This window comes from Streptomyces sp. NBC_01255 (genome assembly GCF_036226445.1).
Taxonomy (GTDB): domain Bacteria; phylum Actinomycetota; class Actinomycetes; order Streptomycetales; family Streptomycetaceae; genus Streptomyces.
In genome coordinates, this window is sequence record NZ_CP108474.1 from 6,605,714 (window position 1) to 7,059,826 (window position 454,113).

Annotated in this window: 408 protein-coding genes, 1 tRNA gene, 3 rRNA genes, 2 pseudogenes and 1 riboswitch (2 of these 415 only partly in view); of the genes and pseudogenes, 244 read left to right on the forward strand and 170 right to left on the reverse strand. The window is 72.1% G+C overall.

What is annotated here, in order from left to right:
* Positions 1-965 carry the 5' portion of a pseudouridine-5'-phosphate glycosidase gene (locus tag OG357_RS29895; RefSeq protein ID WP_329624092.1) on the reverse strand. The gene continues 25 nt to the left of window position 1, outside the view, so the window shows 965 of its 990 coding nt (coding positions 1-965); it begins with the start codon at positions 963-965; its stop codon lies beyond the left edge, outside the window.
* A 283-nt stretch (positions 966-1,248) separates the two neighbouring features.
* Between OG357_RS29895 and OG357_RS29900 the strand changes: the two genes are divergently transcribed.
* From OG357_RS29900 to OG357_RS29915, 4 genes are all read left to right on the forward strand, one after another.
* The gene (locus OG357_RS29900; protein ID WP_329624093.1) at positions 1,249-1,605 is read left to right on the forward strand and encodes a cupin domain-containing protein; all 357 of its coding nucleotides are present in this window, start codon (positions 1,249-1,251) and stop codon (positions 1,603-1,605) included.
* 270 nt (positions 1,606-1,875) lie between these two features.
* Positions 1,876-3,234: a discoidin domain-containing protein gene (locus OG357_RS29905; RefSeq protein WP_329624094.1), complete on the forward strand. Its 1,359-nt coding sequence runs from the start codon at positions 1,876-1,878 to the stop codon at positions 3,232-3,234.
* Entirely contained in the window at positions 3,234-4,556 is a 1,323-nt protein-coding gene (locus OG357_RS29910; RefSeq protein ID WP_329624095.1) for an MFS transporter, read from the forward strand. Before OG357_RS29905 ends, OG357_RS29910 begins: the two co-directional genes overlap by 1 nt.
* Positions 4,557-4,559: 3 nt before the next feature.
* Positions 4,560-5,558, forward strand: coding sequence for a hypothetical protein (locus tag OG357_RS29915; RefSeq protein ID WP_329624096.1), 999 nt, complete (start codon positions 4,560-4,562; stop codon positions 5,556-5,558).
* Positions 5,559-5,635: 77 nt separating this feature from the next.
* Here OG357_RS29915 and OG357_RS29920 read toward each other — a convergent pair whose 3' ends face one another.
* Positions 5,636-6,967, reverse strand: coding sequence for an MFS transporter (locus OG357_RS29920; protein ID WP_443066755.1), 1,332 nt, complete (start codon positions 6,965-6,967; stop codon positions 5,636-5,638).
* Between the two features lie 44 nt (positions 6,968-7,011).
* Positions 7,012-7,578 (reverse strand): methylated-DNA--[protein]-cysteine S-methyltransferase, encoded by a 567-nt coding sequence (locus tag OG357_RS29925; RefSeq protein ID WP_329624097.1) that lies wholly within the window; start codon positions 7,576-7,578, stop codon positions 7,012-7,014.
* Positions 7,579-7,820: 242 nt separating this feature from the next.
* Between OG357_RS29925 and OG357_RS29930 the strand changes: the two genes are divergently transcribed.
* From OG357_RS29930 to OG357_RS29950, 5 genes are all read left to right on the forward strand, one after another.
* Positions 7,821-8,720, forward strand: coding sequence for an MHYT domain-containing protein (locus OG357_RS29930; protein ID WP_329624098.1), 900 nt, complete (start codon positions 7,821-7,823; stop codon positions 8,718-8,720).
* A 117-nt stretch (positions 8,721-8,837) separates the two neighbouring features.
* Positions 8,838-10,976, forward strand: coding sequence for an excinuclease ABC subunit UvrB (gene uvrB / locus OG357_RS29935; protein ID WP_329624099.1), 2,139 nt, complete (start codon positions 8,838-8,840; stop codon positions 10,974-10,976).
* 139 nt (positions 10,977-11,115) lie between these two features.
* Positions 11,116-11,694, forward strand: a complete 579-nt coding sequence (locus OG357_RS29940; protein WP_329624100.1) for a TerD family protein — start codon at positions 11,116-11,118, stop codon at positions 11,692-11,694.
* A gap of 144 nt (positions 11,695-11,838) precedes the next feature.
* A complete protein-coding gene (locus OG357_RS29945) occupies positions 11,839-13,722 on the forward strand; it encodes a TerD family protein (RefSeq protein ID WP_329624101.1) in 1,884 nt (627 codons plus the stop codon).
* Between the two features lie 232 nt (positions 13,723-13,954).
* Entirely contained in the window at positions 13,955-14,980 is a 1,026-nt protein-coding gene (locus OG357_RS29950) for a TerC family protein (protein ID WP_329624102.1), read from the forward strand.
* Between the two features lie 69 nt (positions 14,981-15,049).
* Here the strand turns inward: OG357_RS29950 and OG357_RS29955 are convergent, their stop codons facing one another.
* The 3 genes from OG357_RS29955 to OG357_RS29965 all read right to left on the reverse strand — a co-directional run bounded on the left by OG357_RS29955 (position 15,050) and on the right by OG357_RS29965 (position 17,883).
* Complete coding sequence (locus OG357_RS29955; RefSeq protein WP_329624103.1) at positions 15,050-16,348, reverse strand: MFS transporter; 1,299 nt, start codon at positions 16,346-16,348, stop codon at positions 15,050-15,052.
* Positions 16,349-16,498: 150 nt separating this feature from the next.
* Positions 16,499-17,155, reverse strand: coding sequence for an MBL fold metallo-hydrolase (locus OG357_RS29960; protein WP_329624104.1), 657 nt, complete (start codon positions 17,153-17,155; stop codon positions 16,499-16,501).
* A 38-nt stretch (positions 17,156-17,193) separates the two neighbouring features.
* Complete coding sequence (locus OG357_RS29965; protein WP_329624105.1) at positions 17,194-17,883, reverse strand: maleylpyruvate isomerase family mycothiol-dependent enzyme; 690 nt, start codon at positions 17,881-17,883, stop codon at positions 17,194-17,196.
* Positions 17,884-18,039: 156 nt separating this feature from the next.
* Here OG357_RS29965 and uvrA point away from each other — a divergent pair, with 156 nt between their 5' ends.
* Both uvrA and OG357_RS29975 read left to right on the forward strand, forming a co-directional pair.
* Entirely contained in the window at positions 18,040-21,111 is a 3,072-nt protein-coding gene (uvrA, locus tag OG357_RS29970; RefSeq protein ID WP_329624106.1) for an excinuclease ABC subunit UvrA, read from the forward strand.
* 120 nt (positions 21,112-21,231) lie between these two features.
* Positions 21,232-21,657 carry a Rieske (2Fe-2S) protein gene (locus OG357_RS29975; RefSeq protein ID WP_329624107.1) on the forward strand — a complete coding sequence of 142 codons (426 nt, stop codon included), beginning with the start codon at positions 21,232-21,234 and terminating at the stop codon, positions 21,655-21,657.
* Between the two features lie 18 nt (positions 21,658-21,675).
* Here the strand turns inward: OG357_RS29975 and OG357_RS29980 are convergent, their stop codons facing one another.
* Positions 21,676-22,605 carry a hypothetical protein gene (locus tag OG357_RS29980; RefSeq protein WP_329624108.1) on the reverse strand — a complete coding sequence of 310 codons (930 nt, stop codon included), beginning with the start codon at positions 22,603-22,605 and terminating at the stop codon, positions 21,676-21,678.
* 235 nt (positions 22,606-22,840) lie between these two features.
* Between OG357_RS29980 and OG357_RS29985 the strand changes: the two genes are divergently transcribed.
* A complete protein-coding gene (locus OG357_RS29985; protein ID WP_329624109.1) occupies positions 22,841-23,428 on the forward strand; it encodes a papain-like cysteine protease family protein in 588 nt (195 codons plus the stop codon).
* A gap of 5 nt (positions 23,429-23,433) precedes the next feature.
* Positions 23,434-24,210, forward strand: a complete 777-nt coding sequence (locus OG357_RS29990; RefSeq protein WP_329625740.1) for a hypothetical protein — start codon at positions 23,434-23,436, stop codon at positions 24,208-24,210.
* A gap of 605 nt (positions 24,211-24,815) precedes the next feature.
* Here OG357_RS29990 and OG357_RS29995 read toward each other — a convergent pair.
* Positions 24,816-25,616, reverse strand: a pseudogene (locus OG357_RS29995) (SDR family NAD(P)-dependent oxidoreductase).
* Here OG357_RS29995 and uvrC point away from each other — a divergent pair.
* From uvrC to OG357_RS30045, 10 genes are all read left to right on the forward strand, one after another.
* On the forward strand, positions 25,615-27,600 hold the full coding sequence (gene uvrC / locus OG357_RS30000; protein ID WP_329624110.1) for an excinuclease ABC subunit UvrC: 1,986 nt from the start codon (positions 25,615-25,617) through the stop codon (positions 27,598-27,600). The pseudogene OG357_RS29995 and the gene uvrC sit on opposite strands and share 2 nt — an antisense overlap.
* Entirely contained in the window at positions 27,597-28,631 is a 1,035-nt protein-coding gene (gene rapZ / locus OG357_RS30005; protein ID WP_329624111.1) for an RNase adapter RapZ, read from the forward strand. The genes uvrC and rapZ overlap by 4 nt, the downstream gene beginning before the upstream one ends.
* Positions 28,628-29,653 carry a gluconeogenesis factor YvcK family protein gene (locus tag OG357_RS30010; RefSeq protein ID WP_329624112.1) on the forward strand — a complete coding sequence of 342 codons (1,026 nt, stop codon included), beginning with the start codon at positions 28,628-28,630 and terminating at the stop codon, positions 29,651-29,653. The genes rapZ and OG357_RS30010 overlap by 4 nt, the downstream gene beginning before the upstream one ends.
* The gene (whiA, locus tag OG357_RS30015) at positions 29,644-30,633 is read left to right on the forward strand and encodes a DNA-binding protein WhiA (protein WP_017238652.1); all 990 of its coding nucleotides are present in this window, start codon (positions 29,644-29,646) and stop codon (positions 30,631-30,633) included. Before OG357_RS30010 ends, whiA begins: the two co-directional genes overlap by 10 nt.
* Before the next feature lie 164 nt (positions 30,634-30,797).
* A complete protein-coding gene (locus tag OG357_RS30020; protein WP_329624113.1) occupies positions 30,798-33,749 on the forward strand; it encodes a M14 family metallopeptidase in 2,952 nt (983 codons plus the stop codon).
* 218 nt (positions 33,750-33,967) lie between these two features.
* Complete coding sequence (gap, locus tag OG357_RS30025; protein WP_024758017.1) at positions 33,968-34,978, forward strand: type I glyceraldehyde-3-phosphate dehydrogenase; 1,011 nt, start codon at positions 33,968-33,970, stop codon at positions 34,976-34,978.
* 105 nt (positions 34,979-35,083) lie between these two features.
* Positions 35,084-36,295 carry a phosphoglycerate kinase gene (locus tag OG357_RS30030; protein WP_329624114.1) on the forward strand — a complete coding sequence of 404 codons (1,212 nt, stop codon included), beginning with the start codon at positions 35,084-35,086 and terminating at the stop codon, positions 36,293-36,295.
* A gap of 7 nt (positions 36,296-36,302) precedes the next feature.
* Positions 36,303-37,079, forward strand: a complete 777-nt coding sequence (tpiA, locus tag OG357_RS30035; protein WP_329624115.1) for a triose-phosphate isomerase — start codon at positions 36,303-36,305, stop codon at positions 37,077-37,079.
* Positions 37,080-37,176: 97 nt separating this feature from the next.
* Positions 37,177-37,407, forward strand: a complete 231-nt coding sequence (gene secG, locus OG357_RS30040) for a preprotein translocase subunit SecG (protein WP_024758014.1) — start codon at positions 37,177-37,179, stop codon at positions 37,405-37,407.
* Between the two features lie 77 nt (positions 37,408-37,484).
* The gene (locus OG357_RS30045; RefSeq protein WP_071891222.1) at positions 37,485-37,820 is read left to right on the forward strand and encodes an RNA polymerase-binding protein RbpA; all 336 of its coding nucleotides are present in this window, start codon (positions 37,485-37,487) and stop codon (positions 37,818-37,820) included.
* Between the two features lie 103 nt (positions 37,821-37,923).
* Here OG357_RS30045 and OG357_RS30050 read toward each other — a convergent pair whose 3' ends face one another.
* Complete coding sequence (locus OG357_RS30050) at positions 37,924-38,775, reverse strand: MurR/RpiR family transcriptional regulator (protein WP_329624116.1); 852 nt, start codon at positions 38,773-38,775, stop codon at positions 37,924-37,926.
* A gap of 80 nt (positions 38,776-38,855) precedes the next feature.
* Between OG357_RS30050 and OG357_RS30055 the strand changes: the two genes are divergently transcribed.
* The 6 genes from OG357_RS30055 (at position 38,856) to OG357_RS30080 (ending at position 45,787) form a co-directional block, all read left to right on the forward strand.
* The gene (locus OG357_RS30055) at positions 38,856-39,806 is read left to right on the forward strand and encodes an N-acetylglucosamine kinase (RefSeq protein ID WP_329624117.1); all 951 of its coding nucleotides are present in this window, start codon (positions 38,856-38,858) and stop codon (positions 39,804-39,806) included.
* A 62-nt stretch (positions 39,807-39,868) separates the two neighbouring features.
* The gene (locus OG357_RS30060) at positions 39,869-40,645 is read left to right on the forward strand and encodes an SIS domain-containing protein (RefSeq protein ID WP_329624118.1); all 777 of its coding nucleotides are present in this window, start codon (positions 39,869-39,871) and stop codon (positions 40,643-40,645) included.
* A gap of 87 nt (positions 40,646-40,732) precedes the next feature.
* Positions 40,733-41,956: an MFS transporter gene (locus OG357_RS30065; RefSeq protein WP_329624119.1), complete on the forward strand. Its 1,224-nt coding sequence runs from the start codon at positions 40,733-40,735 to the stop codon at positions 41,954-41,956.
* Positions 41,957-42,007: 51 nt separating this feature from the next.
* Positions 42,008-43,663, forward strand: a complete 1,656-nt coding sequence (gene pgi / locus OG357_RS30070) for a glucose-6-phosphate isomerase (protein ID WP_329625741.1) — start codon at positions 42,008-42,010, stop codon at positions 43,661-43,663.
* Positions 43,664-43,667: 4 nt separating this feature from the next.
* A complete protein-coding gene (locus OG357_RS30075; protein ID WP_329624120.1) occupies positions 43,668-44,168 on the forward strand; it encodes a PH domain-containing protein in 501 nt (166 codons plus the stop codon).
* Positions 44,169-44,296: 128 nt separating this feature from the next.
* Entirely contained in the window at positions 44,297-45,787 is a 1,491-nt protein-coding gene (locus OG357_RS30080) for a PH domain-containing protein (RefSeq protein WP_329625742.1), read from the forward strand.
* Between the two features lie 22 nt (positions 45,788-45,809).
* On the opposite strand, the gene pgl is transcribed toward OG357_RS30080, so the two are convergent.
* From pgl to tkt, 5 genes are read right to left on the reverse strand one after another with little or no spacing between them, the layout of a single operon-like run.
* A complete protein-coding gene (gene pgl / locus OG357_RS30085) occupies positions 45,810-46,592 on the reverse strand; it encodes a 6-phosphogluconolactonase (RefSeq protein WP_317594176.1) in 783 nt (260 codons plus the stop codon).
* The gene (opcA, locus tag OG357_RS30090) at positions 46,589-47,647 is read right to left on the reverse strand and encodes a glucose-6-phosphate dehydrogenase assembly protein OpcA (RefSeq protein ID WP_329624121.1); all 1,059 of its coding nucleotides are present in this window, start codon (positions 47,645-47,647) and stop codon (positions 46,589-46,591) included. The genes pgl and opcA overlap by 4 nt, the downstream gene beginning before the upstream one ends.
* A complete protein-coding gene (gene zwf, locus OG357_RS30095; protein WP_329624122.1) occupies positions 47,644-49,176 on the reverse strand; it encodes a glucose-6-phosphate dehydrogenase in 1,533 nt (510 codons plus the stop codon). Before zwf ends, opcA begins: the two co-directional genes overlap by 4 nt.
* Positions 49,177-49,181: 5 nt before the next feature.
* Positions 49,182-50,300 (reverse strand): transaldolase, encoded by a 1,119-nt coding sequence (gene tal / locus OG357_RS30100; RefSeq protein WP_329624123.1) that lies wholly within the window; start codon positions 50,298-50,300, stop codon positions 49,182-49,184.
* A gap of 36 nt (positions 50,301-50,336) precedes the next feature.
* Positions 50,337-52,424: a transketolase gene (gene tkt, locus OG357_RS30105; RefSeq protein ID WP_329624124.1), complete on the reverse strand. Its 2,088-nt coding sequence runs from the start codon at positions 52,422-52,424 to the stop codon at positions 50,337-50,339.
* A 314-nt stretch (positions 52,425-52,738) separates the two neighbouring features.
* Between tkt and OG357_RS30110 the strand changes: the two genes are divergently transcribed.
* The 4 genes from OG357_RS30110 (at position 52,739) to OG357_RS30125 (ending at position 56,278) form a co-directional block, all read left to right on the forward strand.
* Entirely contained in the window at positions 52,739-53,686 is a 948-nt protein-coding gene (locus tag OG357_RS30110) for a heme o synthase (RefSeq protein ID WP_329624125.1), read from the forward strand.
* Between the two features lie 113 nt (positions 53,687-53,799).
* Positions 53,800-54,120: a hypothetical protein gene (locus OG357_RS30115; RefSeq protein ID WP_329624126.1), complete on the forward strand. Its 321-nt coding sequence runs from the start codon at positions 53,800-53,802 to the stop codon at positions 54,118-54,120.
* 70 nt (positions 54,121-54,190) lie between these two features.
* A complete protein-coding gene (locus OG357_RS30120) occupies positions 54,191-55,315 on the forward strand; it encodes an amidohydrolase (RefSeq protein ID WP_329624127.1) in 1,125 nt (374 codons plus the stop codon).
* A 42-nt stretch (positions 55,316-55,357) separates the two neighbouring features.
* A complete protein-coding gene (locus tag OG357_RS30125; protein ID WP_329624128.1) occupies positions 55,358-56,278 on the forward strand; it encodes an immunity 49 family protein in 921 nt (306 codons plus the stop codon).
* A gap of 56 nt (positions 56,279-56,334) precedes the next feature.
* On the opposite strand, the gene OG357_RS30130 is transcribed toward OG357_RS30125, so the two are convergent.
* The 3 genes from OG357_RS30130 to OG357_RS30140 form a co-directional block, all read right to left on the reverse strand.
* Positions 56,335-57,303 carry a COX15/CtaA family protein gene (locus tag OG357_RS30130; RefSeq protein ID WP_329624129.1) on the reverse strand — a complete coding sequence of 323 codons (969 nt, stop codon included), beginning with the start codon at positions 57,301-57,303 and terminating at the stop codon, positions 56,335-56,337.
* A gap of 75 nt (positions 57,304-57,378) precedes the next feature.
* Positions 57,379-58,146, reverse strand: coding sequence for an ABC transporter permease (locus OG357_RS30135; protein WP_329624130.1), 768 nt, complete (start codon positions 58,144-58,146; stop codon positions 57,379-57,381).
* Positions 58,143-59,069, reverse strand: coding sequence for an ABC transporter ATP-binding protein (locus OG357_RS30140; protein WP_329624131.1), 927 nt, complete (start codon positions 59,067-59,069; stop codon positions 58,143-58,145). Before OG357_RS30140 ends, OG357_RS30135 begins: the two co-directional genes overlap by 4 nt.
* 234 nt (positions 59,070-59,303) lie before the next feature.
* Here OG357_RS30140 and OG357_RS30145 point away from each other — a divergent pair, with 234 nt between their 5' ends.
* The 8 genes from OG357_RS30145 to OG357_RS30180 all read left to right on the forward strand — a co-directional run bounded on the left by OG357_RS30145 (position 59,304) and on the right by OG357_RS30180 (position 65,848).
* Positions 59,304-60,029, forward strand: a complete 726-nt coding sequence (locus OG357_RS30145) for a helix-turn-helix transcriptional regulator (RefSeq protein ID WP_329624132.1) — start codon at positions 59,304-59,306, stop codon at positions 60,027-60,029.
* Entirely contained in the window at positions 60,026-61,441 is a 1,416-nt protein-coding gene (gene sufB, locus OG357_RS30150; protein WP_317594164.1) for a Fe-S cluster assembly protein SufB, read from the forward strand. Before OG357_RS30145 ends, sufB begins: the two co-directional genes overlap by 4 nt.
* A 61-nt stretch (positions 61,442-61,502) precedes the next feature.
* Complete coding sequence (gene sufD / locus OG357_RS30155) at positions 61,503-62,684, forward strand: Fe-S cluster assembly protein SufD (protein ID WP_329624133.1); 1,182 nt, start codon at positions 61,503-61,505, stop codon at positions 62,682-62,684.
* A complete protein-coding gene (locus OG357_RS30160; RefSeq protein WP_030322524.1) occupies positions 62,684-63,001 on the forward strand; it encodes a bifunctional 3-phenylpropionate/cinnamic acid dioxygenase ferredoxin subunit in 318 nt (105 codons plus the stop codon). Before sufD ends, OG357_RS30160 begins: the two co-directional genes overlap by 1 nt.
* A 7-nt stretch (positions 63,002-63,008) precedes the next feature.
* Positions 63,009-63,776 (forward strand): Fe-S cluster assembly ATPase SufC, encoded by a 768-nt coding sequence (gene sufC / locus OG357_RS30165; protein WP_024757174.1) that lies wholly within the window; start codon positions 63,009-63,011, stop codon positions 63,774-63,776.
* A complete protein-coding gene (locus OG357_RS30170; protein ID WP_056646030.1) occupies positions 63,773-65,041 on the forward strand; it encodes a cysteine desulfurase in 1,269 nt (422 codons plus the stop codon). The genes sufC and OG357_RS30170 overlap by 4 nt, the downstream gene beginning before the upstream one ends.
* A gap of 10 nt (positions 65,042-65,051) precedes the next feature.
* On the forward strand, positions 65,052-65,513 hold the full coding sequence (gene sufU, locus OG357_RS30175) for a Fe-S cluster assembly sulfur transfer protein SufU (protein ID WP_329624134.1): 462 nt from the start codon (positions 65,052-65,054) through the stop codon (positions 65,511-65,513).
* Complete coding sequence (locus OG357_RS30180) at positions 65,510-65,848, forward strand: metal-sulfur cluster assembly factor (RefSeq protein WP_024757177.1); 339 nt, start codon at positions 65,510-65,512, stop codon at positions 65,846-65,848. Before sufU ends, OG357_RS30180 begins: the two co-directional genes overlap by 4 nt.
* Before the next feature lie 68 nt (positions 65,849-65,916).
* Here OG357_RS30180 and OG357_RS30185 read toward each other — a convergent pair whose 3' ends face one another.
* Positions 65,917-67,032: an oxidoreductase gene (locus tag OG357_RS30185; RefSeq protein WP_329624135.1), complete on the reverse strand. Its 1,116-nt coding sequence runs from the start codon at positions 67,030-67,032 to the stop codon at positions 65,917-65,919.
* 84 nt (positions 67,033-67,116) lie between these two features.
* On the opposite strand from OG357_RS30185, the gene OG357_RS30190 reads away from it, so the two are divergent.
* The gene (locus OG357_RS30190) at positions 67,117-67,437 is read left to right on the forward strand and encodes a DMT family transporter (protein WP_329624136.1); all 321 of its coding nucleotides are present in this window, start codon (positions 67,117-67,119) and stop codon (positions 67,435-67,437) included.
* A complete protein-coding gene (locus OG357_RS30195) occupies positions 67,437-68,000 on the forward strand; it encodes a TetR/AcrR family transcriptional regulator (RefSeq protein WP_329624137.1) in 564 nt (187 codons plus the stop codon). The genes OG357_RS30190 and OG357_RS30195 overlap by 1 nt, the downstream gene beginning before the upstream one ends.
* Positions 68,001-68,037: 37 nt before the next feature.
* Here the strand turns inward: OG357_RS30195 and OG357_RS30200 are convergent, their stop codons facing one another.
* The gene (locus OG357_RS30200) at positions 68,038-69,723 is read right to left on the reverse strand and encodes an alpha/beta fold hydrolase (RefSeq protein WP_329624138.1); all 1,686 of its coding nucleotides are present in this window, start codon (positions 69,721-69,723) and stop codon (positions 68,038-68,040) included.
* 74 nt (positions 69,724-69,797) lie between these two features.
* The gene (locus OG357_RS30205) at positions 69,798-70,364 is read right to left on the reverse strand and encodes a TetR/AcrR family transcriptional regulator (RefSeq protein WP_329624139.1); all 567 of its coding nucleotides are present in this window, start codon (positions 70,362-70,364) and stop codon (positions 69,798-69,800) included.
* Positions 70,365-70,539: 175 nt separating this feature from the next.
* Here OG357_RS30205 and dapD point away from each other — a divergent pair, with 175 nt between their 5' ends.
* Both dapD and OG357_RS30215 read left to right on the forward strand, forming a co-directional pair.
* Complete coding sequence (dapD, locus tag OG357_RS30210) at positions 70,540-71,523, forward strand: 2,3,4,5-tetrahydropyridine-2,6-dicarboxylate N-succinyltransferase (RefSeq protein ID WP_329624140.1); 984 nt, start codon at positions 70,540-70,542, stop codon at positions 71,521-71,523.
* 75 nt (positions 71,524-71,598) lie between these two features.
* On the forward strand, positions 71,599-71,817 hold the full coding sequence (locus OG357_RS30215) for a hypothetical protein (protein ID WP_329624141.1): 219 nt from the start codon (positions 71,599-71,601) through the stop codon (positions 71,815-71,817).
* Here the strand turns inward: OG357_RS30215 and dapA are convergent.
* On the reverse strand, positions 71,796-72,680 hold the full coding sequence (gene dapA / locus OG357_RS30220; RefSeq protein WP_329624142.1) for a 4-hydroxy-tetrahydrodipicolinate synthase: 885 nt from the start codon (positions 72,678-72,680) through the stop codon (positions 71,796-71,798). The genes OG357_RS30215 and dapA overlap by 22 nt on opposite strands.
* A gap of 135 nt (positions 72,681-72,815) precedes the next feature.
* Between dapA and OG357_RS30225 the strand changes: the two genes are divergently transcribed.
* The gene (locus tag OG357_RS30225; RefSeq protein WP_329624143.1) at positions 72,816-73,568 is read left to right on the forward strand and encodes an SDR family NAD(P)-dependent oxidoreductase; all 753 of its coding nucleotides are present in this window, start codon (positions 72,816-72,818) and stop codon (positions 73,566-73,568) included.
* A 5-nt stretch (positions 73,569-73,573) separates the two neighbouring features.
* Here OG357_RS30225 and OG357_RS30230 read toward each other — a convergent pair whose 3' ends face one another.
* Entirely contained in the window at positions 73,574-74,017 is a 444-nt protein-coding gene (locus OG357_RS30230; RefSeq protein ID WP_329624144.1) for a GNAT family N-acetyltransferase, read from the reverse strand.
* Between the two features lie 86 nt (positions 74,018-74,103).
* On the opposite strand from OG357_RS30230, the gene OG357_RS30235 reads away from it, so the two are divergent.
* Positions 74,104-74,823, forward strand: a complete 720-nt coding sequence (locus OG357_RS30235; RefSeq protein ID WP_329624145.1) for an antibiotic biosynthesis monooxygenase — start codon at positions 74,104-74,106, stop codon at positions 74,821-74,823.
* 15 nt (positions 74,824-74,838) lie between these two features.
* Here the strand turns inward: OG357_RS30235 and OG357_RS30240 are convergent, their stop codons facing one another.
* Positions 74,839-76,677 (reverse strand): endonuclease/exonuclease/phosphatase family protein, encoded by a 1,839-nt coding sequence (locus tag OG357_RS30240; RefSeq protein WP_329624146.1) that lies wholly within the window; start codon positions 76,675-76,677, stop codon positions 74,839-74,841.
* A 217-nt stretch (positions 76,678-76,894) separates the two neighbouring features.
* Between OG357_RS30240 and OG357_RS30245 the strand changes: the two genes are divergently transcribed.
* The 4 genes from OG357_RS30245 to OG357_RS30260 all read left to right on the forward strand — a co-directional run bounded on the left by OG357_RS30245 (position 76,895) and on the right by OG357_RS30260 (position 81,881).
* Positions 76,895-78,394, forward strand: a complete 1,500-nt coding sequence (locus OG357_RS30245; RefSeq protein WP_329624147.1) for a hypothetical protein — start codon at positions 76,895-76,897, stop codon at positions 78,392-78,394.
* A gap of 133 nt (positions 78,395-78,527) precedes the next feature.
* Positions 78,528-79,973, forward strand: a complete 1,446-nt coding sequence (locus OG357_RS30250; RefSeq protein WP_329624148.1) for an alkaline phosphatase PhoX — start codon at positions 78,528-78,530, stop codon at positions 79,971-79,973.
* A gap of 121 nt (positions 79,974-80,094) precedes the next feature.
* On the forward strand, positions 80,095-80,799 hold the full coding sequence (locus OG357_RS30255; protein ID WP_329624149.1) for a GntR family transcriptional regulator: 705 nt from the start codon (positions 80,095-80,097) through the stop codon (positions 80,797-80,799).
* 62 nt (positions 80,800-80,861) lie between these two features.
* A complete protein-coding gene (locus OG357_RS30260) occupies positions 80,862-81,881 on the forward strand; it encodes a 1-aminocyclopropane-1-carboxylate deaminase (protein WP_329624150.1) in 1,020 nt (339 codons plus the stop codon).
* Between the two features lie 22 nt (positions 81,882-81,903).
* Here the strand turns inward: OG357_RS30260 and OG357_RS30265 are convergent, their stop codons facing one another.
* Entirely contained in the window at positions 81,904-83,148 is a 1,245-nt protein-coding gene (locus OG357_RS30265; RefSeq protein WP_329624151.1) for a TerD family protein, read from the reverse strand.
* 36 nt (positions 83,149-83,184) lie between these two features.
* Positions 83,185-83,424, reverse strand: a complete 240-nt coding sequence (locus OG357_RS30270; RefSeq protein ID WP_329624152.1) for a hypothetical protein — start codon at positions 83,422-83,424, stop codon at positions 83,185-83,187.
* Positions 83,425-83,479: 55 nt separating this feature from the next.
* Here OG357_RS30270 and OG357_RS30275 point away from each other — a divergent pair, with 55 nt between their 5' ends.
* On the forward strand, positions 83,480-84,454 hold the full coding sequence (locus OG357_RS30275) for an AraC family transcriptional regulator (protein WP_329624153.1): 975 nt from the start codon (positions 83,480-83,482) through the stop codon (positions 84,452-84,454).
* 252 nt (positions 84,455-84,706) lie between these two features.
* Here OG357_RS30275 and OG357_RS30280 read toward each other — a convergent pair whose 3' ends face one another.
* Entirely contained in the window at positions 84,707-85,516 is an 810-nt protein-coding gene (locus tag OG357_RS30280; protein WP_329624154.1) for an NAD-dependent epimerase/dehydratase family protein, read from the reverse strand.
* A 256-nt stretch (positions 85,517-85,772) separates the two neighbouring features.
* On the opposite strand from OG357_RS30280, the gene OG357_RS30285 reads away from it, so the two are divergent.
* Complete coding sequence (locus OG357_RS30285; protein WP_329624155.1) at positions 85,773-86,705, forward strand: 5-dehydro-4-deoxyglucarate dehydratase; 933 nt, start codon at positions 85,773-85,775, stop codon at positions 86,703-86,705.
* A gap of 17 nt (positions 86,706-86,722) precedes the next feature.
* Positions 86,723-87,856 carry a hypothetical protein gene (locus OG357_RS30290; protein ID WP_329625743.1) on the forward strand — a complete coding sequence of 378 codons (1,134 nt, stop codon included), beginning with the start codon at positions 86,723-86,725 and terminating at the stop codon, positions 87,854-87,856.
* Positions 87,857-87,959: 103 nt separating this feature from the next.
* Here the strand turns inward: OG357_RS30290 and OG357_RS30295 are convergent, their stop codons facing one another.
* The 9 genes from OG357_RS30295 to OG357_RS30335 form a co-directional block, all read right to left on the reverse strand.
* Entirely contained in the window at positions 87,960-88,658 is a 699-nt protein-coding gene (locus OG357_RS30295; protein WP_329624156.1) for a GntR family transcriptional regulator, read from the reverse strand.
* A 109-nt stretch (positions 88,659-88,767) separates the two neighbouring features.
* Positions 88,768-91,563, reverse strand: coding sequence for a SpoIIE family protein phosphatase (locus tag OG357_RS30300; RefSeq protein ID WP_329624157.1), 2,796 nt, complete (start codon positions 91,561-91,563; stop codon positions 88,768-88,770).
* Positions 91,560-93,626, reverse strand: a complete 2,067-nt coding sequence (locus OG357_RS30305; protein ID WP_329624158.1) for a SpoIIE family protein phosphatase — start codon at positions 93,624-93,626, stop codon at positions 91,560-91,562. The genes OG357_RS30300 and OG357_RS30305 overlap by 4 nt, the downstream gene beginning before the upstream one ends.
* 20 nt (positions 93,627-93,646) lie before the next feature.
* Positions 93,647-94,921: an MFS transporter gene (locus OG357_RS30310; protein ID WP_329624159.1), complete on the reverse strand. Its 1,275-nt coding sequence runs from the start codon at positions 94,919-94,921 to the stop codon at positions 93,647-93,649.
* Between the two features lie 48 nt (positions 94,922-94,969).
* Positions 94,970-95,386 carry a hypothetical protein gene (locus OG357_RS30315; RefSeq protein ID WP_329625744.1) on the reverse strand — a complete coding sequence of 139 codons (417 nt, stop codon included), beginning with the start codon at positions 95,384-95,386 and terminating at the stop codon, positions 94,970-94,972.
* 161 nt (positions 95,387-95,547) lie between these two features.
* Positions 95,548-96,996, reverse strand: coding sequence for a peptidoglycan D,D-transpeptidase FtsI family protein (locus OG357_RS30320; RefSeq protein WP_329624160.1), 1,449 nt, complete (start codon positions 96,994-96,996; stop codon positions 95,548-95,550).
* 112 nt (positions 96,997-97,108) lie between these two features.
* Positions 97,109-97,726 (reverse strand): response regulator, encoded by a 618-nt coding sequence (locus tag OG357_RS30325; RefSeq protein WP_443066830.1) that lies wholly within the window; start codon positions 97,724-97,726, stop codon positions 97,109-97,111.
* Between the two features lie 38 nt (positions 97,727-97,764).
* Positions 97,765-99,006: a sensor histidine kinase gene (locus OG357_RS30330; protein WP_329624162.1), complete on the reverse strand. Its 1,242-nt coding sequence runs from the start codon at positions 99,004-99,006 to the stop codon at positions 97,765-97,767.
* Positions 99,003-99,998, reverse strand: a complete 996-nt coding sequence (locus OG357_RS30335; protein WP_329624163.1) for a hypothetical protein — start codon at positions 99,996-99,998, stop codon at positions 99,003-99,005. The genes OG357_RS30330 and OG357_RS30335 overlap by 4 nt, the downstream gene beginning before the upstream one ends.
* Before the next feature lie 188 nt (positions 99,999-100,186).
* On the opposite strand from OG357_RS30335, the gene OG357_RS30340 reads away from it, so the two are divergent.
* Complete coding sequence (locus tag OG357_RS30340; protein ID WP_267042929.1) at positions 100,187-100,684, forward strand: cupin domain-containing protein; 498 nt, start codon at positions 100,187-100,189, stop codon at positions 100,682-100,684.
* Between the two features lie 24 nt (positions 100,685-100,708).
* Here OG357_RS30340 and OG357_RS30345 read toward each other — a convergent pair whose 3' ends face one another.
* Positions 100,709-101,479 (reverse strand): IclR family transcriptional regulator, encoded by a 771-nt coding sequence (locus tag OG357_RS30345; RefSeq protein ID WP_024761148.1) that lies wholly within the window; start codon positions 101,477-101,479, stop codon positions 100,709-100,711.
* Positions 101,480-101,650: 171 nt separating this feature from the next.
* On the opposite strand from OG357_RS30345, the gene OG357_RS30350 reads away from it, so the two are divergent.
* Positions 101,651-103,144 (forward strand): aldehyde dehydrogenase (NADP(+)), encoded by a 1,494-nt coding sequence (locus tag OG357_RS30350; RefSeq protein WP_329624164.1) that lies wholly within the window; start codon positions 101,651-101,653, stop codon positions 103,142-103,144.
* Positions 103,145-103,147: 3 nt separating this feature from the next.
* Here the strand turns inward: OG357_RS30350 and OG357_RS30355 are convergent, their stop codons facing one another.
* Entirely contained in the window at positions 103,148-104,167 is a 1,020-nt protein-coding gene (locus OG357_RS30355; RefSeq protein ID WP_329624165.1) for a zinc-dependent alcohol dehydrogenase family protein, read from the reverse strand.
* A 100-nt stretch (positions 104,168-104,267) separates the two neighbouring features.
* Between OG357_RS30355 and OG357_RS30360 the strand changes: the two genes are divergently transcribed.
* The gene (locus OG357_RS30360) at positions 104,268-105,182 is read left to right on the forward strand and encodes an AraC family transcriptional regulator (protein WP_329624166.1); all 915 of its coding nucleotides are present in this window, start codon (positions 104,268-104,270) and stop codon (positions 105,180-105,182) included.
* Between the two features lie 6 nt (positions 105,183-105,188).
* Here OG357_RS30360 and OG357_RS30365 read toward each other — a convergent pair whose 3' ends face one another.
* Positions 105,189-106,577 (reverse strand): MFS transporter, encoded by a 1,389-nt coding sequence (locus OG357_RS30365; protein ID WP_329624167.1) that lies wholly within the window; start codon positions 106,575-106,577, stop codon positions 105,189-105,191.
* Between the two features lie 70 nt (positions 106,578-106,647).
* Between OG357_RS30365 and OG357_RS30370 the strand changes: the two genes are divergently transcribed.
* The 4 genes from OG357_RS30370 (at position 106,648) to OG357_RS30385 (ending at position 110,096) form a co-directional block, all read left to right on the forward strand.
* The gene (locus tag OG357_RS30370; RefSeq protein ID WP_329624168.1) at positions 106,648-107,664 is read left to right on the forward strand and encodes a GlxA family transcriptional regulator; all 1,017 of its coding nucleotides are present in this window, start codon (positions 106,648-106,650) and stop codon (positions 107,662-107,664) included.
* A gap of 6 nt (positions 107,665-107,670) precedes the next feature.
* Positions 107,671-108,147 (forward strand): GNAT family N-acetyltransferase, encoded by a 477-nt coding sequence (locus OG357_RS30375; protein WP_329624169.1) that lies wholly within the window; start codon positions 107,671-107,673, stop codon positions 108,145-108,147.
* Positions 108,148-108,213: 66 nt separating this feature from the next.
* Positions 108,214-108,930, forward strand: a complete 717-nt coding sequence (locus tag OG357_RS30380) for a DsbA family oxidoreductase (RefSeq protein ID WP_329624170.1) — start codon at positions 108,214-108,216, stop codon at positions 108,928-108,930.
* 107 nt (positions 108,931-109,037) lie between these two features.
* Positions 109,038-110,096 (forward strand): aminotransferase class V-fold PLP-dependent enzyme, encoded by a 1,059-nt coding sequence (locus tag OG357_RS30385; protein WP_329624171.1) that lies wholly within the window; start codon positions 109,038-109,040, stop codon positions 110,094-110,096.
* Positions 110,097-110,130: 34 nt separating this feature from the next.
* On the opposite strand, the gene OG357_RS30390 is transcribed toward OG357_RS30385, so the two are convergent.
* Entirely contained in the window at positions 110,131-110,691 is a 561-nt protein-coding gene (locus OG357_RS30390) for a MarR family winged helix-turn-helix transcriptional regulator (RefSeq protein ID WP_329624172.1), read from the reverse strand.
* A gap of 114 nt (positions 110,692-110,805) precedes the next feature.
* Between OG357_RS30390 and OG357_RS30395 the strand changes: the two genes are divergently transcribed.
* A complete protein-coding gene (locus OG357_RS30395) occupies positions 110,806-111,873 on the forward strand; it encodes an alkene reductase (RefSeq protein WP_329624173.1) in 1,068 nt (355 codons plus the stop codon).
* Between the two features lie 70 nt (positions 111,874-111,943).
* Here OG357_RS30395 and OG357_RS30400 read toward each other — a convergent pair whose 3' ends face one another.
* Positions 111,944-113,044: a pyridoxal-phosphate-dependent aminotransferase family protein gene (locus OG357_RS30400; protein WP_329625745.1), complete on the reverse strand. Its 1,101-nt coding sequence runs from the start codon at positions 113,042-113,044 to the stop codon at positions 111,944-111,946.
* 193 nt (positions 113,045-113,237) lie between these two features.
* On the opposite strand from OG357_RS30400, the gene OG357_RS30405 reads away from it, so the two are divergent.
* Positions 113,238-114,323, forward strand: coding sequence for an amidohydrolase family protein (locus OG357_RS30405; protein ID WP_329624174.1), 1,086 nt, complete (start codon positions 113,238-113,240; stop codon positions 114,321-114,323).
* 19 nt (positions 114,324-114,342) lie between these two features.
* Here OG357_RS30405 and OG357_RS30410 read toward each other — a convergent pair whose 3' ends face one another.
* Together OG357_RS30410 and OG357_RS30415 are read right to left on the reverse strand one after the other, a co-directional pair.
* Entirely contained in the window at positions 114,343-114,903 is a 561-nt protein-coding gene (locus OG357_RS30410; RefSeq protein WP_329624175.1) for a GNAT family N-acetyltransferase, read from the reverse strand.
* The gene (locus OG357_RS30415) at positions 114,900-116,981 is read right to left on the reverse strand and encodes a penicillin acylase family protein (RefSeq protein ID WP_329624176.1); all 2,082 of its coding nucleotides are present in this window, start codon (positions 116,979-116,981) and stop codon (positions 114,900-114,902) included. Before OG357_RS30415 ends, OG357_RS30410 begins: the two co-directional genes overlap by 4 nt.
* Positions 116,982-117,071: 90 nt before the next feature.
* On the opposite strand from OG357_RS30415, the gene OG357_RS30420 reads away from it, so the two are divergent.
* Together OG357_RS30420 and OG357_RS30425 are read left to right on the forward strand one after the other, a co-directional pair.
* Entirely contained in the window at positions 117,072-117,791 is a 720-nt protein-coding gene (locus OG357_RS30420) for a siderophore-interacting protein (protein WP_329624177.1), read from the forward strand.
* Positions 117,792-118,122: 331 nt separating this feature from the next.
* Entirely contained in the window at positions 118,123-119,145 is a 1,023-nt protein-coding gene (locus tag OG357_RS30425; protein ID WP_329624178.1) for an SCO1860 family LAETG-anchored protein, read from the forward strand.
* Positions 119,146-119,273: 128 nt separating this feature from the next.
* On the opposite strand, the gene cobC is transcribed toward OG357_RS30425, so the two are convergent.
* On the reverse strand, positions 119,274-120,851 hold the full coding sequence (cobC, locus tag OG357_RS30430) for an Rv2231c family pyridoxal phosphate-dependent protein CobC (protein ID WP_443066831.1): 1,578 nt from the start codon (positions 120,849-120,851) through the stop codon (positions 119,274-119,276).
* Positions 120,852-120,926: 75 nt separating this feature from the next.
* Here cobC and OG357_RS30435 point away from each other — a divergent pair, with 75 nt between their 5' ends.
* A complete protein-coding gene (locus OG357_RS30435; RefSeq protein ID WP_329624180.1) occupies positions 120,927-121,655 on the forward strand; it encodes a ZIP family metal transporter in 729 nt (242 codons plus the stop codon).
* Positions 121,656-121,657: 2 nt separating this feature from the next.
* Here the strand turns inward: OG357_RS30435 and OG357_RS30440 are convergent, their stop codons facing one another.
* From OG357_RS30440 to OG357_RS30470, 7 genes are all read right to left on the reverse strand, one after another.
* Positions 121,658-123,076, reverse strand: coding sequence for a cobyrinate a,c-diamide synthase (locus OG357_RS30440; RefSeq protein ID WP_329624181.1), 1,419 nt, complete (start codon positions 123,074-123,076; stop codon positions 121,658-121,660).
* Positions 123,070-123,678, reverse strand: a complete 609-nt coding sequence (gene cobO, locus OG357_RS30445; protein WP_329624182.1) for a cob(I)yrinic acid a,c-diamide adenosyltransferase — start codon at positions 123,676-123,678, stop codon at positions 123,070-123,072. Before cobO ends, OG357_RS30440 begins: the two co-directional genes overlap by 7 nt.
* Positions 123,678-125,735 carry a putative cobaltochelatase gene (locus OG357_RS30450; RefSeq protein ID WP_329624183.1) on the reverse strand — a complete coding sequence of 686 codons (2,058 nt, stop codon included), beginning with the start codon at positions 125,733-125,735 and terminating at the stop codon, positions 123,678-123,680. The genes cobO and OG357_RS30450 overlap by 1 nt, the downstream gene beginning before the upstream one ends.
* Before the next feature lie 169 nt (positions 125,736-125,904).
* Positions 125,905-127,413 (reverse strand): cobyric acid synthase, encoded by a 1,509-nt coding sequence (locus OG357_RS30455; protein WP_329624184.1) that lies wholly within the window; start codon positions 127,411-127,413, stop codon positions 125,905-125,907.
* Positions 127,410-128,393 (reverse strand): cobalamin biosynthesis protein, encoded by a 984-nt coding sequence (locus OG357_RS30460; RefSeq protein WP_329624185.1) that lies wholly within the window; start codon positions 128,391-128,393, stop codon positions 127,410-127,412. Before OG357_RS30460 ends, OG357_RS30455 begins: the two co-directional genes overlap by 4 nt.
* Before the next feature lie 34 nt (positions 128,394-128,427).
* Positions 128,428-128,567: riboswitch (cobalamin riboswitch) on the reverse strand.
* Positions 128,568-128,715: 148 nt separating this feature from the next.
* Positions 128,716-128,937, reverse strand: coding sequence for a hypothetical protein (locus tag OG357_RS30465; protein WP_329624186.1), 222 nt, complete (start codon positions 128,935-128,937; stop codon positions 128,716-128,718).
* A gap of 12 nt (positions 128,938-128,949) precedes the next feature.
* Complete coding sequence (locus tag OG357_RS30470) at positions 128,950-130,221, reverse strand: inorganic phosphate transporter (protein ID WP_329624187.1); 1,272 nt, start codon at positions 130,219-130,221, stop codon at positions 128,950-128,952.
* A gap of 441 nt (positions 130,222-130,662) precedes the next feature.
* On the opposite strand from OG357_RS30470, the gene OG357_RS30475 reads away from it, so the two are divergent.
* A complete protein-coding gene (locus OG357_RS30475; protein ID WP_329624188.1) occupies positions 130,663-131,790 on the forward strand; it encodes an alpha/beta hydrolase in 1,128 nt (375 codons plus the stop codon).
* Between the two features lie 88 nt (positions 131,791-131,878).
* Positions 131,879-133,312 carry a hypothetical protein gene (locus OG357_RS30480; RefSeq protein WP_443066756.1) on the forward strand — a complete coding sequence of 478 codons (1,434 nt, stop codon included), beginning with the start codon at positions 131,879-131,881 and terminating at the stop codon, positions 133,310-133,312.
* Between the two features lie 37 nt (positions 133,313-133,349).
* Here the strand turns inward: OG357_RS30480 and OG357_RS30485 are convergent, their stop codons facing one another.
* Entirely contained in the window at positions 133,350-133,751 is a 402-nt protein-coding gene (locus tag OG357_RS30485; RefSeq protein ID WP_329624190.1) for a VOC family protein, read from the reverse strand.
* Between the two features lie 68 nt (positions 133,752-133,819).
* Positions 133,820-134,710, reverse strand: a complete 891-nt coding sequence (ypfJ, locus tag OG357_RS30490) for a KPN_02809 family neutral zinc metallopeptidase (protein ID WP_329624191.1) — start codon at positions 134,708-134,710, stop codon at positions 133,820-133,822.
* Between the two features lie 275 nt (positions 134,711-134,985).
* On the opposite strand from ypfJ, the gene OG357_RS30495 reads away from it, so the two are divergent.
* The 3 genes from OG357_RS30495 (at position 134,986) to OG357_RS30505 (ending at position 138,113) form a co-directional block, all read left to right on the forward strand.
* Entirely contained in the window at positions 134,986-136,584 is a 1,599-nt protein-coding gene (locus OG357_RS30495; RefSeq protein WP_024756250.1) for an ABC-F family ATP-binding cassette domain-containing protein, read from the forward strand.
* Positions 136,585-136,959: 375 nt separating this feature from the next.
* Entirely contained in the window at positions 136,960-137,181 is a 222-nt protein-coding gene (locus OG357_RS30500; protein WP_024756249.1) for a helix-turn-helix domain-containing protein, read from the forward strand.
* Positions 137,182-137,312: 131 nt separating this feature from the next.
* Positions 137,313-138,113, forward strand: a complete 801-nt coding sequence (locus OG357_RS30505) for an enoyl-CoA hydratase/isomerase family protein (RefSeq protein WP_329624192.1) — start codon at positions 137,313-137,315, stop codon at positions 138,111-138,113.
* A gap of 96 nt (positions 138,114-138,209) precedes the next feature.
* Here OG357_RS30505 and OG357_RS30510 read toward each other — a convergent pair whose 3' ends face one another.
* Positions 138,210-138,899 (reverse strand): hypothetical protein, encoded by a 690-nt coding sequence (locus OG357_RS30510; protein WP_329624193.1) that lies wholly within the window; start codon positions 138,897-138,899, stop codon positions 138,210-138,212.
* 93 nt (positions 138,900-138,992) lie between these two features.
* Between OG357_RS30510 and OG357_RS30515 the strand changes: the two genes are divergently transcribed.
* The 5 genes from OG357_RS30515 to amaP are packed head-to-tail and all read left to right on the forward strand — an operon-like array spanning position 138,993 to position 141,340.
* Positions 138,993-139,469 carry an Asp23/Gls24 family envelope stress response protein gene (locus tag OG357_RS30515; RefSeq protein WP_329624194.1) on the forward strand — a complete coding sequence of 159 codons (477 nt, stop codon included), beginning with the start codon at positions 138,993-138,995 and terminating at the stop codon, positions 139,467-139,469.
* A 45-nt stretch (positions 139,470-139,514) separates the two neighbouring features.
* Positions 139,515-139,706 (forward strand): hypothetical protein, encoded by a 192-nt coding sequence (locus tag OG357_RS30520; protein WP_116161682.1) that lies wholly within the window; start codon positions 139,515-139,517, stop codon positions 139,704-139,706.
* A gap of 6 nt (positions 139,707-139,712) precedes the next feature.
* A complete protein-coding gene (locus OG357_RS30525) occupies positions 139,713-140,054 on the forward strand; it encodes an Asp23/Gls24 family envelope stress response protein (protein WP_329624195.1) in 342 nt (113 codons plus the stop codon).
* Complete coding sequence (locus OG357_RS30530; RefSeq protein WP_329624196.1) at positions 140,051-140,746, forward strand: DUF6286 domain-containing protein; 696 nt, start codon at positions 140,051-140,053, stop codon at positions 140,744-140,746. The genes OG357_RS30525 and OG357_RS30530 overlap by 4 nt, the downstream gene beginning before the upstream one ends.
* Before the next feature lie 6 nt (positions 140,747-140,752).
* On the forward strand, positions 140,753-141,340 hold the full coding sequence (gene amaP, locus OG357_RS30535) for an alkaline shock response membrane anchor protein AmaP (protein ID WP_329624197.1): 588 nt from the start codon (positions 140,753-140,755) through the stop codon (positions 141,338-141,340).
* 22 nt (positions 141,341-141,362) lie between these two features.
* Here amaP and OG357_RS30540 read toward each other — a convergent pair whose 3' ends face one another.
* The 6 genes from OG357_RS30540 to OG357_RS30565 all read right to left on the reverse strand — a co-directional run bounded on the left by OG357_RS30540 (position 141,363) and on the right by OG357_RS30565 (position 146,959).
* Positions 141,363-142,151, reverse strand: coding sequence for an SDR family oxidoreductase (locus OG357_RS30540; protein ID WP_329624198.1), 789 nt, complete (start codon positions 142,149-142,151; stop codon positions 141,363-141,365).
* Positions 142,152-142,155: 4 nt separating this feature from the next.
* A complete protein-coding gene (locus OG357_RS30545) occupies positions 142,156-143,946 on the reverse strand; it encodes a glycoside hydrolase family 15 protein (RefSeq protein WP_329624199.1) in 1,791 nt (596 codons plus the stop codon).
* Between the two features lie 34 nt (positions 143,947-143,980).
* Complete coding sequence (locus tag OG357_RS30550) at positions 143,981-144,865, reverse strand: SURF1 family cytochrome oxidase biogenesis protein (protein ID WP_329624200.1); 885 nt, start codon at positions 144,863-144,865, stop codon at positions 143,981-143,983.
* 82 nt (positions 144,866-144,947) lie between these two features.
* The gene (locus OG357_RS30555) at positions 144,948-145,181 is read right to left on the reverse strand and encodes a hypothetical protein (RefSeq protein ID WP_189505659.1); all 234 of its coding nucleotides are present in this window, start codon (positions 145,179-145,181) and stop codon (positions 144,948-144,950) included.
* Positions 145,182-145,244: 63 nt separating this feature from the next.
* Complete coding sequence (locus OG357_RS30560) at positions 145,245-146,246, reverse strand: DEDDh family exonuclease (RefSeq protein WP_329624201.1); 1,002 nt, start codon at positions 146,244-146,246, stop codon at positions 145,245-145,247.
* Positions 146,243-146,959, reverse strand: coding sequence for a TetR/AcrR family transcriptional regulator (locus OG357_RS30565; RefSeq protein WP_329624202.1), 717 nt, complete (start codon positions 146,957-146,959; stop codon positions 146,243-146,245). The genes OG357_RS30560 and OG357_RS30565 overlap by 4 nt, the downstream gene beginning before the upstream one ends.
* A gap of 108 nt (positions 146,960-147,067) precedes the next feature.
* On the opposite strand from OG357_RS30565, the gene OG357_RS30570 reads away from it, so the two are divergent.
* The 8 genes from OG357_RS30570 to OG357_RS30605 all read left to right on the forward strand — a co-directional run bounded on the left by OG357_RS30570 (position 147,068) and on the right by OG357_RS30605 (position 154,797).
* On the forward strand, positions 147,068-147,865 hold the full coding sequence (locus OG357_RS30570) for an acetoacetate decarboxylase family protein (protein ID WP_329624203.1): 798 nt from the start codon (positions 147,068-147,070) through the stop codon (positions 147,863-147,865).
* Positions 147,865-148,761, forward strand: a complete 897-nt coding sequence (locus tag OG357_RS30575; protein ID WP_329624204.1) for an SDR family NAD(P)-dependent oxidoreductase — start codon at positions 147,865-147,867, stop codon at positions 148,759-148,761. The genes OG357_RS30570 and OG357_RS30575 overlap by 1 nt, the downstream gene beginning before the upstream one ends.
* A gap of 13 nt (positions 148,762-148,774) precedes the next feature.
* On the forward strand, positions 148,775-150,058 hold the full coding sequence (locus OG357_RS30580) for an amidohydrolase family protein (protein WP_329624205.1): 1,284 nt from the start codon (positions 148,775-148,777) through the stop codon (positions 150,056-150,058).
* Positions 150,058-151,281 (forward strand): amidohydrolase family protein, encoded by a 1,224-nt coding sequence (locus OG357_RS30585; protein WP_329624206.1) that lies wholly within the window; start codon positions 150,058-150,060, stop codon positions 151,279-151,281. The genes OG357_RS30580 and OG357_RS30585 overlap by 1 nt, the downstream gene beginning before the upstream one ends.
* Positions 151,282-151,305: 24 nt before the next feature.
* Positions 151,306-152,031 (forward strand): VIT1/CCC1 transporter family protein, encoded by a 726-nt coding sequence (locus OG357_RS30590; protein WP_329624207.1) that lies wholly within the window; start codon positions 151,306-151,308, stop codon positions 152,029-152,031.
* Between the two features lie 136 nt (positions 152,032-152,167).
* Complete coding sequence (locus OG357_RS30595) at positions 152,168-153,049, forward strand: sterol desaturase family protein (RefSeq protein ID WP_329624208.1); 882 nt, start codon at positions 152,168-152,170, stop codon at positions 153,047-153,049.
* 74 nt (positions 153,050-153,123) lie between these two features.
* Positions 153,124-153,735, forward strand: a complete 612-nt coding sequence (locus OG357_RS30600; RefSeq protein WP_329625746.1) for a lysoplasmalogenase — start codon at positions 153,124-153,126, stop codon at positions 153,733-153,735.
* 18 nt (positions 153,736-153,753) lie between these two features.
* Positions 153,754-154,797, forward strand: coding sequence for a zinc-dependent alcohol dehydrogenase family protein (locus OG357_RS30605; protein ID WP_329624209.1), 1,044 nt, complete (start codon positions 153,754-153,756; stop codon positions 154,795-154,797).
* On the opposite strand, the gene OG357_RS30610 is transcribed toward OG357_RS30605, so the two are convergent.
* Positions 154,787-156,085: a CoA transferase gene (locus tag OG357_RS30610; RefSeq protein WP_329624210.1), complete on the reverse strand. Its 1,299-nt coding sequence runs from the start codon at positions 156,083-156,085 to the stop codon at positions 154,787-154,789. The genes OG357_RS30605 and OG357_RS30610 overlap by 11 nt on opposite strands.
* Before the next feature lie 91 nt (positions 156,086-156,176).
* Positions 156,177-157,715 (reverse strand): S8 family peptidase, encoded by a 1,539-nt coding sequence (locus OG357_RS30615; RefSeq protein WP_329624211.1) that lies wholly within the window; start codon positions 157,713-157,715, stop codon positions 156,177-156,179.
* A gap of 272 nt (positions 157,716-157,987) precedes the next feature.
* Between OG357_RS30615 and OG357_RS30620 the strand changes: the two genes are divergently transcribed.
* The 3 genes from OG357_RS30620 (at position 157,988) to moaA (ending at position 161,169) form a co-directional block, all read left to right on the forward strand.
* Positions 157,988-158,362: a DUF485 domain-containing protein gene (locus OG357_RS30620; RefSeq protein WP_329624212.1), complete on the forward strand. Its 375-nt coding sequence runs from the start codon at positions 157,988-157,990 to the stop codon at positions 158,360-158,362.
* Entirely contained in the window at positions 158,359-159,999 is a 1,641-nt protein-coding gene (locus OG357_RS30625; protein WP_329624213.1) for a solute symporter family protein, read from the forward strand. The genes OG357_RS30620 and OG357_RS30625 overlap by 4 nt, the downstream gene beginning before the upstream one ends.
* A 180-nt stretch (positions 160,000-160,179) precedes the next feature.
* Positions 160,180-161,169, forward strand: coding sequence for a GTP 3',8-cyclase MoaA (gene moaA / locus OG357_RS30630; RefSeq protein WP_329624214.1), 990 nt, complete (start codon positions 160,180-160,182; stop codon positions 161,167-161,169).
* A gap of 97 nt (positions 161,170-161,266) precedes the next feature.
* Here moaA and OG357_RS30635 read toward each other — a convergent pair whose 3' ends face one another.
* Positions 161,267-161,482, reverse strand: a complete 216-nt coding sequence (locus OG357_RS30635; protein WP_329624215.1) for a hypothetical protein — start codon at positions 161,480-161,482, stop codon at positions 161,267-161,269.
* Between the two features lie 182 nt (positions 161,483-161,664).
* Complete coding sequence (locus tag OG357_RS30640) at positions 161,665-162,009, reverse strand: DUF3099 domain-containing protein (protein ID WP_329624216.1); 345 nt, start codon at positions 162,007-162,009, stop codon at positions 161,665-161,667.
* 169 nt (positions 162,010-162,178) lie between these two features.
* On the opposite strand from OG357_RS30640, the gene OG357_RS30645 reads away from it, so the two are divergent.
* Positions 162,179-162,454, forward strand: a complete 276-nt coding sequence (locus OG357_RS30645; RefSeq protein ID WP_329624217.1) for a GlsB/YeaQ/YmgE family stress response membrane protein — start codon at positions 162,179-162,181, stop codon at positions 162,452-162,454.
* Between the two features lie 119 nt (positions 162,455-162,573).
* Here the strand turns inward: OG357_RS30645 and tyrS are convergent, their stop codons facing one another.
* Genes tyrS through OG357_RS30660 form a run of 3 tightly spaced genes read right to left on the reverse strand, consistent with a single transcriptional unit; the run spans position 162,574 to position 166,812 of the window.
* Positions 162,574-163,848, reverse strand: a complete 1,275-nt coding sequence (gene tyrS / locus OG357_RS30650; protein ID WP_329624218.1) for a tyrosine--tRNA ligase — start codon at positions 163,846-163,848, stop codon at positions 162,574-162,576.
* 52 nt (positions 163,849-163,900) lie between these two features.
* A complete protein-coding gene (locus OG357_RS30655) occupies positions 163,901-165,292 on the reverse strand; it encodes a metallopeptidase TldD-related protein (protein WP_317594083.1) in 1,392 nt (463 codons plus the stop codon).
* On the reverse strand, positions 165,289-166,812 hold the full coding sequence (locus OG357_RS30660; RefSeq protein ID WP_329624219.1) for a TldD/PmbA family protein: 1,524 nt from the start codon (positions 166,810-166,812) through the stop codon (positions 165,289-165,291). Before OG357_RS30660 ends, OG357_RS30655 begins: the two co-directional genes overlap by 4 nt.
* 270 nt (positions 166,813-167,082) lie before the next feature.
* Here OG357_RS30660 and fabG point away from each other — a divergent pair, with 270 nt between their 5' ends.
* The 3 genes from fabG (at position 167,083) to OG357_RS30675 (ending at position 169,144) form a co-directional block, all read left to right on the forward strand.
* The gene (gene fabG / locus OG357_RS30665; RefSeq protein ID WP_329624220.1) at positions 167,083-167,802 is read left to right on the forward strand and encodes a 3-oxoacyl-[acyl-carrier-protein] reductase; all 720 of its coding nucleotides are present in this window, start codon (positions 167,083-167,085) and stop codon (positions 167,800-167,802) included.
* A 4-nt stretch (positions 167,803-167,806) separates the two neighbouring features.
* A complete protein-coding gene (gene fabI, locus OG357_RS30670) occupies positions 167,807-168,583 on the forward strand; it encodes an enoyl-ACP reductase FabI (protein ID WP_329624221.1) in 777 nt (258 codons plus the stop codon).
* A 150-nt stretch (positions 168,584-168,733) separates the two neighbouring features.
* Positions 168,734-169,144, forward strand: coding sequence for a hypothetical protein (locus OG357_RS30675; RefSeq protein ID WP_329624222.1), 411 nt, complete (start codon positions 168,734-168,736; stop codon positions 169,142-169,144).
* Here OG357_RS30675 and OG357_RS30680 read toward each other — a convergent pair.
* A complete protein-coding gene (locus OG357_RS30680; RefSeq protein WP_329624223.1) occupies positions 169,089-169,802 on the reverse strand; it encodes a FadR/GntR family transcriptional regulator in 714 nt (237 codons plus the stop codon). The two genes, OG357_RS30675 and OG357_RS30680, sit on opposite strands and share 56 nt — an antisense overlap.
* 63 nt (positions 169,803-169,865) lie before the next feature.
* Between OG357_RS30680 and OG357_RS30685 the strand changes: the two genes are divergently transcribed.
* The 4 genes from OG357_RS30685 to OG357_RS30700 all read left to right on the forward strand — a co-directional run bounded on the left by OG357_RS30685 (position 169,866) and on the right by OG357_RS30700 (position 172,225).
* Entirely contained in the window at positions 169,866-171,176 is a 1,311-nt protein-coding gene (locus OG357_RS30685) for a CynX/NimT family MFS transporter (RefSeq protein WP_329624224.1), read from the forward strand.
* 17 nt (positions 171,177-171,193) lie between these two features.
* The gene (locus OG357_RS30690) at positions 171,194-171,310 is read left to right on the forward strand and encodes an SGM_5486 family transporter-associated protein (protein ID WP_317594076.1); all 117 of its coding nucleotides are present in this window, start codon (positions 171,194-171,196) and stop codon (positions 171,308-171,310) included.
* A 157-nt stretch (positions 171,311-171,467) separates the two neighbouring features.
* On the forward strand, positions 171,468-171,671 hold the full coding sequence (locus OG357_RS30695) for a hypothetical protein (RefSeq protein WP_329624225.1): 204 nt from the start codon (positions 171,468-171,470) through the stop codon (positions 171,669-171,671).
* A gap of 35 nt (positions 171,672-171,706) precedes the next feature.
* Positions 171,707-172,225 carry a SixA phosphatase family protein gene (locus OG357_RS30700; RefSeq protein WP_329624226.1) on the forward strand — a complete coding sequence of 173 codons (519 nt, stop codon included), beginning with the start codon at positions 171,707-171,709 and terminating at the stop codon, positions 172,223-172,225.
* Positions 172,226-172,306: 81 nt separating this feature from the next.
* Here the strand turns inward: OG357_RS30700 and serB are convergent, their stop codons facing one another.
* On the reverse strand, positions 172,307-173,521 hold the full coding sequence (gene serB, locus OG357_RS30705) for a phosphoserine phosphatase SerB (protein ID WP_329624227.1): 1,215 nt from the start codon (positions 173,519-173,521) through the stop codon (positions 172,307-172,309).
* A 220-nt stretch (positions 173,522-173,741) separates the two neighbouring features.
* Here serB and OG357_RS30710 point away from each other — a divergent pair, with 220 nt between their 5' ends.
* The gene (locus OG357_RS30710; RefSeq protein WP_329624228.1) at positions 173,742-176,339 is read left to right on the forward strand and encodes an FHA domain-containing protein; all 2,598 of its coding nucleotides are present in this window, start codon (positions 173,742-173,744) and stop codon (positions 176,337-176,339) included.
* A gap of 94 nt (positions 176,340-176,433) precedes the next feature.
* Here the strand turns inward: OG357_RS30710 and OG357_RS30715 are convergent, their stop codons facing one another.
* Positions 176,434-177,225: a transglycosylase SLT domain-containing protein gene (locus tag OG357_RS30715; protein WP_329624229.1), complete on the reverse strand. Its 792-nt coding sequence runs from the start codon at positions 177,223-177,225 to the stop codon at positions 176,434-176,436.
* Positions 177,226-177,769: 544 nt separating this feature from the next.
* Here OG357_RS30715 and OG357_RS30720 point away from each other — a divergent pair.
* From OG357_RS30720 to OG357_RS30730, 3 genes are all read left to right on the forward strand, one after another.
* Positions 177,770-178,915, forward strand: a complete 1,146-nt coding sequence (locus tag OG357_RS30720) for a GAF domain-containing sensor histidine kinase (protein WP_329624230.1) — start codon at positions 177,770-177,772, stop codon at positions 178,913-178,915.
* Positions 178,908-179,552, forward strand: a complete 645-nt coding sequence (locus OG357_RS30725) for a response regulator transcription factor (protein WP_329624231.1) — start codon at positions 178,908-178,910, stop codon at positions 179,550-179,552. The genes OG357_RS30720 and OG357_RS30725 overlap by 8 nt, the downstream gene beginning before the upstream one ends.
* A 164-nt stretch (positions 179,553-179,716) precedes the next feature.
* The gene (locus OG357_RS30730) at positions 179,717-179,959 is read left to right on the forward strand and encodes a chaplin (RefSeq protein ID WP_024756203.1); all 243 of its coding nucleotides are present in this window, start codon (positions 179,717-179,719) and stop codon (positions 179,957-179,959) included.
* A gap of 236 nt (positions 179,960-180,195) precedes the next feature.
* On the opposite strand, the gene OG357_RS30735 is transcribed toward OG357_RS30730, so the two are convergent.
* The gene (locus OG357_RS30735) at positions 180,196-180,999 is read right to left on the reverse strand and encodes a hypothetical protein (protein WP_329624232.1); all 804 of its coding nucleotides are present in this window, start codon (positions 180,997-180,999) and stop codon (positions 180,196-180,198) included.
* Positions 181,000-181,297: 298 nt separating this feature from the next.
* Between OG357_RS30735 and OG357_RS30740 the strand changes: the two genes are divergently transcribed.
* The 4 genes from OG357_RS30740 to OG357_RS30755 all read left to right on the forward strand — a co-directional run bounded on the left by OG357_RS30740 (position 181,298) and on the right by OG357_RS30755 (position 184,522).
* A complete protein-coding gene (locus tag OG357_RS30740) occupies positions 181,298-182,095 on the forward strand; it encodes an ABC transporter ATP-binding protein (protein WP_329624233.1) in 798 nt (265 codons plus the stop codon).
* Between the two features lie 76 nt (positions 182,096-182,171).
* Positions 182,172-182,603 carry an NfeD family protein gene (locus OG357_RS30745; protein WP_329624234.1) on the forward strand — a complete coding sequence of 144 codons (432 nt, stop codon included), beginning with the start codon at positions 182,172-182,174 and terminating at the stop codon, positions 182,601-182,603.
* A 114-nt stretch (positions 182,604-182,717) separates the two neighbouring features.
* The gene (locus OG357_RS30750) at positions 182,718-183,656 is read left to right on the forward strand and encodes an SPFH domain-containing protein (protein WP_329624235.1); all 939 of its coding nucleotides are present in this window, start codon (positions 182,718-182,720) and stop codon (positions 183,654-183,656) included.
* 92 nt (positions 183,657-183,748) lie between these two features.
* Positions 183,749-184,522: a sulfite exporter TauE/SafE family protein gene (locus OG357_RS30755; protein WP_329624236.1), complete on the forward strand. Its 774-nt coding sequence runs from the start codon at positions 183,749-183,751 to the stop codon at positions 184,520-184,522.
* A gap of 70 nt (positions 184,523-184,592) precedes the next feature.
* Here the strand turns inward: OG357_RS30755 and OG357_RS30760 are convergent, their stop codons facing one another.
* From OG357_RS30760 to OG357_RS30770, 3 genes are all read right to left on the reverse strand, one after another.
* Positions 184,593-185,099: an HNH endonuclease gene (locus OG357_RS30760; RefSeq protein WP_024756197.1), complete on the reverse strand. Its 507-nt coding sequence runs from the start codon at positions 185,097-185,099 to the stop codon at positions 184,593-184,595.
* Between the two features lie 167 nt (positions 185,100-185,266).
* Positions 185,267-185,806, reverse strand: coding sequence for a YbhB/YbcL family Raf kinase inhibitor-like protein (locus OG357_RS30765; RefSeq protein WP_329624237.1), 540 nt, complete (start codon positions 185,804-185,806; stop codon positions 185,267-185,269).
* Between the two features lie 42 nt (positions 185,807-185,848).
* Complete coding sequence (locus OG357_RS30770; RefSeq protein WP_329624238.1) at positions 185,849-186,631, reverse strand: sporulation protein; 783 nt, start codon at positions 186,629-186,631, stop codon at positions 185,849-185,851.
* Positions 186,632-186,718: 87 nt separating this feature from the next.
* On the opposite strand from OG357_RS30770, the gene OG357_RS30775 reads away from it, so the two are divergent.
* The 6 genes and pseudogenes from OG357_RS30775 to OG357_RS30800 all read left to right on the forward strand — a co-directional run bounded on the left by OG357_RS30775 (position 186,719) and on the right by OG357_RS30800 (position 195,652).
* Positions 186,719-187,381: a DNA-3-methyladenine glycosylase gene (locus tag OG357_RS30775; RefSeq protein WP_329624239.1), complete on the forward strand. Its 663-nt coding sequence runs from the start codon at positions 186,719-186,721 to the stop codon at positions 187,379-187,381.
* A 517-nt stretch (positions 187,382-187,898) separates the two neighbouring features.
* Positions 187,899-189,424 (forward strand): 16S ribosomal RNA (locus OG357_RS30780).
* Between the two features lie 290 nt (positions 189,425-189,714).
* Positions 189,715-192,834 (forward strand): 23S ribosomal RNA (locus OG357_RS30785).
* A 106-nt stretch (positions 192,835-192,940) separates the two neighbouring features.
* Positions 192,941-193,057: ribosomal RNA gene (rrf, locus tag OG357_RS30790) — 5S ribosomal RNA — on the forward strand.
* The 16S, 23S and 5S rRNA genes sit together here, the layout of an rRNA operon.
* A 135-nt stretch (positions 193,058-193,192) precedes the next feature.
* Positions 193,193-194,542, forward strand: a pseudogene (locus OG357_RS30795) (hypothetical protein); the annotation flags it as partial.
* 300 nt (positions 194,543-194,842) lie between these two features.
* Positions 194,843-195,652: a tetratricopeptide repeat protein gene (locus OG357_RS30800; protein WP_329625747.1), complete on the forward strand. Its 810-nt coding sequence runs from the start codon at positions 194,843-194,845 to the stop codon at positions 195,650-195,652.
* A 62-nt stretch (positions 195,653-195,714) separates the two neighbouring features.
* On the opposite strand, the gene OG357_RS30805 is transcribed toward OG357_RS30800, so the two are convergent.
* The gene (locus OG357_RS30805; protein ID WP_329624240.1) at positions 195,715-197,010 is read right to left on the reverse strand and encodes a DUF1015 domain-containing protein; all 1,296 of its coding nucleotides are present in this window, start codon (positions 197,008-197,010) and stop codon (positions 195,715-195,717) included.
* Positions 197,011-197,093: 83 nt separating this feature from the next.
* Between OG357_RS30805 and OG357_RS30810 the strand changes: the two genes are divergently transcribed.
* The 4 genes from OG357_RS30810 (at position 197,094) to OG357_RS30825 (ending at position 201,171) form a co-directional block, all read left to right on the forward strand.
* On the forward strand, positions 197,094-198,170 hold the full coding sequence (locus OG357_RS30810; protein WP_329624241.1) for an HAD hydrolase-like protein: 1,077 nt from the start codon (positions 197,094-197,096) through the stop codon (positions 198,168-198,170).
* Positions 198,171-198,311: 141 nt separating this feature from the next.
* Positions 198,312-199,271 carry an iron chelate uptake ABC transporter family permease subunit gene (locus OG357_RS30815; protein ID WP_443066832.1) on the forward strand — a complete coding sequence of 320 codons (960 nt, stop codon included), beginning with the start codon at positions 198,312-198,314 and terminating at the stop codon, positions 199,269-199,271.
* Positions 199,268-200,302 carry a FecCD family ABC transporter permease gene (locus OG357_RS30820; RefSeq protein ID WP_329624243.1) on the forward strand — a complete coding sequence of 345 codons (1,035 nt, stop codon included), beginning with the start codon at positions 199,268-199,270 and terminating at the stop codon, positions 200,300-200,302. Before OG357_RS30815 ends, OG357_RS30820 begins: the two co-directional genes overlap by 4 nt.
* Positions 200,303-200,328: 26 nt before the next feature.
* Positions 200,329-201,171, forward strand: coding sequence for an ABC transporter ATP-binding protein (locus OG357_RS30825; protein WP_329624244.1), 843 nt, complete (start codon positions 200,329-200,331; stop codon positions 201,169-201,171).
* Positions 201,172-201,186: 15 nt separating this feature from the next.
* Here the strand turns inward: OG357_RS30825 and OG357_RS30830 are convergent, their stop codons facing one another.
* A complete protein-coding gene (locus OG357_RS30830) occupies positions 201,187-201,534 on the reverse strand; it encodes an SCP2 sterol-binding domain-containing protein (RefSeq protein ID WP_329624245.1) in 348 nt (115 codons plus the stop codon).
* Between the two features lie 42 nt (positions 201,535-201,576).
* Here OG357_RS30830 and OG357_RS30835 point away from each other — a divergent pair, with 42 nt between their 5' ends.
* The 6 genes from OG357_RS30835 (at position 201,577) to OG357_RS30860 (ending at position 207,432) form a co-directional block, all read left to right on the forward strand.
* Complete coding sequence (locus OG357_RS30835; protein WP_329624246.1) at positions 201,577-201,852, forward strand: hypothetical protein; 276 nt, start codon at positions 201,577-201,579, stop codon at positions 201,850-201,852.
* Positions 201,853-201,859: 7 nt separating this feature from the next.
* Positions 201,860-202,675, forward strand: a complete 816-nt coding sequence (locus OG357_RS30840) for a TlyA family RNA methyltransferase (protein ID WP_329624247.1) — start codon at positions 201,860-201,862, stop codon at positions 202,673-202,675.
* Positions 202,672-203,592, forward strand: a complete 921-nt coding sequence (locus OG357_RS30845; protein WP_056650727.1) for an NAD kinase — start codon at positions 202,672-202,674, stop codon at positions 203,590-203,592. Before OG357_RS30840 ends, OG357_RS30845 begins: the two co-directional genes overlap by 4 nt.
* Before the next feature lie 112 nt (positions 203,593-203,704).
* The gene (gene recN, locus OG357_RS30850; protein ID WP_329624248.1) at positions 203,705-205,447 is read left to right on the forward strand and encodes a DNA repair protein RecN; all 1,743 of its coding nucleotides are present in this window, start codon (positions 203,705-203,707) and stop codon (positions 205,445-205,447) included.
* Entirely contained in the window at positions 205,444-206,160 is a 717-nt protein-coding gene (locus tag OG357_RS30855; protein ID WP_329624249.1) for a hypothetical protein, read from the forward strand. Before recN ends, OG357_RS30855 begins: the two co-directional genes overlap by 4 nt.
* Positions 206,161-206,268: 108 nt before the next feature.
* The gene (locus tag OG357_RS30860) at positions 206,269-207,432 is read left to right on the forward strand and encodes a glycosyltransferase family 4 protein (RefSeq protein ID WP_329624250.1); all 1,164 of its coding nucleotides are present in this window, start codon (positions 206,269-206,271) and stop codon (positions 207,430-207,432) included.
* 50 nt (positions 207,433-207,482) lie between these two features.
* Here OG357_RS30860 and OG357_RS30865 read toward each other — a convergent pair whose 3' ends face one another.
* Positions 207,483-209,105, reverse strand: a complete 1,623-nt coding sequence (locus OG357_RS30865; RefSeq protein ID WP_329624251.1) for a PucR family transcriptional regulator — start codon at positions 209,103-209,105, stop codon at positions 207,483-207,485.
* A gap of 162 nt (positions 209,106-209,267) precedes the next feature.
* Here OG357_RS30865 and OG357_RS30870 point away from each other — a divergent pair, with 162 nt between their 5' ends.
* A complete protein-coding gene (locus tag OG357_RS30870) occupies positions 209,268-210,782 on the forward strand; it encodes an APC family permease (protein WP_329624252.1) in 1,515 nt (504 codons plus the stop codon).
* Positions 210,783-210,879: 97 nt separating this feature from the next.
* Positions 210,880-212,532, forward strand: coding sequence for a flavin monoamine oxidase family protein (locus tag OG357_RS30875; RefSeq protein ID WP_329624253.1), 1,653 nt, complete (start codon positions 210,880-210,882; stop codon positions 212,530-212,532).
* Positions 212,533-212,538: 6 nt separating this feature from the next.
* On the opposite strand, the gene OG357_RS30880 is transcribed toward OG357_RS30875, so the two are convergent.
* Together OG357_RS30880 and OG357_RS30885 are read right to left on the reverse strand one after the other, a co-directional pair.
* Entirely contained in the window at positions 212,539-213,921 is a 1,383-nt protein-coding gene (locus tag OG357_RS30880) for an FAD-binding oxidoreductase (protein ID WP_329624254.1), read from the reverse strand.
* Between the two features lie 75 nt (positions 213,922-213,996).
* Positions 213,997-215,799, reverse strand: a complete 1,803-nt coding sequence (locus OG357_RS30885) for a glycoside hydrolase family 15 protein (RefSeq protein ID WP_329624255.1) — start codon at positions 215,797-215,799, stop codon at positions 213,997-213,999.
* 501 nt (positions 215,800-216,300) lie between these two features.
* Here OG357_RS30885 and OG357_RS30890 point away from each other — a divergent pair.
* The 12 genes from OG357_RS30890 to OG357_RS30945 all read left to right on the forward strand — a co-directional run bounded on the left by OG357_RS30890 (position 216,301) and on the right by OG357_RS30945 (position 229,842).
* Positions 216,301-217,974, forward strand: a complete 1,674-nt coding sequence (locus tag OG357_RS30890) for a CTP synthase (protein ID WP_329625748.1) — start codon at positions 216,301-216,303, stop codon at positions 217,972-217,974.
* Positions 217,975-218,051: 77 nt separating this feature from the next.
* Positions 218,052-218,678 carry an NUDIX hydrolase gene (locus OG357_RS30895; RefSeq protein WP_329624256.1) on the forward strand — a complete coding sequence of 209 codons (627 nt, stop codon included), beginning with the start codon at positions 218,052-218,054 and terminating at the stop codon, positions 218,676-218,678.
* Positions 218,679-218,823: 145 nt separating this feature from the next.
* Positions 218,824-220,809: a tetratricopeptide repeat protein gene (locus OG357_RS30900; protein WP_329624257.1), complete on the forward strand. Its 1,986-nt coding sequence runs from the start codon at positions 218,824-218,826 to the stop codon at positions 220,807-220,809.
* A 148-nt stretch (positions 220,810-220,957) separates the two neighbouring features.
* Positions 220,958-222,073, forward strand: a complete 1,116-nt coding sequence (gene ald / locus OG357_RS30905; RefSeq protein WP_329624258.1) for an alanine dehydrogenase — start codon at positions 220,958-220,960, stop codon at positions 222,071-222,073.
* A 448-nt stretch (positions 222,074-222,521) separates the two neighbouring features.
* Positions 222,522-223,547: a ParA family protein gene (locus OG357_RS30910; protein WP_037631020.1), complete on the forward strand. Its 1,026-nt coding sequence runs from the start codon at positions 222,522-222,524 to the stop codon at positions 223,545-223,547.
* Positions 223,544-224,032: a hypothetical protein gene (locus OG357_RS30915; protein WP_329625749.1), complete on the forward strand. Its 489-nt coding sequence runs from the start codon at positions 223,544-223,546 to the stop codon at positions 224,030-224,032. Before OG357_RS30910 ends, OG357_RS30915 begins: the two co-directional genes overlap by 4 nt.
* Positions 224,033-224,077: 45 nt before the next feature.
* Positions 224,078-225,046, forward strand: coding sequence for a segregation and condensation protein A (locus OG357_RS30920; RefSeq protein WP_329624259.1), 969 nt, complete (start codon positions 224,078-224,080; stop codon positions 225,044-225,046).
* Positions 225,043-225,636, forward strand: a complete 594-nt coding sequence (gene scpB, locus OG357_RS30925; RefSeq protein WP_329624260.1) for an SMC-Scp complex subunit ScpB — start codon at positions 225,043-225,045, stop codon at positions 225,634-225,636. The genes OG357_RS30920 and scpB overlap by 4 nt, the downstream gene beginning before the upstream one ends.
* On the forward strand, positions 225,636-226,874 hold the full coding sequence (locus OG357_RS30930; RefSeq protein WP_329624261.1) for a pseudouridine synthase: 1,239 nt from the start codon (positions 225,636-225,638) through the stop codon (positions 226,872-226,874). Before scpB ends, OG357_RS30930 begins: the two co-directional genes overlap by 1 nt.
* A 126-nt stretch (positions 226,875-227,000) precedes the next feature.
* Positions 227,001-228,071: an AAA family ATPase gene (locus tag OG357_RS30935; protein ID WP_329624262.1), complete on the forward strand. Its 1,071-nt coding sequence runs from the start codon at positions 227,001-227,003 to the stop codon at positions 228,069-228,071.
* On the forward strand, positions 228,068-228,808 hold the full coding sequence (locus OG357_RS30940) for an NUDIX hydrolase (protein ID WP_329624263.1): 741 nt from the start codon (positions 228,068-228,070) through the stop codon (positions 228,806-228,808). The genes OG357_RS30935 and OG357_RS30940 overlap by 4 nt, the downstream gene beginning before the upstream one ends.
* Positions 228,805-229,842 (forward strand): ADP-ribosylglycohydrolase family protein, encoded by a 1,038-nt coding sequence (locus OG357_RS30945; protein ID WP_329624264.1) that lies wholly within the window; start codon positions 228,805-228,807, stop codon positions 229,840-229,842. Before OG357_RS30940 ends, OG357_RS30945 begins: the two co-directional genes overlap by 4 nt.
* Before the next feature lie 47 nt (positions 229,843-229,889).
* Here OG357_RS30945 and OG357_RS30950 read toward each other — a convergent pair whose 3' ends face one another.
* Genes OG357_RS30950 through OG357_RS30960 form a run of 3 tightly spaced genes read right to left on the reverse strand, consistent with a single transcriptional unit; the run spans position 229,890 to position 231,452 of the window.
* Positions 229,890-230,567 carry a nucleotidyltransferase domain-containing protein gene (locus tag OG357_RS30950; RefSeq protein WP_329624265.1) on the reverse strand — a complete coding sequence of 226 codons (678 nt, stop codon included), beginning with the start codon at positions 230,565-230,567 and terminating at the stop codon, positions 229,890-229,892.
* A 10-nt stretch (positions 230,568-230,577) separates the two neighbouring features.
* A complete protein-coding gene (locus tag OG357_RS30955) occupies positions 230,578-231,063 on the reverse strand; it encodes a Rieske (2Fe-2S) protein (RefSeq protein WP_329624266.1) in 486 nt (161 codons plus the stop codon).
* 44 nt (positions 231,064-231,107) lie between these two features.
* Positions 231,108-231,452: a DUF952 domain-containing protein gene (locus OG357_RS30960; protein ID WP_329624267.1), complete on the reverse strand. Its 345-nt coding sequence runs from the start codon at positions 231,450-231,452 to the stop codon at positions 231,108-231,110.
* A 122-nt stretch (positions 231,453-231,574) separates the two neighbouring features.
* Here OG357_RS30960 and OG357_RS30965 point away from each other — a divergent pair, with 122 nt between their 5' ends.
* From OG357_RS30965 to der, 6 genes are all read left to right on the forward strand, one after another.
* Complete coding sequence (locus tag OG357_RS30965) at positions 231,575-232,003, forward strand: YidB family protein (RefSeq protein ID WP_329624268.1); 429 nt, start codon at positions 231,575-231,577, stop codon at positions 232,001-232,003.
* 109 nt (positions 232,004-232,112) lie between these two features.
* Complete coding sequence (aroH, locus tag OG357_RS30970) at positions 232,113-232,475, forward strand: chorismate mutase (protein ID WP_329624269.1); 363 nt, start codon at positions 232,113-232,115, stop codon at positions 232,473-232,475.
* Positions 232,472-233,560, forward strand: coding sequence for a prephenate dehydrogenase (locus OG357_RS30975; RefSeq protein ID WP_329624270.1), 1,089 nt, complete (start codon positions 232,472-232,474; stop codon positions 233,558-233,560). Before aroH ends, OG357_RS30975 begins: the two co-directional genes overlap by 4 nt.
* Positions 233,561-233,736: 176 nt before the next feature.
* Positions 233,737-234,411 carry a (d)CMP kinase gene (gene cmk, locus OG357_RS30980; protein WP_329624271.1) on the forward strand — a complete coding sequence of 225 codons (675 nt, stop codon included), beginning with the start codon at positions 233,737-233,739 and terminating at the stop codon, positions 234,409-234,411.
* Positions 234,408-235,052: a lysophospholipid acyltransferase family protein gene (locus OG357_RS30985; RefSeq protein WP_329624272.1), complete on the forward strand. Its 645-nt coding sequence runs from the start codon at positions 234,408-234,410 to the stop codon at positions 235,050-235,052. Before cmk ends, OG357_RS30985 begins: the two co-directional genes overlap by 4 nt.
* Positions 235,053-235,122: 70 nt before the next feature.
* Positions 235,123-236,571: a ribosome biogenesis GTPase Der gene (der, locus tag OG357_RS30990; RefSeq protein ID WP_329624273.1), complete on the forward strand. Its 1,449-nt coding sequence runs from the start codon at positions 235,123-235,125 to the stop codon at positions 236,569-236,571.
* A 97-nt stretch (positions 236,572-236,668) separates the two neighbouring features.
* Here the strand turns inward: der and OG357_RS30995 are convergent, their stop codons facing one another.
* Together OG357_RS30995 and OG357_RS31000 are read right to left on the reverse strand one after the other, a co-directional pair.
* Entirely contained in the window at positions 236,669-236,971 is a 303-nt protein-coding gene (locus tag OG357_RS30995) for a hypothetical protein (RefSeq protein WP_329624274.1), read from the reverse strand.
* A gap of 365 nt (positions 236,972-237,336) precedes the next feature.
* Positions 237,337-238,119, reverse strand: a complete 783-nt coding sequence (locus OG357_RS31000) for a hypothetical protein (protein ID WP_329624275.1) — start codon at positions 238,117-238,119, stop codon at positions 237,337-237,339.
* Positions 238,120-238,336: 217 nt separating this feature from the next.
* Between OG357_RS31000 and OG357_RS31005 the strand changes: the two genes are divergently transcribed.
* Positions 238,337-239,083 carry a LysM peptidoglycan-binding domain-containing protein gene (locus OG357_RS31005; protein ID WP_443066757.1) on the forward strand — a complete coding sequence of 249 codons (747 nt, stop codon included), beginning with the start codon at positions 238,337-238,339 and terminating at the stop codon, positions 239,081-239,083.
* Between the two features lie 2 nt (positions 239,084-239,085).
* On the opposite strand, the gene OG357_RS31010 is transcribed toward OG357_RS31005, so the two are convergent.
* The 3 genes from OG357_RS31010 to OG357_RS31020 are packed head-to-tail and all read right to left on the reverse strand — an operon-like array spanning position 239,086 to position 242,782.
* A complete protein-coding gene (locus tag OG357_RS31010; protein ID WP_329624276.1) occupies positions 239,086-239,742 on the reverse strand; it encodes an ATP-binding cassette domain-containing protein in 657 nt (218 codons plus the stop codon).
* The gene (locus OG357_RS31015) at positions 239,739-242,396 is read right to left on the reverse strand and encodes an ABC transporter permease subunit (protein WP_329624277.1); all 2,658 of its coding nucleotides are present in this window, start codon (positions 242,394-242,396) and stop codon (positions 239,739-239,741) included. The genes OG357_RS31010 and OG357_RS31015 overlap by 4 nt, the downstream gene beginning before the upstream one ends.
* Positions 242,384-242,782, reverse strand: coding sequence for a hypothetical protein (locus tag OG357_RS31020; RefSeq protein ID WP_329624278.1), 399 nt, complete (start codon positions 242,780-242,782; stop codon positions 242,384-242,386). Before OG357_RS31020 ends, OG357_RS31015 begins: the two co-directional genes overlap by 13 nt.
* A 103-nt stretch (positions 242,783-242,885) precedes the next feature.
* Here OG357_RS31020 and OG357_RS31025 point away from each other — a divergent pair, with 103 nt between their 5' ends.
* From OG357_RS31025 to OG357_RS31040, 4 genes are all read left to right on the forward strand, one after another.
* A complete protein-coding gene (locus OG357_RS31025; protein WP_329624279.1) occupies positions 242,886-243,416 on the forward strand; it encodes a hypothetical protein in 531 nt (176 codons plus the stop codon).
* Positions 243,394-244,686 (forward strand): ABC transporter substrate-binding protein, encoded by a 1,293-nt coding sequence (locus OG357_RS31030; RefSeq protein WP_329624280.1) that lies wholly within the window; start codon positions 243,394-243,396, stop codon positions 244,684-244,686. The genes OG357_RS31025 and OG357_RS31030 overlap by 23 nt, the downstream gene beginning before the upstream one ends.
* Before the next feature lie 132 nt (positions 244,687-244,818).
* Complete coding sequence (locus OG357_RS31035) at positions 244,819-246,096, forward strand: glycosyltransferase (protein WP_329624281.1); 1,278 nt, start codon at positions 244,819-244,821, stop codon at positions 246,094-246,096.
* A 109-nt stretch (positions 246,097-246,205) separates the two neighbouring features.
* Positions 246,206-247,216: a helix-turn-helix transcriptional regulator gene (locus OG357_RS31040; protein ID WP_443066758.1), complete on the forward strand. Its 1,011-nt coding sequence runs from the start codon at positions 246,206-246,208 to the stop codon at positions 247,214-247,216.
* On the opposite strand, the gene ctaD is transcribed toward OG357_RS31040, so the two are convergent.
* On the reverse strand, positions 247,131-248,867 hold the full coding sequence (gene ctaD, locus OG357_RS31045; RefSeq protein WP_443066759.1) for an aa3-type cytochrome oxidase subunit I: 1,737 nt from the start codon (positions 248,865-248,867) through the stop codon (positions 247,131-247,133). The two genes, OG357_RS31040 and ctaD, sit on opposite strands and share 86 nt — an antisense overlap.
* A 377-nt stretch (positions 248,868-249,244) precedes the next feature.
* On the opposite strand from ctaD, the gene OG357_RS31050 reads away from it, so the two are divergent.
* Complete coding sequence (locus OG357_RS31050) at positions 249,245-249,460, forward strand: I78 family peptidase inhibitor (protein ID WP_317594017.1); 216 nt, start codon at positions 249,245-249,247, stop codon at positions 249,458-249,460.
* A gap of 75 nt (positions 249,461-249,535) precedes the next feature.
* On the opposite strand, the gene OG357_RS31055 is transcribed toward OG357_RS31050, so the two are convergent.
* Positions 249,536-250,417, reverse strand: coding sequence for a phosphatase PAP2 family protein (locus OG357_RS31055; protein ID WP_329624282.1), 882 nt, complete (start codon positions 250,415-250,417; stop codon positions 249,536-249,538).
* Between the two features lie 406 nt (positions 250,418-250,823).
* Between OG357_RS31055 and OG357_RS31060 the strand changes: the two genes are divergently transcribed.
* A complete protein-coding gene (locus OG357_RS31060) occupies positions 250,824-252,566 on the forward strand; it encodes an MFS transporter (protein ID WP_329624283.1) in 1,743 nt (580 codons plus the stop codon).
* 39 nt (positions 252,567-252,605) lie between these two features.
* Here OG357_RS31060 and OG357_RS31065 read toward each other — a convergent pair whose 3' ends face one another.
* Positions 252,606-253,040, reverse strand: coding sequence for a cell division protein SepF (locus OG357_RS31065; protein ID WP_317594014.1), 435 nt, complete (start codon positions 253,038-253,040; stop codon positions 252,606-252,608).
* A 311-nt stretch (positions 253,041-253,351) separates the two neighbouring features.
* On the opposite strand from OG357_RS31065, the gene OG357_RS31070 reads away from it, so the two are divergent.
* On the forward strand, positions 253,352-254,584 hold the full coding sequence (locus OG357_RS31070; RefSeq protein WP_329624284.1) for a DUF5685 family protein: 1,233 nt from the start codon (positions 253,352-253,354) through the stop codon (positions 254,582-254,584).
* A 39-nt stretch (positions 254,585-254,623) separates the two neighbouring features.
* Here the strand turns inward: OG357_RS31070 and OG357_RS31075 are convergent, their stop codons facing one another.
* Positions 254,624-255,643 (reverse strand): ABC transporter substrate-binding protein, encoded by a 1,020-nt coding sequence (locus OG357_RS31075; RefSeq protein ID WP_329624285.1) that lies wholly within the window; start codon positions 255,641-255,643, stop codon positions 254,624-254,626.
* Positions 255,640-256,119, reverse strand: a complete 480-nt coding sequence (locus OG357_RS31080) for a GNAT family N-acetyltransferase (protein WP_317594011.1) — start codon at positions 256,117-256,119, stop codon at positions 255,640-255,642. The genes OG357_RS31075 and OG357_RS31080 overlap by 4 nt, the downstream gene beginning before the upstream one ends.
* Positions 256,120-256,525: 406 nt before the next feature.
* On the opposite strand from OG357_RS31080, the gene OG357_RS31085 reads away from it, so the two are divergent.
* The 9 genes from OG357_RS31085 to adhE all read left to right on the forward strand — a co-directional run bounded on the left by OG357_RS31085 (position 256,526) and on the right by adhE (position 267,810).
* Entirely contained in the window at positions 256,526-257,374 is an 849-nt protein-coding gene (locus tag OG357_RS31085; RefSeq protein ID WP_329624286.1) for an amino acid ABC transporter permease, read from the forward strand.
* Positions 257,371-259,239: an FAD/NAD(P)-binding protein gene (locus tag OG357_RS31090; protein ID WP_329624287.1), complete on the forward strand. Its 1,869-nt coding sequence runs from the start codon at positions 257,371-257,373 to the stop codon at positions 259,237-259,239. The genes OG357_RS31085 and OG357_RS31090 overlap by 4 nt, the downstream gene beginning before the upstream one ends.
* A gap of 46 nt (positions 259,240-259,285) precedes the next feature.
* Positions 259,286-260,188, forward strand: a complete 903-nt coding sequence (locus OG357_RS31095; RefSeq protein WP_329624288.1) for an amino acid ABC transporter permease — start codon at positions 259,286-259,288, stop codon at positions 260,186-260,188.
* Positions 260,185-260,985, forward strand: a complete 801-nt coding sequence (locus OG357_RS31100) for an amino acid ABC transporter ATP-binding protein (protein ID WP_329624289.1) — start codon at positions 260,185-260,187, stop codon at positions 260,983-260,985. The genes OG357_RS31095 and OG357_RS31100 overlap by 4 nt, the downstream gene beginning before the upstream one ends.
* 65 nt (positions 260,986-261,050) lie before the next feature.
* On the forward strand, positions 261,051-262,025 hold the full coding sequence (locus tag OG357_RS31105; RefSeq protein WP_329624290.1) for an ABC transporter substrate-binding protein: 975 nt from the start codon (positions 261,051-261,053) through the stop codon (positions 262,023-262,025).
* A gap of 50 nt (positions 262,026-262,075) precedes the next feature.
* On the forward strand, positions 262,076-262,864 hold the full coding sequence (locus OG357_RS31110) for a DUF1684 domain-containing protein (RefSeq protein WP_329624291.1): 789 nt from the start codon (positions 262,076-262,078) through the stop codon (positions 262,862-262,864).
* 258 nt (positions 262,865-263,122) lie between these two features.
* Positions 263,123-263,977: a S1 family peptidase gene (locus tag OG357_RS31115; RefSeq protein ID WP_329624292.1), complete on the forward strand. Its 855-nt coding sequence runs from the start codon at positions 263,123-263,125 to the stop codon at positions 263,975-263,977.
* 185 nt (positions 263,978-264,162) lie between these two features.
* Positions 264,163-265,056, forward strand: a complete 894-nt coding sequence (locus OG357_RS31120) for a S1 family peptidase (protein ID WP_443066760.1) — start codon at positions 264,163-264,165, stop codon at positions 265,054-265,056.
* A gap of 159 nt (positions 265,057-265,215) precedes the next feature.
* Complete coding sequence (gene adhE, locus OG357_RS31125; RefSeq protein WP_329624293.1) at positions 265,216-267,810, forward strand: bifunctional acetaldehyde-CoA/alcohol dehydrogenase; 2,595 nt, start codon at positions 265,216-265,218, stop codon at positions 267,808-267,810.
* A gap of 65 nt (positions 267,811-267,875) precedes the next feature.
* Here adhE and OG357_RS31130 read toward each other — a convergent pair whose 3' ends face one another.
* Positions 267,876-268,913: a DUF3533 domain-containing protein gene (locus OG357_RS31130; RefSeq protein WP_329624294.1), complete on the reverse strand. Its 1,038-nt coding sequence runs from the start codon at positions 268,911-268,913 to the stop codon at positions 267,876-267,878.
* 203 nt (positions 268,914-269,116) lie between these two features.
* Between OG357_RS31130 and OG357_RS31135 the strand changes: the two genes are divergently transcribed.
* From OG357_RS31135 to OG357_RS31150, 4 genes are all read left to right on the forward strand, one after another.
* Entirely contained in the window at positions 269,117-272,608 is a 3,492-nt protein-coding gene (locus tag OG357_RS31135) for a DNA polymerase III subunit alpha (RefSeq protein WP_329624295.1), read from the forward strand.
* Positions 272,605-273,564, forward strand: coding sequence for a DNA polymerase Y family protein (locus OG357_RS31140; RefSeq protein WP_329624296.1), 960 nt, complete (start codon positions 272,605-272,607; stop codon positions 273,562-273,564). The genes OG357_RS31135 and OG357_RS31140 overlap by 4 nt, the downstream gene beginning before the upstream one ends.
* Positions 273,565-273,905: 341 nt before the next feature.
* Entirely contained in the window at positions 273,906-274,793 is an 888-nt protein-coding gene (locus OG357_RS31145; RefSeq protein ID WP_329624297.1) for an esterase/lipase family protein, read from the forward strand.
* Between the two features lie 126 nt (positions 274,794-274,919).
* Positions 274,920-275,672 (forward strand): D-Ala-D-Ala carboxypeptidase family metallohydrolase, encoded by a 753-nt coding sequence (locus tag OG357_RS31150; protein ID WP_329624298.1) that lies wholly within the window; start codon positions 274,920-274,922, stop codon positions 275,670-275,672.
* Between the two features lie 21 nt (positions 275,673-275,693).
* On the opposite strand, the gene OG357_RS31155 is transcribed toward OG357_RS31150, so the two are convergent.
* Positions 275,694-276,707, reverse strand: a complete 1,014-nt coding sequence (locus tag OG357_RS31155) for a lytic polysaccharide monooxygenase auxiliary activity family 9 protein (protein ID WP_329624299.1) — start codon at positions 276,705-276,707, stop codon at positions 275,694-275,696.
* Between the two features lie 248 nt (positions 276,708-276,955).
* Between OG357_RS31155 and OG357_RS31160 the strand changes: the two genes are divergently transcribed.
* Together OG357_RS31160 and OG357_RS31165 are read left to right on the forward strand one after the other, a co-directional pair.
* Positions 276,956-277,366, forward strand: coding sequence for a hypothetical protein (locus OG357_RS31160; protein ID WP_329624300.1), 411 nt, complete (start codon positions 276,956-276,958; stop codon positions 277,364-277,366).
* Positions 277,363-279,525 (forward strand): tetratricopeptide repeat protein, encoded by a 2,163-nt coding sequence (locus OG357_RS31165; protein WP_329624301.1) that lies wholly within the window; start codon positions 277,363-277,365, stop codon positions 279,523-279,525. Before OG357_RS31160 ends, OG357_RS31165 begins: the two co-directional genes overlap by 4 nt.
* A gap of 6 nt (positions 279,526-279,531) precedes the next feature.
* Here OG357_RS31165 and OG357_RS31170 read toward each other — a convergent pair whose 3' ends face one another.
* Positions 279,532-280,200: a response regulator gene (locus OG357_RS31170; RefSeq protein ID WP_317593995.1), complete on the reverse strand. Its 669-nt coding sequence runs from the start codon at positions 280,198-280,200 to the stop codon at positions 279,532-279,534.
* Positions 280,201-280,333: 133 nt separating this feature from the next.
* Here OG357_RS31170 and OG357_RS31175 point away from each other — a divergent pair, with 133 nt between their 5' ends.
* The 5 genes from OG357_RS31175 to OG357_RS31195 all read left to right on the forward strand — a co-directional run bounded on the left by OG357_RS31175 (position 280,334) and on the right by OG357_RS31195 (position 284,279).
* The gene (locus OG357_RS31175) at positions 280,334-281,317 is read left to right on the forward strand and encodes a Bug family tripartite tricarboxylate transporter substrate binding protein (RefSeq protein ID WP_329624302.1); all 984 of its coding nucleotides are present in this window, start codon (positions 280,334-280,336) and stop codon (positions 281,315-281,317) included.
* On the forward strand, positions 281,314-281,820 hold the full coding sequence (locus tag OG357_RS31180) for a tripartite tricarboxylate transporter TctB family protein (protein WP_329624303.1): 507 nt from the start codon (positions 281,314-281,316) through the stop codon (positions 281,818-281,820). The genes OG357_RS31175 and OG357_RS31180 overlap by 4 nt, the downstream gene beginning before the upstream one ends.
* Before the next feature lie 3 nt (positions 281,821-281,823).
* Entirely contained in the window at positions 281,824-283,320 is a 1,497-nt protein-coding gene (locus OG357_RS31185) for a tripartite tricarboxylate transporter permease (RefSeq protein WP_329624304.1), read from the forward strand.
* Positions 283,317-283,781, forward strand: a complete 465-nt coding sequence (locus OG357_RS31190) for a GNAT family N-acetyltransferase (protein ID WP_329624305.1) — start codon at positions 283,317-283,319, stop codon at positions 283,779-283,781. The genes OG357_RS31185 and OG357_RS31190 overlap by 4 nt, the downstream gene beginning before the upstream one ends.
* A 78-nt stretch (positions 283,782-283,859) precedes the next feature.
* Positions 283,860-284,279, forward strand: coding sequence for a DUF6299 family protein (locus OG357_RS31195; protein WP_329624306.1), 420 nt, complete (start codon positions 283,860-283,862; stop codon positions 284,277-284,279).
* A 39-nt stretch (positions 284,280-284,318) separates the two neighbouring features.
* On the opposite strand, the gene OG357_RS31200 is transcribed toward OG357_RS31195, so the two are convergent.
* Both OG357_RS31200 and OG357_RS31205 read right to left on the reverse strand, forming a co-directional pair.
* The gene (locus OG357_RS31200) at positions 284,319-284,813 is read right to left on the reverse strand and encodes a DUF402 domain-containing protein (RefSeq protein ID WP_317593989.1); all 495 of its coding nucleotides are present in this window, start codon (positions 284,811-284,813) and stop codon (positions 284,319-284,321) included.
* On the reverse strand, positions 284,794-285,717 hold the full coding sequence (locus tag OG357_RS31205) for a GNAT family N-acetyltransferase (RefSeq protein ID WP_329624307.1): 924 nt from the start codon (positions 285,715-285,717) through the stop codon (positions 284,794-284,796). The genes OG357_RS31200 and OG357_RS31205 overlap by 20 nt, the downstream gene beginning before the upstream one ends.
* A gap of 73 nt (positions 285,718-285,790) precedes the next feature.
* Here OG357_RS31205 and OG357_RS31210 point away from each other — a divergent pair, with 73 nt between their 5' ends.
* Complete coding sequence (locus OG357_RS31210) at positions 285,791-286,165, forward strand: GntR family transcriptional regulator (protein WP_329624308.1); 375 nt, start codon at positions 285,791-285,793, stop codon at positions 286,163-286,165.
* A gap of 38 nt (positions 286,166-286,203) precedes the next feature.
* Here OG357_RS31210 and OG357_RS31215 read toward each other — a convergent pair whose 3' ends face one another.
* From OG357_RS31215 to OG357_RS31230, 4 genes are all read right to left on the reverse strand, one after another.
* Positions 286,204-287,322: a DUF5925 domain-containing protein gene (locus tag OG357_RS31215; RefSeq protein WP_329624309.1), complete on the reverse strand. Its 1,119-nt coding sequence runs from the start codon at positions 287,320-287,322 to the stop codon at positions 286,204-286,206.
* 74 nt (positions 287,323-287,396) lie between these two features.
* Positions 287,397-288,215: a polysaccharide deacetylase family protein gene (locus tag OG357_RS31220; RefSeq protein ID WP_329624310.1), complete on the reverse strand. Its 819-nt coding sequence runs from the start codon at positions 288,213-288,215 to the stop codon at positions 287,397-287,399.
* Positions 288,212-289,303, reverse strand: a complete 1,092-nt coding sequence (locus tag OG357_RS31225; RefSeq protein ID WP_329624311.1) for a glycosyltransferase family 2 protein — start codon at positions 289,301-289,303, stop codon at positions 288,212-288,214. The genes OG357_RS31220 and OG357_RS31225 overlap by 4 nt, the downstream gene beginning before the upstream one ends.
* On the reverse strand, positions 289,300-290,130 hold the full coding sequence (locus OG357_RS31230; protein WP_317601816.1) for a glycosyltransferase family 2 protein: 831 nt from the start codon (positions 290,128-290,130) through the stop codon (positions 289,300-289,302). The genes OG357_RS31225 and OG357_RS31230 overlap by 4 nt, the downstream gene beginning before the upstream one ends.
* Positions 290,131-290,788: 658 nt before the next feature.
* Between OG357_RS31230 and OG357_RS31235 the strand changes: the two genes are divergently transcribed.
* Positions 290,789-291,595 carry an SGNH/GDSL hydrolase family protein gene (locus OG357_RS31235; protein ID WP_329624312.1) on the forward strand — a complete coding sequence of 269 codons (807 nt, stop codon included), beginning with the start codon at positions 290,789-290,791 and terminating at the stop codon, positions 291,593-291,595.
* Here the strand turns inward: OG357_RS31235 and OG357_RS31240 are convergent.
* The gene (locus tag OG357_RS31240) at positions 291,579-292,568 is read right to left on the reverse strand and encodes a protein kinase domain-containing protein (RefSeq protein WP_329624313.1); all 990 of its coding nucleotides are present in this window, start codon (positions 292,566-292,568) and stop codon (positions 291,579-291,581) included. The genes OG357_RS31235 and OG357_RS31240 overlap by 17 nt on opposite strands.
* 313 nt (positions 292,569-292,881) lie before the next feature.
* Here OG357_RS31240 and OG357_RS31245 point away from each other — a divergent pair, with 313 nt between their 5' ends.
* Positions 292,882-293,154 (forward strand): hypothetical protein, encoded by a 273-nt coding sequence (locus tag OG357_RS31245; RefSeq protein WP_317593982.1) that lies wholly within the window; start codon positions 292,882-292,884, stop codon positions 293,152-293,154.
* 206 nt (positions 293,155-293,360) lie between these two features.
* Here OG357_RS31245 and OG357_RS31250 read toward each other — a convergent pair whose 3' ends face one another.
* The 3 genes from OG357_RS31250 to OG357_RS31260 all read right to left on the reverse strand — a co-directional run bounded on the left by OG357_RS31250 (position 293,361) and on the right by OG357_RS31260 (position 296,353).
* On the reverse strand, positions 293,361-294,557 hold the full coding sequence (locus OG357_RS31250; protein ID WP_329624314.1) for a CaiB/BaiF CoA transferase family protein: 1,197 nt from the start codon (positions 294,555-294,557) through the stop codon (positions 293,361-293,363).
* Between the two features lie 84 nt (positions 294,558-294,641).
* Positions 294,642-295,418 (reverse strand): ABC transporter permease, encoded by a 777-nt coding sequence (locus OG357_RS31255; protein ID WP_329624315.1) that lies wholly within the window; start codon positions 295,416-295,418, stop codon positions 294,642-294,644.
* Positions 295,415-296,353 (reverse strand): ATP-binding cassette domain-containing protein, encoded by a 939-nt coding sequence (locus OG357_RS31260; protein ID WP_329624316.1) that lies wholly within the window; start codon positions 296,351-296,353, stop codon positions 295,415-295,417. The genes OG357_RS31255 and OG357_RS31260 overlap by 4 nt, the downstream gene beginning before the upstream one ends.
* A 63-nt stretch (positions 296,354-296,416) precedes the next feature.
* On the opposite strand from OG357_RS31260, the gene OG357_RS31265 reads away from it, so the two are divergent.
* The gene (locus tag OG357_RS31265; RefSeq protein ID WP_329624317.1) at positions 296,417-297,148 is read left to right on the forward strand and encodes a TetR/AcrR family transcriptional regulator; all 732 of its coding nucleotides are present in this window, start codon (positions 296,417-296,419) and stop codon (positions 297,146-297,148) included.
* A 7-nt stretch (positions 297,149-297,155) separates the two neighbouring features.
* Here the strand turns inward: OG357_RS31265 and OG357_RS31270 are convergent, their stop codons facing one another.
* The 3 genes from OG357_RS31270 to hmgA all read right to left on the reverse strand — a co-directional run bounded on the left by OG357_RS31270 (position 297,156) and on the right by hmgA (position 300,514).
* A complete protein-coding gene (locus OG357_RS31270; protein WP_329624318.1) occupies positions 297,156-298,370 on the reverse strand; it encodes a type ISP restriction/modification enzyme in 1,215 nt (404 codons plus the stop codon).
* A 14-nt stretch (positions 298,371-298,384) separates the two neighbouring features.
* Positions 298,385-299,134 (reverse strand): GntR family transcriptional regulator, encoded by a 750-nt coding sequence (locus tag OG357_RS31275; RefSeq protein WP_317593976.1) that lies wholly within the window; start codon positions 299,132-299,134, stop codon positions 298,385-298,387.
* 66 nt (positions 299,135-299,200) lie between these two features.
* A complete protein-coding gene (gene hmgA / locus OG357_RS31280) occupies positions 299,201-300,514 on the reverse strand; it encodes a homogentisate 1,2-dioxygenase (protein ID WP_329624319.1) in 1,314 nt (437 codons plus the stop codon).
* Between the two features lie 152 nt (positions 300,515-300,666).
* On the opposite strand from hmgA, the gene OG357_RS31285 reads away from it, so the two are divergent.
* From OG357_RS31285 to OG357_RS31320, 8 genes are all read left to right on the forward strand, one after another.
* Complete coding sequence (locus tag OG357_RS31285) at positions 300,667-302,844, forward strand: right-handed parallel beta-helix repeat-containing protein (RefSeq protein ID WP_329624320.1); 2,178 nt, start codon at positions 300,667-300,669, stop codon at positions 302,842-302,844.
* On the forward strand, positions 302,841-303,713 hold the full coding sequence (locus tag OG357_RS31290) for a hypothetical protein (RefSeq protein ID WP_443066761.1): 873 nt from the start codon (positions 302,841-302,843) through the stop codon (positions 303,711-303,713). Before OG357_RS31285 ends, OG357_RS31290 begins: the two co-directional genes overlap by 4 nt.
* Positions 303,710-305,029: a hypothetical protein gene (locus OG357_RS31295; RefSeq protein WP_329624321.1), complete on the forward strand. Its 1,320-nt coding sequence runs from the start codon at positions 303,710-303,712 to the stop codon at positions 305,027-305,029. Before OG357_RS31290 ends, OG357_RS31295 begins: the two co-directional genes overlap by 4 nt.
* A 201-nt stretch (positions 305,030-305,230) precedes the next feature.
* Entirely contained in the window at positions 305,231-305,956 is a 726-nt protein-coding gene (locus tag OG357_RS31300) for a TetR family transcriptional regulator (protein WP_329624322.1), read from the forward strand.
* Positions 305,957-306,069: 113 nt separating this feature from the next.
* Positions 306,070-308,271 (forward strand): molybdopterin oxidoreductase family protein, encoded by a 2,202-nt coding sequence (locus tag OG357_RS31305; protein WP_329624323.1) that lies wholly within the window; start codon positions 306,070-306,072, stop codon positions 308,269-308,271.
* A gap of 143 nt (positions 308,272-308,414) precedes the next feature.
* Positions 308,415-309,848 (forward strand): CitMHS family transporter, encoded by a 1,434-nt coding sequence (locus OG357_RS31310; protein ID WP_329624324.1) that lies wholly within the window; start codon positions 308,415-308,417, stop codon positions 309,846-309,848.
* A 173-nt stretch (positions 309,849-310,021) separates the two neighbouring features.
* The gene (locus tag OG357_RS31315) at positions 310,022-310,735 is read left to right on the forward strand and encodes a hypothetical protein (protein ID WP_329624325.1); all 714 of its coding nucleotides are present in this window, start codon (positions 310,022-310,024) and stop codon (positions 310,733-310,735) included.
* Positions 310,736-310,826: 91 nt separating this feature from the next.
* Positions 310,827-311,516 carry a class F sortase gene (locus OG357_RS31320; RefSeq protein WP_329624326.1) on the forward strand — a complete coding sequence of 230 codons (690 nt, stop codon included), beginning with the start codon at positions 310,827-310,829 and terminating at the stop codon, positions 311,514-311,516.
* A gap of 36 nt (positions 311,517-311,552) precedes the next feature.
* Here the strand turns inward: OG357_RS31320 and OG357_RS31325 are convergent, their stop codons facing one another.
* The 3 genes from OG357_RS31325 to OG357_RS31335 form a co-directional block, all read right to left on the reverse strand.
* Positions 311,553-314,882 carry an ATP-binding protein gene (locus OG357_RS31325; RefSeq protein ID WP_329624327.1) on the reverse strand — a complete coding sequence of 1,110 codons (3,330 nt, stop codon included), beginning with the start codon at positions 314,880-314,882 and terminating at the stop codon, positions 311,553-311,555.
* 108 nt (positions 314,883-314,990) lie between these two features.
* Positions 314,991-317,855: a VCBS repeat-containing protein gene (locus OG357_RS31330; protein ID WP_329624328.1), complete on the reverse strand. Its 2,865-nt coding sequence runs from the start codon at positions 317,853-317,855 to the stop codon at positions 314,991-314,993.
* Positions 317,855-320,401 (reverse strand): S8 family serine peptidase, encoded by a 2,547-nt coding sequence (locus OG357_RS31335; RefSeq protein WP_329624329.1) that lies wholly within the window; start codon positions 320,399-320,401, stop codon positions 317,855-317,857. Before OG357_RS31335 ends, OG357_RS31330 begins: the two co-directional genes overlap by 1 nt.
* Before the next feature lie 363 nt (positions 320,402-320,764).
* Between OG357_RS31335 and OG357_RS31340 the strand changes: the two genes are divergently transcribed.
* A complete protein-coding gene (locus tag OG357_RS31340; RefSeq protein WP_329624330.1) occupies positions 320,765-322,156 on the forward strand; it encodes an aldehyde dehydrogenase family protein in 1,392 nt (463 codons plus the stop codon).
* Between the two features lie 44 nt (positions 322,157-322,200).
* Positions 322,201-323,283, forward strand: a complete 1,083-nt coding sequence (locus OG357_RS31345) for a Zn-dependent alcohol dehydrogenase (RefSeq protein ID WP_329624331.1) — start codon at positions 322,201-322,203, stop codon at positions 323,281-323,283.
* A gap of 86 nt (positions 323,284-323,369) precedes the next feature.
* Here the strand turns inward: OG357_RS31345 and OG357_RS31350 are convergent, their stop codons facing one another.
* The 10 genes from OG357_RS31350 to OG357_RS31395 all read right to left on the reverse strand — a co-directional run bounded on the left by OG357_RS31350 (position 323,370) and on the right by OG357_RS31395 (position 332,365).
* Positions 323,370-324,296 (reverse strand): PDR/VanB family oxidoreductase, encoded by a 927-nt coding sequence (locus OG357_RS31350; RefSeq protein ID WP_329624332.1) that lies wholly within the window; start codon positions 324,294-324,296, stop codon positions 323,370-323,372.
* 3 nt (positions 324,297-324,299) lie between these two features.
* Positions 324,300-325,751, reverse strand: coding sequence for a purine-cytosine permease family protein (locus OG357_RS31355; protein WP_329624333.1), 1,452 nt, complete (start codon positions 325,749-325,751; stop codon positions 324,300-324,302).
* Positions 325,748-326,107 carry a Rieske (2Fe-2S) protein gene (locus OG357_RS31360; RefSeq protein ID WP_329624334.1) on the reverse strand — a complete coding sequence of 120 codons (360 nt, stop codon included), beginning with the start codon at positions 326,105-326,107 and terminating at the stop codon, positions 325,748-325,750. Before OG357_RS31360 ends, OG357_RS31355 begins: the two co-directional genes overlap by 4 nt.
* A complete protein-coding gene (locus OG357_RS31365) occupies positions 326,104-326,970 on the reverse strand; it encodes an iron-containing redox enzyme family protein (RefSeq protein ID WP_329624335.1) in 867 nt (288 codons plus the stop codon). The genes OG357_RS31360 and OG357_RS31365 overlap by 4 nt, the downstream gene beginning before the upstream one ends.
* Positions 326,967-327,773, reverse strand: a complete 807-nt coding sequence (locus tag OG357_RS31370; protein WP_329624336.1) for a dihydrodipicolinate synthase family protein — start codon at positions 327,771-327,773, stop codon at positions 326,967-326,969. Before OG357_RS31370 ends, OG357_RS31365 begins: the two co-directional genes overlap by 4 nt.
* Before the next feature lie 44 nt (positions 327,774-327,817).
* Entirely contained in the window at positions 327,818-328,381 is a 564-nt protein-coding gene (locus OG357_RS31375) for a DUF6190 family protein (protein WP_329624337.1), read from the reverse strand.
* Positions 328,371-329,549, reverse strand: coding sequence for an aminotransferase class I/II-fold pyridoxal phosphate-dependent enzyme (locus OG357_RS31380; RefSeq protein ID WP_329624338.1), 1,179 nt, complete (start codon positions 329,547-329,549; stop codon positions 328,371-328,373). The genes OG357_RS31375 and OG357_RS31380 overlap by 11 nt, the downstream gene beginning before the upstream one ends.
* A gap of 219 nt (positions 329,550-329,768) precedes the next feature.
* Positions 329,769-330,515 carry a DsbA family oxidoreductase gene (locus OG357_RS31385; protein WP_329624339.1) on the reverse strand — a complete coding sequence of 249 codons (747 nt, stop codon included), beginning with the start codon at positions 330,513-330,515 and terminating at the stop codon, positions 329,769-329,771.
* 52 nt (positions 330,516-330,567) lie between these two features.
* Positions 330,568-331,368 (reverse strand): MBL fold metallo-hydrolase, encoded by an 801-nt coding sequence (locus tag OG357_RS31390; protein WP_329624340.1) that lies wholly within the window; start codon positions 331,366-331,368, stop codon positions 330,568-330,570.
* Between the two features lie 58 nt (positions 331,369-331,426).
* Positions 331,427-332,365: a DMT family transporter gene (locus OG357_RS31395; RefSeq protein WP_317593952.1), complete on the reverse strand. Its 939-nt coding sequence runs from the start codon at positions 332,363-332,365 to the stop codon at positions 331,427-331,429.
* 122 nt (positions 332,366-332,487) lie between these two features.
* Between OG357_RS31395 and OG357_RS31400 the strand changes: the two genes are divergently transcribed.
* Entirely contained in the window at positions 332,488-333,156 is a 669-nt protein-coding gene (locus OG357_RS31400) for a TetR/AcrR family transcriptional regulator (RefSeq protein ID WP_329624341.1), read from the forward strand.
* Positions 333,157-333,184: 28 nt separating this feature from the next.
* Here OG357_RS31400 and OG357_RS31405 read toward each other — a convergent pair whose 3' ends face one another.
* From OG357_RS31405 to OG357_RS31420, 4 genes are all read right to left on the reverse strand, one after another.
* Positions 333,185-333,964 carry a TetR family transcriptional regulator gene (locus OG357_RS31405; RefSeq protein WP_329624342.1) on the reverse strand — a complete coding sequence of 260 codons (780 nt, stop codon included), beginning with the start codon at positions 333,962-333,964 and terminating at the stop codon, positions 333,185-333,187.
* A 214-nt stretch (positions 333,965-334,178) separates the two neighbouring features.
* Positions 334,179-335,096 carry a DMT family transporter gene (locus OG357_RS31410; RefSeq protein WP_329624343.1) on the reverse strand — a complete coding sequence of 306 codons (918 nt, stop codon included), beginning with the start codon at positions 335,094-335,096 and terminating at the stop codon, positions 334,179-334,181.
* Positions 335,097-335,176: 80 nt separating this feature from the next.
* Positions 335,177-335,872, reverse strand: coding sequence for an ArsR/SmtB family transcription factor (locus OG357_RS31415; RefSeq protein ID WP_329624344.1), 696 nt, complete (start codon positions 335,870-335,872; stop codon positions 335,177-335,179).
* A gap of 18 nt (positions 335,873-335,890) precedes the next feature.
* The gene (locus tag OG357_RS31420) at positions 335,891-336,571 is read right to left on the reverse strand and encodes a TetR/AcrR family transcriptional regulator (RefSeq protein ID WP_329624345.1); all 681 of its coding nucleotides are present in this window, start codon (positions 336,569-336,571) and stop codon (positions 335,891-335,893) included.
* A gap of 70 nt (positions 336,572-336,641) precedes the next feature.
* On the opposite strand from OG357_RS31420, the gene OG357_RS31425 reads away from it, so the two are divergent.
* The 3 genes from OG357_RS31425 to OG357_RS31435 all read left to right on the forward strand — a co-directional run bounded on the left by OG357_RS31425 (position 336,642) and on the right by OG357_RS31435 (position 338,950).
* A complete protein-coding gene (locus OG357_RS31425; RefSeq protein ID WP_329624346.1) occupies positions 336,642-337,793 on the forward strand; it encodes an acyl-CoA dehydrogenase family protein in 1,152 nt (383 codons plus the stop codon).
* Between the two features lie 97 nt (positions 337,794-337,890).
* On the forward strand, positions 337,891-338,178 hold the full coding sequence (locus OG357_RS31430; protein WP_329624347.1) for a YiaA/YiaB family inner membrane protein: 288 nt from the start codon (positions 337,891-337,893) through the stop codon (positions 338,176-338,178).
* Between the two features lie 145 nt (positions 338,179-338,323).
* Positions 338,324-338,950 (forward strand): TetR/AcrR family transcriptional regulator, encoded by a 627-nt coding sequence (locus tag OG357_RS31435; protein ID WP_329624348.1) that lies wholly within the window; start codon positions 338,324-338,326, stop codon positions 338,948-338,950.
* Here the strand turns inward: OG357_RS31435 and OG357_RS31440 are convergent.
* Positions 338,941-339,402 carry a MaoC family dehydratase gene (locus OG357_RS31440; protein ID WP_317593944.1) on the reverse strand — a complete coding sequence of 154 codons (462 nt, stop codon included), beginning with the start codon at positions 339,400-339,402 and terminating at the stop codon, positions 338,941-338,943. The two genes, OG357_RS31435 and OG357_RS31440, sit on opposite strands and share 10 nt — an antisense overlap.
* 154 nt (positions 339,403-339,556) lie before the next feature.
* On the opposite strand from OG357_RS31440, the gene soxR reads away from it, so the two are divergent.
* Positions 339,557-340,030, forward strand: a complete 474-nt coding sequence (soxR, locus tag OG357_RS31445) for a redox-sensitive transcriptional activator SoxR (RefSeq protein ID WP_329624349.1) — start codon at positions 339,557-339,559, stop codon at positions 340,028-340,030.
* Here soxR and OG357_RS31450 read toward each other — a convergent pair.
* From OG357_RS31450 to OG357_RS31470, 5 genes are all read right to left on the reverse strand, one after another.
* On the reverse strand, positions 340,005-340,727 hold the full coding sequence (locus tag OG357_RS31450; RefSeq protein WP_329624350.1) for a 3-keto-5-aminohexanoate cleavage protein: 723 nt from the start codon (positions 340,725-340,727) through the stop codon (positions 340,005-340,007). The two genes, soxR and OG357_RS31450, sit on opposite strands and share 26 nt — an antisense overlap.
* Positions 340,728-340,765: 38 nt before the next feature.
* Positions 340,766-341,389: a hypothetical protein gene (locus tag OG357_RS31455; RefSeq protein ID WP_329624351.1), complete on the reverse strand. Its 624-nt coding sequence runs from the start codon at positions 341,387-341,389 to the stop codon at positions 340,766-340,768.
* 146 nt (positions 341,390-341,535) lie between these two features.
* A complete protein-coding gene (locus tag OG357_RS31460) occupies positions 341,536-342,822 on the reverse strand; it encodes a serine-threonine protein kinase (protein ID WP_443066833.1) in 1,287 nt (428 codons plus the stop codon).
* 70 nt (positions 342,823-342,892) lie between these two features.
* Positions 342,893-344,260 carry an erythromycin esterase family protein gene (locus OG357_RS31465; RefSeq protein ID WP_329624352.1) on the reverse strand — a complete coding sequence of 456 codons (1,368 nt, stop codon included), beginning with the start codon at positions 344,258-344,260 and terminating at the stop codon, positions 342,893-342,895.
* 75 nt (positions 344,261-344,335) lie between these two features.
* Complete coding sequence (locus tag OG357_RS31470) at positions 344,336-345,589, reverse strand: exo-beta-N-acetylmuramidase NamZ family protein (protein ID WP_329624353.1); 1,254 nt, start codon at positions 345,587-345,589, stop codon at positions 344,336-344,338.
* A 139-nt stretch (positions 345,590-345,728) separates the two neighbouring features.
* Between OG357_RS31470 and OG357_RS31475 the strand changes: the two genes are divergently transcribed.
* A complete protein-coding gene (locus OG357_RS31475; RefSeq protein ID WP_329624354.1) occupies positions 345,729-346,523 on the forward strand; it encodes an SDR family oxidoreductase in 795 nt (264 codons plus the stop codon).
* Positions 346,524-346,607: 84 nt separating this feature from the next.
* The gene (locus OG357_RS31480) at positions 346,608-347,201 is read left to right on the forward strand and encodes a TetR/AcrR family transcriptional regulator (RefSeq protein ID WP_317593938.1); all 594 of its coding nucleotides are present in this window, start codon (positions 346,608-346,610) and stop codon (positions 347,199-347,201) included.
* 42 nt (positions 347,202-347,243) lie between these two features.
* Here the strand turns inward: OG357_RS31480 and OG357_RS31485 are convergent, their stop codons facing one another.
* Together OG357_RS31485 and OG357_RS31490 are read right to left on the reverse strand one after the other, a co-directional pair.
* Positions 347,244-348,458, reverse strand: coding sequence for an acyl-CoA dehydrogenase family protein (locus OG357_RS31485; protein ID WP_329624355.1), 1,215 nt, complete (start codon positions 348,456-348,458; stop codon positions 347,244-347,246).
* Between the two features lie 6 nt (positions 348,459-348,464).
* A complete protein-coding gene (locus OG357_RS31490) occupies positions 348,465-349,487 on the reverse strand; it encodes a phosphotransferase (RefSeq protein ID WP_329624356.1) in 1,023 nt (340 codons plus the stop codon).
* A 131-nt stretch (positions 349,488-349,618) separates the two neighbouring features.
* Between OG357_RS31490 and OG357_RS31495 the strand changes: the two genes are divergently transcribed.
* Positions 349,619-350,932 (forward strand): enolase C-terminal domain-like protein, encoded by a 1,314-nt coding sequence (locus OG357_RS31495; RefSeq protein ID WP_329624357.1) that lies wholly within the window; start codon positions 349,619-349,621, stop codon positions 350,930-350,932.
* A gap of 43 nt (positions 350,933-350,975) precedes the next feature.
* Here the strand turns inward: OG357_RS31495 and OG357_RS31500 are convergent, their stop codons facing one another.
* From OG357_RS31500 to OG357_RS31530, 7 genes are all read right to left on the reverse strand, one after another.
* Positions 350,976-351,887, reverse strand: a complete 912-nt coding sequence (locus OG357_RS31500) for an MBL fold metallo-hydrolase (protein ID WP_329624358.1) — start codon at positions 351,885-351,887, stop codon at positions 350,976-350,978.
* 90 nt (positions 351,888-351,977) lie between these two features.
* Positions 351,978-352,274 (reverse strand): hypothetical protein, encoded by a 297-nt coding sequence (locus OG357_RS31505; RefSeq protein WP_329624359.1) that lies wholly within the window; start codon positions 352,272-352,274, stop codon positions 351,978-351,980.
* A 101-nt stretch (positions 352,275-352,375) separates the two neighbouring features.
* On the reverse strand, positions 352,376-352,750 hold the full coding sequence (locus OG357_RS31510; protein WP_329624360.1) for a DUF202 domain-containing protein: 375 nt from the start codon (positions 352,748-352,750) through the stop codon (positions 352,376-352,378).
* On the reverse strand, positions 352,747-353,142 hold the full coding sequence (locus tag OG357_RS31515) for a YidH family protein (RefSeq protein WP_024761968.1): 396 nt from the start codon (positions 353,140-353,142) through the stop codon (positions 352,747-352,749). Before OG357_RS31515 ends, OG357_RS31510 begins: the two co-directional genes overlap by 4 nt.
* 90 nt (positions 353,143-353,232) lie before the next feature.
* Positions 353,233-353,751: an NUDIX domain-containing protein gene (locus OG357_RS31520; protein WP_329624361.1), complete on the reverse strand. Its 519-nt coding sequence runs from the start codon at positions 353,749-353,751 to the stop codon at positions 353,233-353,235.
* A gap of 28 nt (positions 353,752-353,779) precedes the next feature.
* Positions 353,780-354,544, reverse strand: a complete 765-nt coding sequence (locus OG357_RS31525; RefSeq protein WP_329624362.1) for a glucose 1-dehydrogenase — start codon at positions 354,542-354,544, stop codon at positions 353,780-353,782.
* Positions 354,545-354,587: 43 nt separating this feature from the next.
* The gene (locus tag OG357_RS31530) at positions 354,588-355,217 is read right to left on the reverse strand and encodes a TetR/AcrR family transcriptional regulator (protein ID WP_329624363.1); all 630 of its coding nucleotides are present in this window, start codon (positions 355,215-355,217) and stop codon (positions 354,588-354,590) included.
* A gap of 106 nt (positions 355,218-355,323) precedes the next feature.
* On the opposite strand from OG357_RS31530, the gene OG357_RS31535 reads away from it, so the two are divergent.
* The 3 genes from OG357_RS31535 to OG357_RS31545 are packed head-to-tail and all read left to right on the forward strand — an operon-like array spanning position 355,324 to position 360,787.
* Entirely contained in the window at positions 355,324-356,979 is a 1,656-nt protein-coding gene (locus OG357_RS31535) for an FAD-binding dehydrogenase (protein ID WP_329624364.1), read from the forward strand.
* A gap of 32 nt (positions 356,980-357,011) precedes the next feature.
* On the forward strand, positions 357,012-357,428 hold the full coding sequence (locus tag OG357_RS31540) for a hypothetical protein (RefSeq protein ID WP_329624365.1): 417 nt from the start codon (positions 357,012-357,014) through the stop codon (positions 357,426-357,428).
* Positions 357,425-360,787 carry a HEAT repeat domain-containing protein gene (locus OG357_RS31545; protein WP_329624366.1) on the forward strand — a complete coding sequence of 1,121 codons (3,363 nt, stop codon included), beginning with the start codon at positions 357,425-357,427 and terminating at the stop codon, positions 360,785-360,787. Before OG357_RS31540 ends, OG357_RS31545 begins: the two co-directional genes overlap by 4 nt.
* On the opposite strand, the gene OG357_RS31550 is transcribed toward OG357_RS31545, so the two are convergent.
* From OG357_RS31550 to OG357_RS31560, 3 genes are read right to left on the reverse strand one after another with little or no spacing between them, the layout of a single operon-like run.
* Positions 360,775-361,206: an ASCH domain-containing protein gene (locus OG357_RS31550; RefSeq protein WP_329624367.1), complete on the reverse strand. Its 432-nt coding sequence runs from the start codon at positions 361,204-361,206 to the stop codon at positions 360,775-360,777. The two genes, OG357_RS31545 and OG357_RS31550, sit on opposite strands and share 13 nt — an antisense overlap.
* Before the next feature lie 52 nt (positions 361,207-361,258).
* On the reverse strand, positions 361,259-362,656 hold the full coding sequence (locus tag OG357_RS31555; protein ID WP_329624368.1) for a GntT/GntP/DsdX family permease: 1,398 nt from the start codon (positions 362,654-362,656) through the stop codon (positions 361,259-361,261).
* Between the two features lie 17 nt (positions 362,657-362,673).
* A complete protein-coding gene (locus OG357_RS31560; RefSeq protein WP_329624369.1) occupies positions 362,674-363,192 on the reverse strand; it encodes a gluconokinase in 519 nt (172 codons plus the stop codon).
* Positions 363,193-363,339: 147 nt separating this feature from the next.
* On the opposite strand from OG357_RS31560, the gene OG357_RS31565 reads away from it, so the two are divergent.
* The 4 genes from OG357_RS31565 (at position 363,340) to OG357_RS31580 (ending at position 367,513) form a co-directional block, all read left to right on the forward strand.
* Positions 363,340-364,041: a FadR/GntR family transcriptional regulator gene (locus OG357_RS31565; RefSeq protein WP_329624370.1), complete on the forward strand. Its 702-nt coding sequence runs from the start codon at positions 363,340-363,342 to the stop codon at positions 364,039-364,041.
* Positions 364,042-364,215: 174 nt separating this feature from the next.
* On the forward strand, positions 364,216-365,676 hold the full coding sequence (locus OG357_RS31570) for an amino acid permease (RefSeq protein ID WP_329624371.1): 1,461 nt from the start codon (positions 364,216-364,218) through the stop codon (positions 365,674-365,676).
* A gap of 122 nt (positions 365,677-365,798) precedes the next feature.
* Positions 365,799-366,884, forward strand: a complete 1,086-nt coding sequence (locus tag OG357_RS31575) for an S-(hydroxymethyl)mycothiol dehydrogenase (protein WP_329624372.1) — start codon at positions 365,799-365,801, stop codon at positions 366,882-366,884.
* A complete protein-coding gene (locus tag OG357_RS31580; protein WP_329624373.1) occupies positions 366,884-367,513 on the forward strand; it encodes an MBL fold metallo-hydrolase in 630 nt (209 codons plus the stop codon). The genes OG357_RS31575 and OG357_RS31580 overlap by 1 nt, the downstream gene beginning before the upstream one ends.
* Here the strand turns inward: OG357_RS31580 and OG357_RS31585 are convergent.
* Both OG357_RS31585 and OG357_RS31590 read right to left on the reverse strand, forming a co-directional pair.
* Positions 367,497-368,423, reverse strand: coding sequence for an RluA family pseudouridine synthase (locus OG357_RS31585; protein WP_329624374.1), 927 nt, complete (start codon positions 368,421-368,423; stop codon positions 367,497-367,499). The genes OG357_RS31580 and OG357_RS31585 overlap by 17 nt on opposite strands.
* 70 nt (positions 368,424-368,493) lie before the next feature.
* Positions 368,494-368,581, reverse strand: a tRNA-Leu gene (locus tag OG357_RS31590).
* Positions 368,582-368,802: 221 nt separating this feature from the next.
* Between OG357_RS31590 and OG357_RS31595 the strand changes: the two genes are divergently transcribed.
* The 3 genes from OG357_RS31595 (at position 368,803) to OG357_RS31605 (ending at position 371,479) form a co-directional block, all read left to right on the forward strand.
* Positions 368,803-370,128 (forward strand): M20/M25/M40 family metallo-hydrolase, encoded by a 1,326-nt coding sequence (locus OG357_RS31595; RefSeq protein ID WP_329624375.1) that lies wholly within the window; start codon positions 368,803-368,805, stop codon positions 370,126-370,128.
* Between the two features lie 129 nt (positions 370,129-370,257).
* Positions 370,258-370,491, forward strand: a complete 234-nt coding sequence (chpH, locus tag OG357_RS31600; protein WP_015032475.1) for a chaplin ChpH — start codon at positions 370,258-370,260, stop codon at positions 370,489-370,491.
* Positions 370,492-370,645: 154 nt separating this feature from the next.
* Positions 370,646-371,479: a chaplin gene (locus OG357_RS31605; RefSeq protein WP_329624376.1), complete on the forward strand. Its 834-nt coding sequence runs from the start codon at positions 370,646-370,648 to the stop codon at positions 371,477-371,479.
* A gap of 54 nt (positions 371,480-371,533) precedes the next feature.
* On the opposite strand, the gene OG357_RS31610 is transcribed toward OG357_RS31605, so the two are convergent.
* Positions 371,534-371,722, reverse strand: coding sequence for a DUF5703 family protein (locus tag OG357_RS31610; protein ID WP_017241661.1), 189 nt, complete (start codon positions 371,720-371,722; stop codon positions 371,534-371,536).
* Between the two features lie 47 nt (positions 371,723-371,769).
* On the opposite strand from OG357_RS31610, the gene OG357_RS31615 reads away from it, so the two are divergent.
* A complete protein-coding gene (locus tag OG357_RS31615; RefSeq protein WP_329624377.1) occupies positions 371,770-372,480 on the forward strand; it encodes a hypothetical protein in 711 nt (236 codons plus the stop codon).
* A 66-nt stretch (positions 372,481-372,546) separates the two neighbouring features.
* Here OG357_RS31615 and OG357_RS31620 read toward each other — a convergent pair whose 3' ends face one another.
* Together OG357_RS31620 and OG357_RS31625 are read right to left on the reverse strand one after the other, a co-directional pair.
* A complete protein-coding gene (locus OG357_RS31620) occupies positions 372,547-374,763 on the reverse strand; it encodes a helix-hairpin-helix domain-containing protein (RefSeq protein ID WP_329624378.1) in 2,217 nt (738 codons plus the stop codon).
* Complete coding sequence (locus OG357_RS31625; protein ID WP_329624379.1) at positions 374,760-375,737, reverse strand: aldo/keto reductase; 978 nt, start codon at positions 375,735-375,737, stop codon at positions 374,760-374,762. The genes OG357_RS31620 and OG357_RS31625 overlap by 4 nt, the downstream gene beginning before the upstream one ends.
* 129 nt (positions 375,738-375,866) lie before the next feature.
* On the opposite strand from OG357_RS31625, the gene OG357_RS31630 reads away from it, so the two are divergent.
* Together OG357_RS31630 and OG357_RS31635 are read left to right on the forward strand one after the other, a co-directional pair.
* Entirely contained in the window at positions 375,867-376,916 is a 1,050-nt protein-coding gene (locus OG357_RS31630) for an LLM class F420-dependent oxidoreductase (protein ID WP_329624380.1), read from the forward strand.
* Positions 376,917-377,198: 282 nt separating this feature from the next.
* Positions 377,199-377,984: a ferritin-like domain-containing protein gene (locus OG357_RS31635; protein ID WP_329624381.1), complete on the forward strand. Its 786-nt coding sequence runs from the start codon at positions 377,199-377,201 to the stop codon at positions 377,982-377,984.
* Between the two features lie 21 nt (positions 377,985-378,005).
* Here the strand turns inward: OG357_RS31635 and OG357_RS31640 are convergent, their stop codons facing one another.
* Positions 378,006-378,998 (reverse strand): magnesium and cobalt transport protein CorA, encoded by a 993-nt coding sequence (locus OG357_RS31640; protein ID WP_329625754.1) that lies wholly within the window; start codon positions 378,996-378,998, stop codon positions 378,006-378,008.
* Positions 378,999-379,164: 166 nt separating this feature from the next.
* On the opposite strand from OG357_RS31640, the gene OG357_RS31645 reads away from it, so the two are divergent.
* From OG357_RS31645 to OG357_RS31665, 5 genes are all read left to right on the forward strand, one after another.
* Positions 379,165-379,854, forward strand: coding sequence for a histidine phosphatase family protein (locus tag OG357_RS31645; RefSeq protein WP_329624382.1), 690 nt, complete (start codon positions 379,165-379,167; stop codon positions 379,852-379,854).
* A 67-nt stretch (positions 379,855-379,921) separates the two neighbouring features.
* Positions 379,922-380,512 carry a DUF3090 domain-containing protein gene (locus OG357_RS31650; protein WP_329624383.1) on the forward strand — a complete coding sequence of 197 codons (591 nt, stop codon included), beginning with the start codon at positions 379,922-379,924 and terminating at the stop codon, positions 380,510-380,512.
* Complete coding sequence (locus OG357_RS31655; RefSeq protein WP_443066834.1) at positions 380,476-381,315, forward strand: SCO1664 family protein; 840 nt, start codon at positions 380,476-380,478, stop codon at positions 381,313-381,315. The genes OG357_RS31650 and OG357_RS31655 overlap by 37 nt, the downstream gene beginning before the upstream one ends.
* A 169-nt stretch (positions 381,316-381,484) precedes the next feature.
* Complete coding sequence (gene mshC / locus OG357_RS31660; protein ID WP_329624385.1) at positions 381,485-382,714, forward strand: cysteine--1-D-myo-inosityl 2-amino-2-deoxy-alpha-D-glucopyranoside ligase; 1,230 nt, start codon at positions 381,485-381,487, stop codon at positions 382,712-382,714.
* 115 nt (positions 382,715-382,829) lie between these two features.
* On the forward strand, positions 382,830-385,886 hold the full coding sequence (locus OG357_RS31665; RefSeq protein ID WP_329624386.1) for an NPCBM/NEW2 domain-containing protein: 3,057 nt from the start codon (positions 382,830-382,832) through the stop codon (positions 385,884-385,886).
* A 79-nt stretch (positions 385,887-385,965) separates the two neighbouring features.
* Here the strand turns inward: OG357_RS31665 and OG357_RS31670 are convergent, their stop codons facing one another.
* The 6 genes from OG357_RS31670 to OG357_RS31695 all read right to left on the reverse strand — a co-directional run bounded on the left by OG357_RS31670 (position 385,966) and on the right by OG357_RS31695 (position 393,352).
* Positions 385,966-387,048 carry a PAC2 family protein gene (locus tag OG357_RS31670; RefSeq protein WP_329624387.1) on the reverse strand — a complete coding sequence of 361 codons (1,083 nt, stop codon included), beginning with the start codon at positions 387,046-387,048 and terminating at the stop codon, positions 385,966-385,968.
* 141 nt (positions 387,049-387,189) lie between these two features.
* Positions 387,190-388,251 (reverse strand): LLM class flavin-dependent oxidoreductase, encoded by a 1,062-nt coding sequence (locus tag OG357_RS31675; RefSeq protein WP_329624388.1) that lies wholly within the window; start codon positions 388,249-388,251, stop codon positions 387,190-387,192.
* Positions 388,252-388,351: 100 nt separating this feature from the next.
* Entirely contained in the window at positions 388,352-389,956 is a 1,605-nt protein-coding gene (locus OG357_RS31680; RefSeq protein WP_329624389.1) for a glycerol-3-phosphate dehydrogenase/oxidase, read from the reverse strand.
* 5 nt (positions 389,957-389,961) lie between these two features.
* Positions 389,962-391,488: a glycerol kinase GlpK gene (gene glpK / locus OG357_RS31685; protein ID WP_329624390.1), complete on the reverse strand. Its 1,527-nt coding sequence runs from the start codon at positions 391,486-391,488 to the stop codon at positions 389,962-389,964.
* Between the two features lie 35 nt (positions 391,489-391,523).
* Entirely contained in the window at positions 391,524-392,282 is a 759-nt protein-coding gene (locus tag OG357_RS31690) for an MIP/aquaporin family protein (RefSeq protein ID WP_329624391.1), read from the reverse strand.
* Between the two features lie 305 nt (positions 392,283-392,587).
* On the reverse strand, positions 392,588-393,352 hold the full coding sequence (locus OG357_RS31695; protein ID WP_317593903.1) for an IclR family transcriptional regulator: 765 nt from the start codon (positions 393,350-393,352) through the stop codon (positions 392,588-392,590).
* A 243-nt stretch (positions 393,353-393,595) separates the two neighbouring features.
* Here OG357_RS31695 and metH point away from each other — a divergent pair, with 243 nt between their 5' ends.
* The 4 genes from metH to OG357_RS31715 all read left to right on the forward strand — a co-directional run bounded on the left by metH (position 393,596) and on the right by OG357_RS31715 (position 401,673).
* A complete protein-coding gene (gene metH, locus OG357_RS31700) occupies positions 393,596-397,108 on the forward strand; it encodes a methionine synthase (RefSeq protein ID WP_329624392.1) in 3,513 nt (1,170 codons plus the stop codon).
* A gap of 130 nt (positions 397,109-397,238) precedes the next feature.
* The gene (locus OG357_RS31705; RefSeq protein WP_329624393.1) at positions 397,239-397,937 is read left to right on the forward strand and encodes an HAD family hydrolase; all 699 of its coding nucleotides are present in this window, start codon (positions 397,239-397,241) and stop codon (positions 397,935-397,937) included.
* A 463-nt stretch (positions 397,938-398,400) separates the two neighbouring features.
* Positions 398,401-399,990 (forward strand): ABC transporter substrate-binding protein, encoded by a 1,590-nt coding sequence (locus OG357_RS31710; protein ID WP_329624394.1) that lies wholly within the window; start codon positions 398,401-398,403, stop codon positions 399,988-399,990.
* A gap of 102 nt (positions 399,991-400,092) precedes the next feature.
* Complete coding sequence (locus tag OG357_RS31715; RefSeq protein ID WP_329624395.1) at positions 400,093-401,673, forward strand: ABC transporter substrate-binding protein; 1,581 nt, start codon at positions 400,093-400,095, stop codon at positions 401,671-401,673.
* 82 nt (positions 401,674-401,755) lie between these two features.
* On the opposite strand, the gene OG357_RS31720 is transcribed toward OG357_RS31715, so the two are convergent.
* Positions 401,756-402,430: a response regulator transcription factor gene (locus OG357_RS31720; protein ID WP_329624396.1), complete on the reverse strand. Its 675-nt coding sequence runs from the start codon at positions 402,428-402,430 to the stop codon at positions 401,756-401,758.
* Between the two features lie 46 nt (positions 402,431-402,476).
* Positions 402,477-403,379, reverse strand: coding sequence for a RecB family exonuclease (locus tag OG357_RS31725; protein ID WP_329624397.1), 903 nt, complete (start codon positions 403,377-403,379; stop codon positions 402,477-402,479).
* A 94-nt stretch (positions 403,380-403,473) separates the two neighbouring features.
* On the opposite strand from OG357_RS31725, the gene OG357_RS31730 reads away from it, so the two are divergent.
* The 3 genes from OG357_RS31730 (at position 403,474) to OG357_RS31740 (ending at position 406,373) form a co-directional block, all read left to right on the forward strand.
* The gene (locus OG357_RS31730) at positions 403,474-404,694 is read left to right on the forward strand and encodes a site-2 protease family protein (RefSeq protein WP_329624398.1); all 1,221 of its coding nucleotides are present in this window, start codon (positions 403,474-403,476) and stop codon (positions 404,692-404,694) included.
* Positions 404,695-404,720: 26 nt separating this feature from the next.
* Positions 404,721-405,608 carry a tRNA (adenine-N1)-methyltransferase gene (locus OG357_RS31735; RefSeq protein WP_015032448.1) on the forward strand — a complete coding sequence of 296 codons (888 nt, stop codon included), beginning with the start codon at positions 404,721-404,723 and terminating at the stop codon, positions 405,606-405,608.
* A gap of 180 nt (positions 405,609-405,788) precedes the next feature.
* Positions 405,789-406,373: a hypothetical protein gene (locus OG357_RS31740; RefSeq protein WP_329624399.1), complete on the forward strand. Its 585-nt coding sequence runs from the start codon at positions 405,789-405,791 to the stop codon at positions 406,371-406,373.
* Between the two features lie 4 nt (positions 406,374-406,377).
* Here OG357_RS31740 and OG357_RS31745 read toward each other — a convergent pair whose 3' ends face one another.
* Complete coding sequence (locus OG357_RS31745; protein ID WP_024755477.1) at positions 406,378-406,689, reverse strand: ferredoxin; 312 nt, start codon at positions 406,687-406,689, stop codon at positions 406,378-406,380.
* Between the two features lie 242 nt (positions 406,690-406,931).
* Between OG357_RS31745 and arc the strand changes: the two genes are divergently transcribed.
* The 5 genes from arc (at position 406,932) to prcA (ending at position 412,583) form a co-directional block, all read left to right on the forward strand.
* Positions 406,932-408,698, forward strand: coding sequence for a proteasome ATPase (gene arc / locus OG357_RS31750; protein WP_141298694.1), 1,767 nt, complete (start codon positions 406,932-406,934; stop codon positions 408,696-408,698).
* A 200-nt stretch (positions 408,699-408,898) separates the two neighbouring features.
* A complete protein-coding gene (gene dop, locus OG357_RS31755; RefSeq protein WP_329624400.1) occupies positions 408,899-410,410 on the forward strand; it encodes a depupylase/deamidase Dop in 1,512 nt (503 codons plus the stop codon).
* Positions 410,411-410,570: 160 nt separating this feature from the next.
* Positions 410,571-410,783 (forward strand): ubiquitin-like protein Pup, encoded by a 213-nt coding sequence (locus OG357_RS31760; RefSeq protein ID WP_055644448.1) that lies wholly within the window; start codon positions 410,571-410,573, stop codon positions 410,781-410,783.
* Positions 410,784-410,944: 161 nt separating this feature from the next.
* The gene (prcB, locus tag OG357_RS31765) at positions 410,945-411,784 is read left to right on the forward strand and encodes a proteasome subunit beta (protein WP_329624401.1); all 840 of its coding nucleotides are present in this window, start codon (positions 410,945-410,947) and stop codon (positions 411,782-411,784) included.
* A 46-nt stretch (positions 411,785-411,830) separates the two neighbouring features.
* On the forward strand, positions 411,831-412,583 hold the full coding sequence (gene prcA / locus OG357_RS31770; protein ID WP_329624402.1) for a proteasome subunit alpha: 753 nt from the start codon (positions 411,831-411,833) through the stop codon (positions 412,581-412,583).
* A gap of 99 nt (positions 412,584-412,682) precedes the next feature.
* Here the strand turns inward: prcA and OG357_RS31775 are convergent, their stop codons facing one another.
* Complete coding sequence (locus OG357_RS31775) at positions 412,683-413,702, reverse strand: LacI family DNA-binding transcriptional regulator (protein ID WP_329624403.1); 1,020 nt, start codon at positions 413,700-413,702, stop codon at positions 412,683-412,685.
* Between the two features lie 201 nt (positions 413,703-413,903).
* Here OG357_RS31775 and OG357_RS31780 point away from each other — a divergent pair, with 201 nt between their 5' ends.
* From OG357_RS31780 to OG357_RS31840, 13 genes are all read left to right on the forward strand, one after another.
* On the forward strand, positions 413,904-415,196 hold the full coding sequence (locus OG357_RS31780) for an MFS transporter (protein ID WP_329624404.1): 1,293 nt from the start codon (positions 413,904-413,906) through the stop codon (positions 415,194-415,196).
* A gap of 69 nt (positions 415,197-415,265) precedes the next feature.
* Positions 415,266-416,627: a Pup--protein ligase gene (gene pafA / locus OG357_RS31785; RefSeq protein WP_329624405.1), complete on the forward strand. Its 1,362-nt coding sequence runs from the start codon at positions 415,266-415,268 to the stop codon at positions 416,625-416,627.
* Positions 416,628-416,744: 117 nt separating this feature from the next.
* Positions 416,745-417,686 carry an FKBP-type peptidyl-prolyl cis-trans isomerase gene (locus OG357_RS31790; RefSeq protein ID WP_329624406.1) on the forward strand — a complete coding sequence of 314 codons (942 nt, stop codon included), beginning with the start codon at positions 416,745-416,747 and terminating at the stop codon, positions 417,684-417,686.
* Positions 417,687-417,729: 43 nt separating this feature from the next.
* A complete protein-coding gene (locus OG357_RS31795) occupies positions 417,730-418,101 on the forward strand; it encodes an FKBP-type peptidyl-prolyl cis-trans isomerase (protein WP_317593890.1) in 372 nt (123 codons plus the stop codon).
* 140 nt (positions 418,102-418,241) lie between these two features.
* Positions 418,242-419,198, forward strand: a complete 957-nt coding sequence (locus OG357_RS31800) for a helix-turn-helix transcriptional regulator (protein ID WP_329624407.1) — start codon at positions 418,242-418,244, stop codon at positions 419,196-419,198.
* A gap of 16 nt (positions 419,199-419,214) precedes the next feature.
* Entirely contained in the window at positions 419,215-420,168 is a 954-nt protein-coding gene (locus tag OG357_RS31805) for a helix-turn-helix transcriptional regulator (RefSeq protein ID WP_141298678.1), read from the forward strand.
* 126 nt (positions 420,169-420,294) lie between these two features.
* Entirely contained in the window at positions 420,295-420,540 is a 246-nt protein-coding gene (locus OG357_RS31810) for a hypothetical protein (RefSeq protein WP_443066762.1), read from the forward strand.
* Positions 420,541-420,575: 35 nt separating this feature from the next.
* The gene (locus OG357_RS31815) at positions 420,576-420,773 is read left to right on the forward strand and encodes a hypothetical protein (RefSeq protein ID WP_056650224.1); all 198 of its coding nucleotides are present in this window, start codon (positions 420,576-420,578) and stop codon (positions 420,771-420,773) included.
* 185 nt (positions 420,774-420,958) lie between these two features.
* The gene (tatA, locus tag OG357_RS31820) at positions 420,959-421,252 is read left to right on the forward strand and encodes a Sec-independent protein translocase subunit TatA (RefSeq protein WP_024755463.1); all 294 of its coding nucleotides are present in this window, start codon (positions 420,959-420,961) and stop codon (positions 421,250-421,252) included.
* 104 nt (positions 421,253-421,356) lie between these two features.
* Positions 421,357-422,265 carry a twin-arginine translocase subunit TatC gene (gene tatC / locus OG357_RS31825; protein WP_329625755.1) on the forward strand — a complete coding sequence of 303 codons (909 nt, stop codon included), beginning with the start codon at positions 421,357-421,359 and terminating at the stop codon, positions 422,263-422,265.
* A 42-nt stretch (positions 422,266-422,307) separates the two neighbouring features.
* Complete coding sequence (locus OG357_RS31830) at positions 422,308-423,309, forward strand: diacylglycerol kinase (protein WP_329624409.1); 1,002 nt, start codon at positions 422,308-422,310, stop codon at positions 423,307-423,309.
* Positions 423,310-423,353: 44 nt separating this feature from the next.
* The gene (locus OG357_RS31835; protein WP_329624410.1) at positions 423,354-426,179 is read left to right on the forward strand and encodes a DEAD/DEAH box helicase; all 2,826 of its coding nucleotides are present in this window, start codon (positions 423,354-423,356) and stop codon (positions 426,177-426,179) included.
* A 175-nt stretch (positions 426,180-426,354) separates the two neighbouring features.
* Complete coding sequence (locus OG357_RS31840) at positions 426,355-427,764, forward strand: cytochrome P450 (RefSeq protein WP_329624411.1); 1,410 nt, start codon at positions 426,355-426,357, stop codon at positions 427,762-427,764.
* 189 nt (positions 427,765-427,953) lie between these two features.
* Here OG357_RS31840 and OG357_RS31845 read toward each other — a convergent pair whose 3' ends face one another.
* Genes OG357_RS31845 through OG357_RS31855 form a run of 3 tightly spaced genes read right to left on the reverse strand, consistent with a single transcriptional unit; the run spans position 427,954 to position 430,319 of the window.
* Positions 427,954-428,919 (reverse strand): ADP-ribosylglycohydrolase family protein, encoded by a 966-nt coding sequence (locus tag OG357_RS31845; protein ID WP_329624412.1) that lies wholly within the window; start codon positions 428,917-428,919, stop codon positions 427,954-427,956.
* Between the two features lie 9 nt (positions 428,920-428,928).
* On the reverse strand, positions 428,929-429,354 hold the full coding sequence (locus tag OG357_RS31850; protein WP_329624413.1) for an ABA4-like family protein: 426 nt from the start codon (positions 429,352-429,354) through the stop codon (positions 428,929-428,931).
* Positions 429,351-430,319: a hypothetical protein gene (locus OG357_RS31855; protein WP_443066835.1), complete on the reverse strand. Its 969-nt coding sequence runs from the start codon at positions 430,317-430,319 to the stop codon at positions 429,351-429,353. The genes OG357_RS31850 and OG357_RS31855 overlap by 4 nt, the downstream gene beginning before the upstream one ends.
* A gap of 134 nt (positions 430,320-430,453) precedes the next feature.
* On the opposite strand from OG357_RS31855, the gene OG357_RS31860 reads away from it, so the two are divergent.
* A complete protein-coding gene (locus OG357_RS31860) occupies positions 430,454-431,086 on the forward strand; it encodes a MerR family transcriptional regulator (protein WP_329624414.1) in 633 nt (210 codons plus the stop codon).
* A 56-nt stretch (positions 431,087-431,142) separates the two neighbouring features.
* Here the strand turns inward: OG357_RS31860 and OG357_RS31865 are convergent, their stop codons facing one another.
* A complete protein-coding gene (locus tag OG357_RS31865) occupies positions 431,143-431,979 on the reverse strand; it encodes a siderophore-interacting protein (RefSeq protein WP_329624415.1) in 837 nt (278 codons plus the stop codon).
* A 112-nt stretch (positions 431,980-432,091) separates the two neighbouring features.
* A complete protein-coding gene (locus tag OG357_RS31870) occupies positions 432,092-432,997 on the reverse strand; it encodes a 5'-3' exonuclease (protein WP_329625757.1) in 906 nt (301 codons plus the stop codon).
* Between the two features lie 431 nt (positions 432,998-433,428).
* On the opposite strand from OG357_RS31870, the gene OG357_RS31875 reads away from it, so the two are divergent.
* From OG357_RS31875 to OG357_RS31890, 4 genes are all read left to right on the forward strand, one after another.
* Positions 433,429-434,496: a quaternary amine ABC transporter ATP-binding protein gene (locus OG357_RS31875; RefSeq protein ID WP_329624416.1), complete on the forward strand. Its 1,068-nt coding sequence runs from the start codon at positions 433,429-433,431 to the stop codon at positions 434,494-434,496.
* A complete protein-coding gene (locus OG357_RS31880) occupies positions 434,489-436,300 on the forward strand; it encodes an ABC transporter permease/substrate binding protein (protein ID WP_329624417.1) in 1,812 nt (603 codons plus the stop codon). The genes OG357_RS31875 and OG357_RS31880 overlap by 8 nt, the downstream gene beginning before the upstream one ends.
* A 189-nt stretch (positions 436,301-436,489) precedes the next feature.
* A complete protein-coding gene (locus tag OG357_RS31885) occupies positions 436,490-437,041 on the forward strand; it encodes a helix-turn-helix domain-containing protein (protein WP_329624418.1) in 552 nt (183 codons plus the stop codon).
* Positions 437,038-437,793: a helical backbone metal receptor gene (locus OG357_RS31890; protein WP_329624419.1), complete on the forward strand. Its 756-nt coding sequence runs from the start codon at positions 437,038-437,040 to the stop codon at positions 437,791-437,793. Before OG357_RS31885 ends, OG357_RS31890 begins: the two co-directional genes overlap by 4 nt.
* On the opposite strand, the gene OG357_RS31895 is transcribed toward OG357_RS31890, so the two are convergent.
* Positions 437,720-438,940: a TDT family transporter gene (locus OG357_RS31895; protein WP_329624420.1), complete on the reverse strand. Its 1,221-nt coding sequence runs from the start codon at positions 438,938-438,940 to the stop codon at positions 437,720-437,722. The genes OG357_RS31890 and OG357_RS31895 overlap by 74 nt on opposite strands.
* A gap of 70 nt (positions 438,941-439,010) precedes the next feature.
* On the opposite strand from OG357_RS31895, the gene OG357_RS31900 reads away from it, so the two are divergent.
* Positions 439,011-439,973 carry a LysR family transcriptional regulator gene (locus tag OG357_RS31900; protein ID WP_329624421.1) on the forward strand — a complete coding sequence of 321 codons (963 nt, stop codon included), beginning with the start codon at positions 439,011-439,013 and terminating at the stop codon, positions 439,971-439,973.
* Positions 439,974-439,989: 16 nt separating this feature from the next.
* Here OG357_RS31900 and OG357_RS31905 read toward each other — a convergent pair whose 3' ends face one another.
* On the reverse strand, positions 439,990-441,621 hold the full coding sequence (locus OG357_RS31905; protein ID WP_329624422.1) for an amidohydrolase: 1,632 nt from the start codon (positions 441,619-441,621) through the stop codon (positions 439,990-439,992).
* A gap of 95 nt (positions 441,622-441,716) precedes the next feature.
* Complete coding sequence (locus OG357_RS31910; protein WP_329624423.1) at positions 441,717-442,412, reverse strand: TetR/AcrR family transcriptional regulator; 696 nt, start codon at positions 442,410-442,412, stop codon at positions 441,717-441,719.
* Between the two features lie 101 nt (positions 442,413-442,513).
* Here OG357_RS31910 and OG357_RS31915 point away from each other — a divergent pair, with 101 nt between their 5' ends.
* Positions 442,514-443,971 carry a purine-cytosine permease family protein gene (locus tag OG357_RS31915; RefSeq protein WP_329624424.1) on the forward strand — a complete coding sequence of 486 codons (1,458 nt, stop codon included), beginning with the start codon at positions 442,514-442,516 and terminating at the stop codon, positions 443,969-443,971.
* Positions 443,968-445,062, forward strand: coding sequence for a C45 family peptidase (locus tag OG357_RS31920; protein ID WP_329624425.1), 1,095 nt, complete (start codon positions 443,968-443,970; stop codon positions 445,060-445,062). The genes OG357_RS31915 and OG357_RS31920 overlap by 4 nt, the downstream gene beginning before the upstream one ends.
* Before the next feature lie 13 nt (positions 445,063-445,075).
* Here OG357_RS31920 and OG357_RS31925 read toward each other — a convergent pair whose 3' ends face one another.
* From OG357_RS31925 to OG357_RS31935, 3 genes are all read right to left on the reverse strand, one after another.
* The gene (locus OG357_RS31925) at positions 445,076-445,765 is read right to left on the reverse strand and encodes a gamma-glutamyl-gamma-aminobutyrate hydrolase family protein (RefSeq protein WP_329624426.1); all 690 of its coding nucleotides are present in this window, start codon (positions 445,763-445,765) and stop codon (positions 445,076-445,078) included.
* A 33-nt stretch (positions 445,766-445,798) separates the two neighbouring features.
* Positions 445,799-447,256, reverse strand: a complete 1,458-nt coding sequence (eat, locus tag OG357_RS31930) for an ethanolamine permease (RefSeq protein ID WP_329624427.1) — start codon at positions 447,254-447,256, stop codon at positions 445,799-445,801.
* A gap of 111 nt (positions 447,257-447,367) precedes the next feature.
* A complete protein-coding gene (locus OG357_RS31935; RefSeq protein ID WP_329624428.1) occupies positions 447,368-448,096 on the reverse strand; it encodes a FadR/GntR family transcriptional regulator in 729 nt (242 codons plus the stop codon).
* Between the two features lie 90 nt (positions 448,097-448,186).
* On the opposite strand from OG357_RS31935, the gene OG357_RS31940 reads away from it, so the two are divergent.
* The 4 genes from OG357_RS31940 to OG357_RS31955 all read left to right on the forward strand — a co-directional run bounded on the left by OG357_RS31940 (position 448,187) and on the right by OG357_RS31955 (position 453,113).
* On the forward strand, positions 448,187-449,551 hold the full coding sequence (locus tag OG357_RS31940; protein WP_329624429.1) for a glutamine synthetase family protein: 1,365 nt from the start codon (positions 448,187-448,189) through the stop codon (positions 449,549-449,551).
* A gap of 38 nt (positions 449,552-449,589) precedes the next feature.
* Entirely contained in the window at positions 449,590-450,945 is a 1,356-nt protein-coding gene (locus OG357_RS31945; protein WP_329624430.1) for an aldehyde dehydrogenase family protein, read from the forward strand.
* Positions 450,946-450,950: 5 nt separating this feature from the next.
* Complete coding sequence (locus OG357_RS31950; RefSeq protein ID WP_329624431.1) at positions 450,951-451,739, forward strand: 3-oxoacyl-ACP reductase; 789 nt, start codon at positions 450,951-450,953, stop codon at positions 451,737-451,739.
* A gap of 120 nt (positions 451,740-451,859) precedes the next feature.
* Positions 451,860-453,113: an HAD family hydrolase gene (locus tag OG357_RS31955; protein WP_329624432.1), complete on the forward strand. Its 1,254-nt coding sequence runs from the start codon at positions 451,860-451,862 to the stop codon at positions 453,111-453,113.
* Positions 453,114-453,119: 6 nt separating this feature from the next.
* On the opposite strand, the gene OG357_RS31960 is transcribed toward OG357_RS31955, so the two are convergent.
* Positions 453,120-454,113, reverse strand: the 3' portion of a protein-coding gene (locus OG357_RS31960) for an amino acid deaminase/aldolase (RefSeq protein ID WP_329624433.1). It continues 209 nt past the right edge of the window; 994 of the gene's 1,203 nt are visible here — the last part of the coding sequence; the start codon falls outside the window, past its right edge — the gene reads right to left on this strand; it ends in the stop codon at positions 453,120-453,122.

A 454,113-nucleotide genomic window follows, 5' to 3' on the forward strand; every position in this document is an offset into this window, starting at 1 on the left:
CCCGCGCCGGGAGCCCGCGTGCCAGGCGTCCCCGTGCGAGGCGTTCCCGAGCCCCGTGCCCCCGCGCCGTACGCCGTCGCGATCCGGGCCGCGAGCCGGACGTTGCCCCGTACCGCCGCGAGGTTCGCCTCCAGGGACGCCCCTGCCGTGTGCACCGTCAGGTATTCGAGCAGGAACGGCGTCACGGCCTGCCCCGTGATCGCCTTCTCCTTCGCCGCCGCGAGCCCCTGTGCGAGGACCCGGTCGTGGAGCGCGGGGTCCAACTGCTCCGTCTCCGGCACCGGGTTGGCCACGACGAGCGAGGCCTGCCGCCCGCCGAGCGCGTCCTGGGCCCGTATGACCCCCGCCACCTCCTCCGGGCTCCGCAGCGTCCAGTCGACGGGCTCGCCCGAGGAGGACAGGTAGAACCCGGGGAAGTGCTCCGTGCCGTATCCGACGACCGTCACCCCCAGCGTCTCCAGGCGCTGCAGAGTCGCCGGCACGTCGAGGATCGACTTCACCCCGGCGCACACCACTGTGATCCCGACCTCGGCGAGCAGCCGCAGGTCGGCCGACTCGTCCTGGGTCTCGCTCCACTCGCGGTGCACGCCGCCGAGCCCGCCGGTCGCGAACACCCGTATGCCCGCCGCGTCCGCGAGCCACGCCGTCGCCGAGACCGTCGTCGCGCCCGTCGCCCCGGTCGCCAGGGCCGGGGCCAGATCGCGGTGACCCAGCTTCCGCACCGCCGGGTCCTCCGCGATCCGGGTCAGTGCCGCACGGTCCAGGCCCACCCGGGCGGTGCCGTCGACCACGGCGACGGTGGCGGGGACGGCGCCCCCGGCCCGTACGAGCTCCTCCAGCTCCAGGGCCACGGCGAGGTTGCGCGGGCGGGGCAGGCCGTGGGCGATGATCGTCGATTCCAGCGCGACGACGGGCCGGCCCTCGTGGAGCGCCTCCCGTACCTCTTCGGACACCTGTGTGGACATGTCCCATTCCTGGCGCGACCACGGGCCCCGCAAACCTCGGTGGCGACCTCCTGCCACACGCCCCGCCGTCCGCGGGCGCTCCTGCGGATTCCGTGACGGCGTCTCCGCTCCCGTCGCCGCGGACGGCCGAGGAGCCCCGCCGCGCTTCGCCGGGAGCGTGGTGCGGAATTCGTCGCCGTCGTCGCATTCGGGTAAGTCGCCTGGTAGGAGGCGAAGCGGAGCGATCTGTTCCACCCGGTCCCGGTCCCCGGGACGCTCCTGAGCCCCGCTACAGTCACCGCCCATGACGACACATGACGTGCCCTCCTTCGCCGTGCACATTCCCGACGCGGAGCTCGAGGCGGACCCTCTCGACCCCGCCCAGATCGTCTCCGGCACGCCCGAGGTGACGGGCAAGGTGCTGTGGGAGTCCGCCGACGGAAAGCAGGTGCGCGGAATCTGGCAGATCACGCCCGGAGTCGTCACCGACACCGAGGCCAACGAGCTCTTCGTGGTGGTCAGCGGACGGGCGACCGTCGCCGTCGAGGGCGGGGAGACGCTGGAGATCGGCCCCGGCGACGCGTGCGTGCTGCGCGAGGGCGACCGGACGACCTGGACCGTGCACGAGACCCTGCGCAAGGCGTACCACATCAGCCTCTGAGGCCTCCCGGGGTCCGTGCCACTGGCTCCGAAGTCCGTGCGGGCAGGGGGAGTTGAAGGTCTGGTAGGAAACCTTCCTATCGGCTAGCATCCCGGCCAGCGGCTTGGCGCGGCGCCCGACCCCACGGGCGTGACGCGCTCAGCGAGAGCTCTGACCCGGCCGCCGAGCACCACCCCGCCGCGTGGCGCCCCGAATCGCCACGCGGCAGGGTCCTCGTGCTCCGCACCGGTGTCCAGCTCTCGCCGACCCCTCAGGCCAGGGAGCCCAGGTATGCGCCTGTACGCCTCCACACCACCGCGCAGCACCCCCACCACCCCCTTCACCACCACCCGACTGACTCTCGTCCTCACCGCCGTCCTGCTGCTCGTCGGCGGCCTCCTGCTCGCCCACCCGGACCGGGCCGGCGCCGCGGCCGATCCGCTGATCTCCCAGGGCAGGCCGGCCACCTCCTCGTCCGTCGAGGACAGCACGTTCGGCCCGGAGAAGGCCTTCGACGGCGTCTCCACCACCCGCTGGGCCAGCGCCGAAGGCTCCGACCCCCAGTGGATCCGGGTCGACCTCGGCGCCAACGCCACCGTCTCCCGCGTCCGCCTCGTCTGGGAGGCCGCCTACGCCAAGGCCTACCGCGTCGAGATCTCCGAGGACGGCACCACCTGGACCCGCCTCGCCACCGAGACCGCCGGGAACGGCGGCACGGACGACTGGACAGGACTCACCGGCAAGGGCCGCCACCTCCGCGTCTACGGGACGGCACGCGGCACCTCGTACGGCTACTCCCTCTTCGCGGTCGAGGCCTACGGCACGACCGGCACCGCGCCCCCGCCCACCGGCGCCTTCACCGTCGTCGCGGCCGGGGACATCGCCGCCCAGTGCACGGCCTCCAGCAGCTCCTGCGCCCACCCCAAGACCGCCGCGCTGGCACAGCGGATCGCCCCGTCCTTCTACCTGACGATGGGCGACAACCAGTACGACGACGCCCTGCTCTCCGACTTCCGCGCCTACTACGACAAGACCTGGGGCGCCTTCAAGGCGAAGACGCGGCCGGTGCCCGGCAACCACGAGACCTACGACCCCGCGGGCTCGCTCGCCGGCTACAAGGCGTACTTCGGCGCGATCGCCTACCCCCAGGGCAAGCCCTACTACAGCTACGACCAGGGCAACTGGCACTTCGTCGCCCTCGACTCCAACTCCTTCGACGACCCCGCCCAGATCCAGTGGCTGAAGGACGACCTCGCCCGCAACACCAAGGGCTGCCTCGCCGCCTACTTCCACCACCCCCTGTACTCCTCCGGCGGCCACGGCAACGACCCCGTCTCCCGGCCGGTCTGGCAGATCCTGTACGGGGCCAAGGCCGACCTCGTCCTCAACGGACACGACCACCACTACGAGCGGTTCGCCCCGCAGGACCCGAACGGGCGCGCCACCGCCGACGGCATCGTCGAGATCGTCGGGGGCATGGGCGGCGCCGACCCCTACGACATCGAGACGGTCCAGCCGAACAGCCAGAAGCGGATCAGCGGCCCGTACGGCGTCCTGAAACTGGACCTCACCGACACCACCTACACCTGGCAGTACGTCGGCACCGACGACCAGGTGAAGGACTCCGGCCCGACCTACACCTGCCACTGATGTACCTCGCGACCACCGGTCGCCGCGGCGCGCCGCCCGCCCCCTCGCGGGGCAGGCGGCGCGTCCCGGGCACCGTCCCCGGCACCGTCCTCTCGCTCGGCGCGGTCAGCCTGGTCACCGACATCTCCTCCGAGATGGTGACCGCCGTGCTGCCGCTCTACCTCGTCGTCGGACTCGGCCTCTCCCCGCTCCAGTTCGGCCTGCTCGACGGGCTCTCCACCGGCGCCACCGCGCTCGTACGGATCCTCGGCGGCGCCACCGCCGACCGCGGAGGACGCCACAAACAGGTCGGGGGGCTCGGCTACGCCCTCTCGGCCTGTTCCCGCCTCGGCCTCCTCCTCGCGGGCGGCTCGGCCGGCGGGATCGCCGCCGCGCTCGCCGCCGACCGGCTCGGCAAGGGCGTCCGCACGGCCCCGCGCGACGCGCTCATCACCCTGCACAGCCCGCCGGACGAGCTGGGCCGCGCCTTCGGCACCCACCGTGCCATGGACACCACCGGAGCCCTCCTGGGCCCCCTGGCCGCCTTCGCCCTGCTGTGGGCCACGGCCGAGGCGTACGAGGCGGTCTTCGCCGTCAGCTTCTGCGTCGGGGTGTTCGGCGTCCTGCTGTGGGTGCTGCTGGTCCCGGGGCGTCGCGACACGGCGGCACGACGGCCCCGGGAGGCGCAGGCCGCCGAAGCGGCGCCACGCGCGCGTGGCGGGGTCTTCGCCGCGCTGCGCTCGCCCGCCTACCGGCGGATCCTCCTCTGCGCCGGGCTGCTCGGCGCCGCCACCGTCGGCGACGCCTTCCTGTACCTGCTGCTCCAGCGACGGCTCGAACTCGACGCCACCTGGTTCCCGTTCCTGCCGCTCGCCGCCGCCGGTGTCTATCTGCTGCTCGCCGTCCCGGCCGGCCGCCTCGCCGACCGCGTCGGGCGCCGCCGGCCCTTCCTGTACGGGCACGGGGCCCTGCTCCTCGCGTACGGACTGCTCCTCGCGCCCGTACCGGACGTCCTTCTCGTCGGGGGCGTCCTGGTGCTGATCGGCACCTTCTATGCGGCCACCGACGGCGTCCTGATGGCCCTGACCGGCCCCTTCCTCACCGAGGGGCGCCAGGCCGGCGGCCTCGCGCTCGTCCAGACCGCGCAGGCGCTGGCCCGGCTCGGCGCCGCCGTCGCGTTCGGCGCCGTCTGGACGGCGAGCGGGCCGGAGGCGGCACTCGTGGCGGCGCTCCTGGCCCTCGCCGCGGCCCTGTGCTGCGCCGCCCGAGTCCTGCCGGCCGCGAGTCCCGTGCCCGGCGGCGCTCTGCCTTCCGCCTCGTCCACGGCCCTCCGAGAGGACTGACCCATGCACGCCGTGACCGATGTCCGCCTGTCCCGCCACGCGCGCGTGTGGATCCTCGTCCTCGCCCTCGTCCTGCTGGGCGGCGGCGCGACCGCCTACACCCTGCGGGCGGCGTCCGGGCGGCAGGCCGGGACCACCGCGGCCCCCGTGGCCGGCTTCACCCTCGACGGGGGCCGCCCCGGCGCGCTCCACGTCAGGGACACCGCGACCGGGCGCGTCGCGCGCGTGGACCCGACCGCGGCCGGCGGCCGGGTGGCCGACGGGCCCGCCTGCGACCGCTTCCACGCGGCCGGCGGCACCGCCCTCTGCCTCGTGCGCCGGCCGGGTGTCCCGGCCCGCTCGTACGCCCTCGTGCTCGACCGCCGGCTGCGCGAAGTGCGCCGTATCGCGCTCCCCGGCATCCCCAGCCGCGCCCGGGTCTCCGCCTCGGGGCGGATGCTCTCCTGGACGATGTTCGCGACCGGCGACTCCTACGCGCGCTCGTCCTTCTCCACCCGCACGTCGATCCTCGACCTGCGCACCGGGTACCTGGTCAAGAACATCGAGCTGATTCCGCTGACCCTCGGCGGACGCCGGTACCACGCCCCCGACGTCAACTACTGGGGCGTCTCCTTCGCCGCCGACGACAACCGCTTCTACGCCACCGTCTCGACGGACGGGCGTACTTATCTCGTCGAGGGCGACATGGCGAACTGGTCGGCCCGGACCCTGCGGGAGAACGTCGAATGCCCGTCGCTCTCCCCGGACGGAACCCGGATCGCCTTCAAGAAGCGGGTCTCCGAAGGCCCGCGCGAGCCGTGGCGGCTGTACGTGTACGACCTGCGCTCCGGGCGCGAGCACCCCGTCGCCGAGCGGCGCGGCATCGACGACCAGGCCCTGTGGACGGACCCGAAGACCCTCGCGTACGGATACGGGGGAGCGGTCTGGTCCGTACCGGCCGACGGCACGGGGGCGCCACGCCGGCTGGCGCGCGGGGCCTCGTCACCCGCCGTACCGCGCTGACCGGCGTGCCCACCGGCCGAGCCCGGCTCAGGGCGGGACCGGTTCAGGGCAGGACCGGGCTCAGGGCGCGACCGGGTTCAGGGCGCGACCGGATCCGACTTCCGGAGGGCGCCGCGGACCGCGAGCGCCGCCATCGGAAGCAGCAGACACGCGGCGATCGCGTTGAGCGGCCCGTAGCCCGCCTGCGAGACGATCAGGCCCGCCGCGAGCCCACCGACCCCGGCGGCGGTGTTCATGACGAAGTCGGAGAGACCCTGGACGGCCGCCCGCGCGGCCTGCGGCACCGAGTCGGTGAGCAGCGCCGAGCCGGACACAAGCCCGGCGGACCAGCCGAGGCCGAGGACGAAGAGACCGAGGGCCGTCTGGCCGTGGCTCGGCCCCGCCGTGCCCGCGATGAGCGCCGCCACGGCGGTCAGCCCGACGGCGAGTCCGATCACCGACAGCCGGCCCAGCCGGTCGGACAGCCAGCCCATCAGCGGCGAGAAGGCGTACATGCCCGCGATGTGCCCGCTGATCACGAGGCCGATCAGCTGGATGCCCGCGCCGTGATGGGTCAGCGCGATCGGGGTCATCGACATGATCGAGACCATCGCGGTGTGCGAGGCGGCGATGGTGACCAGGGCGAGCCGGGCCTGCGGCGACTCCCGTACCGCCCGCATCCCGGCGCGCAGGGAGCGGCCCTCCGGCTGCTCGCCCGCCCCGGGATCCGCGAGCGCGCGGGCGGTGAGGAGGGGGTCCGGGCGCAGCAGGAGCGCGACGACCGCCGCCGAGACGACGAAGACGCCGGCGGCCCAGACGAACGGGCCGGCCGTGGCGGGGATGCCCAGGCCGGACACGGTCTCCCCGGCGGGTGCGGCGATGTTCGGTCCGAGCACCGCCCCGATCGTGGTCGCCCACACCACGGTGGAGATGGCCCGGGCCCTGCGGTCGGGCTCGGCGAGGTCGGCGGCGGCGAACCGGGCGGCCAGGTTGGCCGAGGAGCCGGCGCCGAAGCCGACGAGCCCGACGAGGAGCAGGGGGAAGCTTTCGACGACCGCGCCGAGCACCACCACCACGGCCCCCACTGCCCCGAGCAGGTACGCGAGGACGAGCCCCGCCCGGCGCCCCCGCGAGGCCATCAGCGCGGCCAGCGGCATGGCGAGCAGCGCGGGACCGGCGACCGACGCCGTGGAGGCGAGACCGGACAACGCTTCTGTCCCGCTGACCTCCTTGGCCAGCACGGCGGCGAGCGCGAAGCCGATGGCGATGCCGAGGCCGCCGAGGATCTGGGTGGCGATGAGGACGGCCTGGATCCGTCGGCGCAGCGCGGGCAGTTCGGCGGCGGTGACAGGGGCGGCTGTCTCGTCGGATACCGCGCCGGGTATCCCGCCGGGTGCGGTGACGTCAGGGGCGTCGGGGGTGTTGGTCACTTACGTGAGTGTGCCAGTCGTCCCATCCGATGGGAACGCCCCCCTCAGAACAGCGGCGCGGGCAGCACACCCTCCAGTGCCAGTAGCTGCCGCTTGGTCTCCAGACCGCCCCCGAACCCCCCGAGCCCGCCGTCGCTCTCCACCACACGGTGGCACGGCACCACCACCGGCAGCGGATTGGCGCCCATCGCCGCGCCGACCGCCTGGGCCGCGCCCGGCTGCCCCACGCGCCGCGCCAGCTCCCCGTACCCCACGACCGTGCCGTACGGGACGCCGGTCGCCAGCTCGCGCAGCACCTGCCGGTGGAAGCCTGACGTCAGGCTCCAGTCCAGGGGCAGGTCGAAGGCGCGCGGGTCGCCCGCGAAGTACGCGTCGAACCGGCGTATCGCCTCGGCGAGCAACCCCGAGGCGCTCTCCACCGGCTCCACCCCGAACCGCCCGCCCAAGCGGTCGAGCATCTGCACCCGCCGCGCCGCGTCGGCGTGGAACTCGACCCGCACCAGGCCCCGCCCGGTCGCGGCGAGGAAGAGCGGACCGATGTCGCTCTCCACGACCGTCCACTCCACCGCGACGGCCGGCTCGCCGCCCGTCGGCTCCGCTTCGATGTCCATGCCGCCCACGGTACGACCCGCCACTGACAGCCCGACCGGAACAGGCCCCGCGACGGTCACGAAGAGGCCGCCGAGCCGCCGTCCAGATCACGGACCGGTCTCGCTCCGGTCTCACGAGCAGAAATTCCCCGGTCGCGTGGTCGTGAGGCCCCCGGCGCGCCATAATCTCGCCCCGGTAGTACTACCCAGCGGTACCGACTGTTTTCGGACGACGTGGCACCAGGGGTGGAGGACATACGCTCATGCAGGGCACGGTCGACGGATTCAGCTACGGGCTCGTCACTCCGGTGGCCGCTTTCATCATGGCCTGCCTCGGCGGCGCCCTCGGTCTGAGGTGCACCACCAGGTCGCTCCGCCACCGTGACACCTTCAAGGCCGGATGGCTCGCCCTCGGCGCCACCTCCATAGGCACGGGCATCTGGACGATGCACTTCATCGCCATGATGGGCTTCTCGGTCCAGCAGGCGCCCATCACCTACGACCGCCCCCTCACCTTCGCCAGCCTGGGCGTCGCCGTCCTCATGGTCGGCATCGGGATCTTCATCGTGGGGTACCGCGGGGCGACCGCCCTCACGCTCGTCACCGGCGGCACGATCACCGGCCTCGGCGTCGCCACGATGCACTACCTCGGCATGGCGGGCATGCGCCTCCACGGCCGCGTCGAGTACGACACGGTCACCGTCGCCCTGTCCGTCGTCATCGCCGTCGTGGCCGCCACCGCGGCCCTCTGGGCGGCCGTTTCCGTACATGGGTTTCTGGCCAGCCTCGGTGCGAGCCTGGTGATGGGCGGAGCCGTCAGTGGTATGCACTACACCGCCATGGCGGCCGTCAGCGTCCACCTCCAGGGCGGCCACGTCCCCGCCGGCACCGGTGACACCGCGACCTCGCTCCTCCTGCCGATGCTGATCGGCCCGGCGGTCTTCCTCATCCTTGCCGCCGTGGTCGTCATGTTCGACCCGCTGCTCGTGATGGGCGACCCGGACTGGCAGCGGCCCGCCGCGCAGAGCGTGCACCGCCCCGGCGTGCCCGCCCCGCGCCATGTGCCGTCCTACGGCGAGCCCGCCAACTGGACGGCCCGCCCCGCGGGCCGCGCCGCCCGCAGGAGCGTCCACCGCGGCGGCCACCGCTCCCAGGACTGGTGAGCAGGACACCTTCGGGGCTCCTTCGGGACACCCGTCGGGACACCTTCGGGACGTCTTCGGAGAGGGCGGTGAGCCGATCACCGCCCGAGTGTCAGTGCCGGGTCGTACGGTGGTTCCATGCGGCCCGTTTCCAAGATCGAACGTTCGGTGGCGCCCTTCGAGGTCGTCAGCTCCTACCAGCCCAGCGGCGACCAGCCGACGGCCATCGCCGACCTCGAGCGGCGCATCCGCGCGGGCGAGAAGGACGTCGTGCTCCTCGGCGCCACCGGCACCGGCAAGTCGGCCACCACCGCCTGGATGATCGAGAAGCTCCAGCGCCCCACCCTGGTGATGGCGCCGAACAAGACCCTGGCCGCCCAGCTGGCGAACGAGTTCCGCGAACTCCTGCCGAACAACGCGGTCGAGTACTTCGTCTCGTACTACGACTACTACCAGCCCGAGGCGTACGTCCCCCAGTCGGACACGTACATCGAGAAGGACTCCTCCATCAACGAGGAGGTGGAGCGGCTCCGCCACTCCGCGACGAACTCCCTGCTCACCCGCAGGGACGTCATCGTGGTCGCCTCCGTCTCCTGCATCTACGGCCTCGGCACGCCCCAGGAGTACGTGGACCGGATGGTCCCGCTCAAGGTCGGCGAGGAGATGGACCGCGACCAGCTGCTCCGCCGCTTCGTCGACATCCAGTACACCCGCAACGACCTGGCGTTCACCCGCGGCACCTTCCGGGTCCGCGGCGACACCATCGAGATCTTCCCGGTGTACGAGGAGCTGGCCGTCCGCATCGAGATGTTCGGCGACGAGATCGAGGCGCTCTCCACCCTCCACCCGCTCACCGGCGAGATCATCAGCGAGGACCGCGAGCTGTACGTCTTCCCCGCCAGCCACTACGTCGCGGGCCCCGAGCGGATGGAGCGGGCGGTCAACGACATCGAGCGCGAGCTGGAGATCCGCCTCGCCGAGCTCGACAAGCAGGGCAAGCACCTGGAGTCCCAGCGCCTGCGCATGCGGACCACGTACGACATCGAGATGATGCGGCAGATCGGCTCCTGCTCCGGCATCGAGAACTACTCGATGCACTTCGACGGCCGCGACCCCGGCTCCGCGCCGAACACCCTCATCGACTACTTTCCCGAGGACTTCCTGCTCGTCATCGACGAGTCGCACGTCACCGTGCCGCAGATCGGCGCCATGTACGAGGGCGACGCCTCCCGTAAGCGGACCCTCGTCGACCACGGCTTCCGGCTCCCGTCCGCCCTCGACAACCGCCCGCTGAAGTGGGAGGAGTTCCAGAAGCGGATCGGCCAGACCGTCTACCTCTCGGCGACCCCGGGCACATACGAACTCTCCCGCGGCGACGGCTTCGTCGAGCAGATCATCCGCCCCACCGGGCTCGTCGACCCCGAGGTCGTCGTCAAGCCGACCGAGGGCCAGATCGACGACCTCGTCCACGAGATCCGGCTGCGCACGGAGAAGGACGAGCGGGTCCTCGTCACCACCCTCACCAAGAAGATGGCCGAGGACCTCACCGACTACTTCCTGGAGCTCGGCATCCAGGTGCGCTACCTCCACAGCGACGTCGACACGCTGCGCCGCATCGAGCTGCTGCGCGAGCTGCGCGCCGGCGAGTACGACGTCCTCGTCGGCATCAACCTCCTCCGGGAGGGACTCGACCTTCCCGAGGTCTCCCTCGTCGCCATCCTCGACGCCGACAAGCAGGGCTTCCTGCGCTCCGGGACCTCCCTCATCCAGACCATCGGCCGTGCCGCGCGAAACGTCTCGGGCCAGGTCCACATGTACGCGGACCGGATCACCCCGGCGATGGAGCAGGCCATCGACGAGACCAACCGGCGCCGCGAGAAGCAGGTCGCGTACAACACGGCCCACGGCATCGACCCGCAGCCGCTGCGCAAGAAGATCAACGACATCGTGGCGACGATCGCCCGCGAGGAGGTCGACACCGAGGAGCTCCTCGGCAGCGGCTACCGCCAGGAGAAGGAGGGGAAGGCAGCCAAGGCGCCCGTCCCCTCGCTCGCCGCGCACGGCTCCAAGAGCCGGGGCAAGGGCGGCAAGCCCGGATCCACCGTCGAGCTCGGCGACCGGCCGGCCACCGAACTGGCCGCGATCATCGAGGAGATGACCGACCGGATGCGCGCCGCCGCCGCCGAGCTGCAGTTCGAGGTGGCGGCCCGGCTCCGCGACGAAGTGGGAGAGCTGAAGAAGGAGTTGCGCCAGATGAAGGAGGCGGGTCTCGCCTGACCGGTGGCGGTCCGGTGTGTTGCAAGACCGACACAAATCCGGACCGCGGCGCTGCGGTGTCAGTACCTCTGCGTAGGGTGCTGGACAACCGCACGCACCGGACAGCGGGCGCGGGGAACGCAACGAGAGGGGCAAGCGCGTGACGGTCAACATGACCAAGGGTCAGGCCATCAGCCTGGAGAAGCAGGGCGGAGGCAGCCTCAGCCAGGTGCGGATGGGGCTCGGCTGGCAGGCGGCACCGCGCCGCGGTCTCTTCGGCAAGCGCACGCAGGAGATCGACCTGGACGCCTCGGCCGTCCTCTTCGCGGACAAGCAGCCGGTCGACGTGGTCTTCTTCCGTCACCTGGTCAGCGACGACGGCTCGGTCAAGCACACCGGTGACAACCTCGTCGGCGGCGCGGGCCAGGGCGGGGACGACGAGGCGATCCTCGTCGACCTCCAGCGGGTCCCGGTCCACATCGACACGATCGTCTTCACCGTGAACTCCTTCACCGGTCAGACGTTCCAGGAGGTGCAGAACGCCTTCTGCCGGATCGTCGACGAGACGAACGGCCAGGAGCTCGCGCGCTACACCCTCGACGGCGGTGGCAACTACACCGCGCAGATCATGGCGAAGGTGCACCGGGCCGGCTCCGGCTGGCAGATGACCGCCCTGGGCAACCCGGCCAACGGCCGGACGTTCCAGGACCTGATGCCCGCGATCCTGCCGCACCTGTAGGCAGGGCGGCGCAGGACGGCACCCACAGCTCCCGGAGGCAGCAGGCCGCCGGGAGCTGTCCCGCACCACCGCGCACGGCACCACCGCACCACCGCACGTACGTCCGCACCATTCGTACCGGGAACCGCTGAGGGGACAGAGCCGATGACGGCCGAGCTGGTCCGGGGGCAGAACCACCCCCTGCCCGACACCCGACTGGAGATCAGGGTGTCGGCCGGTCACCCGGTCGTCGCCGGAGCCGCCCTCGGCGACGAGCGGGGCAGGGTCCCGGGCGTGGAGTGGGTCGCCCACCCCGTCGCCCCCTCGCTCCCCGGTGTGGACGTCCCCCGGCAGGCCGCGGCCGACCAGCGCCTCGCCGTCGACCTGGCGGCGGTCCCGGACGCCGTCCACCGTGTCTCCGTCCTCCTGGCGCTGCCCGTGGGCGTCGGCGGACCGACCTCCTTCGGGAAGGCCGCCGCCCCCTTCGTCGCCGTCGCCGGACCCGACGGCACCGAGATCGCCAGCTACACGATCACCGGGCTCGACAGCGAGTCCGCCGTCGTCGCCCTGGAGCTGTACCGCCGCCAGGGCGCCTGGAAGGTCCGCGCCATGGGCCAGGGGTACGAGGGCGGTCTCGCCGCCCTCCTCGGCGACCAGGGCCTGGAGCGCCCCGCCGACCTGGCCGCGTCGATCCTGGAGTCGGAGCGGGCCCGCCACGCACCGCTGCCCGACCCCGCTCCCGCCACGGCCACGCACCCGGAGTCGGCCCCTGCCGCCGAGTCCACCCCGGCCGAGCACCGGACCGCGCCGACAGCCGGCGGCCCGATCAGCTACGCCCACCCCCGGCGCCGGACCACCACCCCGGAGCCCGCACCGGCCCCGGCCCCGCAGGGTTCGCAGGCCCCGCAGGGTCCGGCCGTTCCCGTCGCCGGGGACGCGGCCGGCTGGTCCATGGACGAGCGCCTGTACAACCAGGTGTGGGGGATGTTCGAGGACCTGGCCCGTACCGCCGCCGCCTACCGCAGTGCCTGCGACTTCGCGGAGTCCCGGCTCGACCGGGAGCTCGACGAGGTGCTCTCCGACTACCGCGCCCGTGGCGGGGGCGCGAACGACGCCGCGCGGGCAGCCGCCCGCGCCCGCCACGACGAGCTCGTGGAGCGGGCCCAGGAGGTCCTGGACCGGGACCTCGCCCAGCTCGCCGTCGAGTCCGAGGTCGTCGAACCGGCCCTGCCGCCCGCCTACGCCCGCTGGGACAACCCGGTCTGGCACGGCTACCGCCCGCCGGCGGAGGAGCCGATGGCCGTGCGCCTGGGCGACCTCCACCTCCCCGAGCGCGCCGAGCTGCGGATCCCGATGCTCGTCAGGCTCCCGATGGAGCGCGGGCTCTGGGTGGACAGCGGGCGCGGCCGCTCGGAGGCGGCCGGCCTCCTCGACGAGACCGAGCTGAGACGGCTCGCCCTCGACAGCGCGGTCGCGCACGCGGCCCGGCTGCTCGCCGTCCACCCGGCGGGCGGGTTCGCGGTCCACGTCGTCGACGCGGCGGGTGCCGGCGCAGCCGCGCTCGCGCCGCTCGTGGACACCGGTGTGCTCGCCGCCCCGCCCGCCCGGGGCGCGGCCGGCGTCTCGGCGGTGCTGGAGCAGCTCACGGAGCGGGTCGACCTCCTCCAGATGGCCCTGCGGAACGGCGCCGTCGACGCGCTGCCGCCCGGCCTGGACGCGGCCCGGCAGCTCCTGATCGTGCACGACTTCCCGCACGGCTTCGACGACCGGGCGGTCACCCGGCTCCGGTACCTGGCCGACGAGGGCCCCGGGGTCGGCGTCCATCTGCTGATGGTGGCCGACCGGGCGGACGCCTCCGCGTACGGACCGGTGCTCGACCCCCTCTGGCGTTCGCTGCTGCGGCTCACCCCCGTCCCCGACGACCACCTCGCCGATCCGTGGGTCGGTCACGCGTGGTCGTACGAGCCCCCGATGCTGCCGCCGGGCAGCCGGATCCTCCGGCAGGTCCTCGCGCAGGTCGCGGACGCCCGTCCGGCAAAGCGGCCCTGACCTGGTCTCTTGGCGGCTCTTTACCCTGCGCTTTACCTTCTCTTGGGTTTTCGGGTAGTGTTCATGGCGCGGAGGGGAGTACTCCCCATGCGCGGCGTACCCGTCAATACGGACGGATCCTCAGCGATCCGATCCCGGGGCGTCGGCCCGACCGCGGTGTGAGCCGCTCGGGTGGAAGAGACCTCCGGCAGCGACGACGCTGATCAAGTAGCCGTACGACGCCGGAGGCGCAGTGGACGTTTCAATGACCCTGTGGGTGCTGACCATTCTCGGTCTGGTCGCCCTCATCGGAGCCGACTTCTTCATCGGGCGGAAGCCTCATGACGTCTCGGTCAAGGAAGCCGGAATCTGGACGATCGTCTGGGTCGTGCTCGCCGTGCTCTTCGGAGTCGGCCTGCTCGTGTTCGGCAACAGCCAGGCGTCCGGGGAGTTCTTCGCCGGCTACGTCACCGAGAAATCGCTCAGTGTCGACAACCTCTTCGTCTTCATCCTGATCATGGCGAAGTTCTCGGTCCCCTCCCACCTCCAGCAGCGCGTGCTGCTCGTGGGTGTGGTGATCGCCCTGGTCCTCCGCACGATCTTCATCGTCGCGGGCGCCGCGGTCATCGCGAACTTCTCGTGGGTCTTCTACATCTTCGGCGCGTTCCTGATCTACACCGCCTGGAAGCTCATCCAGGAGGCGCGTGCCGACGAGGAAGAGGACGACTGGGAGGAGAATCGTCTCCTCAAGTCCGTCGAGAAGAAGTTCGGCGTCGCCGACAAGTACCACGGCACCAAGCTCTTCATCCGCGTCAACGGCAAGCGCGTCCTGACCCCGCTGATGGTCGTCATGATCGCCATCGGCACCACGGACATCCTCTTCGCCCTCGACTCCATCCCGGCGATCTTCGGCCTGACCCAGGACCCGTACATCGTCTTCACCGCCAACGCCTTCGCCCTCATGGGCCTGCGGCAGCTGTACTTCCTGATCGGCGGCCTGCTCAAGAAGCTGGTCCACCTCAGCTACGGCCTGTCGGTGATCCTCGGCTTCATCGGCGTGAAGCTCGTCCTGCACGCCCTGCACGAGTCCGGGGTGCACGTCCCGGAGATCTCCATCGGGTTCTCGCTCGCGGTCATCGGCGGCGTCCTGGTCGTCACCACGATCACCAGCCTGATCGCCTCCAAGAAGCAGTCGGAGCGAGAGGCTGCCGAGGGCGTCACCGACACCAAGGGTGTCGAGGACGCGGACGGCGTCGAGAAGGACAGCATCGACGCCTGACGCGTCACGCACGGCGACGGCCGGCCAGGGGCACCCGCCCCCGGCCGGCCGTCGCCGTTTCCCGCGCCGTCAGGCGGTCGCCGCCTCCGCCGCCTCCGCTGCCTCCGCCGCCTCGGACCGGTCCGGAAGGGTCTCCGGGAGGAGCGCGAAGCAGCCCAGGCTGATGAGGGCCACCACGGTCAGATAGGCCGCGACGCCCCAGGGCGGGCCCGAGCCGCCGTCCGAGAGGGTGGTGGCGACGATGGGCGTGAGGGCGCCGCCGAGGACGCCCGCGAGGTTGTAGCCGACGGCCGCGCCGGTGCAGCGGACGCGGGGCTCGTAGAGCTCCGGGAGGTACGCGGCGATCACCGCGAACATCGTGATGAAGGCCAGCAGCGAGCCCAGGAAGCCGAGGAACATCAGGAACGGCTCCGCGGTGTGCAGCAGGGCCACCATCGGGAACATCCAGAGCGCGGAGGCCGCGCACCCCGCGAGGCACATCGGGCGGCGGCCCCAGCGGTCGGCGAGGAGGGCCATGAAGGGAGTGGCCGCGCCCTTGATCGCCACCGCGGCCATCACGCACGTCAGCATGACCGTGCTGCTCACCCCGAGCTGCTCCGTGCCGTAGGCCAGGGCCCAGGTGGAGACCGTGTAGAACACCGCGTACCCGACGGCGAGCGCCCCGGCCGTCAGCAGCACGAGCCGCCAGTGATCGCGGACGATCTCGGCCAGCGGGGCGCTCGCCCGCCGTCCCGACGCGGACAGCTCCTCGAACTGCGGGGTCTCCGCGAGAGAGGACCGCAGCAGCAGCCCGGCCGCCGCGAGGACTCCCGCCGCCCAGAACGGCACCCGCCAGCCCCAGGACCGGAAGTCCGCGTCGCTCAGGCCCGCCGTGAGCGCCAGCATCACCCCGTTCGCGAGGAGGAAGCCGACCGCCGGGCCGATCTGCGGGAAGCTCGCCCACAGCGCGCGCCGGTTCGCCGGCGCGTGCTCGGCGGTGAGCAGGACGGCGCCGCCCCACTCGCCGCCGAGGCCGAGGCCCTGGAGGAACCGGAGGGTCAGCAGGAGCAGCGGCGCGGCGATGCCGAGCGTCTCGTACGTGGGGACGCAGCCGACCGCGACGGTCGCACAGCCGGTCAGGAGCAGCGAGGCGAAGAGGACCGGCCGGCGGCCGTACCGGTCGCCGACGTGCCCGAAGAGGACCGAGCCCAGGGGGCGGGCGACGAAGCCGATGGCGAAGGTGCCGAAGGCGGCCAGGGTCCCGGCGAGCGGGGAGAAGGTCGGGAAGAAGAGCGGCCCGAGGACGAGGGCGGCGGCGGTCCCGTAGACGAAGAAGTCGAAGAACTCGATGGCGGTGCCGACGAGCGAGGCGGTGGCGAGCCGGAGCATCGAAGGAGGAGCGGGCGGAGCCGGGGGAGCGGTCGGCGACGGAGAGTGACTGGGGCGCATGTGGCGCCAACTACCCCGCGGCCGTCCGGGTTACGGGGGCGTACGGAAGCGCGCGGCCGGTGAGCCGCGCGCTGTCGGTGCGGCGGCGGCTCACCAGCCGCGCTCGCGCCACTCCGCGAGGTGCGGGCGCTCGTCACCGAGCGTGGTGTCCTTGCCGTGGCCCGGGTAGACCCAGGACTCGTCCGGCAGGGCGGCGAAGAGCTTGGTCTCCACGTCGTGGATCAGGCTCGCGAAGGCCTCCGGGTCCTTCCAGGTGTTGCCCACCCCGCCGGGGAAGAGGCAGTCGCCGGTGAAGACGTGCGGGTGGCCGTGCGGGTCGTCGTAGACGAGGGCGATCGAGCCGGGGGTGTGCCCGACCAGCCGGCGGGCGGTCAGCTCGACCCGGCCCACCCGGACCGTGTCGCCGTCCTCGACCGGCACGTCGGTGGCGACCGGGATGCCCTCCGCGTCGTACGCCCCGGCGTAGGTCCGGGCACCGGTCGCGGCGACGACCTCCGCGAGGGCCTGCCAGTGGTCGCCGTGCCGGTGGGTGGTGACGACGGCCTTGATGCCGTCGTCACCGATCAGCGTGAGCAGTGTGTCGGCGTCGTTGGCCGCATCGATCAGCAGCTGTTCGCCGGTCGCCCGGCAGCGCAGCAGGTACGCGTTGTTGTCCATCGGGCCGACCGAGACCTTCGAGATCATCAGGTCCGTCAGCTCGTGCACGTCCGCCGGTCCGCCGACCTTCACACTTCCGCTGTACGTCATGGGCTCAGCCTAGCTCCGCCCACCGACAACAGAGGGGGCTACAGCGCCGGGAGCTCCGGGAGCGGGCCGCCCTCGGTCTTGAGGGCGGAGCCGTCGCGGCGGCCGGCGAGCCAGCCGAGGAGCTCGGGGGCGGGGCCGGTCACGGTGACCTCGGCGCCCTCGCCGGAACCGGTGGTCCAGGTGCCCGTGCCCGCCGTCGCCACGATCCGGGTCGGCGGCACGGTCGCGTTGCCCGTGAAGCGCTCCGCGAGGAAGTCGATCTCCCGCTGGACGAACTCCTCGGGCAGGTCCTCCAGCTCGTAGCCGACGCCCAGGTCGACGTGGTGCAGGGCCACCTCCACCCAGCGGCGGAAGGGGATCCGGGAGGCGCTGTCCGTGACGCCGTTGCGGAGCTCGACGGTGCGGCTCCAGTCGGCGGGCTCGGCGCCGGCGGCCTGGAAGCCGTCGCCGCTCTCGCGCAGGTCGGCGAGCTGGACGGCGAGGGGGCGGCCCGCGTCGCGCTCGATGTCGGCGTCGCGGGTCGCGGCGTCCGCGTACATGGGACGGCCCTGGAGGACGTTCACCAGAGCGTCGGCGTTCCGGGCGATGTGGGCCAGTACATGGCCGCGCGTCCAGCCGGGAAGCCGTGACGGCTCGGCCGTCGCCGCGTTGTCCCAGGAGGCGGCTGCGTCCAGCAGCCGGTCGGTCGCTGCTTTGACAGAGGCGAGATCACGTTCGTGGTCGATCATGGCGCCGACCCTAGCGCCGCCACTCGTTCGGGTGAAGCGGTCTCCACGAGGCCGGAAATCGAATGTGCGTGCTATAGGCTCGACGGAAGCATCCGGCATCCTTGGTTGTTGGGTGTGTCAGGCACATCCGCTCTCTCAAGAAAGGTGCGGACCGGCGTGACCGACCGTCTCATCGTTCGTGGCGCTCGCGAGCACAATCTCAAGAACGTCTCGCTCGACCTCCCGCGTGACTCCCTCATCGTCTTCACCGGGCTCTCGGGATCGGGCAAGTCCTCCCTCGCGTTCGACACGATCTTCGCCGAGGGGCAGCGCCGGTACGTCGAGTCGCTCTCCTCCTACGCCCGGCAGTTCCTCGGCCAGATGGACAAGCCGGACGTCGACTTCATCGAAGGTCTGTCGCCCGCCGTCTCCATCGACCAGAAGTCGACCTCGCGCAACCCGCGCTCGACGGTCGGCACCATCACGGAGGTCTACGACTACCTCCGCCTGCTCTTCGCCCGCATCGGCAAGCCGCACTGTCCCGAGTGCCGCCGGCCGATCTCCCGCCAGTCGCCGCAGGCCATCGTCGACAAGGTCCTGGAGCTCCCCGAGGGCAGCCGCTTCCAGGTCCTCTCGCCGCTCGTGCGCGAGCGGAAGGGCGAGTTCGTCGACCTCTTCGCCGACCTCCAGACCAAGGGCTACAGCCGTGCCCGGGTCGACGGCGTGACCATTCAGCTGAGCGAGCCGCCGACGCTGAAGAAGCAGGAGAAGCACACGATCGAGGTGGTCGTCGACCGCCTCACCGTGAAGGACAGTGCCAAGCGCCGGCTCACCGACTCCGTCGAGACCGCGCTCGGACTCTCCGGCGGCATGGTCGTGCTCGACTTCGTCGACCTCCCCGAGGACGACCCCGAGCGCGAGCGGATGTACTCGGAGCACCTCTACTGCCCGTACGACGACCTGTCGTTCGAGGAGCTGGAGCCGCGCTCCTTCTCCTTCAACTCGCCCTTCGGGGCCTGCCCCGACTGCACCGGCATCGGCACGCGCATGGAGGTCGACCCCGAGCTGATCGTCCCGGACGAGGACAAGTCGCTCGACGAGGGGGCCATCCACCCCTGGTCGCACGGCCACACCAAGGAGTACTTCGGCCGGCTCATCGGCGGTCTCGCCCAGGCCCTCGGCTTCCGCACGGACCTCCCGTACGCGGGGCTGCCGCAGCGCGCCAAGAAGGCCCTGATGCACGGCCACAAGACCCAGGTCGAGGTCCGCTACCGCAACCGGTACGGGCGGGAGCGGGCGTACACCACCCCGGCCTTCGAGGGCGCCGTCTCCTTCGTCAAGCGGCGGCACAGCGAGGCCGAGAGCGACTCCAGCCGCGAGCGCTTCGAGGGCTACATGCGCGAGGTGCCCTGCCCCACCTGTGAGGGCACCCGCCTCAAGCCGATCGTCCTCGCGGTCACGGTCATGGACCGGTCCATCGCCGAGGTCTCCGCGATGTCCATCAGCGACTGCGCCGAGTTCCTCTCCCGGCTGACCCTCAACGACCGAGACAAGAAGATCGCCGAGCGGGTCCTCAAGGAGGTCAACGAGCGGCTGCGCTTCCTCGTCGACGTCGGCCTCGACTACCTCTCCCTCAACCGGGCCGCCGGCACGCTCTCCGGCGGCGAGGCCCAGCGCATCCGGCTCGCCACCCAGATCGGCTCCGGCCTCGTCGGCGTGCTGTACGTGCTCGACGAGCCGTCCATCGGCCTGCACCAGCGCGACAACCACCGGCTCATCGAGACCCTGGTCCGGCTCCGCGACATGGGGAACACGCTCATCGTCGTCGAGCACGACGAGGACACCATCAAGGTCGCGGACTGGGTCGTCGACATCGGCCCCGGCGCCGGCGAGCACGGCGGCAAGGTCGTCCACTCCGGTCCCCTGAAGGAGCTCCTCGCCAACGAGGAGTCGATCACCGGGCAGTACCTGTCCGGCCGCAGGGCGATCCCCACCCCGGACATCCGCCGCCCCGTGGACCCGGGCCGACGGCTCACCGTGCACGGTGCCCGCGAGAACAACCTGCAGGACATCGACGTCTCCTTCCCGCTGGGCGTCCTCACGGCCGTCACGGGCGTCTCCGGCTCCGGCAAGTCGACCCTGGTCAACGACATCCTCTACACCCACCTGGCGCGCGAGCTGAACGGCGCCAAGTCGGTGCCCGGCCGTCACACGCGCGTGGACGGCGACGACCTCGTCGACAAGGTCGTGCACGTCGACCAGTCGCCGATCGGCCGCACCCCGCGGTCGAACCCGGCGACCTACACCGGCGTCTTCGACCACGTCCGCAAGCTCTTCGCCGAGACGATGGAGGCCAAGGTCCGGGGCTACCTGCCCGGCCGGTTCTCCTTCAACGTCAAGGGCGGCCGCTGCGAGAACTGCTCCGGCGACGGCACGATCAAGATCGAGATGAACTTCCTCCCGGACGTCTACGTCCCGTGCGAGGTCTGCCACGGCGACCGGTACAACCGGGAGACCCTGGAGGTCCACTACAAGGGCAAGTCCATCGCCGAGGTCCTGAACATGCCGATCGAGGAGGCCCTCGGCTTCTTCGAGGCCGTCCCGACCATCGCCCGCCACCTGCGCACGCTCAACGAGGTCGGCCTCGGGTACGTCCGGCTCGGACAGTCGGCGCCGACGCTCTCGGGCGGCGAGGCGCAGCGCGTGAAGCTCGCCTCCGAGCTCCAGAAGCGCTCGACGGGCCGCACCGTCTACGTCCTGGACGAGCCGACCACGGGTCTGCACTTCGAGGACATCTCGAAGCTGATCACGGTCCTCTCCGGCCTGGTCGACAAGGGGAACTCGGTGATCGTCATCGAGCACAACCTCGATGTCATCAAGACCGCGGACTGGCTCATCGACATGGGTCCCGAGGGTGGCAACGGCGGCGGCCTGGTCGTCGCCGAGGGCACGCCCGAGGAGGTCGCCTCGGTGTCGACCAGCCACACCGGCAAGTTCCTCCGCGAGATCCTCGGCGCGGACCGGATCAGCGACGCGGGCGGGACCGTCCCGGCGGCGCGCGGAGCGAAGAAGGCGGCGGCCAAGAAGGCCCCCGCCAAGAAGTCCGCCGCCCCGGCGAAGAAGACGGCCACCAAGGCGGCGGCGAAGGCCACCGCCACGAAGGCCACCGCCACGAAGGCCACCGCCACGAAGGCCGCGGCCACGAAGGCCACCGCCACGAAGGCGACGGCCCGAGCCCGCAAGGCCTGACGCGGAGGCGGGGCCCCACCCGGGGCCCCGCCTCACGACAGGCCCGGGCGACAGCCCGCGGAAGCCCGCCGGTATCGTCGGTTCGGTCACGCCTTGCCCCGATCGCACCGTGGAGCGCTCATGTCCGGCCAGTCCAGCCGCCGCACCGTACTGAAGAGTGCCGCCCTCGCCGGCGCCGCCGGGCTGGGAGTCGCCGCCTGCTCCACCGAGTCGAAGCTCGGCCACGCCGAGGTCCCGACCCCGACCGCCCCCGTCACCCTCGGGGCCCCGGACGAGATCCCGGTCGGCGGCGCCAAGCTCTACCGCGAGCAGCGGGTCCTGGTGAGCTGCCCGGCCAAGGGCCAGTACAAGGCGTTCAGCGCCCAGTGCACCCACGCCGGCTGCGTCCTCGACAAGATCGAGAACAACGAGGGCAACTGCCCCTGCCACGGCAGCCGCTTCGACGTGACGACCGGCAAGGCACTCCAGGGCCCGGCCACGGTTCCGCTCCCCGCGGTCCCGGTCCGCGTCGAGAACGGCAAGCTGGTCGCCGGACCCGAGGCCTGAGCCTCCGGCTCCCTCCCCTCACGACCAGTCCCAGTCGATCCCCAGGATCCCCGGGCGCACCCCCTGCTCCACGAGGTGCACCGTGCGGTGCCTGCCGCTCAGCGTCAGCTCCGCCCGGCCCCCGCGCGGCGCGCCCGCCGAGGTCTGGGCGAACCTCCGGCACCGCACCGGAAGCGCCGCCTCGTCGAAGTGCACCTGAAGCACGTACTGCCCGCCGGCGAAGCTGAACCCGCGCACGTACTCCCCGCTCGGACCCGCCGTGCCGTCCTCGAACCCGTACGAGAACAGGTGCGTGTCCCCGGCCCGCAGCCGCGCGTCGAAGAGCAGCTCCGCGACCACCACGCCCGTCCCGGCATGCCACCGCACCCGCCCGGTGCGGCAGTTCTCCACGGCCCGCACCACCACCCGGGACGGATCGCACCCCGGATCCCCGTGGTGGATGGCCAGATACCGGTCGACCCCGTCCCGGTGCGCCCGCACGACGTGCTGCGACTCGCGCCCCACCAGCTCCCGCGCCGCCCCGACCCGTACCCGCTCGTGGTGCCCCACCGTGTGCAGCCCGCCGTCCGCCGGCGACTCCAGCTCCGCGAGCAGCTCCTCGACCGACCCGGACGCCTCCACCAGTGAGCGATACGACCGGCCCGCCGGGCGCTCCACCTCGGCCCGGCCGGCCGCGTCCTCCGACAGGAGCCGGAGCAGCGAGTTCCCGGGCAGCTGGAGCACCTCCTCCAGTGCGCGCACGGCCTTCAGGGACTCCGGCCGCTGCGGCCGCCGGGCGCCCTGCTGCCAGTAGCTCAGGCTCGTCACGCCGACCCTGATGCCCCGGTGCGCCAGATGGTGCTGGACCCGCTGGAGCGGCAGCCCGCGCACGGCGAGCGCCGTGCGCAGCGCCAGATGGAAGGGGCCGGTGTGCAGCAGCTGCACCAGATCGGCCTCGGTGTGGCTCACGAGGGCTCCTCAGTGAACGTTCACGACGGGGGAGCGGACCGTCGCGCCGCGAGCGGTGTGCGGGCAGGTGGGCCGAGGGCGTCCGTTCACACCCGGGTCACACCGTTCACAGTCCGATGTCACCCCGCATTGAAGCGTGTTGACCCGCTCCCGACAACGGCCGATGCTCCTGACCAGCGTCCGGACGCGCTCCTCCACTCCCCACATCCCCACCCCCCTCCACGGGAGGAACGCGATGCGCAGCAGGAAACTGTCCCTCGCGGCACTCGCCGCAGCCGCCCTCTTCCTCGTCCCCACCACCTCGGCGTCCGCCGCGCCGGCAGGTGAGGACGTCTCCGCCCTCGGCTCCAAGCAGCTGAACATCACCATGCAGGCACAGCAGAAGACCAACTGGTGCTGGGCCGCCGCCGGCAACACCATCGCCACCTGGTTCGGCCGCAACTACAGCCAGAACCAGTTCTGCAACGCCGCCTTCAACCGCCAGCAGGGCTACGACTGCCCCAACAACCAGGCCACCCTCGGCAACGTCCAGACCGGACTCAGCTGGGCGGGCGTCAACCCCGGCTCGTACGTGACCGGCTGGCTGCGCTACCCGACCGTGCAGACCGAGATCAACGCGAACCGGCCCATCGAGACCCGCATCCAGTGGTCCAGCGGCGGCGGTCACATGCACGTGATCTACGGCTACGACGACGCCAACAGCTGGGTCTACTGGGGCGACCCGTGGCCCTCCAGCGACCGCTACAACTGGGCCTCGCACGCCTGGTACGTCAACAACAACTCCTTCTCCTGGACCCACTCGCTCTACCGGATCGGGGCGTGACGACGATGAACGGACGTGCCATCGGCGCCGGTCTGCTGACCACCGCCGCCCTCGTCGCCCTCGGGGCGCTCCCGGCCGCCGCCGCGGAGAGCCTGCCGGCCGCGCCGACCCCCGAACAGGCCGCCTCCGCGCCGCAGACCCTGGACACCCTGTCTCGGTTCTTCGCCCGGGACGGGGCGCTCGCCCGCTCGGCGGCCGCCCCGCGCGTCGAGGGCGGATCCGTGCCGGTACGGATCCTCTCCCCGGACTTCGTCGCCGGGAAGGCGGGGGCGCCGGTCGCCCGCGTCGAGTTCCGGGCCAGCCGGGCCGTCGCCTCGGACGGCCAGAAGGCCTCGCTGTGGACGGTGAAGCAGCCGGGCGGCTGGCAGGTCGTGAACATCGCCACCGGCGACGACGAGATCCGGTACGCCGAGCAGGGCGGGCGCGTGCTGCCCGGCGGCGTCGTCTTCCGGGAACCGCAGATCGACGCCTGGTACGTCCAGAAGGGGGCGAAGGTGCTGCCGCTGGACGAGGACGCGGTGCGGGCGGTCGGGAAGAACGGGACGAGTCTGGCCTCGTACCGGGAGCGGGTCGCTCGCGACTACGGGGACAAGCTGCCGGGCTCGGCGTACGCGAAGAAGGGCGCGGCGGGCGGGTACGCGCCGGGCGTGGCCGCACCAGTGCCTCACGAGGAGCCCGCCGTCACGGTGGCCTCCACCGCGGCGGGCGCGGGGGCGGTCCTGGCGCTCGCCCTGATCGGCACGACGGCGATACGCCGCCGCCGCGCGCACCAGGAGCCCTGAGCCGCCACCCGGTTGCGGCACGGAGCCCGGGGGAGCCGCCACTCGGTCGCATCGCGCCGCCCGGGAGCGCTGAGCCGCCCCCGCGCCCGGCACGGGCCGCCCCGCCCCCCCCGCCGTGGGAGGTACGGGCGTGCCGCCCCGCCCCCCGTTGTGGGAGGTACGGGCGGTGCCGCCCCGCCCCCCGTTGTGGGAGGTACGGGCGGTGCCGCCCCGCCCCCCGTTGTGGGCATTCGTCCCGCTGGGGCGGGACGGGTGGGCACAACGGGACGGCGCCCCTTGCCGGGCCTAGGCTTCCGGGCCTGGACCCGCACCATGTGCGCGCCGCGCTCGTGGTGCGGGTAGGCGCAGGGAGCGGAGGCGCCCGCGAAGGGCGCCGTCCCGTGTGCCCACCCGTCCCGCCCAGCGGGACGATTGCCCACACGGGGGGTGGGTGCGGCGCACGCGGGGGTGGGTGACGTCCTGCGGGGTGCGGGTCCCCGCGAGGGTGGGAACGTCCTGCGGGCCGCGGGTTTCCGCCGGGGGCCAACGCCCTGCGCGGTGCGGGTCCACGCAGGTGGGCGGAGTGCGGGCAGCCTTCGGGGGCCGCCGGGCGTGGGGGCGGGCGGTCAGCGGGACAGGTAGCCGCCGTCTACCGGGAGGATCGCGCCTGTGATGAAGGACGCTTCGTCCGAGGCCAGGAAGAGGATCGCGGCCGCCACCTCCTCCGGCGTGCCGAAGCGGGCCATCGGGTGGGCCCGGAGGACCTCCGAGAGGTACTCCGGGCCGCCGGGCTCCACGCGGGCGGCCGCGACCCGCTCCGTCTCGATCGTGCCCGGGGCCACCGCGTTCACCCGGATCCCGCGCTCCGCCCACTCCACCGCCAGGTGCTAGGTGAGCCCGCTCGCCACGAACTTCGCCGGGCCGTAGACCGCCTGCCGTGCCTGCCCGGCGACCCCCGAGATCGACGACGTGCACACGATCGCCCCGCCGCCCGAGACGAGCATCGCCTCGATCGCGTACTTGCAGGTCAGGAACATGCCCCGGCCGTCGACGGCCATGACCGCGTCGAAGTCCGCCGGCTCGGCCTCCGTGATGTCGAGGAGCGGGATGACGCCGGCGTTGGCCACGAGCACGTCGAGCCGTCCGAAGCGCTCCACCGCGGTTTCGATCATCCGCCGGGCGTCCTCCACAAGGGAGACGTCGCCGATCACGGGGACGACCCCCTCCAGCGTCGCGAGACCGTCCCCGTCGAGGTCCGCGGCCACGACCCGTGCCCCCTCGGAGAGGAAACGCTTCGTCGTCGCCCGGCCGATCCCGCTCGCCGCGCCCGTGATCACACACACCCGTCCCGCCAGCTGATTCGCCATGCTTCGCCAACGAGCGCGCGAGGCCGGAGTGTCGGTCCCCGCCAGTAGGGTGGGGAGCATGGCAGACCCCTCCAGCTACCGCCCCAAGCCGGGGCAGATCCCCGACTCGCCGGGGGTCTACAAATTCCGCGACGAGCACCGCCGGGTGATCTACGTCGGCAAGGCGAAGTCCCTGCGTCAGCGGCTGGCGAACTACTTCCAGCCGCTCGTGAGCCTGCACCCGCGCACGGCCACCATGGTGACGACCGCCGCCTCCCTGGAGTGGACCGTCGTCTCGACCGAGGTCGAGGCGCTCCAGCTGGAGTACTCCTGGATCAAGGAGTACGACCCCCGGTTCAACGTGAAGTACCGGGACGACAAGAGTTATCCGTACCTCGCGGTCACGCTCGACGAGGAGTTCCCGCGCGTCCAGGTCCTGCGCGGCCACAAGAAGAAGGGCGTGCGCTACTTCGGGCCGTACGCGCACGCGTGGGCGATCCGCGAGACCGTCGACCTGATGCTGCGGGTCTTCCCGGTGCGGACCTGCTCGGCGGGGGTCTTCCGGAACGCCGCTTCGGCCGGCCGCCCCTGTCTCCTCGGCTACATCGGCAAGTGCTCGGCGCCCTGCGTCGGCCGCGTCACACCCGACGAGCACCGCGAACTGGCCGAGGAGTTCTGCGACTTCATGGCCGGCCGCACCGGCACGTACATCCGCCGGCTCGAGAAGCAGATGATGATCGCCGCCGAGGACATGGAGTACGAGAAGGCCGCCCGGCTCCGTGACGACATAGAGGCCCTGCGCCGGGCCATGGAGAAGAGCGCGGTCGTCCTCGCCGATGCCACGGACGCCGACCTGATCGCCCTCGCCGAGGACGAGCTGGAAGCCGCCGTCCAGATCTTCCACGTGCGCGGCGGACGTGTGCGTGGCCAGCGCGGCTGGGTCACCGACAAGGTCGAGGCCGTCGACACGGCCGGGCTCGTCGAGCACGCGATCCAGCAGCTGTACGGGGAGGAGAGCGGCGACACGGTCCCCAAGGAGGTCCTGGTCCCGGCGCTGCCGGAGGACACCGAGGCCGTCACCGCCTGGCTCGCCGGCCGGCGCGGCTCCAACGTCTCGCTGCGGATCCCGCAGCGCGGCGACAAGAAGGACCTGATGGCGATGGTCGCGCGCAACGCGCAGCAGGCGCTCGTCCTGCACAAGACCAAGCGCGCCAGCGACCTGACCACCCGCTCCCGGGCCCTGGAGGAGATCGCCGACGCCCTGGACCTGGACTCGGCGCCGCTGCGGATCGAGTGCTTCGACATCTCGCACCTGCAGGGTGAGGACGTCGTGGCCTCGATGGTCGTCTTCGAGGACGGGCTGCCCCGCAAGAGCGAGTACCGCCGCTTCCAGATCAAGGGCTTCGAGGGCCAGGACGACGTCCGCTCGATGCACGAGGTGATCAGCCGCCGCTTCAAGCGCTATCTCGCCGAGAAGGAGAAGACCGGCGAGTGGGTCGACGGGGACGGGGCCGATGGCGAGGTGCCGGCCGAGGACGACGGGCGGCCCAAGCGCTTCGCGTACCCGCCTCAGCTCCTGGTGGTCGACGGCGGGCAGCCGCAGGTCGCCGCCGCCCGGCGCGCCCTCGACGAGCTCGGCATCACCGACATCGCGGTCTGCGGGCTCGCCAAGCGCCTGGAGGAGGTCTGGCTCCCCGGCGACGACGACCCGGTGGTGCTGCCCCGCTCCAGCGAGGGCCTCTACCTCCTCCAGCGGGTACGTGACACGGCTCACGACTTCGCCATCCGCTACCAGCGCTCCAAGCGGACGAAACGCATCCGGACCAGCCCCCTGGACGCCGTCCCCGGCCTCGGCGACACACGGAAACAGGCGTTGATCAAGCATTTCGGCTCGGTGAAGCGGCTCCGGCAGGCGACAATCGAGCAGATCTGCGAGGTCCCCGGCATGGGCCGGAAGACCGCGGAATCGGTGGTCGTGGCCCTCGCCCAGGCGGCCCCGGCCGCACCCGCCGTGAACACGGCGACAGGAGAGATCATGGAAGACGACGGGGGCGGCACGGCATGACCGCGCAAGAGCAGCACAGCGACCAGCCGGACGAGAACGACCGGAACGATCAGCAGGACCAGCAGGCACAGCAGGACCCGCAGGACCAGAACGACCAGCACGACCGAGACGGAGCAGGACACGTGAGTACGGGCACGAAGGAGACCCCCGGCGACAACGGCGCCGAGGCGGCCATTCCCGAGCTGGTGATCATCTCCGGCATGTCCGGAGCCGGCCGGTCCACCGCGGCGAAGTGCCTGGAGGACCTCGGCTGGTTCGTCGTGGACAATCTGCCGCCCGCGCTGATCCCCACCATGGTGGAGCTCGGCGCCCGCTCCCAGGGCAACGTCGCCCGGATCGCCGTCGTCGTGGACGTCCGCGGCCGGCAGTTCTTCGACAACCTCAGGGAGTCCCTGGCCGACCTCGACTCCAAGCAGGTCACCCGCCGGATCGTCTTCCTGGAGTCGTCCGACGACGCCCTGGTCCGGCGCTTCGAGTCGGTCCGCAGGCCGCACCCCCTCCAGGGCGACGGCCGGATCACCGACGGCATCGCCGCCGAGCGGGACCTGCTGCGCGAGCTGCGCGGCGACGCCGACCTGGTGATCGACACCTCCAGCCTCAACGTCCACGAGCTGCGCGCCAAGATGGACGCCCAGTTCGCCGGGGACGATGAGCCCGAGCTCCGGGCCACCGTCATGTCCTTCGGCTTCAAGTACGGCCTGCCCGTCGACGCCGACCTCGTCGTCGACATGCGCTTCCTGCCGAACCCCCACTGGGTCCCCGAGCTGCGCCCCTTCACCGGCCTCAACGAGGAGGTGTCGAACTACGTCTACAACCAGCCCGGCGCCAAGGAGTTCCTGGACCGCTACACGGAGCTCCTCCAGCTGATCGCCGCGGGCTACCGCCGTGAGGGCAAGCGGTACGTGACCATCGCCGTGGGCTGCACCGGCGGCAAGCACCGCTCCGTCGCCACCGCCGAGCGGCTCGCCGCCCGCATCGCCGCCGAAGGGGTCGAGACCGTCGTCGTGCACCGGGACATGGGGCGCGAGTGAAGCCGTACCGTCGCCGCGCCTCCACCCTCACGCCGCGGCGCGCGCTCCGCAGGCGCGGCGCCCAGCCGAAGGTCGTCGCGCTGGGCGGCGGCATGGGCCTGTCGGCCTCCCTGGCCGCCCTCCGCCGGATCACCGGCGACCTCACCGCCGTCGTCACCGTCGCCGACGACGGGGGCTCCAGCGGCCGGCTCCGGGAGGAGCTCGGCGTGCTGCCCCCTGGCGACCTGCGCAAGGCGCTCGCCGCGCTCTGTGGGGACGACGACTGGGGCCAGACCTGGGCCCGGGTGATCCAGCACCGCTTCCAGTCCAAGGGCGAGATGCACGGTCACGCCGTCGGCAATCTGCTGATCGTCGCCCTCTGGGAGCAGCTCGGCGATCCCGTGCAGGCCCTGGACCTGGTGGGCAGGCTGCTCGGCGCCCAGGGCCGGGTGCTGCCCATGTCCGCCGTACCGCTGGAGCTCCAGGCCCTGGTCAAGGGGCACGACCCGGAGCGGCCGGACGACGTGGACACCGTGTGCGGTCAGGCGACGGTGGCGCTCACCCCGGGTGACGTGCAGTCCGTCCACCTCGTGCCGCACGACCCGCCGGCCGTGCCCGAGGCGGTCGCGGCCGTGCTCGACGCGGACTGGGTGGTCGTGGGTCCGGGCTCCTGGTTCTCCTCCGTGATCCCGCACCTTCTCGTGCCCGAAATCCTCGACGCGCTCGTGGAGACGAAGGCCCGGAAGGTGCTCTCGCTGAACCTCGCTCCGCAACCCGGAGAAACAGAGGGCTTCTCTCCGCAGCGTCATTTGGAGGTTTTGGGACGACACGCCCCTAAACTCGCCCTGGACGTGGTGCTCGCCGACGAGGCTGCCGTGCCCGATCGCGAGTCCCTCGCCGATGCCGCCAAGCGGCTCGGTGCCGCGGTCGAGCTGGCGCCGGTGGCCGGGCCCGACGGCTCCGCGAAGCATGACCCGGAGCTGTTGGCCGCCGCGTACGACCGTATTTTTCGGATGCATGGAAGGATCGGCCCATGGCGATGACGGCAGCGGTGAAGGACGAGATCTCCCGGCTTCCCGTCACCCGGACCTGCTGCAGGAAGGCAGAGGTCTCGTCGATCCTGCGGTTCGCGGGCGGGCTGCACCTGGTGAGCGGCCGCATCGTGATCGAGGCGGAGCTGGACACGGCGATGGCGGCGCGCCGCCTGAAGCGGGACATTCTGGAGATCTTCGGACACAGTTCCGAACTGATCGTGATGGCCCCCGGCGGGCTGCGGCGCGGCTCGCGCTTCGTGGTGCGGGTGGTGGCAGGCGGCGACCAGCTGGCCCGCCAGACGGGCCTCGTGGACGGCAGGGGCCGCCCCATCCGGGGTCTCCCCCCGCAGGTGGTCTCCGGCGCGACCTGTGACGCGGAGGCGGCCTGGCGCGGCGCCTTCCTCGCCCACGGCTCGCTGACCGAGCCCGGCAGGTCCTCCTCGCTGGAGGTCACCTGCCCGGGACCGGAGGCGGCGCTCGCCCTGGTCGGCGCGGCCCGCCGGCTCTCCATCGCGGCGAAGGCCCGCGAGGTGCGGGGCGTGGACCGGGTCGTCGTCCGCGACGGCGACGCGATCGGCGCCCTGCTGACCCGGCTGGGCGCGCACGAGTCGGTGCTGGCCTGGGAGGAGCGGCGGATGCGGCGCGAGGTCCGCGCCACCGCCAACCGCCTGGCCAACTTCGACGACGCCAACCTGCGCCGCTCGGCGCGCGCCGCGGTGGCCGCGGGGGCCCGGGTGCAGCGCGCCCTGGAGATTCTCGCGGAGGAGGTGCCCGAGCACCTCGCCGCCGCGGGCCGGCTCCGCATGGAGCACAAGCAGGCCTCCCTGGAGGAGCTGGGCGCGCTCGCCGACCCGCCGCTGACGAAGGACGCGGTGGCCGGGCGGATCCGCCGGCTGCTCGCGATGGCGGACAAGCGGGCGCAGGACCTGGGCATTCCCGGGACCGAGTCCAACCTGACCGAGGAGCTCGACGACAGCCTCGTCGGCTGACCGGACCGGTCGAGCGTCCGGAATCCCGAACTCCGCGCTGCCGGTGCCTTTCTGAGGCACCGGCAGCTTTTTCGTCCACCCGCGAGGCACCCTTGACAGGCCCATGAGCGCCCATGAGCCTGGCGTCTGTTCACCTTCGTGACAGGCAATAGCAAGGGGGGCTCATGAGACGCAGAGCGAGATCGATCCTCGCCGCGGCTTCACTGCTGATCGCGGGAGTGGCGACGGCACCCGTCGCCGGAGCGCAGCCGAACGACCGGGACGGCGGCGACGCCCTCTCCGTATGGCGGGCCGAGGTCACCCAGGAGCAGGTTCCGCTGCTTCTCGAGGCCGGAGCCGACGCCCACGAGATGACCGAGCAGGTGCCCGACAAGGGCTCCGCGACGGTCGAGCTCTTCCTCACCGACCGGCAGGCCGGGCAGCTGCGCGGTCAGGGCGTCGAGCTCGCCGAGCACACCCTGACCCAGCGGGCCGAGCAGCGGGTCGCCGCCGCCGGCGACGGCGTCTTCCGGCCGTACAGCGGCCCGAACGGCCTGAAGCAGGAGCTCCTCGACACCGCCCGGGCCAACCCCGGCATCACCAAGGTCGTCTCGATCGGCAAGACCCTCAAGGGCCAGGACATCCTCGCCCTCAAGGTCAGCAAGGGCGCCACCCGGGTCAAGGACGGCTCGAAGCCCGCCACTCTGTACCTGTCCAACCAGCACGCGCGCGAGTGGATCACCCCGGAGATGAACCGGAGGCTGCTCCACCACTACCTCGCCGGCTACGGCAAGGACGAGCGGATCACCCGGATCGTCGACACCACCGAGCTGTGGTTCGTGCTCTCCGCCAATCCGGACGGCTACGACTTCACCCACGCCGACCCCGACAACCGGCAGTGGCGCAAGAACCTCCGTGACAACGACGGCGACGGGCGGATCGCGCCGGGCGACGGCGTCGACCTCAACCGCAACTTCGCCTACAAGTGGGGCTACGACAACGAGGGCTCGTCCCCCGACCCGGCCGACGAGACCTTCCGCGGCACCGGCCCCATGTCGGAGCCCGAGACCAAGGCCCTGGACGCCTTCCAGAAGCGGATCGGCTTCTCGTACGGCATCAACTACCACTCGGCCGCCCAGCTCCTGCTGTACGGCGTCGGCTGGCAGGTCGCCACCGACACCCCCGACGACGTGGCACTCAAGGCCCTCGCCGGCACCCCGCAGAACTCCGCCGTGCCCGGCTACCGGCCGCAGGTCTCCTCGGAGCTGTACATCACCAACGGCGAGGCCGACGGACACGCGGCCAACGTCAACGGGATGCAGATGTTCACCCCGGAGATGTCGACCTGCGCCACCGCCTCCCGGGTCGACCCGAACGACGCCTGGAACCCGGCCGACTGCGCCTCCGTCTTCACCTTCCCGGACGACGAGAAGCTGATCCAGGCCGAGTTCGCCAAGAACATCCCCTTCGCGCTCGCCGTCGCCGAGAGCGCGGCCCGCCCGGACCGGCCCGTCTCCCCGGTCGGCATCGAGGCCCCCGACTTCACCCCGGCCGCCTTCACCACCTCCTACGCCCGCGGCGGGGAGCAGGAGGTCGCCGTCACCGCGCGCAAGTCCCTGCGCGGCAAGACCCTGAAGTACCGGATCAACGGCGGCCGCACGCACAGCGAGGAGCTCGACGCCTGGAAGGGCGGCGAGACCTACGGCGGCGAGGACAACCTCTACTTCGACGAGTACCGCGCCGAGGTCGAGGACGCCCGGCCCGGCGACTCCGTCGAGGTCTGGTTCACCGCCCGCACCCGGGAGGGCCGGACCACCGCCTCCGCCCCCTTCACCTACAAGGTGGCCGAGCGCCCGCGCGGCGACGTGCTCGTCCTCGCCGACGAGGGCGGCACCACCGCGGCACGGCACACCGCCGCGTACGTGAAGGCGCTCGCCGCCAACGGCCGCTCCGCCGCCGTCTGGGACGTCGCCACCCAGGGCACTCCTGACGCCCTCGGCGTGCTCTCCCACTTCCGTACCGTCGTCTGGTACACCGGCGCCGAGCAGCCCTCCGGGCCCACCCAGCTCGCGGTCCGCGCCTACCTCAACGAGGGCGGCAAGCTGATCAACGCCGGCGAGAAGTCCGGCGGACTCACCCAGGTCGGCCGGGCCGAGACCAACGACTTCGCCCAGTACTACCTCGGCGCCTACCACCGCGCGGGCCTCGGACAGCCGCCCGCCTTCGCCGGCACCGGCGCCTTCGCGGGCGTCGGCGCGAGCCTCGGCGGCGCCGCCGACAACCCGCTGGACAACGCCGGCGCGTACACCGTCACCTCGGACACCCTGAAGCCGAAGGAGTTCCCGCAGTTCGCGAGCAGCGCCTCCGCCGGTGACTACCCGGGCATCCGCACCCCCTTCGAGCCCGCAGAGGGCGCGACCTTCGCGGCCGTCAAGCACTCCGACGGCACCTGGGCCCGGCTCAGCAGGACCGTCGACCTCACCGGCGTCGCCGCCGCGGCCGCGCCGCGCCTCGACTTCCAGGTCAGCTACGACACCGAGCCCGGCTACGACAACCTCGTCGTGGAGGCCCACACCGTCGGCCAGGACGACTGGACCACGCTGCCCGACGCCAACGGCGGCACGTCCACCGCGCCCCCGGCCGACTGCGGCGAGGGCTACTACGTCCAGGACCACCCCTTCCTCGCCCGCTACCTCACCGTCGGCGAGGACGGCTGCGCGGCCACCGGCACCACCGGCTCCTGGAACGCCTTCACCGGCCCCTCCAACGGCTGGCGGCAGGCGTCCGTCGACCTGAGCGCCTGGGCGGGCAAGCAGGTCGAGCTCTCGATCTCGTACGTCTCCGACCCCGGTACCGGAGAGACCGGCGCCTTCGTCGACGACACCCGGCTCGTCACCGGCACCACCACGGTGGCGGAGGGCTTCGAGACCGGCCTCGGCGCCTGGTCCGTACCGGGCGCACCGGCCGGCAGCCCCGGCAACGGCACGGACTGGACGCGCTCCGCGGCGCTCTTCCACTCCCAGGCCGCGGTCACCACGCGTGACACCGTCCTCCTCGGCTACGGCCTGGAGCACGTGCCGGGTGCGACCGACCGGGGACGGCTCCTGGGCCGCGCCCTCGCGGTGCTCCGGCGCTGACGGAGAGTAGTGGGGACAAAGGTCCCATGACGGCCCGTACCCGTTGGTAGGTACGGGCCGTCGGCCTTGTTCCCTCACTTTCCGGGCACGCGCGGATGCGGTCGATGTCACTCCGCGGCCCCCGGAGAGGTAGGGTCGTAAGCGGTCGGGGACATCCCTAAAAACAAAAATCTCGCCGGCGTCGAGCACACCGGCGTACCTAACGAGGAGATCGGTTCGTGACGATCCGCGTAGGCATCAACGGCTTTGGCCGCATCGGCCGGAACTACTTCCGCGCGCTCCTTGATCAGGGTGCTGACATCGAGATCGTGGCCGTCAACGACCTGGGTGACACCGCGACCACCGCGCACCTTCTGAAGTACGACACCATCCTGGGACGCCTCAAGGCCGAGGTCACCCACACCGCCGACACCATCACCGTCGACGGCCGCACCATCAAGGTGCTCTCCGAGCGCAACCCGGCCGACATCCCGTGGGGCGAGCTGGGCGTCGACATCGTCATCGAGTCGACCGGCATCTTCACCAAGAAGGCCGACGCCGAGAAGCACATCGCCGGTGGCGCCAAGAAGGTCCTCATCTCGGCTCCGGCCAGCGACGAGGACATCACGATCGTCATGGGCGTCAACCAGGACAAGTACGACGCGGCCAAGCACCACGTCATCTCGAACGCGTCCTGCACCACCAACTGTGTCGCGCCGATGGCGAAGGTTCTCGACGAGAACTTCGGCATCGTCAAGGGCCTGATGACCACGGTCCACGCGTACACCAACGACCAGCGCATCCTGGACTTCCCGCACAAGGACCTGCGCCGCGCCCGCGCCGCCGCGGAGAACATCATCCCGACCACGACCGGTGCCGCCAAGGCCACCGCCCTGGTCCTCCCGCAGCTCAAGGGCAAGCTCGACGGCATCGCGATGCGCGTCCCGGTCCCGACCGGTTCCGCCACCGACCTGGTCGTCACCCTGGACCGCGAGGTCACCAAGGACGAGGTCAACGCCGCGTTCAAGAAGGCCGCCGACGACGGCGACCTCAAGGGCATCCTGTACTACACCGAGGACCCGATCGTGTCCTCGGACATCGTGAGCGACCCGGCCTCCTGCACCTTCGACGCCTCCCTGACGATGGTCCAGGACGGCAACACGGTGAAGATCCTGGGTTGGTACGACAACGAGTGGGGTTACTCCAACCGTCTCGTCGACCTCACCGTCTTCGTCGGCGGCCAGCTCTAAACTTCAGGGCAGGCTTTCGATGTGAGCAGGGCTCGGGCAGCGCAACGCCGCGCTGTACGAGCCCTGTCTCGTGTGCTCCACCGCGTACCAAGGAGTCTGTGACAGATGAAGACGATCGACGAGCTTCTCGCCGAAGGCGTCTCCGGCAAGCGGGTGTTCGTCCGCGCCGACCTCAACGTGCCCCTCGACGGCACGACCATCACCGACGACGGCCGCATCCGCGCCGTCGTCCCCACGGTGAAGGCGCTCGCCGACGCGGGTGCCCGCGTCGTGGTCGCCTCGCACCTGGGCCGCCCGAAGGGCGCCCCGGACCCGGCGTTCTCCCTCGCCCCGGCCGCCGCTCGCCTCGGCGAGCTGCTCGGTGCCGAGGTGGCCTTCGCGACCGACACCGTCGGCGAGTCCGCCACCGCGACCGTCGGCGGCCTCGCCGACGGTCAGGTCGCCGTGATCGAGAACCTCCGGTTCAACGCCGGCGAGACCTCGAAGGACGACGCCGAGCGCGGCGCCTTCGCGGACCGGCTGGCCGCGCTGGCCGACGTGTACGTCGGCGACGGCTTCGGCGCCGTGCACCGCAAGCACGCCTCGGTCTTCGACCTGCCGGCGCGCCTCCCGCACGCCGCGGGCTACCTCATCGCCACCGAGGTCGGCGTCCTGAAGAAGCTCACGGACGACGTCCGGCGGCCGTACGTGGTCGCGCTCGGCGGCGCCAAGGTCTCCGACAAGCTCGGGGTCATCGACCACCTCCTGGAGAAGGCCGACCGCATCCTCATCGGCGGCGGCATGGCGTACACCTTCCTCAAGGCCCAGGGCCACGAGGTCGGCATCTCGCTGCTCCAGAAGGACCAGATCCCGGCGGTCCTGGAGTACCTGGAGCGCGCCAAGGCCCGCGGGGTGGAGTTCGTGCTCCCCGTCGACGTCCTGGTCTCGGCCGAGTTCCCGGACCTCAAGACCAAGGCCCCGGCCAACCCGACCACGGTCGCCGCGGACGCCATCCCGGCGGACGAGGAGGGCCTGGACATCGGTCCGGAGACCCGTAAGCTCTACGCCTCGAAGCTCGCCGACGCGGGAACCGTCTTCTGGAACGGTCCGATGGGCGTCTTCGAGCACCCCGACTACGCCGAGGGCACCAAGGCCGTCGCCCAGGCGCTCGTCGACTCCCCGGCGTTCACGGTGGTCGGTGGTGGCGACTCCGCCGCCGCCGTCCGCATCCTGGGCTTCGACGAGAAGGCATTCGGCCACATTTCGACCGGCGGCGGCGCCTCCCTCGAGTACCTCGAGGGCAAGACGCTTCCCGGCCTCGCCGCACTGGAGGACTGACCCCTAAATGAGCACTCGCACTCCGCTGATGGCGGGCAACTGGAAGATGAACCTCAACCACCTTGAGGCCATCGCCCACGTCCAGAAGCTCGCCTTCGCCCTGACCGACAAGGACTACGACGCCTGTGAGGTCGCCGTCCTGGTCCCCTTCACCGACCTGCGGTCCGTCCAGACCCTGATCGACGGCGACAAGCTCAAGATCAAGTACGGCGCCCAGGACCTCTCGGCGCACGACTCCGGTGCCTACACCGGTGAGATCTCGGGCGCGATGCTGGCGAAGTTCAACTGCGCCTACGTGGCCGTCGGCCACTCCGAGCGCCGCCAGTACCACGCCGAGAACGACGAGGTCTGCAACGCGAAGGTGAAGGCCGCCTTCAAGCACGGCGTGACCCCGATCCTCTGCGTCGGCGAGGGCCTGGACATCCGCAAGGCCGGTCAGCAGGTCGAGTACACCCTCGCCCAGCTCGACGGCGGTCTGAAGGACGTCCCGGCCGAGCAGGCCGAGACCATCGTGATCGCGTACGAGCCGGTGTGGGCCATCGGCACCGGCGAGGTCGCCACCCCCGAGGACGCGCAGGAGGTCTGCGGGGCGATCCGCGGCCGTCTCGCGGAGCTGTACTCGCAGGAGCTGGCCGACAAGGTCCGCATCCAGTACGGCGGCTCGGTCAAGGCCGGCAACGTGGCCGCGATCATGGCGCAGCCGGACGTCGACGGCGCCCTGGTGGGCGGTGCGGCGCTGGACGCCGAGGAGTTCGTCAAGATCGCGCGCTTCCGCGACCAGTGAGTATGCGGTAGCGGAGTTACGTCGTACCCTAGCGGGGGTCGGGCAGGTGCCCGGCCCCCGTCCGTATAAGTCCGAGGAAGTTGGTCCAGCCGTGGTTATGGGGTTCTCGATCGCCCTGCTCGTCTTCAGCGGGCTGCTGATGCTGCTCGTACTGATGCACAAGGGAAAGGGCGGCGGTCTCTCCGACATGTTCGGTGGCGGCATGCAGTCGTCCGTCGGCGGCTCCTCGGTCGCCGAGCGCAACCTGGACCGGATCACGGTTGTGGTCGGTCTGCTCTGGTTCGCCTGCATTGTGGTACTTGGTCTGCTGATGAAGTTGGACGGGTAACTCCAATCACTGGACGCGCGTTGGGCCTTACGTAGACTGGGGCATCTTCGAGCACCATCACGCAGGGAGTTACGACCGTGGCAAGTGGCAACGCGATCCGGGGAAGCCGGGTCGGAGCGGGGCCGATGGGCGAGGCCGAGCGGGGCGAATCGGCGCCGCGCGCCCGCATCTCCTTCTGGTGCTCGAACGGGCACGAGACGCAGCCGAGCTTCGCCAGCGACGCGGCGATCCCGGAGACCTGGGACTGCCCCCGCTGCGGCTTTCCGGCAGGTCAGGACCGGGACAACCCGCCGGACCCGCCGCGCACGGAGCCGTACAAGACCCATCTCGCCTATGTGCGGGAGCGGCGCAGCGACGCGGACGGCGAGGCGATCCTCGCCGAGGCGCTGGCCAAGCTGCGCGGCGAGATCTAAGCGTGGTGTGACGATGTGACGAACGGGCCTTGCCTGCGAACTCTGTTCGCGGGCAAGGCCCGTTCGCCGTCTCCCGTCGGTTCCTTCGCCGCGCTTCAGCGCTTCAGCGGTGGCCGTCGGCGATGTGCGCGGTGAGCGCCAGGGACGCCGTCGCCCTGCCGTACGTCAGCTGTGCCACGCGCGCGTAGAGGCAGTCCACGATCAGCAGGACCGAGTGGCGCGTGCCGAAGCCGCCGCGGCGGAAGCCGGTCTCGGCGGAGGTCGAGCCGAGGTGGACGCCGGCCGCGCGGGCGACGGGGGAGCGGGGATCGCCGGTGACCGCGATCGTGGCCGCGCCGCGCTCGGCGGCGAGCCGCAGCGGGCCGAGGACCTCCCGGGTGGCGCCCGAGTGGGAGAAGGCGACGACCGCGTCGGCGGGGGTCAGCAGGGCCGCCGAGGTCTCCGCCGCGTGCACCTCGGTCCGGGCGCGGGCGTCGCAGCCGATGCCGAAGAGCCGGGCCTCGGCCTCCAGGGCGATCACGCCGGAGCCGCCGACCCCGTAGACGTCGATCCGGCGGGCCGCGGCGAGCGTCCGGGCGGCCCGGTCCAGGGCGTCGAGGTCGAGGCTCTCCACGGTCCTGCGCAGCGCCTGGAGGTCGGCCCGCGCGACGACGGAGACGAGCCGGTCGAGCGGGTCGTCGGGGCCGATGTCCGGGCCGAGCGGGCGGGGTTCCGGCTCCTCGGAGCCCACCTGGCCCTGCTCCTTGGCGAGTTCGTACTGCAGGTCCCGGTAGGACGCGAGGCCCAGGGCCTGGCAGAAGCGGGTGACGGTGGCCTGGGACGTCCCGGTCCGCTGCCCCACCTCGGAGGCGGACGACTTCGGGACGTAGTGCGGGCGCTCCAGGACCCAGACGCCGACCTTGCGCAAGGAGCCGGACAGCCTGGGCAGTTCGGAGCGGATCTGTGCGGTGATCATGCGGGCGCGCCTTCGGTCCGTCGTGTCGTTGCGTGGCGGGTCTTGTCGTGCGGTGAATCTATCAACCACCATGCGGGCTGATGAGCGAATCCAGGATTCATGCGGACCGCCCATGGGTGGTCGGGATCGACGCGGGCGGCACGCGGATCAGGGCGCGGCTCGCGGACGCGGCGGGCGGTCCGGTCCTCGGTGAGGGCGCGGGCGGTCCGGGCAACGCGCTGAGCGTCGCGCCCGCGGCGCTGGCCCGTCACCTCACGGACGCCCTGCGGGAGGCGCTGCCCGAGGGCGCGGGGCGGCGCGTCCGGGCCGTCGTGGCCGGTTTCGCCGGCGGGGGAGAGGGTGCGGGGCGGGGGCGGGCCGAGACGGCGCTCGGCCGGGCCCTCGACGCGGTGGGGGCGGCGCCTGGCGCGGTCGAGGTGTACGGGGACGCGGAGGTCGCCTTCGCGGCCGGACCGGGCGCCCCGGCCGACGGGCTCGTCCTGATCGCCGGGACGGGCGCCGCCGCCGCGCGCGTGGAGCGGCGCCGTGCCGTCCGGGTCGCGGACGGCGACGGCTGGCTCCTCGGGGACGCGGGCAGCGGCTTCTGGCTCGGCCGGGAGGCGGTGCGGGCGGTGCTGCGCGCCCTGGACGGCCGCGGGCCGCGGACCGCGCTCGCCGGGCCGGTGGGCGAGGTGTGCGGCGGGCCCGGCAAGGAGGACGTCGTGCGGTACGCGTACGAGGCGCATCCGGTCCGGCTCGCGGCGCTGAGCCCGCTCGTGGTCGGCGCGGCGGCGGCCGGGGACGGCCCGGCGCTGGAGCTCCTCGACCGGGCGGGGGCCGAGCTGTGCGCCACGGTCCGGGCGTTGGATCCGCGGCCCGGTGAGCCGCTGGTGGTCACGGGCGGCCTCGTCGGCCCGGGCGGCCCGCTGCTCGGCCGGCTCGCGGAGGGAGTACGGGAGTGGGGCCTCGTCCCCGTGCCCGTACCGGACGGGGTGGCGGGCGCGGTGGCACTCGCCCGCCTGGCCGGGTCCCTTGACGGCGCGTCACCCTGACTGGTTCATTGATTCATGTAGCTCAGAAGATATGGGTTCACTGAACCAGTGGAGGCCTCGTCATGTCCGCCGCCCTGCCTCGACCCGACCTCGGCGCCGACCGGTTCGCCGACCACGCCCGCGGCGCCGTCGACCGCGCCGTCGCCGCCAACAAGGACACCGTCCCCCTCGCCGCCCGGCTCCTCGCCGACTGCGTCGCCGCCGACGGGGTGATCCACGCCTTCGGAACCGGCCACTCCCAGGCCGCCGCCCTGGAGATCGCGGGCCGGGCCGGGGGCCTCGTCCCCACCAGCCGGATCTCCCTCGCCGACCTCGTCCTGCGCGGCGGCGAGGACCCCGCCGTCCTCGCCGACCCCCTCCTCGAACGCTCCCCGGGCCTCGCCGACCGGCTCTACGCCCTCGCCGGCCCCCGCCCGCAGGACCTGTTCGTCATCATCTCCAACTCCGGCGTCAACAACGCGATCGTCGACCTCGCCCTCAAGGTCACCGCGGCCGGACACCGGCTCGTCGCCCTCACCTCGCTCGAACACACCCACGCCGTCCCCGCCCTCCACCCGAGCGGCAGGCGGCTCGCCGACCTCGCCGACGCCGTCCTCGACAACTGCGCCCCCACCGGCGACGCCGTCCTCCCGCTCCCCGGCGGCGGCGGACTGTGCGGGATCTCCACCCTCACCTCCTCGCTCCTCGTCCAGATGACCGTCGCCGAAGCCGTCGCCCTGCTCCTCGCCGAGGGCCACGAACCGCCCGTGTACGTCTCCGCCAACATCCCCGGCGGCCACGAACGCAACGCGCTCCTCGAAGCCCGCTACGAGGGCCGGCTGCACCGCGGCGGGTACTGAGCGGCACTGAGCGTGCACTGAACCGGCGTTGTCAGTGGCGTCCCATACGGTCGGTCGGGCAGGGGATCACGGACGCAGGGGGGCGCCATGACGGCGACGGAAGCAGTGGCGGCAAGCGCCGTACCCGACTGGCGAGGCGGCTTCGGACGGTTGTGGACGGCCGCGATCGTCTCCCGGTTCGGCGACTCGCTGCGCACCGCCGCCCTGCCCCTGCTCGCCGCCTCGCTCACCGACGACCCCCTCCTCATCGCCTCCGTCACCGCCTGCGGCTTCCTGCCCTGGCTGCTCTTCGGACTCCTCGGCGGAGCCATCGCGGACCGGGTCGACCAGCGGCGGGCCATGTGGGCGGTCGACCTCGTCCGCGGCGCGCTCATGGCCGCGTTCGCCGTGGCCGTCGCGCTCGGACACGCCACGGTCGCCCTGCTGCTCGTCCTCGCCTTCGCCCTCACGACCTTGCAGACCCTCTTCGACAACGCCGCCACGGCCCTGCTCCCCGCCCTCGTCCCCACCGAGGCCCTGGCCGCGGCCAACGCCCGCCTGATGACCGGTCAGCAGTTCGCGGGCGGCCTCCTCGCCGCGCCCCTGGTGCCCGCCCTGCTCCTCGCCGGGGACGCCGTGCCGTACGTGGCCGACGCCGCCACCTACGTCCTCGCCGCGCTCCTCATCGCCTCCCTGCGGACCGGGGCACCCGAGCGGCCTCCCCGCCCGGCCGGGTCCACCCTCCGCAAGGAGATGGCCGAAGGGCTCGCCACGCTCCGCCGGGACCGGCCCCTGCGATGGCTCTGCACGGCCACCACCCTCTGCAACATCGGCATGGGCGCCCTCATCGCCACCCTCGTCGTCCACGTGACGGACGGGCGCCAGGCCGGAAACGCCGGAAACGCCGCATACGCGGCCACCATCACCGCCTACGCGGTCGGCGGCGTCGCCGGCGGCCTCCTCGCCCGCCGCATCGCCGAGCGGACCGGACGCATACGCGCCGTCGCCCTCGCCGGGACGGTCCAGACGGCCTGCCTGGTCCTGATGGGCGCCGTCCCCGCCCTCGCGGTATCGATCGCGGCCATGGCGGTGTTCGGTCTCATGGGGACGGTGTGGAACGTCAACCAGACGACCCTCATGCAGGAGCGCGCCCCCGACGGGATGCTCGGCCGCATCTCCGCGGCCTTCCGCACCCTCGCCGTCGCGGGCGCTCCGCTCGGGGCCCTCCTCGGCGGCGCCGCGGCCGCCGGCTGGGGACCGCACACACCCGCCCTCCTCGCGGCGGCACTGTTCGCGCTCGCCGTAGCGTCGTTGGCTCCCCTGATCAATTAGGTTGGAGGGGCAGCGGGGCAGACATACGAGAAGAAGTGGGCGATGTCCGAGATGAACAACGAAGGCCGCACCAGGCTGAACCGGCTGCCCGAGTGGGCGGCCCTCGGCAAGCACCGTGAGCAGCTGGGCGAGACCCATCTGCGCGAGCTCTTCGCCGCGGACCCGGCGCGCGGCACCGGCCACACCCTGCGGGTCGGCGACCTCTATCTGGACTACTCCAAGCACCTCGTCACCGACGAGACGCTGACCCTGCTGCGCGAACTCGCCGCCGCCACCGGCGTGGCCGAGCTGCGCGACGCCATGTTCCGCGGCGAGAAGATCAACACCACCGAGGACCGCGCGGTCCTCCACACCGCGCTGCGCGCCCCGCGCGAGGCCGTGATCGAGGTCGACGGGGAGAACGTCGTCCCCGGCGTCCACGCCGTCCTCGACAAGATGGGCGCCTTCGCCGACAAGGTCCGCGCGGGCGAGTGGACCGGCCACACCGGCAAGCCGGTCAAGAACATCGTGAACATCGGCATCGGCGGCTCCGACCTCGGCCCCGCCATGGCCTACGAGGTCCTGCGCTCCTTCACCCAGCGGGACCTGACGCTCCGTTTCGTCTCCAACGTGGACGGCGCCGACCTCCACGAGGCCGTCCGCGACCTCGACCCGGCCGAGACCCTCTTCATCGTCGCCTCGAAGACCTTCACCACCATCGAGACGATCACCAACGCCACCTCCGCCCGCAACTGGCTCCTCACCGGCCTGCGCGCCGACCAGGAGGCCGTCGCCAAGCACTTCGTGGCCCTCTCGACCAACGCCGAGAAGGTCGCCGAGTTCGGCATCGACACCGCGAACATGTTCGAGTTCTGGGACTGGGTCGGCGGCCGCTACTCCTACGACTCCGCCATCGGCCTCTCCCTGATGATCGCCATCGGCCCGGACCGCTTCCGCGAGATGCTCGACGGCTTCCACCTCGTCGACGAGCACTTCCGCACCGCCCCGCCCGAGGAGAACGCGCCGCTGCTGCTCGGCCTCCTCGGCGTCTGGTACGGCGCGTTCTTCGACGCCCAGTCGCACGCCGTCCTGCCGTACTCCCACTACCTGTCCAAGTTCACCGCCTACCTCCAGCAGCTCGACATGGAGTCCAACGGCAAGTCGGTGGACCGCGAGGGCAACCCGGTCGACTGGCAGACCGGACCCGTCGTCTGGGGCACCCCCGGCACCAACGGGCAGCACGCCTACTACCAGTTGATCCACCAGGGCACCAAGGTCATCCCGGCCGACTTCATCGGCTTCGCCCGTCCCGTCGACGACCTGCTCCCCGGCCTCGTCGCCCAGCACGACCTGTTGATGGCCAACTTCTTCGCCCAGACCCAGGCGCTCGCCTTCGGCAAGACGCCCGAGGAGGTACGGGCCGAAGGGGTCGCCGAGGAGCTCGTCCCGCACAAGACCTTCCAGGGCAACCACCCGACCACCACGATCCTGGCCGACGCGCTCACCCCGTCCGTCCTCGGCCAGCTGATCGCGCTCTACGAGCACAAGGTCTTCGTCCAGGGCGCGATCTGGAACATCGACTCCTTCGACCAGTGGGGCGTCGAACTCGGCAAGGTCCTCGCCAAGAAGATCGAACCGGTCCTGACCGACGGCGAGGGCGGCGAGCAGCTCGACAGCTCGACCGCCGGGCTCGTCTCGGCCTACCGCGCGCTGCGCGACCGGGGCTGATCGCATGACGGGGGAGAACGCGGTGCGGCTGCGGCCGCCCAGGAACGCCGTGGACGAGCGGGCCGTCGCCTGGTGGCGGAGCCGGCTCCTGGTGACCACCGCCGTGCCGGTGGTGATCCTCGCCGTCCTCGGCGCGCTCATCGGGCCCGCCCGGTTCTGGCTGCTGCTCGCGGCCGGGGCCGTCGCGGCCCTCGGCCTCGGCTGCGCCGCGTTCTTCCCCGCCTGGTGGTTCCGGGTGCACCGCTGGGAGGTCACCGACGAGGCCGTCTACGTCCGCACCGGGGCCCTCTGGCAGGAGTGGCGGATCGCCCCGATGTCCCGGATCCAGACGGTCGACACCGTACGAGGCCCGCTGGAGCAGCTCTTCCGGCTCGGCACCGTCACGGTGACGACCGCCTCCTCGAAGGGCGCCCTGCGGATCGAGGGCCTCGACCACGAGCTCGCCGCCGAGCTCGGCGAACGGCTCACGGCCCTCACCCAGGCCACCCCCGGGGACGCCACATGAACGAGGCCGGACCCGGCGAGGACCTGCGCGACGGCGGCATAGGCGACGCCGACGGGCCGCGCGGGAAGGGCCCCGGCGAGGGCCCGGGCGACGGCCCCGGCGAGGTGTGGCGGCGCCTCGACCGGCGCATGCTCCTGGCCACCGCCGCCGTCCTGTGCGGTGTGGCCGGCGGCGCCGGCCTGCCCACGACCCTCGGCCTCGCCGGATCCAGGCCACTGTGGCAGGCCCTCTCCTGGGTCCTCGCCGGAGCCTTCCTCCTCGTCCTCGGCGGCACCCTCGTCGACTACGTCCGCTTGCGCCGTACCCGCTACCGCATCGGTCCCGAGCGGGTCGAACTCCACACCGGGCTCCTGCTGATCAAACGCCGCTCCCTGGCCCGCGAGCGCATCCGCAGCGTCGACCTCACCGCCAACCCCCTCCAGCGGGTCCTCGGCCTCGTCAAGGTCCGCATCGGCACCGGTGAGAGCACCGGCGGCAGCGAGTCCACGCTCGAACTCGACCTGGTCACCCGCGCCGAGGGCGAGCTCCTCCGCCACGAGCTCCTTGCCCGCGCCGCCACCGACCCCGCCGGCCTGCCCGACGACGGTGCCCTCGCCACCGTCGACCCGCGCTGGATCCGCTACGCCCCGGTCTCCTTCCTCGCCCCGGCCCTCGGCGGCGCGGCGGCCGGATCCGTCATGCAGGTCAGCGAGTGGTTCGGCGCCCAGGCCGAGGTCATCGACTGGATAGGGGACCGCTTCCGGGACGTCTCCCTCACCTGGATGCTCGTCGACCTGGTCCTCATCGCCACCGTCGTTGGAGCCGTCGGTGCCCTCGGGCTCTGGGTCGAGATGTGGTGGAACTACCGCCTGGAGCGCGAGCCCGGCGGCACCCTGCGCGTCCGCCGCGGGCTCCTCACCGCACGCTCGGTCTCCATCGAGGAGCGCCGGCTGCGCGGGATCGAGGTCGTCGAGCCGCTCGGGGTGCGCCTGTGCGGGGCCGCCCGCGTCGACGCCGTCGCCACCGGCCTCGCCAAGGACGACGGGGACAAGCACACCGACCTCAAGACCCTGCTGCCCGCCGTACCCCGGGAGCTCGCCGACCGGGTCGCCGCCCAGGTCCTGCGCGAGCCGGAGCCGCCCACCGGGACGCCGCTCGCCGCCCACCCCCGCGCCGCCCGCACCCGCCGGCTGCGCTGGGCCCTGTGGACCGTAGCGGCCCCGGTCGCCCTCCTCGTCGGCCTCGGGCTCCTCCTCACCCCGGTCCTGCTGTACGTGGCGGCGGGCTGCGCTGTCGTCCTCACCCCGCTCGCCGTGCTCCTCGCCCTCGACGCGTACCGCAGTCTCGGACACGGCGTCAGCGGCGACTATCTGGTGGCCCGTTCGGGCACGGTCCGGCGCGCCACGGTCGCCCTGCAGCGCTCCGGCGTCATCGGCTGGACCGTCAAGCAGTCGTACTTCCAGCGCCGCGCGGGCCTCCTCACCCTGACCGCGACGACAGCTGCCGGCGAGGGCGCGTACGACATCTACGACGCGGGCGAGAGCCAGGGCCTGACCTTCGCCGCCGAGGCCGTACCGGACCTCCTCGCGCCCTTCATCGAGCCCGTACCGACGCCGGAGGCCCGGTCCACCGAGCAGTGAACCGGGCCTCCAGGTAGGGAAATCAGGCGGAAGCCGGCGGATACAGGCTCCGCGGCAGCTCCGAGGCCGCGGCCGCGTCGAGCAGCCACAGCGTGCGCGAGCGGCCGTAGGCGCCCGCCGCCGGGGCCTGCACCTCGCCCGCGCCCGACAGCGCGATCGCCGCGGCCTTCGCCTTGTCCTCGCCGGCCGCGAGCAGCCAGACCTCCTTGGCCGCCCTGATCGCCGGGAGCGTCAGGGAGACCCGGAGCGGCGGGGGCTTGGGAGCGCCGTGCACCCCGACCACCGTCCGCTCGGTCTCGCGGACCCCCGGCAGCTCGGGGAAGAGCGAGGCCACGTGCGTGTCCGGGCCGACGCCCAGCATCAGCACGTCGAAGGTCGGCACCCGCCCGTGGTCACCGGGACCCGTGGCGGCGGCCAGCTCCTCCGCGTACGCGGCCGCGGCGGCGTCGACATCGGCGCCGTACGGTCCGTCCGAGGCCGGCATGGCGTGCACCCGCGCCGGGTCGAGGGGCACCCGGTCGAGCAGCGCCTCACGGGCCTGGGTGACGTTCCGCTCGGGATCGCCCTCGGGCAGGAAGCGCTCGTCGCCCCACCACAGGTCGAGCCGCGACCAGTCGATCGCGTCCCGGGCGGGCGCCGTGCCCAGCGCGGCCAGCAGGCCGTTGCCGTTGCGTCCGCCGGTCAGCACCACCGAGGCGGAGCCGCGGGTGGCCTGGGCGTCCACGATCTTCGTGATCAGCCGGGCTGCCGCCGCCTGCGCCATCAGCTCCTTGTCGCGGTGGACGACCAGCTGAGGGGTGCTCACTTGGCCGCCGCCTTCTTGGCCGGGGCCTTCTTCGCGGCGGGCTTCGCGGAAGCTGGGGCCGCCGACTCCACGACCACGACCGCCTCGGCGACGGGCTCGTCGACCTGCTCGGGAGCGACGGTCGCCGCCTCCTCGTCGAGCCGTTCGAGACCGAACTTGAGCGCCGTCGCGTAGGTGTCGTCCGGGTCGAGCCGGCGCAGCTCCTCCGCGATCAGCTCGGCCGTGTCCCGGCGCTTGAGCGCCACGCCACGGTCCGGCTGACCCTGGATGGAGAGCGTCGCGAGCGAGCCGTCCGGCCGGTCGAGCACGATCGGGCCGGAGCTGGTCTCCATCCGTACGGAGGTGAGACCGGGCCCCGCCGACTTGGAGCGCCGCACCGGCACCTTCAGCCGCTCGGCCAGCCACATCGCGAGCAGCTCGACGCTGGGATTGAACTCCTCGCCCTCGACCTCGGCCGAGGTGACCTCGCACACGACCTGGTCGAGCGCGGCGGCGAGCATCGAGCGCCACGGGGTGATCCGGGTCCACGAGAGGTCCGTGTCGCCCGGGGTGTACGTGTCCGCCCGCGCCGTCAGCTCCTGGATGGGCTGCTCGGCGGCGTACGTGTCGGTCACCCGGCGCTGGGCGAGCGCGCCCAGCGGGTCGTTCGCCGGGTCGGTCGGCGCGTTCACCGGCCACCAGACGACGACGGGGGCGTCCGGGAGGAGCAGCGGAAGCACCACCGACTGGGCGTGGTCGACGACCTCGCCGTACAGCCGGAGGACAACCGTTTCGCCGGTACTGGCGTCGGCGCCGAGGCGGACCTCGGCGTCGAGTCGTGCCTTGGCGCGGTCCCGCGGCGAGCGCGAGACCCGCTTGATGACGACGAGGGTCCGCGAGGGGTGCTCGCGGGACGCCTCGTTTGCCGCCTTCAGCGCGTCGTAGGCGTTCTCCTCGTCGGTGACGATGACGAGGGTGAGCACCATGCCGACGGCCGGCGTGCCGATCGCCCGCCGCCCGAGCACCAGCGCCTTGTTGATCTTGGATGACGTGGTGTCCGTCAGGTCGGTCTTCATGGCCGGCGCCAGCTCCGTCCGTCTCGTGCGAGCATCTCGTCCGCCTCGACCGGACCCCAGGTCCCGGACTGGTACTGCGCGGGCTTGCCGTGCTTGTCCCAGAACTGCTCGATCGGGTCGAGGATCTTCCAGGACAGCTCGACCTCCTCGACCCGCGGGAAGAGGTTCGAGTCGCCGAGCAGGACGTCGAGGATGAGCCGCTCGTACGCCTCGGGGCTGGACTCCGTGAAGGACTCGCCGTACGCGAAGTCCATCGACACGTCCCGGATCTCCATCTGGGTGCCGGGCACCTTGGAGCCGAACCGCACCGTCACGCCCTCGTCCGGCTGGACCCGGATCACGATGGCGTTGCGGCCGAGTTCCTCGGTCGCGGTGTGGTCGAAGGGGGAGTGCGGGGCGCGCTGGAAGACGACCGCGATCTCCGTGACGCGGCGGCCGAGGCGCTTGCCCGTACGGAGGTAGAAGGGGACACCCGCCCAGCGGCGGTTGTCGATCTCCAGCTTCACGGCCGCGTAGGTGTCGGTCTTCGACTGGGGGTCGATGCCGTCTTCCTGGAGGTAGCCGACGGCCTTCTCGCCGCCCTGCCACCCGGCCGCGTACTGGCCGCGGACCGTGGTCTCGCCCAGGTCCTTGGGGAGCTTCACCGCGCCGAGGACCTTGGTCTTCTCGGCGGCGAGCGCGTCGGCGTCGAAGGAGGCGGGCTCCTCCATCGCGGTCAGCGCGAGCAGCTGGAGCAGGTGGTTCTGGATGACGTCACGGGCGGCGCCGATGCCGTCGTAGTACCCGGCCCGGCCGCCGATGCCGATGTCCTCGGCCATCGTGATCTGGACGTGGTCGACGTACGACCTGTTCCAGATCGGCTCGAAGAGGGTGTTGGCGAAGCGGAGCGCCAGGATGTTCTGGACGGTCTCCTTGCCGAGGTAGTGGTCGATCCGGAAGACCGCGTCGGGCGGGAAGACCTCGTGGACGACCTCGTTGAGCTCCTTGGCGGAGACCAGGTCGTGCCCGAAGGGCTTCTCGATGACCGCGCGGCGCCAGGAGCCGTCCTTCTGGTCGGCGAGGCCGTGCTTCTTCAGCTGCTGGACGACCAGCGGGAAGAACTTCGGCGGCACGGAGAGGTAGAAGGCGAAGTTGCCGCCGGTGCCCTGCGCCTTGTCCAGCTCCTCGACGGTGGACTTCAGCTTCTCGAAGGCCTCGTCGTCGTCGAAGTCACCCTGGACGAACCGCATGCCCTGGATCAGCTGCTGCCACACCTCCTCGCGGAACGGGGTGCGCGCGTGCTGCTTGACGGCCTCGTAGACCTCCTGCGCGAAGTCCTCGTCCTGCCACTCACGGCGGGCGAAGCCGACGAGCGAGAAGCCCGGCGGCAGCAGGCCGCGGTTGGCCAGGTCGTAGACGGCGGGCATCAGCTTCTTACGGGACAAATCGCCCGTGACGCCGAAGATCACCAGGCCCGACGGCCCCGCGATACGCGGGAGCCGTCGGTCGGCGGCGTCACGGAGCGGGTTGGCTCCGTCGACTGCGCTCAAAGTGCTTACGCCTCCGCAGGTACGCGGCGCGAGAGCTCCGCCTCGGTGGACTTGAGCAGGTCGTTCCAGGACGCCTCGAACTTCTCGACGCCCTCGTCCTCCAGAAGCTGCACGACCTCGTCGTAGCTGATGCCCAGCTTCTCGATGGCCGCCAGCTCCGCGCGGGACTGGTCGTACGTGCCGCGCACGGTGTCACCGGAGACCTCGCCGTGGTCGGCGGTGGCCTCCAGGGTGGCTTCCGGCATGGTGTTGACCGTGCCCGGGGCGACCAGGTCCACGACGTACAGCGTGTCCTTGTACGCCGGGTCCTTGACACCAGTCGAGGCCCACAGCGGACGCTGCTTGTTGGCCTGCGCCTTGTCGAGGGCCGCCCAGCGGTCGGAGGAGAAGACCTCCTCGTACGCCTCGTAGGCCAGGCGGGCGTTGGCCAGCGCGGCCTTGCCCTTGAGCGCCTTGGCCTCGTCGGTGCCGATGCCGTCCAGGCGCTTGTCGATCTCCGAGTCCACACGGGACACGAAGAAGGACGCCACCGAGTGGATCTTCGACAGGTCGAGGCCGCGCTCGCGGGCCTTCTCCAGACCCGCCAGGTAGGCGTCCATGACCGCGCGGTAGCGCTCCAGCGAGAAGATCAGCGTCACGTTGACGCTGATGCCGAGGCCGATGACCTCGGTGATCGCCGGCAGACCCGCCTTGGTGGCCGGAATCTTGATGAGCGTGTTGGGACGGTCCACCAGCCAGGCCAGCTGCTTGGCCTCGGCGATGGTGGCGACCGTCTCGTGGGCGAGACGGGGGTCGACCTCGATGGAGACCCGGCCGTCCTGGCCGTCGGTCGCCTCGAAGACCGGCCGCAGGATGTCGGCGGCGTCGCGGACGTCCGCCGTCGTGATCATGCGGATGGCCTCGTCGACGGTCACCTTGCGGGCGGCGAGGTCGGCGAGCTGCTGCTCGTAACCGTCACCGTGCGAGATGGCCTTCTGGAAGATCGACGGGTTCGTGGTCACACCGACCACGTGACTCTGGTCGATGAGCTCGGCCAGGTTGCCGGACGTGATCCGCTTGCGCGAGAGATCGTCCAGCCAGATCGCGACGCCTTCGTCGGAGAGGCGCTTGAGAGCGTCTGTCATGAGAATTCCATCTCCATTAAGTCGTACGTATGCGCGTCAGCGCGCGGCGGCGTCGATCGATTCCCGCGCGGCGGCGACGATCGCCTCCGGCGTGAACCCGAACTCGCGGAAGAGAACCTTCGCGTCCGCCGAGGCACCGAAGTGCTCCAGCGAGACGATCCGGCCGGCGTCCCCGACGTACCGGTGCCAGGTGAGACCGATACCGGCCTCGACCGCGACCCGGGCCTTGACCGACGGCGGCAGGACGGAGTCCTTGTACGCCTGGTCCTGCTCCTCGAACCACTCGACGGACGGCATCGAGACCACACGGGTCGGGACACCGGCGGCCTGGAGCTGCTCGCGGGCCTCGACGGCCAGGTGCACCTCGGAGCCGGTCGCGATCAGCACGAGCCGGGCGTCGCCGCCGTCCGCGTCGAAGAGCACGTAGCCGCCCTTGGCCGCGTCCTCGTTCGCCACGTAGGTCGGCACGCCCTGGCGGGTGAGGGCGAGACCGTGCGGGGCGCCCTTGCCGAAGACCTTGGTGTGCCGCTTCATGATCTCGCGCCAGGCGATCGCCGTCTCGTTGGCGTCGGCCGGACGGACCACGTTCAGACCCGGGATCGCGCGCAGCGAGGCCAGGTGCTCCACCGGCTGGTGCGTCGGGCCGTCCTCGCCCAGACCGATCGAGTCGTGCGTCCAGACGTACGTCACCGGCAGGTGCATCAGGGCCGACAGACGCACGGCGTTGCGCATGTAGTCGGAGAACACCAGGAAGGTGCCGCCGTAGACACGGGTGTTGCCGTGCAGCGCGATGCCGTTCATCTCGGCGGCCATCGAGTGCTCGCGGATGCCGAAGTGGATCGTGCGGCCGTACGGGTCGGCCTCCGGCAGCGGGTTGCCCTCGGGCAGGAACGACGAGGTCTTGTCGATCGTCGTGTTGTTCGAGCCGGCCAGGTCGGCCGAGCCGCCCCACAGCTCCGGGATGACCGCGCCGAGCGCCTGGAGGACCTTGCCCGAGGCCGCGCGGGTGGCGACGCCCTTGCCGGGCTCGAAGACGGGGAGCTTCTCCTCCCAGCCGGCCGGCAGCTCGTTCGCCTGGATGCGGTCGAACTGGGCGGCGCGCTCCGGGTTGGCCGTACGCCACTCCGCGAGGGACTTCTCCCACGCGGCGCGGGCCTCACGGCCCCGGTCGCCGAGCGAGCGGGTGTGCGTGATGACCTCGTCGGTGACCTCGAAGGTCTGCTCCGGGTCGAAGCCCAGGACACGCTTGGTGGCCGCGATCTCCTCGTCGCCGAGCGCCGAGCCGTGCGAGGCCTCGGTGTTCTGCGCGTTCGGCGCGGGCCAGGCGATGATCGAGCGCATCGCGATGAACGACGGACGCTCGGTCTCGGCCTCGGCGGCCCTGACCGCCGCGTACAGCGCGGCCGGGTCCAGGTCGCCGTTGGACTTCGACTCGACGCGCTGGACGTGCCAGCCGTACGCCTCGTACCGCTTCATCGTGTCCTCGGACACGGCGGTCTCGGTGTCGCCCTCGATCGAGATGTGGTTGTCGTCCCACAGCAGGATCAGGTTGCCGAGCTTCTGGTGCCCGGCGAGCGAGGACGCCTCCGCGGAGATGCCCTCCTGCAGGCAGCCGTCACCGGCGATCGCGTAGATCCGGTGGTCGAACGGGGAGGTGCCGGGGGCCGCCTCCGGGTCGAACAGACCGCGCTCGTAGCGGGCGGCCATCGCCATGCCCACGGCGTTGGCGACACCCTGGCCCAGCGGGCCCGTCGTCGTCTCGACCGCGGCCGTGTGGCCGTACTCCGGGTGACCGGGGGTCTTCGAGCCCCAGGTACGGAAGGCCTTCAGGTCGTCCAGCTCGAGACCGAAGCCACCCAGGTACAGCTGGGTGTAGAGGGTCAGGGACGAGTGGCCCGCGGAGAGGACGAACCGGTCGCGCCCGACCCACTCGGGATCGGCCGGGTCGTGCCGCATCACCTTCTGGAAGAGGGTGTACGCGGCGGGCGCCAGGCTCATCGCCGTACCGGGATGGCCGTTGCCGACCTTCTGTACGGCGTCCGCTGCCAGGACGCGGGCGGTGTCGACAGCCCGCTGGTCCAATTCGGTCCACTCGAGGTCTGTGGTGGTCGGCTTAGTGCTCACCCTGGGTCAGGGCTCCTCTCCACATGTTCTGAAGCCGGTGACTGAGGGTGTACCGGCGGTGTCGAGCCTACCCCCGACAGAGCCCCCTCTTTTCGTGTGCAGGCCCCTCAAATGAGCGGACAGAGCAAGAGTGCCGGTGGCCGTGTGAGTTCGCCTCCCGAACGGTGTCCACACCGTGGGACACACCCCTCCAACACGACCCCACCCCCGCGAAGATCGGCGTCTGGGCAACGTCTACAGTGGCGTGGTACGCGCAAGCTTTACCCCGTCTTCATCCGGGGCGCTTGCTGGGAATTTCTCTGTCAGGGGTGTGCGTGACGGCCGTCGAGTCCCGACCCGCAGGGGTCGTCTTGACTCCCAGCCCGGGGGGCCATCGGCCGTTCGGGGCCCGCGTCAAGGCATACGTGGCGCTGACCAAGCCGCGGATCATCGAGCTTCTGCTCATCACGACCGTTCCGGTCATGTTCCTCGCCGAGCAGGGCGTGCCGAACCTGTGGCTGGTGCTCGCCACCTGCTTCGGCGGCTACCTGTCGGCGGGCGGCGCCAACGCGCTGAACATGTACATCGACCGCGACATCGACGCCCTGATGGACCGCACCTCCCAGCGCCCGCTGGTCACCGGCGTGCTCACGCCGCGTGAGGGCCTCGTCTTCGGCCTCAGCCTCGCGGTGATCTCCACGCTCTGGTTCGGGCTGCTGGTCAACTGGCTCTCCGCCGCGCTCTCGCTCGGCGCGCTCCTCTTCTACGTGGTCGTCTACACGATGATCCTGAAGCGGCGGACCGCGCAGAACATCGTCTGGGGCGGCATCGCCGGCTGCCTGCCGGTGCTCATCGGCTGGTCGGCCGTGACGAACTCGATGTCGTGGGCCGCGATCATCCTCTTCCTCGTCATCTTCTTCTGGACGCCGCCGCACTACTGGCCGCTGTCGATGAAGGTGAAGGACGACTACGCGCGCGCCGGCGTGCCGATGCTGCCGGTCCTCGCCTCCAACAAGGTCGTGGCCAAGCAGATCGTCGCCTACAGCTGGGTGATGGTCGCGGTCTCGCTGCTGCTGACCCCGCTCGGCTACACCGGCTGGTTCTACACGGCCGTGGCGCTGCTCACCGGCGGCTGGTGGCTGTGGGAGGCGCACGGGCTCCTCAACCGTGCGAAGTCGGGCGCGACCGGCGCGAAGCTCAAGGAGATGCGCCTCTTCCACTGGTCCATCACCTACGTCTCGCTGCTCTTCGTGGCGGTCGCGGTGGACCCCTTCCTCCGGTAAGGCTCCGGCGCGACGCGCTCAGATGATGTGTCCGGTCGACGGCCGGGTCACGTGGGATAGACCACGTGGCCCGGCCGTCGCCAGTCGATCTACCCCTCGGTAGCATCTTTGACATGGCAGAAACGAAGCAGGAAGAGCGCAGGGCGGCCAGGCTCGCGAAGCAGATCCGGGCGTTCTCCGCGGAGCACGGCGGCGCCGAGGGGCAGCTCGCCCACATCGGTCAGGCGGGCACCCGGATCGTCCTCGTCGGCACGGACGGCGGCTGGGGCGACCTGGTGGCGCCCACGTACCCGATCGCGCAGCAGGCCGCCGAGAAGGCCGGGCTGACGCTCCACGACGAGTTCGACGGCGAGTTCGCCGCCAGGGTCGTCACCGGCCCGTACGAGTGGAGCCGGATGGCCGGTATCCAGATCGGCGGCCCCTCCAACAGCTGAGGCAACAACCTCGCGCGGGGCTCACCCGTTAGGACGTGTGGAGACACGTCCACACAGGGAGCCCGCCGAGATGATCGACACGCCGAGCCTCGTGGACCAGTACTGCCACGGAGTGCTCCGTACGGAGCTCGGCCTGGGCACCTTCGAGACCCACCTCGGCGCGCACCTCGGTGACCGGCGCGGTGGTCGGCCCGGACTGCCCGCCGCCGGGACGACCTTCTTCGACACGCAGACCGGTTTCGCGGTACGGCGCTGGTGTCCGCCGCTCCTCGGCCTCGAACCGCACTGCCCGCCCGCCCGCTACCTCGCCCGCCGTCGCGAACTCGGCGTCGTCGAGGCGGGCCGCCGGCTCCTCCGGGCCTCCGGGATCTCCACCTATCTGGTGGACACGGGGCTCCCCGGCGACCTGACCCGGCCCGCGGAGATCGCCGCCGCGGCCGGCGCGGAGGCCCACGAGATCGTCCGCCTCGAACCCCTCGCCGAACAGGTCGCCGACACCTCGGGGACCGTCGACGCGTTCCTGGCCAACCTCGCCGAGGCCGTCCACGGGGCCGCGGTGAACGCCGTGGCCTTCACCTCGGTGGAGGGCGTACGCCGAGGGCTCGCGACGGCGCCCGAACCACCGGGACCGGGGGAGGTACGCGGGGCGGCGGGGCGCTGGCTCGCCGGACGCCCGGCGGGCGGGCGGCTCACCGACCCCGTCCTGCTGAGGCATCTCCTGTGGATCGCCGTCACCGCCGGGCGCCCCCTCCAGCTGCACACCCGGGACCGGGACCCGGCCGTCCTGGGCGGCTTCGCGGCCGCCACGACGGGGCTCGGCACCGACCTCGTCCTGCTGCACGCCTACCCGCACCACCGCGCGGCGGCGCACCTGACGGTCGTCCATCCGCATGTGTACGCGGACCTCGGCCCGGCCCTCGCCCACACCGGGGCCCGGGCGGCGGCCGTCCTCGCCGAGGTCCTGGAACTGGCGCCGTTCGGCAAGCTGCTGTTCTCCAGCGGCGCCCACGGACTGCCCGAGCTCCACGTGGTCGCCGCAGGCGTCTTCCGCTCGGCGCTCACCCGGGTGCTCGGGGAGTGGGTGATGGAGGGCGCCTGGTCCCACGCGGACGCCCAGCGCGTCGCCACGATGATCGCGGCGGGGAACGCCCGCCGCGTCTACCGCCTTGGACCCGCTGTCAGTCCCCGTTGGTAGCGTGCGCAGCAGATGGAAACGATCATGGGGGAGGCGGCAGCCATGGGAGAGACGACCGTGCACGAGGTCGACGGGGCCAGGATCGAGCGGGCGCTCGACGGCTTCAGGGGGCGGATCTTCGGCCGCTGGCACGACCTCCGGTACGGCAGCGGCATGTCGCTGACCGGTCTCGGGGAGACCCGCGACGAAATCCTGGACCACATCGGGGCCCGCACCCTGGAGGACCCCGAGCTCGCCGCGGACCCGTCCCGCGCGGCGCTGCTCACCGCAGCCGAGTGCGCACTCGGCGTGCTGGGCATCGGCTGCTTCCCCGACGGGGACTGGGACGTCCCGCTGCCCCTCACCGGGGAGACCCTGAGCAGCGGCGACCAGCTCTTCGACGAGGGCTGGGACCGGGGACACCGGGTGCCCACCGCGCGGACCTGGGTGGACGCCTTCGTGCTCTGCCTGATCAGCGGGCTCGTCCGGGAGCGCCGACGGGTGATCGGGCCGCTGCTCCACGAGGACTACGCGCCCGCGATCCGCTCCGGCGTGCCGTACTCGCGCTTCGACTCGGTCTCGGAGCCGGCGGACCTCGCCGAGATGGACGCCCTGTGCGCCTACCTGACGGTGGAGCACGGCCCGGTGCCCGGCGCCGTGCCCGGCGAGGTGCCGCTGCGCCGGCCCGGTGCGGAGGAGCTGGCGGCCGCGGCGGCGCGACTCGACGCGGCCGGGGCGCTGAGCCCGGACCAGCGGCTGCTGCGCGTCCTGCTCGACGACGACCGCGAGGCCTTCGAGCGGGCCCTCGTGGAGCGGCTCGACGCGCACCGGTCGGGCGTCGGCGCCGATCCCGAGCCGAGGAGCCTGCTGCCGGTGGGGACCGTCGCCCTGGCCGCCCTCGCCCACCTGGCGCACGGCTGGGAGCCGGCGGTCCGCTCCGGCTACCTGCCCGGGGCGCTGCTCCGCGCGCCGGTGTCCGCATAGCCGGACCGCCCGGACCTTCGCCGGTCGGGGCGGGGTCCGGGCGGTCCGGGGTGTTCTCAGGCGCTCGCGAGCGCGGAGTCGGTCTGGGCCGGGATCTCCGCCGCGGGCACCGGGCGCTCGCGCAGGCTCAGGGCCAGCCGCAGCACCGCGATCCACATCAGGGACGAGCCGAGCATGTGGACGGCGACCAGGAGCTCGGGGACGCCGGTGAAGTACTGGACGTAGCCGATCCCGCCCTGCGCGAGCAGCACGATCAGCAGGTCACGGGCGCGGGCCCGGGTGTCGTCCGGGGCGTCCACGACGCGCAGCACCAGCCACATGGCGACGGCGAGCGCGCAGACGACCCAGGCGGCGATGGCGTGGAGGTGGGCGGCGTCGGTCCAGTCCCACGGCATGCGCGGGACGTCGCTGCTGTCACCGGCGTGCTTGCCGGCGCCGGTCACGGTCGTACCGAGCGCGATGAGCAGACCCGAGGTGATCGTGACCGCCCACGACAGCTTGCGGACCGGGCGCGGCACGCGCGGCCGCGGGTCGGTGTCGCCCTCGCCGGTCCGGTGCCAGGTGATGACGGCCACCGTGAGGAGGGCGTTCGCGGCCAGGAAGTGACCGGCGACCGTCCACGGGTTGAGGCCCATCCACACCGTGATGCCGCCGATGACGGCATTGCTCATCACGATCCAGAACTGCGCCCAGCCCCACCGGGTGAGGTTGCGGCGCCACGGCTTGGTGGACCGGGTGGCGATGATGGCCCAGCCGACGGCCGCCGACAGGACGTACGTCAGCATCCGGTTGCCGAACTCGATCAGGCCGCGGTAGCCCTGCTCGGGCGTGACGATCAGGCTGTCTTCCGTGCACTTCGGCCAGGTGTCGCAGCCGAGACCGGAACCGGTCAGCCGGACCGCGCCACCCGTGACGATGATGAACACGCTCATCACGACGGCGGAGAGCGCGGCGCGCCGGAGCGTCCGGGGGGACGGGGTCCAGCGCTGGGCGATGTAGGCGAGGGGGGTCAGCACGGGCCCCATCGTAGGACGGGGCTTGTGCACGCTTTCACGAGGGGGGTGGCTTGTCGGGAAACGTCACCCTCTGAACCCCTTCCGCTACTCCCAGCGGAAGAACTTCGCCGCCGCGCCGAGGCCGAGGACCGCCCAGACCGCGAGGATCAGGGCGTTGGCCCAGGGCATGGGAGCGCCGTTCTGGAGGACGTCCCGCAGGCCGTCGGAGAGGGCGGAGATCGGGAGGAGCTCCAGGAGGGAGCGGGCCGGTTCGGGGAACTTGTCCAGGGGGACGATGACGCCGCCGCCGACCAGGAGCAGCAGGAAGACCAGGTTGGCGGCGGCCAGGGTGGCCTCCGCCTTGAGCGTGCCCGCCATGAGCAGCCCGAGGCCCGAGAAGGCGGCCGTGCCGAGGACGAGGAGGAGGGCCACGGAGGCGGGGTTGCCGTTCGGGGACCAGCCGAGGGCCAGGGCGATCGCCGTGAGGAGCGCGACCTGGAGCACCTCGGTGACGAGGACGGCGAGCGTCTTGGCGGTCATGAGCGCCCAGCGGGGGAGCGGTGAGGCGCCGAGCCGCTTGAGCACCCCGTACCGCCGCTCGAAACCGGTCGCGATGGCCTGGCCGGTGAAGGCCGTCGAGAGCACGGCGAGCGCGAGGACGCCCGGGGCGAGGAAGTCGACGGCCTTGTCCGCGCCGGTGTCGACGATGTCGATCGTGGAGAAGAGGACGAGGAGCAGCGAGGGGATGATCACCGTGAGGAGGAGCTGCTCGCCGTTGCGGAGCAGCATCCGGGTCTCCAGGGCCGTCTGGGCCGCGATCATCCGGCCGACGGGGGCCGCGCCCGGCTTGGGGGAGTAGGTGCCCGTGCTCATGACCGCAGTTCCTTGCCCGTCAGTTCGAGGAAGACGTCTTCGAGGGTGTGGCGCTCGACGGAGATGCCCCCGGGCATGACGCCGTGCTGGGCGCACCAGGTGGTGACCGTGGCGAGCAGCTGCGGGTCGACGGTCCCGGTGATCCGGTACGTGCCCGGAAGGGGCTCCGCGGCGGCCGTGCCGTCCGGCAGCGCCTTGAGCAGGGAGCCCAGGTCGAGCCCGGGGCGGCCGGTGAAGCGCAGGGTGTTCTCGGCGCCGCCGCGGCAGAGCTGGTCGGGGCTGCCCTGGGCGGCGACCCGGCCGGCGTCGACGATGGCGACGTCGTCGGCCAGCTCCTCGGCCTCCTGCATGAAGTGGGTGGTGAGGACGACCGTCACGCCGTCGGTGCGCAGCTCGCGTACGAGGTCCCAGGTCGCGCGGCGGGCCTGCGGGTCGAGTCCGGCGGTCGGCTCGTCGAGGAAGACGAGCTCGGGGCGGCCGACGACGGCCATGGCGAGCGCGAGGCGCTGCTGCTGGCCGCCGGAGAGCCGGCGGTAGGTGGTGCGGCCGCAGGAGCCGAGGCCGAGCCGCTCGATCAGGGCGTCCACGTCCAGGGGGTGGGCGTGGAGCTTCGCCATGTGGCGGAGCATCTCGTCGGCCCGGGCGCCGGAGTAGACGCCGCCGGACTGGAGCATCACGCCGATCCGGGGGCGCAGGGCGGCCGCGTCGGCGACCGGGTCGAGGCCGAGGACGCGGACGGTGCCGTCGTCGGGCCTGCGGTAGCCCTCGCAGGTCTCGATCGTGGTGGTCTTGCCGGCCCCGTTGGGGCCGAGGACGGCGGTGACGGTGTTCGCCCGCACGTCGAGGTCGAGGCCGTCGACTGCGGTTTTGTTTCCGTACCGCTTGACCAGGCCGCGGACCTGGACGACGGACTCATTTCCCATGACCGGAAGTCTAGAGAGGGAGCGAGGGTCCTCCCGGCGCGGGGCCCGGGAGCGCTTGTGGCCTGCATGTATGGGTCCGCCGGGTGGTCGGATGGCGATGCGGAGCGCGCCGGGATTCATCCTACGAATGATCATTTCCGCAGGTCAGGTAAGCCTTACCTGAGTGACGCACGGCACCGTCGCCGCCGTGGACGCCGCTTGTCAGTCCTCGATTAATTACGCAACAATGGCGTTGTGAAAAACGTTGGCGCGGCTCCGGTGGAGGAACTCGCGACCCGAGAGCGTTCCACGCGCAACCGGGTCGCGCGGTCGATCCTGGATCACGGTCCCTCGACCGTCGCCGATCTTGCCGGGCGGCTCCGCCTCACCCAGGCGGCCGTCCGCCGCCACCTCGACTCGCTGGTCGCGGACAATGTCGTGGAGGCCCGCGAGAAGCGCGTCTACGGCGCCCGCGCCCGCGGTCGCCCCGCGAAGATCTTCGCGCTCACGGACTGCGGCCGGGACGAGTTCGACCAGTCGTACGACTCGCTGGCCGTCGAAGCGCTCCGCTGGATCGAGCGCAACGCCGGTGGGGAGGCGGCCGTGGCCGCCTTCGCCCGCGACCGGATCGAGGCCCAGGGTGCCACGTACCGGGAAGCCGTCGAGGCGGCCGACCCCGCCCGGCGGACCGAGGCGCTTGCCAAGGCCCTGACGGCGGACGGGTACGCTGCCACTGCGCGGAACGCGCCGGTCGGCGAGCAGCTCTGCCAGCACCACTGCCCGGTCGCCCACGTCGCCGAGCAGTATCCGCAGCTGTGCGAGGCGGAGACGGAGTTCTTCTCCCGCCTCTTGGGAACGCACGTCCAGCGTCTGGCCACCATTGCGCATGGTGACGGCGTCTGCACGACGTTCATCCCGCACAGCGCGCCACAGACCAACTCATCAGCATCTGTCAGTACGGCCGGGAGGAACCCCGCATGACCACCGAGATCAGCCACCCCGAGCTTGAGGGCCTGGGTCGGTACGAGTACGGCTGGGCCGACTCCGACGCGGCCGGTGCCACCGCCAAGCGCGGTCTGAACGAGGACGTCGTCCGCGACATCTCCTCGAAGAAGAACGAGCCCGAGTGGATGCTGAACCTGCGTCTCAAGGGTCTGCGGCTCTTCGGCAAGAAGCCCATGCCGACCTGGGGCTCCGACCTCTCCGGCATCGACTTCGACAACATCAAGTACTTCGTGCGGTCCACCGAGAAGCAGGCCGAGTCCTGGGAGGACCTGCCGGAGGACATCAAGAACACGTACGACAAGCTCGGCATCCCGGAGGCGGAGAAGCAGCGCCTCGTCGCCGGTGTCGCCGCCCAGTACGAGTCCGAGGTCGTCTACCACCAGATCCGTGAGGACCTGGAGGAGCAGGGCGTCATCTTCGTCGACACCGACACGGCGCTGAAGGAGCACGCGGAGCTCTTCAAGGAGTACTTCGGCACCGTTATCCCGGTCGGCGACAACAAGTTCGCGTCGCTGAACACGGCCGTGTGGTCCGGCGGCTCGTTCATCTACGTGCCCAAGGGCGTGCAGGTCGAGATCCCGCTCCAGGCCTACTTCCGTATCAACACGGAGAACATGGGCCAGTTCGAGCGGACGCTGATCATCGTCGACGAGGACGCCTACGTCCACTACGTCGAGGGCTGCACCGCCCCGATCTACTCCTCCGACTCGCTGCACAGCGCCGTCGTCGAGATCATCGTGAAGAAGGGCGGCCGCTGCCGCTACACGACGATCCAGAACTGGTCGAACAACGTCTACAACCTGGTGACCAAGCGCGCCGTCGCCTACGAGGGCGCCACCATGGAGTGGGTCGACGGCAACATCGGCTCCAAGGTCACCATGAAGTACCCGGCCGTCTACCTCATGGGCGAGCACGCCAAGGGCGAGACCCTGTCCATCGCCTTCGCGGGCGAGGGCCAGCACCAGGACGCCGGCGCCAAGATGGTGCACATGGCCCCGAACACCTCCTCGAACATCGTCTCCAAGTCGGTGGCGCGAGGCGGCGGCCGCACCTCCTACCGCGGTCTCATCGAGATCGGCGAGGGTGCCCCGGGCTCCAAGTCCAACGTGCTCTGCGACGCGCTGCTCGTCGACACGATCTCCCGCTCGGACACGTACCCCTACGTGGACGTGCGCGAGGACGACGTCTCCATGGGGCACGAGGCCACGGTCTCCAAGGTCTCCGAGGACCAGCTCTTCTACCTGATGAGCCGCGGCATGACCGAGTTCGAGGCCATGGCGATGATCGTGCGCGGCTTCGTCGAGCCGATCGCCAAGGAGCTCCCGATGGAGTACGCCCTGGAGCTGAACCGGCTGATCGAGCTGCAGATGGAAGGCTCGGTCGGTTAAGACCCGGCCGCCATCCGTACCGTCTTTGCGTAGTCACGAGGAAGAGAGCAACACGACAGCCATGGCTGAGGCTCAGAACATCCCGGCGGGTTCCACCACCGCCGGCTCGATCGCGGTGGCCGCCGAGTCCACCGTCGCCACGCGCATGAGCGCGCCCCCGTCCTTCGACGTCGCGGACTTCCCCGTCCCGCACGGCCGCGAGGAGGAGTGGCGGTTCACGCCGCTCGCGCGACTGCGCGGCCTCCACGACGGCACCGCCGTCGCGTCCGGCGAAGGCGTCAAGGTCGTGATCGAGGCCCCCGAGGGCGTCACCGTGGAGACCGTCGGCCGCGAGGACGAGCGGCTCGGCAAGGCCGGCAAGCCCGTCGACCGCGTCGCGGCCCAGGCGTACTCCTCCTTCGAGAAGGCCTCGGTCGTCACCGTCGCCAAGGAGGCCGTCCTCACCGAGCCGATCCGCATCTCGGTACACGGCGAGGGCGGGGTCGCCTTCGGCCACCAGGTGATCGAGCTCGGTGCCTTCGCCGAGGCCGTCGTGGTCATCGACCACACCGGTGACGCGGTGCTCGCCGCCAACGTCGACTACGTGCTCGGCGACGGCGCCAAGCTGACCGTCGTCTCCGTCCAGGACTGGGACGAGAAGGCCGTCCACGTCGCCCAGCACAATGCGCTGGTCGGCCGCGACGCCTCCTTCAAGTCGGTCATCGTCACCTTCGGCGGCGACGTCGTCCGTATCCACCCGCGGGTGGCGTACGCGGCGCCCGGCGGCGAGGCCGAGCTCTTCGGCCTGTACTTCACCGACGCCGGCCAGCACCAGGAGCACCGCCTCCTGGTCGACCACAACACCCCGCACTGCAAGTCCAACGTGGCCTACAAGGGCGCGCTGCAGGGCCAGGACGCGCACGCCGTCTGGATCGGTGACGTGCTCATCCAGGCCGCCGCCGAGGGCACCGACACGTACGAGCTCAACCGGAACCTGGTCCTCACGGACGGTGCCCGGGTCGACTCCGTGCCGAACCTGGAGATCGAGACCGGCGAGATCGCCGGCGCCGGTCACGCCTCGGCCACCGGCCGCTTCGACGACGAGCAGCTCTTCTACCTGATGTCCCGCGGCATCCCGCAGTCCGAGGCCCGCCGCCTCGTCGTCCGCGGCTTCTTCGCGGAGCTCGTCCAGCAGATCGGTCTGCCGGACGTCCAGGAGCGTCTCCTCGCCAAGATCGAGGCCGAGCTGGAGGCCTCCGTCTGATGGCCTTCGTCCGAGTCTGCGCACTGAGCGAGCTGGAGGCCGACACCCCGAAGCGGGTCGAGGTCGACGGCACGCCGGTGTCGGTCGTGCACACCGAGGGCGAGGTGTTCGCGATCAACGACATCTGCTCGCACGCGAACGTCTCCCTCTCGGAGGGCGAGGTCGAGGACTGCGCCATCGAGTGCTGGCTGCACGGGTCGAGCTTCGACCTCCGCACCGGGAAGCCCTCCGGCCTTCCCGCGACGCGCCCCGTGCCCGTTTACCCCGTCAAGATCGAAGGGGACGATGTGCTCGTCTCCGTCACCCAGGAGTCCTGAGTCACCCATGGCAACGCTTGAAATCCGCAACCTGCACGTCTCCGTCGAGGCCGAGAACGGCCCCCGCGAGATCCTCAAGGGTGTCGACCTGACCATCAAGCAGGGCGAGACCCACGCCGTCATGGGCCCCAACGGCTCCGGCAAGTCGACCCTGGCGTACTCGCTCGCCGGCCACCCGAAGTACACGGTCACCGGCGGCACCGTCACCCTCGACGGCGAGGACGTCCTGGAGATGTCGGTCGACGAGCGCGCCCGCGCCGGCGTCTTCCTGGCCATGCAGTACCCGGTCGAGGTCCCCGGTGTCTCGGTCTCCAACTTCCTGCGCACCTCCGCCACCGCCATCCGCGGCGAGGCCCCCAAGCTGCGTACCTGGGTGAAGGAGGTCAAGTCCGCGATGGAGCAGCTCCAGATGGACCCGGCCTTCGCCGAGCGCAACGTCAACGAGGGCTTCTCCGGCGGCGAGAAGAAGCGCCACGAGATCCTCCAGCTGGAGCTCCTCAAGCCGAAGATCGCGATCCTCGACGAGACCGACTCCGGCCTGGACGTCGACGCGCTGCGCCAGGTCTCCGAGGGCGTCAACCGCGTCCGCGAGACCGGCGAGGTCGGCACCCTGCTGATCACGCACTACACGCGCATCCTGCGCTACATCAAGCCCGACTTCGTTCACGTCTTCTCCGAGGGCCGCATCGTCGAGTCCGGCGGCGCCGAGCTCGCCGACAAGCTGGAGAACGAGGGTTACGAGGCCTACAGCACGAAGGGTGGCGCATCCGCGTGACATCTGCCCATCAGGGGCTCTCCGGCCTCCTCGACACCGAGGCGATCCGCAAGGACTTCCCGCTCCTGGATCGCGTGGTCCACGACGGCAAGAAGATCGTGTACCTGGACTCCGCGGCGACCTCGCAGAAGCCGCGCCAGGTCCTCGACGCGCTGAACGAGTACTACGAGCGGCACAACGCCAACGTGCACCGTGGTGTGTACACGGTCGCCGAGGAGGCGACGGCGCTGTACGAGGGCGCCCGCGACAAGGTCGCGGCGTTCATCAACGCGCCGAGCCGCGACGAGGTGATCTTCACCAAGAACGCCTCGGAGTCGCTCAACCTCGTGGCCAACATGCTGGGCTGGGCCGACGAGCCCTACCGTGTGGACCACGAGACCGAGATCGCCATCACGGAGATGGAGCACCACTCCAACATCGTGCCGTGGCAGCTGCTCTCGCAGCGCACGGGCGCGAAGCTGAAGTGGTTCGGCCTCACCGACGACGGCCGTCTCGACCTCTCGAACATCGAAGAGGTCATCACCGAGAAGACCAAGATCGTCTCCTTCACGCTGGTCTCGAACCTGCTGGGCACGATCAACCCGGTCGAGACGATCATCCGCCGCGCCCAGGAGGTCGGTGCGCTCGTCTGCATCGACGCCTCGCAGGCGGCCCCGCACATGGTCCTGGACGTGCAGGCGCTCCAGGCCGACTTCGTGGCCTTCACCGGCCACAAGATGTGCGGCCCGACCGGCATCGGCGTGCTGTGGGGACGGCAGGAGCTCCTGGAGGACCTCCCGCCCTTCCTCGGCGGCGGCGAGATGATCGAGACCGTGTCGATGCACTCCTCGACCTACGCTCCGGCTCCGCACAAGTTCGAGGCGGGTACGCCCCCGATCGCCCAGGCCGTCGGCCTCGGCGCGGCCGTGGACTACCTGTCGGCGATCGGCATGGAGAACATCGCGCGCCACGAGCACGCGATCACCGAGTACGCCGTCCGGCGCCTCCAGGAGGTCCCGGACCTGCGGATCATCGGCCCCACCACGGCCGAGGACCGCGGCGCGGCGATCTCCTTCACGCTCGGCGACATCCACCCGCACGACGTGGGTCAGGTGCTCGACGAGGAGGGCATCGCGGTCCGGGTCGGCCACCACTGCGCGCGGCCGGTCTGCCTGCGGTACGGAATTCCTGCGACCACGCGGGCGTCGTTCTATCTGTACTCCACCCCGGCCGAGGTCGACGCCTTGGTCGCGGGTCTGGAGCACGTACGGAACTTCTTCGGGTAGGGGTTGGGTCGTGAAGCTGGATTCGATGTACCAGGACGTCATCCTGGACCACTACAAGCACCCCCACGGGCGCGGTCTTCGGGACGGCGACGCCGAGGTGCACCACGTCAATCCGACGTGCGGCGACGAGATCACGCTCCGCGTGAAGTACGAGGGCACGCGCATCGCGGACGTCTCGTACGAGGGTCAGGGCTGCTCGATCAGCCAGGCTTCGGCCTCGGTCCTGAACGAGCTGCTCGTCGGCAAGGAGCTGGCCGAGGCGCAGAAGATCCAGGGCACCTTCCTGGAGCTGATGCAGTCGAAGGGCAAGATCGAGCCCGACGACGCGATGGAGGAGGTCCTGGAGGACGCGGTCGCGTTCGCGGGCGTCTCCAAGTACCCGGCCCGTGTGAAGTGCGCGCTGCTCAGCTGGATGGCGTGGAAGGACGCGACGGCCCAGGCACTGGGTGACGCGGAGAGGGAGTCGGCATGACCGAGAACGCTGGGGCCACGATGAAGCCGGCCTCCGAGGAAGAAGTCCGCGAGGCGCTGTACGACGTCGTCGACCCCGAGCTGGGCATCGACGTGGTCAACCTGGGCCTGATCTACGGCATCCACATCGACGACTCGAACGTCGCGACGCTGGACATGACCCTGACGTCGGCGGCCTGCCCGCTGACCGATGTGATCGAGGACCAGGCGAAGTCCGCGACGGACGGCATCGTCAATGAGCTGAAGATCAACTGGGTCTGGATGCCGCCGTGGGGTCCGGACAAGATCACGGACGACGGCCGCGAGCAGCTGCGCGCGCTCGGCTTCAACGTCTGAGACACGGACTCGTGTGAACGGCCGTGCCCTTCGGGGCACGGCCGTTTCGCGTACGCGGGGCCGCTGCGTCAGTGCAGCCTGCCCCAGTCGCCGCGCGGGCCCGCATCGGGGCCGGGGGAGAGGCCGGCGGCCCGGGCGAGGTCCGGGGCCAGGTTCTCCTTGCGGATGCGCAGGTCGACGTAGAGCAGGGCCGTCGCCAGCGGGGGGAAGACGGAGACGATCAGCTGGCTGACCAGCTGCCCGACGAGCAGGAGCGCGATGACCACCGCGAAGGCGGCGATCACCGCGCTCGGGTCGTCGCCGGAGAAGTCGACGGCCGCCAGGGGCGCCGCCGCCACCAGCGAGAGGACCTGCTGGATGAGCCAGCTGACGAAGGCGGTCACGAGAGCGACGAGCAGCAGGATGCCGAAGGAGCGCCACCAGGAGCCGCGGATCAGGGTCGAGGAGCGGCGCATCGAGGCGATCGGGCCCTGGCCCTCCATCACCGCCACCGCCGGGGCGAGGCTGAACTTCACCCAGATCCAGGTCGCGAGCGGGGTGACGAGCAGGGCCAGGAGGACGGCCAGGAAGGGGATGAGGAGCCAGTTGCCGTTCGAGGGAGCGCTGTCCAGGTCGCCCAGGTCCGCGAGGAGGCCCACGAACATGGCGGCGAACCCCACGAGCAGGATCACGACCGGCAGCATCAGGATGAGGCTCGTCAGGAACACGGTGCCAAGAACGGCCGGCATTCGGGCCCAGGCGCGGCGCCAGATCGCGCCGAAGGTCGTCGGGCGGCCGAGGACGGCCTCCTGGATCACGGCGGGGCAGGCCGCCGCCGTCAGGGCGCCGGCGCAGAGGATCGCGATCAGGCCGGCGATCCAGACGCAGACGAAGGCGACGATCAGGGGCCGGACGTCGTCCCACCGGGGCTCCTGGCCCGCGGGCAGGTCGAACACGGCGGGGAAGAGGTCGCCCACGGCCGCGAACGCGATGAGGATCGCCGCTCCCACGAACAGGATCGCCGTGCCGTAGACGGCGGCGGTGACGCCGACCAGCTGCTTCCAGTGGCGTCCGAAGGCGGCGAAGGTGCCGGAGAGGATCGCGCCGAGGTCGAGCGGCGCCAGGGGTATGACCCCGGGTCTCGGGGGTGGAGGCGGCGGCGGATAGCCGTAGCCGTACGGCGGCGGGCCTGGGGGAATCGTCATGCCGGACACCGTATCGGTAGCCGAACATACGCTCGTACCCGCCGATGTGTACGCCCGTACGCAGTGATGTGTACACTCGTACGCATGGGCTACGGACTGCTGGCGGGCGCCATCGTGGCGGAGATCCTCGCCACCACCTCGATGAAGTACAGCGACGGCTTCTCCAAGCTCTGGCCCTCGCTGATCACCGGCGCGGGCTACCTGATCGCCTTCGCGCTCCTCGCGCAGGCCCTCAAGACGCTCCAGGTCGGCACCGCGTACGCCATCTGGTCCGGCGTCGGCACCGCCGCCGTCGCCACGATCGGCATCCTCTTCCTCGGCGAGACCCTCAGCCTCGCCAAGATCGCCGGGATCGTCCTCATCGTCGCCGGGGTCGCCGTCCTCCAGCTCGGCGGCGCGCACTGATGGCCCGCGCCCGCCGCCACGACCCCGAGCGGCGCGAGCGGATCGTCGCCGCGGCCCTCCGGGTCGTCGGGCGGTCCGGCATCGCCGGGCTGAGCCACCGGACCGTGGCCGCCGAGGCCGACGTGCCGCTCGGCTCCACCACGTACCACTTCGCCTCCCTCGACGAACTCCTCGTCGCCGCGCTCCGCGAGGCCAACGAGAGCTTCGGGCGGCAGCTCCGCGAGAGTCTCGCCCTCGCCGATCCGTCCACCGGCCTCGCCGCCGCGCTCGCCCGGCTCATGGGGGAGTGGATGGGTGGTGAACGCACCGGCGTGGAGCTGGAGTACGAGCTCTACCTCGCCGCCCTGCGCCGCCCCGCCCTGCGCCCGGTCGCCGCCGAGTGGGCCGAGGAAGTCGTCGCCGCGCTCTCCTCCCGGACCGACCCCGCCACCGCCCGCGCCCTGGTCGCCCTCGTGGACGGCATCTGCCTCCAGGTCCTGCTCACCGGCGGCACGTACGACGAGGACTACGCGCGCGAGATGCTGGCCCGGATCCTGGTACCGGCGGGGGGTCCGCCCCGGTAGGCGCGCGCGTCCGTGTGGGCAGGGCCCCGCCGTCGGCTCATCCGCCCTCCGGGGCGGAGCCGGTGCCGAGGTGGTGGGCCAGCTGGGAGGGATGCGTCAGCTGGGGGTAGTGGCCGGCGCCGGCGATCTCGGTCACCGGGTGATCGACGGCCGCGACCAGCGGGTCCGTCGAACCCACGACGATCCGGACCGGGACGCCCACCCGATCGAGCAGCGTCCGCGACCGCCGGCGCTCGGCGACGTCCGCGCGCAGCGTGGTGGACACCCGGCGCGCCACCCCACGACGGCGCAGGTCGGCCGCCGCGCTCTCCACCTCCGGCCCCTCGGGGACACCCAGCGTCCGCGCCAGCCGGGCGGCGGGCATACGGCGCAGCATCGGCGCGGCCAGGCCCGAGCGGGCGAGCCGTCCCACGGGTGCCTGGAGGAACGCCGGGGAGACGAGGACGAGCCCGCTGACGCGCTCCGGGTGGTCGACGGCGAAGCGGAGCGCGGGTCCGCAGGCCGCGGAGTGCGCGACCAGCACGGGGCGCGTCGACACCGGGTTCAGCAGGTCGGCCAGCCACGCGTCCACCGGCCGGTCCGTGGCGGCCGAACGACCCAGGCCCGGCAGGTCGGGGGCCAGGACCGGGCCGGGAAGGCGGGCGGCGAGGGGCGCCCAGACGTCGGCGTTCATCGGCAGGCCGTGCAGCAGGACATGGGCGGGGCGGTGCCGGTCCCCGGTCACCCAGGTGCGACTGCCCGCCACGGCGTGGAAGCCGTACGGGCGAAGCCAGGGCGAGGCGCCGCCGAACCGCGCCGCCACCAGGTCGTCGGCCCACGCGCGCAGGGCGTCGGCGGCCGGAGGCATCTCCAGGCCGGCGCTCGCGGCGAAGGCGCGGGCGGACGCCGTCGGGTAGCGGTCGCTCGACAGGAAGGACAGCGTCTCGGGATCGGCGCCGGTCAGTGTGCGCGGCAGGCGCCGCAGCAGGCCGACGGGGACGGTCCGGCGAGGGGCGCGTACGCCGGTGTGCTCGGCGATCGTGCGGATCAGGTCGGGCAGGAGGGGCGTGCTGTCGTCGAGCACCCAGTAGTGCTCACCCGCAGGCGCCGCGGGGACCTCCGCCAGGAACCGCGCGAAGTAGTCGATCGTGGCGATCGGCAGGAACGTGTCGGGGCCACCGGGCAGCGCGGGGAGCCGCCCGCGCCACAGGTCCTCGACGAGGGAGGCGAGGCCGACGTACTGGCCGGGCCCGATCACGGTGGCGGGATTGGCGATCGTCAGCGGGACCCCCAGTTCGCGGGCCCGGGCGCGCACCGCGAGATCGGCCTCGAACTTGGATGCCTCGTAGGCGCCGAGACCGGCGTAGTCGGCCCGGCCGCCGACCGCGCTCACCCGGTAGCCGCTGATGTGCACCAGGCGCCGCAGCCCGGGCAGCGCGGCGGCCCATTCGAGCACGTGGAGCGCCCCGGTGACGTTGGTCGCCCGCGCCTCGTCCACGCCGAGGCCGAAGGCGAAGCGGGCGGCGGCGTTGTAGACGTCCCGTACCTCCGGCAGCCCCGAAAGCGGTCGGGTGATGTCGGCGGTGACGATCTCCAGCCCCGCGGTGTCCACGCCCTGGGAGGCCAGCCAGGGGGTGAGGGTGTCCTTGCGTACGGCTGCCGCCACCCGCCGGCCCCGGGTGAGCAGCTCGGCGACCAGGGAGCGGCCGATGAAGCCGTTCGCGCCGAAGACGATCGCGTCCATGAGACTCCCTAAATAGATCGGTCTACATATTTTTTGGGCAGGAAGAAGGCCCGCCGTCGACCGGCGGGCCTCGGTCAGCCCAGCAGGGTGTGGATTCGGCGGGCGACGCGCTCCAGCGGGTCCCTGCTGCGATGTGCCCGGGCCAGCAGGAGTGCACCCTCCACCAGGGCCAGGACCGTGACGGCGAGGTCGTCGGCGTCCGGCCGGCTCGCCAGCCGTGCGCGCAGAGCTGCCTCCCAGGAGGAGTAGACCTCCGAACACACCTCCTGCAGCGGGTCGTTGACGGCGGCCGTCTCCAGCGCCACGGTCGCCACCGGGCATCCCTTGCGCCAGCCCGACTCCGCGAGCCGGTCGCCCAGGTGGCGCAGCACCCCATCGACGAACTCCGTGAACTCCGCCGGTGAGGGGTCGGTGCCGGCCGGCTCGCTCAGGGCGTCGCCGATCGCCTGTCCCGCCCGCCGGACGGACTCGCCGACCAGCTGGTCCTTGCCGCCGGGGAAGTGGAAGTAGAGAGAGCCGCGGGGTGCGCCGCTGGCCGCGATGACCTGGTTGAGCCCCGTGCCGAAGTACCCCGCTGTGTCCACCAGCTCCTGCGTCGCGTCCAGCAGTCGGTCCCGCGTCTCGGCGCCCTTCTGTCCCATGACGTCAAGGTAGACCGATCTACATATTCTTTCAACCCTCCGCCTCCGGTGTCCGGTGGGAACGTCCGACCGCCTCGCCGTCGCCTTCGGTCGTTCCGCCGGAACCGGCCCGCGACGCGACCGTCACCTGAGACCGGTTGGCCCGGGCGGGGGCCCGACCGTTAGGTTTTCCGTCATGACCACTGCTCCTCGCACCACCGGCGCCGTCGCCGCCGGCCTCGCCACCATCGCCGGTGACGGCTCCGTTCTCGACACCTGGTTCCCCGCCCCCGAGCTGACCGACGCGCCCGGCCCCGCCGGCACCGAGCGGCTCACCCCCGACGAGGCCGTGAACGCCCTCGGCGAAGGGGCCGCCAAGGCCCTCGGCGTGGACGCCCGCCGCGGCGTCGAGGTGGTCGCCGTCCGTACCGTCATCTCCTCGCTCGACGACAAGCCGCTCGACGCGCACGACGCCTACCTGCGCCTGCACCTGCTCAGCCACCGGCTGGTCAAGCCGCACGGCCAGAGCCTGGACGGCGTCTTCGGCCTCCTCACCAACGTCGCCTGGACCTCGCTCGGCCCGGTCGCCGTGGACGACATCGAGAAGGTCCGGCTCAACGCCCGCGCCGAGGGCCTGCACCTCGCCGTGACCAGCATCGACAAGTTCCCGCGCATGACCGACTACGTCGTGCCCGCCGGAGTCCGCATCGCCGACGCCGACCGTGTGCGCCTCGGCGCCCACCTCGCCGCCGGCACCACCGTCATGCACGAGGGATTCGTCAACTTCAACGCCGGCACCCTCGGCACCTCGATGGTCGAGGGCCGGATCTCCGCCGGTGTCGTCGTCGGCAACGGCTCCGACATCGGCGGCGGCGCCTCCACCATGGGCACCCTGTCCGGCGGCGGCAACGTCGTCATCTCGATCGGCGAGCGCTGCCTGATCGGGGCCGAGGCGGGCGTCGGCATCGCCCTCGGTGACGAGTGCGTCGTCGAGGCCGGTCTGTACGTCACGGCCGGCACCCGGGTCACCATGCCCGACGGCCAGATCGTCAAGGCCCGCGAGCTCTCCGGCGCCTCGAACATCCTCTTCCGCCGCAACTCGGTCACCGGCGCCGTCGAGGCCCGCCCGAACAACGCGGTCTGGGGCGGACTGAACGACATCCTCCACAGCCACAACTGATGTGGTGACTCTGCGTTAACAGGACGCGCTCCCGGAGCGCAGAGTCAGTGCAAGCAGACAAGGCGAGGAGTCGACATGAGGACGAAGCCCACGGTCGCCGGCGTGCTCACGGCGGTGGCGGTGCTGCTGCCGGCCGGCACGGCCCAGGCGGACGAGACGCACACGCACCACGGTCCGACCGTCACGAACGGCCCCAGCCTCTCCCTCCACACCGGGCAGATCGACGACCCGCTGGAGGACGTCCTGGAGCACGCCGCGATCCTCGGCAGGACCTACACGACCGACTCCGCCTGAAGCAGCGTCTCGTACGCACCCCGCAGCCCGTCGACCGTCTCCCGGTCGGCGGGCTGCAGCGGTTCGCGCAACGGCCCACCGAGCAGCGCCTTCGCGGTGACCGTGCCGGGCAGCCCCGAGGCCATCATCAGCTCGACGAGCGGCAGCGTACGGGCGTGGAGCCGTGCCGCCCCGGCGGTGTCGCCGGCGTCGAAGGCGTCGAGGACCGCGCGCAGCTGACGGGGGGCCACGTTCGCCACCGTACTGACGTAGCCGGCGCCGCCGACCGCGTACAGCGGCAGGTTCAGCTCCTCGCTGCCCGAGTAGTACGCGAGCCCGGTCTCCTCGATCAGCCGCGCCGAGGCCAGGAAGTCGTACGAGCAGTCCTTCACCGCGACGATCCGCGGGTGCTCCGCGAGCCGGCGCATCGTCGCCGGCTCGACGCGCGTGCCCGTGCGGCCGGGGATGTCGTAGACCATCACCGGCAGTTCCGTCGCGTCCGCGACCTTCAGGAAGTGCGCCTCGACGGCCGCCTGCGGAGGGCGGCTGTAGTAGGGGGTGACGACGAGCAGCCCGTCGGCGCCCGCCTTCTCGGCCTGGCGGGCCAGCTCCGCGGTGTGCCGGGTGTCGGCGGTGCCGACGCCCGTGAGGAGCGGCAGCCCCGGGCCGGTCGCCGCCCGGACGGCGCGGACGAGCGCGGCCTTCTCGGCGTCGGTGGTGGTCGGCGACTCGCCCGTGGTGCCGTTGAGGACCAGCCCGTCACAGCCCTCCGCCACGAGGTGGACGGCCAGCTCGCCCGCCCGGTCGAGGTCGAGCGCGCCGGAGGGCGAGAAGGGCGTGATCATCGCGCAGAGCGCGCGGCCGAAAGGGCGTTCAGTGCTCATCCGGGAAGTCTGTGCGCAATGGACCCTGAAGGTCCACTTAGATCTGCTTGCTCCGAGGGATAAGCACTACTGAAGGGTGGCGCCGTTCTGGCATGATCGGCGGGCGCGACAGGGGGACATGGAGAACAGCACAGCATGAGCTCACCCAGCACGACCGAAGAGCGTGTCGCACTCGTCACCGGCTCGTCCTCGGGCATCGGGGCCGCCGTCGCCCGCCGCCTCGCCGAGGCCGGCATCCGCGTCGTCGTCAACTCCGCCCGTTCCGTCGAGGCCGGGGAACGCATCGCCGCCGAACTGCCCGGCGCCGTCTACCTCCGGGCGGACGTCTCCGACGAGACCCAGGCCAAGGAGCTCGTCGAGCGGACCGTCGAGCGACTCGGCCGCCTCGACATCCTCGTCAACTGCGCGGGCACCACCCGGTTCATCCCGCACGACGACCTCGAAGCCGCCTCGCCCGACGTGTGGCGGCACCTCTACGACGTCAACGTCATCGGCGTCTGGCAGACCGTCGCCGCCGCCGTCCCGCACCTGCGGAAGACCCGCGGCAGCGTCGTGACGATCTCCTCCCAGGCCGGTGTCCGGCCGGGCGGCAGCTCCATCCCGTACGCGGTCTCCAAGGCCGCCGTCAACCACATGACGAAGCTCCTCGCCAAGGCCCTCGGCCCCGACGTACGGGTCAACGCGGTCGCGCCCGGGCTCATCGACACCCCCTGGTTCGACGGGGTCGACGGCGCCGACGAGGCCAAGGCCCATGTCGCGGACGTCGTCCCGCTGCGCCGCGTCGGCCGCCCCGAGGACATCGCGCAGGCGGTCTTCGACCTGGCCCACGCCTCGTACATCACCGGCGAGGTGCTCCTCGTGGACGGCGGCGGTCACCTGCTCGGCTGAGCCGCCTACAGGCTCAGCTTGAAGCCGTCGTGGCTGCGCGCGAAGCCCAGTGACGCGTAGAAGCGATGGGCCTCCGTCCGCCGCTTGTCGCTCGTCAACTGGACCAGCGCGCAGCCCCGCTCGCGGGCCCGCGCGACGGCCCGCTCCATCAGCTCCCGCCCCAGGCCGCCGCCCCGCCGGTCCGCCCTGATCCGGACCGCCTCGATCAGGGCCCGCTCGGCGCCGCCCTTACCGAGGCCGGGGATGTACGTGGCCTGGAGGCAGCCCAGGACGGGCCCGCCGTCGGCGAGGACCAGCACCTCGTTGCGCGGGTCGTCCGCGATGGCGGCGAAGGCCCGCTCGTACGCCTCGGTGACGACGATCGTGGCGGGGTCGACGACCTGCTCCTCGTCGGCCAGGAGAGCGAGGACGGCGGGCAGTTCGGCGCGGGTGGCGGGGCGGAGAATCATGCTGCCGAGTCTCACACAAGGGGATTTCATGCCGCGTTCATGGCCGAAGCGAGAGGGTATGGCCAACTGAAGAGAGGGAGCCCTCCATGAACGCCGTCGCGCACCCCGACGCCCGTCCCGAGATCCACCGTCCCGGCGTCGAAGCCGTCCTCGTCAGCACCTGGTCGGTCGGCACCGCCGAGCGCCAGCGCGCCGCCGTCGAGGCCGTCCGCAAGGCCTGGGAGAGCCGGGAGTGGCCGGACCCGAGGCTGCTCGGATACACCGTCTACTGCGGGACGGACGGCGACACGCTGCTCCACTACGCGCAGTGGGCCACCCAGGAGGCATACGACGACTTCGTCCGCACCCGCCGTGACGACCGGGACGCCGAGATCGACGCGGCCGTCCCCGGGATCGAGCGGGTCGAGCCGCACCGCTACGCGTCGCCGTACAGGACCGCCGTCCTCAACGAGGAGAGCGCGGGGGCGGTGCCGGGGCTCGTCGCGGCCGTCGAGGTCGAGTTCGACGGGCCGGACACCGGACGCCAGAGAGCCTGGGTGGACAGCGTGTTCACCGCGCTGGCCCAGGACGAGGGGTCGCAGCGGATACCGGGCGCGATCGGCGCCCAGTTCCACCTCTCCGTCGACGGCACCCGCGCCCTCGACCTCGCCGAGTGGGAGAGCGAGCAGGCCCACACGGCGTGGCTGATGAGTCTGGCCACCAGCCCGGTCGGCGAGGCCTGGGCGGCGGTGGCGAACTACCCCGGGATCGCCGGCAGCCGGGTGCGAAAGTACACGCCCGCGCTGAGCCTCAGCGCGGGCGTGTGACCGACCGGGTCGGTACTACGGGCGGAAGCGCAGGACCTGCGGGTCGTGGTCGCTGTCCTGGTCGGCGAACTCGGCGTTGATGTGCACGCTGTCGTACGCGAAGTGGTGGACGCCCGGGCTCGTCAGGATCTGGTCGAGGACCTGGCTGTTGCCCTGGTAGACGTACGAGTACCGCTCGGAGCGCGGCAGCGACTTCACCGCCGGGTACAGCGCGCCGCCGTCCGTCAGCGCCTTCGTCGTGCCGGAGAACTCGAAGTCGTTGATGTCGCCGACGACGAGGACGTCCGCCTGCTTCTCCAGCGCGACGATGTCCTTCACGAAGGCGTTGACGGCCTGCGCCTGGAGCAGTCGCTTCGCCTCGGAGGAACGGTTCGGCGGCTGGTGGTGCGAGACGAGGGACTCGTCGCCGCCCTTCGAGCCGAAGTGGTTGGCGATCACGAAGACCGTGCGGCCGCGGAAGACGAACTCGCCCGCGAGCGGCTTCCGGCTGCTCTCCCAGGCGGTGTTCGCCGGGTCGATCCGGCCGGGGGAGAGGGTCAGCGCGGCGCGGCCCTTCTCGCCCGTCACGGCGGTGGCCGCGGCGGCGTCGCCACCCGCGCGGTCCGTGAAGGAGACCCGCTCGGGGTTGAAGAGGAAGACCTGGCGGATGTTGCCGCCGGGCTCGCCGCCGTCCTTGTTGTTCTGCGGGTCGATCGAGCGCCACTCGTACGCCGGTCCGCCGGCCGCGACGATCGCGTCCGTGAACTTCTTGACCGTCTGGTCGGCGGCGACCGTACCGTCGTTCTTGGCGCCGTTGTTGTCCTGGATCTCCTCCAGGGCGAGGATGTCGGGCGCAGCGAGGTTGTCGACGACCGCCTTCGCGAGGGCGTCGAACTTCTCCTGCGGGTCGCTCGGGTCGAGGTTCTCGACGTTGTACGTCGCCACGGCCAGCTCGTTCTTGTGCTGCTTGGCCGTGGACTCGCGCTCCAGGCCGCGGTCCTCGACCGTGACCGGGGTCCGCGCGGTCAGCGTGTAGCCGCCGAACTGGTTGAAGTCGAGCGGGCCCTCGGTCGTGCCCGTCAGCCGGTCGCCCACGTTCGCCTTCGGGAAGGGCTGCTGGGCGAGCGGGGTCAGCGACTGGATCTGGAGCCGGCCGGTGTTCTGGGACTCGTACGAGCCGTAGACCGTGCCGCCGCGCCAGTTGCGGTTCTCGAAGGGCTTCACCGACACCCACAGCTCCGCGTACGGGTCGGTGGCGCCGACCACCCGCGAGGAGCCGATCCGGACGTTCGTGCCCTCCAGGGACTCGTAGTAGTCCAGGGCGTACGTCTCCGGGTCCAGCGTCAGCCCGTTGATCGAGCCGGCGGCGGCCGGGTCGCCCTCGGGGGCGTACTCGTCGGGGACGGACCAGGCGGAGATCGTCACCGGGGCCGGGAGCGCGTTGCCCTTCGAGACCACCGTGATGACGGGCTTGGAGAGCTGCGTCAGCGACTGGTTGCCGGAGTTCAGGCCACCCGGGACGTACTCGGTCACCGTGCCGTTCAGGCTGACCGCGTCGCCGACGGCGACGGTCGGGACCGAGCTGGTGAAGACGAACAGGCCCTCGCTGGTGGCCGGGTTCGCGTCGGCCTGGGGGTCCTGGATCCAGAAGCCGCGCGAGCCGTAGGTGCGGACGCCGGTGACGATGCCCGTGACGCCGGTGACCTGCGTGCCCACGAGGGGGGAGACGCGGGTCGTGCCCTGGATGTCGTGGATGCGGACGCCGGCGGCGCTGTCCTCGGCGGAGGCGCTCGTCGAACCTGCGAGGAGTCCGGCGGCGAGGGCGGCGGCGACGACGGCCGAGACGGCGGCGAATCTCGGTATGGAGGAAGGCATCAGGGCTCCGGAGGGTGCTTGGAGGAACGGCAGATGAATCTACGCGCGTCAATCTCTTGTGAGTGGGGGGAACTTGTCAAGAGTCGACGGGTGTACGAAGGCTGACGGTTCCGTGAACCGGCGGACGTCCTCCCGGATGCGTCTACGCTGAGTACCGCTCTTTCCCCGTACTTCCCCCACCCCCGTCCCACCCGCACGCGTCGAGGAGACCCCCCACATGTCAGCGGAGCAGCCCACCCTTCCCCCCGTTCGGCTTCCCGCGGACGCGGAGCTGGCGCGGGACGCCCTGGCCGCGCCCCTCCTCGCCCGCGCCGTGCGGCTCGCCCGCTGGGCCGGACCCGAGACGCGGGTCGGCGCGGGCGGCGAGCTCGTCGACGAGCAACTGCCGGACGCCGTCGAGGAGCTGGGCCTGACCGTCGTCGCCGACGAGGCGGACGCCGAGGGCACCGAGGCCTTCGAGGAAGCCGTCGAGGAGGCCGAGATCCTGGCCGCCGACGCCTGGCGGCTCGCCGTCGACACCGGCCTGGTGACGGTCGAGGACGGCGCGGACGACGAGACCCCCGGCGGGGCGGGGCCCGGCGAGAACCTGGCGCTGCTCACCGGCGGTTCGCCCCATGACGTCCTCACGATCTGGCTGGACGGATTCGACGCGGTCTTCGCCGACGCCGTCGTGCCCGTCCTCGACGACCTGGACCGGATCGTCGGCGAGGACGGCGAGATCGACCTCGAGTCGCTGGACTGGGACCCCGAGATGGAGGGCGAGTTCCTGGAGGGCGTGCTCGGCAACCTCTACCTGCTGACCGTCAGCGAGGGCGGACCCGGCGACGGGCCCGTGCCGCTGCCCGCGCTCGCCGCCTCGATGGTCGTCCCCGACGACATGGGCGAGCCGACCGACGACGTCCTGGAGCAGGTCTCGGACGCGATGATGCGGCTCGACGAGCAGTTCCGCCTGCTGGAGGCGATCGGGCTCGTCGAGTACCAGCCCGTCGACGAGGCCCTGATGGCCGAGGAGGGTGAGGAGCCGGCCGCGCCGCTCGACGACGAGGACGTCTCGCGGTACGGCATGGTCCGGCTCACGCAGCTCGGTCTTTACGGCGTCCGGGCCCGGATGCTCGACGCCGGAGTGGACGCGCCCGCCGTCGGCGACCTCGCCGACAAGGGCGCCGACGCGCTCCTCGGCGGCATCGCCGCCTACCCGGAGGCCGCCGCGCGCGCCGAGACCGCCGCGTGGCTCTCCGGCCGCGACGTCGTGACCGCGGCAGGGGAGCTGCTCGCTGCGGCCCGGGGCGCGGACGCGGGCTCGCCGCTCCGCCGCCTCCACTGCCAGCAGGCGCTCTCCCTGGTGGGCGCGGAGGCCGAGCCCGCGGTCCGGGAGGTCCTGGACGACGCGGAACTCGGCGGTCTGGCCCGGGTCTGGCTCGCGGAGCGGGGTGCGGCGGACGTGCCCGCGCCCTCGGAGGCGATGATCTTCTGGCTGGCGATCGACACGATCGCGGCGCAGCTCGACGCGGACGGCGACCTGGAGGAGGTCCAGGAGCTGATCGAGGGGCTCACGGGCCGGCACAGCGGCTTCTTCGAGGCGGCGTGGCGGGTCGAGCACCCGGCGACGGCGGAGGTCCTGGAGGCGATGGGCCGGCTGCACCGGGACAAGACGGCCGCGAAGGAAGCCCGCAAGTCGGCCTTCAAGGCCCGCTCGCGGTCGGGCTCCCAGCCGTGACCCGGTGATCTTCCCTGGCCGGTTCCCGATCGTGTGATGCCCCTGGGGCGTTCCCGCGGTGTTTGACTCGTGTTCGTCAGGGCACGGGAGGGTGGCCCGCGAGATCATGCCGCCACAGGGAGACCCTCACACCATGCCTCTCAACCGCAGGGAGTTCACCAAGCAGTCCGCCGTCGCCGGTGCGGGGCTCGCCCTCACCGGCGTCGTCGGCGCTCTCGCCACCGCGCCCGAGGCGCTCGCCTCGGACGAGCCGGAGGTGTACGGCGGCGGGCACGGCCAGGGGAACGGGCACGGTCACGGGCACGCGCTCGGTTACGGGCCGCTCGTCGCCGACCCCGAGGGGATCCTCGCCCTGCCCGCCGGGTTCTCGTACCGCGTCGTGACGCACAGCGGTGTCACCCGCCTGGAGAGCGGCGAGTTCACGCCGTCCAACCACGACGGCTCGGCGGCCTTCGCCGGCCCGCGCGGCACCACGTATCTGGTCAACAACCACGAGCTCTACGGCCCCCGCTCGAACTGGCCCCACCCGGTCCCGCTCACCGACGGGCTCGTCTACGACCCGGCCGCCCCGGGCGGCTGCACCGTCGTCGAGATGCACCGGGACGGCACCGTCGCCGAGTGGGTCGGTCTCGCCGGCACCTCCACCAACTGCGCGGGCGGCAGCACCGCCTGGGGCACCTGGCTGACCGGCGAGGAGAACTCCGACCTCGCGGGCGTCAACGGCATGACCAAGGACCACGGCTACATCTTCGAGGTCGACCCGCGCGACCGGCGCGCCAACCTCGACCCGAAGCCGATCAAAGCCTTCGGCCGCTACGACCACGAGGCCGTCGTCATCGACCCGAAGCGCGGCCACGCCTACCTCACCGAGGACGCCGCCCTGCCCTTCGGCCTGCTCTTCCGCTGGGTGCCGCCGAAGGGATTCGAGCACGGGCGCGGAAAGCTCCGTACGCTCGCCGACGACGCCGGTGTGCTCCAGGCCTTCAAGTGCACGGACTCCGGGGGCCGTTTCGTCGAGGACCTCTCCCAGGCCACCCGGATCGGCACGGTCTACGGCGTGGACTGGATCGACGTCCCCGACCGCGACGCCCGCACCGTCGCCGTCCGCAAGCAGTTCGGCCCCGGCCAGGTAACCCGCGGCTGCAAGCTGGAAGGCATGTGGTGGGCCGACGGCGGCGCGTACGTCGTCTCCTCCTTCGCGCGCGAGGAGTGGAGCCCCGGCCCCTCGCACGACGGCCAGGTCTGGTTCTACAACCCCGGGCGCCGCACCCTCACCCTCAAGGTGCTGCTCGGCGTGAACCCGGCGCCCGGCGAGGACGGCGCCTACGACGGCCCCGACAACATCACCGTCTCCCCGTACGGCGGGATCGTCATCGCCGAGGACGGCCGGGGCGTACAGCACCTCTTCGGCGCGACCGACTCCGGCCGGACGTACCCGATCGCCCGCAACGACCTCAACGACGGCGAGTTCACGGGGGTCTGCTTCTCGCCCGACGGCGACACGCTGTTCGCCAACATCCAGACGCCCGGCATCCTGGTCGCGATCACCGGCCCCTGGCGCCGCCAGCCGCGTCGCTGAACCACCGGCCGGCCTTCCCGGCCGGCCTTCCGGCCCGCGGGCAGCTGCCCTTCCGGCCCTTCCAGGGCTGCCCCTCTGACCCCTGGTCAGCTCCATGGGCTGACATCTAACATGTCAGTCCATGGAAGCACTGCGGCCCGTGGGCCGGACCCTTCTGCGCGACCGGGCGTACGAGGCACTGCGCGAGGCCATCGTGCGCGGCGACCTCGCCCCCGGCGCCCCACTGAAGGACGCCGACCTCGCCGACCTCCTCGGGCTCTCGCGCGCACCCGTGCGCGAGGCGCTGGTCCGGCTCTGCGACGAGGGGCTCGTCGAGACCAAGCCGCAGAGCTACACCCGGGTCACCCGGCCGGTCAGCCGGGTCGTCCGCGACGCCGCCTCCGTCGTGCGCGTGATGCACGAACTCGCCGCCCGCACCGGCGTACCCCTGCTCGGCCCCGAGGGCGTCCGGGCCATGCGCGAGGCCAACGAGCGCTTCGCGGCGGCCGTCCGCGGCTCCGACGTGGAGGCCGCGCTCCGCGCCGACGACGAGCTCCACCAGGTCCTCGTCGTCGCCAGCGGCAACCACGCCGCCGCCGCCACCATCGCGCGCTACACCCCGCTGATCCGCCGCGTCGAACGGCGGCTCTTCGGCGACTCCGGCAGCTGCGGCTCGGCCGAACTGCACGCCCGGCTGATCGACGCGTGCGCGAGCGGGGACGCGGAGGCGGCGGTCCGGATCACCACCGAGATCTGGGCGGCGCTCGAACAACTCGCGGACGACGCCGTCGAGGTGGCCGAGGTCACGGGCATCCCGGCCCCCCAGGTTCCGCACGACACCCCCTAGGGGGTCGTGCCGCTCAGCCCCGGCACGACACCCCCTGCCGCCTTCACCCACCGGGAGCCGTTTTGCCGATCATCGACTTCGCCCGCTACCCGCTGCTCTTCGGACCCTCCCCGGTCCACCCGCTCGAACGGCTCACCCACCACCTCGGCGGCGCCACGCTCTGGGCCAAGCGCGAGGACTGCAACTCGGGCGTCGCGTACGGCGGGAACAAGACCCGCAAGCTGGAGTACCTGGTCGCCGACGCCCTCGCCCAGGGCTGCGACACCCTCGTCTCCATCGGAGGGGTCCAGTCCAACCACACCCGCCAGGTCGCCGCCGTCGCCGCCCGTGCCGGGCTGCGCTGCGTCCTCGTGCAGGAGAGCTGGGTCGACTGGCCGGACCCCGTCTACGACAAGGTCGGCAACATCCTGATCAGCCGCCTCGCCGGCGCGGACGTGCGCCTCGTGCGGGCGGGCTTCGGCATCGGCTTCAAGGAGAGCTGGGAGCAGGCCCTGCGGGAGGTCGAGGAAGGCGGCGGGAAGCCGTACGCGATCCCGGCGGGCGCCTCCGACCACCGGCTCGGCGGTCTCGGCTTCGCGAACTGGGCCTACGAGGTGGCCGAGCAGGAGCGCGAGCTCGGCGTCTTCTTCGACACGGTGGTCGTCTGCTCGGTGACCGGCTCCACCCAGGCCGGGATGGTCGCGGGCTTCGCCGCGCTCGCCGAGGAGGGCGGACCCGCCCGCCGGATCATCGGCGTCGACGCCTCGGCGAAGCCCGGCCCGACGCACGAGCAGATCACCCGGATCGCCCGCGACACCGCCGAGCTCATCGGCGTCGAGCGCGAGGTGACGGCGGCCGACGTCGAGCTCGACGAGCGCTACCACGCCGGGGTGTACGGCCTCCCGGACGAGGCCACCCTCGACGCGATGCGGCTCGCCGCCCGCACCGAGGGCATGATCACCGACCCCGTGTACGAGGGGAAGTCGATGGCGGGCATGGTCGACCTGGTGGAGCGGGGAGAGATCGGCCGGGACTCGACCGTTCTCTACGCCCACCTCGGCGGCCAGCCCGCCCTCAACGGTTACAGCGCCCTGTTCTCCTGAGGGGCGGCGGGGAGCCTGCCGCTCAGAGCGACTGGGCGGCCGGCTTCACCATGCCGCGGACCGTCCGCGACTTCACGAAGTCGCCCATCGCCGTCATCTCCCACTCGCCGGTGAACTGCTTGATCAGCTTGGCCATCATCACGCCGGTCTGCGGCTCGGCGGTGGTGAGGTCGAAGCGGACCAGCTCCTCGCCGGTCGCGGCGTCCATCAGCCGGCAGTAGGCCTTCGCGACCTCGGTGAACTTCTGGCCGGAGAAGGAGTTGACCGTGAAGACGAGGCCGGTGGCGTCGGCGGGCAGCCGGCCCAGGTCGACGACGATCACCTCGTCGTCGCCCGCGCCCTCGCCGGTGAGGTTGTCGCCGGAGTGCTTGATCGAGCCGTTGAGGATCGACAGCTTGCCGAAGTAGCAGCTGTCCAGGTGGTTGCGCTGCGGCCCGTACGCGATGACGGAGGCGTCCAGGTCGATGTCCTTGCCGCGGTAGGCGGGCTCCCAGCCGAGGCCCATCTTGACCTGGGAGAGCAGCGGCTTGCCGCCCTTGACCAGGGACACCGTCTGGTTCTTCTGGAGGCTGACCCGGCCCTTGTCGAGGTTGATCTTGCCGGTGGAGACGGGCGCGGCGGCGGGGGCCGGAGGAGCGGCCGGTGCCGGGGGCGCCGAGGCCGCGATCCGCGGGTCCACCGCGGCGACGGGCGGCGCGGGCGGGACCGGCGGGGCGACGGGGGCCGGGGCGACGGGCGTCGCGGCCGGTGCCGCGGCGGCGGGCTCGTCGTCCACGGAGACGCCGAAGTCCGTCGCGATGCCGGCCAGCCCGTTCGCGTAGCCCTGGCCCACGGCGCGGGCCTTCCACGCGCCGTTGCGCTGGTAGATCTCGACGACGACCAGCGCGGTCTCGGTGGCGAGCTGCGGCGGCGTGAACGTGGCGAGGACACTGCCGTCGTCCGCGTTCCGCAGGGTGGCCGTGGGCTCGACGCCCTGGAAGGTCTGGCCCGCGGCGTCGGGGCTCGCCGTGACGACGATCCTTTCGATGCCGGCCGGGAGCGCGCCCGTGTCCACCACGATCGCGTCGGGCGCGGTGCCGCCGCCGGAGCGGTACGTCACACCCGGGCCGGCGGGCTGGTTGTAGAAGATGAAGTCGTCGTCCGAGCGCACCTTGCCGTTGGCGCCGAGCAGCAGGCCCGAGACGTCGAGCCGCACCGGGGCGGCGACGTCCACCGCCACGCGCGCGGCGGTGAGAGGGATGTTCGAGCCGGGGGTCATAGCGGTCATGCCAGGGGTAACGATCCGGACGGCTTTGCCGTTCCCTTACCCTCGCCGGGTTCGGCCACCTTGGTTACGCGGATGGTTCCTGGCCTGCCGTTCGTTGCCGAAGCGGTACGCACCCGTCCACCGGGCCATCACCAGCTGGGCGTCCCCCGACTCCACCTCCGCGAGGAACTTCTCGGCCCGGGCGCCGCGCAGCACGCCCGCGGCGCGGCCGTGGTGCGTGAGGGCGACGGAGCCGTCACGGCGGCGCTCGTACGTGAATCCCTGGGGTCTCGGCATGCCGGGCATCCTGCCGTTCCCGGTCAGATCCGTCATATGAATATTCTTTCGGCCCATGGGGACTGTGGGTGGGAGTTCGTTCCGCACGGGGGACGTCGACGAGGCGCGCGAGGAGCTCGACGCGCGCTACTACGCGAACCGCATGGACGTGGTCGACCGGCGAAGGCCCTTCGCGGCGCGCTTCGACACCGTCGCGCTCGGGCCGCTGGTCATCGGCGACCTGAGCTGCGGCGCCGACGTGCGGATGAGCTTCGGGGAGCTCGGCGCGTACCACCTGAACGCGCCGCTCAGCGGGACGATGGAGATGCGCCAGGGCGGCCGCGCCCCGATCGTCGCGACGGCCACCGAGGCGCTGCTCCTCGACCCGGCGGGGGACACCTTCCTCGACCGCTGGAGCGGGGACTGCCGGACCCTCTCCGTGAAGATCGGGGCGGCCGAGCTGCACGACCGCCTGGAGCGGCTCCTCGGCCGCCGCGCGAGAAGCCCGCTCGCCTTCGCGCCCCGCCTGGACATCTCGCGCGGCCCCGGCCTGAGCTGGGTCCGCTTCGCCCGCCAGGTCGCCTACGAGGCGCTCGCCGGGGAGGGGCTCGCCCACCACGAGCTGGTCGCGCGGCCGCTCCAGGAGGCGCTGCTCAACGGACTGCTCCTGGCCGCCGAGCACCCCTGGCGCGAGGCGCTCGCCCACCCGGGGGAGGCCCGCCGCCCGGCCCCGGTCAAGCGTGCGATGGACGCGGTGCGGGAGCGCCCCGAGCACCCGTTCACGACCACCGAACTCGCGGCCCTGGCCCGGGTGAGCGTGCGCCGCCTCCAGGAGTCCTTCCGGGAGTACGTGGGCATGTCGCCGATGGCGTACGTACGGGAGGTCCGCCTCGACCGGGTCCGCGAGGAGCTGCGGGCGGCCGCGCCGGACGAGGTGACCGTGAGCGAGGTGGCCTGGCGCTGGGGCTTCGCCCACCAGGGCAGGTTCGCCGCGCGCTACCGCGAGAAGTACGGCGAGTCCCCGTCCCGGACCCTGCGGGCGTCCGGGTGAGGTGGCCGCCCGGGTGAGTGCGTGAACGGGCGTCCGGACGGTTGTACGAGCGGGCCGCGCAATCCGGACAGAGGCCGCGTTCCGCGGCTCGCGATGATCTTCGTCCGCGCTTACCGTGGACGTGTCCGGTCTGCCAGCGCGCACCCGTGACCCGGGCCCCGGCCGGCTCCCCCGTATTAAGTCCGGCCGGGTCCTGCGTAAGCCTGCCCGTCGGTCTGCCTGTCGGCCTGCCCGTCGGACTGCCCCTTCCGGTCAGTGCGGCCAGCGCGGCGGGTCCACGCAGAAGTGGCCGCCCAGATAGAGGTCGTCGGCGCTGCCCTCCTCGGGGACGCCCTTCTCGGCGATCAGCTTCTCCGCGTAGACCTCCGAGTCGTCCTGCGGGTCGAAGCCGAGCGCCCGGGCCGTGGAGAGGTCCCACCACACGCGGGTGTTGGCGGAGGAGCCGTACGCCACGGTGTGGCCCACGGACCCGGCGGTCAGCGAGGCGTGCAGGAGGCGGGCGCAGTCCTCGGGGCTGAGCCACATCGAGAGCATCCGCACCGAGGTGGGCTCGGGGAAGCAGGAGCCGATGCGCACGGACACCGTCTCGATGCCGTGAAGGTCCCAGTAGAGCTGGGCCAGGTCCTCGCCGAAGCACTTGGAGAGGCCGTAGAAGGTGTCGGGGCGGTGCGGGGTGTCCACCGGGACGACCGGCTCGCCGTCGCGCGGGCGGCGGGTGAAGCCGACGGCGTGATTGCTGGAGGCCAGGACGACCCGCCGGACGCCCTCCTCGCGGGCGGCCTCGTAGAGGTTGTACGTCCCGGCGATGTTGGCGGCCATGATCCGGTCGAAGTCGGCCTCCAGGGAGATCCCCGCCAGGTGCACGACCGCGTCGACGCCCCGGACCGCCTCGCGCAGCGCCTCACGATCCGCGAGGTCGGCGACGATCGCGTCCGGCGCCCCCTGCACGGGGACGACGTCCAGGAGGCGGAGCTCGTAGCCGTACGGGGGCAACAGCTCCCGCATCAGCGTGCCGACGCCGCCGGCGGCGCCGGTGAGGAGGACGGTGCGGGGTACGGACATGGAGTGGTTCTCCTCCGTCGAGTGCCATGCAGGTGAATGCCATGCAGGTGAGTGCCGTTCACAACCGTGGACACGGTAGGGAGCGGCCCGACGGAGCGTCAAGACTCCGTGATACGGCGTGTTCTCTCCTTGACCGGCCCTTCCGCACTGTTCTAGCGTGCAGCGCGTCGGTGTTCAAGAATATGGATGACAGTCAGAACCGTGCACGACTGTGCAGGGTGGCGGCTGTACGCGACGGACTTCCCTGGGAGCGCCCGTGACCACTGCCCCGCTCGCCGGCCGGCTCGACGGCCTGCTCTTCTTCCCCGTCACCGCCTTCGGGCCGGACGGCTCCCTCGACCTCGACGTCTTCCGGGCCCATGTCCGCGCCGGTGTCGACGCGGGCGCGGCGGCCGTGTTCGCCTGCTGCGGCACGGGCGAGTTCCACGCCCTCACCCCGGAGGAGTTCCGGGTCTGCGTCGCCGCGGCCGTCGAGGAGACCGCGGGCCGCGTGCCCGTCGTCGCCGGAGCCGGCTACGGGACCGCGCTCGCGATCCAGTACGCGCGGCTCGCCGAGGAGGCCGGCGCCGACGGACTCCTCGCCATGCCCCCGTACCTCGTCGTCGCCGACCAGGCCGGACTGCTCCGCCACTACACCGAACTCGCCGCCGCCACCTCGCTCGACGTGATCGTCTACCAGCGGGACAACGCGATCCTCACCCCCGACACGGCCGTCGCCCTCGCCCGCACCGACGGCGTCATCGGCCTCAAGGACGGCCTCGGCGACCTCGACCTCATGCAGCGCATCGTCAGCGCCGTCCGCTCCGAGGGCCTCGACCTGCTCTACTTCAACGGCCTGCCGACCGCCGAGCTCACCGGCGCCGCCTACCGGGGCATCGGCGTCACCCTCTACTCCTCCGCCGTCTTCTGCTTCGCCCCCGACCTCGCCCTCGCCTTCCACCGCGCCCTCACCACCGGCGACGACGCCACCGTGGACCTGCTCGTCGACGGCTTCTACCGGCCGCTCGTCGAACTCCGCGCCCAGGGCCGGGGGTACGCCGTCTCGCTCGTCAAGGCGGCGGTACGGATGGGGGGTCTGGACGTCGGAGGGGTACGTCCGCCGCTGAGCGAGCCCGCACCCGAACACCTCGCGGAACTCGCCCGGCTCGTCGAGCGCGGCCGGGCCCTCCTGAAGGAGGCCGGGGCGTGACCGCCGGGGCGCCTCCCCTGCGGGCGGGGGCCTTCCTCTACCCCTGGGACGTCGACGGCGACCCCGCCGCGCCCGGACTCCTCGCCGACCTCGGCATCGCCCAGGTCACGCTCGCCGCCGCCTACCACTCCACGCGGGCGCTCAGCCCCCGCCACCCGGCCCACCGGATCGTCACCGCCGAGCACGCCGCCGTGCTCTACCCGCCGGACCCGGACCGCTGGGCGGGCCGCGCGTTCCGCCCGTACCCGGCGGGGGAGTGGGCCCCCGGCGACTCCTACGGCCGGGCCGCCGAGGCCCTCGCCGGCACCGGCCTGGAGGTCCACAGCTGGGTCGTCCTCGCGCACAACTCCCGGCTCGGCGCCGAGCACCCCGAGACCTCCGTCGTCAACGCGTACGGCGACCGGTACCCCTGGGCGCCCTGCATCGCCCAGCCCGACGTCCGCGCCCTGCTCGTCGACCTGGCGGCCGAGGCCGCCGTCCGCCCCGGCACGGCCGGCACCGAGCTGGAGTCCTGCGGCTGGTACGGCCTCGCCCATCTGCACGCCCACGACAAGACCTCCGGAGTCCCGCTGGGCGACCGCGAGCAGTACCTGATGTCCCTCTGCTTCTGCCCCTCCTGCCGCGACGGGTACGGGAACGGCGGCGCCGACCCCGACGCACTGGCCGCCGCCGTCCGCCGGGCCCTGGAACCCGTCTGGGCGGGCTCCGGCCCGGCGGGCGGGCTCGGCGGCCTGGAGGACCCCGTCCTGGCCTGGCGCGCCGGGACCGCCCGCTCCTTCCAGGAGGCCGCCGTGGCCGCCGTACGGGCCGCCGCCCCGCCCGGCTTCCGCGTCCTGCTGCACGCCGACCCGGACCCGTACCGCTGCGGCGCCGACGCCGGCACGGACCCGGCACACGTCCTCGCCCTCGCGGACGGCGTCGTCGCCCGCCCCCCGAAGGTCGCAGCCTTCGCGGCCCACGCCGGCCCCGGCAGCGTCGTCGCCGCCAATCTCTCCGTCGTCACCGGCATGGGCGGCGCCCCCGGCGACCTGGCCCGCGACGCCGGACGGGCCCGCGACGCGGGCGCGACCGAACTGCGGCTCTACCACGCGGGCCTGGCCTCGGACGGCGACCTGGAGGCGGTCCGCGCGGCCCTGCTCAAGCCGGCCTAGGGAGTGCGGCGTTCTGCGCGCAGGCGGCGCACGGCCGGCGCGTAGCCACCGTGCGTCCGTGTGTGTGACATCTGCGCCATCCGCGCACAGTAGTCGAGCCGGGTCAACCGGCCTGGTTCCGCAGGTCGTTCAGCAGCCGCAGGGCCGAGGCGCGGGTGGCGGCGACGTGGGCGCGGGCCAGGGACTCCGCGGCGGACTCGTCGCGGTCGCGGACGGCCTCGTAGAGCCGTTCGTGGGCGCCGCACATCGGTTCGCCGTCCGAATCGGCGGAGGTGAGCCGGAAGAGGCGGCGCAGGCGGGAGTCGAGCGGGGCCATCAGCTCCACCAGGAGCGGGTTGCCGGAGAGTTCGACGACGGCCCGGTGGAAGTCTGCGTCGAGGGAGACGGCCTCGCGGAGCCGTCCCGACTCCGCCGCCCGCCGTGCCCGGGCGAGGAGCTCCTCCAGCGCGGCGAGGTCCTCGGGGCGCGCGTGCCGGGCGGCGAGGCGGGCGGCCAGGCCCTCCAGGTTCTCCCGTACGTCGAAGAGGTGCTCGGCGTCCTCCGGGCCGAATTCCGTCACCACCGAGCCCCGGCGCGGCCGCACCGAGAGGAACCCCTCCGATTCGAGGCGCTGCATCGCCTCCCGCACCGGCACCCGGGAGACCCGCAGCTCCTCGGCGACCTCCCGCTCGACAAGCCGCGTCCCCGCCGGGTACTCCGCCTCGATGATCCGCTCGCGCAGCTCCGCGTAGACCCGCTCCCGCAGGGACGGGTGGGTGTCCCCGGCGGCGGAGCCGCGGGGGGCGGAGCGAGGGCTCGTCATGGGGAGGGCTCCAGTCCGGAGGGGGCGGCGGTTCCCGATCTTCGCAGACCGGCGGGGTCGGCCCGTCAGACCAGGCGTCCGTCCCTCGCCACCACCCGGCCCGCGCGGATCACCAGGCCAGGTCCTCCAGCGCGTCCAGGTCCGGCACCACCGCCGCCGCCAGCGGCTCCGCGTCCGCGTCGACCACCCGCAGCTCGGCCCAGATCGTCTTGCCGCGCCGGCCGTACCGCGTGCCCCAGCGCTCCGCGTACTGCGCCACCAGGTACAGCCCGCGCCCGCCCTCGTCGGTCGTCGTCGCGTGCCGCAGGTGCGGGGACGTGCTGCTGCCGTCCGAGACCTCGCAGATCAGCGTGCGGTCGTGGAGCAGCCGCACCCGGACCGGATCGGCGCCGTACCGCACCGCGTTCGTGATCAGCTCGCTGAGGATCAGCTCCGCCGTGAACGCGAGCCCGTCGAGCCCCCACTCCGACAGCTTCGCCGCCGCCGCGTTCCGTACGGGCGAGACCGCCGACGGGTCCCGCGTCACCTCCCACTCCGCGATCCGCTCCCGGTCGAGCAGCCGGGTCCGCGCGACGAGCAGGGCGATGTCGTCGCGCGGCGAGGGCGACAGCAGCGTCGCCAGGACGTCCGCGCAGGTCTGCTCCGGGGTCCGGTCCGGGCGCGCGAGCGTGGATCCCAGCAGCGCGAGACCCGTGTCCAGATCCCGCCCCCGGTCCTCCAGGAGCCCGTCCGTGAAGAGCACCAGCTTGCTCCCCTCCGGCAGCCACAGCTCCGCCGTCTCGAACGGCACGTCGCCCAGTCCGAGTCCGAGCGGCAGCCCCGGTGCCAGCTCCGGGAACGTGACCTGCCCGTCCAGGCCCACGAGCGCCGGACCGGGATGCCCCGCGCTCGCCACCGTGCACCGCCCGGACGCCGGGTCGTAGATCGCGTACAGGCAGGTCGCACCCGTGATGCCCTCGTCCCGCCGCCGCCCCTCGGCGTCCGGGCCCTCCATCTCGCGGTGGTCGATCCGGGCCGTCAGCTCGTCGAGATGGCCCAGGAGCTCGTCCGGCGGCACGTCGAGCGTCGAGAAGTTGTGCACGGCCGTCCGCAGCCGCCCCATCGTGGCCGCCGCGTGCAGCCCGTGCCCCACGACGTCCCCCACCACCAGCGCCACCCGGGCCCCCGGCAGCGGGATCACGTCGAACCAGTCGCCGCCCACCCCCGCCTTCGCCGGGAGGTAGCGGTACGCCACCTCCACCGCGCTCTGCTCCGGCAGCGCCCTCGGCAGCAGGCTCCGCTGGAGCGTCACCGCCATCGCGTGCTCCCGCGTGAACCGGCGGGCGTTGTCGATCGCCACCGCCGCCCGCGCCGCCAGCTCCTCCGCGAACGACAGGTCCTCCTCCCCGAACGGCTCCGGGGTGTCCGCGCGCCAGAAGTTGGCCATCCCCAGGACCACCCCGCGGGCCAGCAGCGGCACCGTGAGCAGCGAGTGCATCCCGTACGCGAGGGCCTGCGCCGCCCCCTCCGGGTCCTGCTCCCGCCAGCCCTCCGCCGAGGCCAGCTCCGCCTGCGCCATCGCGTGGCCCGCCGCCAGGGCCGTCGCCATGGGAGTGCTGGACACGTCGAAGCGGATGGTGTCGCCGACCGGCTGGAGCGGCTGGTCCGGCCGCAGCCCGCTCAGCGCCGTCCGCCGCATCTCCGTCGTCGTCGCCGCGCCCTCCGGGGGCTCCTCCCCGCGCAGCACCGGTTCGAGGAGCTCCACCGTCGCGAAGTCCGCGAACCGCGGCACCGCAACCTCCGCCAGCTCCTCCGCGGTCCGTACGACCTCCAGCGTCGTCCCGATCCGCACCCCCGCCTCGTACAGCAGCTGGAGCCGGCCCCGGGCCACCGCCGCCCGGCCGGTCACGGCGGCCAGCTCGGTGGTGTCCCGCATCGTCATCACGCTGCCGGACTCGGCGTTGTCGGGGAGCGTGGGGCGCACGCTCACCGCGAGCAGTCGGTCGCCCGCCCGGTGCACCTCGTCCGTGGCCGCCCGCCCCGACGTGAGGAGTTCGACCGTACGGGGATCGAGGCCGAGCTCCGAGACGTGCCGCCGCTCCGCCTCCGCCGACAGACCGAGCAGCCGGCGCGCCTCGTCGTTGGCGAGCAGCAGCCGGTGGTCGGGGCCCACGATCAGGACCCCTTCGCGCACGGCGTGCAGGACCGCCTCGTGGTGCTCCTTCATCCGGGTCATCTCGGCGGGCCCGAGGCCGTGCGTCTGCCGCCGCAGCCGTCGGCTCACGAGAGCCGCCCCGCCCACGGCGAGGACCAGCGCGCCCGTCCCCGCGGCCGCGAGCACAAGCAGCCGGCCTTCCACGGACTGCGCGATGTTCTCCACCTCGATGCCGCTGCTGACCAGGCCCACGATCCTGCCCTGGTCGTCCACCACGGGGACCACGGCCCGTACCGCGTCGTTCGGCGCGCCGCGGAAGACCTCGGTGAAGGAGTTGCCGTCCACCGCCGCGCGCGAGAGGTCCCCGGTCGCCTTGGTGCCGATGAGGGAGGTGTCCGAGTCCGTGTACCGCACCCCGTCGGGGCTCAGGACCGCGACGAAGTCGATCCTCGTGGCCAGCCGGATCTCCTCCGCCCTCTTCTGGAGCTCCGCCGTCGGATCGGGCGAGGTCAGCGCGTCGGCGATGCCCGGGGCACGCGCGACGGACTCCGCGACCGCGAGGGACCGGATCCGGGCGTCCTGCTCGGTGTCCTGCCGTGCCTGCTGGAACGTGATGAACACCGCCGCCACGATCACGAGGAGGGCGATCAGGGCCTCCAGGGCGAAGACCTGGCCGGCGACGCTCCGCAGCCCCGTCCTGCCGTCCCGGGCCGTCTTGCCGTCCCGGGCCGTCTTGCCTTCCCGGCCTTCCCGGCCCGCCCGGGCGTTCATCCCGTGCTCCGCGCGACGAGCAGCGCGACGTCGTCCTGGGCGCCCGGCCGTCGCAGCGCCTGGAGCAGCATGTCGCAGGTCTCCTCCAGGGGCCCGCGCGCCCCGTCGAGCAGGCCCACGAGCACCGCGAGCCGGTCGTCGATCGCCTCGTCGCGCGTCTCGACGAGCCCGTCCGTGTAGAGCACGAGCACGTCTCCCGGGAGGAAGGGGACCCGGGCCGTCCGGAAGGTGACACCGCCCACCCCCAGCGGCAGCCCGGTCGAGAGCCGCACCAGCTCGGCCGGGCCGGCCGCCGGGATCCGCACGGGGGGCAGATGGCCCGCGTTCGAGATCCGGATCCGGCCCAGGCGCGGATCGTGCACGGCGAAGAGGCAGGTCGCGATGAAGTGCTCGAGGCCCGCCGTGATCCGGTCCAGGTGCCGCAGCACCTGCGCCGGCGACAGGTCGAGGTCCGCGAACGCGCAGGTGGCCGTCCGCAGCCGCCCCATCGTCGCCGCCGCGTCGATCCCGCTGCCCATCACGTCCCCGACGACGAGCGCCGTCTTGTCGTCGGGCAGGGCGATCACGTCGTACCAGTCACCGCCGACCTCGCTCGACGCCTGCGCCGGCTGGTAGCGGGCGGCGATTTCCAGGCCCGCCCGCTCCGGAGGCTTGCCCGGCAGCAGACTGCGCTGGAGCGTCACCGCCGAGTTCCGCACGCTCTGGTACCAGCGGGCGTTGTCGATGCTGACCGCGGCGCGGGCCGCGAGCTCCGTCGCGAGCAGCACGTCGTCGCTGTCGAAGGGCAGCGGATTGCGGTCCCGCTTGAGGTCGAGCGCGCCGAGCACCTCCCCGCGCGCGATCAGCGGCACCGCCAGGTACGAGTGGACCCCGGCCCGCCGGAGCTGCTCCGCCGCCTCGGGGCTCCGCGCGATCCGGGGCAGATCACCGGGCCCGACGTGTTCGACCAGGACCGGCAGTCCGGTGTGCACACAGCGGGTGACGAGCCGGTCCGCCCCGTACATGGCGACGGCCCCGGGCGGGTCCGCGGCCGGCAGGGCCTCCGTCGGGCCCGAGGCCTTCACCGCGAGCGCGCGGAACAGCTCGGGGCCCGCCTCGGGAGCGCCGGGCCTGCGCAGCGCCAGGACGGAGTCGAGGACGTCGACGGCCGCGATGTCCGCGAGCTCCGGCACCACGACCCCGGCGAGTTCGGCGGCCGTCCGGTCCACCTCCAGGGTGGTGCCGACCCGCGTCGAGGCGTCCGCGATGAGCGCGAGCCGCCGCCGGGACCGGTCGGCCTCCGCGTCGGCGTCGTGCCGCTCGGTCACGTCGATCACCGAAGCCGCGACCCCCAGGACGCGGCCCTCGGGCCCGTCCAGCCGGTAGAAGGACACCGACCAGGTGCGCTCGTGATCGGGGTCGGCCGGGGTCCGCCCCGTCGTCTGGTGGTCGAGCAGCGGACTGCCCGTGGCGAGGACCGTGCGCAGCGCCGCCTCAAGGGTCGCCGCGTCGACCCCCGGCAGCATGTCGGCGATCCGGCGCCCGAGGTGCAGCGCGGCCGGGACGCCGTTGATCCGCTCCAGGGCCGGGTTCACGAGGACGTACCGCAGGTCGGTGTCGAGGACGGCGAGCCCGATCGGCGACTGGGAGACGAGCCGGTCGGAGAGGGCGAGGCCGGTCTCGACGCGCTCGACGACGGCGCGGTCGGCGGCGATTCCCAGCGCGTACAGACCGCCGAGGTCGTCGGTGAGCCGCATGTTGCGGAACTCCACGTAGCGGGTGCTGCCGTCCTTGTGCCGTACGGGGAAGGTGCCCGCCCAGGTCGAGCCGCCGTGCAGCACCTCGCCGAAGAGGCGCATCGCCTCCTCGCGGTGCTCGGCGCCGACGATCAGCCGGGCCACGTACTGGCCGAGGGCCTCGTCCGCGCTGTAGCCGAAGAGGGCCTCCGCCTGCGGGCTCCACAGCACGATGCGGCCGTGTGCGTCGATGACGACGGCCGCGACTCCGAGGACGTCGAGGAGCCCCTTGCCGTCGAACGGCACACCCGCCCGCCCCGCCGTCTCCGGGAAGGAACCGGCCGTCACACTGCCCTCCTCCCGCCGCGCTACGCGCCCCCCTCCATGCTCCCCGCCCCCTGGCCGCCCCGCACTGCGAGCCCGTCCGCCAGGCTCCGGCCCGTGTCCCCCTTGCCCTCCGTGCTCTCGCTCCTGCCCTCGCCCATGTCCCCGCCAGGTCCCGCGCCCCGGACCGCGAGCGCGGCGGCCCAGACCGTCCCCGCCACCGCGAGGACCGGCAGCAGGACCCGGACGTCGACCACCGCGACCAGACCGGCACCGAGCGCCATGGCCAGCGCGTTCGGGGCGAAGACCAGGGTGTGCGCGGTCGCCGCCACCCGGCCCACCGCCTCCGCGGGGGCCTCCCGCTGGACCGCCGTCATGGTGGCGACGAGGACCCACGGCATTCCCAGACCGATCACCGCACTCGCCGCCAGGGCCGTCGCCTCGTACGGCAGCGCCCGTACGCCCACGGCCACCGCGAACAGCGCGAGACCGGCGGCGGCGAGCACCCGCTCCGGGACCCGCCGCAGCAGGGGGCCCGTGAGCAGGCCCGCGAGGACCGAGCCCACGCCCTGGACCGCGTACAGCACACCGGCGTACGCGGGGGAGCGCCCGAGCCCGCTGTCCACCACGGCGTAGATCGCGGCCCCGTTCACCCCGGCGAGCAGCATCGTGAACCCGCCCGTCGCCACCAGCGGCCGCAGCACGGGCGAGGCCCGGAGGAGCCGGACGCCCTCGGCCGTCTCCCGCCACCAGTGCCGCTCCGCGGGCCGCGCGGGGCGTTCCTCCCGGACGGGCATCAGCGCGAACAGCACCGCCGCGAGCGCGAAGCTCGCCGCGTCGAGGAGCGCGACCGGGCCGCCTCCGTAGCGGGCGAAGAGGCCCGCCGCCACCAGCGGGGCGATCAGCTTCATCGACTCGTTCGCGGTCATCCTGAGCCCGTTGAAGGTGCCGAGCCGCCCCTCGTCGAGCGTCGTCGCGACGAGCGTCTGCTCGGCGGCCTCGTGAACGGCGCCCTGGGCCCCGTACAGCACGAGCACCGCGAACAGCAGCCACACCCGGTCCGCCGACTCCACCCACAGGAGCACGGGCAGCAGGAGCGCCATCGCCGCGTTCAGGACGACGAGGAGGGGCCGCCGCCGCACCCGGTCGGCGAGCGTGCCGAGCAGCGGGCCGAGGAGGACGGGCGCCCACAGGGCGAAGGCGGCGAGTGCCGCCAGACTGTCCGAACCGGTGAGGGACTTGACCCAGATCCCGGAGACCAGCCACATGGCCGTCGTACCGAATCCGGACACGACGATGCCTGCCAGATACCAACGCATGGCAGCAGCCTGGCCTCTGAGGAGGCCCTTACGGATCGGGCACCTGCCCTATTCCGGCCGGTGGGCGGGGCTCTCCGACGTCAGCGGACGGCGAGCGGGGCGGTTCTCGTACCGCAGCGCGGCCCCCGTCACCACGGCCCCCAGCCCCTCCCACAGGCCCACGCCGAGGAAGCCGGCCGGGGCGCGGCCGGTGACGACGGCGAGCGTGAAGACCGCACAGGTGAGGAGCCGGAAGGGGACCGTCCAGCGGAAGAAGGGCTTCCAGTCGGCGAGCGCGGCCAGGACGTAGTAGACGCCCATGTTGAGCGCGGCCATCGAGGAGGCCGTGAGGAAGACCAGGGTGTGGTCGCCGTCCGCCCGCCCGCCCTCGGGCACCGGCTCGAAGCCCATGACCGTGAGCAGGGCGTCCGGGGCGACCAGGCCCACCACACCGAGCGCGGCGGCGAGCACGCCGAAGACCGCCATGGTCCAGCCGGACAGGGAACGGGGCAGGCGCACGGCGGTCCTCCGCGAGGGGAAGCAGGGTCAGCGAACAACGTCGGTGATTCGAATGCGCGCTCGGAAACGAGCGTGCCCCTGCATATCGCGTGGCGGGGGCCCAGAGCCAATCGGGCCCCCGCCACGGGTCACTTCAGCGCCGCGGCCATCATCTTCTGCGCCACCGGGGCCGCCAGGCCGTTGCCGCTGACCTCGGAGCGGGCCGCGCCCGAGTCCTCGATCAGCACCGCGACGGCGACCTGCTTCCCAGTCGAGGGGTCCTTCGCGTAGGAGGTGAACCAGGCGTACGGCGTCTTGCTGTTGTTCTCGCCGTGCTGGGCCGTGCCCGTCTTGCCGCCGACCTCGGCCCCGGAGATCGCCGCGTTGGTGCCGGTGCCCTTCTCCACGACCGTCCGCATCGCGCTCCGCAGCTGCTCCGCCGTCGAGGAGGAGACGACCCGCGTGCTGTCCCCGTCGTCGAACGTGGTCAGGGCGTCGCCGTCGGAGTCGACGACCTCCGACACCATGTGCGGGGCCGCCAGGAGACCGTCGTTGGCGATCGCGGCCGAGACCATGGCCATCTGGAGCGGGGTCGCGGTCACGTCGAACTGGCCGATGCCGGTGAGCGCCGTCTGCGCGGAGTCCATGCCCGACGGGTACACGCTCGCGTAGGCGCGGACCGGGACGTCGAGCTCGGAGTCGTTGAAGCCGAACTTCTCCGCCATCGCCTTCACCTTGTCCTGGCCCAGGTCGGCGGCCATCTTGGCGAAGACGTTGTTGCAGGAGTACTGGAGCGCGGTACGGATCGTGGCGTTCTCGCAGGGCGCGGAGGCGTTCTCGTTCTTCAGCACGGTCCGGGTGTTCGGCAGCGTGTACGGGTCGGGGCTCTTCGTCGCCGTGTCCACCGAGCCGTACAGGCCGTCCTCCAGGGCCGCCGCCGCGACGACCAGCTTGAAGGTGGAACCGGGCGGCAGCGGCTGGCGCAGGGCCCGGTTGACCAGCGGCTTGTCCTCGTCGCTCATCAGCTGCTGCCAGGCGTCGCCGTCCGTCGTCCCGGCGATCTTCGACGGGTCGTACGACGGGGTGGACACCATGCCCAGGATCCGGCCGGTTGCGGGGTCGACCGCGACGGCCGCGCCCTTCTTGTTCCCGAGCGCCTCGTAGCCGGCCTTCTGCACGGCCGGGTCGATCGTGGTGACGACCGTGCCCGGCTCCTGCTGCTTGCGCGTCACCGCGTCCACCGGGTTCTTCAGCCGGTCGTCGGTGCCGTCGAGGACGTCGTCGTAGATGCCCTCCAGCTGCGTGGCGCCGTACGCCTGCGAGCTGTAGCCGGTGACCGCCGCGTACAGCTCGCCGTCCGTGTAGGTGCGCTTGTACGCGAGATCGCCTCCTTCCGTCTTCTTCGAGCCGGTGACCGGCGAACCGGCCACGACGATGTTGCCGAGCGGCTGCGCGTACTGCGCGATGGTCTTCCGCCGGTTCTTCGAGTCGTCCGCGAGCGCCTTGCCTTCGTACGCCTGCACCCAGGTGGCCCGCCCGAGGAGGGCGAGCACCAGGACCAGGACGAAGACCGACGTGTGCCTGATCGTCTTGTTCATCGCACTTGGGGGGACGAACGGGCCGGTGGGGGACGTTCCGGATGTGGTCCGTTTCTCAGTGAACCTTCATCTCGCGGGCTCGGTGGATCGTGGCCGGTGAGCGCCGGCCGGCTCACCCCGCCCGCACGAACCCCGACTCGTACGCCAGGATCACCGCCTGCGTCCGGTCCCGGGCGCCCAGCTTCGCCAGGACCGCCGCCACATGGGACTTCACCGTCGCGGGGCCGACGCCGATCCGTTCGGCGATCTCGGCGTTCGTCGCGCCCGTCGCCACCTGCCGAAGCACCTCCGCCTCCCGCTCGGTGAGCCGTGCCACCCAGGGCGGCGCCGCCGCCGGAGCGCGCCGGGCGTGCTCGGCGGCCAGGCCCCGTACCGCCGCCGGGTAGAGCAGCGAATCGCTCCTGGCGACCAGCCGGACCGCGGCCACCAGATCCTCCGCCGCCGCCCGCTTCAGCAGGAATCCGGCCGCGCCGACGCGCAGCGCGTCGTACACGTAGGAGTCGTTCTCGAAGGTGGTCACGACCACGATCCGGGGCGGCTCCGCCATCCCGCCGAGGATCTGCTCGGTGGCCCGGATCCCGTCGATCTCCGGCATCCGCACGTCCATCAGGACGACGTCCGGGCGCGTCGCCCGCACCACCGACACCGCCTCGGCGCCCGTGGAGGCCTCGCCGACGACCTCCAGGTCGGGCTCCGCGTCCAGGATGACCCGCAGGGCCGTCCGCACCATGCGCTCGTCGTCGGCGAGGACCACCCGTACCGCCGCGCTCACCGGGGGATCCGCACCGCGAGGCGCCACACGCCGTCCGCCGGGCCGGCCTCGGCGGTGCCGCCGAACAGCCGGGCCCGTTCGCCGACGCCGCGCAGGCCGAGCCCGCCGTGCGGTCGGGCGACCGGGGGCCGCTCGGGCAGGGGGTTCTCCATGGTGATCTCCAACTGTTCGGTACGGGCGTCGAGCCGTACGGTGACGGGCGTGCCGCCCGCGTGCCGGGCCGCGTTCGTCAGCCCTTCCTGGACGATCCGGTACGCCTCCCGCGACAGCGCCTCCGGTACGGGGGCGAGGTCCCCGCTCACCGTCAGCGCCACGCGCGGTCCGGCGCCGCGCACGAGGGCCTCCAGGGCGTCGAGCCCCGGCCCCACTCCCTTGTCGGCCCCTTCGCCGCGCCGCAGCAGGCCGAGGACCCAGTCCAGCTCCCCGACCGTGCGCCGGGTGGTCTCCTCGATCGCGGTCAGCGCCTCCCGGACGAACTCCAGGTCGGCCGCGTCGCCCGTGTCGAGGACCCGGCGCGCCGCGCCCGCCTGGAGGGTGACCGCGCTCAGGGCGTGGCCGACCGAGTCGTGCAGTTCGCGGGCGAGCCGGTTGCGCGACTCCGCCTCCGCCGCGCGCCGCTCCGCCGCCGCGAGCCGGTCCATGGGGCTCGGCCCGAGCAGCCGGGGCGCCTGCCCGGCGAGCAGGGCCCCGGTCGCTGCGGCCGTGGCGGCGAGCGCGAGCAGCATCAGCAGGCCCGCCGGGAGCGCCGCCCAGACCCACCAGTCCTGGTCGAGCCCCCAGTGCCGGCCGATCTCCGACTCCCGCAGGGCCGGCGAGAACGGCAGCGCCATGACCGACACCGCGAACGGCGGCAGGGCCAGGGACGCCCCGCTGATCAGCGCGCCCGCGCCCACGTGCAGCGTGAACCAGCCGGCCGTCCGGGCCTTCGCGTCGCGGCCGCGGGCCGGGCCGTCCGCGAGCCGGTCCGCGGGAATCCCGCAGAGCGCCCGCGCCACCGCCACCGACATCGGCCGGGCCAGCGGGAAGAGCGCGGTGACCGCGGCGAGCGGCAGCCCCACCGCGTACGCCCCGAACTGCACGGCGAGACTGCCGCCGAACATGCCCGGCGAGTCGAGGAAGGCCCCCAGGACGATGGTGCCGACCAGCCAGTACGGCATGAACAGCGCGCCGCCCAGGATCAGATGGACCCAGCGCAGCCTGGCCCGCTGCCCGAACAAGGCGACCGCGCATCGCCTCACGCCTCGGCGCTCCGCCGCCGCAGGAAGACGGCCACGCACGCGGCCAGCAGGAACCCGGTGATCATCTGGCCAGCGTAGGACAGCTGTGCGAGGGCCGGGACCTGCTTGGCCGGATCGGTCTCCGGCATGAGGCAGACCAGCGACATGTACGCGCCCCAGCACCCCACCGCGCCGGTGGAGACCCAGGCCAGGGCGAGGACGGGCCGCACCCCGAGCCGCGCGGGCCGCCGCAGGACGAGAAGGAGGGTGAAGACGACCGCGGCGGCGAGGAAGGCGAGCCCGATGGCGCTGAGGACGTAGAAGTCGGAGTCCCGTTCGGCGGCCCGCTGGGCGGAGAGACCCCTGGCCGAGCCGGAGAGCCAGATCAGCTGGACCGTCGCGGGGACGAGCGAGAGCACCGCGCCGGCCAGGGCGGCGGCCCTCACGCCGGGCCCGGAGACGCGTGCCGAGACCTCGCCGAGCCGGCCGCGCCAGACGTGGCCCCAGCGGTCCCGTGCGTAGAGGACGAAGAGGGTGCCGAGGGCGAGGCCCTGGAGGATGAAGCCGCCGTAGACGACGGCGAAGACCCAGCCGTCCAGGAAGGGTTCTTTGGGGGCGGCGGCCCGTTCGTCACCGGTGAGGAGCGCGATCGCGAGCTGCGCCGGGTACCCGGCCATGATCGGCGCGAGGAGTCCGGTCGCCGCCCACATCGGGAAGGCGAGCAGCCAGGCCCGTACCCGAAGGCCCCACGCCTGGGTGAGCAGCAGGGCGAGGACGATCACGGCAGCGTCGGCGAGGACCGAGATCGAGTTGGCGACGGCGAGCATCGTCCGGTGCTCCAGGAGCACGCTCCCGGCGGGGATGCCGAGTTCGCCGCCCGCCACCCAGACGATCTTGAGCGCGATGTACGGGAGGCAGGCGACGATCGCGAGGACGCGCAGCACGCGGCGGAGGACGGTGGGGCGGTACGCGGCGGAGGGCGCCGGGCTGAGGCGGTGCGCGGTCGGTGTCATGGCTCCACGTTCCCGTGAGGGGTGCCGGTGCCACGTCCTGCCGTGTGCTGAACCGTCTCCGCCGCGCGGGGGAGGAGCCCTCCGCCTCGCCCCGCCTCGGGGGAGGCGGGACGAGACGGAATTGACCCATGATTTGCATGATCAATTGACCCATTCCCCGGGGTCAATGGCCCACTAAAGTAGTGATCATGAACGAGAACGCGACCTTCGCCCCCCTCCTGACCCGCGCCGCCACCGCCGAGACCACCGCCGACCCGAGCAGCGTGATGACGCTCCTCGCCGACTCCGACACCACCGGCGGGCAGCTCACGAGCTACCGCTCCTCGTTCGCGAAGGGCGCGGTCGGCGCCCCGGCGCACTTCCACACCAAGGCCTCGGAGATGTTCTTCGTCCTCGGCGGCTCGCTCCAGGTCCTCGTCGGCGAAGAGCTGACCGTCCTGGAGCAGGGCGACTTCCTCCTCGTCCCGCCGCACACCCCGCACGCCTTCGCGGCGGCGCCCGGCGCCGAGGCGGACGTCCTCTTCGCCTTCACGCCCGGCATGGCCCGCTTCGACTACCTGCGCCTCCTCGGCCGGGTCATGCGCGGCGAGGCGAGCTTCGAGGAGATCAAGGCGTCCTCGGAGCAGTACGACAACCACTACGTGGACAGCCCGGTCTGGCAGAAGGCCCTCGCCGAGCGTGGCTGACGCCCTCTGTCGGTCGGGGCGGGCTCAGAGGCGGCGGGTCGCCAGCGTCAGCCGGTCCCGCGCGTCGAAGAGCGCGTCCTTGATCATCTGCTCGTGGGCCGGGGTGAGCCGCGCCACCGGCACCGAGCAGCTGATCGCGTCCCGCGCCGGGGTCCGGTAGGGGATCGCGATCCCGAAGCAGCGCAGCCCGAGGGTGTTCTCCTCGCGGTCCACCGAGAAGCCCTGCTCGCGGATGACGTGCAGCTCCTCGATGAGCTTCTCGCGGTCGGTGATCGTGTGCTCGGTCAGCGCCGGCAGGGTTTCCGGGAGCAGCTTGCGCACCTGCTCGTCGGTGTGGGTGGCGAGCAGCGCCTTGCCGAGCGAGGTCGAGTGCGCGGGCAGCCGGCGCCCGACCCGGGTGAACGGCCGCAGGTAGTGCTGGGACTGGCGCGTCGCCAGGTAGACCACGTTGGTGCCGTCGAGCCGTGCGAGGTGGATGGTCTCGGTGGTGTCGTCGGAGAGCCGGTCCAGCGTCGGCCGGGCGGCGGCCACGACCTCGTCGCCGTCGATGTACGAGGTGCCGACGAGCAGCGCCCGCACCCCGATGCCGTACCGCGTGCCGGTGGCGTCCGTCTCCACCCAGCCCAGCTCGACCAGGGTGCGCAGCAGCATGTACAGGCTGGACTTGGGGTAGCCGACGGCCTCCTGGACGGCGGCGAGCGAGTGCATCCCGGGGCGCCCGGCGAAGTACTCCAGCAGCTCCACGGTCCGCACCGCGGACTTCACCTGTGCCCCACCCGCGTCGGCAGTCGCCATGACCCTCGCCCCTTTTTCCGTTGTCCGGTCGTCCCGGCGGTCGCCCCCGGCCCGCCCTGGCCACCTGGCCGAGCGGGCCCCTTGTGGAGACGGCCGGGCCGTCAATAGAGTCCCTCGCAGACGCGTTCATCTACGGGAACGGCGTTCAGAATAGCGAACAGGGGCGTGGCGGTGGCGGCAGAACCAGTGTGGAGTGTGGACCCCCGGACGGGGAAGCCGCGCGAGCAGGTTGCGGTGGAGGCCACAGCGGAGGAGGTCGACCGGGCGGTCAGGGCCGCGCACGGCGCCCGGGACGCGCTCGCCGACCGCACGGTGCGGGCCGCCTTCCTCCGTACCGCGGCCGACCTCCTCGACGAGGCGCGCGAGCACGTCATCGAGGCCGCCGACGCCGAGACCGCCCTCGGGCCCGTCCGCCTCACCGGCGAACTCGCGCGGACCACCGCCCAGTTGCGGGCCTTCGCCGAGGTCGTCACGGAGGGGTCCTTCCTCGACATCCGGATCGACCTCCCCGACCCGGACGCCACCCCGCCCCGGTCCGACATGCGCCGCTGGAAGATCCCGCTCGGCGTCGTCGCCGTCTACGCGGCCAGCAACTTCCCGCTCGCGTTCTCCGTGCCCGGCGGCGACACGGCGAGCGCCCTCGCGGCCGGCTGCCCCGTGGTGGTCAAGGCCCACCCCGACCACCCGGCCACCTCCGAACTCTGCGCCTCGCTGCTGCGCCGGGCCGCCGCCAAGGAGGGCCTGCCCGAGGACGTCGTCGTCCTCGTCCACGGCTTCGACGCGGGCGTGGAGCTCGTCCGCCACCCGCTCGTCGCGGCGGCGGGCTTCACCGGATCGGTACGCGGCGGACGGGCGCTCTTCGACGCGGCCGCCGCCCGGCCCGTACCCATCCCCTTCCACGGCGAACTCGGCTCCCTCAACCCGGTCGTGATCACCCCGGCCGCCGCCGAGGAGCGCCCCGAGGAGCTCGGGGCCGGCCTGGCCGGCTCCATGACCCTGGGCGCGGGCCAGTTCTGCACCAAGCCCGGATTCGTCCTGGCCCCCCGCGGCGAGGCAGGCGATCGCTTCCTCGCCGCCCTCACCGCCAGGGTCAGCGAGACCGAACCGGCCGTCATGCTCGACCACCGCATGCGGGACGCCTTCGTCACCGGGGTCGCCGAGCGCGGCGCGCTCGACGGGGTGCGGAGCCCCGTCACCCCGGGCGCGGGCGGCGAGCACACGGTCAGCGCGGGCGTCCTCGCCGTCGACGCCGGCCGGCTCACCGGCGGCGGCCACCACCTCCTCCTGGAGGAGTGCTTCGGACCCGTCACCGTGGTCGCCCGCTACTCCTCCCGCGAGGAGGTCACCGCCGTCCTCGCCCTGCTGCCGGGCAACCTCACCGCCACGCTGCACATCGCCGAGGAGGACGAGGCCGCGGCTCCGCTCCTCGCCGAACTCACCCCGCTCGCGGGCCGCGTCCTCGTCAACGGCTGGCCCACCGGGGTCGCCGTCGCCGCCGCGCAGCACCACGGCGGCCCCTACCCGGCCACCACCTCCACCAGCACCTCGGTCGGCGCGACCGCGATCGAGCGCTGGCTCCGCCCGGTCACGTACCAGTCGACCCCCGGGCACCTGCTCCCGCCGGAGCTCCGGGACGGCAACCCGCTGGACCTGCCGAGGCGTTGACCCTCAGTGGCGCACGCGCACCACGATCTTCCCGGTGTGCGTGTTGGACTCCATCAGCCGATGGGCGTCGGTGATCCGCTCCAGACCCTCGAAGGTCTCGGCGATCACCGGCGCCAGGGACCCGTCCCGCAGCCCCGAGCCGATGAACCCGGCCGCGCGCCGCCGCCCCTCCTCCGTCCTGGCGAGCGCCCCGTTGGCGTATCCGTGCGTGGTCAGCGGCCAGTTCATCGACAGCTCGACCGGCCGCGGGTCCAGGAAGCCGTACAGCACGGCCGTGCCACCGGGCCGCAGCGCGTCCCCGAGCCGGGCGAAACCGGGCCCGCCGATCGCGTCGAACACCAGGTCCGCGCCGGCCCCGCCCGTGATCCGCCGCACCTCCTCCACCAGGGCATCGGCGTCCTTGTCCTCCGTCACGATCACGTGCGCGGCCCCGAGCTCCAGCAGCCGCTTCCGCTTGCCCTCGCCGCGCGTGGTGGCGATCGGCACCGCGCCGATCCGCAGCGCGGTCTGGATCGCGGCCGTCCCCACCCCGCTCGACGCCCCCGTGATCACCACATGGTCGCCGGGCCGCAGTCCACCGGTCAGGACCATCCCGCCGTACGCGGTGAAGTACGTCAGCCAGACCGCCGCCCCCGTCACCGCGTCCACCCCCTCGGGCCGGGCCACCACGTACTCCTCCGGCAGCACCACGTGCTCCGCGTACACGCCGTGGATCCCGAAGTCGAAGTTGGCCGCCGCCATCACCGGATCGCCCGGGGCGTAGGCGGTGACGCCCGCGCCGACCTCCTCCACCACGCCCGCCGCCTCGTAGCCGAGCCGCGAACCGGGCAGCGTCGCCGGGTAGTAGTAGGTGCCCTCGCGGAACAGCGCCTCGGCGCGGTTGAGTCCGATCGCCTCGACCCGTACGAGCACCTCCCCGGGCCCGGGGGCGGGCAGCGCCACCTCCTCCACCGTCAGCACCTCGGGGCCGCCGGTCTCGTGGAACAGAACCGCCTTGGTCGTCCTGCCAGTTGTCGTCGTCATGCCTCGACCGTACGAAGGTGCGGCGAGACGATCCATATCCCCATGACTCCCGGTCATATCCGATCGTCTCGCCCCCCTCGACGAGGAGTACGGTGCCGGGATGGACGTACTGAGCGATGCCATCGCCGCCATGCGCACCGGGCGGCCCCACTCCTCCCGCACGGTCCGCTTCGCGCCCTGGGGCTTCCGCTTCGCCCCGAGCAAGGGCGCCGGATTCCATGTCGTCCTCCAGGGCACCGCCTGGCTCATCCCCCCGGACGACGGCGCCCCCGTCAGGCTCGGCCCCGGCGACGTCGTCCTGCTCGCCCACGGCACCGGCCACGGCCTCGCGGACCGCCCCGACACCCCGCTCGTCGACGCCCTGCCGGCCGCCGACGGCTCCTGGCCCACCGTGCCCGACCGGGGGCCCGTCGGCGCCGAGGAGACCCTGCTGCTCTGCGGCGCCTACCAGCTCAGCCGGGCCCGCGCGCACCCGCTCCTCACCGAGCTCCCCCCGTACGTCCACCTCCCCGCCCGGGTCGGCGCCCACCCCCGGCTGCGGGCCGCAGTCGACCTGCTCGGCGCCGAACTCGCCGAACCCCAGCCGGGATCCGACGCCATCGTGCCCGCCCTGCTCGACACCCTGCTCCTCTACCTGCTGCGCACCTGGTGGCTCACCGAGTGCGGCGACCGGTCCGCCGGCTGGTCGGCCGCCCTGAGCGACCCGGTGGTCGCCGGCGCCCTCCGGGCCCTCCACGACGACCCGGCCAGAGCCTGGACGGTCGAGGAACTCGGCGCCCTCGGCGGCCTCTCCCGCGCGGCCTTCGCCCGCCGCTTCACCGCCCTCGTCGGCCGGTCCCCGCTCGCGTACCTCACCTGGTGGCGCATGACGACGGCGGGCCGCCTCCTGCGCACGGACGACCTCCCGCTCCGCGCGGTGGCCGAACGCTCCGGATACTCCTCGGAGTTCGCCTTCGCCAAGGCCTTCAAGCGGGAGTACGGGATGGCCCCGGGCCGCTACCGCAAGGGCGCCTGAGCGCGCTCAGCGGGCCGGGCGACCCGGCAGGCGCAGCGAGACCAGGGTCGTCAGGGCGAGCAGCCCCGCGCTGATCAGCAGGCTCGTCCGCAGCGCCGTCTCCATGCCGGCCATGTCGTGGGCCGCCAGCGAGCCGAAGACCGCGATCGCGAGCGCGCCCGCCGTCTGGCGGATCGCGTTGAGCAGGCCCGCCGCCGTGCCCGCGCGTTCCGCCGGCACCGCCTCCATCATCGAGGCGATCAGCGGCGGCAGCGAGAAGCCCGCGCCCAGCGCCAGCGGCACGAGCAGCAGGGCCTGGGACGGGAGGGAGGAGTCCGCGTCCACGGCGAGCAGGCCGAGCAGGCCGGCCACCGCGACCGCCTGGCCCACCACGATCGGCAGCCTCGCCCCGTACCGGGCCGCGGCCTTCGCCGACAGGAGGTTCACCCCGGCGAGCAGCCCCGTCATCGGCAGGAACATCAGCCCCGCGCCCAGCGCCGAGAGGCCGAGCACCTGCTGGAAGAAGAGGCTGAAGACGAAGATCATCCCGTAGAAGGCCACGCTGTTCGCCGCGCCCGCCGTCACCGCCACCGCCACCGTCGTGTTCCGGAAGAGCCCCAGCGGCACCATCGGATGGCGCCGCCGCGCCTCGATCAGCAGGAAGGCGGCCAGGGAGACGGCCGCGACCCCCAGCGCCCACCAGGCCCCCGTCCCGCCCTCGATGGCCGCGAAGGTCAGCGCGCCGACCGCCGTCCCGGCCGTCAGCTGCCCCGGCACGTCGAGCGGCGCGGGCCGCCGCTCCGAGCGCGCCACCCGGGTCAGCAGCGCGAGCGCGAGAAGCCCGAGCGGCAGGTTGACGAAGAAGATCCCGCGCCAGCTCCAGGCCGTCGTCAGGGCCCCGCCCACGACAGGGCCGAGCGCCACCGCGACCGTCCCGCCCGCCGCCCACAGCGACACCGCCCGCGCCCGCCGCTCCGGATCGCCGTACGCCTCGCGCACCAGGGCGAGCGAGGCCGGCAGCATCACGGCCGCCGCCGCGCCCTGCACCGCCCGGGCGGCGAGCAGCGAGGGGAGGCCGGGGGCCAGCCCGCAGGCGGCCGAGGCGAGGGTGAAGGCGACGACCCCGACCCCGTACGCCCGGGCCGCCCCGAACCGGTCGGCGAGCGCCCCGCTGGACAGCAGGAGCGCGGCGAACACCAGCGTGTACGCGTCGACCACCCACTGGAGACCGGTCATGCCCGTGCCCAGGTCGGCGCCGATCGCGGGCAGGGCGACGTTGACCACCGAGGTGTCGAGGGTGATGAGGGCGAAGCCGAGCGTCGCGGCGGCCAGGGCCGGAGCCGGACCGGGGGAGGGTGTTCCGTCAGACGTGTCGCGGCGGGTGGCGGGGGCTTCGGTGAGGTCGGTCGATGACATGTCCCCACCTTCGTGACCGGCGCGGACGTAGAGTAGTGGCCGGAATGCCATATGCCCGGAGGTTCTGGCCATGTCGATCACGCACGCCGTCCCACGCGTCCAGCGCGTCGCCGTGATCGCCGCCCCGCCCGTCTCCATGTTCAACCTGGCCATTCCCGAGATGCTCTTCGGGAAGGTCGAGATCGACGGCCGGCCCGGGTACGAGACGGTCATCTGCGCCCCCGACCCCGGTCCCGTCGCCACCACCGGCGGCCTCGACCTGCTCGTCCCGCACGGCCTCGACGCCGTGGACGCCGCCGACACCGTGATCCTCGCGGGCAGCGGCTCGTACACGGACCCCGACCCCCGCATCCTCGACGCGCTGCGCCGTGCCGCCGCCGCGGGCAAGCGGATCGCCTCGATCTGCACCGGCGCCTTCGCGCTCGCCGAGGCGGGGCTGCTCGACGGCCGGGCGGCGACGACGTACTGGGCGTACCGGGAGCTGCTCGCCGAGCGCCACCCGGCCGTCGACCTCCAGGACGACGTCCTCTTCGTCCAGGACGGCCCCCTCCTCACCTCCTCCGGATACGCGGCGGGCATCGACCTCTGCCTCCACGTCATCCGCACCGACCACGGCGCCGCCGTCGCCAACACCGTCGCCCGGCTCGCCCTCGTCGCACCCGTACGGCCCGGCGGCCAGACCCAGTTCACCCAGACCCCACTGCCGCCCGAGCGCGGGATCTCCTTCGCCGACACGCGCGCGTGGGCCATGGGGCGCCTCGACGAACCGCTCACGCTTACCGACCTCGCCCGGCACGCCGGGACCTCCGTCCGCACCCTCTCGCGCCGCTTCCACGCCGAGACCGGGGTCAGCCCGCTCCAGTGGCTGCTCCACCAGCGCGTCGAGCGGGCCAAGGAGCTCCTGGAGGCCACCTCCCTCGGCATGGACCAGGTCGCCCGCGCGAGCGGCCTCGGCTCGGGGGACTCGCTCCGGCAGCACCTGCTGCGGCGCACCGGCCTCACCCCGAGCGCGTACCGGGCCTCCTTCAGCCGCCTGGCCGCGCGGACCGGGCTCCCCGGAACCGGAGCGCGGGCCGCCGCGTCCTGAACCTTCATGATCCGATACGCGACCGCCGCCGATCTCGACGCCGTCACCGCCCTCCACACCGAGGCCCGGGCCACCTACTACCGCGGCCACCTCCCCGAGTCCGCCTACGCGGGCCCCGACGAGCTCGCCCGCTCCCGGACCGGCTGGGCGGGCGCGATCGAGCGCGGGGCCGTGCTGTGCGCCGAGCTCGACGGGGAGGTCGCCGGGATCGCCGCCTACGGCGAGCGTGACGGCGTGATGTTCCTCAGTCAGCTGCACGTCGCCCCCGCCCACTGGCGCCGGGGCGTCGGCGGGTCCCTCCACGCGGCCTGCGTCGAGGCCTGGCGGGCGGCGGGGGTAGCCGCCGCCGTCCTGGAGGTCTTCGAGAAGAACGAGCGCGCCCAGGCCTTCTACGCGGCCCACGGCTGGACCCCCGACCCGGACTCCCCGCGCTCCGGCAACCACCTCGTGCTCCGCCTCACACTGGCGCCGGAAACGGAATGAACCGGGCCGGTGGAGGCGTTCCCGTCGACGAACACCCCCACCGGCAACCCCTCGGAGAGAAGTCCCATGCGCGTCGAGATCTGGTCCGACATCGCCTGCCCCTGGTGCTATGTCGGAAAGGCCCGCTTCGAGAAGGGTCTTGCCGCCTTCGCCCACCGCGACGACGTCGAGGTCGTGCACCGCTCGTTCGAGCTCGACCCCCACCGCGCCAAGGGTGACACCGGCCCGGTCCTGGAGATGCTGGCGAAGAAGTACGGCCGCACCCTCGACGAGGCCCGCGCCATGGAGCAGCACGTCGCCGACAACGCGCACGCCGAGGGCCTCGGCTACCGCACCGACGGCCGCGACCACGGCAACACCTTCGACATCCACCGGCTGCTCCACCTCGCCAAGGCCCGCGGCCGGCAGAGCGAGCTGCTCGACCTGGCCTACCGCGCCAACTTCGCCGAGGAGCGCTCCGTCTTCGACACCGAGACCCTGGCGACGCTCGGCGTCGAGGCCGGTCTCGACGAGGCCGAGGTCCGGGCCGTCCTCGCCGACGACTCGGCCTACGCCGACGCCGTACGGGAGGACGAGCGCGAGGCCGCCGAACTCGGCGCCAACAGCGTGCCGTTCTTCGTCCTCGACCGCCGCTACGGCGTCTCCGGCGGCCAGCCCGCCGAGGTCTTCACCCAGGCCCTGGAGCAGGCCTGGCAGGGCCGCGCCCTCCAGCCCGTCGGCGGCACCGCCGGCGCCGGCGCCGACGCCTGCGGCCCGGACGGCTGCGATGTGCCGCAGGCCTGACCGGTGCACGCGCACCCATCCTGACCTGCGCGGATAAGGGCATCTTGGAGATTCCCCACGGTCGAAACGCCATTGACGGGTGATCGTGGGGGATCCAGGGTGGGGGCATGGATTCCCTGCATCAGCCGCTCGGCGGCGCCGAGTTCGCGCCCAAGAAGACCTATCTCAACACCTCCGCCTGCGGGTTGCTGCCCCGCCGGACGATCGATGCCGTCACGCTCCTCGCGGAGGAGACCGCCGACGGCCGCTCCGACGGCGCGGGCAGCTTCGCGATCGTCGACGAGGCACGGGCGGCCTTCGCGCGGCTCGCCCACGTCTCGCACGAGCGCGTCTCCGTCGGCAGCTCCGTCGCCGTGCACTGCGGAATGATCGCCCAGTCGATGCCCGCGGGCTCCGAGATCCTCTTCCCCGAGGGCGACTTCGCCTCCGTCATCACCCCGTTCACGATCCGCGGCGACCTCAAGGTCCGCTTCGTGCCCCTGGACCGGCTCGCCGAGTCCGTCCGCCCCGAGACGGCGCTCGTCGCCTTCTCCGCCGTGCAGTCGGCGGACGGCCGCACGGCCGACTTCGCGGCGGTACGGGCCGCGGCGGCCGCCCACGGTGCCCGGACGCTCCTGGACGCCACGCAGTCGGCCGGCTGGCTGCCGCTGCACGCGGGGGATTGGGACTACACGGTCGCCGGTGCGTACAAGTACCTGCTCTGCCCGCGTGGGGCGTCCTTCCTCACCGTCACCGAGGAGGCGCAGGACTCGCTGCTCGCGATCCACGCCAACTGGGTCACGGGCGAGGAGCTGTGGGCGAACGTGTACGGCCCGGTCCGCGAACTGGCCCGCTCCGCACGCCGCTTCGACGAGCCCGCGGCCTTCTTCTCGTACCACGGGGCGGCCCGCTCGCTCGCGCTGCTCGAAGAGATCGGCATCGACCGTATCGAGGCCCACGACAAGGGGCTCGCGGCCCGCTTCCGCGCCGGACTCGTCGAGCTCGGCCACACGCCGGTCATGGACGACTCGACGGTCGTCGCGATCCCCGGCCTCGGCGACCGGGCGGACGCGCTGCGCGACGCCGACGTGCTGCTCTCCGACCGCGCGGGCAACCTGCGGGCCTCGTTCCACCTCTACAACACGGCGGCGGACGTCGACCGCGTCCTGGACGTCCTGGCTGGCTGAGCACGCCGCACCGCCGGGCGCCCCGCCCCCGGCGTCAGCAGTTCTTCGGCAGCGGCGGGCAGTCGCCCTCCTCGCCCGCCTCCTCGTACAGGTTCTCCGCGACGAGCCCGAGCAGGCGGGCCAGCTCCGCCCGGTCGGCCTGGGCGAGCCCGCCGAGCGATAGGTCCTCCAGGCCCTTCCAGGCGCCCTCGACCCCAGTGCGCAGTGCCAGGCCCTTGTCCGTCACCTCGACGAGGACCGCGCGCCGGTCGGCGGGGTCCGGGCGGCGGCGGACATGGCCGCACTGCTCCAGCCGCTGGAGCATCTTCGTCACCGTCGAGGGGTCGAGCCCGAGGGACTGGATCAGCTCCGACTGGCGGACCGGCCCGGAGTCCCACAGGCGCATCATCATCAGCTCCTGCCCCGGGTAGAGGCCGAGCTCCCGCAGCCGCCTCCCCATGGCGATCCGGTGCATCCGGGCGACCCGCGCCAGGGTGTGGCTGACGGGCCCGCCGCGCGCGGCGTCCGGCAGCGGTTCGCCGCACACACCGGTGGGCGCCGCGGCGCGGGGCTCGGTACAGACGGGGTCGGTACAGACGGGGTCGGTTCCGGACATCAGTGCTCCTCGGGACGGCTCTCCCAGAACTTTACCTTGGTCGGCCAATGAATGGGTTACAGTGACAACGGCCCGATTAGTTGGCCGACCACATAATGATGTGAGGGAACCGCCATGACCACTGCCTTCGACCCCGTCGACCTCGCCGGCACCCGTCTCGCCAACCGCATCGCCATGGCCCCCATGACCCGCAGCCGGGCCGAGAGCGAGAGCCGTACCCCCACCGCGCTCGTCGCCGAGTACTACGCCCAGCGCGCCTCGGCCGGTCTCATCATCACCGAGGGCGCCCAGCCGACCGCCATCGGCCAGGGCTACCCCAGCACCCCCGGACTGCACAGCGCCGAGCAGATCGCCGCCTGGCGCGAGGTCACCGACGGCGTCCACGAGCGCGGCGGCCGGATCTTCGTCCAGGTGATGCACGCTGGCCGGATCAGCCACCCCGAGGTCCTCGGCAACGGTCTCCACCCCGTCGGCCCGTCCCCGGTCGCCCCGGCCGGGCAGCTCTTCGCCGGCACCGGACTCATCGACTTCGTCGCCCCGCGCGAACTCACCGCCGACGAGGTACGCGAGACGATCGCCGGCTTCGCCACCGCCGCCCGCAACGCGATCGAGGCCGGCTTCGACGGCGTCGAGATCCACGGCGCCAACGGCTACCTGGTCTCGCAGTTCCTCTCCACCAACTCCAACCGGCGCACCGACGAATGGGGCGGCCCGGTCGAGAACCGCATCCGCTTCGCCGTCGAGGTCGTCAAGGCCGTCGCCGCCGAGATCGGCCCCGAGCGCACCGCCCTGCGCGTCTCCCCGGCCAACACCTACAACGACATCGCCGAGACCGACACCGCCGAGATCTACCCCGCCCTCGTCGAGGCGATCGACCCGATCGGCATCGCCTACCTGCACGTCACGGAGCCCACGCCCGAGGTCCGCGAGCTGACCCTCGCCCTGCGCAAGGCCTTCTCCGGCACCTTCATCCTGAACCCGGCCAGCGAGGGGCCGACCGGGCCCGACGCCCTGGCCCTGGTCGAGGACGGCACCGCCGACCTCGTCGCGTACGGGGCGCTGTTCCTCGCCAACCCCGACCTGCCGGCCCGGCTCAAGGCCGGCGGCCCGTACAACACCCCGGACACCGCCACGTACTTCGGCGGCGACCACCGCGGCTACACCGACTACCCCGCGCTGTAGCCCGTGCCACGCACGACGAGGGGCGGGGTCCGGCCACCGGACCCCGCCCCTCCCTATACGCCCGTACGTCCTACTTCCAGGCCTCCGTGACCGCGCGCCGCGCGCCCTCCAGATCCACCGTGCGGCCCGTGTCGCCGAGCGCCGCGCCCAGCGCCGCGAGCGAGGACTGCACGGCGCCCGGAGTCGCGTCCACCCCGTAGTGGTTGACCCGGATCATCTCCTTGGCCAGCGCCCCGCCGCCCGCGATCAGCGGCAGCGACGGATCCGCGGAGAGGGCCTTCGCGACCAGCTCCGAGGCGTCCACCCCGGCCGGCACGCGCAGCGTCGTCGCGACCGGGGCCGCGTCCTTCGCCTCGTACACGTACGGCTCGAGACCGCCGCCCAGCGCAACCGCTCCCGCGCGGGTCGCGGCCGCCGCCGAGGAGTGCCGGGCCATCAGCGCGTCCAGGCCCTCCGCCTCGATCCGCTCCACGCACGCCTCGAGGGCCAGCATCTCCAGCTGCGCCGGAGCGTGCAGCAGCGCCTTCCGGCCGCCGTCGATCCACCGCTCCTTCCAGTCCAGGAGGGAGAGGTACGAGCGACGGGGCGCGGCCGGGTTCGCGGCGAACCGCTCCCAGGCCCGCGCGCTCACCGAGACCGCCGAGACGCCCGCCGGGCCGCCCATCGCCTTCTGCGCGCCGATGATGCACATGTCGACACCCCAAGCGTCCGGCAGCACCGGCTCCGCGCCGATCGACGCCACCGCGTCCAGGTAGAACAGCGCGCCGTGCGCCCGCACGACCTCGCCGATCTCCGCGACCGGGTTGGTGTTCCCGGTCGCCGCCTCCGCGTGGACGAGCGACACGAAGTCGATCTCCGGGTGCTCGGCGAGCGCCCGCTCCACCTGAGCGGCCGTCACCGCCGTGTGGAAGGGCACCTCCAGGTCGACGACGGTGGCCCCGCAGTCCCGCAGCCAGTTGCCGAAGGTCTGCCCGTACGGACCGGTGACGACGTTCAGCGCGGTCGAACCGGCCCGCGCCCCGCTGCGGATGCACCCCTCCAGGGGAAGCAGCGCCTCGCCCTGGGTGATCACCACGTCCTGCTCCGTGGAGAGCAGCGCGGCCACCCGCCGCTCGATCGACGCGAAATGCGCGGCGGTCAGCGGGGCCAGGTCCAGGAGCGGATGTGTCACGGTCACGGCGGTGCCTCTTCGACTCGGTGCGGTGCGGGCGGAACTCCCGATCAGGGTACCGACGCCCGCCCGCGCATCCCCCTGGCCCACCTGCACAAAAGGGATCTTCGTCATGATGCAACCGTCAAGGGGCATCAGGTGTCCAACAGGACGACGGACCGGGCACGGGCACCCGCCCTCGTACAGTGCACGCATGAGCGATCACGCGGTGCTGCATGTGAAGGGGCGGGTGCTCGTCGGCCCTGAGGACGTACGGGACGAACTCTGGTGCGTCGACGGGCGGATCACCTACGACCGGCCCGCCGCCGAGGCGGTGACCGTCGAGGGCTGGGCGCTGCCCGGCCTGGTCGACGCCCACTGCCACGTCGGACTCGACCGGCACGGCCCCGTCGACGAGGCCACCAGCGAGAAGCAGGCCCTCACCGACCGGGACGCGGGCACGCTGCTCATCCGGGACGCCGGTTCGCCCTCCGACACCCGCTGGATCGACGAGCGCGAGGACCTCCCGAAGATCATCCGCGCGGGCCGGCACATCGCCCGTACCCGCCGCTACATCCGCAACTACGCCCACGAGATCGAGCCCGCGGACCTCGTCGCGTACGTCGGCCGCGAGGCCCGGCGCGGCGACGGCTGGGTGAAGCTCGTCGGCGACTGGATCGAACGCGAGGCGGGCGACCTCACCGCCTGCTGGCCGCGCCCCGAGGTCGAGGCAGCCATCGCCGAGGCGCACCGGCTCGGCGCCCGGGTCACGGCGCACTGCTTCGCGGAGGACTCCCTCCGCGACCTCGTCGAGGCGGGCATCGACTGCATCGAGCACGCCACCGGCCTCACCGAGGACACGATCCCGCTCTTCGCCGAGCGGGGCGTCGCCATCGTCCCGACCCTGGTGAACATCGCGACGTTCCCGCATCTCGCCGACGGCGGCCAGGAGAAGTTCCCGCGCTGGTCGGCCCATATGCGCAGGCTGTACGAGCGGCGGTACGACACCGTCCGCGCCGCCTTCGACGCCGGCGTCCCCGTCTTCGTCGGCACCGACGCGGGCGGCTCCCTCGCCCACGGGCTCGTCGCGGAGGAGGTCGAGGAGCTGACCCGCGCCGGCATCCCGCCGATCGACGCGCTCTCGGCCACGGCCTGGGGCGCCAGGGCCTGGCTCGGCCGCCCCTCCCTGGAGGAGGGCGCCCCCGCCGACCTCGTCGTCTACGGCGAGGACCCGCGCGCGGACGTCCGCGTCCTCGCGGCGCCGCGGCGGGTCGTCGTCAACGGCCGGGTGGTCGGCTGACGGTCGACCACCCGTTCGGTCAGCGGGTGAGGAACGCGAGCCGCGCCTTCTTCTCCGGGATGAAGACCTCCGGCAGGTCCACCTCGGGCAGCACGACCTCCGGGCCGAGCTCGAAGCCGGCGCGGACCATCCGCGCGATCGCCTTCTCGTTGGCGGCGTCGGGCTCGACGACGACCCGGGTGCGGTCCCTCAGCGAGAAGTCGACGAGGGCGCTGACGAGTCCGGCCGTGAAGCCGGACCGGGGGGTCGCGCTCGGCGCGATCAGGAAGTGGACGCCGATGTCGCCGGGCTCCACCGTGTAGCACTCGCTGACCCGGTCCGCCTCGGGCTCGTACGTCTGGAACAGTGCGACGGGCTCCCCGTCCAGGCCGACGAGGAAGCCGTGGTGGGTGGTGAGCGAGTCCAGGTGCGCGTAGATGTCCCGGACCTGCTCGACGGTGGTCCCGCCCATGCCCCAGAACCGGGCGCGCTCCTCGTTGACCCAGCCGTGCAGGAGCGGGGCGTCGCGGTCGGGCTCGACGGGCCGGATCGTGACGGTGCCGAAGCCCTCGACGCTCCGGACGTGTACGGCGGTGGTCATCCCTGCTCCTTGGTGAGGTACTGCCAGTCGGTCGTGACGGGGGCGAGCTCGCCCCGCAGCCACAGGGGAAGCTGGTCGCGGTGGTGCGGGTCGCCGGGCACCCCGGACGCCCCGAACGGCACGATCCAGCCGCTCCGTTCGCGGTCGGCGAGGTCCCAGACGTAGCGGGCGGCGGAGGCGCGGGCGCTGCGGTCGGTCCAGCCGGGCACGCTCGACGTGGACAGGACGCAGTCGTGGTCCCCGGCGAGCCCCGGCCACTGCGCGTCGTCGGCGTCGGGGAGCGCCTGCCAGGGCGCGAGGCGGTGGGTCACGCCCCAGGCGGCGGGCGGCTCACCGGCCCCGACCTCCTCCAGGGCCTCGCGCACGATCCGGTCGACGTCCCCGGCCGGCACGGGACCGGCCGTGAGCAGCGTCTCCAGTGCGTAGGCGACCCGGGGGCCGAGGGCCAGCCAGGGGCGGAACAGCGCGGGGTACGGGGCGGGTTCGCGCAGCGCCGTGAAGACCTCGTGCCCGGCGAGCCGCCGCACCACGGCGCCGCGCACGGCCGCGTACAGGCCGGCGTCGGTGCTCTCCGCCGCCATCCGCCGGTCCCAGCCGAGCAGCCGCTCGCGTACGGCGGAGGCGCCGGGGGAGAGGCTTTCGGCCGCCCGCTCCACCGCCGCGAGGAGGCGGGCCGCCGACGGGTTGTCGGTGTCGGTGTGGACGGCGGTCGTGGACTCCGGGGTCCACTCCGACGAGGCGTCGAGGAGCTCGCCGATGCGGGCGGCCCGGTGCGGCGGGGCGAACTCGACGCCGAGGGGTGCGGCGAGCCCCCGGGCGTTGGCCATGACGGCGTGGCCGCGGACGTCGGCGCGGGGCAGCGGCGCGGGCGCGGGCTCCCAGTCGTGCGCCGGATCCCAGGCGGGTACGAGACGCAGGGAGTTGGCCCGGTTCCGTACGGGTACGTGGCCGGCGACCCGGTGCAGGAGCCCGCCCCGGGTGTCGGCGGCCTGGACGACGTTCACGGGCTCGACCCAGCCGTCGAGGGCGGCGTCCACATCGGCGACGGTCCGGGCGCGCAGCAGCCCGGGCAGGACCCCGAAGCCGAGCTCCCCGGTGACCCGGGGCGGGTAGCGCAGACTCACGGCCTCCCACTCGGAGGAACCGCCGGAGGGCTCGCCGTCCGCCCCGATGATCACGGGTCCCCGGTCCGTCTCCACCACCTCGATCACGACGGGCTCACCGCCCGCGACCTCGATCGTCTCCGGGTGCGTCGCCGCCGGGCGCCACCCCTCGGGGCCGAAGGCCTCGACACCGCCACCGGGCAGCCGGCGGAGCCGCTCCCGGTACAGGTCCTGGTAGTCGGCCATGGCGTTGGTGATCGCCCAGGCCACCGAGCCGGTGTGGCCGAAGTGGGCGAGTCCGGGGACGCCGGGCACGGCGATGCCCACGACGTCGTACGCGGGGCAGGCGAGCCGGATCTGCTGGTAGACGCCCGGCGCCTCGATGAACCGGTGCGGGTCGCCGGCCACCAGGGCCGCGCCGCTCGCGGTCCGCTCGCCGGACACCACCCAGCCGTTGGAGCCCGCGGTGCCGGGGCCGTCCGTCGCGAAGAGCTCCGTCCACTCCTCGCCGAGCCGGGTGGCGACCTGCTCACGCCACAGCTTGGTGGGGAAGCCGGCGAAGAGGATGTGGGTGGAGAGCCAGACGGCGAGCGGGGTCCACGGCTCCCACCGCCCGGGTACGAGACCGGTCTCCGCGAACTCGGGTGCGCGCCGGGACCCGTCCGCCAGGCCGTCGTTGACCCCGTCCACGTACGCCCGGACCCAGGCGGCCGTCGGCGCGTCGGACGCTTCGAGCCGTGCGTAGCAGCGGCGGGCGGTGTCGGCGAGCCGGGCCCGCCGGGCGAAGGTGTCCCAGCCGAGCTCGGCGGTGCCGAGGAAGGCGGCGGTGGTGCCCTGGGCCCGGTGCCGCTCGACCTCCAGCTGCCAGGCGCGGTCGCGGGCGGTGACCCGCCCCTGGGCGAAGGCGAGTTCCTCCGGGTCCGTGGCGCGCAGATGAGGGACGCCCCAGGCGTCCCGGTAGACCTCGATGCTCACGGAGAACCCCGCTCCCGTCCGTATCTTTTTCAGAACCTTAGGTTAGGCTGACCTAAGTAACTTAACAGGAGTCCAGGGGAGGAGATCACGGTGGGGCATGGCTGGCAGGGGGCGGTCCTCAAGCTGTTTCGGGGGAAGGACTTCACGTTCACGGTGACGGGGGCCGAGCAGGTCACCGAGGACTACCGCAGGGTGCACTTCACGGACGGCGGCCTGCTCGCCGCGGCCGGCATCCACCCGACGATGTGGGTGCGCCTCTGGTTCGACGACGCGGGCAAGCCGCACCAGCGCGCGTACACCCTGGTCGACCCCGACCTGGCCGCGGGCACCTTCAGTCTCGAATTCGCCCTCCACGACGGCATCGCCAGCCGCTGGGCCCGCGCCTGCGCCCCCGGCGACACCGTGGAGGCCACGCTCCAGGGCACCGGCTTCGAGGCGCCCGACCCGCTGCCCGCGAGGCTGCTCGTGGTCGGCGACCCGGCCTCCCTGCCCGCCGTCAACTCCCTGCTCGACGCGCTCCCCGGCGTCCCCGCCACCGTCTGGTTCGAGACGCAGCACGCCTCCGACGACGAGCTGCCGGTCCGGCTCGACCCCGCGCACCACGAGCTGCGCCGGATCCCGCGCCAGGGCGGCGGCGCCGACCTCGTCGCCCGTGTGAAGGCCGAGCTGCCCGAGCTCGCGGACGCCGCCTCGTACGTCTGGATCGCCTGCGACACGGCGACGACCCGCACGCTCGCGTCGTACGCCCGCAAGGAGCTCGCCCTTCCCAAGGAGCGCGTCCACGCGCTCGGGTACTGGCGCGCGAGCTGACCCCGCGCCCCAGGGCGTCGCGTTGACGATCCGTTACCCCGGCCGGTAGCGGATCGTTTTCACTTTCTCCCACGTACCCCCGCACGCACCCACCCGTGCCCGCATGCGCCCGCTCGTACGAAAGACGCGGGACGTGGCAGGACGGTTGTGTCGAGAAAAATCGAAAATGAACACGGAAACCCCCCTTTGGAGTGAACTCACGTCAGGCGACTGTCGGTTCACTCTCCGTGCGTAAAGATTCCGGTGTCTCAAGTCGCCGAGGCCGCGCCGACCCACCGTCCCCGTGGTGAGCGGCCGGCGACGCCATGTCTCTTGTGGGGGTTCCACCATCTTGAACAGCAACACCTTCCGCGCGCCCGTACGCCGCACCGCCGCCGCCGCGACCGTCGCCGCCCTGGCCGTCGGCCCCGTGCTCCTCGCGGCCCCGGCGGCGCACGCCACGGGCGGCGAAGGGCGTGCCACCGCCGTCGTCCTGCGCGCCGGCCTCGACGTCTCCCTCCTCGGCGAGACGGTGAAGGTGCCGGTGCGCACCTCGCTCAACGAGGTCAAGGCGCCCGAGACCGAGAGCGAGACCGCGCTCACCGTGAAGGTGCAGGGGGCCGAGGGCGGAAAGCCGATCGACATCCTCGCCGCCGACGTCGCCACCTCCAAGGCCACCGTGGACGAGGCGAAGGCCGAGGGCCACGTGAACCTGGTCAAGGCGCAGGTCCACGTCCCCGGCATTCCGCTGCTCTCCCTCATCGAGGTCGAGAAGGTCACCTCCACGGCGCTGTGCGAGGTGGGGAAGAAGCCGGTCGCCGAGTCCAACGTCCTCGGGCACGTGACCGTCTTCGGCAAGAAGACCACCCTCTCCACCGCCGGCCGGACCCAGGTGACCGTGCCCGGCGTCGGCGAGGTCACCCTGGACCTCTCCCGCACCTCCACCACCTCCCGCACCGCGGCGGCGACGGCCCTCGAACTCACGGTGGCGGTCGACCCGCTGAAGCTGGGCGTGGCCAAGGTCAACGGCACCGTGACGCTCGCCGAGGCGACCTGCGAGACGCCCGAAGGCCCGGCGCCGACGAAGGAGCCCACCAAGGAGCCCACCGAGCAGCCCACCGAGCGGCCGACGGAGCAGCCCACCCAGGAGCCCGGCGAGCGGCCCTCCGAGCAGCCCACGCAGAAGCCCACCGCCGAGCCGAGCAGCGACGGCGGCGTGAAGACCAACAACGGCGGCACCACCCCGACCGAGAACCTCGCCGAGACCGGTGGCAGCTCCTCCACCACGTACATCGCGGCGGGCGCCCTCGCCCTCCTGGTGGCCGGCGGCGGCGCGCTCGCGGTCACCCGCTCGCGTGCCCGCTCGCGCGGCTGACGGCCCGAGGGGGAGGCACCGGGGGGTGCCGGAAGGGTAGGGGAAGCGGGAAAGCGGGGCGCGGGGTGGGCGATGGTGACGACATCGCCCACCCCGCGCCCCGCTCGCGTGCTTCCTTGCGGGGGCGGTCAGCCGCCCAGCAGGAGCGCCTGGTCCAAGGCCTGGAGGAAACGGTTCGTCGTGGCCCGGTCCCGGACCGCGAGCCGCAGCCAGTTCCGGTCGAGCCCCGGGAACGTGTCGCCCCGCCGGGCCGCGAAGCCGAGGAGGCGCAGCCGGTCCCTTATCGCGTCCGCCCCGTCGATCCGCAGCAGGACGAAGGGGCCCTCCGCCCCGGCTACCGTCCGCACCTCGTCGAACTCCGCGAGGCCGGCGAGCAGATGCGCCCGCTCCACGCCGATCCGGTGCGCCGCGTGCTCGGCTTCCGCGAGCGCCGACCGCGACATGCAGGCCTCCGCCGCCACCAGGGCCGGCGTCGACACCGGCCACAGCGGCTGCGCGCGCTCCAGCAGGGCGATCGTCTCCGGCGCGGCGAGGACGTACCCGATCCGCAGGCCCGCGAGCCCCCAGGTCTTGGTGAGGCTGCGCAGCACCACGAGCCCCGGCACGTCGGTCCGCCCGGCGAGCGACTCCCGCTCGCCCGGCACCGCGTCCATGAACGCCTCGTCGACCACCAGCGTCCGGCCGGGCCGGGCCAGGGCGGCGATCGAGGCGGCGGGATGCAGGACGGAGGTCGGGTTCGTGGGGTTCCCGATCACCACCAGGTCCGCGTCCTCGGGCACCGCCGCCGGATCCAGCCGGAAACCGTCCTCCTCGCGCAGCAGCACCCGGCCCACCTCGTGCCCGGCGTCGCGCAGCGCCGCCTCCGGCTCGGTGAACTGCGGGTGCACCACCACGGGCCGACGCGCCGGCAGCGCCCGCGCGAGCAGCACGAAGGCCTCCGCGGCGCCGGCCGTGAGGAGCACCCGGCCGGGCGGCAGATCGTGCCGCACGGCGACCGCGGCCCGCGCGGCCCGGCCGTCGGGATAGGCCGCGAGGCCGGTCAGCGAATCGGCGATTCTCTTTCTCAGCCAGTCCGGAGGGGTGTTCGTCCGGACGTTCACCGCGAGATCGATCAACTTCTCGTCCCGGACCTCGGCGTCACCGTGATGGCGCAGGTCGTGGGCGTCGGAATGCGTGTGCGTGTCCATGGCCGCCGTCGTGTGGGGGGTGGGGATGGTGGGGGGTGAGCCAGGCTCGCCAGCGATGTACCCGTGAGGCTGGTGCAACAACCGTACGCCTGCCGCGCGTTCGTGCGGACAAACCGGTACACACGTGGCGAGCGCACACGTAACGCGCCGCGTTTTCCGCTTCGGCACGAGCAGCACGGCCCGCGGTGCCCCGGCCGACCCATCGAACCCGGCCGACCCATCGGACCCAGCCGACTCGGCTGCCCCCTCGGCCCTGTCGATCCCCGCGCCCGCCGTGAGCAGGGCCGCCGCCTCCGCCACCGACGGCGTCCCCGTCGCGTCCAGCGGCAGCGCCGACGGATGCGGTACGGAGACGGCGGCCAGCTCCCCGGCCGGGAACCCCCGCACCGGCACCCCCAGCTCCCCGGCCGCGCCCGCGACACCCGGCTCGGCGGCCCGCGCGTCCAGCGTGGCCAGCGACCGCACGGCCGCCCGCGTCAGCCCCGCCTCCCGCAGCACCACGTCGACCAGCGCGAGCACTTCGTCCACCGGAACGCCCGACCTGGCCCCCACACCGAGGTGCGCGCACACCGCCCCATCCGATAGCAAAGGCCCATGGCTGTGGTCGTCGCGCTCGGCGCGTTCCTCATGACGCTCTTCGGCGGCTGGGTCGCGCAACGCGTCACCGACCGCCGCCACCTCGTCCTCGGCCTCGCCGGCGGACTCATGCTCGGCGTCGTCGGACTCGACCTCCTGCCGGAGGCCCTGGAGGCCGCGGGGGAGAAGGTCTTCGGCGTCCCGGAGGCCCTGCTGCTCTTCGTCGGCGGCTTCCTCTTCGCCCACGTGGTGGAGCGCCTCCTCGCCGTCCGCCAGGCGGCACACGGGGTCGGCGCCCACGAGCGGGTCCCGCAGGTCGGTCTCACCGCGGCCGCCGCGATGGTCCTGCACAGCCTCATGGACGGCATCGCCCTCGGCGCGGCCTTCCAGGTCGGCGGCGGCATGGGCGCCACCGTCGCGCTCGCCGTCATCACCCACGACTTCGCCGACGGCTTCAACACGTACACGATCACGAGCCTCTACGGGAACGCCCGCCGCAAGGCCGTCGGCATGCTCGTCGCCGACGCGGTCGCCCCGATCCTCGGCGCCGCCTCCACCCTGCTGTTCACCCTTCCGGAGGAACTCCTCGGCAGCTATCTCGGCTTCTTCGGCGGCGCCCTGCTCTACCTCGCCGCCGCCGAGATCCTGCCCGAGGCCCACCACGAACACCCCGCCCGCTCGACCCTGCTGTGCACGGTCGCGGGCGTGGGCTTCATCTGGCTCGTGGTGGGCGTCTCCGGCGGCTGAACTCACCCGCAGTGCTCCACGAACCGCAGCGCCGCCTCCGGCGCACCCGCCCAGTGCGTGTGCACGTAACTGGCGTGCACCCCGCCCTGGACGAAGCCCTCGACACGCCGCTCCGGCTGCCGCAGCCCCCAGGCCGCCCGGGCGCCCGCGCCCGGCTCGATCACGGTCCGGTGGAACTCGTGCCCCCGCATCCGCGCCCCGGCCGGCGCGAGCACGCTGTCGCTCACGGCGACGGCGTCCCGGTACCCGAGCGTCAGCCGCTCCGACATCCGCGCGTCCGCGTCGAGCACCCCGCACATGGGCCTGCCGTCGAGGGACCGCGCCAGGTACAGCAGCCCGGCACACTCGGCGGCGATCGGCGCCCCCGCCGCGGCGAGCTCGGCGACGGCGTTCCGCAACGGCTCGTTGGCGGACAGCTCGGCGCCGTACATCTCGGGGAACCCGCCACCTATGACGAGCCCCGAGGTCCCCTCGGGCAGCGCCTCGTCCCGAAGCGGATCAAACGTCACGACCTCGGCCCCGGCAGCGGTCAACAACTCGGCATGCTCGGCATACGAGAAGGTGAAAGCGGCCCCGCCTGCGAGGGCGACCACCGGCCTGGTTGTGGGCATACGTTCCGCAAGGGCTGGGGGTACCTCCCAGGCGGAGCCCTGGGGGAGGGTGGGCACAACCCACCCACCGGCGGACACCCGCCCCGCAACCCCAGGTGACCAGGCCTCGGCGTGCAGCTCAGGCGCACTGCGGGCCAACGCCAAAAGGGCTTCCAGGTCGCATCCCTGGCGCACCTGCTCCGCCTGCGCGGCCACCGCCTCGACGGCCGCAGCCTGCCGCTCGGCAACAGGCACCAAGCCCAGGTGCCGAGAAGGCGTCGCAACGGCAGGAGCCCGCCGCAGCACACCCAGCACCGGCACCCCCGACTCCCCAAGCGCCTCCCGCAGCAGATGCTCGTGCCGATCCGTGGCGACCTTGTTGAGGATCACCCCGCCGATCCGCACCTCCGGATCCCACGACGCGAACCCGTGCACGAGCGCCGCCACCGACCGCGACTGCGACGACGCGTCGACGACGAGCACCACCGGCGCCTTGAGCAGCTTGGACACCTGCGCGGTGGAGGCCAGTTCACCCTGATCGGCGGCACCGTCGTAGAGGCCCATCACCCCTTCGACGACCGCCAGGTCGCACCCGCGCGCCCCGTGCGCGAAGAGCGGCGCGATCAGCCCCGTACCGCACATGTACGCGTCGAGGTTGCGCCCCGGGCGGCCGGTCGCGAGCGCGTGGTAGCCCGGGTCGATGTAGTCGGGCCCGACCTTGTGCGGGGACACGGCCAGACCACGGCCCGCGAACGCGGCCATCAGGCCGGTCGCGACCGTGGTCTTGCCCGCACCGGACGACGGTGCGGCGATGACGAGACGTGCTACCACTCGATGCCCCGCTGGCCCTTCTGACCGGCGTCCATCGGGTGCTTGACCTTGGACATGTCGGTGACGAGATCGGCGAAGTCGACCAGCTCCTGCGGCGCGTTGCGCCCGGTGATGACGACGTGCTGGTGCCCGGGACGGTCGCGGAGGACCTCGACGACCTCCTTGGTGTCGATCCAGCCCCAGTGCAGCAGGTAGGCGAACTCGTCGAGGACGTAGAACTTGTACCGCTCCTCGGCGAGGTCCCGCTTGACCTGCTCCCAGCCCTCGCGGGCCTTCTCCTCGTGCGACTGCTCGCCCTCGGCGACCTCGCGCTGGATCCAGGACCAGCCCTCGCCCATCTTGTTCCAGGTGACCGTGCCGCCCTTGCCGGTCTCGCCGAGCGCCTTGAGGGCGTTCTCCTCGCCGACCTTCCACTTGGCGGACTTGACGAACTGGAACACCCCGATCGGCCAGCCCTGGTTCCAGGCGCGCAGCGCCATGCCGAACGCGGCGGTCGACTTCCCCTTGCCGACACCCGTGTGCACCATCACGAGTGCGCGGTTGCGGCGCTGACGGGTGGTGAGACCGTCGTCGGGCACGACGGTCGGCTGTCCCTGCGGCATTAAGCGGCCCTCCTGGTTGTCTGATCTGCTGCCTGTACGTCCCTGACGAGGCCGGCGATCGAGTCGGCCCGCAGCTCGTCCAAGGTGACGGCGGTGCCGCCGAGTTCGCGTGCGAGGCTCCCGGCGAGCCCGAGCCGCACATGACCCGTCTCGCAGTCCACGACCACGCTCGCCGTGCCCTCGGCGGCGTGCAGCCGCGCCGCCCGGGCGGCCAGCGCCACCGGGTCGGCGCCGCCGCCGGTCGCCCGTCCGTCGGTCACGACGACGAGCAGCGGGCGGCGCGAGGGGTCGCGCAGTCGCTCGATCCGCAGGACGTCATGGGCCTTGAGGAGCCCGGCCGACAGGGGCGTACGGCCACCGGTCGGGAGCTTCTCCAGCCGGGCGGCGGCCGCGTCCACGGACGAGGTCGGCGGCAGCGCCAGGTCGGCGGTACGGCCCCGGAAGGTGATGAGGCCGACCTTGTCGCGCCGCTGGTAGGCGTCGAGGAGCAGGGAGAGCACGGCGCCCTTCACGGCGCTCATCCGCTGCCGGGCCGCCATCGAGCCGGAGGCGTCCACGGCGAAGAGCACGAGGTTCCCCTCGCGCCCCTCGCGGGTCGCCTGCCGCAGGTCGTCCCGCCGGACGACGAGCCCGGGACCGGTCCGCCCGCGCGCCCGCTGGTGCGGGGCGGCGGCCTGCACGGTCGCCGCGAGGTGCAGCTTGGTCAGCGCGCCCCGGGGCCGGGTGGCCCCGGTGGTGCGGCCGTGTTCGGTACGGGCCCGGGAGCGGCGCCCGGCGGCGCCCTCGCCCAGACCGGGGACGCTCAGCATCTTCGTACGGAAGGGCTCGGCGGCCTGGACGGCCGCGCGCTCACCGGCGCCGGAGCCCTGCGGGGCCGGGGCGGGGGCCTCGGCGGGAGCGGGGGTCTCCTCGGGCACACCGTCACTCTCGGGGGCCGGGCCTTCGCCCTGCGGCGGAATGCCACCGCCGCCGCCGGGACCGCCGTCACCCGGACCGTCGGGACCGTCGGGCTCCGGGTCCTCGTCGGGGTCGGTCTGCGGCTCCTCGCCCTTGAACTGCTCCAGGGTCTCGTCGAGCTTGTCCTCGTCGAGGCCGGGCGCGTCGAAGGGATTACGGCGCCGCCGGTGGGGGAGGGCCAGGAGGGCGGCCTGCCGCACGTCCTCGGAGGTGACCTCCGTCCGCCCGGCCCAGGCGGCGAGGGCGGTCGCCGCCCGCGCCATGACGATGTCGGCGCGCATGCCGTCGACCTCGAACGCGGCGCAGGTCGCGGCGATCTGGAGCAGCGCGGCGTCCCCGAGGACCACCTTCGGGAGCAGGTCGCGGGCGGCGATGATCCGCTCGCGCAGATCGGCCTCCTCGCCGGCCCAGCGCGCGGCGAACGCGGCCGGGTCGTCCTCGAAGGAGAGCCGCCGCCGGACGACCTCCACCCGCTGCTCGGGCACGCGGGAGGCGGCGACCTCCACGGTCAGCCCGAACCGGTCGAGCAACTGCGGCCGCAGCTCGCCCTCTTCGGGGTTCATGGTCCCGACGAGAAGGAAACGGGCGGCATGGCGCACGGAGACGCCCTCGCGCTCGACGTGGGAGGCACCCATGGCGGCGGCGTCGAGGAGGTGGTCGATCAGGTGATCGCTCAGCAGGTTGACCTCGTCGACGTACAGGATGCCCCGATGGGCTGCCGCGAGGAGCCCCGGCTCGAAGGCCTTCACGCCCTCGGCGAGCGCCTTCTCGATGTCGAGCGCACCGACGAGCCGGTCCTCGGAGGCACCGACGGGCAGCTCGACCATCCGCGCGGCCCGTTCGGCCCCGGGGGCGTCGTCGTGCGGCCCGTCGGGGCAGCCCGCGTCAGGAGACGACGGATCGCAGCTGAAGCGGCAGCCGGCCACCACCGGTACCACCGGCAGCAGATCGGCGAGCGCCCGGACGGCCGTGGACTTGGCGGTCCCCTTCTCGCCCCGGACGAGCACACCGCCCACCGCCGGACTGACCGCGTTCAGCAGCAGCGCGAGCCGCAGATCGTCCATGCCGACGACGGCGGTGAACGGAAACCGGGTGCTCATCGGGCGGTCACTCCTTCAAGTTCGATCAGCTGATGCAAGCGGGCCGGTCGGCCCGGGGTGCGACTCTCCACGCCGCACGAGTGGTGCGGCTGGGAACCCGAGCCCGGCCGGAGGCCGGTCGCACGTCCCGCGCGGCCCCGCCGCGCACCCCGCAACCCTCCGCCCCCACTCACGGCGCACCCGGCGGCACGAACGGCAGCCCCGCCGGGGCCCCCTCCTCGATCAGCCGCAGCAGCGCGTCCGTGTCCGCGTGCTCCTCGATCAGGTCGCCGAGCCGGTCCAGCTGCTCTTCCCGCAGCGTGCCGAACGACGTGTCCGGGGCGGGCACGAACCGCCGCCCCGCCGCCGCCGCGACCTCCCGCAGGAACGCCCGGCGGAACCCGTCGCTCTCCAGCGAGCCGTGCCAGTGCGTGCCCCACACGGAGCCGACCCGGCACCCGTCGAGGAACGCCTCGCCGCCGCTCACCTCCGCGACGCCGTGATGGATCTCGTACCCCTCGACCCGCTCCCCGAGCGCCTCGCCGACCGGCCGCGCCAGGGTCTTCTCGCGCGCGAACCGCACCCGTACGGGCAGCAGCCCGAGCCCGTCGACGGCCCCGGCCTTCGACTCGACGTCGTCCTCGATGTGCTCGCCGAGCACCTGGAACCCGCCGCAGATTCCGAGTACCGGACGCCCCTCGGCCGCGCGCCGGGCCAGCTCACCGGCCAGCCCGCGCTCCCGCAGCCACGCGAGCGCCTTCACCGTCCCCCGGGTCCCCGGTACGACGACGAGGTCCGCGTCGACGAGTTCCTCCGGCCGGTCCACGAACCGGACGACGACGCCCGGCTCGGCGGCCAGCGCGTCGACGTCCGTGAAGTTCGACATGAGCGGTACGGCGCACACGGCGACCCGCAGCACGTCCGCGCCGACCGGCGGCGCGACGACGGACTCGCGTACGGTGCCGCGCAGCGAGACCCGGAGCCCGTCCTCCTCGTCGATGCCGAGCCCGTGCGCGTACGGGAGGACGCCGAAGGTCCGGCGCCCGGTCAGACCGTGCAGCATGTCGAGCCCGGGTTCGAGGAGGGTCACGTCACCGCGGAACTTGTTCACGAGGTATCCGGCGACGAGCGACTGGTCCTCGGGGCTCAGCAGCGCCGTCGTCCCGAAGAACTGGGCGAACACCCCGCCCCGGTCGATGTCGCCGACCACGACGACGGGCAGCCGCGCGGCCCGCGCGATGCCCATGTTCACGATGTCCGTGCGCCGCAGGTTGATCTCGGCCGGACTGCCCGCCCCCTCGCAGATCACGGCGTCGTACATGCCCCGGAGTTCCTCCAGGCACGCCATGACCGGCTCGAAGAGTTCCTTCTGCCGCCCCCCGTGGTAGCCGCGGGCGGACAACTCGCCCACCGGCTTGCCCATCAGGACGACCTGGCTGGAGCGGTCGCTGCCCGGCTTGAGCAGGACCGGGTTCATGAGCGCGGTCGGCTCGACCCGGGCGGCCTGTGCCTGCATGGCCTGGGCCCGCCCGATCTCGGCGCCCTCGCGGGTCACGAAGGAGTTGAGGGACATGTTCTGCCCCTTGAACGGCGCCACCTTCAGGCCCTTGCGGACCAGCCAGCGGCAGATGCCGGCCGTCACGACGCTCTTGCCGGCGTCGGACGTGGTCCCGGCGACCAGCAGGCCCCCACCCCTCATGCGTTCCTCCGCTTCGCGCGCTTCACGGCACCGATGATCATGCGGCCGCCTACACAGGCGGCCAGGGTCAGGACGGTCACCCGGCGCGAGAGCCGGACCGCCCGGTCGATGTCGGCGACCTCGACGGGCCGCCCTTCCCCGTTGAGTACGGGCCGGTGCTCGACCCGCCCGCCGTACGAGAGGGTCCCCCCGAGCCGTACGCCGAGGGCGCCCGCGAAGGAGGCCTCGACGGGGCCCGCGTTGGGGCTCGGGTGTTTGTCGGCGTCCGCCCGCCAGGCCCGTACGGCTCCGCGCGGATTCCCTCCGGCGAGCGTCGCGGCGACGGCCGTCAGCCGGGCCCCGGGCCAGCCGGCCACGTCGTCGAGCCGGGCCGAGGCCCAGCCGAAGCGGCGGTGGCGCGGGGACTTGTGGCCGACCATCGCGTCGAGGGTGTTGACGGCCCGGAAGGCGACGAGGCCCGGCACGCCCGCGACGGCGCCCCAGAAGAGGGCGCCGACCACGGCGTCGGAGGTGTTCTCGGCGACGGACTCGACGACCGCGCGGGCCATCGCGGGACCGTCCAGGGACTGCGGGTCGCGTCCGCACAGGTGCGGCAGCCGCTCCCGGGCGACCTCCAGGTCCCCGACGGCGAGCGCCCCGCCGATCGCGCGGGCCTCCCGCCCCAGGGTCGTACCGCCGACGACGGCCCAGACGGAGGCGGCGGTCAGCGCCACGGCGGCGGCCGGCCGGTCCCGTACGGCCCGGGCGGCGAGTGCGCCGAGGGCGGCGGTGGAGCCGGCGCAGACAGCGGTGTGCAGGGCGCCCCAGCCGCGGTGGTCGTGGTGCAGGCGCTGTTCGACGGCGGCGGCCGCGCGGCCGAAGACGGCGACGGGATGCCCGCGGCGGGGATCGCCGACGAGCCGGTCGACGGCGAGCCCGAGGGCCGCGCCGTACACGAATCCGTCCCGGGAGAGGCGGCTGGCTCTGATGCGGCCGGGCATGGCGCAGGTCCTCACTCAGGGTCCGCGCCCTGGATCGACGTGACCGGCGGCGAGAGTTCCTGACTCCCGGACCCTTCGGATCCGGTCACAGTGGCGGGACCGCGCCGGATTCGCACCGGACTTCCTCTGCTGCCGCCGTAATGGCCTCGGCAGTCCACCACGGCCCGCGAACACCCGTCAACTCACCCTTGACCTGCGACAGGTCACTGTGCGAAGCACCACAAACACGGGCCTCGGCAAGCACCACGAACACCGCGGCCGGGCGGTCCGCACCCGAAGGTGCGGACCGCCCGGCCGAAGTACTGCGGAGTGGCGAGGACCGTCAGACGACGATCAGGTAGATGCCGTAGGCCACGGCCGCCAGGCACGCGGCGAAGCAGGCGTAGGCGCCGGTCCGGGCCATCGTGGCCGAGCCGCCCTGGGCGGCGGCCTGCTCCTGCTTGGAGAGGCCGATGATGCCGAGGGTGAAGAGGCCCACGAGGGCGACGGTCGCCACGAGGCTGACTCCGAAGACGGAGCCGAGAGCTGCCCAGTCGATCTTCATGTCGTTGGTTCCTTACACCGCTGCGGCGGGGGCCGGGGGAGCGGCCGGGTCCGTGGGAACCGGCGAGGGGATGGTGGTCTTCAGGTCCTCGTCCGCGACGGCGGCGACGGAACCGGCCGGCGGCGGGGTGACGGCCGCGATCGCGGTGGTCACCACACCCGCGGGCTCGGACTCGCCGTCGAGGTCGTCGTCGGTGACGTTGTTGTGGTCGACCGGCTTGCGGCGGGACAGCGACCAGATGACGGCCGAGCCGGAGACCAGCAGGACCGCGACGGCGGCGATGCCCCAGGGGCCCTGCTTGGTGAGGAACTCGGCACCGGCGCCGACCAGGCCCGCGGCGGGCAGGGTCAGACCCCAGGCGACGAACATCCGGGTCGCGGTCGACCAGCGGACGACACCGCCCTTGCGGCCGAGGCCCGCGCCCATCACGGCACCCGAGCAGGACTGGGTGGTGGAGAGGGAGAAGCCGAGGTGCGAGGAGGCCAGGATGACCGTCGCGGCGCTGGTCTGGGCGGCGAAGCCCTGCTGCGGCTGGAGGTCGGTGAGGCCCTTGCCCATGGTGCGGATGATGCGCCAGCCGCCGAGGTAGGTGCCGAGCGCGATCGCGACGCCGGCGGCGACGATGACCCAGAGGGGCGGGTTGGAGCCGGGGGCGACGACGCCCTGGGTGACCAGGGCGAGCGTGATGATGCCCATCGTCTTCTGGGCGTCGTTGGTGCCGTGGGCGAGGGAGACGAGACCCGCGGAGGCGATCTGGCCGACCCGGTAGCCCTTGGCGGTGTGCTTCGTGTCGGTCTTGGCGCCGATCTTGTACGTCAGCCGGGTGGCCAGCATCGCGGCGAGGCCGGCGACGAGCGGCGCGGCGATGGCGGGGATGAGGACCTTGGTGACGATGGTCGGGCCGTTCACGGCCGACCAGCCGGCCGACATGACCGCGGCGCCGATGAGGCCGCCGAAGAGGGCGTGGGAGGAGCTGGACGGCAGGCCCACGAGCCAGGTCAGCAGGTTCCACAGGATGGCGCCCACGAGCGCCGCGAAGATCACTTCTGTACGAATGCCCTCTTCGTTGATGATCCCGCCGGAGATCGTCTTGGCGACCTCCACGGACAGGAACGCGCCGACGAGGTTCAGCACGGCGGACATGGCCACCGCCGTCTTGGGCTTCAGTGCACCGGTCGAGATGGTCGTGGCCATCGCGTTGGCGGTGTCGTGGAAACCGTTCGTGAAATCGAACACGAGAGCTGTCACGACCACAATGGCGAGCAGCAGCGTGATGTGTTCCATTTACCCAGGCAATCGTTTGACGTCAGTGGCTCGACGAACGTAGGCAACCTGAGTGAACGGAAGGTGAACTGGGGCGGGCGGCGTGGTGTCCCCATCCGGTGTCAAGAGATTCCGCTTAGGCCCCCGTCCGAGGGGATGTCCACGATGCGGTCGCCCTGCGACCCCGGGTAATCCGGCTCTCGCAAGGCACCGGCGGCGCGGCCCGGTTCGTCCCCCGCCGCCCCGTTCCGCCCCCTGGACCGAACCATCCGACCGGGGGACCCCGCCGAGGAGACCCATGTCACTCCCCGGGGTGCCCGACCGCACGAGCCGAGGCGCCCGCCCGTACGAGCCCGGGGTGCCCCGCCCGTACGAGCCGGGGGCGCTCCGGCCGTACGAGAGCGACACCCCGGCCGGGTCCGCCCGGTGGCAGGCCGCCCGAGACCTGCCGACACTGGGAGCGTGCGCCCGGCTACAGCGACGGCAGCGGCCGTCACCACCCTGATCGGTGTCGGTGCGGCCGCGGTAGCGGCCGGCCGGTACGCCAGCGACGTCGCCCTCAAGGCGCCGTCCGGACGACCATTCCCGGGAGACCCCAGACTCACCGTGCACGCCACGGGACCCGAACGGATCACCCTCACCCGCAGCCTCGCCTCGCTGCGCCCCGGTACGTACGGGATCGAGGCCCCCGGCCTGCACGCCGTCCTCGGCCCCGTCCTCGACCGCGTCCCGCACACCGCCGACTCCGTCGTCCGCCGCCTGGAACGGGTCGAGCTCGGCGTCCTCGGCCCCGGTGCCCGCGTCCGCCTCACTCCCCAGCTCCACGTCGGCACGCCGATCAGCGCCCTCGGGCTCGCCCACGAGGACGTCGAGATCCCCGGCGAGCTCGGCCCCCTGCCCGGCTGGCTCGTGGCCGCCCCGCGCACCACATGGGTGATCGCGCTGCACGGCCTCGGGACCACCCGCGAGCACCCCCTGAACCTCGTCCCCTTCTACAACCGCCGCAAGATCCCTGTCCTCGTCCCCGCCTACCGCGGCGACGAAGGGGCGCCCGCCTCCCCGGACGGTCTCGCCCACCTCGGCGACTCCGAGTGGCGGGACGTCGACGCCGCCATCCGCTACGCCGTCCGCCGCGGCGCCGACAAGGTCGTCCTGCACGGCTGGGGGACCGGCGCCGCGATGGCCCTGCGCGCCGCCGCCGAGTCGGGCGTACGGGACCGGATCAGGGGCCTCGTCCTCGACTCCCCGGTCCTGGACTGGGAGGCCACCGTCCGCGGCCTCGCCACGGCCCATCACGTCCCCGGCCCCCTGCTCCCGCTCGCCGTCCGCGCCGCCCAGGGCCGGACGGGCCCCCACGGGGACCGGCTCCAGGCCGCCTCGGAACCGGGCGCCCTGCGTGTCCCGGTCCTCCTCCTGCACGGCCCCGACGACATGCTCGCCCCCTGGGAGCCGTCCGTGGAGCTCGCCGCCCGCCGCCCCGATCTGGTCACCCTGCAGACGGTCCGGCACGCCCCGCACGCGGCGATGTGGAACGCCGACCCCGTCCGCTACGAAGAGGCCCTGCGCCGCTTCCTCACCCCCCTGCTCTGACGACGCACCCCCCCTGCTCCGACGGCCGTTCTGACGGGGCTGCGGATTCCGATTGGGCTTTCGGGCCGTCAGCGGGAAGACTGCCCCCGTGACGTCTCGAAAGCCCGATGAACCATTGGCGCGCAACTCCAGACTCCGACTCGTCCGCCCTCGGGCGCTGGCCACCGCCCGACGGGCCGTGACGACCCGGCGCACCCGGCCGGCGCCGCGGCCGCCCGAGGGCACTCCGCCCCGCGCGGAACTCGCCCGCCAGGCCCGGCACGTCCTCGCCGACGCCGTACGGATCGCCCGCTGGGCCGCCGTCGAGCGCGGTCCCGAATCCGCCCTCCGCACGGGCGCCGAAGCCGGCACCGCCCAGGAACGGGCCGCGGCCGCACTGGACCTGACGCCCGGCCAGATCCGGGCCGGCTGGGACCGGGCCCGGCTGGCGGGACTCGTCGAGCTCCACGGCGACACCGCCCGCCCCGGCTGGCGGCTGCACGCCTGGGACCGCGACGACTCCGCCGTCCTGCGCGGCTGGGTCGCCCTCTTCGACGCCTGGTCCCTGGTCCACCCGGCCCCCGAGGGCGTCGCGCCGAGCGCGGTCGCCGAGGTCGTCGAGGCCGTCCCGCAGGTGCTCTCCCTGCTCCAGCTCTCCCAGGGCCCGGTGCTCGTCCCGGCGCTCCTGGACCTGCTCGGCCAGCGCGTCGAGGAGCTGCGCGAGGAGCGCTGCGAGGTCCCCGTGACCGACCAGACCCCCGAGCCCGCGACGGACACCCCCGAGCTCCCCGAGACGCCTCGCGGCACGGACGGGCTCCCCGCCCTCCTCGACTGGGCACTGGAAGGCCTGGCGGCCGTCGGTGCGCTCACCCTCGACCCCGGCGCGGACGCCCGGCACGCCACCCTGACCCCCCTCGGGAACTGGGCGGTCTGGGTCAAGCTGGAGCAGATCTGCGTCGCCGCCCAGAGCCCCGCGGGCAACATCGAGCAGTCCGCCGAGGACATGCTCCGCGGCTGCGCCCGGCTCACCCCGGGACCGGCCCGCGCCGAGTACCGCGCCTGGCTCGCGGCCCGCACCCTCTCCAGCGCGGTCGCCGAGCTGCTCGCCGTCGCGAGGGGCGAGGACGCCCTCCTGCGCGGCCTCGCCTTCGAGGCGCTCCGGGTCGTCGGAGCCCCCGCCGAGGCCGAGGTCCGGGCCACCGTCGCCGAGCCCTCCCTGCGTCCGTACGCGCTGCTCTGGCTGGCGGAGTACGAGGGCGCCGACCCCGACGACGCCCAGGAGGTGCTCACCCGCGAGGAGGCGACCTGGCTCTGGGTGGACACGGCGGCGGCCGTCGCCGACCACGGCGAGAGCGAGCTGCTCGTCCGCCACCTCGAATCCGCCGTCCAGGGCACCGTCCCGGCGCTGCTCGACGAGGTCAGGGCCGTCGGCCACCCCCGGACCGTCCAGGTCCTGGTCGCCCTGGCCGCGGCCCACCCGGACCCCGCCCTGTCCAAGGCGGTCCGCAGGGCCGCCTTCCAGGTCCACACCGGCGGAGCCTGACGCGCACCGAACGACGACGCCCGGCGCCGCCGATCCGTTACTCCGCGGCGCCGGGCGTGTACGTCCCGAAGCTCCAGATGTTGCCCTCGGCGTCCCGGGCCGTGTAGTCCCGCGAGCCGTACTCCTGGTCCGTGGGCGGCAACACGATCTCGACGCCGTGGGCGACGGCCCGCGCGTGGTGCTCGTCCACGTCGTCCACGTGCACGAAGACGCCCACCGGGCCCCCGCCCGCCATCAGCTTGTCGAAGTCGCTGCCCGTGCCCTTGCTGCCGAGCATCACCATGCCGTTCCCGTACGCGAGCTCGGCGTGCGCGATCAGCCCGTCCTCGGCCTCGTACACGGCGTTCGCCGTGAAGCCGAAGCCCTCGGTGAGCAGCTTGATCGCGCCCTTCGCGTCCTCGTACGTCAGCGTCGGACAGATGTGGGGTGCCTCAGCCATCCCGATCACTTCCTCTCGATTCAGCCGAATGTGACCTGGATCTCAGTCTCTCAGTCCCCATCGACAACTCAGCGGAAGGTGTTGCACTGGGCCATGTCGCCGGTCTCGTACCCCTGGTAGAACCACTGCTGCCGCTGTGCGGCCGAGCCGTGCGTCCAGTTCTCCGGGGTCACCCGGCCCTGGAACTTCTCCTGGATCCGGTCGTCGCCCACCGCGGCCGCCGCGTCGAGACCGTCCCGGATGTCGTCGTCCGTGAGCCGGGTCAGCAGCGGTCGGCCCGTCCTGTCGTCGGGGGTGGTCGTCGCGTGCCGCGCCCACACCCCGGCGTAGCAGTCGGCCTGGAGCTCGACCCGGACGGCGTTGGAGTTCGCGCCGGTCCGCCCGTCCTGGGCGCGGCCGAGGGTCCCCATCAGGTTCTGGACGTGGTGGCCGTACTCGTGGGCCACCACGTACGCCTGGGCGAAGGGCCCGCCGCTCGACCCGAACTTCGTCCGCAGGTCGTCGAAGAAGCCCAGGTCCAGATAGACCTGGCGGTCGCCGGGGCAGTAGAAGGGTCCGACGGCCGAGGTCGCCGAGCCGCACGCGGTCCCGACCCGCTGGGTGAACATCACCGTGGCGGCGCTGCCGTAGGTCCCGCCCCGCCGCGCGTACTCGGTCCGCCAGAAGTCCTGGAGGCTGTTGACGACGGCGACGATCCGGCAGTCCTCACGGGTGTTCGCGTCCGAGCCCTTCTTGCAGGTCTGGTTCACCTGGGCCGCGGAGGACGAGGTCGCGACCGGCTCTTCGCCGCTGTCGGTGAGCCCGAGCTGGTCGGGGCCGACCCCGAAGAGCAGGCCCAGGATCAGCGCGATGAAGCCGATGATGCCGCCGCCGACCGTCGCCTTGCCGCCCGGGACGCGGCTGCTCCGGACGTCCTTGACCTCCGAGGTGTCCAGGTCGGCGTCGTCGTCGAACTGCACGGTCCACCACCCTCCGCGTCACTGCCGCGGCAGTGGCCGCCGCCCTGCGCCGAGTATCGGTCGATCTTCCATCTCTCGCCCCTTTTGAGGCGGATGGGAGAGATCGGAGGGAATGTGAGAAAGATCCGATCTCGCCATCGAACACCCGCATGGCCGAAAACCAGTTGCAGGAGGCCGTTAGACTGGCCGTATGGCCACTCTCCCCGTGCATTAGCGGCGTCGAAGCCCGTCAATAACCGTCCTTCCGCCGTTTCCCATCGCCCTGGAGTCTGTCCGTGATCACCGCCACCGGCATCGAGCTGCGCGCCGGCGCCCGCGTCCTCCTCGAGTCCGCTTCCTTCCGCGTCGCCAAGGGCGACCGCATCGGCCTCGTCGGCCGCAACGGAGCGGGCAAGACGACCCTCACCAAGTGCCTCGCGGGCGAGGGCCAGCCCGCCGCCGGCGCCATCGCCCGCTCCGGTGAGGTCGGCTACCTCCCGCAGGACCCGCGCACCGGTGACCTGGACGTCCTGGCCCGCGACCGCATCCTCTCCGCCCGCGGCCTCGACACCCTCCTCAAGAAGATGCGGGCGAACGAGGAGCGCATCGCGACCGGCTCCGGCGGCACCCGCGACAAGGCCATGCGGCAGTACGAGCGCCAGGAGACCGAGTTCCTGACCAAGGGCGGCTACGCGGCCGAGGCCGAGGCCTCCACCATCGCCGCCGCCCTCGGCCTGCCCGACCGGGTCATGGGCCAGCCGCTGCACACGCTCTCCGGCGGTCAGCGCCGTCGCGTCGAGCTCGCCCGGATCCTCTTCTCGGACGCCGACACGCTCCTCCTCGACGAGCCGACCAACCACCTCGACGCCGACTCCATCGTCTGGCTGCGCGACTACCTGAAGACCTACCGCGGTGGCTTCATCGTCATCTCCCACGACGTCGACCTCGTCGAGACCGTCGTGAACAAGGTCTTCTACCTGGACGCCAACCGCACCACGATCGACGTCTACAACATGGGCTGGAAGCTCTACCAGCAGCAGCGCGAGGCCGACGAGAAGCGCCGCAAGCGCGAGCGCCAGAACGCCGAGAAGAAGGCCGCGTCCCTCAACTCGCAGGCCGACAAGATGCGCGCCAAGGCCACCAAGACCGTCGCCGCGCAGAACATGGCCAAGCGCGCCGAGCGCCTGCTCTCCGGTCTGGAGGCCGTGCGCGCCTCCGACAAGGTCGCCAAGCTCCGCTTCCCGGACCCCGCGCCCTGCGGCAGGACGCCGCTGACCGCCGAGGGGCTCTCCAAGTCCTACGGCTCGCTCGAGATCTTCACCGACGTGGACCTCGCCATCGACAAGGGCTCCCGCGTCGTCATCCTCGGCCTCAACGGCGCGGGCAAGACGACCCTGCTGCGCCTCCTCGGCGGTGTCGAGAAGCCCGACACCGGCCAGGTCACCCCGGGCCACGGCCTCAAGCTCGGTTACTACGCCCAGGAGCACGAGACGCTCGACCCCGAGCGGACCGTCCTGGAGAACATGCGCTCCGCCGCGCCCGACCTCGACCTCGTCGCGGTCCGCAAGACCCTCGGTTCCTTCCTCTTCTCCGGCGACGACGTCGACAAGCCGGCCGGGGTGCTCTCCGGCGGCGAGAAGACCCGTCTCGCGCTCGCGACCCTGGTCGTCTCCTCGGCGAACGTGCTGCTCCTCGACGAGCCGACCAACAACCTCGACCCGGCCAGCCGCGAGGAGATCCTCGGCGCCCTGCGGACGTACAAGGGCGCGGTCGTCCTCGTCACCCACGACGAGGGCGCGGTCGAGGCGCTCGACCCGGAGCGGATCATCCTGCTCCCGGACGGCGTCGAGGACCTGTGGGGCGCGGACTACGCGGACCTGGTCGCCCTGGCCTGACCCGGCTTGCGCCCCGGAAACGCCCACAGGCGGCTTCCGGGGCCCGAAGTGATCATTCAGGGCTGGATCATTCGGCTCATGGGTGATCCTTCATCTGAGTGAGGGCGTCTCGTACACCCCGGCGCGGTGCTCTGCCGAATCCTTCCGGCAGACCCGCGCCGTACGTGTGTTCCCCCTGCGGCGTTGACCTGGCACTTCCCGCCCCGGGCGGTGCGGAGTCCGCTTTCCGCCTGTGCGGAATCAGTGCTTCCGGTCGTGACGAGGGCGTGCTCCTCCGGCAACCCGGCGGCACGGACCTTGTCGAATGGGTGGCCAGGACGGCGGGGAGGGGTGATCATGAGAAGTCCAGAGCGCACTTCCCATGAGGAGGCACGGGTGGCCGAGACTCTGAAGAAGGGCAGCCGGGTGACCGGCGCCGCGCGCGACAAGCTCGCGGCAGACCTGAAGAAGAAGTATGACTCCGGTGCGAGCATCCGGGCGCTGGCCGAGGAAACCGGCCGCTCCTACGGATTCGTCCACCGGATGCTGAGCGAGTCCGGAGTCACGCTGCGCGGACGCGGCGGAGCGACCCGGGGCAAGAAGGCAGCCTCGGTCTGAGTCATCGGGGCGGCTCGACCGGCCATCGGGTCTCCCGGTGGCCAACCCGGTCGGCCTCGCGGTCGGCCAGGTGGTTACTGTGCAGTCACTTAGCATCCTTGCAAGTGCTGCACCGGAACCGGAGGCGCCCCATGACTTCGCTCGACGACTCTGAGCTCGTATTCGACAAGGACGGTGTACGGCTCACCGTCGAGGACGCCGTTGCCACGGTGACCCTGACCAACCCGGCGAAGCGCAACGCTCAGTCTCCCGCTCTGTGGCGGGCGTTGACAGAAGCCGGCCGGTCGTTGCCCGGCAGCGTGCGGGTCGTGGTCCTGCGCGGAGAGGGAAAGTCCTTCTCCGCGGGGCTCGACCGGCAGGCGTTCACGCCCGAGGGCTTCGACGGAGAGCCGTCCTTCCTCGATCTCGCGCGCGGTTCCGACGCGGACCTCGACGCGGAGATCGCCGAGTACCAGGAGGCGTTCACCTGGTGGCGCCGTAGCGACCTCGTGTCGATCGCGGCCGTTCAGGGGCACGCCATCGGCGCGGGCTTCCAGCTCGCTCTCGCCTGCGACCTGCGGGTCGTCGCCGAGGACGTGCAGTTCGCCATGCGCGAGACGAGCCTGGGTCTCGTCCCGGACCTGACCGGGACGCACCCGCTCGTCTCGCTCGTCGGCTACGCCCGCGCGCTGGAGATCTGCGCCACCGGCCGCTTCGTCCACGCGGAGGAGGCCGAGCGCATCGGTCTCGCCAATATCGCCGTGCCCGCGGAGGAACTCGACGCGACGGTACGGGACCTCAGCGCCGCCCTGCTCGCGGCGCCGCGCGCCGCGGTCAACGAGACCAAGGCGCTCCTCCAGGCTGCCGCCGGCCGCTCGTACGAGGAGCAGCGCACCGCCGAGCGCGCCGCGCAGGCCCGCCGCCTGCGCGACCTCGTCGGCCTCGGCGACTGACGCTCCCCGCCGAGCGCGCCGCGCAGGCCCGCCGCCTGCGCGACCTCGCCGGCCTCGGCGACTGACGCTCCCCGCCGGGGGCTTCTACCGCGGCACCTACCGCAGCTCCGAGATCAGCACCGTGACCGCCGTCGCCTCCTGGGTGGCGGCGGTCACGGCGTTCCGCACGGCGCGGGCCACGTCCAGGGGACGGTGGCCAGCCGTCACCGCCAGCTCGACCCGCACCCGGCCGGAGGCCCGGTGGACGGGCGGGCCCAGCGCGTCCGTCACGCCCGCCACGCCCTCGACCCGCAGGGCCGCCAGCGCGGCGGGATCGTCCGTCGCGGGGGAGGGTCGCCCGGGTGGGGGAGCGGCCGGGCCGGAAATCTCCGGGGCCGCGTCGAGCAGCTCCGTCACCCGCAGGTCCACCGCGGCCACCACGAGCCCGAGCGCGTCCTCGGCCGCCGAGATCAGGGCCGCACGCAGCTCGGCGGAGAGCTCCGGAAGGGGCCGCCCGGCCACCGCCCCGAAATCCGCCGAGATCCGCAGCGGCCCCGGCGGCAGCCCGCCCGGCGGCACCGGAAGGGCCTCCGTATCCGTATCCGCTTCCGTATTCGCTTCTGTATCCGGCCCGATGCGGAGCTCGCCCGGCGCGACCCCCCGTACGGCCGCCGCGACCCCGTCGAGAACCGTCCGCACCGCGCGCTCCGTGATCCAGGCCCCGTCCTCCGGCGCCCCGAGCGGCAGCAGCCTGCCCGGCGCGAGCCGGTCGCGTACCGCCGCCGTCCAACCCTCAGCCGTCGTCATTGCCCCAGCCTGCCGTATCCCTGGGGCGGGACGGGGCAGCCGCCCTTAGTGTGGGCGAAGAACCCCGAAATATCCCAGAAGGGGCGAAATGCGATGACGGATTCCACGCACTCCGGTGACACCACGACCGACGAACCGCGCCGGACCTCCGTGACCAAACGCGGCGGCGGCGCCCCGGCTTCCCGGGGCCGGACCACGATCGCCGACGGCGTCGTGGAGAAGATCGCCGGCCTCGCCGCGCGCGATGTGGTCGGCGTCCATGCCATGGGCAGCGGCCTCTCCCGCACCTTCGGCGCCGTCCGCGACCGCGTACCCGGCGGGGGCGGCGGCAAGTCGAGCGTCACCCGAGGGGTGAAGGCCGAGGTCGGCGAGGTGCAGACCGCGCTCGACCTGGAGATCGTCGTCGACTACGGCGTCTCCATCGCCGATGTCGCAGGCGACGTACGGGAGAACGTCATCGCCGCCGTGGAGCGGATGACCGGCCTCGAGGTCGTCGAGGTCAACATCGCGGTCAGCGATGTGAAGCTCCCGGACGAGGAGGAGGAAGAGCCGGAGCAGAGGCTCCAGTAGCCGTCGGCGGCGCGTCCGTCGAACAGGCCTCGAAAGGGGACAGGAATGAGCATGGCAGTGGTCGGCCTGGTGGCCGGCATGGCCCTGGGCTTCGCCGGGTACTTCGGCGGCTTCGGGGCGTTTCTGCTGGTCGCAGCCCTGGGCGCGATCGGCTTCGTGGCCGGGCGCTTCCTCGACGGCGACCTCGAAGCAGGCGACCTGTTCCGGGGCCGCGAACGCGGCGACCGGCGGCGGTGACCCGGGGTGGCAGACCCGGTACGTGACCGCGGGGCGACCACGATCGCCGACCGGGTCGTCGCGAAGATCGCCTCCCAGGCCGCGCGGGAGGCGCTGGACGCCGTCCCCGAGGGCGGCTCGGCACCGCACGCCTCGGTCGTCGTCCACCGGGACGTCGCCCGGGTCTCGGTGAGCCTCGAACTCGCCTACCCGACCGACATCGGCCGCCAGTGCGGGGCCGTCCGGGGCCGGGTTCGCAGCCGCGTGGAGAACCTCGTGGGCATGGAGGTCCACGAGGTCGCCGTCCACGTGGAACGCCTCCACTCCACGCACACGCGCCACACCACCCCGAGGGGCCGCCTCTCATGACCACCACCCCGGACCCGCCCCCGGACCCGGACGCGCCCCTCGACAAGGCCGCGCCCCCCCATGGGGCCTCGGCCTCCGACGGGCCCTCGGCCTCCGACGGTGCCGGGCCTCCCGACTCCGTGCCCGTTCTTCCCGGTGCCGCGGGGCCGCGCGTGCGCCGCTTCTGGGCGGTGCGGCGTATCCCCGCCGCCGCCCTCGCGGCCGTCGTGCTCGGCGGGGCGGGGCTGTTGCTGTACGACGTGGCGGCCGTCCGGGCCGAGCGGTCCGCCATGGCCTGGCGGCACGAGCTCGCCGACGCGCTCGCGAGCAAACCCCTCGACACCGCAGCGGTCCTCATCGGCGCCGCCGTCGCCGTCCTGCTCGGCGTCTGGCTGCTGATCCTGGCCGCCACCCCCGGACTGCGCGCCGTCCTCCCCATGCGCCGCGAACACGTCGACGTACGGGCCGGGCTCGACCGTGAGGCCGCCGCCCTCGCCCTGCGCGACCGCGCCATGGAGGTCTCCGGCGTCCAGTCCGTCCGGGTCCGCGTGGGCCGGGCCAAGGTGGGCGTCCGCGCCGTCTCGCACTTCCGGGTGCTCGACGAGGTCCGCACCGATGTGGAGAGCGTCCTCGCCACCGGCGTCGACGAGCTCGGCCTCGCCCACGCGCCCGCGCTGACCGTACGAGTGACCCGACCACCCAGGAAGGGGTGAACCCCGGTGACGGTCGTCCTCCGACGCGTCAACCGCGTCCTGCTCGGTCTCGCCGGGCTGCTCCTCGTCCTCGGCGGCGGCGCCGTCCTCGCGGCCGGCCTCGACCTGTCCGTACCGTCCTGGTGGCCCTGGTCCGGCCCCTCCGACGTCCTGCTCTCCGCCGCGGACCGGCAGCGGTGGCGCGACGAGAGCTGGTGGTGGCCGGTGGTCATCGCGGGCCTCGGGCTCGTCGTCCTGCTCGCCCTGTGGTGGCTGCTCGTCCAGTTCCGGCGGGCCCGGCTCCGCGAGGTCCTCGTCGACACCGGCGACGGCGAGGAGGCGATCCTGCGCGGCCGGTCCCTGGAGGCCGTCCTGGAGGCGGACGCCGCCGCCCAGGAGGGCGTCTCCAAGGCCCGGGTCCACCTCACGGGCCGCCGCGCCACCCCCCGGACCCGCGTCGCGCTCCTCCTGGAGCCGTACGCCTCCCCGGGAGACGCCCTCAACACCCTCAGCACCGAGGCCCTCGCGCACGCCCGTACGTCCACGGGGCTCCCCGCACTGCCCACGGAGGCCCGTCTGCGGGCCGTGAAGCACCGCGCCCGCCGGGTCACCTGAGCCGCAGCGAGGACGCGACGGCTCAGAAGCCGCCGCGCGCCCCGCCGTCCACCGGGAGCATCAGCCCCGTCAGGTACGAGGCGGCCGGCGACAGCAGGAAGGCCGCCGTGCGCCCGAACTCCTCCGGGGTGCCGTAGCGGCGCAGCGGGATCGCGGCCTCGTTCGCCGCGCGGGCCGCGTCCGCGTCGCCGGAGAGCGCGTCGAGGGAGCGGACCCGGTCCGTGTCGATCCGGCTCGGGAGCAGCCCGACGACCCGGACCCCGCGCGGGCCCAGGTCGTTGGCGAGGGACTTGGCGAAGCCGGCGAGCCCGGGCCGCAGTCCGTTCGAGATGGTCAGGCCAGGGATCGGCTCATGGACGGAACCGGACAGGACGAAGCCGATCACCCCGCCCTCGGTGAGCGTCTCCGCCGCCGCGCGGGCCAGCCGTACGGCCCCGAGGAAGACGGTGTCGAAGGCCGCCGCCCACTGCTCGTCGGTGTTGTCGGCGGCGAAGCCGGGCGCCGGGCCGCCGACGCTGATCAGGATGCCGTCGAAGCCGCCGAAACGTGCCCGCGCCTCGGCGATCAGCCGGGCCGGGGTCCCCGGGTCGGCGTTGTCGGAGGCGACACCGGCGACCCGGCCCGCGCCCCCACCCTCACCCGCACTCGTGCCCGCACCCAGCTCGGCCACGGCGTCGGCGACGGTCTTCTCCTCGCGCCCGGTGATCAGCACCTTCGCGCCCTCGGCGAGCAGCGCCTCGGCCGAGGCCCGGCCGAGCCCCCGCGTCGCGCCGGTCACCACGTACACACGGTCCTTCAGTCCAAGATCCATGGACCTATCCTGCCGGGTCCCGATCCTCCCGGGCCAGCGCGAGGGCGGTGCCCACCAGCCCGATGTGGCTGAAGGCCTGCGGGAAGTTCCCCAGCTGGCGCCGGGCCACCGGGTCGTACTCCTCCGCGAGGAGCCCCACGTCGTTGCGGAGGGCGACGAGCCGGTCGAAGAGCCGACGCGCCTCCTCGGTCCGGCCGGTCATCCGCAGCGCGTCCGCGAGCCAGAAGGAACAGACGAGGAACGTCCCCTCCCGCCCCGGCAGCCCGTCCACCGCCCCCGAATCCACGCTGTACCGGCGCAGGAAGCCGCCGTGCAGCAGCTCCGCCCGCACCGCGTCCACCGTCCCGACCACCCGGGGGTCGTCCGGCGGCAGGAAGCCGACCTGCGGGATGAGCAGGGTGGCGGCGTCCAGCTCCGGGGAGCCGTACGACTGCGTGAAGGTGTTCCGGTCGGGGTCGTACGCCTTCGCGCACACCTCGGCGTGGATCTCGTCCCGCATCGCCCGCCACCGTGCCGGGTCCCCCGGCAGCGAGGGGTCCGCCTCCAGGGTGCGCACCGCCCGGTCGGCGGCCACCCAGGCCATCACCTTCGAGTGGGTGAAGTGGCGGCGCGGCCCGCGGACCTCCCACAGGCCCTCGTCCGGGTTCCGCCAGGTCGACTCCAGGAAGCCGAGCAGGCTCAGCTGGAGGTTCCAGGCGTGCCGCTTCGGCGGGATCCCCGCCTCGCGCGCGCGGTAGAGCGAGTCCATGACCTCGCCGTACACGTCGAGCTGGAACTGCTCCACGGCCGCGTTCCCGGTCCGTACCGGCGCCGAGTCGGCGTAGCCGCGCAGCCACGGCAGGGTCGCCTCGGGCAGCCGGCGCTCCCCGCCGGGGCCGTACATGATCTGGAGGTCGGCCGGGTCGCCCGCGACCGAGCGCAGCAGCCAGTCCCGCCAGGCGGCCGCCTCCTCGACGTACCCGGCGGCGAGCAGCGCGCCGAGAGTGAGGGAGGAGTCGCGCAGCCAGCACGCGCGGTAGTCCCAGTTCCGTACGCCGCCGAGCTCCTCCGGCAGCGAGGTGGTGGGCGCGGCGACGATCCCGCCGGTCGGGGCGTAGGTGAGCGCCTTGAGGGTGATCAGGGAGCGCAGCACCGCCTCCCGGTAGGGGCCTTGGTAGGTACAGCGGGCCGACCATTCCCGCCAGTCCTCCAGAGAGTGCTCCAGGGCCTCGAAGGGGTCGACGAGGTCGGGGCGCGGCTCGTGCGAGGGGTGCCAGGTCAGTACGAAGGCGACCTTCTCGCCGGCGGCGACGGTGAAGGAGGAACAGGTGGAGAACTGCTGGCCCCAGGTCTTCACGGGCGGCTCGCTGCGCAGCCAGACGGCGTCGGGACCGGCGACCGCGACCCGGTGGCCGTCGGCGCGGCGCATCCAGGGCACGATCGAGCCGTAGTCGAAGCGCAGCCGCAGGACGGCGCTCATCTCGACGGTGCCGCTGACGCCCTCCACGATCCGCATGACGTCGGGGGCCTTGTCCCGCTGGGGCATGAAGTCGACGACCTTGACGGCGCCCGTGCGGGTCGTCCAGTAGGTCTCCAGGACGAGGGAGTCCTCGGCGTAACGGCGGGTGGTGCAGGTCGTGGCGCCCTTGGGCGCGATCCGCCAGTGGCCGTTGTTCTCGTCGCCGAGCAGTGCGGCGAAACAGGCGGCCGAGTCGAAGCGGGGCAGACACAGCCAGTCGATCGACCCGTCACGGCCGACGAGCGCGGCGGTCTGGAGATCGCCGATGAGGGCGTAGTCGTCGATACGTTGCGTCACGCTTTGGGCTGTTCCCGGAAGCGGCGGCCGTCAATCAGAGGGACGGGGTGGCCTGGATCGCGGTCGTGTCCCCGGCAGGGGCCCCGGAGGCGTCGGAGGGCCCGCCGTCGCCGTCCCCGCTTCCGTCTCCGTCGCCGCTCCCGTCCCCGCTCCCGGAGGTTTCGGCGCGGGCGGCGGCCTCCTGGTCGCGCTTTTCCCGGCGGACGAGGATCACCCAGCCGACGGGCACACCGGCGGTGAAGAGCCACCACTGCACGGCGTACGCCATGTGGGCGCCGATCGAGTCGTGGTCGGGCTCGGGGATCAGTTCGGGGGTGCCGCCGGCCGACTCGGGGGCGATCTGTTCGAGGTAGCCGCCGAGGACCTCACGGCCGATGAGCGCGGCCTGCTGCTCGCTGTTGATCAGCATCACCTGGCGGTCCGGCAGGCCCTTCAGGTCCTTGATGCCGCTGGCGCCGGTCGTCTCGTCCGCCTTGAGGCGGCCGGTGACGGTGATCTCGCCCTTGGGGGCGGGCGGCACCGTCGGATACGCGCGCTGGTCGGCGGCGGCCGGCACCCAGCCGCGGTTGACCAGGACGACACTGCCGTCCCGGAGGACCAGCGGCGTCAGGACGAGCACGCCCTGCTTGTCGTCGGCGTTGGTGCGACGGCGGACGACCACCTCGTGGGTGGTGTCGAAGGTGCCGGTGGCGGTGACCTGCCGCCAGTAGTCGGCGCGCGGGACGGTGTGGCCGGGGGAGGTGAGCTCCTCGACCGGGACCGGCTTCGCCTTGAGGTTGTCCGCGATCAGGGCGTTCTGGGCCACGCGGCGTTCGTGCCGGTGGAACTGCCAGAAGCCCAGCTCGATCATCGTGGGGATGAGGGCGAGGACGATGAGGGTGAGGATCACCCACTGCCGGGACAACAGGAAGCGGTACACCCCATGACGGTACAACCGGGGTCATGGGGTGCACGCGGCGGGGTTCGGCCGACTCGGGGAGGCCGTCCCCAGGATCGTTTCCTCACACTCTGTCGACGATTCCCACCTTTCCCTCCGCGCGGGCGCAGTGGGCGCCGCAGTACCAGCTGCCCTCGCTCTCGACGCCCTGCCCGATGATCTGGACGCGGCAGTGCTCGCAGATGGGCGCCATGCGGTGGATGGCGCACGAGAAGCAGTCGAAGACGTGCACCGCACCCTGGGCATGGACCTCGAAGGACATGCCGTAATCGTTTCCGCAGACCTCACAACGTGCCATGCGCCACAGGGTGGAGCTCCCGGCCGATGGGCGCACCGAGGCACGCCCACCCGGCCCCGCGCGTCACCCGTCTGCCGGGGCCACGTCCCGCAGCAGGTGCGTGTAGGCCGCCTCGTCGACGACCGGCGTGCCGAAGGACTTCGCCTTCAGCGTCTTGGAGGTGTGCGCGTCGGGGTCGTTCGTGACGAGCAGGCTCGTCAGCCGGGAGACGCTGGTGGCGACATGGAGCCCGGCGTCGACCGTGCGGTCCTCCAGGAGCTCGCGGTCGACGGAGGTGTCGCCGGAGAACGCCACCCGCATGCCCTGCTTGAGCGGCCGGTCGGCCTCGTACCGGCCGGGGTTGGGGTACGGGCAGGCGGGGCGCTTCCGGGAGGGGCGCCAGCTGTTCATGCGGTACGCGCCGGAGGACGACGAGGACGGGTACCCGCCCTGGTGCCCGACCCGGGGCTGCGTCGGAGCCCCGGCCCACTCCGTCAGCGGGCGGCACTCCAGGAGCGGCAGCCGGACGTTCCGCTCGGCCGCCGTGTGCAGGCTCGGCCGGAACGCCTCGGCGAGGACCCGCGCGTCGTCCAGCGCGTTGTGCGCGCGCTGCTGGACGACGCCGAAGTGCGCGGCGAGCGACTCCAGCTTGTGGTTGGGCAGCGGCAGCGACAGCTCCTTGGCGAGCGCGATCGTGCACAGCCGCTGGCGCACGGGTGCGGCGGACTCGGCGCGCGCGTACTCCCTGGCGATCATCTGCCAGTCGAACATCGCGTTGTGCGCGACCAGGACCCGGCCGTCGAGCCGGGTCGCGAACTCCGCCGCGATCTCCGGAAAGAGCGGCGCGCCCTCCAGGACGTCGCTGGTCAGCCCGTGGATCCAGACGGGACCGGGGTCGCGCTCGGGGTTGACGAGCGTGTACCAGTGGTCCTCGACGTTCCCCTGGGCGTCCAGCCGGTAGACGGCAGCCGACACTATCCGGTCGTCGCGGGCGAGGCCGGTGGTCTCCACGTCGACGACCGCGTACCCCTGTGGGTAGGCGGCCGGCCACGTCGCTGCTGTCGTACGGTCGTCGAGCATGGTCAATGAGAATACGGCCCGCGACCGACAGTGCCGTCCCCGGTGTCCGCGGTGCCCCCGCCGGCCCCGGTGAGCAGACCCGCCCCGCTCCCGCCGGCCCCGGTGAGCAGACCCTCCACCAGGGCCCGTACGGAGTCGAGGAAGAGGGCCTCGGTGTCGATCGGCGCGGCCAGGGCACGCGTCAGATCGGGGTCGGCCTCGGCCTCGGCGGTCTCCTCGCGCCACAGCTCCTCCTCGGCGGGGGACTGGGTCGGGGACCGCTCGCGGTTGCGTTCCACCAGGACGTAGCCGACGACCTGGAACTGCAGTGCGCGGACGGCCCGCGCCGCGTGCTCGCCGCGCAGCCCCGCCGCGTGGGCCTCGTGGACGAGGGCGCGCTGGGCCGGCAGGAACATCCGCTCCGTCAGGCCCCGTTCGTGGACCATCGCCACCAGGTGCGGGCGCTCGCGCAGGGCACGGCGCAGCGCGCGGGCGACCGAGACGATCCGCTCGGCGGGGGTCGTCCCGCGCGGGCGGATCGTGCCGAGGTCGGTGACCGTGCGGGTGACGAGCGCGTCGAGGAGCGACTCGCGGTTGCCGACGTGCCAGTAGATCGAGGTGACCGCAGTGCCCAGCTCGGCGGCGAGCCTGCGCATGGTCAGGGCGCCCGGGCCGTGCTCCCTCACCAGAGCGGCCGCGGTGTCCAGGACTTCGTCGCGGCTCAGCGCCGAGCGTGCCATCGCTTCCCCCAATTCCTCTGCGTGCACGGGTCTTTACCCTTCATCGGTGACGGTGTAACTGTGTTACAGGCCGACTGTCCAGGGGATGATCCCGAAGGGTGGTACGTCATGGCACGAGTACGGTACGGGGCGCGCAGCGAGGCCGAGGCGGCGGCGGCGCGCGAGCGGAGCTCCAAGCTCCCCGACATCTGGTCCACCGGAGTGGTCGCCGTCTGGGAGACCGACCCCGACGTCGTCGCGGCGATCCTGCCGCCCCCGCTGAAACCCACCGCGCGCCCGCTCGTCCGCGTCAACATCAGCCAGGTCGACCTGTCCGGCTATCCGCTCGGCGCCGGCTCCGTGGCCGTGGCCGCGGCCCACGGCGACCAGGAGGGCTGGTACCCGCTGGTCATGCCGATGACCCACGAGCGCGCCCTGATCGGCGGGCGCGAGGTCTTCGGCGAGCCGAAGAAGCTGGGCGAGGTCACGGTCGACCGCGAAGGGCTCGTCGTCCGCGCCGCCCTCGCCCGGCACGGCATCGCCTTCGTCGAGGTGCGCGGCGCCGTCTCCGGTCCGCTGCCGCTGCCGGAGCCCGTCCGGAAGACCGACTTCTACTTCAAGTTCCTGCCCGCCGTCGACGGCACCGGCTTCGACGGCGACCCCGTCCTCGTCCACTGCGTCCGCAACGAGAAGGTGCGGAAGCTGGAGCGGATCACCGGTGACGTGATCCTGCGCGAGTCCATGTACGACCCGGTGGCCGACCTCCCCGTACGCAGGCTCGTCGAGATCACGATCGGCGAGAAGACCACCGACCAGAAGGGCACGGTCGCCGAGCGCGTCTCCGCGCAGGCGCTGCTGCCCTACATCCACCAGCGGTACGACGACCCGCTCCAGATCCTCGACGGACCCCCGGAAGGAAGTGTCTGATGGAACTGCGCGCGGGACAGGTCGCCGTCGTCACCGGCGCGGCGAGCGGCATCGGGCGTGCCATGGCCCGCCGCTTCGCCGACGAGGGCATGGCCGTCGTCCTCGGGGACGTCGAGCCGGGCGCGCTCGCGGAGGCCGCCGACGAGCTGATGGAGGGCGGGGCGCAGATCCTCGCCCGGACCGTCGACGTCTCCGACCCCGACGAGGTCCGGGCGTTCGCGGACGCGGCGTACGACACCTTCGGCGCCGTCCACGTCCTCTGCAACAACGCGGGCGTGGGGTCCGGCGCCGAGGGCCGGATGTGGGAGCACGAGCCGAACGACTGGAAGTGGGCCTTCTCCGTCAACGTCTGGGGCGTCTTCCACGGCATCCAGGCCTTCGTCCCGCGCATGATCGCGAGCGGCGAGCCCGGCCACGTCGTCAACACCTCCTCCGCCGACGGCGGCATCGCCCCGCTGCCCACCGCCTCCGTGTACGCGGTCACCAAGGCGGCCGTCGTCACCATGACCGAGTCGCTCTACGCCCATCTCCGGGCCGAGCAGGCGTCCGTGGGCGCCTCCGTGCTGTTCCCCGGCCCGCACATGCTCCGCACCGGCCTGTGGGAGTCGCACCGCAACCGGCCCGAGCGGTTCGCGAAGGAGCGCCCGCGCAGGACCCCGTACCGCAGCCTCGACCAGTGGGAGGCCGCGATGAAGGAGGCCGGGCAGGAGATCGCCTTCACGCCGGTGGAGGAGGTCGCCGAGCTGGTCGTCGAGGGCATCCGCGCCGACCGGTTCTGGATGCTGCCGGAGAGCGAGCACAGCGACGGCCAGATCCGGGCGCGGTCGCGGTCGATGCTGGACCGCGCCAACCCGTCGTACCTGGAGAGCTTCATCCTCGACCGAGACCGAGACTGAGGGACGTACTGCCATGACGACGTACGAGGATCCCTATCTGATCATCTCCTCCGACTGTCACGCCGGACTGCCCACCGAGCAGTACCGGCCGTATCTGGAGTCCCGTTTCCACCGCGCCTTCGACGAGTTCCTCGCCGGGCGCGACGCGCGCCGCGAGGCCATGACCCGCCTCGGGGTGCGCAACGAGGCCTTCGCCGACAAGTGGTTCCACGACAACGAGGAGGGCCTGCGCGGCGGCTGGGACGCCGCCCAGCGGCTCAAGGAGCTCGACGGCGACGGGGTCGCCGCCGAGGTCGTCTTCCCCGACGCGGACGCCGTCGACAGCCAGACCGCCGCCCCCTTCGGCGTCGGCCTCGGCCTCTCCGGCGACCAGGACCCGGAGCTCGGCATGGCGGGCGCGAAGGCGCACAACCGCTGGCTCGCCGAGTTCGTCGGGCAGAATCCCGAGCGGCACTGCGGGGTCGCGCTGCTCCCCGTCACCGCCGACCCCGTCGAGGTCGTCGCCGAGATCCACCGGGCCAAGGAGTCCGGGCTCGGCGCCCTCATGATCCCCTCGATGTGGGTGGACAAGGCCCCGTACCACGACCGGCGTTACGACCCGGTGTGGGCGGCCGCCGCCGAGACCGGCATGCCGGTCGTCACCCACTCCGGCGCCGCGCCGCGCGAGGAGTACGGCGACCACCTCGGGATCTACGTCTCCGAGGTCACCTTCTGGCCGGCCAGGCCGCTCTGGTTCCTGCTCTGGTCCGGGGTCTTCGAGCGCCACCCGGGTCTGAGGTTCGGCGTCGCCGAGTCCGGCTGCTGGTGGCTGCCCAACCTGCTCTGGTTCATGGACCGGCTCTACCTCGGCGCGCACGGCGGCAAGAAGCTGTCCCCGTTCGCGGAGCTGAAGCGGCCGCCGAGCGAGTACCTGGACCGGCAGGTCTTCGTCTGCGCGACCAACACCAAGCGGCGCGAGCTCGCCCAGCGGTACGAGATCGGCGTCGACAACATCCTGTGGGGCTCGGACTTCCCGCACCCGGAGGGGACCTGGCCCGCCACGCGCGCGTGGCTGCGGAACACCTTCCACGACATCCCGGTGGAGGAGACCCGGCGGATGCTCGGTCTGGCGGCGGCCGAGGTCTTCGGCTTCGACCTCCCCGCCCTCGAACCGATCGCCCGCCGGATCGGCCCCACCCCCGCCGACCTCGGGCAGCCGTCCGACCAGGCGGCGGTGGAGGCGTCCTGGGCCCGGTCCCGCGAGGTCGGCCGCCACTGGCTGACGGAGCACGACTTCCCGGTCCTGGGGGTGAACTGATGGACAGGTACACCGTCATCTCCGCCGACTGCCATGCCGGCGCCGACCTCCTCGACTACCGGCCGTACCTGGAGAAGAAGCACCACGAGGCCTTCGACGCCTGGGCGGCCGGCTACGTCAACCCGTACGAGGACCTGCTCGCCGACACCGCCGACCGCAACTGGAACTCGCAGCGCCGGCTGCGGGAGCTGGAGGCGGACGGGATCGTCGCCGAGGTCGTCTTCCCGAACACCATCCCGCCGTTCTTCCCGTCCGCCTCGCTGATGGCCCCGCCGCCGACCCGCGAGGAGTACGAGCTCCGCTGGGCGGGCCTGCGCGCGCACAACCGCTGGCTCGCCGACTTCTGCGCCGACGCGCCGGGGCGCAGGGCGGGCGTGGCGCAGATCCTCCTCAACGACGTCGACGAGGCCGTACGCGAGATCCGCCGCTCCAAGGACGCCGGTCTGACCGGCGGGATCCTGCTGCCGGGCGCCCCGCCCGGCTCGGGCGTGCCCGAGCTGTACTCGGAGGCGTACGACCCGATCTGGGCCGTCTGCGCGGAGCTGGGCGTGCCGGTCAACCACCACGGCGGCTCGGCCTCGCCACCGCTCGGCGACGAACCGGCGGCCCGGGCCGTCTTCATGGTGGAGACGACCTGGTTCTCCCACCGAGCCCTGTGGCACCTCGTCTTCGGCGGCGCCTTCCGCCGTCATCCCGACCTCAGGCTCGTCCTGACGGAACAGGGCTCCGGCTGGATCCCCGGGGTCATGGAGATGCTGGACTACTACCACGGACGCCTGGTCGCGGCGGCCACGAAGGCCTCCACCGCCGAGTCCAAGTTCGGCGCCGGGCTCGCGGAGTCCATGGGCAAGGGCCCCAGCGAGGTCTGGCGCGACAACTGCTTCGTGGGCGCGAGCTTCATGCGCCCGCACGAGGTGCCGCTGCGCGAGCGGATCGGCCTCGACAAGATCATGTGGGGCAGCGACTACCCGCACGACGAGGGCACCACCCCGTACTCCCGCGAAGGCCTCCGCATCGCCTACGCGGGCGTGCCGAAGGAGGAGGTCGCCGCCATGGTCGGGGGCAACGCCGCCCGCGTCTACGGCTTCGACCTCGCCCTCCTCGACCCCCTCGCCGCCGTCCACGGACCGGAGGTCACGGAGATCGCCACACCCCTGGAGAAGATCCCCGAGGGCGCCACCAGCCCCGCCTTCGCCACGGGCGGGTCGGTCCGCGTCTGGTGACCGGACGGGTGCGAACCTCCTGACGTGACCGCACCCGCGCCCGAACCTCCCGCCCACGACGAGGCCCACGGCGGTGGCCTCGGCTCCCGTCTCAACTGGCTCCGGGCCGCCGTGCTCGGAGCCAATGACGGAGTCGTCTCCACCGCGGGCCTCGTCGTGGGCGTCGCGGGCGCCACGGAGTCCCACGCGGCCCTGCTCACCGCGGGCCTCTCGGGGCTGCTCGCCGGGTCGATGTCGATGGCGGCGGGGGAGTACGTCTCCGTCTCCAGCCAGCGCGACTCGGAGAAGGCGGCGCTCGCCCAGGAGAGACGCGAACTGCAGGAGGAGCCCGAGGCGGAACTCGCCGAGCTGACCGGCCTCCTCGCCGCCCGAGGGCTCTCCGCGGAGGTGGCCCGCGAGGCCGCCGAACAGCTCACCGAGCGCGACGCCCTGCGCGCCCACGCGCGCGTGGAGCTGGGCATCGATCCCGACGACCTCACCAACCCCTGGCACGCGGCGGGCGCCAGCTTCCTCGCCTTCACCGTCGGCGCCCTGCTCCCGCTCCTCGCGATCGTCCTGCCGCCGGCCTCGGCCCGCCTCTGGGTCACGGTCGCCTCCGTCCTCGCGGCGCTCGCCTTCACGGGCTGGTGGAGCGCCCGCCTCGGCAACGCGCCCGCGGGCCGCGCGATCCTCCGCAACGTGGGCGGCGGCGCGCTCGCGATGGCGATCACCTACGGCGCGGGCTCCCTCCTCGGCGCGGCGGGGATCTAGGGCCTGTCCGGCGGATCATGGCCGGGGACGAGGCGCGCTTGTCAGAAGGTGCCAAAGCTTGCTGACACGTCGTCTCGCATACTTGTTGGTAACCACGTCTAGCGGGCCCCCGCCCACCCCGCCTACCGTCGACGGCATGCCGAACCTGCCCGATGTCGTGCTCTGGTCCATACCGGCGTTCGTCCTGCTCACCGTCCTGGAGATGGTCAGCCACCGGATCCACCCCGACGAGGACGCCGCCGGGTACGAGACCAAGGACGCCGCCACCAGCCTCGGCATGGGGATCGGGAGCCTCGCCTTCGACGCGCTGTGGAAGATCCCCGTGGTCGCGATCTACACCGCCGTCTACGAGCTGACCCCGCTCCGCGTCCCCGTCCTGTGGTGGACGATCCCGCTGATGCTGCTCGCACAGGACTTCTTCTACTACTGGCAGCACCGCGGACACCACGTCATCCGCATCCTCTGGGCCTGCCACGTCGTCCACCACAGCAGCCGCAAGTTCAACCTCACCACCGCCCTGCGCCAGCCGTGGACCAGCGTGACCTCCTGGCCGTTCTACCTGCCGATGATCGCCCTCGGCGTGCACCCGGCCGCCGTCGCCTTCTGCTACTCGGTCAACCTCGTCTACCAGTTCTGGATCCACACCGAGCGCGTCGGGAAGCTGCCCCGGCCCTTCGAGTACGTCCTCAACACGCCCTCGCACCACCGCGTCCACCACGCCTCCCAGGGCGGCTACCTGGACCGGAACTTCGGCGGCATCCTCATCGTCTGGGACCGGATGTTCGGCTCCTGGGTCGGCGAGACCGACCGGCCCGTCTACGGGCTCACCAAGAACATCGAGACGTACAACCCCCTGCGCGTCGCCACCCACGAGTACGCCGCCATCGCCCGCGACGTCCGGTCCGCCGGCGACTGGCGCGAGCGGGCCGGCCGGGTCTTCCGCGGCCCGGGCTGGCAGCCGGGACCCCCGCCGGAGCGGTCCCCGCAGACCGGTGCAGCGCCGGAGGCCGCCGCGTGAGCACCGACCCGACGGCCGTCCGCGCCGCCTCGCCCGCCTCGCCCGCCTCGGCGTCCTCGACCGTCTCCCGCGTCCTGCTCGCCGCCTTCGGCCTCGCCGCCGTCGTCGACCTGGGCTCGCTCCTCGCCGGAGCCGAGCTAGGCCACCAGCTCGCCAAGCCGCTCCTGATGCCCCTGCTCGCCGCGTACGCCGTCACCAGAGGTGCCCCCAGGCTCCTGGTCGCCGCGCTCCTCTTCGGCTGGGGCGGCGACGTCTTCCTGCTCTCCGACGCCGACTGGGCCTTCCTCGTCGGCATGGGCTCCTTCGCCGGCGGACACGTCTGCTACCTGGTCCTGTTCGGCCGACGGCGTACGTCGACGCTCCTCGGCGCCGGATACGCGGCCGCCCTCGTCGGCACCGTCGCGCTCCTCTGGCCCGACCTCCCCGCCGACCTGCGGATCCCCGTCGCCGGGTACTCGCTGCTCCTCACCGCGATGGCCTACCGCGCGAGCGCCCTCGGCCGCGCGGCCGGCCTGGGCGGCGCCCTGTTCCTGCTGTCCGACACCCTCATCGCCACCGGCGTCGCCGAGTGGCCCCAGCTGCCCGCGCCCGACTTCTGGGTCATGCTGACCTACATCGCGGCGCAGTACCTGCTGACCGTGGGAGTGCTCTCCGCGATGTACGGTGAACGTCGTACAACCGTCTGACAGCAAGGACCGCCCCCCATGCGCGCCACCACCATCCACGCCCCGTTCGACATGCGCGTGGAGGACGTGCCCGACCCGGTGATCCAGGACTCCACCGACGTCGTCCTCCGCGTCCTGCGCGCCTGCATCTGCGGCAGCGACCTGTGGGCCTACCGCGGCGAGTCCGCCCGGCAGCCCGGCCAGCGCATCGGCCACGAGTTCCTCGGCATCGTCGAGGCGGCCGGCTCCGACGTCACCGGCTTCGCCGCCGGCGACCTCGTCGTCGCCCCCTTCGTCTGGTCCGACGGCACCTGCGAGTACTGCGCCGAGGGGCTCCAGACCTCCTGCCCGCGCGGCGGCTTCTGGGGCTCGGTCGGCTCCGACGGCGGCCAGGGCGAGGCCGTCCGCGTCCCCTTCGCCGACGGCACCCTCGTCAAGCTCCCCGCCGACGCCGCCTCCGACGACCACCTGCTGACCGCGCTGCTCGCCCTCTCCGACGTCATGGGCACCGGCCACCACGCCGCCCTCGGCGCGGGCGTGACGCGGGGCTCCACCGTCGCGGTCGTCGGCGACGGCGCCGTCGGCCTCTGCGGGGTCCTCGCCGCCAAGCGCCTCGGCGCCGAGCGGATCATCGCCCTCGGCCGCCACACCGCCCGCACCGACATCGCCCGTGCCTTCGGCGCCACCGACGTCGTCGCCGAGCGCGGCGAGGCCGCCGAGGCCGCCGTCCGCGAACTCACCGGCGGCCAGGGCGCCCACGCCGTCATCGAGGCCGTCGGCACCGAGCAGTCCATGCGCACGGCCGTCGCCATCGCCCGCGACGGCGGCTCCATCGGCTACGTCGGCGTCCCGCACGGCAGCGGCACCGGCCTCGACCTCTCCGTCATGTTCGACCGGAACATCGCGCTGCGCGGCGGCGTCGCGCCGGTCCGCGCGTACATCCCGGAACTGCTCCCGGACGTCCTCGACGGCACCATCGACCCGTCCCCGGTCTTCGACCTGACCGTCGGCCTCGACGGCGTCCCCGGCGGCTACAAGGCGATGGACGAGCGCACCGCGCTCAAGGTCCTCGTCAAGCCGTAGTCCAGACAGGGGCATCGGCCCCCGCGACGCCCGGCGGGCGCGACCAGCCCGCCGGGCCGCCCTCGTACGACACCGGCGACAGCGCGTGCCGGAGCCGCCCCAGCGGGCCGTCCGTCTCGGTGACGTACCGCCCGGGCTCGTACCGCGGCAGCCCGTGCGTCAGCCAGTGCCCCGTCTGCGCGAGCGCCAGGCGTACGAGCCGGGTGCCGCCGTCCCGGTCCTGCTCGGTCAGCGAGCGCAGCACGGCCGCCGCGAGCAGATAGCCCGTGCCGTGGTCCAGGGCCTGCGCCGGGAGCGCCCCCGGCTCCTCCGCCGAGCCCTCGGTCACGGCGATCCCGGTCGCCACCTGCACCAGACTGTCGAAGCCGCGCCGCCCGCCCCAGGGGCCGTAGTCGCCCCAGGCCGACAGTCGCGCGGTCACGAGGCCGGGCCGGTCGAGGCCGAAGCGGTCGAGCGCGCCCGGCCGGTAGCCCGTGACCAGGACATCGGCCGCTTCCAGCAGCTCGTCGAAGGTACGGCGGTCCGACGGGCGGTCCAGGTCGAGGGCGGCGGTCCGCTTCCCGACGTCCGTGTCCGCGTGCTGGTCCGGCAGTTCGGGGTTGGCCGGCGGATCGATCCGCAGCACGTCCGCGCCGAGCAGCGCCAGCGTCCGGGTCGCGACGGGCCCGGCGATCACCCGGGTCAGATCGAGCACCCGCAGGGGACCCGAGCGGCGCCGCGGCGGGGCGTCGTCGAGCCGCTCCCGGGTCAGCAGCGGCCGCGCGGCCACCTCCCGGCCCTGCGCGTGCTCCGCCCACTCCCCGGGCGTGCGCAGGGCGACGGCCAGGCCCCCGGCCGCGTACACGGCGCTCTCCACCTCGGCGGACGTCCGCTCGCCGATCGCCGCCGCGACCGCCTCGACGGAGTCGGGGGTGCCGAGGGCGGCGAGCAACGCCGCCCGGTGGTGGGGGTAGTTGGCGTGCGTACGGACCCAGCCGTCCTTCGTCCGCCAGAACCGCGACAGCGGCGCGAAGCTCACCGGCGCCCGCCCGTCGACCCGCAGATGGCGCTCGCTCACGAAGGCGGTGGCGACGGCCCCGTCGTCCACCCGCACGGGCCCGGGCAGCCCGGCCCGCTCGACGGCCGCGAGCCCGGCGACCGCGACCGCGGCCCGGGCCAGATCCATCACGGGCAGCCGCGCGGGCAGCAGCCCGGACGTCCCGCCGTACTCCACGCGGTCCACCAGGGCGGGATCGCCGCCGAGGGCCGACCAGAGCAACTCCGTACCGGAACGCACTGTGTTGTCCATGACGACACTATGGCACTCAGTGCCACGCGAATCGCGAAGGGCCCTGGTGTGGCACACCCCACCAGGGCCCTCCGTCAAGCACACGCGGTGACTACCGGCGGACGGCGTCCAGCGCGTCGATCAGACCGGCCCCGTAGAAGCCGTTCTTGTTCTTGCCACCCTCGCAGACGGCGTCGATCTTGCCGTCGCCCTCGATGTCGTACGGGTTGGTGCAGGCGCGGTCGTCGGCCTGCGCGTACAGCAGCGCCTTGAGGGCCGCCGGGGACGCGTAGGGGTGCGTCGACTTGATCAGCGCGAGGACGCCCGCCGCGTGCGGCGAGGCCATCGACGTGCCGGCCTTGTAGTTGTAGCCGCCGTTGACCGTGGTCGACAGGATGCGGCCGTTGACCGCCGGGGCGTCCGGCGTCTGGTACTCGGTGCGGTCACCGCCGGGGGCGGCGATGTCGATCACGCCGAGACCGTAGTTGGAGTAGGACGCCTTGAGGTCCTTGGCTCCGGTCGCGGAGACCGTGACGACGCCCGGCAGCATGGCCGGGTAGTCCAGGCACTCCTTCGGGTCGATGACCCGGTCGCCCGGCGTGGTGTCGTTCGGGCTGCTGTTGTCGACGATCGAGTCGGCCGCGAGGTCGAACTTCGAGTTGCCGGCCGCCGCCACGTTGACCGTGCCCTTGCGCTCCGCGTAGCGGGTCGCACGGGTGACCGCCTCGATGAGGGCCTTCTGGTCCTCGTCGTTCTTGCAGGCGAACATCCACGGGTCGGTGTAGTAGCTGTTGTTCGTGATCTCGACGCCCTGCTCGGCCGCCCACATGAAGCCGCAGACCACGGCCTCGGTGTAGAAGAAGCCGTCCGGGGTGGACACCTTGATGCCGGAGACCTTGACGCCCGGGGCGACACCGGTGATGCCGACGCCGTTCTTGGCGGCGGCGATCGTGCCGGCGACGTGCGTGCCGTGGTCGCTCTCGCCCGGGTTCGGGCGCCACGAGCCGGCGGTGGTGTCCGGCTTGCCGGTCACACAGTTGGCGGAGGCCTTGACGTCGAAGTTCGGCGCCAGGTCCGGGTGCGTGTCGTCGACGCCCGTGTCGATGACGGCGACGGTCACGCGCTTGCTGCCCAGCGTCTTCTGGTGGGCCTTGTCCGCCTTGATGGCGGGCAGGTCCCACTGCAGGGGCTCCAGCGGGTCCTGCGCGTCCGTGGCGTTGGCCGCGGCGGCCTTGGCCTCGGCCGCGGACAGCGTCTGCGCGCCCTCGTCGACGGAAGTGTCGGTCTGGACGGACAGGGGGGCGGTACGGGTCGAACCGGCCGACACCACGCCACGCGCCTGACGGATCGTCTTCGCGAACTCGGGGTTCTGCGAGTGGACGACTATCACGCCTATCTGGTCGTACGAGATGACCACCTCGCCGCCCGCGGCGGCGATCGCCTTCTTCACCGAGGCCGCGGTCCAGCGGCCCCCCGCGACGTTGACGACGTACGAGAGCTTCGGCCCGTTCGTCGCTACGGCTGCGGCCGGGGCATCACTCAGATCCGCGGCGGAGGCGGCGCCGGAGGGAAGGAAGCCGAGCGAGGCCGTGAGCGCGAGACCAACCGGCAGAGCAAGAGCTCGGCCGCGCCTCGATCCCAGATGAGCCATGGGTTCTCCACATCATCCGTATGTACTGCCCTCGCGCGGGTTTGCGCGCGGACAGGTGCATGACGAGTGAAGCTATCGCTGATCTTCCCGGTCCTTCAATGAGTTGAGAAGACTTCATGAAGATCTGTGCGAATAAATCCCCCGCATGAACCACTTCGCTTCCGGCTCCGTGCCGTTGGACAGGGGAGGGGCTCCGCCCGGAGCCCCCGTTCCCGCCCCCTGGTGAGGCCCCCTTGACCATGCCGTCCGTCCCCGCGTCACGAGGAGATTCCGTGGCTACCGAAGCACCGCCGCCGCCCAGAAACGGAACGGCGACCGACCGCGGTCCCGTGCCGCCCACGACGGAGCAGTTCGTCGAGGTGCAGGAAGGTGCGGAGTTCGGCGAACTGCGCCGTACGTACCGCTCCTTCGCCTTCCCCCTCACCCTCGCCTTCATCGCCTGGTACCTGCTCTACGTGCTGCTCTCCAACTACGCGGGCGACTTCATGGGCACCAAGCTCTTCGGCAACATCAACGTGGCGCTGGTCCTGGGCCTCGGTCAGTTCCTGACCACCTTCCTCATCGCCTGGCTCTACTCGCGGCACGCCGCGAACCGTCTCGACCCCCGGGCCGAGGCCATCCGGAACCGTTTGGAGGGCGACGCATGAGAACCACCGTCCTGCTCGCGGCGGGCAACGCCACCAGCGAGCACCGGCCGCTGATCATCGCCCTCTTCGGGGCCTTCGTCATCGCCACCCTGGTCATCACCGTCTGGGCCGGCCGCCAGACCCGCAGCGCCGCCGACTTCTACGCCGGCGGCGGCCAGTTCACCGGCTTCCAGAACGGCCTCGCGATCTCCGGCGACTACATGTCCGCCGCGTCCTTCCTCGGCATCAGCGGCGCCATCGCCCTCTACGGCTACGACGGCTTCCTCTACTCGATCGGCTTCCTGGTCGCCTGGCTCGTCGCCCTGCTCCTGGTCGCCGAACCGCTGCGCAACTCCGGCCGCTTCACCATGGGCGACGTCCTCGCCTACCGGATGCGCCAGCGGCCCGTCAGGACCGCCGCCGGCACCTCGACCATCGTCGTCTCGATCTTCTACCTGCTCGCCCAGATGGCGGGCGCCGGCGTCCTCGTCTCGCTGCTGCTCGGCATCACCAGCGACGGCGGCAAGATCGCGATCGTCGCCCTCGTCGGCCTCCTGATGATCGTGTACGTGACGATCGGCGGCATGAAGGGCACCACCTGGGTGCAGATGGTGAAGGCCGTCCTGCTCATCGCGGGCACGCTCCTCATCACCTTCCTCATCCTGCTGAAGTTCGACTTCAACCTCTCGCAGCTGCTCGGCGCCGCCGCCACCAACAGCGGCAAGGGCGACGCGTTCCTGGAGCCCGGCCTCAAGTACGGCGCATCCAGCCTCTCGAAGCTGGACTTCCTCTCGCTCGGCATCGCGCTGGTCCTCGGCACCGCCGGCCTGCCGCACATCCTGATCCGCTTCTACACGGTGCCGACCGCCCAGGCGGCCCGTAAGTCGGTGAACTGGGCCATCGGCATCATCGGCGCCTTCTACCTGATGACGATCGTCCTCGGCTTCGGCGCCGCCGCCCTGCTCAGCGGCGACACGATCAAGGCGTCCAACAAGGCGGGCAACACGGCGGCCCCGCTCACCGCCCTGGAGGTCGGCGGCGGTGCCGGCTCCACCGGCGGCGCGATCCTCCTCGCCGTCATCTCCGCCGTCGCGTTCGCCACCATCCTCGCCGTGGTCGCCGGTCTGACCCTCGCCTCGTCCTCGTCGTTCGCGCACGACATCTACGCGAACGTGATCAAGCGCGGGAAGGCCACCGAGAAGGAGGAGATGCGGGCCGCCCGCTGGTCGACCGTCCTCATCGGCATCGTGTCGATCGCGCTCGGCGCCCTCGCCCGCGACCTCAACGTCGCCGGCCTCGTCGCCCTCGCCTTCGCGGTCGCCGCCTCGGCCAACCTGCCGACGATCCTCTACTCGCTCTTCTGGAAGCGCTTCACCACCCAGGGCGCGCTCTGGTCGATCTACGGCGGACTGATCTCCTCCGTGGTCCTCGTCCTCTTCTCGCCGGTCGTCTCCGGCGGACCGGCCTCGATGTTCAAGGGCGTGGACTTCCACTGGTTCCCGCTGGAGAACCCCGGCCTCGTCTCGATCCCCCTCGGCTTCCTCCTCGGCTGGCTCGGCTCGCTCCTCTCCAAGGAGGAGCCGGACGCCGGCAAGTACGCGGAGCTGGAGGTCAAGTCGCTCACCGGCGTCGGGGTGGCCGCCGCGGTCAAGCACTGAAGCACTGAAGCACTGACCGGAGCGCAGCGGACCGTATACGTTCCGCAGCGATCCGCCGGCCGCGTCGTAGGGTTCTACGACGCGGCCGCGCCGGTCCCGTGACAATCTGCCCTGCTCGTTGTCCGTGGGCTCACGTAGTCTCGAACCACACGTATCCGCAAGACGGGGAGGGGGCCCACAGTGCTCATCGACACCTACGGCAGGGTCGCCACCGACCTGCGCGTCTCGCTCACCGACCGGTGCAACCTGCGCTGCACGTACTGCATGCCGGAAGAGGGCCTCCAGTGGCTCGCGAAGCCGGATCTCCTCACCGACGACGAGATCGTCCGGCTGATCCGCATCGCCGTCACCGACCTCGGCGTCACCGAGGTCCGCTTCACCGGCGGCGAGCCGCTGCTCCGACCCGGCCTCGTCGGGATCGTCGAGCGCGTCGCCGCCCTGGAGCCCCGCCCCCGCATGTCCCTCACCACCAACGGCATCGGGCTCAAGCGCACCGCGACCGCCCTCAAGGCCGCCGGCCTGGACCGGGTCAACGTCTCCCTGGACACCCTGCGCCCCGACGTCTTCAAGACCCTCACCCGGCGCGACCGCCACCACGACGTCCTCGACGGCATGGCCGCCGCGCGGGACGCCGGCCTCACCCCGGTGAAGGTCAACGCGGTCCTGATGCCCGGGCTCAACGACGACGAGGCACCCGACCTGCTCGCCTGGGCGGTGGAGGAGGGGTACGAGCTCCGCTTCATCGAGCAGATGCCGCTCGACGCCCAGCACGGCTGGAAGCGCGACGGCATGATCACCGCGGGCGACATCCTGGAGTCCCTGCGCACCCGCTTCACCCTGACCGCCGAGGGCGCCGACGAGCGCGGCTCCGCCCCCGCCGAGCGCTGGGTCGTCGACGGCGGACCGCACACGGTCGGCGTCATCGCCTCCGTCACGCGCCCGTTCTGCCGGGCCTGCGACCGCACCCGGCTCACCGCCGACGGACAGGTCCGCACCTGCCTCTTCGCGACCGAGGAGACCGACCTGCGGGCCACGCTCCGCTCGGACGCCCCGGACGACGAGGTCGCGCGGATCTGGAAGCAGGCCATGTGGGGCAAGAAGGCCGGCTCGGGCCTCGACGACCCGAGCTTCCTCCAGCCCGAGCGCCCGATGTCGGCGATCGGCGGCTGAGCCCGCGAGGTGCCGGCCGTCGTCGGGCGTCAGCTCCCGCCGGGCGTCAGCTCCCGCCGGGCGTCAGCTCCCGCCGGGCATCAGCTCCCGTCGGGCGTCAGCTCTCGGTGGGCTCCCACTCGCTCAGCGGGACGACGTCCTTGAGGAAGCCCCGTACGCCCAGGAACTGGGAGAGGTGCTCGCGATGCTCGTCGCACGCGAGCCAGGTCTTCCGCCGCTCGGGCGTGTGCAGCTTGGGGTTGTTCCACGCGAGGACCCAGACGGCGTCGGCGCGGCAGCCCTTGGCGGAACAGATCGGCTTCTCTTCGCTCACCTGATCATTGTCCAGCAAGGGCGATGCCGGGCAGCCACGGGGGGAGCTGCCCGGCATCGGTCCGTCGCTCCGACGGGGGATGCGGAGCGCGTAGGCAGTATGTCACGGCACATGGGGTGCGGTGCACTGGAACTTCATGATTGATCTGAGCTTTTCCTGAGGTTTCCGGCCACTGTCCGTGATCAGTTCCGGCCGTACGGAGCCTCCGCTCCGGTGCCCTCCGTGGCCTCCGCCACGTCGAGCGCGGGGCGCGCCGGAGCCGGTACGAAGGTGGAGGGAAGGGACGGAGCCGACTCCCTGCCCGCGTTGGCGATGACCACGGCGATATAGGGGAGGAGGATCCCCAGGGCGAGCCCCACGATCGCCACGTGCCGTTCGATGTTCCACAGCACCGCCGCGGCGATCACGGAGAGCGTTCGGACGGTCATCGAGATGATGTACCTCCGCTGTCGCCCCCGGACGTCGTCGGCGAGCCCTTGCCGGGCCCCCGTGATCCGGAAGACCTCGCTTTCGCCACGCTTCGGCATCGCCGTCCACCACCCACCGGTCGTGCCGGACTCTCCCCGGTCCGGACCTCGCTCCACCGTACGCCCGGCCGTTCGCGCCGACGAGACCGGGGCACGGATGGCGCTGTCCGACATGCGCCGTTTGGCGGACGGACCGAGACTGGGCCCACGTGCGCAAAAGGAGGCGACGATGAGTTGGTTGTGGGCGATCATCGTGGGATTCGTCCTCGGTCTGATCGCGAAGGCGATCCTGCCGGGGAAGCAGCCGATCCCGCTCTGGCTGACGACCGTGTTCGGCATTCTCGGCAGTGTGCTCGGCAACGCGGTCGCGACCTGGATCGGTGTCGAGGACACCAAGGGCATCGACTGGACCCGCCACCTGCTCCAGCTGATCGGCGCCGTCGCCGTGGTCGGCGTGGGCGACATGGTCTGGGCCTCGATCAAGGGCAACAAACAACGGGCGTGACACACCCGTGAAACCGGGAGGCCCCGGTACGGCACACGACGTGCCGTACCGGGGCCTCCCGGCGTGCGGGGCGGGCGCCTTCAGGGCCTGTCCGACGTCGATCCGCCGGACAGACCCGGTCAGCCCTCCGCGCCGGCGAACTCGATCGCCGCCAGGTTCTTCTTGCCGCGCCGCAGCACCAGCCAGCGGCCGTGCAGCAGGTCCTCCGCCGACACCTCGGCGTCCTCGGCGGTGACCTTCACGTTGTTCACGTACGCCCCGCCCTCCTTCACCGTGCGGCGCGCACCCGACTTGCTCGGCGCGAGTCCGACCTCGGTGAACAGGTCCACGACCTGGCCGAGCTCGGTGACGCGCGCGTGCGGCAGCTCGGACAGCGCGGCGGCGAGCGTCGCCCCGTCCAGCTCGGCCAGGTCGCCCTGCCCGAACAGCGCCTTCGAGGCGTTGATGACGGCCGCGCACTGCCCGGCGCCGTGCACGAGCGTGGTGAGCTCCTCGGCGAGCGCCCGCTGGGCGGCGCGCGCCTGCGGCCGCTCGGCGGTCTGCTGCTCCAGCTCCTCCAGCTCCGCGCGGGACTTGAAGGAGAGGATCCGCATGTACGTCGAGATGTCCCGGTCGTCGACGTTCAGCCAGAACTGGTAGAACGCGTACGGCGTGGTCATCTCCGGGTCCAGCCAGACGGCCCCGCCCTCGGTCTTGCCGAACTTGGTGCCGTCCGCCTTGACCATCAGCGGCGTCGCGAGCGCGTGCACGTCCGCACCCGGCTCCAGGCGGTGGATCAGGTCGAGACCGGCCACCAGGTTGCCCCACTGGTCCGAGCCGCCCTGCTGGAGCACACAGCCGTAGCGGCGGTACAGCTCCAGGAAGTCCATGGCCTGGAGCAGCTGGTAGCTGAACTCCGTGTAGCTGATGCCCTGCTCGGACTCCAGCCGCCGGGCGACGGAGTCCTTGGTCAGCATCTTGTTGACCCGGAAGTGCTTGCCGATGTCCCGCAGGAACTCGATCGCCGAAAGACCGGCGGTCCAGTCCAGGTTGTTCACCATGACCGCCGCGTTCTCCCCCTCGAAGGAGAGGAAGGGCTCGATCTGCGAGCGCAGCCGGTTCACCCAGTTCGCGACCGTCTCGGGGTCGTTCAGGGTGCGCTCGGCCGTCGGCCGCGGGTCACCGATCTGGCCGGTGGCCCCGCCGACCAGCGCCAGCGGCCGGTGCCCGGCCTGCTGGAGCCGGCGGACGGTGAGCACCTGCACCAGGTGGCCGACGTGGAGACTGGCCGCGGTCGGGTCGAAACCGCAATAGAACGTGACGGGACCGTCCGCGAGAGCCTTGCGCAGTGCGTCCTCATCAGTGGACTGGGCGAAGAGCCCACGCCACTTCAGCTCGTCGACGATGTCCGTCACGACCGTCAGTCTCCTCAGGTTGTTGGTGGTACGACGACTCAGTCTAGGTGGGTCAGACCCCCTGGCTGACCGAGCTCATGTTGAAGTCGGGCACCCGCAGGGCGGGCATCGCGGCCCGGGTGAACCAGTCGCTCCACTCGCGCGGCAGCGTCTTCTCCGTCCGGCCCGCCTCGGAGGCCCGCGACAGCAGGTCCACCGGCGACTCGTTGAACCGGAAGTTGTTCACCTCGCCGACGACCTCGCCGTTCTCGACGAGGTAGACGCCGTCCCGGGTCAGACCGGTCAGCAGCAGCGTCGCCGGATCGACCTCGCGGATGTACCAGAGGCAGGTCAGCAGCAGGCCACGCTCCGTCGAGGCCACCATCTCCTCAAGGGAGCGCTCGCCGCCGCCGTCCAGGATCAGGTTCCCCGCCCCGGGCGCCACGGGCAACCGAGTAAGCCCCGCGGTGTGCCGGGTGGTGATCAGGTGGGCCAGGCTCCCGGCCTTCACCCAGTCGATCGGCCCGACCGGCAGACCGTTGTCGAAGACGGAGGAGTCGTCGCCGGAGGAGTGCGCGATCACGAACGGCGCGGACTCCAGGCCCGGCTCGTTCGGGTCGCTGCGCAGGGTCAGCGGCAGCGGGGAGAGGGTCTCGCCGAGCCGGGTGCCGCCGCCGGGCTTCGAGAAGACCGTACGGCCCTCCACCGCGTCCCGGGCCGTGGACGACCACAGCTGGTAGATCAGCAGGTCGGCCACGGCCGTCGGCGGCAGCAGCGTCTCGTACCGCCCGGCGGGCAGCTCGATGCGCCGCTCCGCCCAGCCGAGGCGGGTCGCCAGCTCCGCGTCGAGCGCGGCCGGGTCGACGTCCTTGAAGTCCCGCGTCGAGCGCCCGGCCCAGGCGGAGCGCGAACGGTCGGGGGACTTGGCGTTCAGCTCCAGGGTCCCGTTGGGCTGGTCGTGGCGGAGCCGCAGCCCCGTCGACGTACCCAGGTAGGTGGAGGTCAGCTCGTGGTTGGCGAAGCCGTAGAGCTCACGGCCGCCGGCCCGGGCCCGGGCGAAGGCCTCACCGAGCGCCGGGGCGAAGTCGGCGAAGACGGCGGAGGAGGTCTCGGCCGGGGCGTCCGTGAAGTCGGGGGACGAGGGCACGCCCTCGACCAGCGGCTGGGCGTCCTCGGCGGGCCCGGCGGCCCGCGCGGCGGCCTCGGCGGCCCGGACCAGCGGCTCCAGGTCGTCGGCGGTGACGGCCGACCGGGAGACGACACCGGAGGCGGTGCCCTGGGCGCCGTCGACGGTCGCGATGACGGTGAGGGTGCGGCCGCGCGTGACACCGTTGGTGGTCAGCGCGTTCCCGGCCCACCGCAGATTGGCGGAGGACTCCTCGTCGGCGATGACGACACACCCGTCGGCACGGGACAGCTCAAGGGCCCGCTCGACGATCTCGTACGGCTTGCTGACGCGGCTCATCGACCGGCCTCCTGCGTCGTGTTAAGGATGTTGACACCCCGGAAGAGGGCGGAGGGGCAGCCGTGGGAGACCGCGGCGACCTGGCCCGGCTGGGCCTTGCCGCAGTTGAACGCGCCGCCGAGGACGTACGTCTGCGGGCCGCCGACCTGCTCCATCGAGCCCCAGAAGTCGGTCGTCGTCGCCTGGTACGCCACGTCCCGCAGCTGCCCCGCGAGCCGGCCGTTCTCGATGCGGAAGAAACGCTGCCCGGTGAACTGGAAGTTGTAGCGCTGCATGTCGATCGACCAGGAACGGTCGCCGACCACGTAGATCCCGCGCTCCACACCCCCGATCAGGTCCTCGGTCGACAGGCCGCCCGGGTCCGGCTGGAGCGAGACGTTCGCCATCCGCTGCACCGGCACATGCGCGGGGGAGTCCGCGAACGCGCAGCCGTTCGAGCGGCCGAGGCCCGTGAGCTTCGCGATCCGCCGGTCCAGCTGGTAGCCGACGAGCGTGCCGTCCTTCACCAGGTCCCAGCTCTGCCCCTCGACGCCCTCGTCGTCGTACCCGATCGTGGCGAGCCCGTGCTCGGCGGTCCTGTCACCCGTCACGTTCATGATCGACGAGCCGTACGCCAGCTTGCCGAGCTGGTCGAAGGTGGCGAAGGAGGTGCCGGCGTAGGCCGCCTCGTAGCCGAGGGCCCGGTCCAGCTCGGTCGCGTGCCCGATCGACTCGTGGATCGTCAGCCAGAGGTTCGACGGGTCCACGACCAGGTCGTACCGCCCGGCCTCGACGCTCGGCGCCCGCATCTTCTCGGCCAGGAGCCCCGGGATCTCGTCCAGCTCCTTGTCCCAGTCCCAGCCGGTACCCGTCAGGTACTCCCAGCCCCGCCCGACCGGCGGCGCGATCGTCCGCATCGAGTCGAACTCGCCGGTCGTCCCGTCGACGGCGACCGCCGTGAGCTGCGGGTGCAGCCGGACGCGCTGCTGCGTCGTGACGGTGCCCGCCGTGTCCGCGTAGAACTTGTTCTCGTGGACGGTGAGCAGCGAGGCGTCCACGTGCGCCACGCCCTCCGCCCCGAGGAGTCGCGCGCTCCAGTCGGCGAGCAGCGCGCTCTTCTCCTCGCCGGGGATGGAGAAGGGATCGATCTCGTACGAGGAGACCCAGGTGCGCTCGGCGTGCACCGGCTCCTGCGCCAGCTCCACGCGCTCGTCGGAGCCGGCCGCGGCGATCACCTTCGCCGACAGCTTGGCCATGGCCACGGCCTGCGAGGCGACCCGCGCCGCCCCGTCCATGGTCAGGTCGACCCCGGAGGCGAAGCCCCAGGCCCCGCCGTGCACCACCCGCACCGCGTAGCCGAGGTCGGTGGTGTCCGAGGAACCGGAGGGTTTGGCGTCCCGTAGCCGCCATGAGGCGCTGCGCACCCGCTCCAGGCGGAAGTCCGCGTGCTCGGCGCCGAGCGCGCGCGCCCGGGCGAGCGCCGCGTCGGCGAGCGCCCGGAGCGGCAGCGCGACGAACGTAGGGTCGATCTGATGGACCACGAGCGGCCTCGCTCTCGGTGATCGGAAGTCTGGGGTGGAGACGGTGGTTCAGCTGTCCCGGAAGTCAATCATGGGAAGGGCGGCCGGGTAGGCCCATTAGAGGGCCCCCGTGAGCCGCGCGCCGGGCTCTCCCGGCCGGACCCTTACCGGCCCCGAGCTGTAGGGATCCGACAGTGACGCCCCTACGCCACTGTCGGAGGTCGATTCCTCATGTCGGGAGCGATACCGATAGGTTTTCGGCTACCAGACCGCTATCGAAAGGGTGATCCGTTGAGCCGCTCGGTTCTCGTCACCGGAGGAAACCGGGGCATCGGCCTCGCCATCGCCCGCGCGTTCGCCGAGTCCGGCGACAAGGTCGCGATCACGTACCGCTCCGGCGAGCCGCCGGCCGCCCTGCTCGAACTGGGCTGCCTGCCCGTCAGGTGCGACATCACCGACACCGAGCAGGTGGAGCAGGCGTACAAGGAGATCGAGGAGAAGCACGGTCCGGTCGAGGTCCTCGTGGCCAACGCCGGCGTGACGAAGGACCAGCTCCTCATGCGCATGTCGGAGGAGGACTTCACGTCCGTCCTCGACACCAACCTGACCGGCACCTTCCGGGTCGTCAAGCGCGCCAACCGCGGCATGCTGCGGGCCAAGAAGGGCCGCGTCGTCCTGATCTCGTCGGTCGTCGGTCTGCTGGGCTCCGCGGGCCAGGCCAACTACGCCGCCTCCAAGGCCGGCCTGGTCGGTTTCGCCCGCTCCCTCGCGCGTGAGCTCGGCTCGCGCAACATCACGTTCAACGTCGTCGCCCCTGGTTTCGTCGACACCGACATGACCGCGGTCCTCACCGACGAGCAGCGCGCGGGCATCGTGTCCCAGGTGCCGCTGGGCCGTTACGCGCAGCCGGAGGAGATCGCCGCCGCGGTGAAGTTCCTCGCCTCCGACGACGCCTCGTACATCACTGGAGCCGTCATCCCGGTTGACGGCGGATTGGGCATGGGTCACTGATCACATGAGCGGAATTCTCGAGGGCAAGCGCATCCTGATCACGGGTGTGCTGATGGAGTCCTCCATCGCCTTCCACGCCGCGAAGCTGGCCCAGGAGCAGGGCGCGGAGATCATCCTCACCGCCTGGCCCCGGCCGACGCTGACCGAGCGCATCGCCAAGAAGCTGCCCCACCCCGACAAGGTCAAGGTCCTGGAGCTCGACGTCTCGAACGACGAGCACCTCGCCCGCCTGGAGGGCCAGGTCCGTGAGCACCTGGGCGACCGCCTCGACGGCATCGTCCACTCGATCGGCTTCGCCCCCCAGGACGCCCTCGGCGGCAACTTCCTGAACACGCCGTTCGAGTCCGTGGCCACCGCCATGCACGTCTCCGCCTTCTCCCTGAAGTCGCTGACGATGGCGCTGCTGCCGCTGATGAGCGAGGGCGGCTCGGTCGTCGGCCTCACCTTCGACGCGAAGTTCGCCTGGCCGCAGTACGACTGGATGGGCCCGGCCAAGGCCGCCCTGGAGGCCACCAGCCGCTACATGGCCCGTGACCTGGGCAAGCAGAACATCCGCTGCAACCTGATCTCGGCGGGCCCGATCGGCTCGATGGCCGCCAAGTCCATCCCGGGCTTCGGCGAGCTGGCCGACGTGTGGGACAGCCGCTCCCCGCTCCAGTGGGAGCTCTCGGACCCGGAGCCGGCCGGCCGCGGCATCGTCGCGCTGCTCTCCGACTGGTTCCCGAAGACCACGGGCGAGATCATCCACGTCGACGGCGGTCTGCACGCGATCGGCGCGTAAGCGCTCACCGTACGGCCGAAGGCCCGCGCGTTTCCCCTGGTGGGGCGGACGCGCGGGCCTTCTTCGTTCCCCGACTCGAAAAGTCGCGCGAATCACCCCAGACTGGTGCAGAGCGTGATGATCTGCTGCTGACGGGGAGGAGGTACGGGCATGCGCGCGATACGCAACGGGTTCGGCGCGTTCGCCTCGGTCGCCGTTCTGCTCACCGGGATAGCCGTGGCCGCCGAGGTGCGCGCCGCTCCCGCTCCGGTCGAGGAGCTCCCCGCTGCCGGTCCGGCCGCGGAGGAGCCGGAGACCTTCGGGGCGTCCTGCCGCACCGTCGTCCAGGGCTCCCGCGTCACCGCCTACTGCCAGAACCCGTACCCCGGCACCGACCGCGTCCGGCTCCACGTCGAGTGCGAGCGCTGGTGGGACGTCGACACCGACAGCGCCCCCGTCGACGTCGGCCCCGCGGACTACGCCCAGGTCACCGGCCGCTGCTGGAAGGAGGTCCGGTCCGCCTGGGTCACGCACCAGCCGGCGGAACCGGAACCGGAGCCGACTCCGGTACGGGGCTCTTGAGGCACATGAAGGGGTAACCGGCCGCCTCCGTACCCGCCCGCTCGGCGTCGCCCGCGCGGATCGCGTCCACCAGGCGTGCGTGGTCCATGTGGTTCTCCGGCCGCAGCTCCTGCCCCACGTCGTCGCGCAGCCAGTCCCGCAGGAGATCGCCCAGGTCCGCGTAGAGCTCCGTCAGCACGTCGTTGCCCGAGGCGGCGACGACCGCGTGGTGGAAGGCCGCGTCGACCGTCACGAACCGCTCCGCGTCACCCGACTCCCACGCCTCCTCGCGCCGTACGAGCAGCGCGTCGAGCTGCTTCAGGTCCCGTTCCGTGCGCCGCTCCGCCGCGAAGCGGGCGGCGGCGGACTCCAGGGTCGAGCGCAGCTCCGCGACGTGCCGGGGGTCGGAGCCGGCGAAGCGCCGGTGCATGACGCCCGCCAGCTCGCTGGTGGCGATGACGTACGTCCCCGAGCCCTGGCGGATGTCGAGCAGCCCGTTGTGCGCGAGCGCCCGGACGGCCTCGCGCACGGTGTTGCGGGCCACGCCCAGCTGCTCGACCAGCTCGGGCTCGGTCGGGATGCGCGAACCCACCGGCCACTCGCCGGAGGTGATCTGGTTCCGCAGCTCGGCGATCACCTGATCGGAGAGTCCTGCACGCCGCGGGTGGCCGAGGGCCATGGAGCACCGTCCCATTCGTTCGAGATTGGACAACCAATCATCCCATGATTCTATGATGGCCTCATGCCTGACGAACCGAAGACCCTCGACCCCGCCGTACGACCGGCCGGTATCACCGCCCGAGCGGCCGCAGCCGCCGGCGATTCTCCCGCACCCGGCCGGGCGCACCGCTGGACCCTCGGGCTCGTCATCGTCGGCCTCGTCCTCGCCGCCCTGAACCTGCGCCCGGCCATCACCAGCCTCGGCGCGCTCCTGGAAGAGGTCAGCGCGGGCCTCCACATGAGCGGCACCGTCGCCGGCGTCCTCACCTCCGTCCCCCCGCTCTGCTTCGCGGTCTTCGGCATCACCGCCCCGCGCCTGGCCCGCCGCTTCGGCCCCGCCGCCGTCGTCTGCGCGGGCATGGCGGCGATCTTCGTGGGCCTCGCCGTCCGCCCCTTCGCCTCCGGCACGGCCGGCTTCCTCGCCGCCAGCGCCCTCGCCCTCATGGGCATCGCCCTCAGCAACGTCCTGATGCCCGTGATCGTCAAGCGGTACTTCCCCGACCGCGTCGGCACCATGACCGGCCTGTACTCCATGGCGCTCGCCCTCGGCACCTCCGTCGCCGCGGCGGCGACCGTCCCGATGACCGAGGCCCTCGGCGGCGACTGGCGCCTCGGACTCGGTGTCTGGGCCGTCGTCGCCGCGCTCGCCGTCCTGCCCTGGATCCCGCTCCTGCGCGACCGCGACCGTGCCCGCGCCACCCGCCGTGCGGGGAGCGCGACCGCGACCGCCGCCCCGGCGGACACCACGGCCGCCCCGCGCGTCACCCGCAGCCGCACCGCCTGGGCCCTCGGCTGCTTCTTCGGCCTCCAGGCCACCGGCGCCTACATCACCATGGGCTGGATGCCGCAGATCTTCCGCGACGCCGGCGTCCCCGCGTCCACCGCGGGCGTGCTCCTCGCCGTCACCATGGTCATGGGCGTCCCGCTCGCCTTCGTCATCCCCCGCCTCGCGACCCGGATGAAGAACCAGGGACCGATCGTCGTCGCGCTCGGCCTGTGCGGCCTCGGCGGCTACACCGGCCTCTTCTTCGCCCCGGCCGCCGGAGCCTGGGTCTGGGCGGTGCTCCTGGGCGTCTCCAACTGCGCCTTCCCGCTCGCCCTCACCATGATCGGGATGCGCTCGCGGACCGGCGCCGGCGTCGTCCGCCTCTCCGCCTTCGCGCAGAGCGTCGGCTACCTCATCTCCATCCCCGGCCCCCTCCTCGTCGGCGTCCTCTACCAGCACAGCGGCGGCTGGGGACTGCCCATCGCGCTCATGGGCGGCCTGATGATCCCGCAGATGATCGTCGGAACCCTCGCCGGGCGGGACCGGACGGTCGAGGACGAATGCTGAGATGCGAGACTGGTCCCATGCCAGTCCTCGAACCCAATCCCCAGAACGGCCAGAAGAAGCTGCTCATCGTGCTCGGCGCGATGCTCGGCATCGGGGCGGTCATCGCCGTGATCGCCACCCTCGCCTCACCGTGACCCCCGGGGGTGGGGATATCCCCCGCATCCCCTAGGGGGCGAGTGTCAGGGTGAAGTGGGTGGATCACCTGATGGGCCGCCGGGCGCCGGGTCCGTACGTTGGAGACATCCCGCCGGAGACGACGGGACATGCATCTCCCACCCCTCGGAGGCGGCCATGTCGGCCCGTACGGACACCAGCACCCGGCCCCTGTCGACCGGCGTCGACACCCGGCTGCCCTGGTGGGCGCTCGCCCTTCCCGTGGCCGCGTTCGGCGTCCTGCTGATGCTCATAGCGGGGCCGGGTGGGGCCCAGGCGACCGCTGGTGACACGGGGGTCGGCCACGTCCTGGAGCAGCTCCAGCAAACGCTCGCTCTCTGAGTCACCGAAAGCCGTTCCGTGCGAAGCTGTTGACCATGAGCGTCGATACACCCCGCAGGATCGTGCTGCTCCGCCACGCGAAGGCAGACTGGAGCGACGAGTCCGACCACGAGAGGCCCCTCGCCGAGCGAGGCCGCGCGGACGCCCCCGTCGCGGGCCGCAGGCTCGCCGGGACCGGCATCGGCTTCGACCTGGCTCTCTGTTCGACCGCCGCCAGAACCAGGGAGACCTGGAAGCTGGCTGTGCACGAACTGCCGGAGCGCCCGAAGACCGTGTACGAGGACCGGCTGTACGAGGCCTCGCTCGGCGAGCTCATCGCCCTGCTCAACGAGACCTCCGAGGACGTCGACGACCTCCTCGTCATCGGCCACAACCCCGGGATGCACGCCCTGGCCGAGGCCCTCGCGGGCGAGGCCGACGGAGAGCTCCTGACCCGCATGAACCGCAGCGGCTTCCCGACCTCCGCCTACGCCGTCCTCGGCTTCAACGGCTCCTGGAAGTCGCTGGAGCACGGCACCGCGCGGCTCGTGGACTTCTGGACCCCGCACGACTGACGAGCGGCACCCTGTCCGTACGCGAAAGGGCCCGGCCGTCCGACGACGACCGGGCCCTCTCCGTACGGGCGCACCGATGGCTCAGTGCAGCAGGTCCTCGCCGCCGTCGGCGGCCTCGACCTCCTCGCGCGTGATCCCCAGCAGATAGAGCACGGTGTCCAGGAACGGCACGTTCACCGCCGTGTCAGCGGCCCGCCGCACCACCGGCTTGGCGTTGAACGCCACCCCGAGACCGGCCGCGTTCAGCATGTCCAGGTCGTTGGCCCCGTCACCGATGGCCACGGTCTGATCCAGCGGCACCCCCGCCTCCGCGGCGAACCGGCGCAGCAGCCGCGCCTTGCCCGCACGGTCCACGATCTCGCCGGTCACCCGCCCGGTCAGCTTGCCGTCCACGATCTCCAGGGTGTTGGCCGAGGCGAAGTCGAGCCCGAGCCGCTCCTTCAGATCGTCGGTGACCTGGGTGAACCCGCCGGAGACGACACCCACCTGGTAGCCGAGCCGCTTGAGCGTACGGATCAGGGTCCGGGCCCCCGGCGTCAGCCGCACCTCGGCGCGGACCTTGTCGACCACCGAGGCGTCCAGACCGGCGAGCAGCTCCACGCGCGCGTGCAGGGACTGCTCGAAGTCCAGCTCCCCGCGCATCGCCGCCGCCGTCACCTCGGCGACCTTGTCCTCGCACCCCGCGTGCGCCGCGAAGAGCTCGATGACCTCGTCCTGGATCAGGGTCGAGTCGACGTCCATGACGACGAGCCGCTGGGCCCGCCGGTGCAGCCCGGCGGAGACCACGGCCACGTCCACCCCGCTGGTGTGGGCCTCGGTCGCGAGCGCGGTCCGCAGCGGCTCGGTCTCGCAGCCCGAGACGGCGAACTCCACGGCCGTCACCGGATACTTCGCGAGGCGGAAGATACGGTCGATGTTGCCGCCCGTCTCCGCGATCCTGGCCGCTATGGCCGCCGTCTGCTCCGCGGTGAGCGGGTTGCCGAGCACGGTGACGTGCGAGCGTCCCTCGCCGCGGGGCCGGTTGTCACCCGTACCGGAGATGATCTCGGCCTGGAGCTTCAGGGACTCGGCCCAGCTGTGGATCGTGGCCCGCAGCTCGCCCTGCGAGGCGACGGTCGGCTCGGTGACGAGCGCGCACAGGACGAGACGGCCGCGGGAGACGACCTGCTCGATGTCCACGACGTCGACGGAGTAGGCGGCGAGGGTGTCGAAGAGTCCGGCGGTGATCCCGGGACGGTCCTTGCCGAAGATCTTGACGAGAAGGGTGGGAACGTCTGAGGTCTGCGATGCGCTCATGGTGGTTCCACCGTATCGGGCACCGCGTGCCACCCGACCCCCCGTCCCGCCCAGCGGACACCCGAGTGGTCGTGGGCTTGCCTCGGCCGACTCTTCACACGACCCGAACACGGCGCGAGCGCGGCCCGACTTTCGGAGTGGGGACCGGGCCTGAAATAGTTCCCCACGATGTTCGCCATCCCTAGACTCCCGACGACGGGAGCACATCGGGGGACAAGTAGTGGGGCATGGAGTGCCAGAACTCGTACTGGAATTGAATGGAAGGACCTGGACGCTCGATCCGTCCAGGTCGTACACCCTCGGCCGTGATCCGCAGGGTGACCTGGTCATCGACGACGCCAGGGTCTCGTGGCGGCATGCCACGGTCAGCTGGGGCGGCCGCAGTTGGGTCATCGAGGACCACGGCTCCACGAACGGCACGTTCGTCCAGGGGCAGCGGATCCACCAGATGGAGATCGGCCCCGGATCGGCCGTCCACCTGGGCAACGCGACCGACGGCCCCCGGCTGAATCTCGCCGCCGGAGCCCAGCCCGCGCACCAGGCGCACCAGCAGCCTGCCCAGGCGCAGGCGGCCCAGCCGGCCGCCGCCCACCAGCCCGCGGGGGCGCAGGCCGCCGCCCAGGCCGACTGGGCGACGCACCAGGCCCCGCCGCAGCACCAGGCGCCGCAACACCAGGGCTGGCAGCAGCAGGCCCAGCAGCCCGCGCAGCCGCAGGTCCCGCACCAGCAGGGCGGCCCGCAGGGCCCCCACGGTCACCAGGGGCCCGGCCACCCCGGCGCCGCCGCGGGGGCGTCGTCGGCCTACGCCGACCGCAGCCCCACCACGTTCCACCAGCTGAACCTCGGCCACGTCATGCGCATCGGCCGTGCCCTCGAGAACGAGCTGGTCGTCTCCGACCTCCAGGTCTCGCGGCACCACGCCGACTTCCACGCGACGCCCGACGGCCGCTTCGAGATCCGCGACCTCGGCTCGCACAACGGCACGTACGTCAACGGCCAGCCGATCCCCAAGGGCGGCTCGGCCGTCCTCGGCCCGCAGGACATCGTCGGCGTCGGCCACTCGACGTTCCGCATCGTCGGCGGCCAGCTCGAGGAGTTCGTCGACACCGGCTCCGTCTCCTTCTCGGCCCGCCACCTCACGGTGACGGTCGACGGCGGCAAGAAGATCCTCCAGGACGTCTCCTTCGGTGTCCCGGAGAAGTCGCTGATCGGTGTCATCGGCCCGTCCGGCTCCGGAAAGTCCACGCTGCTCAAGGCGCTGACCGGCTACCGCCCGGCCAACGAGGGCGACGTCCTCTACGACAACCGGAGCCTCTACAAGCAGTTCGCCGAGCTGCGCCAGCGCATCGGTCTGGTCCCGCAGGACGACATCCTGCACAAGGAGCTGACCGTCAAGAAGGCCCTCAAGTACGCGGCCAAGCTCCGCTTCCCCGGCGACACCGCCGAGGCCGAGCGCGAGGCCCGTATCGACGAGGTGCTGCGCGAGCTCAAGCTCGACATCCACAAGGAGAAGAAGGTCACCTCCCTCTCCGGTGGCCAGCGCAAGCGCGTCTCCGTCGCCCTGGAGCTCCTCACCAAGCCGTCGCTGATCTTCCTGGACGAGCCGACCTCCGGCCTCGACCCGGGCATGGACCGCGACGTCATGCAGCTGCTGCGCGGCCTCGCCGACGACGGCCGCACGGTCCTCGTCGTCACCCACTCGGTGGCCGAGCTGGGCCTGTGCGACAAGCTCCTCGTCATGGCGCCCGGTGGCTCGGTGGCGTACTTCGGCCCGCCGGAGGAGGCGCTGAACTTCTTCGGCTACTCCACCTGGGCCGACGTCTTCTCCGCCTTCGAGAACTACCGCGACTACGACTGGGCGGGCCGCTGGAAGGGCTCGCAGCACTACCAGATGTACGCCGCGGACATCGACGCCGTCGCCGCGCAGCCGGTCCAGATGCCGCAGCAGGCGATGGCCCGCCCGCCGAAGCCGCAGGGCTGGGGATCCCAGCTGTGGACGCTGATCCGCCGCTACGTCTCGGTGATCGCCTCCGACAAGGGCTTCCTGGGCCTGATGGTGATCCTGCCCGCCGTCCTCGGCGCGGTCTCGGTCGTCATCCCGGCGGACTTCGGCCTCGGCTCGCCCACGGCGCCGTCCCGCTTCAACGGCGACGCCGGAACGATCATGCTGATCCTCATGGTCGGCATGTGCTTCAGCGGCGCGGCCAACTCGGTCCGCGAACTGATCAAGGAGCGGGTCATCTACGAGCGGGAGCGCGCCACCGGCCTCTCCCGCTCCGCGTACCTGATGTCCAAGGTGATCGTCCTCGGCCTGATCACGGCCTTCCAGGGCGTCATCATCTGCGGCATCGGCTTCTCCACCCGCGCGCTGCCCGCCGAGGGCCTCCTCATGCCCCCGGCCGTCGAGCTGTGCATCCAGGTGATCGCCCTCGGCCTCACCTCGATGATGTTCGGCCTGGTCATCTCCGCGCTCGTGAAGACCGCCGAGAAGACCATGCCGCTCCTCGTCATGTTCGCGATCATCCAGGTCGTGTTCACCGGCATCCTCTTCCAGGTGTACGGCTCGCCCGGCCTGGAGCAGTTCGCCTGGCTCATGCCCTCCCGCTGGGGCATCGCCGGCGCCGGCACCACCCTCGACCTGGCGCGCCTCATGCCGCCGTGGGACCCGAAGAACCCCACGGACACCGACTCCCTGTGGGAGCACACGGCCGGCCAGTGGGGCTTCGACCTCGGCGTCCAGCTGCTCATGGCGGCCGTCTGCTGCGTCGTCGTGGCGCGGCTGCTGCGCCGCCACGAGCCCGAGGTCATGCGCAAGTAACGACCCCGGCGATACGCCGAAGGGCGGCACCCCCAGTGCGGGGGGTGCCGCCCTTCGGCGTGCGACAGCGGACTTAGGGCCAGGCCCTATGCGATCAGTACGCGCTGTTGACGTTGTCGATCGAGCCGTAGCGGTCGGCCGCGTAGTTGGCGGCGGCGACGATGTTGGCGACCGGGTCGTACTGGTCGAACGGCGTGCCGGCCACGTGGTAGGTCTTGAAGGTCGGGTAGATGACCTGGAGCAGACCCTTCGACGGGACGCCGTTGATGGCGTTGATGTCCCAGTTGTTGATGGCCCGCGGGTTGCCGCTGGACTCGCGCATGATGTTCTTGTGCAGGCCGTTGTAGCTGCCCGGGATGTCGTGCTTGTCCATGATGAACAGCGCCTCGCGGATCCAGCCGTCGAGGTTGTTCGCGAAGACCGGCGTACGGGCGACGGAACGGCTCGCGGCCGCCTTCTCCGCGGCGCGCTTCTTCGCGTCCGCCTTGGCCTTGGCCTCGGCCTTCGCCTTCGCGGCGGCCTTGGCCCGGGCGTCGGCCTTGGCCTTCGCGTCGGCCTTCGCCTTCGCCGCGGCCTTCGCGTCGGCCTTCGCCTTGGCGGCGGCCTTCGCCTTCGCGTCGGCCTCCTGCTTGGCCTTCAGGCCGATCGTGGTCTGCTGCTCGGTGACGCTGGCGGCCAGCGCCTTCGCCTGCGGGCTGGCGGCGTCGTACGACCACGCGACCTGCTGCGTACCGGAGAGGGCCTGGGGCTCGGTCTCCCTGGAGCCGCCGTTGCCCGGCACGAGGGAGAGGGTGAGTGCTGCGGCGCCCAGAGCGGCGACGCCGGCGATCGTGGCCTTGTGGGTCTTCTTCAGACCACGACTGTGGCCGGGAGTGTTCGCAGACATCAGGACTACCTCTTCGAATCGCTGGGGGGTCGCTCGCCGGGGCGGCGCTGCGCCTGCTCGGCGGCGACGAGGGCAATTCTTAGCGGCAGCAAAATCGTGTGGCAAAGGTGTGACGTACGATCCCGGGTAGTGGATCAGGGGCTTGTGCACAGGCCATGGAATGCCCGTTGTGGCCAGGTTCCTCCACGCCAAACTGGCCTTCTGGCGTCCACTAGGGGTCTTCGTAAGTGATGTGGGTCCTATGCGCGGGCTCACATCGGGCACGTAACGAACTCACCAGGCGTTGCGACAGCAATGCAGACGGTGAGGCAGGTCCTCCGGAAGGAGGAGAAGGACGCCGCCGGACTCCTCCCAGAGGCGCCCCGCACCCTCCCCGCCCGCGTACCGATCCCCTCCGGCTCCTCCGCGGCCACCACCGCCGGCAGGCCGACCGCGGCCATCAGCGCCCGGCCCGGCGAGGACATCGGACCTAGGTCCCGAGTCCCCCTCCCACGCCGTCCCCAGGCGGATACGCACGGTCACACCCCGCCGGTACGGTGAACACATGAGCCATCGACCCAGCTCAGGCCTCTCCGCCGTGAGCACCGCCCTCCTCGCGATGAGCCGCCATCTGGAGGTCCGCGACGTCCTCAAGACGATCGTGGCCTCCGCCCGCGAGCTCCTCGACGCCGAGTACGCGGCCCTGGGCGTCCCCGACGACCACGGCGGCTTCGCCCAGTTCGTGGTCGACGGCGTCAGCGACGAGCAGTGGAAGGCGATCGGCCCGCTGCCCCGCCAGCACGGCATCCTCGCCGCGATGCTCCACAAGGCGGAGCCCGAGCGCCTCGCCGACGTCCGCGAGGACCCCCGCTTCGAGGGCTGGCCGGCCGCCCACCCCGAGATGTCCGACTTCCTCGGCCTCCCCGTCAGGGACGGCGACGAGATCCTCGGCGCGCTCTTCCTCGCGAACAAGCGCTGCCCGAAGGAGGCGGGCGGCTGCGGCTTCACCGCCGAGGACGAGGAACTGCTCGGGATCCTCGCCCAGCACGCGGCCATCGCCCTCACCAACGCCCGGCTGTACGAGCGCAGCCGCGAGCTCACCATCGCCGAGGAGCGCTCCCGCCTCGCCCACGAGCTCCACGACGCCGTCAGCCAGAAGCTCTTCTCGCTGCGCCTCACGGCCCAGGCCGCGGCCGCCCTCGTCGACCGCGACCCCGCCCGGGCCAAGGACGAGCTCCAGCAGGTCGCCCTCCTCGCGGCCGAGGCGGCCGACGAGCTGCGCGCGGCGGTCGTCGAGCTGCGCCCCGCGGCGCTCGACGAGGACGGCCTCGTCCACACCCTGCGCACCCAGATCCAGGTCATGGACCGCGCCCACACCGCCAGGGTCACCTTCGAGAGCCCGGGGATCCGCGCCCTGCCCGCGGCCCAGGAGGAGGCTGTGCTCCGCGTCGCCCAGGAAGCTCTGCACAACGCCCTGCGCCACGCGGAGGCCGAGCTCGTCACCGTCACCCTCGCCCGCAGCGGCCAGGGCGCGCGGCTCACGGTCGCCGACGACGGCAAGGGCTTCGACCCCCGTACGGTCCGCACCGCCGGACGCCACCTCGGCCTCGTCTCCATGCGGGACCGGGCGGGCGGCGTCGGCGGCGGACTCACCGTGACCTCGGCCCCCGGCGAGGGCACCACGATCGAGATGGAGGTTCCCGGTGGCTGACAAGCCGATCCGTGTCCTGCTGGTCGACGACCACCAGGTCGTCCGCCGAGGCCTGCGCACCTTCCTCGAGGTGCAGGACGACATAGAGGTGGTGGGGGAGGCCTCCGACGGCGCCGAAGGAGTCGCCCGCGCCGAGGAGCTCCGCCCCGACGTGGTCCTCATGGACGTGAAGATGCCCGGCACCGACGGCATCGAGGCGCTGAAGCGGCTCCGCGACCTGGCCAACCCGGCCAGGGTCCTGATCGTCACCAGCTTCACCGAGCAGCGCACGGTCGTCCCCGCACTCCGCGCCGGAGCCTCCGGATACGTCTACAAGGACATCGACCCCGACGCCCTGGCCGGCGCCATCCGCTCCGTCCACGCGGGACACGTCCTGCTCCAGCCGGAGGTCGCCGAAGCGCTCCTCAGCCAGGAGGACTCCCCGAGCGGTACGGGACGGGGCACCACCCTCACGGAGCGCGAGCGCGAGGTCCTCGGCCTGATCGCCGACGGCCGGTCCAATCGCGAGATCGCCCGCGCGCTCGTCCTCTCCGAGAAGACGGTCAAGACCCACGTCTCGAACATCCTGATGAAACTCGACCTCGCGGACCGCACCCAGGCCGCCCTCTGGGCGGTCAGACACGGCCTCACCGACTGACGAGCGCTCCGTGCGCCCCCCTGACACTCCGGGCGCACGACCGTTCAGTCCTTCATACCGTCGGGTGTATATCCCCCGTTCGGCGCAACCCGGCGGGGGCGGCGGCGTTCTCCATGACGTGCTGCGGCGGACCTGCCGCAGCGATGACCAGGAGGATGTACCAAGTGAAGAACCTCAAGAAGGCCGCTGCCGTCACCATGATCGCCGGCGGCATCATCGCCGCCGGTGCGGGTGCCGCCTCCGCCCACGGCGCCGAGGCCGACGGCAAGGCCCTCAACTCGCCGGGCGTCGCGTCCGGCAACCTGGTGCAGGTCCCGGTCCACGTCCCCGTGAACGTCTCCGGCAACACGGTCAACGTGATCGGCCTGCTCAACCCGGCCTTCGGCAACCACGCCCTCAACGGCTGAGCCACCCCAGAACCACCGGCCCCCGGACGATCCCCCGGGGGCCGGCCCCTTTTAAAGGCCCGGGGCCAGTGCCCCGGCAGTCCAGAGGCTCAGAACCCCCGCTCCCGCTCCTTCCCCTCTTTCCTGACGCGCCCCTCGCACCGCTCGGCCCTTGCGGGCCTCCCGGGCTTCGGCACGCTGCGGCGGCCTCCGACCGCCGAGCCGGGGGCAAGGCCCGGGTCCGGAGGGCCGGAGGCTCAGAACCCCCGCTCCCGCTCCTTCTCCCGCTCCCGCTCCTCCACATACGCGTTGTACGCGGCGACCTGCGCCCGCCGGGCCACCCGCTCCACCGGCCGCAGCGCCTCACCCCGCGCCGCCATTTCCGAAGCGCTGACCGCGCCCCCGTGCCCGTGGTCGTACGCCAGGTCCACAAGCAGCCCGATCCGCTGGGCCAGCTCCAGGACGCGCACCGCCCGCGGCGGGTACCCAGGGGCCAGCACCTCGCGCCCCACCTCCGCCCGCGCCCGGTACGCCTCGCGCGCCGCGTCCGCCGCAGGGCCCGAGGCCGCCACGTCCAGCCGCGTCAGCACCACCGTCGCGTCCCGCAGCGCCTCCGCGAGCTCCCGCTCCGCCTCGCCGAGCGACGGCACGTCCGCCGGCGGAGCCTCCCGCACCGCGAGACAGCGCCAGACGACCTCCACATGCACGTCGCCCGCCGACCCCGCCTCCGAGACCTCCGGCACGAGACCGTACGGCGCGCCGAAGCCCACCACGGCCTCCTCCGACTCCAAGGCGCGCGCGTTGAACTCCGGCGGCCCGCTCAGCCCCAGCGGATGCCCCGGCGCCGGCAGCGCCACCCGCCACCCGGTCACCCCGAGCCGCCGCAGCCGGCCCAAGGCCAGCGTCAGCCCCACCGGCGCCGCCTCACCCGGCAGCCCCTCCACGCGGTGCACCGCGTCCTCCCCGACAATGGCCAGCGCCGCGTCGTCCGGCGACACCGCCCCGGCCAGCAGGGCATTGCCCCAGGCGGCCAGGCGTCCTGAGCGTGGTTCCGAAAGCATCCCCCCAGACTAAGACCGACCGGCAATTGGGGGGCGGCGTCGCGGGGCTGGGCACGCACATCTGCGGCGTTGTCGTCGGTCACCAACGCTCCGCGTTGACTCCCTCCTCCGCCTTGCAGCTGCACGCACCCAGCCCCGCTCCTTCTCCCGCCCCCCCCGATTGCCGGTCGGTCCAAGGACTCAAAGGAAGCCCTAGGGACCGGCCCGCTCCGTCGATAACGTAGGTTTTCCCCTGGACGCCGCGCCCATCGGTGCAAGGCGACGACACGACTCGACCGCAAGGGGAGACAACGCGCTCATGAGCGATGTACTGGAGCTGGTGGACGTATCCGTGGTCCGCGGCGGACGGGCTCTGGTGGACGAGGTCTCCTGGTCGGTCAAGGAGGGCGAGCGCTGGGTGATCCTCGGACCCAACGGCGCCGGCAAGACCACCCTCCTGAACATCGCCTCCAGCTACCTCTTCCCCACCAAGGGCACCGCCACGATCCTCGGCGAGCGGCTCGGCGGCGTCGGCACCGACGTCTTCGAACTCCGCCCCCGCATCGGCATGGCCGGCATCGCCATGGCGGAGAAGCTGCCCAAGGGCCAGACCGTCCTCCAGACCGTCCTCACCGCCGCGTACGGCATGACGGCCACCTGGCACGAGGACTACGACCCGGTCGACGAGGAGCGCGCCAAGGCCTTCCTCGACCGCCTCGGCATGAACGACTACCTGGACCGCAAGTTCGGCACCCTCTCCGAGGGCGAGCGCAAGCGCACCCTGATCGCCCGCGCGATGATGACCGACCCCGAGCTCCTCCTCCTCGACGAGCCCGCCGCCGGCCTCGACCTCGGCGGCCGCGAGGACCTCGTCCGCCGTCTCGGCCGCCTCGCCCGAGACCCGTACGCCCCCTCCATGATCATGGTCACGCACCACGTCGAGGAGATCGCCCCCGGCTTCACCCACGTCCTGATGATCCGTCAGGGCAAGGTCCTCGCCGCCGGCCCCGTGGAGACCGAGCTCAGCTCGCGCAACCTCTCGCGCTGCTTCGGCCTGCCGCTCGTCGTCGAGCGCGTCGGCGACCGCTGGACCGCGCAGGGCCTGCCGCTGAAGTAGCGGACCGGAACGCCGGCGTCCCGCACAGCCGCCCGCGCCCTGTCCCGGAAGGTCCCCACCGCCCTACCATGACCACGTGGACATCGACGCGTGGGTCTGGTGGTTGATCGGCGCGGTGGGGCTCGGCATTCCGCTGGTCCTGACCGCGATGCCGGAGTTCGGCATGCTGTCCGTCGGCGCGGTCGCCGGGGCGGTGACCGCCGCGCTCGGCTTCGGCATCACTCCCCAGGTGATCGTCTTCGCCGTCGTCTCCGTGGCGCTGATCGCGGTGGTCCGCCCGATCGCCGCCCGCCACCGCGACGACCGGCCCCGCCTGGCCAGCGGCGTCGACGCCCTGAAGGGGCGTCAGGCCGTCGTCCTGGAACGGGTCGACGGCAGCGGCGGCGGCCGTATCAAGCTCGCGGGCGAGATCTGGTCCGCCCGCGCGCTCGACAGCGGACAGACCTTCGAACCGGGTGACCAGGTCGACGTCGTGGAGATCGACGGCGCGACGGCGGTCGTCATGTGACCGGATGTCATGTGACCGAACCTCGCCCATGACGTTCCGCCGTCTGGGAAACTCGATCTGGATCATCGAAAGCCATCCGGCACTCAACCGGTATCGAAGGGCACGGGGAACACGATGTCAGCAGTCATCATCGTCCTGATCATTCTGGTGGTGCTCGTCTTCATCGCCCTGATCAAGACGATCCAGGTCATCCCGCAGGCGAGCGCGGCGATCGTGGAGCGCTTCGGCCGCTACACCCGCACGCTCAACGCCGGACTCAACATCGTCGTCCCGTTCATAGACTCGATCCGCAACAGGATCGACCTCCGCGAGCAGGTCGTCCCGTTCCCGCCGCAGCCGGTGATCACCCAGGACAACCTCGTCGTCAACATCGACACGGTCATCTACTACCAGGTGACCGACGCCCGGGCCGCGACCTACGAGGTCGCCAGCTACATCCAGGCGATCGAGCAGCTCACCGTCACCACCCTGCGCAACATCATCGGCGGCATGGACCTGGAGCGGACCCTCACCTCCCGCGAGGACATCAACGCGGCGCTGCGCGGCGTCCTCGACGAGGCCACCGGCAAGTGGGGCATCCGCGTCAACCGCGTCGAGCTCAAGGCGATCGAGCCGCCGACCTCCATCCAGGACTCGATGGAGAAGCAGATGCGCGCCGAGCGCGACAAGCGCGCCGCGATCCTCACCGCCGAGGGCACCCGCCAGTCCCAGATCCTCACCGCCGAGGGCGAGAAGCAGTCCGCGATCCTCCGCGCCGAGGGCGAGGCCAAGGCCGCCGCCCTGCGCGCCGAGGGCGAGGCCCAGGCCGTCCGTACGGTCTTCGAGGCCATCCACGCCGGCGACCCGGACCAGAAGCTCCTCTCCTACCAGTACCTCCAGATGCTCCCGAAGATCGCCGAGGGCGACGCCAACAAGCTCTGGATCGTGCCCAGCGAGATCGGCGACGCCCTCAAGGGCCTCTCCGGCGCCTTCGGGAACATGGGCGGCGGCGTCCCCGGCTTCAACACGAAGGACTCCCGGTCCGACCGGCGAGAAGAACCCCCGGTTGACTGACACGTACACGTAAGTCTCGTGCATGATCGGTGCGAGCCCCTCGACCCCGACGACGTCGGAGCGGGGAGGCGACTCACTGACCATGTAAGGAGATGGCGTTGTCCATCTGGGAAGCGCTGGCAATCTTCGCCGCCGGCATCGGCGCCGGCACCATCAACACCATCGTGGGATCGGGAACGCTCATCACGTTCCCGGTCCTCCTCGCGACCGGGCTCCCCCCGATCACCGCGAACGTCTCCAACACCCTGGGCCTCGTCCCCGGTGCCATCAGCGGAGTCGTCGGCTACCGCCACGAACTGAAGGGCCAGAAGGCCCGCATCCTCCGCCTCGGCGGCGCGGCCCTCGTCGGCGGCCTCATCGGCGCGATCCTGCTCCTCTCCCTGCCGTCCGAGGCCTTCGACGCGATCGTCCCCGTCCTCATCGGCATCGCGCTCGTCCTGGTCCTGCTCCAGCCCCGCATCGCCGCCGCCGTGCAGCGACGCCGCGAAGAGACCGGCACCGTGGCCCACCCCGACGGCGGCCCCCTCCTCCTCGTCGGCCTCTGCCTGGCCAGCATGTACGGCGGATACTTCGGCGCCGCCCAGGGAGTGCTCTACCTCTCCCTCATGGGCCTGCTGCTCCACGACACCCTGCAGCGGATCAACGCCGTCAAGAACGTCCTCGGCGCCCTCGTCAACGGCGTCGCCGCCGTCTTCTTCCTCTTCGTCGCCGAGTTCGACTGGACGGCCGTTCTCCTCATCGCCGTCGGCTCCACCATCGGCGGCCAGATCGGCGCCAAGGTCGGACGCAAGCTGTCGCCGTCCGTCCTGCGCGGAGTGATCATCGCGGTCGGCGTCGTCGCGATCCTCCAGCTGACGCTGAAGTAGCCCGGACGCCGGAAGGGCCCGGCTCCCCACACCGGGGGAGACGGACCCTTCCGTACGCGTACGAGACGGTCTACGCGGCCGAGTTCGCCAGCCACTCCGGCAGCTCGGACCGCTCACCCGCCCGCATGGCGAGCAGCATCGCGTCCGCAGGCGACGGCACGAACGGCTCGTGCAGCAGCGGCATCCCCGCCTGCTCCGGCGTCCGGTCGGCCTTGCGGTGGTTGTCCTCGGCGCAGGACGCGACGGTGTTCAGCCAGCTGTCCCCGCCCCCCTGCGCACGCGGCACGACATGGTCGACGGTCGTCGCCCGCCTCCCGCAGTACGCGCACCGGTGTTGGTCCCTGACCAGCACCCCCCGCCTCGACCACGGGGCGTGTCTTCGGAACGGCACCCGTACGTACCGGCAGAGCCTGATCACCCGCGGCACCGGAAGATCGACGGCGGCACCACGCACCCGCAGCTCGGGATGGGCCTGCTCGACGACGGCCTTGTCCTGCAGGACAAGCACCACCGCACGGTTGAGTGTGACCGTCGACAGCGGCTCGAAGCTCGCGTTGAGTACCAGCGTGTCCCGCATTGTGCCCACCTCCCGTGTGCCGGCCCCGCCCCGGAGCGGGGCGTGGGGCCTGGATCAACGATGGCCGGGCCGGCCGGGGTCGGACAACGCAATTTCCCCCCGCGAAACAAAAGATGCCCGCTTCTGATCTCTCCAAGACCAGAAGCGGGCAAACAACAAACGAACGATCAGACCGCCGCGGGAGCCGCGTACTCACCGACCAACTGGGCACGGCCCAGCGTGTGGAAGCGCAGGTTGAAGCCGACCGCCGCCGGCGACACGTCGCCATCGGGCCCCAGCTTCTCGCTGTCCACCGCGTACACGGTGAAGACGTAGCGGTGCGCCGGGTCCCCGGCCGGGGGAGCGGCGCCGCCGAACTCCTTCGCGCCGTAGTCGTTCCGTACGTGCACGGCTCCGGCAGGCAGCCCCTTGAACGACCCCGACCCGGCACCGACGGCCAGCTCCGTCACCGACACCGGGATGTCGAACAGCACCCAGTGCCAGAACCCACTGCCCGTCGGAGCGTCCGGGTCGAAGCACGTCACGGCGAAGCTCTTCGTCCCCGCCGGGAAGCCCTCCCAGCGCAGGTGCGGAGAGGTGTTCCCCGCCGCGTACACCTGAGCGTCCTTCAGGACCCCGCCCGGCGCGATGTCGTCGCTCACCACGGTGAACGCCGCCACCGGCGGATGGAAATCGTGCGGGAGCGGCGCCCTCTTACCCTCGGACACGTCGAGCCTCCGTATCGCCTGTCGCTACTGTCCCGGCCGAGCCTAGAGCCAGTTGCGGCGGCCGCCGACCTCGGCGAGCCACTGGTTCAGGTAGGCCGCCCAGTCGGTCGTGTGGAAGTCGTGCAGCCCCACCTTGAACGCGCGGAACGAGTCGCTGCCCTCGCCGAACAGCCCCGGCTTCTTGTCCATCTCCAGGACGACGTCCATCTCACGGTCGTCGGCGACGAAGCTGACCTCGACCTGGTTCAGCCCGCGGTACTGCTGCGGAGCGAAGAACTCGATCTCCTGGTAGAAGGGCAGCTTCTGCCGCGTCCCCCGGATGTGCCCGCGCTCCATGTCCGCGCTCTTGAAGCGGAAGCCCAGACCGATGAAGGCGTCCAGGATCGCCTGCTGCGCCGGCAGCGGGTGCACGTTGATCGGGTCCAGGTCGCCGGAGTCCACGGCCCGGGCGATCTCCAGCTCGGTGACCACGCCGATGTTCATGCCGTGCAGCTGCTGACCGGCGATCGAGGTCACCGGCGTCTCCCACGGCACCTCAAGACCGAACGGCACCACGTGCACCGCGCCGGCCTTCACCTCGAAGGCACCACCCAGACGCACCTTGAGGAACTCGACGTCCTGCTTGTGCTCCTGGTCGCCACCCTCGACCTCGACCCGGGCCTGCAGGCCGACGGAGAGCGCCTCGATCTGCTGGTCGACGCTGCCGCCCTGGATCCTCACCTCACCCTGGACGACACCGCCCGGAACCACGTTCGCCTCGGTGAGCACGGTCTCCACGGTGGCCCCACCGGCACCCAGGCTCGCAAGCAGCTTCTTGAATCCCATGACTTCCACTCCTTCTCGGTACTGACCTCTACATACGCGCGACGACCGTAGCCGGTTCCCCGCCACCCGCCACTACGCTCGGCCGCCATGAGCGACACCCCCTCCCGTACGCCGCTCCCGCGGGCCTTCTTCGACCGCCCCGTCCTGGAGGTCGCCCCCGACCTGCTCGGCCGCACCCTCGTCCGGAACTCGCCCGAAGGGCGGATCGAGCTACGCCTCACGGAGGTGGAGGCGTACGCCGGCGCGATCGATCCCGGCTCGCACGCCTTCCGCGGCCGCACCGCACGCAACGCCGTCATGTTCGGCCCGCCCGGACACGCGTACGTCTACTTCACCTACGGCATGTGGCACTGCCTCAACCTGGTCTGCGGCCCCGAAGGCGAGGCGAACGGAGTCCTCCTGCGCGCGGGCGAGATCCTGACCGGCGCCGAGCAGGCCCGCGCCCGCCGCCGCTCGGCCCGCCGCGACACGGAACTGGCCAAGGGCCCCGCCCGCCTGGCCACGGCCCTGGACGTCGCCCTCTCCCTGAACGGCACGGACACCTGCGCCGGCCCCGAAGCCCCGCTCTCCCTGCTCACCGGCACGCCACCCACCCCGGACGCCCTCAGCAGCGGCCCCCGTACGGGCGTAGGCGGCGACGGCGCCCCCCACCCCTGGCGCTTCTGGATCACCGACGACCCGACGGTCAGCCCCTACCGCGCCCACACGCCCCGGAAGCGCCGCCTTGACTCCGGCCGCCCGACCGCCTAACGTAGCCCGAGCCGCTGGAAACGGGCCTGCTTGTTCAAGCACCCCGTAGCGGCCACCCACTACTCACGATGATTCCCCAGCAGGGGCGTATTTCGGCATTCCCGAAATTCGTTTCGAATGACTCGATTATGAGTCGCCAGAGAAATCAGCTAAAGTAGTGAACACGCCGGAAGGGCCCAGAGCGAAAGCGAAAGGCACCGGAAAGCACCGAGGAAATCGGATCGGAAAGATCTGATAGAGTCGGAAACGTAAGAACACGAAGTACCGAAGGGAATCCCGGAGGAAAGCCCGAGAGGGTGAGTACAAAGGAAGCGTCCGTTCCTTGAGAACTCAACAGCGTGCCAAAAATCAACGCCAGATTAGTTGATACCCCGTCCATCTTCGGATGGTCGAGGTTCCTTTGAAAAAGTCCACCCCTAGCCGGGTGGCACACAGCGAGGACGCTGTGAACGATCGGTCTTATTCCGACTCGATCGTTCCGCTCAACGCGAGTGTATCGCCGGATTACCGGCAAACATTCACGGAGAGTTTGATCCTGGCTCAGGACGAACGCTGGCGGCGTGCTTAACACATGCAAGTCGAACGATGAAGCCCTTCGGGGTGGATTAGTGGCGAACGGGTGAGTAACACGTGGGCAATCTGCCCTTCACTCTGGGACAAGCCCTGGAAACGGGGTCTAATACCGGATAACACCGGCTTCCGCATGGGAGCTGGTTAAAAGCTCCGGCGGTGAAGGATGAGCCCGCGGCCTATCAGCTTGTTGGTGGGGTAATGGCCTACCAAGGCGACGACGGGTAGCCGGCCTGAGAGGGCGACCGGCCACACTGGGACTGAGACACGGCCCAGACTCCTACGGGAGGCAGCAGTGGGGAATATTGCACAATGGGCGAAAGCCTGATGCAGCGACGCCGCGTGAGGGATGACGGCCTTCGGGTTGTAAACCTCTTTCAGCAGGGAAGAAGCGAAAGTGACGGTACCTGCAGAAGAAGCGCCGGCTAACTACGTGCCAGCAGCCGCGGTAATACGTAGGGCGCAAGCGTTGTCCGGAATTATTGGGCGTAAAGAGCTCGTAGGCGGCTTGTCACGTCGGGTGTGAAAGCCCGGGGCTTAACCCCGGGTCTGCATCCGATACGGGCAGGCTAGAGTGTGGTAGGGGAGATCGGAATTCCTGGTGTAGCGGTGAAATGCGCAGATATCAGGAGGAACACCGGTGGCGAAGGCGGATCTCTGGGCCATTACTGACGCTGAGGAGCGAAAGCGTGGGGAGCGAACAGGATTAGATACCCTGGTAGTCCACGCCGTAAACGTTGGGAACTAGGTGTTGGCGACATTCCACGTCGTCGGTGCCGCAGCTAACGCATTAAGTTCCCCGCCTGGGGAGTACGGCCGCAAGGCTAAAACTCAAAGGAATTGACGGGGGCCCGCACAAGCAGCGGAGCATGTGGCTTAATTCGACGCAACGCGAAGAACCTTACCAAGGCTTGACATATACCGGAAAGCATTAGAGATAGTGCCCCCCTTGTGGTCGGTATACAGGTGGTGCATGGCTGTCGTCAGCTCGTGTCGTGAGATGTTGGGTTAAGTCCCGCAACGAGCGCAACCCTTGTCCTGTGTTGCCAGCATGCCCTTCGGGGTGATGGGGACTCACAGGAGACCGCCGGGGTCAACTCGGAGGAAGGTGGGGACGACGTCAAGTCATCATGCCCCTTATGTCTTGGGCTGCACACGTGCTACAATGGCCGGTACAAAGAGCTGCGATGCCGCGAGGCGGAGCGAATCTCAAAAAGCCGGTCTCAGTTCGGATTGGGGTCTGCAACTCGACCCCATGAAGTCGGAGTTGCTAGTAATCGCAGATCAGCATTGCTGCGGTGAATACGTTCCCGGGCCTTGTACACACCGCCCGTCACGTCACGAAAGTCGGTAACACCCGAAGCCGGTGGCCCAACCCCTTGTGGGAGGGAGCTGTCGAAGGTGGGACTGGCGATTGGGACGAAGTCGTAACAAGGTAGCCGTACCGGAAGGTGCGGCTGGATCACCTCCTTTCTAAGGAGCACAGTACCGATTGCAGACAAACGTTCTGCACGGTCAGCTCATGGGTGGAACGTTGATTAGTTGGCGTGAGCGAACCTGATGGTTCTTCGAGTACTGCTTCGGCGTGGAAAGAAGAGTCCGGTGGGTGGCTCACGCTTGGCACGTTGTTGGGTATCTGAGGGTACGGCCGTCATGGTCGTTGCCTTCGTGATGCCGGCCCCAGTGAACTCATCGGCTTGTCCGGTGGGGTGATGGGTGGCTGGTCGTTGTTTGAGAACTACACAGTGGACGCGAGCATCTGTGGCCAAGTTTTTAAGGGCGCACGGTGGATGCCTTGGCACCAGGAACCGATGAAGGACGTGGGAGGCCACGATAGTCCCCGGGGAGCCGTCAACCAGGCTTTGATCCGGGGGTTTCCGAATGGGGAAACCCGGCAGTCGTCATGGGCTGTCACCCATGCCTGAACACATAGGGCATGTGGAGGGAACGAGGGGAAGTGAAACATCTCAGTACCCTCAGGAAGAGAAAACAACCGTGATTCCGGGAGTAGTGGCGAGCGAAACCGGATGAGGCCAAACCGTATGCGTGTGATACCCGGCAGGGGTTGCGCATGCGGGGTTGTGGGATCTCTCTTTCACAGTCTGCCGGCTGTGAGACGAGTCAGAAACCGTTGATGTAGGCGAAGGACATGCGAAAGGTCCGGCGTAGAGGGTAAGACCCCCGTAGCTGAAACATTAACGGCTCGTTTGAGAGACACCCAAGTAGCACGGGGCCCGAGAAATCCCGTGTGAATCTGGCGGGACCACCCGCTAAGCCTAAATATTCCCTGGTGACCGATAGCGGATAGTACCGTGAGGGAATGGTGAAAAGTACCGCGGGAGCGGAGTGAAATAGTACCTGAAACCGTGTGCCTACAAGCCGTGGGAGCGTCGGAAACAAGCTTGCTTGTTTCTCGTGACTGCGTGCCTTTTGAAGAATGAGCCTGCGAGTTTGCGGTGTGTTGCGAGGTTAACCCGTGTGGGGAAGCCGTAGCGAAAGCGAGTCCGAATAGGGCGATTTAGTAGCGCGCTCAAGACCCGAAGCGGAGTGATCTAGCCATGGGCAGGTTGAAGCGGAGGTAAGACTTCGTGGAGGACCGAACCCACCAGGGTTGAAAACCTGGGGGATGACCTGTGGTTAGGGGTGAAAGGCCAATCAAACTCCGTGATAGCTGGTTCTCCCCGAAATGCATTTAGGTGCAGCGTCGTGTGTTTCTTGCCGGAGGTAGAGCACTGGATAGGCGATGGGCCCTACCGGGTTACTGACCTTAGCCAAACTCCGAATGCCGGTAAGTGAGAGCACGGCAGTGAGACTGTGGGGGATAAGCTCCATGGTCGAGAGGGAAACAGCCCAGAGCATCGACTAAGGCCCCTAAGCGTACGCTAAGTGGGAAAGGATGTGGAGTCGCAGAGACAACCAGGAGGTTGGCTTAGAAGCAGCCACCCTTGAAAGAGTGCGTAATAGCTCACTGGTCAAGTGATTCCGCGCCGACAATGTAGCGGGGCTCAAGCGTACCGCCGAAGTCGTGTCATTGCAGCAATAGGGCCAACGCCCGCTGTGATGGGTAGGGGAGCGTCGTGTGCCGGGTGAAGCAGCAGCGGAAGCTAGTTGTGGACGGTTCACGAGTGAGAATGCAGGCATGAGTAGCGATACACACGTGAGAAACGTGTGCGCCGATTGACTAAGGGTTCCTGGGTCAAGCTGATCTGCCCAGGGTAAGTCGGGACCTAAGGCGAGGCCGACAGGCGTAGTCGATGGACAACCGGTTGATATTCCGGTACCCGCTTTGAAACGCCCAATATCGAGCCCATTAATGCTAAGGCCGTGAAGCCGTTCCGGACCCTTCGGGGAAAGGAAAGTGGTGGAGCCGTCGACCCAAGGTGGTAGTAGGTAAGCGATGGGGTGACGCAGGAAGGTAGTCCAGCCCGGGCGGTGGTAGTCCCGGGGTAAGGGTGTAGGGCGTGTGATAGGCAAATCCGTCACACATTAAGCCTGAGACCTGATGCCGAGCCGATTGTGGTGAAGTGGATGATCCTATGCTGTCGAGAAAAGCCTCTAGCGAGTTTCATGGCGGCCCGTACCCTAAACCGACTCAGGTAGTCAGGTAGAGAATACCGAGGCGTTCGGGTGAACTATGGTTAAGGAACTCGGCAAAATGCCCCCGTAACTTCGGGAGAAGGGGGCCATCACTGGTGATCGGATTTACTCCGTGAGCTGGGGGTGGCCGCAGAGACCAGCGAGAAGCGACTGTTTACTAAAAACACAGGTCCGTGCGAAGCCGTAAGGCGATGTATACGGACTGACGCCTGCCCGGTGCTGGAACGTTAAGGGGACCGGTTAGTCACATTTCGGTGTGGCGAAGCTGAGAACTTAAGCGCCAGTAAACGGCGGTGGTAACTATAACCATCCTAAGGTAGCGAAATTCCTTGTCGGGTAAGTTCCGACCTGCACGAATGGCGTAACGACTTCTCGACTGTCTCAACCATAGGCCCGGTGAAATTGCACTACGAGTAAAGATGCTCGTTTCGCGCAGCAGGACGAAAAGACCCCGGGACCTTTACTACAGTTTGATATTGGTGTTCGGTTCGGCTTGTGTAGGATAGGTGGGAGACTTTGAAGCCGTGACGCCAGTCATGGTGGAGTCGCCGTTGAAATACCACTCTGGTCGTGCTGGATGTCTAACCTCGGTCCGTGATCCGGATCAGGGACAGTGTCTGATGGGTAGTTTAACTGGGGCGGTTGCCTCCCAAAGGGTAACGGAGGCGCCCAAAGGTTCCCTCAGCCTGGTTGGCAATCAGGTGTTGAGTGTAAGTGCACAAGGGAGCTTGACTGTGAGACCGACGGGTCGAGCAGGGACGAAAGTCGGGACTAGTGATCCGGCGGTGGCTTGTGGAAGCGCCGTCGCTCAACGGATAAAAGGTACCCCGGGGATAACAGGCTGATCTTCCCCAAGAGTCCATATCGACGGGATGGTTTGGCACCTCGATGTCGGCTCGTCGCATCCTGGGGCTGGAGTCGGTCCCAAGGGTTGGGCTGTTCGCCCATTAAAGCGGTACGCGAGCTGGGTTTAGAACGTCGTGAGACAGTTCGGTCTCTATCCGCTGTGCGCGTAGGAATATTGAGAAGGGCTGTCCCTAGTACGAGAGGACCGGGACGGACGAACCTCTGGTGTGCCAGTTGTCCTGCCAAGGGCATGGCTGGTTGGCTACGTTCGGGAGGGATAACCGCTGAAAGCATCTAAGCGGGAAGCCTGCTTCAAGATGAGTATTCCCACCTCCTTGAGAGGGTAAGGCTCCCAGTAGACCACTGGGTTGATAGGCCGGATGTGGAAGCCCAGTAATGGGTGGAGCTGACCGGTACTAATAGGCCGAGGGCTTGTCCTCAGTTGCTCGCGTCCACTGTGTTAGTTCTGAAGCAACGAACAGTTGCTGGTTTCTTGAGCTAGAACACAACTACAGAGTGTGCTTGTTCGCTCGAAACCGATAGGGTTTCGGTGGTCATAGCGTTAGGGAAACGCCCGGTTACATTCCGAACCCGGAAGCTAAGCCTTTCAGCGCCGATGGTACTGCAGGGGGGACCCTGTGGGAGAGTAGGACGCCGCCGAACAATATTTCAGGACCCCTGGTCCCAGCGTTCACGCTGGACCAGGGGTCCTTTTGTTTTTGCTTGATTTTCCCGATGCGCGGCAGAGTGCCGGCTGCGCGAGAATGACTGCAGTACCCGAAGACAGGAGTCACCCACATGTCCACCAACTCTCCCGACGGCCGTCCGGAGCGCGAGCCGCGTCGCAACGATGGTGGCGGTGGCGACCGGGGCGGCTTCCGCGGGCCGCGCCGTGACGACAACCGGGGCGGCGGCGGTGGCGGCTTCCGTCGCGACGACCGGCCTTCCCAGCAGCGCGATGACCGCCGTGGCGACAGCCGTGGTGGCGGTACCGGTGGTGCCGGTGGTGGCTTCCGTCGCGATGACAGCCGTGGTGGCGGTTCCGGTGGTGGTTTCCGTCGTGACGACAGCCGTGGTGGCGGTTCCGGTGGTGGTTTCCGTCGTGACGACAGCCGTGGCGGTGGCTCCGGCGGTGGTTTCCGTCGCGATGACAGCCGTGGTGGCGGTTCCGGTGGTGGTTTCCGTCGTGACGACAGCCGTGGTGGCGGTTCCGGTGGTGGTTTCCGTCGTGACGACAGCCGTGGCGGTGGCTCCGGCGGTGGTTTCCGTCGCGATGACAACCGTGGTGGCGGTTCCGGTGGTGGTTTCCGTCGTGACGACAGCCGTGGTGGCGGTTCCGGTGGTGGTTTCCGTCGTGACGACAGCCGTGGCGGTGGCACCGGTGGCGGCTTCCGTCGTGACGACAGCCGTGGTGACAACCGTGGTGTTGGTTCCGGTGGTGGTTTCCGTCGCGATGACAACCGTGGTGGCGGTTCCGGTGGTGGTTTCCGTCGCGATGACAACCGTGGTGGCGGCACCGGTGGCGGCTTCCGTCGTGACGACAGCCGTGGTGACAACCGTGGCGGTGGCTCCGGCGGTGGTTTCCGTCGTGACGACAGCCGTGGCGGTGGCACCGGTGGCGGCTTCCGCCGCGATGACAACCGCGGTGGCGGCGGTGGCTTCCGGCGTGATGAGCGTCGTGACGAGCGTCCCCCCTTCCGTCGTGACGACCGTCGTGACGACAACCGTGGCGGTGGCGCCGGTGGTGGCTTCCGTCGTGACGAGCGGCCCTCCTCCTTCCAGCGTGACGACCGTCGCGACGACAACCGTGGTGGCGGTGGCTTCCGCCGCGACGAGCGTCGCGACGAGCGTCCCCCCTTCCGTCGCGACGACCGCCGGGACGACAACCGCGGCGGTGGCGCCGGCGGTGGCTTCCGTCGTGACGAGCGGCCCTCCTCCTTCCAGCGTGACGACCGTCGCGATGACAACCGTGGTGGCGGTTCCGGCGGTGGGTTCCGTCGTGACGACAGCCGTGGCGGTGGCACCGGTGGCGGCTTCCGCCGCGATGACAACCGCGGTGGCGGCGGTGGCTTCCGGCGTGATGAGCGTCGTGACGAGCGTCCCCCCTTCCGTCGTGACGACCGTCGTGACGACAACCGTGGCGGTGGCGCCGGTGGTGGCTTCCGTCGTGACGAGCGGCCCTCCTCCTTCCAGCGTGACGACCGTCGCGACGACAACCGTGGTGGCGGTGGCTTCCGCCGCGACGAGCGTCGCGACGAGCGTCCCCCCTTCCGTCGCGACGACCGCCGGGACGACAACCGCGGCGGTGGCGCCGGCGGTGGCTTCCGTGGGCGGGACGACCGGCGTGACGGCGACCGTGGTGGGTTCCGTGGGCGGGACGACCGGGGTGGCTACGGGGCGCGTGACGACCGTGACCGGGACCGCGGTGACCGTGCGCCGATCAAGCGCCTGCCGATCCCGCCGGAGGTCACCGGTGACGAGATCGACCCGGACGTGCGCCAGGAGCTGATGAGCCTGCCCAAGGGGCTGGCCGAGGAGGTCTCCCGCAACCTGGTCATGGTCGCCCAGCTGATCGACGAGGAGCCGGACCGGGCGTACGAGTACTCCCGGGTCGCCCTGCGGCTCGCGTCGCGTGTCGCGGCCGTGCGCGAGGCGGCCGGCTTCGCCGCGTACGCCACGCAGAAGTACTCCGAGGCGCTGGCCGAGTTCCGCGCGGCGCGGCGGATGAGCGGTGGCGTCGAGCTGTGGCCCGTCATGGCCGACTGCGAGCGTGGCCTGAACCGTCCCGAGCGCGCGCTGGCGATGGCCGGTGAGCCCGAGGTGCAGAAGCTGGACAAGGCCGGGCAGGTCGAGATGCGTCTCGTGGCTGCCGGTGCCCGTCGTGACCTGGGTCAGCTGGACGCCGCCATCGTGACGCTGCAGAGCCCCGAGCTCGCGTCCGGCGCCGTTCACCCGTGGACCGCGCGCCTGCGGTACGCCTACGCCGACGCGCTGATCGCCGCCGGTCGCGAGAGCGAGGCGCGGGACTGGTTCGCGAAGGCCCTGGAGGCCGACAAGGACGGGGTCACGGACGCCTCGGACCGGCTCGCCGAGCTGGACGGCGTCGAGTTCGTGGACGCCTTCGACGACTCGGAGGACGAGGTCGTCGAGGGTGGGATCGTCGATGAGGTCGAGATCGAGGCCGAGGGCGACGTCGAAGACGTCGACGTCGATGTCGAGGACGATGAGATCGACGACGTCGACGGCGACGACCGCTGATCCGGTGAACATGTGAAAAGGGCGGCACCCCTCGGGGTGCCGCCCTTTTCGTTTTCCGGGCTTCAGTCCAGCGCGAGGCTTCTCAGGACCAGGCCGGTCGCGGGCTTCGGGCCGAACGAGGTCGACTTGCGGGGCATCGTCACGCCCTGCCGCGCGAGGTCCCGTACGACCTCCTCCCGTACCGGATGCATCAGGACCGCCGTACCGCCGCGGCGTTCCGCCTGGGCGACCGCGGCCTGCGTGTCGTGGATGTAGGCGATGTCCTCGGGGGCGTCCGGGATGTGCCAGACGTGGTCCAGGAGAGTGGAGTGCAGGACCGTCGCGTCCAGGGTGCGCCAGGCCTCCGGGCGGTCCGCGCGGATCGTCCGGTCGAGGAGCGTGGGGTCCGGGCGGTCCAGGAGATGGAAGGCGCCGTCACCCGCGAGGAGGAACGCGTTGCCCTCGGCCGCCGCAGTGGCCAGGGCCTCCAGGGCCACCGGCAGGGCGCGCTCGAGCCGGCGTACCCGGAAGGAGTCGCCGAGGGCCGCCAGGGCGTCCGCGACCGGCAGGCGGTTGAGGAGACGGTGGATGGCGCGGACCCGCAGGGGGTAGCGGGCGGTGTCGATGAGGAGGACCAGGCCGTAGTTCCAGGGGCCGGGAGCGGTGTGCTCCTCGCGCAGGCGCAGATAGGTCGCCCAGCGGTGGTGGCCGTCGGCGATGAGGGCCTGGTGGCGGCGGAGCTCCTGGGCGACGGTGGCCTGGTCGGCCGGGTCGGTGACCGCCCAGAGGCGGTGCTGGAAGCCGTCCTCCGTAGTCGTGGAGAGCAGGGGCTCGCGGCGGACGGTCCGTTCGATGACGGTGTCGGCGCCGTCGTCGTCCTCTCCGACGTACGTGAGGAGCAGCGGTTCCAGATTGGCGGCGGTGGTCCGCATGAGGGCGGCGCGGTCCTCGACCACGTGCGGCATGACGTCCTCGTGCGGGAGGACCACGCCCTCGTCCGGGGTCGAGAGCTCCAGGGCGCCGATGATGCCCCGCTGGAGGATGCCGTCGCCGTTCTGCTCGTACACGTAGAGCGCGGGCTCCGGGTCCGGGGCGAGGACGCCGTCCGCGAGCCAGCGGTCGAGGGTGACGGCGGCCTTGCGGTGGCGGGTGCCGGCGGTGATCGCCTGCGGGAGGATCAGCCGGACGATGTTGTGGGGGTCGGCCGACTCCAGATGGAGAAGTCCGTCAGGTCGTACGACGACGTCGTAGGGCGGGGACGTCACGGCGGCGAGGCTGCCCACCCGCTCGGGGACGTAACGGAGTCCACGGAACGGGGCCAGGCGCAGCCCTGCGGTGTCGTCGCGGACAGCGTCGGCCGCGTGACCTGAGGTGTTCATCTCGACATCGTATGTGTGCACGGGCATGAGCGATGATCGGGGGAGCGGAGGAATTTCACCCGGCGAGGCGAGGAGAGTACGCGGTGACGGTGCGGATCGGGCAGGGGCAGCAGGACGGTGGCGGCAGGGCGCTTCCGGGGAGCAGCGCGGTGCCGCTGAGCGCGGCGTACGACACGGCTCTTCTCGACCTGGACGGTGTCGTGTACGCGGGTGGGGAGGCCATCCCGTACGCCGTCGAGGCGCTCGGCGTGGCACGGGCCGGTGGCATGCACCTGGCGTACGTCACCAACAACGCGCTGCGGACGCCGGAGGAGGTCGCGACGCACCTCACCGAGCTGGGCGTGCCGGCGGTGGCCGGGGACGTGGTCACGTCGGCGCAGGCGGTCGCGCGGCTGATCGCCGACGAAGTGCCGCCGGGGTCACGGGTGTTGGTCATCGGTGGCGAAGGGCTGCGGGTGGCGCTGCGCGAGCGGGGCCTCGTGCCGGTGGAGTCGGCGGACTTCGAGCCGGCGGCGGTCGTCCAGGGGTACGGAGGGCCTGACCTGCCGTGGGGGCGGTTCGCGGAGGCCGCGTACGCGGTGCAGCGGGGTGTGCCCTGGTACGCCTCGAACACCGACCTGACGATTCCGGGCGCGCGGGGGATCGGGCCGGGGAACGGGGCGGCGGTGGAGGTCGTACGGATCGCGGCCGGGGGTCGCGTGGAGCCGAAGGTCGCGGGGAAGCCGCTGCCGCCGATGCACCGGGAGACGGTGCTGCGGACGGGGGCCGAGCGGCCGCTGGTCGTGGGGGACCGGCTGGACACGGACATCGAGGGCGCGTTCAACGGCGGCGTGGACTCGCTGCTCGTCCTCACCGGCGTCACGGATGTGGCGCGGCTGCTGACGGCGGCGCCGGAGCACCGGCCGACGTATGTGGCGGCGGATCTGCGGGGGCTGCTGGTGGCGCAGCCGGAGGTCGTCGCGGAGGCCGGGGGTGTCGTGGTGTGTGGGGGGTGGCGGGCGTCGGTGCGTGGGGGTGAGCTGGTGCTTGAGTCGGTGGTTGAGCCTGGTGCTGATGTGATGGATGGGGTGCGGGCGTTGTGCGGGGCCGCGTGGTCGGCCGCGGGCGACGGGGTGTGCGGGGCGGATGCCGGAAAGGCGTTGGCGTTGTTGGGGTGGTGAGGTTCCCCGCGGGAGCAAGATAGTTGGGTAGGCTAACCTAACTCCGTGTTGGTTGAGAGTCCCTCCCGAGCGAGCGCGGAGCCGACGTCCGCCGCCCAGTCTCCGAAGCGCCGGAACTCCGTGCGTGCCGTCGGGTTGGTGGTGGCCGTCGCGGTCCTGCTGCTGGTCTGTGTCCTGAGCATCATGATCGGTGCCAAGCCGGTGCCGCTCGGGGACGTGTGGCACGGGCTGTTTCGGAACAGCGGTGTCGGCAACGACGTCGTCATCCACGACGTACGCGTCCCCCGTACTCTCCTCGGGCTGCTCGTCGGGCTCGCTCTCGGGCTCTCCGGGGCCGTGATGCAGGGGCTGACCCGTAATCCGCTCGCCGAGCCCGGACTGCTCGGGGTCAACGCGGGGGCCGCCGCCGCCGTCGTCACGGCCATCGCGTTCCTCGGGATGTCCGACGTCAGGGACTACGTCTGGTTCGCCTTCGTCGGAGCCGCCGTCGTCGCCGTGGTCGTCTATCTGCTCGGGGGCAGCCGCAGTGCCACGCCCGTGCGTCTGGCGCTTGCCGGGACCGCCGCCACCGCCGCGCTCTACGGGTACGTCAACGCCGTCCAGCTGCTGAACTCCGCCGCCCTCGACCGGCTGCGGTTCTGGACCGTCGGGTCGCTCGCCTCCGCCGACATGGCGACCATCCGGCAGGTCGCCCCCTTCATCCTGGGCGGCGCCGTCCTCGCGCTCCTCATCGCGCGGCCGCTGAACGCCATGGAGATGGGCGACGACACCGCCCGGGCGCTCGGCGCGAACATCAACCGGACCCGGGTCGTCGCCATGGTGTCCGTCACCCTGATGTGCGGAGCCGCCACCGCGGCCTGCGGGCCCATCGTGTTCCTCGGGCTGATGGTCCCGTACATGGTGCGGGCGATCACCGGGCCCGACATGCGCTGGATCCTGCCGTACGCGGCCGTCCTCGCGCCCGTCCTGCTCCTCGGCTCCGACGTCGTCGGGCGGCTCGTGGCCCGGCCCTCCGAGCTCCAGGTCGGCATCGTGACCGCCCTCATCGGCGGGCCCGTCTTCATCCGACTCGTACGCCGCAAGAGGATGGCCCAGCTGTGACCACCAAGACCCTGCGGGCCGGCGGCGGACTCTCCGTACGGTACGAGCCCCGGGCCGCGCTCTCCGTCCTCGGCCTGCTCGTGGTCACCGTCGCCGTCGCCGTCGTCCTCATCGGCACCGGGGACTTCCCGATGACGCCCGGCGAGGTCGTCGACACGCTCCTCGGCAAGGGCACCGTCGTCCAGGAGTTCGCCGTCATGGACCTGCGGCTGCCGCGGGTCCTCGTCGCGGTCTTCGTCGGCGCCGCGCTCGCCGTCGGCGGGGCCGTCTTCCAGTCGGTGTCCCGCAATCCGCTCGGCAGCCCCGACGTCATCGGCTTCGGCCAGGGCGCCACCGTCGGCGCGCTCACCGTCATCGTCCTCTTCCAGGGCAGCGCCGCCGCCGCGGCCGGCGGGGCCGTCGTCGGCGGGCTCGTCACCGGTGTGACGATCTACCTGCTGGCGTGGAAGAAGGGCGTGCACGGCTACCGGCTCGTCCTCGTCGGCATCGGCGCCGCCGCCATGCTCACCTCCGTCATCCACTACCTGATCACCAAGGCCAATCTGGTGGACGCGACCCGCGCCACCGTGTGGATGACCGGCTCCCTCGACGGGCGCGACTGGTCCCAGTTCTGGCCGCTGTTCGCCGTCTGCTGCGTCCTGCTGCCGCTCGTCCTCGGCCACGGCCGGGCCCTGCGCATGCTGGAGATGGGCGACGACGCCGCGTACGCCCTCGGGGTGAAGGTCGAGCGGACCCGGATCATCCTCATGGCCTCGGCCGTCCTGCTTGTCGCCGTCGCCACGTCCGCCGCCGGGCCGATCGTCTTCGTGTCGCTGAGCGCGCCCCAGCTGGCCCGCCGGCTGACCCGGGCGCCCGGCCCCAACCTCGCCGCCTCCGCCCTCATGGGCTCGGCGCTGCTGCTCAGCGCCGACTGGATCGCCACCAACGCCTTCGGCGAGCGCCAGCTCCCGGTCGGCGTCGTCACCGGCATCCTCGGCGGCTGCTATCTGCTCTGGCTGCTCGTCACCGAACGCAAGGCGGGCCGGATATGACCAACGAAGACAAGAGGAGTACGGGCATGGGCGGTCGGCAGAAGCAGCGGCTGAGCGCGGAATCGGTCACCCTCGCGTACGAGCAGCGGGTCATCGCCCGCGGCCTGTCCGTCGAGATCCCCGACAACTCCTTCACCGTCATCGTCGGGCCCAACGCCTGCGGCAAGTCGACCCTGCTGCGCGCCCTCTCCCGGATGCTGAAGCCCGCCGAGGGGCAGGTCCTGCTCGACGGGGCGTCGATCCACTCCCTGCCCGCCAAGAAGGTCGCCAAGACCCTCGGCCTGCTGCCCCAGTCCTCGATCGCCCCCGACGGCATCACCGTCGCCGACCTCGTCGCCCGCGGCCGCTACCCGCACCAGGGACTCCTGCGCCAGTGGTCGCCGGAGGACGAGCGGATCGTCCAGGAGTCGATGGCCTCGACCGGCGTCGCCGAACTGGCCGACCGGTACGTCGACGAGCTCTCCGGCGGGCAGCGCCAGCGTGTCTGGATCGCCATGGCGCTCGCCCAGCAGACACCGCTGCTGCTTCTCGACGAGCCGACGACGTTCCTCGACATCCAGCACCAGATCGACGTCCTCGACCTCTGCGCCGAGCTGCACGAGACGCAGGGCCGGACGCTCGTCGCCGTGCTGCACGACCTCAACCACGCGGCCCGGTACGCGACCCACCTCATCGCCGTCCGCGGCGGCGAGGTCGTCGCCGAGGGCCCGCCGTCCGAGGTCGTCACGGCCGAGCTCGTCGAGCGGGTCTTCGGACTGCGCTGCCAGGTCATCGAGGACCCGGAGACCGGTACGCCGCTGGTCGTGCCGGCCGGGCGCAAGGCCCGCACGGGGCAGCGGGCCGGGCAGGTGCCCGTCCTGCGGAAGTAGGGCCGCCGGGCGGTGTTACAGGAGCGAGCGCAGCTTCAGCAGGTCGCGGAAGCCGGCCTCCAGCCTGACCCGGCCGGAGGCCCAGGCCTTCGCGAAGTTCAGCTCGCCGCCCACCATCGCCACCAGGTCGTCGCCGGTCATCGCGAGCCGGATCTGCGCCTTCGCGGGCGGTGGCCCCGGCACCGTGTCCACGACCTCGATCCGGCCGTCGGCGAGACGGCCCGTGAAGGTCGTGTCCAGGTCCGTGATGTGGCAGCTCAGGGTGCGGTCGAGCGCGGTCGCACCCCGCACGTCGCCGTCGGCCCGCGCGAGATTGTCCGAAAGTCTGTCCAGTGCGCCACGGCACTCAGTGATCGTCGCCATCGCCGTCGACCGTACCCCAGGGCTTCGCGATAGCGTCGGGGGATGAGCGATGCGACGACGGAGCCGGCACCCATCGAGGCAGAGGACACGGAGGTCACGGTGGACCACGAGCCCGCCGCGCCCGCGCCGCTCGGCGTCGCCCGGGAGCTCACCGGCCACGATGCCGTCGACGCCCACCTGACGCGTCTCGGCGAGGTGGACGACCTCCCGGCGGACGGACACCTGGAGGTGTACGAGGATGTACACCGTGGACTGCGCGCCGAGCTGACCTCGCTCGACGCGCACCCCGCCCCCCGTCCGCACGACAACAGGAGCTGAACCGAACGTGGCAGGAGTGGCACGCCGCCGTCTCGACGCCGAGCTGGTACGGCGCAGGCTCGCGCGCTCGCGCGAGCACGCCAGCCAGCTGATCGCCGCGGGCCGGGTGACCGTCGGCAAGACCGTCGCCACCAAGCCCGCCACCCAGGTCGAGACCGCCGCGGCCATCGTCGTCGTCCAGGACGACGACGACCCCGACTACGTCTCGCGCGGCGGCCACAAGCTCGCCGGGGCCTTCGAGGCCTTCGTCCCGCAGGGACTGCTCGTCGAGGGCCGGCGCGCCCTGGACGCCGGGGCCTCCACGGGCGGCTTCACCGACGTGCTGCTGCGCTCCGGCGCCGCCCACGTCGTCGCCGTCGACGTCGGCTACGGGCAGCTCGCCTGGTCGCTGCAGAGCGACGAGCGCGTCACCGTGAAGGACCGGACGAACGTCCGCGAGTTGACGCTCGAAGCGATCGACGGCGTCCCCGTCGACCTGGTCGTCGGCGACCTGTCGTTCATCCCGCTCGGCCTCGTGCTGCCCGCCCTGGTGGCGTGCACGGCGCCCGACGCCGACCTCGTCCTGATGGTGAAGCCGCAGTTCGAGGTGGGCAAGGAACGGCTCGGTACGGGCGGGGTCGTGCGGAGCACCGAACTCCGGGCCGACGCCGTGAAGAACGTGGCCCGGCGCGCCGCCGAGCTCGGACTCGGTGTCCTCGGCGTCACCGCCAGCCCGCTGCCCGGCCCGTCCGGGAACGTCGAGTACTTTCTGTGGCTGCGGGCAGGCGCACCCGCGCTCGATCCGGCGGACGTCGACCGCGCCGTGGCGGAGGGACCTCGTTGAGCTCAACGGCAGCACCATCGGGAACATCACGCACCGTCTTCCTGCTCGCGCACACCGGCAGGCCTGCCGCCGTGCGCAGCGCCGAACTGGTCGTCCTGGGGCTGCTGCGCTGCGGCATCGGCGTCCGCGTCCTGGAGGCAGAGGCCTCGGACCTGCCGCTGCCGCCGTCCGTCGAGAAGGTGCCGGAGGCCTGCTCCGACGCCCTCGACGGCTGTGAACTCCTCGTCGTCCTCGGCGGCGACGGCACGCTGCTGCGCGGCGCCGAGTTCTCCCGGGCCTCCGGGGTGCCGATGCTCGGCGTCAACCTGGGCCGGGTCGGCTTCCTCGCGGAGGCCGAGCGGGACGACCTCGACAAGGTCGTCGACCGGGTCGTGACGAAGGCGTACGAGGTCGAGGAGCGCATGACGCTCGACGTCGTCGTGTACGAGAACGGCGACGTCCTGCACCGCGACTGGGCGCTCAACGAGGCGGCCGTCCAGAAGGTGTCGCCGGAGCGGATGCTGGAGGTCGTGCTCGCGATCGACGGCCGTCCGGTGACCGGCTTCGGCTGCGACGGGGTGATCTGCGCGACACCGACCGGCTCCACCGCGTACGCCTTCTCGGCGGGCGGACCGGTCGTCTGGCCGGAGGTCGAGGCCCTGCTCATGGTCCCCATCGGGGCGCACGCGCTGTTCGCCAAGCCGCTCATCACCACCCCCGAGTCGGTGCTGGCCGTCGAGGTCGAGCCGCACACGCCGCACGGCGTGCTGTGGTGCGACGGGCGGCGGACCGTGGAGCTTCCGGCGGGTGCGCGGGTCGAGGTGCGGCGCGGTGCCGTGCCCGTCCGGCTGGCCCGGCTGCACCACGCCTCCTTCACGGACCGGCTGGTCGCCAAGTTCGCCCTGCCGGTGTCGGGGTGGCGGGGCGCTCCGCACTGACGCGCTCCCCGCGCTCTTCCGGCCGGGGCTCCCGGCTTTCCGGTGCCTGAACGATCGGCGCGCCGGACAGTTACGCCCGGGGCGATGTCGCATCGGACCAGGGAAACCTCGTATGGTCTGGGGCGTGCTGGAGGAGATGCGGATACGGTCGCTCGGGGTCATCGACGACGCGGTGGTCGAGCTGTCGCCCGGCTTCACCGCGGTGACCGGTGAGACCGGCGCGGGCAAGACCATGGTCGTGACCAGTCTTGGCCTGCTGCTCGGTGGACGGGCCGACCCGGCCCTCGTGCGGATCGGCGCGGCCTCGGCCGTCGTCGAAGGACGGATCAGCGTGCCCGCGGGCGCGCCCGCCGCCGTACGCGCGGAGGAAGCCGGGGCCGAGCTGGAGGACGGGGTGCTGCTCGTCAGCCGTACGGTCTCGGCCGAGGGACGCTCACGGGCCCACCTCGGCGGGCGCTCCGTGCCCGTCGGGCTGCTCGCCGAGCTCGCCGACGAGCTCGTCGCCGTCCACGGCCAGACCGACCAGCAGGGCCTGCTCAAGCCCGCCCGGCAGCGCGGCGCGCTCGACCGGTACGCGGGCGATGCCGTCGCCGTGCCGCTCGCCGCCTACGGCGAGGCGTACAAGCGGCTGCGGGCCGTCACCGGCGAGCTGGAGGAGATCACCACCCGGGCCCGGGAACGGGCCCAGGAGGCCGATCTGCTGCGCTTCGGGCTCACCGAGATCGAGGCCGTCGCCCCGCGCGCCGGGGAGGACGTCGAACTCGCCGCCGAGGCGGAGCGGCTCGGGCACGCCGAGGCCCTCGCCTCCGCCGCCGCGCTCGCACACGGCGCGCTCGCGGGCAACCCCGAGGACCCCGAGGCCGTCGACGCGACGACCCTCGTCGCGGGCGCGGGCCGGGCCCTGGAGGCCGTACGGTCGCACGACGCGGCGCTCGCCTCGCTCGCCGACCGGATGGGGGAGATCTCCATCCTGCTCGGCGACGTGGCCGGGGAGCTCGCCGGATACGCCGACGACCTGGACGCCGACCCGCTGCGGCTCGCCGCCGTCGAGGAGCGGCGCGCGGCCCTCACCCAGCTCACCCGGAAGTACGGCCAGGACATCACGGCCGTCCTCGCCTGGGCCGAGGAGAGCGCGGCCCGGCTCGGCGAGCTGGACGGCGACGACGACCGCGTCGAGGAGCTCACCGCGGAGCGGGACCGGCTGCGCGACGAACTGTCCGTCCTCGCCCAGGGGCTCACCGACGCCCGCACGGAGACGGCCGACCGGTTCGCCGGGGCCGTCACCGCCGAGCTCGCCTCGCTCGCCATGCCGCACGCGCGCGTGTCCTTCGACATCAGCCAGACCGAGGACCCCGAGGGGGTCGAGGTCGGCGGCCGGCGGGTCGCGTACGGGCCGTCCGGGGCCGACGAGGTCGAGCTGCTGCTCGCCCCGCACCCCGGCGCGCCGCCGCGGCCGATCGCCAAGGGTGCGTCCGGCGGTGAGCTGTCGCGCGTGATGCTCGCGGTGGAGGTCGTCTTCGCGGGGACCGACCCCGTGCCCACGTACCTCTTCGACGAGGTCGACGCGGGCGTCGGCGGCAAGGCGGCCGTGGAGATCGGGCGGCGGCTCGCCAAGCTCGCCAAGACCGCGCAGGTCGTCGTCGTCACCCACCTTCCGCAGGTCGCCGCCTTCGCCGACCGGCAGCTGCTCGTCGAGAAGACCAACGACGGTTCCGTGACCCGGTCCGGTGTCACCGTCCTGGAGGGCGAGGAGCGCGTGCGGGAGCTGTCCCGGATGCTCGCCGGCCAGGAGGACTCCGAGACGGCCAGGGCGCACGCCGAGGAGCTGCTCGCGACGGCCCGGGCGGACGGGTGAGGCGCCTCGTCTCCTTCGGGGTCGCCGCCGGGGTGACCCGGGCGGTGTACGAGGGGCTGCGGGGGGCCGAAGATGCGCGGTGGGCGCGGGTCAACCACGCCGGGCGCAGCGTCGGCCTGTACGCCGGGCCCGCGACCGCTCTCGGGGCGGCGGCCGGCAGCGGCAGCGGGCCCGTGGCGTTCGCCGTGCTGGCGGCCGGGGCGTGCGGGGCGTACGACGACGTGAAGGGCGATCACCGGCGCGGGTTCCGGGCGCACTTGGCGGCCTTGCGGGACGGCGAGGTGACCAGCGGGACCGTCAAGCTCCTCGGCATCGGCGCTGCCTCGCTGGCGGCCGGGGCGCTGCTCAAGGAACGGCCCGTGGACAAGGTGCTGGCCGGGGTCGTCATCGCCGGCAGCGCCCACCTCGTGAACCTCGTGGACGTACGGCCGGGGCGGGCGGGCCTGACCGTGCTCGCGCTCGGCGCACCCGGGCTGCTGCGCGGATCGCTCGCCGCCGCCCCGATGGGAGCAGCGGCGGCGGTCCTCGGCGAGGACCTCGGGGAGCGCACCATGCTCGGTGACACCGGCGCGCACGCGCTCGGCGCGGCCGTCGGCGGCGCGATCGCCGCGGGGAACGGGCGGTTCGGGCTCGCCGCGCACGCGGTGGGGCTCGTCGCCGCCGCGGTGTGGGGGGAGCGCGAGGCCGCCTCGCGCGCTCACCCACGTGGGTGAACCCTGCGGCGGGCCGGGACGGCGGACGCCCTCCGTACAAGGGAACGACGCCACTTCGGTGCCGGAACGTGCGTACGGTCGGCGGTACGGGCTGGCATCCTTGGGCGCGTGACACAGCTCCGTACGGTCCAAGTGCTGGGCGGCGGCAGCGCGGGCAGCAGCTCCCACGTCCGATCACTCGCCTCGGGGCTTGTGGCGAGGGGCGTGCGGGTGACCGTGTGCGCCCCGGCAGAACTCGACCGTCTCTACGACTACCTCGGCGCCGGCGCGCACTTCGTGCCCCTGCCGCGCCTCGGGGACCCCGCGACCGTCACCGCGCTCCGTAACGCCTGCATCGGCGCGGACGTGGTCCACGCGCACGGGCTGCAGGCCTCCGTGCGGGCCGCGCTCGCGCTGTCGGCGCCGTGCGGGGGGCGGGCTTCCGCGGGGTCGGTGTCCGATGGGACGGCCTTCGGCGGGCCGGCGCCCGGCGGGCCGGCGTCCGGTGGGGGGCGTACGCCGCTCGTCACGACCTGGCACAGCCGGAACCATCTGGACGGGGCGCGGGGCGGCGTACAGCGGCTCCTGGAGCGCAGGACCGTACGGGCCGCGTCCGTCGTCCTCGGCACGTCGTCCGAACTCGTCGACCGGGCGCGGCGGCGCGGGGCGCGGGACGCCCGGCTCGCGCCCGTGACCGTGCCGGCCGCGCGGGGGCCCGTCTGCCTCCACGACGGCAAGGCCCGTGCCGAACTGGGCGCGGTCGACCGGCCCTTGCTGATGGCCGTCGGGGCGCTCGAACGGGGCCGGGGGTATGGGACGCTCCTCGACGCGGCGCGCTCGTGGCGGGACCTCGACCCGCAGCCGCTGCTCGTCATCGCGGGCGAGGGGCGCGAACGGGCCGCGCTGCAGCGGCGGATCACCGCGGAGGGGCTCGCGGTGCGGCTGATCGGGCGGCGCGACGACGTGGCGGAGCTGCTGGCCGCGGCGGACGTCGCGGTCCTCCCGTCGCGCCGGGAGGCCCGCTCCCTGCTCGCGCAGGAGGCGCTGCGGCTCGGCGTGCCGCTGGTCGCGACGGCGGTCGGCGGGGTGCCGGAACTGGTCGGGGACGCGGCGGAGCTCGTGCCGTACGGAGACGCGGCGGCGCTCGCGGGGGCGGTGCGGGGGCTGCTGGAGGACGCGGACCGGCGGATGGACCTGGCGGCGGCGGGGCGGGTGCAGGCGGGGACGTGGCCGACGGAGGACGAGACGGTCGCGCATGTGCTGAGCGTGTACGACGAGTTGGCCGGGCGCTGACGGGGTGGTGGGGTGGGGTGTTTCCCCCACCCCACCCCTTCCCGGAACTCTTACGTCGTGTGGCGTCTTGCTCTCAGGGCCAGGGAGAGGGCCAGGACCGTCTGGGGGTCGTCCAGGTCCGTGCCCAGGAGTTCGGAGATGCGGGCCAGGCGGTTGTAGAGGGTCTGGCGGTTGAGGTGGAGTTCGCGGGCCGTCTCCGCCTTGCGGCCCGCGTGGGCCAGGTACGTCTCCAGCGTCGGCAGCAGCGGCGGCCGGGACGTGCGGTCGTGGTCGCGGAGCGGGCCGATCGCACGGTCCACGAAGGCCGCCAGGTCAGGGTGGTCCCGCAGGCGCCACAGGAGGAGGTCGATGTCCAGGCGGCGGGCGTCGTACCAGGGGAGTTCCGAGAGGCCCTCCGCCGCCGTCGCCGTCTCCGCCGCGTGCCGCAGGCCCGCCGACGCCGCCGCCCAGCTTCCGGCGACGCCCACGACGACCACCGGCGGGTGGACGCCCGCACGTTCCAGACCGGCCCGCTCCACGCCCGCGCGGAGCGCCGCCGCGACCCGGTCCGCGACGGCCGTGCGCTCCGACTCCGAGCGCAGGCCCAGGAGGAGGGGGACCCGGCCCTCTACCGGGCGGACGCCCAGGAGGACGGGGACGCCCACCGAGGAGAGTTCTTCGAGGACCGCTCGGGCCAGGAGGGCCCAGTTGCCCGACGGGGAGAGTTCCGAGGCCAGACGCATGACCACCGGCAGCAGCGGGCCGTCGCCCGGTTTGAAGCCGAGGACCCGGGCCTGGGCGGGGGCGGCCTCCGCCGTGATCCGGCCCTCCGCCAGGTCCGTCAGGAAGTCGCCCCGGCCGCGTGCGGCCAGCTCCTCCTCCTGGCGCGCCTGCATGAGGACCACCGCCAGGATGCCCGCCGCCCGCTCGGCCGCCATCCGGTGGACGGGGGAGAGGGCGCCGGAGACCGCGAGGAGGACCAGGCGGGCCCGGACCGAGCCCGTACCGGGGCCGCCGCCGGGCACGTCGACGAGGACCGTACCGGTGGGCGGGCCGGATTCGCGGGCCGCGCGCTGGCCGCGCAGCCCGTCCCACACCTGGAGCGGGTCGGCGGGGCCGGCCTCGGTGCCCGCCGCGTACAGCAGCTGGCCGTCGGCGGTCTCCAGGAAGACCGGGTTCGCGGCGAAGTCGGACAGGATGCGCAGGACCTGCGGGATCCCGCCGCCGCCGAGCAGGGCCTCCGTGCACTGCCGGTGGACCTCCTCGGCCTGGCGGAGGAGCGCGTAGTGGCCGTTGACGATCTCGGTGTGGATCTCCTCCGTGACGGCGACGAAGGGGACCTCGCGGTGGAGCTGGACGAGGGGCAGCCCCGCCGCCCGCGCGGTCTCCACTATCGTCGCCGGGAGGCGGGCGAAGCGCGGGCCCAGTTCGACGACGAGCGCCGCGATGCCCCGGTCGGCGAGCCGGCGGACGAAGGCCCGCTGCTCGGCCGGGCGGGTGCCCAGACCGAGCCCCGTCGTGAGGAGCAGTTCGCCGCCCTTGAGCAGCGACGCGATGTTCGGCACCTCGCCGGCGTGCACCCAGCGCACCGTGCGGTGCAGCCGGTCCGCGCCGGCGACGACCTCCGGGAGCCCGCCGCGCAGCCCCGGGAGTTCGAGTGCCCGCTGCACGGTGATCCCGCCCTGATTGTCCATGGGCCCGGACGCTACCCCGCGTCCGCGTTCCGGTGACATCACCCCACGGTTACGGGACCGGACACTTCGTACATCGGGGCGACAACTCGTCGCCCCATGGCGGGAATTGTGCGACCGCATGTCGATTGTGGCCTGCATCACACGCGAGGATGCTCTCGCGCCATGGCAAAGAACTCCACCCCAGAGGTCCACCGGCTGAAGGCGAACTCCGTCGGTCTGGTCGGCGTCGTCTTCATGGCCGTGGCCACCGCGGCCCCGATCACCGCGATGACCGGCAACCTCCCCATCGCCGTCGGCTTCGGCAACGGCACCGGCGCACCCGCCGGCTATCTCTTCGCGACGCTCGTCCTGACCGTCTTCTCCGTCGGCTACGTCGCCATGGCCAAGCGGATCACGGCCGCGGGCGCCTTCTACGGCTACATCTCGCACGGTCTCGGCCGGATCGCCGGCATGGCCTCCGGCATGCTCGCGGTCCTCGCGTACATCGTCTTCGAGGCCTCGATCGTCGGCGTCTTCGCGTACTTCGCCAAGACGACGGTCGCCGATCAGCTCGGCGTCGACATTCCGTGGATCCTGTACGCGGCGGTCATGCTGGCCGTGACGGCCGTCCTCTCGTACTTCGACATCAACCTGACCGCCAAGGCGCTCGGCGTGATGCTCATCGCGGAGATCGCGGTCCTCTTCGCGGTCGCCACCGCCGTGCTGATCGCCGGCGGCGGGCCCGACGGCATCCCGGTCGAGCCGATCAACCCCGTGAACGCCTTCACCGGCACCTCGGCGGGGCTCGGACTCTTCTTCGCCTTCTGGTCCTGGGTCGGCTTCGAGTCGACCGCGATGTACGGGGAGGAGTCGCGCAACCCGAAGAAGGTCATCCCGCGCGCCACGCTGATCTCCGTCATCGGCGTCGGCCTCTTCTACATCTACGTGTCGTGGATGACGATCGCCGGAAACGGCCTCGCCGGGTCCGTGAAGCTGTCCGCCTCCGCCTCGCCGCTCGACCTGTTCTTCGCCCCCACCCAGTCCTTCATCGGCGCCTGGGCCGTCGACGCCTTCCAGTGGCTGCTGCTGACCGGCTCCTTCGCCTGCGGCATGGCCTTCCACCAGTGCGCGTCGCGCTACCTGTACGCCATCGGCCGCGAGGGCTTCCTCCACCCGGCGCTCGGCCGCACCCACAGGCGGTACGGCTCGCCGTACATCGCCTCCTACGTGCAGAGCGCGATCGCCGTCGGCCTCGTCGTCGCCTTCTGGCTCACCGGCCAGGACCCGTACATCCACCTCTACACGCTGCTCGCGATCCTCGGCACGATGGCGATCCTCATCGTCCAGACCCTCTGCTCCTTCGCCGTCATCGGCTACTTCCGCAAGAACCACCCCGAGGACCGGCACTGGTTCAGGACCCTCACCGCCCCGCTCCTCGGCGGCATCGGCATGATCGCCGTCGTCGTCCTGCTGGTCGTCAACATGGAGACCGCGGCCGGTCTCGCCGCCGACTCCCTCTTCTTCAAGGCGATCCCGTGGATCGTCGGCGTGGTCTTCTTCGGCGGCCTCGGCCTCGGCTTCTACCTCAAGGCCAAGCGGCCCGAGCGCTACGAGATCATCGGCCGGATCGTCCTGGAGGACGCGACCGAGCGCCCCGCCGAGCCGGCCCCCGCTCCCGCCGCCGCAACCCAGAGCTGAATCCCCGCTGTACGCCGGAGCCGATTCCCCCGTCGTACCCAGAGCCGCATCCCCGTCGTACCGCAGAGCCGATTCCCCCTTCTCCCAGGAGCGCTCCATGGCACGCACCAACCCGATGCACCTCCTGAAGCGTCTCGCCGCCGAGCACGCCGACGCCCGGCGGCTGTCCCTGCCCGTCGACGAGCTCAGAGGCATGAGAGCCGACGCCCTCGGGCGCCGCTCCCTGCTCACGTACGCGGCCGCCGCCGGTCTCGCCGTCGGCGCCGCCGGGGCCGCCGGCCTGGGCGGGGCCGTCCCCGCCCGCGCCGCCACCCCGGACCCGCCCGTCAAGAGCACCGCCAGGGTCGCCGTCGTCGGGGCCGGGATATCCGGCCTCACCGCCGCGCTCACCCTCCAGGACGCCGGCCTGAGCCCCGTCCTCTACGAGGCCAATCCCTCGCGGGTCGGCGGCCGCATGTGGACCCAGCGCACCCACTGGGCGTACGGCCAGACCTCCGAGATCGGCGGAGAGCTGATCGACACCAGCCACAAGAAGATCCTTGAGCTCTGCCGCCGCTTCGACCTCGACGTCGAGGACTTCCTCGGCGGCGGACCCAACGGAGCCGAGGAGGTCCTCTGGTTCGACGGCGCCTACTACCCGCGCCACCAGGCCGACGAGGACTTCAACGGGGTCTACCAGGCGCTGCGCCGCCACCTCTCCGAGGCGGGCGAGGTCTTCTGGAACCAGACCACCCCCACCGGTACCGCCCTCGACGACATGTCCGTGTACGAGTGGATCGAGACCCGGGTCCCGGGCGGCCACTCCTCGCCCCTCGGCAAGTTCATCGACGTCGCCTACAACGTCGAGTACGGCGCCGACACCACCGAACAGTCCTCACTCGCCCTCGTCCTGCTCATGGGCTACCAGACCAATCCGGGCAACTTCAACATCTGGGGCCTGTCCAACGAGCGGTACCACATCGTCGGCGGCAACGATCAGCTCCCGAACGCCATCGCCGGGGCCCTCGCCCCCGGCACCCTGCGCCGGGGCTGGTCCCTGACCGCCGTACGAGCCAACGCCGACGGCACGCAGACGCTGACCTTCACCGAGGCCGGCGCGACCCGGACCGTCACCGCCGACCACACGATCCTCTGTCTCCCGCTGCCGGTCCTGCAGCAGCTCGACCTCTCCCAGGCGGGCTTCGACCCGCTCATGCGGAACCTGCTGCGAGACGCCCGCATGGGCCACTGCACCAAGCTCAACATGCAGTTCGGCACCCGCCCCTGGCGCGGCACCGGCCCCTGGCCCGGGGTCTCCGCCGGAGACTGCTTCACCGACAGCGAGGTCCAGCAGACCTGGGACACCACCAAGCTCCAGGGCGGCACCGGCGGCATCCTCATCCAGTACGGCGGGGGCAGCCTGGCCCGGAACCTGAACCCGGCCGGGCCGTTCTCCACCGAGTCCGACCCGTACGTGCGCGGCCTCGTCACCCGCTACCTCGCGGGCATCGACGCCTTCTTCCCCGGCACCTCCCGCGCGTACACGGGCCGCGCCCAGCTTTCCGCCTGGCACAAGAACCCGTACGCGCTCGGCGCGTACTCCTGTTGGCCCGTCGGCTACCTCCACAGGTACGCGGGGTACGAGGGCACGGCACAGGGGAACGTCCACATCGGCGGCGAGCACTGCAGCTACGACTTCCAGGGCTTCATGGAGGGCGGGGCCACGGAGGGCGAGCGGGCCGCCAAGGAGGTGATCGACGCGCTGCGGTGAGCCGGCTCAGCCGGCCGGCACGATGTTCTGGTTGAAGCGGAACACGTTGTCGGGGTCGTACTCGGCCTTCACGGCGGCGAGCCGGCGGTAGTTCTCCTCACCGAAGGAGGAGACGATCCGCTGCTCGCCCTCGGCGCCGATGAAGTTCAGGTACGTCGCGTCGAGGGCCCACGGCCGCGCGTCGGCCCGCACGTCGTGGACCCACTGCTTCGCCTGCTCGTCGTACGCGGGGTCCTCCCAGGTCGCGAACGGGTGGACCGCCCAGGGGGCGGTGCGCCACGGCTGCGGGTACCCGGAGGACCCCGCGGCCACGGCCCCGCCCATCAGGAACAGCACGTGCTGGGTGGCGGTCGACGCCGGGATCCGCGCACCGCGGTCGCAGAAGACGTCCACGGCCTCGTCGGGGAAGTCCCGCAGGTACTCGGCCGACCAGTAGTTCCGCAGCCCCGGCGGATCGTCGAGCATCGACTGCAGGTCCACGTACGGGATGTCCGTGACGACCTCGACAACGGGCTTCAACGCGAACAGCGGCGCCGCGAACTCACGGAGCTCGGAGACCGGGCCGGTGTACGTGAACAGTGTCCCGCAGACCAGCCTGCCGACCAGCTCCTCGGGAACGAACGGCTCCGGGGGCGCGGGCATGTAGATCGCGCCGCCGCCCATCTCGTCCGGCGCGCGGGCGCCGAGATCGCGGAAGGTGCGCACCACCTCGGGCGCGTTGTCGGGCAGGAAGAACAGCATCGCGACGCTCATCCGGGGCAGCGGGTGCAGCCGCATCGTCAGCGAGGTCGCCACCCCGAAGTTGCCGCCGCCGCCGTGCAGCGCCCAGAACAGCTCCGGGTTCTCCTCCGCGTCCGTGTGGACGTGCTTGCCCTCGGCGGTGATCAGGTCGGCGGCGAGCAGGTTGTCGCTGGCAAGACCGAACTTCCGCTCCAGCCAGCCCGAGCCGCCGCCCAGCGTGAACCCGCCGACGCCCGTGGTGGACACCCGCCCGCCGGTGGTCGCCACGTGGAACGGCTGGCACGCGTGGTCCAGGTGGGCCATGGTCGCCCCACCCTCCACCCGTACCGTCATGTCCTCCGGGTCCACGACGACACCGTGCATCCGGCGGAGGTCGACGATCAGCGCGCCGTCGATCATGGAGGCCCCGGCGACGCTGTGCCCGCCGCCGCGCACCGCGATCGGCAGCTCGGCCTCGCGGCCGAACAGGATCGCGTTGGACACGTCGGCCTGGCCTGCACACTGGGCGATCACCGACGGGCGCCGGTCGATCATGCCGTTGTGCAGCGCACGCGCCTCGTCGTAGCCCGGATCGCCGGGGACGAGCACCTCACCGGCCAGGTCCTCGACCAGTCCGGCAAGGGCGCTTTCGGAGACGTGGGGACCCATCAGAGCCCCCCCTTCGTACGGGGGACGGGACCCTCTCATCGTAGGTCCGGGTGCTGTCCCCCGCGCGGGGCTGCGTCAGCCGCCGTACGCCCCGCTGGCCGTCAGGCGCAGCGCGGTGTCGATCAGCGGGACGTGGCTGAACGCCTGCGGGAAGTTCCCCACCTGGCGCTGGAGCCGCGGGTCCCACTCCTCGGCGAGCAGCCCGAGGTCGTTGCGGAGGGAGAGCAGCTTCTCGAAGAGCGTGCGGGCCTCGTCGACCCGGCCGATCATCGCCAGGTCGTCGGCGAGCCAGAACGAGCAGGCGAGGAACGCGCCCTCGTCGCCCTCCAGACCGTCGACGCCGGCCTCCTCGCCGGCCGTCGGGTAGCGCAGCACGAAGCCGTCCTCCGTGGACAGCTCCCGCTGGATCGCCTCGATCGTGCCGATGACCCGCTTGTCGTCCGGCGGCAGGAAGCCCATCTGCGGAATCAGCAGCAGCGAGGCGTCGAGCTCCTTGGAGCCGTACGACTGCGTGAACGTGTTCCGCTCCGGGTCGTAGCCCTTCTCGCAGACGTCCCGGTGGATCTCGTCGCGCAGCTCGCGCCAGCGCTCCAGCGGGCCGTCGGCGTCCCCGGATTCGATGAGCTTGATCGTGCGGTCGACGGCCACCCAGGCCATCACCTTGGAGTGGGTGAAGTGGCGGCGCGGGCCGCGGACCTCCCAGATGCCCTCGTCGGGCTGGTCCCAGTGGGTCTCCAGGTACCTGATGAGCTTCAGCTGGAGCAGCGAGGCGTAGTCGTTGCGGGAGAGACCCGTCATGTGCGCGAGGTGGAGGGCCTCGGTGACCTCGCCGTAGACGTCCAGCTGGAGCTGGTTGGCGGCGCCGTTGCCGACCCGGACCGGGCCGGAGTTCTCGTACCCCGGGAGCCAGTCGAGCTCCGCCTCGCCGAGCTCCCGCTCGCCCGCGATGCCGTACATGATCTGGAGGTTCTCGGGGTCGCCCGCGACCGCGCGGAGCAGCCAGTCCCGCCAGGCGCGGGCCTCCTCGCGGTAGCCGGTGCGCAGCATCGAGGAGAGGGTGATCGCCGCATCCCGCAGCCAGGTGTAGCGGTAGTCCCAGTTGCGGACGCCGCCGATCTCCTCGGGCAGCGAGGTGGTCGGCGCGGCGACGATCCCGCCGGTCGGCGCGTACGTCAGCGCCTTCAGGGTGATCAGCGAGCGGACGACGGCCTCCCGGTAGGGGCCGTGGTACGTGCAGTGCTCGACCCACTCGCGCCAGAAGTCGGCGGTCGCCTCCAGCGAGCCCTCCGGGTCAGGCAGCGCGGGCGGCTCCTTGTGGGAGGGCTGCCAGGAGAGTGTGAAGGTGATCCGGTCACCGGGGGAGACGGTGAACTCGGAGTACGTGGTGAGGTCCTCGCCGTGCGTCTCCACGTCCGTGTCCAGCCACACCGAGTCGGGCCCGGCGACGGCGACCGTGCGCTCGCCGACCTTGTGGACCCAGGGCACGATCCGGCCGTAGCTGAAGCGCATCCGCAGCGCGGAGCGCATCGCGACCCGGCCGGAGACGCCCTCCACGATCCGGATGATCTGCGGGGCGCCGTCGCGCGGAGGCATGAAGTCCGTCACCCGGACCGTGCCGCGCGGGGTGTCCCACTCGGATTCCAGGATCAGCGAGTCGCCCCGGTAGCGGCGCCGGTCGGCCGGGGGCGGCTCGGCGTCCTCGGACACGGTGGGACCGACCCGCCAGAACCCGTGTTCCTCGGTGCCGAGCAGTCCCGCGAAGACCGCGTGGGAGTCGAAGCGGGGGAGACACAGCCAGTCGACGCTGCCGTCCCGGCAGACCAGGGCGGCCGTCTGCATGTCTCCGATGAGTGCGTAATCCTCGATGCGCCCGGCCACGTGCTTCACTCCAGTCGAACGGCCACGTCCGCCCCGTGGGGCGCTTGCTCGGATGCGCCGGCTGGGTGTCAGCCGGGTCTGGTTGTCTCAGCGGTCAAGGGATCGTCGACGAGCGCTCGCGCCGGCCGAGGTGGCGGGGTGGTGCCGCCGGCCGGCCTGCTCGGCGGGCAATGTCCGAGCAGAATACGTCGCACCCTAGTGACCCGGTGATCACGCGGGTAACGTCGCTGCTCCGATCGGGTGAACAGGCCCGTGACCCCGTCGATGCCCCACCTGACGAATCCCGCCCCACCCCCTTCCGTAGCCGTCCGTGTACACCCGACTGCCGCGTGTGGCCGGAAGCGGCCTCCCGATGTCGCTGATACCCTGGTACCCCGTGGACCGGTGGGAAACGGCGACAGCCGAGGACCCCGAAACCGCAGCGACGGCACCCCCCGATTCTTCCGGAGGGGACGCCGGTACGCACCTCCAGAACGCGACCACGGGAGCCCCCTCTTGGCGATGCCGCCCAACACCACGACGACCAAGCACATCTTCGTCACCGGGGGTGTCGCCTCCTCCCTCGGCAAGGGACTGACCGCCTCCAGCCTGGGTGCGCTCCTCAAGGCCCGAGGCCTGCGGGTCACGATGCAGAAGCTCGACCCGTACCTGAACGTCGACCCGGGCACGATGAACCCCTTCCAGCACGGCGAGGTGTTCGTCACCAACGACGGCGCCGAGACCGACCTGGACATCGGCCACTACGAGCGCTTCCTCGACGTCGACCTCGACGGCTCGGCCAACGTCACCACCGGCCAGGTCTACTCGCAGGTCATCGCCAAGGAGCGGCGCGGCGAGTACCTGGGCGACACCGTGCAGGTCATCCCGCACATCACCAACGAGATCAAGTCCCGGATCCGCCGCATGGCGACGGACGACGTGGACGTCGTCATCACCGAGGTCGGCGGCACCGTCGGCGACATCGAGTCCCTGCCGTTCCTGGAGACCGTCCGCCAGGTCCGCCACGAGGTCGGCCGCGACAACGTCTTCGTGGTGCACATCTCGCTGCTGCCCTACATCGGCCCCTCCGGCGAGCTGAAGACCAAGCCGACCCAGCACTCGGTCGCCGCCCTGCGCAACATCGGTATCCAGCCGGACGCGATCGTCCTGCGCGCCGACCGCGAGGTCCCGACCGCCATCAAGCGCAAGATCTCGCTGATGTGCGACGTCGACGAGGCCGCGGTCGTCGCCGCCATCGACGCCAAGTCGATCTACGACATCCCGAAGGTCCTGCACACCGAGGGCCTGGACGCCTACGTCGTCCGCAAGCTCGACCTGCCGTTCCGCGACGTGGACTGGTCCACCTGGGACGACCTGCTGGACCGCGTGCACAACCCCGACCACGAGGTCACCGTCGCGCTCGTCGGCAAGTACATCGACCTGCCCGACGCCTACCTCTCGATCACCGAGGCCATGCGGGCCGGCGGCTTCGCCAACAAGGCCCGGGTCAAGGTCAAGTGGGTCACCTCCGACGAGTGCAAGACGCCGGCCGGCGCCAAGAAGCAGCTCGGCGACGTCGACGCGATCCTCATCCCCGGCGGCTTCGGCGACCGCGGTGTGAACGGCAAGATCGGCGCGATCCAGTACGCCCGTGAGAACAAGGTGCCGCTGCTCGGCATCTGCCTCGGCCTCCAGTGCATCGTCATCGAGGCCGCGCGGAACCTCGCGGACATCCCGGACGCCAACTCCACCGAGTTCGACCCGGCCACCGCGCACCCCGTCGTCTCCACGATGGAGGAGCAGCTCGCGTACGTCGAGGGCGCCGGCGACCTGGGCGGAACGATGCGCCTGGGCCTGTACCCGGCGAAGCTCGCCGAGGGCTCGATCGTCCGCGAGGTCTACGACGACCAGCCGTACGTGGACGAGCGCCACCGCCACCGCTACGAGGTGAACAACTCCTACCGCGCGGAGCTGGAGAAGAAGGCCGGCCTGGTCTTCTCGGGCACCTCCCCGGACAACAAGCTCGTGGAGTACGTCGAGTACCCGCGCGAGATCCACCCCTACCTGGTCGCCACCCAGGCGCACCCGGAGCTCCGCTCCCGCCCGACCCGCCCGCACCCGCTCTTCGCGGGCCTGGTCAAGGCAGCCGTGCAGCGGCAGGAGGAAGCGCGCAAGACGGGCAAGACGGCCAAGTAACCGCCGGGCGTTAACGTTGCCGGGGTACGGGTCCTCACGGACGCGTACCCCGGCTTTCGTATGTGGGAGGACAGCACATGGAGTTGCAGGACACCCCGGAGGAGTGGCGGGTCGTGGCGACGACGACCCCCTTCCAGGGCAACAAGACCAGTGTCCGCACGGACGACGTGGTCATGCCGGACGGCACGGTCGCCCGCCGCGACTACCAGGTCCACCCCGGCTCGGTGGCCGTCCTGGCCCTGGACGAGCAGGACCGGGTCCTGCTGCTCAAGCAGTACCGGCACCCGGTGCGGCAGAAGCTGTGGGAGATCCCCGCAGGGCTCCTCGACGTGCCCGGCGAGAACCCGCTGCACGCCGCCCAGCGCGAGCTGTACGAGGAGGCCCACGTCAAGGCCGGGGACTGGCGGGTCCTGACCGACGTCTACACGTCCCCCGGCGGCTGCGACGAGGCCGTACGGATCTTCCTCGCGCGGGACCTCGCGGAGGCGGGGCGTGAGCGCTTCGAGGTCTCCGATGAGGAGGCCGACATGGAGCTCGCGCGGGTGCCGCTCGCGGAGCTCGTGCGCGGGGTCCTCGCGGGCGAGCTGCACAACAACTGCCTGGTGGTGGGCGTCCTGTCGCTGGCCGCCGCGCGCGCGGCCGAAGGCGTCGAGGCGCTGCGCCCGGCGGAGGCGCCCTGGCCGGCCCGCCCGTTCGAGGCGTAGCGGTGTGACCATCGGCTGATCCGATCGGGGGATGTGTCCGCCGCGCTCCACCGGGTCCGTGCCGCGCCCTGAACTACGCTCGGAATCACCCGTGCGGAGACCCCCGCGGGATCGGCTCGTGCGCAGGTGGACGGGAGCGTGGCCCGTGACGGATCAGGCGGTGGCGGCGGCCGTGGGCCGGCGGTTCTTCGGCCGGCAGCGGGAGTTGAAGGCCCTGCGCGCCGACATCGAACGGACCGGCCTCGACACCCTCACGGGCCGCAAGGCACCCCGGGCCCGGGTCCTGCTCGTCGCCGGCAAGCCGGGCTCCGGGCGCACCGCCCTCGCCGAGGAGCTGGCCGACGGGCTCGCCGACCGCTACCCCGACGGGGTGTTCCGCGCCCGGCTCACCGAGCCCGGTGGCGACCCCGTGCCCACCGCCCGCGTCGCCCAGGAACTCCTGGCCGCGCTCGGCGTGGCCGAGCCGCCCGGCGCCGGCGAGGACGAGCTGACCGAGCTGGTCCGCCACGCCCTCGCCGGGCGCCGGGCCGTCCTGATCCTCGACGACGCCGTCGACGCCGAGCAGGCCGACCCGCTGATCCCCGACGACCCCGACACCCTGGTGGTCGGGGTGTCGCGCGGGCCGCTCACCGGCATCCCCGACGTACGGCCCTGCACCCTCGGCGGACTCGACCCCAAGTCGGCCATCGAGCTGCTCACCGCCTTCACCGGTTCCGTCCGCATCACCGTCGACCCGCAGGCCGCCGAGAGCCTCGTCGAGGAGTGCGGGGGCATGCCTGGCGCGGTCGTCCTCGCCGGGGGCTGGCTCGCCGCCCGCCCCAAGGCCTCTGTCGCCGACCTCGCGAAGCAGCTCCGCGGGCTGAGCGGTGACCCGCTCACCCGGACCTTCCTCCTCGCCCACGAGGCGCTGCCCGCGACCGCCGCCCGGATACTGCGATTCCTCTCCCTGGCCCCGCTCGGCCGGGCCGACGCCCACACCGCCTCCGCCCTGGCCGGCTGCTCGGTCTCCGCGGCGGCCACCACCCTCGCCGACTTCGCCGCCCTGGGGCTCGTCTCCGGTGGCGAGGACGGGCAGTACGAGGTCCCCGGCCATCTCGTCCCCCTCCTTCGCGCTCGGCTGGAGGAGCGCGACCGGCCCGCCGAGGTGCAGCTCGCCCGGGCCCGGATGCTGGAGCGGACCGTACGGCTCCTCCAGTCGTGCCGTGCGGTCACCGAACCCGAGGGCTCGGCCGCCCGGCTGAAACTGGCCGGTCTGCCGCGCGCCCTGCGCTTCCCGAACCGGGACGCCGGGGCCGACTGGCTCCGCTCCCGCCGGCCCGTCCTGCTCGCCTCCGCCCGCCTCGCCGTCGCCGACGGGGAGCTCGACACCCTGGCCCGCCGCCTGATCGCCTCCCTGGTCAGGGCGCTGGCGGCGCACCGGGGCGCCGAGGCGGCGGCGCCCGAGCTGTACGGCCTCCATCAGCTGGTCCTGGACGTGGCCGAGCGGCGCGGACTGCACCGCGAGCGGGCGGCCGCCCTGCTGAACCTGGCCGATCTCGATGCGAAGACCGGACGCACGAAGGACGCTCTGCTGCGATATCGGTTGGCTTTGGATGCCGGGAGGGCAGCAAATGATCCGTATGCCACCGGTCGCGCAATGGAATCCGTAGGTGGCTCGTATCAAGAGCTGGGGGACTGGCAGCGCGCCGGCGACTGGTACGGGCGGGCGCTCGCCCAGCGCCTCGCCCGGGACGAGCGCCCCGACCAGGCCCGTCTGTACGGCCGCCTGGGCGCCGTACAGACGTACGCGGGGCGGTACGGCGAGGCGCTGCGGAACTGGCGGGCCGCCGCCGCCGGCTACCGCAGGCTCGCCGATCTCCCGGGCCACGCGCGGGCGTTGAGCGAGGCGGCCCGGGTCCAGGAGTACGCGGGGCGGCCCGAGGAGTCGCTGCGGACCTGCGAGGAGGCGGTGGAGTGGGCCCGGCGGGCGCAGGACACCCGGCTCCAGGCGGCGCTCCAGCTGCGGCTCGCGGACACCCTCGACCGGCTCGGCGACCCGGCCGCCGCCAGGCTGCACAGGGCCGCAGCCGAGCGATTGCTGGAAACGGAAGGCGCAGCCTACGAAATCCGCAGTGGGTTCGAGAAAGATTAGTACTTTGAAAGGCTAGACACCGGGAACTCCTTCATTAGACTGGGTCCGCCGCGTTCGAACGTGGTCTGCCCCGGTGCGCCGCAGTGCATCCGGGTATGTATCGAAGTACCCCAGTTGTCTCCCCCAGATTCAAGGACCGTGATCGACGATGAAGGTCGGCATCCCCCGCGAGGTCAAGAACAACGAGTTCCGCGTGGCCATCACCCCTGCCGGTGTCCACGAGCTCGTCCGCAACGGCCACCAGGTCTTCATCGAGCAGAACGCCGGTGTCGGCTCCTCGATCACGGACGAGGAGTACGTCGCCGCCGGCGCCGAGATCCTCGCCACCGCCGACGAGGTCTGGGCCACCACCGACCTGCTGCTCAAGGTCAAGGAGCCCATCGCGGAGGAGTACCACCGCCTCCGCAAGGACCAGACGCTCTTCACGTACCTGCACCTCGCCGCCTCCCGCGAGTGCACGGACGCGCTGCTGGAGTCCGGCACCACCGCCATCGCCTACGAGACCGTCGAGACCGCGAACCGCGCCCTGCCGCTGCTCGCCCCGATGTCCGAGGTCGCGGGCCGCCTGGCCCCGCAGGTCGGCGCCTACCACCTGATGCGCTCGGTCGGCGGCCGTGGCGTCCTGCCCGGCGGCGTCCCCGGCACCCACGCCGGCGAGTGCGTCGTCATCGGCGGCGGCGTCTCCGGCTGGAACGCCACGCAGATCGCCGTCGGCATGGGCTTCCACGTGACCCTGCTCGACCGCGACATCAACAAGCTCCGCGAGGCCGACAAGATCTTCGGCACCAAGGTGAAGACGATCGTCTCCAACGCCTACGAGCTGGAGAAGGCCGTCGTCGAGGCCGACCTCGTCATCGGCGCCGTCCTCATCCCGGGTGCCAAGGCCCCGAAGCTGGTCACGAACGAGCTCGTCGCCAAGATGAAGCCCGGAAGTGTCCTTGTCGACATTGCGATCGACCAGGGCGGTTGCTTCGAGGACTCCCACGCGACCACCCACGCCGAGCCGACCTTCCAGGTCCACAACTCGGTCTTCTACTGCGTCGCCAACATGCCGGGCGCGGTCCCGAACACCTCCACCTACGCCCTCACCAACGCCACGCTGCCCTACATCGTGTCGCTGGCGAACAACGGCTGGGTCGAGGCGCTGCGCCGCGACGCCGCGCTCGGTCTGGGCCTCAACACCCATGACGGCAAGGTGGTTTACAAGGAGGTCGCCGAGGCGCACGGCCTCGACCACGTCGAGCTGAGCACCCTCCTGGCCTGACCCCCGAGGCGCCGCCGTCAACCGGTGCCGTCAATGCCACACACCCGGCCGGACCTTGTTCGACAAGGTCCGGCCGACTGTGCGTCCGGCCCCGTCCGGGGCCCGCGCAACTCGCCTCGAACGTAACCCTTTAACCGTTTCGCGCACCCCTGAAACGTGTGGATGCATGCCTGCGCACCCTTGACAGAGACGTGTTCGGTTGCCGACACATCCGGCCGGGTCCGGCGGATTGTGTTGCTGCGGAGCGGTGACACGCCATAGAGTCGCCAACCGTCGGCATGGTGCCACGCTGACCTATCGATAAATGTTCCTGGTGACATCCAAGGAGGTAAGACGACTTGTGAATGAGTCGACAATTACTCCCGGGAGCGGTGCGCCAGGTGCCCCGATCGGCTCCGTCGCGGTGCGGACCTTCGCGACGCACCAGCCCATGACGACAGCCCACACGATGAAGACGATGGACGGCCTACACGTGAACGCCACGGCCGGCAACGAGATGGGCCGAGAGTCCACCCACTTCGCCGCCTTTGACGAGGTGCCCGAGGGGCACTTCTACGACCCCGACGCCGAGTACGAGCCCGACCCGGAGTACGCGGCCACCCTCGCACCCGACGCTGCCCGCCAGCGCCGCGAGCGGATCGGCCCCACCGGACGGCCGCTGCCGTACTTCCCGATCCCGGGTCCCCTGACCGACCACGGACCCGCGAAGATCATCGCGATGTGCAACCAGAAGGGCGGCGTCGGCAAGACCACGTCGACCATCAACCTGGGTGCCGCGCTCGCCGAGTACGGACGACGGGTGCTGCTCGTCGACTTCGACCCGCAGGGAGCCCTGTCGGTCGGTCTCGGCGTGAACCCGATGGAGCTCGACCTCACCGTCTACAACCTGCTCATGGAGCGGGGCATGTCGGCGGACGAGGTACTCCTCAAGACCGCCGTTCCCAACATGGACCTGCTGCCGAGCAACATCGACCTCTCGGCCGCCGAAGTCCAGTTGGTCAGCGAGGTCGCGCGCGAGTCGACGCTCCAGCGCGCCCTGAAGCCGCTGATGAACGACTACGACTACATCGTGATCGACTGTCAGCCCTCGCTCGGCCTGCTGACCGTGAACGCCCTGACGGCGGCTCACAAGGTCATCGTGCCGCTGGAATGCGAGTTCTTCGCCCTGCGCGGAGTGGCGCTGCTGACCGAGACGATCGAGAAGGTCCAGGAGCGGCTCAACCCCGACCTGGAGCTCGACGGCATCCTCGCCACGATGTACGACTCGCGGACCGTGCACAGCCGTGAGGTGCTCGCGCGCGTCGTCGAGGCCTTCGACGACCACGTCTACCACACGGTCATCGGGCGGACGGTGCGCTTCCCGGAGACCACGGTCGCCGGCGAGCCCATCACCACGTACGCCTCGAACTCCGTGGGCGCCGCCGCCTACCGTCAGCTCGCCAGGGAGGTGCTCGCCCGGTGTCACGCCGAGTGAGTCTGCCCGGCGCCGACGAACTCTTCCGTACGACCGGGGGGACGGCGCTCCAGTCGTCCTCACCCCGCCGGGCCGTCCCGGCTCCGGCGGGTGAGAGCGACACGGCGGCGGCCGAGGGCTCCGCGGAACACGCGACGGCGGGCTCCGAGGCGGCCGAACCGCGCGCCAGGACGGCGGAGCCGGAGAGCCCCGCCCCGAAGCCGGCGAACGCGGCGCAGGTGCCGGCCCCGGCCGCCCGGCGGCGCGGCGGCCGTACCCCGAACCGGCGGCCCAGCGGCCGCGAGCGCCACGACGAGAAGATCACGGTCTACGTCTCCGCCGAGGAGCTCATGGACCTGGAGCACGCCCGGCTGGTCCTCAGGGGCGAGCACGGTCTCGCCGTCGACCGGGGCCGGATCGTCCGGGAGGCCGTCGCCGTGGTCCTGGCGGACCTGGAGTCCCGCGGCGACGCGAGCATCCTCGTACGCCGCCTGCGCGGCCGCTGACGGTAGCCTGCGGGCTGCCGAGCTCTCCGTACCTCCTGGAACCCCATGCACCACGTCTCTGACGAAACGTCCCGCCCGCCGGGCCGCCGCCCCCTGGGCCGCGGCCCGGGCGCGACGGTGCCGGCGGGGCCTCCGGTGGGGTCATCGGCGGGGGAGCCCGTACCCGCCGCTCCCGCCGCTCCCGCCGCTCCCGCTGCTCCTCCGGTGGACGCCGAGCCCGGCGACGGGCGGTTCACGGTGCGTCTCGCGAACTTCGAGGGGCCCTTCGACCTGCTCCTCCAGCTGATCACCAAGCACAAGCTCGACGTCACCGAGGTCGCCCTCTCCCAGGTCACCGACGAGTTCATGGCGCACCTCCGCGCCCTGGGCCCCGACGGCGACCTCGACCAGACCACCGAGTTCCTCGTCGTCGCCGCCACGCTGCTCGACCTCAAGGCCGCCCGGCTGCTCCCCGCCGCCGAGGTGGAGGACGAGGCCGACCTCGCCCTCCTGGAAGCCCGCGATCTGCTCTTCGCCCGCCTCCTCCAGTACCGCGCGTACAAACGGATCGCGGAGATCTTCCAGGACCGCTGGGAGGCCGAGGGCCGCCGCCACCCCCGTACCGTCGGACTCGAACCGCACCACGCCGAGCTGCTCCCCGAGGTCGTCATCTCCATCGGGGCCGAGGGCTTCGCCAGGCTGGCGGTCAAGGCCATGCAGCCCAAGGCCGAGCCCCAGGTGTACGTCGACCACATCCACGCTCCGCTCGTCAGCGTCCGCGAGCAGGCCGCCGTGGTCGTCGCGCTGCTGCGCGAGCGCGGTACGGCCCTCTTCCGGGAGCTGATCGAGGACGTCGGGGACGACACCCTCACCGTCGTCGCCCGCTTCCTCGCCCTCCTGGAGCTCTACCGGGAGAAGGCCGTCGCCCTCGACCAGGAGACGGCCCTGGAGGACCTCACGGTCTCCTGGACCGGCGGGGAGGCGGACCCGTCCGGGGCCGTGACCGACGAGTTCGACCAGGAGACCGCCGCATGAGCGACCTCAAGCCCTCCCTCGAAGCCGTCCTGATGGTCGTCGACGAACCCGCCACCGAGCTGCACCTCGCCAAGGTCCTGGACCGCACCCCGCGCGAGGTGGCCGACGCCCTGCACGAGCTGGCCGACGAGTACACGGTCCAGGGGCGCGGCTTCGAGCTGCGGCGGGTGGCCGGCGGCTGGCGCTACTACACGCGAGCCGCCCACGCCGCGGCCGTCGAGGCCTTCGTGCTCGACGGGCAGCAGGCCCGGCTCACCCAGGCGGCCCTGGAGACCCTCGCGGTCGTCGCGTACCGCCAGCCGGTCAGCCGTTCCCGGGTCTCCGCGGTCCGCGGGGTCAACTGCGACGGGGTCATGAGGACCCTTCTCCAGCGGGGTCTGGTGGAGGAGGCGGGCGCGGAACCCGAAACAGGTGCGATCCTGTACAGGACGACGAACTATTTTCTGGAGCGGATGGGCCTGCGCGGCCTGGACGAACTCCCCGAGCTCGCGCCTTTCCTCCCCGAGGCGGAGGCGGTCGAGCCGGACTCCCTGGAAGGCGTCCCGTCGTTCGATCCGGACGCAGACGTAGACGACAAGACGGAAATTTGATGCGAAGCAGCAGCGGCAGGAACAGCAGCGGAAACAACGGCGGGAGCCGTGGTGGCAACAGCGGCGGCCGCGGCGGCAGCGGCGGTGGCCGCGGCGGCAGCAGCAGCGGCGGCGGTGGCCGTGGCGGCAGCAGCGGCGGCGGCGCCGGTCGTGGTGGCAGCGGTGGCGGCGGTGGCCGTGGTGGCAGCGGTGGCGGCGGCTACCGCGGCGCCGGCGGCGGCCGCGACGACAGGCAGGGCGGCGGCAGCAGCAGCAGGCCGCGCAACCCGCGTCCCGAAGAGCGCCAGTACGACGTCCCCGGCCTCGGCGGCTCCGCCGGCGGCCCCAAGAGCGGCCGCGGCGCCTCCGCGCGCGGTGGCGCCAAGGGCGGCCCCCGGCAGTCCCCGCAGCGCGGTGGCGGCCGTACCGAGCCGTCCCGCTCGCGCGAGTACGACGCCCGCACGGAGGAGCGCAACCGGGAGCGGTACGCCGGCAAGCCGGAGATCAAGACCCCCAAGACCTTCCCCGGCGCCGAGCAGGAGGGCGAGCGTCTGCAGAAGGTCCTCGCCCGTGCCGGCATGGGCTCGCGGCGTGCCTGCGAGGAGCTCATCGAGCAGTCCCGCGTCGAGGTCAACGGCCAGATCGTGATCGAGCAGGGCATGCGCGTCGACCCGGAGAAGGACGAGATCAAGGTGGACGGCCTGACCGTCGCCACCCAGTCCCACCTCTTCTTCGCGCTGAACAAGCCCTCCGGCGTCGTCTCCACCATGGAGGACCCGGAAGGCCGCCAGTGCCTCGGCGACTACGTCAACAACCGTGAGACCCGGCTCTTCCACGTCGGCCGGCTCGACACGGAGACCGAGGGCATCATCCTGCTCACCAACCACGGTGAGCTGGCCCACCGCCTCACGCACCCCAAGTACGGCGTGAAGAAGACCTACCTCGCCGCCATCACCGGCCCGCTGCCCCGCGAGGTCGGCCGGATGCTCAAGGACGGCATCGAGCTGGAGGACGGGTACGCCCGCGCCGACCACTTCCGCGTCGTCGAGCAGACCGGCAAGAACTACCTGGTCGAGGTCACGCTGCACGAGGGCCGCAAGCACATCGTGCGCCGGATGCTGGCCGAGGCCGGCTTCCCGGTCGACAAGCTGGTCCGTACGGCCTTCGGTCCGATCTCGCTGGGTGACCAGAAGTCGGGCTGGCTGCGCCGTCTGACCAATACCGAGGTCGGCATGCTGATGAAGGAAGTCGGGATGTAGTTCCCGCCCCTCCGCGAGAGGCCCGTGACCGCAGGTCGGTCACGGGCCTCTTTCGTGCCTTCTCGTGCTTGTGGCCGGGCCCCGTCTCCATTTATAGTCAGAGTGACTCTTAAGGAAGGGGGCGGCGTGAAGCACTACGGCCACGGTCTCGTTCTCGGCGGCTTCTCTCCGCCGCACGCCGGCCACCACCACCTCGTCCGCACCGCGCGCGAGCGGTGCGACCGCCTCACCGTGCTCGTCTGCGGCATCTCGGCCGAGAGCCTGCCCCTGGCCGACCGCGTCGCCTGGATGCGCGAGATCCACCCCGACGCCCTCGTCGTCGGAGCCGTCGACGACAGCCCCGTCGGCCTGTGGGACGCAGTGCCCGAGCGTGTCGACGCCGTCTTCGTCGCGGAGCCCTACGGGGAGTCGTACGGGGACGAGCTCGGCCGCCGTTTCGGCGCGGAGTCCGTCACCGTCGACCCCGACCGCACCCGCTTCCCCGTCTCCGGCGCCGCCGTCCGCGCCGACCTCGCCGGCTCCTGGGACTTCCTGGAGCCGCCGGTCCGCGCCGCGCTCACCCGACGCGTCGTCGTCCTCGGCGCCGAGTCCACCGGCACCACCACCATGGCCCTCGCCCTCGCCGACCACTACCGGCGGCGGGGCGGAGTCTGGGCCCGCACCCGGTACGTACCGGAGTACGGGCGCGAGTACCGCGCGCTCAAGCTCGCCGAACTCCGGGCCGAACGCCCCGGCGCCACCCGGTCCGACGTCACCTTCCGCTCCTCCGACTTCCCCGTCATCGCGCGGCGGCAGGCCGAACTGGAGGAGGAGGCGGCCCGCGACGGCTCGCCCGTGCTCGTCTGCGACACCGACGCCTTCGCCACCACCATCTGGCACGAGCGGTACACGGGCACCGCGAGCGCCGAGACCGGGGAGGTCGCCGCCCACGGCCGCCAGCACCTCTGGCTGCTCACCGACCACCGGGGCGTCGAACTCGAGAACGCAGAGGGCACAGAGGGCACGGCACCGCGCGACGCGGAGCGCCTGCGGCCCTGGATGACCGCACGCTTTCTCACCCAGCTCGCCCACACCGGCCGCCGGACGGCCGTCCTCAGCGGCCCGCACGAGGAGCGGCTCGCGGCGGCCGTCGCCGCCGTCGACGCGCTCCTCGCCGAGAGCGGCCACCTCGCCGACCCCCTGCCGGAGCGCCGATGAACACCGCCCCGCCCGCACCGGGCGGCTACGACAAGTACGCCTTCGAGCCCTTCGCCGTCACCGTCGACCTTGCCGTCCTCACCGTCCGCGAGGAACGCCTGCACGTCCTCCTCGTCCAGCGGGGCCAGGAGCCGTACGCGGGGGAGTGGGCCCTGCCCGGCGGCTTCGTCCTGCCCCGCGAGTCCGCCGAGACGGCCGCCCGCCGCGAGCTCGCCGAGGAGACCGGACTGCCCGGGGCCACCGTCGCGGGACTCCACCTCGAACAGCTCCGCACCTACAGCGACCCCGACCGGGATCCCCGGATGCGGGTCGTCTCCGTGGCCTTCACCGCGCTCGTCCCCGGCCTGCCCGAGCCGCGCGGCGGCGGAGACGCGGCCGAGGCGCGGTGGCTGCCCTACGGCTCGTACGGGCCGCTGGGCTTCGACCACGACCGGATCCTCGCCGACGCCCGCGAACGCGTCGGCGCCAAGCTCGAGTACACCTGCCTCGCCACCGCCTTCTGCCCGCCCGAGTTCACCCTCGGCGAGCTCCGGCAGGTGTACGAGACGGTCTGGGGCGTCGAACTCGACCGCCCCAACTTCCGGCGCAAGGTCCTCACCACACCCGGCTTCGTCCGGGCGGTGGAAGGGCCGCCGCGCCGCACCGGCGGACGGGGGAAACCGGCCGCCCTCTACCGGGCGGGCGAGGCCACGGCCCTCCACCCGCCGCTCCTGCGACCGGAAGGACGACTCTCATGACCCTCACCCCGACCCGTACGGCGGTGAAGCAGGCCGCGACCGGATCCCTCGTCGGCCTCGCGCTCGGCGACGCGCTGGGCTTCCCGACCGAGTTCAAGGACGTGCCGGCGATCCTCGCCGCCTTCGGCCCCTGGCGGGAGATGGACCTCCCGCTCGCCCGGGGGACGGCGGTCGTCACCGACGACACCCAGATGACCCTCGCCTTCGCCCGGGGCATCCGCACGGCGATGGACCAGGGTGTCCTCGCCCCGGCGCGCCTCGCCCGGCCGGTCCGGGACGAGTTCGTCGACTGGTACCACTCCCCGGAGAACAACCGTGCCCCCGGCAACACCTGCCTGCGCGCCTGCCTGCTCCTCGACGGCGACCGGCCCTGGCAGGACGCCAGCCAGATCGGCTCCAAGGGCTGCGGCGCCAATATGCGGGTCGCGCCGATCGGCCTCGTCCCCGGGCTGAGCGAGGAGCAGCGCGCGGGTGCCGCCCAGCTCCAGGCGGCCCTCACCCACGGCCACCCCACCGCGCTCGCCGCCTCGGACCTCACCGCCCGCGCCGTGTACCTCCTCGCCCAGGGCGTGGACCCGGCCGGGCTCGTCGGACAGCTGCGCTCGTACGCGTACGAGAACCGCTCCCGCTACCACGAGCACTGGCTCGGCGACCTGTGGACCCGCTCCCAGGACCCCTCCGCCCGGCACTTCGTCGAGCGCGGCTGGGACGAGTGCCTGGCCGTCCTGGAGCGCCTGGACGCCGTCCAGCGCACGGCCGACCCGGAGCTCGACCCCTGCGCGTACACCGGCGACGGCTGGATCGCCGAGGAGGCCCTCGCGACCGGCCTGCTCTGCTTCCTCCTCTTCCCCGACAAGCCCCTCACCGCCCTGCGCAGGGCGGCCTGCACCCGGGGCGACTCCGACTCGATCGCCGCCCTCGCGGGCGCCTTCGCCGGCGCCCACCTGGGCGCGGACGCCTGGCCGAAGGAGTGGGCCGAGCGCGTCGAGTACCGGAGCGAACTGCTGACGTTCGGGGCGCTCTGGGACGCCTGAGCGGGGGCCGGCCGGCGCCCCGAGCGGGGCGCCGGGGCGTCAGGGCTTCAGAGCGAGGCGCGGCGGGCGCGGATCAGGAAGTCCTGGACACGGGCGTGGTCCGGGGCGGCGGGGAGCGGGCTCGTGTCGTGGGCACGGTCCGCCTCGTCCTGGAGGCGGTTCATCCAGGACTCGACCTCCTGCCACGGCACCTCGCCCCGCTTGACCGCGAGGAGGCGGTCGCGCTCCTCGCCGACGTCGACGCGGAGTTCGCCCGTGCGCAGCAGGTCGCGGCAGCTCGTCAGCAGCCGCAGCAGGTGCATCGCGTGCTTCCAGCGCGGGTGTCCGTGCAGGCGGACGTCCGCGTCCAGCTTGCGGCGCTGGCCGCCGGCGTAGCGGACGAAGGTCTGGTGGGCCTGCCGGGAGAGGAAGGCCCCGCGCAGGGAGAGGAGTTCGCGGCCCGTGTCGTCGACGCGGTCCACGACGGGGGAGTGCAGGCACTCCAGGACGTTCGGGTTGTTGCGCAGGGCCAGCTCGCAGAAGCGCTCCAGCTCCCAGCTGAACTGGTCCTCGCCCGGGCCCTCCACATGGGCCGGGGGCTTGTCGAACCGCCAGAAGAGCGGCGTCGGGGCGAGATAGACGCCCCGCACGTCGGTGTCGCTGCCCTCGGTCGCCAGACCGAAGGCGCGCGAACCCATCACGCAGGAGTAGATCGTGTGGTCGCGCACCAGCTCGTCCGGGGTCATGCGGGTGAGGCTACGCGAGGGTGATCGATTCCCCCGAGACATTGATCTGCTCGGCCGGCAGGGGGCGGGGAGCCGGTCCCGCCGCCACCGAGCCGTCGGCGATGCGGTACTTGGAACCGTGGCAGGGGCAGTCGATGGTGCCGTCCGCGACCTTGTTCACCAGACACCCCTGGTGGGTGCAGATCGCGGAGAAGGCCTTGAACTCGCCTGCGGTCGGCTGCGTGACGACCACCTTCGCCTCGGCGAAGACCGTGCCGCCGCCGACCGGGATCTCGGAGGTCGTGGCCAGCGGGGGAGCACCGGTCGGCGTGGGCGATGCGGGCGTCGTGGCCGATGTGGCCGGCGTCTCGGGAGTGGCGGACGTCGCGGGCGCGCTCGGCGTGGCCGGGGCACTGGTGGTCGTACCGCCGTCGCCCCCGCCGTCCGAGCCGCAGCCCGTCGTCAGGGCCGCGGCGGCGAACAGGACGGTACGGCGGTTCGTGGCGCTTGAAGTCATGGCGCCAGCTTGGCGGCGCCCCGGCCCGAGGTCCCGCAACACGCCTACGGGCGGGGCGTCAGCTCCCTCGCACGGCCGTCCGCGTCCCGGCGGACCTCCAGGACCGCCGTCACCGCGGCCCGCTCGATCGCTCCGTAGACGTGCGGGAAGAGCCGGCCCTCCGAGCCCTCCCAGCGGACCTCCCCGCTCAGCCGGGACTCGTCGATGACGAGGACCAGGAGCGGGCCGGTGGCGGACCGGTAGGGGCCGTCGGCGATCGCCAGGGCCGAGGGCTCGTCGGCCGAGCAGTGGACGAAGCCCTCGGCGGCGAGCGACGGCGGGGCGTAGGGGGCGGTCGGGTCGGCGGGGTCGGCGGACCAGTCGGCCTGCGGTACGACGTGCAGCAGCATGCCGACTGTTCTACCGCGTCTCTACGGCGTCTCTCCCGCGTCCGGGGTGTGTACACCGAGTGGCGGAATGAACCGGTATGAGTGAGATTAGGCGTGTTCCGTACCGGACGAAAGGCAGAACGATGGCGGGAAACGACCTCGGCAGTCTCCTCGGAAGCCTCCTCGGAGGCGGCGGCCAGGGCGGTAGCGGCGGTGCCGGCGGCATCCTCGGCTCCCTGCTCGGCGCCCTCGCGGGCGGCAAGAGCGGCGGTGGCTCCGACGGCGCGAACCCGCTCGGCGGACTCCTCGACATGCTGACGAAGTCCGGTCTCGTCGACCAGGCCCAGTCCTGGGTCGGCACCGGCGAGAACAAGCCCGTGAGCGGCGCTCAGATCGCCGGAGCCCTCCCGGACGACACCCTCCAGAAGGTCGCGGCGGACGCCGGCGTCAGCCCGCAGGAGGCCGCCGACCAGATCGCCCAGTCCCTGCCGCAGGCCGTCGACAAGCTGACCCCGAACGGCGCGGTGCCCCAGGGCTCCCTGGAGGACCTCATCCGCCAGCAGCAGCTCTAGAGGATCTCGAAGGCGCCCGCCCTCCGTCTCGGAAGGCGGGCGCCGCGACGCGCCCGTCCCCCGCTGACTAGGCTGAACGGAGCACTTGACGCAGGCGAAGGAGTACGACGTGGCGGTACGAGCGGTCCGAGGCGCCGTCCAGCTGGAGCGGGACGAGGCCGGACACATGCGCGAGCAGGTCGAGGAGCTGCTCACCGCCGTCCTCACGCGCAACGAACTCACCGCCGACGACCTCATCAGCATCTGGTTCACGGCCACGCCGGACCTGCACAGCGACTTCCCCGCCGCCGCAGCCCGGGGGATCGGCATCGTCGACGTACCCCTGATCTGCGCCCAGGAGCTCGACATCGAGGGCGCGATGCCGAGGGTCGTCCGGCTCCTCGCCCACGTCGAGACCGATCTGCCCAAGTCCCGGATCGCGCACGTCTACCTCGGTGCCGCGGCCGCCCTGCGCAAGGACATCGCCCAGTGAGAACAGCGCTCGTCATCGGCACCGGCCTGATCGGCACCTCCGCGGCGATCGCTTTGGCGAGCCGGGGCGTCACGGTCCACCTCCGCGACCACGACCCGGCGCGCGCCCAGACGGCCGCCGCGCTCGGCGCGGGCACCGACGAGGCGCCCGAGGGGCGCGTGGACCTCGCGATCGTCGCCGTGCCCCCCGCGCACGTCGCCGCGACCCTCGCCGAGGCGATGTCCGCGGGCCTCGCCCGCGGCTACCTGGACGTGGCGAGCGTCAAGGGAGGTCCGAAGCGGGAGCTGGAGGCGCTGGGCCTCGACCTCACCGCGTACATCGGTTCGCACCCGATGTCCGGCAAGGAGCGCTCGGGCCCGCTCGCGGCGACCGCGGACCTCTTCGAGGGACGGCCCTGGGTCCTCACCCCGACCCGTGACACCGACACCGAGGTCCTGAACCTCGCCCTGGAGCTCGTCGCCCTCTGTCGGGCCGTGCCCGTCGTCATGGACGCCGACGCCCACGACCGGGCCGTCGCCCTCGTCTCCCACACCCCGCAGCTGGTGTCGTCGATGGTCGCCGCGCGCCTGGAGGAGGCCGACGAGTCGGCCGTACGCCTCTGCGGGCAGGGCATCCGCGACGTCACCCGGATCGCCGCCTCCGACCCGCGCATGTGGGTCGACATCCTCTCCGCCAACCCGGGCCCCGTCGCCGACGTCCTCGCGGGCGTCGCCGCCGACCTCGACGAGACGGTCCGCGCCCTGCGCTCCCTCCTGTCCGTCGACGAGGACAAGCGCCGGGACGGTGCCTCCGGCATCGAGGACGTCCTGCGGCGCGGGAACGCCGGCCGGGCCCGCGTCCCCGGCAAGCACGGTGCCGCACCCACGGCCTACGAGATCGTCGCCGTCCTCATCAGCGACCAGCCGGGCGAGCTGGCCCGGATCTTCGCCGACGCGGGCCGTGCGGGCGTCAACATCGAGGACGTCCGCATCGAGCACGCCACCGGCCAGCAGGCGGGCCTGGTCCAGCTCATGGTCGACCCCGCGGCCGCCCCGGTCCTGGGCGCGGCCCTCCAGGAGCGCGGCTGGGCGCTGCGGACGCCCTGACGGTACGGGGCGGGGCTGACGGGTTCGCCGGAGCCCCTCCGGCACCGCCCCGGAGGGGGTCCGGAGCGGGTCCGACATGGGCTGGGCCGAACGGGTGCGTGGGACTCGGTAACCTTGTGGGGGCCCCTTGCATCTCCGCCGAGGCCCTACCGCTCCCCCAGGAAGGTGTTCCCACCGTGGAATCCGTGATCGTCGCCATCGACGGGCCGTCCGGCACGGGCAAGTCGAGCACCTCGAAGGCGGTCGCCGCCAAGCTGGGGCTGAGCTACCTCGACACCGGCGCCCAGTACCGGGCGATCACCTGGTGGATGATCAGCAACGGCGTCGACGTGACCGACGCCGAGGCCGTCGCCAACGCCGCCTCCAAGCCGGACATCGTCTCCGGTACGGACCCGGGCCGCCCCACCATCACGGTGGACGGTGTCGACGCCGCCGGTCCCATCCGTACCGAAGAGGTCACCTCGAAGGTCAGCGCCGTCAGCGCCGTGCCCGAGGTGCGGACGCGCATCACCGACCTCCAGCGGTCCATCGCGAAGGGCGCCGAGCTCGGCATCGTCGTCGAGGGCCGGGACATCGGCACCACCGTCCTGCCGGACGCCGACCTGAAGATCTTCCTCACCGCCTCGCCCGAGGCCCGTGCCGCCCGCCGCTCCGGCGAGCTCAAGGGCGCCGACGTGCAGGCGACGAAGGAAGCCCTGATCAAGCGGGACGCGGCCGACTCCGGCCGCAAGACCTCTCCGCTCGCGAAGGCCGGCGACGCCGTCGAGGTCGACACCACCGACCTCACCCTGGACCAGGTCATCGAGTGCGTCGTCACCCTGGTGGAGGAGAAGAGGGCGGGCGCGAAGTGACCCTGCCCTCCGCGAAGGGCGCCGTCGTCGGCCGACGCATCGGCATCGGCCTGATGTACGGCTTCTGGAAGCCGCGCGTCCTCGGCGCCTGGCGGGTACCGGCCTCCGGCCCCGTCATCCTCGCCGTCAACCACGCGCACAACATCGACGGCCCCATGCTCATGGGCACCGCACCGCGCCCGGTGCACTTCCTCATCAAGAAGGAAGCCTTCGTCGGGCCCCTCGGGCCCTTCCTGGAGGGCATCGGGCAGGTCAAGGTCGACCGCGACAGCACCGACCGGAACGCGATAGGCAACGCCCTGGGCGTCCTGGAGCAGGGCGGCGTCCTCGGCATCTTCCCCGAGGGCACCCGCGGCGAGGGCGACTTCGCCTCGCTGCGCGCCGGCCTCGCCTACTTCGCCGTCCGCAGTGGGGCGTCGATCGTTCCGGTCGCCGTCCTGGGAAGCACCGAGCGCCGCGGACGGTTGTTCAAGGCACTGCCTCCGCTGCGCGGCCGCGTCGACGTCGTCTTCGGCGACGCCTTCGAGGCGGGCGACGGATCAGGGCGTCGCACCCGCAAGGCGCTCGACGAGGCCACCGTACGGATCCAGGGACAGCTCACCGCTCACCTGGAAAACGCCAAGCGCCTCACCGGGCGCTGAGCGAGACTTTCAGTAGTGGGCCCCGCGGCTCGGGGACCCACCGACCACGAATGATCAAGGAACGGACTTCATGAACGACCAGCACGACCACGGGGCACTTGGCGACGCCGAGTACGCGGAGTTCATGGAGCTCGCCTCGGAAGAAGGCTTCGGCGCCGAAGAGATCGAGGGCGCGATCGAGGAGGCCGGGCACGGCCCCCTGCCCGTCCTCGCCGTCGTCGGCCGCCCGAACGTCGGCAAGTCGACCCTGGTGAACCGCATCATCGGCCGCCGCGAGGCCGTCGTCGAGGACAAGCCGGGCGTCACCCGCGACCGCGTCACCTACGAGGCCGAATGGGCCGGGCGCCGCTTCAAGGTCGTCGACACCGGCGGCTGGGAGCAGGACGTCCTCGGCATCGACGCCTCCGTCGCCGCCCAGGCCGAGTTCGCCATCGAGGCCGCCGACGCCTGTCTCTTCGTCGTGGACGCCACCGTCGGCGCCACCGACACCGACGAGGCCGTCGTCAAGCTGCTCCGCCGCGCCGGCAAGCCGGTCGTCCTCGCCGCCAACAAGGTCGACGGCCAGTCCGGCGAGGCCGACGCTGCCACGCTCTGGTCCCTGGGCCTCGGCGAGCCGTTCCCCGTCTCCTCGCTGCACGGCCGCGGCACCGGCGACCTCCTCGACGAGGTCCTGAAGAAGCTGCCCGAGGCCCCCGAGCAGCGCTTCGGCAACGCCGTCGGCGGCCCGCGCCGCATCGCCCTCATCGGCCGTCCGAACGTCGGCAAGTCCTCCCTCCTCAACAAGGTCGCGAACGAGGACCGGGTCGTCGTCAACGCGCTGGCCGGCACCACCCGCGACCCGGTCGACGAGCTCATCGAGCTCGGCGGCGTGACGTGGAAGTTCGTCGACACCGCCGGCATCCGCAAGAAGGTCCACCTCCAGTCGGGCGCGGACTACTACGCTTCCCTGCGGACCGCCGCCGCCATCGAGAAGGCGGAGGTGGCCGTCATCCTCATCGACACCACCGACAAGATCTCGGTCCAGGACCAGCGCATCATCACGATGGCCGTCGAGTCCGGCCGCGCCATCGTCATCGCCTACAACAAGTGGGACGAGCTCGACGAGGAGCGCCGCTACTACCTCGAGAACGAGATCGAGACCGAGATGCAGCAGGTCGTCTGGGCGCCCCGGGTCAACGTCTCCGCCAAGACCGGCCGCCACATGGAGAAGCTGGTCCCGGCCATCCAGACCGCCCTCGCCGGCTGGGAGACCCGCGTCCCCACCGGCCGGCTGAACGCCTTCCTCGGCGAGATCGTCGCGGCCCACCCGCACCCGATCCGCGGCGGCAAGCAGCCCCGCATCCTCTTCGGTACGCAGGCGGGCACCAAGCCGCCGCGGTTCGTCCTCTTCGCCTCGGGCTTCCTGGAGGCCGGCTACCGGCGCTTCATCGAGCGCCGTCTGCGCGAGGAGTTCGGCTTCGAGGGCACCCCGATCCACATCTCGGTGCGCGTGCGCGAGAAGCGCGGCCGGAAGAAGTAGTCGACAGCGCGGTGTGACGGACACGGCAGAGGGCCGGGGCGACAAGCCCCGGCCCTCTGCCGTGTCGCGGACGGGTCCGCTGGGGTGTCCGCCGGACTCAGAAGCCCCGGCGGGGACCCGGCGGGAGCGCCGCCGGGGTGTGGTGCTGCTGCGCCGTCCAGATAGGCGGATGAGCGGAGGCGTACCGGTGACCGGTGCCGTATCCCTGCCCGGCTCCGTACCCCTGGCCGTTGCCGTACAGACCCGTGCTCGCGGTCGTGCCGAAGGCCCGGAAGGCCACCTCCTCCTCGCCGCTGCGGTCACCCGGCAGCGTGCGGAACGACCGGCGGTACTCCGAGAACAGGGCGTCGTAGATCGGCGTGGCCGACTGGCCCGCCGTGACGTCCTGCGCCGGGCGCATGGCGGGGATCTGGCTCGGATACGGCTGGAGGAAAGGGTCGTATGGGTGCACGTACGTGCCAACGACCCCGCCGCCGGTCGGATGCGGGCGGCTCTCCGAAAGAGACGCCCGCCGGGGGCGCGGCACGGTCGGAACCTCCGGTACCGCCGCGCCCCCGGCAGCCCGCAGCGCAGAGGCCCCGGCTGATGCCGACGCCGCTGCCGATGCCGACGCCGAAGCCCCGCCGAACCCTGGCGGCCCGCCCAGCCCTGCGGACCTGCCGAACCTGGCCGATTCGCCCGGCCGCGCCGGCCCGCTCGGCCCGCTCGGCCCCGCCGGTCCGTCCGGGGCCCGCGCGGGCCCTATGCCGGGCCGGCCGTCGTCCATCAGGTACCGGCCAGCGGCATCGCGGCCGCCACCAGGCGTCCGTTCGCCGCGGCCTTCTCCAGGGCGTCGCGCAGCAGGTCCTCGCGCGGCTGCTGGCCGATGGAGCCCACCGGGGCGGCGAAGACCAGGACCGTGTGCGACTTGTTGGCCGCCGCGCGCCAGCCCTCGGTGACCTGGAGCGGCTGGTGCGCCTGCCACCAGGCGGCCTGACCGGCGCCGTTCGGCCCCGGCTGGAGGACGGAGTGGAGCTGGCCCATGGCGACCAGGACCGACCAGCCCGGCAGTGCGGCGGGCTTCTCGTTGAGGTCGGTGACGGGCCGGAAGCCCTGCTCCGCGAGGAGCGGCAGGAACTCGTCGACGAGGCCGTCCGTGCCCGGGCGGGCCACGGGGGCGGTCGGCTCCACGACCAGCGCCGGGTGCAGCTCGCCGTCGATCAGGACGAGACCGCTGGTGACGCCGAGCACGGCCTGCTCGGGGTGGGCGGCGGACAGCGCGTCGGCGGCGTCCGATGCCGTGATCGAGGCGACGGCGCCCTGGAGCTGCGCCTCGGCGACCTTGACGACCTGCGACGGGATGCAGCTGGCGTGGGCGAACGCGAGGACCGCGGTCTCCTCACCGACGAACAGCACCGTGCTGGTGCGCTCCTGCTCGGAGTCCCCCGGCGTGCGGCAGGAGGTGCAGTCGTAGCTGCCCGGGGCGTTGTCGCCGGCAAGCAGCCGGTCGGCTTCTTCGTCGCCGATCTCGGCGCGTACGTCCTCGTGAACGTCGAGCATGCGCGGCACGGGTGGCTCCCTGGACTCGGTACGGGGGGACGCCGGGCCGATCCCGGGCGTCTCATGCCGACTTCAACGGGTCAGGATCGGCCGGGGTCACGCGTGGAAGCGAGGCAACTTGCCGTCGGCTCGTGCGGCGGGGCCGGTGACTCCGACCGGGTGGGGTGTGAACAGTGTTCCGCGCGGCACGGGCCGGGGGTACCGGGCGGCTGCCTAGCCTGCCCCGATGTCGAAGATCCGATTTTGGACGGCCGGTCCCGCGGTGGCCGCGGCGGCGGCGCTGATCACCCTGACGCCGGTCTCCGCGCAGGCCCGGGACGCGTCCGAGGGGCCGTGGGAGCCCGCCGTCGCGCCGACGGCGGCGGCGGTGGCGGGTGTGGTGCCGGGAGCGGCGCCTGGAGCGGTCTCGGGGACCGGGCCGGGGACCGCGGCGGAGTCGGTGGCGGAGACGGTGGCCGGGGTGGTGGCCGGGGCGGTCTCCGGGGCGGTCTCCGGGGCGGTCTCCTCCTCCGCCGACGCCGTGCGCGCGGCGGCCGCGGTGCCCGGCTACGCCTGCGCCGCCGACCAGTGGCCGTGGGGATGCGTCGCCGAGTGCGAGAGCAGCGGCCGCTGGCACGTCAACACCGGCAACGGCTTCTACGGCGGGCTCCAGTTCTGGCAGCCCACCTGGGTCGAGCACGGCGGGACGAAGTACGCCCCGCGCGCCGACCTGGCCACCCGCCCGCAGCAGATCACGATCGCGGAGGAGGTCCTGCGCACGCAGGGCTGGGGGGCCTGGCCCGTCTGCTCCAAGCGGTACGGGCTGAGCGGCCGCGTCCACACCGTCCAGCCGGGCGACTCGCTCGGCTCGATCGCCCGGCGCTTCGCCGTCAAGGGCGGCTGGCAGGCGCTCTACGCGGCGAACCGGAGCCTCATCGGGCCCGACCCGAACCGGATCGTCGTCGGCACGATGCTGCGGATCGCGCCGCTCTGACGTCAGTCCGCCGTGCCTCCGGCGAACTCGTGCGGCTCCCCGACGGCCGCGCGGGAGCCGCGCCGCAGCTCATGGACGAGCGAGCCGCGCGGCAGCCCCTCCGGTACGCGCTGCTCGGCGAGGAGCACGGCCGCCCCGTGCTCCACGGCGAGCGCCGCGAGGAGCCCGTACGTACGGGCCGCGACCGGCGGGGCCATGCCGAGCGACGGCTCGTCGACCAGCACCACGCGCGCGGGCCTCAGCAGGGCACGGGACAGGGCCAGCATCCGGCGCTCCCCACCGGAGAGGGTCCCGGCGGCCCGGGACAGCAGGGGTACGAGCTCGGGGTACGGGGCGGGGGCGTCCGGCGCGGTGAGCGCGAGGTTCTCGGCGACGGTGAGCCCCTCGTACACCGCCCGCAGATCCGGTACGAAGCACAGCCCGCGGCGCGCCCGCGCGTGCGGCGGCAGCCCGGTCACGTCGGCGCCGCGCCACAGGACCCGGCCGGAGGAGAGCCGTACCGTGCCGGCGAGGGCCCGCAGGGCGGTCGTGCGGCCCGCGCCGTTCCGTCCCAGGAGCACGGTGACGGTGCCGGCGGGCACGGGCAGGTCGAGGCCGTGCAGGGCCTCCAGGGGGCCGTAGCGGACCCGGGCCGCACGCAGCTCGATCTCGACGCTCATGACAGGATCCGGCCGCCTTCCATGGTGTGCACGGTGTGGGCGATCCCGGCGACGAGGTCCGGGTCGTGCTCGACGACGAGGACCGTCAGGCCGTCGGCGGCGAGCGCGGCGAGGATCCGGGCGAGTGCGGCGGTCTCGTCGGCGTCGAGGCCGGCGGCGGGTTCGTCGAGGAGCAGCGTGTGCGGCTGCCCCGCGAGCGCGCGGGCCAGCTCCACGCGGCGCAGCGTCCCGGTCGGCAGGCCCGCGGCCGTGCGGTGCCGTACGGGGCCGGCGAGGCCGAACAGGCGGAGGCTCCGCTCGACGGCGGCGGAATCGGCGCGGACCCTGCCCTGCTCGGCTCCGAGACGGACGTTCTCCTCGACGGACAGCGACGGGAACACGGCGAGCCGCTGGAAGGTCCGGGCGATCCCGAGACGGGTTCTGGCGTGCGCGGAGCGGGAGGTGATGTCGGCGCCGTCGAGCGTGATCAGGCCCTGGTGGCGCCGGGGGCGGAGGGTTCCGGCGAGACAGTCGAAGAGGGTGCTCTTGCCGGCGCCGTTGGGACCGACGAGGGCGGTGATGTGGGCGGGGGTGAGGGTGAGGGTGACGTGGGAGAGGGCGGTGATCCCTCCGGGGTAGGTGAGGGTGAGGTCGTCAGCGCGGAGTTCCGGGGCGGGGGCGGGGGCCGGCGCGGGGCTGGTGGGCGGTGCGGGTGCGGGGCCCGGTGCGGGCCGGTGGGGGTGGGTCCGGCCTCCGGCCGGACTGGGGTTCCCACCCGCACCACCCGTGCGGGTTGTCGACAGAGGTGCGGGTTTTCCTGTGGGGGGTGCGGCGCCGTCGGCGGGTGCGGCGTTCCCACCCGTCAGATGTGCGGGTCTCTTCCCGGAGGGTTTCGCGCCGTCGGCGGTTGGAGCCGGACTTGGGAGCAGCAGGGTCGTCAGTGGGGGGAGGCGGCCCGACTGGGTGGCCAGGAGGCCGATGACGGCCGCCGCCGCGCCCGCTTGGGGGCCCGCGTCCAGGGTGACCAGGAGCGCGGCCGCCGCCAGGGGCGTGAGGAGGCTGTCGGCGCCGAGGACCAGGACCGCCGCGAACCAGAGCAGGCCGCGTACCGGGTCGTACGCCTCCGGGTCGAAGGCGCGCAGGCCCATGCCGAGGAGGCCGCCGCCGAGGGCCGCCAGAGCCGCGCCCAGGACGAAGGCGAGGAGCTTGAGGGCCGGGACCGGGGCGCCCGCCGCCTCCGCGCCCGGTTCGTGGTCCCGCAGGGCGGCCAGCGCGCGGCCCGTGCGGCCCCGGCGCAGCGCCGCCACCAGGGCCAGACAGCCGGCCAGGAGGAGGAGTTCCAGGGCGTAGTAGGCACGGTCGTCCGTGAAGCCTGTCGGGCGGCCCAGGGACAGGCCCGCCGTCGCGTACGGCTGGGTGAGGACGAAGCGGCTCACCGCCACGCCGGTCGCCAGGGTGGCCAGGGCGAGCGCCAGGCCGTGGCGGCGGATCGCCGGCCAGGCCGTCACCAGGCCCACCACCGCCACCATCGGTACCGCGAGGCCCAGGGCCAGGAGGGTGGGGACGCCCGCCGTCGCCAGCAGGGCCGTCAGGAGCGCGCCCAGGCCCGCGTACGCCGCCTGGCCCAGGGCGATCTGGCCGCCCCGGCCCGCCACCACGACCAGGGACAGCAGGATCACGGCGAGCGCCGGGACCTGCACCGCCGTGTGCAGGTCGGAGCCCGCGAAGCCGAGGGGGAGGAGGAGCAGGACGCCGATGACCAGCCAGAGGGGGGTGGGGACGTGGGGGGTGCGGGGCGGTGGGGGCAGGGCGTCCCGGCCCTTGCCGCCGACGCCCGGCAGGACCAGCGCCGCCACCAGGAGCGCCACCACGAACAGGTTCGCCCCGAGCGCCTGCACCAGCGGTCCCGCCCAGCCCTCCGGGTGCAGCCGGGTGAGCTGTGCCTGGGCCACGCCGATCGCGACCGCCGCCGCCACCGCGACCGGCAGCGAGCGCATCCGGGCGATCACCGCGACCGCGATCACCTCGACGACGAGCAGCGGCATCCCGTACGGGTCGAGCCGTACGTACGGGGCGAGCAGCACCCCCGTCATCCCGGCGGTGAACGAGCCGAACGCCCACCCCGCCGCCGCCACCCGGTCCGCGTCCACCCCCGACAGGACGGCGAGCGGGCGGTTGTCGACCACCGCCCGCAGCTCCCGGCCGAACCGCGTCCACCGGGTCACCGCCGTCACCAGGCAGGCGAGCGCCACCACCGCCCCCAGCTGCGCCCACGGGTCGTCGCCGAGGAGCACCGGCGCGTCGTCCCGCGCCCCACCGCCCCACAGCAGCGCCGCCCCGCCCACGAGCAGGACGAAGACGCCGATGGAGGCCACCAGGGTCTGCGCCGGGTTCGAGCCGAGGAGGGCGAGGGGTCGGAACACACCGCGGTCGAGGATCAGGCCGAGGCCGGGGGCGACGATCAGGAGGGTGACCAGGGCGCCCAGCGGCAGCGGCCAGTCCCACACGACCACCAGCTGCCGCAGGACGTACGCGCAGATCATGGCGACGGCGCCGTGTGCCAGGTTCAGCACCCCCGTCGCCCGGTAGGTGACGATCAGGCCGATCCCGGTGAGCGCGGCGGCGCTGCCGACGGCGATGCCGGCGAGCGTCAGTTCGTACGTCAGCGAGGCCATGGTTCACAGACCGGGCAGGGGTCCAGGGGCGCGTCGTCCGCCGGCGTCGCCTCCGCCTTGCCCGCCACCAGCGGGCAGTCCGGGCGGTGGGCCAGGGTCCCGCCCGGGACCCTGAGGAGCGGGCCGTCCGAGGAGGGCGGGGGAGTCTCCTCCGGCTCGGCCGGGACCGGCTCCGGAGGGCTCACCGGCAGCAGGAGCGTCGCCGCGATCAGCACGGCGCCCGCCACGATCAGCGCCGCCCCCGGCACCGTGCACGAGGCCAGATAGGGCAGCTGCCGCTCGGCGAAGCGCTCGCCGGAGATCCCGTACCAGCCGAGCACGCACAGCACCGCGCCCCCGGCGGCCGCCGCGACACCGCCCCACAACAGGATCCGGGATCTCGGCACCAAGCCTCCCTCGTCTCTCCCTTTCCTTGCACTATGCCCCGGTTCGCCCCACCCTGGAAGCAGCAGGCCGCACGGCCTGGAGAGACACCCGGTGGTGAGCCAGATGGTTCTCGAACGACTCGGCGGACGCCCCCGGCTCGCGGCCCTCGCGGCCGTCGCCGTGCTGGCCTTCGTGCCCGCCGTCGCGGGCTGCTCCGACGACGGGACCGCCGGCGGTAACCAGATGTACGAGACGCCGCCGCCCGGGACGACCGCCCAGTCGCCGGGGGCCGACGAGCCCGCCGACCCGGCCGCCGCCGAGGAGGAGATCACCCGGAACTGGACGGCGTTCTTCGACCCGAAGACCTCCGCGGCCGAGAAGGTGAAGGTCCTGGAGAACGGCGCCGCGCTGCAGCCGGTCCTCGCCGCCTTCGTCGGCAACGAGAACGCCGCCACGACCTCGGCCAAGGTCACGGGCGTCGAGTTCACCTCGGCCACCGAGGCCAACGTCACCTACGACCTGCTCGTCGGCGGGTCCCCGGCCCTGCCCGACTCCCAGGGCACCTCGATCCTCCAGGACGGCACCTGGAAGGTCTCCGTGAAGACCCTCTGCGGCCTGGTCGAGCTGAGCGGTGTCACCGTTCCGGGCTGCTGAGGCGGTCGCGGCGCTGCTCCTGGCCGTGTTGCTCACACTCCTCGTGGGGTGCGGCAGCCGGCTCCCGGAGCGCGCCTTCGAGACGCGGCCCACCGCCACCCCCTCCGGCGGTGAGCCGCTCCGCGTCGGGATCATCACCAGCGCCACGAGCCCGGTCGGCGGGCAGTCCCTCACCGGCCCGCGCGACGGCGCCCGCGCCTACTTCGACGCGCTCAACGCCCGCGGCGGCCTCGACGGGCGCCGGATCGAGGTCGAGACCTGCGACGACGGCGGCAGCGGCGTCGGCAACAACGCGTGCGTGCACCGGCTGATCGACGAACGGAAGGTCTTCGCGCTCGTCGCCACCACCGCCCTGAACTACGCGGGCGCGCCGCTCGTCGCCAAGGCCGGTGTCCCCGACATCGGCGGCCAGCCCCTCACCCCCGCCTACGACACGTACCCGCACCTCTACGGGATCTACGGCAGCTCCGCCCCGCGCACCGGCGGGAAGCCCGGCTGGGACGGGACGCTGTACGGCGGGACGGAGGTCTACCGCTGGTTCGAGCGGGAGAAAGGGGCGCGGACCGCCGCGGTCGTCTCGTACAACCAGGCCGCGTCCGCCGCGTACGCCCGGCTGGTCTCCGACGGGCTGCGCGCCGAGGGGTACCGGGTCGTCGACGAGCAGGTCGACTTCGCCCTGCCCAACTTCCGCGCGGTCGCCGCCGATCTACGGGACCAGGACGTCGACCTGCTCTTCGACGCGATGGACACCCACGGCAACGCGCGGCTCTGCGAGGCGATGGAGGCGCTCGGGGTCCGCGTCGACGCGAAGGTCACCAACGTCCAGAACTGGTCCTCGTCCGTCGCCCGCGACTACGCCCGCGCCCCCGGCTGCCTGAGCGCCCTGTGGGTGACCGGAGCCAGCCGCAACCACCAGGACAGCGGCCATCCGGCCGTCCGTGAGTTCCGGGACGCGATGGGGCAACGACCGCTGTCCCAGTGGCAGTTGGAGGGCTGGGCGGCGGCGATGTGGTTCACCGACGCGGCCCGCTCCTGCCTGGCCGAGGGCGGCCTCACCCGTGGGTGCGTCGAGGAGTTCCTGAACCGTCCGGAGCCGTACACCGCGCGCGGACTGCTGCTGCCCGTCCGCTTCGAGCACCTCGCGGCTCCGCCCGAGACCCGTCACACCTGTCTGTCCGTGGCCCGTTGGGAGGACGGCCGGGGCTGGGTGAGCCAGGGTGACATGACGGAGAACTGCGCGACCGTGCCCCAGCTCGGCTACCGTCCGTGACATGGGCCCCGTGAACCCCGGCCGTGAAACGGGGGTCCGGGGAACATCGCCCGTGAAACGGGGGTCCGTCCCGGCAGTACAGTCGGCGCGTCCGACCGACAGCCAGACTGACCGGGGGGAACCGGCAGCACGATGCGTATCTCCTTTCTGCTTCACAACGGTTACCACTACGGCGGCACGATCCGGACGACGTTCACCGTCGCCGAGGAACTGGCCACGCGCCACGAGGTCGAGATCGTCTCGGTGTTCCGCCACCGCGACCGGCCGATCCTCGGCCTCCCCTCGGACGTGACGCTGCGTCATCTCGTCGACCTGCGCGAGGACAGCCCCGGCTACGACGGGGACCACCCCGACCTCCACCGGCCCGCCGAGGTGTTCCCGCGCGGCGACGGCCGCTGGAAGCAGTACAGCGCGCTCACCGACGCCCGGATCGGGGAGTACCTGCGCGGGGTCGAGGCCGACGTCCTCGTCGGCACCCGCCCCGGGCTCAACGTGCACCTGGCCCGGCAGGCCCGGCGCGGGCCGGTCCTCGTCGGCCAGGAGCACCTGGTCCTGACCGGCCACAGCCGCCGGCTCCGGCGGGACATCCGGCACGAGTACCGGCTCCTCGACGCCGTCACGACGGTCACCGAGGCCGACGCCCGCGCCTACCGGAGGCTGGGGCTGCCCGGCGTACGGATCGAGGCCGTGCCCAACAGCGTGCCCGCGCCCGCCCTGCCGCCCGCCGACCCCGCGGCGCGGACCATCGTGGCGGCCGGCCGGCTGACCCGGGTCAAGCGGTACGACGTGCTCATCGACGCCTTTGCCGAGGTGGCCCCGGACCACCCGGAGTGGACGCTGCGGATCTACGGCACGGGCGACGCGGTCGAGGACCTCAAGGGCGCGCTGGCCCGGCAGATCGAGGAACGGGGCCTCGGCCGGCAGGTCTTCCTCATGGGCGCCGTCCATCCGATGGAACCGGAATGGGCCAAGGGCTCGATCGCCGCGGTGACCTCACGGCGGGAGTCCTTCGGGATGACGATCGTGGAGGCGATGCGCTGCGGGCTGCCGGTGGTCTCGACCGACTGCCCGAACGGGCCGCGCGAGATCATCGAGGACGGGGTCGACGGGCGGCTCGTGCCGGTCGACGACGTGGCCGCGGTCGCGGGGGCGCTGCGCGGTCTCGTCGAGGACGACGAACTGCGCGCGAAGGCCGCGCGGGCGGCGCTGGCCTCCTCGGAACGCTTCGACCCCGTCCGGATCGTGGCCCGGCACGAGGCGCTCTGGACGGAACTCGTCGACCGGGGCGCGAGCCGGCGGACCCACTCGGCGGGGCGGGTGAAGAGGCACCGCGAGATCGGCCGGGCCGTCGACGCGGTCTACGTCCTGAAGGCGAAGGCCGGCCGCCTGGTCCACGGCCTGCTCCGGTGACCCCGGTGACCCCGGTGACCCCGGTGGTCCGCTGACGGTCTTTCGTCCGCCGGCCCTCGCCGTCGTATCGAGGACCGTAACTGTCCGCGAGGGCTGAGAGACTCGGGGCATGTTGGAGACCTCCGCACGGCTGCTGCGTCTGCTCTCGCTGCTCCAGGCCCACCGGGAGTGGTCCGGTGCCGATCTCGCCGACCGGCTCGGGGTGACCTCGCGCACGGTACGGCGCGACGTCGACCGGCTGCGCGAGCTCGGCTACCCCGTGCACGCCAGCCCCGGCACCGGCGGCGGCTACCAGCTCGGCGCCGGGGCCGAGCTGCCGCCGCTGCTCCTCGACGACGAGGAGGCCGTGGCGGTCGCGGTCGGCCTGCGCACGGCGGCGGGCCAGGGTGTCGAGGGCATCGGCGAGACCTCCGTACGCGCTCTCGCCAAGCTGGAGCAGGTCCTGCCGGCGCGGCTGCGGCGGCGGGTCGGCGCGCTCACCGACTTCACCGTGCCCATGCTCCGTACCCCTCGGGAACGGGTGGACCCGGCGGTGCTCACCGAGCTGGCCAACGCCTGCCGGGACAGCGAGCGGCTCCGCTTCGCCTACCGCGACCACGGCGGCACCGCCACCCGCAGGACCGTCGAACCGCACCGGCTGGTCTGCACCGAGCGGCGCTGGTACCTGGTCGCCTGGGACGTGGACCGCGACGACTGGCGGACGTTCCGGGCGGACCGCATCGAGCCCAAGCCGCCGCACGGCCCGCGCTTCCCGCCCCGCGAACCGCCGGCCGACGACCTCGCCGCGTACGTGTCGAAGGGGGTGTCCGGCACGGCGTACGCGGAGGAGGTCACCGTCCGGCTGTTCGTCCCGCTCGACGAGGCCGCCGCGATCGTCGGCCCGATGGACGGGGTCCTGGAGCCCGAGGGCGAGGGGAGCTGCCTGCTGCGGGCGGGGGCGCACAACCTCCACGTGGCGGTGGTGCACGTGATGCTCATGGGCCTCGACTTCGAGGTGGTCGAGCCGCCGGAGCTGACGGAACGGGTCCGCGAACTCAGGGACCGGTTGTCCCGTGCTCTCGATCGGACGGACCGTCGGACGGACGGCCGGACGGCGGGGGAGACGGCGGGGGGCTCGTGATCCGCATCCGTTCGAAGGCCGCGAACTCCGGGTGGTGCAGGTCGAAGGCCGGCGACTCGGAGCGGATCCGCGGCACGGAGTCGAAGTTGTGCCGGGGCGGCGGGCACGTGGTCGCCCACTCCAGCGAGCGCCCGAAACCCCACGGGTCGTCCACGTCGACCTTCGCGCCGTACCGGTGGGTCCACCACACGTTGTAGAGGAACGGCAGCGTGGAGGCGCCGAGCAGGAAGGCGCCGATCGTCGACACCGTGTTGAGCGCCGTGAACCCGTCCGCGTCCAGGTAGTCGGCGTACCGCCGGGGCATGCCCTCCGCGCCGAGCCAGTGCTGCACCAGGAACGTCAGGTGGAAGCCGGTGAACAGCGTCCAGAAGTGGACCTTCCCGAGCCGCTCGTCGAGCATCCGGCCGGTGAACTTGGGCCACCAGAAGTAGAAGCCGGCGAACATCGCGAAGACGACCGTGCCGAAGACCGTGTAGTGGAAGTGGGCCACGACGAAGTACGAGTCGGTCACCGGGAAGTCCATCGGAGGCGACGCGAGGATCACCCCGGTCAGCCCGCCGAAGAGGAACGACACCAGGAAGCCGACCGACCACAGCATGGGCGTCTCGAAGGAGAGCGAGCCCCGCAGCATCGTCCCGGTCCAGTTGAAGAACTTCACCCCGGTCGGCACCGCGATCAGGAACGACAGCAGCGAGAAGAACGGCAGCAGCACCGCGCCCGTCGCGAACATGTGGTGCGCCCAGACCACCACCGAGAGGCCGGTGATCGCCATGGTGGCCGCGATCAGCGTCGTGTAGCCGAAGATCGGCTTGCGGGCGAAGACCGGGATGATCTCGCTGACGATCCCGAAGAACGGCAGCGCGATGATGTAGACCTCGGGGTGGCCGAAGAACCAGAAGAGGTGCTGCCACAGCAGCGCCCCGCCGTTCTCGGGCTGGAAGACCAAGGAGCCGAGGCGCCGGTCCGCCTCCAGGACGAGCAGCGCCGCCGCGAGGACGGGGAAGGCGATGATCACCAGGACCGCGGTGAAGAGGATGTTCCAGGTGAAGATCGGCATCCGGAACATGGTCATTCCGGGGGCCCGCATCCCGATGATCGTGGCGAGGAAGTTCACCGAGGTCAGGATCGTGCCGAAGCCCGAGAGCGCGAGTCCCATGATCCAGAGGTCGACGCCGACGCCCGGCGACCGCTCCAGGCTGTTGAGCGGGGCGTAGGCGGTCCAGCCGAAGGCGGCGGGGCCGCTCGGGGTGAGCAGCGAGCCGATCACCATCAGGCCGCCGAAGAGGAACAGCCAGTACGAGAACATGTTCAGCCGCGGGAAGGCGACGTCGGGGGCGCCGATCTGCAGCGGCACCAGCTCGTTGGCGAAGCCGGCGAAGGTGGGCGTGGCGAAGAGCAGCAGCATGATCGTGCCGTGCAGCGTGAAGGCCTGGTTGAACTCCATGTTCGACACGAGCTGGAGCCCCGGGCGGGCCAGCTCGGCCCGCATCAGCATCGCCATGAGCCCGGCCAGCAGGAAGAAGGCGAACGAGGTGACCAGGTACAGGTGACCGATCTTCTTGTGGTCGGTCGTGGTGGCCCAGTCGATCAGGACGCGGCCGTGCCGCTGCCGGGCCGATTCGACGGTCGCGGTCGCTGTCTCGGTGCCCATCGCTGCCTCCCCCTGGGTCCTGCTCGCCGGGCGTCGGGACATGATGCGCGCGGCTGGCCGGCGGGAGAGGGAGGCGGAAGGGGCGGCTGCTCCGGTCGGCGGACACCGTACCCGGCGGAGTGCGCGTAAGCATTGTGTAAGGGAACCGTGAGGGCGCCGCGTGCGAGGTCCGGGTAATTCGCCGTGCGACGCGGGGAGAACGGGGAATTCCCGGGGATTTTCGGCGCTGCGATCCTCTTCGTGCGAAGTGCCGGAAGCTCTTCGGAATTGCTGGAGAATCGGCCGGAAACGGTCCCATCGAGTGACGGCGGGCGTGTCAAACATATGTCGAGAACTTGTGACACAAGCGTGACCGTAAAGAGGCTAACGTGAGGCCCATGTCACCCACATCGCGCACTCCCGAACCGCCCCGCGACGCTCCCGAGTCCTATGTGGGACTCGACTCGGGCGGCGCCGAGCGGCTTGCCAGGACACGGGGCTGGAAGGTCGTCAGGTCCCTGCCGCCCGGCTCGATCATCACCATGGAATACCTCTCCGGGCGCATCAACTTCGAGGTGGAGGACGGCACCGTCACCCGCTGCTGGCTGGGCTGACAGGACCGGTGCCCGGACAGGGGAAGGGCCCCGGCCGAGGACGGCCGGGGCCCTTCTCCGCGTACAGGGGGCGGGTCAGCCGCGGGTCGCCGGGGCGCGGCCGCGGGCCACTCCCACGGTCTCGCGGACGGGCTCCTCGGCCCCGGCGGGACGCTGCGGGAAGAAGCCCGGGCGCGGGCCGCCGGAGGCCACGGGCAGGGAGGGCACCAGCCGGCGACGGTCGCGCAGCCGGTCGAGCAGCCGGTCGCGCAGCGCGAGGATCCAGGACTCCGCCACCGCGAGGACCGGCTCGCACCACGGCAGGGCGAGCAGGACCAGGAGCCCGGCGGCCCAGCCGAGGAGCACGTCGCTCAGCCAGTGCGTGCCCAGATAGACGGTCGTGAGGCCGACGCCGAGCGCGACGACGGCGGAGAGCGCCGACAGGTAGCGCCTGGCCCGCGGGGTGGTCGCCAGATAGGCGAGGATGCCCCAGGTCACGACCGCGTTCGCGGTGTGGCCGGAGGGAAATATATCGCCGCCCGCGAAGAGCTCGGCGGAGCCGACCTGCGTCGCGTAGTGGGGGCCGAGACGGCCGAGGCCGAGCTTGACCGCGCCGACCGAGACGTTCAGCAGCAGCAGTGCCGCGCCGAGACACAGCAGTGGCCGCAGGGTGTGCTGGCGCCAGGAGCGCCAGCCCAGCCATGCGGCCACCATGACGGCCGTGGGGCCGCGCTGACCGAGGACGACGTAGTAGTCGAGGAAGCCGTGGATCTCCGGCCACTGCTGATAGGGCCGGAACAACATGATCTTCCAGTCGAGGGCCACCAGCCAGGTCGACAGCAGCACCGCGACGACAATGGCCAGATAGAACGCCGACGTCCCGCCGAAGAGCGCGAGACGCGTGCGGGTCATCCGCGGGACCTCTATCTTCGGCGGTTCCGGCTCCCGGTCCAGCCGGGCAAAGATGTCGGTACGCACCCAATCGACGTTACAGGGAGTGAGAAGCCGACCCGGTCGATCCGGTGTCTTCGTGATGACCATGTGATGTGGAGTAGGTCTCAGTCGGCGGTCCATTCCCGACGTCCGTCGGTAAATCCGATGACCTTCAGCCCTATTGGCGGCGTGGCGCTTTCCGGAAGAGTGTTTGAGCGCAAGGCAATTACTTCAAACAGATATACGTACGGAATTCCATGCGACGCGCGGCCCCTGCCGAGTGGCGTACGCCACACCAGGAGGCCTGTCGGGGTGAGAGCTGCACCACGCGCTCGGGGCGTGAACTCGCGTACGCTGACGGCTCACTCGCCCGTCGATGTCGGGCCGCCCCAGGGGTATACGCCCTGGTCGGCGCCTGCCGAGCGCGAGAGCTTCACTGGGAGGTACGTACATGTCGCGGACGATCACGGCCCGAGCGCGAGAGCGTGCCGCCGACGGCGGAACCAATCGCTGGGTCGTCCTGGTCGTCCTCTGCGTCAGCCTTCTCCTGGTCGCCCTCGACGCGACCATCCTCCACGTCGCCGTCCCCTCGCTCACCGAGGACCTGCGCCCGAGCTCCACCGCGCTGCTCTGGATCGTCGACGCCTACCCGCTGATCTGTGCCTCGCTGCTGATCCTCTTCGGCACCCTCGGCGACCGGGTCGGCAGAAGACGCGTCCTCCTCCTCGGCTACGCACTGTTCGGCGTCGCCTCGGCGGTCGCCGCCCTCGCCACCGAGCCGGGGGTCCTCATCGCGGCCCGCGCGCTGCTCGGTGTCGGCGGCGCCATGATCATGCCCGCGACGCTCTCCATCCTCCGGGCGGTCTTCCCCGACCGCAGGGAACGGGCCACAGCCATCGGCGTCTGGACCGCGGTCGCGGCGATCGGTGCCGCCACCGGGCCGGTGCTCGGCGGCTTCCTCGTCGAGCACTACTGGTGGGGCTCGGTCTTCCTCATCAACATCCCGCTCATGGCGCTGATCCTGCCGCTGGGCCGCCGGCTCCTCCCCGAGTCCCGCGGAGACTCCGACGGACCCTGGGACGTCCTCGGCGCCCTCATGGCCGCCGCCGGAGTCCTGGGCTGCGTCCTCGGGGTCAAGCGTGCCGGGGCCGGCGAGCCGCTGCTCGCCCTCCCGACCGCGGGACCGCTGCTCGTCGGTGCCACGCTGCTCGTCCTCTTCGTCCGCAGGCAGAAGCGGCGCCCGCACCCGCTGATCGACATGCGGCTCTTCTCCCGGGCGGCCTTCACCACCTCGGTCGGCTGCATCGTCCTCGCCATGCTGGCTCTCGTCGGCCTGGAGCTCATCGCCGTCCAGTACCTCCAGCTCGTCCTCGGACTGAGCCCCCTGGAGACCGGTCTTCGGCTCCTGCCGCTCACCTTCGCCGCCATGGCGGCCGGCGCCACCGGCTCGTACACCCTGCGCAGGATCGGCCCGCGCCGGATGGTCGGCTGGGGCTTCGTGCTCACCGCCGCCGCGGTGCTGCTGCTCACCCTCATGGGACAGGACGACCGGCCGCTGCTGCTCACGGTGGGCTTCGTGCTGCTCGGCTTCGGCCTGCAGACCACGCTCTTCTCGGCGTACGAGTCGATGCTCAGCGAGGCACCGCAGAAGAGCGCGGGGGGCGCCGCCGCGATCGGCGAGACCTCGTACCAGCTCGGTGCCGGGATGGGCATCGCCCTGCTCGGCAGCGTGATGAACGCCGCGTACGCGCCCGGTCTCGACTCCGTCCCCGGTGTGCCGACGGAGGCGAGCAGTGCCGCGTCGAACTCCCTCGGCGAGGCCTACCAGGTCGCCGACCAACTCGGCGGCACGGCGGGCGCGGCCCTGTACCAGGCCGCCCGGCACGCCTTCGTGGACGGCCTGCACATCACGCTCTGCGTGAGCGCCGTGCTGCTGCTCGCCGGTGCGGTGATGGCCCGGCGGCTGCCCCGGGCCATGGAGTGCCCGGCGGAACCGGACGAGTCGTTCGAGTCGTACGAGTCGCGTGAAGCGGTCAAGACGCGTGAAGCGGTCAAGACGCGTGAAGCGGTCAAGACACGTGAAGCGATCGAGAGGTGCGAGCCGGCGGCCGAGGGGCGTGAGCCTGCCGAGCCGCGGGTGCCCGCGACCCGGGAAGCGATCGAGCCCGCCGGCTCCGGACGCCCGACGCACTGACCCGGCCTCGGGAGTGCCCGGGCGGGCCGGCGGACCCGCTCAGCTCTGGTTGAAGAAACCGTCCTGCGGACGCCGGCGGGTCTCGCCGCCGATGATCTGGGTGTCGGCGGGGGTGAGCAGGAAGACCCGCGTCGCCACGCGCTCGATCGAGCCGCGCAGGCCGAAGGCGAGACCGGCGGCGAAGTCGACCACGCGCTTGGCGTCGTGCGGCTCCATCCCGGTCAGGTTCACGATCACCGGAACACCGTCCCGGAAGAGCTCTCCGATGCCCCGGGCGTCCCGGAAGCCGTCGGGGGAGACGGTGGCGATCCGGCGGCCCTGATCCTGGGCGGTGTCCGTGGCCACCCGGACACGGGGGTCCGTCACCCAGGCGTCGCCGTTCTCGGCACCGTCGGCGTACTCGTCGTCGTAGTAACGCTCGTCGTTGTCCTCGACGAGTCCCAGCCAGGCACTTGCCTTGCGCACCGATCCCATGGACGCCTCCTTTCAGCGCGGTCACTTGTGGTTCCGCAATCCCTATCGTCGTCCATGATGCGGATCGCGCGCCAAGTGGATACACGGCGCGCAGGGGATTCGTGACGGTACTGGTGCAGAACGTGAGCGTCGATTTCTGGCGATACGTCAGGAAACTTGCGGTATGCGGGGCCTGACGGAGGGGCGCGCAACTTAAAATATGAAAGTCGGGCCAGAAGGGTGACGATGGGCGCGTACGGGTGAACGACCCGGCTCGCTACGATGCCGCGAAGCCGCTCGACGGCACTTCGCACGGCTCACGGGGGCACCTCATGTTCGGAATCGTCAGACCCTGCACACACCGGCTCACCGACGGACTCAAAGTCGAGTGGATGGCCCACCTCTGCGGCCTCTGCCTGGCACTTCGCGCGGACCACGGGCAGTTCGCCCGGGTCGTCACCAACTACGACGGGCTCATTGTCTCGGTTCTGACGGAGGCTCAGACCGGCGCGGTGGCGAGCGGGCGGCGCACCGCGGGCCCCTGCCCGCTGCGCGGGATGCGGACCGCGCCCGTGGCCCAGGGGGAGGGTGCGCGCCTCGCCGCCGCCGTCTCGCTCGTTCTCGCCTCGGCGAAGGTACGGGACCACGTCGCCGACCGGGACGGCCTGTTGGCGCGCAAGCCCGTCGCCGCGGCGGCCCGCCGGGTCGCCCGCTCCTGGGACCGGGCCGGCGCCAGGACCGGCCGCGCCCTCGGCTTCGACACCGCCGTCCTCGTCGACGCGGTCGACCGGCAGACCGGGCTCGAGTCCCTCGCCGGCCTCGGGACCCCGCTGCTCGCCGTCACCGAGCCGACCGAGACCGCGACCGCTGCCGCCTTCGCGCACACCGCGGTCCTCGCGGGGCGCCCGGACAACGCGGCGCCGCTCGCCGAGGCCGGCCGGCTCTTCGGCCGCCTCGCCCACCTCCTCGACGCCGTCGAGGACCAGACCGCGGACGCGGCGGCGGGCGCCTGGAACCCGCTCACCGCGACCGGCACCTCCCGGGAGGAGGCCCGCCGGCTCGCCGACGACGCCCTGCACGGGATCCGCCTCGCGCTGCGGGACGCCGAGTTCGCCGACGGCAAGCTCGTCCACGTCCTCCTCGCCCACGAGCTCCGGACGTCGGTGGACCGCGCCTTCGGCACGACGAGCTGCTCGCACGGGACGCCGGGACCGGGCCAGGGTCCGGTACCGGGCAATCCGTACGCGGGCGGGCCCTCGGGCCCGTACGACCCCTACGGGGGCGGGAACCCCTACGGAGGCGGCGCGGGCGGCCCGGCCGGACCGGGCGGGCCCGGCGGGCTGCCGCCGCAGTTCGGCGGCGGAGCGCCCCAGGCACCCAAGCCGCGCGGCTTCCTCGCCGGGTGCGCCGCCTTCACCTGGCTGTTCTGCACCTGCCAGATCTGCTGCGCCAAGGAGTACGAGGGCCCCTGGTCCCGGAAGAAGCGCGAGGGCTGCTGCCGGGACTGCAACTGCGACGGCGGCTGCGGCAACTGCGACTGCTGCTGCCCCTGCGACGGCTGCTGACGGCCCGTCCGTCCCCGCCCCGCCGGAGACACCCCGCCGCTACTTCGTCGGCGCCGGGATCTCCGGCGGGGTGATCTGCGACCGCTCGATGCCCGACTCCGTCACCCCCCACTTCTTCAGGATCCGGTCGTACGTCCCGTCGGCCTTCAGGCCGTTCACCGCCGCCTGGAACGCGGGGGCGAGCGGGGTGCCCTTCTTGAAGGCGAAGCCGACGTCGAGCCGCCGGTACTCGTTGAGGAACTTCACGTTCTTCTGCTGCGTCACCGCGTACCGCACGCCGTTGATCGTGCTCATCACGACATCGCTGCGGCCCTGCTGGAGCGCCATCCAGACCGCTCCCGTCTCGTTGAAGACGTTCACCTCGTACGGCTGCTTCCCGGCCTCCGCGCACCGGCCCTTGTTCTGCTCCAGGGTCCGTTCGAAGGTGGTGCCGGCGCCCGTCGCGACCTTCAGGCCGCACAGCTGCGTGAGGTCGGTGACCGCCTTCAGCGGGCTGTCGGACCGCGTGGCGAAGCCCTGGCCGTCGTTGACGTACGTGACGAAGTCGATGGTCTTGCGGCGCTCCTCGGTCACCCCGAAGTTCCCGGTGCCGACGTCGTACTTGCCGCTGCCGAGCGCCGGCAGGATCGCCTCGAAGCCGACGGCCTCGCGCTTCACCTCCAGGCCGAGGGCCTTCGCCACGGCGCCCGTGAAGTCGGCGTCCACCCCGACCACGGTCCTGCCGTCGGGCAGGTAGGCCGAGCTGGGCGGGGTCCCGACCGAGGCGGCGACCGTGAAGCTGCCGCGCTGCCGGACGTCGGCGGGGAGCAGCTTCGCCGCGGCCTCGTTCTTCTTCACCGCCGACACCACGTCCTCGCTCGGGAGCGCGCCCTTCGCGGCGCCCGGTGCTCCGGAGGCCCCGGCCGGAGCGGTCGTGGGCTCGCCCCCTGCGCAGGCGGTGAGCGTGAGCGCGGCGGCGGTGATCAGCGCGAAGCCGAGGGCCGTGCGGGTGGTGCCGGAAGTCGTGCGGGTGGTGCCGGACGTGGTGCGCGTGGTGCCGGAACTCGTACGCGTACTCATGGTTTCGGGTTCTCCAGGAGCTTCTCGAACGGCAGGGGGCCGAGCGACTCAAGGTCGGCGGACACGTCGAAGAGCGGCCGGTAGCCGGTCGCCAGGTAGAGACCCCTGGCCTCCGGCTGGCGCGCCCCGGTCGTCAGATGGATGCGGGTGTAGCCGCGGGCGGCGGCCTCGCGTTCGAGCACGGTGAGGACGCGGCGGGCGAGCCCGCGCCTGCGGTGTGCCGAGTGGGTCCAGATCCGCTTCAGCTCGGCGGTGTGTTCGTCGTAGCGGCGGTACGCGCCTCCGGCCACGGGCCGGCCCTGCTCCATGAGGAGCAGGAAGGCGCCGTCGGGAGGGGCGAACTCGGAGGCCGGGTAGAGGCTCAGATCGTGCGCGGAGCCGTACCGGGTCGTGTACTCGTACGCCAGCTCGTCGAGGAGCGGGCGTGCCAGGGGGTCGGTGGTCGTGGTCCGGTACACGGACAACGCGAAGGTCATGACGGTCCTTCAGGACGAAGGAGAACAGCGGGGCAGGGCGAGGGGAGGGGAGAGCTCAGGCACTCACGAGGGGCCTGGGTGTGAAGGCGCCGCGGAAAACAGCACGCGGGCAGGGGCAGAGCGGAGGGTCAGCTCAACAGGAAGAGGACCACACGCGACCGAAGTCGATGTGGGAGCGCGTGACCAGCTGCTGCTGCGGATGCATGGCCCCAGTGGAACAGGCATCCGTTTCCGCGTCAACCACGATGAGACGCACGGCTCACCCTGTGGACACCCTTGACAGTGGGGCGTGTTGACCGCATAGCCTCGAAGGGCGGATCGGGCTGAGGGGCCCGGATCCGTGCTCTGCGCGTGTGAAGGCGCACCCCCGTGTTCGATCCGCCTCTGGCATCCACGGAGCCTTCGCATGTCCGCGACTCTCGTCAAGACCCCCTCCACGGCCCCGCCGGCCGAGCCGCCTCCCCGTGTCGTCGCCACCCGGCGCGCCGGCCAGTGGGCCGCCGCGGCCGTCGTCCTCGTCCTCCTCGGCCTGGGACTCCTCTCGGTCGTCCGCAACAAGGCCTTCCAATGGGACGTCGTCGCCGAGTACTTCACGGCCGCGTCCGTCCTGCGCGGTCTGGGCCTCACCCTGTGGCTGACCGCCCTCGTCATGGCCCTGGGTTTCGTCCTCGGCACCCTGCTCGCCGTCTTCCGCATGTCCGCCAACCCGGTGCTTCGCGCGGTCAGTTGGGGGTACGTCTGGTTCTTCCGGTCCACCCCGATCCTCGTCCAGCTGCTGTTCTGGTTCAACATCGGCGCGCTCTATCCGACCGTCCTCGGCGTGCACACGGTCAACCTCCTCGGTCCCGTCGCCGTCGCCGTCATCGGCCTCACCCTGCACGAGGCCGCCTACGCCGCCGAGGTCGTGCGCGGCGGCATCCTCTCCGTCGACCGCGGCCAGATCGAGGCCGCCCAGTCCCTCGGCCTCGGCCGGTGGCGCCGGCTCACCCGGATCGTGCTGCCCCAGGCGATGCGCTCGATCGTCCCGCCGGCCGGGAACATGCTGATCGGCACCCTCAAGGGCACCTCGATCGTCTCCGTCATCGCCGTCCAGGACCTGCTCTACTCGACCCAGCTCATCTACCACCGCACGTACGAGGTCATCCCGCTGCTCCTCGTCGCCACCCTCTGGTACGTCGCCGTCACCTCGGTCCTCAGCCTCGGCCAGCACTACGTCGAGCGGTACTACGCCCGCGGAACCGGCAGCGCCCGATGAGCCCCCGTCCGTCCCTCGCCATCGTGGGCGCCGGGCCGCGGGGGACCGGATTCCTCGAACGGCTCGCCGCCAGCCTGCCCGAGCTGTACGGCGACGACCCCCTCGACCTCCACCTCGTCGACCCGCACCCGCCGGGCCCGGGCCGGATCTGGCGCACCGCACAGTCCCCGCTGCTCTGGATGAACTCCCAGGCCGAGGACGTCACCATGTTCACCGACGAGACCGTGCGGCTCGACGGGCCCGTCCGGCCGGGACCCACCCTCGCCGACTGGGCGGCCCTCGACGGCCGCACCTTCCCCACCCGCCCGCAGCAGGGCGCCTACCTGCGCTGGGTGTACGAGCGGACCCTCGCCGCCCTGCCCGCCTCCGTCACCGTCCACGAGCACCGCACCACCGCGCTGCGGATCGGCGGCCCCCGCGACGGACGCCAGCGGGTCTGGCTGGAGGCCGGCGCCGAGCCCCTCCTCGCCGACGTCGTCGTCCTCACCGTCGGCCACCTCGACGCCGAACCCGACCCGGAGCAGCGGGCGCTCGCCGACTTCGCCGCCCGCCACCGGCTCGTCCACCTCCCGCCCGACTTCACCGCGGACGCCGACCTCTCCGCGCTGCCCGCCGGCGAGCCCGTCCTCGTACGCGGCTTCGGCCTCGCCTTCGTCGACCTGATGGTGCTCCTCACCGAGGGCCGCGGCGGACGGTACGAGGGCGAGGGCGACGACCTCGTCTACGTACCCTCCGGCCGGGAGCCCGCGCTGCACGTCGGATCGCGGCGAGGCGTCCCGTACCACTCGAAGATCGGATACGTCCTCGACGGCGAACGGCCCCCGCTGCCCCGGTTCTTCGGGACCGAGCAGACCGACGCCCTCCTCGACCGGGCCGGGCCGCTCGACTTCCGGCGCGACGTGTGGCCGCTCGTCGACAAGGAGCTCGGCTGGGCCCACTACCACCGGCTCTTCTCCACCCACCCCGAGCGGACCTCCCTCGCCTGGAGCGCCTTCGAGCGGGCCTACGCGGAGGCGCCGCCGCGCGGGGCGGAGGTCGCCGCGCTCGTCGCCGCGGCCGTCCCCGACCCCGCCGACCGCTTCGACCCGGACGTCCTCGACCACCCCCTCGACGGGGTCCGCTTCGGCTCCGCCGAGGAGCTCCAGCGCGGCCTGCGCGACTACGTCACCGACGATCTGACCCGCCGCCACGACCCCGCCCACAGCCCCGACGCCGCCGTCTTCGCCGCGCTGCTCTCCGTCTACGCGCAGCTCCTCAGGCTCGGCGACCGGATCGACACCGGCAGCTGGTGGCACGGCTTCTTCAGCTACCTCGCCTCCGGCCCGCCCGGACCCCGGCTGCGGCAGCTCCTCGCGCTCTCCCGCGCCGGTGTGGTCCGCTTCCTCGGACCCCAGGTCACCGTCGAGGCCGACGAGGAGCGCGGGGTCTTCCGGGCCGCGTCCACCGCCGTCCCGGGGGAGTGGACCGAGGCGCGCGCCCTCGTCGAGGCCCGGCTGCCCGACCCCACCCTGGAACTCACCGGCAGCCCGCTGCTGCGCGCCCTGTACGAGGACGGGGCGCGGGCCACCGCCAGCGGGCTCCTCGTCGTCGACCCCGCCGACGCCCGGATCCTGGAGCGCGACGGTCGCCCGCACCCGCGCCGCTTCGCGCTCGGCCCGCACACCACCGCCCGGGCCGGCGGGGCCTTCACCCGGCCCCGTACCGGCGGGATCGCCTTCGGGCAGAACGACGTCGCCGCCCGGGCCGCACTGACCTTCCTGCGCGAGCAGAGCGAGCAGAGCGACCGGAGCGACGGGAGTGACCGGAGCGATGGCAGTGACCGCGGCGACCGGACCTGTCGTCTTCCGGCTCCGCTGAGCGCCTGATCCGCGCTCCCCCTTCTGCTTCCCGACCCGTTCCCGAGGAACCGCCATGTCTCTCACCAGCGATCCGCCCTCCACCGCCCCCCTCACGAAAGACCCGACCGTCACCCCCGTCCCCTCCGCCTCCGCCGACCTCGTGGTCGTCCCCGTGCGCCACCCCTGGCGCTGGGTGGCCGTCGCCGCCACCGCCGTCCTGCTCGTGCAGTTCGCCCACGGGCTCGTCACCAACCCCGGCTGGGAGTGGGACGTCTTCGCCGCGTTCTTCACCACCGAGACGATCCTCCAGGCCGTCTGGGTCACCCTCCAGCTCACCTTCTACGGCACGGCCCTCGGCTTCGCGATCGGCATCGTGCTGGCCTTCATGCGGCTCTCGGCCAACCCGTTCCTGCGGTCGGTCGCCTTTGCCTACATCTGGGCCTTCCGCTCCATCCCGCTCATCGTCCAGCTGCTCTTCTGGTTCAACCTCGCCTATCTCTACAAGGAGTTGAGCATCGGCATCCCCTTCGGGCCGAGCTTCCTCTCCTTCGACACGATGGGCCTCGTCGGCGAGATGAGCGCCGCCGTCCTCGGGCTCGCCCTCCACCAGGCGGCCTACGCGGCGGAGATCGTCCGGGGCGGCGTACTCGCCGTGGACGAGGGCCAGTCGGAGGCGGCGGCCTCCCTCGGCATCCCGAAGCTCCGGCAGCTGCGGCGGATCGTGCTGCCGCAGGCGATGCGCTCGATCCTGCCCAACGCCGCCAACGAGATCATCTCGCTCTTCAAGGGCACCTCGATCGTCTCCGTCATGGCGATCGGCGAACTCTTCTACCAGGTGCAGGTCGTCTACGGCCGTAACGGACGGGTCGTCCCGCTCCTGATGGTCGCCACCGCCTGGTACGTCCTGCTCACCACCGCGCTCTCCGTCGTCCAGCACTACGTCGAACGCCACTACGCGAAGGGGAGCGCCCGATGAGCGCCACCACCACCGTCCCGAAGACCGCCGAGGCCACCACCGCCAAGGTCGAGATCCGCTCCGTCCACAAGAACTTCGGCCCGCTCCACGTCCTGCGCGGCATCGACCTCGACGTCCGGGCGGGTGAGGTCACCGTCGTCCTCGGCCCCTCGGGCTCCGGCAAGTCGACCCTCCTGCGGACCATCAACCACCTGGAGAAGGTCGACAGCGGCACGGTCAGCGTCGACGGCACCCTCGTCGGCTACCGCCGCTCCGGGAACAAGCTCTACGAGCTGCGGGAGCGCGACATCCTCAAGCAGCGCACCCGGATCGGCTTCGTCTTCCAGAACTTCCACCTCTTCCCGCACCTGACCGTCCTGGAGAACATCGTCGAGGCGCCCGTCTCCGCCCTGAAGCGACCCCGCAAGGACGCCGAGGCCGCGGCGCGGAAGCTCCTCGACCGCGTCGGCCTCGCCGACAAGGCGGAGGCGTACCCCAAGCAGCTCTCCGGCGGACAGCAGCAGCGGGTCGCCATCGCCCGCGCGCTCGCCCTGGAACCGGGGCTGCTCCTCTTCGACGAGCCGACCTCCGCGCTCGACCCCGAACTGGTCGGCGAGGTCCTCGACGTCATCAAGGACCTGGCCGCCTCTGGCACCACCATGATCGTCGTCACGCACGAGATCGGCTTCGCCCGCGAGGTCGCCGACACCGTGGTCTTCATGGACGAGGGCCGGATCGTCGAGCAGGGCCCGCCGGCCGAGGTGCTGGACAGCCCCCGCCACGAGCGCACCCGTGCCTTCCTCTCCAAGGTCCTCTGACCGTCCGTCCCCCGTCGCCCTTCCCGTCCGACCGCCCATCCCCGTTCCCGTACCAGGAGTCCGTCATGAAGTCCCGCCGCACCGTCCTCACCGCCCTCGCCTCGCTCACCGCCCTCGGGCTCCTCACCGCCTGCGGCTCGGGGGAGGCCGCCACGGGCGAGATCAAGCCCGAGGGGCAGAAGGGCAACGGCATCAACGTGGGCCCGGACCAGAAGCGCGTCCACACCGCCAAGGTCGACGCCATCGCCGCGCAGGTGCCCGAGGCCGTCCGCAAGAGAGGCACGCTCGTCGTCGGCGTCTCGGCGAACAGCAGTCCGCCGCTCGCCTTCCGCGCCACCGACGACAAGACGCTGATCGGCGCCGAGGTCGACCTCGCGACCCTGGTGGCCGACGCCCTCGGCCTGAAGCCCGAGTTCGACCCGGTCTCCTGGGAGAACCTCTTCGTCGGCCTCGACAGCGCCAAGTACGACGCCGTCTTCTCCAACGTCACCGTGACCGAGGAGCGCAAGGACAAGTACGACTTCGCCACCTACCGCCTCGACGACCTGGCCTTCGAGGCGAAGAAGGGCTCCGGCTGGACCGTGAAGGGGCCCGAGGACGTGGCGGGGAAGAAGATCGCCGTCGGCTCCGGCACCAACCAGGAGAAGATCCTCGTCGAGTGGTCCGAGCAGAACGAGAAGGCGGGCCGCAAGGGCGTCGACATCACGTACTTCCAGAACACCAGCGACTACTACCTGGCCCTCCAGTCCGGCCGGATCGACGGCTACCTCGGTCCCAATCCCGTCGTCGCCTACCACGTGGCCTCGGCCGGAGAGACCGAGGTCGCCGGGAAGTTCTCGGGTGCGGGCGCCGGGCTCCAGGGCAAGATCGCGGCCACCACGAAGAAGGACAGCGGCCTCGTCGCCGCCTACGCGGCCGCGATCGACCACATCGTCGGGAACGGCACCTACGCCGAGGTGCTCAAGCGGTGGGGCCTGGACAGCGAGGCAGTGAAGAAGTCGGAGATCAACCCGCTCGGCCTGCCCCGCACCAAGAACTGACCCACGCCGCGCCACGGGCTTCCCGAGCCCGTATGGAAAGGTGGAACACCATGAGTACGGATCCCCAGCAGGACTGGCAGCACTGGCACGAGCACCGCGAGTCGGCGGTCGCCTCCTCGTACGGCCCGCTCTCCCTCACGGGCACGCACTGGCTCTCGGATCACCCGGAGGGTCGAATTCCGGCCGTTCCCGGCGCGTGGCGGGAGGACGGCGACGAGGTGGTCCTGACGGCGGACGCCGAGGACGCGATCACCGTCGACGGGAAGCCCTTCACCGGCACCGTACGGCTCACCGCCGACCACGCGCCGATCCACGAGTCCCGGGTCGAGTCGGCAGGCCGGCGGCTCGTGGTCCTGCGGCGCGAAGGGCTCTGGGCCGTACGGGACTTCGACCCCGGCTCGGAGGCGCGCCGCGCCTTCGCGGGCATCGAGGCCACCCCGTACGAAGAGCGCTGGGTGGTGCCCGGCGTCTTCCGTCCGTACGAGGAGACGCGCAGCGTACGGGTCGAGAACGCCGACGGGCGGGAGCGCGGCCTCGGGCTGGCCGGGGAGCTGGCCTTCGAGCTGCACGGCGGCGAGCACACCCTCCAGGTGGCCGTCGAGGACGACGGCTCGCTGTGGGCGGTCTTCGCGGACGCCACCAGCGGCCGGGACAGCTACCGCTTCCGGTTCCTGCGGCCCGAGGCCCCGGCGGCGGACGGCTCGGTGACGGTCGACTTCAACCGGGCGCTGCTGCCGCCGTGCGCCTTCGCCGACCACTTCATCTGCCCGTTCCCGCCGCCGGGCAACACGCTCGACACCGCGGTCCCGGCGGGGGAGCGGCGGCTGAACCCCTCCTGACCCTTCCGACCAGGGTCTTCCGCGCGATGCGCGGACGCACGGGCGCCCCCGGCCGCGACGGCCGGGGGCGCCCGCGCGTCCGGCGGTCTTGTGCGTCCGTGCCACGAGGGTCACTATCGCTCACGGTGCATGTCAGGAACACGTCATCTGGCGATGGGGGTCCCCCTGCTCGAACGGAGTTGAGAGCTTGGGGGACTCACGGGCCCGCCACCCACGGGCCCCTCCGCTTTTCCCAGAAGGAGAACTGTGAGGAGCACAGTGAGGATCACCAGCACCCGACTGCTCGCGATCGCCGCGGGACTCGCCGCCGTGACGGCCCTCGGACTTCCGGGTGCCCAGGCCGCCCCCGCCCCCGGTCCGGCGGGAGCGGCCCAGCTCGCCCGCGCCGACGCCGCCGTCGACGCCGCCGGGGTCGGCGGCACCGCCTGGTACGTGGACAGAGCGGCGGGCAGAGTCGTCGTCACCGCCGACTCCACCGTCACCGAAGCGGGGATCGCGAAGATCCGCGCGGCGGCCGGCGCCGACGCCGGAACCCTCCGCGTCCAGCGCACCTCCGGCGTCTTCACCCCCCTGCTCGGGGCCGGAGACGCCATCTACGGCGGCGGCTACCGCTGCTCGCTCGGCTTCAACGTCCGCAGCGGCAGCACGTACTCCTTCCTCACCGCCGGCCACTGCGGCAACTCCGTGAAGACCTGGTACACCAACTCGGCGCAGTCCACCCTGATCGGCGCCACCGTGGGCTCCAGCTTCCCCGGCAACGACTACGCGCTCGTCCGCTACGACAACACCTCGCTCAGCCACCCCGGCGGCTTCACCGCCGCCGACGCCTACGTGGGTGAGTCGGTCAAGCGCTCCGGCTCCACCACGGGCACCCGCAGTGGCACGGTCACCGGCCTCGACGCCACCGTCCACTACTCCGGCGGCGGCACCGTCCGCGGCATGATCCAGACCAACGTCTGCGCCGAGCCCGGCGACTCCGGGGGAGCGCTCTACGACGGCACCAAGGCGCTCGGCATCACCTCCGGAGGCAGCGGCAACTGCTCCACCGGCGGCACGACCTTCTACCAGCCGGTGCCGGAGGCCCTCGCCAAGTACAAGGTCAGTCTCTACTGATCCGCTGCAACTCCCTTGAAAGCGCGGCCTGTTGAAGGCCGTACGGCTGAAACGCGCCCTTGCGGCCGGAAGTCGTACGGCCCGAGACTCCCCCACAGCGCAGGCCCAAGGCACTCCCTCGGGCCGCGCCTCACGGGCCCGGCACCCCACGGCGGGCCCCCGATTCCCCTCTGGAGGAACGAGAAGTGAGGACCACGCGCACCACCCCCACGAGAACCGTCCGGATGCTCGCCGTCGCCGCCGGACTCGCCGCCGTCGCGGCGCTCGCCGTCCCCACCGCGAGTGCCGGATCCACGCAGACCTTCGGCGCCGAGCGGCTCGCGGCGGCGAGCGACGCCGTGCTCGCCGCCGACGTGGCCGGCACCGCCTGGCACGTCGACACCGCCACCGGCGCGGTCGTCGTCACCGCCGACTCCACGGTCTCCGCCGCCGAGATCGCCAAGATCAAGCGGCAGGCCGGCGCCGACGCGGGCGCGATCCGCGTCGAGCGGACCCCCGGGAAGTTCACCAAACTGATCTCCGGCGGCGACGCGATCTACGCCGACGGCGGCTGGCGCTGCTCCCTGGGCTTCAACGTCCGGGACAGCGCGGGCGCCTACTACTTCCTCACCGCCGGTCACTGCACCGACGGCGCGGGCACCTGGTACTCCAACTCCTCGCGCTCGACCGTCCTCGGCTCCACCGCCGGGTCGAGCTTCCCGACCAACGACTACGGCATCGTCCGCTACACCAACTCCTCGGTCACCAAGTCCGGCACGGTCGGCAGCGTGGACATCACCAGCGCCGCCAATGCCACGGTCGGCATGTCGGTCACCCGCCGGGGCTCCACCACCGGCACCCACAGCGGCTCGGTGACCGGCCTCAACGCCACCGTGAACTACGGCGGCGGGGACATCGTCTACGGCATGATCCGCACGAACGTCTGCGCCGAGCCGGGCGACTCCGGCGGTCCGCTCTACTCCGGCAGCCGGGCCATCGGCCTCACCTCGGGCGGCAGCGGCAACTGCTCCTCGGGCGGCACGACCTTCTTCCAGCCGGTGACGGAGGCACTGAGCGCGTACGGCGTCAGCGTCTTCTAGGCAGCACGGCGGACGGGGACCGGGATCCTCTTGTGAATTCGTTCACAAGAGGACTTCCGGCCCCTCCCTCCGGGCCCTTTTCCGGACCTTTTCGCAGGTCATCGGGTGTCGAATGGAGACATCAGAGAGAAAAAGGGACCCGAAGAAGGAGTACCTGCCATGGAGACCGAGGGGATGGTGGACGGACTGGTCCAGGGTGCGCTCGCGGCGCTCGACCGGTTCGAGACCTTCGACCAGGAGCAGGTCGACCACATCGTGAAGAAGGCCTCGCTCGCCGCGCTGGCCGCGCACGGCGACCTGGCGAAGCTCGCCGTCGAGGAGACCGGGCGCGGCCTCTTCGAGGACAAGGCCGTCAAGAACCTCTTCGCCTGCGAGCACGTCACCCACTCGATGGCCGGTCTGAAGACCGCCGGAGTCATCCGCCGCGACGAACTGAACGGCATCACCGAGATCGCCGAGCCCGTCGGCGTCATCTGCGCGATGACCCCCGTCACCAACCCCACCTCGACGACGGTCTTCAAGGCGCTCATCGCCCTCAAGACCCGCAACCCCATCGTCTTCGCCTTCCACCCCTCCGCGCAGAAGTGCTCGGCCGAGGCCGCCAGGATCGTCCGCGACGCCGCCGTCGCCGCCGGTGCGCCCGCCGACTGCGTGCAGTGGGTCGAGGAGCCCTCCATGGCGGCCACCGGCCTCCTGATGAACCACGAAGGCGTCTCCACCATCCTCGCCACCGGCGGAAACGCGATGGTCAGGGCGGCCTACTCGTGCGGCAAGCCCGCCCTCGGCGTCGGCGCCGGAAACGTCCCCGCGTACGTCACGAAGAGCGGAAAGCTCCCGCGCGCGATCCACGACATCGTGCTCTCCAAGGCCTTCGACAACGGCATGATCTGCGCCTCCGAGCAGGCCGTGATCCTCGACAAGGAGGTGTACGAGGAGGGCATCGCCGAGTTCGAACGGCTCGGCGCCCACGTCGTCACCGCCGCCGAGAAGACCAAGCTGGAGGAGTACGTCTTCGGCACCACCGCCTACGCCACCGACTGCGCCGGCGCGAAGCTCAATGCGGCCGTCGTCGGCAGGTCCCCGCGCTGGATCGCCGAACAGGCCGGCTTCGAGGTCCCCGAGGGCACCTCGATCCTCCTCGCCGAATGCGCCGAGGTCGGCGAGGGCGAGCCGCTGACCCGCGAGAAGCTCTCCCCGGTCCTGGCCGCCCTCAAGGCCGACTCCACCGAGCACGGCCTCGAACTCTCCGCCCGCATGGTCGAGTTCCACGGCCTCGGCCACAGCGCCGCGATCCACACCGAGGACGAGGCGCTCGCCGAGGAGTTCGGCAAGCGCGTCAAGGCGATCCGCGTCATCGTCAACGCCCCCTCCACCTTCGGCGGCATCGGCGACGTCTACAACTCCTTCCTCCCCTCGCTCACGCTCGGCTGCGGCTCGTACGGGCACAACTCCGTGTCGAACAACGTCACCGCGGTCGACCTGATCAACGTCAAGCGGATCGGACGGCGCACCACCAACATGCAGTGGTACAAGGTCCCGCCGAAGATCTACTTCGAGCGCAACGCCATCCGCTACCTCGGCGAGATGGAGGACGTCCACCGGGTCACGATCGTCACCGACAAGACCATGGGCGAGATCGGCTTCGTCCGGAAGGTCACCGACATCCTGAACGGCCGCCGGGAGCCGGTCACCCTCCAGGTCATCGACTCCGTCGAGCCCAACCCGGAGCTCGCCACCGTCCTGGCCGGCGCCGCCGCCATGCGCGACTTCCGCCCGGACACCATCGTCGCCCTCGGCGGCGGCTCCCCGATGGACGCGGCGAAGATCATGTGGCTGATGTACGAGCGGCCCGAGGTCGAGTTCGCGGACACGAAGGAGAAGTTCTTCGACATCCGCAAGCGCGCCTACCGCTTCCCGAAGCTCGGCGAGAAGGCCAGGCTCGTCGCGATCCCGACCACCTCGGGCACGGGCAGCGAGGTCACCCCCTTCGCGGTGATCTCCGACCCCGAGGCCGCGCAGAAGTACCCGCTCGCCGACTACGCGCTCACCCCGGACGTCGCCATCGTCGACCCGGTCCTTCCGCTGCACCTCCCGGCCACGGTCACCGCCGACTCCGGCTTCGACGCCCTGACCCACGCCACCGAGGCGTACGTCTCCGCCTACGCCAACGACTTCACCGACGGCCAGTGCCTCCAGGCCATCAGGCTGATCTTCGAGAACCTGGAGACCTGCGCGACGGAGGGCGCCAGGGCGCCCGAGGCCCGCGAGAAGATGCACAACGCGTCCACCATCGCCGGCATGGCCTTCGCCAACGCCTTCCTCGGCCTGGTCCACGCCATGGCCCACACCCTCGGCAACACCTTCCACGTCGCCCACGGCCGCACCAACGCACTGCTGCTCCCGCACGTGATCCGCTACAACGGCACCGTCACCCACAAGGCCGTGCCGTGGCCGAAGGCCGAGGTCTACCGGGCCCCGGAGCGGTTCCAGGAGATCGCCCGGATGCTCGGGCTGCCGGCCGCGACGCCGGAGGAGGGGGTGGAGTCGTACGCCCGCGCGGTGGAGGAGCTGCGCGCCCGGTGCGGCATCCCGGCCTCCTTCCGGGAGGAGGGCGTCGACGAGGCGGCCTTCCTGGAGGCCCTGCCCCAGCAGGCCGTGAACGCGTACGCCGACCAGTGCGCGCCGGCCAACCCGCGGATGCCGATGATCGACGACATGAAGGAACTGATGACCCGGGCGTACTACGGCGAGTAGGTCCTGACGTGTAGGGCCTGACGTGACGAAGGCCCCCGCCGCGGCGGGGGCCTTCTCCGCGTGCCTTACGGGCGGACGTCGCTCAGCTCCTCCGCGATCGGCTCCGATTCGGGCTTGGGCTTCAGCGAGGACATCACCAGGGTGACGACGGTGCCGACGACCGCCCAGGCCGAGAGGACCAGCATCGAGGCGGTCATGTCGTTGCCCTTGAAGTACGCGATCGAGCGCGCCGCCCAGGTGCCGGCGCCCGGCGGCAGGGCGGGGCCGATCGCCTTCCAGAACGGGGGCAGCATCGGCAGCGGGAAGGCGCCGCCCGCGCTCGGGTTGCCCGCGACCACGATGAGGAGGATCGCCAGGCCGATGCCGACGATCCCGAAGACCGACTGCAGGGCGAGCGTGGCGGCGCCGACGGCGAAGACGACCAGGGTGCCCAGGCCCCACAGGGCCGCGATGCTGCCGGGCAGGGCGCCGAGGATCGGTCCGACGATGATCGCGCCGCCGAGACCGCCGAGGATCGCGTAGAGCGCCAGGACGCCGAGGCGGATGATCGCGCGCTCGCGGTTCGCGGGCCGGGAGCCCGCGCTGATCGCCAGGATCGCGGCGCAGATGTAGCCGCCGACGCACCAGCCGACGACGAGGTAGAAGGCGGAGAGTCCGTCGAAGTCCTCCGGCGACGCGGGGGCCACGTCGACCGTCCGCACGGTGCGCTGCTGGGTCGCCTCCACCGTGGTGAGGATCGTCTCCAGGGCGGAGGAGAGCACGGTGCCGCCGCCGGAGGCGACGAGCAGGGTGTCGGTGCGGCCGGTCGGGTCGACGAGGAGGGCCCCGTCGATGTCCCGGTTCAGGATCTGGTTCCGTGCCTCGGTCTCGTCGGTGACGGCCCGGGGGTCGAGCGGGGCTCCGGGGAGCTGGTCCAGCTGCCCGACGAGTTGCGTGGAGACCGCTGGGGGTGCGACGACGCCGAAGGGCACGTCCGTCGGCTTCGGGTGGTGCAGGGCCCCGACGTACGAGGTGATGAACAGGAGCTGGAGGGCGAAGACGCCGATGACGAGCAGGGCGGCTCGGGGGGTGACGGCGCTTTTCAGTTCATCGACGAGGCTCATGCCCCCCAGGTTCGGGGGAGGCGGGTGTTTCCGCAGGTGGGAGGGGTCCGAATGGCTGACCTTGGCAGGGCGGGGTGTCCCGCCGGTGTCCCGTGGGTGTCCCGCGCGCCGGTTATCGTACGGACGTTCGAAATGGGCTAGGGTGGGAACGAGGGGGTGGGAACGTACGTACGAATTCGATGCGGGAGTGCGGGAGGTGCACCATGCCGGGATTCACGCACCTGCACACCGCGTCGGGCTACTCCCTGCGCTACGGGGCCTCGCACCCCGAACGGCTGGCGAAGCGCGCCGCCGAGCGGGGCATGGACGCGCTCGCCCTGACCGACCGCGACACCCTCTCCGGCGCGGTCCGCTTCGCGAAGGCGTGCGCGAAGGAGGGCATCCGCCCCCTGTTCGGCGTGGACCTCGCCTACGAGGTGCCGGAGCCGGCGGACGACGCGGGTCCGGGCTCCGCCCGCCGGGTGCCCGTGCGGGGCGGCGCCTTCGTCGACGAGTCCGCGCCGCGCGCCCTCTTCCTCGCCCGCTCCCGCGCCGGCTGGGCCTCCCTCTGCGCCATGATCACCGCCGCCCACGCCGGGGGCGGGACGGGCGGGCAGGGCGGTACGGGTGGGCAGGGCGGTACGGGCGGGGCGGGCGGGCAGCCCCTGCTGCCCTGGACCGCCGGGCACGACGAGGGCCTGACCGTGCTGCTCGGCCCCGCGTCCGACGTCGGCCGCGCCCTCGCCGCGGGCCGCCCCGACCGGGCCGCCCGGCTGCTCGCCCCCTGGCGCGAGCGGTACGGCGACGCACTGCGCCTGGAGGCCGTCCACCACGGCCGTACCGGCACCGGCCCCGGATCCCTGCGGCTCGCCGCCCGTACCGTCGGCTTCGCCGCCGAGCAGGGCGTCCCACCCGTCCTCGCCAACGCCGTCCGCTACGCCGACCCCGGCCAGGGGCCCGCCGCCGACGTCCTCGACTCCGCCCGCCGCCTCGTCCCGATCGACCCCCGCAAGGAGCTCGACAGCGGAGAGGCCTGGCTCAAGGGCCCCGAAGGCCCCGACGGCATGCCCGCCGCCGCCGAGCTGATCGTCGAGGCGGCCGGCTTCCGCCGGGACGCCGCCCACCGGCTGCTCGACCGGACGGCGGCGGTCGCCGCCGACTGCCTGGTCGACCCCGAGGACGACCTCGGCATCGGCTCCGCGCACTTCCCGGAGCCGTACCTCGTCGGCGCCGAGCACCGCACCGCCCAGCGCGTCCTCGCCTCCCGGGCCGCCGCCGGCATGATCCTCAAGGGGTACGAGAAACGCCGCGCCTACTGGGACCGCATGCACCGCGAGCTGGACGTCATCGCCCACCACGGATTCGCCACCTACTTCCTGACGGTCGCCCAGGTCGTCGACGACGTACGGGACATGGGGATACGGGTCGCCGCCCGCGGCTCCGGCGCCGGCTCCCTCGTCAACCACCTCCTCGGCATCGCCCACGCCGACCCGGTCGAGCACGGCCTGCTCATGGAGCGCTTCCTGTCCAAGCGCCGCACCGCCCTGCCCGACATCGACGTCGACGTGGAGTCCGCCCGCCGCCTGGAGGTGTACCGGGCGATCATCGGCCGCTTCGGCACCGAGCGCGTCGCCACCGTCTCCATGCCCGAGACCTACCGGGTCCGCCACGCGGTACGGGACGTCGGCGCGGCCCTCTCCCTCGACCCGGCCGAGACCGACCGGATCGCCAAGGCCTTCCCGCACATCCGCGCCCGGGACGCGCTCGCCGCCCTCGACGAACTGCCCGAGCTGCGCGAACTCGCGGGGGAGCGGGGCAAGTACGGCCGGCTCTGGGAACTGGTCGAGGCGCTCGACGCCCTCCCGCGCGGCATCGCCATGCACCCCTGCGGGGTGCTGCTCTCGGACGCCTCGCTGCTCACCCGTACCCCCGTGGTGCCGACCAGCGGCGAGGGATTCCCCATGTCCCAGTTCGACAAGGAGGACGTGGAGGACCTCGGGCTGCTCAAGCTCGACGTCCTCGGCGTGCGCATGCAGTCCGCGATGGCCCACGCCGTCACCGAGGTCGAGCGCGCCACCGGCGTCCGGCCGGACATCGACGCGATCCCGGAGGGCGACCCCGAGACGTACCGGCTCATCCGCTCCACCGAGACCCTCGGCTGCTTCCAGATCGAGTCCCCGGGCCAGCGCGACCTCGTCGGCCGGCTCCAGCCCGCGACCTTCCACGACCTCGTCGTCGACATCTCGCTCTTCCGGCCCGGGCCGGTCGCCGCCGACATGGTCCGCCCCTTCATCGAGGCCCGGCACGGCCGCGCCCCCGTCCGCTACCCGCACCCCGATCTGGAGGGACCGCTGAAGGAGACGTACGGCGTGGTCGTCTTCCACGAGCAGATCATCGAGATCGTCCGGATCATGACCGGCTGCCGCCGCGACGAGGCCGACCAGGTACGGCGCGGGCTCTCGGACCCCGGGTCGCAGGGCCGGATCAAGGCATGGTTCGCGCAACAGGCCTCGGCGCGCGGGTACGACACCGAGGTCGTCGCCCGCACCTGGGAGATCGTGGAGGCTTTCGGCTCGTACGGCTTCTGCAAGGCGCACGCGGTGGCCTTCGCCGTACCGACCTACCAGTCGGCCTGGCTCAAGGCGCACCACCCGGCGGCCTTCTACGCCGGGCTGCTCACCCACGACCCCGGCATGTACCCCAAGCGGCTGCTGCTCGCGGACGCGCGGCGGCGCGGGGTGCCGGTGCTGCCGCTGGACGTGAACCGCTCGGCGGTCGCCCATCGTATCGAACTGGTGTCCGATCAGCCGGTGGTGTGGGGGCTCCGGCTCGGTCTCGCCGACGTCCACGGCATCGGCGAGACCGAGAGCGCCCGCATCGAGGCCGGACAGCCCTACGCCTCCCTCCTCGACTTCTGGGAGCGGGCCCGCCCACGCACCCCCGTCGCCGAACGGCTCGCCCAGGTCGGCGCGTTGGACGCCTTCGGCGCCAACCGCCGCGACCTGCTGCTCCACCTCACCGAACTCCGGCGCATCCACCGGGGAGCCGCCTCCCACGGCGGCCAACTCCCGCTCGCCCAGGGCGGGAAGACCGCCCCCGTCGGCCTGCCCGACCTCGACGACACGGAACGCCTCAGCGCCGAGCTCGGCATCCTCGGCATGGACACCTCCCGCCACCTCATGGACGACCACCACGCCTTCCTCCGCGAACTCGGCGTCGTCTCCGCCCAGCGGCTGCGCGACACCCCCCACGGCCGGACCGTCCTGGTCGCGGGCGCCAAGGCCGCCACCCAGACCCCGCCGATCCGCTCCGGGAAACGGGTCATCTTCAGCACGCTCGACGACGGTACGGGCCTGGTCGACCTCGCCTTCTTCGACGACGCCCACGAGCGCTGCGCCCACACCGTCTTCCACTCCTGGCTGCTCCTCGTCCGGGGCGTCGTGCAGCGGCGCGGCCCGCGCAGCCTCAGCGTGGTCGGCTCGGCCGCCTGGAACCTCGCCGAACTGGTCGAACTGCGGGCGTCCGGCGGCCTGGAGGCGGTGGGGGCACGGCTCGCGGAGCCCGTACCGACCGGAGGGGACGGCGACTCCGGCCGCCGCATCACGATGCCCACCGGCTACGAGATGAACCCCTGGGCGGACCTCCGGCCGGCCGGCGAAGGCGCGACGCGGCCGCCCAGGAAGCTCTGGCACAGCAGCCCGGGGAGCGCGGGATGATCCTCTGCGTACGCTTCCGCCTCGAACCGATGGGGGAAGCCCTGCTTCCCCAACTGGTCGAACTGCTCGGCGAGTTCACCCCGACGGTCGAGGTGGCCCCGCCCTCCGAGGTGCTCGCCGACGTGCGCGGCGCGCTGCGCTACTTCGATTGGAGCCCCGCCGAGCTCGCCTCGGTGATCCGGGTCAGGGCGCTCGCCCTGTACGGCGTCGACTGCGTCATCGGCGCCGGGCCCAACCCCATGCTGGCCCGGATGGCGGCCCGCGAGGCCCGGCCCGGCATCACCCTCGTCGTCGAGGACCCGGCCGCCTTCCTGCGCGACCGGCCGGTCGTCGCGCTCGACGGCGTCGGCCGCACCACCGCCCGTACCCTCTGCGGCTACGGACTCGACTCCGTCGGCCGGGTCGCCGACGCGCCGCTCGGCGTGCTCCAGCGGCTCGTCGGCGCGAAGACCGGCCGCGAGCTGTGGGAACGGGCACGAGGCATCGACCGCACCCCCGTCGTCCCGAACGCAGTTTCGAAGTCGGCGGCGGCCGAACGCTCCTTCCCGCACGACGAGATCGACCGGACGGAACAGCGCCGGGCCCTCCTCTCGCTCGCCGAGGAGCTGGGCACCCGGCTCCGCACGGAGGAGCAGGTCTGCCGCTCGCTCGCGCTCACCGTGCGGTACGCCGACCGGAGCACGACGACCCGGAGCCGTACCCTGCCCGAACCGACCGCCCACTCGGCAGCGCTCGTCTCCCTCGCGTACGCGCTCCACGACTCCCTCGGCCTCCAGCGGGCCCGGGTACGGGGCATCGCGCTGCGCGCCGAGGGCCTGACGGGCGCCGAGGGGGCCGCGCACCAGCTGTCCCTGGACCCGTCGGACGAGAAGGCGCGGCGGATCGAGGCGGTGGCGGACCGGGCGCGGGCGAAGTTCGGGCCGAGGGCGGTGCTGCCGGGCTCGCTGGCGGCCTGATTCCACTCGTACCCACGGCTCGTGACGACACATCACTTTTTACCGACGCGTAACTTCCCAGCCAAGGCTACCCGTGCGTAGCTTGGCTGAAGCGCATCCCCACCGCGCATCCCCACTTGTGGTCCGGACCGCAGGGCTTAGGGGGTGTCTTGTCGATCATGCCGGGCTCGCGGGGCCTGGTGCCGCGCCTCGCCGCGTTGTCGTCGGTCGTCAACGCTCCGCGTTGACTCCCTCCTCCGCCTTGCGATGCACGGCACCAGGACCCGCTCCCTGATCCGGCCTGACCGGCAAGACACCCCCAGCACCCCCACCATCCCCTTGAGCCGCAAGGAGATCGCCCGATGCTGCCCCGGAAATCCCTGAAGTCCTGGAAGCACGCGGTCAGAGCGCTGTCCGTCCTGCTGCTGACCGCCGCCGCCACGCTCGCCCCCACCGCCACCGCCTCGGCCCAGACGGAGACCGTCACCTCCAGTCGTGGCTGGAACGACTTCTCCTGCAAGCCCTCCGCCGCGCACCCGCGCCCGGTCGTCCTCGTCCACGGCACCTTCGGGAACTCCGTCGACAACTGGCTGGTCCTCGCGCCGTACCTGGTCAACCGCGGGTACTGCGTCTTCTCGCTCGACTACGGCCAGCTGCCGAACGTGCCCTTCTTCCACGGCCTCGGCCCCATCGCGAAGTCCGCCGAGCAACTCGACGCGTACGTGGACCGGGTCCTCGCCGCGACCGGCGCCCCCGAGGCGGACCTCGTCGGACACTCGCAGGGCGGCATGATGCCCCGCTGGTACCTCAAGTTCCTCGGCGGCGCCGAGAAGGTGAACGCGCTCGTCGGGATCGCCCCCGACAACCACGGCACCACCCTCCTCGGCCTCACCAAGCTCCTGCCGTACTTCCCCGGGGCCGAGGACCTGATCAGCGCCACGACCCCGGGCCTCGCCGACCAGATCGCCGGCTCGCCGTTCATCACGAAGCTCAACGAGGGCGGCGACACCGTCCCCGGGGTCCGGTACCACGTCATCGCGACCCAGTACGACGAGGTGGTCACCCCGTACCGCTCGCAGTTCCTGTCCGGCCCGAACGTCACCAACGTCCTCATCCAGGACAAGTGCGCGCTCGACCTCTCGGAGCACGTGGCGATCGGCACGGTGGACCGGGTCACCTTCCACGAGGTGGCCAACGCGCTCGACCCGGCCCGCGCGACCCCGACCACCTGCCTGTCGGTGATCGGCTAGGGCTTCCGCCATTGGGCCGACAAATGACGCTCGTCAGGTGTGGTTGACGCGCGTCGACGGGGCGGCCAGTCTCGGGGGTGGCCCGGCCACGGGTCACCCCCGGTCTTGTGAGGCAATGGAGGCTCGATGCCCCGCCGTACCGCACATTCCAAGCCCGTCCGCCTTCTCCTATCGATTGTCATGCTCATGGCTTCCGTGGTGGGTGGAGTGGTGGCGACCGCCGGTACCGCTCACGCGGACGGCTGCTACACCTGGTCGCGCACCCTCTCCGAGGGAGCCTCCGGCGCCGATGTGACGCAACTGCAGATCCGGGTCGCCGGCTACCCCGGCTACGGCGCCGTCCTCGCGATCGACGGGGCCTACGGCCCCGGGACCGCCGCGGCCGTCAAACGCTTCCAGGCCGCCTACGGACTGGCCGCCGACGGTGTCGCGGGCCCCGCGACCTTCAGCAAGATCTACAGCCTTCAGGACGACGACTGCACACCCATCCACTTCACCTACGCCGAGCTGAACAACTGCAACACCACCTGGGAGGGCGGCGCGGTGAGCGCCGCCACCGCCAAGTCCAACGCGCTGCGCACCATGTGGAAGCTGGAGGCCCTCCGCCACGCACTCGGTGACCAGTCCATCCGCGTCACCAGCGGATTCCGCAGCCACGCCTGCAACGACGCGGTGGGCGGAGCCTCGTCGAGCCGTCATCTGTACGGTGACGCGGCCGACCTGGGCTCCGGACCCCACTCGCTGTGCCGCCTCGCGCAGCAGGCCCGCAACCACGGCTTCAACGGCATCCTCGGGCCCGGCTACCCCGGCCACAGCGACCACACCCACGTGGACCACCGGCCCAGCCGCTTCTGGTCCGCCTCCGGCTGCGGCATCTGACCCCCGACCGGCGCCCGGCCCCTACCGCTGGGTCCGGCGCCGCCGGGTCGTCCCGAACAGCACGGCCGCGCCGAGCGCGAGCACGGCGGCGCCACCGACCGCGAGGTACGGGGTGGTGGCGTCGCCCCCGGTCTCGGCCAGGAGCTCCCCGGAGCCGGCATCGGAACCGGCAGCCGGGGCAGGCGCGTTGGGCGTCTCGGCAGCAGCCCCGGTCTCAGCCGGAGTCGCTGCCTGAGTCGCCTCGGCCGACCGGGTGGGCTCAGGAGCGGCCGCCGTCTCCTCCGCGCCGGTCGACGGGTCCGTGTCCCCGTGCCCGCCGTGCTCGACGGAGGACTCGTCCTTCCCGTCCTCGATCTGCTCCTCGCTCGGCGCGGAAGCGGTCGGCGCCGGAGCCGTACCGCCGCTGTCCTTCCCGAACACCACGTCCGAGCAGGTGTAGAACGCCTCGGGCGAGTCGGAGCGCTGCCAGATCGAGTAGATCAGGTGACGGCCGGACTTCGCCGGCACCGTCCCCTCGAAGACGTAGTCGCCGTTCTCCATCCGCGGGTCGGTCACCGTCGCGAACGGCTTCTCCTCCAGGTCCGACCACGCCAGCGGCTTCGACGGGTCGTACCCGTCCTTCGTCACGTACAGCTCGAACGAGCCCCGGTGCGGGGCGGTCCCCTTGTAACGGAAGGTGTGCTCCCCGGAGTCCAGGGCGCTCGCCGGCCAGTCGGCCCGCGCCAGGTCGAGCCCCCGGTACTTGTCGTTGCCCGCGCTGCACAGCTTGCCGTCCGGGATCAGCTCCCGGTGCTTCCCGGCGGCGTTCGCGATGTTCACCGCGTTCCAGTCGTAGAACGCCTGCGCCCCGCTCGCCGCCACCGCGGCCTTGCAGGCCGCCGACTTCGGAGACTCGGGCCCCTCCGCGTAACAGGCCGAGACCCGGCTCACCGGATCCGTCATCGACCCGTGCGCGAACGCGGGCCCGGACGCGAGCGCGGACAGGCCCAGCAGTGCGGTGGCGGTGACGGCCGCGGCCGTACGGCGAGAAGTCATGGGGGGACAGCTCCTTCACGAGGGTGGGTGTGGGGGGTTGGCAAGGAAACTAGCCGCCCGGACCCGCGAAAAAGCCTCCGGAGAGCAGGATGCGGCGATCCTTAGGACCGCTTTAAGGAGCCGCTAAGAAGCCGCTCAGGCAGAGGGGGGCGACCCCGGCCCCGCCTTGGCGGATTTCCCCTGTAGCCGCTGGGCCCGCCTGGATACCCTGGGGCGGCAGATCACAACCGGGTGGAGGGGGCGGGTCCTTGGACGCGGAGTTGGCCGTGCTGGCAGGCACGGCGGGGACGACCTTGGTGACGTTGCTGACGACCGAGGCCTGGCAGTGCGTCAGCGACGGGATCACCTCGCTGTGGCGCCGTGCCGAGCCGGAGCGGGCCGAGGCGATCTCCGCCGAACTCGAGGTGACCCGGACGGACCTGCTGGCCGCGCAGGCCGGCGGCGACGTCGAGTCCGGCAGCGAACTGGGGGCGGAGTGGCAGGGCCGTATCCGGCGACTGCTCGTGACCCACCCCGAGGAAGCCGCTGCGCTCCGCGCGATCCTCGACGAGCTCCGGCCGATCACGCCCGACGCCCCGGCGGTGACCCAGCACGCCACCGCCTCCGGACACGCCCGCGTGTACCAGGCGGGCCGCGACCAGCACATCGACCAGCGATGAGCGGCGGCAACGACGCACGGGCCGACGGGTACGGGCGGATCTACCAGGCCACGGGCGACCAGCGCATCGTCGAGCACCACCACCACGCCCCCGACTGGGCGGGTCCCGACTCGGTACGTCACCCGGCGGTCGGTCGCGGCCCCGTCGTACTCCGCGACCGCGTGGGCGAGATGGACCGGCTGCGAGCCGCTGTCGAGCCCGGCGCCGGCAACCGCGCCTACGTCCTCCACGGCATGGGCGGCTGCGGCAAGACCGCCGTCGCCCACACCCTCTTCCGCCACGCCACCGATCACGCCGGTCGCATCGGACTCTGGGTCAACGCCTCCGACCCGGCCTCCCTGCGCGCCGGCATGCTCGCCGTCGCGGCCGACCGAGGCGCCACGGACGCCGAACTCACCGGTGCGCGAAGCGGCCTGCGTCCCGCCGCCGACCTGGTCTGGCACTACCTCGACGCATCCGACCGACCGTGGCTGCTCGTCCTGGACAACGCCGACACCCCTGCCGTCCTCCGTGACGGCGGGTGGCTGCGTACGAGCCCTGCCGGAACGGTCGTCGTCACCACCCGACAGGCAGCGGCCCACTGGTGGCCCGGCGCCGACCTCCTCCAGTTCGGTGTCCTCCCACGAGAGGACGCCGCACTCGTCCTCCAGGACCTCGCCCCCCATGCGGGAAGCGCGGAGGAAGCGGCAGAGGTCGCCGACCGGCTCGGCCGCCTCCCGCTGGCGCCGCTCACCCTCGCCGGCGGATTCCTCGCCCAGCAGGTGCTCGACCCGTGGAATCTCGCCGACTACCGACACGGACTCGACGGCGGTGCCGGCTTCCACCCCATCGACCTTCTGGACCGGGGCGCCGAAGCCGGCGCCGAATCCCGCCACCTGCTCAGCCGCACCTGGCAACTCTCCCTCGACGCCCTCACCGCTCAGGGCCTCCCCGAAGCCACCTCCTTGTTGCGCCTGCTCGCATGCTTTGCCGGGGACCCCCTCCCGCTCAGCCTCCTCGTGGGTGCCGAACTGGGTACGGAGCTCCACCCGTCCCGCGTGGAACCCGCCCTGCGCGGACTGCTCGACCATTCCCTCACCGAGCTCGTACCCGGCCCCGTGCGCTGCCTGCGCGTCCACGGGATCCTCCTCGACAGCGTCGCCCAGGCCACCCCCGACGACCGGAGAGAGCGGCTCGCCACGACAGCCGCCCAACTCCTCGGAGCCGTACTGCCGGAGGTGCCCGAACGCGGAGTGCAGGATCCCGCGGTGATGCTGCTCGCTCCGCACGTCATCGCACTCCTACGACGTCTCGTCGGCTGGAGCGCCGGCGCAGCCGCTGTGGAAGGCGCGGCCGACTGCGCCCTCCGTCTCGTCATCGCCGTGCACAGGTCGGGGGACTACGCCTCCGCGCTCACCCTGGCGAAGGAAGCCCTCGAACTCACCACCCCGTGCCTGCCCGCCGACAACGTGCACGCTCTCAGGCTTCGCCTGCGGGTGGGCCGCGCCCTCTTCCGGCTCGCACGGTTCGAGGAGTCCGAGACCGTCTACCAAGAGGCGCTCGACGACTGTGAGCGGGTCCTGGGACCCGATGCTCCTGACACGCTGGAGGCATGTCTGCGGCTGGCACTCGTTCTGCCTCACCGTGGGCGACTCCAGGAAGCGATGGTTCTGAAGAGGCGGGCGGCTCAAGGCCGGGAGGCGGTCTTCGGGAGAACCCACCCGCTCACGCTCATCGCACGGAAGTGCATCGTGGAGGCGATGGGGCACCCGGACGCGGGCCCCCTTCCGGACAGGGGCGAGATCCTCGCCACCGGCCCCGCTGTCATCGCGGGCTGTCGCAGCGCCGCCGGGGACGATCACCCCATGACGCTCGGAGCCGAACTTGGGTACGCGTTTGCACTCGCTGCCGTGGAGAGGCCGCTTGAGGCACTGCCTCACGTGCGTAGAGCTCTCTCCGGGTACGAGCGCATCTTCGCTCCGGACTACCCCTTGTTGCTCAACACCAGGCAGACGCTCAGCGTCGTCCTCAACGCCCTGGGCCGGCACGCTGAAGCCATCGAGCAAGGAGAGATCCTGGTGGAAGGGCGGACCCAGGTGCTGGGCCCGGCGCACCCCTGGACCGTGCACGCCGAAGAACTTCTCCACCAGTACCGGAACGCCGCCGGCCGTTCCGCGTAGGAGAGGTCACCCCAACCGCCGGTATCGCCGCTCCGGCCGCCCCGTCCCCCCGTACCGCAGCGTGATCTCCGCGCGGCCCGTCTGGGCGAAGTACTCCAGGTAGCGGCGGGCGCTGACGCGGGACAGGGCGCCGGCTTCCGCGCATTCCGTCGCCGAGAGGCCCTCCGGGTGGGCGCGGAGGACCGAGTCGACCAGGTCGGCCGTGTGGGCGGCGAGGCCCTTCGGGAGTTCGCGGGAGCCGCGCGGGCGGGTGCCGAAGATCTGGTCCACGTCCTCCTGGCGGGCCTCGTCGAGGTCGTCGAGGCGGCTGCGCAGCGAGGCCACATGGCGCAGCTGCTCGTGCAGCGCCGCCTGGCTGAACGGCTTGATCAGATAGTGGAGCGCCCCCGCCCGCAGCGCCTCACGGATCGTCGCCACGTCGCGCGCCGCCGTGATGAAGAGCGCGTCCGTGGCCAGGCCCGCCGCGCGCAGCTCCCGCAGCACCTGGATGCCGTCCATGTCCGGCAGGAAGACGTCGAGCAGCACCAGGTCGGGCCGGAGCCGCTCGGCCGCGCGCAGCGCCTCGGCGCCGTTGTGCGCGACCCCGGACACCGTGAAGCCCTCCACCGCCGACACATAGCGGCAGTGCAGCTTGGCGACCATGAAGTCGTCGTCCACCACCAGCACATTCGTCACGCCGCCACGCTAGGTCGCGACCACAACGACCACAACGTCCATTGATTGCGGAAGAGAGACAGCTTCTTCACGTACCGGCAACATGTGGGCCACCTCACACCCCCCTTTCCCTCCTGCCTGAGAGGCGGCACACGTGCGTCTGCGCACTCCCCTCGCTCTCCTCGGGTCGGCGTTGCTGGTCCTTGTCGGTCCGCCGCTGCTCACCAGCGGCAGCGACACCGACACCGGCACGCAGATACCCGGACTGCGCTTCATGGTCCCCAACACCCCCGGCGGCGGATACGACATCACCGCCCGCACGGCCGCAAGGAACGCCGAGGAAGCGGGCCTCACCGGCGACATCGAGGTCTTCAACCTGCCCGGCGCGGGCGGCACCGTCGGCCTCACCCGGCTCGTCGGCGAGCGCGGCAACGGCCGCCTCGCCATGTCCATGGGCCTCGGCGTCGTCGGCGCCGTCCACACCAACAAGACCCCCAGGACCCTCGCCGACACCACCCCGATCGCCCGGCTCACCGAGGAGCAGGACATCGTCGTGGTCGGGAAGGACTCCCCGTACAAGACGATCCAGGAGCTGCTGGCCGTCTGGAAGAAGGATCCCGGGAAGGTGCCCGTCGGCGGCGGGTCCTCGCCCGGCGGGCCCGACCACCTCGCCCCGATGCTGATGGCCCAGGCCGCCGGGATCGCCCCCAAGGACGTCAACTACGTCCCCTTCGACGGCGGCGGCGAACTCCTCGCCTCCATCCTCGGCAACAAGGTCGGCTTCGGCGTCTCCGGCGTCGGCGAGTACCTCGACCAGATCAAGGCGGGCGAGCTGCGCCTCCTCGCCGTCACCGGCCCGAAGCGGGTCCCCGGCCTCGACGCCCCCACGCTCCGCGAGGCCGGCCTCGACACCGAGTTCACCAACTGGCGGGGCATCGTCGCCCCGCCCGGCCTCTCCGACGCCGAACGCGAGAAGCTCGTCGGCCTCGTCACCGAGCTGCACGACTCGCCGCAGTGGCGCGAGTCCCTCAAGACCCACGGCTGGAACGACGCCTTCCTGCCCGGCGAGGAGTTCGGCACCTTCCTCACCGCGCAGGACCGACGCGTCGCCTCCGTCCTCAAGGAGCTCGGCCTGTGACCACCAAACCGAAGGACTGGCTGCGCGGGCGTTCCGAGCTCGGCGTCGGCGCCCTCCTCTTCCTCCTCGGCGTCCTCGTCCTCACCGACGCCCTCACCCTCGACACCGACGTCACCGGCCGCGGCCCCGTCGGCCCCGCCACCGTCCCCCTCGTCGTCGGCTGCGGCCTCCTCGTCGTCGCCGTCCTCCTCACCGTCGACGTCCTGCGCGGCGGCCGCGGCGAGGCCGAGGCCGGCGAGGACGTCGACCTGACCGAGCCCGCCGACTGGCGCACCGTCCTGCTCCTCGCCGGTGTCTTCCTCGCCTTCGCCGTCCTCATCGGCCCCCTCGGCTTCCCCGTGGCCGGCGCCCTCCTCTTCTGGGGAGCGGCCTACGCCCTCGGCAGCCGTCACCTCCACCGCGACCCGCTCATCGCGGCCGCCCTCTCCCTCTTCACCTACGGCGTCTTCGACAAGCTGCTCGGCGTCCCGCTGCCCGGCGGCCCGCTGATGGGAGTGATCTGATCCATGGATTCCCTGTACTCCCTCATCGACGGCTTCGGGACCGCCCTCACCCCGATGAACCTGCTGTGGGCCGCCGTCGGCGTGCTCCTCGGCACCGCCATCGGCGTCCTGCCCGGCATCGGCCCCGCCATGGCCGTCGCCCTGCTGCTCCCGGTGACGTACGGACTCGAACCGACCGGCGCCTTCATCATGTTCGCCGGCATCTACTACGGCGCCATGTTCGGCGGCTCCACGACCTCGATCCTGCTCAACACTCCCGGCGAGAGCGCCGCCGTCGTCGCCGCCATCGAGGGCAACCCGATGGCCAAGGCCGGCCGCGGCGCGCAGGCGCTAGCCGCCGCCGCCATCGGCCACTTCGCCGGCGGCATGATCGGCACGATCCTGCTCGTCGTCCTCGCCCCCACCGTCGCCGCGCTCGCCGTCGACATCGGCGCCCCGGACTACTTCGCCCTCATGGTCCTCGCCTTCATCGCGGTGACCTCCGTCCTCGGCTCCTCCCGCATCCGCGGCCTCGCCTCCCTCCTCATCGGCCTCACGATCGGCCTCGTCGGCCTCGACCAGATGACCGGCCAGCAGCGCCTCACCTTCGGTTCGCTCCAGCTCGCCGACGGCGTCGACGTCGTCATCGTCGCGGTCGGCCTCTTCGCGATCGGCGAGGCCCTGTGGGTCGCCGCGCACCTGCGCCGCACGACGGGCGAGGCCATCCCCGTCGGCCGGCCCTGGCTCGGCAGGGACGACGTGAAGCGGACCTGGAAGTCCTGGCTGCGCGGTCCCTTCATCGGCTTCCCGCTCGGCGCGATCCCGGCCGGCGGCGCCGAGATCCCCACCTTCCTCTCGTACGTCACGGAGAAGAGGCTCTCGAAGCACAAGGAGCAGTTCGGCAAGGGCGCCATCGAGGGCGTCGCGGGACCCGAGTCGGCGGCCTCCGCCTCCGCCGCGGGCACGCTCGTCTCGATGCTCACCCTCGGCCTGCCCACGACCGCCGTCGCCGCCGTGATGCTCGCCGCCTTCCAGCAGTACGGCATCCAGCCCGGCCCCCTGCTCTTCGAGCGGGAACCCGACCTGGTCTGGGGCCTGATCGCCTCGCTCTTCGTCGGCATGGTGCTGCTGCTCGCCCTCAACCTGCCGCTCGCCCCGGTCTGGGCCAAGCTGCTGCGCATCCCGCGCCCGTACCTCTACGCCGGCATCCTCTTCTTCGCCGCCGTCGGCGCGTACGCGGTGGGCGGCGAGGCGCTCGACCTCGTGGTCCTGCTCGTCATCGGGCTCATCGGCCTCGGCATGCGGCGCTACGGACTCCCGGTGCTGCCCGCCGTCATCGGTGTCATCCTCGGCCCGGCCGCCGAACAGCAGCTCCGCCGTGCCCTCCAGATCAGCGACGGCTCCCTGACGGGCCTGGTGAACACCCCGTTCTCGGTCACCGTGTACGCCGTCGTCGTGATCCTGCTCGCCTGGCCGCTGCTGAGAAAGGTGGTCACGCGCCGTCGTAATGTGACGGTATGACAGACAGCGTGATCCGCCCCGCGGCAGCCGCCGACGTGCCCGCAGTGAAAGCCGTGACCGACGCGGCCTTCCACCACTACATCGAACGGATCGGTCTCGTACCGGCCCCGATGGAGTACGACCACGCGGCGAACGTGGCCGCGGGGCGTGTGTTCGTCACAGGCGACCCGGTGTCCGGCCTCGTGGTGGTGATCCGCGAGGCCGATCACCTCTATCTGGACGAGATCGCCGTGCACCCCGACGCCCAGGGCGCGGGCCTGGGCCGGATGTTGCTCGACTGGGTGGAGCGGTACGCCCGGGAGCTCGGTCTCCCCGAGGTGCGGCTGCTGACCAACGCGATGATGTGGGAGAACCAGAAGCTGTACGAGCGGTACGGCTACGAGGTCGTCGAGCGGCGCGTGGACGGACCGTACGATCGTATCTACTACCGAAAAGTCCTCAACTCGCCCCCGATGGGGTGAGTTTCGGACATCGCGCGGCTTGATCCGGTATCCCTGGCGGGCAGCACCATCCCCCCACGCCCCGAAGGGACCCCGCTCATGCGCGTACGCAACTCCCTCGCCGTCCTCGCCGCAGGCATCCTGCTCGCCGCCGCCGTCGCTCCTCTCGCCCACGCGGGAGAGGCCGACGGCCTCTCCGTCCACGGCTACGGAACCGTCGCCGCCGACAGCACCGTGACCCTCTCCGGCACGTACCGCTGCGTCGACGACAGCGCGGGTCCCGTCTTCGTGAGCTCCACGCTCCGCCAGGGGAACCGTTCCGCCGGGATCGGCGGCACCCGGGCCGTCTGCGACGGGCAGATCCACGAGTGGGTCAACACCTCCGTGGTGAAGGACCCCGCCTACCAGCCAGGCGCCGCCCGGGTCGAGGCCACCCTCATGCAGCTCACGGCCGGCGCGACGGGCCTGCCGACGCCCGGCTTCCTCGCGACGGAGGAGTCGGACGTCGAGCTGCACTGACCGCTACCGGCTCCACCGGCTCCACCGGTTCTGCCGGGCCTACCGACCCAGCAGGTCGATCAGGCCCTCACGGCCGAGCACTTCGAGCTCGTCGAGGGCCACGACGGCGCGTTCCGCCGCCTCCGGGTCGGAGGCGGCGAGGCCGCTCGCCGCGAACTCGTCCTCGTCGAGCCGCAGCACCTCGCTGCCGTCCGCCGACACCCACAGGTCCAGGTCCAGGTCCTCGACCACCACCCCCGAGCCGTCGATCTCGGCCGGCCGGGTGATGTCGCAGTACCAGCCCTTGAGGGTGCCGTCGGCGGACCACACCTCCTTGACCGTGTACCAGCGGTCGCGCCAGTAGTGCTCCACGAAGACGTCGCCCGGTTCGAACCGTACGAAGCCGAAGTCCCGTACCCCCTCGGCGGCCCACGGGGCACGGACCGACAGCCGGCCGCCCTCCTCCGTGAGAACCTCCGTGAGGACTTCCGCCGGGTAGCGGATCTTCGTCCGTCCCGCCTTCACCAGGGTGATCTCAACCGATCGTCCGGACATGCCGCACCTCCGTCGCGCCGATCTCGTAGCCGAACCACTTGTTGATCGCCAGCATCGGCTCGTTGCCGGCGTCGTTCCCCGTGAACGCCTCCACGCACCCCGCCGCCCGGGCCCGGTGCAGGGACGCGTTCTTCGCGAGTTTCGCGAGCCCGCGGCCGCGGAAGGCGGGCGCCGTGCCCGTCATTCCCGAGTTGTACCGGCCGAGCCCGTCCGTCTGCGCCGCGCTGAACGCCGCGGGCACCCCGTCCACCACCGCGACCGTCGTCAGCGCCCGGTCATGGAGCGGATGGTTCCAGGTCGTCTCCCGCCAGTGCGCGTAGTCGTCCAGCTCGGCCCCCACGTCACCCGGCTCGTCGGCGGTCGTCACCGCGTCCAGCTCGAAGATCGGCCGCGGATCGGCCGCGAAGTGCTCGGCCGGCAGCAGTTCGACACCGGCCGGCGGCTCCTGGAGCGGCGGCAGTTCGGCCGTCGTCAGGTCGAGGCGGAGGAAGTGGGCGGAACGGCTGGGCGCGTACCTCCGCCGCTCGGCCCACGCACGGTCCTCCGGCGTGTCCAGGACCCAGCTGTACAGGGTCCGCGCGCCCTGCTCCGCGAGGTGCTCCTCGGCGGCGCGCAGCAGCGCCGCCCCGGCACCGCGCCGCTGGCGCGCGGGGTCCACGTACACGTTGACGGAGCCGATGCCCGGCTCCGGCGCGTCGTGCGCGATCCGCTGCTGGACGGTCCCGATGATCTCGCCGTCCTCGGTCACCGCGACGAGCGGCCGCTCGTGGCTGTCGGGGTGGGCGTGGGCCCAGTCGAAGACGAGTTGCTCGGCGGTCGCGAGCATGAAGGGCACGGCGGCACGGCGGACGCGCGCGAAACCCTCGGCGTCCTCGGCTCGTACATCACGGACGATCACAGTCATGTGGCCGCACGCTACGGGCGCAGGGTGTACCGCCGCCTCCCATTTTCCCGCGGGGTGGGGGCAGAATCGGCGGGTGACACTCACCATCGCCGTGGACCACGACTCCACCACCGCTCCGTACGAACAGCTGCGTGCCCAGATCTCGGAGCGGGCCCGGTCGGGCAGACTGCCGGTCGGATACAAGCTGCCGACGGTACGGGGACTCGCGGAGGAGCTGGGCCTCGCCGCGAACACCGTCGCCAAGGCCTACAAGGCGCTGGAGGCGGACGGAGTGATCGAGACGCGCGGGCGCCACGGGACCTTCGTCGCGGCGGCCGGCGACGCGGCGACCCGCCGGGCCGCCACCGCCGCCGCCCAGTACGCCGAAGAGGCCCGTCGCCTCGGCCTCAGCCGCGAGGCCGCGGAGGCGGCGGTGAGCGAGGCCCTGCGCGCGGCGTACGACAACTGACCGGCCCCTGACCGGACCCACCTCTGCACGACTCGCTTCTACAAGTAGAGCCCCGCCCCCGCCGTACGGGGTTCCGGGAGTTCCGCCGGGGGCGTGCCGCGGCGCAGCGCGAACAGCTCCGCCAGCGTCGCGCCCTCGCGCGGCACGCCCTCTTCGCGTCCGAGCCAGGTGACGGACTCCGCCCTGGTCAGCGGTCCGACCTCGATCCGCGCCAGACAGCGGCCCGGGCGGACGACGGCCGGGTGGAGCCGCTCCAGGTCCTCGTTGGTGGTGACCCCGACCAGGACGTTGCGTCCCTGCCCGAGCAGCCCGTCCGTCAGGTTGAGCAGCCGCGACAGGGCCTGCCCCGCCGTGTGCTTCGCCTCGCCCCGGATCAGCTCGTCGCAGTCCTCCAGGAGCAGCAGCCGCCAGCGGCCCTTCGCCGTGCCCTCGTCCTCCCCGATGGCGATGTCCATCAGATAGCCGACGTCGTTGAACAGCCGCTCCGGGTCCAGGACGCAGTCCACCTGGCACCACTCGCGCCAGGACCGGGCCAGGGTCCGCAGCGCGGACGTCTTGCCGGTCCCCGGCGGCCCGTGCAGCAGCAGGAGCCGGCCCGCGATCGACTCGGGGGTCACCGTCATCAGCCGGTCCATGGAATCGGCAACCGGCGCCGAGTAGTTGGGCCGGACCTCGTCCCAGGTCCCGGCGCTGATCTGCCGGGTGGTGCGGTGCGGGCCGCGCCGGGGCGACACGTACCAGAAGCCCATCGTCACGTTCTCCGGCTGCGGTTCCGGCTCGTCCTTCGCCCCGTCGGTCGCCTCCTTGAGGACCCGCTCCGCGACCTCCGCGTCCGAGGCCGTGACGGTGACGTCCGCGCCGCGGTTCCAGCGGGAGATCAGCAGCGTCCAGCCCTCGCCCTCGGCGAGCACGGCGCTGCGGTCGTCGTCCTTCGCGGCCCGCAGGACCCGGGCGTCCGCGGGAAGGAGCGTCGCCTCGGGCTTGACCCGGTCCAGGGTGGTGCTGTGCGAGTGAGGCTGCTCGCCGGTCGCGAAGCGGCCGAGGAAGAGCGCGTCGACGACGTCGGCCGGCGAGTCGCTGTCGTCGAGGTTGAGCCTGATGGGCAGCGACCGCTGAGGCTCGGACGGTACCGGTGGGGTGTCAGCCATGGCGCCCATGATCCGGCAACCGGGCATTCCGTGCACCGTGTTTTGAACGGGACGTTCTCCCCGGTCCCCGGTCCGGCGGTACGTCAGATCCAGTGGCCCCGTGCGACACCCCGGGCGCGCCGGACGAGCGCGTACCCCTTCGTCACGGCCCGGTCGGCCGCGAAGTTCCAGGCGACCGCCCGGCCCTCCACGAGCCGGGTGAACTCCTTGATCCCCGTCGACCGGCGCACGGTGACCCGCTCCAGGGCGTACGGCCCCTGCCCGCGGCAGGCCAGGGCGTTGCCCACGGCGAGCGCCTGCGTGAACCCGGCCTCCCGGACCGTGCGCCGGACCCGCCGGCTGGAGTATCCGTACGGGTACGCGAAGGAGGACGGGGCGCTGCCGAGTTCCTCGCCGACGATCTCCCGGCAGCGCAGCGTCTCGAAGCGCAGCCGCCGCGCGTCGAGCTGGTCGAGCTGCGGATGGGTGTGGCTGTGGCCGCCGATCTCCGTGCCCGCGTCGGCCAGTTCCCGCACCTGCCCCCAGTCGAGCATGGTGTCGAGCGCCCCGCCCTCGTCGTGCTTGCCGCGCAGCCAGCCGGTGGAGACGAAGACGGTGCTCACGAAGGAGTGCGCGGCGAGCACGGGGAGGGCGTGCCGGTGCACGCCCTCGTATCCGTCGTCGAAGGTGACGAGGAGCGGCCGGGCGGGCAGCGGGCGGCCGGTGCGCCAGGCGTCGGCGAGCGCCGCGGTCGTCAGCGGGGTGAAGCCGCGTTCGGCGACCACCGCCATCTGCGCGGCGAAGGCCTCGGGGGTGACGGAGAGCCCCAGGGTGGCGGGAGCGGGATCCCGGTCGACGGCGTGGTACATGAGGACGGGCACGCCGCGGTTGCGTACGGCTCCGGTCTCCGCCTCCGCGTTCATGAGGCGGCCCCCTCGACGGCGCTGTCCATGGCCGTACGGTCGTCGGTCCTACGGTCAACGGTGGTGCCGTTCCCGGCCGCACCGTCCCCCGCCCGCTCGATCGGTCCCCAGGAGAACGTCGGGTCGCCCCGCCGCGCCCGTAGCGTGCCGAGCGCGTAGCCGCCGGCCGCGACCGTCACCCCGGTCACGATCGCCCCGGCCCGCCCCGCGCCGCCGGACCGGCCGCGCAGCGCGTCGCGCACCCCGCGCAGGACCCCCGCGGGCAACACCCGTGTGGTGTAGCGCCGTTCGGACTCCAGCCCCTTCTGCGCGCCGACGCTCCGCGCGACGAGTGCCTTGGAGAGCCCCTCGGCGTACACCCGGGTGCGGAAGTAGCCGAAGCGCTCACGGACGGCGGGCACCTTGTGGTGGATGACCGCGCGGTCGTCGATCAGCAGGATCGCCCCGGGCAGTGCCTTGGCGAGCCGGATGCAGAGTTCGGTCTCCTCGCCGCCGAGGGGCCGCCGGTCGCCGTCCCGGCCGATGCCGGTGGCGAATCCGCCCGCCGCGTCGAAGGCGGTGCGGCGGAAGGAGGCGTTGCCGCCGAGGACGTTGCGCACGCGGGTCCGGCCCGGGGGCAGGCCCCGGTACGTACAGCCGACGACCCAGTCGAACTCCTCGGGGAACCAGACCGGGCGGCGGCCGGAGGCCCAGGCGGGCAGGGTCCGGCCGCCGACGGCCATGACCTCGGGCCCGTCGTAGGCGGCGGCGAAGTGGTGGAGCCAGTCCCGCTCGGCGACGGCGTCGTCGTCGAGGAAGGCCACGAACTCGCCGCGGGCGGCGGAGATCCCGGTGTTGCGGCCGGAGGAGAGGCCGCGGGGGCCCGCGTTGGCGAGCACCCGCACCTCCTCATGGAGCCGCTCGTCCGCGTACTCCTCGGTGAGCCGTTGCAGGAGCCGCTCGTTGTGGTCGACCACGAGCAGCGTCTCCAGCGGCGGCAGCGACTGCTTCCGGACGGAGTCGACGGCGGCGAGGATGTCCTCCCACCGCTCCTCCGTGTAGACGCAGATCACCACCGAGAAGGCGCCCGGGGACGTGCGTTCGTTCAAGACACCTCTCCCCGGGGGACGTTGACCGAGAACGCGGCGGGCCGGCGGCGGGCCGCCTTGCGGACGCCCTTCTCCTTCAGGATGACCTTGAGGACCCGGATCCCGTCGCGCACGGCGTTGAGGTTGCTCACGCCGTGGATGCGCAGGTATTCGTGGCTGGGCACTTCCTGGACCTTGAGGCCGGCCTTGACCACGCGGATGTTGATGAGCGTCTCGATCTCGAATCCGGTGCAGTCGAGCGTGACCTTGTCGAGGCAGTGGCGCCAGAAGGCGTTGTAGCCGTAGCAGAGGTCGGTGTAGCGGGCGCCGAACTTGCGGTTGACGAGCGTGCAGAGGGCCCAGTTGCCGAGTCTGCGAATGGTCGTCATGTCGTCCGTGCCGCCGCCGTTGGCGAATCGCGAGCCCTTGGCGAAGTCGGCACCGCCGACGAGAGCGGAGACGTAGGAGACGATCTCCTGGCCGTCGGCCGAGCCGTCGGCGTCGACCATGACGATGATGTCGCCGGTGCAGGCGGCGAAGCCGCTGATCAGGGCGTCACCCTTGCCCTTGCCGACCTGCTTGACCACCTTGACGTCCGGCCAGAGTTCGCGGGCGACATTCACGGTGTCGTCGGTGGAATTTCCGTCGACGAGGACGACTTCGTGGATCCATTCCGGCAGCGTCTTGAAGACGTACGGAAGATTTTCGGCCTCATTCATCGCGGGAATGACGACACTCACCGGGGGAGTGATCGCCAAATGCGAAGTGATGGCCCGATACTGGGCCGCTATTCGACTCGGCTCGGTCATTTCTTGGCCCGTAGTGGCCGGGCGCAGGAACGAGCTCATGGGTCTGGATTCCCTCTCGTCCGGTGGGCCGCCCACCCCTTGGGCGGTCCGATGGTGTGTCCGGTTCGAAAGGGGGGTGCTCGCCTCGCCCGCACAGGATCGACCACAGGGTCGATCCCCTTGCGGGATCGGCGAGTTGGCATGACTGGCCGCGCGGTACCCGCGACTCGGCGCACGTGCGAACACCGAGCACGGCACCCCCCTACCGCGCCCCGCACCGGAGCCATCGCGACGCTAGAGCCCTCCCCTGAGCCGCTTTGCTTGATGGTCCTGTGCGGGTGAGATGTACGACGGTATTGATGAATGGGACTGTATGGCAAGTCCCGGATCTGTGGCCCGCTTTTCCGCAGTTTGGCGAAGCTTCGTCGGTCAGATGCGCAACTGTCCCGATCGGATTCGATCAATCCGTTTGCATGCAGGGAACAGTGATGCGGGATCACACTTCTGTGGTTTGTTGTGTGAATGTGTCGCGATCCCGTTCGATCGCTCATCGGGAGCGGAAGTTCCGCTTCCTGCCGTGGCCGGATCTCGACGGTTGCCACCGGAGGATCGCCTGAGCGGCGCCGGAGTTCATCCCCAGTTTTGACATGAACACTTCCGGTCCGGCGGATCCGATGCTACTACCTGGTAGCGCAGAGATCCTGCTACAGGAGGTTCCATGAGACTGTCCCGCTTCGCGGCCCTTTCGTCCTCGCTCCTGCTCGGTGCCGTCCTCGCCCTCACCGGGGTGAGCGCGGCTCAGGCGGCCGAAACCGCCGCCCTCGACTACGTGGCACTGGGAGACTCGTACTCCTCCGGTGTCGGCGCCGGCAGCTATGACAGCGCCAGTGGCGACTGCAAGCGCTCCACGAAGGCGTTTCCGGTCCTCTGGAAGAACGCCAACGCCCCCTCCTCCTTCGCGTTCACGGCTTGCTCGGGCGCCCGAACGGGTGATGTGACCGCCAATCAGCTCGGCCCCCTCTCCGCCGCCACCGACCTGGTCTCCGTCACGATCGGGGGAAATGACGCCGGTTTCGCCGACGTCATGACGACCTGTGTGCTGCAGTCCGAGGCCACCTGTATCAACCGCGTGAATCAGGCCAAGGCGTACGTGGACTCGACGCTGCCCGGCAAGCTCGACTCCGTCTACACGGCCATCAGGAACAAGGCACCCGCCGCCGAGGTCGTCGTCCTCGGCTACCCGCGCTTCTACAAGCTGGGCGGCAACTGCGTCGCCGGGCTGAGCGAGAGCGAGCGCAGCGCCATCAACGGCGCCTCGGACTACCTCAACGCGGCCGTGGCCAAGCGTGCGGCCGACCACGGCTACACCTTCGCCAGCGTCGTCCCGACCTTCACCGGCCACGAGATCTGCTCGGGCTCCGCCTGGCTGCACAGCGTCAACTGGCTCAACATCGGCGAGTCCTACCACCCGACCGCCGCCGGACAGTCGGGCGGCTACCTGCCGTCCTTCAACGGGGCGGTGTAGCGGATCCGTCCCCCGTACCCGTGGACCCGGGACCGGCCGGAGCGGTGCTCGTGACCCCGCCCGGACCGGGACCGGTGCCCGGTTCCCCGTCCCGTACGAGGTGGTACGTCAACGCCCCCGTGATCAGCAGGATCCCGACGAGCCCGGCCGTGAGGACCGGGCCCCGGCGGGGCCCTGAGGGTCGCCGGGGCGGCGGCGTACGGTCCGGCGGGGAAGGCGGACTCCCGGCCCGCGGACCCTCGCCGTCGCCGTCTCCCCTCCGGGGCGTGGAGGACTCCGTCCTCACGGGCCCCGTGGTCCGTGGCGTGGCCCCGGGGGCGATCCGCCGCAGCTCCTCCTCGGTCTGATCCATGGTCAGGGCCGACTCCGGGTCCTCGCTCCGCAGCCGTTCCACCACGGCGGCCAGCGGCCCCGGCCGGCCTCCCGTGGCCACGTCGAGGAGCGCCCCGAGGGAGGGCAGGTCCGCCACCGTGTCCGGCTCGTCCTCCGGCCGGGTGGTGGATTCCGTGCCGAATCCGGTGACGACGACCCGTCCGTCATTGGCGAGCAGGACGTGCCCGGGGTCCACGCCCGGGTGGCGGACACCCGCCTCGCGCGCCGCCCGGAGCGCGGCGAGGACCTCGGCGCCGACGCGCGCGGCCTCCGGCGCGGACAGCGGACCGGCGGCCTCCAGCGTCTCGGCGAGGGTGAGTCCGCGGACCAGCTCCATCACGACCCACGGCCGGCCGTCCTCGGTGGCCACGCCGTGCACCGTCACCACCGAGGGGTGGGAGATCCGGGAGGCCGCCCGCGCCGTGCGCTCCAGGCGCGCGTACAGGAGGGGGACTTCGTCGGCCGGGAGTCCGGCCGGGGCGCGGAACTCCTTGAGGGCCACCTCGCGGACGAGGGTCTCGTCGAGGGCGCGCCAGACCGTGGCCGTCGCCCCTTCCGCGAGGACGTCCAGCAGCCGGTACCGACCCGCGATCACCGTCATGCCTCCACGGTAACCGAACGGTGTCCGTCCGACTCCGGTCCGTACGGGGCAGGACAGGGGAACGATCTTGGTGTCGGAGATCACACATGTCTCCGTGCGCGGAGGTCGCGGCCCCGGGTGCAGGATGGTTCGTGACGGTTCGACAGGTGTTCGAGGCCTGTCCAACTCACCCTGGAATCAGATGGATTCGCACAGTGACCGTCAACCCTCGTACGGGTGCGGTGAATCCCGTCGGCGGGATACACGGGTGTGACGGTGGAGCGATAGGGTTAACCTGCCCGGGCCGGGTGCCCTTGTACGGGTGGGGAGTGACATGGAACAGATAGCAATGCGCAGCAGGCCGCGAGTGCCTGCCATCACCTGCGGGAGCAGCGCGACGAGTTCGCGCCTCGACCGCCATCTCGCGGTGCTCGGCGGTCCCGCCGTGCCCCAGCGTGAGGTGGCCGAGGCGACGCTGCTGATGCGGGAACTGACGTCGCGTATGCCGGAGGCGTCGGTGCACAGTCACCGCGGCCGCAGCGCGCGCGTCTCGCTCTTCGCTCCGCTCCGCCGTCTGCGTCGCTCGCTCTTCGGCGCGCGCCGCTAGCGGGCCGGGGGCCGGGCCGCGTACCCCGAGGTCGCCCGCCCGCTTCCGCCCGGCCTCTCCCGTACGACTCGGCTCGCGACGACGCCGGACGTGTCCCCGCCCGTCCGGCGTTCCGTCGTGTCCGAACCGGTCGACCGTCCTCGTGTCCGCACGGGTCGACCGCCTCGCGTACAGCCGGTCGACCGCCCCCGCGTGCCGGGTGGCCGTCAGGCGATCACGCCCGCGCTCCTGAGCTCCTTCACCTCCGCCTCGGGCACCCCGAGCTCCCCGAGGACCTCGTCCGTGTCCTGGCCGAGGGCCGGGATCCGGTCCATGCGCGGCTCCGGGCCGTCCGGGAAGACGATCGGCGGCAGCAGTGAACGCAGCGGCCCGACCGGGGAGTCCACCGGCCTCCAGCGGTCCCGGGCCATCAGCTGGGGGTGGTCCGCGAGCTCCGCGACCGAGTTGAGCCGGGCGCAGGCGACGCCCGCCGCGTCGAGACGCGCCAGCGCCTCCGGGGCCGTGAGCGGGGCCAGTGCCTCCGCCACCACCGCGTCCGTCGCCGCGCGCCCGGCGACCCGGGCCGTGTTCGTCGCGAAGGCCGGGTCCTCGGCGAGCTCGGGGCGGCCGATGACCTGTTCGGCGAGCCGTCGCCACTCGCGGTCGTTCTGCACGGAGAGCAGCACCAGACCCCCGTCGGCCGTCGGATAGGCGTCGTACGGGGCGATCACCGCGTGCGCGAGCCCCGTTCGCGCCGGGGCCGTGCCTCCGTGCGACCCGTGGTGCAGCGGATGCCCCATCCACTCGGCCAGCGAGTCGAGCAGGGAGACCTCAACGGGACCGCCGCGCCCGGTCGTGCCGCGCCGTACGAGAGCGGCGAGGACACCCGAGAAGGCGTACATCCCGGCGGCGATGTCGGCCGCCGGGATTCCCGACTTGACCGGCTGGTCCGGGGTGCCGGTCACCGAGACGAGGCCCGCCTCGCACTGGACGAGCATGTCGTACGCCCGCTTGTGCGCGTACGGTCCGGCCGCCCCGTACCCCGAGACGTCCACGGCGATCAGCCGCGGGTGTGCGGCGCACAGCGTGGCGGCGTCGAGGCCGAGCCGGGCCGCGGCGCCCTGCGCCAGGTTCTGGACGAAGACGTCGGCGCCGGCCACCAGGCGCCGGGCCAGCGCCAGGCCCCGGGGGTCCTTGAGGTCGACCGCCACCGACTCCTTGCCGCGGTTGCACCAGACGAAGTGCGAGGCGAGGCCGCGGGCGGCCGTGTCGTACCCCCGGGCGAAGTCCCCGCCGTCCGGGCGCTCGATCTTGACGACACGGGCGCCGAGGTCCGCGAGCTGCCGGGTGGCGAAGGGGGCGGCGACGGCCTGCTCGACGGCGACGACCGTGATCCCTTCGAGGGGGAGTGGCTGAGTGCTCATGACAGCCCTGCCTACCCTGCCGGGCTTCACCTGTCATCAGGGGATGCGTCACGTCCCCTGACGGGGGTCAGCGCCGGGCGGGGGTCAGCGCCGGGCGTAGCGGCGGACCGCGAGCGGGGCGAAGAGCGCGATCAGGGCCACCGACCAGAGCAGCGCCCCCGCCACCGGGTGGGCAACCGGCCAGGCGGCGTCCGCCGGTACGGGCGCGTTGCCGAAGAGCTTCCGTACCGCCGTGGTGACCGCCGAGATCGGGTTCCACTCGGCGACCGTCCGCAGCCACCCCGGCATGCCGTCCGTCGGGATGTACGCGTTGGAGAGCAGCGGCAGCATGAAGGTGGCGCTGCCCAGCTGGCCGGCCGCCTCCTCGCTCTGCGAGGCCAGGCCGAGCAGGATGCCGATCCAGGTCGTCGCGAAGCGGAAGAGGAGCAGCAGGCCGAAGGCGCCCAGGGCCTCCAGGGCGGTGCCCTCGATCCGCCAGCCCATCGCGAGCCCGACGAGGATCAGCGGGACCGTGCCGACCGCGCTCGCCACCAGGTCGGCGAGCGCCTGTCCGAGGGGGACGGCGGCCCGGCTCACGGGCAGGGTCCGGAAGCGGTCCATGACGCCCCGGTGCGAGTCCTGCGCGGCCTGGAACATGCCGGTCATCAGGCCGCCGGCGGCCGTGGCGACGAGCATGCCGGGGACCAGATAGGCCCGGTACTCGGCGCCGGGCATGGAGAGCGCGCTGCCGAAGACGTACCCGAAGAAGAGGAGGAAGACGATCGGCATCGTCTGGGTCATGACGGTGATGGCGGGGGCGTGCCGGATCCGCTGGAGGTGGCGGCCGAGGACGGCGGTCCCGTCGTGCACGAGTGCGCTCACGCGGCGAACTCCTTCCGGGCGGTGAGGCGCAGGAACACCTCGTCGAGGGTGGGCGGACGCAGGGAGGCGTCGACGATGTGGACCCCGGCGGCGTCGATCTCGCGGACGATCCGGGGGAGGGTGAGCGTGGTGTCCGCGGTCACCGCGCCGACCGTGCGCCGCTCGGCGTCCAGGGCGGGGGCGGCGCCGGTGAGCCGGTCGAGGACGGCGGCGGCCGCTTCCAGGAGGGCGGGGTCGGCGACGACGACCTCGGCGTAGTGGCCGATGAGCGCCTTGAGTTCGGCGGGTGTGCCGCGCTGGGCGACCCGTCCGTCGTCGATCAGGACGATGTCGTCGGCGAGCTGGTCGGCCTCCTCCAGGTACTGGGTGGTGAGCAGGACGGTCGTGCCCTCGGACGCCAACCCCCGTACGGCGTCCCAGATGCCGTTCCGGCTGTGCGGGTCGAGTCCGGTCGTCGGCTCGTCGAGGAAGAGGACGTCGGGCCGGACGAGCAGGCTCGCGGCCAGGTCGAGGCGGCGCCGCATCCCGCCCGAGTACGTGCGCGCGGGCCGGTCGGCCGCGGCGGTCAGGCCGAACCGCTCCAGGAGTTCGTCGGCGCGGGAGCGCGGGGCGCGCAGGAGCCGGGCGAAGAGCCGGAGGTTCTCGGCGCCGGTCAGGTCGCCGTCGACGGAGGCGTACTGGCCGGTGACCGCGATCTTGCGGCGTACGCCCGCCGGGTCGCGCACCACGTCGTGCCCGGCGACCCGCGCGCTGCCCGCGTCGGGTGCGACCAGGGTCGTCAGGATCCGGACGGCGGTGGTCTTGCCGGCGCCGTTGGGGCCGAGGACGCCGCAGACCGTGCCTTCGGGGACGGCCAGGTCGAGCCCGCGCAGGGCGTGGACCTCCCCGTACCGTTTCTGCAGACCCTCACTAAGTACAGCGTACGTAGTAGTCATGGCGCGACCATACCCCACTACGTACGGTGTACGTAACTAGGATGGGGGGCGAGGTGATGATCCATGGCGGGCCGAGCGGCCGAACCGGAAGTGATCTGGGCGCGGCCCGAGCGCGCGGGCCGAGGCCCGAAGCCGGCGTACAACAGGAGTGACATCGTGGCCGCCGCGGTCCGCATCGCCGACGCCGACGGCATCGACGCGGTCTCGATGCGCCGCATCGCGGGCGACATCGGCTGCGGCACGATGTCGCTCTACAACTACGTCCCCCGCAAGGAGGACCTGTACGAGCTGATGGTCGACGCCGTCAGCGCCGAGTACGCACTCTCCGACCCGCTCGGCACGTCCGGCGGCGACTGGCGCGCGGACATGCTCGACATGGGCCGGCAGGCGCGCGGGATCCTGCACCGCCACCCCTGGGTGATCCGGCTGATGACCACCGGCTACGCCTACGGCCCGAACGCCCTGCGGTTCCTGGAGCACTGCCTCGGCTGCCTGGACGGCCTCGACCTGCCCGGCGGCACCAAGATGGAACTGATCGCGAGCGTCAACGGCACGGTGATGACCATCGTCGCCAACGAGATCGCCCTCGCCGAACGCGCCCGCTCCCTGCCCTGGTCCGGCGAACAGGAACAGGCCGTCCGCACCGCCTATCTGATGCGGCAGATCGCGGGCGGCGGCTACCCCCGGCTGGCCTCCGTCCTCGCCGGGTCCGGGGTCGAACGGCTCGACCCCGAGGAGGTCTTCGAGCGGACCCTGGGGCGGGTGCTCGACTCCTTCGTGCCGGCGACTGCCTGAGACGCCGCTACAGCAGGGCGAACTGGCCCTCCGGGCCCTCCTCCTGATGGTCCAGTACGGACGCGGGGCGGCGGGCCCGGTCCGGCACCGGCAGCACCCCGGCCGCCCGCAGCTCCTCCCGGGACACCGCGCGGGCCGTCGCGAAGGCGGCGCGCTCCGGCTCCCGCGCGCCCAGCAGCGCCAGGACCGTGACCAGGTCGAGCAGCTCCGAGGTCCACTCCTGCGGCCAGGCGGCCGGGCCGAGCGCCTCCAGGGAGCCCGGCTCCGCCACCGCCGTCCGGTGTGCGAACCACTGCTCCAGGACACGCACCCCGCCGACCCGGAACTCCCAGGCCTCCGCCGGTACGGGGGAGATCCGGCCCTCGCCGAGGCCCAGGACCTCGTCCCCCGCGTCGTACGTCACGTCCCCGGGCCGCGCCGGGACCGCCGCCCGCACATAGGGGCGCCGCCCGCCTGGCAGCCTCGGCTTCGACCCGCTCAGGGCGCCCCGCAGCTGCACGTCGGCGAGCTCCCGGCCGAGCGCCGCGCCCGCCGCCCAGACCTCCGGGTCCGCGGGGAGCGGGACGCGGCACCCGGCGGGGGAGGGGGCAGCCGCCGCCAGCGTCCAGGCGAGCCACTCGCGGGCGTCGACCTCGTGCCCGTACCGGTCGGTGAGGAAGGGGAGCAGGCCGGGGGCGAGATTGGGCTCGCGGCCCCCGGGGCGCCGGAACAGCGGGCGGATCCGGCCGGGACGGCCCGCCGGGGAACGCCCCTCGGGCAGCGCGGCCGTCACCAGGAGCGCGGGGCCGCCCGCCCCGGGGACGTACCCCTGCTCGACGGCGAAGATCTGCGGCTCCCCGGCGACCCGCCACAGCTCGGGGCGCGCGGTGTCGATGAGCCGGTGGTCGGGGAGCAGCCACTGCTCGTCGAACGGCCCGTGCGCGACGCGCACCGGCTCCGGGCACGGGCCCGACTCGCGGGCGAAGCGCGCGGTCCCGGTGCGCTGACCGGGCAGGGCCGCCACCGCGCTCGACGGGGTCCGGGCCCGGCTCGGCCGGAAGAGCGCCTCGCGCTCGGCCCCCTCGGCGGCGGTCAGCCGGTCCCAGCGGACCCGCAGCGTCCGCACGTCCGGCGCCACGATCCAGGACCGCCCGAAGCGCAGCGGCGCGACGGACCACGGCATGAGGTCGTCGAGGAGGGGCAGGTCGTCGTCCGAACCCGAGGCTTCCGTCACGCCCCGCATGCTAACCAGCGCTGTCAGTGCGCCTCCACCGTCACGGTGAAGGAGAAGCGGTCGCCGCGGTACCGGATGCGGGCCACGTCGACGACCCTGCCGTCCTCGTCGTAGGTCACGCCGGTGTAGTGGAGGATCGGCGAGAGCAGCGGGACCTGGAGCAGGCCCGCCGTCTCCGGGTCGGCGAGGCGGGCCTCGACCGTGTCCGTGATGCGGCTGATCCGCACCCCGACCACGTCCCGGAGCACCTTCGTCATCGGCCACCGCTCCAGGTCGGCCGGGTCGATCGCGGCGGCGAGCTCCGGCCGCACCGCGTTCTCCACCCAGTTCGTCGGCTCGCCGGTCTCCCCGTCACGGCGCAGCCGCCGGTACGCCACGACCTCCGTCACGTCCGGGAAGTACTCGGTGAGCTCGCCCGGCACCGGTCCGGCGCCGTGCCCGAGGACCGTCGTCCGCTCGCCCGACTGCTGGGCCACGATCGCGTCGATCGAGCCGAGCAGCCGGCGCGGGGTGGAGCGGCGGGCGCCCGGCTCGATGAAGGTGCCGCGCCGCCGGTGCCGGCTGATCAGGCCCTCCTCCTCCAGCTCCTTGAGGGCCTGGCGCATGGTCAGCACGCTCACGCCGTAGTGGGCGGCGAGCTGCTCCTCGGTGGGCAGCCGCAGCGAGGCGTCGGGCGTGCGGCCCAGTATCGAGGCGCGCAACGACTGCGAGACCTGATACCAGAGCGGCAGCTTGCGGTTCAGGACCAGCGAGTCGGGGGCGAAGGCGGTCACGTGTTCTCCGTACGACGGCTAGGGCCTGTTCGGCGGATCAGGGCCTAAGGGCTTACGGCCGGGACACTACGGCCGGAAGTGGCGCTCAAGACCCTGCCATACGTCGTCGTACCCCTTCTGCAGATGGTCGGCGTTCGCGGCCTGCGGGGTCGCGGTCACCGGCCAGCGGGTCTCGAACATGAAGGCGAGGCCGTCGTCGATCCGCTGCGGCCGCAGCTCCGCCGCGCTGGCCTTGTCGAAGGTCTCCCGGTCGGGGCCGTGCGCGGACATCATGTTGTGCAGCGAACCGCCGCCGGGCACGAAGCCTTCGGCCTTGGCGTCGTACGCGCCCTCGATGAGGCCCATGTACTCGCTCATCACATTGCGGTGGAAGTACGGCGGGCGGAAGGTGTCCTCGCCGACGAGCCAGCGCGGGGCGAAGACGACGAAGTCGACGCCCGCGAGCCCCGGGGTGTCGGACGGCGCGGTGAGGACCGTGAAGATCGACGGGTCGGGGTGGTCGTAGGAGATCGTCCCGATGACGTTGAAGCGGCGCAGGTCGTAGACGTACGGGGTGTGGTTGCCGTGCCAGGCGACGACGTCCAGCGGGGAGTGGCCGTAGGTCGCCGACCAGAGGTGGCCGCAGTACTTGTTGACCACCTCGACCGGTCCCTCGACGTCCTCGTAGGCGGCGACGGGGGCTCGGAAGTCGCGGGCGTTCGCGAGGCCGTTGGCGCCGATCGGGCCGAGGTCGGGGAGCTGGAAAGGTGCCCCGTAGTTCTCGCAGACGTAGCCGCGGGCGGTCTCTTCGAGGAGCTCGACGCGGAAACGGACGCCGCGCGGGATCAGCGCGACCTCGCCGGGATACACGGCGAGCAGGCCCAGCTCCGTACGGAGGAGCAGGCCGCCGCGCTCGGGGACGATCAGGAGCTCGCCGTCGGCGTCGCCGAAGACCCGCTCCATGGAGGCGTTGGCGTGGTAGAGGTGCACGGCCATGCCGGTGCGCTGGGTCGCGTCGCCGTTGCCGCCGAGGGTCCACAGGCCGGCGAGCCAGTCGGTGCCGGGGGCCGGCTCCGGCAGCGGGTTCCAGCGGAGCCGGTTGGGGTCGGGCACGGTCTCGGTGAAGGGCGCCCCGCGCAGCGCGCCGTCGTCGGTCCGCGTGAACGGCGGGTGCGCGGCCGAGGGGCGGATCCGGTAGAGCCAGGAGCGGCGGTTGTGCGCCCGCGGCTCGGTGAAGGCGCTGCCGCTGAGCTGCTCGGCGTAGAGGCCGAGGGGTGCGCGCTGCGGCGAGTTGCGGCCGTGCGGCAGCGCGCCGAGGACCGCCTCCGAGCTGTGCTCGTTGCCGAAACCGGTGCTGTAGGTGAGCGCCTCGGCCGTCTTCCTGGCCTGCTCCGTGGTCATCGCCCGCTCCTGTCCTGAGCCCGCAAGGGAATCCTATGGATGACCGTAGGATTCCGCGGCGCTCCCGTCAACGGGGCACGGGTGAGAGGCGTTCCGGATTGGTACCGCACGAGGGGGTCAGAAAAGATGAACAATGCTCTACTCTCACGCGCATGTCCTGGTCCCGAAGATTCGTCCTCGCCCTTTCGGCCGTGCTCGCGGCCCTCGCCGCGACCCTGCTCACCGCGCCCGGGGCCCAGGCCCACGAGGAGCGGCCCGTCACCTTCCCCGACGGCTCCGGCACCGTGCCGACGCTCCGCACCGGAGAGCCCGACCTCCTCGTCTGCAAGACCGACCGCGCCGACTTCACGCGCCGGATATCCGCCTTCCCGGCCCCGCTCAAGGCCCGCAACCTCGCCCTCCTCGACCGCTGCGCCCGCGAGGGGTACCGCCACCTCCAGCAGGCCGTCGACGCCGTCGACCGGCCGGGCATGACGATCGCGATCCTCCCGGGCCTCTACGAGGAGGAGCCCTCGCTGCCCGCGCCCACCGGCGCGTGCGCCTCGCTCAAGGCGCCGACCTCCTCGTTCGGCTACCAGATCCTCAGCTACGAGCAGCAGCGGCAGTGCCCGCACAACCAGAACCTGGTCGCGATCTTCGGCAAGAAGAACCTCCAGATCGAGGGCACCGGCGCCACCCGCATGGACGTCGTCATCGACGCCAAGTACCAGAAGCTCAACGGCGTCCGGGCCGACCAGTCCGACGGCGTCTACTTCCGCAACTTCACCGCCCAGCGCACCACCTTCAACTCGCTGTACGTGCTCGCCGCCGACGGCTTCGTCATCGACGACGTCCTCACCCGCTGGAACGACGAGTACGGCTTCCTCACGTTCGCCTCCGACCACGGCCTCTACAAGAACTGCGAGTCGTACGGCAACGGCGACTCCGGCATCTACCCCGGCTCGGCCTCGAACATCAACGACGGCCGCGGCTACGACGTACCCCGCTACTCCATCGAGATCACCGGCTGCCGCAGCCACCACAACATGGTCGGCTACTCCGGCACCGCCGGAGACTCGGTCTGGGTCCACGACAACGAGTTCGACCACAACATGGGCGGCGCCTCCATGGACTCCGCCTTCCCCGGCCACCCCGGACTTCCCCAGAACCACGCCCGCTTCGAGCGCAACCTGATCCACGACAACAACCAGAACTACTACCCGTACGTCGCCGACGGCACCTGCGCCAAGCCGCCCGTCGACCGCGGCTACGAGCGCGGCGTCGTCTGCCCCCAGATCTCCATGCCCCCCGGCACCGGCATCATCACCGCGGGCGGCAACTGGAACCTCTACGAGGACAACTGGGTGTACGGCCACCAGCGCACCGCCTTCTACCTCAACGCCGTGCCCGCCTTCATCCGCGGCGAGTCCGCCTGGGGCAAGCAGTTCGACACCTCCCACCACAACCGCTACGCCGCCAACCACCTCGGCGTCGACAAGGCCGGCAACTCCCGCCCCAACCGCACCGACGTCTCCTGGGATGGTCAGGGCAGCGGCAACTGCTGGCAGTCCGACGCCGGTGCGTCCAGCCCCGGCGCCCTGCCCGGCTGCGGAGAACGCCGAGGCGACGTCTCCGGCAACACCGACCGCCTCGTCGGAGAGCCCGTCAAGCTCGCCCAGCTCCTCGTCTGCGCCGACTACAGCGTCCCGGAGCGCCGCCTCCCGGCAGGCTGCGACTGGTACGGCGCCCGCGGCCTGGAGCGCGTCGAGACCCAACTCGCCCTCGGCAGCGCCCTCGTCCTCGCCCTGACCGGCTTCGCCCTGTGGTGGCGCCGACTGCGCGGCCACCGGCTCGCGGGCGTGGCCACCCTCGTCGGCCTCGCGGGCCTGACCCTGGACGTGGTCGGCTCGACCCTCGCCCTCACCCCGACCGTCGTCCCGGCCCTCGCGCTGCTCCTCACCGGCGCGTGGTGGACCCTCATCGGCCTCGCCCTGCGGCCCACCCGCCCCGTCTTCGCCTGGACCACGGTCGCCCTCGGCGCCCTCACCCTGCTCGACGCCTTCGACAAGGCGGTCCTGATGCTCCCGGGCATCCCGCTCAGCCCCGCCTGGTTCCGCCTGCTGCTCGGCGTCGTCTGGGTCCTCTGGGCGGTGATCGCGGCAGGCACCCGCACACCGGAAACAACCGACCCCGACCCCGAGCCGGAGACGGAGACGGAGCCGGCGACGGAGGCCGAGCCCATGGAGGGGCCCGCCACCACCCTCGCGGCCACCCCCACCGCGGCCACCCCCACCGCGACCGCCACCCCCGAGGCCGCCGACCCGCGGCCCCGCGAGGAGGGGACGGCGTGACGCACCCCCGCCGGGCGGCGACGCCTCTCCTCGCCCTGGCGCTCGCCCTGACCGCCGCGCTGTCCCTCGCGGGCTGCGCCGACCGGCCCACCACCCACCACAACCCCGGCACCAGCCACGAGGAGGCCACCGGGAGCAGCGGCACCCTGCTCCCGGCCCGCGACGAGGCCGGCCACCGGCTGCGGGAGGTCCCCGCGGCGGCCGCGCCCACCGTCCGGATCGAGACCAGGCCCGACACCGAGGGCGGCTGGAACGTCCACCTCACGGTGGAGAGGTTCCGCTTCACCCCGGACAGCACCGGCGGCGCCGCCCTCCCCGGCCGGGGTCACGCCCGTCTCCTGGCCGACGGCAAGGAGACCGCCCGTCTGTACGGCGCCTGGGGGTACGTACCGCCCGGCGCCCGCACCCTGACCGTCCGCCTCCACGCGGACGACCACACGGTCTGGGCCGTCGCCGGCGCCCCCGTCCAGGCCACCGTCCGCCTGGACGGCGCCCCCGCCGCCTCGACACCGCCCCCGAGCCCCCGGCCCTCCCCCTCCGGCACGGCCACGGCCACGGCCACCGACACCGCCACCGTCGCGCCGCCGAGCCCCCAGCCGTCCGAAACCGGCCGGACCGTCACCCTCGCCATCACCGGAAAGACCGTCCAGCCACCCCCCTCCCGCATCGAGTTGAAGAAGGGCGAGCGCCTCACCCTCCGGGTCACCGGCGACCGCGCCGACACCCTCCACGTCCACGGCTACGACCGCGAACTCCCCCTCACTCCCGGCGTCCCCGCCACCCTCACCCTCACCGCCGACCGCACCGGTCTCTTCGAGGTCGAGACCCACGAGTCCGGACTCCTCCTGACCCAACTCGTCGTCCGATGACCGGCGTCCCGGTCCCCGTCCCCGTCCCCGGCCTCCCGCTCGCTCCGACGCCCGGACTCCCGCTGGCCCACGGCGTCGGCTCGCAGCACGACCTCCCCCTCTCGCCCTTCTACGCCTACGCGGGCGCCTTCACCGCACTCCTCGTCTCCTTCCTCGCCCTCGGGCTGCTCTGGTCCTCGTCCCGCTTCCGCGGCGACGAGGCCGGGCGGCCCGTCCCGGCCGCCGTCCAGCGGGCGGCCGACGCGCCGGCCACCCGCACCGCGCTCCGGCTCCTCGGCGCCGCCGTCGCCGTGCTCTTCCTCGCCCACCTCCTCCTCGGCCCCGACGACCCGGACCGCAACCCCGCGCCCGGCGCCCTCTACGTCCTCCTCTGGGTCGGCCTCGTCCCCGCCTCCCTCCTCCTCGGCCCCGTCTGGCGCCTCCTCAACCCGCTCCGCACCCTTCACTCCCTCCGCCCGCCACGGAGCCCCCGCCCCCTGCCCGCCGCGATCGGCATCCGCCCCGCCGCCGCCGGGCTCCTCCTCTTCACCTGGCTCGAACTCGTCGCCCCCGACAACACCTCCTCCACCACCCTCCTCACCGCCCTCGCCGTCCACGCCGGCGTCCAACTCCTCGGCGCCGCCCGCTACGGCGACCGCTGGTTCGCCCACGCCGACCCCTTCGAGGTCTACTCCTCCCTCCTCGCCCGGCTCTCCCCGCTCGGCCGCCGCGCCGACGGCCGTCTCGTCCTGCGTTCCCCCTTCCACAGCCTCGACTCCACCCCGCAGACCCCCGGTCTCGTCGCCACCGTCTGCGTCCTCCTCGGCTCCACCGCCTACGACGGCCTCTCCGACAACCCCCGCTGGATCACCACCCTCCAGACCTCCTCCCTCGACCCCACCGTCACCGCCACGCTCGGCCTGCTCGCCGTCGTCGCCCTCGCCGCCGCCTGCTACGGCCTCTGCGCGGGCGCCCTCCGCCTCATGGACCGGTCCCTCACCACGCCCCTCACCTCCTTCGCGCACTCGCTCCTGCCCATCGCCCTCGGCTACCTCGTCGCCCACTACTTCTCGCTCTTCGTCACCGAAGGACCACGTACCGTCATCATGGCAGCGGGCACTGACAACGCCCTCTCGCCCGTCCCGCCACTGGGTCCCGGCGGCCTCGCGACCCTCCAGGTCGCCGCGATCGTCACCGGCCACGTCCTCGGTGTCGTCGCCGCCCACGACCGGTCCGTCCGGCTCTTCCCGCCCGCCCGGGCCGTCGCGGGCCAGCTGCCGCTGTTCGTGCTGATGATCGCGTACACCCTCGGAGGCATCGGCCTGCTCATCGCCTGACGCGAGGCGAACCGGTCACGTGCTGCGGGAGTCGACTCCGGAGCTCGCGCGCCGGACCGTAAGCCCGCACGTGCCCCCTCCCGGGTACAGTCGCGGCCGAGGTCGTCGCGGGGGTCGTCTCCGAGGTGGTGGAGCGGTTTGTCCGATACGAGTGAGACCGGCGTCGCGGTCGGGCGAGCCGGACCCGACGGGAGCGGCATCATGGCTTCTGTGTCCCAGACCAGCCCGAAGACCCCGCCGGTTCTCCGCCGTGCCCCCGTCCAGCAGCGCAGCGCCGAGCGGCTCGCCCGGATCCTCGACGCCTGCGCAGATCTCCTCGACGAGACCGGTTACGAGCAGCTGAGTACCCGCGCCGTCGCCGCCCGCGCGGGCGTCCCCATCGGCTCCGTCTACCGCTTCTTCGGCAACAAGCGGGCGATGGTCGCCGCCCTCGCCCACCGCAACCTCGACCAGTACGCCGAGCGCATCTCCACCCGCTTCGCGGCGACGCCCCTCCTCGACGCGTACGGAGCCATCGACGGGGTCCTCGACGAGTTCATCGCCATGAAGCGGACCGTCCCGGGCTTCGCGCTGGTCGACTTCGGCGTGCCGGGAGGCGCGCCGGGGGAGACGGCGGCGGAGAGTGGTGCGGAGAGTGTTGCCGGGAAGGACGTGTCGGGGGAGGACGCGGGGGAGGGAGCCGGGACCGCTGACGGGAGCGCAGCCGAGGACCCCAATCACCTCGTCGCCGAGCGGCTCTGTGACCTGCTCGCCACCCACCTCGGCCGCACCGCCGACGAGGTCCTGCACCGCAAGGTCCTGGTCGGCGTCGAGACCGCCGACGCCCTCGTCCGGCTCGCCTTCCGTACGGCCCCCGAGGGCGACCCGGCGCTGATCGCCGAGACCCGGCAACTCCTGTACGCCTACCTGGCGCCCTCGCTCGCCTAGCGCCCCGCTCCGCCTCGCCTCCGCCTCGCCCCGCACCCGGATCCCGCGCACCTCTCCCGTACGTGCCTACCGGTCGGTATGCTCGGCGCCACCCGACGCACCAGGGAGACGTCATGCCCACCGCCCTGCGCATCTGCCCCCTCTGTGAAGCGACCTGCGGACTGACCCTGACGCTCGACGGCTCGCGCGTCACGGGAGCCCGCGGCGACCGCGAGGACGTGTTCAGCCAGGGGTTCATCTGCCCCAAGGGCGCCGCCTTCCCCGAGGTCGACGCCGATCCGGACCGGCTCCGCCGCCCGCTCGTCCGGAAGGACGGCCGACTCCAGGAGGCGAGCTGGGCCGAGGCGTTCGACACCATCGCCGCCCGGATCAGGCCGCTGATCGAGGAGTACGGGCCGGACTCCGTGGGTATCGTCCTGGGCAACCCCAACGTGCACACGATCGCCGGCGCCCTCTACCCGCCCCTCCTCATCGGCGCCCTGCGTACGCGGAACCTCTTCACCGCGTCGACGCTCGACCAGATGCCCAAACACGTCTCCAGCGGCCTGCTGTTCGGGGACCCCTTCGCCGTACCCGTCCCGGACCTGGACCGCACCCACCACCTCCTGATCCTCGGCGCCAACCCGCTGGACTCCAACGGAAGTCTGTGCACCGCCCCCGACTTCCCCGGCAGGCTCAAGGCGCTCAAGCGGCGCGGCGGCACCCTCACCGTCGTCGACCCACGGCGCACCCGCACCGCACGCCTCGCCGACCGCCACGTCGCCATCCGCCCCGGCGCCGACGCGCTCCTCCTCGCCGCCCTCGTCCACACCCTCTTCGAGGAGGGCCTCACCGACCTCGGCCCGCTCGCCGCCCATGTCGAAGGGGTCGAGGACGTACGGGAGGCGGTGCGGGAGTTCAGCCCCGAGGCCGTCGCCGCCGCCTGCGACGTCGACGCCGCCACCCTCCGCACCCTCGCCCGCGAACTGGCCGCGGCGCCCTCCGCCGCCGTCTACGGACGGATGGGCAGCTCCACCGTGGAGTACGGCACCCTCGGTAACTGGCTCGTCGACGTCCTCAACGTCCTCACCGGCAACCTCGACCGGCCCGGGGGCGTGCTCTTCCCGCTCTCCGCCACCGCACCCGCCCCGCGCCCGGCGGGTCCCGGCAGGGGTTTCGCCCTCGGCCGCCGGCACAGCAGGGTCTCGCACCACCCCGAGGCCAAGGGGGAGTTGCCGCTGGTCGCCCTCGCCGAGGAGATCGAGACGCCGGGGGACGGACGCATCCGGGCAGTGATCACCGTCGCCGCCAACCCCGTCCTCTCCGCCCCCGACGGGAACCGGCTCGACGCCGCCCTCGACTCCCTCGACCTCATGGTCGCCGTCGACCCGTACCTCAACGAGACCACCCGCCACGCCGACGTCCTCCTGCCCCCGCCGCCACCCTCCCGGAGCGCCCACTTCGACTTCGCCTTCAACGGCTTCGCCGTCCGCGACCAGGCCCGCTACACCCCGGCGGCCGTCCCCCTCGAAGCGGACGCCATGGACGAGTGCGAGATCCACGCCCGGTTGATCCTCGCCGTGTCCGGCATGCACGGCGCCCCGCCGTCCGCCGTCGACGAGCTCGCCGTCGAGACCACCCTCGCCAAGGCCGTCACCCAGGAGCACTCACCGGCGTACGGCGCGGATCCCAAGGAGTTCGCGGAGCGACTCACCGGGGCCACGGGACCCGAGCGCCGGCTCGACCTGATGCTGCGTCTCGGCCCGTACGGGCTCACCCTCGACGAGCTGCGGGCCCACCCGCACGGCATCGACCTCGGTCCGCTCAAGCCGCGCGTCCCGGACCTCCTCAAGACCCGCAGTGGCCGGATCGAACTCCTCCCCGCGCCCCTCGCCGCCGATCTGCCCCGGCTGCGCGCCGCCCTGCACGCCGTACCGGCCCCCGGCACCCTCCAGCTCGTCGGCCGCCGGCACCTGCGCTCGAACAACAGCTGGCTGCACAACACCCCCGCCCTCGGTGGCGGCTCGAACCGCTGCACCCTCCAGGTGCACCCCGAGGACGCGGCCCGGCTGCGGCTCACCGACGGCGGGCTCGCCCGGATCGCCGGGGAAGGCGGCTCCCTCGAGGTGCCGGTGGAGATCACCGACGGGGTGCGTCCGGGCGTGGTGAGCCTGCCGCACGGCTGGGGCCACGACCGGCCGGGCACCCGGCTCGCCGTGGCAGCCGCCCGCCCCGGCGTCAACGTCAACCAGCTTCTCGACGGCTCCCGGATCGACCCGCTCTCCGGCACCGCCGTCCTCAACGGCTTCCCCGTCGAGGTGGCACCCCTCGGCTAGCCCCCCGTGTGGCCTCGGCTCTGACCTGGGGTTTTGCTCGTATTGCTCACGCGTCAACATCTTGTTAACGGCAGAAGAGGGCACCTACCGTCATCCGGACCGCCGCTCGGCGGCAGTTCAAGGGTGAACGTGAGGTGTCCTCCATGCTGACCGTCCTCGGCTTCGCCATGATCGCGACCTTTCTGGTCCTGATCATGATGAAGAAGATGTCGCCGATCGCGGCGCTCGTGCTGATCCCCGCGCTCTTCTGTGTCGCGGTCGGGCAGGGGGCCCAGCTCGGCGACTACGTCATCGAGGGGGTCGGCAAGCTGGCGCCGACCGCCGCGATGCTGATGTTCGCGATCGTCTACTTCGGCGTCATGATCGACGTCGGCCTCTTCGACCCGATCGTCCGGGGCATCCTGCGCTTCTGCAAGGCCGACCCCGTGCGCGTCGTCGTGGGTACGGCGGTGCTCGCCGCGATCGTCTCCCTGGACGGCGACGGCTCCACCACCTTCATGATCACCGTCTCGGCGATGTATCCGCTCTACAAGCGGCTCGGCATGAGCCTCGTCGTCATGACCGGTGTCGCCGCCACCGCCAACGGCGTCATGAACACCCTGCCCTGGGGCGGCCCCACGGCCCGCGCCGCGACCGCGCTGAAGCTGGACGCCTCCGACATCTTCGTCCCGATGATCCCCGCGCTCGGCATGGGCCTGCTCTTCGTCTTCGCCCTGGCGTACGTCCTCGGGCGCCGCGAGCGCAGGCGCATCGGCTACCTCACGCTCGACGAGGTCCTGGTGCCGGAGACCGAGACCGTGCTGGTCGCGGCGGGCGGCGGGGCGGGCGCGGGCACGGACGCGGACGCGCCGAAGAAGTCCGCCGGTGAATCCGGTGCGGGCACGGCCACGCCCATGGCCACGGGCGCGGGCGTCGGCGCGGGTGACGGCGACGGCTTCCAGGGGCTCGACCCGAACCGGGCGACCCTCCGGCCCAAGCTGTACTGGTTCAACGCCGGCCTCACGATCGTGCTGCTCACCGCGATGATCCTGGAGCTGCTGCCGATCCCGGTCCTGTTCCTCCTCGGCGCCGCTCTCGCGCTCACCGTCAACTACCCGAACATGGCCGAGCAGAAGGCCCGGATCGCCGCCCACGCGGACAACGTCCTCAACGTCTCGGGCATGGTCTTCGCCGCCGCCGTCTTCACGGGGGTCCTCACCGGCACGGGCATGGTCAAGCACATGGCCGACTGGCTCGTCGGCGCCATTCCCGAGGGCATGGGGCCGCACATGGCCGTGGTCACCGGCCTGCTGAGCCTCCCGCTCACCTACTTCATGTCGAACGACGGCTTCTACTTCGGCGTGCTGCCGGTCCTCGCGGAGGCCGGCGCGGCCCACGGCGTGTCGCCCCTGGAGATCGCCAGGGCCTCGCTGGTCGGGCAGGCGCTCCACATGTCCAGCCCCCTGGTGCCCGCGGTGTACGTCCTCGTCGGCATGGCGAAGGTGGAGTTCGGCGACCACACCCGGTTCACGGTGAAGTGGGCCGCGCTGACCTCGCTGGTCGTGCTGGCGGCGGGGATCCTCTTCGGGATCATCTGACCCGGTCGGCCCCGCCCCGGCCCCGGTCCCGTGTGGCGACGGGTGGGCCGGACGGGTGGAGACAGGGGTCGGTGCGGTCGAGTCGTCACCGCGCGTGCCCATCTCGTGACAGATAGTCGGATTATCGCAAATACGCGTCCGCTGTGCTCCCTCACGACTGGAGGACCTCCCTCATGACGACTCCCCCCACCCGCACTCTTCTCCGCGCGGCGCTCGCCACCGTGGCCCTCGGCGGTGTGACCCTCGCCGGCGCCCCGGCGGCTTTCGCCGCGCCCGGCGACAACGGTGACGTCAAGGTCCACCGACAGAACACCCCCGACACCAGCCAGGCCAACGAGCCCCAGGTCGGATGCACCTTCCGCTTCGCGGCCTTCAACTTCGACGGCCTGCAGAGCATTCAGTGGAACATCTATGAGCAGCCGGGCCAGCCAGGCAACCAGGACCCGTCGCTGAAGAACGGCAGCATCGCCGTCGACAGCAACGGTGACGGACACACGGACGACATCACCGGCCTGTCGTCCGGCATGTACAAGGTCGAATGGACGTGGGTGGGCCAGAGCGGCGCGGCGAAGTCGAAGGTCTTCCGGGTCCACTGCCCCGGCGACGTCATCACCAACCCGACGCCGACACCGACGCCCACCAACGGTAACGGGGGCCCCGGCGGCGGCCCCGGCGGCGGCCCCGGCGGGAACGGCGACAACGGCGGCAACGGCCACGGGAAGCCCCCGCACGGCCCGGTCGGCGCGGGCGGCGGCGGCAGCGCGCCGATCGCCGCCGAGGACTCCTCGGCCTTCGGCATCGGGGCGGCCGTCGCGGCGGGCCTCGCCGGCACGGCCGGACTGGTCCTGATCCGTCGCTCGCGCCGCCGCGACAATGGCGCCGCGTAGGTCCGGCCTCACGCCCCGCCCCGGCCTCACGCCCCGGTCCCGCCTCACGCGCCGGCACCGGCGACTCCTCCGGCTCACCAGGACCTTCACGGTGACGTGCGTCCTGGTGGCCGGGGGTGCCTGGTGGGCCGGGGACGGGGAACCGGCCGACCCGCCGCTCGCCGAGGCACCGGCCGCACCCGGCCCGGCCGCGGCGGGAGCGTCCGCGGCGGGAGCGGCGGCCGGTGCCCCGGCCGCCCTCGACCACAAGGCGAAGCCCAGGGTGCTCCCCAAGGCCACGCCACCGCCCCGGCCGGCACCGCCACCCCGGCCGCTGGCCCGGTCGCGCCCCACGGCGCTCGCCGTCCCCGCCATCACCATCGAGGCCCCGGTCACCGACCTCGGTCTCGACGGCGCCGGGCGGCTCGCCACCCCGCCCGTCGACAACCCCCGGGTCGTCGGCTGGTACGCGAAGGGCGCCACTCCGGGGGAGCGCGGCACCGCCGTCGTCGTCGGTCACCGCGACACCAGCAGCGGGCCTGCCGTCTTCCTCAACCTCGACTCGCTCAGCCCCGGCAACACCGTCCGGGTCGCCCGCGCCGACGGCAGGGTCGCCGTCTTCACGGTCGACCGCGTCCGGACGTACGCCAAGGCCGACTTCCCCGACAAGGAGGTGTACGGCGCCACAGGGCGGCCCGAACTGCGGCTGCTCACCTGTGGCGGATCCTTCGACCGCAGTACGGGCTACGAGGCGAACGTCGTCGTCTTCGCCCACCTCACCGGCATCGACCGGACGATCTGACCGACGGACCCCAGCCGCGTCCGTCGCTCCCCCCGCTCAGGCGGGCTTCCCGCTCCGGCGGGCTCCCGCCAGCCGGCGGGCGCCCGCCGGATACGGCAGTTCCTCCGCCAGGGCGGCCGCCCGGTCGAAGCCCTCCACCGCCTCCCGCTCCCGGCCGAGCGCCGCGAGCGCGGCGGCCCGCGCCGTACGGGCCTCGGTCTCCGCGAGCCGTTCACCGGCCCGCTCCGACCGCCCGACCTCGGCGCCCGCCACCTCGGCGGCCTCCGCGGCCCGCCCGCACGCCAGCAGCGCCCAGGCCGTCAGATGGGCCGTGCCGGCCTCCCGGTAGCCCGCGAGGAGCCGCAGCGCCTCCTCCGGCCTGCCCTCCCGCACCGCCAGCTCGGCCCGCGCCGACCGCACCTCGTACTCGGCCTGATGGTCACCCTGGGCCACCGCCGTCCGCTCGGCCGGGTCGAGCAGCTCGCCCCCGCCTGGTTCGTCCTCCCGCATGCGTACGCGGGCGAGCGCCACCAGCGCGTACGGAGCGCACCACGCGGCGTACGACTCCGAGTCCCGCACCGCCGTCTCGGCGAGCTCCCGGGCTTCCGCCACCTCCTCCACGAGGAGATGGAGCTCCGCCAGGTTGGCCCGCTCGAAGACCGTCGCCGTCGGATCCCCCGAGCGCTCCGCGAGCGCGAGAGCCCGGCGGCCCGTCGCGATGGCCTCCCGCAGCCGCCCCGCCCGCCGCGCCGTCTCGCGCAACACCGAGAGCACCGAGGCCAGCAACTGCGGATCGCCGTACGCCTCCGCGTGCGGAAGGGCCCGGTCCGCCACCGGGCCCGCCTGCCCGAAGCGGCCCGCGAGCCCCAGCGAGGTCGCCCGCGCGGCCAGCGCCCTGGCGAGCAGCCCGCGCCGCTCCGGGCCCGTCACCGCCTGTGCCGCGTCCTCCGCCGCCCGCGCGGCGACCACGCCCTCCTCGTACCGGCCCGCGACGAAGCACAGCACCGCGCGGGCCAGATGGTGGGCGCTCGCCACGGCGGCCGGGGTCCCGGGGCCGGGCGGGCAGGAGTCGAGCAGCCGGAAACCGTCCTCCGTGCCGCGGGTCTTCGGCATCAGCTCCGCGAGCCGCGCCGCCGCCAGGACCCTGCCGTCCGCGTCCCCGCGCCTGCCCAGCTCCTCCAGCGCCTCGGTGAGCAGCCGGGCCGCCTCGTCGAAGCGGCCCAGGCGGCGCAGCACGGCGCTCCGGTCGATCCGTGCCCGCGCGGACTCGGCCGCCAGTGCGTCGAGCCGGCCGGTGAGTTCGGCGTAATAGCGGTCGGCGGTGTCGTTCGCGTAGAGCGCCGCCGCCCGCTCGGCGGCCTGCCGCAGATAGCCGGTGGCGCGCGGGTCGTCCGCGCGGGTCAGATGGGCGGCGAGCGTGTCCACGGCATCGGGACGGCGGCGCAGCACCGCCTCCGCGTACGCGGAGTGCAGAAGCCGGCGGCGGGCCGCCGAGAGCCCTTCGTAGCAGGTCAGCCGGACCAGCGGATGACGGAAGGCGAGCCCGGCCACCGGCCGGCCCTCGCTGACCACCCGTCGCTCCTCGACCACCGACGCGGCGACGGCCGCCTCCACGCCCTCCGTGGCCTCGGCCGCCGAGAGCCGCGGATGGCCGCCGCGCCGGGCCACGTCGAGAACCTCGGTGAGGGCCGCGTCCTGCCCGGCGACCGCGACCGCGTCGACCACCCGGCGGGCGGCGGGACCCAGTCGGCCCAGGCGCTCCGCCACCAACTGCCGTACGCCCTCCGGGGCGCTGGGCCGCTCGTCCCCGTCCCTTACGGCACGGGCCAGTTCGAGCGCGAACAGCGGATTGCCCAGCGACAGCTCCCACACCCGCTCCGGTACGGCTCCGTCGGCGCCGAGCGCGTCCGCCGTCAGGGCCAGACACGCCTCGCGGGACAGCCGGGGCAGCTCGACCGCACCGGCGAGGGACTGGCGCAGCAGCAGGTCCAGCACCTGGCGGCGGGGGTCGGGCGCCGGAAGTTCCTCAGGGCGGACAATGGCGAGAAATCGCCAGGTACTTCCCCCTTCGCGGGCCCGGCGGGCAAGATGGCTGAGGAGCTGGAACGAGCCCGCGTCCCCCGCGTGGAGGTCGTCCAGGACCACCATCACGGGCCGCTCCGCCGCCAGTTCACCGAGCAGCCCCGCCGTCGCCCGGAACAGCCGGTCCCGCTCCTCCTCGGGACTGCGCCCGCTCTCCGGACGCACCCGCCCCAAGGACGGCAGAAGCGCCGCCAGTTCGGGATACTCCGCGCCCGCCCTGGCCCGCTCCGCGGTCGGCCGGTCCGCCAGCCAGCCGTCCAGTGCCTCGGTGAACGGCCCGTACGGCGTGTGCCCCTCCGCGTCGTGACCCGCACCCCACAGCACGGCCGTCCCGCCCGCGGCCGCCCGCCGGGCCGCCTCGCCGGCCAGTCGTGTCTTGCCGAGCCCCGCCTCGCCGGTGAGCACGAGTACGGGCGGGGAGCCGGGGGCGAGCAGCCGGGCGAGGAGTTCGTCCCGGCCGCGCAGGGGGGCGGTGGGCGGCTGCCGCACCACGGCCGGCAGCGCGGGCCCCACCGAGCGGGGCGCCGGCACGGGCGCGGCCAGTGCCGCCCGGTGCAGCCGCTCGGTCTCCGGGCCCGGGCGCACGCCGAACTCCGCGTCCAGCGCCTCCCGGCACAGGTGGTACTGCGCCACCGCACGGCGCCGCAGCCCCTGCCGCACGTACGCCTCGATCAGGACCCGGTGCGCCTCCTCCTCCGCCGGAGCCACCGCGAGGACCTGCTCGGCCGCGGGGACCGCCTCCTCCGGGGCGCCCGCGGCCAGGTGGGCGGCGGCGAGGGCGAGCAGGGCGCGCTCCCGCAGCGCCGACAGGCGCTCGCGGCGGGCCTCGGCCCAGGGCGCGTAGCGGTCCTCGGGCAGCAGCTCGCCCGTGAACGCCTCCAGGGCGGCGGCGAGCTCGGCGCGTCCGCCGTGCGCGAGCGCCGCCTCCGCCAGGGCCTCGGCCTCGTCGGCGTCGATCCGTACCGTCCGCGGATCGAGCCGCAGCAGCGAGCCCTCACCGGTCAGATAGGAGGAGACGGAACGGGGAGCCAGCTCGGGTTCGATCGCCCGGCGGGCCGCGTGCAGCGCCACCCGCAGACTGCCCAGCGCGGCCTGCGGATCCGCGTCCGGCCAGCAGATCTCCATCGCCTGCTCACGGTGGAGGCTGTGCCCGGGGGAGACCGCGAGCAGCTTCACCAGCGTGCGCGCGCTCGGCCGCGGCCACCGCTCGGAGAGCGGCGGCCCGCCGTCCCGGTCGACCCGGAACCCGCCGAAGAGGCGCACTCGCAGCACCGGAGGTGCGCCCGCTGGTATGTCTGCGCTCATGAGGGCGCCCACTGTAATGGGTGCCCTGTGCACCGGAATGGTGCGGTCCAGGGATGGCCGGAGACCCCCGCCCGATGGTGCGGGCGGGGGTCCGTGATCCGGGGCGGGCTACTGGGCGGTCAGCTTGCCCGTCACCATGCCGTGGATCGCGTTGTCCTGGAGCAGGTAGCGCCCGCCGGACAGTTCGATCGTCCGGTCGTAGCCCGTGTCGTCCTTGCCGAGGCCGACGACCTCGTCCACGCCGTCGCCGTCGAGGTCCGCGACGACCATGTTCTGGGTCGCGTAGCCGCCCAGCTTGGCCAGGTGGTTCGGGTAGTTGTCGCCCGCGGTGAGGACGGCCGGGTCCCACAGGTAGGCCGAGCCCTCGGTGCCGCCGAAGATCAGCCGGCGTCCGCCCGGCCCCGTGCCGAACCGCGCGTTGCGCAGCATCGGCAGCGTGTAGATCTCGTGCTCCTGGCCGTCCTTGGCGAAGGTGCGCAGGGAGGCCGTCCCGGCGAGGACCAGGCCCTCGTCGCCGGTGAACCAGTTGCCGAGCGTCCAGGCGCCGCCACCGGTCGCGGTGTGTACGACCTCGCCGGTGCGGACGTCACGGAACTCGAAGTACGTGCTCCAGTTGGCGCCCTCCCTCACGATCCACGAGTACACGACCGCGTGGCCGTCCGCGTACGGGATGCCGGGCGAGGCGTACACGCCGTGGAAGAGCTGCGCCGCGTAGACCGTGGTGTCCGCGTCGCCGGTCCAGGTCGGGTCCGCCGACCAGAGCGCCTTGCCGGTACGGGCGTCCAGGGCCGTCCCGCCGACGACGGCCGTCCCGTCGTTCACCCCGCGCGTCTGGTACGAGCCGAGGACCTTGCCCTCGGCGACGGCGAGGTCGGAGAACACCAGGCCGGGCGCGGGCGCGTACGTCCAGAGGGCCCGCCCGCCGCCGCTGTAGGCGCGGACCGCGTCGGTCGGTACGAGGATCTCCTCGTCGCCGTCCCGGTCCAGGTCCGCCACCGAGACGGAGCGGACGAACTGCCCCTTCCCGTCGATGGTCTCGCGGACCTTGCCGGTACGGGCGTCCACGACCGCCGCCGCCGAGTCGGCCGCGACGACGAGGTCGTCGCGCCGGCCGTCGCCGTCGGTGTCGCCGATCCGGATGTCACCCTGCACGGAGCCGGGCAGCGTGGCCTTCCACAGCACCCGCGGCTTCCCGGAGACCAGCGACGGCCCGTCGTAGGCCCACAGCCCCTGGGACTGGCCGCCGACGATCACGTCCTCGCGCCCGTCGCCGTTGACGTCGGCCGCGAGGCCCGTGCTCAGGTTCCCCTGGAGCGGGGTGATCGCGGCCTGCCGGCCGCTGCCGAGCCGGTACGAGCGGATGTTCTGCTCGTTGTCCACGGTCCGCACGCGCCACTCGTCGTCCTCGCGGTACGGCTGGGCGTAGATCGGCGACGCGGTCGCGCCCGAGTGCTGCCAGCGGACCTCCCCGTCCCGGCCGTCCAGCGCGGTGAGGGTGCCGAAGCGGCCGCCGCCCGGGTTGGCGGCGGTCTCCAGGTCCTCCGTGGAGATGTACGAGGCGAGCACCTTGCCGTCGGCGATCCGCAGGCCGAGCGCGGAGTCGCCGTCCTTGAAGTTGTCCTCGGCGCGCTTGACGGTGTGCGACCACAGCTCCGCCGCGTCGCCGCCGTCCAGGGCGCGCACGGTGGACGTGTTGACCCACAGGAACTCGTCGAGGGTCGACTCGCTGATCGCGTACTCCGGGGCGGAGTCGCCGCGCAGCTGGCCGATCCGCAGCCCGATGCCGAGGGCGTTGATCCGGGTGTCGAGGGTGGTGCGGGTCCCGTCGGCCGGGTCGTAGGAGGCCAGCTCGTACCGGATGCCGTCGCGGGAGTCGGCCTGCTCCAGGGCGACCAGGCGCTTCCGCGCCGCGTCGTAGGCCAGCTGGCGGGAGTACAGGTCGTTGTCCGTCTGCCACTTCACCGAGCCGTCGGCCGTGTCGAGGACCAGGGTGTGGCCCACGGCCGGGGCCGTGGCGGTCTTCTTCACGTACCAGGACACGGCGACGCGCCCGTCGCCGAGCGGCAGGGTGGAACCCCACCGGCCGTGGCGCTGCCCCGTCTCGTAGCTCCAGGTCGCCGACGGCGTGAGCTTCGCGCCGTCGTACGCGAAGCGGAAGGCCCGCAGCGCGGCGGTGGCGTCCTTCGGGGAATTGAGGCTCGTCGACGGCTGGTCGCCGACGAGCAGCGTGTCGCCGACGAGGGTGACCTGCTGGGCGTCGGCGAAGAGCTGCGACCACAGCGTGCGGCCCGTGGCGCCGTCGAGGACGGTGACGAAGGTGCCGGTGGTCAGCGTGGAGCCGGGGGAGGTGAACGGACGGTACGGGCTGGTGCCGACGTCGGCCGTGAAGACGACGTCCGCGATCCCGTCGCCGGTCAGGTCGCCCTGCGTCCAGCCCCGGTCGGAGCTGTCGGCGTACGGGCTGTTGGCGTGGAAGCCGGTGGTGATCCGCGCCGGGAACGGCTCGGTCTGCCACGGGCGGATGTTCGTGACCTGCCAGTCGGCGTAGAGCGAGGAGTTGTCCCGCTTCCAGACCGTGCGGCCGTCCTCGGTGAGCCGGGTGACGGTGCCGAGGCTGTGTACGGCGAGGAAGTCGCCGCGCGCGCCGCCCAGCTGGGCGGTGTCGGCCTGTCCCTGGTAGGTCTCCAGGCCGGAGGCCTTGGTGACGGCCAGGCCGCCGGCCGTGGTGTCGGTGGTGTCGGCGGTCTCGGAGGTGTCCTGGAGCTTGTTCCGCGTCGCGTCCTGCGGGGTGACGTCGAGGGGCGCGGCCGGTTCGGCGCGCCGCTCCAGGGCGTCGGCCTGGGCGTCGGTGAGGACGCGGCCGAGGGGCTCGTCGTCGGCGTACGCGGTGGTGGCGGGCAGCGCGGTGAGCGCGAGGCCGGCCGCGACCAGGGCGGAGGCGAGGCGTACGCCGCGCCGGGAACGGTGGGTCATCACGCCGCCTTCGGGGAGATACGGATGGCCGAACGGTCCATGAGGACCGGCTCGTTGAAGGAGTACTGCAGGGCGTCCGTGCCCGCCTGGTTCTCGATGCCGACGGTCGCGCCGCCACCGGTCTCCAGGGAGTTCGCGCCGATCGACTGGTACTGGAGGACGATCGCGCCGGTCGCCTCCTCGAAGACGGCCTCGAAGGTGACGCGCTTGGCGGTGTCGGCGGCGAAGGCCGCGTTCTCCCAGACGATCGCGAAGCGCCGCTGGCCGGTGGTGCCGCTGACAGCGGTCTTCACGGCCGACTTGGAGTCCAGGGTCAGGTCGTCCCAGAAGGCGGCGAGGATGCCGTTGGGCTGGCCGGGGGACGGCAGGGCGGTGTTCTTGTAGTCGCCGAGCCGGGGGGCGAGGAAGTTCACCAGGCCGTTGGTGGTGACGCTCGCCTGGCTGTACGTGACGCCGTAGAACGAGACGGGGAACGGCAGGGCGATCGTCTTCGCGTTCTCGTCGCCGGAGAGCGCCAGCTTCGTCGACGCGGAGGTCCACGCGTAGGCGGCTGGCAGGCAGCTGTTGCCGGCGGAGTCCGTACGGGCGGGCAGGGCGGCCGTCACGGTCTCGGCGGCGTCCACGGCGAGCTCGGCGCTGTACGTGCCGTTGCAGAGGACGGGCGCCGCCGGGGTGGCGGTCAGGGTGAACGAGCCCTCGGCGACGGCCGGGAAGCGGAAGGCGCCGGCGGCGTCGGTGACGACCGGGGTGAGCGGGGCGTCGGTGAAGCGGACGGTGGCGCCCTTCAGCGGCTTCCCGGTGACGTCCCGGACGATGCCGGTGACGGCGTGCGCGGGCACGGCGTCCAGTCCGAGATCGTGGGCGAGGGACTGGCCGGTGGTGACGGTGAGCGCGTCCTCGACGAGGTCCCGGTAGCCGTAGCCGCCGACCGTGAGGGAGTACGTGCCGGCGGCCAGCGTCAGCCGGTAGGCGCCGGAGGCGTCGGTGGTCATGGAGCGGCGGGCCTCGCCCGCGGCGGCGGTGACGGTGACCCCGGCGAGCGGGAAGCCGGTCGCCCGGTCGGTGATCGTGCCGGTGACGGTGGCCGCGGTGTGCGGGGCCCGGTCCACGGCGCCGAGGATGTCGAGCTTGCCCTCGCCCCAGACGTTGTTGGCGGCGGCGGTGCCGCCGCAGTGGGTGTCGTCGACGTCGCGGGCGGAGCCGTTCAGCGCCGCGCGGGTGCCGTCGATGTCACCGATGAGGGACGGGGCCGAGGACCAGAGCAGGGCGACGGCGCCGGCGACGTGCGGGGTGGCCATCGACGTACCGGAGATGGCGCGGAAGGAGCTGCCCGGCCAGGCGGAGCGGACGTCCACGCCGGGGGCCGAGATGTTCGGCTTCATGGAGCCGTCGACGAGGGAGGGGCCGAAGCCGGAGAAGGAGGCGATCTTCCCGGCGGCGTCGTAGGCGCCGACGCCGTAGGCCGGGGCCTGGGCGCCGGGGGCCTCGGTGGTGGAGCAGCTCGTGCCGTTGCCGGCGTTGCCGGCGGCGAAGGCCTCGAAGATCCCCGCGGCGTTCCAGGACTCGATGATGTCCTGGTAGAAGGTCGTGTTCCCGCCGCCCCAGGAGTTGTTGACGATGTCGGGGGCGAGGTCGGGGCGCGGGTTCTCGCCGTTGCGGTCGGTCGGCGCCAGGATCCACTGGCCCGACTTCAGCAGGGACGAGTCCGAGCAGCTGCGCGCCTCGCAGCCCTTGGCGGCGATCCACGTGGTGCCGGGGGCGACGCCGATGCCGCCCGCGCCGGCGATCGTGCCCATGGTGTGGGTGCCGTGGCCGTTGTTGTCGCAGGGCGCGCCGGCGGCGCACTGGCCGGTCGGGTCGTACCAGTTGTAGTCGTGGCTGAAGGTGCCGTCGCCGAGGTTGCCCCGGTAGTTGCCCTTCAGGGCCGGGTGGTCGTACTGCACACCCGAGTCGATGTTCGCGACGACGATGCCCTCGCCGCGGTTGTCGTACCGGGACCAGACCTCGTCGGCGCCGATGTCCTTGACGCCCCACTCGGGGGTCACCGTCTCCTCGGCGGTCGCGGAGGCCTGCTCGACCGTGTCGAGGGCGTAGTGCCGCTCCTGACGGAGCGAGGCCACGTCGGGGCGGGCGGCCAGCTTCTCCACGAGGGCCTTGTCGCCGGTGACCTTGACGGCGTTGGCGATCCAGTACGACTCGTAGCCGACCTTGGCCCGGTCGAGGAAGCGCGTCAGGGAGACCTGGCTGCGGGTGGCCTCGGTGCGCAGGGTCTCGAAGGCGGTGCGGGCCTTCGTCTCGTGGCCGCGCTGCGAGCGGGCCCGGGAGAGGTCGGCGCGGTCGGCGAGGACGACGAAGAAGGTCGCCTGGCCGCCCGCGTCGACGGCGGCGGTGACGCCGGGATCGACGGCGGCCTTCGGGGCCTTGGGGGCTGCGGCCGTGGACGGCGCCGCGGCCACGGTGGGGGCCACGAGCAGAGCCGTGAGGGTGGCGGCGGCCGTGGCCCAGACGGTGGTTCCGCGCCGGATCGGCGAGCGGGGCAGGTGCATGTGGGTGGCTCCTCCAACGCTGGTACGGGGGAAGCCGACGCCCCGCCACCCCGTACGGACCTGGGGGAAGGCCCTGGGGGAGGCGGGGCGGGCTCGGTCGGGGACGCTAGGTCCGGGCCGTTACTGGGGAATTACCGGACGGCGGGGACGGGGGCCGAGGCCGGGGCGCCGGTGCAAGGCGGCTTCCGCCAGTTCCGGGGGCGTACGGCTGTGCGGGGTGTCCGTGGACAGGGCCGGCGCCGGGGCGGCACGATCGGTTCGGCAGTGAGACCGGGGGCACTCCGGGGACCCTGGCGCCCGAAAACTAACAGCGCTAGTTTGGGTCAGGACGACGAACCCGTCAGTAACGTGAGGAGACCGCGGATGAAGGCCCACGACGCGATGTACATCGGCGGGGAGTGGCGCCCCGCCTCCTCGGCGGAGACCATCCCCGTGATCGACCCGGCGGACGAGCAGGTCATCGCCCACGTCCCGGCGGGCACCGCCGAGGACGTCGACGCCGCCGTACGCGCCGCCCGCGCCGCGCTCCCCGGCTGGGCCGCCACCCCGCCCGCCGAGCGCGCCGCCCGCATCACCGCCCTGCGCGACGCGCTCGCCGCCCGCGCCGAGGAGATCGCCGCCACGGTCACCGCCGAACTCGGCGCCCCGCCGCAGCTCGCCGCCGCCGTCCACGCGGGCCTGCCGATCGCGGTCGCCGGCACGTACGCCGAACTGGCCGCCACCCACCCGTTCGAGGAGAAGGTCGGCAACTCCACCGTCTACGCGGAGCCGGTCGGCGTCGTCGCCGCGATCACCCCCTGGAACTACCCGCTCCACCAGATCGTCGCCAAGGTCGCCCCCGCGCTCGCCGCCGGCTGCACGACCGTCCTCAAGCCCGCCGAGGACACCCCGCTCACCGCCCAGCTCTTCGCCGAGGCCGCGCACGAGGCGGGTCTGCCCGCCGGCGTCTTCAACCTGGTCACCGGCCTCGGCCCGGTCGCCGGACAGGCCCTCGCCGAACACCCGGACGTGGACCTCGTCTCCTTCACCGGCTCCACCGCCGTCGGCCGCCGCATCGGCGCCCTCGCGGGCGGCGCCGTCAAGCGGGTCGCCCTCGAACTGGGCGGCAAGTCCGCCAACGTGATCCTGCCGAGCGCCGACCTCCCCAAGGCCGTCGCCGTCGGCATCGCCAACGTCATGTCCAACTCGGGCCAGACGTGCAGCGCCTGGACCCGGATGCTCGTCCCCGCCGAGCGGTACGAGGAGGCCGTGGCCCTCGCCGCCGAGGCCGTCGCCAAGTACGTCCCCGGCGAGCGCGTCGGCCCCCTCGTCAACGCCAAGCAGCAGCAGCGGGTCCGCGGCTACATCGAGAAGGGCGTCGCAGAGGGCGCCCGGCTCGTCGCCGGCGGCCCCGAGGCCCCGCGCGAGACCGGCTACTACGTCTCCCCGACCGTCTTCGCCGACGTCACCCCGGACATGACCATCGCCCGCGAGGAGATCTTCGGCCCGGTCGTCTCGATCATCCGGTACGAGGACGAGGCCGACGCGCTGGCCATCGCCAACGGCACCGAGTACGGCCTCGCCGGAGCCGTCTGGGGCGAGCCCGCGGAGGCCGTCGCCTTCGCGCGCCGCATGGAGACCGGACAGGTCGACATCAACGGCGGCCGGTTCAACCCGCTGGCCCCCTTCGGCGGCTGGAAGCAGTCCGGCGTCGGCCGGGAGCTCGGCGCGCACGGCCTCGCCGAGTACCTCCAGACCAAGTCCCTCCAGTTCTGACCGGTCATGTCCCGCCCGTTTCGAGCGCAGAAGGAGCAACGAGCGTGATCCGCGCCGCCGTCCTGCCCGCCGTCGGCTCTCCCCTGGAGATCACCGGCATCGAACTCCCCGAGCCGGGCCCCGGCCAGGTCAGGGTCCGGCTCGCCGCCGCCGGGGTCTGCCACTCCGACCTGTCCCTCTCCAACGGCACCATGCGCGTGCCGGTCCCGGCCGTCCTCGGCCACGAGGGCGCCGGCACCGTCGTCTCGGTCGGCGAGGGCGTCACGCACGTCGCCCCCGGCGACGGCGTCGTCCTCAACTGGGCGCCGTCCTGCGGCAGCTGCCACCCCTGCTCGCTCGGCGAGGTCTGGCTCTGCGCGAACGCCCTCACCGGCTCAGCGAACATCCACGCCCGCACCGAGGACGGCACCGAGCTCCACCCCGGACTCAACGTCGCCGCCTTCGCCGAGGAGACGGTCGTCGCCGCGAACTGCGTCCTGCCCGTCCCCGACGGCGTCCCGCTCACCGACGCCGCCCTGCTCGGCTGCGCCGTCCTCACCGGCTGGGGCGCGGTCCACCACTCCGCGCGGGTGAGGGAGGGCGAGACCGTCGCGGTGTTCGGCGTCGGCGGGGTCGGCCTCGCCGCGCTCCAGGCCGCCCGGATCGCGGGCGCGTCCAGGATCGTCGCGGTCGACGTCTCCCCCGAGAAGGAGGCCCTGGCGAGGGCGGCGGGCGCCACCGCGTACGTCGTCGCCTCCGAGACGACGGCGAAGGACATCCGGAAGCTGACGGGCGGCCAGGGCGTCGACGTGGCCGTCGAGTGCGTCGGCCGCGCCGTCACCATCCGCACCGCCTGGGACTCCACCCGGCGCGGCGGCCGCACCACGGTCGTCGGCATCGGCGGCAAGGACCAGCAGGTCACCTTCCACGCCCTGGAGCTCTTCCACTGGGGCCGCACCCTGGCCGGCTGCGTCTACGGCAACTCGAACCCGGCCGTGGACCTGCCGGTCCTCGCCGAGCACATCAGGGCCGGCCGCTTCGACCTCGGCGCCCTGGTCACCGAGCGGATCACCCTGGAAGGCATCCCGGCGGCCTTCGACAACATGCTCGCGGGCAAGGGCGGCCGGGCCCTGGTGATCTTCCCCTGACGGCACGCGGAATCGCGGAAGCCCGTACCGGCTCACCCGGTACGGGCTTCCGCGTCCCAGCCGTCCGCGTCCCAGCCGTCCGCGCGTCACAGATCCAGGACGAGGCGGGCGCCGCGCGAGCGCCCCACGCAGATCATCATCGTCGCCCCCGAGGCCTTCTCGTCCTCGCCGAGGACGGAGTCGTGGTGCTCGGGCGTTCCGGCGATCACCTTCGTCTCACAGGTGCCGCACCAGCCCTCCTCGCAGGAGTACGCGACATCCGGCACCGCCTCGCGAACGGCGTCGAGGAGCGTCCGGCCCGGCCCGACGGTCAGCGTCCGGCCACTGCGCCGCAGCTCGACCTCGAAGCCCTCCGCGGGCACGTCTCCCGTCGGCGGAACCGGCGCCGCTCCGAACCGTTCCGTGTGCAGCGGCCCCTGCCACCGTTCCTCCACCGCCCGCAGAAGCCCCTCCGGGCCGCAGCAGTACACGGCCGTCTCCGCCGGAATCCCGGCGAGGACGGCGTCCAGGTCGGGCAGTCCCGCGGTGTCCCGCGGGACGAGCGTGACCCCGGGGAGTACGGCGAGCTCCTCGCGGTAGGCCATGGCCGCCAGGCTCCGGCCCCCGTACAGCAGCGACCAGGACCCCGGCGGCAGGGAGCGGACCATCGGCAGCAGAGGAGTGATGCCGATACCCCCGGCGACGAACAGATACCGCTCGGCGGGCACCAGCGGGAAGCGGTTGAAAGGACCCCGCACCCCGAGGACCGTGCCCTCGCCGACGGAGGTGTGGATCTCCTTCGACCCGCCCCGGCCTTCGGGCTCCCGCAGCACCCCCAGCCGGTACGTGCTCCGGTCCGCCGGGTCACCGCAGAGCGAGTAGTGCCGGACCGCACCGGACGGCAGCACCACCTCCAGATGCGCGCCGGGCTCCCACGGGGCCAGGGCGGCGCCCGTGGGATCGGCGAGCACGAGCCCCAGGACGCCCTCGGCCTCCTGGACGACGGACCGGACCGTGAGTCGGGCTGTGGACATGCATCACCTCGAAACTCGCGACGGCGGCAGCAGGGGCTCCGGCCACACTCGGCACAGCGCCCCGTAGAGCCCGGCGGCGACGGCGAAGGAGGCCGGCAGGCTCAGGTCGACCCCGCCGGTCAGCTCCGTCAACGGGCCGGTGTACAGCGGGTTGTTGACCCACAGGATCCCCACCGCCGAACCGGCGGCGAAGGCCCCGGCGGCCCGCGGGTTGACCCCGCGCGTGTACCAGTAGCGCCCGCCCCCGCCGGTGGTGAAGGTGCGCAGCGCCGCCGTGTCGTACCGGCCGCGGTGGAGCACGTAGCCGACGGAGAGCACCGCCGCCCACGGGGCGACGACCGTCAGCAGCAGCGTCACGAACGCCGACATCGCGTCCATCGCGTCGTACACCACCGCCCCGAGGTAGAGGACGGCCATGGCGAGCAGCGCGACGACCGTGGTGACGCCGGCCCGCGAGGCGCGCCAGAACACCGAGTTGGCGGAGAGCCCGGCCGCGTACAGACACAGTCCGGCCTGCGGCAGGGTGCCCGCGAAGCCGAAGACCACGACCGCCACCGCGAACCAGCCGGGGACGGCGTCCGTCAGGCCCTGGAGCCACGGCTCGTCGGGGACGGGGAAGAGGGTCGTCACGTACGCGCCGGTGAGCAGCGCCGCGAGGCTGCTGAGGAACATGGAGATCCCGCTGGCCCGCACGACCCGCCCGGTGGGGGTGGAGGCGGGCATGAAGCGGGTGTAGTCGCCCTGGAAGGTCGCGTACGACAGCGGCATGGTCGCGGCGGCGGTGGCCGCGAGCAGCCAGGTGTGCAGGGCGCTGTCGAGTGCGAGCGTCCCGCCGGCGTATCCCGCGTCGAAGTCCGGGGCCAGGACGAGGACGGTGCCGAGCAGGACCACGCCGCCGGTGACCGCAGTGACCCGGTACGTACGGACGAGCGCCCCGTGGCCGCGTACGGCGACGAGCGCGACCGCCGCCGCCGTCACGAACATCGCTATCGTCAGCGCGCCCGGGCCCGTCGGGGTGGACAGCAGCCGGTGGCCGGCGACCATGACGGCGGTGCCGCCCGTCCACACGGCGATCGCGAAGAAGCCGAGCGCCGTGACCACCGTGATGACGTTGCCGACGATCCTGCCGCGCACCCCGAAGTGCGCCCCGCTCGCCATGGGGTCGTTGGTGCCGGTACGGACACCGAAGCGGGCGAGGGGTGCGAGCAGCAGGGAACCGACGGCGACGCCGACCGTGATCGCGCTCGCCGAGGCCCACCAGCCGAGGCCGAAGACCACGGGCAGCGCGCCGAGCACGACGGTCCCGAACGAGAACTGCGCGGACGGCCAGATCCAGCCGAAGTCGGCCGGGGACGAGGTGCGTTCGGACTCGGGGACGGGCGCGATGCCGTCGTGCCCGACCGCCGCACGGGGCGGCGCCGCGATCGACGCCGCCCCGGTCGGTGTGGTGGTCACAGGGCGCCCCCGGCTGCGTTCCCGGAGTCGTGTCCGGAGTTGTGTCCGGAGTCCTGGCCGGAGTCCTGGCCGGATTCCCGGCCGGGCAGGACGTCGACGACCCGGAGGGCGGCGCACGCGGCGCCCGAGGTCCGCTCGCCGCTCGTCAGATCGAAGGTCGTGTGGTGCAGGGGGCAGGTGATGCGCAGCCTGTCCCCGTCGACCCTGCCGTACTTGAGTCTGCCTCCGCGGTGCGGGCAGACGGCGGCGGCGAGCACCTTGCGGCCGCCGACCTCGACCAGGACCAGCTCCTCGGTCACCTGCCGGACGACGGGCTCGTCGGCCCCCCGCCGGCGCCCGGCGGGCACGGCCGTCATCCGACGGTCTCCCGTGCCCGCGCGACGGCCGCCTCGGTGGCCGTCCCGACGATCTCGGAGGCCAGCCGCACGCCCGCCCAGATCTTCGCGAGGTCCGGTTCGTCGAGTGCCCGGATCGCCGTACGCATATGACTGCTGTGGTACGTGTCGATGTAGAGGTGCTCGGTGTAGTAGGCGTCGTGGACGATGCCGAGCCGCTGGGCCGCCCGGGCGAAGCTCTGGAAGGCGTACAGCACGCTGGTCTCGAAGTAGGCGTACGCCCCCAGGAAGTACTGGGGCGAGGGCGCCCGGCTGGCCAGCCAGTGGAACATGTTGACGTAGGCGTAGCACTCGGGGCTCGTCTCGTCGAGGTAGTCGTCGAGCCGGACGCTCATGCCGAGCTCCGTGAGGAGGTCCCGGTAGAGCTGGGAGTGGGCCTTCTCCTCGTTGCCGCAGCCGAGTTCGTCGATGAGGACCCGGAAGACCGCCATGCCGGAGCGGTACGGCAGCCGCGGCACGACCGGGAGCAGCGACTCGGACTCGGTGAGCCCGTCGAGGGCGAACTGCCCCACCACGGCCTTGAACTGTTCCAGTGTCGCGTGCTCGGCGAGGAAGGTCGCGCTCTCCGGGAGGTCCGCCTCCTCCTCCGCGAGGAACTCCTTGAGCGTCCCGAGCAGTTCGCCGGTGTTCGCGAACCGGGGCGCCGAGGCCTCGTGGCCGCGGGCCGTCGGCAGGATCCACCGCTCCTCGATCGCTGCCATCGATCCGTAGTCGCCGAGGCTGGGGACCCGCCGGTAGAGGGCGTGCAGGTCGCGCTGGGCGGTCGCGGCGGGGGCCGTGACGGAGTGCGCGACGACCGGAGGTCCGGAGGGCGAGGCGCTCATGCCGCCTTGACCTCCTCGGCCGTGGCGGGCGAGCTGATCACGCCGCGTCGGTGCAGCTCCTTCTTCACCCAGCGGTACCAGTCGTCGAGGAAGACGCCGTACTTCTCGCAGACGGTGTTGATCTCCGCCTGGCGGTCGGGTGTCGGGTCGACGAGCATCCGGTTGCAGAGACCGGGTTCGAGGTTGGCCAGCGGGCCGATGAAGCCGTCGATGCCGCGGGCGTCGACGAGGAGGTTCTCCCAGCCCTCGAAGACCGGGATCCCGGTGCCCGCCCCGGCCATCCGCCGGGTGAACGCGGCGTCCCCGCTGGACTCCTTGATGCCGACGATCCCGGGTATCTCCTTGCAGATCCGGATCAGGGTGTCGAACTCGATGCGATTGCCCGAGAGCGCCTCCTCGTTGTAGAGGAAGATCGGGATGTCGAGGGCCGCGCGGATCGCCTTGTAGTGCTCGACGATCCGGTCCTGCGTCACGTCGGCGCCGAACGGTGTGGTGACGACGACGGCGTCGGCGCCGAGCGCGGCGGCCGTGCGGGCCCGGTCGACCACCGAGGCGGTGTCCGGGAGCTGGATCCCGGCGAGCACGGGCAGGCCGTCGGCGTGCTTCACGGTGTACGTGACCACGTCCTGCCACTGCCGGGCGTCGAGCTTCCAGCCCTCGCCGGAGGTCAGGGCCGGCATGAGGCCGGTGACCTCGGAGTGGATGTGACCGACGAGCCGGGCGACGCTCTGCTCGTCGACGGTGCCGTTCTCGTCGAGCGGGGTGATCAGCGGGACGATGGTCCCGGAGTAGGTGCCAGGCATGAGTGGGGTGCCCTTCGCGAGCGTGTCGGTGGTTCGAGCGGGTGTCAGAGGTCCTCGGAGGCGACCGTCAGGACCAGCGAGCGCCGGTAGAGGTCCTCCAGGTACGGGGGGAACGACGGCTCCGCGACCGGGGCGGGCACACCGGCCCGGGCGATCGGTACGACGGGGAGTCCGGCGGTCCCGAGCAGCCGGGGGCTCGCGGTGTGCAGCGTGCCCCCTCGGCCGATGACCTGGGCGAGCAGCAGGCGTTCGTGCGTGGGCAGGCCGTCGAGCCCGGGAGCGGTGAAGGCCCGGCGGACGTCCGCCTCGTCGTAGGCGATCCGGTCGATGGCGAGGTCCGTGTGGAGGACGTCCATGAAGGGGTAGTAGTCGTCCTGGACCCCTCGCTCGTACGCCCACACGAGGTCGTCGCAGCGGCCGACCTGCTCCCAGCTCATGACGACCCGGCCGGCGGTTCCCGCGGCGAGGCGGTCCGCGAAGAAGGCCTTCGAGGCAACGCGGACGGCGTCGTCCTCGCTGTGCATGCCCATGAAGAGCGTGGCGTCGATGAACACGCCGTCGGTGGGGACCGTCTCGGTACGCACCGCGGAGGTGTCGTCAGCCGGCATGGCGCTCGAGCACCTTCCGCATCCGCTCCATGGCGCCGGCGAACACCTCGGGCTCGCGGGCCAGGGCCAGGCGGATGAAGCGCTCGCCCTTCTCCTTGGTGTTCCAGTAGAAGAAGGTGCCCGGCAGGACGTACACCTCCTCGTCGAAGAGGACGGCCTGGAGGCGGGTGGCGGTCAAGTGCTCCGCGGTGATCCGGAACCAGGCGACGCTGGTGCCGACGACCGGCTCCTGGAACTCCAGGACGGTGCCGCTGAGCGCCGCGCGGGCGGCCTCGGCGTTGGTCGTGATGATGTCCCGCACCGAGGCGAAGCCGTCGGCAATGGAGTCCTCGACGTACTGCGTGACCATGTTGAGGACGAAGGGGGAGACGTTCAGGAGGACGCTGGTGTGGAGGTTGTAGACCTCCTCCTGGATGTCCTTGCTGGCGGTGATCATGGCGCACTTGGCGTCCTGGATCGGCCAGGTCTTCCCGGTGTCCTCCATGACCATGTACGTGACGCCGGACTCCTCCAGGAGCCGGTAGATGTCGACCCGGCCGACGCCCTCGTCGCAGAGCGCGAAGGAGGCGAAGCAGAAGTCCATGACCAGGACCTTGTCGTGGTCCACGCAGTAGCGGACGACCTCGCGGAAACCCTCCAGCTTCTCGGCGAGCAGCGTGAAGCCGGTGGGGTTGTTCGGGTCGACGAGGTAGAGGGCGTCCGCGTCGACCTGCTCGACGAGCCGGTCGTAGATGGCGTCCTTGTCGTGCAGCGCGGACTCCGCGAGCGGGGAGATCGGCACCTGCATGTTGCGCAGGAGGTCGACGAGGTTGTCGAAGCAGGGCTCCACCAGCTGCACGGACTTGCCGCGCTGCTTGAGGAACATGCCGGCCACCATGGTCGACACGCTGGCGGAGTACGACAGGAGCGTGCGGTCCATCGCCCGGGCGGTGGGCTGCTGGTGCAGGCGGAAGAACGCGTCCAGGAACTGGCGCTCGAAGTGAGCCTGCTGCTTCGACTCGGACTCGTGCCAGAGCTCGGGCAGCCGCTGGACGATCCTCTCCTGGGAGGCGGACTGCCGCTGGTGCGTGTGGGCGTCGGCAAGGTTGAACCGGGTCTTCAGCGCTTCGATCTCGTGCTGGGTGAGGTCGACGAAGGTGCTGACGTCTGCCTTGTCGGTCAACGACATGAAGAACTCCCGCTGTCGATACGGATCTGCTTCCGGAATTCCGGCGGCGGGAACGACTTTAGGAGCTTCGACCGGCCTTGCGAATAACGGCCGGGTCACGCAATTAATAATTACCGCGATGTTCTGCCGAGGAAAAAAGAAACGACGGTCAGGCATTCCGCGAAAGGGAATGCCTGACCGTCGTTCCGAGGATTAGCCCCTGCTTGGCCGCGAATTCAACTATTCGGTGGCGGCCCGCAGGAGGATGTCCTCGTACACCTTCGGGTCGTCCGACGCGATCACGGGCCAGCCGATGCCGTAGCCGCCTTCCCAGCCCACGTCGATGCCCGGATTGGCGTGGTCGGAGCCGTCGGACAGGAACAGGTGCGGGCTGCAGTTCACCCGGTCCGTACGGGACACGGAGGCGTGGTCCGAGAGCGTCCGGCGGGCCCGGCCGTCGTCCAGGGCCGCGCCGAGGGCGTCGACGTCGACCGCGCCGCTGTCCCGGGCCACGTCGAGGATCACCTTGCGGTGGCTGATGCAGCGAGACTCCGCCCAGAAGGCCCGGCGCAGCCCGAGGTCGAGCTGCTCCGAGGCGTGCAGGCTCTGCTCCTTCGCGGCGAGCACCGCCTCCAGGGCGGGCAGCGTCGTCGACGGATAGAGCCAGTCCTTGGCCTGCCACAGCTGCCAGCCGGCGGCCGGCTCCAGGCTGGCCATCCGGGCGACCTCGCTGTCCGTGCCGGGGCGCGGGCTCGGAGCGTCGTTGAGGAGTTCCAGCGGGAAGGCGCGCAGGTCGAAGGAGACCTGCTCCGCGAGGCCCAGCCGGGCCCGGGTGGCGTGCAGGCGGTGGATGGCGATGTGCGCGAAGGAGCACCAGATGTCGGAGAAGACGGTGACGATTCCGCGGGGCGGGGTCAGGTCGACGGTGGCCGGGTCGAAGGCGGCCGGCGCGCGGGTGCTCGGGTCGGGGCTGGTCGGGTCGGACATGGTTCTCCTCGGTTCGGAAGCGGCCGGGCGGTTCGGAAGCGGCCGGGCGGGCTCAGCCGGTGGGCATCTCGTGGGCGTCGAGCGCCGCCTCGAGGTCGAGGTCGGCGCCGGGGAGCCAGGCGGGCAGGGAGGGGATGCGGGCCATCGCCTCGAAGAGCCGCGGTACGGCGCCCTCGCGGACGGTCGGACCGTGGGCGCTGAGCAGCCGCGCGGGACGCAGGGCGGCCAGTTCGTGTACGGGCCGGAGGAACTTCGCCTCGTCGGCCAGCGCGGTCCACGGGGCTATGGCCCGGTTCAGGACGTCGAACCCGTGGAAGAATTCCGCCTCGTCGAGCTCGGCGAAGTCCTGGGTTATTTCCCCGACGACGGTCCCGAAGCTGTCGGAGCTGTACAGGGTGCCATCGGAATGGTCGAACACCGCAAGCGTCCCGGGTGAATCGAATGTGGGCGGCCGATGAAAACTCAGCTCCCGGTCGCCGATCTTCACACGGCTTCCCGGGTTCACCGTCACCACCCGGTCCTGCGGAATGCCGAACTCTTCGGATATTCGCGTGAGCGATATCGCGTTGGTCAGGACCTTCGCGCGCGGCGCGGCCTCCAGGAGGCGGGCCAGGGCGCCGGTGTGGTCGCGGTCGTCGTGGGTGACGACGATCCAGCGCAGATCGACCGGGTCGATCAGCGACCAGAGGGAGTCCAGGAAGCCCTCCCGGTCGACGGGCATGCCGGTGTCCACGAGGATCGGCCGGCCCGACCGTAAGAGGAAGGCGTTGACCGGCTGGTCGCCCAGGTCCGGTATGGGCAGCGCCGAGGGGAGGACGTGGATGTCCGGCCCTGCGGTGTAGGTGGCTTTCACGGCACATCCCTCGGTCGGAGAGTCGGGCGGGGAGCGAGTGGGAGCGAGTCGGAGCGCGTCAGACGAGCTGGATGGTCAGGGAGCCGGCGATCAGCAGGACGAGGCCCAGGGCGCGCGGCTTCGTCAGCGAGCGCTGCGGCAGCTTGAACAGGCCCTTGTGGTCGATCAGCGCCGAGGTGAGCTGCTGCCCCGTCACGGTCAGCGCGATGGTCACCGCCGCGCCGATGGTCGGCATGAGCAGGAAGGTCCCGGTGACGTACGCGGCGGCGCAGGCGCCACCGAGCCAGCCCCACCAGGGCATCTTCTTCAGCGGGGCGATCTTCGGCTTCGGCGTGCGACGGGTCGCGTAGAGCACGAGCAGGACGACGGCGATCGTGAACGTCGCCACGGCGAAGCTGATCACGGCGACGGTGATGGGCTCCTTCAGCTGGGCGCGGAGCTGGGCGTTGACCGCGCCCTGCACCGGCAGGACGGCTCCGGCGAGGACACCGAGGGCGAGCCAGCCGGTGCGCCCGGCGCTCGACATCCGGGGGGCGCCGGGAGGGGCCGACGCCTTCATGCCCCGGATGATCACGACGATGCCCGCGAGGACGGCGAGGGCGCCGATGACGATCCCGGCGCTGAGCTCCTGCTGCTCGAGACCCAGGAGCCCGAAGAGGTCGAGGGCGAGCGAGGCGAACATCTGGCCGGTCACGAAGAGTCCGACGGCGGCGAGGGCGCCGAGCCGGGGGAACAGCAGGATGCCGCTGGTGATGTAGAGCGGACTGGCCAGCCCGCCGAGCAGCTGCCAGGCCTCCACGTCGGGCAGTTTGCCGAGTGCGCCGAGCGCTCCGGCCGCCACCGCGAGCACGGTGAGCAGCCCGGTCGCGACGCCGAGCTGGATGGTCGAGGCGCCGTACGGGGTGCCGACGGCGGAGTTCAGCTGGAGGTTCACCGAGGCCTGGACGGCCAGGAGGCAGCCGACCAGCAGGGCCGCGGCGAGGAGCGCGGTGTGCATCTGGATCTCCCTGGGGCGGGATGACGAGCGGATAAGTGGACGCTGAGTCCGTTTAGCATGCCATGCAACAACCCAAGCGGACAAGGTGTCCACTTATTGTGTGGGGAAGTAAGGTCTGGTCCATGAGCGACGACGAGCAGCGAGGTCGTGGAGCCTCCTCCGTGCACCGGGTCGGCGGGCTCCTCGGCGATCTTCAGGCGGCGGACGAACAGCCGGTCGCGCCGCGCAGACGCGCGGACGCGGAGCGGAACCGCGCCCAGATCCTGGCCGCCGCCGAGCAGCTCTTCGCCGAGCAGGACCCCCGGTCGGTCACCATGGACCGGATCGCCAAGGCGGCCGGCGTGGGCCGTGCCACGCTCTACCGGAGCTTCCCCGACCCGTCCTCCGTGGCCGTCGCGCTCCTCGACGAGCACGAGCGCCTGCTCCAGGGCCAGCTGATCTACGGACCGCCGCCGCTCGGTCCCGGCGCACCCGCGGGAGAGCGGCTCGCGGCGTTCTATCTCGCCATGCTCGACCTGCTGGAGCGTCATCTGCCGCTGGCGCTGGGGGCGGAGACCGGGCCCGCGCGCTTCAGGACGGGCGCGTACGGATTCTGGCGCGTGCACGTCCGCACGCTGCTCGTCGATCACGGGGTGGAGGATCCGGATCCGATGATCGACATCGCGCTCAGCCCGCTGGCGCCGGAGCTCTTGCAGTTCCAGCGGCACGAACTCGGCCTGTCGACCGAGCGCATCGGCCGCTCGCTGACGGCCTTCGCCCGCCAGCTGCTGCGCTCCGGGAGCGGGAACTGACGGTGTGGCGGTCTGGCGGTGTGGCGGGCTACGGCGCCACGGGCGAGGTGCCGGGCTCCTGAGCCGAAGGCGCGGCGGGCGTCGCGGTGGTGGCCGGAGCGGGTGCCGGGAACGTGGTCGTGGCGATGGACTTGACGGCCGCCCCCGTGCCCCGGGGGCGCCGGGCCGCCGGGTGGACGAGACCCGGCAGGATCAACTCCCAGATGCGGCGGAGGCGTTCCTCGGCCGGGCCGAGGATGGCGCCGGTCCCGGCCGGCGGCCAGGTCTCGTCGTCGGCCGCCGTGTTCGGCGAGCGCATCTCCAGCTCCACGCCGGTGATCACGTAGCCGATCAGGGCCGCCACCGCCGTCGCGTCCACTCCGGGGCGTAACGCCTGCTCCGCGGCGGCGTACCGGGCGAGCCGGGCGACCTCGCGGCGCCAGGGGCACTCCCCGGACGGCGCGTGGCCGGTGCCGCCCAGCTCGCGGGCCAGCCGCTCGCCCGCCCGTGCCGCGTGGTCGGTCTCGAAGAGCCGGATCAGCGCGTGCGTGGTGAGCACCAGCTTGTCGATCGAGGTGCCGCCCACGCCCTCCGTGGACAGACAGGCCGACTCGACCGCGGTCCGGGTGACCGCCCTGGCCCGCCCCCGTACGGCGGTCGCCAGGTCCGCCTTCGTCGCGAAGTGGAAGACGAGGGCGCCGGTGGTCACCCGGGCCGTGCCCGCGATCCTGGCGAGCGAAGCGCGCTCGTAACCGAGTCCGTCGAAGACCCGCGCCGCCGCCGACAGGATCTCCTGTCTCGTCCGTTCCGCCCTCTGCTGAATCGCCATGAGCTCCCCCGTGGACATACGAGAAGGTGCCAGAACGTGATGATCCGGCTCGCGTCTGTGACGGTCTCGAAACTATCCGGCCGGGCGGCGGTGAAACGTGGCGTCCGGCCCCTCAGGCCGGAAACGGAGCTTGACGGGCGTCCCCCTTCCTGGTCGCGGGCCGGTACGGACCGGGACCCGCCCGCGAAGTGACCGGAACCATGGCTGTCACCTGTCAGGTGGATTCGGCCGTTCCGGGGACGGTGGCCGTCCGCGGACGCGAGCGGGACACGGCCACACCCGCCAGACAGAGCGCGCCCCCGGCGAGCGTGAGCGCTCCGGGCAGTTCGCCGAGGAAGAGCCAGGCGAGGAGGACGACGAGGGCGGGTACGGCGTACGTCGTCGCGCCCATCCGCCCCGCGGTCGTACGGGCCAGGGCGTACGCCCACGTGGTGAAGGCGAGCGCGGTCGGGAACACGCCCAGGTAGAGCATGTTCAGGGTCGCCGACAGCGGGGCCCGGCCCGCCTCCTCGACCAGCTGCCCGGCGAACGGCAGACAGGCCACCGCGCCCACCAGGCAGCCGAAGGTCGTCACCTGGAGCGCGCTGCCGTGCGCGAGCGCCGGCTTCTGGGCCACGACCCCGCCCGCGTACGCCGCCGCCGCGACCAGGCAGAGCACCACCCCGAGCACCGAGGCGTGCGCGCCGGAGCCGGAGTCGCTCGACATGGAGAGGCCCACGGCCACCGCGCCCGCGAAGGAGACGGCCATGCCCGCGACCAGCCGGGGCGGCAGCGACTCCTTCAGGAACCTCGCGCCGAGCAGGGCGATGAGGATCGGTCCGACGTTCACGACCATCGCCGCCGTTCCCGCGTCGACCTCCTGCTCGCCCCAGTTGAGGACCACCATGTAGACGCCGAACCAGAGCAGCCCCGAGATCAGGATCCCGCGCCAGGCCGCCCGGGGAGGCAGCCCCTCGCGCCGGATCAGGAGGACGCAGCCGAGGACCAGGGCCCCGGCGAGGAGCCGCCCGAGGGCGAGGGCGCCGGGGGAGTAGGCCTCCCCGGCGCTGCGGATGGAGACGAAGGCGGAGGCCCACAGGACGACGGTGACACCGGCGGCGGCGAGCGCGAGGCGAGAGGTTCGGTTCTGCATGGCCCGACCGTAGGGCGCGGACGGTTCGGCGTTCACCGCAATATCGCGGCGCGGACGGTCGAGAGGCCGGCGGGGCGGGGTCAGTGCAGGGAGGCCGGGGCGATGCCCAGCGTCTCGTGCAGCGCGGCCTCGCCCTCCGCCGTCACCTTCACGGCCCGCTCGGACCCGATCCGCACACACCACCCGGTGGCCAGCGCGTGCCGGCAGAGCGCGGCGCCCGCGGTCCCCGCGAGGTGCGGCCTGCGTTCGGTCCAGTCGAGACAGCCGCGCGCGACGGGCCGCCGCCCCTTGCGTACGAGGGGGAGGCCCAGCTCCTCGAACCACGCCACGCCCCGGTCGGTGAGCGCGAACCCGGTGTCCTGGCGCAGCAGTCCGCGCACGGTCATCGCCTCGGTGATCACGATGCCGAGCCGCCCGGCGAGGTGGTCGTAGCAGGTGCGCCCCCGGGCCATCGCCCGTCCGGCGCTCACGGCCCGAAGCGAGCCGGGCGGCGCGGCCGGCGCGGGCTCCGAGCGGCTCGCCAGGTTCTCGACGAGATGCGCGATCCCGGGGTCGGCCAGGCGGACGTACCGGTGCCTGCCCTGCCGTTCCTCCGCGAGTACCCCGCCCGCGACGAGCTTTCCGAGGTGCTCGCTGGCGGTGGACGGCGCGACGCCCGCGTGGCGGGCGAGCTCCCCGGCGGTCCAGGCCCGTCCGTCGAGCAGGGCGAGCAGGAACGTGGCGCGGCTCTCGTCCGCGAAGAGCGCCGCGAGCGCGGCGAGATCACTGGCTGCCATGGCCCCAGGGTCCCGCACTCACCGTTCGGCGGGCGCCGAACCGTCGCCCGCTTCCCCGGGCGTCACCAGGGACCCGTACTGGATGAGCAGTCCGTCGAGCAGCGCCCGCAGCCCCGTGTCGAAGGCGCGCTCGTCGACCTTCTGGCGGTGCTCGGCCAGGAGGTGGGCCTGGCCGAGATGGGGGTAGTCGGCCGGGTCGTAGGCCGTCTCGTCGTCGACGAAGCCGCGGGCGAAGGAGCCGAGGGCGGAGCCGGTGACGAAGTACCGCATCAGCGCGCCGATCGAGGTGGCCTGGGCCGGGGGCCAGCCCGCCCGGACCATCGCGCCGAACACGGCGTCGGCGACGCGCAGGCCCGCGGGGCGGCGGCCGGGGCCCTGGGCGAGGACGGGGACGACGTGCGGGTGGTCGGCGAGCGCCGCGCGGTAGGAGACCGCCCAGTCGTGCAGTGCGGTGCTCCAGTCGCGGCCGTCGGTCTCCGCGAACATCGACAGGTCGATCTTCGCGCTCACCGCGTCCGCGACCGCGTCGAGGATCTCGTCCTTCGTCCGGAAGTGGTTGTAGAGCGAGGGGCCGCTCACCCCGAGTTCGGCCGCGAGCCGCCGGGTGGAGAGCGCGGCGAGTCCCTCCGCGTCCACGAGCGCACCCGCCGTCTCCACGATGCGGTCTCGGCTGAGCAGGGGCTTGCGCGGTCGGGCCATGGCGCACATAGTAGGCCCGCACAACAAAAACTAGCAGTGGTAATTAAATGGCCGACTGGGGTGGCACCGGATGAATCTGGAACTGAGCGAGGAGCAGGAAGCCGTACGGCGGCTCGCCGAGGACTTCGTCGCACGCGAGGTCGCCCCGCACGCCGTCGCGTGGGACCGCGCCGAGGAGGCCGACCGGGCGATCGTCAAGAAGCTCGGCGCCGTCGGCTTCCTCGGGCTCACCATCCCGGAGGAGTACGGCGGTTCGGGCGGCGACCACCTCGCGTACTGCCTCGTCACCGAGGAACTCGGCCGCGGCGACTCCTCCGTGCGCGGCATCGTCTCCGTCTCCCTCGGCCTGGTCGCCAAGACCCTCGCCGCCTGGGGCACCGAGGAGCAGAAGCGGGCGTGGCTGCCCCGGCTCGCCTCCGGCGAGGCGCTCGGCTGCTTCGGCCTCACCGAGCCGGGCACCGGCTCCGACGCCGGAAACCTCACCACCCGCGCGGTCCGCGACGGCGACGACTACGTCGTGAACGGCACCAAGATGTTCATCACCAACGGCACCTGGGCCGATGTCGTCCTGCTGTTCGCCCGCACCAATGACACCCCGGGTCACAAGGGCGTCTCCGCCTTCCTCGTCCCCACGGACACCCCCGGCCTCACCCGCCGCCCGATCCACGGCAAGCTCGGCCTGCGCGGCCAGGCCACCGCCGAGCTGGTCCTGGAGGACGTCCGCGTCCCGGCCGCCGCCCTGCTCGGCCCCGAGGGCAAGGGCTTCACCGTCGCCATGTCCGCCCTCGCCAAGGGCCGCATGTCGGTCGCGGCCGGCTGCGTCGGCATCGCCCAGGCCGCGCTCGACGCCGCCGTGCGCTACGCGGGGGAGCGCGAGCAGTTCGGAAAGCCCATCGCCTCGTACCAGCTCGTGCAGGAGCTGATCACCGACATCGCCGTGGACGTCGACGCCGCCCGGCTCCTCACGTGGCGGGTCGCCGATCTGATCGACCGGGGCCAGGACTTCGCCACCGCAGCCTCCAAGGCGAAGCTGTACGCCTCCGAGGCGGCCGTCCGCGCGGCGAACAACGCCCTCCAGGTCTTCGGCGGCTACGGCTACATCGACGAGTACCCGGTCGGCAAGCTGCTCCGCGACGCGCGCGTCATGACCCTGTACGAGGGCACCAGTCAGATCCAGAAGCTCATCATCGGGCGGGCGTTGACGGGCGTCTCGGCGTTCTGACGGGGGTCTCGGCGCGCCGGCGACTGAGTACCTCGCCGGCCGCGCTGAGTACCCGGACGGATGTGGCACCGGACACATCCGTCCGATGCTGTCGGGCATGAGCGACACACCGGTCAAGCAGCAGAACACCGCCGCCTACTACATGCAGGCCGTCATCTCCTTCGCGGTCGCCGGCGCGGCCGTGACCATCGGCATCTACCAGCTGGAGGCCAGCGCCTGGGTGCGGGCCTTCCTCGCCGTCGCGGTCCTCTACCTCACGACCTCGGCCTTCACGCTCGCCAAGGTCGTCCGCGACCGCCAGGAGGCCGGCCAGATCGTCAGCCGCGTCGACCAGGCCCGCCTGGAGAAGCTCCTCGCCGAGCACGACCCCTTCCAGAAGCTCTGACCCACCGGGGTCCGGCCTCCGGGCTCCGGTCGCAGAGCTCCGGTCGCCGGCCTCCGGCCGCGGATCTCCCACCGCCGATCTCTAAGCGCTTGCTCACCCTCGTTGTATGGTGTTCGTTCCGACGGGGTCCGAGAGGGAGTGTGCGATGAGCGCGGCGGAGGAGACGCCCGTGGGCGAGGACATGCCCTGGGGCGAGGTCACGCCCGAGGCGGCCCGGCGACTGCTGGTGGCCGCCGTCGAGGCGTTCGCCGAGCGCGGCTACCACGCCACCACCACCCGGGACATCGCGAGCCGCGCCGGCATGAGCCCGGCCGCGCTCTACATCCACTACAAGACCAAGGAAGAGCTGCTCCACCGGATCAGCCGCATCGGCCACGACAAGGCCCTGGAGATCCTCCGGGCCGCGGCCGACGGCGACGGCACGGCCGCCGAGCGGCTCGCCGACGCCGTGCACTCCTTCGTCCGCTGGCACGCCGAGCGCCACACGACCGCGCGGGTCGTCCAGTACGAGCTCGACGCCCTGGGCCCCGAGCACCGCGCCGAGATCGTGGAGCTGCGCAGGCAGTCCGACGGCGCCGTGCGCCGGATCATCGACGAGGGCGTCGCGGCGGGCGAGTTCGTGGTGCCGGACGTGGCCGGCACCACGGTCGCGGTGCTCTCCCTCTGCATCGACGTCTCGCGCTGGTTCAACACCCAGGGCCGCCGGACGCCCGACGAGGTCGGCGCGCTCTACGCCGACCTCGTCCTGAGGATGGTCGGGGTTCAGAAGTAGTAGCGGGAGACCGACTCGGCGAAGCAGACCGGCTTGTCGGAGTCCTCGCGCTCCACGGTCACCGCCGCCGTCACCTGCACGCCGCCGCCCGCCTCCTCGACCTTCGTCAGGACGGCCGTGGCGCGCAGCCGCGAGCCGACCGGTACGGGGGCGGGGAACCGCACCTTCTCGGTGCCGTAGTTGAGGCCCATCTTCATGCCCTCGACGCGCAGGACCTGCGGGACGAACAGGGGCAGCAGCGACAGCGTCAGATAGCCGTGCGCGATCGTCGCGCCGAACGGGCCGTCGGCGGCGCGCTCCGGGTCGACGTGGATCCACTGGTGGTCGCCCGTGGCCTCGGCGAAGAGGTCGATGCGCTTCTGGTCGATCTCCAGCCAGTCGCTGTACCCCAACTGCTCGCCGACCCCCGCGCGCAGCTCCTCGGCGGAGGTGAAGATCCTCGGCTCGGCCATGTTCCTCGTCCCTTCTCGTACGACATACGGCTACGGCATACCGCTACGGCATACCGCTACGACATACCGCGCGGTATCTAAGCGCTTGCTCAGCATGTGGGGTCCGGAGTCCGCTGTCAACGGCCGCTCCCTGCGGACCAGTAGGGTTCGACGGGTGCCGCAGATTCCAGAGAAGATCCACGAGCTCACCGTCGGCCAGCTCTCCGCGCGTAGCGGTGCCGCCGTCTCCGCCCTGCACTTCTACGAGGCGAAGGGGCTCATCAGCAGCCGCCGCACCACGGGCAACCAGCGCCGCTACGGCCGCGACACCCTGCGCAGGGTCGCCTTCGTCCGGGCCGCGCAGCGCGTCGGCATCCCCCTCGCCACGATCCGCGACGCGCTCGCCCGGCTCCCCGAGGAGCGCACCCCCACGAACGAGGACTGGGCACAGCTCTCGGCGGCCTGGCGCACCGAGCTCGACGAGCGCATCAAGCAACTGGGCCGGCTGCGCGACCACCTGACGGACTGCATCGGCTGCGGCTGCCTGTCCCTGGAGAACTGCGTCCTCTCCAACCCCGACGACGTCTTCGGCGAGCGGATGGCGGGCTCCCGCCTGATGCCGCTCAGCCGGCCCGCCGAGGATTCCTAGAGAGCGCCGCCGCGACCAGCTCGGCGTTGGAGCGGGCCCGGGTGCCGTCCGGCAGGAGCAGGGTGTCGGCGAGGCCGATCCGGATGCCGAGCCCGAGGCGGCGGGCGAGACGCAGCACCGGCCACGTACCGCCGTCCACGCCGTGGAGCAGGACCGGCACGCCGGACGGGACGTCGAAGCTCCCGAGCAGGGCCCGGGCCGTGGCCCCGGCCGTCGCCGGATCCGGGTCCGCGACCTCCACGCGGACCCGCAGCACACGGGGCCCCAGGGGCGAGCGCGCGAACCGCGCAGGGCCGTCCGTGCCCGACCGCACCCCGGCCTCGACGCCGACCCCGAGTTCCAGGAGCGCCGTCGCCACCGCCTCCGCGCCCGGCTCGTGCCAGTCGACCGAGGCGTGGTCCGGGAGTTCCGGCAGGTCGGCCCAGGAGCGCACCCGCTCCACCCGGCGCCCGGGGTCGGGCTCGGCGGGCGCGCTCGCCGTCACCCCCACCGGTACGGCGACGGCCGCCCGGACCGCCGTCAGGACCGGGGCGAGCACCCGCGGCGAGAGGGACTCGGAGCCGCAGGGCGTCCGCGGGTGCACGCGCACGTCGCCCGCGCCCGCCGCCACCGCGAGGCCCGCGGCCGCGGCCGTCGACTCCGGCGACATCGGCACCCCGGCGGCGTCCCCGGGCCCCCGTGACCCGTTGAGACACACCTGAAGCGGGAGAGGCGCCCCGGGCGCACCGGCTGCCCTCACGCCGCCGGAGCCAGCGGCCGCCGCACGTCCCCCCGGGCGCGGGCCAGCGCACCCGACGTGAGCACCGCTCGCGGGACGCCCACACCGCAGTCCCCGCAGACCGGACCGAGCCACGGCTCGTACGCGTCCGCCTTCCCCGGCCCCGCCTGCCACCCGATCCGTGGCCCCTCGCACACCGGACACCGCTCGCCCGGGCCGTCCTCCAGAGCGGTGATCAGCCGGCGCAGCACCTCCGGCAGCGGATCCGACGGGTGCACCGCCGGATCACCGCACCGCACGACCCCGTTGCCGCCCCAGACCCGCCGGTGCCAGTCGTCGAGCGCGCCGAGCCCGCGCAGCCCGTCGTGTTTCTCGCGCCGGCGCCGCGCGGCGAACTGCTCCTCGTACGCGAGCCACACGGTCCGCGCCTCCTCCAGCTCGTCGAGAGCGGCCACCAGCCGCCCCGGATCGAGCTCCCGGTCCTCGGGACCGAACCTGTGCCTGCGGCACAGATGGTCCCAGGTCGCCCTGTGCCCGTACGGCGCGAACCGCTCCAGGCACTTGCGCAGCGAGTACCTGCGCAGCGCCGTGTCGCACCTCGGATCGCGCACCTGTCTCGCGAGACTCCGGAATCCGGCCATCTCTCGCCACCTCCGTCGCTGGTCCTACCGCGGTATCAGAGGGACGAACGAGTGGCCCTTCGTGTTCCATCGAAATCCGGATGGCAGCCATCATCGGGGCGGGAGTGATCACCGAAGCGCGGCGGAACCCGAGGGTCCGGCGGGGTTCAGGGCCGGCCCGCGCGGGCCGCCGACACCACCACCCGGGCCAGCTCGGGACGGCGGATGTCGCTGTGCGAGCGGACCACCTCCGCCGCGTCCACGTTCACGCACCCCGAGCCCGGCACGCCGTCGCGCGGCACGTCCGCCACCGTCCGGGCCGCCGTGCCCGGCACCCCCTGGACGCCGTCGTGCCCGATCGCGCCCCAGCGCGGGTCCCGCGAGCCGAGCAGGGCGCCCGGCGGTCCGGTCAGCGACGCGGAGTCGCCCGCGAGCCGGGACGCCAGCGGGTACATCACCCCGAGCGCCGTGTCGTGCCGCGAGTAGCAGGCCACCACCGGACCGCGCACCCGGCGCTGCAGGTCCCGCAGCGCGCCGGACCTGCGGGGGTCGTGCGGCAGCCGGGCGGCGAAGGCGTAGTGCGAGAAGGCCCCCTGGAGCAGGGTCACGGAGGCCACCGGCCGCACTCCCTCCGGAAGGCCGCGGAGCGCGTACGCGACGAGCCGGGCGCCCATGCTGTGCCCCACGAGGTGGACGCGCAGACCGGGGGCCGTCCGCGCGACCTCGCCGAGCAGCGGCCCGAGCCCGGACTCGCCGACATGCCCGGCCCGCCGCTTCATCACGTAGTAGGCGGCCTGCCGCAGCGCCTCCCTGGCCCCCTTCCAGTACCGCTTGAGTCCCTCCCCGAAGTCGGTCTCCGCGCCGGAGCCCCCCAGGGCCTCGGTGAACAGGGCGCACACCTCCACCGGATCGGCGACCAGGAACTCCGGCACGGACTCCGCGACCCCGGCGACGCCCGCCGGGCCCCCAGGCACGTCGGTCAGCTCCCTCAGGAGCGCACCGAACTCGGCGAACGCGGCCTCGTCCGGCGGCGCGAGCGCCAGCAGCTCCGCGAGCCGCCCGAGGACCGGCTTCTCCGGGAGGACCGTCACGAGCGCCCGGTAGTCCGGCACCGGCTCGTCCGTGAACATCATCGAGGGCCAGATCACCCCCGCGTACCCGGCCTCGACCCCGGGCCCGAACAGGCCGGGGAAGGGGGCGAAGAAGTCCGAGCAGAGGCGGGTGGCACCGGACGGGGAGCTGTTCCACCCGTGGGCGAGCAGCACCAGGTCCGTCACCCCCTGCCGGGCCAGCGCCGCGAGGGCCGCGGACTGACCCGCCGGCCCGTCGCCGTCCTTGTCGAAGTTGATCTCCCGGTACGGCTCCACACTCATCCCGGTCACGGCCCGACCGTCCCTCCCCGTCGAGGTGGCCGCCGCGCCGAGGACGCGCGGGTGCGCGGGCAGCGGCTCCATGGCCAGCATGCCCGCGCGGAGACCCGTCCAGACGTGGCGGTGCGGCCCGCCTGTCGCGCCGTGGGATCCGTCAGCGCAGCCGCGCCGCCGAGACCCGGGGGAAGTGGATCAGCAGGTCGTACGAGTCGGGGAGCCGGAAGGGCACGACATCGCCCGGCCAGGGATACGCCGTCCCGACGTGCCGGGCCGGCCGGGGCACGCGGAGCCAGTCGCGCGCCGCCGGGGTCGTCCGGCGCAGGTCCAGGTAGAAGGCGCCGGGGGAGACCCGGTCCAGGGTGGCGGCGTGGCTGTCGGGGCCGAGAGGGCCGACGGTGAAGGCCCGCAGCGGCTCGCCCGGGGCCTCGGTGTCGTGCGCGTTGAACGAGCCCTGCCCGAAGGACGCGCCGACGCTCACGTAGTCCGGGCCGAGGGCGTCCCGCAGGAAGGCGCCCTGGATCCGCGGGTACTGGTCCGGCTTCGGCGTCACGTACCCGACGTGTCCGTTGTGCGCGGAGAGCACGATCCGGTCGCCGGTCTGCCGCTGCCACCACACGGTGTTCTCCGCCATCACGCGGTCCCGGTAGAGCATCGCCTCGGCGACGCCCGCGTCCGTCAGGTCGTGCGAGAACTCGGTGCCGACCTGGGCGATGACCCGCGCGTGCTGGACGGCCCAGACGTGCTCCTCCCGCGCCTCCGGGCCCGTCCCGGGCCGCTGCTTCTCCAGGAGGGCGAGCGCCCGGTTCACGTCGTCGGCCATCCGCCGCCGCTCCGGCAGCGGCTTGACCAGGTACGCCTTCATCCAGGCCTCGACCTCGCCGGAGGGCCGCGACGTCCGGTACAGCTCCCGGAAGCGGGGGAGGAGCGCGGGGCTGGTGCGCGCCACGTACGAGGTGACGGTGTCGAAGAGGTTCGGCCCCGCGTACCCGAGGTCGTTGCCCATGAACCGGACCGGGTGATCGGGGTGCGTCTGGTTGTGCCGCCGCATCCACTGGAACAGGTCGAGGTACTCCTCGGTGTTCCAGAGGCGGTACGACTCCTGGAACTCGTCCCGCATGATCGCCCGGATGTCGCCCCGCCCGGTGCGGACCCACTCGTCGACGAGCAGCCCGGTCGACCAGTTGGCCTCCAGGGCGAAGGTCGTGAATCCCTTCCGCTCCACGAGGTGTTCGAAGATCCGGTGTTTGGTCTCGAAGAACTCCGCCGAGCTGTGGGTGGCCTCGCCGATGCCGACCACCGTGGCCGAGCCGATCATCCGGTCGAGCGGGCGCAGGTCGGTCAGGGAGTGGGCGGAGCGGGCGAGTTCGCGAGCGGGGTCGGGCGCGGGCCGGACGGCCGCACCGGCGGCGGGCGCCAGGGTGCCGAGGCAGGCGGCGACCAGCGCCCCGACGAGGACCGACCTGCCGCGGGTTGACCTGCCGCGGGGTGACCGGCGTCGTAAGGAAAGCTTCCTGAGGTTCATGGGGCAAGCCTGGTCGGCGGGACGCCCCCCGGGACATCCCGCCTGCCCCCGTGCCCACAGGGGGGCCAACCCCCGTCAGCGGTAGAGCAGATGCTCCCGCCGCACCGCCCGGAAGGCCGCCAGGTCCGCCTCCCACGCCCCGACGACCTCGTCGGTGTCCGCGCCCGCGTCGATCAGGGTCCGCACCCGGGTCGAGCCGGTCAGCTTGTCGATCCAGTTGTCCGGGCGCCAGGCGAAGCCGGACCAGGAGCTCCGGGCGGTGACCAGGAGCCCGATCCCGGTCCGTACCGGGTCGAAGGACGCGCGGTCGTGGACGTGCAGCTGCACCCCGCCCACGGTCTTCCCCTGGAACTTGGAGAAGGTCGGGGCGAAGTACGCCTCGCGGAAGCGGACCCCGGGCAGACCGAGGGCGTTCGCCGCCTCCGCCCACCGCCGGTCGACCCCCTCGGCGCCGAGCAGCTCGAAGGGACGGGTCGTGCCCCGGCCCTCGGACAGGTTCGTCCCCTCGAAGAGGCACGTGCCCGAGTAGACGAGTGCGGTGTCGGGCGTCGGCATGTTCGGGCTCGGCGGCACCCACGGCAGACCGGTCGCGTCGAAGAACTCGCCGCGCCGCCACCCCGTCATGCGGACCGTCTCCAGGGCCACGGGCGTGGCCAGGAACTCGGCGTTGAAGAGCAGGGCCAGCTCGGCCACCGTCATGCCGTGCGCCTGTGCGATCGGCTCGCGCCCGACGAAGGTCGCGAAGGCCCGGTCGAGGACGGGCCCGAGCGCCGCCCGCCCGGTCACCGGGTTCGGCCGGTCGAGGACGACGAACCGCTTCCCGGCGAGCGCGGCGGCCACCATGCAGTCGTACAGCGTCCAGATGTACGTGTAGAAGCGCGCGCCGACGTCCTGGATGTCGAAGACGACCGTGTCCACGCCGGAGGCCGTGAAGACGTCCGCCAGCGGCTGACCGCTCTTCAGGTACGTGTCGTAGACGGGCAGCCCGGTCGCCGGGTCGTCGTACCGCCCCTCGGAGCCGCCGGCCTGGGCGGTGCCCCGGAAGCCGTGCTCGGGGCCGAAGACGGCGACCAGGTCGACCCGTTCGTCGGCGTGCATCACGTCGACGACGTGCCGGGCGTCGGCGGTGACGCCGGTCGGGTTGGTGACGACGCCGACCCGTTCGCCGGCCAGCAGCGCGTACCCGTCCGCCGCGAGCCGCTCGAAGCCGGTCCGCACACGGCCGTGATCCTGGCCGGAGGCGGTGGCGGCCGCAGTGGTGGACGCGGTGGCCGCCACCACCCCGACGGCCCCTCCGGCGGCCAGCAGACTCCGACGCGACAGGCCCATGGAACCTCCTCGGGGTGACATGGGCACGCACGCTAGCGCCCCTGACCGCCCCGGGGAACGAGGCGTGCGGAACGGGTCTTCCGTCTCTCCATACCGACCGGTTAGTCTGTCGGGGTCGTCACAGCCGAGAGGTGGGTCCATGAACGCGGTGCACACGGAGAAGGCGGACACGAACGAGCTCCGGGGCGCCCGTGTGGTCGTCACGGGAGCGGGCGGCGGGATCGGTGCCGCACTCGCCCGCCGCTTCGCCGCCGAAGGGGCCCGGGTCGTCGTCAACGACCTCGACCCCGTCCGCACCAAGGCCGTCGCCGAGGAGATCGGCGCCCTCGCCGTCCCCGGCGACGCCTCCGCCGTCGTCGACGAGGCCCGCGAGGCCCTCGGCGGCACCATCGACGTCTGGTGCGCCAACGCCGGACTCTCCTCGCCCGGCGACGCCTTCGCCGACGAGGACGTCTGGGCCGCCGCCTGGGACGTCAACGTCATGGCCCACGTCCGGGCGGCCCGCGCCCTGCTCCCGGAGTGGCTGGAGCGCGGCAGCGGCCGCTTCGTCTCCACCGTCTCCGCCGCCGGACTGCTCACCATGATCGGCGCGGCGCCGTACAGCGTCTCCAAGCACGGCGCGTACGCCTTCGCCGAGTGGCTCTCCCTCACCTACCGCCACCGCGGCCTCAAGGTCCACGCGATCTGCCCGCAGGGCGTCCGTACGGACATGCTGACCGCCGCCGGATCGGCCGGCGACCTGGTCCTCGCCCCCACCGCCATCGAGCCCGAGGACGTCGCCGACGCCCTCCTCGACGCCATCGCGGCCGACCGGTTCCTCGTCCTTCCCCACCCCGAGGTCGCCGGCTACTACCGCAACCGCGCCACCGACCCCGAGCGCTGGCTCGGCACCATGAACCACGTCCAGCGCACCTGGGAGACGGGCGCCCGCTAGCAGGCGCCCCGGCGGATGGGAAGATCTACGGACGGGGACGGTGTTCCCCCGATCATGAACGATCACGAGGGAAGGCGGCGGCGCATGGCCAGGACGACGGACGAGAGCGGGGCACCGGTCCCTCAGAGGCTCCTCGCCGCCGCCACCCGGCTCTTCGCGGAGCAGGGTTACGACCGCACCTCCGTCCAGGAGATCGTCGAGGCCGCCGGGGTCACCAAGGGCGCCCTCTACCACTACTTCGGCTCCAAGGAGGACCTCCTCCAGGAGGTCTACGCCCGGGTCCTGCGCCTCCAGCAGGAGCGGCTCGACGCCTACGCGGACGCCGACGCGCCCGTCGAGGACCGGCTGCGCGGCGCCGCCGCCGACGTCGTCGTCACCACCATCGAGAACCTCGACGACGCGGCCATCTTCTTCCGCTCCATGCACCACCTCAGCCCCGAGAAGAACAAGCAGGTCAGGGGCGAGCGACGGCGCTACCACGAGCGGTTCAGGGCGCTGATCGAGGAAGGCCAGCGGTCCGGCGTGTTCTCCTCGGCGACCCCCGCCGACCTGGTCGTCGACTACCACTTCGGTTCGGTGCACCACCTGTCGACGTGGTACCGCCCGGACGGCCCGCTGACCCCGCAGCAGGTGGCCGACCACCTGGCCGACCTCCTGCTGCGGGCCCTGCGTCCTTAGGGCCTGTCCGGCGGATCAGGGCCGGACAGGCCCTAAGGGCGCTCAGAGGTACTTCTTCAGCTCCCGCCGCGCCAGCGACCGCTGGTGCACCTCGTCCGGGCCGTCCGCGAGCTTCAGCGTCCGCGCCGCCGCCCACAGCTCGGCCAGCGGGAAGTCCTGCGAGACCCCGCCGGCGCCGTGGGCCTGCACCGCCTTGTCGATGATGTCGACGACCGCGCGCGGCGTCGCGATCTTGATGGCCTGGATCTCGGTGTGCGCGCCCCGGTTGCCGACGGTGTCCATCAACCAGGCCGTCTTGAGGACGAGCAGCCGCAGCTGTTCGATCGTCACCCGGGCGTCGGCGATCCAGTTCTGGACGACGCCCTGCTGGGCCAGCGGCTTCCCGAAGGCCGTACGGGTCACCGCACGCCGGCACATGAGCTCCACGGCCCGCTCGGCCATGCCGATGAGCCGCATGCAGTGGTGGATGCGGCCGGGGCCGAGTCGGGCCTGCGCGATGGCGAAGCCGCCGCCCTCCTCGCCGACCAGGTTCGCGGCGGGGACGCGGACGTCGTCGAACAGCACTTCGGCGTGGCCGCCGTGGTAGTGGTCCTCGTATCCGTACACCCGCATGGCGCGCCGCACCTCGACGCCGGGGGCGTCGCGCGGCACGAGGATCATCGACTGCTGGCGGCGCAGGTCTGCCCCGTCGGGGTCGGTCTTGCCCATGACGATGAAGACCTTGCAGTCGGGGTTCATGGCCCCGGAGATGTACCACTTGCGGCCGCTGACGACGTACGCGTCGCCGTCCCGCCGGATCCGGGTCTCGATGTTGGTCGCGTCGGAGGAGGCGACCTCGGGCTCGGTCATCGCGAAGGCCGAGCGGATCTCGCCCGCGAGGAGCGGCTCCAGCCACTGCTTCTTCTGCGCCTCGTCGCCGAACTGGGCGAGCAGCTCCATGTTCCCGGTGTCCGGGGCCGCGCAGTTGAGGGCCGTCGGGGCGAGGTGCGGGCTGCGCCCCGTGATCTCGGCGAGGGGCGCGTACTGGAGGTTGGTGAGCCCGGCCCCGTACTCCGCATCGGGAAGGAAGAGGTTCCAGAGGCCCTGGCGCTTGGCCTCGGCCTTGAGCTCCTCGACGACCGCCGGGGTGTCCCACGGGGAGGCGAGCAGGGCGCGCTGCTCCTCGGCGACGGTCTCGGCCGGGTAGACGTGCTCGTCCATGAAGGCGAGGAGTTTCGCCCGCAGTTCCTCGGTGCGGGCGTCGTACGCGAAGTCCATGGCGGATCAGCCTTCCTGAAGGGTGGTGAGGCCGTGCTCGATGAAGACGGGGACGAGTTCGCCGATGCGGTCGAAGCCGGCGCCGACGGTCTGCCCGAGGGTCCAGCGGTAGTGGATGCCCTCCAGGATCACGGCGAGCTTGAACCAGGCGAACGCCGTGTACCAGGCGAGGGCCGAGGTGTCGCGGCCCGAGCGGGCGGCGTAGCGCTCGACCAGCTCGGCGGCGCTCGGATGACCGGGGGCCGTGGCGGTCGTGGAGATGGGGGAGTCCGGCAGGTCGAGCGGCGTGCTGTACATGACGAGCAGGCCGAGGTCGGTGAGCGGGTCGCCGAGGGTGGACATCTCCCAGTCCAGGACGGCCCGGATGCGGTCGTCCTCGCCGATGAGGACGTTGTCGAGCCGGTAGTCGCCGTGGATCACGGTGGGCGGCGGTGACCCGGGAAGCGAGCGGCCGAGAGCGGCGTGCAGCTCGTCGATCCCCGCGAGGTCCCGGCCGCGCGAGGCGTCGAGCTGCTTGCCCCAGCGGCGCAACTGCCGGTCGAGGAAGCCCTCGGGGCGGCCGAAGTCGGCGAGGCCGACGGCCGCCGGGTCGACGGCGTGCAGGTCGACGAGCGTGTCGACCAGGCCGAGGACGGCGGCGCGGGTGCGCTCGGGGCCGAGCGGCGCGAGCTCCCGGGCGGAGCGGTACGGCGTGCCCTCGACGAACTCCATGACGTAGAAGGGCGCCCCGAGGACGGAGTCGTCCTCGCAGAGCAGCAGCGTCCCGGGGACGGGCACGTCCGTCGTGTGCAGCGCGCTGATGACCCGGTGCTCGCGCCGCATGTCGTGCGCGGTGGCGAGGACGTGCCCGAGCGGCGGCCGCCGGACGACCCAGCGGCCGGTGCCGTCGGTCACGACGTACGTCAGGTTCGACCGGCCGCCCTCGATCAGCCGGGCTTCGAGGGGGCCGGACACCAGACCGGGCCGCTCGCGGTCGAGGAACCGGCGCAGCTGCTCGGGGTCGAGACCTGGTGGCGGGGCGGAACTCATGGTGCGTACCTCCGGATCGGCTTCGGTCGGCGTTCATGATGACCGACCAGTCGGTATGTCGTCCAGAGGGAGACCGGGAAACCCCGTACCGCACTCTGGCTCTCGATCCCATCCCTGAATAGGGTTCACATATGGATGCGAAGATGCTGCTCGTCGACGAAGTCCGGCTGACCCCGATCCTCATCTCCGACCCGCCCCTCCTCAATGTCCAGGGCGTTCACCAGCCCTTCACGCCCCGGCTCGTGGTGGAAGTGATCACCAGGGGCGGGGTGAGCGGCCTCGGGGAGACCTACGGCGACGGCGTGTACCTGGAAATCGCCCGGCCGATCGCCGAGGCCCTGCCGGGTCGTGCGGTCACGGACGTGAACTCGCTCTTCGCTCTGACGGCATCCGCCGATCCGGCCCTCCCGGCGGCCGAGGGAGGCGGCGTGGACGTCGATGCGAGCATCGACGCGGGTGGCCTGCGCGGCGCCAGGACCGCCGACAAGCTCCGCCTCTCCGTTGTCTCCGCCTTCGAGACCGCCTGCCTCGACGCCCTGGGCAAGAGCCTCGGCCTGCCCGTCCACGCCCTGCTGGGCGGCAAGGTCCGCGACACCGTCGAGTACAGCGCCTATCTCTTCTACCGCTGGGCCGCCCACCCGGGCGCCGGTCCCACGGACGACTGGGGCGCCGCCCTCGACCCCGCCGGGATCGTCGCCCAGGCCCGCCGCTTCGACCGGCTCCACGGCTTCCGCTCGTTCAAGCTCAAGGGCGGGGTGTTCGCACCCGAGCGGGAGATCGCCGCGATCCGCGCGCTCGCCGAGGCGTTCCCGGGCCGCCCGCTCCGTCTCGACCCCAACGGCGCCTGGTCGGTGGAGACCTCGCTGGCCGTCGCACGCGAGCTCGGGGACGCCCTGGAGTACCTGGAGGACCCGGCGAGCGGCACCGGCGCCATGGCCGAGATCGCCGCCCGTACGGACGTGCCGCTCGCGACCAACATGTGCGTGACCACCTTCGAGGAGGTCCCGGAGGCCTTCGCGAAGGGGGCGGTACGGATCGTCCTCTGCGACCACCATTACTGGGGCGGGCTCCACCGCACCCGCGAACTGGCCGCGCTCTGCCGCACGTACGGCGTCGGGCTCTCCATGCACTCCAACACCCACCTGGGCATCAGCCTCGCCGCCATGACCCAGGTCGCCGCCACGCTGCCCGGGCTCGACCATGCCTGCGACACCCACTACCCCTGGCAGACCGAGGACGTCGTCACACCCCGGCCCGTCTTCCGCGCGGGCCGGCTCGCGGTCTCCGACGCGCCCGGCCTCGGCATCGAGCTCGACCGGACCGCGCTGGCCACCCTGCACCGCCGCTGGCTCGACGACGACGGCACCCTGCGGGACCGCGACGACGCGGCGGCGATGAGGGTCGCGGACCCGGCCTGGCGCACGCCCCCGGTCCCGCGCTGGTGAGACCGGGTCCCGCGCCGCCGAGGCCCGGGGGAGTCGCGCCGCGTCACGCGTGGCAGGCCACCGGCACCCCGCCGTTCATGGCCGCCATGTCGCCGAAGACCACCGCAGGATCCAGCGGGGACCCCTCCGGCAGGCCGTCCAGCTCCGCGTACGCCCGGTGCAGGTTCGCGACGAGCCGCTCGCTCTCCTGCCACGCGGCGAACTCCCCGAGCTCCGCGCCCCGTGCCGTCTCCAGCGGCGTCATCCCCTTCGCGTACCCCTCGGCGGCCAGCTCCCTCACCCAGAGCAGGTACCGCTCCGTCGTGTCGTACGCCGACGGGTCGGTCACCCGCCCGTGCCCCGGCACCACCGTCGGCGCGTCCAGGGAGCGCAGCAGGTCGAGCGCGCGCAGCGACCCGGCGAGCGATCCCATCGGCAGGAAGGGCGTCCCGCCGTGGAAGACGAGGTCGCCGGTGAAGACGACGCCCTGCTCCGGGAGGTGCACGATCGAGTCGCCGGTCGTGTGCGCGGGACCCGGGTGGATCACCCGCACCTCGATGTCGCCGACGTACAGCGTGATCCGCTCGCGGTACGTGACGGACGGCGGCAGGATGTCGACCTGCCCGAAGTCGGTCTGCGGCCACAGCAGATGGAGCTGGTGTCCGGCGGCGAGCTGCTCGGTCCGGCAGTTCTCGTGGCCGACGATCCGCGCCTCCGGCCGGAACACCCCGTTGCCGTAGGTGTGGTCGCCGTGGTGGTGCGTGGTCACGATGGTCCCGGGCAGCGGCAGTCCCTCCGCGAGGACCGCCTCGCGCAGCAGCCGGGCCCGCCGCTCGGTGGCCGCGGTGTCGACGAGGAGGGACTCGCCCGCGTCGCCGAGGAAGCCGGCGTTGTTCAGGCACCAGCCGCCATCGGGCTGGACGAAGGCGTGGACGTTCGGCGCGAGCGCGACCACGTAGGGATCGGTGGCAGACAAAGGGATTCCCCCGGTTGAGAGCTCAACTGGACAGGGGAAGAGTGCCAGTTGGCCGGGGCCGGGGGAAGTCGGGCCAGGTCGGGGGCGGTGTCAGTGGTCGTCCCAGTGGTTGCCGTGCGGGGCGTGCCGGTGCCCGTCGTGCGCGTAGTCGAGGTGGTCGCCGTGTTCGACGGCGGTGTGTCCGCACTCCGGCCCGTGCGTGTGATCCGGGTGGGTGTGCGCGACGTGCAAGGTCGTGTCGCACTCGTCCCAGTGCCCGGCGTGCTCGCGGTGCAGGTGCCCGTTGTGGGCGTAGTCGACATGGTCCCCGTGCGGGACGGAGGTGTGGCCGCACGCCGGACTGTGGGAGTGCGCGTGGGTGGCGTGTTCGTGGTGGAGGACAGACATGGCGTGGCCTCTGTGGAGGTGGCGGCTGACCCTTCCAGGCTAGTCCCGTACGCCCTATTCCTCCCGATTCGCACGACCTGGCGCCGCGGTGAGCCCCCGGGTCACCAGATCAGCGCGGCCCCGAAGACGGCCAGCGCGATCGTGCACCCCGCCGCGAGCAGCGCGCCCCGGTGGGAGAGCGGGTGCGGCCGGGCGGTGCTCAAGGAGCGGATCCGGCGGTGGGCGACGGCCAGGAAGCCGATCCAGACCAGCGCCGACAGCGCGAGCGCGGCGAGACCGGTCGTCGTGGTGTCCTCCTGGAGGGCCAGCTTGACCGCGAGGACCGCCACGACCGTCCACGACAGGGTCGTGCGCCGCCACGCGAGCCGCGTCCGCTCCGGCTGAAGCCCGGGGTCGCGGACCTCCGGGTCGGGGGCGGCCTCCTCACTGCGGGACTCCGGGTCGGGGGCCGCCCCCTCGCCACGGGACTCCGTCACCGCCCCGTCCAGCCGAAGACCACGACCACCACCATCGCGAGCGCCACCACGGCCACCGCGAGGCTCAGCACCGCGGGGAACCGGGACGCCGGCAGGTCCTCGCCGCGCCGCATCGCCCGCTCGCAGCGCACCCAGTGGTTGACCGCCCGCAGCGCGCACAGCACGCCGGCCGCGAGCAGCGCGAGCGCGAGCCCGACCCGTACGCCCCAGCGAAGGTCCGGCAGGAACTGGTCCACGGCGAAACCGCCGCCGACCAGGGCGAGAGCGGTCCGGATCCAGGCCAGGAAGGTCCGCTCGTTGGCCAGGGAGAAGCGGTAGTCCGGCGTCTCCCCCTCGTCCCGGATCCGCTGCGGCGCGAACCACAGCCGCAGGCTCTGCACAAAATCGCTCACACGTGCACCCTAACGGCCGGGTGTTGCCCCTGCCCGGTGCCCGAGGGCAGTCCCGCAACCCGTACCCGGTACCCCGTACCCCGTACCCGGTTATTCCTTCCCGAGCGCCCGCAGCCGCTCGTACGCGGCCGTGCCGTCGGGCACCCACTCCCAGTCCCCGTCGCCGAGCCGCGCGGTCAGCTCCTCGTCCGTCAGGAAGCCGTGCCAGGCGACCTCCTCCACCTGCGGGTCCACCGGCAGCTCGCAGCGGACCTCGTAGACCGCCGACCACCACTTCCCGGCCACGCCCCCGGAGTCGTACAGGAACTTCAGCACCGGCTCGGGCATCGGCAGCCCGGTGACCCCCAGCTCCTCCTCGGCCTCGCGGAGGGCGGCCTCGTCGTAGGACTCGCCCGCCGCGACGACCCCGCCGACGAACAGGTCGTACTGGGAGGGGAAGAGCATTTTGTCCGGCGTCCTGCGGTGGACGAAGGTCCGGCCCTCGGCGTCCCGGACCCGGACGAAGACGCAGCGATGGATCAGACCCCGCGCGTACACCTCACCGCGCGGGGCCCGGCCGATCACCCGGTCGTGCTCGTCGACGACGTCGTGGATCTCTTCAGCACTCATGACCGCCATCCAAGCAGGACGGCCGCGGTCACTGCCCCATGACGTACTTGACCGTCGGACCGGTGGTCCAGCCGCCGTCCACCGCCAGCTCCGCGCCCGTCACGTACGAGGCGGCCTCCGAGAGCAGGAAGACGACCGCGCCCGCGATCTCGTCGGCCTCGCCGACCCGGCCCATCGGCGTGTTCGGGTACTTGCCCTCACCGCGCTCGATGCCGACCGAGGCCGTCATCGGGGTGTACGTCATGCCCGGGTGGACGGAGTTGACCCGGATCTTCGCCGTGCCGAGCTCCACCGCGCCGATCTTCGTCAGCCCGCGCACGCCCCACTTGGAGGCGCCGTAGCCAGCGGTCAGGGCCAGGCCCATCAGGCCGGCGGCCGAGGAGATGTTGACGATCGAGCCGCCGCCCGCCTCCTTCATCGCGGGGATGGCGGCCTTCATGCCGATGAAGACACCGGTCAGGTTGATGTCGAGGACCCTGCGGAAGTGCTCGACGGACTCCGTCTCCAGGAAGGCGCCGGTGGAGATGCCCGCGTTGTTCACCAGGCCGTGCAGCCCGCCGAACTCCGCCACGGCGTACGCGACGGCCGCCGCCCAGCCCTCCTCGGAGGTCACGTCGTGGTGGAGGAAGCGCGCCCGGTCGCCGAGCGCCTCGGCGGTCGCCTTGCCGTCCTCGTCCAGGACGTCGGTGATGACGACGTTGGCGCCGGCGGCCACGGCCTGCCGGGCGGCCTCGGCGCCCAGGCCGCGGGCGCCGCCGGTGATGAGCACGGTCTTGCCGGTGAGGTCGTTCATGAGGGGGGATCCCTTCGGGGTCTTCGGATACTCGGGTACTGCTTCAGACGCTCCGGGGCTGTGCGGCCCGGAGAAGCGCGGTGGTCGTCTCGACCAGGTCGGCGAGGAAGAGCGCCTCGCCGGTGAGCGGCTCGGTGCCGTCGAGGTACTGCCGGGCCCGGTCAGCCATGGCCGCGCCCACCACGGTCAGCGCCAGGTCGAGGCGCTCCAGGAGCAGGGGCTCGGGCAGCCCGGAGGCGGCGAGCCGGTCCGCCATCCGCTCGATGAGGTGCCAGTAGACGGTGCCGTCGAGCGTGGGGTGCGGGGTACGGGTGCGGACCCCGCTCTCATGGCTGAGCTGCGCGGAGATCCGCAGGCAGCGGCGGCCCCGGTCGGTGCGCAGCTCGCTCGCCTCGGCGGTGACGAGGGCGGCGACGAGCTCCTTGAGGTCGTCGGCGGCCGCGTCGAGCAGCGGCGCGAGCACCTGGCGGGTACGGGCCTGGCGACCGGCCATGACCGCGTCGAGGAGCCCGGCGCGCGAGCCGAAGTGGTACTGCACCGCGGAGGGGTTCGCCTGTCCGGCCAGGGCCACGACGTCCCGCAGCTGCGCGCCGTGGACGCCTTGGGCGGCGAAGAGCTCCTCCGCCGCGCGGATCAGTTTGTCCCGGGTCTCGGGCCCCGACGTTCGTGCCATACGAACATATTAATGCTGGACATTAGAAAACGGGAGGGGCGGGAAGGAGGAGACGGGACCGGTGAAACGGTTGACTCGATACATCCGTGTATCCAAGATGCGATCCATGTCCTACGACGCTGATGTGATCGTGATCGGGGCCGGCCTCGCCGGGCTCGTCGCCACCGCCGAGCTGGTCGAAGCCGGCCGCACCGTGATCCTCCTCGACCAGGAGCCCGAACAGTCCCTCGGCGGCCAGGCCCACTGGTCCTTCGGCGGCCTCTTCCTCGTCGACTCGCCCGAGCAGCGCCGGATGCGCGTCAAGGACAGCCACGCCCTCGCCCTCCAGGACTGGTACGGCACCGCCGGCTTCGACCGGACCGAGGACCGGTGGCCGAGGAAATGGGCCGAGGCGTACGTGGACTTCGCCGCCGGCGAGAAGCGCTCCTGGCTCCACGCGCGCGGGGTGCGGTTCTTCCCCGTCGTCGGCTGGGCCGAGCGCGGCGGCTACGACGCGACCGGCCACGGCAACTCCGTCCCCCGCTTCCACATCACCTGGGGTACGGGCCCGGGCCTCGTCGCCCCCTTCGAGCAGCGGGTCCGCGAGGGCGTCGCCCGCGGCCTCGTCCAGCTCCGCTTCCGCCACCGCGTCACCGCCCTCGGCCGCACCGCCGGAACCGTCGACACCGTCACCGGCGAGATCCTGGAACCCTCCACCGCCGCCCGCGGCACGGCCAGCACCCGCACGTCCACCGGCACCTTCGAGCTCCGCGCCCAGGCCGTGATCGTCACCTCGGGCGGCATCGGCGGCAACCACGACCTGGTGCGCGAACAGTGGCCGGCCCGCCTCGGCACCCCGCCCACCCGCATGCTGTCGGGCGTCCCCGCCCACGTGGACGGCCTCATGCTCGGCATCGCCGAGAAGGCCGGCGCCCACCACATCAACCGCGACCGGATGTGGCACTACACCGAGGGCATCGAGAACTGGAACCCCATCTGGGCCCGGCACGGCATCCGCATCCTGCCCGGACCGTCCTCCCTCTGGCTGGACGCGACCGGCAAGCGACTGCCCGTCCCGCTCTTCCCCGGCTTCGACACCCTCGGCACGCTCGAACACATCATGCGGACCGGCCACGACCACACCTGGTTCGTCCTCGACAAGCGGATCATCGGCAAGGAGTTCGCCCTCTCCGGCTCCGAACAGAACCCCGACCTGACCGGCAAGTCGATCCGCGACGTCATCGGCCGCGCCCGCGCCGACGTCCCCGGACCCGTCCAGGCCTTCATGGACAAGGGCGCCGACTTCGTCGTCGAGAACGACCTCTCCGCCCTCGTCCGCGGCATGAACGCACTCACCGACGAACCGCTCATCGACGAGGACGCCCTCCGCCGCGAGATCACCGCCCGCGACCGCGAGATCGCCAACCCCTTCACCAAGGACCTCCAGGTCACGGCGATCCGCGGCGCCCGCAAGTACCTCGGCGACAAGCTCATCCGCACGGCCGCCCCGCACCGCATCCTCGACCCCAAGGCCGGCCCGCTGATCGCCGTCCGCCTCAACATCCTCACCCGCAAGTCCCTCGGCGGCCTGGAGACGGACCTCTCCTCCCGCGTCCTCACGGAGAGCGGCGAGCCCCTGGAGGGCGTGTACGCGGCGGGCGAGGCCGCCGGCTTCGGCGGCGGCGGAGTCCACGGCTACCGCTCCCTCGAAGGCACGTTCCTCGGCGGCTGCATCTTCTCGGGAAGGGCGGCGGGAAGGGCGGCCGCACAAGCGGTCGGCTGACGACGGGCCCGCCGCCGGGGCAAGATGACAGGGTGACAAAACGCGTACTGCTCACCGCCGTTGGCGCGATCCTGGCCCTGGGAGGCCTGGCGGCCTTCCTCGTCCTCCAGGGCCTGGACGCGGCCGACAAGTGGAGCAGCGTCCTCAGCCTGTTCTTCACGGTGGCGGGCTTCGCCCTGGCCCTCGCGGGCTTCGTCACCCGGGGCTCCGCCCAGACGGCGGACCACGCCGTCACCGGCGGCTCGCTGCACCAGATCCGGAACGTCACGGGTGACGTGGTCATCACGGCAGGCGGCGGTACGAGGAGCGCCCCGGCCGCCACCCCGCCCGCGGAGGGCCAGGGCGGCGGAACGCAGTCCGCCCACGGGGCACGTACGGCGGGGGACGTGCACCAGATCGACGGGGTGGACGGCTCGGTACGCATCGAGCCGCCGGGGCCCACGCCGTGAGGTGGCTCTTCAGGCGCGGGAAGACGTCCGGGCGGGCGACCCAGTCGGCGGCGGGAGCCACGACCCAGGGCCCCATCACCCTGATCCAGGGCGTCCAAGGAGACGTCACGGTCGTCGCCGCACACCAGCCGGCTCCTGCGGGGGCGCCGGAGATCGAGACGGCCCGCGCGCAGTACGCCACCCGCGTACGCCAGCGCTACGGCCGCCTGGACCTCGAAGTCCTCACCCCTCTCCGGGAACAGGGCGAACACCCCGTCGTCCACCTCCACGACGTCTTCGTCCCGCAGTCCGTACGGGCCGATCCGCCGCCCGTCGAGCTGCCCCAGGAACTCCTGCGCCGTCTGATGGACCCGGCCGAGGCGGAGCTCCTGGACCTGCCGCCCGGCATCGACCGGGAGACGGCCGAACGCGTCCGCAGCGCCTACCGGCAGCGCCCGCCGCAGGACGTCCTCGACGTCCTGACCGCCCCCGAACACGGCCGCGTCGTCATCCTCGGCCACCCGGGCGCGGGCAAATCGACCCTGGCCCGCTACCTGACGCTGGCTCTCACGGCGGCGGAACCGCAGCCGGGACTCGAAGCGCTGCATGGCCGCCTTCCTCTGATCGTCGAGCTCAGGGAGTACGCGCAGGCCACGTGGCGCGAGAGAACCTTCGAGGCCTACCTCGCCCACCAGTACGCAACGGAAGGGCTCGGACTCCCGTCAGAGGTACTGACGGCTGTCCTCGAAGGCGAGGGCCTGCACACCTCCCTCGTGATCTTCGACGGTCTCGACGAACTCTTCGAGAAGGACATCAGGGACGCGGTCAGCCGCCGTATCGCGGGCTTCGCCGCCCGCCACCCCCGGACCCGCATCATCGTCACCTCGCGCGCGTACGGCTACCAGCGGGCCGTCCTCGACGGCGCGGGCTTCACGAACTTCATGCTTCAGGACCTGGACCGGGAGCAGATCGGCGCCTTCACGGGCCAGTGGTTCTCCGTGGCCTACCCCGAAGCCCCCGAGCAGGCGCGGAAGCTGATCGAGCGGGTCACCTCAGCGGTGGACGCCTCCACCTCCGTACGCGAACTCGCCGGCAATCCGCTCATCCTCACGATCCTCGCGATCATCGGCCGCCGCCGCGAACTCCCGCGCGACCGGCGCACGGTGTACGAGCACGCCGTCGACGTCCTGGTCGAGCACTGGGACCCGAGCAAGTACCTCAAGGACCGCCAGGTCGAGGAACACCTCCCGTACCTGGCGGCCGAGGACAAACGCGAACTCCTCCGCCTCATCGCCCGCCAGATGCAGGAGGGCCACGGAGGCATCTCCGGCAACCACATCGCGGGCCCGGACCTCATCAAGAGCTTCGAGGAGTACCTCAAGGACCGCTACGCCCTGCCCCCGGACCGCGTGGCGACGGCGGCCCGCGTGATGCTGGACCAGTTCCGCCACCGCAACTTCATCCTCAGCCGCTTCGGCGGCGAGATCTACGGCTTCGTCCACCGCACGTTCCTGGAATACCTCACGGCGATGGACCTGGCCCACCGCTTCAACAACCAGCGGGCCCTGTCGGAGGAGGACCTCCAGAACCTGGTTGCGACGAAGGTCCACGATCCGACCTGGCACGAGATCCTGCTGCTGCTCGTGGGCTCGCTTGACGAACGCTTCGTGGCGGGCGTGATCGACCGGCTCCTGGCACCGCGCGCGCTCGCCGCCCCGATGGGCAGCTTCGACGACACGGCGTTCGTCGAGGTCGCCTTCGTGGCCCGCTGCCTGGGAGAGGTACGCCGGCCGGGCGTGCTCGCACCCCAGAGCATGGCGATGGTGCGGGAGGTGATCAGGCTCTTCGAGGTCGCCACGAAGCTGGGTGTGACCTTCTTCAACCCCTACGGGACCGTGGCGACCCTGGGGCCGGCGCTGCTGACGCTCGGCGATACCTGGGCGGGCCGCGACGAGTTCCTGCGGTGGCACGAGCGATGGAGCCGTGACGAGACGTACGACGGCGGAATCATGTCGGTCAACTCCACCGAGCAGCTCGCCGCGGACATCCTCGCCTCCCTCTGGGCAGCGGAGCAGCCGCCCGCGGCCCTGCGCATCGCGGCATCAGCCGTCACGAGCGGCAGCCTCGTGGTGAGGGTCGCCGCGGCCCGGCTGCTCCTGCGCCACGTGGGTGGTACTCCGGAGGCACTGGACCCCATCGAACGATGCCTGCGAGAGGACGAGAGCCCCGCTGCGCGGTCGGCGATCCTGCGAGCCCTGGGGGGCGACTTCGGCGCGACTCCCGGTCTGTCGAAGCGCCTCGCGCTCGAACGGCTGGGCCGTGACACCGACGCAAAGGTGCGCCTGATGGCGCTGGGTTGCCTGCCGTCCTGCTGGCCCGACGGTGAGGTTCGCTCGGCGCTTGAACAAGCCCTGAACGACACGGAATCCGGCATTCGTGAGGCAGCCCTGTTCCGTCTCATCGTTCATTCCGAGGGCAGCAGGCGTACGGAGCTGATCGAGGCCGGCCTGCGGGACGCCGATCCCCAGATGCGTCTCGGGGTCCTGTCCGCCGTGGAAGAGACCGCTGGCGACGACCCGGACGTCCGCGCACTCGTGCAGGACCGGCTGAGGAACGACGAGGACACCGAGGTCGTCGCTGCGGCGATCGCCACCGTCCGGTCGATGGGTTCCGACGACCCCCGCACCCACGCGCTGCTCCACGACCTCACAGGCCACGAGGCCCCCATCGTCAGGAAGGCCGCGTTGCGCTGCCTCGTGGAGGCCGGGGACGGCAGGGTCCCCGCCCTGCTCTCCGACCGCCTCGCGCACGACGAGAACGAGGCCGTCCGGGAGACGGCACTGAGCCTCTTCGTACAGCACGGGGCGGACGACTCGACGGTGCGGGACGTCCTCCTGGACCGGGTACGGAACGATCCGAGCCATTCCGTCCAGACTCATGCCCTGGGCAGACTCGCGGATTTGAACCTCGACGACGCGCTGGAGCTCGTCAGAGAGCAGGCCCGGCACCATCCCGCAGGGCCCGTCAGGGCCGGGGCTATCCACCACCTGCTGACGAAGCACCCCGACGACGCCGACGCGGTCCGCACCGTCCTCGAAATTGCCGCCGGTGACGAGAGCTCCGACGTACGGCTCACCGCCCTCTACTGGCTCGTCAACCAATACGGCGGTACGCCGGAGGTACGGGACCTTGCCCGGAACCGCCTCGAAGAGGACCCCGACCCGGACGTCCGGGTCGAAGCCCTCCGGTTCCTCGCCGACATCCGCCGCGACGACCCCGAGCTCCTCCCACTCCTCCGAGAGGCCACCGCGGACGACACACCCGCGATCCGCACCCTCGCCGAGCGGCTCCTCGCCGTCCTCGACCCTCAGCCCACCTGAAGCCGCTCCACCACCCGGAACCGCTCCACCACGACCATCGTCCCGTCGTCCACCACGAACCCCGGGTTCCCCAGCCCCTCCCGCATCTCCTCGCTGTGCCAGAAGCGCTCGTGGGCCTCCCGCCACTCCGCGACCGACCGGAACCCCTCGCCCTCGTCGAGGGCGAGCCGCAGGTCCGCCTCGGCCAGGGGCAGGACCTGGACCTCCGTGATCTCGACGACCGCCACCTCGCGCCCGTCCGAGTCGATGAGCGCCGAGCGTTCGCCCGCCTCGGGCAGCTCCTCGTTCTCGACCTCGTACTCCACGAGCAGCCCGGTCGTGGCGGTCTTCTCGCCGGACAGGACGGCGGCGACGAGCTGGTCCCGCAGGGGTCCCGGGAAGGCGAGCAGGAAGGGCTTGAGCGCGTGAGGGCCGGTCATGGCCGACAGTCTGTCAGCCACGACCGGCCCTCGCCGTCGAATTCGCCCGGGGCTACAACACCAGCGACAGCAGCAGCACGAACACGATGCCCACGACCGAGATGATCGTCTCCATCACCGACCACGTCTTGATCGTCTGGCCGACGTTCATCCCGAAGTACTCCTTCACCAGCCAGAACCCGGCGTCGTTGACGTGGCTGAAGAAGAGCGACCCCGCACCGATCGCCAGCACGAGCAGCGCCGTCTCGCTCGTCGACATGCCCGCCGCCAGCGGGGCCACGAGCCCCGCCGCCGAGATCGTCGCGACCGTCGCCGACCCGGTCGCGAGCCGGATCGCGACCGCGATCAGCCAGGCGAGCAGCAGGGCCGGGATCGACCAGTTCTCGGAGAACTCGAGGATCATCTGGCCGACGCCGATGTCGATCAGGGTCTGCTTGAAGCCGCCGCCCGCGCCGACGATCAGCAGCACGCCCGCGATCGGGGCGAGCGACTTCTCGACGGTCGAGGAGATCCGCTCCTTGGTGAAGCCCGCGGCCCTGCCCAGCGTGAACATGCCGACTATGACGGCGGCGAGCAGCGCGATCAGCGGCGAGCCGATGACGTCGGTGACCTTCTGGACACCGTTCTCCGGGTCGTCGACGACGATGTCGACGAGCGCCTTGACCAGCATCAGGACGACGGGCAGCAGGATGGTCGCCACGGTGGCGCCGAATCCGGGACGCTTCTCCAGGTCCTCGGAGGGGCGGACCGGGACCATGTTCTCGGGGACCGGGATGTCCACCCAGCGGGCGGCGTACCGGGAGAACACGGGACCGGCGATGATCACGGTCGGGATGGCGACGACGAGACCGAGCGCGAGTGTGACGCCCAGGTTGGCGCCGAGCGCGTCGATCGCGACGAGCGGCCCGGGGTGCGGCGGGATGAGCCCGTGCATCACGGAGAGGCCGGCGAGGGCCGGGATGCCGATCCGCATCAGGGAGTAGTTGCCGCGCTTGGCGACGAGCAGCACGACCGGGATCAGCAGCACGATGCCGACCTCGAAGAAGAGCGGCAGGCCGATCACGGAGGCGATGAGGACCATCGCCCAGGGCATGGCCCGGCCGCTCGCCTTGGCCAGAATCGTGTCGACGATCTGGTCGGCGCCGCCCGAGTCGGCGAGCAGCTTGCCGAGGATCGCGCCGAGGGCGATCAGGACGCCGACGCCGGCGACGGTGGCGCCGAGGCCGGCGGTGAAGGACTTGATGGTGGCGGCGAGCGGCGCACCGGCGAACGCGCCGAGCGCGAGCGACCCGATGGTCAGCGCCAGGAACGCGTGCAGCTTGAACTTGGTGATGAGCAGGACGATGAGAGCGATGCCGGCGAGCACGGCGATACCGAGCTGGGCGTTGCCTGCCGAGGTGATGGGTTCGGCGGCATCCGCTGCCAGGATCTCGACGCTGAGACTGGTCACGGGGGGTCCTCGGGGAGTCAGTGGGTGAGCCGGCGCAGTGCGACGACGGCCCGGGCGGCGATTTCTTCGGGGGTGCCGGTGACGTCGACGGCGACGCCGGCCTCGTCCTCCTGCAACGGCTGCAGGGTGGCGAACTGGGAGTCGAGGAGCGCCGTCGGCATGAAGTGGCCCTCGCGGGCGCCCATGCGCCGCTCGATGAGCTTCCGGTCGCCGGTCAGATGGAGGAAGACCACGCCGGGGGCCGCGGCGCGCAGCCGGTCCCGGTAGACCCGCTTCAGCGCGGAGCTGCTCACCACACCGCCGAGCCCGGCGCGGCCGTGCGCCCATGCCCCGATGGCGTCGAGCCACGGCTCGCGGTCGGCGTCGTCAAGGGGGACGCCGGCCGACATCTTGGCCACGTTCGCCGCCGGATGGAAGTCGTCGCCCTCCGCGTAGGGGAGGGCGAGCGCCTCGGCGACCAGCGGGCCGATCGTGGTCTTGCCCGTTCCGGCGACGCCCATCACGACGACGACCGGCGGGTGGGGGGTGGTGCTCATGGGTGGTGCCTCGCTGTCTTCTTCGACATCGATCCGTCGCGCCCATGAAACCCATTGGGTACGACGTATTCAAGAGGCTGTGACATAAAAGTAGTACTTTTAATTCCCGAGGTGATCATCTGCGCGCGCCCGCATAGGCTTGCGACCATGACGACACCGGCCCAGGGGCTTCATTCGCACGTCCTTGCCACCCTGGGTCTCGCGATCACCGCGGGGGAGTACCCGCCGGGCACCGTGCTGCGCACCGACGAGCTCGCCCAGCGCTTCGACGTCTCCCGGACCGTGGTCCGCGAGGTCGTGCGCGTCCTGGAGTCCATGCACCTCGTCGAGTCCCGCCGCCGCGTCGGCGTGACCGTGCTCCCCACCGCGAGCTGGAACGTGTACGACCCCCAGGTCATCCGCTGGCGGCTGGCCGGCGCCGACCGCCCCCGCCAGCTCCGCTCCCTCACCGTGCTCCGCTCGGCCGTCGAACCCGTCGCCGCGGGTCTCGCCGCCCTGCACGCCACCCCCGAGCAGTGCCGTGAGCTGACCGAGCAGGCCCTCGGCATGGTCGCCACCTCGCGCGGCCGGCGCCTGGAGGAGTACCTCGTCCACGACATCGCCTTCCATCGGGTCGTCCTCAACGCCTCCGGGAACGAGATGTTCGCCCGCCTCGGCGACGTCGTCGCCGAGGTCCTCACCGGCCGCACCCATCACCACGTGATGTTCGAGGACCCCGACCCGGCCGCCGTCACCCTCCACGTCCAGGTCGCCGAGGCGGTACGGGAAAGGGACGCGACCCGCGCCGAGGAGCTCACCCGCCAGATCGCGGTCGGCGCCCTCCAGGAACTCGACGTCCTCGCCCCGTAAGGGCGCAAAGTCCGCCGTCAAGCTCTGAACTAGCTCAAATATGGGCGTTCAGTGACATGCGCCACAGTCAGCAGGCGCCCCTTGCCGTGAGGATGTGCGCTGGCCGTGCCGGGAAGACCCCCACGAGGCACGGCCGGGTACCGCACGACCCCCCTCACGAAGGCGAACAACTCCATGAGTGACCGCGTCACCGCGGCCGAGCCGCTGTCCGCCGCTCCGGCGAGCCCGGCCGCCACCCCCCACGTCGACGCAGGCGACGCCGGATACCGCAAGGACCTCAAGTCCCGGCACATCAACATGATCGCCATCGGCGGCGCCATCGGCACCGGCCTCTTCCTGGGCGCCGGCGGCCGGATGTCCCAGGCGGGCCCCTCCCTCTTCATCGCCTACGCCGTCTGCGGCGTCTTCGCCTTCTTCGTGGTGCGGGCCCTCGGCGAGCTGGTCCTCTACCGCCCCTCGTCCGGCGCCTTCGTCTCCTACGCCCGTGAGTTCATGGGCGAGAAGGGCGCCTACACGGCCGGCTGGCTGTACTTCCTCAACTGGTCGACCACCGCCGTCGCCGACATCACCGCGGCCGCGACCTACGCCCACTTCTGGTCGATGTTCAGCGACGTCCCGCAGTGGGTCCTCGCCCTGATCGCGCTCGCGGTCGTCCTCGCCGCCAACCTCATCTCCGTGAAGTACTTCGGCGAGATGGAGTTCTGGTTCGCGATCATCAAGGTCGGCGCCCTCGTCGCCTTCATGCTGATCGGCATCTTCCTCGTCGTGACCTCGCACGAGGTCGGCGGCCACACCCCGGGCCTCGGCAACATCACCGACAACGGCGGCATCTTCCCCAACGGCATGATGCCGATGCTGCTGCTCATCCAGGGCGTCGTCTTCGCCTACGCCTCCGTCGAGCTCTGCGGCGTCGCCGCCGGCGAGACCGAGAACCCCGAGAAGATCATGCCGAAGGCGATCAACTCGATCATGTGGCGCGTGGGCCTCTTCTACGTCGGCTCCGTCGTCCTGCTCGCGCTGATCCTCCCGTACACCGCGTACTCCGGCGACCAGAGCCCCTTCGTCACGGTCTTCGACAAGCTGGGCATCCCCGGCGCCGCGGGCGTCATGAACCTCGTCGTCCTCACCGCCGCCCTCTCCAGCCTCAACTCGGGCCTCTACTCCACCGGCCGCATCCTGCGCTCCATGTCGCTGTCCGGCTCCGCGCCCAAGTTCACCGGCGTCATGAACAAGGGCGGCGTCCCCTACGGCGGCATCCTCCTCACCGCGGCCTTCGGCGTCATGGGTGTCGCGCTCAACTACGTGATGCCCGGCGAGGCCTTCGAGCTGGTCCTCAACTTCGCCTCGATCGGCATCATCGGCACCTGGGCCATGATCATGGTCTGCTCGCTGCTCTTCTGGCGCAGCGCCCAGCAGGGCAAGCTGACCCGCCCCGGCTACAACCTCCCCTGGGCCCCGTACACCCAGATCGTGACCCTGGCCTTCCTCGCCTCCGTCCTCGTCCTGATGTGGATGGACGAGGGCATCAGCCGGACCACCGTGAACTGCCTCCCGCTCATCGCGGCCGCACTCGTCGGCGGCTGGTTCCTGGTCCGCCGCCGGGTCCGTACGACCGCCGCCGCGACCCGGGACTGACCTCCCCCCACGGGAACGGGCGAGTCCCCCGCAGGCACCGCCTGCGGGGGACTCGCCTTTTGTCAGGAGATAGTGGTACGCAAGAGCCTTACAAGATCCGGTCGGAGGAAGGGAAGTTCGCGATGCCGCAGCACGTCCAGGGGGTCATCGCCCCCGGCAGGAACGAACCGGTACGGGTCGAGACGATCGTGATCCCCGATCCCGGCCCCGGTGAGGCCGTCGTGAAGATCCAGGCGTGCGGTGTCTGCCACACCGATCTGCACTACAAGCAGGGCGCCATCAACGACGAGTTCCCCTTCCTGCTCGGCCACGAGGCCGCCGGAATCGTCGAGTCGGTCGGCGAGGGCGTCACCGACGTCGAGCCCGGCGACTACGTGATCCTCAACTGGCGCGCGGTGTGCGGCCAGTGCCGCGCCTGCCGGCGAGGCCGCCCCTGGTACTGCTTCGCCACCCACAACGCGAAGCAGAAGATGACCCTGCTCGACGGCACGGAGCTCTCCCCGGCCCTCGGCATCGGCGCCTTCGCCGAGAAGACCCTCGTCGCCTCGGGCCAGTGCACCAAGGTCGACCCCGCCGTCGCCCCCGAGGTCGCGGGCCTCCTCGGCTGCGGCGTCATGGCCGGCATCGGCGCCGCCATCAACACCGGGAACGTCGGCCGCGGCGACACCGTCGCCGTCATCGGCTGCGGCGGCGTCGGCGACGCGGCGATCGTCGGCTCCCGCCTCGCCGGAGCCGCGAAGATCATCGCCGTCGACATCGACGACCGGAAGCTGGAGACGGCCAAGGGGATGGGCGCCACCCACACCGTCAACTCCCGCTCCACCGACGCCGTCGAGGCGATCCGCGAGCTCACCGGCGGCTTCGGCGCCGACGTCGTCATCGAGGCCGTCGGCCGTCCCGAGACGTACAAGCAGGCCTTCTACGCCCGCGACCTCGCCGGCACCGTCGTCCTCGTCGGCGTCCCCACCCCCGAGATGCAGCTCGAACTCCCGCTCCTCGACGTCTTCGGCCGCGGCGGCGCCCTCAAGTCCTCCTGGTACGGGGACTGCCTGCCCTCCCGCGACTTCCCGATGCTGATCGACCTGCACCAGCAGGGCCGCATCGACCTTGCCGCCTTCGTCACCGAGACCATCGGCCTCGGCGACGTCGAGAAGGCCTTCGCCCGCATGCACGAGGGCGACGTCCTCCGCTCGGTGGTGGTGCTGTGATGAGCGCCCGCATCGACCACCTCGTCACCTCAGGCACCTTCAGCCTCGACGGCGGCACCTGGGACGTCGACAACAACGTCTGGATCGTCGGCGACGACACCGAGGCCATCGTCATCGACGCCGCCCATGACGCCGAGGCGATCCTCGCCGCCCTCGACGGCCGCGCCCTGCGCGCCATCGTCTGCACCCACGGCCACAACGACCACGTGGACGCGGCCCCGGCGCTCGCGGCCGCCACCGGCGCCCGCATCCTGCTCCACCCCGCCGACCAGCCGCTGTGGAAGCAGACCCATCCGGACCACACCCCGGACGGCGAACTCGCCGACGGCCAGGTCCTCACCATCGCCGGCACCGATCTCGTGGTCCTGCACACCCCGGGCCACGCGCCGGGAGCGGTCTCCCTCCACGCCCCCGACCTGGGCACGGTCTTCACGGGGGACACCCTCTTCCAGGGCGGCCCCGGTGCGACGGGCCGGTCCTTCTCGGACTTCCCGACGATCGTCGACTCGATCCGCGAGAAGCTCCTCACCCTGCCGCCGGAGACGGTGGTACGGACCGGCCACGGCGACCCGACGACGATCGGCGCCGAGGCCCCGCACCTCCAGGAATGGATCAACCGAGGCCACTGAGAGACAGCCAGCTCTCGAAAGACCTCGCCACGCCCGTGAACGGGTCGGTGAACTCCAGTGTCCGCGCCAGCAGTTGAAGCGGCCGTGAGAAGTCCTCCGACCCGTCCTCACGCACGACGGGATAGACCGGATCGTGCAGGATCGGCAGCCCCAGCGCGTTCATGTGCACCCGCAGCTGATGCGTCCGCCCGGTGACGGGCACGAGCCGGTACCGCCCGAGCCCTCCGCAGTGCCGGAGGAGCTCGACCCGGCTCTCGCTGTTCGGCTCGCCCGGCACCTCCCGGGCGGCCATCACCCCGCGCTCCTTCTCGATACGGCTCCGCACGGTCACCGGCAGCTCCACCGCCGGGTCGTACGGCGCCACCGCCTCGTACTCCTTGCGTACGAGCCGGTCCCGGAACAGCGTCTGGTACGCGCCCCGGTCCTCCTCCCGTACGACGAACAGCACGAGCCCCGCCGTCAGCCGGTCCAGCCGGTGCGCGGGCTGGAGCCGCGGCAGCCCGAGCTCCCGCCGCAGCCGGGCCATCGCGGTCTCCGTGACGTGCCGCCCCCGGGGCATGGTCGCCAGGAAGTGCGGCTTGTCCACGACCAGGATCCGCTCGTCCCGGTGGACGATCCCGATGTCGAAGGGGACCGGCACCTCGGCGGGGAAGTCCCGGTGGAACCACAGGTACCGCCCCACGGTGTACGGCTCGTCCCCGGTCACCGGTCCGTCGGCCCCGACGAACCGCCCCTGCCGCAGCATCTCCTCGACCCGCTCGGGCCCCACGGCCGACGCGTACCGGTCGAGCAGATGCTCCCGTACGGTCGCCCACTCCCCGCCGGGATCCTCCGGCAGCCGCACCCGCACGGGATCGATCCCGTGCCGCTGGGGGAGCGGCGCGGCCGGCGCCTTCGCTCTCCGTCTCACCGCTCCGCCTCGTGCCGCGCGTACCCATGCAAGAAGTCCCGGTCGAGATGATCTCGACCGGGACTCCGTGTGGTGTCCGAGGGGGGACTTGAACCCCCACGCCCGATAAAGGGCACTAGCACCTCAAGCTAGCGCGTCTGCCATTCCGCCACCCGGACAAGGTGTCTTGTCTTCCGGGCCGCTCGGCCCTTCCGACGTGGAAAACAATAGCAAACATTCGAGGGGGTCGATCACCACCCCCTCACCACCCCCTTTCCGGCCTCCGTCGTGTGAAGGCGGCATGTCGGCCGACCGTCGCCCTTGGGCGGTGAGGGGGCCACGCGGGAGGATGGGGTCGATCACAAGGAACCACGTGGGGCACGTAGTGGGAGGAAGCAGAGTGAGCGAGTCGAACACGGCGCGGGGCATCACCGGTGAGAACGAGGTCGTCGATCTCTGTCGCGACCTCATCCGCATCGACACCAGCAACTACGGCGACCACTCCGGCCCGGGCGAGCGGGCGGCGGCCGAGTACATCGCCGAGAAGCTCGCGGAGGTCGGACTCGAACCGAAGATCATCGAGTCGCACAAGGGGCGGGCCTCCACCGTCGCGCGGATCGAGGGCGAGGACCCGTCCCGCCCGGCCCTGCTCATCCACGGCCACACCGACGTCGTCCCGGCCAACGCCGAGGACTGGACCCACCACCCCTTCTCGGGCGAGATCGCCGACGGCTGTGTCTGGGGCCGCGGCGCCGTCGACATGAAGGACATGGACGCGATGACCCTCGCGGTCGTCCGGGACCGGATGCGCAGCGGCCGCAAGCCCCCGCGTGACGTCGTCCTCGCGTTCCTCGCCGACGAGGAGGCCGGCGGCACGTACGGCGCCCGGCACCTGGTCGACAAGCACCGGGGCCTCTTCGACGGGGTCACGGAGGCGATCGGCGAGGTCGGCGGCTTCTCCTTCACCGTCAACGAGAACCTGCGGCTCTACCTCGTGGAGACGGCCCAGAAGGGCATGCACTGGATGCGGCTGACCGTCGAGGGCACGGCCGGCCACGGCTCGATGACCAACGACGACAACGCGATCACGGAGCTCTGCGAGGCCGTCGGCCGTCTCGGCCGCCACCAGTGGCCGGTACGGGTCACCAAGACCGTCCGTTCCTTCCTGGACGAGCTCTCCGACGCGCTCGGCACCCCCCTCGACCCCGAGGACATGGACGGCACCCTCGCCAAGCTCGGCGGCATCGCCAAGATGGTCGGCGCCACCCTGCGCAACTCGGCCGCCCCGACCATGCTCGGTGCCGGGTACAAGGTGAACGTCATCCCCGGCCAGGCCACGGCGCACGTCGACGGCCGCTTCCTGCCCGGGTACGAGCAGGAGTTCCTGGCCGATCTCGACCGGATCCTCGGACCCCGGGTGAAGCGCGAGGACGTGCACGGCGACAAGGCCCTGGAGACCAGCTTCGACGGGGCCCTGGTCGACGCCATGCAGCTGGCGCTGAGCGCCGAGGACCCGATCGCCCGCGCCGTGCCGTACATGCTGTCCGGCGGCACCGACGCGAAGTCCTTCGACGACCTCGGCATCCGCTGCTTCGGCTTCGCGCCGCTCCAGCTGCCGCCGGAGCTCGACTTCGCCGGGATGTTCCACGGCGTCGACGAGCGCGTGCCGGTCGACGGCCTGAAGTTCGGCGTCCGCGTCCTCGACCGTTTCCTCGACGCCTGCTGAATTCGACCGCCCGTCTCATGTGTGACCGGAAAGAGTGAATGAACTCGGGGGCTCGTAGCCCCCTCCATTCCCCCTCGTTACAGGTGGTGCGGTCCGCGGCTGGGATCGCATTGGCAACTAGGAGGAATAATGATCAAGAAGGTCGTCGCTGCTGCGGCTGCCACTGGCGGTCTCGTTCTCGCGGGTGCGGGCATGGCCGTTGCCGACGCGGGCGCTCAGGGTGCCGCCATCGGTTCCCCCGGCGTGCTCTCGGGCAACGTCGTCCAGGTTCCCGTTCACGTCCCGGTGAACGTGTGCGGCAACACGGTCTCCGTGATCGGTCTGCTGAACCCCGCCTTCGGCAACACCTGCGTCAACGCCTGACGTTGTGCCTCGCCCGTAAGGGTGTGAGCCGGTCCGGCCCCGGAGTGCGTGCCATGCACTCCGGGGCCGGTGGCCATTTCCGCCCCGGGTGATCCACCCGGTGGCCCTTTTGCGAAGCCGAGAAGGCGAGAGCCGAAAAGGCAGGGAACAAGCTATGCGACAGGTCACGCGCAAAGGTCTCATCACCGTCGCCGCCGCGGGAGGCGTTTTCGCCGCCGTCGGTGGCGGTTACGCGCACGCCGATTCCGGCGCGAGCGGTACGGCCAAGAATTCCCCGGGCGTCGCGTCCGGAAACTCCGTCCAGGTCCCGGTGCACGTACCGGTCAACGCCTGCGGCAACACCGTCAACGTCGTCGGACTGCTGAACCCGGCGATGGGCAACAAGTGCGCCAACACCTCCAAGCCCGGCAAGCCGGGCGGCGGCTCGTCCGCCGGCGGGCACACGAGCGACTCTCCCGGTGTGGGCTCCGGCAACACTGTGCAGGTGCCGGTCGACGTCCCGGTGAACGTGTGCGGCAACAGCGTCACGGGCATCGGCCTGGGCAACGCCGCCGCGGGCAACGACTGCGGCAACGGCATCGAGCCGACGCACCCGGGCAACCCCGGGAATCCGGGCAACCCCGGCAATCCGGGGAACCCCGGCAATCCGGGGAACCCCGGGAACCCTGGGAATCCTGGCAACCCCGGTAACCCCGGCACTCCGGGCAACCCTGGTAACCCCGGCACTCCGGGCAACCCGGGTAACCCCGGCACCCCGGGCAACCCCGGTACCCCGGGCACGCCCGGTAACCCCGGTACTCCGGGAAGCGACGGCGGGTCGCACACCCCCGGCGCGAACACGCCCGATACGCACGGCCTCACGCAGCCGCGTGCTGTCGAGGAGCTCGCCGAGACCGGTTCCGGCCCGCTCGGTGTGATCGTTCCCGCGGGCGCCGGTCTGCTGCTCGCCGGTTCGCTGATCTACCGTCGCGCCCGCAGCGCGGCCTGATCCCACCGCACCACGCACGGGGGCCCCGCACACGGCGGGGCCCCTTCTCGTCACCTACCAGGTCGCCCGGATCTGGCGGATGATCCGCCGCTTCAGCCGCACTCTGCGGCTCCCGTCCCGGTGCAGGCTCAGACGGTCCAACTCCCAGTGTCCGTACTCGGCATGGTCGGTCAGCAGTCGCGTCGCCTCCTTGCGGGAGACACCGCGCGGCACGTACACGTCGACAAATTCGTATTCCGGCATCGCATCTATTGTGCGGGCACCGGCCCGGTACGGATAGCGTGCGTCCCATGTCTGATGCTGCGCAGCCCACCGCTGCCGAGGTACGCGCCGCCGCCGAGGCGGTCAAAGCCGCACTGGACCGTCACCTCGCGGCGGTCGAACGCCGCACGGGGGACGACGACACGGCCGTCTACGAGGCCTTCAACGCCCTCGCGGCGGCAGCCGAGGAGTACGACGAACTCCTCTACGACCGCTACGACGAGGTCACCCCCTTCGAGATCCCCGGCGCGGACGGAGCCCTGCCGCCCTACGCCGGACCTGACGAACCTCATGCCCTCAGCCTCCTGATCCGCCGCGACTACGCCGTGGTGGAACCGCAGCGGCTGTTCGCCCAGGCGCGGCGCGTCGCCGAACTCGACGGCGAGGAGGACACGAAGGGGGCGGCGGCCAAGGCGGACGTCTCCCCCCTCGCCGCGCTCGGGGTCCTCTTCGGTGAGTACGAACCCGACGAGATCGCCTCCCGGCACAAGGAGTTCGGCCTGGAGGAGGGTGACTCCACGCTCTGGGTCACCGCCGCCGAGGAGCTCCCGGAGCCGGGGGAGTGGCTCAACGCCCCCTTCGAGCACGCCGATCCGGAGCGGATCATCTGTCGCTTCGACGTCAGCTCCGTCTTCGACGAGAACGAGGACGAGGACGAGGACGAAGACGACGAGGACGAAGGCGGGGCCGGGGTCGGGGCCGCGGGGGACAAGCCCGTGACCGTGGGCGACGGCTCCTGAGGAGACGGCGGAGGGCCGGAACCCCGCAAGGGTGTTCCGGCCCTCCGCCGCTTCTCCCGTTCGCTCCTACTCCTCGGGCGTCGCGAGGAGACCCTCAAGGAGCGGCCGCAGTCGCGTCGTACGCTCCGGAGCGATCCCCTCGGCCACCGCGCGGGCCAGCGCCTGGTCCACGCCGTGGACGACCGACAGATGACGCTCCGCCCGGCCGAAGGCCGTGTACACCCAGGCGCGGCTCAGGCCCGCCGCGGCGTCCCCGGGCAGCACCGCGACCACCGCGGGCCAGCGCGTCCCGGCCGCCTGGTGCGCGGTGAGCGCCCAGCCGTGCCGCAGCGCCGACTCCACCCGCTCCTTCGGAACGAGGAGCTCGTCGTCGCCGCTCCGCAGGCGCAGGCCCTCGGCGTCGGCCGACACGACCGTCCCCGTCACGGTCCGGCCCGGCACCGGCGCGTACGCCACCCGGTCCCCGGGGTCGTAGCCGCCGAAGCGGCCGGGGCCCGGGTTGAGCCGCTGCTTGAGCGCGGCGTTCAGCGCGCGCGTGCCCGCCGAGCCGCCGTGCCCGACCGTGATCACCTGGGTCTGCTCGGCCGGTACGCCGATCGCCCGGGGCACCGAGTCCGCCACCAGCTGGACCGTACGGTGCACGGCCTCGCCGGCATCCCGGACGGGGACGATCACGACCTCCTTGCCGGGCGCCTCGACCTGGTTCAGCTCGCCGACGCCGATGCCCGACACGAGCTCGCCGAGCGGCCCCGGATCGGGCACGCGCGAGGCGATCCGCGGGCACACCCGGGCGGCGAGCGCGTCGGTGAAGACCCGGCCCGCGCCCGGCGCCCCCAGGACCTCGGGGTCGCCGCTCAGTACCAGCCGGCAGCCGTCCGGCAGCGATTCCACGAGCATCGCGGCCGTCTCCACGTCGAGCTGCGGCGCGTCGAGGACGGCCAGCACGTCCAGGGCGAGGGCGCCCTCCTCGTCGCGACCGGGACCGGCGGCCCCGGAGAGCAGCGCGGCGACCGTCACCGCGTCCGCCCCGGCGGCGCCGAGCGCCCGCCGCCCGCCCTCCGAGTGGACCGCGAGCAGCGCGCGCAGACCCCGCTCGCGGGCCGCCGCGACGAGCGCGACGGGTTCGGCGCGGGCCGCCTCGCCGCCCGTGTGCAGGACGAGTCCGTGCGCCCCGGCGGCGCGGTCGAGCTCGGGACCGTCCCAGGTGTCGGCGGTGGCCGTTCTGACGAGCCGGGAGAGACCGTCCGCGAGGCTCTCCTCCGCCAGCGCGTACCGGTCGAGCCCGAGCAGCACGGGCGTGGCCGGCTCCTCGGCGGCCTCGGCCGCCTCCGCCGCCTCATCGGCTTCGTCCTCGTCGGTGCCGTGCTCCTCCGTCTCCTCCTGGAAGACGAGGACGGCCCCTTCGGAGACGGCCACCTCGACGGCCTTGTCCGGATCGGGCACCGAGTGCCGGGCGAGTCCGGCACACACGGTCCGGAGCTCCAGCGCGGTGTGGCCCTGGAGCGCGGCCTGCTCGAGGAGCCGGACCGTCAGGGCGACGGTCCGGCGCGGGTCGTCGGGCCCGCACGCGGCGCCGAGCAGCGCCCGCGCGAAACCGTCGGCCTGCTCCGGTCGCACCCCGGGCACGGCGAGGAGCTGCCAGGGGTCCTCGCGCAGCGCACCGGCGGCGCCCTCGCCGAGCGCGGCGGCGACCTGTCCGGCCAGCGTCTCGGGCGCGCCGCCCTCGGCCAGTACCTCCCGCACGGCCGCCGTGGTGCCCGCCGCCGGAACCGGCGCGGCGTCCTGGGCGGGAGGCCGCACGGTCATGGCGGGGGCCGCCTCGGGGGCGGGGCGCCGGGGCGCGGGCGCCGGAGCCTCGTAGAACGCGCTGCCCGCGGCCGCGCCGCCCTCCACGGCCCGGACCGCCGCGAGGAGGTCGGCCGCCGTACCGCTCAGCTTGGCGCCGCTCGCCACCGGGCCCTCCTTCTCGGCCTTCCGCGCCTCGATCCGGGCCCGCAGCTCACGCTGCGCGGCGAGCTCGGCCTGCGCGTCGCTCAGCTCGGGCGTGTCGGAAGCCTGGGCGGCCTCGGTGCCGGCGTCCGTCCCGTCTTCGGCGGCGTCCGTCCCGTCTTCGGCCTCGGGCGTCTCCGTGTCGGCGGTTCCGGTCGTGTCGGCGGCTCCGGTGGCCTCGGCGCCCTCTCGTACGTCCTCGGCGGGTGCCTCGACAGGCTCCACGACGGGCTCCTCGATGGGGGCCACGGCCTCGGGTGCCTCGGGCGCGGTCTCCCCGGCAGGCTCGGTCACAGGGTGCTCCAGTCGTGATCCGGATAGCGGTGCACGGGCGCCGACACATCGTCCAGCGCCCGGCAGATCTCGTCAGGAAGACTAAGGCTCTCCACCGACAACGCGGCCGTGAGCTGCCGCGCCGTGCGCGCGCCGACGATCGGCGCGGTCACTCCCGGCCGGTCGCGGACCCAGGCGAGCGCCACCTCCAGCGGGGTCGTGGCGAGCCCGTCGGCGGCGGTTGCGACCGCGTCCACGATCCGGCTCGCGGCCTCGTCCAGGTACGGCTCCACGAAGGGCGCCATCGTCTCCGACGCGCCCCGCGAGTCCGTCGGGGTCCCGCTGCGGTACTTGCCCGTCAGGACCCCGCGGCCGAGGGGCGAGGAGGGCAGCAGACCTATTCCGAGGTCCAGGGCGGCGGGCAGCACCTCGCGCTCCACGCCCCGCTGGAGCAGCGAGTACTCCAGCTGCGCGCCCGCGAGCCGGGTCCGGTCCCCGCCGAGCTGCCAGGTGCCCGCCTTGGCCAGCTGCCAGCCGCAGAAGTTCGCCACGCCCGCGTATCGCGCCCGCCCGCTCCGTACGGCGATGTCGAGGGCCTGGAGGGACTCGTCGAGGGGCGTGCACGGGTCGTAGGCGTGCAGCTGCCACAGGTCCACGTGGTCGGTGCCGAGCCGGGTGAGGGAGGCGTCGAGTGCGGCGAGCAGATGCCCGCGCGAGCCGTCGGTGCGCCGGTCGGGGTCCGCGACGCTGCCCGCCTTGGTCGACAGGACGAGGTCCTGCCGGGGCACCAGACGCTCCATCAGGCGCCCGAGCAGATACTCCGCCTCGCCCCCGCCGTACACGTCGGCGGTGTCCACGAGCGTGCCGCCCGCGTCCCAGAACGCCTTCAACTGCTCGGCGGCGTCGTGCTCGTCGGTGTCCCGCCCCCAGGTGAGCGTGCCGAGTCCGATGCGCGACACGCGCAGGCCGGTACGTCCGAGATGCCTCTGCTCCATGGGCGCGAGATTACTGGCCAGGGCACCACGCGGAGAGAGCCTGTGGACAACCGGACCCTGACGGATGCCGGAGCAGCGCGCTAGAGTCCGGCCAACAGGGACGTTACCGATGGGTAAGGGGTGTGTGGCATGCGGCTCGGCATCAACCTCGGCTACTGGGGCGCCGGAATGGACGGCGACAATCTCGCCGTCGCCCAGGAGGCGGACCGCCTCGGCTACGACGTGTGCTGGGCCGCCGAGGCCTACGGCTCGGACGCCCCCACGGTCCTCGCCTGGGTCGCGGCGAAGACGGAGCGGATCGACGTCGGCTCCGCGATCATGCAGATCCCGGCGCGCCAGCCCGCCATGACGGCGATGACCGCCGCCACGCTCGACTCGCTCACCGGCGGCCGGTTCCGCCTCGGCCTCGGCGTCTCAGGACCCCAGGTCTCCGAGGGCTGGTACGGCGTGAAGTTCGACAAGCCGCTCGCCAGGACCCGCGAGTACGTCGAGATCGTCCGCAAGGCCATGACCCGCGAGCGTCTCAGCTACGAGGGCGAACACTGGACCCTGCCGCTGCCCGACGGGCCCGGCAAGCCCATCAAGCTCACCGTCCACCCGCAGCGTGAGCACATTCCGCTCTATATCGCCGCCATCGGCCCCAAGAACCTGGAGCAGACCGGCGAGATCGCCGACGGCGCCCTGCTGATCTTCCCCTCCGCCGAGCACCTGGAGGAGACCGCGCTGCGCCACCTGCGTGCGGGCCGCGAGAAGGCCGGGCTGACCATGGACGGCTTCGACGTCTGTCCGACGCTGCCGCTCGCCCTCGGCGAGGACGTGACGGCCCTCGCCGACGTCTTCCGGCCGTACACCGCGCTGTACGTCGGCGGCATGGGCAGCCGCAAGCAGAACTTCTACAACCAGCTCGCGCAGCGCATGGGCTACGAGAAGGAGGCCGCCGAGATCCAGGACAAGTACCTGGCCGGCGACAAGGCGGGGGCCGCGGCCGCCGTGCCCCACAGCCTGATCGACCAGACGACCCTGCTCGGTTCCGTCGAGCGGATCGCCGAGCGGATGACCGCCTACGCGGAGGCCGGGGTCACCACCCTGACCCTCGCCCCGGCCGGCTTCACGCTCGACGAGCGGCTGGCGGCCCTGCGGGCGGGCGTCGAGGCGATGGAGCGCGCGGGCCTGTCGTAGGACGCCGGCCCGGCTCCGTAAGGACGAGAAGGACCAGGGCGAAAAGAAGGCCCGCGGGGGGTGATCCCGCGGGCCTGGGCCTGCGGCCGTGGTGGGGGCTCGGGGGTCTTCCCCGCCACGGCCGTCACGCAGCACAACGGCTCCGCAGGGCCACCGGTTACGCCCCCGGGCCTCACTCTTTCGGCCGAGTAGTCAGGCCCTCCTGTTGCCCCCCGCCCCGGACCGCATTTGACTCGGTGGTCCGGGGGCGACGAAGTGCGGTTACGCACGGAGGTGGCGGCGATGCTCACGGCCAAGAGCCTGTTCCAGGAAATCATCGACGACGACGAGTCCTTCCGGCTCTTCTGCTCCATCGCCGCCAGCGGCGAATCCCAAGGGGGCTGGGAGAACGCGCGGATCGCGGCCCTCGTCGCCCCCGGCATGCGCGAACTCGCGCCCAAGATCACCCGCCACGGCGCCGACGAGGACAAACACGGCCGGATCTTCAACGCCCTGCTGAAGAAGCGCGGCCTCGAACCCCTCCCCGTACCGCCCGAGACCGACTACACGATGCTGCTCGAACAGCGCGGGATCGGCCTCGCCCACGACAAGCTCCGCGGCGACGAGCCGCTGACCGAGTCGGACATCATCGTCTACCTCGCCCACAGCCGGGTCACCGAGCAGCGGGCCGCCGACCAGATGGACATGCTCGTCACGTACTTCGGGGACCATCCCGAACTGGGCAGGGCCATCCACATGATCGACAACGACGAGACGAACCACCTCGCGTACTGCCACGAAGAGCTGCTCCGGCTGGCTCGTGAGGGCCACGGCCGGCTCATCCAGCGCACCCTGCGCGAGTCCGCGCTCGCCGAGATCCAGGTCTACCGGGACGTCAGCCTCGCCGTGATGAGCCACATGGGCCGCATCCTGCGCTGGCCCAAGCCCAAGGCGGCCACCCTCGCCGCCGGGATCCGCGGCATGTACGCGTACGAGCGCGTCGCCGGCTGGCACAAGATGGTGAACCTGAGGATGCCCGAACGGCGCGACGCCCTCGGAGGGCCCGCGACCCCCGCCCCCGCCTTCTGAGGGCGCGGTCTCACGCCGACCTCACAGCCAGCCGCGCCGCTTGAACAGCCGGTAGAGACCGGTGACGATCCCCGCCATCAGGACGATCAGCGCCGGGTAGGACCAGGTCCAGCCCAGCTCGGGCATGTGGTCGAAGTTCATGCCGTAGATCCCCGCGATCATCGTGGGGACCGCGGCCATGGCCGCCCACGCCGAGATCTTCCGCATGTCGTCGTTCTGCCGGACGCCCATCTGCGCGAGATGGGCCGAGAGCACGTCGGACAGCAGCCGGTCGAGCCCCTCCACCTGCTCGTTCGAGCGCAGCAGATGGTCGTTGACGTCGCGGAAGAAGGGCTGGGCGTGCTGGTTCACGAAGGGCACCGAGCCGGCCGTCAGCCGGGCGAGCGGACCGGCCAGCGGGCCGCTCGCCCGCCGGAACTCCAGGACCTGCCTCTTCGCCGTGTAGATCCGCTCCGCGGTGTTCGACGGATTGCCGCCGGTCGGCGCGAACACGTCCGCCTCCAGCTCCTCCAGGTCCACCTGGAGCTCACCCGCCACATCGAGGTAGTGGTCCACGACCGCGTCGCTCACCGCGTACAGCACCGCCGTCGGCCCGTGCCTCAGCACCGCCGGCTCCGCCTCCAGCCGCCTGCGCACCGCCGCCAGCGCCGCGCCCTCGCCGTGCCGGACGGTCACCACGAAGGAGTCGCCGACGAACAGCATCAGCTCGCCGGAGGAGACCCGGTCGCTCTCCGGCTCGTAGACGATCGGCTTGAGCACCACGAACAGCGAGTCGTCGTAGACCTCCAGCTTCGGCCGCTGATGGGCCTTCAAGGCGTCCTCGACGGCCAGCGGGTGCAGCGCGAACTCCGAGGCGACGTGGGCGAACTCCGCCTCCGACGGCTCGTGCAGCCCCACCCAGAGGAAGGCGTCCCCCGTCCGGCGCGCCTCGTCCAGCGCGTCGGACAGGTCGGCGGGCCCGGGAGTCCGGCGCCCGTCCCGGTAGATGGCTGAGTCCACGATCACGCGCCGTATTCTCCCCCGGCGCCCACCAGCACGCACGCGCGCGTGGCGCACACCGGCCACTCCCGCCATCCACGCGCTCGTGTGCGGGCATCCGGCCTCTCCCCGCCATCCACGCGCGCGTGGACCTAGGGTCTGTCCGCCGGATCAGGGTCGGATAGACCCTAGGCTGGCCGCCATGGCCACGTTGATCCTCGTCCGGCACGGACGCTCCACCGCCAACACCTCCGGAGTCCTCGCCGGGCGCATGCCCGGGGTCGCGCTCGACGAGCGCGGCGCGGCGCAGGCCGCCGCGCTCCCCGGGCGCCTCGCGGGCGTCCCGCTCGCCGCCGCCGTCTCCAGCCCCCTCCAGCGCTGCCGGGAGACCCTGCGGCCCCTCCTCGACGCCCGCCCGGACCTCCCGCTCCACGTCGAGGAGCGGATCAGCGAGTGCGACTACGGCGACTGGTCCGGCCGCAAGCTGGCGGAGCTGAGCGACGACCCCCTCATGGAGATCGTCCAGGCCCACGCCTCCGCGGCGGCGTTCCCCGGCGGCGAGTCCATGCGCGCCATGCAGACCCGCGCCGTCGAGGCCGTACGGGACTGGAACGCCCGGATCGAGGCCGAGCACGGCGAGGACGCCACGTACGTCATGTGCTCCCACGGGGACATCGTGAAGTCGATCGTGGCCGACGCGCTCGGCCTCCACCTCGACCTCTTCCAGCGCATCCACGTCGACCCGTGCTCGGTCACCGTCATCCGCTACACGCGGCTGCGCCCCTTCCTGCTCCGCCTCGGCGACACCGGCGACTTCGCCGGACTCGTCCCCCGGGAGACCCCCGACAGCAGCGGTGCGGCGGAGGTCGGGGGTGGTGCGGGCGCACCGTGATCCCTTCGCGCAGTAGGGTGGACGCGCCGTTGTCGTACGACTGTCGAGACTTTAGGGAGCCGGGAACGTGTCCCGTCAGGTGTTCCTCTACGACCCACCGGAGCGTTTCGTGGCCGGTACGGTCGGGCTGCCTGGCCGCCGTACGTTCTTCCTCCAGGCGTCGGCGAGCGGCCGGGTGACGAGCGTCGCGCTGGAGAAGGCGCAGGTCGCCGCACTCGCCGAGCGCATCGACGAGCTTCTGGACGAGGTCGTGCGCCGCACCGGCGGCAATGCCCCCGTCCCCTCGATCGCCCCCGCCGACAGCGCGGACACCGCCCCGCTCGACGCCCCCGTCGAGGAGGAGTTCCGGGTCGGCACCATGGCGCTCGCCTGGGACGGCGAGGAGCAGCGGCTGATCGTCGAGGCGCAGGCGCTCGTCGAGCTCGACGTGGACTCCGAGGAGGACCTCGCCGAGGCCGAGGAGCGGATGCTCCAGGACGAGGAGAACGGCCCGCCGATGCTCCGCGTCCGGCTCAGCGGCGCCCAGGCCCGGTCCTTCGCCAAGCGGGCCCTGGACGTCGTCAACGCCGGCCGGCCGCCGTGCCCGCTGTGCAGCCTGCCGCTCGACCCCGAGGGGCACGTCTGCCCGCGCCAGAACGGATACCGCCGCGGAGCATGAGCAGCAGCCCCGAGACCCTGCCGGCCGCGGAGCTGCTCGCCCACGGTGAGCTGACCGTGCGCGGCCGGGTCGGCGAGGCGTCCAACGCCGTGCTCTACTGCTCCGTCGCCCACGAGGGCCGCGAGGCGGCCTGCGTGTACAAGCCGGTCGCGGGGGAGCAGCCCCTGTGGGACTTCCCGGACGGCACCCTCGCGCAGCGCGAGGTCGCCGCGTACGAGATCTCCGAGGCCACCGGCTGGGGCCTGATCCCGCCGACGGTGCTCCGCGAGGGCCCGTACGGGGAGGGCATGGTCCAGCTGTGGATCGAGGCCGATCCGGAGGCGCGGCTCCTCGCCCTCACCGAGGACGAGGAGGCCGGGGACGGCTGGAAGGCCGTCGGGCCCGCTCGGATCGCCGAGGACCACACCGCGCTGCTCGTCCACGCCGACACCCCGGAGCTGCGGCGTCTCGCCGTCCTGGACGCCGTCATCAACAACGGCGACCGCAAGGGCGGACATCTGCTGCCGGCCCCCGACGGACGCCTGTACGGCATCGACCACGGCGTCTCCTTCCATGTCGACGACAAGCTGCGCACGCTCCTCTGGGGCTGGGCGGGCGAGGAGCTGCCCGCCGAGTCGGCCGCGGTCCTCGACGGCCTGGAGCGGTCCCTGGGGCCCGGAGCGCCGCTCGGGACCCGCCTGGCGGAGCTGCTCACCGGGGCCGAGGTGGCGGCGGTACGCGCGCGCGTGGCCGCGCTGCGGGCGAGCGGGCGGCATCCGGAGCCCTCGGGGCTGTGGCCGGCGATCCCCTGGCCGCCGGTCTGAGGAACGGTCCAGGAAGGGACCAGACCGAAAAGTTTCGGCCATCGCGGGCCGGGTGGACCTGGACCCCTAGGGGGTATGCACGCAAGGCTCCGACCCGCAAGAGCGCCTAATCGGTCAAGATCCCGGGTCCGGTTCGTATCCGGAACACCTGTCCGGTTACGCTCGGGTCATGCATGCCTGGCCCGCTTCTGAGGTCCCCGCCCTTCCCGGCAAGGGCCGCGACCTCCGGATCCACGACACCGCGACCGGCGGACGAGTCACCCTCGCCCCCGGCCCCGTCGCCCGTATCTACGTCTGCGGCATCACGCCGTACGACGCGACCCACATGGGTCACGCGGCGACCTACAACGCGTTCGACCTCGTTCAGCGCGTGTGGCTCGACACCAAGCGGCAGGTGCTGTACGTCCAGAACGTGACGGACGTGGACGACCCGCTGCTGGAACGAGCCATCCGTGACGGCCTCGACTGGGTCGGCCTCGCCGAGCGGGAGACCGCCCTCTTCCGCGAGGACATGACCGCCCTGCGGATGCTGCCCCCGCAGCACTACATCGGCGCTGTCGAGGCCATACCGGGCATCGTCCCGCTCGTCGAGCGGCTCCGGGACTCCGGCGCCGCGTACGAGCTCGAAGGTGACATCTACTTCTCCGTCGACGCCGACCCGCACTTCGGCCAGGTCTCGAACTACTCCACCGAGCTGATGCGCCACCTCTCCGCCGAGCGTGGCGGCGACCCGGAGCGCCCCGGCAAGAAGAACCCGCTCGACCCGATGCTCTGGATGGCCGCCCGCGAGGGCGAGCCGAGCTGGGACGGCGCCAGCCTCGGCGCCGGGCGTCCCGGCTGGCACATCGAGTGCGTAGCCATCGCCCTGGACCACCTCGGCATGAGCTTCGACGTGCAGGGCGGCGGGTCCGACCTGATCTTCCCGCACCACGAGATGGGCGCCTCCCACGCCCAGGTCCTCACCGGCGAGTTCCCGATGGCCAAGGCGTACGTCCACGCCGGCATGGTCGGCCTGGACGGCGAGAAGATGTCCAAGTCCCGGGGCAACCTCGTCTTCGTCTCGCGGCTGCGCCGCGACGGCGTCGACCCGGCCGCCATCCGGCTCGCGCTCCTCTCCCACCACTACCGCGCCGACTGGGAGTGGACCGACCAGGTCCTCCAGGACGCCGTGGAGCGGCTCGACCGCTGGCGCGCCGCGGTCTCCCGCCCCGACGGCACGTCCGCCGACGCGCTCGTCGAGGAGATCCGCGAGGCCCTCTCCGACGACCTCGACGCCCCGGCCGCCCTGGCCGCGGTCGACCGCTGGGCCGCGCTCCAGACCGCCGAGGGGGGCACTGACGAGTCCGCCCCCGGTCTCGTCTCCCGTGCGGTCGACGCGCTCCTGGGTGTCGCCCTGTAGCGAGCGCCGCGGAACAACTCCTGTGAGTGCAACCGCCCTTGGACTTCTTGACGAAGTCCGGGGGCGGTTCCTTTTTGTCCTGTCGCCGTGCTCGAATCTGCGCTAAATAGGCCTCATGCAATCATCAATGCGCATGAGAGCTGCAGTCGTCGGTGCACTGCTCGGGTTGCTCACCGCCTTCGCGGGACCCGGTGGCAGCGCCTCGGCCGAACCGTCCGACACCACCGTCGGCGACGTCACCGGCTTCGCCGCCGACGGATCCGTCTACCGGCTGACCGCGGGCCAGACGGAGGCCCGCGTCTCCTTCGTCACCGCCGACACCTTCCGCATCGAACTCGCCCCCGATGGCAGGTTCACCGACCCCACCGGCACCGACATCGTCCTGCCCCAGGGACCGCCCCCGGCCACCCACTGGCGCGACCTCGGCGACCGCTACGAGCTCGGCACCGCAGCGGTCACGCTGCGCGTCACCAAGTCCCCGCTGCGCTTCTCGGCCGTACGCGCCGACGGCACCCCGCTCTGGTCCGAGACCCAGGGCCTCACCTGGAACCAGGACCGCACCACCCAGACCCTCGCCCGGGGCGCCGACGAGCAGTTCTACGGCGCGGGCATGCAGAACGGCCGCGGCAACACCACCCACCGCGGCAAGACGGTCGAGGTCGGCGTCGACTACAACTGGAACGACGGCGGCCACCCCAACTCCGTCCCCTTCTACCTCTCCTCGGCCGGCTACGGCGTCTACCGCAACACCTACGCGCCCAACACCTACGCCTTCACCGAGCCCGTCACCACCACCGCGAAGGAACAGCGCTTCGACGCCTACTACTTCGCCGGCACCGGCCGCGACGCCCTCAAGGACGTCATCGGCCAGTACACCCGCCTCACCGGCAAGCCCTTCCTGCCACCCGTGTACGGCCTGGAGATCGGCGACGCCGACTGCTACCTCCACAACGCCAACCGCGGCGAACGCCGCACCCTCGACGCCCTGAAGGTCGCCGACGGCTACGTCGAGAACGACATGCCCAACGGCTGGATGCTCGTCAACGACGGCTACGGCTGCGGCTACGAGAACCTCGCCGAGGCGTCCGCCGGGCTCGGCGAGCGCGGCATGAAGCTCGGCCTGTGGACCGAGGACGGCATCGACCAGCTCGAAGACCAGGTCAAGGCCGGCCAGCGGGTCGCCAAGCTCGACGTCGCCTGGGTCGGCGCCGGCTACAAGTTCGCCCTCGACGGCTGCAAGGACGCCCACGCCGGCATCGAGGCCCACAGCGACGCCCGCGGCTTCACCTGGGCCCCCGAGAGCTGGTCCGGCGCCCAGCGCTGCGGCGTCCAGTGGTCCGGCGACCAGTCGGGCACCTGGGAGTACATCCGCTGGCAGATACCCACCTACGCCGGCGCCTCCATGTCCGGCCTCGCCTACACCACCGGCGACGTCGACGGGATCTTCGGCGGCAGCGCCAAGACGTACACCCGCGACCTCCAGTGGAAGACCTTCCTGCCCGTCACGATGACCATGGACGGCTGGGCCGCCAACGACAAGCAGCCCTTCCGGTACGGCGAGCCGTACACCTCGATCAACCGCGCCTCCCTCAAGCTCCACGAGGCCCTGCTCCCGTACATCTACAGCCACGCCCACCAGGCCACGAAGACCGGCGTCGGCCTCGCCCGGCCGCTCGCCCTGGAGTACCCGGACGACCCGAAGGCCGCGAGCGACGCGGCGAAGTACGAGTTCCTCAGCGGCGAGGACTTCCTCGTCGCCCCCGTCTACCAGGACGCCGTCGAACGCGACGGCATCTACCTCCCCAAGGGCACCTGGATCGACTACTGGAGCGGGCGCACCTACGAGGGCCCCGTCACCGTCGACGACTACAGCGCCCCGCTCGACACCCTGCCCCTCTTCGTCCGGGCCGGTGCCACCGTCCCCATGTGGCCCGGTGACATCCGCTCGTACACCGACCGCGCCCCCGGCGACCCGATCGCCTGGGACGTCTACCCGAAGGGCAGTTCCTCCTTCGAGCTGTACGAGGACGACGGCGTCACCCGCGAACACCGCGGCGGCCGGTACGCCACCCAGCGCGCCGAGGTCCGCGCCCCGAACGGCGGCCCCGGCGACGTGACCGTCCGCATCGGCGCGAGCAAGGGCACGTACACCGGCAAGCCCACCGCCCGGCCGTACGCCTTCACGGTCCACACCGGCGACGCCCCCGGCGCCGTCCGGCTCGACGGGCGCAAGCTGCCCGCCCTCACCTCCCGTGCCGCCTTCGACGCCGCCGCCCAGGGCTGGTGGTACGACCGCGACGAGCGCGGGGGAGTGGTCCGGGTCAAGACCGCCGCCCTGCCCACCGACCGCGGCTTCGAGCTGCGGCTGACCGACACCAGCGCGGTCGGCGGGGCCGTACCGGGCGCGTCCGCCGTCCTCGCCGCCCCCACCGGGCAGGAACTCGGCGCGGGCGCCCCGGGCACGGTCGCCGTGGACGTCACCGCGGGCGCCCGCGACGCCACCGACGTCCGCGTCACGCTCGACGCACCGGCGGGCTGGCAGGTCACCCCGGCCGCACCGATCGGCCGGATCCCGGCCGGCATCACCCGGCGCGTCGAGGTCGCCGTCACCCCGGCGGCGGACGCGAAGCCCGGCGAGGCCGCGCTCACCGCGACCGCCCGCCACCGCGCGGCGGGCACCGACCGCACCGCCACCCAGCGGTTCGCGGTCGGCGTGATGCCCGCACCGCCGACGGCCGCCGCCTGGGCGAGCGACCTGGTCTGGCTGCGCTCCACGAACGGCTGGGGACCGCCCGAACGCGACCGCTCCAACGGCGAGTCCGGCGCCGCCGACGGCCGGCCGCTCACCCTGGCCGGGACGACCTACGAGAAGGGGATCGGCGGCCACGCCGACTCCGACATCGAGGTCTACCTCGGCGGGCGCTGCACCGCCTTCACCGCCGACGTCGGCATCGACGACGAGATCAACGGCTACGGGGACGTGGCCTTCTCCGTCGAGGCGGACGGCAAGGTCCTGTGGACCTCACCCCGGCTGACGGGCGCCTCCGCGACCCTGCCGGTGGACGTCGACGTGACCGGGGCCCGGCACGTCCGGCTGCGGATCACGGACACCAACGGGTCGAAGAGCGGCGACCACGGGGACTGGGCGGCGGCCCGGTTCACCTGCACGTGACCGCCCGAGGGCCTGAGCTCCTGAGGTCCTGACACGCGTACGGGAGGGGCGCCCTCGGGCACCCCTCCCGTACCGATGTCTACGACTCGGCGTCGCCGCTCCCGCTCTCGTCGGACGAGTCCTCGGCGGATCCTTCGGTCGTCCCTTCGGAGCTCGGCTCCGTACCCGCGCCGGGCTCCGGCGCCGACCCCGGCCCCGGTACCGACTCCGGACCCGGCCGCTCCGGCTTCGGCGGCCTCGTCCGGCCGCTCCCCGTGTCGCGCAGGAACGGCGAGTCGCCGCCCTCCGTCGCCACCCCGGGGCCGCCCCCGGGCCCGGTGCCCGGTTCGCGCCGCCGCAGGTAGCGCTCGAACTCGCGGGCGATCGCCTCGCCCGAGGCCTCCGGCAGCTCCGCCGTGTCCCGCGCCTCTTCCAGCGTCTGCACGTACTCGGCGACCTCGCTGTCCTCGGCGGCCAGCTGGTCCACGCCCAGCTGCCACGCCCGCGCGTCCTCGGGCAGGTCGCCCAGCGGGATGCGCAGACCGATCAGGTCCTCCAGACGGTTGAGGAGCGCGAGGGTCGCCTTCGGGTTCGGCGGCTGCGACACGTAGTGCGGCACCGCCGCCCAGAGGCTCACCGCGGGCACGCCCGCGTGCGTGCACGCCTCCTGGAGGATGCCGACGATGCCCGTCGGACCCTCGTACCGGGTCTCCTCCAGGTCCATCGTCCGCGCCAGGTCCGGATCGGACGTCACCCCGCTGACGGGGACCGGCCGGGTGTGCGGCGTGTCCCCGAGCAGCGCGCCCAGGATCACGACCATCTCCACCCCCAGCTCGTGGGCGAAGGCGAGCAGCTCGTTGCAGAAGGAGCGCCAGCGCATCGATGGCTCGATCCCGCGCACGAGCACCAGGTCACGCGGCTTGTCGCCGCCGATTCTGACCACCGAGAGCCGGGTCGTCGGCCAGGTGATCTTCCGGACGCCGTTGTCCAGGAAGACCGTGGGCCGGTTGACCTGGAAGTCGTAGTAGTCCTCGGCGTCGAGGGCCGCGAACACCTCGCCCTTCCATTCCCGGTCCAGATGGGCGACCGCGGTGGAGGCGGCGTCGCCGGCGTCGTTCCAGCCCTCGAACGCGGCCACCATGACCGGGTCGATCAGCTCGGGTACCCCCTCGAGCTCGATCACCCAGCGCCTCCTTTTCGAAGTTCCTGTCGTACGGACCAACCTTACGGCTTTCCGGCGGTCCGTCCGCAGCCCCCGGACATCCCCGAAAACCCGTGCGGCCTTGATCGACTACCCAGGAACTCGCCTCCGCACACGGCGGTCTCACTCCTCCCAGAGCGTGCTCGGCGCCTCCCTCCGCACCACCGGCGCGATCTCCTCGGCGAAGCGCTGGAGCGTCTCGGACTGCTCGGCCGTGGACTGGCCGAAGGTGTCGACCGTGACGGACTGGAGGTCGTGCCCGTAGTGCTCGTGGTAGCCGAGGATCTTGTCGATGATCTGCTGCGGCGAACCGATCAGCTGCGGCCCGGCCGCGATCGCGTCCTCGATCGTGCGGAACGGGGTGTTGTAGCCGGCCTTTCCCTCCAGGTGCGGGCGGAAGCTCTGCCGCACCTTCGCCTCGTACAGGTCCCGGTAGCGGCTCACCGCCTGCTCCGCGGTGTCGGCGATGAGCAGCCCGCCCGAACCGGCCGCCACGCGCGCGTGGGCCGGGTCGTGCCCGTACTCCTCGAACTTCTCGCGGTAGTGGGCGATGAGCCGCGCGTACGCCTCCCTCGGCTGGATCGCGTTGGCGGTGAAGAGCGGATCGCCGTGCTTCGCGGCGAGTTCCGGGGAGTTGAGACTTGTGGCCGAGCCGTGCCAGATCCGCGGCGGACCGGCGTACGGGCGCGGGACCGTGGTGACGTTCTTCAGCGGCGGCCGGAACTCGCCCTCCCAGTCGACGCCCTCCTCCGACCAGAGGCGGCGCAGCAGCTCGTACTTCTCCTTCTGGAGGTCCCACTGCCGCTCCTCGTCCAGCCCGAAGAGGTCGAAGTGACCGGCCTCCGCGCCCTTGCCGACGACGAGTTCGAGCCGGCCGCGGGAGAGCTGGTCGAGAGTGGCGTAGTCCTCGGCGACCCGGACGGGATCGAGGATCGCGACGACGGTGACGCCGGTGAGCAGCCGGATCCGGGTGGTCCGGGCCGCCAGCGCGGCGAGCAGCACGGTCGGGGCCGAGGAGAGGAAGGGGCCCGCGTGGCGCTCCCCTACCGCGTACGCGTCGAAGCCGAGGCGTTCGGCGGTCTCGCCGAGCGTGACGACCTGCTCCAACCGGTCGGCGGCGGAGAGCAGTTCACCGGTGAGGGGGTGCGGGGTGTGGTGGACGATCGAGAGGACCTGGAATTTCATGCGTCCACTCTGCGCGCGGAGTGTTGCGGCGGTGTGGCCGGAGCGTGGCACGCGTGAGGGGCGGTCCCCGGCTCGGGAACCGCCCCTCCGTCCGCGGGAGTTACTTCCGCAGCATGGACTCGACACCGGCGCGGATCTCGTCCGTCGCCAGGCCTCGTATCGTCAGCGTCGTACGGCGGCGCAGCACGTCGTCCGCCGTCTCGGCCCACTCGTGGTCGCGGGCGTAGGCGACCTGCGCCCAGATCTCCGGGGCGTCCGGGTGGATCCGCCGGGCGAGCTCCGGGTTCTCGTTCGCCATGCGGGCGATGTCGAAGGAGAGCGAGCCGTAGTGCGTCGCCAGGTGCCTGGCGGTGTCGGCGGCCATCCGCGGACCGGGCGCCGGGCCGTCGGAGAGCAGCCGGTGCGCGACCGCGTTCGGGTTGGCGATACCGGGCAGCGGGAGCCGCTTCGGCAGCGTCGAGACCGACTCGTAGTCGTCGCCCAGCGGGTGGCCCGGGAGGGCCTCCAGCTTCTTCATCACCGTACGGCCGATGTGGCGGAAGGTCGTCCACTTGCCGCCGGCCACCGACAGCATGCCGCCGCGGCCCTCGGTGACGACCGTTTCGCGCTTGGCCTTCGAGGTGTCGCCGGGACCGCCCGGGAGCACCCGGAGACCCGCGAAGGCGTAGGTGATCAGATCGCGGTCGAGCTGCTGGTCGCGGATGGAGAACGCGGCCTCGTCCAGGATCTGGGCGGTGTCCTTCTCGGTGACCTCGACCTGGCCGGGGTCACCCTCGTACTCCTCGTCGGTGGTGCCGAGGAGCAGCATGTCCTCCCAGGGGAGGGCGAAGGTGATGCGGTACTTGTCGATCGGGGTGGCCAGCGCGGCCTTCCACGGCGAGGTCCGCTTGAGGACCAGGTGCGCGCCCTTGGAGAGACGGATGGAGGGCGCCGCGTTCGGGTCCTCCATCCTGCGCAGGTGGTCGACCCACGGGCCGGTCGCGTTCAGTACCAGGCGGGCGGTGACGCCGAACTCGTCGCCGCTCGTACGGTCCTTCAGCTCGGCGCCCGTGACCCGGCCCCGGGTGAAGCGCAGGCCGGTGACCTCGGCGTGGTTGAGGACGGTGGCCCCGGCGTCGACGGCGGCGCGGACCGTCATCAGCGCCATGCGGGCGTCGTTCATCTGGTCGTCGCCGTAGACGGCCACGGCCTTCAGGTTGTCCGTCCGCAGCTCCGGCACGTCCTGGGCGGCCTTGGCGGGGGAGAGCAGGTGTCCGACACCGTCACCGAAGGCGGACAGGGCGGAGTACGCGAAGACGCCGGCGCCCAGCTTGGCCGCGCCGTGCGGGCCGCCCTTGTAGACGGGCAGGTAGAAGGTGAGGGGGTTGGCGAGGTGCGGTGCCACCTGACGGGAGACCGCACGCCGCTCGAAGTGGTTCTCCGCGACCAGCTTCACCGCGCCGGTCTGCAGGTAGCGCAGACCGCCGTGGAGCAGCTTGGAGGAGGCGGAGGAGGTGGCGCCGGCGAAGTCGCCGGCGTCCACCAGGGCCACCCGCAGACCGGACTGCGCGGCGTGCCAGGCGGTGGAGATGCCCAGGATGCCGCCGCCGATGACCAGGAGGTCGTACGTCGCCTTGGAAAGCTGCTCCCGGGTCTCGGCGCGGCTCGGGAGGGAGCCGGACGCCGGGTGCGTCCCAAGGGCAGGGACGCTCTGCAGGGTGGTCATGTGTCTTACTCCTCGTCCTCGATCCAGCCCATGGTCCGCTCCACGGCCTTGAGCCAGCTCTTGTACTCGCTGTCACGCCTGTCGGCGTCCATGCGAGGGGTCCATTCCGCCGCGCGGCGCCAGTTGGCGCGCAGGGCGTCGGTGTCCGGCCAGAAGCCGACGGCCAGGCCGGCGGCGTAGGCGGCACCGAGGCAGGTGGTCTCGGCGACCATCGGACGCACGACGGGCGCGTCCAGGAAGTCCGAGAGGGTCTGCATCAGCAGGTTGTTGGAGGTCATGCCGCCGTCGACCTTCAGCGCGGTCAGCTCGACGCCGGAGTCCTTCGTCATGGCGTCGGTGATCTCGCGGGTCTGCCAGGCGGTGGCCTCCAGGACGGCGCGGGCGATGTGCGCCTTGGTGACGTACCGGGTGAGGCCGGCGATCACACCGCGGGCGTCGGAGCGCCAGTACGGGGCGAACAGGCCGGAGAAGGCCGGCACGAAGTAGGCGCCGCCGTTGTCCTCGACCGAGGACGCGAGGGTCTCGATCTCGGCCGCGGACTTGATCAGGCCCATCTGGTCGCGCATCCACTGCACCAGCGAACCGGTGACGGCGATCGAGCCCTCCAGGGCGTAGACCGGCTTCTGGTCGCCGATCTGGTAGCCGACCGTGGTCAGCAGGCCGCTGTAGGAGTTGATGATCTTGTCACCGGTGTTCATGAGCATGAAGGTGCCGGTGCCGTACGTGGACTTGGCCTCGCCCTCGGCGAAACAGGTCTGGCCGAACAGGGCGGCCTGCTGGTCGCCGAGCGCCGAGGCGACCGGGACACCGGCGAGGGCGCCGTTCTTGACGTGACCGTAGACCTCGGCGGAGGACCGGATCTCGGGGAGGACGTTGAGGGGGACCCCCATCGACTCCGCGATCTTCTCGTCCCAGGCCAGCGTGTGGAGGTTCATCAGCATGGTGCGCGAGGCGTTGGTGACGTCGGTGACGTGCACGCCGCCGTCGGCGCCGCCCGTGAGGTTCCAGATGACCCACGAGTCCATGGTGCCGAAGAGGATGTCGCCGGCCTCGGCGCGCTCACGCAGGCCCTCGACGTTGTCGAGCATCCAGCGGATCTTCGGGCCGGCGAAGTAGCTCGCCAGCGGCAGGCCGGTCTCGCGGCGGAAGCGGTCCTGGCCGACGTTGCGGCCGAGCTCCTTGCAGAGGGCGTCGGTGCGGGTGTCCTGCCAGACGAGGGCGTTGTGGACGGGCTCACCGGTGTTCTTGTCCCAGAGCAGCGTGGTCTCGCGCTGGTTGGTGATGCCGATCGCCTTGACGTCGGCGGAGGTGATGTTCGCCTTGTCGAGGGCGCCGGCGACGACCTCCTGGACGTTGGTCCAGATCTCGGCGGCGTCGTGCTCGACCCAGCCCGGCTTCGGGAAGATCTGCTCGTGCTCCTTCTGGTCGACCGAGACGATCCGGCCGTCCTTGTCGAAGACGATGCAGCGCGAGGAGGTGGTGCCCTGGTCGATGGCCGCGATGAAGGGGCCGGACGTGTGTGCGTCGGTCACGGTGTGCTCCAAGGAAGGTCTGGAAGAAGGACGGCTCAGGCGAACGCGATGGTGTAGATACCCGCGGCGATGGCTCCACCGATCAGCGGACCGGCGACCGGGATCCAGGCGTAGCTCCAGTCGGAGCCGCCCTTGTTCGGCAGCGGGAGCAGCGCGTGCACGATGCGCGGGCCGAGGTCACGGGCCGGGTTGATGGCGTAGCCGGTCGGGCCGCCGAGCGAGAGGCCGATGGAGACGACGACGAAGGCGGTGATGAGCGCGCCTATGACGCCGAGGCCCTTGCCGCTGTCGTTCAGGCCCTGCGTGAGCACCGCGAGGACCAGCACGACGGTGCCGATGACCTCGGTGGCCAGGTTCTGCCAGGTGTTCCGGATCTCGGGGCCGGTGGAGAAGATGCCGAGCACCGGGCCGGGGCCCTCGATCGGCGTCTCGCCGACGGTCTCCGGGTCCCTGAGGTGGGCCTGGAACTGTCCGTAGTAGGCCACCCAGACCAGCGCCGCGCCGATCATCGCGCCGAGCATCTGGCCGGCGATGTAGACGGGGACGTTGCCCCACTCCCCGTCCTTGAACGCGATGCCGACCGTGACGGCGGGGTTCAGATGGGCGCCGGAGAGGGAAGCCGTCATGTAGACGGCCGTCATGACGGCGAAGCCCCACCCGAAGGTGATCGCGAGCCAGCCCGCGTTGCGGGCCTTCGAGCTCTTGAGCGTGACGGCGGCACAGACACCGCCGCCGAGCAGGATGAGTACGGCGGTACCGATGGTCTCGCCGAGGAAGATGTCGGAGCTGGACACCCGCGACTCCTTTGTCCTTCGTCCAGGGGAAGGCGAACCCCGGGTCCCACCGGTGGTCCGCGCCCTCGTGTGAGGGCGTTACCGGCCCTTGGCACTGGCACACTCTAGCGTGTATTGCCGTTAGGTGTTCGACAATGCCGACCGGTGAACGGAAGTTTTGCCCCCGGGTTAACAGCACGTCAAGGGCCCGGGATGCGAAAAACCCGCCGATAACGGGATCGTTACCGACGGGTTCGTGCGTACGGGTTCGTGCGTACGGGTTCGTTTACGCGGGTTCGTTTGCGCGGGCGGGTGCCCGGCGCCCGTCAGAAGCGGCCGGCCCCCAGGTCCCGGGAGACCGCGCGGGCGCAGTCCCGCACCGCCGCCACCAGTTCGGGGCGCAGCTCCCCGCCGGGGCGGAGCCGCTCCACCGCGCCCGTGACCGCCACCGCGCCCACCGGCATCCGCCGCCGGTCGTGGATCGGCGCCGCCACCGAGGCCACGCCCTCCCAGGTCTCCTCCACGTCCTCGGCCCAGCCCTTGGCGCGCGCCAGGTCGAGCAGTGACTCGAAGGCGCCGAGCTCCGTGGTCGTCCGGGGCGTGAACGCCTCCCGTTCGACCTCCAGCACCTCGCTGTGGGCCACCGGGTCGTAGGCCGAGAGGACCTTCCCGAGCGCGGTGGAGTGCAGCGGCTGCATGGCACCCACCTCCAGGACCTGGCGGCTGTCGTCCGGCCGGAAGACGTGGTGCACGATCAGGACGCCGCGCTGGTGCAGCACCCCCAGGTGCACGCTCTCGCCGCTCGACCGCGCGAGGTCGTCCGTCCAGACGAGGGCCCGGGCCCGCAGCTCGTGCACGTCCAGATAGCTGTTGCCGAGCCGCAGCAGTTCCGCCCCCAACTGGTAGCGGCCCGAGGCCGCCTCCTGCTCCACGAAGCCCTCCGCCTGGAGGGTGCGCAGGATCCCGTGCGCCGTGCCCTTCGCGAGCCCCAGTGAGGACGCGATGTCGGACAGGCCGAGCCGGCGCTCGCCGCCCGCGAGCAGTCGCAGCATCGCCGCCGCCCGTTCAAGCGACTGGATGTTCTTCGCCATCGCCCGACCCTTCTCCCTCTTACGCTGTTCGACAATGCTGAACACTATCGGTCGATGCCGACCTTGGCTCACACATGACAGTGTCCGTCAAGAACGGGCCTTACCGGGAGTCCCCGCACACAGGATGCCGTCCGCCCCGTGGGACGCCATGTCCACCCCGGGGCAAGCACGGTTACGCTGACCCCGTGCACCCTCCGCCGAGAGTGCAAAGCCGACAGCCGTCGCATCCCAGGGAGCTCATCCATGGCCTCGTTGCCGACCCCTTCCGCTGACAGCCGGAACCGCGCCGCAGCCCTCCGTGAGGCACTCGCCAGCCGAGTGGTCGTCGCCGACGGCGCCATGGGCACCATGCTCCAGGCGCAGGACCCCACCCTCGAGGACTTCCAGAACCTCGAAGGCTGCAACGAGATCCTGAACGTGACGCGCCCCGACATCGTCCGCTCGGTCCACGAGGCGTACTTCGAGGTCGGCGTCGACTGCGTCGAGACGAACACCTTCGGCTCCAACCACTCGGCTGCCGGCGAGTACGAGATCGCCGACCGGATCCACGAGCTCTCCGAGTCGGGCGCCCGGATCGCCCGCGAGGTCGCCGACGAGTTCACCGCCAAGGACGGCCGCCAGCGCTGGGTGCTGGGCTCCATCGGCCCGGGCACCAAGCTCCCGTCGCTCGGCCACATCACGTACGACGTGCTCCGCGACGGCTACCAGCAGAACGCCGAGGGCCTGCTGGCCGGCGGTGCGGACGCCCTGATCGTCGAGACGACCCAGGACCTGCTGCAGACCAAGTCGAGCCTCATCGGCGCGCGCCGTGCCATGGACGCCCTGGGCGTCGACGTGCCCCTCATCTGTTCGCTCGCCTTCGAGACCACGGGCGTCATGCTGCTCGGCTCGGAGATCGGCGCCGCGCTGACGGCCCTGGAGCCGCTCGGCATCGACATGATCGGCCTGAACTGCTCCACCGGTCCGGCCGAGATGAGCGAGCACCTGCGCTACCTCGCCCGCCACTCGCGTACGCCCCTGATGTGCATGCCGAACGCCGGCCTGCCCGTGCTGACCAAGGACGGCGCGTACTTCCCGCTGACGCCGCCGGAGATGGCCGACGCCCAGGAGAACTTCGTCCGCGACTACGGCCTGTCGCTGATCGGCGGCTGCTGCGGCTCGACCCCCGAGCACCTGCGCCATGTCGTCGAGCGGGTCCGGGGCGTCACGCCCCCCGACCGCACTCCGCACCCCGAGCCCGGCGCCGCCTCGCTCTACCAGACGGTCCCGTTCCGCCAGGACACCGCGTACATGGCGATCGGCGAGCGGACGAACGCCAACGGCTCCAAGAAGTTCCGCGAGGCCATGCTCGAGGCCCGCTGGGACGACTGCGTCGAGATGGCCCGCGACCAGATCCGCGAGGGCGCGCACATGCTCGACCTCTGCGTGGACTACGTCGGCCGCGACGGCGTCGCCGACATGGAGGAGCTGGCCGGCCGCTTCGCCACCGCGTCCACCCTGCCGATCGTCCTCGACTCCACCGAGGTCGACGTCATCCAGGCCGGTCTCGAGAAGCTCGGCGGCCGGGCCGTCATCAACTCCGTCAACTACGAGGACGGCGACGGCCCCGAGTCCCGCTTCGCGAAGGTCACCCGGCTGGCGCAGGAGCACGGCGCCGCGCTCATCGCCCTCACCATCGACGAGGAGGGCCAGGCCCGTACCGTCGAGCACAAGGTCGCCATCGCCGAGCGGCTCATCGACGACCTCACCGGCAACTGGGGCATCCACGAGTCGGACATCCTCATCGACACCCTGACCTTCACGATCTGCACGGGTCAGGAGGAGTCGCGCAAGGACGGCATCGCCACGATCGGGGCGATCCGCGAGCTGAAGCGGCGGCACCCGGACGTCCAGACCACCCTGGGCCTGTCGAACATCTCCTTCGGCCTCAACCCGGCCGCGCGCATCCTCCTCAACTCGGTCTTCCTCGACGAGTGCGTGAAGGCCGGCCTCGACTCGGCGATCGTGCACGCCTCGAAGATCCTGCCGATCGCCCGCTTCGACGACGAGCAGGTCACGACGGCCCTCGACCTGATCTACGACCGTCGCGCCGAGGGCTACGACCCGCTGCAGAAGCTGATGGCGCTGTTCGAGGGCGTCAACACCAAGTCGATGAAGGCCGGCAAGACCGAGGAGCTCCTCGCGCTGCCGCTCGACGAGCGGCTGAAGCGCCGGATCATCGACGGTGAGAAGAACGGCCTGGAGGCGGACCTCGACGAAGCCCTCGCCGAGCGCCCCGCCCTCGACATCGTCAACGAGACCCTGCTCGACGGCATGAAGACCGTGGGCGAGCTCTTCGGCTCCGGTCAGATGCAGCTGCCGTTCGTGCTCCAGTCCGCCGAGGTCATGAAGACCGCGGTCGCCCACCTCGAACCGCACATGGAGAAGTCCGACGCCGAGGGGAAGGGCACCATCGTCCTCGCGACGGTCCGCGGCGACGTCCACGACATCGGCAAGAACCTCGTCGACATCATCCTCTCCAACAACGGCTACAACGTCGTCAACATCGGCATCAAGCAGCCCGTCTCCGCGATCCTGGAAGCCGCCGAGGAGCACAAGGCCGACGTCATCGGCATGTCGGGTCTCCTCGTCAAGTCCACCGTGATCATGAAGGAGAACCTGCAGGAGCTGAACCAGCGCGAGCTGGCCGCCAAGTACCCCGTGATCCTCGGCGGCGCGGCGCTCACCCGGGCCTACGTCGAGCAGGACCTCCACGAGATCTACCAGGGCGAGGTGCGGTACGCCCGCGACGCCTTCGAGGGCCTGCGCCTCATGGACGCCCTCATCTCCGTCAAGCGCGGCGTCCCCGGAGCAGCGCTCCCCGAGCTCAAGCCGCGCCGCGTCGCCAAGCGCGACACTCCGGTCCTCCAGGTGGAGGAGCCGGAGGAGCCCGGCGGCCGCTCCGACGTCGCCGTCGACAACCCCGTCCCCACCCCGCCGTTCTGGGGCACCCGCGTGGTCAAGGGCATCCCGCTCAAGGACTACGCCTCCTGGCTGGACGAGGGCGCCCTCTTCAAGGGCCAATGGGGCCTCAAGCAGGCCCGCGCGGGCGGCGCCACGTACGAGGAGCTCGTCGAGAGCGAGGGCCGGCCGCGCCTGCGGGGCCTCCTGGAGAAGCTGCACACCGAGAACCTGCTCGAAGCGGCCGTGGTCTACGGCTACTTCCCCTGCGTCTCCAAGGGCGAGGACCTGATCATCCTCGACGAGGCGGGCAACGAGCGGACCCGCTTCACCTTCCCCCGCCAGCGCCGGGGCCGCCGCCTCTGCCTCGCGGACTTCTTCCGCCCGGAGGAGTCCGGCGAGACCGACGTCGTCGGCCTCCAGGTGGTCACCGTCGGGTCGAAGATCGGCGAGGCCACGGCCAAGCTCTTCGCGTCCGACTCCTACCGCGACTACCTGGAGCTGCACGGCCTGTCCGTCCAGCTCGCCGAGGCCATGGCCGAGTACTGGCACGCCCGGGTCCGCGCCGAGCTCGGATTCGGCGGCGAGGACCCGGCCAAGGTCGAGGACATGTTCGACCTCAAGTACCGGGGCGCGCGCTTCTCCCTCGGGTACGGCGCCTGCCCCGACCTGGAGGACCGCGCGAAGATCGCGGACCTGCTGCGGCCGGAGCGGATCGGCGTGCACCTGTCGGAGGAGTTCCAGCTCCACCCCGAGCAGTCGACCGACGCCATCGTCATCCACCATCCCGAGGCGAAGTACTTCAACGCACGGTGACCGCCCTACGTAAATCTCGGCGTCCTCGCTGATCGAGACGTAGACTTGTCGGTCCAGTGCAGGCCGGTCTTCCTCCCCGTACCGGGGAGGGAGGCCGGCCTTCTCGTCCCTCCAAGGAAAGGTGTGCCGGATGACCAGTACGGTCCCCGCGTCCCTGCTCCGCACGAACGGAAGCTCCGCGCTGCAGGCGGTCTTCCTCGACATGGACGGGACCCTCGTCGACACGGAGGGGTTCTGGTGGGACGCCGAGGTCGAGGTCTTCGCCGACCTCGGGCACCGGCTGGACGAGGCCTGGCGGGACATCGTCGTGGGCGGCCCGATGACCCGCAGCGCGGGCTACCTCATCGAGTCCACGGGCGCCGACATCACCCTCGAGGAGCTGACCGTCCTGCTCAACGAGAAGTTCACGCAGCGCATCGAGCGGGGCGTCCCGCTCATGCCCGGCGCCGAGCGTCTCCTCGCCGAGCTGGCCCGGCACAACATCCCTACCGCCCTGGTCTCCGCCTCGCACCGGCGGATCATCGACCGGATCCTGGTCTCGCTCGGCCGGGACCGCTTCGCGCTCACCGTCGCAGGGGACGAGGTCGTCCGCACCAAGCCGCACCCCGAGCCGTACCTGACGGCCGCGCGCGGCGTCGGTGCCGACCCGGCCCTGTGCGCCGTCATCGAGGACACGGCGACCGGTGTGGCGGCCGCCGAGGCGGCCGGCTGCCGGGTCGTCGCGGTGCCCTCCGTCGCCCCGATCGCACCCTCCCCGGGCCGCGTCGTCGTGCGGTCCCTGGAGGAAGTCGACGTGCCCTTCCTGCGCACATTGATCACCGGAATTTGAGCTTCGTCTGAGCTTTCCGGGTTGAATGCGCTTTCACGCGCGGAAATCACCCAGGCCATTCACCGATAAAGCCTCCACGTGACCTTCGTCACCCAGAGTGCCTGCCGGTGGGTGGCCTGAGCGCGTTCCATGCCCGGAATCTCCCGGTTTCGGGGATCCCATGTGTCCCGATTCGGTGGCCCCCGTCCGCATCGCGGCACCGCATGACTATCGAACGTCCCGCATTCATGATCACTGTGCGATTACCCCGAGCCTGCCCGCGGTCGGGCAATAGCGGCGGCGCCCACTAATCTTTCGCGAGTACTTCGCCGCATAACCGCGTGCACCGGCGCACACCCAAGTCGCCGTGAACACAGGACCGATCGCAACACCCGGCCCGATCGCTCCCGCCCCGACCGGGCGGCCGGCGGCGGAGTGTCCACAGACCGCTGTATCCCAGTGCCGGATGAGGAGAACGTCCCTGATGAACCGCAAGACCCTGGTGCTGCCCGCCGCGGCCGTACTGCTGGCCCCCCTGCTCGCCGCGTGTGGCGGAGCGGAGGACGGCAGAGCGATCGTCGTCGGCACCACGGACCAGTTCATCGCGACCGAGGACGCCCCCGCCCCCCTCGACCCGGCCTTCGCCTACGACACCGGCACCTGGAACATCCTGCGGCAGACCGTCCAGACCCTGCTGCACGTGCCCCGCGGCGGCGGTGAGCCCGTCCCCGAGGCCGCCCAGAACTGCGGCTTCTCCGACAAGGCCAGCGAGAGCTACCGCTGCAAGCTCCGCTCCGGCCTCACCTTCGCCGACGGCACCCCGGTCACCGCCGAGGACGTCAAGTTCTCCATCGAGCGCGTGCTGAAGATCAAGTCGGACAACGGAACGGCCGCGCTCCTCTCCAACGTCGACACCGTCGAGACCAAGGGCGACGCCGAGGTCGTCTTCCACCTCAAGGCCCCCGACGCCACCTTCCCGTACAAGCTCTCCACCCCGGTCGCCGGCATCCTCAGCAAGGACAAGTACGACGCCGGGAAGCTCCGTGACGGCTTCGACGTCGACGGCTCGGGCCCGTACACCATGAAGGTCGAGCGCGAGGGCGACAAGGCCGCCCGCTTCGTCTTCACCAGGAACCCGAAGTACAAGGGCGACATCGTCCCGCGGAACGACGAGGTCGAGCTGCGCGCCTTCGCCGACGCCGGCGCCATGGGCAACGCCCTGGAGAGCGACGACATCGACATGATGGCCCGCTCCCTGTCGCAGAAGCAGATCAAGGACCTCACCGAGACCCCCAAGGAGCGCATCCGCGTCACCGAGGTCCCGGGCCTGGAGATCCGCTACCTCGGCTTCAACACCAAGGCCCCCTCCGTCAAGGAGAAGGCCGTACGCCAGGCCATGGCCGCCGTCGTCGACCGGGGCGCCCTCGTCAACGGCGTCTACGGCCCCACCGCCGAGCCGCTCTACTCGCTGATCCCCTCCAGCATCACCGGCCACGCGACCCCCTTCTACGACACGTACGGCGAGCCCGACGCCGGCCGCGCCGCCAAGATCCTCAAGGACGCCGGCGTCAAGACCCCGGTCAAGGTGACCCTGAACTACACCACCGACCACTACGGCGCCGAGACCGCCCAGGAGTTCGAGGCGCTCAAGAAGCAGCTCGTCTCCACCGGACTCTTCGACGCCACCACCCGCGGCGCGGAGTGGTCGACCTTCCGCCCGGCCCAGAAGCGCGGCGACTACGCCGTCTACGGCCTCGGCTGGTTCCCGGACTTCCCGGACCCGGACAACTACGTCGCTCCCTTCCTCGACAGCGACAACTTCCTCAACACCCCGTACGTCAACAAGGTCGTCCGCGACCAGCTCATCCCGCGGTCGCGCCGCCAGGCCGACCGCACCGCCGCGAGCCCCGTCTACGCGCAGATCCAGAAGATCGTCGCCGAGGACGTGCCCGTCCTGCCGCTGTGGCAGGGCAAGCAGTACGTCGCCGCGCGCGACGACCTCACCGGAGTCGAGTACGCGCTCAACACGTCGTCCGACCTCCTGCTGTGGGAACTGGGCCGCGGCACCGCCTAGGGACTGTCCGGCGGACAGGCTCTAACCCCCTCGACTGGATCGGTTACACCGGCCGCGCACCAGCGCGCGGCCGGCCTGGCAAGAGATCAAGAGGCAAGTTCTGTGAAGGCACACAACAAGTGGCTGACGGCCCCGCTCGCCGCGGGGCTGTCCGCCGCCCTCCTCAGCGGCTGCGGCACCGAGCAGGGCGGGGGCTCCGGCTCCGGCGACGGCATACGCGTCGGCATGTCCGACGAGATCCTCGCCACCGACCCGGCGGCCGGCTACGACCCCGGCTCCTGGCTGTTGTTCAACAACGTCTTCCAGTCCCTGCTGGCCTTCCCCAAGGGCGGCTCCGAGCCCGAGCCCGAGGCCGCCGACAAGTGCGGCTTCTCCGCGGGCAGCAAGGTCTACACCTGCACCCTCCGGGACGGCCTCACCTTCTCCAACGGCAACCCGCTCACCTCGAAGGACGTCAAGTTCTCCTTCGAGCGGGCCCTCAGGATCGCCGACCCGTCCGGTCCCGCGCCGCTGCTCTCCACGATCGCCTCCATCGAGACCCCCGACGAGCGGACCGTCATCTTCCGCCTCAAGGTCCCGGACGCCACCTTCCCCAGCAAGATCGCCTCCGGCGCCGGCTCGATCGTCGACCACCGCGACTACCCCGCCGACGCCCTGCGCACCGACGGCAAGGCCACCGGCTCCGGTCTCTACAAGCTGGACTCCTTCAGCGAGACCGAGGCCGGCTTCTCCGCCAACTCCGGCTACAAGGGCAACGCCAAGCCCAAGAACGGCGGAGTCACCCTCAAGCTCTACGGCGGCGACCGCACGGCCCTCTCCAAGGCCCTCGCCGACGGCGAGGTCGACGTCGCCTACCGAGGCCTCTCCGCCGACGACATCGCCGCCCTCGAAACCTCCGAGACCACCGACGACCGGGGCTTCGAGGTCACGCAGGGCAGCAGCGCCGAGGTCCAGCACCTCGTCTTCAACGTGAAGGACCCCGTCGTCGGCAAGCTCGGCGTCCGCCGGGCCATCGCCCACCTCGTCAACCGCGAGGCCCTCGTCGAGGACGTCTACAAGTCGACGGCCACGCCGCTCTACTCGATCGTCCCGGCGGGCATCGCCGGCCACAACACCGCCTTCTTCGACACCTACGGCAGCCCCGACAAGGCCAAGGCGAAGAAGGCCCTGCGCGACGCCGACATCACCGGCAAGGTGAAGCTCACCCTCTGGTCCACGCCCAGCCGCTACGGCCCGGCCACCGACCAGGAGCTCAAGGCCATCGCCGGCCAGCTCAACGCCAGCGGCCTCTTCGAAGCCGACGTCAAGTCCGTCCCGTTCGACCAGTACGAGAAGGACATCGCCGCCGGCAAGTACGGCGTCTACGTCAAGGGCTGGGTCCCCGACTACCCCGACGCCGACAACTTCACCGCCCCCTTCTTCGGTGAGGGCAACGTCCTCGGCAACCACTACGGGAACGCCACCATCACCGGCGACGTCCTCCCGAAGACCGCCGCCCTCGCCGACCGCGCCGCCACCGCCGACGAGTACGGACAGCTCCAGGACATCGTCGCCGAGGAAGTCCCGCTCCTCCCGCTCTGGCAGGGCAAGCAGTACGCCGTCGCCCGCGACGACGTCACCGGCCTCGAATGGACCCTCGACGCCTCCACCGTCTTCCGCTTCTGGGAGCTGAAGAAGGGCTGAGCAGGTCCTGAGGGTGACGGCGGAGGGGCCCGGCGCGCGACACGCGCACCGGGCCCCTCCGCCGTACCGTCCGTCGCCAGGGCTACTGATTGCCGCCGGGCCGCACCAGACCGCTCTCGTACGCGTACACCGCGGCCTGCACCCGGTCCCGCAGGCCCAGCTTCGTCAGCACATGGCCCACGTGCGTCTTCACCGTCGTCTCGCTGACGAACAGATCCGCCGCGATCTCCGCGTTCGACAAGCCACGGGCCACCAGCTTCAGCACCTCGACCTCGCGATCGGTCAGGGTGCTCAGGGTGTCCGGCACCTGCTCCTCGCCCGTCGGCAGATGCGCCGAGTACTTGTCGAGCAGCCGACGCGTGATCGACGGCGCCAGCATCGCCTCACCCGCCGCCACCACACGGATCGCCTGCACCAGCTCGTTCGCCGGGGCGTCCTTCAGCAGGAAGCCGCTCGCCCCCGCCCGCAGCGCCTCCACCACGTACTCGTCGAGATCGAACGTGGTCAGCACCAGCACCTTCGCCGGACCGTCCCGACCCGGACCGGTGATCTGCCGGGTCGCCTCCACGCCGTCCATCCGCGGCATGCGGATGTCCATCAGCACCACGTCCGGCTGCAGCGCGCGCACCTGGTCCTGCGCCTGGAGACCGTCACCGGCCTCGCCCACCACGGCGATGTCCTGCTCCGCCTCCAGAATCATCCGGAAGCCGGTGCGCAGCAGCGGCTGATCGTCGACCAGGAGGACGCGGATCGTCACAAGGGCTCCTTCACGGGGCGGGCTGAGCTCAAGAGATGGGCTGCTGTCACGGTGCCGGCGGCGCCAGGTCCATTCTGCCCTGCCCCGATTCACCCGACTCCGGCGGGCGCGCGGAAACGATCTTCAGCGGATACACCGGGGGAGTCCCGCCGAACTCCGGACAGACCTCCTGATGGTCACACCAGCCGCAGAGCTTCGTCGGCCGCGGCCGCCAGTCGCCCGTCTCCGTCGCCAGCCGGATCGCGTCCCACAGCGCCAGGAGCTTCCGCTCCACCCGCAACAGGTCCGCCTCCACCGGGTCGTACGTCAGCACGTCCCCACTGCCCAGGTAGACCAGCTGCAACCGCCGCGGCAGCACCCGCTTCAGCCGCCAGACCACCAGCGCGTAGAACGTCATCTGGAACAGCGCGCCCTCGCGGTACTCGGGCCGGGGCGCCTTGCCCGTCTTGTAGTCGACGATCCGCACGTCGCCCGAAGGCGTCACGTCGATCCGGTCGATCACCCCGCGCAGCCGCAGCCCCGAGTCCAGCTCCGTCTCCACGAACAGCTCGCGCTCGGCCGGCTCGAGACGCGTCGGATCCTCCAGCGTGAACCACCGCTCGACCAGCCGCTCCGCCTCGCCGAGCCAGCCCGCGAGCCGCTCCCCGTCCGGATCCTCCGAGAACAGCTCGCCCAGCTCCGGCTTGGACTCCAGGAGCCGCTCCCACTGCCCCGGAACCATCGCCTTCGCCCGCGGCGCCGTCCGCTCCGTCGCCTCGTCGTCGAAGAGCCGCTCGAGCACCGCGTGCACCAGCGTGCCCCGCGTCGCCGCCGCACTCGGCTTCTCCGGCAGCCGGTCGATCACCCGGAACCGGTACAGCAGCGGACACTGCATGAAATCGCTCGCCCGCGACGGCGACAACGACATGGGCGCCCGGGGCTCCGCCGGCACCTGCTCGCTCGTACTCATGACTCAGACCCTACGACCCGCGACCGACAGCGAGCGGAATACCATCGACCTGGGACCCCGTCGCACTGCATGATCGAACCGTGACGCACCGACGATGGGTCACCCGTCGCGACGAAAGGAACCCGTGAACCAGGACGAGCCCAAGCCGCAGCGGACCGAGGAGCCCGGCGGCGGGATCCTCATGGGCCGCCCCTTCGGCGTGCCCGTCTACGTCGCACCCAGCTGGTTCCTGGTCGCCGCCCTCATCACCTGGGTCTTCGGCGACCAGATCGAACGGGTCCTGCCCGAACTCGGCGCCGCCCGCTACCTCGTCTCCCTCTTCTTCGCCGTCGCCTTCTACGCCTCCGTGCTCGTCCACGAACTGGCCCACACGATCGCCGCGCTCCGGTTCAAACTGCCCGTGCGCCGCATCCAGCTCCAGTTCTTCGGCGGCGTCTCCGAGATCGAGAAGGAGACCGAGACCCCCGGCCGCGAGTTCGTCCTCGCCTTCGTCGGCCCGCTCTTCTCCCTCGTCCTCGCCGGCGTGTTCTATCTCTCGATGTACGCCGTCGAGCCCGGCACCATCCCCGGCGTCCTCCTCGCCGGCCTGATGATCTCCAACCTCATCGTGGCGATCTTCAACCTGCTGCCCGGGCTCCCCCTCGACGGCGGCCGCATGCTCCGCGCCGTCGTCTGGAAGATCACCGGCAAGCCCATGAGCGGCACCGTCGCCGCCGCCTGGGTCGGCCGCGCCCTCGCCGTCCTCGTCCTCATCGGCCTGCCCCTGCTCACCCGCACCGGCTTCCTCGGCAACGCCACCGACGACATCAGCGGCCTCGACACCGTCACCGACGCCCTCCTCGCCGCCATCCTGGCCGCGATCATCTGGACCGGCGCCGGCAACAGCCTCCGCATGGCCCGGCTCCGCGAGCACCTCCCCGAGCTCCGCGCCCGCACCCTCACCCGCCGCGCCATCCCCGTCGAACCCACCACCCCGCTCTCCGAGGCCCTCCGCCGCGCCAACGACGCCGGCGCCCGCGCCCTCGTCGTCGTCGACGGCGGCGGCGACCCCACCGGCATCGTCCGCGAGGCCGCCATCGCCGCCGTCCCCCAGCACCGCCGCCCCTGGGTCGCCGTCAGCGCTCTCGCCCAGGACCTCGCCGACGGCATGCGCGTCCCCGCGGAGCTCACCGGCCAGCCCCTGCTCGACCACCTCCGCGCGAGCCCGGCCACCGAGTACCTGGTCGTCGAGGAGACCGGGGAGATCTACGGCGTCCTCGCGACCACCGACGTCGAGCGCGCCTTCGTCCGGGCCATGGCACGACCGTCTGCGTAACCCTGGGCCCTTGATAAGGTGCTCACATGTCCGAACCGACCGGTGCCGCCCGCCGACGCGGGCCCTTCAAGGTCGGGGACCAGGTTCAGCTGACCGACCCCAAGGGCCGTCACTACACGTTCACGCTCGAAGAGGGAAAGAACTTCCACACCCACAAGGGTTCTTTCCCGCACGACGAACTGATCGGCGCCCCCGAGGGCAGCGTTGTCCGCACCACCGGAAACGTCGCCTACCTCGCGCTGCGCCCCCTGCTCCCCGACTATGTCCTGTCCATGCCCCGCGGCGCCGCCGTGGTCTACCCCAAGGACGCGGGGCAGATCCTGGCCTTCGCCGACATCTTCCCCGGCGCGCGCGTCGTGGAAGCGGGAGTGGGCTCGGGCTCGCTGAGCAGCTTCCTCCTGCGCGCCATCGGAGACAGCGGCATGCTGCACTCCTACGAGCGCCGCGAGGACTTCGCCGAGATCGCGAAGGGCAACGTCGAGCGTTACTTCGGCGGCCCCCACCCGGCCTGGCAGCTGACCGTCGGCGACCTCCAGGACAACCTGTCCGACACGGACGTCGACCGCGTCATCCTGGACATGCTCGCTCCCTGGGAGTGCCTGGAGGCCGTCTCCAAGGCCCTGGTCCCCGGCGGCATCCTCTGCTGCTACGTGGCGACCACCACCCAGCTCGCGCGCACCGTGGAGTCCATCCGCGAGTTCGGCTGCTACGCCGAGCCGCAGCCCTGGGAGTCCATGATCCGCAACTGGCACGTCGAGGGTCTCGCCGTCCGGCCCGATCACCGCATGATCGGCCACACCGGCTTCCTCGTCACCGCCCGCCGCCTGGCGGACGGCGTCGAGCCCCCGATGCGCCGCCGCCGCCCCGCCAAGGGCGCGTACGGCGAGGACTACGAAGGCCCCAACAAGGGCTGACGCCCCGACATTCACACAGCGCCGCCGCCGAGTTCCCGCCCACGGGTGGGAACTCGGCGGCGGCGTCCTCATGTTCGGGCCCCGGCGCCGTGCGGCGAGACCCCAGCTGTTCCGTCCCCCTGTGACGTGTGGCACGATGCCCGAAACCCTCCGCACAGAGCCCTACAGGAGACGTCTCGCGTGCAGCCCTCCGCCGCCCAGGACCCCGCGGATCTGCCGGACCTCGCGCATACCCACGCCAGGCCGGCGCACTGGCTGGCGACCGCCACCGCGACCGCCGCGGTCGTCGCCCTCGCCGGACTGCTCCAGCCCGGCCCCGCCGGAGCCACGGCGGCCCCCGCCGCGCCCCGTCCGGCGCCCGCTCCGGAGGCCGCCACGGCCGACTACCCCGTGGAGTGCGGGGGAGGCCCGTACAAGGTCGCGAAGCGCGTCTCCGGCGACCTCGACGGCGACGGGAACCCGGAGACGGTTGCGGTCGTGCACTGCGAAGCGGGCTCGGGCACGCCGCCGAGCGGCGTCTACGTCCTCACCCGCGGCAAGGGCACGGGCGCCCCCGCGCGCGTGGTGGCCACGCTCGTCGCACCGCGGCAGGGCAAGAACGTCACCGAACTCGCCGTACGCGACGGAGCGGTACACGCCACGCTGCTCGGCTACTCGTCCCCCGACGTCCCCATGTGCTGCCCCGACGAGAAGGAGCAGGTCAGCTGGGTGTGGCAGGGCGGCGCCTTCGTCCGCGCCACCCGTGCCGAGGCGCGGAGCGCCTGACCCGTCACTCCGCGTCGGGGCCGTACACCTCGACCTTGTCGGCGACCCGGCGCACGTGGATGCAGTCGCCCGGGCACTCCTTCGCCGAGTCCACCACGTCCTGGAGCAGCGGCAGCGGCACCGGCGTCGTCGCCCCGCTGTCCTGGAGCAGCTCGTCGTCGGCGCTCTTCACATACGCGAGCCCGTCGATGTCCAGCTCGAAGACCTCGGGAGCGTACTGCGCGCAGATCCCGTCCCCGGTGCACAGGTCCTGATCGATCCAGACCTCCAGCGCCTCTTCGACGCCCGTAGCCGGGGCCTCGTTCTGCACGGTCATTTCTCCTGCCGTTTCTGCTTCGCGCGGGTAAGTCGGGCCACCTCTGAAGGGTGTTGACCCATGACGACGATACAACCGCCCGCTTTCAGACGGCGAAAGGGTGGGTATTCCCCTGGCGAGAGGGGAAGCGCAAGGGTGAAGATCGGACACGGCCCGGAGTCTTTTTGATCTAGGGGTTTCAATCACCACCCACGCAGGTAGGGTCAGGAAGCGTCCAGCTCCCCTTGGAGGAGGTGAGGACCGTGGCAGCCCACGACGACGACATCAACCGCGGCATCCGGCCCGGGCGAGGGTCTGAGGACCCCGCCGGACAGGTTGCCTATCTCGAGCAGGAAATCGCCGTCCTGCGCCGCAAGCTCGCCGACTCTCCGCGACACACGAGGATTCTCGAAGAGCGGATCGTCGAGCTGCAGACGAACCTGGCCGGCGTGTCCGCGCAGAACGAGCGGCTCGCCAATACGCTCCGTGAGGCCCGCGACCAGATCGTGGCCCTCAAGGAGGAGGTCGACCGGCTCGCACAGCCGCCGGCCGGCTTCGGTGTCTTCCTGCAGGCCAACGAGGACGGCACGTGCGACATCTTCACCGGGGGCCGCAAGCTCCGGGTGAACGTGAGCCCCAGCGTCGAGCTCGAAGAGCTCCGGCGTGGCCAGGAAGTCATGCTCAACGAAGCGCTCAACGTGGTCGAGGCCATGGAGTACGAGCGTGCCGGGGACATCGTCACCCTCAAGGAGATCCTCGAGGACGGCGAGCGCGCCCTGGTGGTCGGGCACACCGACGAGGAGCGGGTGGTGAGGCTCGCCGAGCCTCTGCTGGACGTCACCATCCGTCCCGGCGACGCCCTGCTGCTCGACGCCAGGTCGGGCTACGTCTACGAGGTCATCCCCAAGAGCGAGGTCGAAGAGCTCGTTCTGGAAGAGGTCCCGGACGTCGACTACGACAAGATCGGCGGTCTGGGCAACCAGATCGAGCTGATCCGCGACGCGGTCGAGCTCCCGTACCTCTATCCCGACCTCTTCAAGGAGCACGAACTCCGACCGCCCAAGGGCATCCTGCTCTACGGGCCGCCGGGCTGCGGCAAGACGCTGATCGCGAAGGCCGTGGCCAACTCACTGGCCAAGAAGGTCGCCGAGGTGACCGGCCAGCCCGCGGGGAAGTCCTACTTCCTCAACATCAAGGGGCCCGAGCTCCTCAACAAGTACGTGGGCGAGACCGAGCGGCACATCCGCCTCGTCTTCCAGCGTGCGAGGGAGAAGGCGAGCGAGGGCACCCCCGTCATCGTCTTCTTCGACGAGATGGAATCCCTCTTCCGCACCCGCGGATCCGGTGTCAGCTCGGACGTGGAGAACACCATCGTCCCCCAGCTGCTCGCCGAGATCGACGGTGTGGAGGGCCTGGAGAACGTCATCGTCATCGGCGCCTCCAACCGCGAGGACATGATCGACCCCGCGATCCTGCGGCCCGGCCGGCTCGACGTCAAGATCAAGATCGAGCGTCCGGACGCGGAGGCCGCGAAGGACATCTTCGCGAAGTACCTCACGGCCACCCTGCCGCTCCACACGGACGACATTTCCGAGCACAGCGGCTCGAAGGCCGCCGCCGCCCACGGAATGATCCAGTCGGTCGTCGAGCAGATGTACGCGGAATCCGAGGAGAACCGCTTCCTCGAAGTCACGTACGCCAACGGCGACAAGGAAGTCCTCTACTTCAAGGACTTCAACTCCGGCGCGATGATCCAGAACATCGTCGACCGGGCCAAGAAGATGGCCATCAAGGCCTTCCTCGACCACAACCAGAAGGGCATCCGGGTCTCCCACCTCCTCCAGGCCTGCGTGGACGAGTTCAAGGAGAACGAGGACCTGCCCAACACCACCAACCCCGACGACTGGGCCAGGATCTCCGGAAAGAAGGGCGAGCGGATCGTCTTCATCCGCACGCTCGTCACCGGAAAGCAGGGCGCGGACACGGGACGCTCCATCGACACGGTGGCCAACACCGGTCAGTACCTGTAATACGCGCACCGGCTGCGGATGTCCGGAAACCGGGCATCCGCAGCCGGTGTATTCCTTCCAGCGTTTCTCCCGGCAGCACGGGTTTCTCCCGGAAGTACGGGAAATACCGCAAGTGATCTCCCCACCAGCGCTGAGCCGCTCTAGGCTCTTCGGTAACGCCGAGTCGCGCACTGTGAGCGACGCCGGGCAAGGAGGGCCGCATGACCGTACGGCGAGTAATGGGCATCGAGACGGAGTACGGGATCTCCGTCCCCGGGCACCCGAACGCCAATGCCATGCTCACCTCGTCCCAGATCGTCAACGCCTACGCGGCGGCGATGCACCGGGCGCGCCGCGCCCGCTGGGACTTCGAGGAGGAGAATCCGCTGCGGGACGCCCGCGGCTTCGACCTCGCCCGCGAGGCCGCAGACTCCAGCCAGCTCACCGACGAGGACATCGGCCTCGCCAATGTGATCCTCACCAACGGGGCCCGGCTCTACGTGGACCACGCCCACCCCGAGTACAGCTCGCCGGAGGTCACGAACCCGCGGGACGCCGTCCTCTGGGACAAGGCCGGCGAGCGGATCATGGCCGAGGCGGCCGTCCGTGCCGCCCAGCTCCCCGGAGCCCAGCCGATCCACCTCTACAAGAACAACACCGACAACAAGGGCGCCTCCTACGGCACGCACGAGAACTACCTGATGAAGCGGGAGACCCCCTTCTCGGACATCGTGCGCCACCTGACCCCCTTCTTCGTGTCCCGCCAGGTCGTGACCGGGGCGGGCCGCGTCGGCATCGGGCAGGACGGCCGGGAGCACGGCTTCCAGATCAGTCAGCGGGCCGACTACTTCGAGGTCGAGGTGGGTCTGGAGACCACCCTCAAGCGGCCCATCATCAACACGCGCGACGAGCCGCACGCGGACGCCGAGCGGTACCGGCGCCTGCACGTGATCATCGGGGACGCGAACCTCTCGGAGATCTCGACCTACCTCAAGCTCGGCACGACCGCCCTGGTCCTGTCGATGATCGAGGACGGGTTCATCACCGTGGACCTCGCCGTCGACCAGCCGGTCAGGACGCTCCACCAGGTCTCGCACGACCCGACCCTCCAGTACCTGGTCACGCTCCGCAGCGGCCGGACGCTCACCGCGGTCCAGTTGCAGATGGAGTACTTCGAGCTGGCCAGGAAGTACGTGGAGGAGCGGTACGGCTCGGACGCGGACGAGCAGACGAAGGACGTCCTCACGCGCTGGGAGGACACCCTCAACCGGCTCGAGAACGACCCGATGAGCCTCTCCGGCGAGCTCGACTGGATCGCCAAGCTGGAGCTCATGGAGGGGTACCGGCGCCGCGACGGCCTGGAGTGGGACGCGGCCCGCCTGCACCTGGTGGACCTCCAGTACGCGGACGTGCGGCCCGAGAAGGGGCTGTACAACCGTCTGGCGGCCCGGGGGCGCATGAAGCGACTCCTGGACGAGACCGAGGTGCGGCAGGCCGAGACGGCGCCTCCGGAGGACACCAGGGCCTACTTCCGGGGCCGCTGCCTGGAGCAGTACGCCGACGACGTCGCCGCGGCCTCCTGGGACTCGGTGATCTTCGACCTGCCGGGCCGGGACTCGCTCCAGCGCGTCCCGACGATGGAGCCGCTGCGCGGCACCAAAGCCCATGTGAAGGCGCTCCTGGACCGCTGCCGGACGGCGGAGGAACTCGTGCGCGTGCTGTCCGGCGGATGATCGGTGGCCCGGCGCGGGCCTGAAATGCGCCGGCACTGGGAATCATGGAAACAGTGCCCGGGCGATGTGGAAACTGCGGGGCCGAAGTCAGACCCGACCTATAGGGTCTGATCTTGTACGGACTCAACCGAGCGGGCCGATTTCGAGCGGGGTGAGGGATATGGCGACCAAGGACACCGGCGGCGGACAGCAGAAGGCGACGCGATCCACGGAGGAGGTCGAAGAGACCACCACGGAGGCGAGCTCCGATCTCCAGGAGCGCCAGGAGAAGCTGAGCGACGACGTGGACTCCGTGCTGGACGAGATCGACGACGTCCTCGAGTCCAACGCGGAGGAGTTCGTTCGTAGCTTCGTCCAGAAGGGCGGCGAGTAGCCGCCTTCCGCGCCTGTACTCCTCCGTCCCCGGAGCCCCGGAGAAAGCCGTGGGCCCGGGGACGGATGACAGGCGGTGGCACGGGTATGGTCCGTGCACAGCAAGCAAGATCGGCCCGCGCCTCCCACGGCGGGCCGAATCTCCCACCCGGAAGGAATCGCGTGGAAGCCAACCCTCGTAGCACCGGGCGTCTGCCGGCGGCCTTCCTGACGCCGGGATCGTCCTCGTTCCTGGACTTCCTGGCGGACCACTCGCCGGAGCTGCTGCCGAGCCACCGGAAGCTGCCGGAGGGCGTCCTCGACGCCCCGCACGGCACGACCATCGTGGCGGTCACCTTCCCCGGCGGGGTCGTCCTCGCCGGCGACCGGCGGGCCACCATGGGCAACATGATCGCGCAGCGGGACATGGAGAAGGTCTTCCCGGCCGACGAGTACTCGGCCGTCGCCATCGCCGGCACCGCCGGTCTCGCCGTGGAGATGGTCAAGCTCTTCCAGCTGGAGCTGGAGCACTTCGAGAAGGTGGAGGGCGCCACGCTCTCCCTGGAGGGCAAGGCGAACCGCCTGTCCACCATGATCCGCGGCAACCTCGCCATGGCCATGCAGGGGCTCGCCGTCGTGCCGCTCTTCGCGGGCTGGGACGAGGGCAAGGGGAAGGGCCGGATCTTCTCCTACGACGTGACCGGCGGCCGCTCCGAGGAGCAGGGCTACGCCGCCACCGGCTCCGGCTCGATCTTCGCGCGCGGGTCGATGAAGAAGCTCTACCGTGGCGACCTCACCGAGCAGCAGGCCACGACCCTGGTCGTGCAGGCGCTGTACGACGCGGCGGACGACGACTCGGCGACCGGTGGCCCCGACATGGCCCGCCGGATCTTCCCGCTCGTCACCGTCATCACCGAGGAGGGTTTCCGCAGGCTCACCGAGGCCGAGTCCTCCGAGCTGGCCCGGTCGGTCACCGAGCGGCGTCTCGAGCAGCCCGACGGGCCGCGCGCCGCCCTGCTCTGACCACTCGTCGCTCTGTAGAAGCCCAGAAGAAAGGGACGGACCGCCGGTGTCCACTCCGTTCTACGTCTCACCCCAGCAGGCCATGGCCGACCGGGCGGAGTACGCCCGCAAGGGCATCGCCCGAGGCCGCAGCCTCGTCGTCCTCCAGTACACCGACGGCATCGTCTTCGTCGGCGAGAACCCGTCGCGCGCCCTGCACAAGTTCAGCGAGATCTACGACCGGATCGGCTTCGCCGCCGCCGGGAAGTACAACGAATACGAGAACCTCCGCATCGGCGGCGTGCGCTACGCCGACCTGCGGGGCTACACCTACGACCGGGACGACGTCACCGCGCGCGGCCTGGCCAACGTCTACGCCCAGACGCTCGGCACGATCTTCTCCAGCGCGGGGGAGAAGCCGTACGAGGTCGAGCTGGTCGTCGCCGAGGTCGGCGCCGAGCCGGAGGGCGACCAGATCTACCGGCTGCCGCACGACGGCTCGATCGTGGACGAGCACGGTTCGGTCGCGGTCGGCGGCAACGCGGAGCAGATCGGCTCCTTCCTGGACCAGCGGCACCGGGACGGCATGTCCCTGGCCGAGGCCCTGAAGCTGGCCGTGCAGGCGCTCTCGCGGGACACCAACGGCAGCGAGCGGGAGATCCCCGCGGAGCGCCTCGAGGTGGCGGTCCTGGACCGTACGCGCCCGCAGCAGCGCAAGTTCAAGCGGATCGTCGGCAGGCAGCTGTCGCGCCTCCTGGAGGCGGACAACGCCGCCGCGGCGAGGACGGACGAGCCCTCGGACGAGGTTCCGGAGGAGTAGACGGCCCGAGTCCCGTCCGGACTCTGCCTGAGTTCTGCCCGAGAGGCCCCGGTGCGCGCGAGCGGACCGGGGCCTCTCGCCGCTCCGGGGAAGTGCGGCTCAGACGGCCGGCGCGGGTCCTGAGGAGCCGCGGGGGACCAGGGTGACCGGGAGGTCGTCAGGCTGCGGCGGCTCGCCCGAGAGGACGGCCAGGAGGGCCGCCATGCCCCGCTCGCCGATGCGCTCGGCGGGCAGCGAGACGGTGGTCAGCTCCGGTTCGACGGCGGTCGCGAGCGCGAGGTCGTCGAAGCCGGTGACCGAGACGTCCTCGGGGACCCGCAGCCCGAGGCGCCGGAGGGCCTTGCAGGCACCCGCCGCGAGGATGTCGTCGTCGCACACGAGGGCCGTGGGGCGAGGACCGGGGGCCGCGAGGGCGCGCTCGGTGGCGGCCATGGCGCCGTGCACGTCGAGGGGCGCGCGGACGGTCCGTACCGACACGCCGGCGAGGGCCTCGGCGAGCGCGGCGGCGCGGACGTCGAAGGTCCAGGACGGCACGGCGGACGCGAGGTGGACGAAGCGCCGATGGCCGAGGGCGAGCAGATGGCCCGTGACCTGGCGCATGCCGTCCGCGATGTCGAGATTGACGTGGGCGGCGGCGCCGGTGTCGGCCGGGTCGCTGTCGAGCATGACCAGGGGCAGGTCGGTGCCCCGGAAGGCCTTCAGGGCGTCCGAGGCCATCGAGGAGGCGATGATCCCGTCGAGCGCCGCGCGGGCCGAGGCGAAGGGGTCCTTGGCGGGGCCGACGCCGTCGGGGGAGGGGTACAGGACCACGCCGAAGCCGTGCCGGGCGGCGACCGTCGCCGCGCCCGTGTAGACGCGGGCGAAGAACTCGTTGGTGAGCGCCGGGACGACGAGCAGGGCCGTACGGGTGTGGCCGAGGCGGAGGTTGCGGGCGGCGAGGTTGGGGCGGTAGCCGAGGCTCCGCGCCGCCTCCCGCACGGTGTCGGCGGTGCGCTCGGAGACGCGCCCGCGCCACTTGTCGCCGAGGACGAGCGACACGGTGGCCTGCGAGACGCCCGCGACCCGGGCGACGTCCCGGCTGGTCGGGCGCGTGCCGCCGAGCGGCTCCGGGGTCTGCACACAAGCCTCCGCGTCGGACGGGTCCCGGTACGCCCCGCGGCGCCGGGGGCGTCCCGGGTGCTTCGGTACATCGGGTGGGATCCGGACACTACCCGGTCGCTCCCAGGTCGCGGGGTGGACCCGCGCACGGCCGACATGGTACGTATGACCTCGACGTTATACGTAAAACCTCGGCGGGGTCCGGGGGTGAGGGGAGACGACATGGCCACCGAGGCCACGGCACACGGCGGCTATCTCGACATACTCCGGGCACCGCACGCGGCCCGGCTCCTCGCCGGCACGCTCGTCGGGCGCCTGCCCAACGGCGTCGGCCCGATTGCCCTCACCCTCTTCGTCCGCGACCAGGGCGGCAGCTACACGCTCGCCGGCGGCCTCATCGCCGCCTACGGCGTCGCCACCGCCGTCGGCCAGCCCCTCCTCGGCCGCGCCGTCGACCTCAAGGGCCAGCCGCGCGTCCAGCTGCCCGCCGCCGTCCTCTCCGCGCTCGGCATGGTCCTGCTGGCCTTCACCGGCATCGGCAACCTCGGCCTGGCCTACGCGGCCGTCGTCCTCGCCGGCCTCTTCACCCCGCCCCTCGAGGGCGGCCTGCGCGCCCTCTGGCCGAGCGTCCTCGGCCGCGAGGACCGGGTCCACCGCGCCTACGCCCTCGACGCGGTCGCCCAGGAGGTCATGTTCACCGTCGGGCCCCTCCTGCTGACCCTCCTCGTCTCCCTCTGGTCGCCCGCCGCCGCCCTCCTCGTCATCAACGCCCTCGGCGTCCTCGGCGCCCTCGCCGTGGTCCTCTCCAAGCCCTCCCGCACCTGGCGTTCCGCGCCCCGCGAGGCCCACTGGCTGGGAGCCCTGCGCTCGCCCGGGCTCCTCGCCCTCCTCGGCTCCTTCTTCTTCGTCGGCCTCGCCCTCGGCTCCATCACCGTCGCCGCCGTCTCCTACGCCGACGACCTGGGCACCCCCTCCGTCTACGGCTGGCTGATGGCCGCCCTCGGCCTCGGCGCCCTCCTCGGCGGCGTCGCCTACGGCGCCCGCACCTGGACCGGAGCGCCCGAGAAGCGGCTGCGGGTCCTCGTCCTGCTCCTCGCGCTCTGCTACCTGCCGCTCACCCTGACCCCCGGCCCGGTCGCCATGACCGGCCTCTCGGTCCTCTCGGGTGTCTTCCTCGCCCCGGTCCTCGCCTGCGCGTTCATCGTCGTCGACCGGCACGCCCCGGCCGGCACCGTCACCGAGGCCTTCTCCTGGCTCGTCACGACCTTCGGCGTCGGCTCGGCCCTCGGCTCTGCGGCTGCGGGACCCGCCGTCGAACTCGCCGGAACCGCCACCGGATTCGCCGTTGCCGGAGCGGGCGGCCTCATCGCCCTCCTCGTCCTCCTCGCCACCGGGCGAGTCCTCCACGTACCCGTGAGCCCGGCGGGGCCGGTGGTCCAGGCCGAATCCGACGCGCGACACGCCGTCAGTGCGGGCGGCCCCACCCCCGTACACACGGAAAAGAACACGCACTGATCGGAAAATGATCGAAACGGGAACGCCCAACCCGGTTTCATCACACGCCGTCAGGCGTAATGTTCAGACATGGACCGCCGCATTTTCGGGCTGGAGAACGAGTACGGCGTCACGTGCACGTTCAGGGGACAGCGCCGACTGTCTCCTGACGAAGTGGCGCGCTACCTCTTCCGCCGTGTCGTGTCATGGGGCCGCAGCAGCAATGTCTTCCTGCGGAACGGCGCCCGCCTGTACCTGGACGTGGGTTCGCATCCGGAATACGCCACACCGGAATGTGACAACGTGACCGAACTGGTCACCCACGACAAGGCCGGCGAGCGCATTCTCGAGGGCCTGCTCGTCGACGCCGAACGCCGCCTGCACGAGGAGGGAATCGCGGGCGACGTCTATCTCTTCAAGAACAACACCGACTCCGCAGGAAACTCCTACGGCTGCCACGAGAACTATCTCGTCGCCCGCCACGGGGAGTTCTCCCGGCTCGCGGACATCCTCATTCCCTTCCTCGTCACCCGGCAGCTCATCTGCGGCGCGGGAAAGGTCCTCCAGACCCCGCGTGGCGCGGTCTTCTGCGTCTCCCAGCGTGCCGAGCACATCTGGGAGGGCGTCAGCTCCGCCACGACCCGCTCGCGGCCCATCATCAACACCCGGGACGAGCCGCACGCCGACGCCGAGCGCTACCGCCGCCTCCACGTCATCGTCGGTGACTCGAACATGTCCGAGACGACCATGCTGCTCAAGGTCGGCGCCACCGACCTGGTGCTCCGCATGATCGAGGCCGGCACCGTGATGCGCGACCTGACCCTGGAGAACCCCATCCGGGCGATCCGCGAGGTCAGCCACGACATCACGGGCCAGCGCAAGGTCCGGCTCGCCAGCGGCCGCGAGGCCTCCGCCCTGGAGGTCCAGCGCGAGTACTACGAGAAGGCCGTCGACTTCGTCGACCGGCGCGGCATCCGCACCGGCACCGTCGCGCAGGTCCTGGAGCTGTGGGGCCGTACGCTCGACGCGATCGAGAGCGAGCGGCTCGACAAGATCGAGACCGAGATCGACTGGGTCATGAAGCACCGGCTCATCGAGCGGTACCGGGCCAAGCACAACATGACCATGTCGAACCCGCGGGTCGCGCAGATAGACCTCGCGTACCACGACATCCACCGCCGCCGCGGGCTCTACTACCTGCTGCAGAAGAACGGGCAGGCGGCCCGGATCTGCAACGACATGAAGATCTTCGAGGGCAAGTCGGTGCCCCCGCAGACCACTCGGGCCAGGCTCCGCGGCGACTTCATCCGCCGCGCCCAGGAGCAGCGCCGGGACTTCACCGTCGACTGGGTCCACCTCAAGCTCAACGACCAGGCGCAGCGGACCGTGTTGTGCAAGGACCCGTTCCGCTCCGTCGACGACCGGGTCGAAAAGCTGATCGCCGGAATGTAAGCAGGTCATACCGGTCATGGGGCTCCGCACGTTTGACGTGCGGAGCCCTTCGGCGTGACAGGAGCACCCCCTAGAGTGTCGGGACAACAACTGTGCCGTCTGAGATCTGAGGAACACGTGCGCCGACTTGCCGGCCTTCTCGTCGTCCCGCTGCTGCTGCTCTCGACAGCGGCGTGCGGCAGCGACGACAAGGGCTCCGATTCCGCCTCGATGAAGAACGGGCTGCCCGCCATCACCGCGGGAGCCAAGTTCGGCGAGAAGCCGACCCTCGCCAAGGGCGAGGGCGACCCGCCCAAGGAACTGAAGGTCAACGTCATCAGCGAGGGTGACGGCCCGGTGACGAAGAAGGGCGACGCGCTCTCGGTGAACTACCTGGGTCAGGCCTGGGACTCCACCACCCCCTTCGACAACAGCTTCGACCGCGGTCAGCCGTTCAGCGTCACTCTCGGCGAAGGCCAGGTCATCAAGGGCTGGGAGCAGGCCCTCGAAGGGCAGAAGGTCGGCAGCCGCATCGAGGTCGGCATCCCGCCGGCGCTCGGCTACGGCGAGGCCGGCTCGCCGCCGAGCATCAAGCCGAACGCCACCCTCGTCTTCGTCGTGGACATCCTGAAGTCCGTCACGATCCCGAAGTCCGCCACCGGCACGCCGGTCGCGCAGGACAACAAGGACCTGCCGAAGGTCGGGACGAACACCGACGGCAAGGCGCCCACGCTGACGGTTCCCAAGGTCGACCCGCCGACCAAGCTCGTCTCGAACTACGTGCTCGAGTCCAAGGGCGAGGCCGTCAAGGCGACCGACACGGTCGTCGTGAACTACGTCGCCGCCCTCTGGAAGGACGGCAAGGTCTTCGACTCGACCTACACCACCGGCAAGCCCGCGAACTTCCCGCTCGCCCAGCTCACGCTGAAGGGCCTCAAGGACGGTCTCGTCGGCAAGAAGGTCGGCAGCCGCGTCCTCATCGTCGCGCCGCCGTCCGAGGCGTTCGGCGACAAGGAGCAGCAGGGCATTCCGAAGAACTCCACGCTGGTGTTCGCCGTGGACATCCTGACGAAGATGTAAGACTGTCCCGATCGCGCAGTTCATCAGTATGAGGAGCAGTTCAGTGAGCATCGAGAAGCCCGAGGTCGACTTCCCGGGCGGCGAGCCGCCGAAGGACCTGAAGATCAGGGACATCTGGGAGGGCGACGGCGCCGAGGCCAAGGCCGGCGCCAACGTCCGCGTCCACTACGTGGGCGTCGCCTTCTCCACCGGCGAGGAGTTCGACTCCTCCTGGAACCGCGGCGAGCCGCTCCAGTTCCGGCTCGGCGTCGGCCAGGTCATCTCCGGCTGGGACCAGGGCGTGCAGGGCATGAAGGTCGGCGGCCGTCGCGAGCTGATCATCCCCGCCCACCTCGCCTACGGCGACCGTGGCGCCGGCGCCAAGATCGCCCCGGGCGAGACGCTGATCTTCGTCTGCGACCTGGTCGCCGTCTGATCGGTCGTGTCCGACCGGTGACGGTCCTCCGGGGGCCCCTGCCATCCATGGCGGGGGCCCTCGGCTTTTGTCCCGACACTCCGGGGCGGTACGGTCGGACGTCCGACAAGTGGATCCGGCAAAAGAGGTGCGGGGCGTCGATGGCGATTGCCAAGTCCGAGCGGCTGATGAATCTCGCGCTGTGTCTGCTCGGGACGCGCCGCCCGCTGAGCAAGCGCGAACTCCGCGGCTCCATCGAGGCCTACCTCGAAGCGAGCGGGGACGACGCCTTCAACCGGATGTTCGAGCGCGACAAGGACGACCTGCGCGAGCTGGGTCTCGTCATCGAGACCGTCGAGAACCTGGAGGGCGAGACCGGCTACCTCGCCCGCCGCGACTCCAACCGCCTCCCGCCCATCACCCTCGACGCCGAGGAGGCCGCCGCGCTCGGCCTCGCCGCCAGGGTCTGGCAGCAGGCCCGGCTCGCGGGAGCCGCCAGCGGCGCCCTCCAGAAGCTCCGCGCCGCCGGCATGCCCGAGGCGGAGGACTCGTACGACGTCCAGCCCAGCGCCCTCGAACCCCGCATCCCGGTGCACGAGGCGGCCTTCGAGCCCCTCATGCTGGCCTGCCGAGACCGTCGGCCCGTCGTCTTCGACTACCGCAAGGCCAACGCCGCCCGCCCCGAGACCCGCCAGGTCGAGCCCTGGACCCTCGAATGCTGGCGCGGCCACTGGTACCTCGCGGGCTGGGACCGCGACCGGGGCGCCGAGCGCGTCTTCCGCCTCTCCCGGATCACCGGCAAGGTCCGCTCCCGGGCCGGTGCCTTCACCGCGCCCGTACCCGACGTCGTCACCGTCCGCGAGACCGTCGAGAGCTGGGCGGGGGAGACCGCCACCCGCTCCGCGCGGATCCGGCTGCGCGCCGGCTGCGGCTACCCGCTGCGGGCCCGCGCCCAGTCCGTGGAGGTGGGCGACGACGGCTGGGACGAGCTGGAGATCCCGTACGGGCACGGGCTCGACGCCTGGCTGGTCGAGTTCGGCCCGGACGTCGTCGTACGGGAACCGGCCGATCTGCGGGCGGATGTACTGGACCGGCTGCGCGCCGTGGCCAAGGGCTGAGGGGGAGACGTACCGCATGGCTGCCAACGCGATCGACCAGACGAGGCGGATGCTGTCCCTCGTCACCTATCTCCGTGAGCGCCCCGGCGCCCACGTCGCCGACGTCGCGCGCGCCTTCGGGATCACCGAGGACGAGCTGATCTCCGACCTGGACGTGCTGCCCATGTGCGGCACCAGCTTCCGCGGCGGCGATCTGCTCGACATCGACACCGACGGCGACCGGATCTGGTGGCACAACCCCGACGACGTCGCGGCGCCGCTGCGGCTCGCCGCCGACGAGGCGACCGCCCTCCTGGTCGCCGCCCGTGCCGTCGCCACCCTGCCCGGTCTCCGCGAGAGCGACCGCGACGCGCTGGTCCGCGCGACCGCCAAGCTGGAGGCGGCGGCCGGCGAGGCCGCCGGGGCCAGCTCGCGGCTCTCGGTCACCTTCGAGTCCGAGGGCGGCGTCTTCGCCGAGGTCGACCGGGCGATCTCGGAGCGCAGGCGGCTGTGGGTGCGCTACTACTCGCCCGCGCGCGACGAGCTCACCGAGCGCGAGGTCGACCCGATCCGGCTCTTCGCCGTCGGCCACACGTACATGGAGGCGTGGTGCCGGCTCTCCGAGGCGCGCCGCACCTTCCGACTCGACCGGGTCGTCGAGATCCGGCTCCTCGACGAACACGCCGCGCCGCCCGAGCTGGAACTGCGCGACCTCTCCGAGGGGCTGGTCCAGCCCTCCGCCGACGACCCCGAGGTCGTGGTCGAGGTCGGCCCCGGCGGACGGTGGGTCGCCGAGTACTACCCGCACGACCGCGCCGACGAGCTGCCCGACGGCGGCCTGCGGATCACCCTGCGGACGCCGGACCCCGCCTCGCTGCGGAGGCTCGCCCTCCGGCTGGGCAGCGACGGGCGGATCGTCGCGCCGCGCGAGCTCGCCGACAGCGCCCGGGAGGCGGCGACCGCCGCGCTCGCCGCGTACGAGGGCGTGTGACGTCCTCCGCTGCGAGGACGCTGTTGCTGACGTAGTTGCCGAACCGGTCGTCGCCTGACCGGTCGTCGCCGAACCGGTTCCCGCCGAGCCGGTTGTCGCCGTAGGGAAACGAGGGAGATGTCCGTCATGCCTGGTCTTGCTGCGACGATGGCCCCGGTCCTCTTCAAGGCCGCCTGCCCCGACTGCCGCTCCCGCTTCGAGCTCTCCGCCAGCGCCCTGCGCCTCGCCATCGGCGCCAGCCGGCGGACCACCTTCTACTCCTTCACCTGCCCCGAATGCGGCAGCTCCGTCCGCAAACCCGCGGGCGAACGCATCATCGAACTCCTCACCGGCGGCGGCGTCCGCACCCTGCGCCTCCACACCACCGTCTGAACGACCCCCACCCGCTCAAGGTCTAGGCTCTGCCCATGTTCTGGCCCATGCTCGCCATCGCCCTCGGCTTCCTCGGCATCGCCGTCCTCGGCGTCCTCGGCATCAAGGTCTTTCTGGAGGTCCAGCGCCTCGGCCGGCAAGTGGCCCGCACCACAGAACGGATCACCCAGGCCGCCGAAGAGCTCGAAACGGCCGCCGTGGGACTGGCCCGAACCGGCGAGACACTGCGCTGAGTCGGTGCCGTACGCTGCACGAAGCGGCCTCGGCCCGGGGGCGCGGGACGCAATCGGGAGTATGCACGGGCATTGCCTCGCGTTTACTCCTGCGGGTTACGATCGCAGGCAGCGCGGTGGCCGGACGCATGTCCGACCCGCCGGGCACGCACTCCAATGTCGCCTCGGTGAAGAAGGTAAAAGCTATGGGTAGGCTCGGCCCCACCGAGATCATTCTCATCCTCGTCGTCATCATCCTGCTGTTCGGTGCCAAGAAGCTTCCGGACATGGCCCGCTCGCTGGGCAAGTCGGCCCGCATCCTCAAGAGCGAGGCCAAGGCGATGAAGTCGGACGACCAGCAGAGCGCCCCCGCCGACCCGCCGCACGCCGGAACCGGAGCGCAGGACGCGCAGCCCGCGCCGCGCACGATCCAGGCCGCTCCCGGCGACGTGACCAGCTCGCGTCCCGTGACCGAGCCCTCGGACACGACCAAGCGCTGACCCGGTCCGCCGCGGCCGCCGCACTGTGCGGCGGCTGCCGCACGAGATGAGGACGTGGGTTGCCCAAGTCTGCCCGCAAGCAGGAGAAGGATCCCGAGGGTCGGATGCCCCTCGTGGAGCACCTGCGTGAACTCCGCAACCGACTGGCGAAAGGTCTCCTCGCCGTCGCTGCGGTGACGATCGTGGCCCTCGTGTACAGCGAGGAGCTCATGCAGTTCCTGACGCAATCGGTGCCCACCTGCGCCAAGGGCGTCACCAGTGACGGCGGAAACTGCGCGATCGTCTCCTTCAACACGCTGATGGCCCCCTTCAGCACGACGATCCAGCTGTCCCTGACGGTGGGTCTCGTCGTCGCGAGCCCGGTCTGGCTGTACCAGTTGTGGGCGTTCGTCGCGCCCGGCCTCCACAAGAGCGAGAAGAAGTACACGTACGCGTTCGTCGGCGCGGCCGTGCCGCTCTTCTCCGCCGGCGCCTACCTCGCGTACCTGATCCTCCCGATCAGCGTGAAGGTCCTCATCAGCCTCACGCCTAGTGGTTCCGCGAACATCCTCTCGCTCGGCGACGTCCTCGACTTCACCCTGCGCATGGTGCTCGTCTTCGGCCTCGCCTTCGAGCTTCCGCTCGTCCTGGTGATGCTGAACCTCACCGGTGTCCTCACCGGTCGCCGCATGGCCGGCTGGTGGCGCGGCGTGATCATGGGCGTCTTCGTCTTCGGCGCCGTCATCACCCCCACGACCGACCCGATCGGCATGATCGCCCTCGCGGGGCCCATCACGATCCTGTACTTCGGGGCCGTCGGCTTCTCGCTGCTCAACGACCGGCGACGCAAGCGCAACAACCCCGACGCCGCTCTCGACGACGACGAGGCCTCCGAACTCGACCTCACCCCCGAGGCCGTCGGCGCCATCGAACCCGTCGGCGCCGCGCGGGCCCTGCCCGAGCAGGCCACCGGGCCGGGGGAGACCGGCGGATCCGCCGCCCACCGGGTCAACGGTTACGACGACATCACCTGATCTTGTAGGGTCCCCCCAGACTCCGTCCGGGGGGACCCCCACATGACCAGCGACATCACCCTCTTCGTCAACCCCACCGCAGGCCGCGGCCGCGGCGCCCACGCCGCGCAACCCGCCGCACAGGCCCTCAGGGACGCCGGATTCTCCGTCCGTACCCTCCTCGGGCACGACGCCGACGACGCCCTGCGGCGCGCCCGCGAGGCCGTCGACGCGGGGACCGGAGCCCTCGTCGCCGTCGGCGGCGACGGCATGATCTCGCTCGCGCTCCAGGCGGTCGCGGGGACCCGGACGCCGCTCGGAGTCATCGCCGTCGGCACCGGCAACGACTTCGCCCGCACCCTCGGCCTGCCGGTCCGCGCCCCGGCCGCGGCGGCCCGCGTCACCGCCGATCTGCTCAAGGGCGCCGGCGGCCACGCGATGGACCTCGGGCGGATCACGGGCGGGGACCTTGGGCAGGCGACGGGCGGGGACCCGGGACAGGCGGCAGGCGAGGGCCCCGGGCAGGCGGCGGGCGGGGCGGGCACCCGCTGGTTCGGCACCGTCCTCGCCTCCGGCTTCGACTCCCGCGTGAACGACCGCGGCAACCGCATGCGCCTCCCCGCCGGACGCTTCAAGTACGACCTCGCCATCCTCGCCGAACTCGCGGCCTTCCGGCCCGTCCCCTACCGGCTGACCCTCGACGACGGGCGGGTCGTCGAGACCGACGCGACCCTCGTCGCCGTCGGCAACGGCACGTCCTACGGTGGCGGCATGCGCATCTGCGCCGACGCCCGTACCGACGACGGATTCCTCGACGTCACCGTCGTCGGCGACTGCTCCCGCACGACGCTGATCAAGGTGTTCCCCCGCGTCTACCGCGGCACCCACCTCGACCACCCGAAGGTCACCACGTACCGGGTCCGCTCCCTCACGCTCGACGCACCGGGCATCACCGGCTACGCCGACGGCGAGCCCCTCGGCCAGCTGCCCCTCACGGTGGAGTGCGTCCCCGGCGCCCTGCGCGTCCTGGCGCCTCCCGTGCCCCCGGGAGCATTGCCCCGATAAAGATCGCGTCACTGTCAGAGGCGGCGGGTAGGCTCGATGACAAGATGACAGAGGACCTCACACCAGCCGAAGCGTACGCAGCCGCTCTCGCCCGCAACGCCGAGCAGCGGACCGCGCTGGCCCCCTTCCGCGAGATGTACGACTTCGACCTGGACCCCTTCCAGATCGAGGCGTGCCAGGCCCTCGAGTCGGGCAAGGGCGTGCTCGTCGCCGCGCCAACGGGCTCCGGGAAGACCATCGTCGGCGAGTTCGCCGTCCATCTCGCCCTCAGCCAGGGCCGCAAGTGCTTCTACACGACGCCCATCAAGGCGCTGTCGAACCAGAAGTACGCCGACCTCGTCAAGCGGTACGGCGCGGACAGGGTCGGCCTGCTCACCGGCGACAACAGCGTCAACGGCGACGCGCCGATCGTCGTCATGACCACCGAAGTCCTCCGCAACATGCTGTACGCGGGGTCACAGGCCCTCTCCGGCCTCGGCTACGTCGTGATGGACGAGGTGCACTACCTCTCCGACCGCTTCCGCGGCGCCGTCTGGGAGGAAGTGATCATCCACCTCCCCGAATCCGTCACCCTCGTGTCACTCTCCGCGACCGTGTCCAACGCCGAGGAGTTCGGCGACTGGCTCGACACCGTCCGCGGCGACACCGAGGTCATCGTCTCCGAGAGCCGACCCGTACCCCTCTGGCAGCACGTCCTGGCCGGACGCCGGATGTACGACCTCTTCGAGGAGGAGACCGACCACGGAGGCCGCGGCTCCGCGCGCCGCGAGGTCAACCCCGACCTCGTCCGCCTGGCCCGCACCGAGAACTCGACGTACAACCCGCGTGACCGGCGCCGCGGCAAGATGATCCGTGAGGCCGACCGCGAGCGCGAGCGCCGCCAGCGCTCCCGCATCTGGACCCCCGGCCGCCCCGAGGTCATCGAGCGCCTCGACGCCGAGGGGCTTCTGCCCGCCATCACCTTCATCTTCAGCCGCGCCGGCTGCGAGGCCGCCGTCCAGCAGTGCCTTCACGCCGGACTCCGCCTCAACAACGAAGAGGGACGTCTGCGCGTCCGCGAGATCGTCGAGGAGCGGACCGCCTCCATCCCCACCGAGGACCTCCACGTCCTCGGCTACTACGAGTGGCTCGAAGCGCTGGAGCGGGGCATCGCCGCCCACCACGCCGGCATGCTCCCCACCTTCAAGGAGGTCGTCGAAGAGCTCTTCGTCCGCGGCCTCGTGAAGGCCGTCTTCGCCACCGAGACCCTCGCCCTCGGCATCAACATGCCCGCGCGGTCCGTCGTCCTGGAGAAGCTCGTCAAGTGGAACGGCGAGCAGCACGCCGACATCACACCCGGCGAGTACACCCAGCTCACCGGCCGCGCCGGCCGCCGTGGCATCGACGTCGAGGGCCACGCCGTGGTGCTCTGGCAGCGCGGCTTCGACCCGGGCCACCTCGCCGGGCTCGCGGGCACGCGCACGTACCCGCTGCGGTCCAGCTTCCGGCCCTCGTACAACATGGCGGTCAACCTCGTCGACCAGTTCGGCCGCCACCGCTCCCGCGAGCTCCTCGAAACCTCCTTCGCCCAGTTCCAGGCCGACCGCTCCGTCGTGGGCATCTCGCGCCAGGTGCAGAAGAACGAGGAGGGGCTCGAGGGCTACCGCGAGGGCATGACCTGCCACCTCGGCGACTTCGAGGAGTACGCGCGGCTCCGCCGCGACCTCAAGGACCGCGAGACGGAACTGGCCCGGCAGGGCGCCGCCCAGCGGCGTGCCCAGGCCGCCGGCTCGCTGGAGAAGCTCAAGCCGGGCGACATCATCCACGTCCCCACCGGCAAGTTCGCGGGACTCGCCCTCGTCCTCGACCCCGGGATCCCCGCGGGGCGGACCAACGGCCACCGGGGCTTCGAGCAGCACGACGGACCGCGTCCCCTCGTCCTCACCGCCGAGCGGCAGGTCAAGAGGCTCGCCTCCATCGACTTCCCGGTCCCCGTCGAGGCGCTCGACCGCATGAGGATCCCCAAGTCCTTCAACCCGCGCTCGCCGCAGTCCCGCAGGGATCTCGCCTCCGCGCTGCGGACCAAGGCCGGGCACGTCCATCCCGAGCGTCACCACAAGCAGCGCGCGGCCGCCGCCGACGACCGCGAGATCGCCCGGCTGCGCACCGCGCTCCGCGCCCATCCCTGCCACGGCTGCGACGAGCGCGAGGACCACGCCCGCTGGGCCGAGCGCTACCACCGCCTCCAGCGCGACACGCACCAGCTGGAGCGGCGCATCGAGGGCCGTACCAACACGATCGCCCGGACCTTCGACCGGATCGTCGCGCTCCTCACCGAGCTCGACTACCTGCGGGCCGACGAGGTCACGGACAACGGCAAGCGGCTGGCCCGGCTCTACGGCGAGCTCGACCTGCTGGCGAGCGAATGCCTCCGGGACGGTGTCTGGGAGGGTCTCACCCCGCCCGAACTCGCGGCCTGTGTCTCGGCGTTGGTGTTCGAGTCGCGCCAGGCCGACGACGCCGTCGCACCGAAGCTGCCCACGGGCAACGCCAAGGCGGCGCTCGGCGAGATGGTCCGGATCTGGGGCCGCCTCGACGCCCTCGAGGAGGAGTTCAAGATCAACCAGGCGGAGGGGGTCGGCCAGCGCGAGCCCGACCTCGGCTTCGCCTGGGCCGCCTACCAGTGGGCCTCCGACAAGAGCCTCGACGAGGTGCTCCGCGAGGCGGAGATGCCCGCCGGTGACTTCGTCCGCTGGTGCAAGCAGGTCATCGACGTCCTCGGGCAGATCGCCGCCGCGGCGCCCAAGGAGAACAGCACGGTCTCCAAGAACGCCCGCAAGGCCGTCGAGTCGCTGCTGCGGGGTGTCGTCGCCTACAGCTCGGTGGGCTGACGGCTCCGGTTCCTTCAGGCCAGTGCCCGTGGCGATCACGCCACGGGCACCGGTCGTTCCGTCCCCTGTGCGCATGGTTGTCCACAGGGCGTTGTCCACAGGGGTGGCGCTCGGGTCGACCCTTCCGCTTGCATGGACTCGCACACGGGGAAGGCCAGTTGGGGAGGGGACGCACATGACCACGCAAGCCGGTCAGGACGCCGGGACACTCGGCGACACGGCACAGCCGACACCGGACAACCGTCGCCCGGCCATTGTCGAAGGCCCCCGAGGGCTGCCCCTCCTCGGGAACCTGCCCGCCTTCGGCAAGGACCCCCTCGCCTTCTTCGAACAGCTGCGGGAGCGCGGCGACTTCGTTCGCTGGCGCTTCGGCCGCGGCCCCGCCCTCTTCATCGCCCACCCCGACACCGTCGGCGAACTCCTCACCGAGGTCGAGCGCACCTTCGACCAGCCCGACCTCGGCATCGCCTTCCGCACCCTCCTCGGCAACGGGGTCGTGGTCGCCAAGGGCGCCGACTGGCGGCGCAAGCGCTCCCTCGTCCAGCCCTCCGTCCGCCCCAAGCAGGTCCGCTCCTACGCGGCGACGATGGCGGAATGCGCCGTCGCGCTCGCCGACCGCTGGACCGACGGACAGCACATCGACATCAAGAAGGAGATGGCGGCCCTCACCCAACTCATCGCCGTCCGCACCATCTTCGGCGTCGACACCGCCGCCGACGCCGAGGCAATCGGCCGGGCCATGGACATCGCCCAGCAGGAGATCGGCGCCGAGTTCAGCGGCATCGGAGCGCTCCTGCCCGACTGGGTTCCCACGCCCGGGCGCGCCCGCATCAAGCGCGCCACCGCCGTCATCGACGCCGAGGTCTCCCGCGTCGTCTCCCGGCACCGCGACGGCGACACCGAGCGCCCCGATCTCCTCAGCCGCCTCCTCGCCGCCCGGGACGAGACCGGTGCCCGTCTCTCCGACCAGGAGATCCGGGACGAGACCGTCACCCTCTACATCGGGGGCCACGAGACGACCAGTTCGACGCTCGTCTGGGCCTGGCACCTGCTCTCCCGCAACCCGCGCGTCCGCGACGCCCTCGCCGAGGAGCTCGACCGGGTCCTCGCCGACCACGAGCCCGGCTACGACGACTACGCCTCCCTCCCCTACACCCAGGCCGTGGTCAAGGAGACCCTGCGTCTCTACCCGACGATCTGGCTCATCACCGGCATTGCCAAGGAAGGTGCCACCCTCGGCGGCGAGCCGGTCCCCGTCGGCACCCGCGTCTGGTCCAGCCAGTGGGCCACGCAGCGCGATCCCCGCTGGTACGGCGACGCCGACGCGTTCCGCCCCGAGCGGTGGCTCACCACCGAGGACGGCGAACCCGCCGAGGAGATACCCGAGTACGCCTGGTTCCCCTTCGGCGGCGGCCCCCGCGTCTGCCTCGGCACCCGCTTCGCGCTCGTCGAGGCCGTCCTGGTGCTGGCCGTTCTCGCCCGCCGCTACCACCTGGACCTCACCACCGACGACATACGCCCGGTCCCGAGCCTCACCCTCCAACCGGACCGCGAGGTCCTCGCCACGGTCCGCGCCCGGAGCTGACGTCCCGACGGGTCCGGGGGCGGGCGGCGCCGCCATCGGCACCGGATGCCTGAAGACTCCGAGAAGTTCGACACCGCGATGGGTGCCTGGAAGGAGTGGCAGGAGGCTCCCTGGGGGCCGCCTCCGTCTGGTCGTCGGAGCGCGTTTGATCCGGACGCCGGCCGGCCGACCTGGCCGGACCCCTCCACCTCACCGATGGGGAGGTTCCGGCCGCTGCTCCTCCCATCCGCCTTGCTCTGTCAGCGCCTTCGCCAGATCCCGCAGATCGTCGGCGCGCAGGATCCGGCCGCCTGAGCCGGGGAGCGGAACGTGCAGGGTGGAGGTCCAGCGGGTGGGGAGGGCGTCGGGGCCGTACACCGCGCCCGCGAGCATGCCGGTCACGGCCGCCACCGTGTCGGTGTCGCCTCCCAGGTCCACCGCTGCGGCGAGGGCCTCCTCGAAGGAGCCCGTGGTGCGCAGTGCCCACACCGCCGAGCCCAGGCAGGGCCACACCGCGCCGTTGAACTCGGTGGCGTCGCCCGGGTGCCAGGCGGGAGCGAGGACCGTCGCCCAGCGCTCCCGGTGCTTGGGGGCAACTTCGGCAAGGGTGGCGGGGAGCGCGGTGACGGGGTCCTCGCCGAGGAGGGCGACCCGAACCAGCTCGTGGAGGATCGCCGTCCCCTCCCAGGCCGCGCCGTCCCCGTGCGTCAGCGCCGCGATCCGCCGACCGGCGTCCATCGTCTCCGCCCGGCCCCGCGCGGCGAAGTAGACGGCGGAGGTCGACGCCCGCATCAGCGAACCGTTTCCCGCGGCACGCCCGTTGATCTGGAAGTGCATCGACGCCGCGCGGTCCCACGGGTCGCCGCCGAGCAGGACTTGCTCTGTCTGGAGACCGATGTCCTTCGGGTCGGCCGCCGCCCACCGGCGGAACCGGTGGAAGACGTCCGGTAGATCGAGACCGCCGTGCTCGAGGAGCGACTCCCCGACGAGAACGGCCATCTGTGTGTCGTCGGTCGCCTCACCCGGGTCCCAGCCACCGCCTCCGCACAGCTCTCCGATGCCGTCCGGGAAGCGTTCGCGGAAGACGCCGGCAAGCCCGAACTCGAAGGGTGCGCCCAGCGCGTCGCCCATCGCGGAGCCCAGGACGACGCCCACGGCGCGGTCGGTGTGTCGCATGAGGGGAGATTAGTCCGCGCTCCGGGCCTTCCAGGCTCGGGCCGCCAGGAAGAGCGGGAGGGCGATGGGGGAGAGGAGGATCGTCAGGAGGAGGAGGGGAGCCATCAGGAAGGGGGAGAGGGCGAGGCGGCGGGCCTCGCGGTACATCCATTGGCCGAGGAGCAGGTCCCACGCGAGGATCTGTGCCCAGATCGCGCCGGCGCCGTTCGCGAGGGCTGTCAGGTCGCGGAAGGTGTCGATGTCGGGGCTGCTGACCGCCGTCCACAGTTCCGGAAAGACGGGGGCGGCCAGGATCGCCCAGACCGCGAGGAGCGGGAGGACGGTCAGCGGAGAGGCGGCGACGCGTTCGGTGACCCGCCAGCTCGGCGCGAAGATCATCAGCAGCCAGACGGGCGCCGCGAGGAGGAACGTCAGCTCGAAGAGGAAGGCGGTCATGCCGGGAGCTCCTCGGAGTCGGAGTCGGAGTCGGAAGGGGAGGGGGCGGGGGCGCGTAGGGAGAGTGCGGCGGCGCCGAGCAGGGCGATCGCTCCCGCGGCGGCGAGCGTCACGCCGTCCGGCGCGAACAGGGCCTGGCCGCGCAGCGCCTGCCAGGTCAGGAGGGCGAAGGTCGCCGCGTACATTCCCGCGGCGGTGAGGGTGACCCGCAGGCGGAACCGCTCGTCGGCGAGGCGGGCGAAGCGCGGTGCGAGGGCGGTCAGGACGAGCAGGAGCAGCGGGAGCAGCTGGAGCGCGTGCATGCCGAAGAAGTGCGGCACGCGCAGGTCGCCGCCTGTGGTCGACCAGCCGGTCAGCGGCATCGAGGGGCCGCCGTCCGACACTCCGACGCTGTGGGCGCCGACGATGGGGGAGTCGTCGACCGCCAGCTGTTCCGGGGTCGGACTCACCATCAGGAAGCCCACGGCGGCGCCCGCGAGGGCGATGAGCGAGGAGAGGCGGACGGCCCAGGCGGTGGCTCGGTCGAGGATCCGGGCGCGCAGCAGGAGCACCGCGATGGCGAGGGCCCCGAACCACAGGATGGCGACGGTGGCTCCCATGAGCCGGAAGACGGCCGCGTCGAAGGGGGTCGCCTCGTTGAAGTGGCTCTGGGTGCCGCGGACCACCTGGAGGACGATGAGCGCCATCTCGGCCGTGCCGGCGACGGCGACCACGGTCCCGGCCCACCAGCCGACGCGGTGGGCGCGGGGGAGCGGGGCGAGGAGGGACAGCATCCAGGCGAGCGAGAGCCCGTAGGCGACGAACGAGACCGAGAACTTGAACGGCTTGGTCCAGATCGGCACACCCACCAGGATCCGGTCGTCGACGACCAGGCCGACGGCGGAGACGAGCGCGACGGCGACCATCGAGCCGGCGAACCAGACCAGCGGTCGGTGCAGCCGGGCGAGTGGGCTGAGCGAGGACATGCTGAGTGAGGACATACGGATCCCCCCGTGGGAAGAATATAGATAGTGGCACTCGCCGCTATCTGATAGCCCCACTATCTATGATGGGGGTGTCGGTCGGCAAGGCCGTTGAGGATCGGAGAGGTGAACACGCGGTGCGCATCGGAGAGTTGAGTCGGAGGACCGGGGTGTCCGTGCCGACGATCAAGTTCTACGTACGGGAAGGGCTGTTGCCGGCCGGCGAGCTGACGAGCCCGAACCAGGCCTTGTACGGGGAGACGCACATGCAGCGCCTCCGCCTGATCCGGGCGCTCCTGGACGTGGGCGGCCTGTCGGTCGCCGCGATCCGTGACGTGATCGTGGCGGTCGACGATCCCGAGAAGTCGGTCCACAAGGTGCTGGGCGTCGCGGCGAACCGCATGGTGCCGCGCTACGAGCGTGAGCCGGACGACGGAATCGAGGAGGCACGGAAGAAGGTCGCTGACCTGGTCGCCGCCCGCGGCTGGCACGCCTATCCGGACAACCCGGCAGCGGAGGCGCTGGCGGCCGCCCTCGCGGCCCTCGAGGACGTCGGCCACGGCAGCTTCGCCGAGGTCCTGGACGCGTACGCGGACGCGGCGGAGCGGGTGGCGGGCGCGGACCTGGAGTACGTGGCGCGCCATGTGGCGCGCGAGGAGCTCGTGGAGAGCGTGGTCGTCGGCACGGCCCTCGGTGACGCGATCTTCGCGGCGATGCGACGGCTGGCCCAGGTGGACGCCTCGAACCGCATCTTCGGCGGCGCCACGTAACGCGGAGGGGGGTGAGGGCCTCGGCCCCCACCCCCCCCTCGCACGCACTCAGCGGCTCACTTCTCCTGCTCGCGCTCCACCTGGTCGTTCCACTCGCGCTTGATCGCGCGCCAGGCCTCGTCCGTCTTCCCCAGGCGCCAGTACCCCGAGATCGACAGGCGCTCGCGCGTCACCCCGCGCTCCATCCGCAGGTGGCGGCGGAGGTCCTTCACGAAGCCCGCCTCGCCGTGGACGAACGCGTGGACGTCGCCCGCCGGGAATTCAAGGGCCCGCACGGCCTCGACGACGGCGGCGCCCGCCGGACGGTCGCCCCGGTGCAGCCAGGTGACGTCCACGCCCGCGGCCGTCGCGAACTTCTGCTCCTCCGCGGCGTCCGAGACCTCCACGAAGGCGTGCACCCGCGCCCCCGCCGGCAGCCGCTCCAGCGCCACCGCGATTGCCGGCAGCGCGCTCTCGTCGCCCGCGAGCAGGTGCCAGTCCGCCGCCGGGTCCGGCGCGTAGCCGCCGCCCGGGCCGAGGAAGCGCACGGTCTCGCCCGGCTGGGCCCGCGCCGCCCAGGGGCCCGCGAGGCCCTCGTCGCCGTGGACCACGAAGTCGACGGTCAGCTCGCGGTGGACCGGGTCCCAGGCCCGTACCGTGTACGTCCGCGTCGTCGGCCACTGCTCCCGGGGGAACTCCTCCCGGATCCGCTCCATGTCGAACGGCTCGGGGTAGGCGACCCCCTCGGGGGCGAACAGCAGCTTCACGTAGTGGTCGGTGTACTCGCCGACCTCGAAGGCTTCGAGACCGGGGCCTCCCAGGACGACCCGCACCATGTGCGGGGTGATCCGCTCGGTGCGCACCACGCGCGCTTCGGTGGCCTTCGGTGTCTTGCGGGCCGGCTGCTCTGCCACGAGGGGCTCTCCTGACTCGACGAACTTAGGTATGCCTAAGCTAGCACCCCGGTGTGATGCCGCCCAGGGCGGATCAGCGCGGATCAGCGCGGAGTGGGGTGGATCAAGACGATCAGCGGGCGAGCACCGGCAGCAGGCGCCCCACCGCCCCGCCCAGACCCCAGCGCTTCACCAGCGCGTCCAGCGCCGCCGGATCGCGGGGCTCCGACGGCAGGGCCGCGTCGAACTCCGGCAGCGGTACGTCCCCGGCGACCCGCACCACCGTCGGTGCCACGTCCAGATACGCGGCCGCCTCCACGATGCCGCGCCGCTTGGCCGGCGTCAGCTTCGACGTCCGGTCCTCGGCCGCCGCCCGCACCCCGGCCAGATCCCCGTACTCCGTGATCAGCTGCGTGGCCGTCTTCTCGCCGATGCCCTTCACCCCGGGCAGCCCGTCGCTCGCGTCGCCGCGCAGCGCCGCGAAGTCCGCGTACTGGTCGGGGCGCACGCCGTACTTCGTACGGATCAGTTCGTCGTCCACCAGGTCGCAGTCGCCGACGCCCTTGCGCGGGTACAGCACGCGCACCGCGCGCGCGTCGTCCACCAGCTGGAACAGGTCCCGGTCACCCGTGACGATGTCCACCGGCCCGGCGGCGCGTCCCGCCAGCGTCCCGATGACGTCGTCCGCCTCGTACCCCGCGGACCCGATCCGGGCGATGCCGAGCGCCGCGAGGACCTCCTCGATCACCGGCACCTGCGGGGAGAGCGTGTCCGGGATCTCCTCCTCGTCCGGGCCGGTCTCCGTCTCGGCCGCCACCCGGTGCGCCTTGTACGAGGGGATCAGGTCCACCCGCCACTGCGGCCGCCAGTCCTCGTCCCAGCAGGCCACCAGGTCGTCGGGGCGGTGGTCCTGGACGAGCCGGGTGATGAAGTCGAGAAGGCCGCGGACGGCGTTCACGGGCGTGCCGTCGGGGGCCCGGACCGAGTCCGGCACACCGAAGTAGGCGCGGAAGTAGAGGCTTGCGGTGTCGAGGAGCATCAGGCGTCGCGTCACCCGGCCGATCTTAGGCTCGGTTCGCCTCCGGGGCGCTCCAGCCGGGCTCACGGCCCCGACCGTGCTCGACCCCTCCTCCGTCGGGGCCTCCGCGCGCTCGGGACCGTTCCCCCGGCCGCGCCCCTTCGGCTCACTCGCCGGTCCCGGAGGCGAACGTTCCCGAGTCTCAGCGCGAGCGCTCCCGAGCCCCTGTGCAAGCGTTCCCGGGCCCCAATGCCAGGCCCGCACGTGACCCCCGTCACCTTTGCGTTTGCACCCTGTGAAGCCGGGCAGGCGCGAGCCCGGAGCGGAACCCGGTACGGGATTCAACAACGGAATCCCCGTACGCGACGGGTCGCGGGCGGATCCCGCACCGCTCCACGGCCCGGCCGCGCGGGGGTGGCAGGGCCGTTCTCATTGCTACCCGTGAGGTTTATGTGTCCAGGCTCCAGGCCGATCATCTGTACAAGGTGTTCGGCAGACGACCCGACGAAGCCGTCCGGCGCCTCGCCGACGGCGCCGACCGCGACGAACTGCGCGCCGAAGGGACGACGGCCGCCGTCGTCGACGCCGGCTTCGTCGTCGAACCCGGTCAGATCTTCGTCGTGATGGGCCTGTCCGGCTCCGGGAAGTCCACCCTCCTCCGCATGCTCAACGGCCTGCTCGAACCCACCGCCGGCCGGGTCCTCTTCGACGGCCGCGACCTCACCGCACTCTCCCCCCGCGAGCTGCGCGCCGTCCGGGCCACCAAGATCAGCATGGTCTTCCAGCACTTCGCGCTCTTCCCGCACCGGAACGTCCTGGAGAACGCCGCCTACGGCCTGGAGGTCCAGGGCATCCCGCGCGCCGCGCGCGAGACCCGCGCCGCCGAGGCCCTCGAACTGTGCGGACTCGCCGGCTGGGAGAAGTCCTGGCCCGACGAGCTCTCCGGTGGCATGCAGCAGCGCGTCGGCCTCGCCCGCGCCCTCGCCACCGACGCCGACCTGCTCCTCATGGACGAGTCCTTCAGCGCGCTCGACCCGCTCATCCGCCGCGACATGCAGGACCAGCTCCTCGTGCTCCAGCAGCGGCTGAACAAGACCATCGTCTTCATCACCCACGACCTCAACGAGGCCATGCGCATCGGCGACCGGATCGCCGTCATGCGCGACGGCCGGATCGTGCAGCTCGGCACCGCCGAGGACATCCTCGTCCGCCCCGCCGACGACTACGTCGCCTCCTTCATCCAGGACGTCGACCGCTCCCGCGTGCTCACCGCCGCCGCCGTCATGGCCGGGGGCGCCGTCCCTGCCGACTGCCCAGAGGGGTGCGCCTGCCGGCCCGTCGGACCCGACACCCTCGTCGCCGACCTGTGCGCCGTCGCCGCCCTGGCCCCGCACCCCGTGACCGTCCAGGACTCCGACGGCACCGTCCTCGGCGTCGTACCGACCGAACGCCTCCTCGGCGTCATGGGCGGCCTCGCCGCGAAGGACATCGAGGAGCAGGAGGTGACCGCCCGTGCCTAGGCTCCCCCTCGGCGAGTGGGTCGACAGCTCCGTCGACTGGCTCCAGGCCCAGTTCTCCTGGCTCTTCGACGCCGTCAGCACCGGCGTCACCGGCCTCTACGACGGCATCGACGCCGTCCTGTCCGCACCGCAGCCGCTGCTCTTCGCCGGCATCCTCGCCGTCGTCGCCTGGTGGCTGCGCGGCCTCGCCGCCGGTGTCCTCGCCTTCGCGGGCTTCGCGCTCGTCGACTCGGTGCAGCTGTGGGACGAGGCCATGGCGACGCTCTCCCTCGTCCTCGTCGCCACCCTCGTCACCCTGGTGATCGCCGTCCCGCTCGGCATCTGGGCGGCCCGCTCCACGACGGTCAGCGCCGTGCTGCGCCCCGTCCTCGACTTCATGCAGACCATGCCGGCGATGGTCTACCTCATCCCCGGCATCATCTTCTTCGGCGTCGGAGTCGTCCCCGGCATCATCGCCACCATCGTCTTCGCGCTGCCCCCGGGCGTCCGGATGACCGAGCTCGGCATCCGCCAGGTCGACGGCGAACTCGTCGAGGCCGCCGAGGCCTTCGGCACCACCCCGCGCGACACCCTCCTGCGCGTGCAGCTCCCGCTCGCCCTGCCGACGATCATGGCGGGCGTCAACCAGGTCATCATGCTCGGCCTGTCCATGGTCGTCATCGCGGGCATGGTCGGCGGCGGCGGCCTCGGCGGCGCGGTCTACCGCGCCATCGGCAATGTCGACATCGGCCTCGGCTTCGAGGCCGGCGTCTCCATCGTCGTGCTCGCCATGTACCTGGACCGGATGACCGGCGCCCTCGGCCGCCAGGTCTCCCCGCTGGGCCGCCGCGCCGCCGCCAAGGCCCGCGCCGCGCTGAGCGCGAAGCGGCCCGGGGCGAAGATCTGGGCCCACCGCCCGCAGCCCGTCGCCGCCCTCGTCGGCGTCGTCGTCCTCGCCCTCGTGGCCGGTGGCATGGGCTTCCTCGGCGGCTCCGGCGGCGCGACCTCCACCGCCGCCGGCAAGAACAGCGGCCACGGCAAGAAGATCACCATCGGCTACATCCCCTGGGACGAGGGCATCGCCTCCACGTACCTCTGGAAGGAGCTCCTGGAGCGCCGCGGCTACGAGGTCGACACCAAGCAGCTGGAGGCCGGCGCCCTCTACACCGGCCTGGCCGGCGGGCAGCTCGACTTCCAGACCGACTCCTGGCTCCCCGTCACCCACGCCCAGTACTGGGAGAAGTACAAGAACAAGCTCGAAGACCTCGGCTCCTGGTACGGCCCCACCTCCCTGGAGCTCGCCGTCCCCTCGTACGTGAAGGGCGTCGACTCGCTCGCCGACCTCAAGGGCAAGGCGGGACAGTTCAAGGGCCGGATCATCGGCATCGAGCCCAGCGCCGGCATGATGGGCATCCTCAAGGACAAGGTGCTCAAGGAGTACGGCCTGGAGGGCGAGTACAAGGTCGTCGACGGCTCCACGCCCGGCATGCTGGCCGAGCTGAAGCGCGCGTACGAGCGCAAGGAACCCGTCGTCGTCACCCTCTGGTCCCCGCACTGGGCCTACTCCGCCCACGACCTGAAGAAGCTCACCGACCCCAAGGGCACCTGGGGCAAGGGCGACGGCGTCCACACCCTCGCCCGCAAGGGCTTCGCCGCCGAGAACCCCGAGGTCGGCGCCTGGCTGAAGAACTTCGAGCTCACCGAGAAGCAGCTCACGGACCTCGAAGCCGTCATCCAGGAGACCGGCAAGGGCAAGGAACAGCAGGCCGTCCGCGTCTGGCTGGACCGCAACCCCGGCCTCGCGGAGAAGCTCGCCCCGCAGTAGCACCCGGTGGACCGGGATTCGTTCCTGTCCGAAAAGGGGTGGTCGCCGAGCGTGTTCGGCGACCACCCCTTTTCGTCACGACGCGAAACCCGGAGCCAAAGCTGCGTAAGGTTCAGGTAACCGACCGGTACGCGGTCCGAGGGGAACGCGACGCGACGAGGCACACCAGGACAGAGGGAGGGAGCCGACATGGACGAGAAGGAATCACCCCGCGTGGGCGCGGCCGTCAAGAGGCGCCGCAGAGCGCTCCAGCTCACCCTGGCCGTCGTCGCCTCCCGCAGCGGCCTCTCCGTCCCCTTCCTCAGCCAGGTCGAGAACGAGCGCGCCCGGCCCAGCCGCCGCTCCCTCGAACTCGTCGCCGAGGCCCTGGAGACCACCGCGGGAGAGCTCCTCGCCGTCGCCGAAGCCTCCCGCACCGTCGACGTCGTACGGGCGGACGAGCGGTCCGCGACGCTCCCCGACGGAGTCCGCCGCCTCGTCCGTGGCCGCCACCAGCTGCACGCCCTGGAGTTCACCGGCGAGCAGGACGCGGGCCGTGAATTCCAGCACCGCAACGACGAGTTGCTGTACGTCGCCGACGGCGCCGCCGAGGTCGAGGCCGAGGGCCGCGCCCACCGCCTCGGCCGCGGCGACACGCTCTACCTCTCCGGAGGCGTACGGCACCGCTGGCGCGCCACCGAGCCCGGCACCCGCCTCCTCGTCGTCGCCGTCGCCGACCACGTCGAGGTCGAGGAGGAGTGAGGACCGCCGGCGTCGGACCGAGAGTCGTCTCCCTCGTCCCCTCCCTCACGGAGGCGGTCGCCGTCTCCGCACCCGGTGTCCTCGTCGGTGCGACGGAGTGGTGCAGTCATCCCGCCGGCCTCGACGTCGTACGGATCGGCGGCACCAAGAACCCCGACGTCGTCGCGATCACCGCGCTCCGGCCCGATGTCGTCCTCGCCAACGAGGAGGAGAACCGCGCCCCGGACCTCGCCGCCCTGCGGGCCGCCGGGCTCGACGTCCTCGTCACCGAGATCCGCACCCTCGACCAGGGCCTGCGCGAGCTGGAGCGGGTCCTCGCCGCCTGCGGCGCGCCGCGCCGGCCGCGCTGGCTGGACGAGGCCGAGGCGGCCTGGGAGTCCGTGACGCCCCTGGAGCCCGCGCCGGACGGAAGGCCGCTCACCGCCGTCGTCCCGATCTGGCGCCGGCCCTGGATGGTCCTCGGCAGCGACACCTTCGCCGGCGACCTGCTCGCCCGCCTCGGCGTCCGCAACGCGTACGAAGACCATCCCGAGCGCTATCCGCGGATCCCGATCGACGAGCTCCGAGCCACCGCCCCCGACCTCGTCGTCCTGCCCGACGAGCCCTACCGCTTCACGCCGGACGACGGCCCCGAGGCCTTCCCCGGGACCGCCGCCGCCCTCGTCGACGGGCGCCTGCTCACCTGGTACGGGCCGTCGCTGACACAGGCGCCGCAGGCGCTGTCCCGGGCCCTGCGAGCAGCGCGCCGCTGAGCAGCCCGCGCACGGTGTGGAAGCCGGCCACCAGCCAGGCCGCCACGAGGAACACGTACAGCGCGACGGCGAGCCACCGGAAGACGTCGAGACCGGTGTGCTGGGCGAGGCCTTCGGAGCCGGTCACGCAGGTCCCGACCGGGAAGGTGAACGCCCAGAACGTCATCGCGAAGCCCATGCCCCGCCGCCGCGCCCGCAGCACCATCGCCCCGGCGAGCGCCAGCCACAGCAGCGCGAAGCCCATCACGGGCACCCCGTAGAGGACGGCGAAGGCGGCGAAGCCGTGCGCGTACGGGGCGGGCAGCACGCCCGGGGCCACGTCGGCGAACTTGTTCGCGGCGGTCGTCGACTGGCCCAGCGGGCCGAGGACGAGGAAGAGCGTGGGGGTGAGCGCGAGAGGCAGCGGGCCACCGGTCACGAGCCGGCCGAAGACCAGGGGCAGCATGACCAGGGTGGCGAGCAGGCTGATCCCGAACATCGCGTAGCAGGCGATGAGGAGCGTCTGCTGGGCCTGCCCGGCGGGCAGGTGCGGCACGAGCAGCGGGCCGAGCGCGGCGGAGACCATGGGGGCGACGACCGGCAGCAGCCACACCGGGGACGCGCTCTCGATCCGGTGGTGCACCACCATGAGGTACGGGACGGCCACGGCCGCCGCGAGACCGATCACCGTGCCGGCGGTGAACAGGACCGTGTCGAGCGCCAGGGCCGCGGGGAGCCCGATCCAGTCCTGGCCCACGATCATCGCGCCGCCGCCCACGGCGAGCAGCGCCATCGAGAGGCAGCCGTAGAACGGCGCCATCGCGGGGTCCAGGAGATGGGCCCGGGCCTGGTCGCGGTGGTGGATCCAGTGCAGCGCGCGGGCGGAGACGAGGGTGAGCAGCATCGCGAGCGACAGCGCCCAGACCGCCGCGCAGACGGTACGGAGGCCGGGGACGTCCACGGGGAGGGCCGCGCCCGCGTTGGCGACGATGGCGGTCCCCATGACGGAGGCGTACCAGTTGGGTCCGAGGTGACGGACGGAACGGGCCGGGGAGGCTGTGGTGGCCTGGGCGGCTGTGGTGCCCGTGGTGGTGGCGGGGTGCGCGCCGGGGGTGGTGGCGCGGGAGGCCGGACGAGGGGCCGAGCGGGGTGTTGCGAGGCTTGCCATGACCCCACCGTCGCCCCCTTTCACCGCACCCACCAGGGATCTTGTGACTATGACGTCATAAGCTGGGTTTATGAGCAGGGAGATGGCGGGGCGGCACGGGACACAGGGCGACGAGCCGAGGCCGCACCTGTCCCACCGGGTGCCGGATCTCGGCGCGCTCGAACTCCTCATCGCCGTCGCCCGGCACGGCAGCCTCGGCGCGGCCGCCCGCGAGGTCGGGATCACCCAGCCCGCCGCGAGCAGCCGGATCCGCTCGATGGAGCGGCAGCTCGGGGTGGCCCTCGTCGACCGCTCGCCGCGCGGTTCGCGGCTCACCGACGCGGGCGCGCTCGTGACGGACTGGGCGCGGCGGATCGTCGAGGCCGCGGAGGCCTTCGACGCGGGCGCCCAGGCCCTGCGCGGGCGACGCGACTCGCGGCTGCGGGTGGCCGCGTCCATGACCATCGCCGAGTACCTGCTGCCGGGCTGGCTGATCGCGCTGCGCGCCGAGCGCCCCGACACGGCCGTGTCGCTCCAGGCGGGGAACTCCGCGGCGGTCGCGCAACGGCTCTTCGCGGGCGACGCCGACGTCGGCTTCGTGGAGGGGCTCGCCGTGCCGGACGGCCTCGACGGGGTCGTCGTCGCGCACGACCGGCTCGCGCTCGTCGCCGCGCCCTCGCATCCCTGGGCCCGGCGCCGCGGCCCCCTGGACCCGGCGGAACTGGCCGCGACCCCGCTGATCCTGCGGGAGCGCGGCTCGGGCACCCGGCAGGTCCTGGACGCGGCGCTCGCCGGCCACGGCGGTCTCGCCGAGCCGCTCCTCGAACTCGCCTCCACGACGGCCGTGAAGGCCGCCGTCGTCAGCGGCGCGGGCCCGGCCGTCCTCAGCGAACTCGCCATCACCGAGGAACTGGCCTCCCGCCGCCTGGTCGCCATCCCCGTCGAGGGCGTCCTGCTCCGCCGCGACCTGCGCGCGGTCTGGCCCGCCGGACACCGCCCGACGGGTCCGGCCCGCGACCTGCTCTCCCTGACGCGCGCCCGCCCGACGGGCTGAGACGGAGCCGGAAGCGTCAGACGCCCGCCGCGCGGTGGGTGATCCGGCCGTCCAGGACCGTGAGGAGGACCGGCAGGTCCGGGAGCTCGGTCGCCGCCGTGGTGACCGGGCTGTCCGCGAAGACCGCGAGGTCGGCGCGGTGGCCGAGGGCGAGCCGGCCCGCCTCGTGCTCCTCGCCCGCCGCGTACGCCGGTCCCGTCGTCATGCCCCGCAGCGCCTCCAGCGCCGTCAGCGCCTGCTCGGGCCCGTGCGGCGCCTGGCCGAGGTCGCGGCTCGGGCGGCGGTGCCGGGCCCCGGCCAGCACACCGAGCGGCGGGAACGGCGCGATGGGCCAGTCGGAGCCGAGGACGACGGTCGCCCCGGAGTCCAGCAGGTCGCGGCAGCGCCAGGCGCGCGAGGCCCGCTCCTCGCCGAGGCGGCGCGACCAGTTGTCGGTGTGGTCGGCGCGGGTGAAGTCGCAGCAGTGGGTGGGCTGCATGGACGCGACGACCCCGAGCTCGGCGAAGCGGCGCAGCGTGTCGTCCGGCACCGTCTCGATGTGCTCCACCCGGTGGCGTACCCGGACCGTGTCGGCGGCCTGGGCCTTCTCTACGGAGTCGAGGACGTGCCGTACGGCCGCGTCCCCGATCGCGTGCGTCGCGGTGGCCACGCCCGCCCGGTGCAGTTCCCCGACGATGTGCGTGTACGCGGCGGGATCCGGCCAGAACGCGGCCGTTGACTCGCCGTGGCAGTCGGGCCGCTCCAGCCACGCGGTGCCGTTGTCGATGGTCCCGTCCATGAAGAGCTTCACGCCCGCGACCCGCCACAGCGCGCCGCCCGTGCCCTGCTGCTCGATCAGGGCGCGTACCCCGTCCGCGTCGGTGCCGGGCTGGCACCAGGGCGCGACGCGCAGCCGCAGCGGCAGCTCGCCGGCGGCGTCGAGCTCCCCGTACAGCGCGAGGCTCTCGCCGTTGGCGTCCATGACGTGGCCGCCGGTCAGACCGGCCGCCGCCATCGACCGCAGGGCGGCGGCGAGCCCCTCCCGGCGCTCCTCGCGCGTCGGCTGCGGGGCGATCCGCTCGACCAGCTCGCAGGCCGCGTCCTCCAGGAGCAGCCCGGTCGGGCGGCCGTCCGCGTCGCAGACGACCTCGGCGGAGCCCTGCGCGAACGTACGCGGCCCGTCGACCCCGGCGAGTTCGAGCGCCCGGCGGCTGGCCAGCGCCGAGTGGGCGTCGAAGAGCAGCAGGAAGGCGGGCACCCCGTCGAGTACGGAGTCGAAGGGGGCGATCCCGACGGGGCGGTCGCCGAAGACGTTCGGGTCGAGCCCCCAGGCGAACAGCCACTCGCCGCGGGCGAGGCGGCGGACTTCCCGGGCGAGCGCCTCCCGTACGTCGTCGAGGCCGGCGCAGTGCGACAGGTCGAGGCCGCCGGTCAGTTCGGCGCCGGTGACCGGGTGGACGTGGCCGTCCACGAGACCGGGCGTGACGACGGCGCCCTTGAGGTCGACGACGGTGGTGTCGGGACCGGCGAGGGCGCGGATCTCACGGTCGTCGCCCAGGGCGGAGATCCGGCCGTCGCCGGAGACGGCGAGCGCGGACTGCGGCAGGAACGCCCCCGTGCCGGGGTCGAGCAGTCGGGCGGAGAGCAGGGCGAGTCGGGTGGTGCGCACGGGTGGCTCCAGGGGAGGAGGGGGCGGTACGGAGGGTGCGGGATGCGGGGGTGGCTGCGGGGCCGGTGAGCCCGGTAAATCCGGTGGGGCGGGGGTCAGCGGGGAGGGGCCGCGGAAGCGGGCTCATCGGGTTCGACGGGCTCGGCCGGCTCCGCGAGCGGCGGTACGTCGGTCAGGGCGCCGTGCGCCAGGCCGAGTTCCCGCTCCGCCGTCGTGACGGCCATCCGCGTCACGGCCTCGGGCCGGTTGCTCCGGTCGGTGTTGGCGTGGGCGCCCAGGCCGTCGAGCACCACCAGGATCTGGATGGCCGCCGTCCGCGGGTCGTCCGTGCGGAACTCGCCCCGCGCGACGCCCTCGCGGATGAGTGTTTCGAGCCGGTCGTCGGAGGCGAGCTCCTGCTCGGCGACCCGGTCGCGCAGGACGGGCCGGTAGCGGCTCAGGTGGCGGGCGTTGATCCAGAGACGGCTGATGTCGTCGTACGCCTCTCCCGCCGAGAGGGCGAAGTAGCGCGCGAGGTACTGCGTGGGCGTCCCGTGCGGCCGGTCCGCGGGCAGCAGCGCGTCGAGCTCGCCCGTGGAGGCGACGCTGAAGGCCTCGCCCACCAGATCCTCCGCCGAGGGGAAGTAGTGGCTGATCAGACCGGGCCGTACGGCGAGCTCATCGGCGATCCGCCGCAGGGTGACGCACTCCAGGCCCTCGGTCAGGGCGACCCGGGCCGCGGTCTCCACGATCTCCGCCCGCCGGGCTTCCGGGGATTTCCGAACGCGCTTGCGCTGAACGCTTGACGACATACCCCGGATGCTATTGAGTGTGCGACCAATAAGCAACCAGGGGCAACCAGGTGGACACCGAACGGTCGCCTGGTGGGCACCACCCGCACCCGGAGGGCCGCATGGCTTCCACGATCCCCGACCCGATCCCCCGCTCCCAGGGCGTCGAGGTCACCCCGTCGGCCGCCGCCGACAGGCCCGGCCGCATCGAGGCCCACGGCATCGATCACATCCCCGACGGCGAACGCCACGGGCACCCCCGCGAGCTCTTCTCCGTGTGGGCCGCGGCCAACGTCAACTACCTCAGCCTCGTCATCGGCGGAGCCCTCGTACTCATGGGCCTGACGCTCTGGCAGGCCGTCGCCGTGATCGTCGTCGGCAACCTCTTCTGGCTGCTCACCGGACTCCTCGCCACCTCGGGACCGGCCGCCGGCGCGCCCAGCGAGGTGATCACCCGGGCCGTCTACGGCGTCCTCGGCAACCGTGTGAACAACGCGGTCGGCGGCTGGCTCGTCTCCGTCTGCTACTTCGCCCTCAACCTCGCCGCCGCGGCGACCGCCGCCTTCGCGCTCGTCGAGAAGACCGGCATCACGGCGAACACCCCCGTCAAGGTGGCCGTCATCGTGGTCATCGCCGCGCTCACCCTGGCCATCAGCGTCTACGGCCACGCCCTGATCATCAAGCTGTACCTGCCGATCACCCTCGCCCTGACCGCGGCCTTCGCCGTCGTCGCGTTCGCCGTCCTGCGCCACGCCGACTTCTCGTACGCCCCCGCCGAACGGCTCGGCGGCACCTCGCTCTGGGCCCTCCTCATCGCGGGCACCACGATGATCGCCTCGGGCCCGCTCTCGTACACCACGAGCGCCGACTTCTCCCGCTACCTGCCCCGCACGGCCTCGAAGAAGGCGATCGTCGGCTGGACCGCCCTCGGCGCCTTCCTGCCCAGCGTCGTCGTCTGTTCGCTCGGCGCGTTCGCCGCGACCGCCGTCGACATGGGCGACCCGCAGAACGCCCTCCAGACGATCCTGCCCGGCTGGTTCACCCCCGTCTTCCTGCTCGCCCTCGTCCTCGGCACGATCTCCATCAACGCCCTGACCGCGTACAGCGCCGGTCTCGCCCTCCAGGCCGTCGGCCTCCGCATCCGCCGTACCGTCAGCGTCCTCTTCGACGGCGCCGTCGCCGTGGCCCTGACCCTCTACGGGCTGCTCGTCTCCGACTTCCTCGACACCGTCAGCAACGCCCTCCAGCTGATCGTGGTCCTGAGCGGCCCCCTGATGGCCGTCTACGCGACCGACATCGTGCTGCGCCGGTGCCGCTACGACGGCCCCGCGCTCTCCGACGAGACCCCTCGCGGCCCCTTCTGGTACACCGGCGGCGTCAACCTCGCGGGCGCGCTCGCCCTCACGGCGGGCGTCACCTCGGCGGCCCTCTGCGTGGACACCCTCTACACGGGCCCCGTCGCCGCGGCCCTGGGCGGCCTGGACCTCTCCCTCCCCGTCGGCATGACCGTCGCCGCGGCCCTCTACGCCCTCCTGATGCGGAACGACTCCACCGTGCGTGCCGCCCGGGCGCGCGCGTGAATGCCCGTACCCACCTCCGGATCGGCGGGGACTCGCCGAGGCGCCGGGGCGAGGACCGGGGCCGGCAGGCCCGCGAGGGCATCACGCGCGCGTGGAGGGTCTACGAGGAACTCTTCGCGACCGTCGCCGCGGGCGCGTCGAGAAGCGCCCAGGACCTCGACGTCCCCGCCCTCGCCCGCCGTACCGTCGACGCGACCCGGTCCTGGGCGCCCGAGCTCGTCGAGGAGATGGAGGGAGTCGCCGAGGGCGCAGGGATGCCGTTCTGGACGATCGCCGCGCTCAACGCGCGCACCGAGATCCTCGCCGAGGCCGGTGCGCCGAGGGCGGGGGAGTGCTCCACCCTCGTCCGTACCGACGGCGCCGGGAGCGCGGGCGGGCAGTGCTGGGACTGGCACCAGGAGCTGGCCGACGCCTGGCACCTCCAGACCGTGACCGGCGACGTCCGCGGCTTCGCGGGGATCACCGAGCACGGCATCCTCGCAAAGATCGGCGTCAACGACGCCGGTGTGGGCGTGCTCTTCAACATCCTCGGCCACACCGGCGACGCCGCCACCGGCGTCCCGGTCCACCTTGTGGCCCGTCAGGTGCTCGGCGCGGCCGGTTCGTTCGAGGAGGCGGTCGCTCTGCTCACGGCCGCACCGGTCTCGGCCTCCACGGTCATCACCGTGGTGACGGCGGACCGCGCCGCTTCTGTCGAACTCGCCCCGGGCGGCTCGGCGATCGTCACCCCGGACGACCGGGGCTGGCTGGTCCGCACGAACCACTTCCTCGATCCGGCCCTCGCCGCCGGCGAACTGCGCGGGCGCCGGGAGCCGGAGACGTACGACCGCCACCGGCTGCTCACCGCCCGCATCCGCGAACACACCGGCCCGCTCGGTACCGACACGCTCGTGGACCTGCTCACCGCGCACGGGGACGACGGCGCCGAGGTCTGCTGCCACGCCCCCGCCGAGGGGACCCTCGGCGGCAGGTGGGCGACGCTGGCCACGGTCGCGGTCGACCCGGCGGAGCGGCGCCTCCTGGTGCACGACGGCGGGCCGTGCACGGCGAGCCCCGCGAGCTGGACGCCGCTCACGGCGCCCACCCGCTGAACGAACGACCCGGTTACCGCCGGGCCGCCCCCGCCGCCTCGACGAGCCCCCGCATCACGCGCAGGTCCTCGCCCATCTCCGGATGCCACTGCACGCCGAGGGCCCAGACGGGGGCGGCCAGTTCCACCGCCTCCACCGTGCCGTCCTCGGCGTGGGCCGAGACCGTGAGCCCCGCACCCAGCCGGTCCACGGCCTGGTGGTGGTAGGTCGGGACCTCGGTCAGCTCGGGCACCAGGGACGCGTACCGCGTGTGCGGCACCGGCTTGACCGCATGCCGGCCGATCACCCCGACCGCCTCCACATGCCCGTCCAGGTGCTGGACCAGCGTCCCGCCGAGGGCCACGTTCAGCAGCTGCATCCCACGGCAGATCCCGAGGAGCGGCGTGCCGGAGGCCAGGGCCGCGTCGATCAGGGCCAGTTCCCAGGAGTCCCGGGCGCGGGCCGGCGGGCCGGTACGGGGGTCGGGCTCGGCCCCGTACCGTACGGGCTCGACGTCCGCCCCGCCCGCGACGACCAGCCCGTCGAGCCGGGCCACGACCTCCGCCGCGGCGGTCGGCTCATCCGGCGGCAGCATCACGGCGAGCCCCCCGCTCTCCCGGACGAGCCGCGGGTACGGCGCGGGGAGCAGCGCGGCCTGCATGTCCCACACCCCCCAGCGGGCCTGGTCCAGATAGGTGGTCACGCCGATGAGCGGCTTGGACACGTGCGTCCTCCAGAGCTGCTGAGTGTCGGTGAATCAGTCGCGTGCGAGCTCGGCCTCGGCCGCGGCGAGCGCCGCGAACTCCTCCTCCGGCGCGCCGGCCACCAGATGGTGCCGACTGTAGAACGCGAAGTAGGCGAGAGCGATCACGTACACCCCGAGCGCCATGAACGCCGCCGTCCGGTCCACCAGGAAGGTCGCGACGAGCGCCGAGAGGGCCAGGACGAAGGCGACGGACGAGGTGACGATTCCGCCGGGCGTCCGGTACGGCCGGTGCAGGCCGGGCTCGCGGCGCCGCAGCACGATGTGCGAGAGCGCCATGAGGGCGTACGAGATGGTGGCGCCGAAGACCGCGATGTTCAGCATCCGCGCCCCGTTGCCGGTGCCGGCGGCGAGGGCGAAGCCGATCGCGCCCGGGATGAGCAGCCCCAGGTACGGCGACTTGCGGCGGCTGGTGAGGGAGAGGAAACGGGGCAGGTAGCCGGCCCGGGAGAGGGCGAACAGCTGGCGTGATCCGGCGTAGATGAGGGAGAAGAAGGAGGCGACCAGGCCCGCGAGGCCCGCGTAGTTCACGAAGCGGCTGAGCGCCGTCGGCTCCCCGCCGCCCTGGAGCGCCACGACGAGCGGGTTCCCGGCCTCCTGGACGGCGGCCGAGCCGCGCGCGCCGGTGGCGGCGAGGAAGGTCACGACGGCGAGGAGCACCAGGATCCCCATCGAGATCGCGAGCGCCCTCGGCATCGACCGCACCGGGTCCTTCGCCTCCTCGGCGGCGAGCGGCACGCCCTCCACCCCGAGGAAGAACCACATGCCGAAGGGGAACGCGGCCCAGATCCCGAGCAGTCCGAAGGGCAGCCAGGAGTTCGACCCGAAGGCCTCGCCGTCGACCGGGATGTCGTTCAGGCCGTCGACGTGGAAGTCGGTGAACGCGCCGAGCGCGAAGACGACGAGCGCCGCGACCGCGATGGCCGTGACGATCAGGCTGAACCGCAGCGCCTCGCCCACGCCCCACAGGTGGATGCCGATGAAGAGCGCGAAGCAGACGAGGTAGACCGGCCAGCCGGACTCCAGGCCGAAGAGGCCGAGCGACTCGACGTAGTCGCCGATGAAGATGGAGATCGCGGCGGGGGCGAGGACGTACTCGATGAGGATCGCGGTGCCGGTGAGGAACCCGCCCCAGGTGCCGAGCGCCCGCCGGGCGAAGCCGTAGCCGCCGCCCGCCGTGGGCAGGATGGCGGAGAGCTCGGCGAGTGCGAAGACCAGACAGGCGTACATCGCGCCCATGAGGACGGTGGCGATGGCGAGTCCGCCGAAGCCGCCCTTCGACAGGCCGATGTTCCAGCCGGAGAAGTCCCCGGAGACGACGTAGGCGACGCCGAGGCCGGTGAGCAGCAGCCAGCCGGCGCTGCCGCGGCGCAGCGCGCGGCGCTCCAGGTAGTCGTCCTTCGGTGGGGTGGTGCCGCCGGAGGCGTTCCCGGTCGTTTCTTCGAGCGTCATGGCAGCGTCAGCTCCCCGCAACGGGCCCAATGGATTGGAGCCATACCTTTGCGGCGCCGTGCGGGATGCGCAACCCCCGTGCGTTACTTTCGGGTTACGCGTGCCCTTTCCCTACGTCAGGAAACCCCGCAGCAGCGCCGCCGTGCCCGCGCAGTGCTCGCGCATCACCTCGCGCGCCGCGTCCGCGTCCCCGTCGAGGACCGCCTCCACCAGCGCGGTGTGCTGGTGCTGCGAGTGCTCCAGATTGCGTACGAGCAGGGGGATGCAGTCGAGGAGGTCGTTCACCGTCGCCCGGACGGCGGCGTACTGGGCGGTCAGCGTCGGCGAGCCGGAGAGCTCGGCGAGCGTCAGGTGGAGCAGGGTGTCCTGGCGGCGGTATTCGGCCAAGGGGGCGTCATGGGTCGCCGCCACGGCGGCCCGCAGCCGCTCGGCGCCCGCCGCGTCGAGCCCGTGGGCCGCGCAGAGCCCGGCGGCCCCCACCTCCAGGACCTCACGGAAGCGCAGGGTGTCCTCCATGTCGACCGAGGCGATCCGGCGGCGCAGCTCGTCCTCGTCGGCGGTCTGGACGCGGGGCAGCACGAACGTCCCGCCGTACCGGCCGCGCCGGCTCTCGACGAGGCCCTGCTCCTGGAGGACCTTGAGGACCTCGCGCAGCGTCACCCGGCTGATCCCCATCCGCTCGGCCAGCTCCCGCTCGGCGGGCAGCCGCTCCCCGCCCGGCACGAGACCGAGCCGTACCACCTGGAGGATCTGCTGCAGCGCCTCCTCGAAGCCGTTGCCCGCCCGTACCGGCCGCAGCACGGGCGTCAGCCGGTCCGCCGGTTCACTCGTACTGGCCACGTTCCTCGTTTCCCTTTCTCCAGGACTTCCCAAGCAATGGTCTTCGGCAATACCTTATGGCTCCCGGCAGGCCGAAGGAGGAGCAATCCCGTGGCAGACCGCACACCCCCGCTCACCGTCGAGGAGCTGCGCGCCCTCGTCGCGAGCGGTGAGATCGACACCGTCGTCCTGGCCTTCCCCGACATGCAGGGACGGCTCCAGGGCAAGCGGTTCGCCGCACAGTTCTTCCTGGACGACGTCCTCGGCCACGGCACCGAGGGCTGCAACTATCTTCTGGCCGTCGACACCGAGATGAACACCGTCGAGGGCTACGAGATGTCCTCCTGGGACCGCGGCTACGGCGACTTCGCGATGCACCCCGACCTCGCCACCCTCCGCCACCTCCCCTGGAACGAGGCCACCGCCATGGTGACGGCCGACCTCGCCTGGGCCGACGGCAGCCCGGTCGTCGCGGCCCCCCGCCAGATCCTCCGCCGCCAGCTGGAGCGCCTCGCCGAGCACGGCTTCACCGCCCACGTCGGCACCGAGCTCGAGTTCATCGTCTTCAACGACAGCTACGAGCAGGCCTGGGACGCGAACTACCGCGGCCTCACCCCCGCCAACCAGTACAACATCGACTACTCCGTCCTCGGTACCGGTCGCATCGAACCCCTCCTGCGCCGCATCCGCAACGAGATGACCGCCGCCGGACTCACCGTCGAGTCCGCCAAGGGCGAGTGCAACCCCGGCCAGCACGAGATCGCCTTCAAGTACGACGAGGCCCTCGTCACCTGCGACCGGCACGCCGTCTACAAGACGGGCGCCAAGGAGATCGCCTCCCAGGAGGGCTACTCGCTCACCTTCATGGCGAAGTACAACGAGCGCGAGGGCAACTCCTGCCACATCCACCTCTCCCTCCAGAACGCCGGCGGAGAGAACGTGATGGCCGGGGACGACCGGCACGGCATGTCCGAGACGATGCGGCACTTCCTCGCCGGACAGCTCGCCGCCCTCCGCGACTTCTCCCTGCTCTACGCCCCCAACATCAACTCCTACAAACGGTTCCAGCCCGGCTCCTTCGCGCCCACCGCCGTCGCCTGGGGCCACGACAACCGCACCTGCTCGCTCCGGGTCGTCGGCCACGGCCGCTCCACCCGCTTCGAGAACCGCCTCCCCGGCGGCGACGTCAACCCCTACCTCGCCGTCGCGGGCCTGGTCGCCGCCGGCCTGTACGGGATCGAGCAGAAGCTCGAACTCCCGGAGCCCTGCACCGGGAACGCCTACACCGGCGAGTACGCGCACGTCCCCACCACGCTGCGCGAGGCCGCCGAACTCTGGGAGACCAGCGAGATCGCCAAGGCCGCCTTCGGCGCCGAGGTCGTCGCCCACTACCGCAACATGGCCCGCGTCGAACTCGACGCCTTCGACGCCGCGGTGACCGACTGGGAGCTGCGCCGCTCCTTCGAACGCCTCTGACCGGCTGACCGGCACTTGTGACAAGAGAGAGGAACGAGTTGCTCCAGGTACTGAACCCGGCGACGGAGGAGCTGGTCGCCACCGTCCCCGCCGCCACCCCGGCCGAGGTCGACGCCGCCGTCGCACGGGCCACCGCCGCCCAGCGCGGCTGGGCCGCCGCCGCGCCCGCCGACCGCGCCCGGCTCCTCCGCCGCTTCGCCGCCGTCGTCGACGCGCACACCGAGGAACTCGCCCGGCTGGAGGTCACCGAGGCCGGGCACACCATCGGCAACGCCCGCTGGGAGGCCGGCAACGTCCGCGACCTGCTCGACTTCGCCGCCGGGGGAGTGGAGCGCCTCAACGGACGCCAGATCCCGGTGGCCGGCGGACTCGACGTCACGATCCTCGAACCCCTCGGGGTCGTCGGCGTCATCGCTCCGTGGAACTTCCCCATGCCGATCGCCGCCTGGGCCACCGCACCCGCCCTCGCCGCCGGCAACGCGGTCGTCCTCAAGCCCGCCGAGACCACCCCCCTCACCGCGCTCCGCCTCGCCGAGCTCGCCCTGGAGGCAGGCCTGCCCGAAGGCCTCTTCCAGGTCCTCCCCGGCACGGGACCGGTCGCGGGCAACGCCCTCGTCGAGCACCCCGGCATCGCGAAGATCGTCTTCACCGGCTCCACCAGGGTCGGAAAATCGATCATGGCCAAGTGCGCCGACCAGGTGAAGCGGCTCACCCTCGAACTCGGCGGCAAGAGCCCCAACATCGTCTTCGCCGACGCGGACATCGAAGCGGCGGCCGCGGCGGCGCCGATGGCCTTCCTCGACAACAGCGGCCAGGACTGCTGCGCCCGCACCCGCATCCTCGTGCAGCGGAGCGCGTACGACCGCTTCCTGGAACTCCTCACCCCCGCGATCGAGGAGATCGTCGTCGGCGACCCGCTCGACGAGCGCACGCAGATGGGCCCGCTCATCTCCCGCGCCCAGCTCGACCGCGTCCGCTCGTACGTCACCGAGGACCTCCAGGGCATCCGCGGCAAGGCCCCCGAAGGCCCCGGCTTCTGGTTCCCGCCGACCGTCCTCACCGACGTACCCGAGGACGCCCCCTGCTCCGTCGAGGAGATCTTCGGCCCGGTCGCCGTCGTCCTGCCCTTCGACGACGAGGCCGACGCGATCCGGCTCGCCAACGCCACCGAGTACGGCCTCTCCGGCTCGATCTGGACCCGGGACGTCGGCCGCGCCCTGCGCGCGTCCCGCGCCGTCCGGGCCGGCAACCTCTCCGTCAACTCCCACTCCAGCGTCCGCTACTGGACCCCGTTCGGCGGCTACCGGCAGTCCGGCCTCGGCCGCGAACTGGGCCCCGACGCCCTGACCGCCTTCACCGAAACCAAGAACGTCTTCATCAGCACGGAGGCCTGACCACCATGACCAGCACCGAAGAGATCATCTGCCGCCGCCTGGTCGGCCGTACCGCCGTCATCACCGGAGCCGGCAGCGGCATCGGACTCGCCACCGCCCGGCGGCTCGCCTCCGAGGGCGCGAACGTCGTCTGCGGCGACATCGACGAGGTGGCCGGCAAGGCCGCTGCCGAGGCCGTCGGCGGCACCTTCGTGAAGGTCGACGTCACCGACCCGGAGGAGGTCGAGGCGCTGTTCCGCACCGCCTTCGAGACCTACGGATCCGTCGACATCGCCTTCAACAACGCCGGCATCTCGCCGCCCGACGACGACTCCATCCTGGAGACGGGCCTGGAGGCCTGGAAGCGCGTCCAGGACGTCAACCTCACCTCCGTCTTCCTGTGCTGCAAGGCCGCCCTCCCCTACATGCGCCGCCAGGGCAGGGGCTCCATCATCAACACCGCCTCCTTCGTCGCGATCATGGGCGCGGCCACCAGCCAGATCTCGTACACGGCGTCCAAGGGCGGCGTCCTCGCCATGTCCCGCGAGCTGGGCGTCCAGTTCGCCCGCGAGGGCATCCGGGTCAACGCGCTCTGCCCCGGACCGGTCAACACGCCCCTCCTCCGGGAGCTGTTCGCCAAGGACCCGGAGCGGGCCGCGCGCCGCCTCGTGCACATCCCGGTCGGGCGCTTCGCCGAGGCCGAGGAGATCGCCGCCGCCGTGGCGTTCCTCGCGAGCGACGACTCCTCCTTCGTCAACGCCAGCGACTTCCTCGTCGACGGTGGAATCTCGGGCGCGTACGTGACCCCGCTCTAGGCGCAACGCATCCCCCACATCCCCCCACCCGGCAGCCGGGCGTCGCAAGGCGCCCGGCTGTTCCGCGTCCGGAACAGTCCCGACCACCGTCCCGATCACCGTCCCGACAGGAGAGCGATCATGAACCACCGACTCCGTCTCCGTACGTCCGCGGCCGCCGCCGCCCTCGCCCTCGCGACGACTGGCCTCGCCTCCGCCACCCACGCCGAGGCCAAGCCCGCCGGATGCCCCGCTCTGAAGGTCTCCGAGGGCTGGTACGGCGACAACAAGGCGCGCATCGACGCGCTGATCGCCGACCACTGCGACGACAGAGGAAAGAAGCCCGTCGCGGTCTTCGACTGGGACAACACCGTCATCAAGAACGACGTCGGCGACGCCACCTTCTACTGGCTCCTCCGCAACGACCGCATACGCCCGCCCCGGAACGGCGACTGGTCCACCACCAGCCGCCACCTCACCCCCGAGGCCGCCGCCGCCCTCGGCGAGGCGTGTCCCACCGGCGTACGCACCCTCCCCACGGCCACCGACACCCGCTGCGCCGACGAACTCCTCGCCGTGTACGGCGAAGGCGCCACCACAAGGGGCGAGGGGGCTTTCGCGGGCTACGACCACCGCCGCATGGAACCCCAGTACGCCTGGCTGGCCCAGCTCCTGCGCGGCTGGACCACCCGCCAGGTCGAGTCCTTCGCCGCCGCCGCCCGCGCCGAGAACCTCGCCGCGCCGCAGGGCGCCACCCAGCAGGTCGGCACGGCCCAGGTCACCGGCTGGGTCCGCTACTACGACCAGCAGCGCGACCTCATCCGTACGCTCAAGGCCGCGGGCTTCGACGTCTGGGTCGTCTCCGCCTCGCCCGAACCGGTCGTCGACGTCTGGGCGAAGGGCGTGGGCGTCGACCCCTCCCACACCCTCGGCATCCGCAACACCACCGAGCACGGCCGGCTCACCGCCCACCTCAAGGGCTGCGGCACCGTCCGGGACGGGGAGGACGAGATGATCACCTACATCGACGGCAAACGCTGCTGGATCAACCAGGAGATCCTCGGTGTGCGCGGCCCCGCCGCCGAGCGCGTCCAGCCGGCCTCACGGCGGCAGGTCTTCGCCGCCGGGGACTCCGACACGGACATCTCGTTCCTGCGGGACGCCACCGGCCTGCGGCTGGTCCTCAACCGCAACAAGAACGAACTCATGTGCCGGGCGTACGAGAACGGCGACGGCCGCTGGATCGTCAACCCCATGTTCATCGAGCCGAAGCGACAGAAGGCCGGCCCGTACCCCTGCGCCACGACGGGCTACACGGCGGGCGACGGCACGGCGGAACCGGTCCGCCGCCCGGACGGCACCGTGATCCCGGACCAGCGGGACACGGTCTTCTAGCAGCCTCTAGAGGAAGGTCCGCCCTTCCCCCCGGTAGGTCGGCACGGTGGCCGTGATCCGGTCGCCCTCCACCAGCCGGAGGCTCTCGAACCGCTCGCACAGCTCGCCGGCCTTCGCGTGCCGGAACCACACCTTGTCGCCGATCCGCAGGTCGTCGGCCGGCGAGCCGAGGAGCGGGGTCTGGACCTCGCCAGGACCCTCCTGCGGGTCGTACCGCAGGCCCTCCGGCAGATACGGCACGGGCAGCCGGTCGGGGCCCGCCACCCCGGACGCCGGATAGCCGCCGCCCAGCACCGTCACCACGCCCACACCGGGGCGGCGGACGACGGGCTGCGCGAACAGCGCGGCCGGACGCCCGCTGAAGGACGTGTAGTTGTCGAAGAGACGCGGCACGAACAGCCCCGAACCGGCGGCGATCTCCGTCACCGCGTCCTCGGCGGCCGTGTGCTGCACGCTCCCGGTGCCGCCGCCGTTCACGAACTCCAGGTCCGGCGCCACCGCCCTCACCGCACGGACGACGGCGGCCCGGCGCTCCGCCAGCTCCCGGCGGGCGGCGGACTGCATCAGCCTGATCGCCCGCGAGCGCAGCGGCCGCCCCGCGACCGCGTCGCCGACACCGGCGACGTGCCCCTCGTACGCCATGATCCCGACCAGCCGGAAGCCCGGGCGCCGCACCACGGAACGGGCCACCTCGGCCAGCTCGGCGGGGGTGCGCAGCGGCGAGCGCCGCGCCCCGATCCGTACCCGCCCCCCGAGGAGCTGGAGCGCCGTGTCCAGCTCCAGACAGACCCGGACCTCCTCCGCCCCGCCCGCGCGGGAGGCGTCGATCAGATCGAGCTGGGCCACGTCGTCGACCATCACCGTCACGGTGGCGGCGAGCTTCGGATCCCGCGCGAGCTCGGCGAAGCCGGCGCGGTCCGCCGACGGGTACGCGAGCAGCACGTCGTCGAACCCGGCACGCGCCAGCCACAGTGACTCGTCGAGCGTGAACGACATGATC

Excerpts from the sequence above, each read along its gene's own strand:
- OG357_RS29900 (WP_329624093.1), top strand. The coding sequence starts at position 1,249 with ATGACGACACATGACGTGCCCTCCTTCGCCGTGCACATTCCCGACGCG.
- OG357_RS29905 (WP_329624094.1), top strand. The coding sequence starts at position 1,876 with ATGCGCCTGTACGCCTCCACACCACCGCGCAGCACCCCCACCACCCCC.
- OG357_RS29910 (WP_329624095.1), top strand. The coding sequence starts at position 3,234 with ATGTACCTCGCGACCACCGGTCGCCGCGGCGCGCCGCCCGCCCCCTCG.
- OG357_RS29915 (WP_329624096.1), top strand. The coding sequence starts at position 4,560 with ATGCACGCCGTGACCGATGTCCGCCTGTCCCGCCACGCGCGCGTGTGG.
- OG357_RS29925 (WP_329624097.1), bottom strand. The coding sequence starts at position 7,578 with ATGGACATCGAAGCGGAGCCGACGGGCGGCGAGCCGGCCGTCGCGGTG.
- OG357_RS29930 (WP_329624098.1), top strand. The coding sequence starts at position 7,821 with ATGCAGGGCACGGTCGACGGATTCAGCTACGGGCTCGTCACTCCGGTG.
- uvrB (WP_329624099.1), top strand. The coding sequence starts at position 8,838 with ATGCGGCCCGTTTCCAAGATCGAACGTTCGGTGGCGCCCTTCGAGGTC.
- OG357_RS29945 (WP_329624101.1), top strand. The coding sequence starts at position 11,839 with ATGACGGCCGAGCTGGTCCGGGGGCAGAACCACCCCCTGCCCGACACC.
- OG357_RS29955 (WP_329624103.1), bottom strand. The coding sequence starts at position 16,348 with ATGCTCCGGCTCGCCACCGCCTCGCTCGTCGGCACCGCCATCGAGTTC.
- OG357_RS29960 (WP_329624104.1), bottom strand. The coding sequence starts at position 17,155 with ATGACGTACAGCGGAAGTGTGAAGGTCGGCGGACCGGCGGACGTGCAC.
- OG357_RS29965 (WP_329624105.1), bottom strand. The coding sequence starts at position 17,883 with ATGATCGACCACGAACGTGATCTCGCCTCTGTCAAAGCAGCGACCGAC.
- OG357_RS29975 (WP_329624107.1), top strand. The coding sequence starts at position 21,232 with ATGTCCGGCCAGTCCAGCCGCCGCACCGTACTGAAGAGTGCCGCCCTC.
- OG357_RS29985 (WP_329624109.1), top strand. The coding sequence starts at position 22,841 with ATGCGCAGCAGGAAACTGTCCCTCGCGGCACTCGCCGCAGCCGCCCTC.
- OG357_RS29990 (WP_329625740.1), top strand. The coding sequence starts at position 23,434 with ATGAACGGACGTGCCATCGGCGCCGGTCTGCTGACCACCGCCGCCCTC.
- uvrC (WP_329624110.1), top strand. The coding sequence starts at position 25,615 with ATGGCAGACCCCTCCAGCTACCGCCCCAAGCCGGGGCAGATCCCCGAC.
- rapZ (WP_329624111.1), top strand. The coding sequence starts at position 27,597 with ATGACCGCGCAAGAGCAGCACAGCGACCAGCCGGACGAGAACGACCGG.
- whiA (WP_017238652.1), top strand. The coding sequence starts at position 29,644 with ATGGCGATGACGGCAGCGGTGAAGGACGAGATCTCCCGGCTTCCCGTC.
- OG357_RS30020 (WP_329624113.1), top strand. The coding sequence starts at position 30,798 with ATGAGACGCAGAGCGAGATCGATCCTCGCCGCGGCTTCACTGCTGATC.
- OG357_RS30030 (WP_329624114.1), top strand. The coding sequence starts at position 35,084 with ATGAAGACGATCGACGAGCTTCTCGCCGAAGGCGTCTCCGGCAAGCGG.
- tpiA (WP_329624115.1), top strand. The coding sequence starts at position 36,303 with ATGAGCACTCGCACTCCGCTGATGGCGGGCAACTGGAAGATGAACCTC.
- secG (WP_024758014.1), top strand. The coding sequence starts at position 37,177 with ATGGGGTTCTCGATCGCCCTGCTCGTCTTCAGCGGGCTGCTGATGCTG.
- OG357_RS30050 (WP_329624116.1), bottom strand. The coding sequence starts at position 38,775 with ATGATCACCGCACAGATCCGCTCCGAACTGCCCAGGCTGTCCGGCTCC.
- OG357_RS30055 (WP_329624117.1), top strand. The coding sequence starts at position 38,856 with ATGAGCGAATCCAGGATTCATGCGGACCGCCCATGGGTGGTCGGGATC.
- OG357_RS30060 (WP_329624118.1), top strand. The coding sequence starts at position 39,869 with ATGTCCGCCGCCCTGCCTCGACCCGACCTCGGCGCCGACCGGTTCGCC.
- OG357_RS30065 (WP_329624119.1), top strand. The coding sequence starts at position 40,733 with ATGACGGCGACGGAAGCAGTGGCGGCAAGCGCCGTACCCGACTGGCGA.
- pgi (WP_329625741.1), top strand. The coding sequence starts at position 42,008 with ATGAACAACGAAGGCCGCACCAGGCTGAACCGGCTGCCCGAGTGGGCG.
- OG357_RS30075 (WP_329624120.1), top strand. The coding sequence starts at position 43,668 with ATGACGGGGGAGAACGCGGTGCGGCTGCGGCCGCCCAGGAACGCCGTG.
- OG357_RS30080 (WP_329625742.1), top strand. The coding sequence starts at position 44,297 with ATGCTCCTGGCCACCGCCGCCGTCCTGTGCGGTGTGGCCGGCGGCGCC.
- opcA (WP_329624121.1), bottom strand. The coding sequence starts at position 47,647 with ATGAAGACCGACCTGACGGACACCACGTCATCCAAGATCAACAAGGCG.
- tal (WP_329624123.1), bottom strand. The coding sequence starts at position 50,300 with ATGACAGACGCTCTCAAGCGCCTCTCCGACGAAGGCGTCGCGATCTGG.
- OG357_RS30115 (WP_329624126.1), top strand. The coding sequence starts at position 53,800 with ATGGCAGAAACGAAGCAGGAAGAGCGCAGGGCGGCCAGGCTCGCGAAG.
- OG357_RS30120 (WP_329624127.1), top strand. The coding sequence starts at position 54,191 with ATGATCGACACGCCGAGCCTCGTGGACCAGTACTGCCACGGAGTGCTC.
- OG357_RS30125 (WP_329624128.1), top strand. The coding sequence starts at position 55,358 with ATGGGAGAGACGACCGTGCACGAGGTCGACGGGGCCAGGATCGAGCGG.
- OG357_RS30130 (WP_329624129.1), bottom strand. The coding sequence starts at position 57,303 with ATGGGGCCCGTGCTGACCCCCCTCGCCTACATCGCCCAGCGCTGGACC.
- OG357_RS30135 (WP_329624130.1), bottom strand. The coding sequence starts at position 58,146 with ATGAGCACGGGCACCTACTCCCCCAAGCCGGGCGCGGCCCCCGTCGGC.
- OG357_RS30140 (WP_329624131.1), bottom strand. The coding sequence starts at position 59,069 with ATGGGAAATGAGTCCGTCGTCCAGGTCCGCGGCCTGGTCAAGCGGTAC.
- sufB (WP_317594164.1), top strand. The coding sequence starts at position 60,026 with ATGACCACCGAGATCAGCCACCCCGAGCTTGAGGGCCTGGGTCGGTAC.
- sufD (WP_329624133.1), top strand. The coding sequence starts at position 61,503 with ATGGCTGAGGCTCAGAACATCCCGGCGGGTTCCACCACCGCCGGCTCG.
- OG357_RS30160 (WP_030322524.1), top strand. The coding sequence starts at position 62,684 with ATGGCCTTCGTCCGAGTCTGCGCACTGAGCGAGCTGGAGGCCGACACC.
- sufC (WP_024757174.1), top strand. The coding sequence starts at position 63,009 with ATGGCAACGCTTGAAATCCGCAACCTGCACGTCTCCGTCGAGGCCGAG.
- OG357_RS30180 (WP_024757177.1), top strand. The coding sequence starts at position 65,510 with ATGACCGAGAACGCTGGGGCCACGATGAAGCCGGCCTCCGAGGAAGAA.
- OG357_RS30185 (WP_329624135.1), bottom strand. The coding sequence starts at position 67,032 with ATGACGATTCCCCCAGGCCCGCCGCCGTACGGCTACGGCTATCCGCCG.
- OG357_RS30190 (WP_329624136.1), top strand. The coding sequence starts at position 67,117 with ATGGGCTACGGACTGCTGGCGGGCGCCATCGTGGCGGAGATCCTCGCC.
- OG357_RS30195 (WP_329624137.1), top strand. The coding sequence starts at position 67,437 with ATGGCCCGCGCCCGCCGCCACGACCCCGAGCGGCGCGAGCGGATCGTC.
- OG357_RS30200 (WP_329624138.1), bottom strand. The coding sequence starts at position 69,723 with ATGGACGCGATCGTCTTCGGCGCGAACGGCTTCATCGGCCGCTCCCTG.
- OG357_RS30205 (WP_329624139.1), bottom strand. The coding sequence starts at position 70,364 with ATGGGACAGAAGGGCGCCGAGACGCGGGACCGACTGCTGGACGCGACG.
- dapD (WP_329624140.1), top strand. The coding sequence starts at position 70,540 with ATGACCACTGCTCCTCGCACCACCGGCGCCGTCGCCGCCGGCCTCGCC.
- OG357_RS30215 (WP_329624141.1), top strand. The coding sequence starts at position 71,599 with ATGAGGACGAAGCCCACGGTCGCCGGCGTGCTCACGGCGGTGGCGGTG.
- dapA (WP_329624142.1), bottom strand. The coding sequence starts at position 72,680 with ATGAGCACTGAACGCCCTTTCGGCCGCGCGCTCTGCGCGATGATCACG.
- OG357_RS30225 (WP_329624143.1), top strand. The coding sequence starts at position 72,816 with ATGAGCTCACCCAGCACGACCGAAGAGCGTGTCGCACTCGTCACCGGC.
- OG357_RS30230 (WP_329624144.1), bottom strand. The coding sequence starts at position 74,017 with ATGATTCTCCGCCCCGCCACCCGCGCCGAACTGCCCGCCGTCCTCGCT.
- OG357_RS30235 (WP_329624145.1), top strand. The coding sequence starts at position 74,104 with ATGAACGCCGTCGCGCACCCCGACGCCCGTCCCGAGATCCACCGTCCC.
- OG357_RS30240 (WP_329624146.1), bottom strand. The coding sequence starts at position 76,677 with ATGCCTTCCTCCATACCGAGATTCGCCGCCGTCTCGGCCGTCGTCGCC.
- OG357_RS30245 (WP_329624147.1), top strand. The coding sequence starts at position 76,895 with ATGTCAGCGGAGCAGCCCACCCTTCCCCCCGTTCGGCTTCCCGCGGAC.
- OG357_RS30250 (WP_329624148.1), top strand. The coding sequence starts at position 78,528 with ATGCCTCTCAACCGCAGGGAGTTCACCAAGCAGTCCGCCGTCGCCGGT.
- OG357_RS30255 (WP_329624149.1), top strand. The coding sequence starts at position 80,095 with ATGGAAGCACTGCGGCCCGTGGGCCGGACCCTTCTGCGCGACCGGGCG.
- OG357_RS30265 (WP_329624151.1), bottom strand. The coding sequence starts at position 83,148 with ATGACCGCTATGACCCCCGGCTCGAACATCCCTCTCACCGCCGCGCGC.
- OG357_RS30270 (WP_329624152.1), bottom strand. The coding sequence starts at position 83,424 with ATGCCGAGACCCCAGGGATTCACGTACGAGCGCCGCCGTGACGGCTCC.
- OG357_RS30275 (WP_329624153.1), top strand. The coding sequence starts at position 83,480 with ATGGGGACTGTGGGTGGGAGTTCGTTCCGCACGGGGGACGTCGACGAG.
- OG357_RS30280 (WP_329624154.1), bottom strand. The coding sequence starts at position 85,516 with ATGTCCGTACCCCGCACCGTCCTCCTCACCGGCGCCGCCGGCGGCGTC.
- OG357_RS30295 (WP_329624156.1), bottom strand. The coding sequence starts at position 88,658 with ATGACGAGCCCTCGCTCCGCCCCCCGCGGCTCCGCCGCCGGGGACACC.
- OG357_RS30300 (WP_329624157.1), bottom strand. The coding sequence starts at position 91,563 with ATGAACGCCCGGGCGGGCCGGGAAGGCCGGGAAGGCAAGACGGCCCGG.
- OG357_RS30310 (WP_329624159.1), bottom strand. The coding sequence starts at position 94,921 with ATGCGTTGGTATCTGGCAGGCATCGTCGTGTCCGGATTCGGTACGACG.
- OG357_RS30315 (WP_329625744.1), bottom strand. The coding sequence starts at position 95,386 with ATGGCGGTCTTCGGCGTGCTCGCCGCCGCGCTCGGTGTGGTGGGCCTG.
- OG357_RS30320 (WP_329624160.1), bottom strand. The coding sequence starts at position 96,996 with ATGAACAAGACGATCAGGCACACGTCGGTCTTCGTCCTGGTCCTGGTG.
- OG357_RS30325 (WP_443066830.1), bottom strand. The coding sequence starts at position 97,726 with ATGGTGCGGACGGCCCTGCGGGTCATCCTGGACGCGGAGCCCGACCTG.
- OG357_RS30335 (WP_329624163.1), bottom strand. The coding sequence starts at position 99,998 with ATGACACCGACCGCGCACCGCCTCAGCCCGGCGCCCTCCGCCGCGTAC.
- OG357_RS30340 (WP_267042929.1), top strand. The coding sequence starts at position 100,187 with ATGAACGAGAACGCGACCTTCGCCCCCCTCCTGACCCGCGCCGCCACC.
- OG357_RS30345 (WP_024761148.1), bottom strand. The coding sequence starts at position 101,479 with ATGGCGACTGCCGACGCGGGTGGGGCACAGGTGAAGTCCGCGGTGCGG.
- OG357_RS30355 (WP_329624165.1), bottom strand. The coding sequence starts at position 104,167 with ATGACGACGACAACTGGCAGGACGACCAAGGCGGTTCTGTTCCACGAG.
- OG357_RS30360 (WP_329624166.1), top strand. The coding sequence starts at position 104,268 with ATGGACGTACTGAGCGATGCCATCGCCGCCATGCGCACCGGGCGGCCC.
- OG357_RS30365 (WP_329624167.1), bottom strand. The coding sequence starts at position 106,577 with ATGTCATCGACCGACCTCACCGAAGCCCCCGCCACCCGCCGCGACACG.
- OG357_RS30370 (WP_329624168.1), top strand. The coding sequence starts at position 106,648 with ATGTCGATCACGCACGCCGTCCCACGCGTCCAGCGCGTCGCCGTGATC.
- OG357_RS30375 (WP_329624169.1), top strand. The coding sequence starts at position 107,671 with ATGATCCGATACGCGACCGCCGCCGATCTCGACGCCGTCACCGCCCTC.
- OG357_RS30380 (WP_329624170.1), top strand. The coding sequence starts at position 108,214 with ATGCGCGTCGAGATCTGGTCCGACATCGCCTGCCCCTGGTGCTATGTC.
- OG357_RS30385 (WP_329624171.1), top strand. The coding sequence starts at position 109,038 with ATGGATTCCCTGCATCAGCCGCTCGGCGGCGCCGAGTTCGCGCCCAAG.
- OG357_RS30390 (WP_329624172.1), bottom strand. The coding sequence starts at position 110,691 with ATGTCCGGAACCGACCCCGTCTGTACCGACCCCGTCTGTACCGAGCCC.
- OG357_RS30395 (WP_329624173.1), top strand. The coding sequence starts at position 110,806 with ATGACCACTGCCTTCGACCCCGTCGACCTCGCCGGCACCCGTCTCGCC.
- OG357_RS30405 (WP_329624174.1), top strand. The coding sequence starts at position 113,238 with ATGAGCGATCACGCGGTGCTGCATGTGAAGGGGCGGGTGCTCGTCGGC.
- OG357_RS30410 (WP_329624175.1), bottom strand. The coding sequence starts at position 114,903 with ATGACCACCGCCGTACACGTCCGGAGCGTCGAGGGCTTCGGCACCGTC.
- OG357_RS30435 (WP_329624180.1), top strand. The coding sequence starts at position 120,927 with ATGGCTGTGGTCGTCGCGCTCGGCGCGTTCCTCATGACGCTCTTCGGC.
- cobO (WP_329624182.1), bottom strand. The coding sequence starts at position 123,678 with ATGCCGCAGGGACAGCCGACCGTCGTGCCCGACGACGGTCTCACCACC.
- OG357_RS30450 (WP_329624183.1), bottom strand. The coding sequence starts at position 125,735 with ATGAGCACCCGGTTTCCGTTCACCGCCGTCGTCGGCATGGACGATCTG.
- OG357_RS30455 (WP_329624184.1), bottom strand. The coding sequence starts at position 127,413 with ATGAGGGGTGGGGGCCTGCTGGTCGCCGGGACCACGTCCGACGCCGGC.
- OG357_RS30460 (WP_329624185.1), bottom strand. The coding sequence starts at position 128,393 with ATGCCCGGCCGCATCAGAGCCAGCCGCCTCTCCCGGGACGGATTCGTG.
- OG357_RS30465 (WP_329624186.1), bottom strand. The coding sequence starts at position 128,937 with ATGAAGATCGACTGGGCAGCTCTCGGCTCCGTCTTCGGAGTCAGCCTC.
- OG357_RS30470 (WP_329624187.1), bottom strand. The coding sequence starts at position 130,221 with ATGGAACACATCACGCTGCTGCTCGCCATTGTGGTCGTGACAGCTCTC.
- OG357_RS30485 (WP_329624190.1), bottom strand. The coding sequence starts at position 133,751 with ATGGCTGAGGCACCCCACATCTGTCCGACGCTGACGTACGAGGACGCG.
- OG357_RS30505 (WP_329624192.1), top strand. The coding sequence starts at position 137,313 with ATGACTTCGCTCGACGACTCTGAGCTCGTATTCGACAAGGACGGTGTA.
- OG357_RS30510 (WP_329624193.1), bottom strand. The coding sequence starts at position 138,899 with ATGACGACGGCTGAGGGTTGGACGGCGGCGGTACGCGACCGGCTCGCG.
- OG357_RS30515 (WP_329624194.1), top strand. The coding sequence starts at position 138,993 with ATGACGGATTCCACGCACTCCGGTGACACCACGACCGACGAACCGCGC.
- OG357_RS30520 (WP_116161682.1), top strand. The coding sequence starts at position 139,515 with ATGAGCATGGCAGTGGTCGGCCTGGTGGCCGGCATGGCCCTGGGCTTC.
- OG357_RS30530 (WP_329624196.1), top strand. The coding sequence starts at position 140,051 with ATGACCACCACCCCGGACCCGCCCCCGGACCCGGACGCGCCCCTCGAC.
- OG357_RS30540 (WP_329624198.1), bottom strand. The coding sequence starts at position 142,151 with ATGGATCTTGGACTGAAGGACCGTGTGTACGTGGTGACCGGCGCGACG.
- OG357_RS30555 (WP_189505659.1), bottom strand. The coding sequence starts at position 145,181 with ATGGCACGTTGTGAGGTCTGCGGAAACGATTACGGCATGTCCTTCGAG.
- OG357_RS30565 (WP_329624202.1), bottom strand. The coding sequence starts at position 146,959 with ATGGCACGCTCGGCGCTGAGCCGCGACGAAGTCCTGGACACCGCGGCC.
- OG357_RS30570 (WP_329624203.1), top strand. The coding sequence starts at position 147,068 with ATGGCACGAGTACGGTACGGGGCGCGCAGCGAGGCCGAGGCGGCGGCG.
- OG357_RS30575 (WP_329624204.1), top strand. The coding sequence starts at position 147,865 with ATGGAACTGCGCGCGGGACAGGTCGCCGTCGTCACCGGCGCGGCGAGC.
- OG357_RS30580 (WP_329624205.1), top strand. The coding sequence starts at position 148,775 with ATGACGACGTACGAGGATCCCTATCTGATCATCTCCTCCGACTGTCAC.
- OG357_RS30585 (WP_329624206.1), top strand. The coding sequence starts at position 150,058 with ATGGACAGGTACACCGTCATCTCCGCCGACTGCCATGCCGGCGCCGAC.
- OG357_RS30595 (WP_329624208.1), top strand. The coding sequence starts at position 152,168 with ATGCCGAACCTGCCCGATGTCGTGCTCTGGTCCATACCGGCGTTCGTC.
- OG357_RS30605 (WP_329624209.1), top strand. The coding sequence starts at position 153,754 with ATGCGCGCCACCACCATCCACGCCCCGTTCGACATGCGCGTGGAGGAC.
- OG357_RS30610 (WP_329624210.1), bottom strand. The coding sequence starts at position 156,085 with ATGGACAACACAGTGCGTTCCGGTACGGAGTTGCTCTGGTCGGCCCTC.
- OG357_RS30615 (WP_329624211.1), bottom strand. The coding sequence starts at position 157,715 with ATGGCTCATCTGGGATCGAGGCGCGGCCGAGCTCTTGCTCTGCCGGTT.
- OG357_RS30625 (WP_329624213.1), top strand. The coding sequence starts at position 158,359 with ATGAGAACCACCGTCCTGCTCGCGGCGGGCAACGCCACCAGCGAGCAC.
- OG357_RS30640 (WP_329624216.1), bottom strand. The coding sequence starts at position 162,009 with ATGCCGAAGCGTGGCGAAAGCGAGGTCTTCCGGATCACGGGGGCCCGG.
- OG357_RS30645 (WP_329624217.1), top strand. The coding sequence starts at position 162,179 with ATGAGTTGGTTGTGGGCGATCATCGTGGGATTCGTCCTCGGTCTGATC.
- OG357_RS30655 (WP_317594083.1), bottom strand. The coding sequence starts at position 165,292 with ATGAGCCGCGTCAGCAAGCCGTACGAGATCGTCGAGCGGGCCCTTGAG.
- fabI (WP_329624221.1), top strand. The coding sequence starts at position 167,807 with ATGAGCGGAATTCTCGAGGGCAAGCGCATCCTGATCACGGGTGTGCTG.
- OG357_RS30675 (WP_329624222.1), top strand. The coding sequence starts at position 168,734 with ATGCGCGCGATACGCAACGGGTTCGGCGCGTTCGCCTCGGTCGCCGTT.
- OG357_RS30680 (WP_329624223.1), bottom strand. The coding sequence starts at position 169,802 with ATGGCCCTCGGCCACCCGCGGCGTGCAGGACTCTCCGATCAGGTGATC.
- OG357_RS30685 (WP_329624224.1), top strand. The coding sequence starts at position 169,866 with ATGCCTGACGAACCGAAGACCCTCGACCCCGCCGTACGACCGGCCGGT.
- OG357_RS30690 (WP_317594076.1), top strand. The coding sequence starts at position 171,194 with ATGCCAGTCCTCGAACCCAATCCCCAGAACGGCCAGAAGAAGCTGCTC.
- OG357_RS30695 (WP_329624225.1), top strand. The coding sequence starts at position 171,468 with ATGTCGGCCCGTACGGACACCAGCACCCGGCCCCTGTCGACCGGCGTC.
- OG357_RS30700 (WP_329624226.1), top strand. The coding sequence starts at position 171,707 with ATGAGCGTCGATACACCCCGCAGGATCGTGCTGCTCCGCCACGCGAAG.
- serB (WP_329624227.1), bottom strand. The coding sequence starts at position 173,521 with ATGAGCGCATCGCAGACCTCAGACGTTCCCACCCTTCTCGTCAAGATC.
- OG357_RS30715 (WP_329624229.1), bottom strand. The coding sequence starts at position 177,225 with ATGTCTGCGAACACTCCCGGCCACAGTCGTGGTCTGAAGAAGACCCAC.
- OG357_RS30720 (WP_329624230.1), top strand. The coding sequence starts at position 177,770 with ATGAGCCATCGACCCAGCTCAGGCCTCTCCGCCGTGAGCACCGCCCTC.
- OG357_RS30735 (WP_329624232.1), bottom strand. The coding sequence starts at position 180,999 with ATGCTTTCGGAACCACGCTCAGGACGCCTGGCCGCCTGGGGCAATGCC.
- OG357_RS30740 (WP_329624233.1), top strand. The coding sequence starts at position 181,298 with ATGAGCGATGTACTGGAGCTGGTGGACGTATCCGTGGTCCGCGGCGGA.
- OG357_RS30750 (WP_329624235.1), top strand. The coding sequence starts at position 182,718 with ATGTCAGCAGTCATCATCGTCCTGATCATTCTGGTGGTGCTCGTCTTC.
- OG357_RS30755 (WP_329624236.1), top strand. The coding sequence starts at position 183,749 with ATGGCGTTGTCCATCTGGGAAGCGCTGGCAATCTTCGCCGCCGGCATC.
- OG357_RS30760 (WP_024756197.1), bottom strand. The coding sequence starts at position 185,099 with ATGCGGGACACGCTGGTACTCAACGCGAGCTTCGAGCCGCTGTCGACG.
- OG357_RS30770 (WP_329624238.1), bottom strand. The coding sequence starts at position 186,631 with ATGGGATTCAAGAAGCTGCTTGCGAGCCTGGGTGCCGGTGGGGCCACC.
- OG357_RS30775 (WP_329624239.1), top strand. The coding sequence starts at position 186,719 with ATGAGCGACACCCCCTCCCGTACGCCGCTCCCGCGGGCCTTCTTCGAC.
- OG357_RS30805 (WP_329624240.1), bottom strand. The coding sequence starts at position 197,010 with ATGAACACCTCAGGTCACGCGGCCGACGCTGTCCGCGACGACACCGCA.
- OG357_RS30825 (WP_329624244.1), top strand. The coding sequence starts at position 200,329 with ATGGGCGGTCGGCAGAAGCAGCGGCTGAGCGCGGAATCGGTCACCCTC.
- OG357_RS30830 (WP_329624245.1), bottom strand. The coding sequence starts at position 201,534 with ATGGCGACGATCACTGAGTGCCGTGGCGCACTGGACAGACTTTCGGAC.
- OG357_RS30835 (WP_329624246.1), top strand. The coding sequence starts at position 201,577 with ATGAGCGATGCGACGACGGAGCCGGCACCCATCGAGGCAGAGGACACG.
- recN (WP_329624248.1), top strand. The coding sequence starts at position 203,705 with ATGGTCTGGGGCGTGCTGGAGGAGATGCGGATACGGTCGCTCGGGGTC.
- OG357_RS30865 (WP_329624251.1), bottom strand. The coding sequence starts at position 209,105 with ATGGACAATCAGGGCGGGATCACCGTGCAGCGGGCACTCGAACTCCCG.
- OG357_RS30870 (WP_329624252.1), top strand. The coding sequence starts at position 209,268 with ATGGCAAAGAACTCCACCCCAGAGGTCCACCGGCTGAAGGCGAACTCC.
- OG357_RS30875 (WP_329624253.1), top strand. The coding sequence starts at position 210,880 with ATGGCACGCACCAACCCGATGCACCTCCTGAAGCGTCTCGCCGCCGAG.
- OG357_RS30880 (WP_329624254.1), bottom strand. The coding sequence starts at position 213,921 with ATGGGTCCCCACGTCTCCGAAAGCGCCCTTGCCGGACTGGTCGAGGAC.
- OG357_RS30890 (WP_329625748.1), top strand. The coding sequence starts at position 216,301 with ATGCCGCCCAACACCACGACGACCAAGCACATCTTCGTCACCGGGGGT.
- OG357_RS30895 (WP_329624256.1), top strand. The coding sequence starts at position 218,052 with ATGGAGTTGCAGGACACCCCGGAGGAGTGGCGGGTCGTGGCGACGACG.
- ald (WP_329624258.1), top strand. The coding sequence starts at position 220,958 with ATGAAGGTCGGCATCCCCCGCGAGGTCAAGAACAACGAGTTCCGCGTG.
- OG357_RS30910 (WP_037631020.1), top strand. The coding sequence starts at position 222,522 with ATGAAGACGATGGACGGCCTACACGTGAACGCCACGGCCGGCAACGAG.
- OG357_RS30920 (WP_329624259.1), top strand. The coding sequence starts at position 224,078 with ATGCACCACGTCTCTGACGAAACGTCCCGCCCGCCGGGCCGCCGCCCC.
- scpB (WP_329624260.1), top strand. The coding sequence starts at position 225,043 with ATGAGCGACCTCAAGCCCTCCCTCGAAGCCGTCCTGATGGTCGTCGAC.
- OG357_RS30930 (WP_329624261.1), top strand. The coding sequence starts at position 225,636 with ATGCGAAGCAGCAGCGGCAGGAACAGCAGCGGAAACAACGGCGGGAGC.
- OG357_RS30940 (WP_329624263.1), top strand. The coding sequence starts at position 228,068 with ATGAACACCGCCCCGCCCGCACCGGGCGGCTACGACAAGTACGCCTTC.
- OG357_RS30945 (WP_329624264.1), top strand. The coding sequence starts at position 228,805 with ATGACCCTCACCCCGACCCGTACGGCGGTGAAGCAGGCCGCGACCGGA.
- OG357_RS30950 (WP_329624265.1), bottom strand. The coding sequence starts at position 230,567 with ATGACCCCGGACGAGCTGGTGCGCGACCACACGATCTACTCCTGCGTG.
- OG357_RS30955 (WP_329624266.1), bottom strand. The coding sequence starts at position 231,063 with ATGACTTCAAGCGCCACGAACCGCCGTACCGTCCTGTTCGCCGCCGCG.
- OG357_RS30960 (WP_329624267.1), bottom strand. The coding sequence starts at position 231,452 with ATGCTGCTGCACGTCGTACCGCAGGCCGACTGGTCCGCCGACCCCGCC.
- OG357_RS30965 (WP_329624268.1), top strand. The coding sequence starts at position 231,575 with ATGGCGGGAAACGACCTCGGCAGTCTCCTCGGAAGCCTCCTCGGAGGC.
- der (WP_329624273.1), top strand. The coding sequence starts at position 235,123 with ATGAACGACCAGCACGACCACGGGGCACTTGGCGACGCCGAGTACGCG.
- OG357_RS30995 (WP_329624274.1), bottom strand. The coding sequence starts at position 236,971 with ATGCGCCCGGCGCAGGACGTCACGGCGGGCCAGTCGGCCACGCCGATC.
- OG357_RS31005 (WP_443066757.1), top strand. The coding sequence starts at position 238,337 with ATGTCGAAGATCCGATTTTGGACGGCCGGTCCCGCGGTGGCCGCGGCG.
- OG357_RS31010 (WP_329624276.1), bottom strand. The coding sequence starts at position 239,742 with ATGAGCGTCGAGATCGAGCTGCGTGCGGCCCGGGTCCGCTACGGCCCC.
- OG357_RS31015 (WP_329624277.1), bottom strand. The coding sequence starts at position 242,396 with ATGGCCTCGCTGACGTACGAACTGACGCTCGCCGGCATCGCCGTCGGC.
- OG357_RS31025 (WP_329624279.1), top strand. The coding sequence starts at position 242,886 with ATGGTTCTCGAACGACTCGGCGGACGCCCCCGGCTCGCGGCCCTCGCG.
- OG357_RS31035 (WP_329624281.1), top strand. The coding sequence starts at position 244,819 with ATGCGTATCTCCTTTCTGCTTCACAACGGTTACCACTACGGCGGCACG.
- OG357_RS31040 (WP_443066758.1), top strand. The coding sequence starts at position 246,206 with ATGTTGGAGACCTCCGCACGGCTGCTGCGTCTGCTCTCGCTGCTCCAG.
- ctaD (WP_443066759.1), bottom strand. The coding sequence starts at position 248,867 with ATGGGCACCGAGACAGCGACCGCGACCGTCGAATCGGCCCGGCAGCGG.
- OG357_RS31050 (WP_317594017.1), top strand. The coding sequence starts at position 249,245 with ATGTCACCCACATCGCGCACTCCCGAACCGCCCCGCGACGCTCCCGAG.
- OG357_RS31060 (WP_329624283.1), top strand. The coding sequence starts at position 250,824 with ATGTCGCGGACGATCACGGCCCGAGCGCGAGAGCGTGCCGCCGACGGC.
- OG357_RS31065 (WP_317594014.1), bottom strand. The coding sequence starts at position 253,040 with ATGGGATCGGTGCGCAAGGCAAGTGCCTGGCTGGGACTCGTCGAGGAC.
- OG357_RS31070 (WP_329624284.1), top strand. The coding sequence starts at position 253,352 with ATGTTCGGAATCGTCAGACCCTGCACACACCGGCTCACCGACGGACTC.
- OG357_RS31075 (WP_329624285.1), bottom strand. The coding sequence starts at position 255,643 with ATGAGTACGCGTACGAGTTCCGGCACCACGCGCACCACGTCCGGCACC.
- OG357_RS31080 (WP_317594011.1), bottom strand. The coding sequence starts at position 256,119 with ATGACCTTCGCGTTGTCCGTGTACCGGACCACGACCACCGACCCCCTG.
- OG357_RS31085 (WP_329624286.1), top strand. The coding sequence starts at position 256,526 with ATGTCCGCGACTCTCGTCAAGACCCCCTCCACGGCCCCGCCGGCCGAG.
- OG357_RS31090 (WP_329624287.1), top strand. The coding sequence starts at position 257,371 with ATGAGCCCCCGTCCGTCCCTCGCCATCGTGGGCGCCGGGCCGCGGGGG.
- OG357_RS31095 (WP_329624288.1), top strand. The coding sequence starts at position 259,286 with ATGTCTCTCACCAGCGATCCGCCCTCCACCGCCCCCCTCACGAAAGAC.
- OG357_RS31100 (WP_329624289.1), top strand. The coding sequence starts at position 260,185 with ATGAGCGCCACCACCACCGTCCCGAAGACCGCCGAGGCCACCACCGCC.
- OG357_RS31105 (WP_329624290.1), top strand. The coding sequence starts at position 261,051 with ATGAAGTCCCGCCGCACCGTCCTCACCGCCCTCGCCTCGCTCACCGCC.
- OG357_RS31110 (WP_329624291.1), top strand. The coding sequence starts at position 262,076 with ATGAGTACGGATCCCCAGCAGGACTGGCAGCACTGGCACGAGCACCGC.
- adhE (WP_329624293.1), top strand. The coding sequence starts at position 265,216 with ATGGAGACCGAGGGGATGGTGGACGGACTGGTCCAGGGTGCGCTCGCG.
- OG357_RS31130 (WP_329624294.1), bottom strand. The coding sequence starts at position 268,913 with ATGAGCCTCGTCGATGAACTGAAAAGCGCCGTCACCCCCCGAGCCGCC.
- OG357_RS31135 (WP_329624295.1), top strand. The coding sequence starts at position 269,117 with ATGCCGGGATTCACGCACCTGCACACCGCGTCGGGCTACTCCCTGCGC.
- OG357_RS31140 (WP_329624296.1), top strand. The coding sequence starts at position 272,605 with ATGATCCTCTGCGTACGCTTCCGCCTCGAACCGATGGGGGAAGCCCTG.
- OG357_RS31145 (WP_329624297.1), top strand. The coding sequence starts at position 273,906 with ATGCTGCCCCGGAAATCCCTGAAGTCCTGGAAGCACGCGGTCAGAGCG.
- OG357_RS31150 (WP_329624298.1), top strand. The coding sequence starts at position 274,920 with ATGCCCCGCCGTACCGCACATTCCAAGCCCGTCCGCCTTCTCCTATCG.
- OG357_RS31155 (WP_329624299.1), bottom strand. The coding sequence starts at position 276,707 with ATGACTTCTCGCCGTACGGCCGCGGCCGTCACCGCCACCGCACTGCTG.
- OG357_RS31165 (WP_329624301.1), top strand. The coding sequence starts at position 277,363 with ATGAGCGGCGGCAACGACGCACGGGCCGACGGGTACGGGCGGATCTAC.
- OG357_RS31185 (WP_329624304.1), top strand. The coding sequence starts at position 281,824 with ATGGATTCCCTGTACTCCCTCATCGACGGCTTCGGGACCGCCCTCACC.
- OG357_RS31190 (WP_329624305.1), top strand. The coding sequence starts at position 283,317 with ATGACAGACAGCGTGATCCGCCCCGCGGCAGCCGCCGACGTGCCCGCA.
- OG357_RS31195 (WP_329624306.1), top strand. The coding sequence starts at position 283,860 with ATGCGCGTACGCAACTCCCTCGCCGTCCTCGCCGCAGGCATCCTGCTC.
- OG357_RS31200 (WP_317593989.1), bottom strand. The coding sequence starts at position 284,813 with ATGTCCGGACGATCGGTTGAGATCACCCTGGTGAAGGCGGGACGGACG.
- OG357_RS31205 (WP_329624307.1), bottom strand. The coding sequence starts at position 285,717 with ATGACTGTGATCGTCCGTGATGTACGAGCCGAGGACGCCGAGGGTTTC.
- OG357_RS31215 (WP_329624309.1), bottom strand. The coding sequence starts at position 287,322 with ATGGGCGCCATGGCTGACACCCCACCGGTACCGTCCGAGCCTCAGCGG.
- OG357_RS31220 (WP_329624310.1), bottom strand. The coding sequence starts at position 288,215 with ATGAACGCGGAGGCGGAGACCGGAGCCGTACGCAACCGCGGCGTGCCC.
- OG357_RS31230 (WP_317601816.1), bottom strand. The coding sequence starts at position 290,130 with ATGAGCTCGTTCCTGCGCCCGGCCACTACGGGCCAAGAAATGACCGAG.
- OG357_RS31235 (WP_329624312.1), top strand. The coding sequence starts at position 290,789 with ATGAGACTGTCCCGCTTCGCGGCCCTTTCGTCCTCGCTCCTGCTCGGT.
- OG357_RS31240 (WP_329624313.1), bottom strand. The coding sequence starts at position 292,568 with ATGACGGTGATCGCGGGTCGGTACCGGCTGCTGGACGTCCTCGCGGAA.
- OG357_RS31245 (WP_317593982.1), top strand. The coding sequence starts at position 292,882 with ATGGAACAGATAGCAATGCGCAGCAGGCCGCGAGTGCCTGCCATCACC.
- OG357_RS31250 (WP_329624314.1), bottom strand. The coding sequence starts at position 294,557 with ATGAGCACTCAGCCACTCCCCCTCGAAGGGATCACGGTCGTCGCCGTC.
- OG357_RS31260 (WP_329624316.1), bottom strand. The coding sequence starts at position 296,353 with ATGACTACTACGTACGCTGTACTTAGTGAGGGTCTGCAGAAACGGTAC.
- OG357_RS31265 (WP_329624317.1), top strand. The coding sequence starts at position 296,417 with ATGGCGGGCCGAGCGGCCGAACCGGAAGTGATCTGGGCGCGGCCCGAG.
- OG357_RS31270 (WP_329624318.1), bottom strand. The coding sequence starts at position 298,370 with ATGCGGGGCGTGACGGAAGCCTCGGGTTCGGACGACGACCTGCCCCTC.
- hmgA (WP_329624319.1), bottom strand. The coding sequence starts at position 300,514 with ATGACCACGGAGCAGGCCAGGAAGACGGCCGAGGCGCTCACCTACAGC.
- OG357_RS31285 (WP_329624320.1), top strand. The coding sequence starts at position 300,667 with ATGTCCTGGTCCCGAAGATTCGTCCTCGCCCTTTCGGCCGTGCTCGCG.
- OG357_RS31295 (WP_329624321.1), top strand. The coding sequence starts at position 303,710 with ATGACCGGCGTCCCGGTCCCCGTCCCCGTCCCCGGCCTCCCGCTCGCT.
- OG357_RS31300 (WP_329624322.1), top strand. The coding sequence starts at position 305,231 with ATGGCTTCTGTGTCCCAGACCAGCCCGAAGACCCCGCCGGTTCTCCGC.
- OG357_RS31305 (WP_329624323.1), top strand. The coding sequence starts at position 306,070 with ATGCCCACCGCCCTGCGCATCTGCCCCCTCTGTGAAGCGACCTGCGGA.
- OG357_RS31310 (WP_329624324.1), top strand. The coding sequence starts at position 308,415 with ATGCTGACCGTCCTCGGCTTCGCCATGATCGCGACCTTTCTGGTCCTG.
- OG357_RS31315 (WP_329624325.1), top strand. The coding sequence starts at position 310,022 with ATGACGACTCCCCCCACCCGCACTCTTCTCCGCGCGGCGCTCGCCACC.
- OG357_RS31325 (WP_329624327.1), bottom strand. The coding sequence starts at position 314,882 with ATGAGCGCAGACATACCAGCGGGCGCACCTCCGGTGCTGCGAGTGCGC.
- OG357_RS31330 (WP_329624328.1), bottom strand. The coding sequence starts at position 317,855 with ATGACCCACCGTTCCCGGCGCGGCGTACGCCTCGCCTCCGCCCTGGTC.
- OG357_RS31335 (WP_329624329.1), bottom strand. The coding sequence starts at position 320,401 with ATGCACCTGCCCCGCTCGCCGATCCGGCGCGGAACCACCGTCTGGGCC.
- OG357_RS31340 (WP_329624330.1), top strand. The coding sequence starts at position 320,765 with ATGAAGGCCCACGACGCGATGTACATCGGCGGGGAGTGGCGCCCCGCC.
- OG357_RS31350 (WP_329624332.1), bottom strand. The coding sequence starts at position 324,296 with ATGTCCACAGCCCGACTCACGGTCCGGTCCGTCGTCCAGGAGGCCGAG.
- OG357_RS31360 (WP_329624334.1), bottom strand. The coding sequence starts at position 326,107 with ATGACGGCCGTGCCCGCCGGGCGCCGGCGGGGGGCCGACGAGCCCGTC.
- OG357_RS31365 (WP_329624335.1), bottom strand. The coding sequence starts at position 326,970 with ATGAGCGCCTCGCCCTCCGGACCTCCGGTCGTCGCGCACTCCGTCACG.
- OG357_RS31370 (WP_329624336.1), bottom strand. The coding sequence starts at position 327,773 with ATGCCTGGCACCTACTCCGGGACCATCGTCCCGCTGATCACCCCGCTC.
- OG357_RS31375 (WP_329624337.1), bottom strand. The coding sequence starts at position 328,381 with ATGCCGGCTGACGACACCTCCGCGGTGCGTACCGAGACGGTCCCCACC.
- OG357_RS31380 (WP_329624338.1), bottom strand. The coding sequence starts at position 329,549 with ATGTCGTTGACCGACAAGGCAGACGTCAGCACCTTCGTCGACCTCACC.
- OG357_RS31385 (WP_329624339.1), bottom strand. The coding sequence starts at position 330,515 with ATGTCCGACCCGACCAGCCCCGACCCGAGCACCCGCGCGCCGGCCGCC.
- OG357_RS31395 (WP_317593952.1), bottom strand. The coding sequence starts at position 332,365 with ATGCACACCGCGCTCCTCGCCGCGGCCCTGCTGGTCGGCTGCCTCCTG.
- OG357_RS31400 (WP_329624341.1), top strand. The coding sequence starts at position 332,488 with ATGAGCGACGACGAGCAGCGAGGTCGTGGAGCCTCCTCCGTGCACCGG.
- OG357_RS31405 (WP_329624342.1), bottom strand. The coding sequence starts at position 333,964 with ATGGCGATTCAGCAGAGGGCGGAACGGACGAGACAGGAGATCCTGTCG.
- OG357_RS31410 (WP_329624343.1), bottom strand. The coding sequence starts at position 335,096 with ATGCAGAACCGAACCTCTCGCCTCGCGCTCGCCGCCGCCGGTGTCACC.
- OG357_RS31415 (WP_329624344.1), bottom strand. The coding sequence starts at position 335,872 with ATGGCAGCCAGTGATCTCGCCGCGCTCGCGGCGCTCTTCGCGGACGAG.
- OG357_RS31420 (WP_329624345.1), bottom strand. The coding sequence starts at position 336,571 with ATGGCCCGACCGCGCAAGCCCCTGCTCAGCCGAGACCGCATCGTGGAG.
- OG357_RS31425 (WP_329624346.1), top strand. The coding sequence starts at position 336,642 with ATGAATCTGGAACTGAGCGAGGAGCAGGAAGCCGTACGGCGGCTCGCC.
- OG357_RS31430 (WP_329624347.1), top strand. The coding sequence starts at position 337,891 with ATGAGCGACACACCGGTCAAGCAGCAGAACACCGCCGCCTACTACATG.
- OG357_RS31435 (WP_329624348.1), top strand. The coding sequence starts at position 338,324 with ATGAGCGCGGCGGAGGAGACGCCCGTGGGCGAGGACATGCCCTGGGGC.
- OG357_RS31440 (WP_317593944.1), bottom strand. The coding sequence starts at position 339,402 with ATGGCCGAGCCGAGGATCTTCACCTCCGCCGAGGAGCTGCGCGCGGGG.
- OG357_RS31455 (WP_329624351.1), bottom strand. The coding sequence starts at position 341,389 with ATGGCCGGATTCCGGAGTCTCGCGAGACAGGTGCGCGATCCGAGGTGC.
- OG357_RS31460 (WP_443066833.1), bottom strand. The coding sequence starts at position 342,822 with ATGGAGCCGCTGCCCGCGCACCCGCGCGTCCTCGGCGCGGCGGCCACC.
- OG357_RS31465 (WP_329624352.1), bottom strand. The coding sequence starts at position 344,260 with ATGAACCTCAGGAAGCTTTCCTTACGACGCCGGTCACCCCGCGGCAGG.
- OG357_RS31470 (WP_329624353.1), bottom strand. The coding sequence starts at position 345,589 with ATGGGCCTGTCGCGTCGGAGTCTGCTGGCCGCCGGAGGGGCCGTCGGG.
- OG357_RS31475 (WP_329624354.1), top strand. The coding sequence starts at position 345,729 with ATGAACGCGGTGCACACGGAGAAGGCGGACACGAACGAGCTCCGGGGC.
- OG357_RS31480 (WP_317593938.1), top strand. The coding sequence starts at position 346,608 with ATGGCCAGGACGACGGACGAGAGCGGGGCACCGGTCCCTCAGAGGCTC.
- OG357_RS31485 (WP_329624355.1), bottom strand. The coding sequence starts at position 348,458 with ATGGACTTCGCGTACGACGCCCGCACCGAGGAACTGCGGGCGAAACTC.
- OG357_RS31490 (WP_329624356.1), bottom strand. The coding sequence starts at position 349,487 with ATGAGTTCCGCCCCGCCACCAGGTCTCGACCCCGAGCAGCTGCGCCGG.
- OG357_RS31495 (WP_329624357.1), top strand. The coding sequence starts at position 349,619 with ATGGATGCGAAGATGCTGCTCGTCGACGAAGTCCGGCTGACCCCGATC.
- OG357_RS31505 (WP_329624359.1), bottom strand. The coding sequence starts at position 352,274 with ATGTCTGTCCTCCACCACGAACACGCCACCCACGCGCACTCCCACAGT.
- OG357_RS31520 (WP_329624361.1), bottom strand. The coding sequence starts at position 353,751 with ATGAGTGCTGAAGAGATCCACGACGTCGTCGACGAGCACGACCGGGTG.
- OG357_RS31525 (WP_329624362.1), bottom strand. The coding sequence starts at position 354,544 with ATGAACGACCTCACCGGCAAGACCGTGCTCATCACCGGCGGCGCCCGC.
- OG357_RS31530 (WP_329624363.1), bottom strand. The coding sequence starts at position 355,217 with ATGGCACGAACGTCGGGGCCCGAGACCCGGGACAAACTGATCCGCGCG.
- OG357_RS31535 (WP_329624364.1), top strand. The coding sequence starts at position 355,324 with ATGTCCTACGACGCTGATGTGATCGTGATCGGGGCCGGCCTCGCCGGG.
- OG357_RS31550 (WP_329624367.1), bottom strand. The coding sequence starts at position 361,206 with ATGACCGGCCCTCACGCGCTCAAGCCCTTCCTGCTCGCCTTCCCGGGA.
- OG357_RS31560 (WP_329624369.1), bottom strand. The coding sequence starts at position 363,192 with ATGAGCACCACCCCCCACCCGCCGGTCGTCGTCGTGATGGGCGTCGCC.
- OG357_RS31565 (WP_329624370.1), top strand. The coding sequence starts at position 363,340 with ATGACGACACCGGCCCAGGGGCTTCATTCGCACGTCCTTGCCACCCTG.
- OG357_RS31570 (WP_329624371.1), top strand. The coding sequence starts at position 364,216 with ATGAGTGACCGCGTCACCGCGGCCGAGCCGCTGTCCGCCGCTCCGGCG.
- OG357_RS31575 (WP_329624372.1), top strand. The coding sequence starts at position 365,799 with ATGCCGCAGCACGTCCAGGGGGTCATCGCCCCCGGCAGGAACGAACCG.
- OG357_RS31580 (WP_329624373.1), top strand. The coding sequence starts at position 366,884 with ATGAGCGCCCGCATCGACCACCTCGTCACCTCAGGCACCTTCAGCCTC.
- chpH (WP_015032475.1), top strand. The coding sequence starts at position 370,258 with ATGATCAAGAAGGTCGTCGCTGCTGCGGCTGCCACTGGCGGTCTCGTT.
- OG357_RS31605 (WP_329624376.1), top strand. The coding sequence starts at position 370,646 with ATGCGACAGGTCACGCGCAAAGGTCTCATCACCGTCGCCGCCGCGGGA.
- OG357_RS31610 (WP_017241661.1), bottom strand. The coding sequence starts at position 371,722 with ATGCCGGAATACGAATTTGTCGACGTGTACGTGCCGCGCGGTGTCTCC.
- OG357_RS31615 (WP_329624377.1), top strand. The coding sequence starts at position 371,770 with ATGTCTGATGCTGCGCAGCCCACCGCTGCCGAGGTACGCGCCGCCGCC.
- OG357_RS31625 (WP_329624379.1), bottom strand. The coding sequence starts at position 375,737 with ATGGAGCAGAGGCATCTCGGACGTACCGGCCTGCGCGTGTCGCGCATC.
- OG357_RS31630 (WP_329624380.1), top strand. The coding sequence starts at position 375,867 with ATGCGGCTCGGCATCAACCTCGGCTACTGGGGCGCCGGAATGGACGGC.
- OG357_RS31635 (WP_329624381.1), top strand. The coding sequence starts at position 377,199 with ATGCTCACGGCCAAGAGCCTGTTCCAGGAAATCATCGACGACGACGAG.
- OG357_RS31645 (WP_329624382.1), top strand. The coding sequence starts at position 379,165 with ATGGCCACGTTGATCCTCGTCCGGCACGGACGCTCCACCGCCAACACC.
- mshC (WP_329624385.1), top strand. The coding sequence starts at position 381,485 with ATGCATGCCTGGCCCGCTTCTGAGGTCCCCGCCCTTCCCGGCAAGGGC.
- OG357_RS31665 (WP_329624386.1), top strand. The coding sequence starts at position 382,830 with ATGCAATCATCAATGCGCATGAGAGCTGCAGTCGTCGGTGCACTGCTC.
- OG357_RS31675 (WP_329624388.1), bottom strand. The coding sequence starts at position 388,251 with ATGAAATTCCAGGTCCTCTCGATCGTCCACCACACCCCGCACCCCCTC.
- OG357_RS31680 (WP_329624389.1), bottom strand. The coding sequence starts at position 389,956 with ATGACCACCCTGCAGAGCGTCCCTGCCCTTGGGACGCACCCGGCGTCC.
- OG357_RS31695 (WP_317593903.1), bottom strand. The coding sequence starts at position 393,352 with ATGGCGAAGAACATCCAGTCGCTTGAACGGGCGGCGGCGATGCTGCGA.
- metH (WP_329624392.1), top strand. The coding sequence starts at position 393,596 with ATGGCCTCGTTGCCGACCCCTTCCGCTGACAGCCGGAACCGCGCCGCA.
- OG357_RS31705 (WP_329624393.1), top strand. The coding sequence starts at position 397,239 with ATGACCAGTACGGTCCCCGCGTCCCTGCTCCGCACGAACGGAAGCTCC.
- OG357_RS31710 (WP_329624394.1), top strand. The coding sequence starts at position 398,401 with ATGAACCGCAAGACCCTGGTGCTGCCCGCCGCGGCCGTACTGCTGGCC.
- OG357_RS31725 (WP_329624397.1), bottom strand. The coding sequence starts at position 403,379 with ATGAGTACGAGCGAGCAGGTGCCGGCGGAGCCCCGGGCGCCCATGTCG.
- OG357_RS31730 (WP_329624398.1), top strand. The coding sequence starts at position 403,474 with ATGGGTCACCCGTCGCGACGAAAGGAACCCGTGAACCAGGACGAGCCC.
- OG357_RS31735 (WP_015032448.1), top strand. The coding sequence starts at position 404,721 with ATGTCCGAACCGACCGGTGCCGCCCGCCGACGCGGGCCCTTCAAGGTC.
- OG357_RS31745 (WP_024755477.1), bottom strand. The coding sequence starts at position 406,689 with ATGACCGTGCAGAACGAGGCCCCGGCTACGGGCGTCGAAGAGGCGCTG.
- dop (WP_329624400.1), top strand. The coding sequence starts at position 408,899 with ATGACCGTACGGCGAGTAATGGGCATCGAGACGGAGTACGGGATCTCC.
- OG357_RS31760 (WP_055644448.1), top strand. The coding sequence starts at position 410,571 with ATGGCGACCAAGGACACCGGCGGCGGACAGCAGAAGGCGACGCGATCC.
- OG357_RS31780 (WP_329624404.1), top strand. The coding sequence starts at position 413,904 with ATGGCCACCGAGGCCACGGCACACGGCGGCTATCTCGACATACTCCGG.
- pafA (WP_329624405.1), top strand. The coding sequence starts at position 415,266 with ATGGACCGCCGCATTTTCGGGCTGGAGAACGAGTACGGCGTCACGTGC.
- OG357_RS31800 (WP_329624407.1), top strand. The coding sequence starts at position 418,242 with ATGGCGATTGCCAAGTCCGAGCGGCTGATGAATCTCGCGCTGTGTCTG.
- OG357_RS31805 (WP_141298678.1), top strand. The coding sequence starts at position 419,215 with ATGGCTGCCAACGCGATCGACCAGACGAGGCGGATGCTGTCCCTCGTC.
- OG357_RS31810 (WP_443066762.1), top strand. The coding sequence starts at position 420,295 with ATGCCTGGTCTTGCTGCGACGATGGCCCCGGTCCTCTTCAAGGCCGCC.
- OG357_RS31815 (WP_056650224.1), top strand. The coding sequence starts at position 420,576 with ATGTTCTGGCCCATGCTCGCCATCGCCCTCGGCTTCCTCGGCATCGCC.
- tatA (WP_024755463.1), top strand. The coding sequence starts at position 420,959 with ATGGGTAGGCTCGGCCCCACCGAGATCATTCTCATCCTCGTCGTCATC.
- tatC (WP_329625755.1), top strand. The coding sequence starts at position 421,357 with ATGCCCCTCGTGGAGCACCTGCGTGAACTCCGCAACCGACTGGCGAAA.
- OG357_RS31830 (WP_329624409.1), top strand. The coding sequence starts at position 422,308 with ATGACCAGCGACATCACCCTCTTCGTCAACCCCACCGCAGGCCGCGGC.
- OG357_RS31835 (WP_329624410.1), top strand. The coding sequence starts at position 423,354 with ATGACAGAGGACCTCACACCAGCCGAAGCGTACGCAGCCGCTCTCGCC.
- OG357_RS31840 (WP_329624411.1), top strand. The coding sequence starts at position 426,355 with ATGACCACGCAAGCCGGTCAGGACGCCGGGACACTCGGCGACACGGCA.
- OG357_RS31845 (WP_329624412.1), bottom strand. The coding sequence starts at position 428,919 with ATGCGACACACCGACCGCGCCGTGGGCGTCGTCCTGGGCTCCGCGATG.
- OG357_RS31850 (WP_329624413.1), bottom strand. The coding sequence starts at position 429,354 with ATGACCGCCTTCCTCTTCGAGCTGACGTTCCTCCTCGCGGCGCCCGTC.
- OG357_RS31855 (WP_443066835.1), bottom strand. The coding sequence starts at position 430,319 with ATGTCCTCGCTCAGCCCACTCGCCCGGCTGCACCGACCGCTGGTCTGG.
- OG357_RS31870 (WP_329625757.1), bottom strand. The coding sequence starts at position 432,997 with ATGCTCCTCGACACCGCAAGCCTCTACTTCCGCGCCTACTTCGGTGTG.
- OG357_RS31885 (WP_329624418.1), top strand. The coding sequence starts at position 436,490 with ATGGACGAGAAGGAATCACCCCGCGTGGGCGCGGCCGTCAAGAGGCGC.
- OG357_RS31895 (WP_329624420.1), bottom strand. The coding sequence starts at position 438,940 with ATGGCAAGCCTCGCAACACCCCGCTCGGCCCCTCGTCCGGCCTCCCGC.
- OG357_RS31900 (WP_329624421.1), top strand. The coding sequence starts at position 439,011 with ATGAGCAGGGAGATGGCGGGGCGGCACGGGACACAGGGCGACGAGCCG.
- OG357_RS31910 (WP_329624423.1), bottom strand. The coding sequence starts at position 442,412 with ATGTCGTCAAGCGTTCAGCGCAAGCGCGTTCGGAAATCCCCGGAAGCC.
- OG357_RS31915 (WP_329624424.1), top strand. The coding sequence starts at position 442,514 with ATGGCTTCCACGATCCCCGACCCGATCCCCCGCTCCCAGGGCGTCGAG.
- eat (WP_329624427.1), bottom strand. The coding sequence starts at position 447,256 with ATGACGCTCGAAGAAACGACCGGGAACGCCTCCGGCGGCACCACCCCA.
- OG357_RS31950 (WP_329624431.1), top strand. The coding sequence starts at position 450,951 with ATGACCAGCACCGAAGAGATCATCTGCCGCCGCCTGGTCGGCCGTACC.
- OG357_RS31955 (WP_329624432.1), top strand. The coding sequence starts at position 451,860 with ATGAACCACCGACTCCGTCTCCGTACGTCCGCGGCCGCCGCCGCCCTC.